Below are 454,226 nucleotides of genomic sequence, written 5' to 3'. Positions count from 1 at the left end.
GCGTGCCGGCCCGGCCGGCGCAGCACCAGCTCGGTGCCGTCGGCCCGGGTGAGCGCGAACAGCAGGTTCTGCGAACCGCCGGTGATCGGGGCGATCGCGGTGAACGGCCCGTCGCCCGGCAGGCCGGCCAGGTGCGGCCAGGCGTTCAGGCGGTCGAGGTCGACGATCTGCTCGGCGGGCCCGCGGTCGCTCATCGGGCGCCCGCCAGGCCCTTGAGCCGGCCGGCGAACTTCTCGCGGGCGGCCGCCACCCGGGTGGGGATGTGCTCGGAGCCGAACAGCCTGTCCTCGGCCGGTTCGGCGTCCTGCAGCAGCAGCCGGGCGACGACGTCCTTGTGCGCCTCGGTCGGGCCGTCGGCGATGCCGAGCACCGGGCCGCTCTGCCACATCCGCATCAGCGGCAGCTCGTTGGACACGCCGAGCGCCCCGTGCAGGTGAACGGCCCGGTAGACGACGTCGACCAGGGTCCTGGGGGTGGCCGCCTTGACCGCCGAGATGTGCAGGCGGGCCAGCCTGGCGTGCTCGGGGTCGCCGGTCTCGGCGGCCCGGTCGACCTGCCAGGCCGCGTGCAGCACCTGGAGGCGGAACTGCTCGATCTGGATCCAGGTGTCGGCCAGCGCCTGCCGGACGGCCTGCTGGTCGGCCAGCGGGCGGCCGCGGGTGCGGCGGCTCGCGATGCGTTCGAGCATCATCTCCATGGCGCGGCGGCACTGGCCGATCGAGCGCATCGCGTGGTGCAGCCGGCCGCCGCCGAGCCGGGTCTGGGCGATGGCGAAGCCGGTGCCCGGCTCGCCGAGCAGGTTCTCGGCCGGCACCCGGCAGTCGGTGAACCGCAGGTAGCCGTGCGCGCCGTCGCCGAGGGGCTCGCCGCCCAGGCCGGTGCCGCGCACCATCTCCATGCCGGGGGTGCCGCGCGGGATGACGAACATCGACGAGCCCTTGTGCACCGGCACGTCGGGGTCGGTGATGACCATGGCGATGACGAACGCGGCGTGGGGGTAGTTGGAGGCGAACCACTTCTCGCCGTTGATCACCCACTCGTCGCCGTCGCGGACCGCCCGGCAGGTGAAGCCGCCCGGGTCCGCGCCGCCCTGCGGCTCGGTCATCGCGAACGTGGAGACGATCCGGCCGTCCAGCAGCGGCTCGAGGAACCGGCGGCGCTGCTCCTCGTTGCCGTAGTGGGCCAGGATCTCGGCGTTGCCCGAGTCGGGGGCCTGGGTGCCGAACACCATCGGCGCCCACTGGGAACGGCCGAGGATCTCGTTCAGCAGCGCCAGCCTGACCTGGCCCATCCCCATGCCGCCCAGCGACGGCGGCAGGTGCGCCGCCCACAGGCCCTGCTTCCTGACCTGCTCCTGGAGGGGCCGGACGACCTCCCGGAAGACCTCGCCGTCCCGGTCATAGGGGTCGGCGGTGCCCGGGAACAGCACGTCGATCGGCTCGATCTCCTCCCGCACGAACCGGGCGACCCAGTCGAGCCTGGCCTGGAACTCGGGGTCGGTACTGAAATCCCACATGCAGGGGTCCTCTCTTCCGCTGGGCGCCCCGGCGCGGCCGCCACCGCACCCAGAATGCTGTTCGAAAGATATCAGAATGACGTTCTCGCATCCAGAAAGGACACTCTGCAAACGGGTGGAGAAGCGGATCAGCGCAGGTCGGAGGGCTGCGCCCCGGGCAGGCCGGCGAGCAGGAAGGCGGTGAGGTGCGCGAGGTCCTCCTCGCCGGGGGCCTGCTCCTTGAACAGGTGGTACTGCATGGCGGCGACCGCCGTGGCGGCGACGGCACGGGCGGTGCGCGCGGGATCGGCCGCCCCCAGCGCCGCGGCCGGGGGCGTGAACAGCTCGGCGAGCGAGTCCACCAGCGCCACCGACACGTGCCGGGTGCCCGGCGGCAGGCTCGAGGCGTTGCGCAGCACCGCGCGGGTCTTGGTGGCCAGTGCGGTGTCGGCGGCCTGCTTCATGATCGCCGCCACCCCGGCGCGGATCTGCTCTGTCGGGTCGCCGGCCGCGGCCATCCGGCGCCGGACGTACCCGACCACGGTCCGCGCGCCCTGGTCGACGATCGCCGCGACCAGCGCGTCCTTGCCGGTGAAGTAGCGGTAGAACGCGTCGTTGGACAGCCCGGCGGCGGCCACGATGTCGGCCACCCGCGGCCCGCGCCGCCCGTCGCCCTCGACCATCAGCGCCAGCCCGGCCTCCATGAGGGCGCGCACGTCGGACTGGGCGGCCTCCTCCAGGGCCGCGACCCGGCGGCGGACCGCCCGTTCCGCGAGGGTGGGGCGGTCGCCGTCGGGTCCGGAGCCGTTCTCGGGAGGCGTCTCGGGGGACATCGCGGGGTCCCTAGCGGGGGTGGCCCATGATCTTCAGGGCGGCGTCGGCTGCCTCCAGCACGGTGCCCGCCCGCGCCTTCGCCGCCTCGGCGAGCTCGGCGACCAGCCCGACGTCCTTGCGCAGCAGCGCGCCGGCCCGGGGTCCCAGCGGCTCCAGCGCGCCGCCCGCGGCGGCGACCCGGCCCAGCGCGAAGCTCCCCCCGCTGCCGTGGGAGAGCACCTCGGCGAGCCGGGCCGGGTCCACCTCCAGCGCCCGGCCGAGCGCCAGCGCACCGGCGGCGGTGGCCAGGTTCGCCGTGAACAGCAGGTTGTTGAGCAGCTTGGCGAGCTGCCCGGAGCCGAGCGGGCCGAGGTGGACGACGGGGTCGGCGTAGGCGGCGAACACCGGGCGGCAGCGTTCGACGGTCCGGGCGTCGCCGCCCGCCATCACCAGGAGCCGGCCCGCCTCGGCGGCCGGACCGCCGCCGCTCACCGGCGCGTCGACCAGCGAGACGCCGCGGGCCCCGGCGAGGTCGGCGAGCCTGCGGCAGGTGTCGGGGTGGACGGTGCTGTGCACGGCGATCACGCCGCCCTCGCCGAGCCCGGCCAGCACCCCGCGCTCGCCGGTGACGACCTCCTCGACGTCGGCGTCGTTCACCACGCAGATGCACACCAGGTCGCTGGCGGCGGCCAGGTCGGCGGGCGAGCCGGCGACCTCGGCGGTGCCGCCGAACGGCTCGAGCGAGGCGGGGCGGCGGGCCCACAGCGTGGTCGGGTGGCCCGCCTCGATGATCCGGCGCGCCATCGGGGCGCCCTGGCTGCCCAGGCCGATGAACCCGACGCGCATCAGTGCGCCTCCCCCGCCGGGCGGACGTTCGCGGGGGCGGCACCGGGCCGTGCCGTGCCGAATCTGCTCATCGCTTCTCCTTTCGGGGCCTGCGGCGGTCGCATCGACGCCGCGGACGCGTGCGGCCCGCCGTCACGTCCGGGAGCGCACGGCGTGGGCCGGGGCGGGGATCTCGACGGGCTCCGTGCGGGGGCGGAGCGGTGGGCATGGCGGTCCGGACCGTCGGCGGGAGACCCGGGGTCCGGGTGCCCGCCGGCGGGCTGATCGCCCCTGTCCCCCTGGGCGTGCGAACAGAGAGCGGTTCGGCTCCGGTGCCGTCCGGAACGGACCGGAAGGGCCGGCCTGGTGCCGGCGGCCGGCTCAGGGCGAAGACAACCAGCCGCCGAGCCGCACCGTCAAGCAGCCCGATCCCGCCCCGCTGCCCTGCCCCGCACGGCAGGACGGGCGACGGTCGTCCTTCTCCGGTCCGCCGCGCCCGACCCGGCCACCCGCCGCCCCGACCCGTTCCCACCGCTGTGAGCTGCGCGTTCATCGAACGGAAGACCGGCGCACCGCGTGTTGAACACCAGTTCGCTTACATGAATCTTCGTTCACTTTTTTGATTGATTGCCTAAATGACTGAGCGTGCGTAGCATCCACTGTGACCTGCATCTCTCGAGGAGGTGATGCACGTCGGCGGTGACGCCTCGTCACCCCGGCGCCCCAGAACCCCTCCGCGTCCCTGCCGGGCGGTGCCGACCGGCGAGGGCGCGCCATGGGCGAAGCAGGCCCCGCTCGATCCCTGGGCGCAGTCGAGCCACAGGTCGTCGCCGCGACGACGCGCGACCGTCCGCCGTCCCCGGTGACCGTTCCGGCCGCCGGAGCGGTGGTCGCGCGGAGCGTGCGGCGACGGCCACTGACTGAGGAGGAACGTGATGCGCCTCGGATTCATCGGAGCCGGGCGGATGGGCCGCCCGATGGTGCGCCGGCTCGTCCGGGCGGGCCACGAGGTGCGGGTGCTGGGCCGTTCGGCCGAGGCCCGGGACGCGCTCGCGGCGGAGGGGGCGCAGGTCGTCGCCGACCCGGCCGGCGTCACCGACGACGGCACCGACGCCGTGGTGGTGTGCGTCTTCACCGACGAGCAGGTCCGCCGGGTGTGCCTGGACGGGGGGCTGCTGACCGGGATGCCGCGCGGCTCGGCCGTCGTCGTGCACACCACCGGCAGCCCGGGCACCGCCGAGGCGGTCGCCGCGCGGGCCGAGCCGCTCGGGATCGGCGTGGTCGACGCCCCGGTCAGCGGCGGCCCGCACGACATCGCGGCCGGGCGGCTGACCGTCTTCGCGGGCGGCCCGCGGGAGGCGGTGGAACGGGTCCGGCCGGCGCTGGAGAGCTACGCCGACCCGGTGCTGCACGTCGGCCCGACCGGGGCCGGGCAGCGGGTGAAGCTGATCAACAACGCGCTGTTCGCGGCGCAGGTCGGGCTGCTGGCGGAGGCGGCCGGGCTGGGCGCGCGGATGGGGGTGGACGAGGGGGTCCTGCTGGGCGCCCTCACCCACGGAAGCGCCGCGAGCCGGGCGCTGACCGGTGTCGCGGCCAGGGGCACGGTGGCGGCGTTCGCCCAGGCCGTGGGCGACTTCGTCACCAAGGACGTCGACGTCGTGCGCAAGGTCGCCGCCGAGCTGGGCGGAGGGCTCGGCGCGCTGGAGCACGCGCTCAACGCTCTGGCCGGTGCGGTACCGCCCGCCCGGTGAACCGGGCCGGCGGGCGGATCACTCGAGAAGGGACATCACCGATGGGACGTGTAGAGGGCAAGGTCGCGTTCATCACCGGCGCGGCGCGCGGTCAGGGCCGCAGCCACGCGGTGCGGCTGGCCGAGGAGGGCGCCGACATCATCGCCGTCGACATCTGCCGGGACTTCGAGACGGTCGGCTACCCGATGGCCACGCCCGACGACCTCAAGGAGACCGTCCGGCTGGTCGAGGCGCAGGGCCGGCGGATCGTGGCGGCGCAGGCCGACGTGCGCGACGCCGGCCAGCTGCGGCGGGCGCTGGAGCAGGGCGTGAACGAGCTGGGCCGGCTGGACGTCGTGGTGGCGCAGGCCGGGATCGCCCCGCTCCAGGGCGAGCCGCCGATCCAGGCCTGGTGCGACGTCATCGACGTCAACCTGATCGGGTCGATCAACGCCGTGCAGGCCGCGCTGCCGTACCTGTCCGAGGGCGCCTCGATCATCGTGACCGCCTCCGCCGCGGCGCTGATGGACCACGGCATCGTGCAGACCCCGGGCACGAACCCCGGCGGCAGCGGCTACGCGTTCAGCAAGCGGGTGCTGGCGGACTACGCGCACGAGCTGGCCCGCAACCTCGCCCCCCGCGGCATCCGGATGAACGTGGTGCACCCGACCAACTGCAACACCCCGATGCTGCAGAGCGAGCCGATGTACCGGTCGTTCCGCCCGGACCTGGAGAACCCGACCCGCGAGGACGCCGAGCCGGCGTTCCGCGTGCAGCAGGCGATGCCGGTCCCCTACATCGAGCCGGTGGAGGTCAGCAACGCGGTCCTGTTCCTGGCGTCGGAGGAGGCCCGTTTCGTGACCGGAATGCAGATGCGGGTGGACGCCGGCGGCTACCTGAAGTGGCACGACTTCCACAAGTGACGTGACGGCCCCGCGCCGCCCGCACCGACGAGGGCGCGGGCGGCGCGGCCGGATCACCGCGTGCAGGATTCCCTTTTCGAGACAGGAGGACAGGCCGGTGAAGGTGCGAGTCGATTCCGAACGCTGCCAGGGCCACACGCTGTGCGCGATGAACGCTCCGGAGGTCTTCCGGCTGCGCGACATCGACGGCCATTCCGAGGTCGTGAACGAGGAGGTCCCCGCCGACCAGGAGGAACAGGCCGTCGAGGCCGTCAACTCCTGCCCGGAGCGGGCGATCTCCATCATCTCCTGAAGGCAACGGCGCCCGATTCTTTCCGCCATCCCCCGACGAGGAAGGGCACCGCCCATGAACACGGACGACGACGACCGCAAGCGGCACAGATACCATTTCGACCGGCACACGCCGGAGTACCGCCACCAGTTCGAGAAGATCACCGAGGAGATGCAGGCCAAGTGCCCCATCGCCTGGTCGGACACCTACGGCGGGCACTGGGTCGCCGCCGGGCACCGCGAGGTCTTCGAACTCGCCGCCCGGTCGGTGGAGTACCTGTCCAACGACAATGACATCAACAACGAGCGGCGCGGCTACAAGGGGATCTCCATTCCCACGCCCGAGCGGATGTCGCTCGTCCGGGGCGGCTTCCTGGAGATGGACCCGCCCGAGCAGCGGCACTGGCGCCAGGCGCTCAACCCGTACCTGTCGCCGGCCGCGGTCAACCGGTGGATCCCGGTGATCGACGAGGTGACCCGGGCCTGTCTCGACGAGAGGATCGAGGAAGGGCGGATCGACTTCGTCGACGATCTGGCCAACATCGTTCCCGCCGTGCTGACCCTGGCGATGATGGGCATCCCGGTCGAGCACTGGACCGTCTACAACGAGCCGGTGCACGCCGCCGTCTACACGCGGCCGAACACCCCCGAGGCGGAGCGGGTCGCCGAGCTGCACCAGGAGATGGGGCGGCACCTGTACGGCCAGATGACGGAGATCCGGGACAACCCCCGGCCCGGGCTGGTGAACGCCGCGCTCACCGTGGAGATCGACGGCCAGGTCCCGGACGACCTGGAGGTCCTGGGCGTGCTGTCGCTGATCATCGGCGGCGGTTTCGACACCACCACGGCGCTGACCGCGCACGCGCTGGAATGGCTCTCGGAGAACCCCGCCGAGCGCGAGCGGCTGAGCCGGGAGCGGGACACGCTGCTGAACTCGGCGACCGAGGAGTTCCTGCGCTACTACACCCCCGCGCCGGGCGACGGGCGCACGATCTCGGCCGACTGCGAGGTCCTCGGCACCCGGTTCAGGGAGGGCGAGCGGCTGTGGGTGTCGTGGGCGATGGCCAACCGGGATCCCTCGGTGTTCCCCGAGCCCAACAAGATCGACCTGGCCCGCAGGGGCAACCGGCACGCCAGCTTCGGCCTGGGCATCCACCGCTGCATCGGCTCCAACGTCGCCCGCACGGTCTTCAAGCGGATGCTCGTCCAGGTGCTCGACCGGATGCCGGACTACGTGTGCGATCCCGAGGGCACGGTGCACTACGACACGATCGGCGTCATCAACGGGATGCGCCATCTCCCGGCGACGTTCACCCCGGGTCCCAGGCTGGGGCCGGGTCTGGAGGAGACCCTGGAGAAGATCCAGCGGATCTGTGACGAGCAGCGGCTCGCCGAGCCGGTCACGGTCCGCAAGGCCGGCGCGCAACTCCCCGGCTGACCCCGGTCCGGACGAAGGGGCCGCCCGCCCCGTGGGCGGCCCTTTCGGCGTCGTCCTTCGGTGTCGTCTCACACCGTCGCCGCCGACGGCTCGGCCGCGGCGGGCTCCGGCTCCGCCGCGGCCCGGCGGCCCGGGATGGCCAGGGTGATCGCGGCGGCCAGCAGCGCCACGCCGCAGCCGATCAGCATCCCGGTCCGGAACCCGGCCTCCGACGGCAGGGTGCGCTCGCCGAGCCGTACGGTCATCCGGGCCAGCACCACCCCGACCACCGCGGCCGACACGGTGGTGCCGACGGCGCGCATCAGGGTGTTGAAGCCGTTGGCCGAGGCGGTCTCCGAGTGCGGCACCGCGTTCATGATCAGGGCGGGCATCGTCCCGTACGCCAGCGCGACGCCCAGGCTGCAGACGCAGGTGACGAGCAGCAGGCCCCACGCCGACCCCAGCAGGAGCATCGAGGACCCGTATCCGAGCGCGATGACCAGGGTGCCGGCCAGCAGGGTGACCTTGGGGCCGCGGGCGGCCGACAGCCGGGCGCCCAGCGGGGAGACCGCCATCATCACCAGGCCCGCCGGGGCCATCCACAGGCCGGCGGCCAGCATCGACTGCCCCAGCCCGTAACCGGTGGCCGCGGGGAGCTGCAGCAGTTGCGGCGCGATCAGCGCCTGCGCGTACATCGCGAACCCGACCACGACGGAGGCCGCGTTGGTCAGCAGGACCTGGCGCCGCGCGGCGACGCGCAGGTCCACCAGCGGGTCGGCGGTGCGCAGCTCCCACCGGCCCCACGCCGCCAGGACGACCGCCGCCGCGGCGAACAGCCCGAGGGTGGTGCCGCTCGCCCAGCCCCAGTCGCCGCCCTTGGACACGCCCAGCAGCAGGCACACCAGCCCCGCCCCCAGGCCGAGCGCGCCGACGAGGTCGAAGCGCCGTTCCCGCGCGGCGCGGGCGGGCGTGGGCGGCACCAGCAGCCGGACCAGCAGGGCCACCACGGCGCCCAGCGCCGCCGCACCCCAGAACAGCGCCCGCCAGCTCGCGTGCTCGGCGACGGCCGCGGAGACCGGCAGGCCGAGCGCCCCGCCGATGCCCAGCGAGGAGCTGATCAGCGCGATCGCCGAGCCCAGCCGCTGCGGCGGCACCAGCTCGCGCAGCGCGCTGATGCCGAGCGGGATGATGCCCATGCCGACGCCCTGCAGCCCCCGGCCGACGATCATCGGGGCGGCGGAGGCGGCCAGCGCGCAGACCACCGAGCCGGTGATCAGCGGCACCGTGCAGGCCAGCAGCATGCGGCGCTTGCCGTACAGGTCGCCGAGCCGCCCCAGCACCGGGGTGGCGACCGCCCCGGCCAGCAGCGTGGCGGTGACCGCCCAGGAGGCGGTGGAGGCGGTGGTGTGCAGCAGCCGCGGCAGCTCGCCGATCAGCGGCACCACCAGGGTCTGCATGAGCGAGGCGACGATGCCGGCCGCCGCCAGCGCGGCGACGATCCGGCCGGTGCGGTCGCCGGTCTGCAGGTCCGCCACGGGCGTTCTCCTCGTCTCGGGGCATGTGCATCATACATAAGGAGTGCATGATGCATAAGATCGGGATGGTGCACATCCGGTGTGGTAGACCTGCCGGTGAGGGCGCGGCGGCACGGGAGGAGGCGGGCATGGACGAGGTCACGCATCTGGTCGAGTTCGAGACGATGCTCATCGGGCGGCACCGCGACATGGCCCTGCTCCGCGCCGGCGGCGGCGACCGGCATCTGGACCGCAGCGCCTACCTGCTGCTCAGCCGCATCCAGATGACCGGGCCGATGTCCATCGGGCAGCTCAGCGAGGCGTTCGGGCTGGACGTCTCCACCCTCAACCGGCAGACCTCCGCCATGCTGCGCCGCGGGCTGGTCGAGCGCATCCCCGACCCCGAGGGCGGCATGGCCCGCAAGTTCGTCATCACCGAGGAGGGCAGGCGCCGCCTCGAGGAGGAGCGCGCCCGCAACATCCGGGGCCTGGAGAAGACGCTGGCGGACTGGTCGCCGGAGGACGTCGCCGCCTTCGCCGCCTACCTGCGGCGCTTCAACATGAGCATCGAGCGTCTCACCGGCCGCCCCTGGCCCCGGCCCTGAACCGTCACACCGTCCTGCGGACGATCATCGGGCGGACCGGTACGGCGGTGCGGTGGCGGAGGCAGCCGGCCCAGACCCCGGCGCCGTAGGCCATGTCGTCGGCCAGGACGCCGAGCGTGAACCGCACGGGATCCAGGGCGGGGCGGCGTTCGGACCATGTGGCCAGCGGCGGGCCGAGCAGCAGCGACGCCGTGGCGACGCGGCGGGGCCAGCGGTTGCGGCCTCCGGCCGCCAGCAGCGCGAGCAGCGCCGGGCCGGCGAACTGGGTGGCGTAGCGGCCGGTGCCGAGCCATGTCCGGTACGTCGCCTCGGCCATCGCGCGCGGCACTCCCCGCGTCGGGATCCCGGCCTTGCGGAGCCTGCGGTACATCGTCAGGTTCGCCATGCCGAACGCCGCGGCGGCGGCGAGGGGACGGCGGGCCAGCAGCGCGGCGACGGTCAGCGCGGGCCAGGGATGCAGGGCCAGCGGCGACACCGAGGTCGGGTGGCGCACCGCCAGCGGGGCGGCCGAGGTGCCGTAGCGGAACCGCCGGGACAGCAGGCCGCCCCAGGTCGGCGGCTCGTGGTGGCCGATCCGCACGGCGGGGTCGTACCGGATCCGCCAGCCGTTCTCGTGCAGCCGCCAGACCAGGTCGACGTCCTCCCCCACCGGCATCGCCGGGTCGAACGCCTCACCGCCGCGCGCCACGTCCAGCAGGGCGGAACGACGCGCCATCAGCGCTGCGGTCGGCACGTACGACACCCGCGCGCCCGGGGCCACCCGCGCCGGGCGGTCGCCCAGGTCCAGGCCGCCGTTGGCGCGCGCGTAGCGGCCCGGCCCGGTGTCGGGCGCGAGCGCGACGATGCGGGGCGCGACCGCCGCGACCAGCGGGTCGGCGAAGTGCCCGGCCAGCCGGTCGACCCAGCCGGGTTCCGGGAGGCAGTCGCTGTCGATGAAGGCGACCAGCTCACCGGCGGTGTGCTCCAGCCCGGTGTTGCGGGCGGCGGCGGGACCGCCGTTCACCGGCCGCCGCACGAGCTTGGCCCCGTGGCGGCGGGCGACCTCGGCGATGGCGGCCCCGTCGGCCGACCCGTCGTCGACCACCAGGACGGGGTGCCGGTCGCCGAGCGCGGACAGGCAGCGGTCCAGCAGGGCCGGGCGGTCCAGGACGGGGATCACCACGGTCACGTCGGCCGCGTCGATGCCGGGAGGGCACGGATGCGCCAGGCCCGCGTCGGTGAGGCGGCGGGCCAGGGCGCCCGTGACCGGCGAGGAGACGGGGCCGTCGGCCAGTTCCCGCCAGGCGGCCAGGCCCGCGTCGCTCAGCCGCATGACACGGGCCGGGGAGCCGCCGAACCACAGTCCCTCGGCGAGCCGTCTGGTGGCGGCGTCCAGGGTGATGCGGAATCCGTTCGGGAGGGGCGGGATCACGGGGTCGGTCCTCCATCCGCCGGCACGGCGGCGTCGTCTCCGGGATCGATGGGGTCATCGTTCCGTCGCCGCCCGGCCCGACCGGTCCGCCACCAGGGCGGCCGGCCCCGCCGCGGCGTGCCGGAGCAGCTTACGGCCCTCCTCGGCATCGGCGTCCAGCCGGGTCGCCGGGCACCCCGCCGGCGGTGACCGCCCGCAGGCCGTCCGAGGGCGCCCGGTGCCGGAAGAGCCGCCCGCCACGCTAATGGCACCCCGTGCAGAAAGAAAGGGGCCCCGCTCACCCGGCGGGGTCTACCGCAACGTGTCGGCGGAGCGGCCGGTCCAGTCCAGGCAGACGATGACGGCGTCGTCGGCGAGTTCGTTGTCGCGGGTGTAGGCGAGCAGCTCGCGGATCAGGGTGCGGACGACCTCGGGCGGGTTCTGCAGCCGGGTCCGGCGCAGGGCGCTGAGCAGGTCGAGGGCCCCGTAGCTGCGGCCGTCCGCGGACAGGGAGTCGTGGACCCCGTCGCTGACGACGACCAGCCGGTCGCCGGCCCGCAGCGGGATCTCCTGCTCGACGTACTCGGTGTCGCCGAACATCCCCAGCGGCATCTGCTGCTCCAGCGCGATGGGCGTGACGGCGCCGTCGCGGAGCCGGAACATCCGGGGGGACCCGGCGTCGACGGCCCGCAGCACGCCCGCCTCCAGGTCGAAGCGCAGCAGCAGGGTGCCGACATAGCGGTCGCCGGCGTGCTGGGCGTAGACGGCCTGGTTGGCCATGGCCGCCTGCTCGGTCAGGTCGGCGCCGGAACGCCGGGCGTTGCGCAGGGCGCCTATGGACAGGTGGGTGAGCAGGGCGGCGTCGATGCCCTGCCCCATGCCGTTGGTGACGGTGACGGTGAGGTGGTCGGACGCGGCCGCCCAGTCGAAGTTGTCGCCCCACACGGCGTACGCGGGTTCGAGCTGACCGGCCAGGGAGTACTCGTCGGTGACGCAGGCGCGGCCCGGCAGCAGATCCCACTGGATCTCGGCGGCGAGGGTGAGGCGGGCGCGGCGCCGGATCCGGCGGAAGGCGTCGGTCCTGGTGTCGGCGACCGCCAGGGCGCGGGACACCACGGCCGCGGCGGCGACCAGCTCGTCGACCTCGTCGGCGTCCGGCATCCGGGCCAGGGTGACGGTCAGCACGCCCATGCGGTCCCCGTGGACCGTGAGGGGCAGGTGCAGGCGGCCGCCGGACTCGGTCGCGAACCGTTCGCCGAACGGCTCGGGCACCGGCCGCTGGGAGGCGAACGCGCGGCCCGCCGGGCAGTCCTCGATGCGCACCGGATCGTGCTTGGGGGTGACCGGGATCAGCAGGGCGACCTGGTAGTCGGCCAGCCAGATCTCGGTGTTGCGGGCGCTGAAGGCGGCGGTGACGGCGGTGCGCGCCGCGTCGGCGACCGCGTGGGGCTGCGCCTGCCACAGCGCGAGTTCCAGGGCGGAGAGGCGTTCGCTGATCATGTGGGCTCGTCTCTGGTCGGATCGCCCAGGCGAGCCGAGGCGAACGGAAAGGGGGTGGAGGTGGCCGGATCATCTCGCGGCGGGCGGGAATGTGTAACAGTGGGATCATGTCCGCACCCCGCCACGACGGTCCGCCCGCCGACGACCTGGAGCGGCTGGCGGCCGCGGTGGACGAGGCGGCGGGGGTCCTGGCGACGGTGTGGTCGGCCGGTCATCTGACCGCCCCCGTTCCGGCGACCCAGTTGCGGGCCCTGTTCGTGGTGGAACGGCACGGTTCCCTCAGCGTCAGCGCGCTGGCCGAGGAGATGGGCGCGCTGCTGTCGTCGGCCAGCCGGCTGTGCGGGCGGCTGGAGGCGACCGGTCTGCTGGAGCGGGTGCCGGGAGCCGACCGGCGGGTGATCACCGTGCGGCTCAGCGCCCAGGGCAGGGCACTGCTGGAGGAACTGCGGCAGGCCCGCCGGCATTCCCTCGCCCGGATCCTGGCGGGCATGGATCCGGCCGACCGGACGGCCCTGCTGAACGGGCTGCGGGGGTTCCGCGCGGCGACGGTGCGGGACGACGGGGACTCGGCGGGCTTCCCGATGCCGGCCTGACGTCCGCCCCGCACGGCCCGGCACGGCCTCCCGGCGCGCCGCGCCGCGGCGTCCGTCGTCAGCAAGCGCCCGCCTCCATCGCGACCAGCCGCAGCGTCCCCATCAGCTCGGCGACGGCCGCCCGGGCGTCGGCGTGATCGCGCACCAGTGCGGCCAGCGGCTCGCACAGCTCGGCGACCTCGAGGCCGACCTGCGAGGCGGTGGCGCCCACCGTGGCCCGGGCCGCCGCGATCTCCGCCAGGTACGGCCTGGCCCGCGTGAATCCGGCGGCCCGCGGATCGGCGCAGCAGCCCGTCTCGGCGACCTCGGCCAGCGCGTCCACCAGCCGGTGCGCCGCCTCGACCGCGGCCTCGCGACGGTCCCGGTAGACCGCCTGGAACAGCGCCGTCTCCGCCCAGCGGTGCGCGATCCGCCCGCTCCTGGCCCGCAGCGTCTCGGCCACCACGGCATCGCCGCGCGGCACGGCGTCCGTTCCCGATGAGCCGTCCGGGCAGGTCATCGCGGGATCCCGATCCGCGTCGCGCACCACTCGCCCTCCGTCGCCTTCCTGTTCGGCGGAACGCCGGTGTACCGGGGCGTTCCGTGGGGATGTGACGACCACCTGTGACCGCCCCCCATCGAACGGCGAGGACAGCCGGTGGACGAATCCAGCCAGGAGAAGATCCAGGCCGCCGACAACCAGTCGCTCGAACGTTCCGGACGCGCGTTCATCGCCGTGTGGTGCCGTGCCCAGGAGCAGGTCGCCGGGCACGTCCCGCCCTCGCAGCTGCGCGCGCTGGAGATCGTCGCCGCGCATCCCGGCATCAGCATGCGGGAACTGGCCGACGACCTGCAGGCGATGCCGTCCTCGGCCAGCCGGCTGTGCGACCGGCTGGAGGCCGCGGGACTGCTGGCGCGCGTGCCGGTCCGCACCGACCGCCGCCAGGTCTCGCTGCGCCTCACGCCCGCCGGCGACCGGCTGATCCGGGACCTGAACCGGCAGCGGCGCCGCGACCTGGACGCGGTCCTGGAACGGATGACCCCGCAGGAGCGCGAACGCCTCGGCCAGGGCCTGGCCGCGTTCGCCGAACGCGCCAGGCCGCCGGATCCCTGCTGAGACCGGACCGCCGACCCACCCCACCGGACACACAGCGTCACGAGCGACGCCTAATAGTTGCCACGCGACAATCATAGGCCAGCCGCCCCCCGGGCCACATCTCCCTGGCGGAAACGCACCCCCTCGACCGCGCCGGAACGCCCACCGGCCCCGCGCCGCCATGGCGGTGCGGGGCCGGTGGGGAAGCGGTGTCGTCAGCGGAACAGGCGATGGGCGTTCTGGAGGGTGTGCCGGGCGACCTGCCGGCCGAGGACGACGCCCGCGGTGTCGGCGGTCCTGGTGTGGATGCCCGACCAGACTCGCGCGTCGACGTTCTCCCGGGTCAGGGTGCGCCAGTCGGTGTAGGTGCGGGTGACCCCCGGCGCGGTGGGGCTGGTGAGGGTGAACGGCGCGGTGCGGGCGCCCACCAGCGAGGTCAGGATCTGCTCGGCGGCACCCGAATAGGTGGCGTGGCCGCTCGGGTAGTCCGGGTGGGCGGGGGTGGTGTGCAGCGGCGTCCAGTCCGGGTCGGGCTCGGTGGCCGGGTCGCCGTCGATGTCGGCGGAACGGATCGCGGTGACGGGCCGCCACCGCAGGTGGGCGTACTTGCTGTCGGAGGTCGCGATCTGGGTGTCCACCAGCGCGACGTGGAACAGCGCCACCAGCCTCGCCCGTTCGGCGACCGGCCGGTCCAGCCGCGCCAGGGCGACCCGCAGCGGCCCGGTGTAGAGGGTCAGCGAGGAGCCGTACCAGAACGCCGCGGTCTCGGTCTGCAGGGCGGTCCGCACCGTGCTGTCGGCCGAGCCGTACGCGCGCACCTCGGCCAGGTCCGCCCTGTACCGGGGAGAGCCGAGGGCGGGCGGCGGGGCGAGCCGGTACTGGTCGGCGCGCTCCAGCAGGAACGGCCGCGCCCTGCGGTTGCCCGCCTGCAGGCCCGGGCTGTGGGCGGGCGGGGTGGGCTGCCAGATTCCGGGGCCGGGTTCGGGCGTCGGGAAGGCGACGTTGACCGAGGCGGGATCGAGCCCGTCGCCCTCCCGCGCGGCGAGGACGGTACGGGCCTGCGCGGCGCCCGCGGCCAGGCCCCGCTCCTCCGCCGGCCCGTCGGGGATCCGCTCCAGCGTGCGCCGCAGCCGGGCGTCGAGATCCTCGGCACGGGCGGGGATCAGGGTCACCAGGGTGGTGTGCACCGCACCGGCCAGCGCCGCGTCCCGGTAGTCGCGGACGTCGACGCCCGAGGGCGTCGCGCGCAGGGCGCGGGCGGCGGCCAGCCAGCCGATCGCCCAGGTGCGGCTGTTGGTGGACTGGGTCGGCGCCCCTGCGGCGGCGATGGTCTCCGCGGTGGCGTCGTACCACTCCAGCGCCACATCGGTCCGCGCTTCCGCCGTCGCCGGCGGCACCGCCGTCGTCAGCGCCGCCACGGCGACGGCGGAGACCACGGCGGCGGGACCGCGCCGGACGCGCCGCGACCGGAGAACGGGCAGGGCATGAGATCTCGACTGCACGCTTGCGCTCCTATCGAGGAAGGGGAAAGGAGAAGGGGCCTGCCGGGCCGAAGGGAGAGGCGTCCGGGACCACCCGCACGCGTGGGCGGGCATGGGCGAGCCTGCGGCGGATGCGCTCGTCAGAGACAGCGGGCGCTGCACACGCGCAGCAGATCGATGTGGCGGCGGGCCACGAGCTCACTTCCCCGGATCACGCCGCAATGCTGGCACGGATGAAACCTACTGTCTAGATCGATTTAGTAGAGATGTGTCACCGCTCCGGTCCGGTGGACCGTCGCAAGGCGCTGAGCTGCGGAATCGGCGGATCCGGCCCGGCCCGCGCCCGGGGGGAACGTTTGGTCGTCGCCGGATCGGGGTTTCAGTAGGGTGTCCCGCCCTTTGCTTCGAGCGGGTCGGAAAGGCACGGGGGAGCGTGGATGAGCACGTCGGTGCGACCGTCGTCCGGGGGCGCGGTGCGGCGATGGCTGCTGCAGGGACTGCATCGGCCGGGGCACAGGCACGGGCCGCACCATCGCGGCGGCGCCGAGCACGAGCAGGTGACGCACCGGCAGCACCGCTGGTGGCAGGTGATGTGCCTGACGGGCGTGGACTACTTCTCCACCCTGGGCTACCAGCCGGGCATCGCGGCGCTGGTCGCCGGCGCGCTCAGCCCGGTCGCGACGCTGCTGCTGGTGGCGCTGACGCTGTTCGGCGCGCTGCCGGTCTACCGGTCGGTGGCCCGGCAGAGCCCGCACGGGCTGGGGTCGCTGTCGATGCTGGAGCGCCTGCTGCCCGGCTGGCGCGGCAAGCTGCTGGTGCTGTTCCTGCTCGGCTTCGTCGCGACGGCGTTCATCGTGACGATCACCCTGTCGGCCGCCGACGCCACCGCGCACGTCCTGCACAACCCGTTCGTCCCCGAAGGGCTCGCCGGGTGGCAGGTGCCGGTGACGCTGCTGCTGATCGCGGCGCTGGGAGCGATCTTCCTGGTCGGGTTCAGCGAGGCGATCTCGATCGCGGTGGTGCTGGTGGCGGTCTACCTGGCGCTGAACGCCGTCGTCGTCGGCACGGCCCTCGTCCACGTCGCCGGTGAGCCGCAGGCGGTGACCGACTGGCGGAACGTGCTGAGCGCCGACCACTCCGGCCCGCTGGCGATGGTGGCGGTCTCGCTGCTGGTGATGCCCAAGCTGGCGCTGGGGCTGTCCGGCTTCGAGACCGGCGTGGCGGTGATGCCGCTGATCAAGGGCGATGTCGCGGAGCGCATCCGGGGGGCGCGGCGGCTGCTGACCACGGCGGCGCTGATCATGAGCGTCTTCCTGATCACCTCCAGCTTCGCCACCACGGTGCTGATCCCGGCGGAGGAGTTCGAGGAGGGCGGCGAGGCCAACGGGCGGGCGCTGGCGTATCTGGCCCACGAGCACCTCGGCGACTGGTTCGGCACCGCCTACGACCTGTCGACCGTCGCCATCCTGTGGTTCGCCGGGGCCTCGGCGATGGCCGGGCTGATCAACATCGTTCCGCGCTACCTGCCCCGCTACGGGATGGCGCCGGACTGGACGCGGGCCACCCGGCCGCTGGTGCTGATCTTCACCGCGGTCTCGTTCACGATCACCCTGGCGTTCGGCGCCGAGGTCGAGGCCCAGGGCGGCGCCTACGCCACCGGGGTGCTGGCGTTGATCCTGTCCGCCGCGGTCGCCGCCACGCTGGCCGCCGCGGTCCGCCGGCAGCGCCGGGCCGCCCTCGCGTTCGGCCTGGTCTCGGCGGTGCTGGGGTACGCGATGGTGGCCAACATCGTCGAACGGCCCGACGGCCTGGTGATCGCGATCCTGTTCAGCACGGCGATCGTGGTGACCTCGCTGATCTCCCGCGCCACCCGGTCCACCGAACTGCGCGTCACCTCCGTCACCCTGTCCGACGAGGCCCGCCGGATCCTCGGCGAGGTGGGCGACATCCGGTTCATCGCCAACGAGCCCGACAGCCGCGACCAGGGCGAGTACATCGACAAGGCCCGCGAGGCCTGGGAACTGCACCGCCTGCGCAGCACCGAGACGCCGATCTTCCTGGAGATCACCATCTCCGACGCCTCGCAGTTCGAGAGCGAACTGCGCGTCACCGCCGAGGAACGGCACGGCTACCGCATCCTGAAGGCCGAGAGCCCCAGCGTCTCCAACGCGATCGCCGCGATCCTGCTGCACGTGCGGGACGAGACCGGAAGGCTGCCGCACGTCTACTTCCACTGGGCCGAGGGCAACCCGATCGGCGCCCTGCTGCGCTACCTGGTCCTCGGCGGCGGCGACATCCCCCCGCTCACCCGCGAGATCCTCCGCCAGGCCGAACCCGACGTCAAACGCCGCCCCGTCGTCCACGTGGGCTGACGCCGCCGCGGGGCGAGAGCCGTTCATCGGTCGGTTCGGGCTCGGTGACCGGCGCCCCACCGTGTCCGGCCGTGCACGAGGGGCTGTCCGAGCCAAGCCGATCATGTTAGGTTCCGCCCAGGAACTTACGTCGTAAGTAGGTGGTCGGCGGCCCGTGCGGCGGGAGCCGCCTGCGCGAAGGAGCTGTCATGCCCGTCGTGTCCGTCCTGTTCGCACCCGGTTGACCGGCCCCGCACCCCGCATCCCCTCGTCGTCGCCGGAACGGCCCCTCCGTTCCCACCCCCAGGAGCGCCCCCATGCCCCCCAGAGTGCTGCCCGTGGCCATGGCCACCGCCCTGACGCTCGCCCTCTCCGTCCCCGCCGCGCAGGCCGCCCCGGTCCACTCCCCCGCCGCTGCGGCCGTGGACGCCAATTGGCCGTACTCGGTGCTTCCCGGCTTCGACCCGCTGCGGGCGTCCTCCCGGCCGATGACGCTGGTCAGCGCGCCCCGGAAGCTGAACGTCAGTTACACGGTGAACGGCCGGACCCGCACCCTGCAGGACTACCTGAACCGCACCGCCCAGGGGTTCGTCGTCCTGGACGGCGACAAGATCGTCAACGAGTGGTACGCGTGGGGCTTCACCCGCCACTCGCTGTTCCAGTCCTGGTCGATGGCCAAGTCCTTCACCGCCGACGCGATCGGGATCGCCCTGGACGAGGGGAGAATCCGTTCGCTGGACGACACGGTCGGCAGGTACGTCCCCGAGCTGGGGAACTCCGCCTACGGGAACGTCTCGCTGCGGAACCTGCTGCGGATGTCGTCGGGCATCGCGTGGAACGAGGTCCCCGACAACGTCCCGCTGCACCTGTCGGCGAGCCTGGGCGCCCAGAGCACCCTGCAGATGGCGGCCGCCGCCCGGCGCGGCTGGGAGCCGGGCACCCGGTTCAGCTACAACAGCCTCAACAGCGCCGTGCTGGCCCTCGTCCTGCAACGGGCCACCGGCATGCCCTTCCACCGGTACGTCCAGAAGAAGATCTGGGGTCCCGCCGGCATGGCCGCCGACGCCTACGTCGGCAACGACTCCAACGGCAACGGCATGGGCTACTGCTGCTTCTACGCCACCGTCCGCGACTACGCCCGCTTCGGCAGGCTGATGCTCGACCGCGGCGCCGTCGCGGGCCGCCAGGTCGTCCCCCGGGCCTGGGTCGCCAAGGTCACCACGCCGACGGGCGTCAGCCCCACCTACGGCCTGCACTGGTGGATCGACCCTGGCGAGGGCTTCTACGCCGCCGGAGCCTTCGACCAGAAGATCTACGTCTCCACCCGCCACAGGGTCGTCATCGTCCGCACCACCGGCCTGAACGTCAACGAGGCCGAGACCCTGCCCGCCATGCGCGCCATCGCCGCCGAGGTCGCCCGCACCCGCTGACCGAAGCCTGGAGCACACCCCGCCGGGCAGGACCCCGCAACCGCGAGCATGGCGGGCCGTCCCAGCCCGCCGTGCTCGCGGCCGAACGCGCGATGCACGGTGAGATGCTCACCGGGTGAGCTTCCACCCCTATGCCCAAGCCGTGCGTGACCGCGCCCTCCCCTACGGCAGGCGCTACACCTCCCTGCGGTGCGCGGTGGGCTGCTACCGTCCGCTCGGATTCAACGCCACCTGGTCTTATCTGAGCACCGCGGGCGCCCTCCGTAGCGACGAGAAGGCATTGCTGCGGGCCTGGACATGTTGGAACTGAGCCGGAACGCATGGCTCGCCGAACTGCGCGTCTTCGCAGAACGGCGCCGCAGGGAGAAACTGGAGCACCGGCGAAAGCCCACGGCGGCGGAGGTCCGGTACATGTACGCCTCTCGTTCCGATCATGGTGGGAGACTGCGGGCATGAGGGACGAGCCGTTGTCGATGATCGGTGCGCGCCGGGGGCACTTCCGTCTGGAGTCCGGGCATCACGGGGATCTGTGGCTCGAGGTCGATGCGCTGTTCCGCCGGCCGGCCCGGCTGCGACCGGCGATCGGCTCGTTGGCGCGACGGCTCGCCGCGCATGACGTGGAGGTGGTCTGCGGTCCCCTCAGCGGCGGCGCGTTCGTCGCGCAGATGGTCGCCCTCGAACTCGACGCCGAATTCTGTTACACCGAGCGCATCGCGGTTCCGCAGGCCGGCGCCCTCTACTCCGCCCGGTACCGCCTGCCACCGGAGTTCGCGGTGAACGGCCGCCGTGTGGCCGTGGTCGACGACGTGATCAACGCCGGTTCCGCCGTGCGGGCCACGTTGTCCGCGCTCCACGACGCTCAAGCCGTTCCCATGGCCATCGGGGCCCTGCTCATGCTGGGCCGGAACGCCGCCACCCTCGCAAAGGATCACGGGCTCGCCCTGGAGGCGGTCGCCGACCTCGACAACACCCTGTGGCCCCCGCAGAACTACCCGCTGTGCGCCACCGGCACCCCTCTGGAGGACCTCATCGCCTGAGGCATGTCCGGTTCGTCGTGGGCGGTGGGGCTGGGGCGTTCTGGGGGAGCGGGTGGATATGCTGCACGCGGTCCGTGCCGTTCCGGTCCGTGGGAGGGGTCACCGGTGAGCGACGCCGCCGAACTGCGGGACGACACGATGCGCGTCGCCGAACTCCCGGAGGACCAGCGCGAGCACATCCGCTCGATGTTCCAGGCGTCGCCGCTGAGCGCGCTGCTGGATCTGCGGCTGGTCGAGATGAGTCCCCGGCACGCGGTGGTCTCCATGCCGAACGGCGCCCAGGCGTTCAACAGCTCGGGGCGGCTGCACGGCGGGGCCATCGCCACGCTGATCGACCAGGCCGCCGGCACGGCCGCCGCCAACGCCGGCGGGCTGGACACGACCACCCACTCCCTGGTGACCGTGGACCTGCACGTCCGGTACTTGGCACGTGCCAAGGGCGACCGGGTGTACGCGCGTGCCGAGGTCCTCAAGGTCGGCGGCCGTCTCATCACCGTCGAGTGCAAGGTCACCGACGACGCGGGCGGGCTGGTGGCCACCTCGGACTTCGGCATGATGATCGTTCCCCGCCACGGCCAGGCCGGCGGCGGGTCCTAGCGTTCCCGGCCGGGAAAGCGGGGACCGTCCGCCGGAGGGCTCTGGCGGACGGTCCCCGGGCCCGGCACGGCGACGTCAGGTCTCGGTGATGGCGCGTTCGGGGCACTGGCGGACGGCGGTGCGGACCGCCTCCTCGAACTCGGCGGGGACCTCGGGGGTCAGCACCACCGCGTAGCCGTCGTCGCTCAGGTCGAAGACCTCCGGGCACAGCGCGCAGCAGACGCCGTGGCCCCGGCAGCGGTCCTCGTCGACGGTGACCTTCATCGGACCTCGTCCTCCGCGTCCCCCGCGGCCTCCGCGGGCGTGAACTGCAGGTTCAGGTGGGTCAGTCCCCGCAGGATGTAGGTCGGGAGGTAGCTGAAGCGGCGGGCGTCGGCGGGGCCGTGCACGCGCTCGTCCAGCCTGATGTCGGCGGTGCGGTCCAGCAGCCGGGTGAAGGCCACCCGCGCCTCGGCCCGGGCCAGGGGCGCGCCGGGGCAGGTGTGGATGCCGCGCCCGAACGCGATGTGGTGGCGGGCGTTCCTGCGGTCGATGTCGAACGTCGCCGGGTCCTCGAAATGGCGCGGGTCGCGGTTGGCGGCCCCGTTCAGCACCATCACCGTGGTGCCCGCGGGGATGTCGACCCCGCCCACCGTGGTCGGCACGCGCGACAGCCGGAAGTCGCCCTTGATCGGGCTCTCGGTCCGCAGCGTCTCCTCGATGAAGTTGGGCAGGCGGTCGCGCTCGGCGCGCACCAGCGCCTGCAGGTCGGGGCGCTCGGCGAGGATCTTGAGCCCGGAGGACAGCAGCCGGACGGTGGTCTCCTGACCGGCCGCGAAGAGGTTGGCGGCCACCCGCACGACGTCGATGACCTCGGGGGTCGAGCCGTCGGGGAACGTCGCGGCGGCCAGGCCGGTGAGCACGTCGTCACGGGGCTCGCGGCGGCGGTCCTCGATGTAGCCGGTGAACCTCCCGTACAGGAACTCCAGCGGGGAGTGCGCCAGCGAGTCCTCGCCGGTGCTCCCGACGCCGGCCTGCGACCGCGGCCGGTGGTGGAGCACCTCGACGAACTCCGCGCGGTCCTCCTCCGGCACGCCGAGCAGGTCGGCGATGACCAGCAGGGTGAACGGCCCGGCGAAGCCGCCGATGAACTCGCCCTCGCCGCCGGCCAGGAAGTCGTCCAGCAGCCGGTCGGCGACCTGCCACATCGACGCCTCGTTCTCCTTCAGGCGCCGGGGCGTGATCAGCTTCATCAGCAGCGCGCGGTGCCGGGTGTGCTCGGGCGGGTCGAGCGTCGGGAGCTGGTCGCTCATCGGGAGTTCGTCGCGGTGCCGCTCGATCAGCTCGGTCACGTCGTCGCCCTCGAGCGGGACCGGGAAGCCGGGGAACGGGCCGGTCACAGAGACGCACGAGGAGAACGTCTCGGTGTCGTTGAACACCTGGACCGCCTCGTCGTACCCCGTCACCATCATCACGCCGTGGTGGCGTTCGCGCCGTACGGGGCACCGCCCGCGCAGCGCCTCGAAGTACGGGTACGGATCCGTGACGAGCTCGTCACCGCGGAAGAAGTCGAGCCCTTCGAAGTCGTCCACCGTCTGCACCGCTCCCTTCGACACCGCAACGCGAGTGTCCGCCGGCCGTGAATGATCCGATCGTGTCGTCGTGGTGCGGGTCGGTGCGGCGGCCCGGGCCGCCCTTCCTCCGTCCGCCCGGACACGGCCGGGGGCGCCCCGCGCCGGGCCGCCGCCGTGTCCGGAACCGCATCCAGCGTCCTCTCGGTGTCTGGAAACTACCTTCTCTGCGGACGGCAATCAAGTATTCCCAGCCGGAACGGCAGGCTCATGACCGACACCGGAGCGCATCCGGACCACCCGTACCGGCATCCCGTCCCTCGCAACCCAGGGGACGACGACCTTACGAGATGATGGTTGTCACTAGATGAAAATATCATTATCGTCCAGAGTGATCGCCATTGTCGAAGGCGTTCCCGGCACGTACGGCCGGGGCGGCTCGGGCGTGACCACCGCCGGACGACGCTGCGAAGGTGGCCCTCCGTGAACCTGGACCTCACCGACGATCAGGAAGCCCTGCGCGGCGCCCTGCGCGAGTTCTTCGACAAGGAGTCGCCTCCTGAGGTCGTCCGGGCCGCGGAGCCCCTGGGGTTCGACGCCGCCCTGTGGCGCAAGGTGGTCGGGCTGGGCCTCCCGGCGATCGCCGTCCCCGAGGAGCGCGGCGGAGGCGGCTCCGGGTTCGTGGAGCTCGCCATCGCCGCCGAGCTCGTGGGGCGGTCGCTGGCGCCCGTGCCGCTGATCGAGGCCGCGGTCGCCACCGCCCTGCTCGCGTCGCTGCCCGGCGAGGCGGCGTCGGCCGCCGTCGCCGGTGAGCTGCTGGCCACGACGGCGTTGCACCCGGCCGCCGGGGACGTCGCCCGGCTGGTCCCGGCCGGCGCGGTGGCGGACCTGGTCGTCGTGCTGCGCGGCGAGGAGCTCCTCGCCGTCCGCACGACCGGCGGTCCGGCCGAGGCCGTTCCCAACCTCGGCGCGATGCCGATCGCGGACTGCCGCCTGGACTCGGGCGAGGTGACCGTGCTGGCCAGGGGCGCGCAGGCCGTCGCCGCCCACCGCCGCGCGGTGCGGCACTGGGAGCTGCTGACCGGCGCGGCGCTCGTCGGGATCGCGTCCAGGGCGCTGGAACTCGGCATCGACTACGTCCTGGAACGCCGGGCCTTCGGCGTTCCCATCGCCGGTTTCCAGACGGTCCAGCACCGGCTGGCCGACAACGCGACCGCCCTCGAGGGCGCCCGGCTGCTCGCCTACAAGGCCGCGTGGGCGCACGACGCCGGGCTGCCGTCCGCCGGAACGCTGGCCACGATGTCGCTGCTGTTCGCGTCGGAGACCGCCGTCAAGACGGCGTCCGACAGCCTGCACTTCCACGGCGGCTACGGCTACACCCTCGAGTACGACGTCCAGCTCTACTTCCGGCGCGCCAAGGCGTGGCCGCTGGTGGCCGGTGACCGGCGGGCCGCCTACGCGGAGCTGCCGCACCGCCTGTTCGACGTGACGGAGGGATGACGATGGACTTCTGGGAGTCCGACGACCTGGCCGAGCACCGCGAGGCGGCGCGCGCCTGGGTGAAGGCCAACGTACGGCCGGAGTGGGTCGGCGAGCAGCACCGCAGCGGCTGCCACCAGACGATGGAGCTGCACGCGCTGCTGGCGCGCGACGGGCTGCTGGCCGCCGGCTGGGCGCCGGAGTACGGCGGCGGCGACGTCGACCCCGACTTCGCCCGCGCCGTCTTCGACGAGTGCGCCCGGATGGGGCTGCACTTCGACGGGTGGGCGACGACGACCATGGTGCTCCACACCATCGATCACATCGGCACGCAGGAGCAGAAGCGCCGCTACATCCCCGCCGCGCTGCGCGGCGAGCTGCTGGTCGCCCTCGGGTACAGCGAGCCGGACTCCGGCTCGGACGTGGCGGCGGCCAAGACGACCGCCGTACGGGACGGGGCCGAGTGGGTGATCAACGGCCAGAAGATGTTCACCAGCACGGCGCAGGTGTGCAGCCACGTCTTCGTCCTGGCCCGCACCGATCCGGACGCTCCCAAGCACAGGGGGCTGTCGCTGTTCCTCGTGCCGACGGACGCCCCCGGGTTCGAGCTCCAGCCGATCCGCACGCTCGGCGGCCAGGTCACCAACGCGACCTTCTACACCGACGTGCGCGTCCCCCACGACGCCCTGATCGGCGAGGTCGACCAGGGCTGGAACGTCATGCGGGTGGCCCTGGTGTACGAGCGGGGCGTCTCCAGCCCCACCTCGGTCGAGCGGACGGTGGCCGACGACCTCGCCGCCTGGGCGCGCGGGGCGCGCCGTCCCGACGGCACCGCCGTTCTGGACGACCCGCTGGTCGCCGAGCGGATCGGCAGGATCGCCGTCGAGGAGGAGGTCTCCCGGCTGCTGAGCCACTGGATGAACTGGCACGCCGCCAAGGGCGGGGTGCCGGGCCCCGAGGGGTCGATGCGCAAGCTCTTCTGGAGCGAGGCCGGCAACCGGCACTACGCCGAAGCCCTCGACATCCTGGGGGCCGAAGGCGTGCTGGCCCCGGAGGCCCCGGGCGCCCCCGCCGGCGGCGCGTTCGAACACGGCTTCCGCAACGCCGTCGTCACCACCATCTACGGCGGGGCCAGCGAGATCCTCCGCGACATCATCGCCGAACGCCGCCTCGGCCTCCCCCGCAGCCGCCCCGCCCTCTGATCCCCCCGGCTCAGGGCCGCTGCACCCCGGGTCAACCCGGTAGGTCTCCGCGACCCCGGTCGTCCTCGTTCATCCCGGAACGCGGACGACCGGGGGTCGCGTCGCCCGCCTCGGGCGGTTGTGGCGGCCGGGGCGTCGCCGTGTTACGGTGGACGGCAGTTGCGGTTCCCATGGATTTCTCGATGTGCGCCTGCCGGCTCAGCCCAGGCGCATTTTTGTTTCCTGGATCTTCCTGATGGGGTCATCGCGGCGCCCCGGCCCGCAAGGTGCGGGACGGGAATCGATCCAAAGGAGACGGATATGGCCACCGGCACCGTGAAGTGGTTCAACGCCGAAAAGGGCTTCGGTTTCATCGCGCAGGACGGCGGAGGCGACGACGTCTTCGCGCACCACACCAACATCGCCACCCAGGGCTACCGGGAGCTCCGGGAGGGCCAGCAGGTGTCGTTCGACGTCACCCAGGGCCCGAAGGGCCTGCAGGCGGAGAACATCGTCCCCGCCTGACGCCCGGCGCGCGGGGCGCCGCGGGACCGGGCCGTCCGGTCCGTTCCCACGGCGCCCCGCCACCCTCGTTCCGTCATTTCCCCGCCGGTACGCGTGACATCGCGTTCGGCGTCCAAGGCCCGCGTCGGCCGTATCGACGCGACCGGCGGCGCATCCGCCGCCCGTCATCTCCCTGGTCCGTTCTTGAGAATTCTTCGCCCGGTCATGCGGCCGGCCGGTTGTGTGCAGCGAAGTGCTCCTCGACGTACCTCCCGAGGAAGGCATTTCCATGTCCCGCACCATCCGTCCGCGCCATGACCGTTCGTCCCGGTCCGACACCCAGACCGGCCGTGCTCATCGGCCGCCCGGTGACGGACGGCCGGCCCACGGCGCGCCCTCCCCGTCATCCCCCGTCTCGGCGTTCCGCGACCTGGACCTGCCGCAGGCCCTGCTGACGGCACTGCGGAACCAGGGCGTCACGACCCCGTTCCCCATCCAGGCGGCGACCCTGCCGGACACGCTGCGCGGACGGGACGTCCTCGGCCGCGGACGCACCGGCTCCGGCAAGACCCTCGCGTTCGGGCTGGCGCTGCTCGCCCGCACCGCGGGCCGGCGCGCCCGGCCGCGGCAGCCCCTGGCGCTGGTGCTCGTTCCCACCCGGGAACTGGCGCAGCAGGTCACCGACGCGCTCACCCCCTACGCGGACGCGGTGCGGCTGCGGCTGACCACGGTGGTCGGCGGGCTGTCCCTGTCCCGTCAGGCGAACGCGCTGCGGCACGGCGCGGAGGTCGTGATCGCCACGCCCGGCCGGCTCGCCGACCTGATCGACCGCGGCGACTGCGACCTGAGCCGGGTGGACGTCACCGTCCTGGACGAGGCCGACCAGATGGCCGACATGGGCTTCCTCCCCCAGGTCACCGGGCTGCTCGACCAGGTCCCGGCGGAGGGTCAGCGGATGCTGTTCTCCGCCACCCTGGACCGCGGCGTCGACCGGCTGGTCCGCAGGTTCCTGAACGACCCGCTCACCCACTCGGTCGATCCGCCCGCCGGGGCGGTGACCACCATGGAGCACCATCTGCTGCACGTCGCCGAGTCCGACAAGCAGGACGCGGCCGCGCACATCGCCGCCCGGGACGGCCGGGTCATCATGTTCGTCGGCATGAAGCACGCCGCCGACCGGCTCGCCCGCAGGCTGCGCTCCAGCGGCGTGCGCGCCGCCGCGCTGCACGGCGGCAGGACCCAGTCCCAGCGCAACCGCACGCTGGAGGCGTTCCACGCGGGCGACGTCACCGTGCTGGTCGCCACGAACGTCGCCGCCCGCGGCATCCATGTGGACGACCTCGACCTGGTCGTCAACGTGGACCCGCCCGCCGACCACAAGGACTATCTCCACCGGGGCGGCCGCACCGCCCGGGCCGGACGTTCCGGCACCGTCGTCACCCTCGTGCTGCCCGGCCAGCGCCGCGAGATGGAACGGCTGATGTCCGCCGCCGGCATCACCCCGCACAGCACCCGCGTGCGGCCCGGCGACGGCGAGCTCGTCCGCATCACCGGGGCCCGTACGCCCAGTGGGGTGCCCGTCCCCACCGCCTCTTCCGACGCCCGCACCGCGTCCCGCCGCGACGGCTCGCGCACATCCTCGCGACGCGGATCGGCCGCGCGCTCCCGGGTGGCGCTCCCCCGCTAGGAGACGCGTGCCCGGAGCAGGCAGAACTCGTTGCCCTCGGGATCGGCGAGGACGTGCCAGGACTCCTCGCCGCTCTGGCCGATGTCGACGAGCCGCGCTCCCGCGGCAAGGAGGCGTTCGAGTTCGGCCTCCTGATCCCGGTCGGTGCTGTTGAGGTCGAAGTGCAGGCGCAGCTTGCCGTTCTTGGGCTCGTCGGTCCGGCTGAGCACAAGAGTGGGCTGAAGGCCGCCGAACCCCTCCCGGGGACCGATCTCGATGTCGTCGCCCTCTCGCCCCAGCACGACGAAGCCCAGCACCTCGCACCAGAAACCGGCGAGTTTCTCCGGATCATGGCAGTCCAGCACCAGCTCAGTGATACGGCTGGCCATCGACGTCCCCTCCCCCGCCGCGCACGCGCGCCTCGTCCTGGTCCCTCATACGGCTCTCGTCACCGTACATGGAGCCGGGGGACGTACGCCGTCGCCCGGAACCCTCCGGGCCGCCGGGGCGGCGGTGTCACCGGAGTGGCCGGTCGAGGTCGAGGCGGATCTCGCAGCATGTCCAGGTCGGGGCGGCACCTGGGTCTACTACCGGGTGGTCCCCGAAGCCCTCACCCGCCTGTCCGGCCTGTTCGCCCTCCCCGCGCCCATTCCTGCCTGACCCGAACGCCGGGCACCGTCCCGTCCGGCGATCGTCCCCGGACCGGACGACGCGTCATAACGGACGGCTCAGGACGTGGCGGGCAGCAGGACCGGCTCCGCATCGGATGACCGGGAACGCACCGCCCGAGCGCTCGCGGAGTCGCGGGACCGCCTGCGGTTCTGCTGCCGATCTCCGTACCGGACGCAAGGTCAGGGGCGTTCTGCGGGCGCGGTGGCGATGCCGAGGATCTGCGGGGCGGTCGGGAAGGGTATGCCGGTGTCGGCCGGCTCCAGCCGCCGCAGGCGGGCCAGGGTGAATCCGGCCTGCTCGATGGCCGCGGCGGTGTCGCGGGCGGTGTGGCAGCCGCCGCCCAGCAGCGGCCACACGGTGGCGTCCAGGAGGCGCTGGACCCGGCGGCGGCCGGGGGTGTCGGCGGCGACGTGCTCGAAGAACCGCAGTTGCCCGTCCGGGCGCAGCACGCGCCGCATCTCCGCCAGCGCGGCGGCGGGGTCGGCGACGCTGCACAGCACCAGCGAGACGACGGCGGCGTCACAGGAGCCGTCCTCGGCGGGGAGCCGCTCGGCGACCCCGTCGACGACCTCGACGGGCACGGGCGCCCGCCCCGCGGCCTCCTCGGCGACGCGCCGCAGGTACGGCTCGGGCTCGACGGCCAGCACGCCGGTGACCCCGGGCGGATAGTGGGCGAAGTTGGCTCCGGCGCCCGCCCCGACCTCGATCACCCGCCCGGCCAGTCCGGCCAGCAGAGCACGCCGGTGCTCACCGACACGGCGTTCCAGCATCGGGCCGGTACGGACGTAGAAGCGGGCGAACAGCGGATGCCGGTGCTGAGTCATCGGCAGCCCCTTCCCTGAGGCGGACCCCCTCTGCGGAGGCTACGCCAAGCCGAGCGCATCCTCGCAGGTCGATCCCGCGTCGACCGGTTCGCAGGAGCGGGAGCGCGTGTCTCCGGAGAATTTTTCCGGGCAGGTGTCGTATGGCGGCCGGCGCCGTTCGTCTTGGGGGTGCAGGCGGCTGAACGGACCGAGTGGTCCGGCCGTCTGGACGTCCCCTACGACCGACGCGTGAGGAGCGGGCGATGAACCCGACGATGAACACGATCGACCTGGTGGTCGCCGACATGGACGCCGCGATCGCCTTCTACCGGCGGCTGGGCCTGGAGTTCAAGGTGGATCCCGCCTACCCCGGCCACGCCGGGTGCGACCTGCCCAACGGCCTGCACCTGATGCTGGACACCGAGCCGTTCCGCGCCTCGACCATGCCCGGCTGGACGGCGCCGTCCGGGAGCCCGCGGTCGTTCCTGTGCTTCGAGTTCCCGAGCCCGGCCGAGGTCGACGCCAAGTACGCCGAGCTGACCGGGGCCGGCCACCGGGGGCCGCGCGAGCCGTGGGACGCGTTCTGGGGGATGCGGTACGCGACCGTGCTGGACCCCGACGGCAACGGGATCGACCTGTACGCCGCCCTGCCCGCCACCTGATCCACGACCCCGCAGCCCAGGAGAGGTGTTCACGTGAAGTACGTGCTGATGTTCGTCGAGACCGAGCGGTTCGCCGGGGAACTGGCGGCCATGAGCGAGCAGGAACGGCAGGCGGCGTTCGAGAAGGTGAACCGGTGGTTCGCCGACAACGCGGCGAAGATCACCCACCACACCCGCCTGCAGCCGGCGCACACCGCCACCACCCTGCGTCTGGACGGCGGCGAGCCGGTCGTCAGCGACGGGCCGTTCGTCGAGGGCAAGGAGGTCGTGTCCGGGTACGCCGAGATCGAGGTCGCCGACCTGGACGAGGCGATGGCGCTGGCCCGGTCCTGGCCCGCCTGCCCCGTCGTCGAGATCCGCCCCGCCACCTGACCGTCCCGATGAACGACACGCCGACGCACGAGGTGCAGGGCGAGCTGGCCCGCGTGGTGCGCGAGCACGCGGGCCGGCTCACCGCCTGCCTGGTCCGCGTCCTCGGCGACTTCGCCGCCGCCGAGGACGTCGTGCAGGACGCCGTCGAGACCGCGCTGCGCCGCTGGCCGGACGAGGGCGTCCCCGACCATCCCGACGCCTGGCTGCTGACCGTCGCGCGGCGGCGCGGCCTGGACGTGCTGCGCCGCCGGGCCGGCCACCGCGACAAGCTCGCCCGGCTGGACTGGCCGGTGCGTTCCGAGCCCGACGACCGGCTGAAGCTGATCTTCACCTGCTGCCATCCGGCCCTTCCCCGCCAGGCGCAGATCGCCCTGACGCTGCGGACGGTGTGCGGGCTGACCACCGCGCAGATCGCCGCCGCCTTCCTCGTCCCCGAGGCCACGGTCGCGCAGCGGATCACCCGCGCCAAACGCAAGATCACCGACGCCCGGATCCCGTACCGCGTCCCCTCCGACGCCGAGCTGCCCGAACGGCTCGACCAGGTGCTGTCCGTGGTGTACCTGCTGTTCAACGAGGGCTACCTGACCAGCGGCGGCGACCGGCCGCAGGCTCGCGACCTGGCCGACGACGCCGAATGGCTGGCCGCCCAGCTCGCCTGGCTGATGCCCCGCCAGCCCGAGGTTCTGGGCCTGCTCGCCCTCATCCGCCTCCACCAGGCCCGCGCCGCCGCCCGCTTCACTCCGGACGGCGACCTGGTGCCGCTCCGCGACCAGGACCGCGGCCGGTGGAACCACCGGGCCATCACCGACGCCACCCGCCTGATCGAACGCGCCGCAGCCCTCCGCCGCCCCGGTCCCTACCAGTTGCAGGCCGCCATCGTCGCCTGCCATGCCGAGGCCCCCACCTGGGAGGACACCGACTGGCCGCAGATCCTCGTGCTGTACGACATGCTGCTGACCCTGGCCCCGTCCCCGGTCCACCGGCTGCACCGGGCCGTCGCCCTGAGCCACATCCCGCCGCCCCACGGCGGTCCCCGCGCCGCGTTGGACGCCCTGGACTCCCTCGACGCCGCCGACCGTCGGGTCCTGGAGCGCTACCCGCTCTACCACGCCGCCCGCGCCGAACTCCTCCGCGCCGTCGGCCGTCCGGACCAGGCCCATGCCGCCGACCGGCGCGCACTGGACCTCACCGCCAACCCCGCCCAGCAGGCCATCCTCCGCCGACGCCTCACCTGGACCTGAGGGGCCGCCGCCTACCTCACCCACCTGGCCGGCGACCGCATCGAGGTCCGCTCCGCCGGATCCGCCCCCGCCGGCCAGATCAACCCCGCCGTCGTGGCGGCCGCGGAGGGCTCCCGGGCGGGGACTTCCCGGGCCTCGCCGAAGCCTCGGGTCAGCGGACGAGAGGGTCGCGGGGCAGGCCGAGGATGCGTTCGGCGATCTGGTTGCGGCTGATCTCGGAGGTGCCGCCGGCGATGGTGAGCGCGCGGACGCCCAGCAGCGAGGTGGCGGCGATGCCGCCGAAGCCCTCGGCGAAGGCGGTCTCCTCACCGGCGAACTCCGCGAGCAGGGCGGCCGTGCGCTGGCCGTGCTCGGCGAGGGCGAGCTTGGTGACGTTGCCCTCCGGGCCGGGGTCGCCGCCCTGGACCGCGCGGACCGCGCGGCGCAGGTTCAGCGTCCGCAGCGCCATGTCCCGGGCGGCGTGCCGGCCGACGCGGACCTCGGCGGCCGGGACCCGGTCGCCGTACTGCGCGTAGAGCTGGAAGAGCCGGGAGAGCTCCGTCCCGCCGAGCCCGCCGCCCAGGCTCACCCGCTCGTTGCCCAGCGTCGCGCGGGCGACCGTCCACCCCTGGCCGGGCTCCCCCACCACGTCGGCGTCGGGGACGAACACGTCGGTGAAGAACACCTCGTTGAAGTCGGAGCCTCCGGTGATCTGCCGCAACGGCCGCACCTGGACGCCCGGGGCGCCCATGTCGACGACCATCATGGTGATCCCGGCGTGCTTGCCGGCCGAGGGATCGGTGCGCACCGTGGCCAGGCCGTAGCGGGCCTCGTGGGCTCCGCTGGTCCAGACCTTCTGCCCGTTGACCCGCCAGCCGCCCTCGACCCGTTCCCCTCGGGTGCGCACCGCCGCCGCGTCCGAGCCCGCCTCCGGTTCGCTGAACAGCTGGCACCAGACGTGCTCTCCGTACAGCGCGGGGCGGACCCACCGGGCGACCTGATCCTCGGTGCCGTGCTGGATCAGGGTCAGGATCACCCATCCGGTGATGCCGAGGTTGGGCACGGTGACCCCGGCCGCCCTGAACTCCTGCTCGATCACCACCTGGAGGCCCGGGGAGGCGTCGATGCCCCACGGACGGGGCCAGTGCGGCTGCAGGTGGCCGCTGTCGGCCAGCCTGCGCCGCTGCTCGTCGGCGGGCAGCGCGGCGAGCTCCCGCGCCAGCGCGCGGATCCCGGCACGGGCCTCCTCGGCCTCCGGCGGCAGGTCCAGGGTCGCGGTACGGGCGACGCCGGCCGCGCCGAGCCGGGTGACGTCGGCGGCGGCCGCGTCCGGTGAGACGATCGCGTTCAGGGTCACGGCCCGGCGCAGCAGCAGATGGGCGTCGTGCTCCCAGGTGAAGCCGATCCCGCCGTGCACCTGGATGTTCAGCCCGGCGTTGTCGACGAACGCCGGGACCGCGACGGCCGCGGCGACCGCCGCGGCCAGCTCGAACTCCTCCTGCGCCCCGTCGGCGGCGCGGGCGGCGTCCCACACCGCCGCCGTGGCCGTCTCGGCCGCCACCAGCATGTTCGCCAGGTGGTGTTTGACCGCCTGGAACGTCCCGATCGTGCGGCCGAACTGGCGGCGCACCTTGGCGTACGCGGTCGCGGCATCGACGCATTCCAGCGCCCCGCCGGTCGCCTCGGCCGCCACCAGCACCCGGGCCACCGCCTCGGCGTGCCGGCGGGCCCCGGTCAGCACCTCGTCGGGGCCGATCCGCACGCCGTCGAACCGGAAGCGGGCCGGCCGGCGCGACCAGTCCACCGGCGTCGGGACCTCGGCGGTCACCCCGTCCGCGTCCGCCGGGACCACCACCAGGTCGTCCCCCACGGCGAGGACGACGTGCCCGGCCAGTGCGCCGCCCAGGACGGCTCCGGACCGGCCGGTGAGCGTTCCTCCGCCCGTGTCGTCCCCGTTGAACTCCAGCTCGGCGTTCCCCGGGCTCAGGCCGAGGGCGCCCACCGCCGTTCCCGCGGCCAGTCGCGGCAGCAGCCGCGCGCGGAGCCCGTCCCCGCCCCGGGCGGCGATCACCGCGGAGGCCATGACGGTCGGCAGCATCGGCCCCGGGGCGACCGAACGTCCGAGCTCCTCGGCCACGACCACCAGCTCCGGCAGCCCGAAGCCCCCGCCGCCGAACTCCTCGGGCAGATGCACCCCGAGCAGCCCCAGCTCCGCGAACGCGTTCCAGAAGCCCGGCGGCGTCTCCCGGTCGGACTCCAGCAGCGCCCGGCCGGCCTCGCGCGCCTTGTGCGAGGTCAGGAGGGAACGCACCGTGTCGGCCAGTTCCCGGTGCTCCGCGCTGACGGCGATTCCCATGGCCCTCTTCTCCTCGGCTGTCGTGCGGGCTGCCTGAAACCGGCGTCCGGACCCCGCCGGTCAGCGGGGGACGAGGCCGCCGTCCGCGATGAGAACCTGTCCGGTGACGAAACCCGCCGCGTCGGAGGCCAGGAAGAGCGCCGGGCCGACCATCTCGTCCGGGTCGGCCGTCCGCCTCTGCAGGCTCGCCGACGCCATGTGCTCCTGCACCTCGGGCGGGTTCCTGCGGAGCATGTCGGTGTCCACCGTGCCCGGCGCCAGGGCGTTGACACGGATGCCGCGCGGCGCGAACTCGGCCGCCATCGAGCGGGTGTAGGCCATCATGGCGGCCTTGCCCGCCGCGTACATGGACACCCCGGGCGAGAACAGGAACGCCGCCGCGGAGATGACGTTGATCACCGAGGCGCAGGGGCTCTCGGTGAGGTGGTCCAGCGCCCGCTGCACCAGGAAGACCGGGCCGCGGACGTTGACGTCCTGGGACTTGGCGAACGCCTCCGGGGTGAGCGACCCCAGCGGCAGGGCCAGGGCGTTCGCCGCGTTGTTGACGACGACGTCGATCCGGCCGAAGGCGTCGGCGGTGCGCGCCACCAGGTGGTCCAGCGCGTCGAGGTCGCCGAGGTGCGCGGGGACGCCCAGGGCGGCTCCGCCCATCGCCTTCAGGTGCGCCTCGGTCTCGGCGCAGGCGTCGGCCTTGCGGCTCGCCACGACCACGCTCGCCCCGGCGGCGACGAACCCCTCGGCCACCGCACGCCCGATGCCCCGGGTGCCGCCGGTGATGATCGCCACCCGGCCGGTCAGGTCGAACAGCGACCGCAGCCGTTCAGCGTCCATCCGTTGCTCCCGCCCCGCGCCTCGACCGTACGCGTCTGCAGAGACCCTGTCCCAAATGAGACGGAGTGTCAATATATACAATCGACGGTCATGGCGAGTGACTCCCTGCGGGAGCGGAAGAAGCGGCGCGCGTACCTGGCGGCCGCGCAGGCCGCCGTGCGGCTCGTCGCCGAGCGCGGCATGCAGGCGGTCCGGGTGGAGGACATCTGCGAACGCGCCGACATCAGCCGGTCGACGTTCTTCCGCTACTTCGACTCCAAGGAGAGCTGCTTCATCATCGGCCTGCACCACGGCCGGCTCGACGCCGTGCTGGCCGCCCTGCGGGCGCGCCCGGCGGCGGAGGACCCGTTCACCGCGCTGTGCAACGCCTTCCTCGACGTCACCGCCGACTGGCGCCGCCACCGCGAGATCACACGGCTCGAGGCCCGCATCCGGGCCGAGGTCCCGGCCGTGCAGGCACGCTCCAGCGCCGAGTACATCTCCTGGGAGAACGCCCTGGCCGCGGCCCTCGAGGAACGCTGCGCCGCCCTCGGGGAGAGTGCTCGTTCCCTCGACCCGCGGCTCGTGGCGGGGATCGTGCTGTGCGCGGTACGGCTCGCCACCGAACGGTGGCTGGAGGAGGGGGCCGACCGGTCACCGGCGGAGAAATACCAGGAGGCCTTCGCCGCGATCCGCACCGTCGTCCAGCACGGATCACACAACCCCTCCGCCTCGGCCTGAGCAGGCCGTCCTGTCCGCGTCGGCCGTGGGAACGGCCTCCATCGGCGGAAGCCGGTGACATGGCGCTCCGGGATCGTCCTCAGAGGGGAACGGAGAGCAGGCGGACCGCCGACAGGGCCGCGAAGGCCAGCAGGCACAGGCCGCAACCGGCTTCGAGGAGCCGGACCGCCGGGGGCGGCAGCGCCCTGCGCAGCAGGGCGATCAAGGATGCGCAGATCAGGCACCAGGCCAGGGAGGAGACCATGAATCCGGCGAAGAACACGCCCAGCCCGGACAGGCCGAGGTGCCCGTCCAGGAGGGCGCCGACACCGCCCGCGGCGCCCGACCAGTAGACGACGTTCCAGGGGTTGCCCAGCGACATGCCCGCCCCGGCGGTGACGGCCGCCTGCTGGGACCGGTGGCCGGCGGAACGGTCCGTCCGGGATCCGGAGGTCACGGGCTCACGGTCGCGGACGAGGGCGTCGCGGAGCCCTGACACCCCCAACCAGGCCAGCAGGAGGCAGCCTCCCGCCGCCAGGGGAAGGCGCAGGGCCGGCAGTGTGAACAGCGTCCCGACACCGGCCAGCCCCAGCAGCGCCCATACCGCGTCACCGGCGAGGGAACCGACCTGGACTGCGAAGGCGGGGCGGAACCCGCCGTGCACGCCGCGCCGCAGCGATTCGGCGAACACCGCGCCCGGGACGGCGTTGAACACCAGCCCGGCCCCCAGCGCGAGCACGAAGATCTCGACCATGGCGGACACTGTGCCGACCGCGGCCGTGGCGGATCTTGTCAGATGTTGACGTCCCCGGAGGACGTTCCACCGATGCTCAGGCGGCGGAAGCGTCCCGGGGTGATGGCGTAGGCGGCGGTGAAGTGCCGGTGGAATGCGCCTGGTCGGCGAACCCGAGGTCGTGGGCGACGGCTGCGACGGCCTCGCCCCGGCGCAGGCGGCGCCGCCCCTCGGCGAGGCGGGCCTGCAGATGCCAGGCGTACGGCGGGCTGCCCATGGCCCGGGTGAACGACCGGACCAGGTGCTCGCGCGACATGCCGATCTCGTCGGCCAGCTCGGCCAGGCGCGGAGCGCTGGACAGGTCCGCGCGCAACCGGTCCAGCACGCGGACGATCCGGGCGTCCCCCGGCGCGGGCCCGGCCACGGGCCGCGGCCGGGCGCCCAGGTCCAGCAGCTCCAGCAGGACGAGCGTCAGGCGTTCTTCGGCCAGTTCCGCCTCCGGTGACGGCGCCCAGAGGATCCTGGCCGCGTCCAGGAGACGGGCGCGCAGGTGCGGGGCGCGCAGCGCCGGGCGCTCGAAGTCCACCCGCGCGCCGCCGGTCAGCGACTCCACCAGCGAGGGAGGGACGTACCAGCTCACGCACGCGAACTTCGTCCGGTCCGGTGTCCGGGTGGTGCACGACTGCACCTGGCCGGGGTTGTAGACCGTCACCTCCTCGGTGCCGACCTCGAAGGAGGAGCCGTCCAGCCGCACCCGTTCGAGGCCGCGGAGGTTGACGCTGATCACGTATTCGTCGTGACTGTGCCGGGCGAACCCGCCGGAGGCGGGCCGCACCACCGCCACCTGCCCGCCGCCCACCTGCCTGACCTGCACACCGAGAGGCTAGACCAGCGGGGGTGCCTACGATGCCGGAGTGTGGGTGTGGACTGGGTGCCTGCGCGGGTGCGGGACGGGGTCGATGAGGGCGTTCTCGAGGGGCTGATCCGGGAGCAGGCACGGCTGTACGTGGTGACGGGGCACGCCGAGCGTCTGGTCGGTGAAGACCGCTACGACCCGGACGACGTCACGGCACGGCAGCGGCTGAGGGCCGTGATGGACCGGTTGGAGGAGTTGCTGGACATCACGTGGGACCGGCCGTGGCGGGTGTCGGTGATCGGCCGGAACCCGCGGTTTCCGCCGCAGTGGCGGGACGCGGCCTGGAGCACGCTGACGCCCGCCGCGGCCCGGGAGGCGATGACGCGGTGGCGGCGCTGGTACGACGACTGCCTGGCGGGCCGGCATGGGCACTACCGGCGGCGGCTGCGCACCTGGAACCTCGCCCATGAGGTCGCCGACATCCAGCGGGAACTGGTGGACGCGGCGGCGGCGACCTTGGACGTGGACACTCCGCGTACCCGGCGGCCGGAGTTCAGGCGGGCCCGGCATGAGGTGTTCGCGCTGGCCGACCCGCCGCAGGCACCGCCGCCCGGCCAGGTACCGGCGGCCGACGATGACCGGCCGCATCCCGGGCAGGAGGAGTCGTGGGAGGCGGTCGTACGCCATGCCGGCCGGCTCGGTGAGGTCCTTCGCCAGTTCAACCGGACCGCCCCCAAAGGGTGCCGGCTGGCGCGGCGCCCCGAGGCCGGGGACGACGAGAGCGGCACGGCGGACCCGTGGCTGGAGGAGTTCTTCAACCGGCACGGCCCGCTGGTCGAGGACGGCCACGGGCTCTACCTGTGGTGAACGCCGGTTCCCGCACCCCGTTCACCGGATCCCCCAGCGGTCCGTCGCTCAGGTGCGGGTCCATGCGATCTTCAGGTTCCTTCCCTGTGCGCGGCCCGCCTCGGCGGCCGGTCTGCGGGTGGCGGGGTCCAGCGGGTTCGCGCCCATCGCCGCTCGCGACGCCTCGTCCGGCACGACGACCGCGACCTCGGCGCCGGCGGCGCGCAGTTCCTCGACGGCCCGGTCCAGCGGCTTGTCGCCGGGGATCAGCTCGAGGCCGCCCAGCGGCGCGATCACCAGGACCCGCGACGCCCCGGCGGCGTAGTCGGCGTTCTCCCCGGAACGGACACCGCCGTCGATGTACCGGCGCCCGCCGATCGTCACGGGCGGCCACACGCCCGGCACGGCGCAGCTCGCCGCGACGGCGTCGACCAGGCCCACCCCGGAGGCGTCGTCGAACACCCGCGGCTCCCCGCTCTCGGCGTCCACCGCGACGATCTTCAACGTGCGGGCGGGCCACTCGTGCGACGGCAGCCGCGCCTCGATCACCGCCCGCCGCTCCGCCTCCGGCACGGTCGCGGCGTCGAGCGCGAACCTGCCCACCGCCCGCCGCATCTGCGCGACGGTCCCGGCGTCCCGCAGCGCGGCGCCGATCTCCGCCACGAAGCGCTCCATGTCCACGTCCGCCGTGATCTCGGCGACCTGCAACTCCGGCTCGACCTGCCGGGCGTACAGCTCCTCCAGGCTCAGCCCGCCGCCCAGTTGCGCCCCCACGGTCGAGCCCGCCGACGTCCCCACGATCACGTCCGCGCCCGTGACGTCCTGTCCCGCATCGGCCAGCCCCGCCAGCAACCCGGTCATCCACGCGATCCCGGCGACCCCGCCGCCGCCCAGCACCAGCGCCTCGGCCACGCGCCCCGCCCTCTCCTCCGCCACCGCCTTCCCCGCGAACTCTAGGCCGATTCCCGATCCGGCCCCACCCCGGTGCCGGAATCCTGCGGAGCCGGCGACGGCGGGTAGCTGATATGCACGACCTTGATGAGCGAACCGGGAACATAAGCGCTCTCGGCCGCGGAACGCGTTCTCTCGCAATAGCCCACACCGCTCCAGGCGATCGGCTTCTGGAGCACGATGTCGCGGCGGGCGGGGTCCTCGTTGACGGATGCGTACAGAAGGTAGCCCTCCACCAGTCTTCCGTCATTGAGCTCGACCGCCAGGTACGGCTCGCGGCCGTCCGGGGAACGGGCGGTGAGCGCCTTGACGAAAACGACTCCTTCGCGCACCGACCCGACCGCATGGCGGGATCGCCGCCCCAGCAGCACCCCCGTTCCAATGCAGGCGGCGACGCTGAGCAGAAGCGTCACCGACGCCGAAAGGACGGTCGCCCAGGCGGAACCGCGAAGCGTGGAGGCGCCCTTGAGCAGGGTCTCGAGCCCGATGAGTCCGGGAACCCATTTGGCCGCCACGAGGACCGTCAGTGCGGCCGCCAACGTGGCGAGGCCGCCCACGGCCCCCATCTCCACGATCTCCGTCGTCTGGCTGCGAGCGTCGCGCAGCGCGTACCGGCGGTAGGCCTGGAGGTAGGCGAAGCCCGGCGCGAGCGCCGCTATGAGAATGGCGATCCCGATGAGATTGCTAGGCACCGCCCGTGCCGCCCTCCGGAGGGGGCGGAGGCGGGGTCACGGGAGGCGGCAGCGGCAGGTCGTCCTGTTCGATGCGGTCCTTTTCGACATAAGTGCGTTCGCCCAGGCCCGGATCCCTGCTCTCGGCGAAACCGAACGGGTCGGCGTCGTCGGACCGGAGATCGGGATCGTCCTTGTGCTCCATGTCGCTCTCCATGCTCGGTGGATTCCGAAGAGGTACCGGCGCCTCAGCCGATGGGTGCGCGCGGCTCATCGCGGTCCTCGCCGCCGCCGGCGCGGGGCCCGATGAAGGCGCTGATCGCGACGAGGCCCGACCACAGCAGGGGCACGGCGCCGGGGCGGTCGGCCAGCCAGTTTCGCTGCGCGTCCCGCAGGGCCTCCGCAGGTTCCCATCCCTCACTCAATCGGTGGTACAGGCGGGAAAGGATCGACGCCGTGGGATGGCTGAATTCCGGCGTCTCCTCCGACGCCCCGTCCGGCAGCGGAAATATCCCTCCGATGACGGTGTGCGCGCCCCGGCACAATGCGACCGTGGGAATGCCCAGCGGATCGGTGCCCCGGCGCTGGTCCAGTTCCGCGGACATGCACGCGTTGATCATCAGCAGCGGCGGGACCCGGAGGGTGAGCATCCGGGCGGCGGACAGTTCGGTGCGCCGGTCGAGGAACAGCGAATGCGCGAGTCCCGGCCGGTTCGTGCCGTGCACGGAGAGCGCCAGAAAGGCGATGGGCTCGTCGGGGTCGGGGGCGTCCAGAGCGGCGATGAGCTCCGCCGGCGTCGAAAGGGCCCGGAATCGGTCGTGGAACGCATCGTCCAACGCCTGCTGCTCGATGGCCAGGCCGGAGGGATCGACGTCACAGAAGTAGGCTGCGCAGCGCGTTCCGGAGAAGGATCGCTCGACGCTCCGGGCGGGCGTCTCCTCGATGAGGAACAGGCTCGGCAGGAGGGTGAGGACGGCGCGGTCGATCAGATAGGGCTCTGGATCGTCCTCCGGAGCAACGACCATGGCCGCCCAGGGCAGCCGCCACAGGGCTGGATCCGGGACTACGAGCAGCCGGGGCACCTCACCGCGCGTGTCGGAATCGGCGAGCAGTTCGAGCAGCCCGGGTGGGAGGAGAAGGGCCGCCAGACGGGCCCAGGGGCGTCTCGCGGGAGTGATGAGATGAAGGTACCGATAGGTCTCCTTCCAGTCGGAGACCTGCGCGCGGTACTTGGGGGGAAGGCCGCGGTCCTCGCCTTGGGGGTCCTGCACCTTCACGTTGCCGACGAGGTTCCGCAGCATGACCCGCTGCATCTTCGTCGCCGTGTGCAGGAAGGGGTGTTGGACGCCCTCGGGTGAGGTCCACAGACCCGCCACGGTCACCTCATCGGTGTCGTCGTCCAACAGCCGCACCTGCAGCACATGGGTGCCGGTGGCCGCGGTGCGCAGAGCCGCCGGCGGGGCGGCGGCGGAACTCTCCATGACGGTACGGAACCGCTGGGAGACCAGTGCTTCGAGACGCTCGTACGCCCGTGTGTCGCGCTTCTGCCTGGCGGCCAGGTCCGGACGCTCACCGCCGGACCCCACACCGTCGTCCGTGGTGCCCTCGTAGTCGGCGATCTCACCGAGCAGCCGGACGACCTCGCCGTCGACGTCGCCACCGTGGCCGATCTCGGCCAGCCCGGCCAGGAGCATCTGCCGCAGCGAGGTCCGCTCGGCGAACTCGATCAGGCGGGCGAAGGACGCCGCGCCATGCGGATCTCCCTCCTCGAACAGTTCCATCGCGAGTTGGAAGGCCCTGCGTTCGGGCTCGCCGAATCCGCGGACAAGGTAGTCCTGGGCGTCACGCCAGCCCCAGCCCCGGCGCAGATCGGCCAACCCGTCCATCATCGACAGGTACTCGTCCATGGCGGCCCTGGTCCGGCCCGCGGCCTGGAGGACGAGCGCCCTGCGCATGGCGTGCAGCACTTCGGCGTGCGGTTGACGCGAGTCGCGGGTCAGCGCGGTGCCCGCCTCGTCGGCGAGGGCCAGCGCCTCGTCGGTGCGGCCCTCGTCCGCGGCCAGCAGGGCGAGCAGGTCACAGGCCTGGGCGTGGTAGTCGTGGGCGCCCCATTGGGCGGCCAGGCGCCTGGCCTCCTGCGCATGCTCCCGTGCGGCGGCCGGGTCATCGGTTTGGATCGCGATGATCGCCAGGTTGTACTCGATCTGCACCTTGGTCTGCCGGTACATGCGCCACCCGGCGACCTCGGTCGCGAGCTTCAGATGGGACCGAGCCTCCTCGTAGCGCTCGCGGACCACCAGCAGCCTGCCGAGCGCGGCGATCGTCTCCGCGGCGGCGGACCGGTCGGGTCTCTTCCGGGACCGGTGGTAGGCGACCGCATCCGTCAGATACCTCTCCGCGGCGTCCAGGTCGCCCTGCGCCCCGGCCCACTCGGCCCGCTGGAGGGCGAGTGCGTGGACCGCGCCCGGGAAGATCGCGTACCTCGGATCGTCGCCGATCCGTTCGGCGAGTTCCTGTGCGGCCCCCACCTCGCCGCTGCGCGCCGCCGCAAGGGCCTGGCGCAGCAGGTGGATCGAGGTCGTCGCCATCGCCGGAGTGTCCCGGAGCCGCATGCGCCCGCCGAGGACCCTGCGCAGCCGGTACCCCAGCCACGCCATTCCCGACAGCGCCGCCAGCCCGACGACGGCCGCGACGACGGGGCCGAACTGCGCCCAGATCAGCCAGCCGGTCGCGATCGCCGCCCCACCGCTCAGCCCCCGGCGGAAGTACTTCAGATAGAACCCGGCCGGGCCCGGCGGCGCCGGGCCCGGCCGGGGCGGGCACAGCCGGTCGTTCACGCTCGTGCTCACGGTGGCGAGGACGGCCGCGGCGAGCGCGACGTCCACCGGACGAAGCACTCCGCCGACGGCCAGCCAGATGACGGCCATGCCCGCGGCGGTCTCCGCGCCCATCGCCATGAGGATCGGCGTTCGAGCGGGCACCGACTCCTCGGGCCGCACGTACGCGCGAGGCCCGTCGCCGGACGTCTCCGCCCGGTCCTCCCGGTCGTTCGACAGCAACCGGTGCTCCGTCACGTCGTGGACCGCCAGCAGTCTTCCGGCGAGGCTCTGCGGCGAGCACGCCAGCCCGAGCAGCAGGTGGACGATCTCGACCTTGCGGCCTCGCCGGCGGGCCTCCCGGCGTGCCACGGCCAAGGCCGTCTCGGCCTCCACGGAGAACCGCCCGCCGTCGGCCGGGGCCTCCTCCTCGTCTCCCGTCCGGTCGCGAAGCCGGCGCTCGATCGCCTCGAGCGCCACCCCCTGCGCCGCGAGGAGGGCTCCGTCCCGGACGGTGATCGCCAGAAGCAGATGTCTGGTCTCCACCCGGCGACCGCCGAGTTCCCGTGTCAACTCTTCGGCGGTTCCGATAACGGATGCCGCATGTTCGGAGAAACCCTCGAGCACCCGCCAAGGGTGGCACGGGCCGGCGAACACCTCACTTGATCACAATTTTCGTTACCCGTTCGAGACCTTTTGCGCGTCGAATTAATGATCATCCGCAGGTGTGCGGATATGGGCGACCCGAAGAACTCTTGCTGCTATGTTGTCGTACGGTCGTTTCGGCCGCCCACCAAAGAAGGCGCGTCCGAAATCAAGGAAGGAACGTCCGAAATTCAGGCACCGTCGGCGACGTTCACATGAACGATCTTCACGGCGCCGTTTCCGCACGGCCGAGGCCGCCAGAACTCCGCAGACCGCCGAAAAGCGCATGTTCTCCCCCCGCAAGGGCAGACGCGTGACGCGAACGATCGATGGTGACGATGCAGAATCCCCCCAGCCCGAGCGAGGCCGTGGAAAGCGCGCTGCGCGAAGGAGGGTCGACCGCCGAACTGTTCCTCGCGCTCGTCGCCGCCGACGTCCGCGGCGACTGGAGCCGGATCGAACTGCTGACCAGGGCGTCCGGGCGGGTCGCCAGGTCCACGGCCGCCGACGCCGAGCCCGGTGGGACCCGGTGGAACGGCCACCGCCTCACCGGCACCGCCGCCCGCGCCGTGCGGGTCGCACAGGGCATCGCACGGGACTACGACCTGGACCCTCTGCCTCCGGGGGCGCTGGTCCTCGGTCTCATCGCCTCCCCCGAAACCGCCGTCTCGGCGGCGCTCCGTCTCGGCCGCGAACGCGAGCGCGACGCCTTCGCGGCACTCGTGCAGGAAGAACTTCTCGGCACCGAACTGGAGGGACTCGATCTCACGGCCCGCTGGAAGGACACGGAGGGCGCCGTTCCCCCGGCGGACCGGACGCGCCCGGCTCCCCCCGTCCCGGACCGCGCACCCGCACGGCCGAAGGAGCCACCCCGTCTCTCGACCCGTCCACCGACACGGCCGAAGGCCCCTCCTCGTCCACCGGCCCGTTCTCGACGAACGGCCTCACGCCGGATCCTGCTCTTCGGCACGGTGTTGCTGGTGATCGCCGGAGTGGTCGGGATGTCGACCGCGCCCGAACCGGATCGTCCGGGCCCGCCGGCGCACCGGATCCTCCTGGCCGACGATGCGGTCGGCGCCGGTTTCACCGCGCTGCCTGGCCAGACGCGTGCTTCGTCGCCGGCACCGGGACCCGGCACGGGACGCCTGCGTTGCGAGAACGCCGCACGACGATGGGTGCGTGGACAGACCCGCGTTCTGATCGAGATCCGGCGCTGCGAGTCCTTCGTCCGGGCCGCCAACCTCCATCACCTCGCCGAACGCGGGCTCCTTGCCGGCGCCGCATCGAGGACGCCCACCACCGCGATCCCCCACGGCCTGCTCACCAGAGGGGTCGAGCCGACCGAGACCAGAGCCCCGTACGCGGCCGTCATGTTCCGCAGGGGTCAGTACATCACCCACGTACGGATGGCCGCCCCCGGGCGGGCTCTGCCCTCCGGGGGCGAACGGCTTCTCGTCGAACTCGCACAACGCCAGTGGCGCGCAACGCCCGGCACACCGGGCGACCCCGTACGCCCGGTGTCCGGGCGCGACCTCTCCGCACGCGTGTCCCTCTACATGTTCCTCCTCACCCTGGGACTCGTCCTGGTCGCTAACATCTCGGCCGCGGCCCGCAACCGGCGCCTGGCGGCCGTCAGCAGGTGGCCTCTCGACACGCCCGGCCTGACCTGGCATGACGTCAGCGAGCCCGCCTGGAGGATGGGTTACGAGGCCCAGGCGAGGTTCTGGTTCTTCTGCGGATTGTGGGGAGCGCTGCTGGTCCTGCCGCTGCCGCCCATCGTCAAGATCATCGGCTTCGGGCTCTGCGCGAACCAGTTCACGCTCAGCGGTCATTTCCAGCCCGGCCGCCACAGGCTCTGGGGACGGCACTCGGCGCCGCAGATCAGGCTGCGCATACGTGCGGGCGGAGCCGGCATCCGGGCGCTGGCGGCCGCCGCCCGGGGAGTCCAGCTGGCCGCCCTGGTACCGCTCGCCATGATCGTCATCCTCGTTCTGCTGGGCCCCTACGGATACCTCCAACCGCTCGGGCGGTTCGATCCCGTGGTGGTCGCCGATTCGACCCTGTCCCGTCCCGTCCGGCTCCTGCCCGTGCCGCTCGTCGTCCTCGGGCTGGCGCTCATCACCGCGACCTCGTGGAAGCTCGCCGCGCTGCTCTACCGGACGGCCCTACGGCACAACGGCCTGGACGCCGACCGCCTGCGCCGCCTCGACCCCCGCCCGCCCGTCCTGTACCTACGCAACGGCGCCGACGACGCGCTGACGATCCGCACCAGTCCGCCGACCCGCTGGTCGGTCTTCGACAAGTTCCGTGCGAATCAGTTCGAGCCGTTCGAGGAGGTGATCGTCCGTTTCCTGTCCGCCTACGGACCCGTCATCGCGCTCGAGCACCCGAACTCGCCTCCGGCACCGCCCGGCTCGATCCGGGCGGCCGTGCCGGACGAACAGTGGGAACCCATGCTCCTGCGCCATGTCCGGGAGAGCGGGCTCATCGTCATCGGAGCCGCGCCCGAGACCTTCGGGGCCGGGCTCGGCTGGGAGATGACGGCGATCACCGAGATGAACGCCCTGGACCGAACCATCCTGGTGCTGGCGCCGCGCCCGGCCGACGAGATCACGCGTTACTGGCGGCGCTTCCGTGAAATGTCCCCCTTCGCCATCCCCCATGAGATCGATCCCCACGCCGACCGGACGCTGGCGGTCCACGGCGCCCCGTCCGGCCGGTGGACGGCCGTTCACGGCGACAAGCGCACGGATTGGGCCTACGGCCTGGCCGTATCGCACCTCGCCGAGCAGATGATCGGACCTGGACAGGACCGGTCCGACCCCCGCTGACGCGCCCCGACTGCTTGCGAGGGGCGGTCGGGGGGAGCCAACGGCCGGGGGGTGGAGCATGGGCGAACGGGGTGCGGGGAGCAGGCTGACCGTTCTGCTGGCGTTCCTGGCCAATCTGGGCATCGCCGTCGCGAAGATCGTCGCGGCGGCGGTCACCGGATCGGCGTCCATGGCGGCCGAGGCCGCGCACTCGGTCGCCGACACCTTCAACGAGGTGCTGCTGATGGTGGGGCTGCGGCGCAGCGGGCGGCCCGCCGACCGGCGGCACCCGTTCGGGTACGGCAAGGAGCGCTACATCTGGACGCTGCTGGTCGCGGTGATGATCTTCGGGATGGGCGCGCTGTTCGCGTTCTACCAGGGCGTGCAGACCCTGCTGGGGCACGGGGCCGAGGAGGAGGCCGACCCGCTGGCGGCCTACGCGGTGCTGGCGGTGGCGTTCGCGCTGGAGGCCGTGTCGTGGTCGCAGGCGGTGCGGCAGGTCCGCGCCGCCGCCCGCGAGGACGGGCTGTCGTGGAGACGCTACGTGCGCGCCACCGACGAGCCCACCTCCGTCAGCGTGCTGCTGGAGGACTCCGCCGCGCTGGTCGGCGTGCTGCTGGCCGCCTCCGGCATCGCGCTGCACCACCTCACCGGCTCGCCCGTCTGGGACGGGGTGGGCTCCGTCCTGATCGGCGTGGTGCTGACCGCGGTCGCCCTGTCGCTGGGCCGCCTCAACCTCAACCTGCTCATCGGGCAGCAGGCCGACCCGCGGCTGATCGGGTTCGTCCGCGCGCACCTGGCCGCCGCCCCCGAGGTGGAATGGGTGGTCGACCTGCTCACCATGACGGTCGGCGCCGGACGGGTGCTGGTCTGCGCCCGGCTGGACTTCCACGACGACCTGGCCTCGGCCGACATCGAACGCGCCTGTGTACGCCTGGCCGAGGAACTCCGCCGGGGCCGCGCCGAGATCGACGAGGTCTTCCTCGAGCCCGTCCCGCGCGACGATCCCGACCTGCGCCGCCAGGTCATCGCCCGCTACGGCCTCTCCCTCGACTCCCCCGGCCCGGACGCCCCCGCCTGACCGCGGGGCGGGTCACCGCCGTAGGTTCGGGTTCTCAGGCCCGGTGCGTGCGTCGAGGAGTGTCATGAACGAGATCCCGGAGGCCCGTCGCGCGGATGTGCGCAAGGGCGGCGTTCTGCGGACCGTCGCCCTTCTGCTGTGTCCCGGCTGGGATCTGGTGTCGGACCGCTTCCAGGCCGTCGAGCTGCTGCGCGGGGCGGGTGTCCCGGACAGTGCGTACGACGTCCAGGACGCCAAGCCGTCCCTTTCCGAGGCCGCCGTCGAGAGCCTGCCCCGGCTCCTCCGCCGCGACGGCCGCTGGTCGGTGGGCGCCACGGAACGGGGCCGTTTCTCCGGCCGCGCCTACGAGACCGAGGCCGAGGCCGCCCGGGCGTTCATCCAGACCGTCATCGCCCTCGAAGCCGTCTCCATGGGCGGCGTGGGCGTCGGCGGGAAGAAGATCGAGCCCCATATCCGGCCCCGCTACCAGGAGGCCGCCCGTCGCGCCCTCGCCGAAGCCTCCGCCCTGCTGTCCGGCGCCCCCTGAGCCCGTCGTTCCGGCGGGAGGTCGTCCGGCCCGTTCGGGGGCTCCCGTTCGCTCAGGTCAGGTTCAGGTGCAGACGCACGGTGGTGCCGTCGGGCCGGGCGTCGATCTCCACCAGGTCGCACAACTGGCGCACCGCCCACAGGCCGTGCCCGCGTTCCTGCCGGGGGTCCGGCGGCAGATAGCCCAGGTACCAGGAGGGGGCGGCGGCCCGTCCGGAGTCGGTGACGTCGCACACGATGCGCCGTCCGCTGCGCCACACGGCCACCTGCCCGCCGCCACCGCCGTGCTGGACGGCGTTGGTGGCGACCTCGTTGGCGGCGAACACCAGCCGCTGCACCCCGGCCGGGGCCATGCCGCGCGCGGCGGCGGCCTCCGCCACGAAGACCCGCACCTTCGACAGGTCGGACCCGAAGCTCATCCGGGCCTCCTCGCCGTCGGCGGGGGCCGGTGTCAGACGGCGCTCCCATGCCCTGTTCGGGGCGGCGTAGTGGTCGCTGGCGTGCGCGGCCGGGCCCGCCACCAGCTCCGGATGGGTGCGCCGGGCGTCGGCCACCACCTGCTCGGGCAGCGTGCGGGTGTCGTACGGGCACACGATCCACGCCGGGCAGTCGGCGAAGGCGATGTTGATCACCGACTCGTAGCGGGTCCACTCCGCGGTCTCCAGCGCGTCCCGGCCGTGCCACACCGGCTCGCCGATCACCCGCACCCGCCGGTGCCGGCCGGTGGCGGTGCGCCGGTCGACATAGCGGTGGTAGGCGCCCAGCGTGCGGCCCGGCGCCTGGTACCACTCCTGGGCCCGGACGAACTCCACCCGTCCGGCCGCGTCTCCCAGCGCCTGGCGCAGCAGGTCGATGTTGGCGTCGGTGGTCACCGCCAGCACCGCGTCCTCCCGGTCGAGGCCGTCCAGGCAGAACGGCACCGTCGCGGCCAGGAACTCCTCGTCGCTGCCGTAGACCAGCCCCTGGTGGACCAGGCCCGGCTCCGTCTCGGGACGCGCGGCGCGCGCTTCGGTGACGCCGGTCATGCGGTCACCTCCCGCGGAGTGACGATCAGGGAGGGCTCCTCGTCCCAGCCGACCAGACCGACCACCTGGCACAGCAGCGGCGCCAGGTTCGCCACGTGCACCCGCCGCCCCTCGGGCAGCCGCTCGGCGACGTGGGCCAGCACCCGCACCCCCGCCAGGTCGATGAACTCCAGCTCGCTCATGTCCACCCACACGTCCCCCGGCCAGTCCAGTGCACTCTCCATCGCGGCGGCCAGGGCGTCGACGGTGCGGTAGTCCACCGTGCCCGTCACGCGCAGCGTCCACCGCCCGGAGCGGAAGGACGGCACCAGCCGCAGCAGGCCGTCGCTGTACAGGGGCTCCAGTTCCACCGCCCGGGGGTGGCGGCGGTCGAGGTCGTCCAGTTGGGCGGCGTCGAAGCGGCGGGCGTCGTACTGGCAGACGGCCGAGGCCGGGCTGTCGGCGAACACCTGGTTCACCTTGGTCTCGTACTCGCCCAGCCGCTCGCCGCCGGGCACCCCGCGCAACGCCCAGCCCATCTCACCGCTGACGCGGAGCCCCGTGTAGCCGGCCGCCAGGGAGTCCCTGGTCTCCCTCACCAGGGTGGCGACCATGGCGTCGGGATCGAACGACCCCGTCGCCAGGTAACCGTCCTCGGCCGTGGTCACCAGCAGTTGCCCGCCGGCCAGCGCCGGGTCCGTGCGCACCCCGGCCGCCCTCAGCCAGCCCAGCACCTCCGGCACCGCGCTCTGGTCGGCGAAGTACAGCACCCGCTCCCCGCGCTCCAGGCCGTCGCGCACGTACCCGGTGACCACCCGGCGTCGTTCCGCGTCGTCGGCGAACGTCAGGCACAGATGGTCGCCGTGATCCACGTCCTGGATGCGGCGCTCCCGGTTGTCGCGCGTGATCACCCCGGCCTCACAGTCTCCCCGTACGTCACCGCCCGTCGCGGCGGAAGTCCCCCCGCACACTGTATGTCCTTTTCGTGGCCTCCTCGGGTCTCCCGGGAGGCCAGCGGCGAAGTACCCGGGTTCTCAGGTGGGGGCGCCGGCCCGGGAGGACCTGCGGTCGGCGGCGACGACGGCGTCGAGCAGGCCGGGGAAGACCTCGCCGACCTCGTCGCGCCGCAGGGCGTTCATCCGCGAGGTGCCGACGTAGTACTGCCGGATGAGACCCGCCTCGCGCAGGACCCGGAAGTGGTGCGTGGCCGTGGAGTTGCTCACCGGAAGGTCGAACGCCCCGCAGCGGAGGTCCTCGGGGGCGTCCCACAACTGCGTGACGATGCTCCGCCGCACCGGGTCGGCGAGGGCCTCCAGGACCCGCTGGAGCGTGATCGTCCGCACGTCGGGGTGCTGCGGGATGCGGTCGGAGTCCATGACCCCATCGTACGACAACCATCAAAGTTTGACAGTCATCGTACTTTCGTGTTCGAGTGGGCTCCTCACTCCCCGGAAGGAAGGACGACGCGATGTCCAGGACGGTGCTGTTCCACGAGCTCGGCGGGCCCGAGGTGATGCGGCTGGAGGACGTGGAGACCGGTGAGCCGGGTCCCGGCGAGGTGCGGGTCCGCGTGGACGCCATCGGCCTGAACAGGGCCGAGGTGCTGTTCCGCACCGGCCGCTACATCGAGCCGGTGAAGCGGTTCCCCGCCAGGCTGGGCACCGAGGCGGCGGGCGCGATCGAGGCGGTCGGCGAGGGCGTCACCGGGTTCCGTCCCGGGCAGCCGGTCAGCGTCGTGCCCGCGTTCTCGCAGAACGACTACGGGGTCTACGCCGAGCGGGCGATCGTGCCCGCCGCGGCGGTGCTGCACCGTCCCGAGGGGCTCGGCGCGGTCGAGGGCGCGGCGGTGTGGATGCCGTACCTGACCGCCTACGGCGCGCTGGTGCAGGTCGGCGGGATGCGCCCCGGGGACACGGTCGTGCTGAACGCGGCCTCCAGCAGCGTGGGGCTGGCCGCCATCCAGGTCGCCGGCCGGCTCGGCGCCACGCCGATCGCGCTCACCCGTACCGCCGCCAAGAAGGAGGCGCTGCTGAAGGAGGGCGCGGCGGAGGTCGTCGTCACCGAGTCGGAGGACGTGGTGGAACGGGTGCTGGCGGCGACCGGCGGCCGGGGCGCGGAGTTCGTCTTCGACGCCGTCGCCGGCCCCGGGGTGACGGACCTGGCCAAGGTGGTCGCCGACGACGGCACGCTCCTGGTGTACGGCGCGCTGAGCGGCGAGCCGACCCCCTATCCGGGGATCGACCTCGGCATGCCCCCGCTGAACATGCGCACCTACACCGTGGTCCGGGAGACGACCCCCCGGCCCGAGCGGCTGCGCCGGGCGGCCGCCTTCGTGACCTCAGGGCTGCGCTCGGGCGCCTTCCGCCCCGTGGTGGACCGCACCTTCGACCTGGACGAGATCGTCGCGGCCCACCGCCACCTGGAGTCCAACACCCAGATCGGCAAGATCGTCGTCACCGTCGCGCACTGACGGGGGCGCGGTCAGGGCTTGCGGGCCACGGCTCCGTAGGCGTCGATCGCCTCGGCGTCGGGGTCGTCCGGGCGCCACCGCGTGATCGGGACCAGGCCCGGCTCCACCATCTCCAGACCCTCGAAGCAACGGGCGAGCGCGTCGGGGCTGCGCAGGATGTAGGGGACGCCGCCGCTCTGCACCAGCTTGTCGGCGCCCTCGACCACGGCCGGGCTGGTGTCGGTGCCGTCCCACAGCACCAGGTGGCTGCCGGGCGCGGTGGCGTCCATCACCCGTCCCACGATGGAGCGCACCACCTCCAGGTCGGGTTCGTAGCCGAGGACCCCCATGAACATCACCGCGACCGGCCGGTCGAAGTCCAGCACCTTCTCCGCCCCGGCGAGGATCCTCTCCGGATCGTGGTAGTCGGCGTGCACGTACGTGGTCAGCCCCTCGGAGGTGGTGTTGGCCAGCAGCGCACGGGCGTGCACCAGCACCAGCGGGTCGTTGTCCACGTAGACGATCCGGGACTCGGGCGCGACCTGCTGGGCGACCTCGTGGGTGTTCTGCATCGTGGGCAGGCCGGTCCCGACGTCGAGGAACTGCCGGACGCCCGCCTCGGCGGCCAGGAAGCGCACGGCGCGGATGAGGAACCGCCGGGACTGCCGCGCCATGACGACGATCTCCGGGTACACCGCGGCCACGGCGTCCCCGGCGGCGCGGTCGGCCTCGTAATTGTCCTTGCCGCCCATCCAGTAGTTCCATATCCGCGCCGCGTGCGGCATGTCGAACTGAAGCTGCTCGGCGAGCTCGGAGTTCGGGTCGGCCATGTCCAGGCTCCATGGACGGGGGGGCGAGGCTGGGAGCGATCATACTCCCGGTCCGCTCAGGCCGTGGGCTTCTTCTCCCCGATGCCGGCATGGGCCCAGAAAGCACCCGTCATGGGCGGTGACGGGACTCTTGCTGCTTTTGGCACCGAGTGCCATCATGGCCCGGACCGATCACCGGCCCGGCCTCCGCGCAGGCGCCCGCCCCCTACCGGGGCCGTCCGCCCCGCGTCGTCGGGTCCGACCGCCGTGGAGGCAGCCCATGGGACGTTTGACCGGCAAGGTCGCTTTCATCACCGGCGCGGCGCGGGGACAGGGGCGGGCCGAGGCCGTCAGGCTCGCCGCCGAGGGCGCGGACATCATCGCGATCGACCTCGTCGACAACCCCAGCCCGTACGTCAAGTACCCCCCGGCCGCGCAGGCCGACCTGGACGAGACCGCCGAGCTGGTGCGGGAGCAGGGGCGGCGGGTGCTGGCCCGCAAGGCCGACGTGCGCGACCTGGGCGAGCTGGAGGCGGTGGTCCGCGAGGGCGTCTCGGAGTTCGGGCGGCTGGACATCGTGGTGGCCAACGCGGGGATCGTCAACTACGGCCGCACCTGGGAGCTGACCGAGGAGCAGTGGCAGGACGTCATCGACGTCAACCTCACCGGGGTGTGGAAGACGGTCAGGGCCACCGTGCCGATCCTCGTCGAGCAGGGCCAGGGCGGGTCGGTCATCCTCATCAGCTCGGTGGCGGGCCTGAAGGGACTGCCGTTCCTCGCCCACTACGCCGCCTCCAAGCACGGCGTGGTCGGCCTGGCCAAGACGCTGGCCAACGAGCTGGGCGAGCACGACATCCGGGTCAACACGATCCACCCGCACGGCGTCCGGACCGGCATGACCGACGGCTCGATGGGCGACCTGCTGGCCGGGTCCCCCATGCTCGGCCCCATCTACATGCCGGCGCTGCCCTACCAGATGGTCGAGCCCGAGGACATCGCCAACATGGTCGCCTTCCTGGCCTCCGACGAGGGCAAGTACATCACCGGCTCCCAGATGCGCGTCGACCTCGGCGCCCTCAACCGATAACCCCACGCCCGACGCACGTTCCCGTCCACCTGTTCCGGCAGATGGACGGGAACGCCTCCGAAGGAGCAGCCGGGAGGGCGTTCAGGAGCGGTACGGCAGGGGCGGTACGGCGGAGTCGAGGAGGCGGCCACGGGCGTCGACGCGCCCGCCGCCGATCCGGAGGGCGACGGACGACGCCATGGCCCGCACGATCTCGCGGCCCTGCTCGGCCGAGGCCCCGGCCGGGTCGCCGAGGACGCCCGACGGCGAGACGGCGCGGACGCCGTGGGCGACCAGGTCGGGCATGATCGCGGCGAGCGGGCGGGGCTCGCCGGTGACCCCGTCGAACGGCCGTACCAGGTCGGGGGCCAGGTGCAGCATGACGGAGGTCTCGGTGCGGCCGGCGTGCGCGTCGCCCCCCGGGGCCTCGCAGCCGACCCAGGCGACCTCGTGGCCCTCGGCGCGCAACCGGCGCACGGCGGCGTCGAGCGTGGGGACGTTGCCGCCGTGCCCGTTGACGAGGACGACCCGCCCGGCCCACAGCGCCAGCGACCGCACGGCCTCCACGATCACCGCGTGCAGCGCCTCGTGGCCGATCGAGATCGTTCCGGGAAAGCCCGCGTGCTCGCCGCTGGCGCCGTACGCGATCGCCGGCGCGACGAGCACCTGCCCGGCCGTTCGCGGGCGCAGCACGTCGGCCGCGCGTTCGGCGACGGCCTGGGCGATCACGGTGTCGGTGGACAGCGGCAGGTGCGGCCCGTGCTGCTCGGTCGAGCCGATCGGCACCAGGACCAGCGGGCCCGCCTGAACGTCCGGCCAAGCGCATCCCGCCAGAGGTCCCGCCGGGTCGTGCTCCCGGCTGCCGGGCACGTCAGTCCGCCGGGGCGTCGGCGACCGCCCCGCCGCCCAGGGTCAGGCGGAAGCCGGGCGGGATGAACAGGTCGTCGGGGGACAGTTCGTGGACGCTGGAGTGGCCCAGCCCCAGGACGGCGGAGTCCAGGCCGCTGCGCAGGATGTCCAGCACGTTCTCCACCCCGGCCTGCCCGTTGGCGGCCAGCCCCCACAGGTAGGCGCGGCCGATGAGCACCGCCCGCGCGCCGAGGGCGAGGGCCTTGGCCACGTCCCCGCCGCGCCGTACGCCGCCGTCGAGCAGGACCTCGACCCGGTCGCCTACCGCCTCGGCGATGGCCGGCAGCAGGCGGATGGTGGCGGGCGTGGTGTCCAGGTTGTTGCCGCCGTGGTTGGAGACCGACAGCGCGGTGACCCCGATGTCGGCGGCCCTCCTGGCGTCGTCCACCCGGGTGACGCCCTTGAGCATGAACGGCCCGCCCCACTCCTCGCGCAGCCACTTCACGTCGTCCCAGGTGGGCGGCGGGGTCTGCATCCACTCGCCGTACGCGCCGAAGAAGGTGGGGGCCTGGCCGCCCGGCGGCTGCAGGTTGGGGACGGTCAGGTCGGGGATGCGCCCGGTCCTGGCGAACCGCCACAGCCAGCCGGGGCGGGGCAGCACTCCGGGCACCATCCTCACCATGGTCCTGAAGTCGATCCTGTCGGGGATGGCCGGGCTGCCCCAGTCCCGGCCATGGGAGAACGACCAGTCCAGCGTCGCGATGAGCCCCTTGGCCCCGGCCTTGCGGGCGCGCTCCATGCGCTGCAGCATCGCGTCCCGGTCACCGCTCCAGTACATCTGGAAGAAGGTGTTCGGGTTGGCCGCGACGACCTCCTCGACGGGCTTGCTGGCGAACGAGCTGAGGCCCATGATGACGCCCCGGCCGGCCGCCGCGCGCGCCACCGCCACCTCGCCGTCGGGGTGCACGGCCTGGACCCCGGTCGGGGAGATCAGGACGGGCATCGAGGTCTCCACGCCCATCACCGTGGTCGACAGGTCCCGCTCGGCCCGGTGGCCGACGACGCGGGGCGCGAACCCGAGGTCGCCGAAGGCGTCCATGTTGTCCTTGATGGTCCGGCCGCGTTCGGAGCCGGCGAGCAGGGCGCCGTAGACCATGTACGGCAGCCGCTTTCTGGCCCTGCGCTGGGCCTCGGCCACGGTCTCGAACCAGGGGTTCCGGAGGGGCATGGGGTGTCTCCTAGCCGGGGGCGGCGGACGGGGCCGCAGCCCGCCCGCCGCCCGGAGGTGGGGTCGTCAGGGGATCCGCAGGCCCGCCAGCGGGCTCTCGGCGCACTCGCTCACCGGCGGCCGGTCCAGGTCGGGGCGGCGGCGGGTGAGCTTCACCGGGACCGGTCCCCTGCGGGAGTGGTCGACCGACGGCTTCGGGATGCCCGACCGGTCCTCGGGCCGCCGGGCCAGCAACTTCTCGCCGTGGCCCTGGACGCATTCGGGGTCGGGGCCGTCCAGTGGCAGGCCGGTGAAGAACTTGGCGGCCATGCAGCCGCCCTTGCAGGTGTCGTAGAAGGAGCAGGAGCTGCACGCCCCGCCGTTCTGCGGGCGGCGCAGGTCGCCGAACAGCTCCGACTCCCGCCAGACCTTCGTGAAGCCGCCGGGGTCGCGGACGTTCCCGGCCAGGAACTCCTCGTGGATGGCGAACGGGCAGGCGTACACGTCGCCGACCGGGTCGATCAGGCACACCACCCGCCCGGCGCCGCACAGGTTCAACCCCGGCAGCGGCTGCCCGTAGGCCGACAGGTGGAAGAAGGAGTCCCCGGTCAGCACGTTCTCGCCGTTCGCGACCAGCCAGTCGTACAGCTCGCGCTGCTGGGCGGGGGTGGGGTGCAGTTCGTCCCACACGTCGGCGCCCCGGCCGGAGGGGCGCAGCCGGGTCAGCCGGAGCTGGGCGCCGTAGGCGTCGGCGATCTCCTTGAACGCGTCGATCTGCGGGATGTTGTGCCGGGTGCACACCACGGACAGCTTGAAGTTCTCCATCCCGGCGTCGGCGAGGTTGCGCATGGCCCGCATCGCCACCTCGTACGAGCCGGGGCCGCGCAGCGCGTCGTTGACCTCGGCGGTCGCGCCGTCCAGGGAGATCTGCACGTCGACGTAGTCGTTGGCGGCCAGCCGCCGCGCCGCCTCGGGGGTGATGCGGACGCCGTTGGTGGAGAACTTCACCCCCACGTGGTGGGCGGTGGCGTAGTCCAGCAGCTCCCAGAAGTCGGAGCGGACGGTCGGCTCCCCGCCGCCGATGTTGACGTAGAAGACCTGCATGGCCTCCAGCTCGTCGATGACGGCCTTGCACTCGTCGGTGCTCAGCTCGCGCGGGTCGCGCCGTCCCGAGCTGGACAGGCAGTGCGCGCAGGCCAGGTTGCAGGCGTAGGTGAGCTCCCAGGTCAGGCAGATCGGCGCGTCGAGGCCGTGCTCGAACAGGTCGACCAGCCGCGGTGTGGTGGTCATGGGGTCCTCTCCACGAGCATGGACGACCGGGCGAGCGCGTCCAGCGCCGCGCCGTAGGCGGCCAGGTCGGATGCGGGGACGCCGGCCGCCGTGCAGGCGGCCCGGGCCGTGGGCGCGTCGGCCAGGCCCCGCACGACGGCCAGCAGGCGGCGGTCCTTGAGGAACGACAGCTTGCGGGTGCCGAAGTGGTAGAGCAGCGCGCCGAAGGGTTCGGGCCGCACCGAGACCTGCGGGTGCAGGTCCCAGGCGCGGTCCAGGTCGATGCCGGGCATGGAGGGTCTAGTAGACGCCGCACATGCCGTCGATCGAGACCTCCTCGATCAGCGACTCGACGACGGCGAGCTCCTCGGCCCGGTCGTCGGCCTGCTCGTGGACCCGGTTCTCGGGGGCGGTGGTGTCCATGGCGCTCTCCTTCGCTGACGTGCGGTGACGGTCCGTGCCGTGAGACGCCGATCACGTCACCGGGTAGCAGGGATACTAAGTGCATCGAGTGCCAAAAGAAAGGCTCCGCAAGGGATGACTTCGCCGGATTCCGGCCTCCCCGACGTCCTCGTGGTCGGGGCGGGCGGCAGCGGCGCCGTTCTGGCGGCCCGGCTCAGCGAGGACGCCGGCTGCCAGGTCCTGGTGGTGGAGGCCGGACCTGTGCCGCGCGCCCTGTCGGCGTTCCCCCCGGACCTGCTGGACGCGCGCCTCGTGCCCGGCGCCCGGCCGGGGAACGCCGCCGTCCGGATGTTCCCGGCCCACCTCATGCCCGGCCTGCCCTACATGGCGGCCCGCGGGCGCGTCCTCGGCGGCTCCACCACCGTGAACGGCGGATACTTCGTACGGGCGCGGCGCGCGGACTTCGACCGCTGGGCCGCCCAGGCGGGCGACGCCCTCTGGTCCTACGAACGGGCGCTGCCCTTCCTGCGCGCCCTGGAGACCGACCTCGACCACGGGGCCACCCCGCTGCACGGCGATCGCGGCCCGATCCCGGTCCGCCGCGTCGGCCTGGGACATCCCGCCGCCGCGGCGTTCCAGGCCGCCGCCCGCGAGCTGGGCCATCCGTTCGACCCCGACAAGAACGCCCAGGACCCTCCGGGCTTCGGCCCGGTGCCGTCGAACGCGGTGGACGGCCGGCGGGTCAACACCGGGATCGCCTACCTGCTCGGCGGCGCGCTCGCCCGTCCCAACCTCACCGTGCTGGGCGATCACGTGGTGCGTTCGGTGGTCGTACGCCGGGGCCGCGCGACCGGAGTCGTGGTCGAGCACGACGGGCGGCGGACCCTGCTCGAGGCCGGTGAGATCGTGCTGTGCGCGGGTGCGCTGGCCTCACCGCATCTGCTGCACCTGTCGGGCATCGGCCCGGCGGCGGACCTGGCACGCGCCGGCATCCCCGTCGCCTGCGACCTTCCCGCCGTCGGCGCCGCGCTCAGCGACCATCCCCAGGTGGTCCTGGAGTGGACGCCCCGGCGGCCCCTGGACGGGCCGGCCGGCTCCTGGCTCGGCGGAGTCCTGCACCTGTCCTCATCGGACGGCGACGAGGCCGGAGACCTGGAAATCCTCCAGTCCCTGGTGCCGGTGACCGGGCTGGTCGGCGGGAGGACGACGGTCCCCGGCGCGCCCCTGGCCTTCCTCGCGTCGGTCCAGACCCCTCGGCGGACCGGCGGAGTGCGCACCGTGTCGGCCGATCCCGACGTTCCGCCCCGCGTCGACTACGGCTACCTGCAGACCGAGGCCGACCGGCGCAGGATGCGCGAGGCGGTACGGGCGACCGCCGCCGTGGTGGCCACCGGGGCCTTCGGTGAGGTGTCCCGGGGACTGGTGGAGCCCTCCCCCGCGACGCTGGACGACGACCACCTGCTCGACCGGTGGACACACGCCCACCTCGGCACGTCCCAGCACACCTGCGGCACCGTGCCGATGGGCTCCGCCGTCGACGCCCACGGCAGGGTGCACGGCCTGACCGGGCTCCGCGTCGCCGACACCTCCATCCTCCCCACCGCACCGCTGCGCGGCCCCGCCGCCACGGCGGTCCTCGTCGGCGAGCTCATCGCCCACGCCGTCCGCCGGGAGTCCGGCTGACCCTCACGCGCCGGCGTCGTCCAGCACCGCCGTCAGGCCGGCCCCCACCTGCCGGATCGCCTCGTCCAGCAGCTCGGACAGGTCGGTCTCCGGCTCGCTGGACAGCCAGTGCTCGTACGCGGCGACCGCGGCCGCGAGGACGACGCTGCCGGCGAGCCGGGGGACCATCGCCGACGGCGGCAGCCCAGTGCGCCCCGCCACGAACTCCGTGACCACCGCCCGCCACGACGCGTACCGCAGGGTCGCGTCGGCCTGCAGGGTCGGCACCCCCAGGATGAGCTCCATGCGCTGCCGGTGCCAGGGCACGTCCCGGGGGTTGAACCGGTTGAACTCCACCACGGCCCGGCGGATCGCGTCCATCATCGGGACGCCCGGGTCGGTCTCGTCCAGCAGCTTGCGCAGCCTCCGCAGCTGGTCCTCGAAGTCGCCCCACACCAGGTCGTTCTTGGAGGAGAAGTAGCGGAAGAACGTCCGCCGCCCGATCCCCGCCGCCGCGGCGATGTCGTCCACCGTGGTCGCGTCGAACCCCTGCCGGGCGAACAGCTCGAACGCCAGCCGTTCCAGCGCCGCCCGCGAGGTCACGCGCGGCCTGCCCATGACCCGCTGGGCCCCGGCCTTCCCACCATCCGACGTCACGGACACCAGGTTCCCACGACCCCGCCGGCCCCGGAACGCGGTCAGGGAGCGGTGGCGTCACCGATGAGCCGCGCGACCTGGTCGGGGGCCTCCCCCATCGGGGAGTGGCCGCAGCCGGGCAGGGCGACATGACGGACCCCGGGAAGCAGCCGCGCCGCCCGCCGGGCCTGGTGCGGCGGTGTCAGCAGGTCGCGTGCGCCCCACGCGATGGTGACGGGCACGGCCGGCTCGAAGGGACGCAGCCGATAGGGGCGGACGGCGCGCTGGGCGGCGTCGAAGGTACGGGCGTGGGCCAGGGAGCGCAGGGCGGCGTCGGCGACCGGCGGGGGCACCCGCCACGGGCGGGCGACGAGCTGCCAGAACGCCAGGGTACGGCCGACCGGGTTGCCGGACACCAGATCGGTGCGGTCCCCCAGTGCCCGCGCCAACTGGCGCGCCACCCGCAGCGAGCCCAGCGCGTAGGCGGCCTCCAGGGACGTCCACAGGCCGATGGGGGACAACGCGACGGCACCGCCCACCGCGCCGGTTCTGGCCAGTTCGAGCGCGACGGCTCCGCCCAGGGAGTTCCCCACCACGGGCGGGCGATCGAGACCGGCGCCGGGGAGCCATCCGGCGACCGCGGCGGCCAGCGCCTGGATCGTGGGCATCGTGCCGTCCGGAAGCGCCGGGCTGTCGCCGAAGCCCGGCAGGTCCACGGCCACGACCTCGCGCTCGCGGGCCAGACGGTCCAGGACGGGGCTCCACACCTCGCGCTCCAGTTGCCGGAGCACGACCAGCAACGGCCCGCCGCCGCGACGCGTGTGCGCAAGCTGCATGCCCCGATCGAAACAGACGGCCCGGAACCTCGGTGCAAAAGCCTTCCATTGTCCGGTTCAGGACCGGGCCTTTCAGGTCTCCGTCTTGATTTCGAACCGAGGGGCTTCCTTTACATTGTAGATTCGTTGTGGAGATCCGGCCCGCGCACCGCGTTCCCCGTCTCGACCGCACCCACGGGCTCCGGAGCCGGATTTCTGGAATGCTGGGCGGATGTGCGCCGCTTCGTCCCTTCCGGAGCCCATCACGGCCGATCCGCCTGGGGGCGTCTCCCATCCCCTGCTCACCCAGTCCTGGCTGGATCTGGCCTTCATCCACTGGGCCGTGGACCCCGAGGACGTGAAGCCGTTGCTGCCGGCGGGAGCCGTTCCCGACACCCTCGACGGGGTCACCTACGTGGGGCTCGTCGCGTTCCGGATGCACCGGGTGGGATGGTTCCGCCTCCCCGGCCTGCCCTACCTGGGCACCTTCCCCGAGACCAACGTCCGGCTCTACTCGGTCGACGAGCACGGGCGACGCGGCGTGGTCTTCCGCTCGCTGGACGCCTCCCGGCTCGTCCCCGTGCTCATCGCGCGCGCGGGTTTCCGGCTCCCCTACCTGTGGTCCCGCATGACGATCCGCACGGACGGCGACGTCGTCAGCTACACCAGTTCACGGCGATGGCCCGGCCCCCGCGGCGCCCACAGCCGGATCGCCGTCCGGACGGGCGAACGGATCGAGCGGCCCACCGAGCTGGAGCACTTCCTGACCGCCCGCTGGGGCATGCACAGCACCTTCTTCGGCCGCCTGAGGTACCTGCCCAACGTCCATCCGCGCTGGCCCCTGCACCGCGCAACGCTGCTGCACTGCGACCAGACCCTCACCGCCGCAGCGGGCCTGACCGGAGAACTCGGCGATCCGGTGAGCGTGCTGTACTCCCCCGGCGTCCCGGTCCGCTTCAGCCGCCCCGCCCGCCCGGCCGACATCTCCACACCCTGAACGCAGTGACCGCCCCACGCAAACGCCGCCCCGGCCGGGGCGGTGATCTGGGCGACGTCCAAGTCCTTCCCCGCCGGTACTCCACCATCTGATCCGAACGCCGCGCCCTGGACCGGCCCTGGTCACCGGGTGGCCGCACGCAGGGTTTCCGGAAGCGTGCCTAGAACCAGCCGGGCATGTAAGGGGCGCCGTTCGGCCAGAACCCGCTGGCCAGCGCATTCGCCCTGGCCTCCCCGTGCGGATGCCCCGCCTCGGCCGCCTTCCGGAAGCACTCCTCGGCCCGTGCCATGTCCTCCTTGTGCTCGCTGCGGACACCGAGGTTGAACAGCGAGTTCGCATCCCCGGCCGCCGCCCCCCTCTCCCACCACTCATCGGCCTCGTCGCGGCGCTTGAGGGAGTAGAGCAGGTCGCCGAGGCTGCACATGGCGCGCGCGTCGCCCTTCTCGGCCCCGCGCCGCAGCCACGGCTCGGCCTCGTCCGGCCGGTTCAGCTCTCCCAGCGCGACGCCGAGGTTGTTCATCGAGCCCACGTGACCGGCCTCGGCCGCGATCTGGAACTGCTCCACCGCCCGCTCGAGGTCCCGGCGTTCGACGAACAGCAGCCCCAGGTTGTACCGGGCGCCCAGGTCACCCGCCTCGGCCGCCGCCCGGTACCAGGTCTCGGCCTCCTCGACGCGGCCCTGGTCGTGCTTCAGGATGCCGAGGTTGCGCATCGCGACGTCGTCACCGGCCTCGGCGGCCGCCCGCCACCATCGTTCGGCCTCGGCCTCGTCCCGCTCCACCGCCAGGAGACCGAGATTGACCATGGCACCGGCGTGCCCCTTCCCGGCGACGGCCCGGTAACGCCGCTCGGCCTCCTGCGTCCGCCCCTGCTCGGCCAGCGACTTCGCCAACCGGAACTCGGCCTCGAGAGTGTCCTCGTCCACGTCGGTCCCTTCTTCGTGTTCCGCCGTGCTCAGACCATGAGCGGACGGCATCGGTTCCGCCGGGCGCCTGGAGCCGGCGAGGGAGAGCAGGGAGTGGGCGAGCCCCACTGCCGGTGCACGTACAGGGCTTCCGGGCGGGGCTCGGTTCATGGTGTCGGGCGTTGTGCCCATTCGGGGGTCCAGGTGCCGGGGTGGGCGGGGTGCGCGGAGCCGAGGTGGCCGCGGAGGGCGGCGAGCGCGGGGTGGGGTTGTCGCCGCGCCAGATCAGCGAGTGCGGGTAGACCTGTGTCGGGCCGTGGACGGGGATGCGCCGCAACTCGTGGCCGGCGGGCCAGAGCAGGCGGGTCCGTTCGCCGGCGAAGGTCGCCAGCGCCGGGGAGTCGGCGATCGTGTCGAGGAGCGGCTCGGTGCCGAAGTCGGGGCCGGTCACCTCGATGGTGAGCCCGAACGCGGCGGCGAGGTCGTCGTAGTAGGCGGCCCACTCGGTGCCGGCGACGATGCCGGGCATCCAGATCCGGTGCCCGGCGAGTTGCGCGGGGGTGACCGCGCGGGCGGTGGCGAACTCGTGTGCCGGGCCGGTGAGGAGCTGGAGGGGCTCGTCGAAGACCCGGGCCGCCTCGATGCCGTCGGGGAGGCGCCGCGGCGGCACGGTGACGGCGCGGAAGGTCGCGTCGATCGTGCCGGAGCGGACGGCGACGAAGGTGCGCACGGCATCGAGGTTCACGACCACCGGATCCTAGGAGCACAACGAACGGTTGTGGCTCATGGCCGGATCGGTTGTTTGATCACCTCTCCCGCCGCCCGTTTGGATGCCTGTGGTCAACGCGGGGTTGTCCGGGTGCGGCGGCGGAGGATGCGTGCTGGGCATGGGGGCCGGGCGGTCATTGGGGCGGCGGTTCGGGTGGCTGTGGGCGGCGTACGCGGTCAGCGCGTTCGGTACGCGGCTGGCGTTCGACGCGTTCCCCCTGATCGCGATCCTCGTGCTGCACGCCGGACCGGCGCAGGTGTCGATGCTGGCGGCCGTGGGGCCCGCGGTGGGGGCGGCGCTGGCGGCGCCGCTCGGCCCGTGGGTGGAGTTCCACCGCAAGCGGCCGGTGATGATCGCGATGGACCTGGTCCGGTTCGCGGCCCTGATGAGCGTCCCCGCCGCGTTCGCGCTCGGCCGGCTCGGTCTGGTCCAGCTCGTGGTCGTGGCGGTCGTCGTCGCCGCGGCGGACATCGCCTTCAACGCCGCGGCGGGCGCATGTCTGAAGGCGCTCGTCCCGCCGCGGGACCTGGTGGTCGCGAACGGGCGGCTGGAGTCCACGACCTGGACCGCCACCATGCTCGGACCGCCGCTCGGCGGTGCCGCGATCGGGGTGTTCGGCCCGGTGGCGACCGTGGTGGCCGACGCGGTCAGCTACCTGCTCTCCGCGCTGGGGATCCGGGCGATCGGCGGCGGGGAGCCGCGCCCGGCGCGCACCGGCGCACCACGGCCGCGCCCCGGCGACCTGCTCGAAGGGTGGCGGCACATCCTGACCCATCCGGCGCTGCGCCCGCTGTTCTTCAACACGACCCTGGTCAGCGGCCTGATCATGGCGGCCTCGCCGCCGCTGGCCGTCCTCATGCTCGGCCCCCTCGGGTTCGCCCCCTGGCAGTACGGCCTGGCGTTCGCGCTGCCCTGCGCCGGCGGCCTGATCGGCGCGCGGCTGGCCGGCCGGCTCGTCGCCCGGTTCGGGCGGCACAGGGTCCTGCTCACCGCCGGGACGCTGCGCGCCTGCTGGCCCGTCGCGCTGGCCTTCGTCCACCCCGGCACCACCGGGCTCGTGCTCGTCATCGTCGTCGAGTTCGGGCTGATCACCTGCATGGGAGTGTTCAACCCGGTGTTCGCCGCCCACCGGCTCGACCGGACCCCGGCGGACCGGGTCGCCCGCACCCTGTCCGCGTGGTCGGTCACCGGCAGGCTCACCATCGCGGCCATGACCGCCCTGTGGGGGCTGCTGGCCGCCGTCACCGGCCCCCGCACCGCGATCGCGATCGCCGGTCTGCTCATCATGGCGACCCCGCTCCTGCTCCCCCGGCACGACCACGGAGCACAGGAGACCTGACCTCCCGAACGCCGGGGATCAGATCCCGCGGACGACGCGGGGGACGTGACGCTCACGCCCGCCCCACGGCGCATCGGCGTCGCGGTCAGTCGGTGCCGGACTCCATCGCGGCGTGGTCGAGCAGCTGGTCGTTCTCACCGGGGGCCTCGCCGCGGGAGGCGATCGCCTCGGCCCCGCCCTCGGGCATCTCGCCGATCAGCCCGGTCGTGGCCGTCTGCGCGGCGCCGATCAGCGCCGGGTGCGGGGTGCCGACGATGCCGAGGTCGGCGTACTGCTCGAGCTTGGCGCGGGAGTCGGCGATGTCGAGGTTGCGCATGGTCAGCTGGCCGATGCGGTCGACCGGCCCGAACGCCGAGTCCTCGGTCCGCTCCATGGACAGCTTGTCCGGGTGGTAGCTGAACGCCGGGCCGGAGGTGTCCAGGACGGAGTAGTCCTCGCCGCGCCGCAGCCGCAGGGTCACCTCGCCGGTGACCGCCGTGGCGACCCAGCGCTGCAGCGACTCGCGCAGCATCAGCGCCTGCGGGTCCAGCCAGCGGCCCTCGTACAGCAGCCGGCCCAGCCGCCGGCCCTGGTCGTGGTAGATGGCCAGGGTGTCCTCGTTGTGGATGGCGTTGACCAGCCGCTCGTAGGCCACGTGCAGCAGCGCCATCCCCGGGGCCTCGTAGATTCCCCGGCTCTTGGCCTCGATGATGCGGTTCTCGATCTGGTCGGACATGCCCAGGCCGTGCCGGCCGCCGATGGCGTTGACCTCCAGCACCAGGTCGACGGCGGAGGCGAACTCCTTGCCGTTGACGGTCACCGGCCGGCCCTGCTCGAACCCGATCGTGACGTCCTCGGCGGGGATCTCCACGGCGGGGTCCCAGAACCGCACGCCCATGATCGGCTCGACGATCTCGATGCCCGCGTCCAGGTGCTCCAGCGCCTTGGCCTCGTGGGTCGCGCCCCAGATGTTGGCGTCGGTGGAGTAGGCCTTCTCCGTGCTGTCCCGGTACGGCAGGCCGCGCTCCAGCAGCCACTGCGACATCTCCGTGCGGCCGCCCAGCTCGGCGACGAAGTCGGCGTCCAGCCACGGCTTGTAGATCCGCAGGGAGGGGTTGGCCAGCAGGCCGTAGCGGTAGAACCGCTCGATGTCGTTGCCCTTGAAGGTGGAGCCGTCCCCCCAGATCTGCACGCCGTCCTCGAGCATCGCGCGCACCAGCAGGGTGCCCACGACGGCCCGCCCGAGCGGGGTGGTGTTGAAGTAGGCGCGGCCGCCGGAGCGGATGTGGAACGCCCCGCAGGCCAGGGCCGCCAGCCCCTCCTCCACCAGGGCCTCCCGGCAGTCGACCAGCCGGGCGATCTCGGCCCCGTACGCCGTGGCGCGGCCGGGCACGGAGGCGATGTCGGGCTCGTCGTACTGGCCGACGTCGGCGGTGTAGGCGCACGGCACCGCGCCCTTCTCCCGCATCCACGCGACCGCTACCGACGTGTCGAGGCCGCCGGAGAAGGCGATCCCGACACGTTCGCCGACAGGCAGGGAGGTGAGCACCTTGGACATGAGCAGAAGTATGCACGTTGATGCATGACTATGCAACCCGATCGCGGCCACGGGCGCCGCCCCGTTCGGAAAACCCGCTTTTCCACGGCGCTCCGGCCGTTGTATGCATGTCCGGTGCTGATCGTTCGCGCCATCGAGGCGCTCATCACCGCCTACGACAAGACCTCCCGGATGTCCCAGGGCACCGCGTGGGACGACCCGGCGCTCGCGGACGCGCTGCGGGCCCCCGACCAGGACCGGCTGCGGCGCGGGCTGGCACTGCTGGCGGAGTCCAGGACGAATCCCGAACTGCGCGCCCTGCGCGTGCGCAAGATCTCACGGTCCGTCATGGACCGGCTCGACGAGCTCACCGTCGCCGCCGACGACGAGAATCCGGACGTCCTGCTGCTGCTCGGCACCACCCGCATCCAGTACGCCTGGGAGATCCGGGGCGGCGCCTACGCCCGATACGTCGGCGAGGAGCGCTTCAGGCGCTTCTGGGCCGAGCTGCGGCAGGCCGAAGCGCCCCTGCGCCGTGCCGCGGAGCTGCTGCCCGACGACCCGGTCCCGTGGGACGAGCTGCAGTGGTTCGGCATCGGCATGCAGGTGGGGCGGCGGGAGCTGGACCGTATCTGGAACGAGCTGCTGTCGCGCTGGCCGTCGCTGTACGCCGGCCACTTCTCCCGCGTGCAGGCCATCTCCGACAAGTGGTACGGCTCCGACGAGGAGGCGGCCGAGTTCGCCGAGGCGCTGGTCGCCCAGGCCAAGCCCGGCGACCCGGTGGTGGCGAACGCGGCCGCGGCCCATTTCGAGATCGCCGTACGGAAAATGGACAAGGCGAACATCCCGGAAGCGGCCCTGCGCAACCACTTCGTCCAGCAGCCGGTCTACGCCCTCCTCGCCCAGGCCGCCGACCTGTGGCTCCAGGACCCGATCCCCCACCCGATGACCCTGGACGCCCACCACCTGTTCGGTGCCGCCTTCTACATCGCCGGCGACCTGGACCGTGCCCGCCGCCACCTGGGCCACCTCGACAGGAGGATGCCGGACCGCCTGCCCTGGGGCGCCGTCTCCCTCACCCCGGGCCGCTACTACTCCAGAGCCCGCAAGGCCCTACGCCTGTAGCCGCCGGCATCGTCTCCTGATCGCGTTCCCCGACCGATGCCCGCGCCCGGTGGCGAACACCGCATGCGGAGGTGAAGCACCGCCGGGGGCCGGGTCCGTGCCTTTCCGGCACGGACCCGGCCCCCGGAAGATCGCACTCCGGCTGTACCGGGCCGGTCAGGCCGCGATCATGCCGTGCGGGTCGATGACGAACTTCTGGGCGACGCCGCGGTCGAACTCCGCGTAGCCGCGAGGGGCGTCCGGGAGTCCGATCACGGTGGCGTTGACGGCCTTGGCGATCTGGGCGCGGTCGTTCAGGATCGCGTTCATCAGGTTGCGGTGGTAGCGCATCACCGGGCACTGGCCCATGGTGAGCGAGTGCGACTTGGACCAGCCCAGGCCGATCCGCAGGGACAGCGAACCCACCTTGGCCGCCTCGTCGACCGCGCCCGGGTCGCCGGTGACGTACAGGCCCGGGATGCCGAGCCGGCCGGCGGCCCGGGTGATCTCCATGCTCGAGTTGAGCACGGTGGCCGGCGCCTCGCCGGTGCGTCCCCGGGCCTCGAACCCGACGGCGTCGACCGCGGCGTCGACCTCCGGCACGCCGAGGATCTGCTCGATCTGCTCGGGCAGCGTCGCGTCCTGGGACAGGTCGACGGCCTCGCAGCCGAAGCTGCGGGCCTGCTCCAGGCGTTCCTTGTTGAGGTCGCCGACGATCACCACCGCGGCGCCGAGGAACTGCGCCGAGTAGGCGGCGGCCAGTCCGACGGGACCGGCTCCCGCCACGTACACCGTGGATCCGGACGTGACGCCCGCGCAGACCGCGCCGTGGTAGCCGGTCGGGAAGATGTCCGCGAGCATCGCCAGGTCGAGGATCTTCTCCATCGCCTGGTCCTTGTCGGGGAACTTCAGCAGATTCCAGTCCGCGTACGGGACCAGCACGTAGTCGGCCTGGCCGCCGACCCAGCCGCCCATGTCGACATAGCCGTAGGCCGAGCCGGGCCGGTCCGGGTTGACGTTGAGGCAGACCTCGGTGTGCCCCTCCTTGCACATGCGGCATCTGCCGCAGGAGATGTTGAACGGCACCGAGCACAGGTCGCCCTGCTTGATGAACTCCACGTCGCGGCCGACCTCGACGACCTCGCCGGTGATCTCGTGGCCGAGCACGAGACCCGCCGGCGCGGTCGTGCGGCCGCGCACCATGTGCTGGTCGGAGCCGCAGATGTTGGTCGCCACCACCTTGAGGATCACGCCGTGATCCAGCTTGCGGCCCACGTTGGCGGGGTGCACCCCGGGGCCGTCCTTGAGAACGAATTCCGGGTAGTCGATGTCCTGCACCTCGACCACACCCGGGCGCATGTAGGTCACTCCCCTGTTACCGGGCACGTTGCCGCCTCCTCCTGTCGAACGAGGGGACCGTGAGCCGAGACGGCGTGCCCGGTTGATGCCGGATGAAAGCCGTTCATCCGGTTTCAGGGAGTGGTTTTTGCCGAAGAATGACCCTCAGCGGTACACGTGGAAGGACTCGTAACTCTGCGAGGAGCCCTCGCCCACGACCACCTCGTAGCCGCCCACGGCCCACATCCGGTTCGTCCCCGGGATCGGGGCCAGCCCCGCGATGCGGGGGGCGAAGGCGCCGCGCGGCAGCTCGGCGGTCACCGTCCGCCAGCGCCTGCCGTCATGGCCCCAGAAGGTCGCCGGTCCCTCGAAGCCCTCGGGGTCCCCGGTGACCCATACCGTGCCGTCCCGGGCGACGCTGACGGCCTCCGGCCACTGGTTCTGGTCGGGCAGGCCGAGGTCCCGCCAGCGGCGCCCGTCCCAGTGCAGTACGGCGGGCCGGTGGTCCTCCCAGCCCTGCGGGATCTGGCCCACGAGCCACACGTTGTTGCGCCGGTCCACGTACAGGTCCCTGACCACCAGGCCGTTGTCGGGAGTGGCGACGGGCACGAACGTCCTGCCGTTCCAGCGGGCGGCGTACGGCTGGACCGGCTCGCCGGGGGCATGGCGGTAACCGGCCACCCAGACCTCCCTGGCCGACCGCGCGTCGATGGAGGTGACGGTCACGCCCTGGGGGAACGACGTCGAACGCCAGCCGCCGCGGACCCGGCGCGCCGCCCACCGCTCGCTCGCCAGCCAGGTTGCCCCGGGTGCGACGGCGAGCTTGGCGAAGCCGTGGGTCACCATGTCGTCGGGCATGGCCACCTCGCGCCAGCGCCGCCCGTCGAAGTGCGCCATGCTCTGCCTGGTCTGGCTCCACCCGTACACCCACACGTTGCGGGGCGAGGACGTGGCCACCGAATGCCAGTACGAGACCTTGGGGAGCCCTGCGGCGGGCACGCGGTTCCACTGCCGTCCCTGCCAGTGCAGCAGCACGCCCCGCGCCCGGCCCGTGCCGTCGACCTGGTGACCCGCCGCCCAGGCGTCCCACGGCCGGGACGAGGCGATCGCGCTGAAGTAGGAGCCGGGAAGCCGCCCCGCCGAGTGGAGCGCCCAGCCGTGCCGGTCCGTGGCCGCCGGTGCGGCCGTCGCGGGCGTGGCCGTCGCCGTCAGCCCGGCGGCCAGCACGACGGCCGCAAGGCCCCGTGGAAACGCGGTCCTCATGTTCTTGCCCCTTTCGGCAGGGCCGGCCGCGCGTGGTCGCCACGACGTTCCCTGCGGTTCGCCAACCGCATGTGGGACGGGTCACACCCGGACGCGGTTGACCTCGTCTCAGCGCATCGCGGGACTTGGCCGGATCCGACCGAACGCCCTCACGCCGCCGAGCGGACCGCTTTGGCAGGTCTCTGCTCCGGGACCTCCACGGATGCCGGAGCGATCCTGCGGCGGTTGCCGACGGTCGCGACCGCCAGGAGGCCGATGGGGACGGGCGCCCAGTGGGTGACGGCGCGGAAGACGAGGACGCCCGACAGGGCGCCGGCGGTCTCCACTCCGGTGGCGGCGAGAAGCGCCACGAGCGCCGCTTCGGTGGAGCCGAGACCGCCCGGCCCCGGTACGACGCCCCCGGCGGCGGCGCCGATCATGTAGACCACGATCAGGGTGCCGAACTGGTCCCAGGAGACGGCGCCGGGGACCGCCAGCATGCTGAGCGCGAACGCCACCCCCATGACCAGGGTGGTGGCGGCGGATGCGGCCAGCATGACCGCCAGATCGCGGGGACGCCGCAGCAGCCGCGCTCCGGCGGTGACGGGGCCGGACAGCTTCTCGCGCAGCAGCCAGACCGCCGCTCCGGCCGGGATCGCGGCGACGGCGGCGACGATGAGCAGCGGGCGGGCCATGTCGCGCAGGTGCTCCCCCAGGTGCGCCAGCAGAAGGCCGTCACCGGCGGTCATCGCGACCGGGAGCATCACCGCGAACAGGATCAGGTCGGCGAACGCGCCGCCGACCTGGAGAACGCCGGCCACGGTCAGCGCGTGGGACGCCGGGACCCCTCGGGCGGACAGGTAGCGCGCGTTGACCGCCACGGTGCCGACGCCGCCCCCGGTGATCCTGTTCGCCGTCGCGGCGGTGAACTGGGCCATGGTCGCGTGCAGCAGGGGCAGACGCCGCCCGGCGGCACCGCCCAGGGCCACGGCGGAGAACCAGAAATGCACGCCCACCAGCACCGCCAGCACGGGCACCACGGCCCAGTGCACGTCGGCCAGGGCCCCCGCCGCCCCGGACACCGTGGCGGCCGCCTCACCGTTGGACAGCACCAGGCCCGTACCCGCCGCGAGCAGGCCCCCGACCACCGCCCACACGACGGCCCGGCTCCGCCCCGCCCATGGCCGGGCACTCCCGCGGCCAACGGCGGGCGTCCGGCCGGGGCCCCTCCGAACGGACGGATGACCGGCTGAGACGACGCCCTGAACCATCGCTTCCCCCACAGTGGCCGACCGGCGGATCCCGCGACCCCGCCTGTGTCAAGCCAACCCGTCCCGGCCGCCAAGATCAGTGGTGCGACCTCGCCACTCGATGGTGGGGCCAGCACCACCCGCCGGGACGGGCTGCCCTCAAGGCAGGCCCCGCCGGGCGCGAAAGGCAGGCTTTACCCGTCGTCGCCTGGTCGCCGTACGGACGCTGTGCGAGACTTGCGAATGGGTCTTGACAAGCTCTGTCATATCTCGTCCACAGGCCCGCGTCGCCGCCGCGGCGGCATGTCCCCTCCGCGTCTGCTCTGCACGGGCACGGTGTGCCGTTCCCCCGGCAGTGGTGCGGGCCGAGGGGGAATCATGACCCGGACAGCAGCGATACCGCAGTGGCACGTCGCCGGAGACTGGTTCGACGCCTGCAAGTGCGACATCCCCTGTCCGTGCACGTTCGCGCAGGCTCCCACGTACGGCGACTGTGACGGCGTCCTGGCATGGCACATCCGCGAGGGGCGTTTCGGGGACGTGGTCCTGGACGGCCTGAACGTCCTGATGATCGGGTCGTTCGTGGGGAACGTGTGGGAGGGCGCGCACTCCGAGCCCTACGCCGCCGTGTTCATGGACGAACGGGCCGACGAGGCGCAGCGCGAGGCCCTGCAGATGATCTTCGGCGGGCAGGCCGGCGGATGGCCCGGCCAGTTCGTGGCCATGTTCCATCCGGAGATGCGGGGGCTGGAGTTCGCGCCGGTCCGGATCTCGGTCGACGACGACCTGGCCGCCTGGGGCGCCGAGGTCCCCGGCCGGGTCGAGGCGAGGGCCGAGGCCCTGTCCGGGCCGGTCACACCGGAGGGCGCCCGGGTGCAGAGCACCAACCTCCCCGGTTGCGAGACCGGGCCGGGCCAGGTCGCCACCTGGGGCCGCGCGCTGTCCTACCGCGTCGACGCCTTCGGGTTCGACATCGCGCGGGAAGGGCGGTCCAGCAAGCACATCACGTTCGACTGGAGCGGACCCGGATGAGAACGGCGGCCGGCCCCGCCCGCCTGCGGAGACCGCCGGCGCACGAACTCGTCTTCGTCGCCGTGCTCCTGGCCCTGTCGGCGGCCGCCTGGCTGATGGCGCACCGGCTGGCCGCACCGGACATGCGGGTGGGAATCCTCACCGGCGCCGCCCAGGGGCATCGCTCCGCCCACGACATGGCGCCGATGCCGATGGAGCACGCCATGGGCGCCGGCGTGTTCCTCGGCGTCTGGCTGGTGATGACGGCGGCGATGATGCTGCCCGCGGTGACCCCGGTGATCGTCCGGCTGGACCGGCTGGTGCGCCGGCGCGGCGACCCGGGCGTGGTGGTGTACGCGCTGGTGACCGGTTACCTCGCCGTCTGGGCCGCCGCGGGGGTGGCGGCGTACGGGGTCTTCCTCGGTTTCCAGGAGGCCGTGACGGCGGGCGACCCGATGACCGCCGCCCGGGTGGGCGCCGCGGTCCCGCTGGTGGCGGGCGTCTATCAGCTCACCCCGCTCAAACGCGTCTGCCTGCGGCGATGCCGGTCACCGCTGGCCGTCCTCGTGCGGCACGGGGAGCGGATCGTGGGCAGCCGCACCGGTGCGCTGCGGGTCGGCGTCCATCACGGCGCCTTCTGCCTGGGATGCTGCTGGGCGCTGATGGTCCTCCTGCTCGCCGCCGGGATGATGAGCCTGGTCTGGATGGGCGCCATCGCCGCGGTGGTGCTCGCCGAGAAGGCCCTTCCGCACGGCGAGACGCTGAGCCGCCTGTTCGGCGCCGGGCTGATCGCCCTGGGCGTCCTCCTCATCGCCGTCCCCGGCCTGGCCCCCGCCCTGGCCTGAGGGAACGCCGGTCGAGGACACGGGCCTCAGCCCGACCGGGACAGTCCGGCCAGCCTGGCCAGCCTACGGTGGGAGTCGAGCATCTCCGCGCGGTCGAACGTGCTGGTGTGGACCAGGATCTCGTCGGCGCCGCTGCGGTCGATCAGCTTCTCCAAGGCCCCGGCGACCTCGTCCTCGGTGCCGTGGATGTGGCCCTGCATCGCCTCCTCGAACAGGGCGCGTTCCTTGGCGGTCATCTCCATCGACAGCACCTCCTCGGCCGGCGACAGCGGCGGGAAGTCGCCCCTTGTACGGGAGTACGCCGTCGCCCACGCCTCCGGCACCAGCAGCCGCCGCGCCGCCTGCGTGGTCTCCGCCACCGCCACCGTTCCCGACACCACCACGTAGGGCCGCGCCCTCCACAGCGACGGCCGGAACCGCGCACGGTACCGGTCGATGGCCGCCGGCATCCGGTCCTCACCGAACGCGGCCGCGATCACCAGGGGCAGCCCGAAGTCCGCCGCGATGTCCGCCCCCGCCCCGGTGGCCAGGAGGAACGGTGACACCGCCAGCCCCTCCCCCGGCCACGCGTGGACCCCCGGATGCGCCCGCTGGTCGCCCCGGAAGTACCCCAGCAGTTCGGCCAGCCGCTCGCCGAACCGGTCGGCGTCCTCCTTGCCGTGCCCCAAGGCCCGCCGGACCCCCGAGGTGAAGCCCACCGAACGCCCCAGCCCCATGTCGATCCGCCCCGGGAACAGCGCCTCCAGGACCCCGAACTGCTCGGCGACCACCAACGGCGGATGGTTGGGCAGCATCACCCCGCCCGTCCCGACCCGGATCCGGGACGTCGCCGCCGCGACGGCCGCCGCCAGCACCGTCGGCGCGGACCCCGCCACCCCGGGCACGCTGTGGTGCTCCGCCACCCAGAACCGGTGGAACCCCAGTTCCTCGGCCTGCCGCGCGAACACCACCGTGTCCCGCACGGCCTCCTCCGCCCGCCGCCCCCGCCGGATCCGGGAACGGTCCAGCACAGAGAACCTGACATCCCGCAGCAGCCCGCTCATACCGGGTGCAACACCGGCGGCGCCCACAGATTCCGCACGACCCGGCCGCCGCCCCACACTCCCGAAGACCTCCGGCGCGGAGCTTTCCACCACACCGGAGGTCTTCCTCGTTCGCCAGCCGCCCCTGGCGCCGACGACGCTCGTGGCCAGCACGGCCGGCCGCTCCGGTCCGCGACGGTTTCCGCCTGCGACGGGCGGCCGCCGAAAAGGCGAACGCACCGTTCCATGCCGCCGTTTTGCGCATCGCCCGAGAAATGATCCTGAGGCGGTCCGGCCGACGCAAGGAAAGCCCTGAACACCCTTTGCGGCCACCTCGCGCGACCCTTGGCGCTCACCGGAGTCCTGCCGGACCAGGGCCATTCCGAGCAATCGCGTCGCGGGTCGGCGGACTCCGCCTCCGCCAGGGGAATCCGGCGAAATCCAGGTCTTGTCGGCGAACAATGAAAAGCTTACGTTACTCGCGAGAAACTTACTGCCGAGGAGCCGCCATGAGCCCTCTGATCCGGTGGACCATGCCGATCGCCGCCGATGAGCCGGTCAGGGGCGAGCGAGATCCTCGGCGGAACCGGCGGGCGGGGACGCGGGCGGTCGGGATGGTGGCCGTGGCCGCGGTCGCCGTGTCGCTGACGGCCGGTGGAGCCGGGCGGGCGGCGGCGAGCGCACCGGTGGACACGAGGGTGCCGCGGGCGCACTGCGGGCCGGGGTCGGCTCCGGAAACGGGCCTGCAGGGCCAGGTCCCGTTGCAGGATCGCCGGAACGGCCGCAGCCGGCGGGGCTACTGGTGCAACCTGGAGCTGGTCAGCCGCTACCAGGGGCAGGGACAGGGCACGGTCGGCGCGTCGTACGGCGAATGCCAGTACCTGGGCACGATCCTGCCGAGCGCGGTGACCGCCAGGAACAAGGGCGTCAACGTCATCGACATGTCCGACCCCGAGCGGCCGAAGCTGACCGACTCGCTGGTCAGCCCGGCCACGCTCGGCGGCACCTGGGAGACGCTCAAGGTCCACGAGGGCCGCGGGCTGCTGGCGGCGGTCTCGGTCGGCCTGGTGAGCGGCGGGTTCTTCGTCTCCGTGTACGACGTCAGGACCGACTGCCGCCGTCCCCGGCTGCTCAACGGGATCAACGGCACCAGGCTGACGATGCCGGGCCTGTTCCCCGGCCACGAGGCGGGCTGGTCGCCGGACGGGCGCACCTACTGGACGACCGGGACGGTGGGCGGCACCATCGCCGCGCTCGACATGACCGACCCGCGCAAACCCCGGGTGATCTACAACGGCATCACCGGCATCGCCAACCACGGCGTCGGGGTGAGCCGTGACGGCGACCGGATCCATGTCGCCGATCTTCCGGCCGGCTTCATCACCTTCGACGCCACCGACGTCCAGCGCCGCAAGCCGCACCCGCGGCTGCGCCGCATCTCGGAGACCACCTGGTCCGACGGGCTGGTCACCCAGCACCTCGTCCCGTTCACCGACCGGGGCCGCCCCTACCTGCTGGCCGTCGACGAGCTGGGCTCGGGCGGGGTACGGATCCTGAACCTCTCCGACGAGCGGCGGCCGGTGACCGTACGGCAGCTCAAGCTGGAGATCAACCGGCCCGAGCACGTGGCGCTGCGCGGGGCCGACACCGCCAGGAACGGCATCTTCGGCTACGACTCCCACTACTGCACCCTGGACCGGCTCACCGACCCCACCGCCCTGGCCTGCGGCTGGACCCAGTCGGGGATCCGGGTGTTCGACGTCCGCGACCTGCACCGGCCCCGGGAGATCGCCTACTTCAACCCGCCCGCCCAGGTCGGCGAGCGCTCTCGGCTGGTCAACTCGGCGCACGCCTTCGTCCCGTTCGGCACGTCGTTCACCGACATACTGGAGAACCACCCCGACAAGCCGCCGCCGTACTTCGGCGAGACGGACATGACCGCCGACTGGTGCATGTCGCCGCCGCGCTTCGACGGCGACAGGCTGTGGGTCTCCTGCGACGACAACGGCGCCCTGCTGCTGCGCTTCACCAACGGCGCCTACCCCTGCGATGAGCCGGGCCCGCGGCCTCGGCCGGATCCTGCCGGCCCTGGCGTTCATGGTGATCGGGGCGGGCGCGGTGATGCTGCTGCCCGGCGGGCCCGCGCCCACCGCGGTACGGGTCCCCGCGGGGGACGCGGTGGACATCGGCTTCAGCCAGGACATGGTCGCCCACCACCAGCAGGCCGTCACCATGGCCCAGACGGTGCGCGGCCGGGTGAGCCCGCCCGTGGCCCGGCTCGCCACCGCGATCGAACTCGACCAGATCAAGGAGATCGGCCACATGCAGGGCTGGCTCGCCCTCTGGAACGCCCCCCAGACGCCCTCCGGTCCCCCGATGACCTGGATGAACGCCGACCATCCCGGCCACCGCCGGACCACCGGCGCCACCATGCCGGGAACGGCCTCCCAGCAGGAGATCGACCGCCTGGGCCGGGTCACCGGCAAGGACGCGGACGTGCTGTTCCTGCGGCTCATGATCCGCCACCACCAGGGCGGCCTGATCATGACCACCGCCGCCGCCCGGAACGCCGCGCACCCCCAGGTGCGCGCCCTCGCCACCCACATGACCGCCGAGCAGCACAAGGAGATCGCCGCCATGACCGGCCTGCTCGCCGCCCTCGGCCACCGGCCCCCGCCCTCACCCGTCCAGGAGTGAGCCGAGGACACCGGCGTCTCCCGCGGCGTGGTGTCCGCCCCCGGCGAGCGGAAGTGGGCGGCTCCGTACGTCAATGGCGCCGAACGCTTCTCCCCGTGCGCCGATTTATGCGAGTGCTTGAAATGTTGACCGCAGCGGACACAGTGTCACCAACAGCGGGGTTGATCCTCTGTCAATACCGGACACTTGTTCGGCAAAGCCGGTTGCCCGGCCGACACCCGTGCGCAAACGTGGAAATATCCATACAGGGAGCGCCTCCGGTGGACCGCCTCCCCGGACGCCTCGGGCGGACAGGGGCGGCGCCCGAGCAGCCGTCCCGGGCAAAGCGCAAATTACATGAACGTGAACGATCGGCAACGACGGTGGAATGAGACTTCTCCACGCGCCGGATCGCACGGGGAAGAAAGTCCGTACTCGGTGGAGACGAACGCACAGAAGCGCTCGGGGCGGCCGAGGAATCTCGTCATCGGTCCACACGGCCGGCGCACCCTGGCCTTTCCCCCGAGCGCGTCGTTCCGCCGATCACCGCAGATGGACGACGGACTTCTCCTGATTCTGTGACCTGGGGAGTGCGGACAGAACGCCGTCCCGATGTGCGCCTCCGGCACGGATACCGAGCGAACACGCGCCCGGTGCCCGCCGGGACCGACGTCCGCTCCGCCGGACCCGCCGCGGGCGAACCGCACAACGCGCAACCGCCCGCAGAGCCGTTCCCGGAACGCGATCTCCTCGGCTGTTCGGAAAACCGGCGAGACGAGCAGAGGGAATTCCGCCGCCGGCAGGTCCAAGACGGACGGTCATCGTCGATGCGCACCGCTGTCATTGCAGTTCGGCAACGGCGGCAGCCGGCGGAGCCCGCCAGGCCACAGGACTCGGCCACCGGGCGCGGCGGACGCTCCGAGAACACAACCGGATCTTCCACCGCCGAACCGGCTGACGGCCATCGGTCGGATCGTCACCGGATCATCGGCGGCCAGGAACGGAGGGGCGACGATGGAGCCCTACGAGAAGGAATACGAATATCAGCGCGAGCAGACCGCGCGGCGGGTGGCCGAACGGGCCGCCTCCCGGCACGAGCGGGAGGCGGCGCTGGCGTCGCCCGGCGGTGTGGCCACCGCCGACACCCCGGAGCGCATCCGCAAGCGCATCGACCGGCTCAGCCGGTTCCAGGGGGACGGCGACCTGCTGGAACTCGACCCGCAGGATCCCGGCCCGCAACTGGAGAGGATCATCAACACGGTCGACTACGTGGGCGTTCGCTACCTCGACGCAGGGGTGGCCGCGGCACGCGCCGTGGGGCGGGTCAACATCCGCGACGACCGGGGGCGGCTGACCGGTTTCGGCACCGGGTCGCTGGTGTCCCCGGCGCTGCTGCTGACCAACCACCACGTGCTGCCCGACGCCGACACCGCCCGCAGCAGCGTGATCGAGTTCAACTACCAGGACGGGATCGACGGCAGGCCCCTGCAGGCCATCGTGCATCCGCTCGACCCGGACCGGTTCTACCTCGCCGACGACGAGCGCGACTTCGCGCTGGTCGCGGTCAGGGCACCGGCGGCCGACCTGGCGGCGTTCGGGTTCAACCGGCTGATCGAGACCGAGGGCAAGGTGATCGTCGGGGAGTTCGTCACGATCGTCCAGCACCCTCGCGGCGACAAGAAGCAGGTGGCGCTCCGCGAGAACCGGATCGTCGACGTTCCCGACGACTTCCTGCACTACGCGGCCGACACCGAACCGGGCTCGTCCGGCTCACCGGTGTTCAACGACCAGTGGGAGGTCGTCGCGCTCCACCATGCCAGCGTGCGCGCGTCCGGCGACGGCGACCTCGGCGCGTTCATCAACGAGGGGGTCCGCATCAGCCGGATCTGCGCGTTCGTGCGCCGGGCGGAACTGCCTGATCCGCAACGCGCGCTCGTCGACCAGATGTTCGCCCCCGAACGGATCGAGCAGGCCGCATCCGTCCGGCCTCCCGCCACGGACGCGGCCCCCGCGGTCGCGCAGCCGCCCGTCCAGCCGTCCGTCCAGAGGCCCGTCATCGCGGAAAGCTCGACGACCATGGCGGACGGCGGGGTCACCGTCCAGGTCCCGCTGGAGATCACCGTCCGGCTCGCCGGCACGGCGCCCGCACCGGAGGCGCCCGAGGCGATCTCCATCGACCCCGACTACACCACCCGTGAGGGCTACGACCCGGCGTTCCTGGCCCACCCGCTGCCGCTGCCCGTGCCGTCGCCCGAACTGGCCGCGGTCGTCTCCCCCGAGCTGCGCTATCACCACTTCAGCGTCGTCATGCACCGCCGGCGGAGGCTCGCGCTGTTCACCGCCTGCAACATCGACGGGAAGCTCTCCCGGCGGCCGCGGCGGGAGAGCGACCGCTGGATCCTGGACCCACGCCTGCCGGCCGCGGAACAGACGGGCGAGGCCGTCTACCGCGACAACGACCTGGACCGCGGGCACCTGGTGCGCCGTCTCGACCCCGCCTGGGGCACCAACAACGCCCAGGTCAAAGCGGCCAACGACGACACCTTCCACTTCACCAACGCCACCCCGCAGCACCACGCCTTCAACGCGGGCCAGACGCTGTGGGCCGGGCTGGAGGACTACATCCTGCACAACGTCGACAACCACGACCTGACCATCAGCGTGCTCACCGGGCCGGTCCTGGCCCCCGACGACGACGCCTACCGCGGCGTCCAGCTGCCACGCCAGTTCTGGAAGATCGTCGCGATGGTCACCGAGTCCGGCGCCCTGTCGGCGACCGGTTATCTGCTCAGCCAGGCGGCCCTGCTCGACGAACTGCCCACCAAGGAGGCCTTCTCCTACGGCGCCTACCGGACGTTCCAGGTGCCCGTCCGGCGCATCGCATCCCTCACCGGCCTGAACGTCGACCCCTACATCGAGGGCGATCCGCTCGAACGGCTGGAGACCGCACCGCTGCCCCGTGAACTCATCCGTCCCGAAGACCTGGTGCTCTGAAAAAAGGGGGCGCCGCCGTCTCGAGGTGAAAGCGCCAAGGGACGCCCTGGGAGGAGGTCAGGTCAATGGAGCGACTGCTGAGCGGGCCCTACCGCCTGCTCGACGGTCCCGGGGGGAAGATCCCCTGGTACATCGTTCCCTTCGACAAGGCCGGGCGCTGCACCGGCCCGCGCACCGCCGCGGAGGTGACGGCGAGGGTGCGGAGCAGGGAGTTCACCGATGTCGTGATCTTCTCGCACGGCTGGAACAACGACTGGGTGCAGGCGACCGACCGGTACGGCGACTTCATCCAGGGCTATCTCGGCCAGGTGATGGAACGCCCACCGGGAAAGGCCCCGAAGAGGGCTCTGCTGATAGGTCTGTTCTGGCCGAGCAAGCTCCTGGCGGAGAGCGTCCGGCCCGCCTTCGAGACGACGGCGCCGGCCGGGGAGGACGAGACGGTGGCGGCCGAGCGCGACGAGGTCGCCGAACTCGGCGACTGGCTCGCCGACGACGCGGCGACCCGCTTCTACGAGCTCGCGCAACAGGAGTATCTCCTGGACGACGAGGCGAGAGAAATGGCCGAGCTCTTCCTCCCGCTGCTGGCCGCCGACGACACGGAGGTCGGAGAGACGACCCCGACCCACCCGGACGACGTCCTCGCCGCCTGGGCGACGGACCCGGACGTCCGAGCCGACCCCATGGCCGGCCCCGGTGGACCGGAGCAGGCGACCCAACTGGAAGGCGCCGGGCTCCTGCGCCGGTTCGACCCCCGGGAGATCGTGCGCGCCGCCTCCGTGTGGTTGATGAAGGACCGGGCGGGCGTCGTGGGGACGCGCGGGCTCGCTCCCCTGCTGGAGGAACTCGCGGTCCCGGACGTGCGAGTCCACCTCGTCGGGCACTCGTTCGGAGCCAAGGTCGTGCTGTCCGGCCTGTGCGCGCCCGGAACGTCCTCGACGGTGCGTTCCGTCCTGCTTCTGCAGCCCGCGGTCTCTCACCTGTGCTTCGCTTCACCGGTGCCCGAGACGACCCGGCCAGGTGGATACGCGGCGGCGCCCGAGCGCGTCGAGCTGCCCATCCTGTCCACGTTCAGCCGGCGTGACGAGCCGCTCACCCAGTGGTTCCACCATGCCCTGCGGCGCGGGCAGGACGTGGGCGAAATGGAGACCCTCCGGGAAGAAGAAGGGCCGCCCAACCGCTATGCCGCGCTGGGCGGCTTCGGGCCTCGCCCCCTGGGCGACAGGATCCGGCTCACCGAGGTCAACGACCCGGGAGTCCCCTACCGGCTCGGCGCGGACGCACCGCAGGTCTACGGCATCGACGCCAGCCGGACCATCCACGGCCACGGAGCGATCAGCACCCCGTCCACATGGTGGATGCTGTCCCAGCTCATCCATGCGGACTGACCACCGCGCCGTTCCCGACCTCGATGGGGATGAGGGAATGTTCCACGTTCATCCCAGACCGCAGACCGCCCCGCTGAGCGTGGCGGCGGGCGGAGAGAGCCCGCTGAAACCGATCGATGAACTGGTCGGAACGGACGCCTCCACGGGACTGGACACCATGTTCATCCGGGTGGTCAAGACCGGCACCGGATGCGCCCCCTCCGGCGCCCCCGACCCCGGCATCAAGCTGAAAGCGGGCGACGGAGACCCCGTCGAGGTGCCCCGCTTCCCCGAAACCGCGTCGATCTTCAACGGACCGGGCGGGACCGGCACCGCGGTCGCCGACGCGACGATGCAGGCCGAACCCGGGGACGTGTACCTGGTCCGGGCCTTCGTCTACACCCGCGGCAGCCAATGGAAGATCCAACTGGTCAACCACGACCAGACGACAGCGCACGCATTCACCTGGGTCGTCGCCGACAACGACCCCGAAACCCGCCAGCCCTGGATCGACGCACCCACCGGCCTCACCTTCGACGTGGAGGCCGGACAGACCAGCACCCAACAAACCCAGATCGCCAACCTGGGCACCGGAACCCTCACCATCACAGACAAGGAGGGAACCCAGCCCGGACCGGGCTTCGCCCTCACCGCAGTCCCCGAGGAGATCGAACCCAACGCCTGCGGAGACCTGGAGGTGACCTTCACCGCCCCGCACACACCCGGCACCTCCAGCGCCGATCACTCGATCACCAGCAACGACACCACCGCACAGCCGACCGCCGGGCACAACCGGCAGATCACCCTCACCGCCACCACCACCCGCCGACTCGCCCGCGGCACGGTCATCGTCGCCGCCACCAAGGCGGGTGAACCGGACGAGACAGGGATCTCCCTCGGCGGAGTGTTCCGGGTGGATCTGGCCACCGGAGAACAGACGAAAGTCTCCTCCGGCGGATTCGTCCAGCGACCCTGCAGCGTGCTCCTCGACGCCGACGGGACGATCCTGGTCGGCGACGACGGGGAGAACAAGGTCATCAGGGTGGATCCGGTGACCGGCGAACAGAGCGTCGTGGTCATCGTCTCCGCGCAGCTGTTGGACCTGTCCGGCGAAGCCGGCGGCACGATCGTCGTCCTGTGCAGCGACGAGTTCGGGACCGGCGGGATCCTCCGGGTGGACCCGGGCACCGGAGCGCAGACCCCGCTCGCCTCGGGCGATCAGGTCTCGGGCGTGCAGAAGATCGCCGCCGAGGCCGGGGGCACGATCCTGCTGCTGAAACTCGGGGAGCCGCCCTTCGACCTGACCCGCGTCGACCCGGCCACCGGCGCCCAGACGATCTTGACATCGTTCGACGAGAGCACCACCCCGATGGGGATGGCCGTGGAACCGGGCGGCGGGATCCTGATCACCGACTCGGGTTCCGCCGAGGGCGGCAGGGTCCTCCGAGTGGACCCGGGCAGTGGAGAACAGACCACACTGTCCCACGGTGGCCTTCTCCACATGCCGGTGGCCGCCGCCGTCGAGGCCGACGGCACCGTCCTGGTCGCCGACATGGCCGTCGCCGGCGAAGAGGGCGGGGTGATCCGCATCGATCCCGTGAGCGGAACGCAGACGAAGGTGAGCACCGGCGGCCTGTTCAGAGGCGTGCTCGCCATCGCGGTCGTGCCGGAGAACGACGACTGACATGCCGAGGAGCCCGTCATGAGAGCAGGTCACGAGATCACCCGTGAGCGGCGGCGCGATCCGCTCCGCCGGTCCGCCGCGGTTTCCCGCACCCTGGCGGCCGGATCCGGCCCCTTGTTCCGGCTACAGCGGCAGACGGGCAACCTGGCGATCCAGACGACGACGCCGAACGCGGACGATCGCATGGCCGTCATGCCGGGCCGGCCACCGCCGCAGGCGCTGTCCGGCCCGCCTGCTCCCCTCGTGACCGGCGGTGCGCTCCAGTGCTGCTCGCCATCGGGCGGCGAGTGCTCGCGATGCCGCGCCGAACGGCTCGGCCACGACGCCCGTGCCTCCGGTGAACCGGTGGCGGACCTGTCGTCCGATGCCCGGACGGGAACACCGGACGGTTCGCTCGAGCAGGTGGCGGACCGGCTCGCCGACCGGATCTCCCAGCTGAGCCGGCCGGAACCGGAGGCCGGGAACGCCGCCCTCCGGCTGTTCGGCGCGCAGGCGAGCCGGCCCCTGCAGGCGCCCCTGCGGCAGCGGGCCGAGACGGTGTTCGGCACCGATCTGGGGAACGTCCGGATCCACAATGACGCCGCGGCGAGGAACGCCTCGAGCAGGCTCGCGGCGCGGGCGTTCACGGTGGGAGAGGACATCTACCTCGGTCCCGCCGGGCCGGGCACGGACGTCCGCGGTGGGCTGCGCCTGCTCGGTCACGAGCTCACCCACGTCGTCCAGCAGCGCCGGGGCCTGTCGCGGTCGGCCCTGAGGGGCGACGGTGACGCGTACGAGCGTGAGGCCGACGCGGGCGGGCGGGCCTTCGAGCACGGTCGCCGCTTCCGGGTCTCGACGGTGACCGGAGACCTCGGCGGGGTTCAGCGCCTCGGCGATCCCGCAACTCCCCGAGGAGAGGCCGAACGCGTCGGCACCGAGGACTCGCCCTACGGGCTGCCGTTCCTCGGTGAGGCCGACACCGTTCCCGATCTGCTGGCCCTGATGGCCGAGTTGGCGGCCGAGGAGGGGGTCGCGCGGTTGGCGCTCATCCCCGAGCACGAGGCCTTTCCCGCACCATCGGGCGGCGCGGTCGCCATGAAGGCGTCTGTGACGGATCCCCTGCTGTCCCAGGCGCAGCTCATGGGCAGGCCCCTGCAACGGGCGACCGTGGCGGGCTGCCATGTACCGGGCCTGACGCCGGGGATGATCGGGATCATGGCCCACTACCAGATCGAGGGCACCTGCACAGTGACGTCCCCGTACTGCGAAGGCGAGGTCGCCATTCCCGGAGACGGCCGCGCGGACCTGTTCCGCAGGCGCATCCCCGCGATGGACGAGATCGGGGAGATCAAGCCCGCGTCCTGGCTCGGCCGCGGGCTGCGCCCCCTGGCCGCCGCGCAACTGGCGGGCTACCTGGTCGCGTGGAGCGCCCACACGGGACTGCCGGCGGTGCCGATGTGGTCGTTCACCTTCCCCGGGGAACCGTTCGTCGGCGACCCGGCACAGCAGTTGCGGGTCTACTCCGACAGCGGCCTCTACTTCTACTACTGCACCAAGGGAAGGCGGCGCAGGGTCCGCCGGCCCGTCAGGCTGCCGTCCCCCGCGCCCGTTCCCGCTCCCGCGCCCCGGACGGCGCCGTCCGAGGAGGGGGTCACCGGTCGTGACGTGGCCAAGGGAGCGGCGGCCGCGGGTGTCGGCATCGGGGTCGGGTATCTGATCTACCGGGGCGTGCGCATGGTCCCGTCGCTGTTCCCTCCGCTCTGGCCGACGTTCGTCCCCAACCTCGTGACCCCTTAGATCATGGGCTCCTACTTCGCACTCGTCCTCATCGCCGGCCCGCCGGCGGACGCCGACGCGGCGGTCGCCGGCTGGCTCCACGACACCGGATGGCAGGAGGCCGACGGCGCACCGGCGCGTTGCACGACGTTCGAGGCCGGGCCGCAGGTCCTGGGAGTGGCCGGCGATCCCGCGCCGACGGCTGATCCGGCGCTGCTCCAGGAGGTAGCCGCCGGGCTGTCGGCCCGCACCGGCCACCTCGCCGTGGGAATCGACGTCGAGGACAGCGACATCCTGACCCTGCTGGTGGCCGAGGCCGGCACCGTCCGGCAGGTCGTGCGGTGCGGTCCCGCGGTGGCCGCTCCCCCTCCCGTCCCTCACCCGGTGTGGGGGCGTCTGCTCGGACCCGGCGGATCACTCGACGACCTCGCCACCGCGTGGACGCAACCGGCCGTCTATGCGGAGGAGGTCCTGGACCGCATCGCCGGCCTGTGCGGCTGGCACGCCGACCGGTTGCGGCCCGGCGGCGAGGCGCACCGCCCGGTCGTGGCCGAGCGCCGGGTGCGCCGGGCGGGAGACGAGGACCGGAGTGCCGCGGGGCCCGCACGGTTCGGGCATGTCGGTGGTGACGACGTCGTCGAGGCCCGTGCCGGAGTCCCCGTCCGGCCGCGGATCATCGCCCACAGCGTGGGCGGGGACGGCGCGGGGGTGACGGTGATCGCATGGGGTCCTGCGATCGAGGAGGGGCTGCTCCGCCCCCTCTCCGCCGAACTGCTCGTCGGCGTTCCACAGCAGCCGCTGGCACGGACAGGCGTGTCTCTCGTTCCCGGCCCACCGGCCACGGGGCACTTCGACGCCGCCGTCCCGGCCGGATACCCCGACCAGGCCACGGCGATCCGGGGCGTCCCTCCCGATGAGGGAATCCGGCGCTGGCTCGGCACGAGGATCGAGGCGGCGGTGATCCTCACGGCGGAACGGCCCGGCACCGGAGACCTGCACCTGGGGTTGCTCCCGGAAGGCGACCGCGACCGGGCGGTGGCCTGGACGGTCGGCGTGAACGTGCTTCCGTGACCGTCACGGGGCGGCGGACCCCGGGAGCCGGAAGAGGCGTGCCGGGGAGATGAGTTCGGCGACGATCATACGGCTTCGAAAGTTTCGAACTCCCGGTCCGGGCGGCGTGAATGCACAGCTAGGCCCACCACCTCGGAAGGCACGAAAAAGCGAGGGTTGACGGCGGATTGGCCGGATGCTTTAGTCGCATTCGATTTCGACAGGATTTCGAAACTTTTCGAAATCCTCGTCTTCCGGCCCCCCGAGGAGGACGTTGATGGGAAAGATCACCGCCACTGCCGCGGGCCTGCTGCTGTCCGGCGCCGTCGTGCTCGCCACCCCGGGATCGGCCCTGTCCGAGCCGGGCACCGCCGGCGACGGGCGCAGGCCGGCCGACCAGTCGCTGGGGTCCCTCGCCAAGCGGCTCGACCTGCGCTTCGCCACGGCCGTCGACATGGCGGCACTCGCCGACGACGCCGCGTACCGCCAGAAGGTGGCGTCGGAGTTCTCCGGCGTGACGGCGGAGAACGTCATGAAGTGGGAGGTCCTGGAGCCGCAGCGCGGCGTGTACGACTGGGAGCAGGCCGACCGGCTGGTCGCCTTCGCCCGGGAGAACCGCCAGACCGTGCGCGGCCACGTCCTGGTCTGGCACAACCAGCTCCCGGCCTGGCTGACCGAGGGGAACTTCTCCTCCCAGGAACTGCGCGCGCTGCTGCGCAGGCACATCCACGAAACGGTGCGGCACTTCCGGGGGAAGGTCTGGCACTGGGACGTGGTCAACGAGGCGTTCAACGAGGACGGGACGCTGCGGGACACGATCTGGCTGCGCAACCTGGGTCCCGGCTACATCGCCGACGCCTTCCGCTGGGCGCACGAGGCCGACCCGAGGGTCCGGCTCTACTACAACGACTACAACATCGAGAACGTCAACGCGAAGAGCGACGCGGTCTACGACCTGGTCAGGAGCCTGCGGGCGCAGGGCGTGCCGATCCACGGCGTGGGCGTGCAGGGCCACCACACCGTCGGCTCCGACCTGGCGTCGATGCAGCGGAACCTGCAGCGGTTCGACGACCTGGGCGTGGAGACCTCCGTCACCGAGGCCGACGTCCGCATGGTCATGCCCGCCGACGCGACCAAGCTGCAGGCGCAGGCCAACGTGTACAGCACGATGCTGGAGTCGTGCCTGGCCACGCCGCGCTGCACCTCGTTCACCGTCTGGGGCTTCACCGACAAGTACTCGTGGGTGCCCGGCTGGTTCGACGGTGAGGGCGCCGCGAACATCCTGGACGAGAACTTCCAGCCCAAGCCGGCGTACCACGCGCTGCGCACCGACCTCGCCCTGGCCGGCGGTCCCGTCGCCCACCGGCGTCCCTGACCGGGCCACCAGGGAGCCGGAACGATGCACGCTCGCGTCAGCACCAGGCGCCTGCTCAGGCGCCTGATCCCGCTGGCGGTCCTGGTCGCGGCGCTTCCGGGGAGCGCCGTGGCCGCGGCCGCCCACCAGGCGCCCGCCGCGCCGCCGTACGACCCCGCCTCCTACATCTCCACCCAGGACCGGCCCGGCCACTTCCCCCTGGTGGCCGACGGCGAGGCCGCGCCCCTCGTGGTCAGCTCCCGCGACCACCGCGGCGTGGTGCGCGCGGTGGGCGACCTGCAGACCGACCTCGAACGGGTCACCGGCGTCAAGCCCGACGTGTCGACCGACAAGGCGCCTGGCGGCGACGTGGTGATCGTGGGCACGATCGGCCGCAGCCCGCTCATCGACCGGCTGGTGGCCTCGGGCAGGCTGAACGTCGCCGGGATCGCCGGCAAGTGGGAGACCTCCCTCCAGCAGGTGGTTCACGACCCGATGCCGGGGGTGCGCCGCGCGTTCGTGATCGCCGGCAGCGACCAGCGCGGCACGATCTTCGGGATCTACGACGTCTCCAGGAACATCGGCGTGTCCCCCTGGTACTTCTGGAACGACGTCCCGCCGCGCCGCCATGAGGAACTGTTCGTGCGGCCCGGCCGGCACACCCAGGGCACGCCGGCGGTGAAGTACCGGGGCCTGTTCATCAACGACGAGAACCCGGCGCTCGGCACGTGGGCGCCGCGATACTTCGGGCCCGGGCTGGCGCCCGACTACCCCGGCGGCTTCAACAGCAAGTTCTACGCCCGGGTCTTCGAGACGCTCCTGCGGCTGAAGGCCAACTACCTGTGGCCGGCGGTGTGGGGCCGGGCGTTCGCCGAGGACGACCCGCGCAACCACGAGGTCGCCAAGGAGTACGGCATCGTGATGGGGACCTCGCACGAGGCCCCGATGATGCGCGGGATCGAGGAGTGGAACCGCCACGCCAAGCCCGCCAGGCGCGACCCGGCCACCGGCGAGATCACCGAGCCGGGAAGCGACCCGTACGGCGGCACCGGGGAGTGGAGCTTCCGCCGGAACGCCGAGGCCGTCAAGGCGTACTGGAGGGACGGCGTCCGCCGGATGACCGAGCAGGACTTCGAGGGCGTGGTGACGCTGGGCATGCGCGGCAACGGCGACACCAGCCTGCCGGACGGCGACGCCATCGACCTGATGCAGAACATCATCTCCACCCAGCGGACCATCCTCGGCGAGGTCACCGGAAAGGACGTGACGTCCATTCCGCAGGTGTGGACCCTCTACAAGGAGGTGCAGCGGTACTGGGACCGGGGAATGCGCGTCCCGGACGACGTCACGGTCGTCTTCACCGACGACAACTGGGGCAACATGCGCAAGCTGCCCGACCGGAGCCTGCCCGAGCGCAAGGGCGGCTACGGCCTGTACTACCACTTCGACTACGTCGGGCTCGGCCGCAACTACAAGTGGGTGGACACCAGCCAGCTCGCCAACACCTGGGAGCAGCTTCACCAGTCCTACCAGTACGGCATCTCCAACCTGTGGGTGGCCAACGTCGGCGACATGAAGAACGAGGAACTGCCCGCCCAGTTCTTCCTCGACTACGCCTGGAACCCCGACCGGTGGCCGCTGGAACGGCTGGGAGAGTGGACGCGGCAGTACGCGGCGCAGAACTTCCCCGCCGAGCACGCGGCCGAGATCGCCGAGGTGCTGGACGAGTACGGCGACCTCCAGGCGCTGCGCAAGCCGGAGCTGACCAACCGCCGCATCACCGTCGACCCCGCCAAGGACCTGACCACCGATCCCGCGGCGGTGGTCTACGACGACAAGGCCGGCCCCTTCCACCTCACCGAATACCGGGAGATGGACCTGGTCACCGAGCGGTGGAAACAGCTCGCGGCAAGGGCCGAACGGATACGCTCCCGGATGCCCGCGGCATACCAGGACGCCTATTACCAGCTCGTGTACTACATGGTGAAGGCGACCGCCAATCTGTACGAGCTGCGGAACGCGCAGTTCACCAATCTCCTGTACGCCGGGCAGGGGCGGGCGTCCGCCAACGACTACGCCGATCTCGCCGAGGCGCGATTCGCCGAGGACCAGGCGATGTCGGACCACTACAACACCAGGCTCGCGGGCGGGAAGTGGAACGGCTTCCAGACCCAGCCGAAGATCGGTTACGGGGACGTGGAGCGGTACGGGCCGGACGCGCCCTGGCAGCAGCCGCAGACGCCCGACCACGTGGCCCTGCCCGACGCGATCTTCCCGCAGGTCCGGCGGATCCGGGTGCCCGAGGGATCGGAGATGGGCGTGGCCGTCGACGGCTCCGACAAGTGGTGGCCCGCCGAGCGCTCCGAGCCCGTGCTCCCCGCGTTCAGCCCGTACCAGCGCAGGCCGGCGCAGTACATCGACGTGTTCAACCGCGGTTCGGACCCGTTCGGCTACCGGATCCGGCCGGGCGCGTCCTGGGTGCGGGTGACGCCCGCCGCGGGCCGCGTGGACAAGGAGGTGCGCGCGACCGTGCGCATCGACTGGTCGCGGGCGCCCAAGGGGACGACGCGCGTGCCGATCACGGTGTCCGGGGCCAACGGCCGCACCGTGACCGTGCAGGCGGTCGTCCACAACCCGGACGTGCCGCCGCAGCGGCTGACCGGGTTCGTCGAGGCGGGCGGGTACGTGTCCATGGACGCCGAGCACTTCACGCGCGCGACCGCCACCGGGGCCGCGCGCTGGAAGCGCATCCCCGGCATCGGCCGGACCCACGCCGGCATGACGCCGTTCCCGGTCACCGCCCCCAGCCAGGCGGCGGGCGCCGGGCCGCGGCTGGAGTACGAGGTCACGCTGTTCACCACCGGCCCGGTCAGGATCTGGGCGCACCTGTCGCCGCGCAACCCCGTGCTGTCCTCCGGCGGCCTGCGGTACGCGATCTCGGTCGACGACGCGCCGCCCCAGGTCGTCGACGTCATCAAGGCCACGGGCGCCGACGACACCGCCATGAACAGACAGTGGCAGCGCAACACGTCCGACAACGTCAACCGGACGGTCACCACGCACACGATCACCCGGCCCGGCAGGCACGTGGTGAAGCTCTGGATGATCGACCCCACGGTGGTGGTGCAGAAACTCGTCATCGACACCGGCGGCCTCAAGGAGAGCTATCTCGGCCCTCCGGAGAGCCTCCGAGCCCGCTAGGGCATCCCGGCCGAGGGGCTCCCGGGAGACCATCCGCCTGCACCGCCCCGGGAGTCCCTCCTCCATGTCAGGCGACTCGTCTGACCGGAGCAGATCACCCCGCAGGCGGCGCGGACGGCGGCGGCTCGCCGCCGGATGCGGTCAACCCCGGGTTCGGCCGCCCGGCCCGGACGATCGGCGGGTACGTCCGCTCCCTGCTCGGCCAGCCGGGCGGCGCGCCGGAGACGGTGGTCGAGCAGCGCGGACTGCGACCGGTCCGGTTCCCCGCGGGAATCGGGTCCGCCCCGGCACCGTCCGCGCGACCATCGGGTCCGCTGGTGGCGCGGAAGGTGCGCGGGTGGGATCAGGAGCCGCGGCGGGAGCCGATGAGGCGTTGCAGCGCGATGAATCCGAAGAGCAGGACTCCGATGGCGATGCGGGTCCACCAGGAGCTGAGGGTGCCCTCGAAGCTGAGGATGGTCTTGATGACCCCCAGGACGAGCACGCCCAGCAGGGTTCCGACCACGTAGCCCGAGCCGCCGGTGAGCACGGTGCCGCCGATGACGACCGCGGCGATGGCGTCCAGTTCCATCCCGATCGCGTGGGTCGGGTCGCCCGACAGGGTGTAGAGGGAGAACAGCACACCGCCGAGCGCGGAGCAGAACCCGCTGATCGCGTACACCTGGATCTTGGTGCGGCCCACAGGGAGGCCCATGAGCACCGCGGACTGCTCGTTGCCGCCCACCGCGTAGACGTTGCGGCCCGTCCGGGTCCACTGCAGCACGTAGACGGCGACCGCGAACACCGCGAGCGCGATCAGCGCGCCGTAGGAGATCCGCAGGCCGCCGGGCAGCGTCAGGGCGTTCAGCGCGATCGCGTCGAACGTGCCGTTCTCGATGGAGATCTGGTTCTCGCTGATCGTCAGGCACAGACCGCGGGCCAGGAACATCCCGGCCAGGGTGGCGATGAACGGCTGTACCTGGAAGGCGTGGATCATGTACCCCATCGCGCTTCCGAACAGGGCGCCGACCAGCAGCACCGCCGGGATCACCAGGAACGCCGGCAGGCCGAGTTCCATGGTGCCGACGGCGCACAGCATGCCCGACAGGGCGACGACGGAGCCCACCGACAGGTCGATGCCGCCGGTGAGGATCACGAACGTCATGCCGACGGCGACGACGATGAGGAACGCGTTGTCGATGAACAGGTCGAGAAAGACCTGGCCGGTGCCGAAGTTGGGATAACGGATCGCCCCGATCGCGAAGGCCAGCAGGAACAGGCCGAGCGTCACGAGGACCGGCACATGGCTGCGGCGCGGCGTGAGGGGGAACGCGCGGATGAGGCCGGCGGTGGTCATACCTTGACCTCCTGCTGGACGGCGGTGACGGGGGACGCGGACGCCGGGCGCCTGCGGCGCCCCAGCTTGGCCCGGAAGGCCGGGGACTGCAGCAGGCACACGAGCGTGACGACCGCGGCCTCGAAGACCAGCGTGGTGCGCGGCGGGATCCCGGCGGTGTAGATGGTGGTGTTGAGGGTCTGGATGATGAGGGCGCCGACCACGGTCCCGGCGAGGGAGAACCGGCCGCCGGTCAGGGCGGTGCCGCCGAGCACGACGGCGAGGATCGCGTCGAGCTCGATCCACAGCCCGGCCTGGTTCCCGTCGGCGGACAGGGTGTTGGAGCTGATCATCAGGCCCGCGACCCCGGCGCACAGCCCGCAGAACACGTACGCCAGGACGATCAGGCCCGAGGAGCGGATGCCCACCAGCCGGGAGGCCTCGGCGTTGCCGCCGACCGACTCCATGAGCAGGCCGAGCGCGGTGCGGCGGGTGAGCACCACCGTGACCGCGAGGGCGACGGCCACCAGGATGATCGAGAACGGCAGGCCGAGCCAGTAGCCGCCGCCGATCATCTTGTAGCCCTGGTCGTTGACGGTGATGATCTGGCCGCCGGTGATGAGCTGGGCGATGCCGCGGCCGGCCACCATGAGGATCAGCGTGGCGATGATCGGCTGGATGCCCAGCCGGGTGACCAGCAGCCCGTTCCACAGCCCGAGCAGCAGCGACGCCGCGACGGCCACGCCGACCGCCACGGCCAGGCCGTGGCCCTGGCTGATGAGGTGGCAGGCGAGCGCCCCGCTGATCGCGACGGTCGCACCGACGGACAGGTCCACGCCGCCGGTGGCGATCACCATGGTCATGCCCAGCGCGACCAGGATGAGCGGGGCTCCGAACAGCAGGATGTCGATGAGGCTGCCGTACAGGTGGCCCTGCTCGATGCGGATCGACAGGAACCCGCGGGTGAAGATCACGTTGGCCAGCAGCAGCAGTGCCAGCACCGTCACCGGCCAGAAGAGCTGGTGCCCGGTGAGGGCGGCGAGCCGGGGCGAGAGTGCGGTGCGGTTCACGAGTCGGCCGCTCCGTTCGCGATGGTCTGCAGGATGCGTTCGGGGGTGAGGGTCCCGTCGTTGCCGAGCTCGGCGACCAGCCGCCGGTCGCGCAGCACCTCGATCTTGTGGGAGATCCGCAGCACCTCCTCCAGCTCGGCGGAGATGAACAGCACGCCCATGCCGTCCCCGGCGAGGGAGACGACGAGCTTTTGGATCTCGGTCTTGGCGCCGATGTCGATGCCGCGGGTGGGCTCGTCGAGGATCAGCAGCTTCGGCCGGGTGATCAGCCAGCGGGCCAGCAGCACCTTCTGCTGGTTGCCGCCGCTGAGGTTGCGGACCGGCGTGTGCGGGTGCGGCGGATGGATGCGCAGCGCGCGGATGTACTCGGCCGCGAGTTCCTCGCGCCTGCGCCGGCTCAACGGCCGGGTCCAGCCCCGTGCGGCCTGCAGGGCGAGGATGATGTTCTCCTCGACCGTCAGGTCCATGATCAGCCCGTCGCCCTTGCGGTCCTCGGGGCAGAAGGCGATGCCCCGTTCGATCGCCGCCCGGGGCGACTTGAGGGTGACCACCTCGGTGCCCGCGTGGATCCGTCCGCTGTCGGCGCCGTCCGCCCCGAAGATCAGCCGGGCGAGCTCCGAACGGCCCGAGCCGAGCAGCCCCGCCAGCCCGACGACCTCCCCCTCGTGCAGGTCCAGGTCGACGGGCTCGATGGCGCCGGAGCGCCCCACCCCTTCGAGCGCGAACAGCCGCTCGCCCCTCTCCACCCGGGGCGCGGCCTCGTCGAGTTCCTCGAGCGCCTGGAGCTCCTGGCCGGTCATCTTGGCGACCAGCTCGAACCGGCTGAGCTCGGCGATGGGGTACTCCCCCACCAGCCGCCCGTTGCGCAGCACGGTGACCCGGTCGCAGATCTCGTAGATCTGGTCGAGGAAGTGCGAGACGAACAGGATCGCCACCCCGTCCTCGCGCAGCCGCCGCATGACGGCGAACAGCCGGGCGACCTCGCCGCGGTCGAGGCTGGAGGTGGGCTCGTCCAGGATGAGCACCTTGGCCTTCAGGTCCACCGCCCGGACGATGGCGACCAGCTGCTGCACCGCCAGGGAGTACGAGCCGAGCGGCGCGTTCACGTCCACGTCGAGGTCGAGCCGGGACAGCAGCTCGGCGGACCGGCGCCGGACCTGCGGCCAGTCGATGCGGCCGAACCTGCGCGGCTCGCGGCCGATGAAGATGTTCTCCGCCACCGACAGGTTGGGACAGAGGTTGACCTCCTGGTAGACGGTGCTGATGCCGGCCTGCCGGGCGTGCAGCGGGCCGCGGACGACGGTGCGGACACCGTCGATCAGCACCGTTCCGGCGTCGGCCGCGTAGACCCCGGTCAGCACCTTGATCAGGGTGGACTTGCCGGCGCCGTTCTCGCCCATCAGCGCGTGGACCTCGCCCGGGAACAGCCGGAAGGCGACGTCGTCGAGGGCCTGGACGCCGGGGAATCCCTTGGAGACGCCCCGCATCTCCAGGACGGGGACCGCCATGGCCGTCCTCCTAACTTCCTGTTTCCCGATCCCGCCGGGGCCGGTGGGCCGCCCCGGCCCCGGCGGGAGCCGGAATGGGTCAGTACTTGCGGGTGGGGAGGACTTCCCTGGCCTTGGCCTGGTCGAAGACCGTCTCGACGGTCACGATGCGCCGGTCGACCTTCTCACCGGCGTGCACCTTCTTGACGATGTCCATGAGCTGGTCACCGAGCAGCGGGTTGCACTCCACGATGAAGTTGATCCTGCCGTCGGCCAGGGCCTGCATCCCGTCCCGGACGGCGTCCACCGTGATGATCTTGATGTCCTGTCCCGGCTTGAGCCCGGCCTCCTCGATCGCCTGGATGGCGCCGAGCCCCATGTCGTCGTTGTGCGCGTACAGCACGTCGATGTCCTTGTGCGCCTTGAGCAGGGCCTGCATGACCTCCTTGCCCTTGGCGCGGGTGAAGTCGCCGGACTGCGAGGCGATCACCTTCATGTTCGGGTTGGCCTTGATGACCTCCTCGAACCCCTTCTTGCGGTCGATCGCCGGCGCGGCGCCGACGGTGCCCTCCAACTGGACGATGTTCACCGGCTCCCGGGTGTCCTTGTACTGGTCGACCAGCCACTGGCCGGCCTTCCTGCCCTCCTCGACGAAGTCCGAGCCGAGGAACGTCACGTACAGGGACGGGTCGGAGTCCACCGCGCGGTCGGTGAGCACGACCGGGATGCCGGCGGCCTTGGCCTCCTTGAGGACCGCGTCCCAGCCGGTCACCACCACCGGTGAGAAGGCGATGACGTCGACCCGCTGCTTGATGAACGAGCGGATCGCCGCGATCTGGTTCTCCTGCTTCTGCTGGGCGTCGGAGAACTTCAGGTCGATGCCGGCCGCCTTGGCCGCCTCCTGGATCGACTTGGTGTTCGCCGTCCGCCATCCGCTCTCGGCGCCGACCTGGGAGAAGCCCAGGGTGATCGTGCCGGAGCCGGACCCGGAGCCGGAGCCCGAGCCGCAGGCGGTGAGGGTGGTGAGCGCCAGCGACGCGCCTGCGACGGCCGCGAGGAGTTTCTTCAACATGGGGTGTGTTTCCTTCTTTCCGGGGGTGCCGGCGATGTCGGCGGGGTGGAGGAGGCGCCGGTCCGATGGCGGCGCGGGCGGTAAGGGCGGTGCGTCCGTACCGCCATCGGCCGGACGACGGGGTGGGGTGGCGGGTCAGAATCCCTGCGCCAGGCGGTGGTAGGCCTGGTTCCAGCGGATCTCCTTGGTGAACTGGCGCAGGTCGGTGTTCGCGTCGATGGTCAGCAGTTCGACCCCGGTCATCTCGGCGAGGTCGGCGAGCTCCTCGGCGCCGAGCGCCGCGGTGAGCACCGTGTGGTGGGGCGCTCCCGCGGTGATCCAGGCCTCGGCCGAGGTCGGCAGGTCGGGCAGCGGCCGCCAGACCGCGCGGGCGACCGGCAGCCTCGGCAGCGGCTCCAGCGGAGGCACGATCTCGATCTCGTTGGCGACCAGCCGGAACCGGTCGCCCATGTCGGCCATGCCGATCACGTGGGCGGGTCCGGGGGCGGCGTCGAAGACGAGCCGGACCGGGTCCTCACGGCCGCCGATGCTGAGCGGGTGGATCTCCAGGGACGGGCGGCCGGCGGCGATCGTCGGGCAGACCTCCAGCATGTGGGCGCCCAGGACGAGCTGCCGGCCGGCCTCCAGGTGGTAGGTGTAGTCCTCCATGAAGGAGGTGCCGCCCTCCATGCCTGCGGCGGCCGTCTTGAGGGTGCGCAGCAGGGTGGCGGTCTTCCAGTCGCCCTCGCCGCCGAACCCGTAGCCGTCGGCCATCAGCCGCTGGACGGCCAGGCCGGGGAGCTGCCGCAGCCCGCCCAGGTCCTCGAAGTTCGTGGTGAACGCGCCGAACCCGCCCTCGGTCAGGAACGTGCGCAGGCCGAGCTCGATGCGCGCCCCGTAGCGCAGGGACTCGTGCCGTTCGCCCCCGGACCGCAGCTCGGGAACGACGGTGTAGCGGTCCTCGTACTCCTTGACCAGCTCGTCGATCGCGGCGTCGTCGATCGCGTCGACGACCTCGACGAGGTCGTTGACCCCGTAGGTGTTCACCGAGACGCCGAACCGCAACTGCGCCTCGACCTTGTCGCCCTCGGTGACCGCGACGTCCCGCATGTTGTCGCCGAACCGGGCCAGCCTCAGGGTGCGCAGTTCGGCGGCGCCGGCGGCGGCGCGCATCCAGGACGCGACACGCCCGGTCACCGACGGGTCGCCGACGTGACCGGCCACGGTCTTGCGCGGCACCCCGAGCCTGGCCTGGATGAACCCGAACTCCCGGTCGCCGTGGGCGGCCTGGTTGAGGTTCATGAAGTCCATGTCGATCGAGTCCCAGGGCAGCTCGACGTTGGCCTGGGTGTGCAGGTGCAGCAGCGGCTTGCCCAGCGCGTCCAGGCCCGCGATCCACATCTTCGCCGGGGAGAAGGTGTGCATCCACGCGATCAGCCCGACGCAGGAGTCGTCGGCGTTGGCCTCCAGGCAGACCCGGCGGATCGCGGCGGCGTCCGTCAGGACCGGCAGCCACTTCACCGGCAACGGGAGACCGTCACCGAGCCGCGCGGCGATGGCCTGCGACTGGTCGGCCACCTGCCGGAGCGTCTCGGCTCCGTACAGGCTCTGGCTGCCGGTGAGGAACCACACCTCACGCGCGACGACGCTCATCGGGCATCTCCCAAGGGGGTGGGGGTCGGGCCGGTCATTGGCCGTAGACGTTCTGGTAGCGGTCGTACAACTGGTCGATGTCGGCCTCCCGCAGGGGCAGCGGCTCGCCGAGCTGCCGGGACAGGTGGACGGTGCGGGCGACGTCCTCGCACATGACCGCTGCCTTCACCGCGGACCGCGGCGTCTCCCCCACGGTGAAGACGCCATGGTTGCGCATCAGGACCGCCGGGCTGCGCCGACCTGCGAGGGTATCCACGATCCCCTTGCCGATGTCCGCACCGCCGATCAGCGCGAACGGCCCCACCGGGATCTCACCGCCGAACTCGTCGGCCATGGCGGTCAGCACGCAGGGGATCGGCTCGTTACGGGCCGCCCAGGCCGTGGCGTAAGGGGAGTGGGTGTGCACCACCCCCCCGACGTCGGAACGATGGCGGTACACGTAGGCGTGGGCGAACACGTCGCTCGACGGCTTGAGCGTCTGGCCCTCGACCGGACGGCCGTCCAGGTCGCACAGGACCATCGAGTCCGCAGTCAGGCGGTCGTAGGGAACGCCGCTCGGCTTGATCAGGAAGTGCCGGTCGTCGACCTTCGCGGAGACGTTGCCCGCCGTCCACACCACCAGCGCGGCCTCGACGAGCGTTCGATGGAGGTCCACCAGCTCTCGGCGGAGCTGGGCACTGTGCGGATCGTTCACTGCACCTCTCAATGTTATCGCTAACATTTCGGCCGCCGGAAAGGCGGACGCATTTCGGTCTGCGGGTCGGCTAACGACGGCCGCCGGTGCTGTCCCGGACGACGAGTTCGGGTTCGACGACCTGCCGATGGTGCGCGCCGTCGGCGCCGGACGCGCTGATGCGGTCGAGCATCAGCGTGAAGGCGCGCCGGCCGACCTCGCCGAAGTTCTGCCGGACGGTGGTGAGCGGGGGCGAGAAGTAGGGGGCTTCGGGAACGTCGTCGAAGCCGACGACGCTGACGTCCTCGGGGACCCGGCGGCCCGCCTCGCGCAGCGCGCGCAGCAGGCCGAGGGCCATGGCGTCGTTGGCGGCGAACACCGCGGTGACGGACGGGTCGCGGGCCAGCCGCTCGCCGAGCCGGTAGCCCGACTCGGCCGACCAGTCCCCCACCAGCACCTCCGGCACCTCGCGGCCCTGCGCGGCCAGGGTCTGGCGCCAGCCGGCCAGCCGGCCGCCCGAGTCGACCCAGTCGGCGGGACCCGACAGGTGCCAGACGGTCTCGTGGCCCAGGCTGAGCAGGTGCCGGACGGCCCGGACGGCGCCGGCGCACTGGTCGACCGAGGCGAGCGGGAAGGGCAGGTCCTCGGCCGCGCCGACCACCACGATCGGCAGGTCGGGCGGCAGGTCGCGCAGCCCCTCCGCGGCCGACTCGTGCGGCGCGACGATGATGATCCCGTCCACGCCCTGGCTGCGCAGCCGGTCCACGCCCTCGCCGATCGACCTGCGGTTGAGCTCGCTCAGGCTGACGATGCTGATCAGGTAGTCGTGCCGGCGGGCGGCCCGTTCGATCCCGTACAGGGTGGAGGCCGGACCGTAGAGCGTGGTGTCGAAACTGACCACGCCGAGCACGTTCGAACGGCCCGTCGCCAGGACGCGCGCGGCGAGGTTCGGCCGGTAGTCCAGCGTCTTCATGGCCGCCAGGACGCGGTCGCGGGTCGCCGGCCGCACCCGCTCCGGGTTGTTGAGGACCCGGGAGACCGTCATGGCGGAGACGCCCGCCAGCTCGGCGACGTCCTCCATCACCGGCGGGCGGCGCTCGCCGGGACGCCCGTCCTCGTCCATCCCGCCTCCCCTCGTCCCACGGCCCGCCGTGTGGCGGCCCTCACAAATGTTTGCGATAACCAACCTGGCTGTCAATACACCGCCTTGCCCGACTTTGCTTGCGACAGGCGTTGACGTCCGTATTTGGTAGCGCTAACAATCGGGGCTCGACCCGAGCCCAAGGAGGACACGTGGACCAGCAGGTAGTGATCGGGGTCGACTACGGAACGCTGTCGGGACGCGCCGTGGTGGTGTCGGCGGCGGACGGCGCCGAACTGGGCGGTGCCGTGGTCGAGTACCCGCACGGGGTCCTCGATCGGCGTCTGCCCTCCGGTGTCCGGCTCGGCCCCTCCTGGGCGCTCCAGGTCCCGCAGGACTGGCGCGAGGTGCTGCGGCGGGCCGTGCCCGCGGCACTGGCCGCGGCGGGGGTGCGGCCGGAGCAGGTCATCGGCATCGGCACCGACTTCACCGCGTGCACGGTCCTGCCCACGACGGCCGACGGCGCCCCGCTGTGCGAACTCGACGACCTGCGCGACCGGCCGCACGCCTACCCCAAGCTGTGGAAGCACCACGCCGCCCAGCCCCAGGCCGACCGGATCAACGCCCTGGCCGCCGAGCGCGGCGAGCCCTGGCTGCCGCGCTACGGCGGGAAGATCTCCAGCGAGTGGCAGTTCGCCAAGGCCCTGCAGGTCCTGGAGGAGGACCCGGAGGTCTTCGCCCGCGCGGACCGGTGGATCGAGGCGGCCGACTGGATCGTGTGGCAGTTGTGCGGACAGGAGACCCGCAACCTGTGCACCGCCGGGTACAAGGGCATCCACCAGGGCGGATACCCCTCCAAGGAGTACCTGGAGGCCCTGCACCCGGGCTTTTCGGGGCTGTTGGCCAAGCTGGATCATCCGCTCAGCGCCATGGGCGAGCGGGCCGGCGGCCTCAGCGCCGCCGGAGCCGCCCTCACCGGCCTGCCCGAGGGGATCGCCGTCGCGATCGGCAACGTCGACGCCCACGTCACGGCGGTCGCCGCCCGCGCGGTGGAACCCGGCCAGATGCTCGCGGTCATGGGCACCAGCACCTGCCACGTCATGAACTCGGCGGTCCTGGCCGAGATCCCCGGCATGTGCGGGGTCGTCGAGAACGGCATCGTGCCCGGGCTGTGGGGTTACGAGGCCGGCCAGTCCGGCGTCGGCGACATCTTCGCCTGGTTCCTGCGCTGCGGCCTCCCGCCGGAGTACGCCGCCGAGGCACGCGAACGCGGCATCAGCGGCCACGAGCTGCTCACCGAGAAGGCCGCCCGCCAGCAGGTCGGCGAGCACGGGCTCGTCGCCCTGGACTGGCACAACGGCAACCGGTCCGTCCTGGTCGACCACGACCTGTCGGGCGTCCTGGTCGGCTGCACCCTGCAGACCGCCCCCGAGGACATCTACCGCGCCCTGCTGGAGGCCACGGCGTTCGGCACCCGCACGATCATCGACGCCTTCCAGACCGCGGGCGTGGAGGTCACCGAGCTCATCGTCGCCGGCGGCCTGCTGCGCAGCCCGTTCCTCATGCAGCTCTACGCCGACGTCATCCGCAGGCCGCTCAGCGTCATCGACTCCGAGCAGGGACCCGCGCTCGGCGCCGCGATCCACGCCGCCGTCGCGGCCGGAGCCCACCCCGACGTCCGCACGGCCTCGGCGGCGATGGGCAAGGTCCGCAAGAACGCCTACGTCCCCGACCCCCGCCGAGCCGACGCCTACGACGCCCTCTACGCCATCTACACCGAACTCCACGACCACTTCGGCCGGGACACCGACCTCCTCCACAGACTGCGCCGGATCCGCGACACCGGAAGGTGATCTCGTCACCAGGTGTGACGCACAGGGGCGGATCAACGCTGTAGGAGGTGTCGGGCATCGGCCCCCGCGATGCCCGCAGCGCCATCGGGCCCACCGAGGCATGCGGTGGTGCTGGTCCCGCCCCGGTGACCCCCTTTCCGGGGCGGGACACGTCCGAGCACGTGGGGTGTCCGACCTGCCCTCCGGTGCCGGTGCGGCGCCGGAGGGCTGTGGGTTGGGCGGCGGGAGCGCGGGAGGCGGCGCGGCTGGTGCACCCGAACGCGGTGGGGGTCCATGACGTCGACTCCGGCCGTGGCCGGGCCGATGAACGCCACCCAGGTGTCGCCCACGCTGACCCCCCCGGTCCCCGGCACGCCCGACCGCGGCCGGACGCCCCCGCGACTCCCCCGCCGGGGCCGGCGGGTCCGCCGCCGGTGTGGACCTGGCTGGGGGAACGGCCGTCGCCGGGTTCCTGCTGGCCGCCGTGGGCGCACTGCCCCTGGCCCAGGTGCCCGCCACGGGCGATGCCCGGGTTCACGTCCTGCCCGGATTCGCCGTCGCCGGTCTCGGGCTCGGGCGGCGTTCGTCACCGCGGGCCGTCTTCCACAGGAGTCCGCCGCCGAGGCCCTGGAGGCGACCGACCCGGCGCACGTCCAGCGCTGGGTGCTGCGCGACCGCAAACCGCTCAAGCAGGCGCGGGCATGGCCACCGAGGACGGCTACTTCCTGGGCCGCCGCCCGGCCGGCGTGGACCTGTCCGACCACACCGCCGAACTTCCCTGGCCCGACGTCGAACGCGCCTTTCTCATCGCCGTCAACCGCATCCCCGGCGACTTGTGGACCGGCCCCGAACGGTACGCATGGCGCGTGGTCACCCCGACCTTTTCGGAGTTCGCCGCGAAGCTGGGCCTTCTGGCATCACCATGACCGGTCGGCATGGCGTCTCCGGAGGGCCATGCCGTGGGGGACTCGCGCGGGATCTGGGGACGGTGAGCGGGGCCGCGCCGGGTGGTTCAGCGGTCCTCGTTCCGGGGCGGTCGTGCGAGGGCGTCGTTGAGGACCGACCAGAACTGGGGAAGGAGCGGGTTGGGATCGTCCGCCCGCCAGACCAGGTGCAGGGACGTGACGGTTCCCGCGAGACGGCGGGGGATCACGCCGTCCCGGCGGAGCACCCGGTAGGAGTCGGCCATGACGGCCGCGCCGAAGCCGGCGGCGACCAGGGCCAGGAGCGTCTGGACGGTCCGGCCGTGGGCGCCGATGCGCGGCACCACCCCGGCCTGATGGCACAGGGCGATGATCTCGTCGTAGGCGCGCGGTGAGGCTTCGCGCGGCCACATCACCAGGGGGATGTCGCCGAGCGCGGACAGGGGTGCCGGACCGCGGGCGGCGGCGAGCGGATGGGCGGCCGGCAGGTAGAGGGTGAGCGGCTCCCGGGTGAGCGTGCGGCTGTCGAGCCGGGCGTCGTGGACGGGGAGCCGTTGCACCGCCACGTCGAAGTCGCCGTCCAGGACGCCCGAGGACATCTCGACGTCGTCGAACACCTCCACCAGCCGCAGATCGACGTCGGGCAGCCGGCTGCGGAAGCGGCCGAGGGCCCGGCCCAGCGGCCCGTTGATGCCCGAGCCGGCGAACGCGACCGTCAGCCGTCCGGCCCTGCCCCGGGCCGCCCGCCGCGCGTCGTCGAACGCCGCCTCGGCCTCGGTCAGCACCCGGCCGGCACGCTGCACCAGCGCCCGGCCGGCGGCCGTCGGGGTCAGCCCGCGCCCCGAGCGGACGAACAGTTCGAAGCCCAGCCGCCGCTCCAGGTCGCGCAACTGGCGGCTCAGCGTCGGCTGGCTGAGCCGCAGCCGGCGGGCGGCGCCGCTGATCGACCCCTCCTCGGCGATCGCGATGACATGGCCGAGCAGGCGGAGGCCATACCTCTCAGGCATGGCCGCCATGCTATTCAATGCCCCGAAGCTGGAGGCCGACGGTTTCCGGTCCAGCATGGAACGCACACATCGTTGGACCGCTGGAGCCGATATGAAGCACATCGCTGAAGCCGGCACGAGGCATTTCGGCGTTCTCGCGCACAGCTGGGAGGGCGGCTCCCTGTGCTTCCGCACGTTCTGCCAGGAGGGTTTCGCCGAACTGGGCGACCACCGGCATCCGGACGTCACGCTGGACTGCATCGCCTTCGGCGGCAGCATGGCGGCCTGGGACGCCGGCGACCACGACTCGATCCGCCGCACCCTGGCCACCAGCGTCGAGCGGCTGGCCCGCGCGGGCGCCGAGTTCTTCGCCTGCCCGGACAACACCGCGCACCTGGCCCTGGAGCGCCCGGGGCCCGATCTGGCGCTGCCGGGTCTGCACATCGCCGAGGTGGTCGCCGACCACGCGCAGCGGAACGGCCACCGGCGGGTGGGCGTCCTCGGCACCCGCTACACCATGGAGGGGCCGGTCTACCCCCGCTCACTGGCCGCCCGCGGGATCGCCGCCGAGATCCCCGGCGCCGACGACCGCCGCACCGTCAACGAGATCATCTTCTCCGAGCTGGTGGCGGGGGTGTTCACCGAGGAGTCCCGCAAGGAATACGTCCGCGTCATCGAACGGCTGGCGGCGCGCGGCTGCGACGCCGTGGCGCTGGTGTGCACCGAGATCCCGCTGCTGGTGCCCCCCGAGGTCTCCCCGCTGCCCACCCTCGACTCCACCCGCCTGCTGGCCCGCGCCGCCCTGGACGTCTCCCTCGGCCGCCGTCCCATGCCGACCTGGCGCGGCGGCCCGATCTGAGCACACCGCGACCCGCATGACATCGCACCCGGAACAGCGCCTCGCGGACCTCGGACTGGCGGTCCCGGACGTCGTGCCACCGGTCGCCGCCCGTGTTCCGGCGGTTCGCGGCGGCGCGTACGTCCACACGTCCGGGCCGCCGTGGATGTCAGCCGCAGTGCTCGAACGGGCTGGTGTAGGAGGCGGGGCCGATCGTGCCGCCCCACTTCACGCATTTGCCGGGTGCGGCGGCCTTGACGGGTCCCGTGTAGTACGTGAAGTCGCCCCTGTCGCTCCTGGTGGTCCCGCCCTGGACCTGCAGGGTGGCGGCCATGGCGGTCCGGGCTCCCTTGGGCTTGACGGCGATCACGCAGTTGGTGCCGTCCTTGTAGCCCAGGTAGACCTTGCCGTAGGTGACGCCGTTCTTCTTCAACGTCGCCTCGTCGATCTTCTTGTAGCCGCTGCCGCAGATCTCGGCGACCTTCGAGGGAGCTGCGGGCGCGGCGCAGGCCGTCAGCGTCTGCTGCGGGTAGCCGAACCTGCGGCCCCCGAAGTAGGCGGCGACGGGCGGGTAGGCGCCGTTGAGCCGTACCTCGTAGTGCAGGTGGGAGGACATGCCGCTGTTGCTCGGCCGGGTGGTGCGGCCGACCGCGCCGATCTTCTGGCCCGCGGCGACCTGCTGGCCGACGCCGACGGACCGGTACTTCAGGTGCGCGTACCAGGTGGTGTAGCCGCCGGAGTGCTGGATGACGACGTGGTTGCCGAAGCCGCTCTCGTTCACGTGCCTGGTCGACCTGATGACCTTGCCCGCGGCGGCGGCCACGACGGTGTCGCCGTTGTCGGCCTCGGGGGTGCCGCCGCGGTTGAAGTCGATCTCGTACCCGGTGTGGGCGCTGCTGGCGCTGGAGTTGCCCCGCCAGGTCTGCCCGCAGGGGAACGGGAGCCGGAACGCCGGCATCGCCGCCGCGGCGGCGACCGGGCGCACCGACACGGGATCGGCCGCGGTCGCGGTCGTGGTGGCGGCCGGCCGCGTCAGCGCGACCACCGCGACGACCGCGGTCAGGCCGCTCGCCGCGGTGAGCGCGTACCGGCGTCGGATCCTCCATCGGCTCATCTGCACAGTCCTTCACACTCGACCCTGTGACAGTTCTCGATCATGAAGGGCGGGCGGGATCCGCGCAATCGGCCTCACTCGGGCAGCGAGATATTCACCCTCCGGTGGGAACGGCCGAGAAGCATTATTCGGCATGCGTCCACAGGCAATTAACGCCCGCTTTCCCGTAAGGCATGCGCAGCCGCCGGGCTTGAGCGGTTCCGGCGCGGCGGCTCGCCGGTCGAGCAGGCGGGGACGTCTGAATCTTCAGTCCTGATGACGGGTGTGCAGCCGGTCGGCGGCGGCGGCGCGTACCTCGTCGTTCTCCAGCGGATCGTCGCGGCGGGCACGGACCCGTGCCAGCATCGCCGGGGCGGCGGCGGTGCAGGCCAGGCGGCGGACCCGGGGCTCACAGTCGTCCAGGGCCTCGTCGAGGTACCGGTCGGCGTCCTGCGGTGCGGCCCCGCGCAGGCCGGTGAGGATGTCGGCTCGGGCGTAGGAGTGCGTGGTGGCCGCCCACGCCTCCCGCAACACCGGGGCCGCCCGCGCCGCCCGCAGGCGCCCCAGGCCACGGGCGGGTGCCTCGGCCGCGCACCAGTCACCGGCCTGGACCGCGTCGGTCAGCGCCTGCAGCAGCACGTCGAGGTCACCGGCATCGCCGTGGTCGGCCAGCACGTCGATCCCATGGGCGGCCAGCAGCGCATCGTCCCCGGCCGCCCAGATCCGCGCCCGCGGCAGCGCCGCCGCCCCCAGTTCCCGCAACGCCCCCGCCAGCCGTGGAAGGCCACCCCAGGCGTTGCGGAGGGCGCGTTCCTCGGCCAGTTCCAGCACCACCAGATCGCCCCGGCGGCCCAGCTCCACCAACGCCGGCCAGAACGACCTGCGCACCAAGGCCACCAACTGTCCGCCGGTCATAGCCGTGACATCCGGCGGTTGCCGCCGGGCAGCCGAGGCCCGGTCGGCGTGACGGGCCCGCAGGGCGTCCCGGATCCTCGGCTGGGCCGAACTCCACGCCGCCCAGGGACCCCACCCCGGATCCACCGCATCACACAGCCCGGCATCGTCTGCCCGCGCGAGCACCACCTCCGCCAAGCCCTCGCACAGGGCCGGGCCGCCGGACTCCCACATCGCCTCCAGCGCCCACCGCCAGTACCGGCCCTCGGCCACGTACCGGCGCAACGGCCCCACCGCATCACCCCGACCCCGCCCGGCCATACCGACCAGCACATCGATGGCCAGACCGGCACGCCACTCGTCATCGCCGGCGGCGTCCACCCGGGCCAGCAGATGCCCGGCGATCGGCCCCACCGGCAACCCCAGCCCGACGACCAGCCGGGTCAGATACCACGCCCGCGCCTCCACCTGCCGATCCTCCCGAGGATCCCGGCGGATGCAGTCATAGACCAGCTCCCCCGCACCGGGCACCGACACCGCCCGCCGCGCCCCCACCCCACGACCACGCTGAAGCCGCCCATGCAACGTGCCCGCCGGCTCCAGCCCACCCATGGCCCCCAGCATCACAACCCACAGCCCCGACCACCACCGATTAAGGGGCGGTTCGCCGTCTCTGCGGGGGTTGGTACCGTGGAAGGCGACTTGCCGAGGGCATCGGCAGGTCCCGGACGAGCACGTCGTACCCGGCATGACAAGACGGCGTAGACATGTGACCGTCGTTGTAGCGGAGGTACGCCGTCGTGGCGTGGATCGTCCTCATCATCTCCGGTGTTCTGGAAACCGTGTGGGCCGCGGCGCTGGCCGCGTCAGGCGGCCTGTCCCGGCCGCGGCCCAGTGCGCTGTTCGCCGTGGCGCTGACCGGGAGCATGGTCGGCCTGGGCTATGCCCTGCGCACCATTCCCCTGGGCACGGGATACGCCGTGTGGGTGGGCATCGGGGCCGCCGGCACCGCCGCGTACGGCATGACGGCCCTGCACGAGCCGGTCACCGCCGCCCGCCTCGTCTGCCTGACGATGATCGTCGGCGGGGTCGTGGGGCTGAAAGCCCTCCACTAGGCCGTCTCCGACGGCTCCTGGACGACGCCGCGGAGCCGGATCACTGCGGGCGATGCCTCAGTGCCGCATCGTCTGCACCCCTTGAGACGTGGGCCTGCCGCCCGGCTCAGGGGTAGGGGCCTGGCGGGGCGGCAGGGGTCCGGTATGCGGTGAGGTCGGTTCAGCGGGTGTCGCCGGGGGGCTTGCCGGTGCGTTCGTCGTCGTCGAAGGTCCGGGTGTCGCGGAGCTCCACGTAGGGTTCGGCGTCGGCCGGGTGACCGGCGGCGATGGCGCGGCCGCGTTCGAGTTCGGCGTTGAGCTCGGCGCCGAGCAGGATGGCGATGTTGCTGATCCACAGCCAGACCAGGAAGACGATCAGCCCGGCGAGGCTGCCGTAGGTCTTGTTGTAGGAGCCGAAGTTGGCGACGTAGAAGGCGAATCCCGCCGAGGCGGCCAGCCACACCACCAGGGCCAGCACACCGCCCGGGGTGACCCACCGGAAACCCTGCCTGGCGTTGGGCGAGGCCCAGTACAGCAGCGCGAACAGGAAGTTGACCGCCAGCAGCAGGACCGGCCACTTGGCGATGCTCCACGCGGTGACCGCCGCCGAGCCCAGGCCGAGGACGTCTCCGGCCCGCTGGGCCAGCGGCCCGGAGATCACCACCGCGATCGCCGAGGCGGCCAGCAGCACCAGCGTGAGCAGGGTGACCGCGATGCGGATCGGGACGGTCTTCCAGATCGGACGGCCCTCGGGCACGTCGTAGACGGCGTTGCTGGCGCGCATGAACGCCGCCACGTAACCCGACGCCGACCAGATCGCCGCGGCCAGGCCGAGCAGCGCGACCAGGCCCGCCCCCTGCCGTCCGCGCTGCAGTTCGTTCAGGGCGTTGGTGAGGACCTGTTTGACCGCCCCGGGCGCCAGGTCCCCGACGTTGGTGATCAGTCCCTGGGACAGCGCCGTGCCGCCCAGCCCGACCAGGGACACGATCACCAGCATGGCCGGGAAGATCGACAGGACCGCGTAGTAGGTGAGGGCGGCGGCCCAGTCGGACAGGTTGTCGTCCTTGAACTCGCCGAAGGAGCGTTTGACCGCCTCCCACCACGAGGTGGGGGCCAACTGGGTCGGTGTCCGCGGGGCGGGACCGGTGCCCGACGCGCCGCCCCGCCCCCGCCCGGCGAGCCGGGCCTTGGTGTCGGCATTCATCGTCAGAAATCCCCGTGAGGTCGCTCGTGGGTTCAGGTCGCACAGGTCACCGGGCCGGTGGCCCGGCGCTCGGCCTCTTCGCGCGGTTGCTCACGCGTACCGGAGCCCGGCGTGTCCGAGGAGGTGGCGCTGCTTTGGCCGGTGGTCATCGCCGCGCCCTTTCCTTGACCTCCGCCACGTCCCGCCGAGCGCCGGCGATGGCCTGCTCGGGCGTCGGCGGCGCCGCCCGGGTCGTCTCCTTGCGGCCCATCACCGCCAGCACGCCGGCCACCGCCAGCAGCACCACCGCGACGATCAGCGCCGCCGCCCACACCGGCAGCGCCACCGCCAGACCGGCGATCACCGCCGTCACCAGCGCGCCCATCCCGTACGCCGCGACCAGCCCGGCCCCGCCGAACAGCCCGGCGCCGACCCCGGCGTGCCTGCCCTTGTCCTTGACCTCGGCCACCGCCAGCCGCAGTTCCGCGCGCACCAGTTCCGAGATCTGCTCGGCGGCCTGCTTGACCAGCTCACCGGTCCCCTGCTCGGGCCGTGCCCCGTCCGACGCCGTCGGCGTTCCGGCCGAGGTGGACGGCTGCGTTCTGCTCATCGCGTTCTCTCCCTGCCAGGAACAGGCCACGTGCTGCTTTGCCGTGGCTTGGATGCTTGCTTCCCGAACGTTGAACGCCCCTGTTCCCCAAGCCAGGGACCTAAACAGCCCACCGGCGCGCGACCGCCGCGAAAGCCCCTGGGCACCACCGCCCGCCGCGGCCCTCTGCGGCGGGGGCCGGCCGCACGCGCCTCCCCTACCCTTGATCGCTGTGGAGAGCGATCGGGTGCGGGTGTCGCATCGGCGGGTGTCGGATGTGACGGTCATCCGGATCGCCGGTGAGCTGGACGTGGACGCGGTCGACGAGGTCACCGCGGCCATCGACCGCGCCCGCCGGAGCGACGATGACCGGCTGGTGTTCGACCTGGGCGGGCTGGAGTTCCTGGACAACATGGGGCTGCGGGCGCTGATCGCCGCCTGGAAGCACGCCCGCGCCCACGGTGGTGCCGTGCACCTGGCGGCGCTCCGGCCGAACGTGCGGTGGGTGCTGGACGTCACCCAGCTGAACGCCTACCTGCCGATCCACGCCGACGTCGAGGACGCCGTCCGCGCCGCCACGGCGGCGTCCGCGGACGCCCCGGCCGAAGCCGAATGGGACGAGACATGACGACGGCGCCCGCGGGACCTGCGTCTCGCGGGCGCACACCGGCCGGGTTCGCGCCGGTCAGATCCCGTCGCGGGGGCGGGGCGGGCGGTCGAAGTGGACGCGGATGGTGGTGGCGCCGGGGCCGGTGTGGATGCGGACCAGGTCTGCGAGCTGGTTGACCAGCAGCAGGCCCCGTCCGCCGGGCACGTGGGGAGGGACGGGCCGGCGCCCCGCCAGCGGGTCGGTGATGTGACCGCCGTCGTCGACCTGGCAGACGAAGTGCTCGCCGGTGGTCCAGATGCGCAGGATGCCGCGGCCTCCGCCGTGGATCACGGTGTTGCAGGTCAGCTCGTTGACGGCCAGTTCCGCGTCCAGCGCCCGTTCCCGGGTGAGCCCGGCCTCGACGGCCTGCTCGATGACCGTCGTACGGGCCCGCATCAGCGTCGAGTCGTCGATGGCCAGTTCGACCACCGGCCCGGCCGGATCGGGGAGCGGCCGGTTCCCGGCCGCCACGCCCAGGCCGAGATCGTAACGGTCGCTGACCGTCGTGACGTCGCCGTCCACCAGGACCGGATGCGTGACGGCGGCGTCGGCGAGCACCCGGTCGTCGAGGGCGGCGGCGTCGTAGGGACACAGGATCGCCACCGGCCGTCCGGTGAACGCGGCGTTGATCAGCGCCTCGTGCTGGACGCAGGCCGGATATTCGACCCGGCTGCGGCCCGCCCAGATCGGCTCGCCGATGATGCGCACGGGGGCGTGGGGGTGCCGGTCGGCGAACGCCCGCAGCACGCCGGGGATGATCCGGCCGGGGTTGCGGCCCGCGGCCGTCATGTCCACCCAGGTCACCGCGTCCGGGTCCAGGGCGGGGTCGGCGGCCAGGGCGTCCCGCAGCAGCGTCAGGCTCTTCCGGGGGGCGGCGACCGCGGCCGGATGACCGGCGGTCAGCGCCTCGGCCAGGAACGGGACGGCCGTGGCGAGGTATTCCTCCGGGGAGCGGTAGAACAACGCCGGATGCCACAGGTCCTCGCGGCCGGGATGCCGTGCCGCCGTGCCGTCGGAGCCGGTCCGGGGGTCGTGGCCCTGGGAGTCGGGGACGGGAAGCGTGCTGGTCACGGGCGAACCTCGATTCCGGGCAGCTCGGGCCACAGCACCTGGAGGATGCGGCACAGCCCCGCCGGGGGCCGGTGCAGCACCAGCCGTCCGTCGGGCCACAGCCGGGTGGCCAGCGCCGCGATGACGGCCGCGCCTCCGGCGTCCACTGACGTGACGCCGGACAGATCCAGATGCATGTCACCCCCTGCCGGTGTCCGGGGCTGTGCCGCCGCCAACGCCGACTGCCATTCCTGCCGGTTGAGAACGTTGATCTCACCGCTGATCTGGAGGCCGGAACGTCCGGTCCACGGTTCGACCCGAAACCCGGTCATACCGTTTCCTTTCGCCCCTTGTTCCCGGCCACGCCCGAATCACACGATCCTAGCCGCATGACGCCGCGTCCCCGGTGCGGGCGAGGGGGTGTTCCGCCTGCGTCCGCCGCGGGTGAAGGTAGCGGCGGGCTCCGAGGGGAAGAGTCGGGGGCATGGAAACCGCAGGGTCGTACTGGATCGCCTCCACCGACGCGACGTCCCATCCCCCGATGACCGAGGACCTGGAGGCCGACGTGGCCGTGGTCGGTGGCGGGATCGCGGGTCTGTGCACGGCATGGGAGCTGGCGCGGGAGGGCCGGTCGGTGGTGGTGCTGGAGGCCGGCCGCATCGCCGCCGGCGTCACCGGTCACACCACGGCGAAACTGTCCGCGCAGCACACGCTGGTCTACGCCCGGTTGCGCAGGTCCCACGGCGCCGAGGCCGCCCGCCTGTACGCGCGTTCCCAGCAGGACGCCGTCGACCATGTCCGGCGCACCGCGGCCGGCCTGGGCATCGACTGCGAACTGGAGGACCGTCCCGCCTACACCTACTCCGACGACGTCGACCTGATCCGCGCCGAGGCGGACGCCGCCCGCGAGGCCGGACTGCCCGCCGCGCTGGTGACCGCGACGCCTCTGCCGTTCGCGGTCGCCGCCGCCGTACGGGTCGAGGACCAGGCCCAGTTCCACCCCCGCAAGTACCTTCTCGCGCTCGCCGAGCAGATGACCGGCCACGGTGTCCGGATCCATGAGCGCACCCGGGTCGTCGGCCTGGCCGAGGGCGACCCGTGCACGCTGACCACCGAGGACGGGCACAACGTCACCGCCCGGGACGTGGTCGTGGCCACGCACTACCCGGTGTTCGACCGGGCGTTGCTGTTCTCCCGGCTGCGGCCTCGCCGCGAACTCGTCGTCGCCGGTCCCATCCCCGCCGACCAGGATCCCGAGGGCATGTACATCACGCCCGACCAGGGCACCCGATCGGTCCGCACCGCCCCCTACGGCCCGGGGCGGCGGCTGCTCATCGTCACCGGCGAGACGTTCACCCCGGGGACCGACGAGGTGACCGGACGGTTCGAGCGCCTGGCCGGCTGGACCCGTGAGCACTTCGGCTGCGAGCCCGACCAGCGGTGGGCCGCCCAGGACAACGAAAGCACCAGCGGCCTCCCGCATGTGGGGCCGCTCCACCCGCTGGCCGCGCACGTCCATGTCGCCACCGGTTTCAACGGATGGGGCATGAGCAACGGCGTCATGGCCGGGAAACTGCTGGCCGCCAGGATCACCGGCCGGGACCTGCCGTGGGCCGGCCTGTACGACCAGCGCCTCCCGAACCCGCTGCGGGAGGCCGGTCCGGTGCTCAGGCTGCAGGCACACGTCGCCCGGCACTTCGTCGGGGATCGGCTGGCCTCGCCCCAGGCCGACTCCGTCGCCGACATCGCGCCGGGCAGCGGCGCCGTCGTCCGCGTCAAGGGTGAGCGATGCGCGGTCTACCGTGAGCCCGGCGGCTCGCTCCACGTGGTCTCCGCGACCTGCACCCACCTGGGCTGCCTGGTCCGCTTCAACGATGCCGAGCACACCTGGGACTGCCCCTGCCACGGCTCACGCTTCGCCCCCGACGGGACGGTCCTCCAAGGCCCGGCCAACCGTCCCCTTCCCCCTCGCACCGCATGATCGGACGGCGATCCCTCCGCCCGTGCGGCGCAGACCTCGCCGGACCTGCCGCGGGGGTCTGGGCCTGGTTCCGTCAGCCGAAGTCGCGCTCGGGGTGGGGATGCCCCCTTATCCATCGGCTTGAAGAGCGCTCATGGGCCACAGGGGTCAGATGGAGCCCGAGAAGGTGTCGCAGGCGTTCGGGTCGCCGGTCTGGTAGCCGGTGGCGAACCACCTGTGCCGCTGCGCCGACGTGCCGTGGGTGAACGAGTCGGGGTCGACCCTGCCCTGGGCGCGTTCCTGGATGCGGTCGTCGCCCACGGCCTCGGCGGCGTCGATCGCCTGCCGGATGTCGGCGTCGGTGAACGGCTTGCTGTAGAAGCCGGTGTCCACCGCGTGCTTGGCCCAGACGCCGGCGTAGCAGTCGGCCTGCAGTTCCAGCCGTACCGAGCCGCTGGTGGCGCCCTTGGGGTCGGCCTGGGCCTTTTCCGTGGCGCCGAGCAGGTTCTGCACGTGGTGCCCGTACTCGTGGGCGATGACGTACGCCTGTGCGAACGGGCCGCCCTCGGCGCCGAAGTCCCGCTGGAGTTGTCCGAAGAAGGTCAGGTCCAGATAGACCTTCTGGTCACCCGGGCAGTAGAACGGTCCCACGTCGGAGGTCGCATGACCGCACGCCGTCCGGGTGGCCTGGCTGAACAGCCGGGTCCGCGCGGGGACGTAGTCCCGGCCGTCTCGCTCGAAGACCTCGCTCCAGTACCGCTGGATGCTGTTGACCACGCCGACGACCCGGCAGTCCTCGGACTGGTCCGCGTCGTTGCCCGTACGGCACTGCGCGCTCAGGTTGCCGGCGGGCTGTGCCTGCCGCTCCGGCCCGCCGCCCCCTCCGCCGGTGATGTCCACGCCCAGCAACAGAGCCAGCACCAACCCGACGATGCCGACGGCACCGCCGCCGATGGCCAGCCCTCCGCCAGGGAAACCGCTTCCACGGGCGTCCTCGACCTGTGACGCGTCAAGCCGTGCGTCGTCCTCGAAATCCATCCGGCGCTCCTTACGACCCTGCCGAACGCCGTCTTCCCTCCGATTCGTCTCCTAATCGCCGACCCCGCGCCGCCGCCTTCTCCGGTACCGCTGCGAGCAGGGCATCGCCGAAGATGTCGTCGCCTTCCCGGCCGTACCGATGAGCGGTTTCCCAGTGGGCGCGGATGAGGCGGCCGGCGACGGGGAGGACGTGCGCAAAAAGCCCGCATGTCGTCGGATCGGACGAACATGACAATCGAGCGCGGGGGTATGCCGTGAACCTCATCGAAAGGAGGTGAGAAGCGATGAGGTTCCTGAGCGGTCTCGTCAACGGGCTGCTCGCTCCGATCGTGGGCCTGCTGTCGCTGCTGGTGCGCGGCCTGCTGGCCTTGGTCGTCTGGCTGCTCGCGACGGTCCTCATGCTCGTGTCGCTCGTGCTGTGCGTGACGATCCTGTTGCTGCCGCTGGGCATCCCCCTGTTGCTGTTCTCGCTGCGTCTCTACGGCTACGGCGTCCGCCTGGTCGTCGGCGGCTGACCCCGCCGCAGGCCGGACGAATCAGGCCCCAGGGTGACCCCGCCGCTCAGCGGGCGATGCTGATCCCGTGGCCCCGTGCACATGCCGTACTCCTGAGCACGGGCATGGTGGTGTGTCCACGCCATTGGGCAAAAGCCCGCGAGATGAGGATGTAGGGCGCGCCCATCGCGCGGCCCCGCGCGTGTTCATGGCGTCGATACCGGGCGCGGTGCCTCATGCGCCGACCGCTGCGGCATGCGGACTCGGGTGAGATCGGCGGGGTCGCCCCGAGCGAGCCGGAGCCGCCCGTTCCGGTGAGGCTGCAGAACGCCGCACCGGGCCCAGGCCGGCTCAGACCGCGTCCTGTTCCTGCTCGACCTGGCGGTTCCACTCCCGCTTGGTGGCCTGCCAGCCGTCCTCGTCCTGGCCGAGCCGCCAGTAGCCCGAGATGGACGCCCGCTCCCGGGGAATCCCCCGCTCGATGAGCAGCAGCCGTCGCATCTCCTTGACGAAGCCCGCCTCACCGTGCACGAACGCCTGGGGGCTTCCCTGCGGGAGGTCCGCTTCGGTGACGGCGCGCAGGAGGGCCTCGCCGACGCGGGAGTCCCCGCGGTGCACCCAGGTGACCGTCGCGTCGCCCGAGGGCTCCAGCTTCTGCTCCTCCTCCGGGCCGCCGACCTCGATGAAGGCCAGCGCCCGCGCGCCGGCCGGCAGCTTCTCCAGGGACGCCGCGATGGCGGGGAGCGCGCTCTCGTCGCCCGCCAGCAGATGCCAGTCGGCGTCCGGATCCGGCGCGTAGCCGCCCCCGGGGCCGGCGAAGCGGACCTCGTCTCCCGGCCGGACCCGGGAGACCCAGGGACCGGCCAGGCCCTCGTCACCGTGGTGGACGATGTCGACGGTCAGCTCGCGCCGCTCGGCGTCCCACCTGCGCACGGTGTAGGTGCGCATGCGGGGCCACTGCTCGTGGGGGAGGTCGGCCCGGATCCGCTGGAGGTCGAAGGGCTCCGGATACGTCACGCCCTCGGCGGGGAACAGCAGTTTGATGTAGTGGTCGGTGTACTCCCCGGCGGTGAAACCGGCCAGGCCCGGCCCGCCCAGCACGATGCGGAACATGTGCGGGGTGAGCCGTTCCACGCGCAGCACCTGCGCGTGGGTGACCCGGGGGTTCCTGCGTCCGGGACGTTCTGGACGTTCCGTCATCCGCGCCCTCCGCCCCTGCCGGCGCGTCCGGCTTCCGGACGGGGCCCGCGGTGGTGTTCGCGATGCCGATACACGATCGTTTCCTCTCGTTCGGGCGTCTCGAAGAGTCTCGACTGTTCTACGATAACTCAGCGATATATCTAAGTCATGTCGCCGGCCAGCGCGAGCCCCCCCTCGCCGCGGTCCCCGCCGCCCGACGCCGTCACGAACCGGCGGCCTCGGCGGGAACCTTCACGCCCAGCCTCTCCGAGGCTGCGACGAGTTCCTTCCGACCTTCGGCCCACCGGAACGCCACCGGAGCCCCGCTGGGCCGAGGTCATCGAGCTGCGCTCGCCGGGATAGATCTCCTCCACGCCGTCCACCTTCGGCAGCCCCTTGAGCGTCTCGACCGTGGTGCCGACGGAGGCCGCGAACTCCTCACCGGCCCCGAACGCCGCCGGCCGAGCGGGTCCATCCCAGGACGTAGGCCGTTGACGACGCCGACCGGCACGCTCGCCCCGATCGCGCCCCCTGTGCGGACACGAGCCGGGGTTCACAGATCGCTGACGTCCAGGATGTCGTCGAGGAACTCCGGTCGCCGGTCCTTCGGTATGCGCGCCTTGACCGTACGGCTCAGCCGGGTCCACCACTTGTGGGCTTCGTCGTGGATGCGGTAGGGCATCGGATGCCACAACCGCGGATCCTCGAAGTCGACCCCGGGACATCGCCTCGTAGAACGGTTCCGACCATTCACTGACCGGCACCTTCCTGAGGAATTCCGCGTACATGGCGTCACCCGTCAGTATCTTTTTCTCCTGGCGCAGGGAACGCCCATCCGCAGATCGAGGTTGAGTTCTTCGCGGAGATAGGGTGCGAAGAAGGACCGCCGCCGCTCCTTGAACAGATCAGGGAATTCTCTGTACAGGTAATTGATCGGGCAGACGAGCGAGCCCGCCCGGCAACCCGGCAGCCCCGGCACGCGGACCCGGGCATGCGGGGGGTTCGGGGCCCTGGGGTCGCCGCAGCGCGCCCCCGGCCTCCTCGGCCGCCTCTTCCGCAGCCCGTCAAGGTCGTGAATCGAGCCCGGCGGCGCGGTGACCACTCCCGAAGGCGGCTGGTCCTTCACCGATCCGTGTCTGCTGACCCATGAGGCCCGTTAGGTGACCGATTGGCTGCGCGAGGTGGCCGCGGGGACGGTGGCCGTGACCGGACCCGATGCCGAAGGCCGGCTGTCCCCGGACACATGGTTCGTCGAGCCGGTCCTGGCCTTCAGCCTCGCCGACCGAAGCGAGGACGGTGCACTGATCCGCGTCCATCTGTCCTTGGAGGCGGCACCCCCGTGGCGGCAGGGTGACGAGGGGGCGGACATCTACCAGTACGCCGTGGAGATACGAACGGACACGGCTGCGCTGCTTCACGCGGCCCGGCAGTGGGATCTCGCCCTGGCCTCCTTCCCGGCCCGCTGATCGGCGTTAGACCCGCCAGGGAAACGGTCCGTGCTCGTGCCGCAGCCGACGGGAGCGCGGTGGAACGGGCTCCGTGGTCCGCCGTATCGCGAAAATCGCCGCTTTGTCGGTGCCGGCTGCCATTCTGGGCCGGTGGATCAATACGAGCAGATCGAATCGGTCGTCCGGCTCGCGCGGGCCCTGCACGACGTCGACTGGGGCGACTGGACGCTCTCGGCGCTCCGCGACCTGGTCGACGCCCGGCCGGGCTGGTCGCTCGGCGAGCCGGGGCCCTTCGACGTCATGATCCGGCCCGGCACCGGCGAGCGCGACGTGATCGTCTCGACCGGCAAGCACGGCCCCGAGGCGACCCGGTACGGGTGGGCGAGCGTTCCCCTTCCGGCGGCGCTGCACGAGCCCGAGGCCTTCGCCGCGCTGGTGGAGGCGCTGCAGGAGGTCGGGGCGCCCGTCCCGCACCGGGGGACGGCCGCCGCGCCCGGTCTGCGCTGGCGCGACGACCGGCGCGTGATGATCCTCCAGCGGAACGCCAAGAGCGTCTGGCTGGCCGTCCACCCGGCGCCCGTCCCGTACGTCGGCGAGGTGGCGGCGGCGCTGCACGACATCGAGCACGGTCCGTGGACGCTCGAGGACCTGCGGGCGCTGGCCGACGCGCGGCCGGGCTGGGAGCTGGACGGCGACCTGCTGCGCGTCGGCGGCGGCGAGTTCCCCTGCGGGCGCGGCCGGGTCCGCCTGCTCGAGTACGCGGAAGGCGCCTCCCTCGAGCAGCGCAGGGCGGCCTTCGGCGACCTGTTCGACGCGGTGGTCGGCGGCATCGGCGACCCGACGCTCCACGGCGGCTCGGCCGACGGCCCCGGCGTCCGGTGGCGCAACGAACACCGGCTGCTGATGCTGCGCGGAGACCGCCGGGGCGTCTGGCTGGAGTCCCACCCGACCGAGGAGATCGAGAACGAGGAGTACCGCACCTTCGAGTGGGGCGGCGCGTGGAACGCGTCCGAGCCGTCCGACTTCGGCCACCTGCCCTACCTCTGGCAGCTCGACCGCGAAGGGCCCGGAGACAATCCCGTCTTCTGGCCCGGCGGACGGCTCGCGACGAGCATGAAGCACCTCCGGGAGGCGCTCGAGCTGCTGCTCACCGCGTTCGCCGAGCAACTGCCCGCGCAGATCGGCAACGAGTGGGCGACCTTCCAGATCCGCAGCCGCGCGGGTGCCGGACGCATCGTGGTGACCTTCGACCCCGGTCGCCTGAACGTGTACGCGTACGACCGTGCCGAGGACGATCCGGACGACAAGGCCGCGCTCATGCGGGACCGCGGCTGGCAGGAGCGCGAGAGAGGGTGCTGGCGCACGTCCTTCCCGCATCCCGACGAGGCGTCGGCCGCCGAGGCCGCGCGTCTGATGGTCGATGAGCTGGAGGACTGGGGCGCCGTCGACCCCGCCGAGGACCTGTTCTCCGCGGACGTCAGCTGCAACGACTACGGCTGGTTCCGCCTCACCGGCCTGGGCGTCGGCTGACGGTCGTGGTCTCCTTGGGGGTGCCGACCGGAAACGTCGCGGACCGGGACCCTGCCGGGGCGAGGAGGGCGCATGGGCGAGAGCGATCCGCACATCCATGTCGAGTCGAAGGTGATCCACGGCGACGCCGCCGTCCGCAACGTGCTGGCGGCCACGTTCGGCCTGGCCGGTGACCTGCCGAGCCTCGTCACCACCGGATGCGGGCTGCGGGTGCCGTACGCGATGACCTCTCCGCGTCCGGACGGCGTCACCTGCCTGGCCTGCCGTGAGCACGCGCGGCTCGAGCACCTCCGCCTCGCGGAGTGGGTCGAACGCCTGGGCCGCATGCCCGGATCGAACGTCGGCGCCGCCCAGGTGAAGCAGGCCGCGGACAGGCATCGCGACCTCGCGGAGAAGTTCTCCGACGCGCCGGGCTGAGCCGTACCCGGGACGACGGCGGAGCTCATGGCCGGGACGGCCGCCCGTTCACCATGCTCGGCTTCCGTCCGACGGCGAAGCTCCGCAATCCGCACGCCCCCGGCCGACGCGAACGTCCGGAAAACACGGAGACCGGGCGGCTCGACCGCAATATGATCAAGCCCCCTCGAGTCGATCTTCTCCTGCCTGGAATGCGAGGAGTGTTCGTGATGCAGCCGAATCCCTGGCAGGTCCAGGCGGGAATGACCAGCCACGCGGGCGAGGGGCCGGTCCGGCCCGCCTGGGTCGTCGGGGCGCTGACGGTGGCCATGCTCGGCGCCTGGATGGTGGTGGCGCTGCTCAGCGCGGTCGCGCTGGGGCTGCACGTCCGGCTCCTGGACGGCACCGGCGGCTCCCTGGACCAGGAGGAGCTGGCGAAGCTGCAGGACAGCGACTCGCTGATCCTGCTCATCACCGTCGTGCAGGTCGCGGTCATGCTGGTCACGGCGGTGCTGTTCTGCCTGTGGCTGATGCGCGCCCGCACCAACGCCGAGCACATCATGCACCTGCCGCAGCGCTTCGGCAGGCCCTGGGTGGTGTTCGGCTGGGTGATCCCGATCGTCAACCTGTGGATCCCCAAGCAGGTCGTCGACGACGTGTGGCAGGCCAGCACCGGGCAGGCCGACGGGCGCAGGTCCCGATGGGTGCTCGCCTGGTGGGCGTGCTGGCTGGTGTACGTGATCGGCGACCGCATCGTCGCCAACCTCGGAGCCGACGACCTGGCGGCCGAACGCGGCCAGACCATCGCCGCGATCATGCTGATCATGCCCGGCATGGCCGCCGCCGCCCTGGCCGCCACGGTCATCTGGAAGATCAACGCGCTGCAGCAGGCCCAAAGCGACCGGATCACAGCGCCCCTCGCCGGCGGCGCCCTCCCCGGATGACCTGCTCCTGACCACGCCCCTCCTGATGGACCGCGAGGACCGTCCGGGGTACGGGGCACGGGCGGGACAGGCGCTGCGGGCCTCAACGCCTGCCGGGAAGGCCGAGAGAAGACCCGCCTGGTGCCGACCTGCCCCACCGGCCAGTACCAGGCGCTGGCCGCGGGCAGGGCTCGGGTCTGGTCTTGGCCGCCGGAGGGTCTTGCCGAGTGATCCCGGTCTGGGAATATCATCACGATATGGCGATTGATTCCGAATGTGGAATGACCTCCCGGGACGGCCTGGCTCCGGCGGCGGCGCTGTTCCACTCGCTGGCCGATCCGGTGCGGCTGTCGATCGTGCAACGGCTGGCGTGCGGCGAGGCGCGGGTGGTGGACCTGACCCGGGAACTGGGGCTGGCGCAGTCGACGGTGTCCAAGCACCTGGGGTGTCTGCGGGGCTGCCGCCTGGTGGACTACCGGGCCGAGGGACGGCAGTCGTTCTACTTCATCGCCGCCCCTGAACTGCTGGATCTGCTGCGGTCGGCCGAGTCGCTGCTGGCGGCCACCGACCAGGCGGTGGCGTTGTGCCCGACCTACGGCACCGGCGCCGAGCCGGCCGGGGGCCGGGCCGGACTGCCCGTGGAGGGGGCGGCGTCGTGAGCGCCGTGCTGAGCGTGGGCCCCTCATCCGAGCGGCGGGCGGTGCTGGCACGGCGGGTGCGGTGGCTGGTGGCGGCCACCATCACCTACAACCTCATCGAGGCCGCGGTGGCGATCACGGCCGGGACCATCGCGTCGTCGGGGGCGCTGCTGGCGTTCGGGCTGGACTCGATGATCGAGGTGGCCTCGGCGGCAGCGGTCGCCTGGCAGTTCGCCGCCCGCGATCCGGCCGTGGTCGAACGCCGGGAGAAGACGGCGCTGCGGATCATCGCGGTGTCGTTCTTCGCGCTGGCCGCCTACGTCACCGCCGACTCCGTCCGCGCGCTGACCGGCGCGGGCGAGGTGGAGCACTCCACAGCCGGGCTGGTGCTGGCCGCGCTGTCCCTGGCGGTCATGCCCGGCCTGTCGTACGCGCAGCGCCGGGCCGGGCGGGAACTCGGATCGGCCAGCGCGGTCGCCGACTCCAGGCAGACGTTGTTGTGCACCTACCTGTCCGCGGTCCTGCTGGTCGGCCTGGCGGTCAACAGCCTGTTCGGATGGTCGTGGGCCGATCCGGTCGCCGCGCTGGTCATCGCCGCGGCCGCCGTCAAGGAAGGCCGTGCGGCATGGCGTGGGGACGCCTGCTGCGTTCTGCCCGCATCGGGGCCGGTCACGGACGAGGCCGCCGCACCGGACGGATGCGCCTGCGGGCCCGGCTGCGGCCGCCGTTCCTGACCCGCCGCCCTCAACCGACATCGAGGAGCCGTCATGGCGTTGACCGCGCTGCTCATCTATCTGATCTGGGCGTTGCTGGCGTTCGGGCTGCGCAGCTGGGTGCAGTGGCGCCGCACCGGCGATACCGGATTCCGTGGCGCGCACCTGCGACCGGGGAGCGTGCAGTGGTGGGCCCGGATCCTGTTCACCGGCGCGCTGGTGATCGGTGCCGCCGGCCCCGTCGCGGCCCTGGCCGGCCTGCCTTCCCTCGGTGCGCTGGACCGGCCCGCCGTCCAGACGACCGGAACGGTCGTGGCGCTGCTCGGGGTGGCCGCCACCCTGGCCGCCCAGATGTCCATGGGCGATTCATGGCGCATCGGCGTGGACGAGGCCGAACGCACGGCCCTGGTCACCACCGGCGCGTTCGCCCTGGCCCGCAATCCCATCTTCACCGCCATGATCATCACTGCGGCCGGGCTGGCGGCCATGGTCCCCAATCCCGTCACCCTCCTCGCCCTGGCCCTGACCGTCGTGGCGATCGAACTGCAGGTCCGCATCGTCGAAGAGCCCTACCTGCGACGCACCCATGGCGATGCCTACGAACGTTACGCCGCCGCCGTCGGCCGCTTCCTGCCCGGCATCGGACGCCACCGCCGACGGCACACGCCAACGGCATGACCGCCGGCGAGGGACCAGGAGAGCAGCGAAAGCAACCGCCCATCGATCAGATGCAATGCGGCTGGACGGCGGATCTCCGCAGACTCCTTTGGGACCCCGGCGCCGCCACCGTCGCCACGCGAGCAAATATGAAGGATCATTTCCGATTCATCCGGGCCACCTGGACAAAGACCGTTCGGCCGCGCCGGAGAGAACGGTGACAGTGCCGAGCCGGGCATGAGACCACCGTGGGTGAGAGGTGTCAGCGGACGCTCGGGTCACGAAGCATTTCAGTTGTGGGCCGTGGATTCGGTCACCTGGGGGTCGATGGTGAACAGCACGGAGTTGACGTAACGCCGGCCCGGTCGCAGCAGCCTGCCGACGAATCCGCGGTCCAGCTCGTGCAGCGTCTGCCGCTGGTGGGCGACCAGGTCGAACTCGGCCAGCGGGATCCAGCCGGACTCCAGCAGCACGTGCCCGGTGTAGCCCCACCCCCGCAGCAGGCCGAGCACCTCCGGCATCTGCCGGTGCCGCTCCTCCAGCTCGATCAGCAGGTTGGGCAGGTCGCGCCGGATGGTCTCCTGCGCGCCGCGCAGCGCGTTCAGCTCATGGCCCTCGATGTCCAGCTTGATGAAACGCACGTCCTTGAGCTGCAAGCTGTCGAGGGTGACCTGGGCGACGGTGACCGGACGGCCGACACCGCCGCCCACCGAGGAGATCCCCGCCAGCGCACCGGACTCCGGGATCCACAGATCGATCTGGCCGCACTCGTCGGAGGCCGCCGCATGCACCACCTCGGCCTGGGGGAACGCGCGGCGCAGCACCCCGGCCAGCTTCGGATCGGCCTCGACGGTCACCACCCGGTCCGCCCGGCCCACCAGGCGGCGCGCCCACGGACCGAACCATCCCCCCACGTCCACCGCGGTGCCCCCGGCGGGCACGAAGTCCTCCAGCCGGGCCAGCTCCGGCTCCAGCCGCGGATAGACCGCCCGCACGAACGAGCCGATCAGCCGTGCCGGCACCACCGCCGAAAGCCCACGCCCCAGCCGCCTGCGCCCGGCTCCCCCGGCGTCCCGTTCGCCATCCGGATCCTCCGACCCGGACTCCATGGTGGGGGTGTCGTCGCTCATCGGCCCGCTCCATCACATCAAGATGCGGCAAAGGTACCGGGCAATGATCAACAAACCCATGCCGAGCGCCCGAACGGGATCATTTCGTTGCAATCAAGACGACCTCGAACGCAGCCGGGCAGATCCGGGCGGCTCAGCGTCAGGTCCGTCACCCGCGGCCCGCCTACCCACTCAGGTGGGAATCGGCTCGGTGCCACGGTGATCAGAGTGATGATCGTGCGGGGTGGGGTCGTCGGCGCTAGATTGAACGCCGCGCGAGTGACGGTGGGGAGGCGTGTGCGATGACCGAGCAGGAGCCGGGTTCCGGGTGGCCTGTGATCGATACCGGTACGCCGCATTCGGCGCGGGTGTGGAACTACTGGCTGGGCGGCAAGGACAACTACGAGGTCGACCGGCAGGTGGGCGAGCAGGTCATGGCGGCCTACCCCGACATCGTGCACATCGCCCGCCAGTCCCGCGCCTTCCTGGTCCGCGCCGTGCGGTTCCTCACCCTGCAGGCCGGGATCGACCAGTTCCTGGACCTGGGCACCGGACTGCCGACGGCCGACAACACCCACGAGGTCGCCCAGCGGGCCATCCCGCACGCGCGCATCGTGTACGTCGACAACGACCCGATGGTGCTCGTGCACGCCCGTGCCCTGCTGACCTCCACCCCCGAGGGCCGGGCCGCCTACATCGACGCCGATGTGCGCGACGTCGACCGGATCCTGGATGCCGCCGCGGCCACCTTGGACTTCTCCCGGCCGATCGCGGTGATGATGCTGGGCATCCTCGGCAACATCGACGACTACGAAGAGGCCCGCACCATCGTGCGGCGCCTGATGGCGGCCGTGCCGTCAGGGTCGTACCTGGTCGTCAACGACGGCACCAAGGACGCCAAGGCCGAGGTCGCCCAGGCCGCCGCCGACATGCGCGCCCAGGCCGGCGACCCCTACCGGCTCAGCACCCCCGACCAGATCGCCGCCTACTTCGAGGGCCTGCAACTGGTCGAACCCGGCGTGGTGCGCACCGCCCAGTGGCGACCCGACCCCCACCAGCTCAACACCCAGGTGCTGGACGTCCACTGCGGAGTGGCCAGAAAGCCCTGACACCGGCCGCCGCTGCCGCCGGGAGGCGGAGTGTTCCAGCCGCATCGCCACTGCGGGTCACGAGCACGTTCCGGCGGAGGCTGCCTCCCGTGCATCCCTGAGGGGCGTTCCCGAAGGGATGGGGAAGCCGGTCATACGGTGTCGGAGATCGCCTGCTTTGCGGCCGAGGCCAGGTGGGCCTGGGTGCGGTAAGGGAGGCCGGGGGCGGTTCCGGTGGAAGATCCCGTGGTGAGCGGTCACGGCACGGACGCCTCGGGTGAGCCGGCCTTGGAAAGCACGAGGGCAAGGCCCGCCGGGCCTTCGAGGAATCCGATGGCACCGCCAGATCCCTCATCGTTCAGGATGTCTCTTCCAGCCGTTTCCCGGGACCATTCATCTTCGTCACGGTGATGCTCGTCGCGTCCGTCACGGTCGTCGACGCCGCGGGTCGCCCGCCGCGGCGCCGTCGGCCAATGCGCCGACGTACGGCGGGAACCGGCCAGGGAGGAGATCGGGCGGCGCCTCGAACGCCATGTCGCGCACGGGATCTTCCGCATCTCATATCGGCCATCCTTAAAAGCCATCTTGAACGGTCCGCTTGACATCCCCAGGGATCGCCGAGGTCATCGGAAGATGGTCCGGGAGGGTCGCGGCGCCGCCCTCCCGCGTTCCCCCATCACGTGGCGCACGCGAACAATTCCACATGGTGAAACCACCGTAAGAATCTGCTGACAAAAAGCCGCGTTTCCCGTAGTGGGGTCCGGTTCCAGATTTGCGGAACGGCGGCACAAGAAGGGCAGTGCCTTGCGACAGGTGACCGCGGAGGACCCCAGTGCCCAGACCATGCGCGTTGCAGGATGAACTGGACATCGACCGCACGACCCGAGCCATCGCCGAGGAGGCCGCCGCGGTGATGGCGTCGTCACTGCGCACGGCCGGCCCCGCCTATCCCTGGAACGAACTGCTGCCCGGCCTGGTGGCCCGGATCCTGGAACTGCTGCCGACCACCTGTGAGCCCACGGAGGCCGACCACCGCCGTCTCGTCGCGGCGGCCCGGCGGTGCGCCCGCGACTGGGTGCCGCTGAAGGAGGTGGAGCTGGGCTGCCAGATCCTGCTGGCCTGCGTCTTCGGCCACCTGTGGCGGACGGCGGGCCCCCGGTGCTGCGCGGAACTGCTGCGGCTGAGCGGCCGGACGGCGGCGGTCCTGTCGGCGGTGCTCGGCACGGTGCGCCGCGCCTATGTCGAGGAGCTGGGCCGGGTGAGCGCCCACCGCGCGGAAGGGCTGGTGATCAGCGCGCTGCTGGAGGGGGACGACGCGGCCGTCCTGAGCGGGGAGGCCGGCATCGCCTTCCCCGAGCCGGGCGTCGTGCTGTGCATCACGTGCGCCGGCGAGCCGCAGCGGCGGGAACCGGTGTTCGACGAGGTGCCCCACGAGATCCGCAAACGTCTCGGGGAGGGCGCCCTGTGCGCGCCCTCCCCCGACGGGATCCGTCTCATCGTCGTCCTGCCCGCATCGTCCACCGACGCCCCGGAGGCCGCACCGGACGCCCGCCTGTCGGCCGCCGAACTGGTCGAGTCCTGCGGTGCGGAGTACGGGCGCGACTTCGTGGCGGGGATGGCGTACGCCTCGGGCATCGGCGACGCCGCGCGCGCGGTCCGGGAGGCGCTGTGGGTGGCCGACCTGCTGGCCCGCGGCGCCCGCGGCGGACGCACCGGGCAGGTCGGGTTCCTGCTCGACCTCGTGCCGGAGGCCGTGGTCGCCGAACGGGACGACCTGCGCGAGCGGCTGATGACCCGGCTGGCGGCCGTGCGGGCCAGGCGGCAGCTGTGGACCACGCTGCGCGCGCTGTACGACTGTGATCTGGATCGCGGCCGCACCGCCCGCTGGCTCGGCATCCACCGCTCGACGCTGGACTACCGGCTCAACTCCGTCCACCGGCTCATCGGCATATCGCCGACGAGCGTGCGGGGCATCGTGCTGCTGTCCGCCGGGCTGGCCGCCGACTCCCTGGGCTCCTAGCGCGGCCGTCACGGGGCGTACCGGCGGCCGAGAAGGTGGCGGGCGACGACCAGCCGGGTCACCTGGGCGGTGCCGTCGCCGATCTCCAGGCCCATCACGTCCCGCATGCGCTGGGCCAGCGGCAGCTCCTCCGACCAGCCGAGCTGCCCGAAGGTGAGCAGTGCCTGGTGGCAGGCCTCGACGGCGGCCTTCGGCGCCCACGCCTTGGCCATGTTGGCGGGCACGGCGTGTTCGCGCCCCTGGTCCTTGAGCCACAGCGCCTCGTAGGCGAGCAGCCGCGCGGCGCGCAGATAGGCGGCGTGCTCGGCCAGCGGGAAGGCCACGCCCTGCAGGCGCCCGATCGGGCCGCCGAACGCCTCCCTGGTGCGGGCGTGGGCGAGCGCCTCCTCCAGGGAGGCGTTCGCGGCGCCCACGCACATCAGGCTGATCAGCGCCCGGGAGTAGTCGAAGCCGCGCATCACCTGGACGAAGCCGAGACCCTCGCCGCCGACGACGTCCTCGGGGCCGGCGGGCAGCCCGTCGAAGCGCAGTTCCGCCCGGCCCGCGGCGCGCCCGCCGGCGTCGCGGGTGCGGGTCCGGGTGAGGTGGCGGTCGTCCAGGGGCAGGTAGAAGGCGGTCACGCCGCGCGCCCCCGGCCCTCCGGTGCGGGCGAAGACCAGCCCGTGGGTGGCGTACGCGCCGAGCATGATCGAGGTCTTGACGCCGGTGAGCCGCCATCCGTCGCCGTCCGGTTCGGCGCGCAGCTCGATGGCGGCGGCGTCGCTGCCGTGCGCGGGCTCGGTCAGGCACAGCGCGACCAGCGCCTCACCGGAGGCGATCGGCGGCAGCCAGCGCCGCCGCTGCTCGTCGGTGGCGTTGCCGTTCAGCACGTCGGCGATCAGCGCGGCCTGCAGCACGCCGTAGCAGGCGTTGAAGTCGGCGCGGGCGAGTTCCTCCAGGGCGGCTCCGGTGGTGACGCAGTCGGCGCCGAGACCGCCGTGCCCGGTGGGCACCCGCAACCCCAGCAGTCCTTGCCCGGCCAGCTCGCCGACCAGGCCGGGGCGCATCTCGCCGGTCCGGTCGCCCTCCTGGTAGTAGGGGGCGATGCGCTCCTCGGCGAACGCGCGGATCCGGGCGGCGTAGCGCTCCTGCTCGGGGGTGAAGACGAACCGCATGTCACGCCTCCGTGATCTCGTCGCGGAGCAGGAACTTCTGGATCTTGCCCGACGGGGTCTTGGGCAGGGCGTCGCGGACGACCAGCCGTTCCGGCCAGTACTGCTTGGCCATGCCGAGGGACGCCAGGTGCCCGGTCAGGTCGGCCAGCTCCGGGGCCGGGCCGTCCGGCACGACGATCGCGCAGGCCCGTTCGCCGAGCCGGTCGTCGGGGTAGCCGACGACCGCCACCTCGCGGACGGCGGGATGCCGCAGCAGCGCGGCCTCCACCTCCACCACCGGGACCTTCTCGCCGCCGCGCACCACGATGTCCTTGATCCGGCCGGCGATGCGGATGCCGCCGAAGCCGTCGTCGCGGGCCAGGTCCCCGGAGTCGAACCAGCCACCGGGGGCCAGCGCCGCCGCGTACAGGTCGTCGCGTCCCAGGTAGCCCAGGCACTGGCTGGCGCCGCGCACCTGCAGACGCCCGGTGGCGCCGGGAGGCACCGGGCGGTCGTGGTCGTCGACGATGCGGACCTGCATCCACTCGACGGGGGTGCCGTCGCTGACGGCGGCCCGGTCCGGAGGGTCGCCGGGCCGGGTGATGGTGACGGTGCCGTTCTCGGTCATCCCCCACAGCGCGTGCACCCGCACGTCAAGCACCTCCCGGGCCCGTTCGACCACCGCGGGCGGGATGGGGCTGCCGCCGCAGGCGAAGATCCGCAGGGACGACAGGTCGCGGGGGGCCCGGCGCTGTTCCTCGATGGCGTCCACCAGGAAGGTGGTGGCGCCCATCGCGAAGGTGGCCCGCTGTTCCTCCACCAGCCGCAGCATCAGGGCCGGGTCCCAGGCGTCCAGGTAGACGGCGGTGGCGCCGAGCAGCAGCGGCATCAGCATGCAGTACGCGTAGCCCGCCTGGTGGGTCATCGGGGAGCCCATGGTGATGACGTCGTCGCCGGTCAGCTCCAGCGGCTCGGCCTCGGCCCGGGTCAGCGCGTACAGGGTGTTGTGCGAGTGCAGCACGCCCTTCGGCTCGCCGGTGGTGCCGGAGGTGAACATGACCTGGGCGGGGTCGTCGGGGTGCGCGCCGTGCCCGGCGAGGTCGTACTTCTCCTCCCACGGCGTGTCCAGGAAGTGGACGTCGAAGTCGACGGCCGGCACGGTGCCGTCGCCGCCGATCAGCACGAGGTGTTCCAGACCCGGCGCCTCGGCGCGCACCTCGTCCAGCATCCGCGCGTAGGAGAAGCCGTTCCACTCGGCCGGGGCGACGTGCACGCGGGCGCCGGTGCGGCGGGCCATGAAGGAGACCTCGCGGCGGCGCATGATCGGCAGCACCGGGTGGGCGACCGCGCCGACCCGGGCGCAGGCCAGGCACAGCACGGTGAACTGCCACCAGTTCGGCAGTTGCAGCGAGACGGTGTCGCCGCGCCGGACGCCCAGGGCGAGCAGCCCGCCCGCCGCGCGTTCGGCCAGCTCGGCGAGCCGGGCGTAGGTCAGCGTCTCCACCGGGTCGCCGGACGCGTGGTAGCCGACGACGGCCGGCTTGCCGGGGTGCCGGGCGACGGCCGCGCGCAGGTCGTCGATGATCGTCGTGTCCCGCCACCATCCACGTTCCCGGTAGGTCCGCGGCGTGTGGGCGGCGGCTGGTTCGGGGGCGTTGGCCACTGCGCACCTCCAGTCAAGATCGCCTCCGAGTATCCGGAGCGCACCCGGCCCGCCCCATGGCCCGGGACTGCGACATCTGACGGAAAACGCCACCGCGATTACGACAAAGTGGGCATTTCGCTCTACTCCCGTGATGATCACGAGGGTTCGTACGCTCGCGCTGCCGGCCCGGGGCCACCGACTTCCCCCGGACCGCGAGTGGAGGACGCCTCATGTTCACCAGTCAGGAGGAGCGGCTCGCCGTCGACGGCGGCGCTCCGGTGAGAACCGCGCCATGGCCCACCTACGACAAGGGCGACGTCTTCATCAGCCCCGAGGACGAGCAGGCCGCCATCGAGGCCCTGCGCGGCAAGCTGTACTTCCGCTACGACTACCGCCCCTACGAGCAGACCTTCACCGGCCGCCTGGAGTCGCGGCTCGCCGAGTACTTCGGGGTGCCGCACGTCCTGGCCTGCACCAGCGGGACCACCGCCATCGCGCTGAGCCTGCTGGCCCTGGAGCTGCCGCCCGGCTCCCCCGTCGCCTGCCCGGCGTTCACCTTCTCCGCCACGCCGAGCGCGATCGTGCTCGCCGGGCACCGCCCGACGCTCGTGGAGTGCGACGCCGACCTGCACCTGGACGTGGCCGACCTGCGCCGGGCGCTGGAGGAGGGCGCCCGCGCCGTCGTCGTGGTCCACATGCGCGGCTTCGCCAGCGACATGCCCGCCATCTGCGCGCTCGCCGCCGAGTACGGGGTGCCCGTGGTCGAGGACGCCGTGCCCGCGCTCGGGGCCCGGCTGAACGGCCGGCCGCTCGGCACGTTCGGCCACTTCGGCGCCTTCAGCACCCAGTCGGACAAGTCGCTGAACACCGGTGAGGGCGGCTTCCTGGTCACCTCCGACCCGGAGGCGTACGCCCGTGCCGTGGTCTACAGCGGCGCCTACGAGAACAGGATGGCGCGCCACTTCGGCGGGACCGCCCCGCCCGGCGTCGACGACCTGGCGTACCCGATCTTCGGGTTCCGGATGGACGAGATCCGCGCCGCGCTCGCCGGCTCCCTGCTGGAGCGGCTTCCCGACCGGCTGGCGCTGCACCACCGCAACCACGACTACGTGACCGAACGCCTGGCCGCCCTGGACGGCATCGCGCTGCGGCGGCCGGTGGCCCCCGGCGCCTACCTCGGCGAGGCGCTGGTGTTCCGGCTGGAGGGCGCCGACCCGCAGCGGTGCGCCCGCTTCGCCCGCGCGCTGACCGCCGAGGGCGTGGACGCGCGGGCGCTCGGCGACCCCGCCGACACCAACGTGCGCACCTTCTGGAACTGGCGCTTCCTGTTCGGCCGCGACGCCGAGGCCGCCCGCGCGGCGTTCCCCCGCACCGCCCGGTACGTGGGCGAGGCCATCGACGTCCCGCTGTCGGCCAACCTGACGCTCGAAGACTGCGACGACCTGGTCACCGCCGTCCGCAAGGTGCTGGCCGGCCTCCGCTGAGCCTGGACGAAAGGGTTCCCGCATGTCCTCATCCACCGCCGTGGCGCCGCCCGCCGAGTCCACCCCCACCGTGGCCGGCCGCTCCCCCGGCCAGGCGCTGGCCGCCGCCCTCGACACGGGCGGCGCCGAGATCGCCGTGGACCTGCCGGTCTCGCTCCCGACGACGTTCCCGTTCTTCGCCGCCCGCCCCCGCTACACCGTCCGGCACCTGCTGGGCGCCGTCGCCCCCGACGGCGATCCGGCGGACGGCGTCCCGTACGTCCACGAACCCGCCGCCGCGCACGCCCCGGCGGCCTCCGGCACCTCCTACGCCGCCAGCCCGGAGGCCGCGTTCGAGCCGAGCGTCGAACGGGCGCGGCTGACCTGGGTCTCGGCGACGGTGACCCTGCCCGACGGGCTCACCGGGCACCCCGGTCTGCTGGCCGCCCACATCGACCGGCGGGTGGTCGTCCGGCTGTGCACGGTGGAGAACCAGGTACTGCTGCACGGCAGCGACGACGGCGCCGTCCCCGGCCTGCTGGACGTGCCGGGGCGGCGCGCCGCCGAGGGGCTGGGCCCGCCGGAGGAGGCGCTCGCCCGGGGGGCGGCGCTGGTCGAGGAGACCGGCGGCTCCTGCGACGGCATCGTGGTGCATCCGGACGTGTACTGGCGGCTGGCCGCCGGCGGGACGCTGGCGCGGCTGAACGAGGTCGGCGTCCGCGTCTCCCGCACCCGGATGATCGCCCGGGACCGGGCGCTGCTGGGCGACTTCCGGGCGGTGGCCACGCTGCTGGACCCCGCCCGGTCGCGGCTGGTGCTGCGGCGCGGCGCAGGACCCGGCGGGCGGGACGTCGTCGAGGCCGCGCACCAGGTCGGCCTGGCCGTCCACCTGCCCCAGCACCTGGTGCTGATGGACCTGGGGACGTCCGCATGACCCGGGTCGTCTACATCACCGGCTGGTGCCGGACGGGCAGCACGCTGCTGGGCAACCTGCTGGGCGAGTACGACGGCGTCGCGCACGTCGGCGAACTCGCCTACCTGTGGGCCAACGGGGTGCTGCGCAGCGGGACGAACACCCTCTGCGGCTGCGGCCGGGACCTGCTGGAGTGCCCCGTGTGGACCAAGGTCCTGGCCCGGCTGCACCCGGGCCGGGACGACGCGGACCTGCGGCGCGTCGCCACCGGGTACGAGCAGCGGCACGCCAGGCATCTGCGGACCCGCCACACCCGGGCCCGGCTCGCCGAGGCGCGCGGCCGTTCCCGCAAGTCCCCGCAGGTCGCCCGCACCCTCTCCGCGCTCGGCGACCTTTATGCGGCGATCGGCGAGACGCTGTCGGCGGACGTCGTCGTGGACAGCTCGAAGTTCCCGGCGGAGGCCGCCGCGCTGCTGGGGATGCCCGAACTGGACGCCCGGGTGCTGCACCTGGTCCGGGACCCGCGCGCCACCGCGTACTCCTGGCGCCGGGCCAAGGAGTACATCCCCGCGATGGGGGTGGGGCGCAGCACGGCCTACTGGACCGGCTTCAACCTGGCCTCCGACTGGATCGGCGCCGCCTTCCCCGGCCGCTACCTGCGGATCCGGTACGAGGACTTCGCCGCCGACCCCGCCCACGTCCTCGCCACGATCGCCGCGTGGGCCGGGCTGGAGGGCGCGCCGCCGGTGAGCGACGAGGCCACGGCGACGCTCGGGGAGAACCACACGGTCACCGGCAACCCCGACCGGCTGCGCCGCGGCCCCGTCCGGATCCGGCCGGACCTGGCGTGGATGACCGGCCTGCCGAAGGGGGAGACCATGATCAGCACGGCGCTCGCCCTGCCCCTGCTGTCCCGCTACGGCTACCCCCTGACCGGCCGGAGGTGATGATGGATCTCGGGCTCACCGGCAGGGTCGCCATGGTGGCCGGGGCGAGCAGCGGACTCGGGCTGGCCGTGGCCGAGCGGCTGGCCCTGGAGGGCTGCGATGTCGCGATCTGCGGTCGTGACCCCGATCGGCTGGCCGACGCCGCGCGGCGGGTCGAGGCGGCCGGGAAGGGGCGGGTCCTGTCACGCGTGGTCGATGTGCGCTCGGACGCCGAGGTGGCGCAATGGGTGGCCGTCACCGTGCGCGAGATGGGGGCGCTGCACATCGTGGTGACGAACGGCGCCGGTCCCCCGCCCGGCCCCGTCGAGGCGTTCGGCCCCGCCGACTACCGCGACGCGCTCGACACCAGCCTGCTGCCGCACATCGCGCTGGTGCTGGCCGCGCTGCCGCACCTGCGCGCGGCGGGCTGGGGCCGGATCCTGATGGTCGCCTCGGAGACCGTCCGGCAGCCGATCCCCCGGTACGGGCTGTCCAACACCGCCCGGCCCGGCCTGCTGGGCTTCGCCAAGTCGCTGGTGGACTCGCTGGGCCCCGGCGACATCACCGTCAACGTGCTGGCCCCCGGCTACCACCGCACCCCGGCGCTGGAACGCCAGTTCGGCAACGAGGCCGACCGGCGGATCGCCGAGATCGCCAAGGGCATCCCGCTCGGCCGGGTGGGCGATCCGGCCGACTTCGCCGCAGTCGCGGCCTTCCTGGCCTCCAGGCCGGCCGGGTTCGTGACCGGCACCGTGCAACTGGTCGACGGCGGCGCGACCAAGGGCATCCCGTGACCGGCACCGTCCCCGGGCCCAGGGCCGAGACCGCCTCGCCCCCATGGCAGGGGGTCTTCGCCAGGCTGTGCGCCGTGCTGCTGCTGACCTTCACGGCCTTCGGCAGCGCGGTGCCGGTCCTGCCCCGGCTCATCACCGATGATCTGGACGGCTCCGGGCTGGCGGTCGGCGCGGCGTTCACCTGCTCGGCCCTGGCCGCCCTCCTCGCCCGCCCCTATGTCGGGCGGTTCGCGCAGCGCGCCGGGGCCCGGCCGGTCATCGCGGCGGGGACGGCGCTGGCCGTCGTGGTCGGTACCGCCTACGGCCCGGCCGCCCTGCTGGGCACCGGCGCCGGGACGGCGGCACTGCTGGCGGTCCGGATCCTGATGGGGCTTGCCGAGGCGGCGGTCTTCACCGCGGGCTCCCTGTGGGTGGTGACGCTGGCGCCCGCCGGGCGGCGCGGCCAGCTCGTCGGCTGGTACGGGCTGGCGATGTGGGGCGGCTGGACGCTCGGCCCCGTCATCGGCGAGGCGCTGCGCCGTGAGGCCGGGTACGGGGCGGTGTGGCTGCTGCACGTGCTGCTCCCCGCGGCGGCGACCGTGACGGCGCTGCGGCTGCCCCCGCACCGGCCGGGCTCCGGTGAGCCCTCCCGGCGGCTGGTGCCCCGCAGCGCGCTGCTGCCCGGCACCGCACTGGCGCTGGCCGCGGTCGGTTACTCGGCGCTGGCGGGCTTCGCCGTGCTGTATCTCGACGACCGGGGCCTGGGCGGCGGGTCGCTGCTGCTCGGGCTGTTCGGCACCGCCTACATCGCGGTCCGGCTGGCCTTCGGCCGGCTGCCGGACCGTGTCGGCGCCGCCCGCATCGCGGTCGTGTGCGGGCTGCTGGAGGCCACCGGGCTGGTGATGATCGCCCTGGCCCCCGGCCTCTGGGTCGCCGCCGCCGGAGCACTGGTCATGGGCGCCGGTTTCACGCTGCTGTACCCCTCGCTCGCCCTTCTGGTGATCGACCGATCCGCCCCCGCCGACCAGGGGGCCGCGCTGGGCGCCTACACGTCCTTCTGGGACCTGGGCCTGGGCGCCGCCGGCCTGCTCACCGGCGCCATCGCCGCCGGCCTCGGCCACCGCGAGGTCTTCGCCGCCGCCGCCCTCACAGCCGCGACGGCCGCCCTGGCCGGTGGAGCGGCCGGCAGACGCCGCCCCGCCACCTGACCGCGCCGCGCCCGCTCCGCCTGGTGAGCAGGCTCTCGACGGTACGGACTGGCTCCGCGTCATCACGGTGGCGGTGACCGCCTACCTGCTGGTCGGACGGGTTTCGCCGTTATCCAGCGGTATCTGTGGTCACGCCTTGGTGTCCAGGGGGAGCACGGCGACGGGGCAGTGCGCGTGGTGGACGACCCCGTGGCTGACCGATCCCAGCACGACGCCCTGCAGGGCGCTGTGTCCGCGGGCGCCCACGACGAGCAGGCTCGCCTGACGGGACGCCTCCTCCAGGGCCACCACCGGGTGCGACCGTACGATCTGGCGGACGATCCGCACATGCGGGTGGCGCTTGGTCCATGGGCTCAGGATGCGGTCGATCTGCTGGGCCTGGCCTTGTTCGATCCGGAGGGCCTCGTCCTGGCGGGAGGCCTCGAGGAGGAGCTGGGTCAGCGGGCAGGCGTGCACCACCCGGACGCGTGCCCGCCGCAGGGAGGCGGCCTGGAAGGCGTAGTCCAGGGCGGCGTCGTTGTCGCCGTACAGGTTCAGGCCGACGACCACGTCACCGGCCGCACCGGCGTCGCCCCGGACGATGACGACCGGGCAGGCGGCGTACCCGGCCACCTGCAGGGCGGTGGATCCGGCCAGCAGGCGGGCGAATCCGCCCGCTCCGCGATGGCCCACCACGACCGTGGCCGCGTCCCTGGCCCGTTCCCTGAGCACGAACGCCGCGTTTCCCTCCGTCTGCTCGGTGCCCACCGGCACGTGCGGGCAGCGGTCACGGACCAGCTTCTCGGCCCTCTCCAGCACCTGACGGGCCTCTGCGGCGACGGCGGGCATCCCGAGTGCGACGTCGTCGACGACATGGACGACGTGCAACGGCGCGCCGTGACGAGCCGCCTCGTCGGCCGCCCATTCCACTGCCATGGTCGCCTGCGCCGATCCGTCCGTTCCCACCACGATCCGCTTCGCGGGCATCCGGCCCCACCTCGGGTCCTGCTGTTTCGTTTCCACGGCTCCAGCGTGCGGGGCGCGGGGGGACGCGCGGCACCGTCGTACGTCACCACGGCGAGGGACCTTCGGCCCTTTGCCGGCCGCTCCCCCAAGGTCGTACGGCCGTTCGGCGGGGACCAACGTCCCTACGCGCAGGCCCCGCCGCAGGGCGAGTGTTGAAGCACCAGAAGACGTCGCCGCATCAAGGAGACGTCGTGTCGCGCCACGAAGAGTCGTTTCCGGCCATCCTGATCACCACGTCCAAGCGGGTCGCGCCCGAGGACGGCTCAGGACGCTGAGGCGATATGGACCACGGCCACGGTGCAGGGAGCGAGCTGGAGCATGGACAACGTGGTCGTGCCGAGCGCCTGCATGCGAAGGCCGCGTACACCGCGATCGCCCATCACGAGCAGGTCCGCGCCGCGCGCCGCCTCCAGCAGCGACCTGCGCGGCTCGTCCATCACCACGGACGCGTGCACCTTCACCTGCGGATACCGCGCCGTCCACGGGCCGACGGCCTGTTGCAGCCGGGCACCGCACGTGCGTTCCAGCTCGGCCTTGTCGGCGAACGCCGCGATGTCCCCGTAGGGGGCACCGCTGGGCGCCCAGCAGCCGTACACGGCGTGCACCCGCCAGTCCCGCAGAGCGGCCTCCTCGAAGGCGAACTCCAACACCGCGCCCGAACCCGCCGACCCGTCCACTCCCACCACCGCACGCCCGTCACCCGGCGCGCCGCTCCGGACCACCACCACCGGGCTGCGAGAGCGCGCCGGAAGCTGCAGCACCGAGGAGCCGACCGGCAGTTCCCGATGTTCGTGGGAACCGATCACGATCACCGCGCCGTCGGCCTCGCGCAGCAGCGCCGACGACGCGGGACCGTCCAGCAGCAGCTCGCGCACCCGCACTCCGGGCGTATGCTCCTCGGCGATCCGGGCGCCGTGGCGCAGCACGTGCTGTCCCATGCGTTTGACGATCGTCAGGCCGTCGTAGTCGACGAAGTCCGACGGGTAGGGCCATCGCCAGGCATGGCACACCGTCAACGGCACCCGCCGCACCCTCGCCTCCTGCGCGGCCCACCGGACGGCCAGCCCGCTTTCCGGTGTGCCGTCATAACCCACCACAACGTGGCGATAAGGCCCCATCGCCACCTCCTCGGCCCGAGGCCGTTCCTGTCTGGAACGGCCTCCTGGTGGCAGGTGGCCCCCTACCCCCAGGCACACCGCCGGAACGATCCGGTGCGAGAACCAGACGACCACACCCTGCACGCCGTCACCGACAACCCGGTCACCACCGCCTGCCTGGCCCGGATCGAACCCGCCGGGAAGGCGTGGACACTGCACTGGAGCACCGCCGGGCATCCGCCCCCGCTCACCGTCACGCCCGACGGCCGTGCCCGCTACCTGAACGCCGACCCCGGCGTCCCGCTCGGGGTCGACACCGCCCTGCCCCGCCCCGACCACGCCTGCCCGCTGTCCCCCGGCACCACCGTGATCCTGTTCACCGACGGGCTTGTCGAGCACCGCGACCATCCCCTCGACCACGGCATGAACGCCCTGGCCGCCACGGCCGCGGCCCACGCCGGCCTTCCCCTGGACGAGTTCTGCCGGGCCCTGGCCGACCGCCATCCCAGCGACGGCCATGACGACCTGGCGATCCTCGCCCTCCGCACGCCCGCCTGACAGCCGTCCGGTGACACGTTCGCGAACGGCACCCGCCTTCGGCCTCTGCTCTTCCGCCCGCCGACCTGCCGCCCGAACCATCAGACCGTCAGCGGCAGCCTGCGTACGGCCTCTGGACGCGCCGATGGCCCCGAGGCGCGCCTCGGGGCCGTCACCGTGAGCGGTCACTTGAGGATGGGGAGCCTGCGCACCAGGGGGAGGCGGCCCCACTGCCGGCCGAGGCCGAGGGTGTCGCCGGCGCCGACCAGGGCCAGGCCGGCCAGGACGAGTGCGTAGATCAGGTGGTCGTCCATGAAGGGGTTGTTGTCGGGAGGCAGGACCGCGGCCCACATCATGACCATCAGCGCGGCCCCGGCGGTCGCCGCCACGCGCATGCCGATGCCCAGCGCCAGCGCGGTGCCGATCCCGGCCAGGCCGAGCATGAACAGCCAGTCGGCCCACACCGCCCCGGCCAGGCCGTGGTAGAAGCCCTCGAACGGGCCGGCCGGGGTGTTCTTCAGGAACCCCTCGGTGGGGCTGCCGCCCTCGATCCACGCCTTGGCGGCGGGGGTCCCGTGCCCGAGCCCGAAGGTCTTGTCCAGGAACGCCCACACGAACACCCAGGCCAGCGCGAGCCGGGTGATCGCCCAGGTGTAGCGCGCGGCGGGAGTCTCGGTCACCGTCGCCGGAACGGGCAGGGGGAAGCGGGTGCCTGCGCGGTGGTCGTGGTGTGCTCTGCGCTCGGTGACGGCCATCGTGTTCACCTTCTTTGATCCGGGGGGTTCGTCTGCATCCACTGAACCCCGCCGTGCCCCGTCCCCCGTAGAGCCGAGTGGGCTGTCTCCCCGGGTCTTTGGTCCCACGAGCAAGGGACGACCGGACCGTTGCATCGGGCGGTGCGACGGCCCGGCCGGGTGGGCCGCCGTGCTCGTCCGATGTACGGGGGGCGTACCGCGGAGAAGGCTCAGGCGTCGCGGTGGAGCGGCACCCGCCACACCAGCGTGGTGCCGCCCTCCGGGCGGTCACGGGTGACGAAGCTGCCGCCGAGGCGTTCGGCGCGGTCGGCCATGTTGCGCAGGCCGCTGCGGCGGCCGCCTTCGGGGATGCCGACGCCGTCGTCGTCGACGCGCAGCACGAGATCGTCGCCGACGCTCACGGTGACGGCCGCCTCGCTGGCGTTCGCGTGCCGTGCGACGTTGGACAGGGCCTCGTGGACCACGGCGATGAGGTGCTCGGCCAGACCGTCCTCGACCGCCGTGTCGAGCAGGCCGTCGAGCCGGACCGAGGGCGCGAAGCCCAGGTTCTCGGCGGCCGCGTCCACGACCGTGTGGAGCCGGCTGCGCAGGCCCTCGTCCTCGGGCCCGGCCTGGAGCGCGAAGATGGTGGAACGGATCTGCCGGATGGTGTCGTCCAGATCGTCGATGGCCCGCCGCACCCGGATCGACACGTCCGGCCTCTCGATCAGCTTGCTCGCGCTCATCAGCGTCATCGCGGTGGCGAACAGCCGCTGGATGACGGTGTCGTGCAGGTCCTTGGCGATCCGGTCGCGGTCCTCCAGCAGCGCCAGGCGCTCGGCGTCACGGCGGCGTTCGGCCAGTTCCAGCGCCACCGTCACCGGTCCGGCGAACGCCTCCAGCAGCCGCAGGGTGTCGTTGCCGAACGCCGCGCCGCCGGGCGGGCCCGCCACCGTGATCACGCCCCGTGCGGTGTCGCCCCGGCCGAGCGGGACGATCAGCGCGGGCCCGACCGGCACACCGGGCAGCACGGCGGCCTCGCCGCTCGTCCGGTCCTCGGCGAGGATGCACGGCTCGCCGGAGCGGTACACCGCCGTGGCCGCCGACTCCGCCAGGCTCGTCCGCGCGCCGCGCAGCCGGCCGGCGTCCGGCCCGGCGGCGGCCTCGACGACGAACTCCCCGGCGGCCTCGTCCACCAGCGACACCGCCGCCAGGGACGCCGCGCAGATCTCCCGGGCCCGCTCGGCCACCAGCGCGATCACACCGGCCGGGTCACGGCCCGACAGCAGCGCCGTGGTGACCTCGCCGGAGGCCGCCAGCCACCGCTCGCGACGCCGCCCCTCCTCGTACAGCCGGGCGTTCTCGATCGCCACGCCGGCGGCGGTGGCCAGCGCGGTGACGACGATCTCGTCCTCTTCGTCGAAGTCGCCGCCGCCGGCCTTCTCGGTCAGGTAGAGGTTGCCGAACACCTCCTCGCGGACCCGGACCGGCACGCCCAGGAACCGCCGCATCGGCGGATGCCCCGCCGGGAAGCCGTGGGAGTCGGGGTGCTCGGTCAGGTCGTGCAGCCGCAGCGGCCGGGGGTCCTTGATCAGCAGGCCGAGGATGCCGTGGCCGTGCGGCCAGTGCCCGATCGCCTCGATCTCCTCCTGGGACACCCCGACCGTGACGAACCGGACGAGGCGTTCCCCCTCCTCGCCGATCACGCCGAGCGCGCCGTACCGGGCGTCGACCAGCGTGGTGGCGGCCTTGACGATCCGGTGCAGCACCGTCTCCAGATCCAGGTCGCCGCCGATGGAGACCACCGCCTCCAGCAGCGCGTGCACCCGGTCCCGGGTCGCCACCACCGTCTGCAGCCGGGCCTGCAGCTCCGTCAGCAGGTCGTCCAGCCGCAGCTGCGGCAGGATCAGCCTCGCCCGGTCCTCGTCCGGTCCATGATCAGCGGACACGGCAGCCAGTCTAGGTCGAAGCGGGACCTTGGTCCCAGGGCCGCCCGACGTTCGGCCTCCTCCCGGAGGGGTACCAGGGGATACCGTCGTCGCGTCAGCGCCGCCGACACGGGAGGACCACCGCCATGACCACGCCGCCCCCCGCCTCGGGCCGTCCGATCCGGGTGTTCCTGATGGACGACCACGAGGTCGTGCGCCGGGGCGTGGCCGCCCTGCTGTCGGCCGAGGACGACATCGAGATCGTCGGCGAGGCCGGTTCCGCCGACCAGGCGCTGGCCCGCATCCCCGCGGCCCGGCCGGACGTGGCGGTGCTGGACGTGCGGCTGCCGGACGGGGACGGGGTGAGCGTCTGCCGGGAGATCCGGTCCCGGATGCCCGAGGTGGCCTGCCTGATGCTGACCTCCTTCGAGGACGAGGACGCCCTGTTCGACGCCGTGATGGCGGGGGCTTCGGGGTACGTGCTCAAGCAGATCCACGGCTCGGACCTGGTCGGCGCCGTCCGCACCGTCGCCGCCGGAGGATCCCTCCTCGACCCGGTCAGCACCGCGAAGATGCTCCAGCGGGTACGCGAGCGCGCCACCCGCAAGGACCCTCTCGCGGCCCTGACCGACCAGGAACGCCAGATCCTGGAGCTGATCGGCGAGGGCCTGACCAACCGGCAGATCGGCGAGCGCATGTTCCTGGCCGAGAAGACGGTCAAGAACTACGTCTCCAACCTGTTCGCCAAGCTCGACATGCGCCGCCGCACCCAGGCCGCCGCCCTGGCCGCCCAGCTCAAGGCCGACCGGACCACAAGCCAGGAAAGCACCGGCGGCTGACCCCGCCGGCGCGTCCCCTGGCCCATCCCGTGGCAGGGGCGAGGTGCCCCAAAAGCGCCCGTGCGCCTAGAAGTCCTCGTCGGTCACCTCGTCGGCCGGGCGGCGGACGGTGGCGCGTTCGCTCTCGGCGACGCCCAGCCTCAGCAGCATCTGCGGGTGCTCCCCGCCGCACAGCCTGCTCCGGACGACCTCGCGCAGCTCCGGGATCTCCAGCGGCTGGGTGTGGAACGCCGCCGACACGTTGCCCTCGGCCTGGGCCCGCAGCAGGACACGCTGGAGCGCCTGCCCCGCCCGCAACCAGTCCTCGGGACCGTCGGCCCGCGTGGTCAGCAGAGCGACCGTGCCGACGGCCAGATCACCGGAGGCGGCCTTGGCCTCGGGCACCGAACCCCACCCCTGTCCCCGGGCGAAGCCCCGCGCCGCGAAATGCGGCTCGGTGCGCTCGTCCTGACGCGGATAGGAGCCGTCCTGAACGCCGTCGGAGCGGCGGCTGCCGGGCTCGGGCGCCCAGCGCGTCATCTCGGCGTCATAGCCCGGGTCCGACCGTTCCAGGTGCTCGGCCGCCTGGGTCAACGCCGCCAGCGCGCCCACGGCGTGGTCACCGGTGACCACGTGCAGCACGGCGCCCTCCCGGCGGGCCTCCTCCCGCAACAGCGACAGCAGGCCGGCGGGAAGGGGAACGGGCAGGAAAGGCCCGCGATGCGTGCTCCGCAGCCCCACCTGCTCCAGCAACCGGCCCACCTCCCCGGTCGTCCCGGTCGCCGGGCCGTCCAGGGTCAGCTCGGCCAGCAACTGCGGCCGGTCGGGGTCCGGCAGCAGCCGCACCCGCGGTGCGTACCCGCGCCCCCGCAACGCCAAGCCCAGCGTGAAGATCGCCGCGCCACAGCTGATCAGCATCTCCCGCCCGGCCGGATCGGCCACCTCCAGCCGCCGGTCCGCATCCCCGCGGACGCTGATCCGCCGGTCCCCCACACCGAACCGCCACGGCTGGGTGTTGTGCACCGACGGAGCCCACCGCGCCGTCTCGATCGCGGACCTGGCGTCCTCGGCGAACCGATCCGCATCCCGGCGGTGCTCCCGCACCCACGTCTCGGGCATCTCGACCCCCCATACACGTCGACACCCCCACCCCACCGTCTGCCCGCCGCCGTAGGCCAGAACCGAAAGTCCATCGGCGACGGGACCTTCGCCCTCAGCGGCACATGCCGAAGATCGGGCCGACGATGTAGGCCGGATGCCGGCCGATGCCGGGGACTTTGGTCCCTGGGGCGCGCCCGTCCGGACCGCGAGACTGGGGCCATGCCCTATGACACCGCGGGGCTGGAGATCCTCGGCACCGAGGAATGCCTGTCCCTGCTCGCCCAGGCCCCGATCGGCCGGATCGTGTTCACCGACCGGGCCCTGCCGGCGATCCAGCTCGTCAACTTCGTTCTGGACGACGGCGAGGTGATCATCCGTACCGGCGAGGGCTCCAAGCTCGCCGCGGCCGCCCGCAACGCGATCGTCGCGTTCGAGGCCGACGACTACGACCCCGTCACCCGCACCGGCTGGTCGGTCGTCCTGGTCGGCGCGTCCCGGGTCGTGACGAACGCCGCCGAGCTGGCCAGGCTGCGGACCCTGCCGCTGGAGCCCTGGGCGCCCGGCCCCCGCGACGACTTCATCCGCATCCGCGCCGGCCTGCTCTCCGGCCGCCGCATCCGGCGCGGCGACCCGGCCTCCTGAATCCGCACGCCGACGTCCGCCAGACGGTCGCCGCTCGGGGCAAGGGACCTTGGTCCCGAGAATTCCGGCCGGATCTCCCCTGGTGAGAGGGCTGACGGCCGGAGACGGAGGGGGCCGGTGACGGCGATGCTGGGACCGCTCGGCGGGGTTTGCCCGCTTCGGGCTCGGAAAGTGCCGGTCAACGGCACCCGGTTGAAGGGCGTGACGGAATCGTGACGACGGGTGAGTCGCGGCGTGGAACCGGCCGCCGCCCCGCGGTGATGCTGGCGATGGCGACCGCGGGGTTCGCGTTGAACTTCTGGGCGTGGGCGTTGCTGAGCCCGCTGGCGCCCCGGTTGAAGGATGCGCTGGGGCTGACGGCGTTCCAGCAGGCCCTGCTGGTGGCGGTGCCGGTGCTGGTGGGCTCGGTGGGCCGGATCCCGGTGGGCGCGCTGACCGACCGGTTCGGCGGGCGGGTGATGTTCCCGCTGGTGTCGGCGGCGACCATCGTGCCGGTGCTGTATCTGGGGGCGCTGGGGCACTCCTCGCTGGCGGCGCTGCTGGTCGGCGGCTTCTTCCTGGGCATCGGGGGGACGGCGTTCGCGATCGGCGTCCCGTTCGTCACCGCGTGGTTCCCGCCGGAGCGGCGGGGACTGGCGCTCGGGGTGTTCGGGGCCGGGATGGGCGGCACCGCGATCAGCGCGCTGACCACCGTGCCGCTGGTCGACTCGTTCGGGACGGCGACCCCGTTCGCGGTGACCGCCGTGCTGCTGGCGCTGTACGCGGTGCTGGCGTACGCGGTGCTGCGGGAGGCGCCGGGGCGGACCGCGCCCGCCGGGACGATGGCCGGCAGGCTGAAGGGGGCCGCGCGGCTGGGGATCACCTGGCAGGCCTCGGCGCTGTACGCGGTGGCGTTCGGCGGGTACGTGGCGTTCTCGGTGTACCTGCCGACCTATCTGCGGACCGGGTACGGGCTGGAGCAGGCCGACGCGGCCAACCGGATGGCGGGGTTCGTGGTCCTGGCGGTGCTGATGCGGCCGATGGGCGGCTGGCTGTCGGACCGGTTCGGCGGCGACCGGGTGCTGGCCCTGGTGCTGGGCATCGTCGCCGTGGGGGCGACCGTGGCCGCGTTCACCCCGCCGCTGATGCCGCTGGGCACGATCGCGTTCCTGACCATGGCGGCGGCGCTGGGCGCGGGCAGCGGCGCGGTGTTCGCGCTGGTCCCGCTGCTGGCCCCGGCGGACCGGGTGGGCTCGGTCACCGGGGTGGTGGGCGCGGCCGGCGGGCTGGGCGGGTTCGTGCCGCCGCTGGTGATGGGCGTGATCTACGGCTCCACCGGGTCGTACGGGCTGGGGCTGGCGCTGCTGGCGGTGGTCGCCGCCGCGTCCACGCTGTTCACCGTCACGGTCGTGCGGCGCGCGATGCGCGCCCACCGGGCCGCCGTCGTCTCCGTCACCGCCTGAATCGAGGGGTTGCCGAACATGAGTACTGCGAACGGGCACGGCCGGGCGGGGCTGGACGGCCCCGTGGTGGACGCGCTGGTGGGGACCCGCCGGTACTTCACCAAGGCGGAGGTCTCCCCGGACCGGCGGGCCATGTACAAGACCGGCGGGCGGCAGGCCGACGAGTTCTACCGGGACCGCTGGGCGCACGACAAGGTGGTGCGTTCCACCCACGGGGTGAACTGCACGGGCTCGTGCTCGTGGAAGGTGTACGTCAAGGACGGCATCATCACCTGGGAGGCGCAGCAGACCGACTACCCGTCGGTGGGGCCGGACCGGCCTGAGTACGAGCCGCGGGGCTGCCCCCGGGGTGCGGCGTTCTCCTGGTACACCTACTCCCCCACCCGCGTCCGCTACCCGTACGTGCGGGGCGTGCTGCTGGAGATGTACCGCGAGGCCAGGGCGCGGACCGGTGACCCGGTGACGGCGTGGGCGGACGTCGTCTCCGACCCGGAGCGGGCGCGGCGCTACAAGTCCGCGCGGGGCAGGGGCGGGCTGGTGCGGGCCACGTGGGACGAGGCGGTGGAGATGATCGCCGCCGCCCACGTGCACACCGTCAGGACCCACGGGCCGGACCGGATCGCGGGGTTCTCCCCCATCCCGGCGATGTCGATGGTCTCGCACGCCTCCGGGGCCCGGTTCGTGTCGCTGATCGGCGGGTCGATGCTGTCGTTCTACGACTGGTACGCCGACCTGCCGGTGGCGTCCCCGCAGATGTTCGGCGACCAGACCGACGTGCCGGAGTCCGGGGACTGGTGGGACGCCGGATACCTGATCATGTGGGGCTCCAACCTGCCGGTGACCCGGACGCCGGACGCGCACTGGATGGCCGAGGCCCGTTACCGGGGGCAGAAGGTGGTGGCGGTCTCCCCCGACTACGCCGACAACGTCAAGTTCGCCGACGAGTGGCTGGCCGCCCAGCCGGGCACGGACGGCGCGCTGGCGATGGCGATGGGCCACGTGATCTTGAAGGAGTTCTTCGTCGACCGGCAGGTGCCATACTTCGTCGACTACCTCAAGCGGTACACCGACCTGCCGTTCCTGGTCCGCCTGGAGCCCGGGGCGGACGGGGCGTACCGGCCGGGCAAGTTCCTGACCGCCGCAGATCTGCCGGGTGCGGTGGCGCAGGCGGAGAACGCGGCGTTCAAGACGGTGATCCTGGACGCGGTGACCGGCCGCCCGCTGGTGCCGAACGGGTCCTTGGGGTTCCGCTACGGCGAGCAGGGCGCCGGCCGGTGGAACCTGGACCTGGGTGGGGCCGACCCGATGCTCACCGTCGGCGGGGACGCCGGCGGGAACGAGGCGGTGGTCGTGGAGCTGCCCAGGTTCGACGCGCCGGACGGGTCCGCGGGGTCGCTGCGGCGCGGCGTGCCGGTGCGGCGGGTCGGCGAGCACCTGGTGACCACGGTGTACGACCTGATGCTCGCCCAGTACGGGGTGCACCGCCCGGGGCTGCCGGGGACGTGGCCGTCCGGATACGACGACGCGGACGAGCCGTACACCCCGGCCTGGCAGGAGCCGATCACCGGCGTGCCCGCGCAGGCCGCGGCGCGGATCGGCCGGGAGTTCGCCGCCAACGCCGAGGCCACGCGCGGCCGGTCGATGATCATCATGGGGGCGGGCACCAACCACTGGTTCCACTCCGACACGATCTACCGGGCGTTCCTGGCGCTGACCACGCTGACCGGCTGCCAGGGCGTCAACGGCGGCGGCTGGGCGCACTACGTGGGGCAGGAGAAGTGCCGCCCGGTCACCGGGTGGTCCCAGCTGGCGTTCGCGCTGGACTGGTCCCGGCCGCCCCGGCAGATGATCCAGACCGCCTACTGGTACCTGCACACCGACCAGTTCCGCTACGACCGCTTCGACGCCGGGACGCTGGCGGCGGCGACCGCCGGCGGGCGGCTGGCCGGCAGGAGCACCGCGGACGTGATCGCGCAGGCCGCCCGGCTGGGCTGGATGCCGTCCTATCCGACGTTCGACCGCAACCCCCTGGACCTGGCCGACGAGGCGGAGGCGTCCGGGAAGCCGGTCGGCGAGCACGTGGTGGACGAGCTGAAGGCCGGGCGGCTGCGGTTCGCCTGCGAGGATCCCGACGCGCCGGAGAACTTCCCCCGGATCCTGACCGTGTGGCGGGCGAACCTGCTGGGCTCGTCGGCCAAGGGCAACGAGTACTTCCTCAAGCACCTGCTGGGCACGGGTTCCTCCCTGCGCGCATCCGAGGCGCCGCCCGAGGCGCGGCCCGAGGACGTCGTCTGGCGCGAGCGGGCCCCCGAGGGCAAGCTCGACCTGCTGCTGTCCCTGGACTTCCGGATGACCAGCACGACCGTCTACTCCGACATCGTGCTGCCGGCGGCGACCTGGTACGAGAAGCACGACCTCAACACCACCGACATGCACCCGTTCGTGCACTCGTTCAACCCGGCGATCGCCCCGCCGTGGCAGACCCGCACCGACTGGGACGCCTTCCAGGCCGTCGCCCAGGCGTTCAGCCGCCTCGCCGAACGGCATCTGGGCGTCCGCAAGGACGTGGTGGCGGTGCCGCTGCTGCACGACACCCCCGACGAAATGGCCACCCCGCACGGACGGGTCGCCGACTGGAGGGCCGGCGAATGCGAACCCGTGCCCGGCGTGACCATGCCGAGGCTGGTGACGGTGGAACGCGACTATCCGGCGGTCGCGGCGAAGATGGCGGCGCTGGGCCCGCTCGCCGACTCCCTCGGCGCGACCACCAAGGGCGTGACGTTCCAGGTCGGCCGCGAGGTGGACTACCTGCGCCGCAAGAACGGCGTGATCCGCGGCGGGGCGGCCGACGGGCGGCCGTCGCTGGTGCGGGACGTGCACGCCTGCGAGGCGATCCTGGCGCTGTCGGGCACCACCAACGGGCACCTGGCCACCCAGGGCTTCCGCGCCCTGGAGGAGCGGACCGGCACGCCGCTGGCGGACCTGGCGGCCGAGCAGGAGGGCAAGCAGATCACCTTCGCCGACACCCAGGCCCGGCCCGTCCCCGTCATCACCTCCCCGGAATGGTCCGGCTCGGAGAGCGGCGGACGCCGCTACTCGCCGTTCACCATCAACGTCGAGCGGCTCAAGCCCTGGCACACGCTGACCGGGCGGCAGCACTTCTACCTCGACCACGACTGGATGGCCGAGCTCGGCGAGCAGTTGCCGGTGTTCCGGCCGCCGCTGAACATGCACGCCCTGTTCGGCGAGCCGCACATCGGCGAGGAGGGCGAGCTGGGCCTGACGGTGCGGTACCTGACCCCGCACAACAAGTGGTCGATCCACTCGGAGTACCAGGACAACCTGTTCATGCTGTCGCTGTCGCGGGGCGGCCCGACGATCTGGATCAGCGACGTGGACGCCGCCAAGATCGGCGTGGCCGACAACGACTGGATCGAGGCGGTCAACCGCAACGGGGTCGTGGTGGCCCGCGCGATCGTCTCGCACCGCATGCCCGAGGGCACCGTCTACATGCACCACGCCCAGGACCGGCTGATCGACATGCCGCGCGCGGAGACCTCCGGCCGTCGCGGCGGCATCCACAACTCGCTGACCCGGCTGCTGATCAAACCCAGCCATCTCATCGGCGGGTACGCCCAGCTGTCGTTCGCCTTCAACTACCTCGGGCCGACCGGCAACCAGCGCGACGAGGTCACCGTGATCCGCCGCCGCAGCCAGGAGGTGACCTACTGATGCGCGTCATGGCCCAGATGGCGATGGTGATGAACCTCGACAAGTGCATCGGCTGCCACACCTGCTCGGTCACCTGCAAGCAGGCGTGGACCAACCGCAGCGGCGTCGAGTACGTGTGGTTCAACAACGTCGAGACCCGGCCCGGCCAGGGCTACCCGCGCCGCTACGAGGACCAGGAGCGGTGGCGGGGCGGCTGGAGGCTCAACCGCCGGGGACGGCTCGCCCTCAAGGGCGGCGGACGGCTGCGCAAGCTGCTGACCATCTTCGCCAACCCCAAGCTGCCGTCCATCGACGACTACTACGAGCCCTGGACATACGACTACGACACCCTCACCGACGCGCCGCTGCAGGAGCACACCCCGGTCGCCCGCCCCAGGTCGCTGATCTCCGGCAGGGACATGAAGATCTCCTGGTCGGCCAACTGGGACGACAACCTGGGCGGCTCCCCGGGGCTGGCGGAGCGGGACGTGGTGCTCGGCCGGGTCTCCGAGAAGGTCAGGCTGGAGTTCGAGAAGACCTTCATGTTCTACCTGCCGCGCATCTGCGAGCACTGCCTCAACCCCAGCTGCGCGGCGTCCTGCCCGTCCGGGGCGATCTACAAGCGCACCGAGGACGGCATCGTGCTGGTCGACCAGGACCGCTGCCGGGGCTGGCGGATGTGCGTGACCGGCTGCCCGTACAAGAAGGTCTACTTCAACCACCGCACCGGCAAGGCCGAGAAGTGCACGTTCTGCTTCCCGCGCGTCGAGGTCGGCATCCCCACGGTGTGCTCGGAGACCTGCGTGGGGCGGCTGCGCTACATCGGCCTGGTGCTGTACGACGCCGACCGGGTGCTGGAGGCGGCGTCCACGCCCGATGAGAAGGGACTGTACGAGGCGCAGCGGCAGGTCTTCCTGGATCCGCACGATCCGGAGGTGGTCGCCGCGGCGGAGCGTTCGGGAATTCCGCGGGACTGGATCGAGGCCGCGCAGCGCTCGCCCGTGCACGCGCTGATCAACACCTACAAGGTGGCGCTTCCCCTGCATCCGGAGTACCGGACGATGCCGATGGTCTGGTACATCCCGCCGCTGTCGCCGGTGGTGGACGTGGTCCGCGACACCGGCGAGGACGCCGAGGACAGCGGCAACCTGTTCGCCGCCATCGAGTCGCTGCGGATCCCGATCGGCTACCTGGCGGAGCTGTTCACCGCCGGAGACCCGGCGCCGGTGGACGCGGTGCTGCGGCGGCTGGCGGCGATGCGCTCGTACATGCGGGACATCAACCTGGGCCGCGAGCCCGACGAGGGCATCCCCGCCAAGGTCGGCATGACCGGCGAGCGGATGTACGACATGTACCGGCTGCTGGCGCTGGCCAAGTACGAGGAGCGGTACGTCATCCCGCCCGCCCACGCCGAGCAGGCCCACCAGTTGGAGGAACTCGCCACCGAGTGCAGCCTCGACTACGAGGGCGGTCCCGGCATGGGCGGCTGGGGACCGTTCGGCGAGACCTCCGGCGGCGCCGCCCCCATCGCGGTGGAGAACTTCCACATGCTCCGGCAGCGGCAGACCGCCGACCACCCCGCCGGTCCCGCCGACAAGCGGAACCGCGTCAACCTGCTCAACTGGGACGGCAAGGGCAGACCCGCCGGGCTCTTCCCGCCCCGCCGCGACGAGCCGGGGCCGGGGCCGGGCGGCGTCAACCCGCCCGCCGACTCCGGCGCCGCGGAAACGGAGCCCAAGCCATGAGGGTCTCGATGAGGAGCAGGGGCGGGAAAGGCGCGCTGAGCGACGCGGAGCTGACCACGGCCTGGCAGGCGGCCTCGCTGCTGCTCGGCTATCCCGACGACGACCTGCTGGCCCGCCGTCCTCTCCTCCGCCGAGCCGTCGCCGGGCTGCCGCCGGCCGTGCGCGAGCCACTGGAACGGTTCCTGGACCATCTCGACGCCGCGTCGCCGCCGGAGCCGGCCGCCGACTACGTGGCCACCTTCGACCACCGCAAACGGTGCTGCCTCTACCTCACCTACTACGCCTACGGCGACACCCGCAAACGCGGCATGGCCCTGCTGCGGTTCAAGCACGCCTACCGTGCGGCCGGGCTCGTCCTCGACGACGGTGAACTGCCCGACCACCTGGCCGTCGTGCTGGAGTTCGCCGCCACCGGCGACCTCCACCAGGGGCGGCGGCTGCTGCTCGAGCACCGCGCCGGGCTGGAACTGCTGCGCCTGGCGCTCACCGAGGCGTCGTCTCCGTGGGCGTCCGTCCTGGACGCCGTCTCGGCCACCCTGCCCCCGTTGGACGGCGACACCCACCAGGCCATCGCCCGTCTGGCCGCCGAAGGCCCGCCCGAAGAGGAGGTCGGCCTCGCGCCCTTCGGCGGCCCGGTCTTCCTGCCCGACCCTTCCGTAGGAGCCCGTTCATGATCAGTGTCGTCGCCGCCCACGTCCAGCAGGCCGCCGAGACCACGGAAGGCGGCGGCCGGACGGGTGTCTGGGACGTGCTGCTGTGGGTCGTCCTGCCGTACGTCACCATCGCGGTCTTCGTGCTCGGCCACATGTGGCGGTACCGCTACGACAAGTTCGGCTGGACCACCCGCTCCTCCCAGCTGTACGAGAACCGCCTGCTGCGCATCGGCAGCCCCCTGTTCCACTTCGGCGTCCTGGTCGTCCTGCTCGGCCACGTCGGCGGGCTGCTCATCCCCGACACCTGGACCGAGGCCGCCGGGATCGGCGAGAACGCCTACCACGTGATCGCCGTGGTGCTGGGCACGATCGCGGGGTTCTGCACGCTGGCGGGCCTGGCGATCCTGATCTACCGGCGCCGCACCGTGGGGCCGGTGTTCTCCGCCACCACCCGCAACGACAAGCTCATGTACGCGGTCCTCACGCTGGTGATCGTGCTGGGCCTGGCCGCCACCGTCGCGGCCAACATCGTCGGCGGCGGCTACGACTACCGCCACACCGTCTCGCCCTGGTTCCGCTCGATCTTCTCCCTGCAGCCCGACCCCGCGCTCATGGCCGACGTCCCGATCCTGTTCCAGCTGCACGCCCTCAGCGCCCTGCTGCTGTTCGCCATCTGGCCGTTCACCCGCCTGGTGCACATGCTCACCGCCCCCATCGGCTACCTCACCCGTCCCTACGTCGTCTATCGCAGCCGCGACACGCAACTGGGCGCACGCACCCCCCGCCGCGGCTGGGAACGCACGCCCTAGGAGGAACCCCACGCCGGGGCCGGTGTCGAGCTGCAACGTGAAGGTCTCGCCGTGATCAGCGACCTGGCACGTGTGGAGACCGCGTGACGGCGGGCCGGGACGTTCGGCAGTTCGGGGCGGCCGCTGCGCCGGCCGGACCGCCGGGTGCCGAGCCGGTGCCGGTGGTCGGCCGCTTCACCGTGCGGACGTGTCCGTTGCCTCCGTGGGGAACTCCTCGATGCCGAGCACCCGCAGCAGTTCCAGCCGCTCGCGGGCCTCGGCGTCCGCCGGGGTGAGCACCAGTAGCTGCTGCCCCTGGTCGGGGGTGACCAGGGTCTCGCAGTCCATCAGCATGCGGCCCACCCGCCGGTGCAGGAAGGTCTTGCGGTCGGCGCGCCGGACCGCCACCTCGTGCTCGTCCCACAGCCGCCGGAAGCCGGCGCTCGCGGCCCGCAACCGGTCGACGAGTCCGGCGACCGTGGGGTCGCCGGACCGGCGGCCGGCGGCCGCGCGCAGGTCGGCCACGAACTGGCGGGCGTGGCGCTCCTGCTCCTCGGGCGGGTGGACGGCGCGGGCGGCGGGGTCGGTGAACCAGCGGTAGACGACGTAGCGCCGGTCGCCGGACCAGCGGGTGTGGTCGCCCATCAGCAGGACGGACGCCCGGTTCTGGGCGAGGACCTCGCCCAGGTCGGACAGCACCAGGGCCGGGGTGTCGCCGAGCAGGTCGAGCATGCGGATCAGGCCGGCGCGGGCCAGGCGGGCCACCTGGTCGGCGGGCGGGGGCCGGTGACCGGCCAGGTGGAACAGGTAGTCGCGCTCGTCGTCGGACAGGCGCAACGCCCGGGCCAGCGCGCCGAGCAGCTGGGTCGAGGGCTGACTGCTGCGGCCCTGCTCCAGGCGCACGACATAGTCCACCGACATGCCGGCGAGCATCGCCACCTCTTCCCGGCGCAGGCCGGTGGTGCGGCGGCGGGGACCGTCGGCGAGGCCCACCTCGGCCGGGCGGATCGCCTCGCGGCGGCGGCGCAGGAAGTCGGCGAGCTGGTCACGTTGCATGGCCCCATGGTCCCTCGCGGCGGGGAGCCGAACCAGGGAGCGGCTCTCCCACGATGAACGCTCCGCTCCCGCGCGTCCCGGTCCGGGCGCAGGGTCGGGGACGACATCGAGAACGAGGGAGAACCTGATGCAGACACGAACCCTGGGCCGCACCGGACCAGTCACCTCCGCGCTGGGCCTGGGCGCGATGGGCATGTCGGGCGTCTACGGCCCGGCCGACCGCGCGGAGAGCATCGCCACCGTGCACGCCGCGCTGGAGGCCGGCGTCACGCTGATCGACACCGGCGACTTCTACGGCATGGGCCACAACGAGCTGCTGCTCGCCGAGGCGCTGCGCGGCCGGGATCGGGACGGCTACACGCTGAGCGTCAAGTTCGGCATGCTGCGGGGGCCGGGCGGCGAGTTCGGCGGGCCGGACGGCCGTCCCGAGGCGGTGAAGAACTTCCTGGCCTACTCGCTGACCCGGCTGGGCACCGACCACATCGACATCTACCGTCCCGGCCGGCTGGACCCGGCGGTGCCGATCGAGGACACGGTGGGCGCGATCAAGGAGATGATCGACGCCGGGTACGTGCGATACCTCGGCCTCTCGGAGGTCGATGCGGCGACGATCCGCCGGGCGCACGCCGTGCACCCGGTCGCCGACCTGCAGATCGAGTACTCGCTGATCTCCCGCGCGGTGGAGGCGGAGGTGCTGCCCACGCTGCGGGAGCTGGGCATCGGCCTGACCGCGTACGGCGTCCTCGGCCGCGGCCTCATCTCCGGGCACTGGACCCCCGGCCGCACCGCCGACCCCGGCGACAGCCGCGCCTTCAACCCGCGGTTCTCCAACGGGAACGTGGAGCACAACCTCGCCCTGGTGGAGGCTCTGCGCTGGGTCGCCGAGGCGAAGGGGTGCACCGTCGCCCAGCTGGCCATCGCCTGGGTGGCCGCACAGGGCGAGGACATCGTGCCGCTGGTCGGCGCTCGCACCCGCGAGCGGCTGGCCGAGGCGCTGCCCGCGATGGAACTGAGCCTCACCACCGACGACCTCGCCGAGATCGAGAAGGCGGTGCCGCCGGGCTCGGCGCGCGGCGACCGATACCCGCCCGCGTTCATGTCCGGCCTCGGCGTGGGCAACTGAGCCCGCCTCCGGGAGCAGGTGTGAGCCTGTCGTTCCAGCGGGCCGGGCCGAGGGTCAGCTGGTGCGTTGACGTGCAGTGGCCGGTTCCGGGTGGTCCGCCCGGCGTGGTGCCGATCCGTTGAGCGCCTGGTCGACCAGGCGCTCAACGATCGATTCGTCGAAGGGCACCTTGAGTACGAGCAACCGGTGGTAGCAGGCGCCCCACAGCTGGTCCACGATGACGTCGAGGTCGGCGTCCGCGCGCAGCTGGCCCTGCCGCTGGGCGACGCGCAGACGCTCGCGCGCGAGCTCGCGGCGGGGCTGTGCGTAGTTCTCCGACCAGGCCCGAGCGAGATCAGGGTCCATCTGGGCCGCGCCGACGAGTTCGGACACTGGCTTCTCCGCCCCCTCGTCCTTCAGCCAGCCGACGAACGCGCGGAGCTGGGCGATCAGATCGGCGCGCAGGTCGCCGGTGTCGGGAAAGTCCAGCACCCGCCGGCTCCGGGTGAAGTACGCCTCGGCCGCGAGCGCGCCCGGCGACGGCCACCACTTGTAGAGGGTCGTCTTGCTCGCTCCCGCCTCCGTCGCCACCCGGTCGAACGTGACCGCCTGCAGGCCGTCCCGCAGCAGGATGCGCCCTGCCGCCGCGAGCACGGCGGCGCGCACCTCCGCGGCCGGTCGCCGGCCTCGGCCGGGCCGGCCGGGAACGTTCTCGGACATCTCCACCCCATTTGTGGACGGCTTGTTCATTTCCGCGTAGGCTCGCATATGAACAGATTGTCCATATCCTATCGGGGGGACGGCCATGAGCAGCAACAGCGCAGTGCGGGTGGCGCTCGTCACCGGCGGATCGGGCGGTATCGGCCGCGCCGTGGTCGAGCGCCTGGCCGCCGACGGCTTCGCCGTGGCCGTGCACTACGCCGGCAACGCGGCGCGAGCCGACGAGACCGTCCGCCAGATCACCGAGTCCGGTGGCCAGGCGATCGCCGTCGGCGGAGACGTCGCCGACGAGCAGGCGATGACCGCGGCCTTCGACGCCGCCGAGGCCGCCTTCGGCGGGATCGACGTCGTCGTCAACACCGCCGGGATCATGGTGCTGTCGCCCATCGCGACGCTGGCTCTGGCGGACCTGGACCGTATGTACCGCACCAACGTCCGCGGCACGTTCGTCGTCTGCCGGCTCGCGGCCAACCGGCTGCGTCCGGGCGGGGCGATCATCAACTTCTCCACGTCGGTGACACGCACGCAGTTCCCCTCCTACGGCGCCTACGTCGCGTCCAAGGCGGCCGTGGAGGGCATCACGCTGATCCTGGCGCGCGAGCTGCGCGGCAGGGACATCACGGTCAACACCGTCGCCCCCGGCCCCACCGCCACCCCGCTGTTCCTCGAGGGCAAGAGCCAGGAGCTGATCGACCAGATCGCCTCGATGAACCCGATGGGACGGCTCGGCGCCCCGGAGGACATCGCCCAGACCGTCGCGTTCCTCGCCGGACCGGCCCGCTGGGTCAACGGCCAGGTCCTGTTCGCCAACGGCGGCATGGCCTGACCGCGGCCGTTCACCCACGACGCGCACGAGCGGCCTTCCACGACGGTGACCACGCGCGCACGATCACACGCAGCAGTCATTGCGGCGTTGTCGGGACAGGCGGGTGGGCGTCAGCAGCAGGTGGAGCCGACCGCGGCCTTCGCCTCGCCCGGTGCTCGCTCGGCGTTCTCGGCGGGTGTGGCGCAGCAGGCGGAGTCGTCGACCTTGGCGAGAGTGTCGGCGTCGCCCTTGACCACGTACACCTCCCACGGTTCGTTGCCGGGGCCGTGCACCCAGACCTTGTCCTGGACGGCGTAGCAGCAGGAGGTGTCGTTCTCGGTGAAGGTGGCCAGGCCGGCGTCGGCCAGGCGCCGGGCGGCGTCGTGGACCTGGGCGGAGTCCTCCACTTCGACGCCCAGGTGGTCCAGGCGGGTGGGCTCGTCGTTCTCACCTTCGATGAGGACGAGCTTGAGCGGGGGCTCGGCGATGGCGAAGTTGGCGTAGCCGTCGCGGATCTTGGCCGGCTCGGTGCCGAACAGCTTGGAGTAGAAGGCGATCGAGCCTTCCAGGTCGGACACGCGCAGAGCGAGCTGGACGCGGGACATCGCGATCCTCCTTGGTGCGAACGGGTGACCCGGCGGGATCACCAGGGGCGGCCCGGCCCTGCGGCCAAGGCGCGGGTGCGGGCGTGGTCGATGCGGGCGGCCGCCCGGCAGGCGGCGGCACATCCCCTCTTGTTTAGATGAACGTCTAATCAGGTGATGAGCCGAGTTTGCCTCCACACATAGATGGATGTCAAATTAGAGGCATGTCTAAGTCGTTGGCGCTGGAGGACGTGACCACCGCGGGGTGCTGCGCTCCGCTGAGCGGTCCGCAGCTGTCGGAGCAAGAGGCGGCCGAGCTGGCGAAGGTGTTCAAGGCCCTGGCCGACCCGGTCCGGCTGCGGCTGCTGAACCTGATCGCCTCCCAGGAGGGCGGCGAGGCCTGCGTGTGCGACCTGACCGGCCCGTTCGACCTGACCGCGCCGACCATCTCCCACCACCTGAAGGTGCTGCGGCAGGCGGGGCTGATCACCGGTGAGCGACGCGGGACCTGGGTGTACTACCGGGTGATCCCCGAGGCGCTGACCCGGCTGTCGGGTCTGTTCGCCCTGTCGGCGTTCGTCGACGCCTGAGCCCGTTCACCTGCGGGTGCGTGCTGGGGCACGCCCGGCGCGGGCTCGCCGCCTGAGCAGGTGGTTCAGGACGTGGCGGGCGTCCGGGCCGACACCGCGCAGGGTGGCGGAGGCGAAGGAACGCTGCCATTCCAGCCCGACGAACCCCAGCCCCGGGTGGGTGAGACAGATGCCGCCGCGATGCCGGGGCTGCCCGGCGTCGTCCAGGGCGCCGTTCAGGTCGGCGAGGTAGTCCACGCCGGGCCGATAGCCGGTGGCCAGCAGGACCACGTCGACGCGCTCGCGCACTCCGTCGTCCCACACGACCTGGTCGCCGTCCAGGTGGGTGAACATCGGGCGGCGGTCGGGATTGCCGGTGGCGATGCGGGCCCGGTAGGCGCCGGTGTCGAACACCGGGGTGCCCTGGCCTCCGGTCAGCAGTGGCCGGGCCCATCCGGCGGTGTCCAGGCCGGTCCAGGCCAGCCACAGGTGCATGTCCCTGCCCAAGACCTTCTGCGGCATGAACCGCAGCGGGTACCGCGTGGCCAGCGTGACGCGGGCGTGGTCGGCCAGCTCGATGGCGATCTGCACCGCCGAGTTCCCACCGCCCACGATCACCACGCGCTTGCCGGCCAGCGGCTCGGGCCGCCGGTACTCCGCCGAGTGCAGCACCGTTCCGACGAAGGAGTCCAGCCCCGGCAGCGCCGGCCGGTGGGGGCGGCTGAACGCCCCGGTCGCCGCGACCACCAGCGGTGCGGCGAACACCTCACCGCCCACCGTGACGATCTCGAACCCGCCCATACTGGCCGCGATCACCTTCTCGACGCGGTGACCGGTGCGGATGTCGGCGTCCAGGCGGGCGGCGTAGTCGGCCAGGTAGGCGACGACCTCGTCACGGGTCGGGTAGCCGTCGGGGTCGCCGGGGAACGCCAGGCCGGGCAGGGCGCTGCGACGGGCCGGGGAGAACAGGGTCAGGCTGTCGTAGTAGTGCGGCCAGGAGCCGGCCACCCGATCGGCGGCCTCCAAGACCACGGAGTTCATGCCGAGGGTACGGGCGGTGTGGGCGGTGGCCAGTCCGGCCTGGCCGCCGCCGATGATGACCAGCGGCGCGGTAGTCGTGGGCATGACCACATCGTATTGTTAGTTTATAATATGTCAATATGACTATGGGTTGTGTAGGGTAGGCCGGACGGCGATCACGACAGGAGGGGCTGCGGCGATGACCGAACCGGCGACCGGACCGGCAGGCGTGCCGGTGGACGCGGCATGCGGCCCGGACGACGGGGCCGGATGCGGACCGGACGCCGTGCGGCTCGGCCCCGGGGCCCGCGAGTTCCTCAAGGCGCTGGCCGGCGAGCAGCGGCAGCAGATGCTGGAACTGTTCGCCGGCGGCGTCGAACTGACCGTGGGCACCGTGGCCGAACGCCTGGGCATCGCCCAGCCCACCGCCTCCCAGCAGCTCGCGCTGCTGCGCCGCGGCGGGCTGCTGACCTCCCGCAAGGACGGCAAGCAGGTCTACTACCGCGTCGACACCACCGCGATCGAGCGATCCCTGACCGAGTTGCAGACCTACCTGCGCACCTGCTGCCCGCCTGCGAGCGGTTAGCGGGAGCCGTACAGGTTCTCGACGGTACCGGCACCGTCCTGTTCCAGCCGCCACAGCGTGCGGCGGGCGCGGGCACGGTGGTGTTCGCTAGCCCTTCAGCTCGCCGATCAGGTCCTCGACGCGCCTGCGGATCTCGTCGCGGATGGGGCGGACGGCGTCCAGGCCCTGGCCGGCGGGGTCGTCGAGCTGCCAGTCGAGGTAGCGCTTGCCGGGGAAGTAGGGGCAGGCGTCGCCGCAGCCCATGGTGATGACCACGTCGGAGGACTGGACGGCCTCGGCGGTGAGGATCTTGGGGGTTTCGGCGGAGATGTCGATGCCTTCTTCGGCCATGGCCGCCACGACGGCGGGGTTGATCTGGTCGGCGGGGGCGGATCCGGCGGAGCGGACCTCGATGCGGTCGCCGGCCAGGTGGGTGAGGTAGGCGGCGGCCATCTGGGAGCGGCCGGCGTTGTGCACGCACACGAACAGCACACTGGGCTTGTCGGGCATCGGGCGGGGTCTCCTTCGTTGCGTTTCACCTGCGGACGGCCGGCAGGTCGCCGATGGGTTCGGGCGGTATCCGGTGGACGCGTTCACCGATGCGGGCGCGAACCGCATGACTGCGACCTGCGGCTCCACCGGCTGCTAACGTATCAGCCCATGGTGATGTCAGTTGAAAATGATGTGACGCGGCTGCTGGCCGACCCGCTGCGGGCGCGGATCGTGGAGCTGCTGTCGCGTGAGGCGCTGTGCACCTGCCACCTGGTGGCCGAGACCGGCGCGCGGCAGACCAACATCTCCAACCATCTGCGGGTGCTGCGCGAGGCGGGGTTGGTGGAGACCGAGCCGTGCGGGCGGTTCACCTACTACCGGCTGCGGCCCGAACCCTTGCAGCAGCTCGCCGACCGCTACGCCGCCCTGGCGGAGGCCGCCCGCACCGCCTACGACGACGACATCCGAAGGGCCTGCACATGACCCGGACCAGCCGACCCGCCGCGGGCGCGCCCGCACCAGATCCGGCCGGCGGGCCCGGCGGATCCGGCGGTGATCTGGGGCGTCATCTGGTCGGCAGGCTGTCGAGGCTGGACCGGTTCCTGCCGGTGTGGATCATGGCGGCGATGGCGGCGGGTCTGTTGCTGGGCCGGGTCGTTCCCGGTCTGGGCGCCGCGTTGTCGGCGGTGGAGATCGGCGGGATCTCGCTGCCGATCGCCCTGGGGCTGCTGGTGATGATGTATCCGGTGCTGGCCAAGGTCCGCTATGACCGCCTGGAGACCGTCACCGGCGACCGCCGCCTGATGGTCTCCTCCCTGGTGCTGAACTGGGTGATCGGCCCGGCGGTGATGTTCGCGCTGGCCTGGCTTCTCCTGCCCGATCTGCCCGAGTACCGCACCGGATTGATCATCGTCGGGCTGGCCCGCTGCATCGCCATGGTCATCATCTGGAACGATCTGGCCTGCGGCGACCGCGAGGCCGCCGCCGTCCTGGTCGCCCTCAACTCGATCTTCCAGGTCGTCGCGTTCGGGGCGCTGGGCTGGTTCTACCTGGACGTGCTGCCCGGCCGGCTGGGCCTGACCCAGGACCGCCTGGACATCTCCGTCGGCGAGATCGCGGTCAACGTGCTGGTGTTCCTCGGCGTCCCGCTGGCCGCCGGCTACCTGACCCGCCGCACCGGCGAGAAGGCCAAGGGACGCGACTGGTACGAGAACCGTTTCCTGCCGCGCATCGGCCCGCTCGCGCTGTACGGGCTGCTGTTCACCATCGTCATCCTGTTCGCCCTGCAAGGCGACACCATCACCGGCCGGCCCGCCGATGTCGCCCGCATCGCCGTCCCGCTACTGGCCTACTTCGCGCTCATGTGGGGCGGCTCGTACGCCCTCGGCCGCGCCATCGGCCTGACCTACGAGCGCACCGCCACCCTGGCCTTCACCGCCGCCGGCAACAACTTCGAACTGGCCATCGCGGTGGCCATCGCCACCTTCGGCGTCACCAGCGGCCAAGCCCTGGCCGGAGTCGTCGGCCCCCTCATCGAAGTGCCCGTCCTGGTCGCCCTGGTGTACGTGTCGCTATGGCTGCGCAGCCGCACCCCGACCCCGGCGACCGCTCCGCAGACCTGACCTCCCGCCCCGCGCCGCCGTTCCTCCGGGACCGGCGGCGCGGTGCTTTTCGGAGCCGAAGGCTTCCCTCCCCGCAACTTCATCGTTTATCGTCGATGAACGATGAATCGTGAGAAGGGGCCGCTGGACCGGCCCACCGCCGCCGAGTACGCCTCCTGGTTCAAGGCCCTGGCCGATCCCACCCGCGTCCAGATCGTCTCGCTGCTGGCCCGCCAGGGCCGCCCCATGAACGTCGGCGAAATCGTCGAGTTCGTCGACGTCGGCCAGTCCACCGTCTCCGCTCACCTCAAGGTGCTGGCCGAGGTCCGCTTCGTGCTCGCCGAGGCCCGCGGCACCGCCCGCTACTACCGGATCAACGACGCCTGCATCGACTGCTTCCCCACCGCCGCCGACATCGTCATGGGTCGTCCCGCACCCACCGCCCCCACATGTCAGCCGCCCGCCGACACCGCGAACGGAGCCCGCCGATGACCCACGACCACGATCCGGTGATCGAGCGCTACTCCGGGCTGGCCCGCCTCGCCCAGGCCGGCGGCACTCCCCTGGACGCCGAACCCGACCCCGCTCAGGCCTGCTTCGGCGCCGCCGCCTACACCACCGCCGACCAGCGGGACGCGATCCCCGAAGCCGCGCTGCGCGCCAGCCTCGGCTGCGGCAACCCGCTGGCCGTCGCCGACCTGCAACCCGGCGAGACCGTGCTGGACCTGGGCTCAGGCGGCGGCTTGGACGTGCTGTTGTCGGCCCGCCGCGTCGGCCCCACCGGCACCGTCTACGGCCTGGACGCCAGCCAGGACATGCTGGAGTTGGCCCGCGCCAACGCCGCCCAAGCCGGAACCGGCAACGCCCACTTCCTGCACGGGCACATCGAACACATCCCGCTGTCCGACGCCACGGTCGACGTCGTCATCTCCAACTGCGTCATCAACCTCTCGGCCGACAAACCCCGCGTGCTGACCGAGATCTTCCGGGTCCTGCGCCCAGGTGGCCGCCTGGGCATCAGCGACGTCATCGCCGAGGACGGCCTCGACCCCGACCAGCGAGCCGCCGCCGAACAACGCGTCGGCTGCGCCCGCGGCACCCTCACCACCGACCAGTACCGCCACCTGCTGATCCGGACCGGCTTCACCGACGTGACCATCACGATCATCAGCGACGCCGGCAGCGGCCTGCATTCAGCGATCGTGCAGGCCATTCGCCCCTGAACCAGTCCTCCGACCAGCGCCTTCTCACGAACGTGCCGCGCCGCCGTACCTGTCCAGCGCATCATCGCCATCGAAGCAGCGGCTCAGAACCGGCAGGCCATGACCTCCGTGGCAGTGCAGAGAAGGCGCGTCGCAGAATCACGACTGCGACACGCCCAGCGCCCGGCAGGCCACCGCATGCGAGGCCCTACTGCGCCCTCTGGTCCGCGATCAGGCCGGCTGCCGGGGCGGGCGGCGAGCGATCGGATGGCTCAGCGGCCGACGGTGTCTCCCGCCAGGCCGTCGTCGGTTGCGACCAGGGCCATGTGGCCGCCTTCCTCGAAGGGGGTGGGCAGGTCGAGCGTGCGCGGTTCCGCATCGGCCGAGGTGTCGATGAGGTGGATCTGGCCGTGACACCGCGGGTGACCGCGACCAGGGGGTGGCGGGTGACGCGGCGACGGCGCGGCGCTGCACGCCGTCCCAGGGCGTGCCTCCCCGGCGCGGGGCCCCGTCCATCGGCGGCAGGGGGACGCGTGCGAGGACGGCCGGATCTGGAGCCTTTGCCCTCTGGGTGATCCGACGCTGGTGACGAGAAGTCAGCCTCCTGGTCCGGATGCGCCGATCAATACACGGAGCGTCTCACAGCCCTTTCGCCGCGCACCGTCGATGCCGCCGGGGGTTCCGCGTTCCTGTTGGCCCGTTCTGTCACTGGCAGGTGCCGGACAGCAGATAGCGAACGATCTGTTCTCCGCTCTCCGACAGGGCCGTCTCACCGGTCCGGGCGAACCCGAGTCCCTCATAGAGGGCTTGCGCTCGGGTGTTGGTGAGGTGGGTGAACAGCTGGATCTGCTCGAAGCCCCGTCGGTGAGCTTCGGCGATGAGAGCGCTGAGCAGACGCTTGCCGATGCCCTGTCCCCAGTGTGCCGGCAGCACGGCGACCATGCTCACGTGGCAGAGCCCCGGGATCAACGGTCCGCGCCCGCCATTCTCACGGCCGTCCATGCCCGCGGCCACACCGATCAGGCCCGCGTGCGGACTGTCGGCGACCACGAAGAACGTGGCGGGATCTGCGAGTCTCCGTCTGGTCGTCGCCTGGTCCTGCTCGCCCGCGAGCGGGGTCGTGCCACGGGCGGAGTCGGCAACGCTCACGATCATCGCGGCGTCCTCGACGTCAGCCGGTGTCCCCGGCCGGATGCGGATTCCATGATCGTCTGCCATCGGGCCAGGCTAATGCTGCGCGAATGCCGCGGGCCATCCCCGGCTGGTGCGGGCAGGGACGGGGCCGAACCACAGACCTTCCGGTGCGGTAGTAGTTTTCGCGCGAACGAGTGCCCCTCGGCACGGAGCTGATTCCATCCTCACCCGGCCTGGTGGCAGAGGGTGAGAATGGCCTGGATGATGGCGATCAGGCGGCTGTGTGAGCAGCCGGCCTTACGGAGGATGTGCCACTTCTTGAGCGTGGCGGCGCCGGGCTCGCCCGGAGCGCGGACCTTGGCGTGGTACCGGTTGTACAGCTTCTTGCGGTTTCCCAGCTTGCGGCCCTTGTGGCGTTTGCAGGGCGTACTGATCGCGCCGCTCGCCCCCTGATGGGCCTTGTCGGCGTAGCCGGCGATCGCCCATGCGGTCAGACCGGCGACGATGCCGTGGTCGCGGGCTGCGGTCAGGTCGTGGGTCGAGCCCGGCAGCGCCACCGCGGCCCAGATCAGCTCACCATGCGGATCGGTCAGGAACTGGGGCGTTCACGCCGTGTCGCCGGTGCTTGGCCGAGTAGTACAACCGGTCGTTCGCCCCGGACAGACGGTCAATACCGGCAGGGCGCCGTCCAGGATGACGTAGGTGGTCCACGACGTGGCGTGGGACGTCGAGCATGGCGGCATGGGACGAGGTCACTGGCCGGCCGGTTCTTCCCAGGGGTTCGGCGGTCCAGTCGGTTAGCGCGCCACGCGGTAGCGGAGGTAGACGACGTGCGAGTCGAAGGTGCGGGTCTCCACCAGGTCCAGATCCACCCGCCGCTCGCGCTGGGGAAAAAACGAAACGCCCCCGCCGACCAGCACCGGGTAGACCCTGACCCGGTACTCGTCGATCAACCCCAGCGCGGCCGCCTCGGCGGCCAGCGTCGCGCCGCCGATCGCGATGTCGCCCTGTCCCGGCTCGGCCCGCCACCGCTGGATCTCCTCGGCCAGGGTGCCGGTGGCCAGGCGGGCCTTGCCCCGCACCGCCGGCAGCGTGGTGGAGAACACCACCTTCGGCAGCCGCGTCCACAGCCCGGCCCACTCCAGCCCCGCCTCATCCAGCGAGGGATCCTGCTCGGCGCTCTCCCAGTACAGCATCGTCTCATACAGCCGCCGCCCCAGCAGATGGACACCGACCTGGCGTATCTCCTCGATCCAGGAACGGAAGACCTCCTGGCCGGGCACCGTCCAGTCAAAGCCGCCGTCCGGCCCGGCGATGTAGCCGTCCAGGGAGACGTTCATCGAATAGGTCACGCTACGCATCACAAGCCCTCCCCGGTGACGAGTCCGACAGTACGACCACCGGACGCCACAGAACTCATCGCGGCCCACGGGACTTCCTGGGCCCAGTCACCTCACCAGATCATGGCGTTGAGAAAACCTCAGCAGGTCGACAAGGCCAGTCGTGCAAAGCATGCGGCGCCGAGTGGCCCGTCATGTGGACCCCAACGGGGCTGTTGCAGGGGCTCCGTCACCGGCACCTGGTGATGACTCTACGAATCATCAGACAGGGATTCCGCCTTCGGATCAGATCATCAGCAGGCAGCCGGGGGTGGCTGGCCGTGGTTCACATCGGCACTGCGGTGTCCGAGCCCTCTGGGGTGCGTCGGGTCAGGTGGGCGAGGCGTTGAGACCACGGATCGCCGCCGAGGTGCGCATCGCCGCGGCGGGCGGTGACCGGGTGCTCGGGCAGGGCGCTACTGCAGTTGGTCGCGGCGGCGGGTCAGGTAGGCGGTCTCGCCGGTGTTGCCGGCCAGCTCGATGGCCCGGTCGTAAGCCGCGCGTGACTGCCGGCTTTGGCCCAGCCGGCGCAGCAGGTCGGCGCGGGTGGCATGGTAGGCGTGATAGCCGGCCAACGTCTCGGCGAGGCGGTCGACGATGGCCAGTGCCACCTCCGGCCCGTCGAGCTCGGCCACGGCGATGGCCCGGTTGAGGGCGATGATCGGCGAGGGGTCGAGGCGGACGAGCTGGTCGTAGAGGGCGAGGACCTGCGACCAGTCGGTGTCGCGGACGTCGCGGGCGGAGGTGTGCACGGCGTTGATCGCGGCGAGGATCTGATAGCGGCCCGGAGCCGCCCCGGCGGCGGCAGCGGCCAGGCGCTCGCGCACCAGCCGATGACCTTCGGCGATCAGTTCCGCGTCCCAGGCGCCGCGGTCCTGCTCGGCCAGGGGGACCAGTTCGCCGCTTGCCGAGACCCGGGCGGGGCGGCGGGCCTCGATGAGCAGCATCAGCGCCAGCAGGCCGGCCACTTCTCCGTCCTGCGGCAGGAGCGCGCGGATCAGGCGGGTGAGCCGGATCGCCTCGGCGGTCAGGTCGTGTCGTACGGGATCGGTGCCGGGGCCGCTGGCCAGGTAGCCCTCGTTGAAGACGAGGAACAGGACGGCCAGGACGCCGGAGACGCGTGCCGGCAGATCGTCGGCGGACGGCATCCGATAGGGGATGCGGGCCGCCTTGATCTTGGCCTTCGCGCGGGTGATGCGCCGCTCCATGGCGGTCCCCTGCACCAGGAAGGCGCGGGCGATCTCGGGCACGGTCAGACCGCCGACCATGCGCAGCGTCAGCGCCACGCGCGATTCCACCGCCAGCGCCGGGTGACAGCAGGTGAAGATCAGCCGGAGCCGGTCGTCGTCGATGGCGCCGACAGGCTCGGGCGGGTCGTCGTACACCATCTGAGCCTCCCTGTGCTTGTCGTCGCGCTTGTTCTCACGCCGGATCCGGTCGATGGCCTTGCGGTTGGCGGTGGTGGTCAGCCACGCGCCCGGGTTGGGCGGTACGCCGTCGGCCGGCCACCGCTCCACGGCGGTCGCGAACGCCTCGGCGGCCGCCTCCTCGGCGATGTCGAGGTCACCGAAACGTCTGGTCAAGGCGGCCACTATCCGCGCCCACTCGTCGTGGTGGACCCGGGTGATCGCCTCGCAGACGTCGACGTCGCTCACAGGAACGGCCGCACCTCGACCTTCCGATCACAGATCTTCGACGCCTCGGCGGCGAGCTTGAGCGCCACGTCCAGATCGGGGGCCTCCCACACCCAGACGCCGGCGAGGTACTCCTTCGACTCCACGAAAGGCCCGTCGCTGAACACCGCCTGCTCGCCCCGGTTGTCGACGACCGTGGCCGCGTCGGTGTCCGCGAGTCCGCCCGCGAAGACCCAGTAGCCCTCGGCGATCAGTCGTTCGTTGAACGCGCTGATGGCAGGCTGCCTGTCCGTACTGCCGGGATTGCTCTTGTCATCGATCACGGAAACCAGGTACCGCATCTGAAGATCATCTCCTGTGGTGTCAAGACAGCGTGGTTCGGTGGTAGGGACTTCAGGCCGTTGCGTACCGAGGGCACCCGGCCGGCCGGTGGACCTGGATCGTCACGCCCTTGGAGTCGACGCGCGACTCGACCAGGTCGAGCGCGAGATCCGGACCGGTCTGCGGGAACAGTCTCGCGCCCTGGCCGAGGATCACCGGGATCACGATCAGAGTCATCTCGTCGACCAGGTCGTTCTCCAGCAGCCACCGGATCAGGGCGCCACTGCCGTGCACCTGCAGCTCATCCCCGGGCTTGGCCTTCAGCTCACTGATGGCCGCCGCGAGGTCACCGCGGAGAACGGTCGTGTCCTCCCAACGCGGCGCGGTGAGCGTGGTCGAGGCAACGTACTTGGGAGCCTCGTTCAAGGCCACGCCGATGGGATGTGCGCGCATCCGGTCGATTGATCCCCAGGAGCCGGCGAACAACTCGTAGGTGCGCCGGCCGAACAGGAACGCCTCTGCGCGCTGGTAGGTCTGCGTGATGAACGCCCGGGTCTCGTCGTCGCCCTTCCCCCGGGCCCATCCGCCGCGCTCGAATCCGTTCCTGCGATCGTCCGACGCGGCGCCGTTTCCCTGCATCACTCCATCGAGGGTGACCTGGGTCATGGTCGTCAGCTTCATGATCGCGGTTCCTTCGCCTCGGCGCCGCCCCTTGTGGGCGGCCTCACCCCTGCTACGAACACCACCGCCCCGATCCGACACCGCCTCCCCGGATTTCTTTGCAGAACTTTCCCGGACGCCGGTCGTCAGCGATTCGACAGCACGACAGCGCCGCGCGACCGCGCTCCACCACCTCAAGCGCGCCCAGTGCGGACAAGCTCGTGGACCAGGTCGGCCGCGAAGATCCTGACCAGTGGTGGCGGGCGTCGAACGGCTCGACGACGAGCGATGAGCCCCACCGGTCGCCCGAAAGAGCCGTGATCAGCGGCGAGGCACGGGTCTCCCGAGGCGAGGCCGCCGGAGGGACGCTTCAGCCGGCCCGGCCTTCCGGCGCCGGGGCATCGGGCAGCAGCTGCCGGGTGAGCGCGTCGGCGGCCCAGCGTTCCCATGCGTCCGGGCTCCAGCCGCGTTCGTGCACCAGCAGGTGGTAGGTCTCGGGGGCCAGCACGGCGAGCGCGATGTCGGCGGCGCGGGCGGCGTCGACGCCGGCGCGCAGGGCGGTCTTGCCGGCCAGGGCCTCGGCCAGGCGCAGTTGCACGGTGTGCCGCTGGGAGATGTTGGTGCGCCACAGCTCGGCGATCTCCGGATCGGTCGCGGCCGCCGAGCGGACGACCTCCAGCAGCGGGGTGACGCGCGCCAGGATCTGTCCGGCGGCGGCCACCTGCAGGCGGATCTGCTCGGCGGGCGCCGCGGCCAGCGCCTCGGCGACCCAGGGGCGGTCGAGGGTGGCGACGGGTTCGGTGTCACCGGCGATCTCGACGTCCAGCAGCTCCGACAGGATCGCCCGCTTGGTGGCGAAGGTGAAGTAGAGCGTCTGCACGGCCATCCCGGCCTGTTCGGCGATGGCCTTCATCGTGGTGGCCGTGTAGCCGTGCGCGATGAACAGGTCCCGCGCCGCCGCCAGCATGCGCGCCCGGTTGGCCGCCGCCCGAGCCGCCCGCACCCCGGTGTTCCTCGAAGCCGCCATGTGCCGTCCCTTCACTTGACTAGAGCAACACTCTAGTGGAACTCTCGCTAGAGCAATGCTCTAGCGAAAGGTGCGGCGATGACCGCGAAGACGCGTGCGCCCGTGGGCGGGACGGCGGCCCTGGTACTGATCACCGCCGTCGAGCTGGTGGTGTTCCTGGACACCACGGTGCTGAACGTGGCGCTGCCGCAGATCGGCCGTGAGCTGCGGCTGACCGAGGCCGGGCTGGGCTGGGTGACCAACGCCTACCTGCTGGCGTTCGGCGGGTTCATGCTGCTGGGCGGGCGGGCCGCCGACCTGCTCGGTCCCCGCCGGGTGTTCGCGGCGGGGCTGGCGGTGTTCACGGCCGCGTCGGCGCTGGCCGGGCTGGCCGGGGCGGCCTGGCTGCTGGTCGTCGCGCGGGCGCTGCAGGGCGTCGGTGCGGCCGTGGTCGTCCCGGCCCAGCTCGCGCTGCTGACCGCCACGTTCACCGAGCCCGCCGCGCGCCGCCGGGCGTTCGGGGTGTGCAGCGCGATGGGCGCGGCGGGCGCGGCGATCGGCACCGCCGCCGGCGGGCCGCTGACCGCCGGACTCGGCTGGCCGGCGATCTTCTGGATCAACGTTCCGGTGGGCGTCGTGGCGCTGGCGTTCCTCGGGCGGGTGCTGCCGGACGACCCGCCGCGTCCGGCGGGTGCGGCAAGACGGCTGGACGTGCCCGGTGCGCTCACCGGCACCGTCGCGCTGCTGCTCACCGGCTACGCGGTCGGCGCCATGGAGGAGCCGGACACCCGCGCCGCCGCCTGGCTCCTGCTGGCCGCCGGGCTGGCCCTGCTGGCGGGGTTCGTGGCGATCGAGGCCCGCAGCCCCCATCCACTGATGCCGCTGCGGCTGTTCCGCGTCCGCGAGGTCACCGGCTCGGCGGTGGTCAACGCGCTGGTCGGCGCCGCGCACGTGCCCGCGTTCGCCCTGCTGGCCCTCTACCTGCAGAACACCCAGGGCTACGGCCCGACCCGTTCCGGGCTGGCGGTGCTGCCGGTGGCGGCGGTCAACATCGCCGTCTCCCGCACCCTCATCCCGTACGCGCTCAAGCGGATCGGGGCACGGGGCGTGCTCGCCGCCGGGCTGGCGCTGCAGGCCCTGGCCATGGGCTGGTTCGCACGACTGCCCGAACACGGCTCCTACGTCATCGACGTGCTGCCCGCCGCCCTGCTCTTCGGCATCGGCCTGCCCGCCGCGTTCGTCGGCGTCACCGTCCCGGCCGTCACCGCGGTGGACAAGGCCGACACCGGCATCGCCGCCGGCATCGTCAACACCGCCCAGCGCGTCGGCTCCGGCATCGGCGTCACCGCGCTGCTCCTGCTCGCCGCGTCGGTGACCGGAGACCCGGAACGGCCTTCCAGGAGCGCCTACGTCGACGGCGTCCAGGCGGGCTTCGCCGCCGCCTCCGCACTGGCCGCCCTCGGCTGCCTCCTCACCCTCACCCTGCTGCGCAACCGCGCGGCGGCCGCCCCGGAACCGGCCGCCGCCGACGCGCCCGCGCAATCCACCGGCCGGCGCTGACCTCCAGGAGTCGGAATGTCCACATCCACTGTGCGCCGCGACGCGGTGCGCTCCTCGACCGTCCCAGCAGGCCGGCTGGCGTCGATCGCGCGGGCCCTGGCGGGCCGCCACCGCGTCGCCCTGCTCCTGACCGCCCTGTTCGCGATCCTCGCGGCGGTGACCGGCGGCGGCCTGGAGAAACACCTGTCGGCCGGCGGATACACCGCCGACTCCTTCGAGTCGGTCCGTGCCGACCGCATGCTGGCCGAGCGGTTCCGCGCCGGCTCGCCCAATCTCATCCTGGTCGTCCGCGCCGACGGCGACATCGCCGCCGGACCGGCGGCCGCCGCCGGGCGGGCGCTCGTCCGGCGGGCCGCCGGTTCGCCCGGAGTGGTCTACGTCCGGTCCTACTGGACCACCGGCGACGCCTCCCTGCGCGCCGCCGACGGCCGCACCGGGCTCGTGCTGATCAAGCTCGCCGGTGACGAGGACACCGTCAACCGCACCTCCCATGCCCTGGTGCCCCGCCTGGTGGAGGGGAACGGGCCGCTGCAGGTGCGGGCGACCGGCCCGGCCCCCGTGAACGAGGAGGTCGAACGCCAAAGCGCCGAGGACCTGACCCGGGCGGAACTGCTGGCCGCCCCGCTGACCCTCCTCATCCTGCTCATCGCGTTCGGCTCGCTGGTGGCCGCGGGGCTGCCGGTGCTGGTCGGGGTGGTCTCGGTGGCGGGCACCCTGGTGGTGCTGCGCCTGCTCACCGAGGTCGTCCCGGTGTCGATCTTCGCGCTGAACATCGCCACCGCCCTCGGCTTCGGCCTGGCGGTCGACTACAGCCTGTTCATCGTGACCCGCTACCGCGAGGAGCTCGGCCGTGGGCGCGAGGTCGTCGAGGCCGTCGTCGTGAGCCTGCGCACCGCGGGCCGGACGGTGGTGTTCTCGGCGCTGACCGTCATGCTCTCCTTCGCCGCCCTGCTGGTGTTCCCCATCTACTTCCTGCGTTCGCTGGCCTATGCCGGGATCGCCGTGGTGGGGATGTCCGCGGCGGCGTCCGTGCTGGTCATGCCGCCGCTGCTGGCGTTGATCGGGCGCCGCATCGACCGGTTCGACCCGCTGGCCCGGCTACGTCGCCGGCGGTCCGGCGGTGGCGGCGGGTGGCAGGGGCTGGCGCTGTGGGTGATGCGCCGTCCCGTCGCGGTGGGCGCCTCGGTCGCGGTGCTGCTGATCGTGCTGGCGCTGCCGTTCACCCAGGCCAGGTTCGGGCTCATGGACGACCGGGTGCTGCCGCGCGACAACCCCGCGCAGACGGCCGCCGACGTCGTCCGCCACGAGTTCACCGGCGCCGGGACCGCCCCGGTCGTGATCGCGCTGCCGGGGCTGGACCCCGCCCGGCGCGCCGCCGACCTGGCCGACTACGCCCGGCGCCTGTCCACCCTCCCGGGCACCGAACGCGTCGACAGCGCCGTCGGTTCCTTCGCCGACGGCCGGCAGGTGGCTCCGCCTTCGGGGGCCTTCCACGCGCAGGGGTCGACCTGGCTGTCGGTGCTCTCCGACACCGCGCCCAGCTCCCCTGCCGCCGAACGCCGTGTCCGGGCGGTGCGCGCGCTGGACGCCCCCGTACCGGCCCTGGTGGGAGGGGACGCGGCGACCCTGGTGGACACCAAGCGGATGCTGGCCGACCGGCTGCCGTGGGCCCTGGCGATCATCGTGGTCAGCATGCTGGTGCTGCTCTTCCTGTTCTCCGGCAGCGTGGTGGTCCCGGTCAAGCAGCTCGTCGCCAACCTGCTGAGCCTGACCGCCTCCTTCGGGGCCATGGTGTACGTCTTCCAGGACGGGCATCTCAAGTGGCTCGTCGGCGACTTCGTGCACACCGGGTGGCTGGAGCTCACCGTGCCGATCCTGATGTTCTGCGTCGCCTTCGGCCTGGCCATGGACTACAGCGTGTTCCTGCTGTCGCGGATCCGCGAGGAGTACCTGGCCACCGGGGACAACACCCGCGCCGTCGCGTTCGGCGTCGAACGCACCGGACGGCTGATCACCGCGGCCGCCCTGATCGTCGCCACCGTGCTGGGCGCCATGGCCACCTCGCAGCTGAGCATCCTCAAGCTCCTGGGGGCCGGGCTCGCGCTCGCCGTCCTGGTCGACGCCACACTGGTGCGCGGCCTGCTGGTCCCCGCCACCATGAGGCTGCTCGGCCACGCCAACTGGTGGGCTCCCGGGCCTCTGCGCCGCCTGCACGCCCGCATGGGCCTCAAGGAGGAATGACCGCGGCCTATGAATCAGCCCGGCAGGGCGAGCACGCTCAGCAGCGGGAGCACGGCGGCGATCAGGGGCGCGGTGGTGGTGCGGGCGTAGCCGAGCCGGATCGCGATGGCGCCGCCCAGGACCGCTCCGAGTCCTGCGGCGAGGGAGAACGCGCCGTGTCCCCCGGTGGGGCCGCCACCCTGCGATGGCGGCCCCACCGGGGATCGGGCGGCTCAGCGCAGGACGCGGCCGAGGAAGTCGCGGATGTGGGCGGCGATCTCGGGCCCGTGGGTCTCCAGCGCGAAGTGGCCCGCGTCCAGCAGGTGGATCTCGGCGTCCGGCAGGTCACGGGCGTAGGCGCGGGCGCCGTCGGCTCCGAAGATCTCGTCGTTGCGGCCCCAGGTGACCAGCGTCGGCGGCCGGTGCCTGCGGAAGTACTCCTGGAAGGCCGGGTAGGCGTCGAGGTTGAACTGGTAGTCCCAGAACAGCTGGAGCTGGATCTCCTTGTTGCCGGGGCGGTCGAGGTACGCCTGGTCGAGGGTCCAGGTGTCGGGGGACAGCCGGTCCAGCCGGTCGGCGGGCACTCCGTGCGTGTACTGCCACTTGGTCGCGTCGGGCTCCAGCAGGGCACGGACGGCGGCCTCGTTGGCGGCCCGGTCCTTGGCGTGCGCGAACAGGACGTCCCAGAAGGGGGTGAACCCTTCCATGTAGGCGTTGCCGCTCTGGCTGATGATCGCGGTCACCCGTTCCGGGTTGCGGCCGGCGATCCGCAGCCCGATGGGGGCGCCGTAGTCCTGGATGTAGAGGGCGAACCGGTCCAGGCCCAGCTCGTCGAGCAGGCCGAGCGTGATCTCGGTGAGCTTTTCGAAGCCGTAGTCGAACTCCGTCACCAGGGGCATCGCCGACTGGCCGAAGCCGATGTGGTCGGGGGCGATGAGGTGGTGGTCGTCGGCCAGGTCGCGCATCAGGGTGCGGAACATCGCCGAGCTGGTGGGGAAGCCGTGCAGCAGCACCAGGACGGGGTTCGCCGGGTCGCCCGCCTCGCGGTAGAAGACCGGGAGGCCCTGGATCTGGACGGTGCGGTGCCGGACGATCATCGTGTTGTTTCCTCTCTGAGTGTTCTGCCGGGGTCTGCGGTGGCCGGTGCGGGCCGTGCGGCCGGGCCGACCAGGGTGGCGGCGGTGAGGCTGAGCAGGACGCCGAGGGCGAAGAAGCCCCGGTAGCCGCCGGTGAGGGTGTGGACGGCGGCGGCCGCGGCCAGCGCGGCTCCCGCCGAGACCTGGTGGATCAGCCAGGCCGGGGCCAGCGCGCGGCCGAGCCGGGCGCCGCCGAGGTCGCGGGTCAGCAGGGCCATCGTCAGCGGGATCACGGGGAACGAGGCCGCCCCGAAGATCACCGCGACGGCGACGAGCACGCGGGGGTCGGTGGTGGTGGCCGCGAGCACCAGCGCGGCGGCCCGGGTCAGGTGCAGCGCGCGCAGGATCGGCTCGGGACCGAACCGGCCCAGCAGCCGGGCCACGGTCAGGGCGGTGATCCCGGCGGCGACCGCGCCGACGGAGACCAGCCGCCCCGCCTGCACGGCCGACCAGCCCAGTTCGGTGGCGTACTTGGGCAGCAGCAGGAGCAGCGTGTACAGCGTCGCGGAGTGCAGGGCGAAGGACGCCAGCACCCGGCGCCTGCCGCGGAGGCCGCCGGCGGGGCGGGCCGGCGCCGGGTCACCGCGGTCCTGGGGCAGGACCATGGCGAGAACGGCGGTCACCAGAAGCCCGGCGAGCCCGAGCGTCAGGTACGCGCCCCGTACGCCGACCGGCTGGAAGAGCGCGGTCGCCGCCCACGGGGCGAGCAGCTGGCCGAGGTTGACGCCCACCGAGGCGCGGGCCAGGGGGCCGCCGGCCCGGTCGCCGTGCGCACGGCCGATCAGCGTGGTGACGGCCAGGCTGGAGGAGGCCGCGAAGCCCAGCCCGCCGAGCAGCACGTACGCGGCGATGAACTGCCAGGTCTGCTGGACCGCCGCCAGCGCCACATAGCTGCCGGAGATCAGCGTCAGCCCGGCCAGCAGGACCCTCCGCGCCCCCAGCCGGTCGAGCAGCATGCCCACCACCGGCTGTGCGGGACCGGTCAGCGCGACGGCCAGCCCGGCGGCGATCGCCGGTGTCGCGGCGGCCAGCCCGTACGAGCCGGAGGCCGGCGCGAAGAAGACCCCGGCCGAGAAGTTCAGGCCGAAGGACACCGCCTGGGCCGCCAGCGCCGCCCCGGTCACCCGATCCATCGCACCCCAGCCCTTCTAACTATCTAATCGACTTACAGCGGTTAGATCATGAGCAGATCGAACCTAACTTGTCAAACTCGGAACAACGGTTAGGATGAGGGTCATGGTGCGCAGGCCGCTGACCGGCGAGCCCCTGCCCCTGGACCTGGTCAACACGCGCTGGCCGGCCGACGGGGTGATGCTCGACGAACTCGACGACCCGGCCGGCCTCGAAGGCTGGCTCCGCGAGCACGGCCTGGAGGGCGACGGGTCCGAGCGCTGCCTGGAGCCGCTGAAGACGGCCCGCGCGGCCATACGGCGATCGCTGGAGCAGGGCGACGACGACGGCGTCAACGCCGTCCTCGCCCACGGCCGGCTGCACCTGTCCCTGCGGAACGGGACACCGGCCGAGCACGTGGAACTGGACGACGAGGCATGGCGCCCCGCCTGGCTGGCGGCCAGGGCCTACCTCGACCTGCTGAGCACGGCGCCTCCCGGACGGCTGCGCCGCTGCGACGGCACCGGCTGCGTGCTGTGGTTCCTCGACACCTCACGCAACGGCAGGCGCCGCTGGTGTTCGATGACGGGCTGCGGCAACCGCGCCAAGGTCAAGGCCCACTACGACCGGATGACCAAGGCGGACCAGCCAGGCGGGTGACGGGCCCACCCCCGGATCCGAGGGCAGGCTGCCGTGTCACCAACCTCACCGGACAGAACAGCACGGCCGGACCGCCGGGGCGGCGTGGAGTCTCCAGTCGCCAGGGAAGCAGATAGTCTTTTACAAAACTATCTGCTAGCGTCGCAGTCGTTGTCCCGGCCTCTACCCGCAGGAGATGTCCATGTCCACGCGCGCCCTCATCGTCGACCCGTCCGCCCCTGACGGCATTGGCCTGGGGGAGGTCGCCGACCCCGTCGCCGGTCCCGGACAGGTGCTCATCGACGTGCTGCACGCCTCGCTCAACTATGCGGACCTCAACAACGCGCGCAACGGACGAGTTCCGGCCGGAGCGCCGCTGGGTCTCGACGCGGCCGGGGTCGTTGTGCAGGGGGCGGCGGAGGGTTCCGGCCCGGCGGCCGGAACCCGCGTCGTGCTCTTCGCGGACGGCGCGTTCGCGGAGCGGGTGGCCGTCGACGTGTCGGCGGTGGCCGAGGTCCCGGACGGTGTCGGGCTGGCCGAGGCGGCGGCACTGCCGACGGCGGGCCTGGCCGCGCTCCGCTCGCTGCGGACCGCCGCGGTCGCCCCCGGCAAGCGCGTGCTGGTGACCGGCGCCTCAGGCGGTGTGGGACGGTACGCCGTGCAACTCGCCGCCCGCGCCGGGGCCCACGTCATCGCCTCGGTCGGCTCCCCCGCGCGAGGCGAGGGCCTCGCCGACGCGGGCGCCGATGAAGTGGTCGTGGGCCTGGACGACGTCAAAGAGCCCGTCGACATCGTCGTGGAGACGGTCGGCGGGCCCCACCTGGTCACGGCCTGGGCGCTCCTTGCCCCCGGCGGCAGCCTCCAGTCCGTCGGATGGGCCTCGGGAGAGCCGGCCGTCTTCCCGCCCTACGCGACGGTCGGCCCGCCCAAGACGCTCGTGTCCTACGTCAACGAGTTCGCGGCCGCCGCCGACCTGGCCGAGCTGGTACGGCTCGTGGCCGACGGCGCCCTGGTGCCCGAGATCGGCTGGCGCGGCTCATGGGAGCGCTTCGCCGAGGCGGCCGACGCGCTGCGCGGCCGGCGCGTCACCGGAAAGGCGGTCTTCGACCTCGAATCCCACGCGTGAGCACGCGTCCTCGTGGTGGACCACCCGCATCTACCGGGAGCTTCACTCGTTCCAGGCCCCGGACCGGCAGACCGCGACCGCCCTGTGACCAGCGCGATCAGGATGAAAACAGCTCAGTGATTCGAAGGCCGGGTCCATGGGGTGGGCCGGCCACCCCATGGACCCGGTGCCCAGGGCTCAGACGACCGTCGTGGCCGCGCTGCGGTCGGTGACAAAGCCGAGGGTCATCCTGTCTGCGGTGACCTGGGCGGGCTCGGCCTTCCGCCGAGCCCGCCGCGCCGGCTCCGCACCGGAGCCGGACCCGTGTCACGCCGTTAGCGCTGCAGTGTCAGCAGACCCGGCCGGTAGGGCCAGAGGCCGTAGTCGCCGCCGGAGTTGGGGTCACGCCCCTGGTAGAGCAACTGCAGATTGCAGGGATCGACGGTGAAGGTCTGATCGGCGCTGGTGCGGATCAGTTCGCCGTGGCTGATGTCGTTGGTCCAGGTGGCGCCGCTGTTGGCCTTGCCGGCGAAGGGGTTGCTCTCGGTCGCGGCCTGCGGTGTCCACGAACCGTTCAGGCTGGTGGCCGTGAACGAGCGGAAGTAACGACCCTGCGAGCCGATCGCCTCGACGATCATGAGGTAGCGGTTCTGGCCCTGGAGCTTGTAGACCTGAACGGCTTCGAACAGGTTGTTCGTCGTATCGCTCATGATCACCGTCGAGGTCGTGCCGAAACTGCCCGGGAAGTTCCCGATCGGCATGCTGGCCCGGTAGATCTTGCCGTTGTCACCGGCGAAGAAAAGGTACATGTTCGTGCTGTCACCGATGAGCGTCTGGTCGATGGGCCCTGTCGCGGAGCCGGTGATGCTTCCGGAGAAGAGCACCTGCTCTGATGACCAGCCGTTCGGGTTGGTGGGATCGCTCGACGTCCGGTAGGAGAAGGCGGTGCTGCCCCACTGGTAGGCGAGCACCCAGATGTTCTTCGGCGCGAAATAGAAGAGCGTGGGCGCGACGGTGGAATTCGACATCGCGTTCTGACTGGCCGAGGCCATCTCCGACCAGTTGGTGAACAGGCCGAAGTTCATCGAACCCCATCTCGTCCCCGTGTCGTGCGTCGTCGCATAGACGAGATGCCTGCCGTTGTAGGGGGCGACGGTGAAGTCCTTGAGCGAGACCCACCCCGGCTTGGGCTGCGCCAGCGGGCCCGTTGATGTCCAGCGGTATGTCGACGGAAGATCGCACGGCGGAGTGGGGCCGCCACCGACCTCGACGAGCTGCCACTGCTGGTTGGCGCCGCCCCAGTCGTCGTACTGGACGATGTTCGCGTTGTCGGCGGTGGAACCGCCCTGCACCTCGAGGGCCTTGTTGCTGTGGCGCGAGATGAACCTCACGTAGCCACCCGGGCTGTCGGCCAGCCGCCACTGCTGGTTGGTGCCGTTCAGGTCGGCCCACTGGACGATCGGGCCGCCGTTGGCGGTGGAGAAGTTGTGGACGTCCAGCACCTTGCCGGAGTGGCGGGACTTGATGCGGTAGTAACCGCCGCCGGAGTCGACGAACTGCCACTGCTGCTGGTACTGGTCGTTCCTGGTCCACTGGGTGATGCGGGCGCCGTCGTTGGTCGCCAGGTTGTAGACGTCCAGGGCCTTGCCGCTGTTGCGGTTGACCAGGACGTACCACTTGTTCACATCCACTGTCGCGGCCTGGGCGGGCTGTGCGTTCGTCACGGTCAGGATCGCCGACAGCAGGAGCGATGCCAGCACCGCACCGATCCTCAACATGAGCTTCTTCCTTTCGTTCCACGCGAGTGTTAGCGCTAACATTTCTCTGCCGAACGGGACCTTCTCTCCATCGGGTGATCGGGGGGGTGGTGGTGGCCGGAGTAAATACGAGGCCGAGCGACATCGTCAAGGGTCCGGCCCGTCGAAAAACTTTCGGGCACAGGCCGGCTGCTGGATCGCGTATGCGACCCGCCGGACCGGACATGCGCGATGAAACATTCCGGGGACTGTTGACGGGATCTGTGCGGGCTCGCACACTGAGTCCGCGACGCCGTGGTGGTGTGCGCGTTCCCGGTGATGGAGCGCGGCGTCTGTCACACGGGCTGTGTCCCGTGCTTCCCCCCTCCTTCATTCATGCCTTCATTGGAGGAACAGACATGCATGCGAACGCCATGCCCAGGTCCGGGATCCGCAAGCGGGCCTTCGTCGCGGGCGCCCTCGGGGTGCTCACCGCGACCGTCGCTCTGGTGGCACCGGCTCCGCCCGCTGCCGCCGCGGCAGCCGAGAGCACGCTCGGCGCTGCGGCGAAACAGAGCGGCCGTTACTTCGGCACTGCCATCGCCTCGGGCAGGCTCAACGACCCGGCGTACACCACGATCGCGAACCGCGAGTTCAACTCGGTGACGGCCGAGAACGAGATGAAGATCGACGCCACCGAACCCCAGCGGGGCCAGTTCAACTTCACCGCCGGCGACCGCGTCTACAACTGGGCGGTCCAGAACGGCAAGCAGGTACGCGGCCACACCCTGGCCTGGCACTCCCAGCAACCCGGCTGGATGCAGAGCCTCAGCGGCAGCAACCTGCGCCAGGCGATGATCGACCACATCAACGGCGTGATGGCCCACTACCGGGGCAAGATCGTCCAGTGGGACGTGGTGAACGAGGCCTTCGCCGACGGCAGTTCGGGAGCCCGCCGCGACTCCAACCTGCAGCGCACCGGCAACGACTGGATCGAGGTCGCCTTCCGCACCGCGCGCGCCGCCGACCCGGCCGCCAAGCTCTGCTACAACGACTACAACATCGAGAACTGGACCTGGGCCAAGACCCAGGCCGTGTACGCCATGGTCCGCGACTTCAAGCAGCGCGGCGTGCCCATCGACTGCGTCGGCTTCCAAGCCCACTTCAACAGCGGCAGCCCTTACAACAGCAACTTCCGCACCACCCTGCAGAGCTTCGCCGCCCTCGGCGTCGATGTGGCCATCACCGAACTGGACATCCAGGGCGCCTCGCCCACGACCTACGCCAACGTGACCAACGACTGCCTGGCCGTCCCGCGCTGCCTCGGCATCACCGTCTGGGGTGTGCGCGACACCGACTCCTGGCGCGCGGAGCAGACGCCGCTGCTGTTCGACGGCAACGGCAACAAGAAGCCCGCCTACACCGCGGTCCTCAACGCCCTCAACGGCGGCTCGCCGCCCCCCGTCCCCGGTTCTGGAACGATCAAGGGCGTCGGTTCAGGCCGTTGCCTGGACGTGCCCGGCGCCAGCACCGCCGACGGAACCCAGCTCCAGCTCTGGGACTGCCACAACGGCACCAACCAGCAGTGGACCTACACCGACGCAGGCGAACTCAGGGTCTACGGCAACAAGTGCCTGGACGCCGCCGGCACCGGCAACGGCGCCAAAGTCCAGATCTACAGCTGCTGGGGCGGCGACAACCAGAAATGGCGCCTCAACTCCGACGGATCCATCGTCGGCGTCCAGTCCGGCCTCTGCCTGGACGCCGCCGGCACCGCCAACGGCACCCTGATCCAGCTCTACTCCTGCTGGAACGGCAGCAACCAACGCTGGACCCGCACCTGACCTGCACAGGCGAAAGGGTGAATCGATGAAGACCTACGGTGCGGCTTCCCCCGCCCCTTGGTGGTCCCGGTTCGCCGCCGCGGTGGCGGCGGCCCTCGCGATCGGCATGCTCGTCGCGGTGGACCCGGCGCCGGCCGAGGCGGCGACGGTGGACACCAATGCCTGGTACGTCCTGGTCAACCGCAACAGCGGCAAGGCGCTGGACGTCTCTGGCGCGTCCACCGGCGACGGCGCGCGGGTCAGCCAATGGACGCGCAACGACGGAGCCAACCAGCAGTGGCAGTTCGTGGACTCCGGCGGCGGCTTCTACCGGCTGAAGGCCCGGCATTCGGGCAAGGTGCTCGACGTGGCCGGCGCCTCGACGGCCGACGGTGCCGCGATCCAGCAGTGGGCCGACCACAACGGGGCCAACCAGCAGTTCCGCCTGGCCGACTCCGACGCAGGCCACGTCCGGCTGATCAACCGCAACAGCGGCAAGGCCGTGGAGGTCCAAGGCGCCTCCACCGCCGACGGCGGCAACGTCGTCCAGTACACCGACTGGGGCGGCGCCAACCAGCAGTGGCAGATGGTCAAGCTGTCGTCCGGTGGCGGTGGCGGATGCGGCAGCGCCCCGACGCTCACAAGCGGTACGCACACGATCCAGAGCGGCGGTAAGAGCCGCAGCTTCATCCTCAGGGTTCCCGCCAACTACGACAACAGCCACCCCTACCGGCTGATCTTCGCGTTCCACTGGCGGGGTGGAACCGCCGGCGACGTCGCCTCGGGTGGAACGAGCGGGAGCGCCTGGTCCTACTACGGCCAACAGGAACAGTCGAACAACAGCGCGATCCTCGTCGCCCCCCAGGGCCTCGGCAACGGCTGGGCCAATTCGGGCGGTGAGGACGTCACCTTCGTCGACGACATGATCCGGCGAATCGAGAGCGGCCTCTGCGTCAACCCGGCACAGCGCTTCGCCACGGGCTTCAGCTGGGGCGGCGGCATGAGCCACGCACTCGCATGCGCCCGGGCGAACGTCTTCAGGGCCGTCGCGGTCATCTCCGGCGCCCAGATCAGCGGGTGCAGCGGCGGCACCCAGCCCATCGCCTACTTCGGAATCCACGGCATCAGCGACTCCGTCCTCAACATCGCGCAAGGACGGTCCCTGCGCGACAAGTTCGTCGCCAACAACGGCTGCACTCCCCAGAACCCGCGCGAGCCCGCCCCAGGCAGCCTGACGCACATCACCACCGCCTACTCGGGCTGCCGCGCCGGGTACCCGGTCCAATGGGCCGCGTTCGACGGAGGCCACATCCCCGGTCCGGTCGACGGCTCCCCCAACGAGAGCGGCGTCGCCACCTGGACCAAGGGAGAGATCTGGAGGTTCTTCGCACAGTTCCAGTGACACGCCCGCACCACGGAGTGGAGCCAGGATCGTCCTGGCTCCACTCCGTCGTCCCTCTCCAAGAACGGCGACTGGCGCAGATACACCATCCCTGACCAGATGCCCGTGATGCTCCAAGAGCACATCGAGGAACACAAGATCGGCCCCGAGGACCTGCTGTTCCCCAGCGGATGTTCGCCTTGCTCGGGCAGGGGTAGGCCGAGCTTCGATCCAGCGCAGGTCGCAGGCCACAGCGCTTGCTTCGTCGGTGTCTCCGGCGTCGCGTGCCCAGGCTCTGGTCTCCGGTCATGGCCAGATCGTGGCGGAGTTCTTCGATGTCGGGCAGTCGCGGGCGGTGGCGTGGCTGCGAAGGCCCGAGTCGGAGCCCAAGAAGCACCTGAAGGCGACAAGCTGACCCGGCCACCAGCCCAGAAGCCCTCCTCTTCGGGCCAGACACCGGCTCAGCGAGACCGGTCATCCGGTTCACAGCATCTGACCAGCACCGAAACCATCTCGACGTCGTCCTGGGCCAAGTCCGCAGGTACGCCCAGCCGCCTGGTGAGCGTGACCCGGCGTGGTGCACGGCGATGGCACGACGGCTGCCGACCATGAATCCGCCCGCTCGTTCACCGAACGGGCGGGCAGCCCTCTCCCCTGCTTCGTGTGGTCGGCTACGGGCGGTCCAACGCATGCTCGATGAGCCGGCCGAGCAGTGCGCGTTCCTGCGGCAGGTCCCGCCAGCCTCGGCGAGTCGACTGCTTGCCGGGCACCGGCAAGTTCGGTGCGCGATATGTGCCGCTTCGCGGCCGTTCCTGCCTGCTTGTAGCCATCTGGTCGGGGTAGGGCGAGAACGCACGCGACCGCAGTGGGCAGGAGCCGTCGATGTGTCCGGGGCGTCAGGTGTTGGGTGCGGGGGCGCTGCTGTGCCTGTTCGCCGCCGTGATCGCCTGGTCTGCGGCAGTACCGGAACACGCCCGGGCGCAGGCTCCGACGGTCGTGGTGGCGCAGGTGGACGGGGCGATCACCCCGGTCGTGGAGGGGCATCTGGCCGACGGGGTGCGCCAAGCCGAGCATGCGGGGCATGCGGCGTTCCTCGTGGAGATGGACACCCCCGGTGGGCTGCTGCAGGCCACCCGGGGGATCGTGCAGGCGTTCCTGGGAGCGGGCGTGCCGGTGGTGGTGCACGTCGCGCCCGAGGGGGCCCGGGCGGCGTCGGCGGGCGCCTACATCACCATGGCCGCGCACGTGGCGGCGATGGCGCCCGGAACCCACATCGGGGCGGGAACGCCGGTCACGCAGGAGGGCCAGACGGCGAGTGACAAGGTGGTCAACGACTCGGCCGCCTTCGCCGTCACGATCGCCGAGCGCCGGGGACGGAACACCGAGTTCGCCGCGGACATGGTCCGCAAGGGCACCTCGGTGTCCGCGACGGCGGCGGAGCGGATGCAGGTGGTGGACCTGATCGCCGGATCCCGGCAGGACCTGCTGTCCCAGATCGACGGGCGGCAGGTGACGGTGTCCGGCGGCCGGCAGGTGACGTTGCGCACCGACGGCGCCCGGATCGTCGAGCACGAGCTGGGGCTGACCGGTGAGCTGCGGCAGTTGCTGGCCGATCCGGAACTGGCGTTCCTGTTCCTGTCGATCGACACTCTTGCGGTGATCTACGAGCTGGCCAATCCGGGGATGGGATTCGGCGGCATCGCCGGGGCGATCCTGCTGGTCCTGGGATTCATCGCGCTCAGCGTGCTGCCGGTCAACGTGGGCGGGCTGCTGCTGCTGGCGCTGGCCGCCGGGCTGTTCGCAGCCGAGGTCCTCACCCCCGGGGTGGGGGTGTTCGCCGCGGGCGGGACCGTGTCGCTGCTGCTGTCGGGGCTGTTCCTGTTCCGCGGTGACGTGGGGGTGGATCCCGCGGTGCTGTGGCCCACGGCGCTGGTGATCGGCGCGGCGACCATGGTGGCCGGCAGGCTCGCCTGGCGCGCCCGCAAGGCCCCCGCCACCACCGGCGAGGACGCCCTGCTGGGCCGTGAGGCCGTGGTGGCGCGGGTGCACGGCGACAGCGGCCAGGTCTTCCTGGAGGGGGCCTGGTGGACGGTCCACGGCCGTGACGCCCCCGTTGAGAAGGGCCGTTCCGTGCGTGTGGTGGGGCGGGACGGACTGGAGCTCATCGTCGAGAACGCCGACGCACCCGGAAGGAACGACGGATCATGAACACCGCGCTGCTCGGTGCGGGCATCGCCGTGGCCCTCATCGTGCTGATCCTGATGGCATCGGTCCGGATCGTCCCCGAGTACGAGCGGGGCGTCATCTTCCGTCTGGGCCGCCTCATCGGGGCCAAGGGGCCGGGGCTGTTCTTCATCATCCCGATCGTCGACCGCATGACCCGGGTGTCCCTGCGCACCGTGACCATGGACATCCCGCCGCAGGACGTCATCACCAAGGACAACGTCACGGTCCGGGTCAACGCGGTCACCTACTTCAACGTGGTCGACCCCAACCGCTCGGTGGTGGCCGTCGAGAACCATGTGCAGGCGACCTCGCAGATCGCCCAGACCACCCTGCGCAGCATCCTCGGCCAGGTGGACCTGGACGAGCTGCTGATCAACCGGGAGGAGATCAACCAGCGGCTCCAGCAGATCATCGACGAGGTCACCGATCCCTGGGGGTGAAGGTCTCCCTGGTGGAGGTCAAGCACGTCGAGCTGCCGGAGTCGATGCGCCGCGCGATGGCCCGGCAGGCCGAGGCCGAACGCGACCGGCGCGCCAAGGTCATCCACGCCAAGGGCGAGTTCGAGGCCGCCGCCACCCTCGGGGAGGCGGCCGAGATCCTGGAGGCCCATCCGGCGGCCATGCACCTGCGGGTGCTGTCCACCATGACCGAGATCTCCACGGAACGGAACTCCACCCTCATCTTCCCGCTGCCGATGGAGCTCCTGCGCGTGCTCGACTCGCTGCGCCCCGACGGCGGGCGGGTCACGCCCGCATGATCCGGCCAGGTGATCTCGATGAGGTCCGCGAACGACGAAACGACCGAGCCGCCACGCCGCGGGTCTCAGGCACGGTTTCCTGACGGGGACGCCGGTCACCGGGCCGTCAGCGGGGCTCCGCGCCGGATCGCCGGGTGAGCAGCACGAGCGTCCCCGTGCCGAGCAGCCCACCGATCAGTGAGCCGGCGAAGATGCCGATCTTGGCGAGGTCGGCCAGGGTCGGGTCGGTGTAGGCGAGGTCGGTGATGAACAGCGACACCGTGAAGCCGATCGCGGCCAGCGCGGCGACGCCCCAGACATGGCGGAACGTCATCCCCTCCGGCAATGTGCCCACCCCGGAGCGGGTGGCGATGTAGGTGACCAGGCCGATGCCGAGGGTCTTGCCCAGCACCAGACCTGCCGCGACGCCCCAGAAGAGCCGGGAGGCGGCGGCCTGGCCGAGCACGTCGCCGCGCAGGTCCACCCCCGCGTTGGCGAGGGCGAAGATCGGGATGATGACGAACGCGCTGAGCGGGTGCAGCCGCTGCTCCAGGTCGCGGAGCACCTCCCTGCCCCGGAACGGACGGGCCGGGGTCAGCAGGCCGAGCGCCACTCCCGCGATGGTGGCGTGCACGCCCGACTGATGGGTGAAGTACCAGATGCCGGCCCCGGCGAGCGCGTACGGCCACACCGCGGCCACCCCGGCCCGGCGCAGCAGCACCACGAGCAGCAGACCGGCGCAGGCCACGGCCAGTGACAGGCCGTTCAAGGGACCGGAGTAGAACGTCGCGATGACCGCGATGGCGATGACGTCGTCGACGATGGCGATGCTCAGCAGGAAGACGCGCACTCCCGCGGCCAGCCGTTTCCCCAGGAGCGCCACGACCCCCACGGCGAAGGCGATGTCGGTGGCCATCGGGATCCCCCACCCGGCGGAGGCCGGACCGCCGTCCACGATCGCCAGGAAGATCAGGGCGGGCAACACCACCCCACCGCCCGCGGCCAGCGCCGGCAACGCGGCGGCCCGCGGGTCCCGCAGCTCGCCGGTGACCAGCTCTCGCTTGATCTCCAGGGCGACCACGAAGAAGAAAACGGTCATCAGGCCGTCGTTGACCCAGTGGCGCAGATCGTCGGTGACCCGCACCGGTCCCGCTCCCAGGCCGAACTCCAGCGACCACAGCCGGTGATACACGTCGGAGAGCGGGCTGTTGGCCCAGCCCAGCGCGAGCACCGCCGCGGCCAGCAGCAGCACGCCGCCGACCGTCTCGGCCCGCACAAAGCCCAGGACCGGCTCGACGACGGTGTCGCGGACCCGCCCGCCGCGGGCACGGTCCCTGATCGCCTTCATGTTCCCCCGGCTGGTCATGACGCCCGGCAGCGCGGCCTGGGACATGGCATGGCCGACGTCCGCTGAGGAGTCGGCCGATCGGACTCTCGCGCCAGGATCCGCGCGGTGGGAGGAGAGACGGCCGCGTGGTTCATTCTGAGCGCCCGCCGGCCGACCGGTCAGGGCGGCGACCAGCCGATTCGGCCGGACTTCCCTGCCGGATCACGGCAGGCTCCGAGGCTTGTCCGTGCCCTGGAGTTCCCCGGACGGTTCCGGGTTGCCGATCCCCGCAACCGAACGGCCGGAATGTGACCGGCGGCGGCCCTTGCCCACGACATGATCCGTTCGCAGTCTCGTGGCACCCGCCGGACCGGCGAGCATCAGGCCAGGAGGTGACCGTGGTGCGGGCCGAACAGATCGCCGAGCGGCTGCCCGTGGTAGGGCTGCGTGAGGGGGTGCGGTCGGCCATCGACCTGATCGTCCGCCATGATGCGCCCGCCGTCGTCGTCACGGACGACGACGGGCGTCCACACGCGACGCTGTCCGCCTGCGACGTGCTCGGCTGTGCGCTCCCCTCCCCTGTTCTCCACAGCCGGTGTCTGACCCGGGTCTACGACGAGCCGTACGCCGACCGGGTCATCCGCGAATTGACGGAGCGGCGCGTGTGCGACCTGATCTCGTCGGCCGCCGGGAAGACGCCCACCGTGGACGGCCGCGCGACGGCCATCGAACTGGTGGAGGTGATGAGGCGGACGGGAAGTCCGTTCGTCATCGTCCGGCTGAGCGACCGGTCGGTCGGCATGGTGACCGCCCGGCGAATCCTCGCATGGGTCGCGGGAGCGGTCTGAGGACACCGGGCGACGGCCCTCAGCCGCGCCGCCGGGCCGGTTCCGCCTCGGGCCAGCCGAGCAGGTGCGCGCCGAGGACCGCGGTCTCCAGCGTGTAGCGCTGTACGGAGTCCTCCACGGAGTATCCGGTGAGCCGGCGGACCCGCTCCAGCCGGTAGGAGACGGTGCGCACCCCGATGTGCAGGCGGCGTGCGGTGGCGGCGGCCACCCGGTTGCAGCGGAAGTACGCCTCGAGCGTGTCCAGCAGGGGTCCGGCTCCACCGCGCGCCGTCCGCAGCGGCCCGAGAACGGTGTCGACCAGATCGCTGATCGCCGCCGTGTCCCGCATCAGCACCTGGAAGACCAGCAGGTCCGCGGCCCGGAACACCCTGCCGCCGAGCCCCAGGCGATCGGCGAGCCCGACGGCCGTGCGCGCCTCGTCGAAGGAGCGGACCACGCCTCCCGGGTCGGCGTGCGCCCGGCCCAGGCCGACCCGCCATGCGGCGTCCGCCCCGAGGACGGCCTCCACCTGCCGGACGAACTCCTCGATCACCTGCTCGCGGGCGGCCGGCGCCAGGCACACCAGCAGCCCCTCCCGGGTCGCCAGCAGCACCTCCTGCGCGGAGAACCGGCTGATCAGCACGGCCTCGATGCGGCGCATGACCGGATCCTCGGCCAGGAACGGCCGCCGTCCACGGGCCACCGCCACGACGTGCGCGCTGGCCAGGCGCAACCCGTACCGCGCCGCCCGCTCGGCGAGCCGTCCCAGGTCACCGCGTCCGTACAGCAGGTCGTCGATGAACTCCCGGCGCTGCGCCTCCTCCTGGCGGATGGACAGCCGCTGGGCCGCGTCATAGCCGTCGGCCAAGGCGACCGTCGCCGCGTCCGCCGCCCGGAACACCGCCTCCCCGATCGACCGCAGCTCCGCCATCCCCGCTGCCCGGCGCACCCCCGGCAGCAGCGGCCACGCCAGCCACGTCGCGCTCAGGTACAGATCGACGATCGCCCGCAGCGGCAGGCCCTGCTCGGCGGCCTTGGCACCCCACGCACGCCGGTCATCGGCCTCGGTACGGCTGATCCGCCGGCCGGTGAGACTCACGTCGGCCAGCAGCTCCACATAGCCGTCGAGGAAGACTTCCGGCGCCCCGTCGGCGTCCCGGCTCGCCCGCCGCGGCACGGCGGCCAGCTCGCCGAGCACCGCCCTCCCCGAACGACTCCTCCCCTGCCCGAGGTCGTTCCGCACCATATTCCTCACCCTGCGTTGCTTGCGGTCCTCCGGCAAGGGCCGTCCGGCAACCTCTCCGTCAAGGTCCGAAAGCTGCCGACGTCCGGCAAACGGCCCACATGGAACCTGCACGCTTCCGCAGACTTCCCTGCACCACGGCGCCACCGCTCATGGCAGGACCACGGTCGGGTAGGGCCCGCGACGTGAACTCACGCTCTGTCGCCCATGTGGTCACTTTCCTCGGCGCAGTCGCGATCTTCGCGATGGGGATCGGGCTGTTCGTCGCTTACGGCTGGGAGCAGCTGTCATTGTTCTTCTTCGCCCTGGGCCTGGTCTTCCTCGCGTTCGTCCTGCGCCGTTACGCCCGGATGAACCTGGTCTACCGCTCCCGTGCACCCTCTGAGGATCGCCCTACGGGACAGGACCGGAGCGAGTCGGTCTCCCACTCGTCGCTTCCTCAGACCTCCCACCGATGGCGGCGTTCCTGAAGGCGACGACACCGCGAAGGGACGGTCCACCGAAGACGTGGACTCGGAAGCCGAACCGGAGCGCGACGCGCCCGGTCTCCTCGACGTTCCCCCGACGTTCCGTCGGCCCGTCGGCGTCGGCCGGTGAGGCCGATGCGGTCGCGGGCCATACAAACGTATGGCATACAGGTGTATCGTGGACTGGACGTCTGTATTGGAGGTGTTCCTTGGGCGGACGCAGGGCGCCGGTGGAGGACCTGACCGCGCGGGCGCGGATCAGGGATGCGGCGTTGCTGCAGTTCGCCGAGCACGGCGTGAACGGGGCGACGATCCGCGGGATCGCCGAGGCCGCCGGGGTGTCGCCGGGCCTGGTGCAGCATCATTTCGGGACCAAGGAGGAGCTGCGGCGGGCATGTGACGCCTACGCCATCGAGACGATCCGCCGCACGAAGCAGCGGGCCCTGGAGGAGGGGATGGCGGATCCGGGATTCCTGTCGATGGCGGTGGACGTGGCCCTGCCGATCCAGCGTTACGTGGCGCGGGCGCTGGTGGACGGTTCACCGGCGGCGGCGGAGCTGTTCGATGACGCGGTGGCGTTCAGCGAGGAGCTGCTCGGCCGCGGCGCCCCGGGAATGTCCAGGCCCACCACCTCGGATCTGCACGCCTACGCGGCCGTGATGACGGCGATGAACTTCGGCCTGATCGTGCTGCACGAGCATCTGTCACGGGCGCTGGGCGCCGACACGCTGACCCGGGAGGGATACCGGCGGCTGGCGTCGGCGCTGCTGGAGATTCACGCCGACAACCTGCTGAGCCCGGAGCTCGTCGAGCAGGCCCGCGCCGCCCTTCGGCACATGCCCCCCGGGCCTTCCGACACGGAGCACGGCCGATGACGGCGGCGAGGACTCCCCTGCGGCGCGGGCGCCCCGCGGTCCGCCGGCGCGCGCCAGAACGGCTCGGCCGTATCCCGACGTCGGCCGCAGCGGCACGCAAGGCCGACTCCGATCCTCCCGTGACCGGCACGTTCCTGCCCCCGCTTCCCGGTTTCACCGTGCGGCCCTTCCTTCCGTCCGGCCGGCTCATGCGCTAGCCCGTCGGAGGGACGGCCGCGCGCCCACTCCCTCCGACCCCTGAGGTGCTGGTCATGACCGCTCAGACGAGCTTTCCCATCTCGGTGTCCGGCCTGACGAAGTCGTTCGGCCGGACCCGCGCCCTGGACGGGCTGGACCTGACCGTCCGTTCCGGCGAAGTGCACGGTTTCCTCGGCCCGAACGGTTCGGGCAAGTCCACCACCATCCGCATCCTGCTGGGCATGCTGCGCGCCGACGGCGGCACCGCCGAGCTCCTCGGCGGCGACCCCTGGCGTGATGCGACCGAGCTGCACAGGCGGGTGGCGTACGTGCCCGGCGACGTCACCCTGTGGCCCTCCCTGACCGGCGGCGAGGTCATCGACCTGCTCGGCCGGATGCGCGGCGGCATCGATCCGCGCCGCAAGGCCGACCTGCTGGAACGGTTCGAGCTGGACCCGCGCAAGAAGGGCCGCGCCTACTCCAAGGGCAACCGGCAGAAGGTCGGGCTGATCGCCGCGCTGGCCTCCGACGCCGAGTTGCTCATCCTGGACGAGCCGACCTCGGGCCTGGACCCGCTCATGGAGGAGGTCTTCCAGGACTGCATCCGCCAGGAACGCGGCAACGGCCGGACCGTGCTGCTGTCCAGCCACATCCTCAGCGAGGTCGAGGCCCTGTGCGACCGGGTCACCATCATCCGGGGCGGCCGCACCGTGGAGAGCGGGACGCTGGCCGAGCTGCGTCATCTCACCCGTACCTCCCTGGACGCGGAGCTCGAGACTCCCCCGGACGGGCTGGCCGAGCTGCCCGGCGTGCACGACCTGCAGGTCGACGGCACCCGTGTCCGCTGCGAGGTCGACACCACCCGGCTGAACGCGGTGCTGGCCCATCTCACCGCGCGCGGCGTCCGCAGCCTGACCAGCCGGCCCCCGACGCTGGACGAGCTGTTCCTGCGCCACTACACCGGCGAACTGCCGCAGGAGGCCACGCGATGAACGCGCTCACCGGAACGGGCGGCATGGTCCGGCTGATCCTGCGCCGCGACCGGCTGGTACTGCCGATCCTGGTGCTGTGGCTCGGGCTGCTCCCGGCCGGCTTCGTGTCGGCCACCGAGCAGCTCTACCCCACCGCCGCCGAACAGCTCCAGTACGCCCGCACCCCCGGCGCCACCCCCACGTTCCTGGCCCTCTACGGGCCCATGTACGACCCCGGGCTGGCCGGGATCGTGGTGCAGCGGGCCGGGTTCGTGCCCGTGGTCATGGCGGTGGTCACCGTCATCGTCATGATCCGCCACACCCGCGCGGAGGAGGAGGCCGGGCGGCGGGAGCTGCTGGGCGCCACGGTGCTCGGCCGGGGAGCGGCCGTCGCCGCCGCCCTGCTCGTCACCGCGGGCGCGAGCCTGGCGGCCGGGCTGCTGCTGGCCGCGGGAATGACCGCCCAGGGCCTGCCGGTCGCCGGCTCGATCGCGTTCGGCGGGCAGATCGCCGCCGCCGGATGCCTGTTCGCCGCGGTGGCGGCGGTGACCGCCCAGCTCGCCCAGAGCGCCGCCGCGGCGCGCGGGGCCGCCCTGGCGCTGCTCGGCGCCGCGTTCGTGGTGCGGATGGCCTCCGACGTGGGCGGCACCGGCAACGGCCTGTCCTGGCTGGGCTGGCTGTCGCCGCTGGGCTGGGTGCAGCGGGTACGACCCTACGCCGCAGAGCGGTGGTGGCTGTTCGCCCTGATCGCCGCCGGCACCGGTGCGCTGGCGTGGGCCGCGGCGCGGCTGGCGGCACGCCGTGACCTGGGGGCGGGGATCTGGCCGCAGCGGCCGGGGGCCGCCGACGCCCCGTCCTGGCTGGCCGGGCCGTTCGGCCTGGCCTGGCGCCTGCACAGCCGACCGCTGTACGGATGGCTGGCGGCGTTCGCCGCGCTGGGCGCCGTCTACGGCGGTGTGGCCGGCGGCATCGAGGACATGCTGCGGGACAGTCCCGGACTGCGGGACATCTTCACCCGGATGGGCGGCCAGGCGGGCCTCCTCGACGCCTACTTCTCCTCGTCGATGAACGTGCTCGGCCTCATCGCCTCCGCCTATGCCGTCTCGGCCGCCCTGCGGCTGCGCTCGGAGGAGGCGAGCCTGCACGCCGAGCCGCTGCTGGCCACCCCGGTCGGGCGGCTGCGGTGGGCGGCGAGCCACCTGACGTTCACGCTCGCGGGACCGGCCGCGGCGATGACCGTCGGCGGCCTGGTCGCTGGCCTGGTGCACGGGCTCGACACCGGGCGGGTCGGTGACGTCCTCCCCCGCGTGCTCGGCGCCGCGACGGCCCAGGTGCCGGCGGTGTGGGTGATCGCCGCGCTGTCGGTCGCCCTGTTCGGGCTGCTCCCCCACTGGACCGGCCTGTCCTGGGCGGCGGTGGCCGCCGCGGCGGGCATCACGCTGTTCGGCGCCGTGCTGGACCTCGGCCAGTGGCTCCTGGACCTGTCGCCGTTCACCCATATCCCCGTGCTCGGCGTCCGGGACGTCAGCCCCACGCCGTTCCTGGGACTGCTGGCCCTGACCACCATGCTCATGGTCATCGGCATGGCCGGGTTCAGGCGCCGGGACCTGGCACTGGGGTGACATGACAAGGCGGTGTTCCCTCCGCCGCAGCCGCCGCGTTCATCGGCCGCTCGCCGCAGCCGATGAACGCGGCTGCCCGGCCGCAGGAGCGCAATGGCCGACAGGGACGCGGTGAACACGGCTCAGGACCGCGCGTTCGGCGGCGGCCCGGTGATCAGTCGGCCCCCGATGTGGCGGCGCCGACCAGGCCCCCGACACGCCTTCGAGACTCGACGCCCGGCCGGCGAAGATTCCCCGTCAGCCGCCTTCACCGTGCTCTTCCCTCTTCGATGCGGCCGCCGCATCATCTCCGGGAGCTCGCCGAGCCCCGTCCGCCGCGAGCGGCTCCTTCCGAGGTCCGTGCCAGGCGGGGATCTCGCGGGCTTCGTCGAAGCCGCGGGCCACGACGATGTCGGTGGAGCTGTGCGCCAGGATCGACAGCACGATGGTCGCCGCCACCAGGTGGAAGATCTCGTCGGCCGCCGTGATGCCGGACTCCAGCACCAGCAGCCCGTAGACCACCGAGGCGAACCCCTTGGGGCCGAACCACATCACCGCCGCCTGCTCACGGCCGGTGAGCCCGGAGCGCAGGAACGACACCCAGATCGCCACGGGCCGCGCCACCACCAGCGCCAGCACGGCGAACGCCCAGCCCGCCAGGCCGACGTCGCCGAGGAAGGCCGGGGACAGCAACGCGCCGAACACCAGCAGTGCCGCCAGCTTGAGCAGTTCGGCGACCAGCTCGCCGAACTCCTCGAACGCCTGCCGGTGGCGTTCGCCGATGGTGGCCACGGTGACGCCGGCGGCGAACGCGGCCAGGAACAGGTTGCCGTGCGTGGCCTTGCCCAGCGCCAGCACCAGCAGCCCGATGGCGACCGCGTTCAGCGGCTCGTACTTGGCGGAGATCGCGAACAGCCGGGTGCGCTCCAGCATGATCGCCGCCCATGGCACCGCCACCCCGATGACCAGCCCGAGCGCCAGCTCGCTGCCCAGCTCGCCCAGGTGCAGGTCGTCGGAGCCCTGCGCGATCGCCAGGAACAGCACCACGAACGGCAGGACCAGCCCGTCGTTGACCCCGGACTCCACGTTCAGCAGATGCCGCAGCCTGGGCGGCACCCGCTCGTTGCCGACCAACGCGGCGGCGAACACCGGGTCGGTGGGCGTCAGCACCGCCGCGATCAGCAGCGACTCCACCCAGCCGAGCCCCACCACGAAGTGGGCCAGCACCGCGGTCACCGCCAGGGTGAGCGGCAACCCCCAGCCCAGCGCCCGGCCCGGCAGCCGCCAGGCGCTGCGCAGGTCCTGCCACCCGGCGTGCATGCCGTCGGTGAACAGCACCGCGAACAACGCCAGCTCCGCCAGCGTGGCCACGATGGAGTCGCCCGGCCGCAGGGACACCACTCCGGTGACGCCGTCGCCCAGCAGGAACCCGCCGACCAGGAACAGCGCGGCGGTGGACAGGATCGTGCGGTTGGCCAGGCTCGACAGCAGGACGGCCAGCAGCAGCAGAGCCGCGAACGCGGTGAGAAGCTCGGTCACGGGAGGCCGGCACTCCTTCGGGAACGGTCGGACAGGGACATGCCGACCAGACTTCCCGGCTCACCAGCGCACGACCCTAACCGGACATCCGCTCCGCCCGCCAGTCCCGATCATCCACATCACACCTGCTCATCCCCACCGGGCCAGGCGACGGAGGGTGGGCGGGGGCCGATATCGGCTCGGCCGACCGGGCAGACCAGTAAGCCCGAAAAAGAGGCTGATCCCGTGAGGACCGGACAGGATCCGGCGGTAGCGGGGCGTTTGGCAACGGTCGGCGATGGGGCGGTGTGGGGCCGGTTGGCGTTCCTGGGTTCTGGCCATGTCCGGCTGGGCGCCGTCCCCGTAAGCTCCGAGAAGTGAGCTCCTCCCCGCCCTACGCCGTATTCGCGGTCGGCCGTCTGGTGGTCGGGGTGGTGTGCCTGGGGTGCGCGATCTTCCTGGGCTACGTCGTCATCCCCGACTACGCGCCCGCGGTCCGCGCCCAGCGCGGATCCGGCCAGAAGGGGGTGTTCGTCGCCGAGCGGCTGGACTGCTCCCGGCGCTGCGTGTGGTACGGACGCTTCCACGCCGACTCCGGGCAGACCGTCCGGCGCAACGTGTGGCTCGAAGGCGCCGGCCGCGACGACCTGGCGGCCGGTCGTCCGACGCGGGCCCTGGACACCGGCGCCCGCCATTACGTCTACACCCCCGAAGGCGACCCGTACTGGCTCGGCCTGATCGGCGGCACTCTGCTCGGCCTGGCAGGCCTGCTGTGCGGCTGCCACCTGCTGCGGGCGGGCGCCAACACCCTGCGACGACGACCGTGACCGATGGCTGTTGCCGCTCAGGAATCCCGAACCCTCGGTAAGGGGTGGGCCGTCAGTGGGTGCGGCGGTGATGCGCCAGAGATCTCCCCGCCACGGCGGGCATGACGTCCGAGGCCGGCCGGTCAGGTCGCCCGGCGGGACGTGGCCTGCGTTCGGGGACGGTGCGTCCGCTCTGAGCGAGGTGGGTGGGCATCGGGGCGCAGTTGATGCGGCGTTCTCCCGGTCCCATGCGGGCTCAGCTCCCGGATGGCGTTCTTGGGCAGGTGCCCGGCTCCAATCGTCCCTCCGGAATCCGGCCCACGGCTCACGCCAGGAGCGGCAGTGCCAGCAGGTAGCCCCCGGTCAGGGCCAGCGCCTCGGTTCGGGTCAGCCGCCGGCCTCGCGCCAGCAGCGCCCAGGCCAGGCCGCTGATGCCCACCATCACCGCGATCAGCGCCGTCCCGCCCGGGTCCGGTACCTGCGGGGCGGCCAGTGCCACGACCGCGCCGCCCGCCAGGCTGTTGAGCAGGTTGCTGCCCAGCAGGTTGCCCACCAGCAGGTCGGCCTCGCCCCTGCGCTGGGCCTGCACGGTGGTCACCAGTTCCGGCAGTGAGGTGCCGATCGCCACCACCGTGAAGCCGACGGCCTGCTGAGGGACGCCCAGCCGCGTGGCCAGGTCGGCGCCGCCGGTCACCAGCAGCTGCGCCCCGGCCAGCGTGCCCGCCAGCCCCAGCACCGCACGGACCAGCTCCACCGGCAGCCGCCCGGCCCCCGACCCGTCCACCAGTTCCCGGGTCTCGGCGCCGAGCACGTCGCCGGCCTCCTGGCGCGAGAGCCGCAGCATCCACACCACGGCGGCCACCAGCAGAACCGCCAGCACCACCCCGGCCACCGCGTCCAGCCCGCGCAGCAACAGCACCGCGAACACCGTGACCGCGCCGACCGACAGCGGCGCCTCCCGCCGCAGCACGGACGAGGTGACCAGCACCGGAGCGATCAACCCGGCCATGCCCAGCACCAGGGTCAGGTTGATGACGTTGGAGCCGACCAGGTTCCCCACCGCCAGGCCCGCATGCCCCTCAGCGGCCGCCGACCCCGACACCAGCAGCTCCGGCGCGCTGGTGCCGAACCCGATCACCACCACCCCGACGGTCACCGCCGACACGCCCGTGCCCGCGGCGACCCGCGCCGCCCCCAGCACCAGATGATCGGCGGCCACCGCCAGCAGGCCCAGCCCGGCCAGCAGCAGAACGAGGGAGAACAGCATCCGGGAACACCTCCGGTCGGTGGCGCACACCGCCGACCAGACTTCCCGGCACACCACGCACAGCCCTGGCTGACGCGTTCTGCCCACGGTAACCCGGCAACGGTTCGAAGACCATGCCCGGCCACCTGCCCGAAGCCTCTGCCGGACGCTTCGGGCTCCTCCATGACCAGGGCCGGCGGGATTTCACAGAGGGGCTGTGCGCGGCCGGTCGGGCGATGGTGTGAGGTTGGGGTCGGTGTTGGCGCGTGTTCGAGGCGGGTGATGACGGCTGTGCGGCTTGTCGGTGTGCGGCAGGGACTGCTCGAGCGGTTCCGGCATCCGGCGCAGGTGATCGTCGGTGGTTTCGCGGTGGCGGTGCTGGCGGGCACCGGACTGTTGGCGCTGCCGGCGGCCTCGGAATCCGGCCAGTCGGCGGGAGTGCTGACGGCGTTGTTCACCGCGACGTCGGCGGTGTGCGTGACCGGTCTGGTGGTGGTGGACACCGGAACGCAGTGGTCGCTGTTCGGTGAGCTGGTGATCGTGGGGCTGATCCAGGCCGGCGGTCTGGGGATCATGACGCTGGCGACGTTGTTCGCGTTGCTGGTGTCGGGACGGCTGGGGCTGCGGGCCCGGCTGCTGGTGCAGGCGGAGACCAAGACCCTGCAGGGCGTGGGTGTGCGGCGGGTGATCCGCAACATCGTGATCTTCAGCCTGGGCTGTGAGGCGGTGCTGGCGGTGGCACTGGCGCTGCGGTTCGCCCTGGCGTACGGCGAGCCGGTGGGACGGGCCGCCTATCTGGGGGTGTTCCATGCGGTGTCGGCGTTCAACAACGCCGGGTTCGGGTTGTGGCCCGACAGCCTGGTCCGGTTCGCCGCCGATCCGTGGGTGTGCCTGCCGATCGCGCTCGCGGTCATCATCGGTGGGCTGGGGTTCCCGGTGATCTTCGAGCTGGTCCGTTCCTGGCGGCGGCCTCGGGCCTGGTCGGTGCTGACCCGCGTCACCGTGGGCACCACCGTGGTGCTGCTGGCGGCGGGCACGCTGGTGCTCACCGCCGCCGAGTGGGACAACCCAGGCACGCTCGGGCCGCTGTCCGGCCCGGCCAAGGTCCTGGCCGGGTTCTTCACCGCGGTGATGCCGCGCACCGCGGGGTTCAACAGCATCGACATCGTGGCGATGCGGTCGGAGAGCTGGCTGGCCACCGACATCCTGATGTTCATCGGCGGCGGCAGCGCCGGCACCGCGGGCGGCATCAAGGTCACCACGTTCGGGCTGCTGGCCTTCGTGATGTGGGCCGAACTGCGCGGGGAGGACCGCGTCAACATCGGGCACCGCCGCCTGCCCGGCCCGGTCCAGCGCCAGGCCCTGACCATCGCACTGCTGGGCGTCGGCCTCGTCGCGGTCAGCACCTTCGCACTGCTGGCGATGGTGCCGCACACCCTCGACAAGGTGCTGTTCGAGGTGATCTCGGCGTTCGCCACCGTCGGGCTGTCCACCGGCATCACCGCCGACCTGCCACCGGCCGCGCGGCTACTGCTCGTCGCGCTGATGTTCATCGGCCGCGTCGGCCCGGTCACCGTGTTCTCCGCCCTGGCGCTGCGCGAACGCACCCGCCGCTACGAGCTCCCCGAAGAACGCCCCATCGTCGGCTGACAGTGCGCCGCCCACATCGACCGGACGTGGGTGGTCAGTGGGTGGGCAGCAGTCGTTCCAGGAGAGCGACGACGGAGATCGCACCGATCAACGGCGGGTTCTTCACCTTGCCGCCCTTGGATTCCACCACGGCGGCCAAGGGGCTGCGCGCGGCCGCCATCAGCGCGGCGATTTCCATGGCGGTGGCGTCACCGTCGACCACCGGTAGCTGCGGTGGGTCGGCGGGCAGGAGGTCCTTGACAGTGCGGCCGGCCAGCGTGGTGCACAGTTGGTCGGCCTGTCGTTCGCCGTAGACGTGGGCGAGGGCGGGATCGTCTTGGACGTGGCGGGGGACGATGAACCGGAGGATCTGCGAGCCCGGCAGCACGGCGACCGGGTGCCGGTCGGCGTCGACCACGATCAGCCGGGCAGCCGCCGTTCGGTCAGCAGCCGCGTGGCCTGCAGGGCGTCGCTGTCGGCATCGACAACGGGATACTCGTGGGCCAGTTCATGAGCGCGCAACATCTGTGACGCTGCCCGCCCGCACCCGGACCGAACGGCGAGGAGCGTCAGGGTGCGTCGGTGGTGGCGCTGCTGGGCGCCGGGCTGCTGGTGGCGGCCACCAAGGTCACCACCGAGCAGGCGCTGGAGGAGGTGGAGTGGCCCACCCTGGTGTTCTTCATGGGCCTGTTCGTCATGGTCGGCGGGCTGGTGGAGACCGGAGTCATCGGCGAGATCTCCACCGCGGCCGCCGACGCGACCGAAGGGCGCCTGGGTTTTGCCGCCATGCTGCTGCTGTGGGCCTCAGCCGCCCTGTCGGCCATCGTCGACAACATCCCCTACGTGGCCACCATGAGCCCCATCGTCGCCGACCTCGCCAACCAGGCAGGAGCCGACGGGCAGGTGCTGTGGTGGGCGCTGGCCTTCGGCGCCGACCTGGGCGGCAACGCCACCGCCATCGGCGCCAGCGCCAACGTCGTGGTACTCGGCATCGCCGCCCGCAACGGACACCCGATCAGCTTTTGGACCTTCACGCGGTACGGCCTGATCGTCACCGTGCTCACGATCGCCCTCACCACTCCCTACCTCCGGCTGCGCTATCTGTAGAAAAAGCCCGCCGATGAGCGCTGCACGCCACGGCCGCTACCACCACAGGGCCGGAAGTGCTCACCACGGCGGTTCCCACCTGGCCGAGCTAGCGGCCAGGTGAGGAGATGCCGGGGCGGAAGGTCGGCGACCGTCCGCCACCAACCGGACAGCGCCCTCCCGGAAGTCCCAGTCGAACCTCCTGCATGTCTCCGCCATCGCCAACTCCCTTGAGGCGATGCCTCCACACTGCAAGGGCAAGCGCAGGGTGTTGGTTCAGCCGAGGTCGCGGTGGCCGAATCGCCAGGTTCCGGCGGTGATGAGGACGATGGTGGCGGCGGCCAGGACGGCGGCGTCGGCGAGTTGGAGGCCGTTCTTCAGCGGTTCGCCGCCGATGTAGTAGTGGAACGGGGTGAGGTGGCGCAGCCAGTCGGCGCCGATCTGGGGTGCGAAGCCGTGCAGGGCGTAGGTGAGCACGCCGGCTCCGGCGGTGATGCCGAAGACGGTGGCGCGGCCTGCCGCGGTGGCGGCGCCGAGGGCGGTGGCCAGCGCACCGAACAGTACGGCCAGTAGTGCCAGGTTGACCGCCTGGGCGGTGAAGCCCTCGATGGAGACGGCCTTCAGGTCGGCGCTGGTGCGCACGGCCAGGACCGCGGCCAGGACGGTGATGGCGATCAGCACCGCCCCGGTGGCGAGGGCGGCGAAGCGGTGCAGCAGCAGGCGGGTGCGGCCGATGGGGTGGGCCAGCAGCAGGTCCAGGTAGCCGGACTCCTCGTCGGCGGAGATCATGCGGGCGCCGGTGGCGGCGCCGTAGAAGGTGGCCAGCAGCGGGACCAGCAGTCCGAACACCGCGCCCTGCAGGTATCCGGCGGCCGAGGCCATGTCCTGGAAGCCGAACCCGCGCATCGCCTCGGGCACGTTGGCGGCGGCGTCGGCGGTGATCTGCGGGTAGAAGCTCGCGTACATCATCGCCAGCAGGCCGGTGGCCAGTGCCCAGACGCCGAAGACGCGCCGGTTGTCGAACAGGGTCTTGGTGAACATCGAGCGGCCGAAGGCACGGGCCGCGCCGGAGGCGCCGGGCAGGACGGCCGGGGAAGCGGTGGTCATGTCGATTCCTGTGCGTGTGAAGGCGTGCGAGGGTGGAGACGGGGAGCGTCTGGCGGTGGGTCAGGCGACCTGGCGGCCTGGGTTCTGGCCGGTGTAGTAGGCGTGGAAGAGCTCTTCCAGGTCCTGGGTGTCGGCGTGCAGGCCGGTGACGGTGTGCCGGGCGGCGGCCTTGACCAGGGCGTCGGGGCTGCCGTTGACGTTGCAGGTGAGGGTGGTGCCCTGCACTTCCAGGTCGGTGACGCCGGGCAGGCCGGTGAACTCCTCGGCGGGCACCGGCGCGGTGAAGTCGATCCGCACCTGCAGGAGCGAACGGGCGCGCAGCCCCGCCACGGTGTCGAGGGCGACCAGGCGGCCGTCGCGGATGATGGCCACCCGGTCGGCGACCGCCTCGACCTCGCTCATGATGTGGCTGGACATGAACACCGTCCGCCCGGCCGATTTGGCCTCGGCGACCATGTCCAGGAAGGTCTGCTGCACCAGCGGGTCCAGCCCGGAGGTGGGCTCGTCCAGGATCAGCAGTTCGGGATCATGCATGAACGCCTGGACGAGGCCGACCTTTTGCCGGTTGCCCTTGGACAGGCTCTTGATCCGTGCGCCCAGGTCCAGCTCGAGCCGGTCGGCCAGCTCGACGATCCGCGCCGTGGGAACGCCGCCGCGCAGGTTCCCCAGGAAGGCCAGGCACTCGCCCGCCTTCTGCCGACCGTCGACCACGAAGTCGCCGGCCAGGTAGCCGACCCTGCGGTGCAGGTCGACCGCGTCGGCGCGCGGGTCGCGCCCCAGCACCCGGATGGTGCCGGAGGTGGGGCGGATCAGGTCCAGCAACAGCCGGATGGTGGTGGACTTGCCGGCGCCGTTGGGGCCGAGGTAGCCGAACACCTCCCCGGCCTGCACCGTCAGGTCCAGGCCGGACAGACCCCGCCGCGCGACACGCCGGGAACCCTGCCGGGAGACGTAGGTCTTGGTGAGCTCCGTGAGCTCGATCGCCGTGGTCATGCCATAAAGACTATCAGAATGTTCAGAGATTTCTGAAGTCTCGGAGCGATTAGACTTGCCTCAGGACCGTGAGTGAGAGGATGACCTTGGCAGACACCACCGAAGCCGCCGAGCGGATGGCCCTGACCCTGGCGCAGGGCGGCATGCAGAAGGCGACCGCCCGGGTGCTGGCGGCCTTCCTGTTCGCCGACACCGACAGCGTGACCGCCCCGGAGCTGGCCGAGCGGCTCGGCATCAGCTCCGGCTCGGTGTCGGGGGCGATCAAGATGCTGTCCACCGTCGGGCTCATCGAACGGGTGCCCGCCCCCGGCAGCCGCCGCGAGCACTACCGGCTGCGCGACGGCGCCTGGGCCACGCTCATGTCGGCGCAGAACGGCATGGTCCAGGCCATGTTCCAGGCCGCCGACCAGGGCATCGCCGCCGCCGGCCCCGACTCCCCCGCCGCCCGCCGGCTGGAGGAGATGCGCGATTTCTACGGCTTCATGTTCCGCGAACTGCCCGCCCTGGTGGAGCGCTGGCGGGCCGAACGCGCCCAGCCGTCAGACCCGGCATAGCCCATCCACGCGGCCGACCGACCTCACCGACACCACCGCCCTCGTGAAGCGGTCCTGGCGGTCAGCGCAGCCTGATCTCCCCAGCAGCTCCCACACCTCGAGCACCCGGTAAGTGGGCGACCAGCTCGATGAACTGCCCATCGACTCTGGCCGACCCGATCCGTGTGGTCAGCCGGTGCTGGCCTCGCCGAGCTGGGCGACGGCGGCGGTGAACCGGTCGGTGACCTGGCCCCGCTCGGTCAGCTCATGGGTACGGCGCTGGGCCTCCTCGCTTTGCCGCAGGCCTTCTTGGGTGAGCTGGAAGGTGCGCAGCTGCGCCGCTTCGGCGACCTCGGAGGCCCGCAGTGCGGCTTGGACGTTGTCCTGTGCGGCGTGGGCGGTCTGCCGGGCCGAGCGGGCGTTGGCAGCGGTGTAGTAGATCGCCACCGCCGCCAAGATCCCGGTCGCCACCGCGGTGATCCGGCCCCGGGCCTTGTCCAGCACCTCCTGGCGCTCCTTGCCGGTGGGCGCGCCCTGCCCGTCCAGGTCCACCCCGTCGACGTGCTCGACCCACCAGGTCGTGGCCGGCCACAGCAACAACACCAGCAGCACCAGCGCCAGCACGGTCCCGACCGCACCGGCCGTCCACCACACCCACCGCCGACGCCACCACCCCACCACCGCCGGGCCCGAGGGTGCGGCGGGCGGCTCACCCGGATCATTCATGCCTCTCAGACGCAAGACGGGCGCGGGCGGATCACCGGTTCGTCGGAGTCAGGGCAGCGGTTCGGTGCGAATGGCCGCGTCCAGCGCCAGCAGGGTCGGGCCCGGTCGGTCAGCACCGGCCAGCCGCGGCGTCGGGCCGACAGCACCACGGCGGCGGCCGTCAGATCCTCTGAGGGCGGGGCGGGCCGCCGCCAGCAGAGTTGAGGCCCTGCGCCCCCGGATCGTCGGCATCATCGATGCGATCCTGGGCGCCCTTCCCGAGCACGCCGACGCCGACGGGGTGGTCGACCTTCGCTCCAAAGAACCCTTCGACGACCTCACCAGCGCACTCATCGCCGCGCACCACGACCACCCCGACGTTCTCACCCGCGACAAACTCCTCGACACCCTCTGGCTGCTGGTCACCGCCGGCCACGAGACCACCCTCGGCCTGCTCGCCAACGTCGCCGGGGCCGGTGATCACAAGGCGATGGCGTTCTTGGCCCGTTCGACCGACTCGTCGCTGGCGGGGCCGCCCGGATTCTCCAGGGCCAGGGCCTGGTTGGCCTCGGCGAAGGGGCGCATGCGGGCCTCGTAGCGGGCGAAGGCGGTCTTGTGGTCGGTGGCCTTGCCCAGTTCCTCGGCCAGCACGTGGGCGCCCACCAGGGCCAGGCTGGTGCCCTGACCGGACATCGGGGAGGGGCAGCAGGCGGCGTCGCCGATCAGTGAGATGCGGCCGGTCGACCAGTGGTCCATGCGGACCTGGGCCATGGCGTCGAAGTAGAAGTCCGGGGCCTCCCACATGCCCTTGAGCAGCCTGGGGGTCTCCCAGCGTAGGGCGGCGCAGTGTTCGGCGACGATGCGTTTCTGCTGCTCGACGTCGCGGTGGTCGTAGTCGATCGGGTCCGCGTCGAAACCGACGAAGACCTTGATCCGGGTGTTGTCGCGCGTGGTGAAGATGCCGTAACCGGCGTCGCCGTCCCTGAGCCAGGTCTGCCAGTCCTCCAGGCCCAGGAAGTTGTCCATCGTGTAGATGCCGATGTACTGGCCCAGCGGGTGGACGAAGCGCTCCTCGGGGCCGAAGGCCAGGCGGCGCACGGTGGAGTGCAGGCCGTCCGCGCCGATCACCAGGTCGAAGTCGCGGGGCTCGGAGCGCTCGAAGGTGACGTGGACGCCGTCGGCGTGCTCCCGCAGGGCGGTGATCGAGTCGCCGAAGATGTACTCCGCGAGGGTGTGCTCGAAGAGGATCCGGGTCAGGTCCTCCCTGAGCAGCTCCACGTCGTCGTTGTCGAAACGGCCGCCGCTGTAGGTGGACTCGGTGCTGCGGAAGATCTCGTCGCCGTCCCCGTCGAGCATCGACATCCCCCGGTAACCGGTCCTGGCCCGCCGGATCTCCTCCAACAGGCCCATCCGGGAGACGACCTCCAGCGCCGCGCCGCGGATGTCGATCGCGTGGCCGCCGGGGCGCAGGGCGGATGAACGTTCGACCACGGTGACGGTGAATCCGTGGCGGCGCAGCCAAAACGCCAGAGACAGGCCCGCCGTGCCCGCGCCGGAGATGAGTGCCCTCATGGTGAACCCCTTTCGTGTACGACAGAATGTACGCCGTACAAACAGTGGCTGGTAAGGGGTTTTGATAGATTCTGTACTAGTACAGAAGGAGGAGTGCATGGCAGCGCCGTACCAGCAGATCGTCGAGGACATCCGGCGGCGTATCGCCGAAGGGGAGCTGGCGCCGGGCGACCGGGTGCCGTCGACCAGGCAGATCGCCATGAAGTGGGGGGTGGCGCTGGCCACCGCGGCCAAGGCGCTGGCCGCGCTGAGCCACGAGGGTCTGGTCGAGGCCAGGCCGAGGTCCGGGACGGTGGTGGCCGACCGCGGGCACCGGCGGCGCCCGGCGGGGGAGCACGGGCTGACCCGCGAGCGCATCGTCGCGGCGGCGATGGAGATCGCCGACGCCGAGGGCCTGGGCGCGCTGTCCATGCGCAGCGTCGCGGCCCGGCTGGGCGTGTCGACCATGTCGACCTACCGCTATGTCGGCGGCAAGGACGACCTGGTCATGCTGATGGCCGACGCGGCGTACGGCGAGGCCGCCTGGCCCGAGACGCCGCCGGAGGGCTGGCGGGCCCGGTTCGAGCTGGTCGCGCGGCTGCTGTGGCAGGTCCACCGGCGGCATCCGTGGCTGGCCCACATCACCCCGCTCAACCGGCCGCTGGCCCTGCCCAACCTGATGGCGCACGGCGAACGGCTGCTGGCCGCCCTCGACGGCCTCGGGCTGGATCCGGTCACCATGCTCAACCTGCAGATCCTGGTCTACAGCCACGTCCAGGGGCTGGCGGCCAACCTGGAGCACGAGGCGCAGGCGCAGGCGGCCACCGGGGTGTCGGACCAGGAATGGGTCGACGCCCAGGTGGGCGCGATGGACCTGCGCCGCCTGCCCACCTTCGCCAAGGTGCTGGCGGGCCTGCCGAGCGAGGGATACGACCTGGATCTCGACGAGTTCTTCGAGTTCGGCCTGCAGCCGCTGCTGGACGGCGTTGAGGCGCTCATCGCCCGCGACCGGCGGGACGACGCGCCCGCCTAGTAGGGCTCGGTCGGGTGAGGTAGTTCCTGCGTGTTCGTCCCGATCTGGCGCGGGAGGTGGGAGGGATGACTCCGCAGGAGCTGGAGGGTGTGCGGACGCGGCTGGAGGAGTTCGCGGCCGAGGTGTTCGCCCCGTTCGCGCGGGTTGATCAACGGTGGTGGGCCCAGGCGTATGTGCGGGGCTGCTGGGGACCGGTGGCCGCAAGTCGATGGAGCCGGCGGCGTCGGCGAGGAGTTCACCGGTCTCGCAGCGTCCGCGTCGACTTGACGGAGGAGGAGTACGCGGCGGTGCGCGACGCCGCGGCTCGTGAGCGGTTCGCCGTGTCCGCCTACGCCGGCCAGGTCCTGGTCGCGGTGGCCCAGGGCGGTCACGCTCCCGAGTTCGTGCCTCTGCGGGAACTGATGCGCCACCTTCTGCAGGCCAGTGGTCAGGTTCGCCGGATCGGCATCAACCTCAATCAGGCCGTGGCCGCCCTGCATTCCCTCGGGAAGCCCACTGGTGCGCTCCGCTCCGGGGAGAACCACGCCGGAGCCGGCGGCCCGATGCAGTTCCTCGCCGCCACCTGGGCCGCCTACGGCGTCGACGCCAACGGTGACGGGCGAGCCCACCGGGCACAGCCCCCAGATCGGCAGCCTCCTGCCGATCCACCTCCCGGCCAACGGCGGACTGCTCGCAGCCGTGTCCCTCATGGCCGCCGGATGGGACGGCGCTGGCGCCGACTGCCCGGGCTTCCCGCGCAACGGCCGCTGGTCCGTACGCCACGAGGGATTCACCGTATGGCCCTGACCTGAGCCGCCGACGAACGGCACCTCCCCGTTCGCCCCCGCCGCGCAGCACCGGCGACAGCAGAAAGCGACGACATTGACCAGGCGAAACCCCGCCCACCGTGATCCGCCGGGAACTGACCGAACTGCACCAGATCCTCGTCCGGGCCGGACTGGTCGTCCGGACCGCCGGCAACGTGTCCGCCCGTGTGGGAGAGGACCACTTCCTGATCAAACCGAGCGGACTGCCCTACGACGAGCTGACTCCCGACTCGATGGTCCTGTGCGACCTGGAAGGCAAGGCCGTCGACGGCGAGGCGCTCAAACCGTCCAGCGACGTGTTCGCCCACGCCTACGTGTACCGGCACCGGCCCGACGTCGGTGGAGTGGTGCACACCCACTCCCCCTACGCGACCGTGTGGGCGGCCCGCGGCGAGCCGATCCCGTGCGTGCTGACGGCCATGGCGGACGAGTTCGGCGGAGGGATCCCGATCGGCCCGTTCGCGTTGATCGGCGGCGACGAGACCCTCGCCGGGCATCGCGGCCCCGCCGTGCTGATGCGCGACCACGGGGTCTTCACCATCGGCGGCACGGCCCGTGCGGCGGTGAAGGCCGCGGTGATGTGAGAGGACGTCGCCCGGACCGTGCACCTGTCGCGGAAACGTGGTAGCCGGGACGGGGTTCGAACCCGCACCTGCCGCCTTGAAAGGGCGGTGACCTTCCGGTTAGTCGACCCGGCCTGGGCCCTGGGAAAGGGCGAGCAGCGCGTACGAGAATCGAACTCGTGTTTCCACGGTGAGAACGTGGTGTCCTGGCCACTGGACGAACGCGCCTTGGATGGAAAAGCCGCCCGCTCCCTGGGGAGAAGGCGGCGCGCCGGTCAGGGCCGGGACGTCAGAGGGCTTCTCCGCCGGGGACGAGGGGGCGTTCATGGCGTTCGAGACGGTGTTCCGTCATGGCGCACGCTCCCTTCGTCGTGTGGAATCCGGTGCGGTTTCCGCTGTTGAGACAAGTGTGCGGCACCGGAATGTCCGGAGGCAACGGGTTTTTCCGCCGGGACGAGTACGCCCCCGGTGGCCGGAGCCGCCGGGGGCGTCGTGTCGCCGGGGAGGGCGCGGTCAGCCCGTGGTGACCTCGCGGTCCAGGGCGCTGCCCTTGACCCACCTGTCCCAGGACATCTCGTAGTAGCTCCAGCCGTTGTTCCACGGCAGGCTCCGCTTGGTGCCCGTCACGATGACGATGTCGCCCCGGTAGGAGAGGTTGTAGAACCACTCGGCGAACGGGGGCGGGGTGTTGACGCAGCCGTGGCTGGCGTTGTAGCGGCCGAACGCCCAGTAGCGGTCCGGGCTGGCGTGCACGTACTCGCCGGTGGACGAGATCCGCACGGCGTGCGGCAGCAGCAGGTCGTAGCCGCCGTTCTTCTTGTCCTTGGGGTCGACGCCCATCCACTCCGACGTCATCCGCTCGACCCGGTGCTTGCTCATGGTCAGGTGGATGCCGCTGGTGGTCAGGTAGGTGTCGACCCCGTTGACGACCCGGCCGCCCTTGCCGGCGCTGATCCCGGTCTTCTTGACGACCTTGCCGTTGACCTTGACGACCATCTTCTTGGTCTTGGCGTTGACCGTGGAGATGTGCGAGTCGCCGATCCTGAACGAGCGGGTGAAGTCGGCGGTGCCGTACACGCCCTTGCCGGCCCTGATCCCGGCCAGCTCGGCGGTCAGCTTCACGGTCTGGTTGGGCTGCCAGTACTGCTCGTTCTTGGTCCGGAAGATCACCTGCCGGTCGCTGATCCAGAACCAGGCGCCGGTGGCGGGCTTGGTGGACCTGACCTCCAGCGCCTGCTCGACCGTCTTCTTGTCGCGGTCGGGGATCTCCCGGTTGAAGGTCAGCGTGATCGGCATCCCCACGCCGACCTTCTCCCCCGGCATCGGGATCATGTCCACGACGGTCAGCGGGGCGGCGGCCTTGAGCGTGGTGAAGCTGCTGGTGGCCGTGGTGGTCTTGCCCTGCGGGTTGCGGGCCACCACCGAGACCTCGTAGGCCGTGCCGGGCTTGAGCGTGCGGGACCGCCAGGTGGTCTTGTCGGAGGACATCTCCCCCTCCACCGGCTTGCCCTTGACGGTGACGCTGACCTGCTCCAGCGTCCCGTTGCCGACCTTGACCACCACGCCCTTGTCCGGCGGGGCCTTGGTGGTGCCGGTCCCGGGCGTGATCGTCACCTGGGGGGCGCTCACGTCCTCCTCGCCGGCGACGGTGCTCCCCGTTCCCGTCCCGCCGTCTCCCCCTCCGGAACAGGCCGTCGTCGCGAACAGGACCATCGCCCCCGCGATCCCGGCAGCACCGGCTCCACGCAGTCGCACCGTGAACCTCCCAGACCCCACCAGATCCCCGGGACGACATTAGCGACAAAACACATCGATCATGTCCCCGTTCGGGTTTTTGCGGGCGGTCGAGATCGAAGTGTTGCCGTCCGGGATTCTCTTCTTATTCGCCGCAGGCCCCCGGGCGGTTCCCGGGGGCCTGCGGCGGTCGCGGAGCGTCAGCGCCTCAGTGCAGGGCGCTGCCCTCCTTCCACTCCTCGAACGACAGCTGCCAGTAGCCCCAGCCGTTGTTCCACTCGAGCTGGCGGTCGGTGCCGGTCAGCTTGACCACGTCGCCGCGCTGGTGGATGCCGTAGTACCAGCGGGCGTTCTCGGGGCTGAGGTTCAGGCAGCCGTGGCTGACGTTGGCCCGCCCCTGCGACCCGACCGACCAGGGCGCGGCGTGGAAGTACTCGCCGCTGTTGGAGATCCGGATCGCGTGGTTGACCATCTGCTCGTACCAGCCGTCGTCGCCCTTCTTGCGCCCGGGGGCGGTCATCTTGACCGGGTTGCCCTTCTCCATCAGCAGGTGGACGCCGCTGGTGGTGGTGTACTCGCGGGTGGTGCCGTTGCCGGCGCTGAACGGCATGGTGCGCAGCTTCTTGCCGTCCCGGTACACCGTGGCGTGGTGCTTGTTGATGTTGCCGGTCGTGATCTGCTCGGCGCCGATCTGCATGGTGTAGGAGCCGTCCTTGGTGCCCCACACGCCCTTGGCGCCCTGCACGCCCGCCAGCCGGGCGGTGAAGTACACCTTCTGGTACGGCTTCCAGTACTCCTTGGGCCGGTAGACGACCTGCGTGGAGTCGATCCACCGCCAGGCGCCCTCGACCGGCTTCTCGGCCTTGACCTCCAGCGCCCGTTCCACGACGGCCTTGTTGGTCACCGGCCGGTCGAAGTGCACGATGATCGGCATGCCCACGCCGACCTTCTCCCCCTTGATGTTGGGGGTGACGTCGGAGATGCCGAACGTGCGGGCCGGCTTGAGCGTGGTGAACGTGCTGTTGGAGGCGGTGGTCTTGCCGTCGCCGTTGCGGGCCCGGACGGTCACCGTGTACGAGGTGCCGGGCACCAGGGTCCGCGCCGACCTCCAGGAGGTGCGGTCCGCGCTGAGCCTGCCGTCGATGCGCACGTCCCCGCCGGTGACCGAGACGTTCTCCAGCGTGCCGCCGGCGACCTTGACCTCGATCGGCGCGTCCGGCCGCACGCTGCCGGTGCCGTTGCCGGGCGTGATCGTGACGGTGGCGTCCTCGGCCGAGGTCAGGTCGCCGACGCCGCCACCGCTGCAGCCGGCGACGAACACCGTCACCGCCCCCGCGCCACCGGCCACGATCAGCCAGAGCCTGCCCCTTGCGCTCACTCGTTCCCCCACTTCGATCTCCGCCCCTTTGACGAAGTATCTATACACCAGGGGAGACGTCCGTAACGCCGGATTGGTTCGCGCCCCGGACGCGGGAGCCGAACCTTTTCCGGCCCCGCCGCGTACCACCCTGAACGCCGGGCCGGGCCCGGCCCCGGATCAGGTCGCCGGCTCGGCGTTGACGTGCCGCAGGCACCGCCGGAAGCCCAGCACCGAGACCGTCGCCGCGGCGGCGCCGAGCGCGGCCACCAGGCCGGTGCGCACCCACAGGTAGGTCCCGATCGACTCGTGGAACAGCATCCACAGGCTGATCGTGGCGTTCACCAGGAACACCAGCGACCACAGCAGGGAGATCCGCAGGAAGAACCGGTGCACCCGCTCGTGCCGCAGGAACGCCTCGGGCATCGGGACCATGTCGGTGGCGATCTTCTGGGCGAGCGGTCGGCGCATCGGCACCGAGGCAAGGAAGGTCATGCTGACCAGCAGGGTGCCCAGGGTGGGCTGCAGGAAGTACACCACCGGGCTGCCGGTGACCGCGGCGAGCACGGCGCGGACCGTGACCCCCAGGGCGGCCAGCAGCAGCATGCCCGGCACCCCGTGGCCGCGGTACAGCCGCCAGCCGATCCCGCCGTAGACCCACGTCACCGCCGCCACCAGCGCCCCGTTCAGGCCGAGCAGGACGAACGCGGCGTAGAACACCGCGACCGGGGCGATCACGCCCTCCACGAACCGCGGGAGCGCGTGCCAGAGCATCGAGGTCAGCCGTGGCAGTTCGAAGGCGTGCGCGGGGGCGGCGGGGGGAGCCGGGGGATCGGAGAGATCGGCCACGGGCCGGTCGATCACGGGCATGGGTCGCGGGGCCTCCGGAGGGGGTGGGGCGATGACCCGCCCCACCGTACGTGATGATCGGCATCAATGCGGCATGAACCGTACGGTCCGCCGGTCGTGACAGGCTGGGCGGCATGACGGACGGAGGCAGGATCGAGGCGCGGGTGCGGGCGCTGCTGGCCAGGGCGGAGCATCCGGCCACGCCGCGACCCGAGGCGGAGGCGGCGCACGCCAAGGCCGCCGAGCTGATGCTGCGGCACGCCCTCGACGAGGCCGAGGTGCGGGCCGGCCATGGGGAACGGCCCGACCCGGTCGTCTACTGGGAGCGGGTCGCCTCCGGGGCCGGAGGGCACGCGCGGGCCCGGACGGCGGCGGCCGGGACGGTGATCCAGGCGTACGGCGGGCGGTACGCGGTGCGCGGGGACGGGACCCGCCGCCAGGACATGACGCTCCTGATCGTCACCACCCGGGCGGCCCGCGACGCGCTGGCGCTGCTGCTGCCCTCGCTGGAACTGCAGATGGAACGGGCCGGACGGCGCGAGACCGACGCCTACATGGCGGTGGTCGGCGAGGACGCCTTCGCCCGGCGCTCGGACCGCACCCGGTGGGCCAACGGCTACTTCCGGGCGTTCGTCGTGGGCTACGCCGACGCCGTGGCCCGGCGGATCACCGCGGCCCGCTCCGGGCTGCGGGCCGAGGCCGGCGAGGGCTCGTCGCGGGCGCTGGTACTGGCCGGGGAGCAGCGGCGGGTGGCGGAGGCCTTCGCCGCGCGGTTCCCGGTGCTGGGGCGTCCGCGCACGCAGCGGGTGCGCGCCGACGGGTACCGGGCCGGGCAGGCCGCCGGGCGGCACGCGGACCTGGGCGGGGGACGGCTCGGCGACGGGCCGCCGGCGATCGCGCCGTGACCGTTCAGGACCGGGCGGGCGGCGTCGCGTCCTGGGCGGCGGCGTAGATCGCGCGCAGGGTCACCGCCACCGAGGGCCGCCGCACGCTGGCGGCGCGCGCGACCGCGTACACCTCGCGGGCGATGTCGAGGCCGGGCAGTTCCCGCACCGCGACCGGCGCGCCCCCGCCGACCAGCGCCAGCGCGGGCATCGCGGCGATGCCGATGCCCCGGGCGACCAGGTTGAGCAGGGTGTGCAGGCCCTCGAACTCCCAGGCCACGGTGGGCCCGCCGGGCACGGTCTCCAGCAGCCGGTCCACCGCCTGGCGGGACGGCTCGCCGGGCGGGGCGGCCATCCACGGCTCGTCGCGCAGCTCGCGCAGGTCCAGCGGCTCGTCCGGGTCCGCCATCGGATGCCAGGGCGGCAGCACCAGCACCAGCGGGTCGCGGCACAGGTGGATCAGCTGCAGGGTGGACGGGACCTGTGCGGCCAGGGCGCCGGTCCAGTCGTCGACCAGCGCGATGTCCACCTCCCCCGACTGCACCTGGGCCAGGCCCGCGCCGGGGCCGGTCTGCCGCAGCACGAACGTCAGCTGGGAGTGGTCGGCGAGGCTGCGGGCGATCGCGGGGGCGAAGGCCACCGCGGCGGTGGGGAACGCGGTCACCACCACCCGGCCGGAGGGGATGCCGGACTCGGCCGACAGCTCGGCCTCGGCGGCCTCGACCATGTTGAGGATGTCCTCGGCGCGCAGCGCCAGCCGGCGGCCGGCGTCGGTCAGCTCCGCGCTGCGGGCGGTGCGGTCCAGGAGCGCGGTGCCGGCCTCCCGTTCCAGCGCGGCGAGCTGCTGGGAGACCGCCGACGGGGTGTAGCCGAGGGCGGCGGCGGTGGCCGCGATGCTGCCGCGACGCGCGAATTCGCAGAGCAAACGCAGTCGGCGCAGGTCGAGCATAAGGAAAGCTTATGGTCTCCCTCGAGAAGACTCGCTTGTGATGATGCTTCACAGGGGTAAACGATGGTCGCGAGATCCCGCGGGGTCTGGAACGGGGGCCCCCACCGACCCATGACACCGCACGTACAGCCATGCCCTGGGAGCAGTCATGCCTATGTCCGAACGCTGTGACGCACCGTCCTCCGAGCCCTCATCTCGCCGCACCGGGGTCTCGGCCACCCTCGCCGCGAACGAAGCCCTGGAGCGCAAGCGGCGGGAGGGGATCCCGGTGCTGCCGATGGCCTTCGGCGAGGCGGGCCTGCCGGTGCACCCGGCGCTGCGCCGCGAGCTGGCCGACGCCGCCGGACGCAACGGCTACGGCCCGGTGGCGGGCTCGCCGGAGCTGCGCGCGGCGGCGGCCGGGTACTGGACCCGCCGCGGGCTGCCCACGGATCCGGGGCTCGTGGTGGCCGGGCCCGGAAGCAAGGCGCTGCTGTTCGGCCTGTTGCTGGTGATCGGCGGTGAGGTGGCCGTGCCGCGGCCGAGCTGGGTGAGCTATGCCGCGCAGGCGGCGCTGACCGGGGCGGGCGCGCTGTTCGTGCCGACCCGGCCGGGCGAGGGCGGGGTGCCCGACCCCGAGCTGCTGGCCGGGGCGGTGCGCACCGCCCGCCAGGAGGGGCGGGAGGTCCGCTCGGTGGTGGTGACGCTGCCCGACAACCCCACCGGCCGGCTGGCCGAGGAGGCCACGGTGCGGCGGCTGTGCGAGGTCGCCCGCGAGCTGGACCTGCTGATCATCTCCGACGAGATCTACCGCGACCTGGTGCACGAGCCCGGCCGCGAGGTGCACAGTCCCGCGCTGTTCGCGCCCGAACGCACGGTGGTGACCACCGCGCTGAGCAAGCACCTGGCCGCCGGGGGCTGGCGGCTGGGGGTGGCCCGGCTGCCCGAGGGGACGTCCGGCCGGGCGCTGCGCGCCGACCTGCTCGGCACCGCCAGCGAGATCTGGTCGTGCGCGCCGGCGCCGATCCAGCGGGCCGCCGCCTACGCGTTCGGCGAGCCGCCGGAGCTGGTCGAGCACGTGGACCGCAGCCGCCGGCTGCACGCCGCCGTGGCCCGTGCGGTCGCCGCCCGGTTCGCCGCCGCCGGATGCCGGGTCGCCGAGCCGCAGGCGTCGTTCTACGTGTATCCGGACTTCGCGCCGGTCGCCGGCCGGCTGGCCGACCGGGGCGTGCGCACCGGTACGGGCCTTGCGGGGCTGCTGCTGGAACGGTACGGGGTGGGCACGCTGCCGGGCTGCGCCTTCGGTGAGCCGGCCTCGGCGCTGCGGCTGCGGGTGGCCACCTCGCTGCTGTACGGGGAGAGCGACGAGCAGCGGCTGGCGGCGCTGGACGCGGCGGACCCGGTGGAACTGCCGTGGATCGCCCGGTCGCTGGACCGCCTGGAGCAGGTGCTGGCGGAGGTGACGGCGCCGGAGCCGGCGCTGGCGGGCGCGGGCGTGCCGGCGGGGGTCTGACGGAGCCTGCACGGGGAAGGGCCGGCCGCCGCGGCCCGGCGCCGACGACGTCGTGCGCCCGGCCGCGGCGGCCGGCGTCTGTGCGGAAGGTCCAGGATTCGAACCCGGGCAGGTGTCACCCTGACGATCGCTTTCGAGACGACTGCCTTACCGCTCGGCCAACCTTCCTCGCCGGAGTTCCTCGCCGGAACGCCGCGGACGGAGCCCCCGCGCTCCGTCCGGCGCGTGCGCCGCCGGGGATTCGAACCCCGATCCACGGATTAAGAGTCCGCTGCATAACCGTCATGCTCGCGGCGCGCAGAGCCGTAGCGGGGAGTCGAACCCCGTTCTTCTGGTTGGAAGCCAGGTGCCTCACCCACAAGGCCTCTACGGCGTGGAGCCGCCGGGATTCGAACCCGGAATTCCTGCTTGCAAGGCAGGCGTGTTCCCGTTGACACCACGGTCCCGCAGGGGCGGCAGGAGTCGAACCCGCTTTTCGCCGGTTTTGGAGACCGGCCGCCTAACCGGTGGCTCACCCCTTCGCGTCGGTCGCGCTTCCGACGTTTCCAAGAATGCGCCGCGGCACGATACGGACGCAATGTATTTTTCGTCCGGCCCGTCCTCTAGGGTTGGCGCATGCCGTTGCTGAGCCGGGTCGCCGAGCGGGTGCTGGCGCTGCCGCCCGCGGTGACCCGTGACGTGGAGGTCCGGCGCGGGCTGACGGTCCCGATGCCGGACGGCGTGGAACTGGTGGCCGACCTGTACCGGCCGCGCCGGGTGCCGGGCGCGCCGACGGTCCTGATCCGCACCCCGTACGGGCGGGGCGGGCTGCTGGGCGCGGGGGTGTGCCGGCCGTTCGCCGAGCGCGGGTTCCAGGTGCTGGTGCAGGCGTGCCGGGGCACCGGCGGGTCGGGCGGGCGGTTCGACCCGTTCGGGCACGAGCGCGCCGACGGGCTGGCCACGCTGGACTGGGTCGAGAAGCAGCCGTGGTTCAACGGCGGGCTGCTGACGTTCGGGCCGAGCTACCTGGGTTACACGCAGTGGGCGATGGCGGCCGACGCCCGGGACCGGATCACCGCGATGGTCCCGGTGGTCACCGCCTCGCAGTTCCGCGACCAGACGTACCTGGGCGACTCCTACACGCTGCGCGGCACGCTGAACTGGGCGGCGTTGATGACGGCGCGGGAGGGCGGGCCGCTGCGGGCGCTGTGGCACGACCTGTACGGGCGGCGGCGGGCGCTGGCGGCGATGGAGCACCTGCCGCTGGCGGAGGCCGACGTGCGGGCGACCGGCCGTCCCGTGGAGTGGTTCCGGCGGTGGCTGGAGTCCGACGCGCCGGACCATCCCTACTGGGTGCCCGAACGCGACCACCGTGCCCGGGTGGGCGAGGTCACCGCGCCGGTGCATCTGGTCGGCGGCTGGCACGACCTGTTCCTGTACTCGCAGTTGGAGGACTACGCGGCGCTGCGGGACGCGGGCCGCGGGCCGTACCTGACGATCGGGCCGTGGACGCATTCGGACCGGGCCGGGCTGGGCGTGGCGATGAGCGAGGCGCTGACGTGGTTCCGCGCCCATGTGACCGGTGACCGCCGTGCGCTGCGGGAGCGTCCGGTGCGGCTGTACGTCCAGGGCGCGCAGGAGTGGCGCGACTATCCCGAGTGGCCTCCTCCGGGGACGGCGCAGGAGACCTGGTGGCTGCAGCCCGGCGGCGGGCTCGCGCCCCGCTCCCCCGCCGAGTCCGCGCCCAGCCGGTTCCGGTACGACCCGTCCGATCCGACGCCCGGCGTCGGCGGGCCGCTGCTGGACGGCAAGGCGGCGGGCCCCAAGGACAACGCCGCGCTGGAGGCACGGCCCGACGTGCTGGTGTTCACCGGCCCGGTGCTGGACGCGCCGCTGGAGGTGGTCGGGCCGGTGACCGCGCGGATCGCGCTGCGGTCCAGCCGGGAGCACACCGACGTGTTCGTGCGGGTCTGCGACGTGGATCCGGCCGGGCGTTCCCTCAACGTGTGCGACGGGCTGCAGCGGGTCACCCCGGAACGGTTCCCGGCCGACGGGGACGGTGTGCGGTCCGTCACGGTGCGGCTGTGGCCCACCGCGTACCGGTTCCGCGCCGGGCACCGGCTGCGGGTGCAGGTGTCGAGCGGCTCGTTCCCCCGGTTCGCCCGCAACCCCGGAACCGGCGAGCCGCTGGGCGCCGCGGTCCGGCTGCTGCCCGCGGACCAGGAGATCTTCCACGACCCGGCGCGCCGATCGGGGGTGACGTTCCCGGTGTCCCGGACGCTGTAGCCAGCGGGACCGCTATGCCGGAACTGTCCGATCCGGTGGTGTAAGGTCCAACGGCGCACGGCGCAAATGACAGTAAATGCACAATCCCCGTCCATGGCGGGTCATGCCTTGCGTCGCCGTGATAAACCGAAGCAGCGGCGTGACAGGGGGACGTGATGACGACACAGGAGGCGAGGGGGCCCGCGATGAGGCATGCGCAGGACGGGGCCGCCGCGGCGATGAACGCCGTCTCCCGGATCCTCGTGGCCCGGGGCAAGCACGAGCCGCACGAGCTGGACAACCCGGACGTGGCCTGGGGTCAGCGCACCCGCGAGGGGGTCTGGGCGCCCACCCGGGACGGCCAGCGCATCCACATCGGCATCGCGGTCTCCGGCGACCAGCCGGCCACGGTGCTGCGCCCCAGCCTGCGGGTGTTCGTCGGGGTCGAGGTGGACACCGACATCGTCGCGCAGACCACCGACTCGGGGGTCCGGCTGCTGACGGTGCTGCACGGGCCCGACGCGCCCACCGAGTTCCGCTTCCCGCTCAGCCTGGCCGAGGGCCTGGCGCTGGAGGCCATGCCGTCCGGCGGGTACGACGTGGTCCACCTGCGGTACGGGGCGACGGTGGGGCGGTTCTACAACCCGTGGGCGGCCGACTCGATGTTCCGCCCGGTCAAGGCCGACTACGCGCTGGAGGGGTCCACGGTCGTGATGCGGGTCCAGCACCACGGCTCCTACTACCCCGTGGTGGCCGACCCCCTGTACTCGCGGTGACCCGTTCCGGTCACCCGGGGTCACCCTGATGTCGCCCGATCGGGATCTCCACGGCCCGCCGGACGGGCTATCGTCACGGGCAACCCCGCCCCCGCCCGCCGCATAGGGTGGAGGCCGGGACGGTGGCGGCCCCGTGCCGAGACTGGAGACGACGTGATCTTCACTCATGACACCGAGCACGCGCTCGGCACCGTGGTGGACCTGGTCAACACGGCCGAGCCCGGCCGCGAGGAGCTGGCCGACGTGGCCGCGCTGCGGGAGTTCGTGGAACGCGGCCGGATCAGCGACGTCCCCACCCTGACCGAGGAGGACCTGGCCCAGGTCCGCCGGCTGCGGGCGGCGTTCCGGGCGGTGTTCGACGCCCCCGACGTCGACCGGGCGGTACGGCTGATCAACGACATCATCGGCGGGGTCCGCGCCACCCCGCACCTGACCGACCACGACGGCTACGACTGGCACGTGCACTTCTTCGCCCCGGGCGCGCCGGTGGCCGAGCATCTGGCGGCCGACGGGGGCATGGCGCTGGCGTACGTGGTGGCGGCGGGCGAACTGGACCGGCTGCGCACCTGCGAGGCGCCGGACTGCTCCCGGGTGCTGGTGGACCTGTCCCGCAACCGGTGCCGCCGCTACTGCGACAGCCGCACCTGCGGCAACCGGATGCACGTGGCCGCCTACCGCGCCCGGCAGCGCGAGGCCGCGCACAGCTAGCCCGCGCCGGCCGCGGCTAGGAGGCCGCCAGCCGCTCCACCGCCGCCAGCGCCCGGCGGGCCGCGGCGGCGTCGTGCACCCGGAACACCCGGGCCCCCAGCCAGGCCGACACGCCGAGCACCGCGGTGGTGCCGACCCCGCGGCGCCGTACGTCCTGCCCCAGCGTCTCCCCGATGAAGTCCTTGTTGGAGACCGCCACCAGCACCGGCCAGCCGGTCGCCGCCAGTTCGTCCAGCCGCCGGGTGATCTCCAGGGAGTGCCGGGTGTTCTTGCCGAAGTCGTGCGCCGGGTCGATCAGGATCCCCTCGGGCGGGACGCCCAGCGCGACGGCGCGTTCGGCCTCGGCGGTGACGTGCGCGATCACGTCGGCGACCACGTCGGCGTAGCCGACGCGGTGCGGGCGGGTCCGCGGTGCCAGGCCCCCGGCGTGCGCGCACACCAGCCCCACCCTGTGGGCGGCGGCGACCTCCGCCAGCCGCGGGTCGACCCCGCCCCAGGTGTCGTTGAGCAGGTCCGCGCCGGCCTCGGCCACCGCCTCGCCGACCTCGGCCCGCCAGGTGTCCACGCTGATCACGACGTCGGGGTGGCGCTCGCGGACGGCGGCCACCACGTCCACCACCCGGCGCAGTTCCTCGGCCACGTCGACCTCGTCGCCGGGACCGGCCTTGACCCCGCCGATGTCGACGATGTCGGCCCCCTCGGCCACCGCCCGGTCCACCGCCGCCAGCGCGGCCTCGAAACCGTAGGTGGCACCCCGGTCGTAGAACGAGTCCGGTGTGCGGTTGACCACGGCCATGACGGCGTACCGGCCCAGCGACCGCCCGTTGATCACCAGGCCGCGCCCGGGGTCCGGGCCGTTCAGCGCAGTCATGACCGCCCCCTCATGATGATCACCCTAGCCGGTCCGACAGGACCGAAACCCGTTCGGTCAATGTCGGTCCCGGACTCGTCAGCATCCCGGAGGGTCGCTAACCTCGTACTTCACCACTCATCGAGCATCATCGAGCAAGGTGCCCGATGACTGCCCAGATCGGCCAGGGAGGTTCCGCTGTCCAAGCGAGCGCTCATCACCGGCATCACCGGGCAGGACGGCTCCTACCTCGCCGAGCATCTGCTGCAGCAGGGGTACGAGGTGTGGGGCATGGTCCGCGGCCAGGCCAACCCGCACGTGGCCCGGTTGCGCAAGCACATCGGCGACGTCCAGCTCACCACCGGCGACCTGCTGGACCAGGGCAGCCTGATCTCCGCGGTGGAACGGGTGCAGCCCGACGAGGTCTACAACCTGGGCGCCATCTCCTACGTCCCGATGTCCTGGCAGCAGGCCGAGCTGACCGCCGAGGTGACCGGCATGGGCGTACTGCGGATGCTGGAGGCGATCCGGGTGGTGTCGGGCGTCGGCCAGTCCCGCACCCCCGGCCCCGGGCAGATCCGCTTCTACCAGGCGTCGTCCTCGGAGATGTTCGGGATGGTGCGGGAGACCCCGCAGAACGAGCGGACGCCGTTCCATCCCCGCAGCCCTTACGGGGTCGCCAAGACCTACGGGCACTACATCACGCAGAACTACCGCGAGTCGTACGGGATGTTCGCGGTCAGCGGGATCCTGTTCAACCACGAGTCGCCGCGCCGCGGCGCGGAGTTCGTGACCCGCAAGGTCTCGCTGGGCGTGGCCCGCATCAAGCTGGGCCTGGCCAGCGAGCTGCGGATGGGCAACCTGGAGGCGCGGCGCGACTGGGGCTTCGCCGGCGACTACGCCCGCGCCATGCGGATGATGCTGGCGCAGGACGCCCCCGAGGACTACGTCATCGGCACCGGCCGCACCCAGTCGGTGCGCGACCTGGTGGAACTGGCGTTCGCCACGGTCGGGCTGAACTGGCGGGACCACGTGGTGCAGGACCCGCGCTTCACCCGGCCCGCCGAGGTCGACCTGCTGTGCGCCGACCCCAAGAAGGCCCGCGAGCAGCTCGGCTGGGAGCCGGAGGTCGGCTTCGAGGAACTGGTGGCGATGATGGTCGAGTCCGACCTTCGGCTGCTGTCGTCCTCCAGCCGCCCCGAGGACGAGCCGCTCAGCCCCGACCACTGGTGACGCCGGGGCCGGTGCGAGCATGGGGACATGACCACATGTGAGCACGTCGGCCGGCTGCCGCAGCCGGAGCCGGCGCCCGGGACCCCGCAGGGCTGCCAGGAGTGCCTCGCCGAGGGCACCCGGTGGGTGCACCTGCGGCTGTGCCTGACCTGCGGGCACGTCGGATGCTGCGACTCCTCGCCGCGGCGGCACGCCTCCGGGCACTTCGCGGGCACCGGGCATCCGGTCATCCGGTCGTTCCAGCCCGGCGAGACCTGGCGCTGGTGCTTCGTGGACGAGCTGATCGTGTGATGCCGGACGTCCGGCTCTCCTCCCCGGCCGGGCGATGGATCCTGCTGGCCACCGTGCTCGGCTCCGGGGTGGCCATGCTCGACGCCACGGTGGTGGGCGTGGCGCTCCCGGCCATCGCCGACGACCTGGACGCCTCCATGGCCGGCCTGCAGTGGACGGTGAACGCCTACACGCTGACGCTGGCCGGGTTCATCCTGCTGGGCGGCTCGCTGGGCGACCGGTACGGACGCCGCCGGATCTTCGTGATCGGGGTGGTGTGGTTCGCCGCCGCGTCGCTGCTGTGCGGGGCGGCCCAGGACGTCTACACGCTGATCGCCGCCCGCGCCCTGCAGGGGGTCGGCGGTGCGCTGCTCACCCCCGGGTCGCTGGCCCTCATCCAGGCGTCGTTCATCCCGGACGACCGGGCCCGGGCGGTGGGCGCCTGGTCGGGGCTGGGCGGGGTGGCCGGGGCGGTCGGGCCGTTCCTGGGCGGCTGGCTGGTGGACGCCGCCGGGTGGCGCTGGGTGTTCCTGCTGAACGTCCCGCTCGCCGCGGCGGTGGTGCTGGTGGCGGTCCGGCACGTGCCCGAGAGCTCCGACCCGGGCGCGCGGGGCCGGTTCGACGTGCTGGGCGCGGCGCTGGCCGCGCTGGCGCTGGCCGGGGTCACCTACGCGCTGACCGAGGCGCCGCAGCCCGCCGTGCACCCGGCGGCGGTGTGGGCGTCCGGGGCGGCCGGGATCGCCGCCGCGATCGCGTTCTGGCTGGTCGAACGGGCCCGCACGAACGGCCGTGGGCCGCAGCCCATGCTGCCGCTGCGGATCTTCGCCTCCCGGCAGTTCTCGGCGATCAACCTGGTCACCTTCGTGGTGTACGGCGGGATGGGCGTGCTGTTCTTCCTGCTGGTGCTGGATCTGCAGGTGGTGGCGGGGTTCTCGCCGATCGCGGCGGGCACCGCGCTGCTGCCGGTGACCGTGCTGATGCTGCTGCTGTCGGCGCGGGCCGGGGAACTGGCCCGGCGGGTCGGGCCGCGACTGCCGATGACGGCGGGCCTGCTGGTGGCCGCGGCCGGCATGCTCATGATGGCCCGGATCGACGCGGGCACCTCGTACCTCACCGGGGTGCTGCCCGGGGTGACGGTGTTCGGGCTGGGACTGTCGGCGGTGGTGGCGCCGCTGACCGCGACGGTGCTGGCGGCGGCCGACCCGGCGCACGCGGGGGTGGCCAGCGGCGTCAACAACGCCGTCGCGCGGGCCGCCGGGCTGCTGGCGGTGGCGGCGGTGCCTCCGCTGACCGGGCTGACCGGGGACGCCTACGCCGATCCGGACGCGTTCTCCAGCGGCTTCACGGCGTCCCTGGTGGTCTGCGCGGGACTGCTGGCGCTGGGGGCGGCGCTGACGTTCTGGACGGTGAGCGACAAGGTGCTGCAGGCGGCCCCGGAGGAGGCGACGCCGCAGTGCCGGTCGCACTGCGGCGTCGGCGCTCCGCCTCTGGAGCCGGACCATCCCGTCCCCGACCGCTAGGCATCACTCCGGCCGCCCGGATCCGGGCACTGTGCACCGGTAGCGTGGCGGAATGAACGGCACCGTCGCCGAGTGGGACCCCGAGCGCACCGTGGACGCCGCCGAGGCCGCCGTCCTCGTCCACGAACGCTTCCCCGCCCTGGCCGGCGCCCCGGTGGAGCCGCTGGCGGCCGGGTGGGACAACACGGTGTTCCTGGTCGGCGGGGAGTGGGTGTTCCGCTTCCCGCGCCGGACGATCGCGGTGCCGGGAGTGGAACGGGAGATCGCGTACCTGCCTCGCCTGGCCCCGTCCCTGCCGCTGCCCGTTCCGGTGCCGGAGCTGACCGGGCGGCTGCCCGGCGATCCGGCCTGGCCGTTCTGGGGCGCGCGGCACCTGCCCGGCCGGGAACTGGTCGACGCCGGGCTCCCCGACGAGCGGCGGGTGGCGGCGGCCCGCGCGACGGGGGCGTTCCTGCGCGCGCTCCATGATCCCGGTCTGGCCGGCCGGGCCGGGGCGGGACTCCCCCACGACCCCATCGACCGAGGTCACCCCGGTGTGCGGGCGCCGATGGCACGCGAGCGGCTGGAGCGGCTGGCACGTCAGGGGCTGTGGGAGCCGGACACGGCGACCGCCGCCCTGCTCGCCGAGGGGGAACGGGTGGGGCCGTCCACGGCCGAGCCGGTCGTCTGCCACGGCGACCTGCATCCCCGCCATCTTCTGGTGGACGCCGACGGCCGTGCGGCCGGGGTGATCGACTGGGGCGACCTGTGCCTGGCCGACCCCGCGGTGGACCTGTCGCTGGCCTACAGCGCGTTCAGCGGCCCGGCGCGGTCGGCGCTGCTGGCGGCCTACGGCCCGGTGAACGCCGAACGGGAGCTGCGGGCGCGGGTGCTGGCGGTGTTCCTGTGCGCCTCGCTGGCGGAGTACGCGGCCTCTGTCGGCCACCGGGAGATGCTGCGGGAGACCCTGGCGGGACTGCGCCGGGCGGTCGGCGGCTGAACGGCGGCATCGCGGCGCATCCGGGCCGCCCGGGTCTTGACGATCCGTATCCACCCGGCGACATCTCCCTGCCGCGGCGGCTGGACCAGGGTGTCCATGGCGCGGCCTGTTCCGGCCACCGGGAATGCACCGCAGACCTTGACACGCCCGTGGCCGCTGACCTGTTGTGGTGGAAACCGCTCGACTGTCCGCTTCTCCGGACGCCCCGGGCCGTCCCGGCCGCCATCGGCGAGCCCTGCGGCGCGGCCGGCGGCGGCCGAGGCCCCGGCCGGATTCCGGCTATGTCCGGGACCGGATCGGTTCGTTGCCCTACGGTCAAGGCATGAATCTGCGGCAGCTGCGGTACGTCGTGGCGACCGCCGACCACGGGACCATGACGTCGGCGGCCCAGGCGCTCTACGTCGCCCAGCCCGCATTGTCGCGGGCGGTCCGCGAGCTGGAACGCGAACTCGGCGTGGAACTGTTCGCCCGTTCCGGGCGCGGCGTGGTGCTGACCGCGGTCGGCGAGCAGGTGGTCCGGCAGGCCCGGATCGCGCTGGAGGCCGTCGAGGCGATCGAGGCGCTGGCGGTCACCGGGGGCGACGGGCGCGCCGCCGAGCTGCGGGTGGCGACCACCCCGGCGCTGGAGGCGGAGCTGACCGGATGGCTGATCCCCCGTTTCGCCCGCGAACGGCTCGCGGCGCGGATCCGGGTGGTGCGCTGCCCCGGGCGCGAGGCGGTGGTGGCGGCGCTGCGGGCCGGCCGCGCCGACCTGGCCCTGACCGACCTGCCGGTGCCCGGCGACCTGGCCGCGCATCCGGTCGACCACCGCGAGGTGGTGCTGGTGTCCCCGCCGGGGCTCAAGCTGCGCGAGCCGCTGCCCCCGGCGGCGCTGGACGGGATGCGGCTGGTGCTGCCCGCCCGCGGCGGGCCGCGGCGGGCCGAGCTGGACGCGGTGCTGGCGCGGGCCGGGGCCAGCCCGGTGCCCGCGGTGGAGTCCGACGACCGGGAGACGTGGCTGGACCGGGTGCGCGACGGCACCGGCTGCCTGCTGTGGTACCGCAACCAGCTGGAGGACACCCACGGCCTGGTGGTGCGGTCGTTCACGCCGCCGCTGAGCCGGATGGTCGGGCTGGTGCACCCCTACCGGCGGCTGTCGCCGGCGGCCCGGGACTTCCTGACGTTCGCCAAGGACGCCGCCCGGGAACGCCGGGGCGGGGACGGGCGGGTCCGGGAACATACCTAGCCGGTGACGTGTTTCCTCCCGCCGTCATCGATGACCGGCTGCGGGAGGGCGGATGGACGCGACGCAGGGGCTGTGGCTGCTGACGGTGCCCGTGCTGGCGGTGGGAGTGGCCGCCGTGGCGCGCCGGACCGGGGTGTCGGCGCCGCTGGCCCTGGTGGTGGCCGGACTGCTGGCCGCCGCGATCCCCGGGACACCGGACTTCGAGCTGGATCCGGAGTTCGTGCTGTTCGCGTTCCTGCCGCCGCTGCTGTTCGCGGCGGCGTGGCAGAGCTCGCTGCCCAACCTGCGCGACAACGCCCGCCCGATCGCCTACCTGTCGGTGGGGCTGGTGCTGTGCACCACGCTGGTCACCGGATACGTCGTCTACCTGATCGTGCCGGGGCTGCCGCTGGCCGCCGCGTTCGTGCTGGGGGCGATCATCGCCCCGCCGGACGCGGTCGCGGCGGTGGGAGTGGCCAAGCGGCTCGGGCTGCCCCGCCGGGTCGTCACCGTGCTGGTCGGCGAGAGCCTGTTCAACGACGCCACCGCGCTGACCGCGTTCCGGATCGCGGTGGCCGCGGCCGCCGGAGAGGGCGTCTCGCTGGCCACCGGCGGCGAGCGTTTCCTGTTCGCGGCGGTGGGCGGCACGCTGGTCGGGCTGGCGGCCGGGCCGCCGCTGCACTGGCTGCGCACCCGGCTGCGCGATCCGCTGGCCGAGAACGCGGTGGCGGTGCTGGCCCCGTTCGCCGCCTACCTGGTGGCCGAGGCGGTGCACGCGTCCGGCGTGATCGCCGTGGTGGTCAGCGGCCTGTACCTGGGGCACCGGTTCACCGAGTCCCCGGCGGCGACCCGGGTGCTGGGCCTGTCGTTCTGGAAGGTGCTGACCTTCATCCTGGAGAGCGTGGTCTTCCTGCTGATCGGGCTGCAGCTGCCGGCGGTGGTGGAGGGGCTGTCGGCCTGGCATCCGCTGACCCTGGCCTGGTGGGCGCTGACGGTGTTCGCGGTGGTGGTGGCCGTCCGGTTCGCCTGGGTGTTCGCCACCGCGCTGGTCCCGGCGCTGGTGGCGCGGCGGCGGGCGCGCACCGGCGGTGCGGTGGACGACACCCGGCGGCTGAACCGGCGGGAGCTGACGGTGGTGTCGTGGGCGGGCATGCGCGGGGTGGTGTCGCTGGCGGCCGCGTTCGCCATCCCGGTGACCACGGCGCGGGGCGAGCCGTTCCCCGAACGGCACCTGATCCTGTTCCTGACGTTCACCACCGTGCTGGCCACCCTGCTGGTGCAGGGCGTCACGTTCCCGGCGCTGATCCGCCGGCTGGGGATCGGCGGCGAGGCCGAGCGGCACACCGACGCGGTGGCCGAGGCCGGGGCGCAGCACGCGGCGGCCCGCGCCGCGCTGGAACGCCTGGAGGCCCTGGTCGCCGAGGAGGAGGACCTGGACGAGCAGGTGCTGCGGCGGCTGCGGGAGCTGGCCGAGTACCGGCAGCTGCGGGCCTGGGAACGGCTCGGCGGCGGGACCGGCCCCGGCGGGACGGAGGTGCCCACCGCCGCCTACCAGCGGCTGCGGCGGGAGATGCTGGCGGCCGAGCGGGAGGTGTTCGTCCGGCTCCGCGACGAGCGGCGGATCGACGACGAGGTCCTCGACCGGGTCCTGCGGGAGCTGGACCTGGAGGAGGTGGCGCTGTCCCGCGACTGACCCGTCGACCAGGGGGACGGCTCCTCGGGCCCCGCGAACGCGGGTCGGCCGGCCCCCGCTCCGCCGCCGTCGTCCGGCCCGCCGGCCGGGGAACGCCCGGAGCGCGGGTCAGCCGAACCGCCGGTCGGCGGGCTTGTCGGGCAGCTCGGTGGAGTAGGTCTCCTTGACCACGTCGAGGTGGTGCCAGGACTCGCGCACCGTGACCCCGGGCAGCGTCCTGATGCCGTCCAGCACGGCGACCAGCTCGGCGCGGGAGGACGCCTCGGCCAGGCCGAGGATGTCGTACCGGCCGAACCCGGTGGCCAGGTAGCGCACCCCGGGCTGGGCGGCCACCGCCTCGGCGATCCGCCGGGCGCCGCCGCTGACCACCAGCCCGAAGCCGCCCAGCTCGGCGGCGCCGAGGGCCAGCGGATCGGCCAGCCCGGTCACCTGGATGACGCCCGAGCGCATCAGCCGGACCACCCGGGCCCGGGTCGCCGCCTGGGACAGCCCGATGACCTCCGCCAGCCGGGTGTAGGGGGCGCGGCCGTCGCGCTGCAGCTCCTGCAGCAGCCGCCAGTCGATGTCGTCGAGCGTGACGTCGCCGAGCTCGCGGACCACCGAGTGGGCGTCCCGCACGGTCGTCACCGACCGGAACACCTCCGCCGACCGCACGCCGGGGATGGCCCGCAGCTGGTCGATCTCCGCGGCCAGCGCCGCGTCGTCGCGGGTGCGCACCTGCGCCACCAGGTCGTGCGGCCCGGCGGTGAGCGCGGTGAAGCTCACGCACGGCCGTTCGGCGACGCTGCCGGCCACCTCCCGCGCCGACCCGTCCACGGTGATCGACACATGGCCGATCGCCTGGGTGCCCAGCACCGCGGCGTGCACGATGCCCACGACCCGCACGACCTTGGTCTCGAGCAGGTGCTGCACCCGGGCCCGCACCGCCGTCCTCGACAGCCCCACCCGGTCGGCCAGGGCCTGGAACGTGGCCCGGCCGTCCCGCTGGAGCTCGCGGACGAGCACGGTGTCGACCGCATCCAGCACGGGTCTCCTCCTCGACTGCAATGAATGGTTTTGTCACCGACCGCAAGATCATTCCATTTTCGGGCGGCGACCCGTCAAATATTGATCTTGATCGTGTTCGTCCCGTCCGGCGGCCGTCGATGCGTCGGGGGCGACGCGCGGCGGGCGACGAAAGACGCGACGCCGCACGGCGTGCGACCGCGGCGCGGCACCCGGCGGGCTCGGCCGCCGCGGGGGCCGTCCCTGGGCCGCACCGGGCTCCGGCGCCTGAGGTGCATGCGTCATCTCCCGGTGTTCAGGTGTCGCCTCGGCCGGCGGGACGGCGGAGCCGTGTGAGGCGCTTGTAAGAAACGTGCAATGTGGCGGCATTTTCGTCAAGAGGTAACCCCAAGTCCGGTGAAATCTCACGATCTCCCCTAGCCGCACGGCCTGCGGGACTTCACAGGGCGGTCAGGATCTCCCGTAACCACGCCACGGCCACAGCCGCTGGTCAGGGGGTTGTCACGGTGCTGTGAGGCCGCCCCGGCGGGCGGAGCGGCGGCCGGACGACCCGTCCGGGGCCCATACACTGAAACCGGTTCCGTCAGATTGGTGTGTGCTACTGCCGTGCGGTTGCTGAACGCTGAGCGCGTCGCTCACGACTTGACCTACAACGACGTCTTCCTGGTCCCCCGGCGCTCCGCGGTCGGGTCCCGGCTGGAGGTGGACCTGTCCACCGTCGACGGCAGCGGCACCACCATCCCGCTGGTGGTGGCCAACATGACCGCGGTGGCGGGCCGGCGGATGGCCGAGACCATCGCCCGGCGCGGCGGGATCGCGGTCATCCCCCAGGACATCCCGGTCGAGGTCGTGGCCGACGTCGTGGACTGGGTCAAGCGGCGGCACCTGGTGTTCGACACCCCGATCCGGCTGCACCCCGGCGACACCGCCGGGGAGGCCCTGGGGCTGCTGCACAAGCGGGCGCACGGCGCGGTGATCGTGGTCGAGGACGACCGGCCCGTCGGGGTGGTCACCGAGGCCGACTGCCAGGGCGTGGACCGGTTCTCGGTGCTGCGCGACATCATGTCCCGCGACCTGGTCACACTGCCCGACGGTGTGGACCCGCAGGAGGCGTTCGAGCGGCTGCACGAGCGCGGGCACCGGCTCGCCCCGGTGGTCGACCCCGCCGGGCGGCTGGTCGGCATCCTCACCCGCACCGGGGCGCTGCGCGCCACCCTCTACACGCCGGCCGTCGACGCCGCGGGACGGCTGCGCGTCGCCGCCGCGGTCGGGGTGAACGGCGACGTGGCGGGCAAGGCCAAGGCGCTGCTGGAGGCCGGGGTCGACCTGCTGGTGGTGGACACCGCGCACGGCCACCAGGAGAAGATGATCAACGCGCTGGCCGCGGTGCGCGGGCTGGACCCGGCGGTGCCGGTGGTGGCGGGCAACGTGGTGACCGCCGAGGGCGTGCGCGACCTGGTCGAGGCGGGCGCCGACATCGTCAAGGTCGGGGTCGGCCCGGGCGCGATGTGCACCACCCGGATGATGACCGGGGTGGGCCGGCCGCAGTTCTCGGCCGTGCTGGAGTGCGCCGCCGAGGCGCGCCGGCTGGGCCGGCACATCTGGGCCGACGGCGGGGTGCGGCACCCCCGCGACGTGGCGCTGGCGCTGGCCGCCGGAGCCGCCAACGTGATGGTCGGCTCCTGGTTCGCCGGGACCTACGAGTCCCCCGGCGACGTGCAGCGCTCGGCCGACGGGCGGCTGTACAAGGAGAGCTTCGGGATGGCCTCCGCCCGGGCGGTGCGGCTGCGGACCGCCGACGACTCCCCGTTCGAACGTGCCCGCAAGGCGTTGTTCGAGGAGGGCATCTCCACCTCCCGGATGTTCCTGGACCCGCGGCGGCCGGGCGTGGAGGACCTGGTCGACTCGATCGTGGCCGGGCTGCGCAGCGCCTGCACCTACGCCGGGGCGCGGACGCTGGAGGAGTTCCACGAGCGGGCGGTGATCGGGGTGCAGGCGCACTCCGGGTTCGCCGAGGGCATGCCGCTGTCCACCAGCTGGTGACGGTGCGCGACGAATGTCGCGCAATGATCAAGATTTCCCCGACCGGCCGGGAACGGCCGCGCGCATTTGCGTATTCTTGACCCACATGCGCCCAGTGCGGTGACAGTTCGCGTTCGGTCGGATACCACGCAACCCGTTCACCGGTCTTTGCGCGTCCAGTAGGTAGGCAATGGCTTATTTCACCGTGCGTGGGGGATCGGAGCACACATGGCCAGGAAGGCGTCCCGCGGCCGTCGCCGCTCACGGGAGGACGACGCCCCGGCGGACGGGGGTGCGCGCAGCCTCCCCCGTGCCCTGGCCCTGACGGCCGCATCCGGGCTGCTGTGGGGGGTCGCCCACCTGTGGGCGGGCCGCCGGGTGGCCGGAGCGCTGTTGATGGCCCTGTTCAGCGGGCTGGTCGCCGCGGTGGTGTTCACCGCCACCGCGTTCCGCGAGGACCTGGCCGCCCTGGCGGTCCAGCCGCAGTGGCTGACCCGGCTGACCGCCGGCCTGCTGGCGCTCGGCGCGGTGTGGGTCGCGGTGCTGGTCCGCTCGTACCAGATCGTCCGGCCCGGGGGGCTGACCGCGGCGACCCGCACGGCGGGCGCCACCTGCGTGGCGGCGCTGTGCGTGCTGGTGTCGCTGCCGCTGGTGTGGGCGGCGCACCTGAGCCAGGTCTCCAACAGCACCATCAACAACATCTTCACCGGCACCGAGGGCCGCGACATCGACACCGACGACCCGTGGAACGGCCGCCGCCGGGTGAACGTGCTGCTGCTCGGCGGCGACGCCGGCCCCAACCGGGTCGGGGTGCGCACCGACAGCATGACGGTGGCCAGCGTGGACACCAGGACCGGCGACACGGTGCTGCTGAGCCTGCCGCGCAACCTGGAGAACGCCCCGCTGCCCGAGGGCCCGGCCCGCGACCGGTTCCCCTACGGCTTCACCGGCGACGGCCCGCTCAGCCCCGGGCTGCTCAACGAGGTGTACGAGTACGCCGAGAACCACCCGGACGTCGTGCCCGGCATCCCCAAGGAACGGCGCGGCGCCGAACTGCTCAAGGGCACCATCTCCGGGATCCTCGGCATCCCGGTCGACTACTACATCCTGGTCGACATGCGGGGCTTCGCCGACATCATCGACGCGATGGGCGGCGTCCGGATGACCGTGCCGCAGGACATCGTCTACGGCCGCTACAACGAGGGCGTCGTCAAGGCCGGCACCCGCACCCTGTCCGGCACCGAGGCCCTGTGGTTCGGGCGGTCGCGCACGTTCAGCGACGACTACACCCGGATGGGGCGGCAGAAGTGCCTGCTGCTGGCGGTGGCCCGGCAGGCCGACCCGCAGCGGGTGCTGACCCGGTTCAGCGAGCTGGCCGACGCCACCGAACGGGCGGTGTCCACCGACATCCCCTCCGAGCTGCTGCCGGCGCTGGTGAAGCTGTCGTCCAAGATGCGCGGCGGGGCCGAGGTCAGCAGCCTGCAGTTCGTGCCCCCGCTGATCAACACCGGCAACCCGGACTACGCGCTGATCAAGTCGCTGACCGCCAAGGCCATCGCGGACAGCGAGGGCGGGACCGCCTCGCCGTCGCCGTCCCGCACCGCGGCCACGGCGACCCCGAAGCGGCCGAAGGCCACCCGCGGCCCCACGGCGACGCGGAGCCCGGCGGCCCCGTCGAGCAAGCCGGTGTCGCTGGACGAGACCTGCTAGTGCGGTGACCGCGGCGGCCGGGGCGACGGTCAGCCGGGCTCGATCCGCATCGCGTCCTCCTCGGCCGTGTAGCCGCCGAAGTCGCCGCCCACGTCCTCGGCGACGGCGTCCTTCTCGGTGTCGGGCCGGGCTCCCTGGTCCTCCTCCACGATCCGGCCGGCCGGCTCGGAGACGTCGGGCTCCTCCGTCCCCGGTTCGGGCGTCTCCCGCGACAGCTTGCGGTCCAGGGACTCGCCCGCGGACTGCTCCTCGGCGGTGGTGCCGTACTCCTCGACGGCCACCGGCTCGTCCCCCGGCAGCGGCATCTCCTCCGGGTCCTCGGCCCACTGCTGCTGCGGGGTGCCGTCCTGCAGGTCGGGGATCCCCTCGTCCTCGAACCGGGACCGCGGGTCGCGCTCGGTCATGGCAGATCCTCCTTCCGCTCGGTGCAGCCCCTACCCCCGCCACGGCGATCAATCGCGACCCGTCCCGTGGCCCCTGGCGGAACGGTGACGGACGCGTCACCCGGCCCGGACCGCAAACCCGCGCCGCCCCGGCGCCGTCAAAAGGGATGTAGGGCACCGAAAAGACCACAGGGGGCCGGCATGGCGCACACGCTCACCAAGGAAGACATCGACGTCGCCCATCTGGACGACCTGGCCCGGGCGCTGTCCCGCCACGGGCACCTCACGATGATCGTCACCGACGGCGTCCCGCGTCTCACCGTGCTGAACCGCGCCGAGCCCGACCGCTACGCCACCGTGATCTGCGAACGCGGCCCCGGCGGGGAGCCGTGGTTCTGGTGGTCGTGGGCCGACCGGATCGCGCCCGTCGCCGACCTGGACCACGCCGCCACCGTCATCGACCGCTCCCTGCGCTGACCCGTTCACCAGGAGGGGGTGCCCGGCCTCCGAAAGAGCGGGTCCGACGACCCGCGCTCTAAGAACTCCGCCGCGGTCGTCCGGCCCGGCGGCCGCCCCGCGCGTTCGTTTCGGTCCGCCGTCAGGGGGATCATGGGACTGGAACGATCCGACTCGGCGAAGGGCGGAGGCACGGTGCCGCTGGTTCAGGGCTGTGACGCCTTCCGGGTGGCGATGCCGCGCGGGCGGCGGCCGCAGAGCGTGCTGGTGCGGCTCACCGCCGAGGACGGCACCGTCGGCTGGGGCGAGGCGGCCCACCCCGACCCGGACGACACCACCTGGGCGGACATCTCCGAACGGCTGGCGCCGGCACTGCTGGGACTGCCGTGGGAACGGCCGGAGGACGTGTCGGCGACCACCGAGTTCGGCACCCGGCGGGCGGCCGCGGCGGTGGACATCGCCTGCTGGGACCTGTGGTGCCGGATCCGGGGCCTGCCGCTGGCGCACGCCCTCGGCGGCACCCGCACCTCGATCGTGACCGGCGCCCGCATCGACACCGGGTCGTTCGGCATCGAGACCCTGGTGGGACGGGTCAACCAGGTGGTCGGCGGCGGCCACACCCGGGTCACCCTCACCATCCGGCCCGGCTGGGACATCGAGCCGGTGCGCGCCGTCCGCGCCGCCTATCCCGCCCTGGCGATGGTGGTCGACGCCGGCGGCCGCTACACCGAGTCCCGCGAGCACCTGGAGGCGCTGCAGGCCCTGGACGCCTACGGGCCGGTGGCGATCGAACGGCCGTTCCCCACCGGCGACCTGGCCGCGCACGCCCGGCTCCAGCAGCGGGTGAGCACCGCGCTGTGCCCGGAGATCGGCGACCTGGACATGCTGGACGCGGCCATCCGGATGGCGGCCGGCAGGGCGCTGGACCTGGACATCGCCCGGTTCGGCGGGCTGACCGCCGCCCGCGGCGCCCACGACCGCGCCTACGCGGCGGGCTGGGACGTGTGGTGCGGGGGTTCGGGGGCGTTCGGGATCGGGCAGGCGGCGGCGGTCGCGATGGCCGGGCTGCCCGGCTGCACGCTGCCCAGCGACGTCACCGACCCGGCGGGCGGCCCGGCGTTCGTGTCGCCGCCGGTCCGTTCCTCCGGCGGCGTGGTGGGGGTGCCGCTCACCCAGCCGGGCCTGGGACACGAGGTCGACGAGGAGCGCATCGCCAGGCTGGCCACCGAGACGGTGCGGATCCCCGCATGAGCCGGCCCGTCCCCGGCACGGTGTGGGTGGTGGCCGGCCCGCCCGGCAGCGGCAAGACCACCGTCGCCGACGGCCTGCTGGCCCGGCTCCGCCCGGTGCCCGCGCTGCTGGACAAGGACACCATGTACGGGCCGTTCGTGGCCGCCACGCTCGCCGCCCACGGCCGTGACCCGGGCGAACGCGAGGGCCCCTGGTACGACGAGCACGTCAAGCGGTACGAGTACGCCGGGATGACCGCGACCGCCCGCCAGATCCGCGGGCACGGGTGCCCGGTGATGCTCAGCGGCCCGTTCACCGGCCAGATCCACGACCGCGCCCGCTGGGAGGCGTGGGTGGAGGAGCTGGGCGGCCCGCCGGTGCGGCTGGTGTGGATCCGCACCGACCCCGAGACCCTGCGCCACCGGCTGACCGCGCGGGGGCTGCCCCGCGACGGCGGCAAGCTGGCCGCCTTCGAGGCGTTCACGCGGCGGATGCGGCCCGGCGTGCCGCCGCCGGTCGAGCACCTGGAGGTCGACAACCGGCTGTCGGCGCCCGACCTGGCGGGGCAGCTGGACGCGCTGGTGCGCCGTCAGTGATCCCTTCTCGGCGGGCCCGTCGAGGCGGCCCGGGACGGGCGGGCGGCGGCCCGGCTCACCGTCCTGGGCACCGGGCCGGACACGGGCGATGCCGCACGAGGGTCAGTAGGACTTGGGCAGCCCCAGCGAGTGCTGGGCAATGTAGTTGAGGATCATCTCCCGGCTGACCGGCGCGATCCGCATCAGCCGGACCACCCCGGCCAGCATGCCCACCCCGTACTCGGTGGTCAGCCCGTTGCCGCCGTGGGTCTGGATGGCCTGGTCGACGCAGTGGATCGCGGCCTCGGCGGCGGCGTACTTGGCCATGTTGGCGGCCTCCCCCGCGCCCAGGTCGTCGCCGCTGTCGTACAGCCAGGCGGCCTTCTGCCCCATCAGCCGGGCCAGTTCCAGCTCGACCTTGGCGGCGGCCAGCGGGTGCGCCAGGCCCTGGTGGGCGCCGATCGGCACCTTGAAGACCTGCCGTTCCCTGGCGTAGGAGACGGCCTTGGCCAGCGCGAGCCGGCCGATCCCGGCGCCCATCGCGGCGGCCATGATCCGTTCCGGGTTGAGCCCGGCGAACAGCTGCAGCAGCCCGCCGTCCTCGTCGCCCACCAGCGCCTCGTACGGCAGGTGCACGTCGTCGAGGTGGCAGACGAACTGCTTCTCCGGGGAGACGATCTCCATCTCGATCGGCGTCCAGGTGAAGCCCGGCGCGTCGGTCGGCACGATGAACAGCGACGGCCGCAGGTTGCCCTGCTGGTCGGCGCTGCGGGCCACGAACAGCACCGCGTCGGCCTCGTCGACCCCGGAGATGAACGTCTTCTGCCCGCGCAGCACCCAGCCGTCGCCGTCGCGGCGGGCGTGGGTGGTGATGCGGTGCGCGTTGGACCCGGCGTCCGGCTCGGTGATCGCGAACGCCATCTTCACCGACCCGTCGGCGAACCGGGGCAGCCAGTGCTCCTTCTGCTCCCGGGTGCCGGAACGGGCGATGATCGTGGCGCAGATCGCCGGGGAGACCACCATGAGCAGCAGCGGGCATCCGGCGGCGGCCAGTTCCTCGCACACGGCCGCCAGGTCGCCGATGCCGCCGCCCCCGCCGCCGTACTCCTCGGGGACGTTGACGCCGAGGTAGCCGAGCGCTCCGGCCTCGTTCCACAGCTCGTGGGTCTTCTCCCCGGAACGGGCCTTGGCGATGTAGTAGTCCGGCCCGTACTTGGCGCCCAGCTCCGCCACGGCCTCCCGCAGGGCGCGGCGTTCCTCGGACTCGACGAAGCTCACTGGGGGTTCTCCTGTTCGATCACGGCGAGGACGGCGCCGGCCTGGACCTGGCGTCCCTCACTGACGTTGAGTTCGGTGACGATGCCGGGGGCGGGCGCGGTGATGCGGTGCTCCATCTTCATGGCCTCCAGCACCACCAGCGGCTGGCCCTCGGTCACGGTCGCGCCCTGCTCGACCTCGACGCGGACGACGGTGCCGGGCATCGGCGCGACCAGCGAGCCGGGGGCGATCCGGGCGCTGGGGTCGACGAAGCGCGGCACGGCCCGCAGGGTGACGGGGCCGAGGTCGGAGTCGACGTGGACGGCGTCACCGGCCCGGTGGACCGTGAAGTCGCGGCGGACGCCGGCGCTCTCCAGCGTCACCGTGCCGGGGGCGGCGTCGACGCAGACGACATCGGGACGGCCCTCGGCCCGCAGGCCGTCGCGGGTGAACCGGTAGGCAACGTCGATCTTCTGCCGGGGGGTCTCGTACGACTTGCGCTGCGGCTGGGACGGAACGTTGCGCCAGCCGGACGGCAGGTGCCGCAGAACGGGGGCGTTCTCCCGGTTGGCGGCGGCGTCGGCGAGCGCGGCGGCCAGGGCGGACAACCTGACGGCCTCGGCGTCGGCCAGCGGCTTCGTCAGGTCGGGATGCCGCTCCAGGTAGGCGGTGTCGGTCCGGCCCTCCAGGAAGTCGGGCTCGGTGAGGATCCGGGCCAGCAGTTCGCGGTTGGTGGTCAGGCCGTGGATGCGGGCCGTGCGCAGGGCCGCGGCGAGCCTGCGCGCGGCGGCTTTACGGGTGGGCGCCCAGGCGATCAGCTTGGCCAGCATCGGGTCGTAGTGGACGCCGACCTCGCCGCCGCTCTCCACACCGCTGTCGACCCGCAGCCCGTACGAGGCGGGGACGGCGAACCGTTCGTCCGTTCCCGGGATCTCGAACGTGTGCAGGGTGCCGCTGGACGGCCGCCAGTCCTGCGCGGGGTCCTCCGCGTACAGGCGGACCTCGATCGCGTGGCCGTGCGGGCGGGGCGGCTCGGGGTCGAGCCTGGCGCCCTCGGCCACCTCGATCTGGTGGCGGACCAGGTCGATGCCGTAGATGCACTCGGTGACCGGGTGCTCGACCTGCAACCGGGTGTTGACCTCCAGGAAGAAGAACCGCCCGTCAGGCCCGAGCAGGAACTCCACGGTCCCCGCCCCGACGTACCCGATCGCGCGTGCGGCGTCCGCGGCCGCTCGGCAGAGCCGTTCCCGCAGGTCCGGGTCGACCGCCGGGGAGGGGGCCTCCTCGAGGATCTTCTGGTGGCGGCGCTGGATGGAGCACTCCCGCTCCCCCAGCGTCCACACGGTGCCGTGACGGTCCGCGAGGATCTGCACCTCGATGTGCCGGGCGCCCGACTCCAGCAGCGGCTCGCAGAACACGGTCGGATCACCGAACGCCGACTGCGCCTCCCGCGCCGCCCCGGCGACCGCGTCCGGCAGTTCCGCGAGGGCGCGCACGACCCGCATGCCCCGGCCGCCGCCGCCCGCCGACGCCTTCACCAGGATCGGCAGGTCCGCCTCGGTCACCGCGTCCGGGTCCAGCTCGGGCAGCACGGGCACGCCCGCGTCGGCCATCAGCTTCTTGGCGGCGACCTTGGAGCCCATCGCCTCGATCGCCTCCGGCGGCGGTCCCACCCAGGTCAGCCCGGCCTCCTGCACGGCCCGCGCGAACGCCGCGTTCTCCGACAGGAACCCGTACCCGGGATGCACCGCGTCCGCCCCGGCCGCCACCGCCGCCCGGACGATCAGGTCCCCCCGCAGGTACGTGTCCGCCGGTGTCTCCCCCGGCAGCCGCACCGCCCGGTCCGCCTCCCGCACGTGCGGCGCCCCGGCGTCGGCGTCGGAGAACACCGCCACCGTCCCGACCCCCAGGTCCCGGCACGTCCGGAACACCCGCCGGGCGATCTCCCCCCGGTTGGCCACCAGCACCGTCTCGATCATGCCCATGCCTTTCTTCCGGGGAACGACCCCCAGACCCCCGCGAAGGGGGACCGACGATCCTCACTCCGCTGGCGCTCCGTTGCGGTCATCGGACCTGCCTCTCCGGGGGACGACCCCCAGACCCCCGAAAAGACGGACCGACGATCCTCACTCCGCTGGCGCTCCGTTGCGGTCATCGGACCTGCCCCTCCGGGGGACGACCCCCAGACCCCCGAAAAGACGGACCGACGATCCTCACTCCGCTGGCGCTCCGTTGCGGTCATCGGTCCGTCACATCCGGAAGACACCGAAGCCGTCGGCGCCGCGGACCGGGGCCGTGCAGATCGCCGACAGGCACAGCCCCAGCACGGTCCGGGTGTCCCGGGGGTCGATCACCCCGTCGTCGTAGAGCCGGCCGGACAGGAAGAACGGCAGCGACTCGGCCTCGATCTGGTTCTCCACCATCTCCCGCATGGCCCGGTCCTGGTCCTCGTCGTACGCCTGGCCCCGGGCCTGGGCGGCGGCCCGCGCCACGATCGACAGCACCCCGGCGAGCTGCTGCGGCCCCATCACCGCGGACTTGGCGCTCGGCCAGGTGAACAGGAACCGCGGGTCGTACGCCCGGCCGCACATGCCGTAGTTGCCCGCCCCGTACGAGGCTCCCATCACCACCGTCAGGTGCGGGACCTTGCTGTTGCTCACCGCGTTGATCATCTGGGCGCCGTGCTTGATGATGCCGCCCTGCTCGTATTCCCTGCCGACCATGTAGCCGGTGGTGTTGTGCAGGAACAGCAGCGGGATGTCGCGCTGGTTGGCCAGCTGGATGAACTGGGCGGCCTTGTGCGACTCGGCGCTGAACAGCACGCCCTGCGCGTTGGCCAGGATCCCGATCGGGTACCCGTGCAGCCGCGCCCACCCGGTGACCAGGCTCGGCCCGTACAGCGGCTTGAACTCGTCGAAGTCCGACCCGTCCACGATCCTGGCGATCACCTCGCGCGGGTCGAACGGGATCTTCAGGTCCTCCGGAACGATCCCGGCCAGCTCCTCCGGGTCGTGCAGCGGCTCGACCACCGGGCCGGGCGCGGGTCCGAGCTTGCGGTGGTTGAGCCGCGCCACGATCCGCCGGCCGAGCCGCAGCGCGTCCTGCTCGTCCTCGGCCATGTAGTCGGCCAGCCCCGACACCCGGGCGTGCATCTCCGCGCCGCCCAGTTCCTCGTCGTCGGACTCCTCCCCGGTGGCCATCTTCACCAGCGGCGGCCCGCCCAGGAACACCTTGGCGCGCTCCTTCACCATGACCACGTGGTCGCACATGCCGGGCACGTACGCGCCGCCCGCGGTGGAGTTGCCGAACACCAGCGCGATCGTCGGGATCCCGGCGGCCGACAGCCGGGTCAGGTCGCGGAACATCCGCCCGCCCGGGATGAAGATCTCCTTCTGGGAGGGCAGGTCCGCGCCGCCGGACTCCACCAGGTTGATCACCGGCAGCCGGTTCTCCAGCGCGATGTCGGCCGCCCGGAAGATCTTCTTGACCGTCCAGGGGTTGCTGGCCCCGCCGCGCACGGTCGGGTCGTTGGCGATGATCATGCATTCGACGCCCGCCACGACGCCGATGCCGGTCACCGCGCTCGCCCCGACCGGGAAGTCGGTCCCCCATGCCGCCAGCGGGCTGAGCTCCAGGAACGGCGAGTCGGGGTCCAGCAGCAGCTCGATCCGCTCGCGGGCGAGCAGCTTGCCGCGGTCGCGGTGCCGCCTGACGTACTTGTCGCCGCCGCCGGCCAGCGCCTTGGCGTGCTCGGCCTCCAGCTCGGCGACCTTGCCCAGCATGTAGTCGCGGCGCCGCCGGTACTCGGGGTCGTCCGGGTCGAGCGCACTGGTCAGGATGGTCACAGGATCGCCTCCGGGATGTCGGCCGTACGCGCCCGCAGCCACTCGCCCAGGGCCTTGCCCTGCGGGTCGAACCGGGTGGACGCGGAGACCCCTTCCTGCAGGATCCCCTCGACGACGAAGTTGACGGCCTTCAGGTTGGGCAGCAGATGGCGGGTGACGGTGAGGCCCCCGGTCTCGGGGAGCAGTTCCTTGAGCCGTTCGGCGGTCAGGTGGTGCGCGAGCCACCGCCACTGCTCGTCGGTCCTGGCCCACACGCCGATGTTGGCGTCCCCGCCCTTGTCGCCGCTGCGCGCGCCGAGTATCCGGCCGAGCGGTGCCCGCACCGTGGGTCCGGCGTCGTCGAGGGGTTCGGGCAGGCGGTCGTCCTCCTGAACGTCGGGAGCCCGGGTGGTCTGGCTGGGCGCGATCGGGACGCGCTCGCCGTTCGGGAGGACCGCGACGTGCTCCACCTCGGTGCTGTCGACGTACGCGGCCTTGTAGACCCCGTACGGTGACGCCTTGCCGGGCGGGGAGGTCATCGAGAACCCCGGGTAGCCGGCCAGCGCCAGCTCCACGGCCGCCCCGCTGAACGCCCGTCCGACCTTGCCCTCGTCGGGATCGAGAACGGCGCAGCGCAGGAGCACCGTGGCCGCCCCCTGCGTCGCGGGGTCCGGATCGGGCGTGCCGAGCAGCGTCCACTCCACCCTGTGCGGGCGCCCGCCCTCGAACGCCGCCTCCATCTGCTCCTTGACCAGCTCCGCCTTGGCCTCGATGTCGAGCCCGGTGAGCACGAACGTCGCCTCGTTGCGGAAGCCGCCCAGGTGGTTGAGGCAGACCTTGGTGGTGGCGGGCGGCGGCTCGCCCTTGACGCCGCTGATCCGCACCCGGTCCGGCCCCTCCTGCGCCAGCTCGATCGTGTCGAACCTGGTCGTGACGTCGGGACCGGCGTACCTGGGCCCGCCGATCTCGTACAGCAGCTGGGCCGTCACCGTCTCCGTGGTGACCGCTCCGCCGGTCCCGTCATGCTTGGTGATCACGCTCGACCCGTCCGGGTGGATCTCGGCGATCGGGAACCCGGCGTGCCGCAGACCGGGGACCTCGGTGAAGAACGCGTAGTTGCCGCCGGTGGCCTGCGCCCCGCACTCCAGCACGTGCCCCGCGACGGTGGCCCCCGCCAGCGCGTCCCAGTCGTCGCGCCGCCAGCCGAACCGCGCCGCCGCCGGGCCGACCACCAGCGAGGCGTCGGTGACCCGCCCGGTCACCACGATGTCGGCCCCGGCGCGCAGGCATTCGGCGATCCCCCAGGCCCCCAGGTAGGCGTTGGCGGTCAGCGGATCCCCGTACCGCGGGTCGGTGAACCCGAACTCCGCGGCGCGCGCCTTGAGGTCGTCGCCCTCCACATGGGCGATCTTCCGGTCCAGCCCCAGCCGTTCCGTCAGCTCCCGCAGCTTGGCCGCCAGCCCGCGCGGGTTGAGCCCGCCCGCGTTGGCGACGATGGTGACCCCTCGTTCCGCGGCCAGCCCGAGAGCGTCCTCCATCTGCCGCAGGAACGTCGTCGCATAGCCGCCGTCCGGATCCTTCAGCCGCCCGCGCCCCAGGATCAGCATCGTCAGCTCGGCGAGGTAGTCGCCGGTGAGAACGTCCAGCGGCCCGCCCTCGATCATCTCCCGGACCGCGGCGAACCGGTCCCCGTAGAAGCCCGAGGCGTTCCCGATCCGCAGCGGCGCACCCTGCGCGTGGGTCATGGCTGCACGATGCCAGGCATACTGGAAAAAATCAATCACGCATGATTGTTTTGCTCCGAGTCACCCGTACCGCCCACCGAGCGGAGGACGCCATGACGCCGCAGGCCCCTTCCCGCGAGCCCCGGCAGGACCGCAGCCGGGCCACCCGGCGGCGCCTCCTCGAGGCCGCCATCGACTGCCTCGCCTCCGAGGGCTGGTCGGGCACCACCGTCGCGGTCGTGGCCGAACGCGCCGGCGTCTCCCGAGGCGCCGCCCAGCATCACTTCCGCACCCGCGAGGACCTGGTCACCGCCGCCGTCGAGTACGGCGCCGAGGTCCGCATGCGCAGCATGCGCGCCCGCCTCGAGGCCTCCGCCGGCACTCCCCTCACCACCCTGGAGGTCGTCACCATGCTCGGCGACCTCTACACCAGCCCCCTGTTCCGCGCCGCCCTCCAGCTCTGGGTGGCCGCCAGCTCCGATCCCCAGCTCCGCGCCCAGGTGCTCCCCCTCGAGGCCCGCGTAGGCCGCGAGGCCCACCGCCTCACCGTCGAGGCCCTGAACGCCGACGAGTCCATCCCCGGCGTCCGCGAAACCATCCAGGCCACCCTCGACCTGGTCCGCGGCCTCGGCCTGGCCGCCCTCCTCACCGACGACTCCCCCCGCCGAACCCGCCTCCTCACCCAATGGGCCAAAACCCTCGACACCGTCCTGACCCCACCCCCTGACCCCCGCAACCCGTCCAACCTCCAGCCCCCGCCATAGAGTTCGTCCCACTTGGCGAGTCGGCGATAGCAGACCAGGGCGAAGGCAATGGCGATGAAAAGGAAGTCTTCGGCCTTGCGCTCGTAGCGACAGTGCAGGCGGCGGCAGCCGCCAACCCAGGCGATCCGCCCACGGCCACGCCGCCGACGGCGGACGGCCCAGCCGGTCGCCGGCCTCCTCGCGGAGACACCGAAGGTGCGGAAAAGGGGCCGGGGCGAGCTCGACGCCGAGGCGCACGCCGAGTCGCGCCGCCGGCCCAGAGGCCCGGCGGCGAAGGGGGCCGGGAGACGCGCACATGCGCGTGCCGGGAAAGGCGCCCGCACCGGCGGGGCCGTCCGCCCACGGCCGCACCACCGGTGGCGGGGCGGTCCGCCGGCTATCGGCCTCCTCGCGGAGACGCGAAGGCGCGGAAAGGGGGCCGGGACGGGCTCGACGCCGAGGCTCGCGCCGAGCCGCGCCCTCCGGCGCAGGGGCCCGCGGCGAAGGGGGGCGGGGGAACGCGCACATGCGCGCGCCGGGAGCGGCGCCAGCGGTGGCGCCGGCCGCACGCAGAACACGACAAGGGCCCGGGGACACGGGCCAGGACCGGAGGGCCGGGAACCACGAAGACACCACGGCCCGGGACAAGGACCGCAAGGGGCGGGGGAACACACCAAAGAAGAGGGGCGGAAGAAGCGCCCGGTCCCGGAAGAAGGCCCCCGGGGGAGCATCCGGAGAAGAGCCGGGGAGGGGCTCCGGGGAGCGGGGGCGGGGAATGTGGGAATGCGAAAAGGGCCCGGTTTCTCGAAGGGTGTCAAAACCCCTGAGAAACCGGGCCCTTTTCGGATGGTAATGTTCCGGCGGTGTCCTACTCTCCCACACGGTCTCCCGTGCAGTACCATCGGCGCTGGAGGGCTTAACTACCGGGTTCGGAATGAGACCGGGTGTTTCCCCTCCGCCATGACCACCGGAACGCCTCACCCCGGCCGTGCCAGGCACGGCGGGAAACCCGTGGCGTTCCAGCACCCCCCAGAGGGGGTGGTGGACGCGTTATTCAGTTACCAACAACCTACCAACAACCGCGGCCGACAAAGGGCCGGCGGGGTGCGGGGGTTGTTTTCTGTGAACCGCACAGGGACGCGAACATCCACGCTGCAACAGTGGTGTGTTAAGCCGCTCGGCCTATTAGTACCGGTCCACTCCACACCTTACGATGCTTCCATGCCCGGCCTATCAACCCAGTCGTCTCCTGGGGGCCTTACCCCCACACAGGGGGAGGGAGACCTCATCTCGAGGAAGGCTTCCCGCTTAGATGCTTTCAGCGGTTATCCTGACCGAACGTAGCCAACCAGCCATGCCCCTGGCGGGACAACTGGCACACCAGAGGTTCGTCCGTCCCGGTCCTCTCGTACTAGGGACAGACCCTCTCAAGTCTCCTACGCGCGCAGCGGATAGGGACCGAACTGTCTCGCGACGTTCTAAACCCAGCTCGCGTGCCGCTTTAATGGGCGAACAGCCCAACCCTTGGGACCTACTCCAGCCCCAGGATGCGACGAGCCGACATCGAGGTGCCAAACCATCCCGTCGATATGGACTCTTGGGGAAGATCAGCCTGTTATCCCCGGGGTACCTTTTAGCCGTTGAGCGACATCCCTTCCACACGGAGATGCCGGATCACTAGGCCCTGCTTTCGCACCTGCTCGACATGTCTGTCTCACAGTCAAGCTCCCTTGTGCCCTTGCACTCAACACCTGATGACCAACCAGGCTGAGGGAACCTTTGGGCGCCTCCGTTACCCTTTAGGAGGCAACCGCCCCAGTTAAACTACCCACCAGGCACTGTCCCCCACCCGGATTCACGGGCGCGGGTTAGACGCTCGAAACGACCAGAGTGGTATTTCACCAACGACTCCACCCCCACTAGCGTGGCGGCTTCACAGTCTCCCACCTATCCTACACAAGACGCTCCCAACGCCAATACCAAGCTGTAGTGAAGGTCCCGGGGTCTTTCCGTCCTGCTGCGCGAAACGAGCATCTTTACTCGTACTGCAATTTCGCCGGGCCTGTGGTTGAGACAGCGGGGAAGTCGTTACGCCATTCGTGCAGGTCGGAACTTACCCGACAAGGAATTTCGCTACCTTAGGATGGTTATAGTTACCACCGCCGTTTACCGGCGCTTAGATTCTCACCTTCACCCCCACGAGGAGGGTTGAGCGGTCCTCTTAACGTTCCGGCACCGGGCAGGCGTCAGTCCGTATACAGCGTCTTACGACTTCGCACGGACCTGTGTTTTTAGTAAACAGTCGCTTCCCCCTGGCCACTGCGACCACCCCCAGCTCCCACCGCAAGGGCGTTCACCAGGCGTGGCCCCCCTTCTCCCAAAGTTACGGGGGCAATTTGCCGAGTTCCTTAACCACAGTTCACCCGATCGCCTCGGTATTCTCTACCTGACCACCTGAGTCGGTTTGGGGTACGGGCCGCCGGCACACTCGCTAGAGGCTTTTCTCGGCAGCATGGGATCACTCACTTCACCTAAAACGGCTCGGCATCACATCTCACCCTCATGGACCGCGGATTTGCCTACGATCCGGGCTACCTGCTTACCCCAGGTCGACCATCGCCTGGGCTGAGCTACCCTCCTGCGTCACCCCATCGCTTACCTACTACCCCCTCGGGCCCCAGCCTCCCCGCAAGACACCCGGTCCGAAGACCGGGCGGCGGTTCGGGTGGTTAGCATCAGGAGGTTCGGTATGGGCGCGTACCAGCGGGTACGGGAATATCAACCCGTTGTCCATCGACTACGCCTCACGGCCTCGCCTTAGGTCCCGACTTACCCTGGGCGGATCAGCCTGCCCCAGGAACCCTTGGTCATCCGGCGCACACGTTTCTCACGTGTGAATCGCTACTCATGCCTGCATTCTCACTCCCACAGCCTCCACCACTCGATCACTCGGCGGCTTCACCGGCTGCAGGACGCTCCCCTACCCACCAACACCTCAAGTGTCAGTGCCACGGCTTCGGCGGTGTGCTTGAGCCCCGCTACATTGTCGGCGCGGAATCACTTGACCAGTGAGCTATTACGCACTCTTTCAAGGATGGCTGCTTCTAAGCCAACCTCCTGGTTGTCACGGCAACTCCACATCCTTTACCACTTAGCACACGCTTAGGGGCCTTAGCCGATGATCTGGGCTGTTTCCCTCTCGACTACGAAGCTTATCCCCCGCAGTCTCACTGCCGCGCTCTCACTTACCGGCATTCGGAGTTTGGCTGACTTCGGTAACCCGGTGAGGCCCCTAGGCCATCCAGTAGCTCTACCTCCGGCAAGAAACACACGACGCTGCACCTAAATGCATTTCGGGGAGAACCAGCTATCACGGAGTTTGATTGGCCTTTCACCCCTAACCACAGGTCATCCCCCAGGTTTTCAACCCTGGTGGGTTCGGGCCTCCACACCGTCTTACCGGCGCTTCACCCTGCCCATGGCTAGATCACCCCGCTTCGGGTCTACAGCATGCGACTCATACGCCCTCTTCAGACTCGCTTTCGCTACGGCTACCCCACACGGGTTAACCTCGCCACACACCATAACTCGCAGGCTCATTCTTCAAAAGGCACGCCATCACCAACCACAACCCCCGAAGAGGCCGCGGCCTGCGGCTCTGACGGCTTGTAGGCACACGGTTTCAGGTACTCTTTCACGACCCCTCACCGGGGCACTTTTCACCTTTCCCTCACGGTACTGGTCCGCTATCGGTCATCGGGAAGTATTCAGCCTTACCACGTGGTCGTGGCAGATTCACACGAGATTTCACGGGCCCCGTGCTACTCGGGAACACACCCAGAAGCCACCAGAGTTTCGCCTACCGGACTCTCACCGTCTACGGTCGGCCATCCCAAGCCGTTCGACTACCCCAGCGGTTTATCACTCCTTGCCGGCATGGCAGCACCGGCCGGATGGTCCCACAACCCCGCACACGCAACCCCTGCCAGGTATCACACGCGCACGGTTTAGGCTCCTCCGCTTTCGCTCACCACTACTCACGGAATCACATATTGTTTTCTCTTCCAGCGGGTACTGAGATGTTTCACTTCCCCGCGTTCCCACCACCGCCCTATACATTCAGGCGGCAGCGACACCCCATGACAGGTGCCAGGTTACCCCATTCGGAAATCCCCGGATCACAGCCTGGTTGCCGGCTCCCCGAGGCATATCGCAGGCTCCCACGTCCTTCATCGGCTCCCGATGCCAAGGCATCCACCGTATGCCCTTAACAACTTAACAAACCTACAGCGATCAAAGATGCTCGCGTCCACTATGCAGTTCACAAAAAACAACCGGACAACCACACCACACCCGAACACACACGCCCGGGAGGGGCCGTGGCCCCGCAGCCCAGAGAAAACAACCCCCACCCCCAAGAAGAGGGCGAGAAAGGTCCGTTTCCTCAGGACCCAACAGTGTGTCCAACCCACCCGAACCCCACACCAGGAGGTTCCACACCCCGACACCCGACCTCACAGAGGCCGAGCACCCGATCCCTCACCGAAGAGGAACCATCCACCAGCCACAGCTGGGGATGCGGGCAGTACTGACCAGGACGGCGGTCCCGGCAGGTTGAGTAGCCAGTGCTCCACGGTTCTATGAGCAACCACCCCGAGACACGGTCGGCCTCGACGGGCGGTTCCCTGGACCAGGCGCCTCTCACCACTGGTGAGCGGCGTCGGCCGGGTGCTCCTTAGAAAGGAGGTGATCCAGCCGCACCTTCCGGTACGGCTACCTTGTTACGACTTCGTCCCAATCGCCGGCCCCACCTTCGACCGCTCCCCCCCACGAAGGGTTGGGCCACGGGCTTCGGGTGTTGCCGACTTTCGTGACGTGACGGGCGGTGTGTACAAGGCCCGGGAACGTATTCACCGCAGCGTTGCTGATCTGCGATTACTAGCGACTCCGACTTCACGAAGTCGAGTTGCAGACTTCGATCCGAACTGAGACCGGCTTTTAGGGATTCGCTCCACCTCACGGTATCGCAGCCCTCTGTACCGGCCATTGTAGCATGTTTGCAGCCCAAGACATAAGGGGCATGATGACTTGACGTCATCCCCACCTTCCTCCGAGTTGACCCCGGCGGTCTCCCATGAGTCCCCACCATCACGTGCTGGCAACATGGAACGAGGGTTGCGCTCGTTGCGGGACTTAACCCAACATCTCACGACACGAGCTGACGACAGCCATGCACCACCTGTCACCCGCCCCCGAAGGGACCCCGTGTCTCCACGAGTTTTCGGGTGATGTCAAGCCTTGGTAAGGTTCTTCGCGTTGCGTCGAATTAAGCAACATGCTCCGCCGCTTGTGCGGGCCCCCGTCAATTCCTTTGAGTTTTAGCCTTGCGGCCGTACTCCCCAGGCGGGGCGCTTAATGCGTTAGCTACGGCGCGGAGCCCGTGGAAGAACCCCACACCTAGCGCCCAACGTTTACGGCGTGGACTACCAGGGTATCTAATCCTGTTCGCTCCCCACGCTTTCGCTCCTCAGCGTCAGAACAGGCCCAGAGAACCGCCTTCGCCACCGGTGTTCCTCCCGATATCTGCGCATTTCACCGCTACACCGGGAATTCCGTTCTCCCCTACCTGCCTCTAGCCTGCCCGTATCCACCGCAGACCCACGGTTGAGCCGTGGGCTTTCACGACGGACGCGACAGGCCGCCTACGAGCTCTTTACGCCCAATAATTCCGGACAACGCTTGCGCCCTACGTATTACCGCGGCTGCTGGCACGTAGTTAGCCGGCGCTTCTTCTGCACCTACCGTCCAGGTTCGTCGGTGCTGAAAGAGGTTTACAACCCGAAGGCCTTCATCCCCCACGCGGCGTCGCTGCGTCAGGCTTCCGCCCATTGCGCAATATTCCCCACTGCTGCCTCCCGTAGGAGTCTGGGCCGTGTCTCAGTCCCAGTGTGGCCGGTCGCCCTCTCAGGCCGGCTACCCGTCGTCGCCTTGGTAGGCCATCACCCCACCAACAAGCTGATAGGCCGCGAGCCCATCCCCGACCGAAAAAACTTTCCACCACCACCCATGCGAGCAGTGGTCATATCCGGTATTAGACCCGGTTTCCCAGGCTTATCCCAGAGTCGGGGGCAGGTTACTCACGTGTTACTCACCCGTTCGCCGCTCGAGTACCCCCGAAGGGGCCTTTCCGCTCGACTTGCATGTGTTAAGCACGCCGCCAGCGTTCGTCCTGAGCCAGGATCAAACTCTCCATCAAGGTCACACCCACCACCCCCAACAGGAGGCAGCGGAAACCCAGAATGGGAACAAATCCCAGCACGCACACCCCACATCAGGGGCGTGCTGCCTCAAAGAAATCCTCTTGACGAGGACAACAACCCCCACAGGGGCTGTCACAAGGCACTGGCTTTTAACACACTGTTGAGTTCTCAAGAAACGGACACCCACCCCAGAACACCCACCCCACCAGGCAGGCACCCCGCAGGGGCAACCCTTCTACTGTACCCGTTCGTCCCGGTTTGTCCAACTCGGTCCGATCGGGCCCACCATGATCACGAGGACGCGGAAGATCGCTTCCTCAGGATCCTGGTGGATTCCCCCGGGGCCGGCCGCCTGTCGGCGTCCCGCTCCCCCGTGGGGCATGTAGAACATTAGGTCGACCCCGCGACGACGTCAAATCGACGGGCAGGTGTACGAACGCCCAGCTCAGCGGGGATATTCCCGCGTCCCTCGCCCGGGTCGCCGCACCGCGTGATCAATCTGTGATCGGCGCGCGGGCTCCGCCAGGGCGTCGTCACCGCTGGTCACGGCGCAGGGGCGCCGTCATGTCCGCATGGGGTGCAACAGCCCTGCCACCCGGGCTGCCCCGCCTGCGCGGTGACCGCACCACCAGAGCTCGACGGCGCTCGACGCCCGAGGCGGTACGGCGCGGGCCGACTCTGGTCGTACCCGATCGTCCATGCGGATCCGCGGCCGTAGCTCGTCTGATCGGCAGCCCCTCGACCACCACCGAAGCAAGACGGGTTGGGCGAGCGCGCAGGCCGGGCGTTCCGCACGAGTGTCCTGCTCACTGCGGATCCCGGAGGCGCGTCCACCAGGCCGTCGTCAAAGTGATCACATCGCGCTCACGAGGCGCACGCCGACGTCCACACGTACCGATCGCTTCACCGTTCGATGCCGGACCCGCGGAACGGTCGGCTCGACCCAGCCGACCCACGTCACCCGGGCACTACGACGTCAGGCCCGGGGACGTGTCCGGCGGATCTTGTGCGCGCGTTCGGGAGACGGCGGCGAACAGAGGCCGCCCGGAAACCGCTGGGAGGCACCCGGCGGACAGGTCGCCCGGTGCGACGCACCCGCCGGCGCCGAGATCCACCGGATAGACGGTGCGGCCGGACGGGTGGAATCCACCGAGATCCTGAGGAAGCGATCTTCCGCGTCCTCGTGATCATGGTGGGGCCGGTTCGGGGAGTTCGGTATCGGGCCGGACGGGGCACGGCGAACGCCCGGGTGGTGGGTGCGGGCGTTCGCCGTGCCGGAGGTCAGGGGCGCTTCACCTCGACCACGCCGACGTTGCGCTTGCCTCGGCGGAGGACCAGGAAGCGGCCGTGCAGAAGATCGTCGGAGGCCGGGGCGGCGTCCTCGGAGACGACCTTGGCGTTGTTGAGGTAGGCGCCGCCCTGGGCAATGGCGCGGCGGGCCTCGGACTTGCTCTTGCACAGGCCGGAGGCGGCGAGGAGGTCGGCGACGGGCGGGAGGTCGCCGGGCGGGACCTCGGTGTGGGGGACCTCGGAGAGCGCCGCGGCCAGGGTGCGTTCGTCGAGCTCCTCCAGGGACCCCTGGCCGAACAGGGCGCGGGAGGCGGCGATCACCTTGGCGCACTCGTCGGCGCCGTGGACGAGGGTGGTGAGCTCCTCGGCCAGGGCGCGCTGGGCGACGCGGGCGGCGGGGCGTTCGGCGGACTCCTTGACCAGGTGCTCGATCTCCTCGCGGGAGCGGAAGCTGAACACCTTGAGGAACTTCTCCACGTCCCGGTCGTCGGCGTTGAACCAGAACTGGTAGAACGCGTACGGCGAGGTCAGCTCGGGGTCGAGCCAGTAGGTCTCGCCGCCGGCGGTCTTGCCGAACTTGGACCCGTCGGCCTTGGTGAGCAGCGGGGTGGTCAGGGCGTGCGCGGTGCCGCCCTCGACGCGGCGGATCAGGTCGACGCCGGCGGTGAGGTTGCCCCACTGGTCGCTGCCGCCGGTCTGCAGGCGGCAGCCGTACCGGCGGTACAGCTCCAGGAAGTCCATCGACTGCAGCAGCACGTAGCTGAACTCGGTGTAGCTCATGCCCGTGCTCTCCAGGCGGGTCTTCACGGTCTCCCGGGCGAGCATCCGGTTGACCGGGAAGTGCTTGCCGATGTCGCGCAGGAACTCGATCGCCGTCATCGGGCCGGTCCAGTCCAGGTTGCTCACGATGAGCGCGCCGGTCGGGCCCTCGTCGAAGTCGAGGAACCGGGCGACCTGCCCGCGGATCCGCTCCACCCAGCCGGCGACGACCTCCGGGGAGTTGAGGGTGCGCTCGGCGCTCTTGCCGCTGGGGTCGCCGATCAGCCCGGTGGCGCCGCCGACCAGCCCGATCGGCCGGTGCCCGGCGAGCTGGAAGCGACGCAGGGTGAGGATCTGCATGAGGTTGCCCAGGTGCAGGCTCGGCGCGGTCGGGTCGAACCCGCAATACAGCGTGACCGGCCCCGCGGCGAGCAGCGCCCGCAGTTCGTCCAGGTCGGTGGACTGCGCGATCAGGTCGCGCCACGCGAGATCGGCAAGGACGTCGGTCACGGTCTCCCTCGTCTTCCGCGATGCCAGGCTCGGAACGCCGGGCCTTCCGGTACGCCCACCAGGGTGCCCGATGGGCCGCAGCACACGGTAACGATATTCAGCCGCCGAGGATGACATGGCCCGGACCGGCCGCGACTCGCCGTCGGGATCGGCCCGGCGGTGAGCCGCCGCTCAGCGGCCTGCCCGGGGCGGGCACACGGACGGCTCGGCGAAGGCCCCGCCTCCGCCTGACGCCGCGTGCTGAGGCGGCCCGGTTTCAGGGGCGGTCCGACGGCCGAACGAGTCAGCGGGTCACGTCTGGGCGGGTGGCCTGCGGCGGCGGGGAACGTGGGGCCGGTACTGGGAGACCGTGGGGTCGCCGTCGATCCAGAAGCGCCAGGGGACGTCCTTGGCCGCGGTCACGCCGACGCGGGGACCGGTGCGGATGCCGGCCGGGTCCACCGCGTCCCCGCTGAGGATGCGCAGGGGGGATCCGGTGTCGCAGACGTCCAGGCCGTTGTGGGCCCGGTCGATGGCCAGGGCCTGGCACAGGCGGGCCGGGCCCCGGGCGAGGTCGCGGACGGTGGACCGCGGGCGGCGCGACCGCGCCAGGTCGAGGCCCGCGACGATCTCCCCGGCGCGCAGGAGCACGGCCGAGGCGGTGCCGTCCGGGCCGCAGACCAGGTTCACGCAGAAGTGCATGCCGTACGTGAAGTAGACGTACGCGTGCCCCGGCGGACCCCACATGACGGCGTTGCGGGCCGTGCGTCCCCGGTAGGAGTGGGAGGCGGGGTCCAGCGGCCCGGCGTACGCCTCGACCTCGGTGAGGCGCACGGCGACCTCGCCCTCGTCGGTGCGGTGGGCGAAGACCTGCCCGAGCAGTGCGGGGGCGACCTCCTCCACGGGACGGTCGAAGAAGTCCCGGTCGAGGAGGTCGCTCACGACAGCCGTCCCGGCACGGTTCAGCCCTCGGAGCCGGAGGCCCAGGCGGCGTGCCGGTCGACCAGGGCGCGCAGGTCCTCCAGCTGCTCGCGGACCCGGTCGGGGCCGGTGCCGCCGTAGGCCTTGCGGGAGGCCAGGGCGCCCTGCACGTTCAGCACCTCGCGGACGTCCGGGGTCAGGTGCGGGGAGACCTTGGCCAGCTCGTCGTCGGTCAGGTCGTCGAAGTCCTTGTCGTTCACCTGGCACCACACCACCAGGTGGCCGACGACCTCGTGGGCCTCGCGGAACGGGACGCCGCGCCGCACCAGCAGCTCGGCCAGGTCGGTGGCCAGCGCGAAGCCCTCGGGGGCCAGCGCCTCCAGCCGTTCGGTGTTGACCCGCATGGTGGCGATCAGGCCGGACATGGCGGGCAGCACCAGCAGCAGGGTCTCGACGGCGTCGAAGACGCCCTCCTTGTCCTCCTGCAGGTCCCGGTTGTAGGTCAGCGGCAGGCCCTTGAGGGTGGTCAGCAGACCGACCAGATGGCCGATGAGGCGGCCGGCCTTGCCGCGGGCCAGCTCGGCGACGTCGGGGTTCTTCTTCTGCGGCATGATGGACGACCCGGTGGCGTAGGTGTCGTCCATCTCGATCCAGCGGAACTCCTGCGAGGCCCACAGGACGATCTCCTCGCCCAGCCGCGACAGGTGGACGCCGATCATGGCCGCCACGAACAGGAACTCGGCGGCGAAGTCGCGGTCGGCGACGGCGTCCATCGAGTTGGGGGCGGCGGCGTCGAAGCCCAGCTCGTCGGCGACCGCCTGCGGGTCCAGCGGCAGCGAGGACCCGGCCAGCGCGCCCGAGCCCAGCGGGGAGATCGCGGCGCGCCTGTCCCAGTCGCGCAGCCGGTCGATGTCGCGGGCGATGGGGTGCACGTGCGCCAGCAGCTGGTGGGAGAACAGCACCGGCTGGGCGTGCTGCAGATGGGTCATGCCGGGGGCGGCCACGCCCATGTTGTGCTCGGCCTGGGCGATCAGCGCGGTCTCCAGCTCCACCAGCCGGGAGACGATCTGCCGGGCGTGGTCGCGCAGGTACAGCCGCAGGTCGGTGGCGATCTGGTCGTTGCGGCTGCGGCCGGCGCGCAGCTTGCCGCCCAGCGCGCCGAGCCGCTCCAGCAGGCCGCGCTCCAGGGCGGTGTGCACGTCCTCGTCGGCCACCGTGGGGCGGAACTCGCCGGACCGGCAGGCCGCCTCCAGGTCGTCCAGCGCGCCCAGCATGCGGGTCAGCTCGTCGTCGGTGAGCAGGCCCGCCCGGTGCAGCACGCGGGCGTGGGCGCGCGAGCCCATCAGGTCGTACGGGGCCAGGCGCCAGTCGAACTGCACGCTCACCGACAGCCGGGCGAGCGCGTCCGCCGGACCGCCCTCGAACCGGCCGCCCCACAACCTCGTCGGTGCCTTACTCACGTGTCTCCTTGCACTCGCTTCGCTCGCGCGGCTCGCGGGCCTTCGGACGCGCGGCCGTTCGGTCGTCGGCTTCAAGATCGCTCGTTCCTCGCGATCTTGAAGCCTCCTCCCTCACGACCACGCGGGCCCGCTCGCGGGTGGCCTTCAGTGGTCTTGGACATGCGAAGCCTACCGGGCGGGAACGTACGTCCTCGCCTGAGCAGGCCGCTCTGCGGAGCCCTGGGTCCGATGGAGGCGGACGGTGTGCGGCGCCGTCGTGAAACGCGGTCTCACGGACCGGTCGCACGCTGTCCCAGCGGACGTACGCCGTACCGCTCGCCGCATCGCTTTGATGGAGAGCGTGCCGTTCTGCCGGGCATGTACGGCCTTTCCCGAACGGGGCTCTGCGTGGGGGTGGGTCCCCCGTCGTCCGGGATCAAGCTTTCGTGGTGTCAGTCTCGGGTGCGGCGGTCGCGGGCGGCGGACATCTTGCTGGGGAGGCTGAACAGTTCGACGAAGCCCCTGGCCAGGCTCTGGTCGAAGGTGTCGCCGGTGTCGTAGGTGGCCAGGGAGTGGCTGTACAGGGAGCTGTCGCTGCGGCGGCCGGTGACGACGGCGCGGCCGCCGTGCAGGGTCATCCGGATGTCGCCGCTCACGTGCTTCTGGGATTCGGCGATGAAGGCGTCCAGGGCGTGCTTGAGCGGGGAGAACCACAGGCCGTCGTAGACGAGTTCGCCCCAGCGCTGGTCGACGCCGCGCTTGAAGCGTGCCAGGTCGCGTTCGACGGTGACGTTCTCCAGTTCCATGTGGGCGGTGATCAGCGCGATGGCGGCGGGGGCCTCGTAGACCTCGCGGCTCTTGATGCCGACCAGGCGGTCCTCGACCATGTCGATGCGGCCCACGCCCTGGGCGCCGGCGCGCCGGTTGAGTTCGTCGATGAGCTGGAACGGGGTCAGCTCGCGGCCGTCGAGGGCGACGGGGACGCCGGCCCGGAAGGTGATGACGACCTCGTCGGGGTCGCGCTGGACGGCCGGGTCGGCGGTGTAGTCGTAGACGTCCTCGACGGGCCCGTTCCAGATGTCCTCCAGGAAGCCGGTCTCGACGGCGCGGCCCCACAGGTTCTGGTCGATGGAGTACGGGGACTTGGACGACACGTCGATCGGCAGGCCCCTGGACTCGGCGTACTCGATGGCCTTGTCGCGGGTCCAGGCGAAGTCCCGGGCGGGGGCGATGACCTTCAGGTCGGGGTTGAGGGCGGACAGGCCGGCCTCGAAGCGGACCTGGTCGTTGCCCTTGCCGGTGCAGCCGTGCGCGACGGCGGTGCCGCCGAACCGTTCGGCGGCGGCGACCAGGTGCTTGACGATCAGCGGCCGCGACAGCGCGGACAGCAGCGGGTAGCGGTCCATGTAGAGGGCGTTGGCCTGCAGGGCGGGCACGCAGAAGTCGGCGGCGAACTCCTCGCGGGCGTCGACCACGACGGCCTCGGCGGCGCCGCACGCCAGCGCCCGCTTGCGGATGGCCTCCAGGTCCTCGCCGCCCTGGCCGACGTCCACCGCGACGGCGACGACCTCGCCTCCGGTCCGTTCGGCCAGGTACGGGATGGCCACGGAGGTGTCCAGGCCCCCGGAATAGGCGAGAACGACCCGCTCGCTCATGTCGTGATCTCCTGATTCGGCGTTGCGGAGGACGTGCAGGAAGTGGTGGGTGCGGGGGCGCCGGCCCCTAGCCTCGTCGTTCGGTCAGCCGCAGCAGCGCGTCGGCCAGCGCCTGCCCGCCGTCGGGGTCGCGGGCGATGACCAGGATCGAGTCGTCCCCTGCCACGGTACCCAGGACGGACGGCCACTGCGCGTGGTCGATGGCGGAGGCCAGGTACTGGGCGGCGCCCGCCGGGGTCCGCACGATCACCAGGTTGGCGGAGGCCTCGGCGGAGACCAGCAGTTCCTGGGCCAGCCGGGCGAGCCGGCCGTGGAAGGTCTCCGCCGATCCGGTGTGGGTGCGCGGGATGCGTTCCCCGCCCTCGCCGGGAACGGCGTAGATCAGGCTGCCGTCGTCGGCGCGGAGCTTGACCGCGCCGATCTCCACCAGGTCGCGGGACAGGGTGGCCTGGGTGACCTCCAGGCCGTCCTCGGCCAGCAGCCGGGCCAGCTCGGCCTGGGAGTGGACCGGGTGGCGGTTGAGGATCTCGATGACGCGGGCGTGCCGCGCCGCCTTGGTCATGGGGGTGCTCATGGGACACCATCCTGCTGCTCCAGCAGCCAGACCAGCAGGGCCTTCTGGGCGTGCAGCCGGTTCTCGGCCTCGTCCCAGACGACGCTGTGCGGGCCGTCGAGGACGGCGGCGGAGATCTCCTTGCCGCGGTAGGCGGGCAGGCAGTGCAGCACCGCCACGTCGGGGGCGGCCAGCGCGACCTTGTCCTCGTCGACCGCGTACGGGGCGAAGACCGCCAGGTCCTTGGCGTCCTGCCCCATGGACACCCAGGTGTCGGTGGCCAGCACGTCGGCGTTCTCGGCGGCGGCCTTGGCGTCGGTGGTGACGGCGACCGATCCGCCGGTGGCCTCGGCGATCCGGGCGGCGTCGGCGACGACCCGCGGGTCGGGCAGGTAGCCGTCGGGGGCGCCGATCCGGACGTGCATGCCGGCGGTGGCGCCGCCGAGCAGGTACGAGTGGGCCATGTTGTTGGCGCCGTCGCCCAGGTAGGTCAGGGTGACCCCGGCCAGCCCGCCCTTGACCTCGCGGACGGTCTGCAGGTCGGCGAGGATCTGGCAGGGGTGGAACTGGTCGGTGAGGGCGTTGACGACCGGCACCGACGAGGCGGCGGCCATCTCCTCGACCCGTTCCTGCCCGGAGGTCCGCCACACGATGGCGGCGACCTGGCGTTCGAGGACCTTGGCGGTGTCGGAGATGGTCTCGCCGCGGCCGAGCTGGCTGGTGCCGGCGTCCATGATCAGGGCGTGCCCGCCGAGCTCGGCGATGCCGACGGCGAACGAGATCCGGGTCCGGGTGGAGGGCTTGTCGAACAGCACCGCCACGGTCCGCGGCCCCTCCAGGGGGCGGCGGGCGAACCGGTCCCGCTTGACCTCGGCGGCCAGGTCGAGGATCCGGGCCTGTTCGGCGGGGGTGAGGTCGTCGTCCCGCAGGAAGTGGCGCACCATCGGTCAGCCCTCCTTGGGGGAGACGGCGTCGAGGATCGAGGGGAACGCGTTGACCAGCGCGGTGGCCTGGTCGGGGGTGACGATCAGCGGCGGGGCCAGCCGGATCACGTTCGGCTGGACGGCGTTGACCAGGAACCCGGCGTCGCGGGCGGCGGCCTCCACGTCGGCGGCGCGGGCCTCGGCGAGCACGACGCCCAGCCACAGGCCGCGTCCCCGCACGCCCTTCAGCAGCGGATGCTCGACGGCGGACAGGCCGTCTTTGAGCAGGGCGCCGACCCGGGCGGCGTTGTCGAGCAGCCCTTCCTTCTCGATGGTCGCCAGGACGGCCAGGGCGGCGGCGCAGGCGACCGGGTTGCCGCCGAACGTGCTGCCGTGGTCGCCCTTGGCGAACAGCTCCCCATAGGGGCCGAAGCCGATGCAGGCGCCGATCGGCAGCCCGCCGCCCAGGCCCTTGGCGAGGGTGAGGATGTCGGGCCGTATCCCGTCGTGCTGGTGGGCGAACCAGGTGCCGGTACGGCCGATCGCGGACTGGATCTCGTCCATGACGAACAATGCGCCGGTGTCGTCGCAGATCTGCCGGGCCGCTGCCAGGTAGCCGTCCGGCGGGGGAACGACGCCGCCCTCGCCCAGCGTGGGCTCCAGGAAGACCGCCGCGCACTCCTCGGTGACGGCCTGGCGCAGAGCGTCGGCGTCTCCGTACGGGACGAACCGCACGTCGAGGGCGAACGGTCCGAACGGCTCGCGGATCGACTGCTTGCCGGTCAGCGACAGCGCGCCCATCGACCGGCCGTGGAAGCCGTTCTCGGCGGCGACGAAGTAGCTCCGCCCGTTCGCCTTGCCGTACTTGATGGCGAGTTTGAGGGCGCACTCGTTGGCCTCGGTGCCGCTGTTGGTCAGGAACACCCGGCCCTCGCCGCCGAGCAACCGGCGCAGCTCCTCGGCCAGCAGCACCTCCTGCTCGTTGACGAACAGGTTGGAGGTGTGGGCGATCGAGTGGATCTGGTTGGAGACGGCCTCGGCGAGGGCCTCGTGGGCGTGGCCGAGGGAGCTGACCGCGATGCCGGCGATGAAGTCCAGGTACTCCTTGCCGTCGGCGTCGTGGGCCACGCATCCCTGACCGGCGACCAGCGCCACCGGCGGCACCCCGTAGTTGGGCATGAACGCCGCCGCGTACCGGGCGAGCAGGTCTTCGGAGCTCATGCGGCCCCTCCCCGGCCCGGCACCACCATGGTGCCGATGCCCTCGTCGGTGAACACTTCCAGCAGCAGCGAGTGCGGCACCCGCCCGTCGAGCACGTGCGCCTGCGGTACTCCCCCGCGTACGGCCTGCAGGCACGCCTCCATCTTGGGGACCATGCCCGCCGACAGCTCCGGCAGCAGCTCGGCCAGCTCGTCGGTGGTCAGCTCGTCGATGACCTCCTCGCTGTTCGGCCAGTCGGCGTACAGGCCCTCCACGTCGGTGAGGACGATCAGCTTGGCGGCGTCGAGGGCGACCGCCAGCGCGGCGGCGGCGGTGTCGGCGTTGACGTTGTAGATCTCGCCGTCGTCGCCGCGGGCCACGGACGAGACCACCGGGATGCGGCCGTCGTCCAGCAGGCTGCGCACCGCGCCGACCTGCACCTCGACGATCTCGCCGACCTGGCCGATGTCGACCGGCTCGCCGTCCACGACGGCGTGCTTGCGCTCGGCGGTGAACAGGTTGGCGTCCTCGCCGCTCATCCCCACCGCGAACGGGCCGTGCCGGTTGATCAGGCCGACCACGTCCCGGTTGACCTGGCCGACCAGCACCATCCGGACGACCTCCATGGCCTCGGGGGTGGTGACCCGCAGCCCGGCGGTGAAGTGCGACTCGATGCCGTGGACCTCCAGCGCGGCGTTGATCTGGGGGCCGCCGCCGTGCACGATCACCGGCCTGATCCCGGCGTACCGCAGGAACACGATGTCCTCGGCGAAGGAGTGCCGCAGCGACTCCTCGGTCATCGCGTGCCCGCCGTACTTGATGACGACGGTCCTGCCGTGGAAGCGCTCCAGCCAGGGCAGCGCCTCGATCAGCGCGGCGGCCTTGGCGAGCACGTGACCGCGGGGGGCGCTCATGTCGAGTACGCCGAGTTCTCGTGGACGTACTCGGCCGTGAGGTCGGTCGTCCAGACGGTCGCGGACTCCGGACCCGCCGACAGGTCCACCGTGATCGTCACGTCGCGGGGGCGCAGGTCGACCTTGTCGCGGTCGTCGCCGACCGCGCCGTTGCGGCACACCCACACGCCGTTGATGGCCACGTTCACCTGGTCGGGCTCGAACACCGCGTCGGTGGCGCCGACCGCGCCCAGCACCCGGCCCCAGTTGGGGTCCTCGCCGTGGATGGCGCACTTGAGCAGGTTGTTGCGGGCGATGGCGCGGCCGACCGTCACCGCGTCGGAGACGCTGGCCGCGCCGACGACCTCGATGGTGATGGCCTTGGTGGCGCCCTCGGCGTCGACCAGCAGCTGCCGGGTCAGGTCGGCGCAGACCTCGGTGAGCAGCGCGGTGAACTCGGCCTCGTCCGGGGTGACCCCGGCGGCCCCGGAGGCCAGCAGCAGCACGGTGTCGTTGGTGGAGATGCAGCCGTCGGTGTCGAGCCGGTCGAAGGTGACCGCGACGGCCGACCGCAGCGCCCGGTCCAGGGTCTCGGCGTCCAGGTCGGCGTCGGTGGTCAGCACGCACAGCATGGTGGCCAGCGAGGGGGCCAGCATCCCGGCGCCCTTGGCCATGCCGCCGATGGTGTAGCCGGCCTCCTGCGCGCGCCGGAAGGAGATCTTGGCGACGGTGTCGGTGGTGCGGATGGCGTCGGCGGCGGCCAGCCCGCCGTCGCGGGACAGCTCGGCGGCGGCGGTGCCGATCGCCGGGAGCAGCCTGTCCATCGGCAGCCGTTCGCCGATCAGTCCGGTGGAGCAGACGGCGATCTCGGCGGCCGAGTCGTCCAGCACCTCGGCGGCCTGCTCGGCGGTGGCGTGGGTGTCCTGGAAGCCGGGCGCTCCGGTGCAGGCGTTGGCGCCGCCGGAGTTCAGCACGACCGCGCGCACCCGGCCGCCGCGCAGCACCTGCTGCGACCACAGCACGGGGGCGGCCTTCACCCGGTTGCGGGTGAAGACCCCGGCCGCGGCGCGGGACGGGCCGTCGTTGACGACCAGGGCCAGGTCGCGATCCCCGCCGTTCTTGAGCCCGGCGGCGACGCCGGCGGCGCGGAATCCCAGGGGGGCGGTTACGCTCACGGGGACACTCCGATCGTGGTGAGTCCGAGCTCTTCGGGCAGGCCGAGGGCGATGTTGGCGCTCTGCACGGCGCCTCCCGCGGTGCCCTTGGTGAGGTTGTCGATGGCGGCGACGGCGACCAGGCGGCCGGCGCGTTCGTCGAGGGCCACCTGGACGAACGCGGTGTTGGCGCCGAGCGTCATCGCGGTGGCCGGCCACTGCCCCTCCGGCAGCAGCGACACGAACGTCTCGCCGTCGTAGGCGTCGCCGTAGGCCCGCCGGACCGCGGCGTGGTCGACGCCGGGCCTGACCTTGGCGGTGCAGGTGGCGAGGATGCCGCGGCTCATCGGGGCCAGGGTCGGGGTGAACGACACGGTGACCGGCTCCCCGGCCACGGCGCTGAGGTTCTGCGTCATCTCGGGGGTGTGCCGGTGCACGCCGCCGACCCCGTACGGCGACATGGACCCCATCACCTCGCTGCCGAGCAGGTGCGGCTTGAGGCTCCTGCCCGCCCCGGAGGTCCCGGAGGCCGCGACCACCACCACGTCCGGCTCGACCAGCCCGGCCCCGAACGCCGGGAACATCGCCAGCGTGACGGCCGTCGGGTAGCAGCCGGGGACCGCGATCCGCCGGGTGCCGCGCAGCGCCTCCCGCTGCCCGGGCAGCTCCGGCAGTCCGTACGGCCAGGTGCCGGCGTGCGGGGTGCCGTAGAACTCCGCCCAGTCGCCGGCGTCGCGCAGCCGGAAGTCCGCGCCGCAGTCGACGACCAGCACGTCGTCCCCGAGTCGTTCGGCCAGCGGTCCCGACTGCCCGTGCGGCAGCGCCAGGAAGACCACGTCGTGCCCGGCCAGCGTCTCGGGGGTGGTCTCCGCCAGGACCCGTGCGGCCAGCGGCCGCAGGTGCGGCTGCAGCGTCCCCAGCTCCGCCCCGGCGTTGGAGCCCGCCGTCAGCGTGCCGATCTCGAACTCGGGGTGACCGGCCAGGATGCGCAGCAACTCGCCGCCCGCATACCCGCTGGCCCCGGCCACCGCCGCCGTGATGCCCATCCCGGCAGACCCCTCCCGTGAAGACTCTCTAGCAAGAGTATTCATTGGCCTGGATGATTATTCAAGCCCGGGTGAGCGATCTCTCAGCCTGCGGCCGGTCGGCCGTCCTCACCTCCGTATATCCATCCAACCCAGCGCCGCACCTCCACCACGATCGCCGGTCCCTCCGGCCGCCGCCCCCGGTACTGCGGATACCGCTCCACCAGCAGATCCACCGACCGCCCCAGTTCCCCCGGCTCCTCCACGACCCGCGCCTCCCCGTCCGCCCGCACCCACCACAGCCGCCCCCAGTCCTCCTCGTAGTGGTCCGCCAGCACGCTCACCCGCGGATTCCCCCGGATGTTCCGCACCCGCTTGAGCTCCCGCGACCGCTTCGGCTTGTGGTCCACCGCCATGTGGATCCGGTCCCCCTCCACCGCGAACGTCGCCACCACCAGATGCGGCCGCCCCTCCCCGTCCACGGTGGCCACCCGCACCACCCGCACCGACCCCAGCAACCGCCGGGCTTCCTGTACCGGGATTCCGGGCATGTCGACCTCCCTTCCCAGGAGTCCCCCGCCCACCAGCGTCCACGAGGGCCGGCCGCGGAAGCCAGGGCCGTCCGCTTGCTCCGGACATGACGGTTTCCCCCAAAGCCCTCGGGCGATCCGTCGGCCGGGACGACAATGGCGGCATGACGGGACGAGCGTTGGGGTGGACGGGCGGAATCGTCGCGGTCGCGGCATCAGCGGGATTGGCGGTCCATTTCGCCGTCGTGGGACTCGACAAGGCCGACAAGCTCGCCAGTGCGATCGGCGTCTTCGTCGGCCTCGCGGGCCTGGTGCTGGGAGGATTCGGGCTGGTGATGTCGCATCGGCAGGCACGAACCGGCGCCGCCGACGGCCAGTCGGTGACCGGCACCCGGGTCGGCGGCGGGATCGCCCAGGTGAGGAACGTCCGGGGCAACGTCCGCCTCCGCCCGGCGCCGTCCGCGCCCGCAGCCGGCGATCCGGCGGCGGCCGCCCCGGACCCCACGGCGCCGCGACCGGCGTCCGGCGGCCAGTCGGTCACCGATGCGCACGTCGGCGGATCCGTCCATCAGATCGACGACGTGGGCGGCGACCTCGACATAGGCCGATGAGCGGGACGCAGGCCGGTCCGCCCGGCCGCGATCCGTTCCGCACGAGCGCGGGCCAGTCGGTGGCGGGCGGCACGGTCCAGGGCGATTCCGTACGGGTACGACACCGCCCGCCGGGTCGACCCCGGCAAGGCCCTGGAGGGATGAGCCCTTCCGCCACGCGGCCCGCGTAACGGGCGGGCGCCGTGAACAGGTGGAGCCCGGGGTTTTTCCCATCCCCGGGCCCCTGGTGTGCCGCCCGATCAGTGCGCCGGAATCGTCGGGATGTGTGTCAGCCTCAATCTGCCACCCGCTCTACCACTGAGCTACCACGCCGCGAGAGGCGCGGACCGGATTCGAACCGGCGCTGACGGTGGTCCCGCACATCCGTTTTCCCGGCGCGGGGCGGCGCGGGTGAATCTGGAGCGAGAGCCTGAGTCTGAACGGCGGGAGTCTCTACCGATTGGACTACCCCGGCGCGGAGTGCCGGGGGCAGGAGTCGAACCTGCACTGTCATTCGCCGTGGATCAGTCTGTGCTTCAGTTTCAGTCTGCGCTCCCTGCGCTCCCTCCGCGCACGGGCGGAGGGGGTCTCATATTAACCTCCCGGTCACTGGAAGAGGTAGTCGAAAACGGCCTGGCCGACGTTCTGGTCGGTCACTTCGGCGCCGTTGGCCTCCTCGCGCGCGAACTGGACGGCCGCCTGCAGTTTCTCGACGCGGTCGAGCAGTTCGTTGACGCGCTGGGCGGGCAGGGCTCCGGAGAACTTCACGGTGGTCCAGTAACCGACCGGCACGTCCTCGTAGTAGACCTCGACCTGGGCCGGGTGCTTGTCGGTCGCCTCGGCCTTGACGTGGTTGCGCGGGACCTTCTTGGTCTTGACGGTGCGCACCGGCTCGGTGCGCCACACGTCGGTGGACGGGTCGTAGGTCCACGCCTCGGCGGCGTCCAGGACCGGCAGCCGCTTGACGAACGCGTGCAGGTCCTTGAGCTGCTTTTCCAGGAAGAGCAGATAGGTGACCGGCACGTCGCGCAGCACGGTGCGGCCGTCGACCGTCACGTCGGCCTTGGCGGTGCAGTTGGCCCAGTCCTTGGTCGCGGTGACGTCGAAGAGCCTGGTCAGCGTGCCGGCGAGCTGGCGGAGCACGTCCTCGGCCTTGACCTGGACCCGGGTGGACTCCGGCGGGAGCTGCTCGCCCTCCTCGTCCTTGGGCTGGTAGGTCCGCGAAATTCCGGCCAGCGGCGCCGGCTGCTGCAGCCGCTGCTGCGCCTGTGCCAGCTCCTGTACGGCTTTGCCCTTGACGCCTTTTTCGACGGCGATGATCTGGTTGAGCCTGGCCATGGCGGATCCCCCTGTTCCTGCTGATCGGCGACAAACCTAGCAGGACCCGATCCGCCATTTCATGACATTTTCCGGAACGCCGGCTCATTGCGGCGCCCCTTCCGTCAGCCCGGCGGAGCGGTCGATGCGCAGCCACCGGGTGACGCCGATCTCCGCCAGGAACGGCAGGTCGTGACTGGCGACGACGAACGCCCCCTGGTAGGCGTCGAGGGCCTCGGCGAGCTGCCGGACGCTGGCCATGTCCAGGTTGTTGGTGGGCTCGTCCAGCAGCAGCAGTTGCGGCGCCGGATCGGCCAGCAGCAGGGCGGCCAGGGCGGCGCGGAACCGTTCGCCGCCGGACAGGCCACCGGCGATCTGGTCGGCGCGGGAGCCGCGGAACAGGAAGCGCGCCAGCCCGGCGCGGATCTCGTTCTCGGTGGCGTTCGGGGCGAAGGACCGCACGTTGTCGACGATGCTGCGGGCCTCGTCGAGCACGTCGAGCCGCTGCGGCAGGTAGCGCACCCCTTCGACGCCGACCTTCACCCGGACTCCGGGCAGGTCCCGCTCCCCCACCAGGGCGCGCAGGAGCGTGGTCTTGCCGGAGCCGTTCGGGCCGGTGAGGGCGATGCGTTCGGGGCCCTTCACGATCAGCTCCCGCAGCGGCGGCGGCCCCTCCTGATCGGGCTCGGCGGGCGGGGTCAGCCCGGTGACGGTGAGGACCGTGCGGCCCGCGGGCACCCGGGTGCGGGGCAGCTCGATGCGGATCTCGTCGTCGTCGCGAACCGCCTCCTCGGCCTCGGCGAGCCGTTCCCTGGCCTCCCTCAGGCGTTCCTCGTGCAGGATGCGGTGCTTGCCCGCCGACTCCTGGGCGGCCCGTTTGCGGGCCCCGAGCACGATCTTGGGTTCGCTCCCGCTCGCCGCGGCCCTCCTGCCCTGGCGGGCCCGGCGGGCCAGCTTGAGGTGGGCCTCCATCAGGTCGCGCCGCTGCCGGCGGACCTCGGACTCGGCGGTGCGGACGGTCCGCTCGGCGGCCTCCTGCTCGGCGGCCAGCGTCTCCTCGTAGAAGGACAGGTTGCCGCCGTAGGTGCGCAGCCGCCCGTCGTACAGGTCGGCGATCTCGTCGACCCGCTCCAGCAGGGCGCGGTCGTGGCTGACCACCACGAGGACGCCGGACCAGGCGTCGACGGCCTCGTACAGCCGCCGCCTGGCGTCCAGGTCGAGGTTGTTGGTCGGCTCGTCCAGCAGCAGCACGTCGGGGCGGCGCAGCAGCAGGGCCGCCAGCCCGACCATCATGGCCTCCCCGCCGGACAGGGTCGCCACGGTGCGGTCCAGGTCGACGTGGTCCAGGCCGAGACGGTCGAGTTCGGCGCGCGAGCGCTCCTCGACGTCCCAGTCGTCGCCGACGGCGGCGAAGTTGGCCTCGGTGGCCTCGCCGCGTTCGATGGCGTGCAGGGCGGCACGGGTCTCGGCGATGCCGAGCAGGTCGGCGACGGTGCGGGCGGTGCCGAGCGGAAGGGTCTGCGGCAGGTACCCCACGGTGCCGGAGACGGTGACGGCGCCCTCCTGGGGGCGCAGCTCCCCGGCGATCAGGCGCAGCAGGGTCGACTTGCCCGAGCCGTTGCGGCCGATCAGCCCGGTGCGGCAGGCGCCGAACGCACCGTCCAGGCCGGTCAGGACAGGGGTGCCGTCGGGCCAGTGGAACGAGACGCCGGAAAGGACGACGGCGTAGGACATACGGCGGTTCTCCTCGGTGCCGGAACGTTCACGGAACACACGGAGACACCGCGCGAAGAAGGCGGCGGGTCGACTCGCCCACAGCAGGGATCACCGAGGTCGCACGCAAGAGCGGCGGCATGGAACGCCGCGGCCGTTCTCCTGCGCGGTGTCTGCGACCTCAGTGCCTCAACGAAACCCCCGGGGGCCGGCGACAGGACCCGTTCACAGTAGGAAAAACCATGGCGCCCCGCAACCGGACATCCGGTCACGGGGCGCCACGGAGTGCGGGATCAGGCGCCGCGCAGCACCGCGCCGGTGCGTTCGGCCGCCCGGGCGACCGCCGCGTCACGGGCCGCGCCGACCTCCTCGGCGGTCAGCGTGCGGTCGGGCGCGCGGAACCGCAGCGCGAACGCCAGCGACTTGCGGCCCTCCCCCACCTGCTCGCCGGTGTAGACGTCGAACAGCCGGATCGACTCCAGCAGCTCGCCCGCGCCCTCGCGGAGCGCGGCCTCGACCTCGGCGGCGGGCCGGGCGGAGTCCACCACCAGCGCCACGTCCTGGGTGGCGATCGGGTAGGTGGACACGTGCGGCGCCCGCACGGTGCCCATCGGGGCCAGCCGCGACAGCTCCAGCTCCATCGCGGCGGTCCGCGGCGGCAGCCCGTACGCCTGCACGACCCGCGGATGCAGCTCCCCGGCGTGCCCGACGAGGGTGTCGCCGACGTACAGGGCGGCGCACCGGCCGGGGTGCCAGGGGGCGTGCCGGTCGGCCTTGACGGTCAGCTCGGCGCCGGTCTCGCGGGCCACGGTACGGGCCGCCTCGATGGCGTCGGCCCAGCTCGCCGGGCGGCCCGCGCCCCACCATCCGGCGGGCTCGCGGTCGCCGGCCAGCACCACGGCGACCCGCAGCGGCTGGTCGGGCAGCGCCGCGTCCAGCGAGGCGATCTCCTCGGCGGTGGGCCCGCGGTCCACGGCCAGCCGCGGCGCGCGCCCGGCGCCGTCCGGGCCGGGCCGGAACACCAGGCCCATCTCGTACAGGCCCACGTCCCCGTGGCCGCGGCCGACGTTGCGGGCCAGCGCCTTGAGCAGCCCCGGCAGCATGGTGGTGCGCAGCAGCGGCTCGTCCTCCGACATCGGGTTGGCCAGCCGCAGCGCCCGGCGCCGGGCGTCGCCGGCCTCCAGCTGCAGGTCGTCCAGGTCCTTGCCGCCGATGAACGGGTAGCTGAGCACCTCCACGTACCCGGCGGCGGCCAGCGCCCGGCCCACCCGGCGGCGCTGCCGCTGGGCGGGGGTCAGGCCCTGCCCGGCGACCGGGCGGGGCGGCCGGGCCGGGATGTTCTCGTACCCCTCGAGCCGGATGACCTCCTCGGCCAGGTCGTTCGGGTCGACCAGGTCGGGCCGCCAGGACGGGGGCGTGACGGTCAGCTCGTCGTCCCCGGTGACGGTGCAGCCGACCTCGGTGAGCCGCCGCACCACCGCGTCCCGGCCGTAGGTCACCCCGGCCACCCTGTCCGGGTGGTCGGCGGGGATGGTGATGGTCACCGGCTCGACCGGGGCCTCGGCGTGGGTGACGCCCGGCACGATCTCGGCGCCGCCCAGCTCGGCGAGCATCCGCGCCGCCCGGTACGAGGCGTACAACGGCAGCTCGCGGTCCACGTTCCGTTCGAACCGGTACGAGGCCTCGCTGTGCAGCCGGTGCCGGCGGACGGTGCGGGCGATGCCGACCGGGTCGAAGTGGGCGGCCTCGATGACGATGTCGGTGGACTTCTCGTCGATCTCGGTGTGCAGCCCGCCCATCGTCCCGGCCATGGAGATCGGCCCGGACTCGTCGGTGATGAGGATGTCCTCCGGGTCCAGGCTGCGCACGACGTGGTCGAGGGTCTCCAGCTTCTCCCCCGGCCGCGCCCGCCGCACCACGATCTCGCCGGTCAGCTTGCCCCGGTCGAACGCGTGCAGCGGCTGGCCCAGCTCCAGCATCAGGTAGTTGGTGACGTCGACGGCCAGCGACACCGGCCGCATCCCCGCCCGGTACAGCCGCACCCGCATCCACATGGGGGTCTGCGCGGACGGGTCGAAGCCGCGGACCTCGCGCAGCACGAACCGGTCGCAGGCGCTCGGGTCGCCGATGCTCGCCGGGTACGAGCGCTCGGTGTCGGCGGGCAGCGGCACGTCGGCGGGGTCGGTGAACGGCACGCCGTAGGCCAGCGCCGCCTCCCGTGCCACCCCGCGGATGGACAGGGCGTACCCGCGGTCGGGGGTGACGGCGATGTCCAGGACGTCGTCGCGGATGCCCAGCAGCTCGATCGCGTCCGCGCCGACCTCGGGGTCTCCCGGCAGCACCAGGATGCCGCTGTGGTCCTCGCCGATGCCCAGCTCGGCGACCGAGCAGATCATGCCCTCCGACATCCTGCCGTAGGTCTTGCGGGCGCCGATCTTGAAGCCGCCGGGCAGCTCGGCGCCGGGCAGCGCGACGACGACCTTGTCGCCCTCGGCGAAGTTGCGGGCGCCGCAGATGATGTTCTGCGGCTCGGGGTTGCCGACGTCCACCTGGCAGTAGCGGATCGGCTTCTTGAACCCGGTCAGCTCCTCGATGGCCAGCACCCGCCCGACCACCAGCGGGCCGGTGACGTCGTGCCCGGCGAGCTCGACCGTCTCGACCTCCAGCCCCGCGGCAATCAGCTTGGCGGCCAGCGCGCGGCCGGTGACGTCGGCGGGCAGCTCGACGTGCTCGCGCAGCCAGGACAGCGGGACCCGCATCAGATCTCCATCCCGAACGGAAGGGTGAAGCGCACGTCACCCTCGACCATGTCGTGCATGTCCTCGACGCCGTGGCGGAACATCAGCGACCGCTCCACGCCCAGCCCGAACGCCCACCCGCTGTAGCGCTCGGGGTCGATGCCGCAGGCCACCAGCACCCGCGGGTTGACCATGCCGCAGCCGCCCAGCTCGATCCAGCCCTCGGAGGAGCAGGTGCGGCACTGCGGCGCGCCCGGCTCGACGGAGGCGCCCCGGCACACGAAGCACTGCATGTCCACCTCGCCGGACGGCTCGGTGAACGGGAAGTACGACGGCCGCAGCCGCACCGTCAGGCCCTCGCCGAACATGCCCTCCACGAACGCCGCGATCGCGCCGCGCAGGTCGGCCATCGTCAGGCCCTCGTCCACCGCCAGGCCCTCGAGCTGGTGGAACACCGGGCTGTGGGTGGCGTCCAGCTCGTCGGTGCGGTACGTGCGGCCGGGCGCGACCACGTACACCGGCAGCGGCCGCGACAGCAGCGAGCGGATCTGCACCGGGGAGGTGTGGGTGCGCAGGACCAGCCCGGTGTCCTCGGACTCCACGAAGAAGGTGTCCTGCATGGTGCGGGCCGGGTGGTCGGGCCTGATGTTGAGGGCGTCGAAGTTGTACCACTCGGCCTCGACCTCGGGGCCCTCGGCGACCTCGAAGCCCATCGCGACGAAGACGTCGGCCATCCGCTCCTGCAGGGTGGTCAGCGGGTGCCGGGCGCCGCGCGGGGCGCGGTCCCACGGCAGGGTGACGTCGACGGTCTCCTCGATGAGGACGCGCTGGTCGCGCTCGGCCTCCAGCTCGGCCTGGCGGCGCTTGAGCGCCTGGCCGACGGCGCCGCGGGCGGCGCCGATGCGCTTGCCGGCCTCGGCGCGGGCGTGCGGCGGCAGCGCGCCGATCTCCCGGTTGGCCAGCGCCAGCGGGGAACGGTCGCCGGCGTGCGCCAGCCGGACCCGCTTGAGCTCCTCGAGGTCGGCCGCCGCCGCGATGGCGGCCAGCGCCTCGTCGCGCGCCCGGTCCACTTCCTCCGGTCGCAGCGCACTGACCTCGACAGGGTCGTACGACTTGTTGGGTGCAGACATGGTGGTGAGAACTCCAGCCAGGGCGTGATCGCCCGCGAGTCTAGTGGGACCTGTGCACACAGGTGCTGACGGCGGCGAAGCCCGCGCGGCGGGCCCCGTCAGGCGTAGTCGGGGGCGCCGGCGGGCAAGGTAAATCGGAACTCGGCGCCGCCGCCGGGGGCGCGCTGCACCGCGATCGTGCCGCCGTGCGCCTCCACCAGGCCCTTGACGATGAACAGGCCGAGCCCGGTGCCGCCGCGCCGGTTGCCGCCGGGGCCGCGCCAGAACTGGCGGAACACGCGCTGGGCCGCCTCGGGGGGGATGCCTTCGCCTTCGTCGCGTACCGACACGGCGGCCCCCTCCTTGTGCGCGTCCGGCTCCACCACGACTGTCACGGTACCAGCACCGTGCCGGACCGCGTTCTCCAGCAGGTTGCCGAGGATCTGGTCGATCTTGTCCGGATCCAGCCACATCTCCGGCAGCTCGCCGCGCACCTCCAGCCGGAACCGGTCCTCGGGGTCGCCGGCGGCCACCCGCCCGGCGATCACCTTGCGGGCCTCCTCGGCCAGGTCGACCACCTGGCGGTGCATCTCCAGCCGGCCGGCCTCGATCCGCGACACGTCCAGCAGCTCGGTGATCAGCCGGGTGACCCGGTCGGCGTCGGCGTTGACGGTCTCCAGCATCACCCGCTTCTGGTCGTCGTTGAAGCGGTGCCACTTGGCCAGCAGCGTGGCGGTGAAGCCCTTGACGCTGGTGAGCGGGGAGCGCAGCTCGTGGGCGACGGTGGAGACCAGGTCGGCCCGGTCGCGTTCGCGGCGGGCGCGCCAGGCGGCGTCGCGGAAGCTGACGGTGAAACGTTCCACGGCCCCCCGGGGGCCGCGCCGGTAGGCGGCGGTGACCAGCAGCTCGGTGCCGTCGTTCAGGTAGAGGGACCGTTCGGGGTGGCGGGTGCGGGTGGCCAGCCCCCCGTACGGGTCCAGGCACTTCCACCAGTCGCGGCCCTCGGCGTCGTGCAGCGGCAGCACGTCGCGGAAGTCGCGGCCCAGCGCCTCCTCGGCGGGGATGCCGGTGAGCCGGGAGGCGGCCCGGTTGAACAGCACCACCCGGGCGTCGGCGCCGGCCACCAGCAGGCCGTCGGGCAGGTCGTCGGCCAGGTCCCGGGCGGGCCCGGCGGCCGGGTCGCCCGCCGGGTCGCGGCGCGGGGCGGGCACGGCGGGCCGCGGCACGTGCGTGGAGTTCTCGTCACCCACCAGGGCCTCCAGAGCACCCGTGAAACGCGGCCTGTCGGAAGAGACTCTATAGCCCAACCGCGGCGCCGCGGGACCGGAGAAATCCCTTACCGGCAGGGGATCGCGGCCCGCGGCCGGGCATCGGACACGGTCAGCCGGTGAACGAGGTGCGGCGCGGGCCGGCGGCCTCGGCCACGGTGGCGTACAGCCCGAACAGCCGGTCCAGGCCGGTCACCTGGAACAGCCGGCGCTGCGCCGGGCGCACCCGGGCCAGGGCCAGCTCGCCGCCGCGGGCGCGCAGGTCGTTGTGCACCCCCACCAGGGCGCCCAGCCCGGTGGCGTCGCAGAACGCGACGTCGGCGAAGTCCACCACCAGCCGGGCGGGGCCGGCGGCGGGCAGGTCCCGGCCTATCTCGATCAGCCGGGTGCGCAGCAGCTGCGCGGTGTGCAGGTCGATCTCGCCGGCGACGTGGACCACCGGCGTCCCGCCGGGCGGGCCCGTCACCGTGACGGTCAGATCGGGCGGCTCCTCGCCGGCCTCCTGCGGCCGGCCGGCGGGCCGCCCGCAGCGCGGAACGGCCACCGAGGAGCGCGGCCCCTGTCTATGCGTTCTGGTATGCGGCACCTGTGGCGCCTTCCTGTCGTCGATCGTCTCGCGGGTCGCGGCGGCCGCGCCGCCGCTCCTGCGGCCACCGTAGGCGGCCGGAGCGAGCGGCGGGATCCCTCGCCGGAGGGGTGTCCGCTCCTCCTGTGGGACGAGCCGGCGACCCGATGGGTTGCGGGATGGTTCCGGAGCGATGTGGGATTCTCACATCCATCCTGACAGCCGGACCGGTCACGAAGATCGTCTTCGTGCGACCGGAACCGGTCAGGCCCCGGGACAACCCTCGGGGCGCTGCGGACGTTGCCGCCTCCGGGCGTTCAGGCGGTGGCCGCCGCTCCGGACGCGCCGTCCGCCCCGGCGCGCTGGGCGCGGGCGGAGGCGTAGAGGCAGACCGCGGCGGCCGTGGCCAGGTTGAGGCTCTCGGCCCGTCCGTAGATGGGGACCCGCACCACCTCGTCGACGTGCCGCAGGATCTCCTCCGGCAGGCCCCAGGCCTCGTTGCCGAAGACCCAGGCGGTGGGACGGGCCAGCAGCCCGTCGTCGATGGCCGAGTCCAGGGTGCGGTCACCGGCGCCGTCGGCGGCGAGCACGGTCAGCCCGCCCTCCCGCAGCGCCGGGATCAGCGCGTCGAACCGCGGGCCGGTCACCACCGGGAGGTGGAACAGGCTGCCCGCCGAGGCGCGCACGCACTTGCCGTTGTAGGGGTCGACCGAGGCGTCGGTGAAGACCACGGCCTGGGAGCCGGCCGCGTCGGCGGTCCGCAGCACCGTGCCGGCGTTCCCGGGATCGCGGACGTGGGCCAGCACGGTGAGCAGGGTGGGCCGGGCGGCCAGCGCGTCGGCCAGGCCGACGTCGACGAAGCCGCAGACCGCCAGCAGCCCCTGCGGGGTGACGGTCTGCGCCAGCTCGGCCATCACCTCGCCGCTGACCCGCAGCACCGGCACCCCGGCCCGTTCGGCGGCCAGCACCAGATCGGCGTGCCGGGACTCCGCCTCGGCCGTGGTGAACAGCTCCGTCAGCACGCCCGGCTGCGCCAGCGCCTCCCGCACCGCCTGCGGCCCCTCGGCCAGGAAGCGGCGCTCGCGGTGCCGGAACGTGCGCTTGGCGAGCCGCCGGGCCGCCTTCACCCGGGGCGACCGGATGGAGGTCAGCTCGCGGCCCGCCATGCTCACCGTGCTTCCCGTCTCCGTCGTCCGGACGACCTTCTGCCCGCCGATGCTCAGGCGGCCTTGGTGTCCTGCGCCGGCAGCGACTCCTTGGCCAGCTCGACCAGCGTCTTGAACACCTCGGGCTCGTTGACCGCGAGCTCGGCCAGCATGCGGCGGTCGACCTCCAGCTCGGCGGCCTTCAGGCCCTGGATGAACCGGTTGTAGGTCATGCCGTTGGCGCGGGCGGCGGCGTTGATCCGCTGGATCCACAGCCGGCGGAACTGGCCCTTGCGGTCCTTGCGGTCCCGGTAGGCGTAGGTCATCGAGTGGAGCATCTGCTCCTTGGCCTTGCGGTACAGCCGCGACCGCTGGCCCCGGTAGCCGCTGGCCCGCTCGAGGACGACCCGGCGCTTCTTGGCGGCGTTGACAGCCCGCTTCACACGTGCCACGTGTCAATCTCCTTTGCGCAAGGCCGGGCCCGCTGCGCCCGGCCGATGGTGGGGAAGGTCGGTGCGATGGCTACTTGCGAAGCAGCTTCTTGATCATCTTGGTGTCGGCGTCCGCGACCACGACGCGGCCGTCCAGCCGGCGGGTCCGCTTGGACGGCTTGTGCTCGAGCAGGTGGTTGCGGTTGGCGCGGCGGCGCGTCACCTTGCCGGAGCCGGTCAGCTTGAAGCGCTTCTTGGCACCGCTGTGGGTCTTGGTCTTCGGCATGGTCGCCGTCGTCTCCCTCGATCGTCGTCGTCCCGCGCGGACGCGGGGGCGTGCGCGACCGGGGCGCCCGCCATGGTCCACATGACGGCGCACCCGCTCGGCGCACCGAATGTACGTGCTGAAACCGCCCGGCCGGCTCCCCGGCCCGGGCACCGGCGCCCGGGCATGGCCGCCCGGACGCGCGGGCCACCGCGCGACGGACCGGTCGCCCCGGTGCCGTCGGGTGTCGCCCGCGAGGGATCCCCGGCCGTGCGGCCGGGGTCCTCAGTCCTCCCTGCGCGCGCGCTCGCGGCCGGCGGCGCGCTCGGCCCTGGCTTCCGCCCTGGCCTCGGCCTTCTTCTTGTGCGGGCCGATCACCATGATCATGTTACGGCCGTCCTGCTTGGGCCGCGACTCCACGAAGCCCAGGTCGGCGACGTCGTCGGCGAGCCGCTGCAGCAGCCGGAAGCCCAGCTCGGGGCGGGACTGCTCGCGCCCGCGGAACATGATGGTGACCTTGACCTTGTCGCCCGCCTTGAGGAACCGCACCACGTGACCCTTCTTGGTCTCGTAGTCGTGCGGGTCGATCTTCGGCCGGAGCTTGATCTCCTTGATGACCGTGTGCGCCTGGTTACGCCGCGCCTCGCGGGCCTTCATCGCGGACTCGTACTTGAACTTGCCGTAGTCCATCAACTTGGCCACGGGCGGCCGCGCAGTCGGCGCCACCTCCACCAAGTCCAGATCGGACTCCCGGGCGAGTTCCAGGGCCTTGACGATGGGGACGATGCCCACCTGTTCGCCGTTCGGGCCGACGAGCCGGACCTCGGGCACGCGAATGCGGTCGTTGATACGCGGTTCGGCGCTGATGGGACCTCCTTGGGGCGTTCCTTGGCCGTTGCCTCACTGACCGGTCGCGCCCGAGGGCCTCATGCGAAAAGCCCCGCACGACTCACATGCGGGGCCACCATCGGTGCGCCCGACGGCTCATGCCGCCGGAACGCCTCGCCGGAACGGGACACCGCGGTGCCCGTCGTCCGCCGGACCGATGACCCTCCGGCCTGATCGGCCGGACAGGTGGGAGTGGCCTCCGCTTGAGCACCCGGGGTCGCCCCCAGGTCGGTCAGCGAGTAACACTATCAGGTCTTGTGCGTCCACTGTACCTCATCCCCGGCCGGCGGCCAGGGGCCGGACGGCGGCGGATCAGCGCGGGGCGGCGCGCCGTTCGCGGGCGGCCAGCTCCGCCTCCCCCGCGGCCCGCATCGCCTCGACCGGGACGTCCCGGCGGCCGGTCATCAGCTCCACCTGGCGTACGGCCTGGTGCAGCAGCATCGGGAAACCGCCGACCACGATGCCGCCGGCGCGTTCGACCGCCTGTGCCGTCGCGGTCGGCCAGGGGGCGTACACCACGTCGAACAGCGCGCCGCAGGACCCGGCGACCCGGTCCGCGTACGGGTCGGCAGCCCGGCCGGGCAGCGTGGAGATCACCAGGTCGGCCGGCAGGACCCGCTCGAGCCCGCCGAGCTCCGTCACCTCGATCGTCAGGCCCAGCCGCCGGCCGACCTCGCAGGTCTCCCCCGCGCGGGTCCTGTCACGGACGCACAGGGTCACCGAGCGCACGCCCAGCTCGCGCAGCGCGGCCAGCGAGGACGCCGCCGTCGCGCCGGCGCCGAGAACCGCCACCGTGCGGGGCGCCGTCACGCCCGCCTCGGTCAGCGCGGTCACGATGCCGTACACGTCGGTGTTGTCGCCGTACCGGCGGCCGTCCCGCAGCAGCACCGTGTTGGCCCCGCCGACCGTCGCCGCCGGCTCGGAGACCTCGTCGACCAGCTTGAGGGCGGTCCGCTTGAGCGGCATGGTCAGCGACAGGCCCGCCCAGTCCCCGCCGAGCCCGTCCAGGAACGGCGCCAGGCCCGCCTCGTCGCACTCGACCGCCTCATACGTCCAGCCGGACAGGCCCATCGCCGCGTACGCCGCGCGGTGCAGCACGGGCGACAGCGAGTGCGCGATCGGGGATCCGAGAACCGCCGCCCGGGGCACTCAGCCGCCTCCGTTCTGCTTGTTGCGGTTGTACTCGGCGACCAGCCTGTTGTGCTCGGCCAGGGTGCGGGCGAACTTGGTGATGCCGTTCTCCGGGTCGGTGGTGACGAAGAACAGCCAGCCCTCGTCGGTCGGCTCCAGCACCGCCTGGATGGCGGCCGCGCCCGGGTTGGCGATCGGGCCGGGCGGCAGGCCGCGCGCGCGGTAGGTGTTGTACGGGCTGGTGGAGGCGCGCTCCTGGGCGCTCGCCTCGATGCCGAAGGTGCCGTTGGCGTACTTGGTCGTGCTGTCCATCTGGAGCAGCATCGACTTCTCCAGCCGGTTGTGGATCACCTCGGCGACCTTGCGCATGTCGCTGGGCTTGCCGCTCTCGGCCTGCACGATGCTGGCCATCGTCATGACCTCGTGCGGCTTGAGCCCGGCCGCGCGCGCCTTGGCCTCCAGGTCCAGGTCGGCGGCCTCCTGCTTGTACCGATCCACCATGGCCTTGAGCGCGGACTCGGCGGTGCCGTTGGGGTCCAGGTCGTAGCGGCCCGGCCACAGGTAGCCCTCGACCTTGCCCTTGGCGTACGACGGCAGCTCCAGCGCCTCGGGGTTCTTGAGGACCTTGTCGAACTCCTTGCGCGGGATGCCGGTCCTCTTCGACAGCTGCTCGGCGATCTGGGCGGCCCGCAGCCCCTCGGGGATGGTGATCTGGCTGCCGGCGCGGGACTTGGGGTCCAGCAGCAGGGCCAGCGCGGCGGCGGCCGACATCTTCTTGCGCATGGCGTAGAAGCCCGGCTGGATGCCGGCCGACTTGGGCTCCTTGGCGGCGACCTTGACGTAGGCCTTGGCGCTCTTGACCACGTCGGCGGCCTCCAGCCGCTCCCCGATGGTCTGGCCGGTGTCGCCGTTCTTGATCTGGACGGTCACGCTGCCGGTGCCCTGCCCGGTGTAGTCGGGGGTAGACAGCCGCTTTTCCAGCGCGACCAGGCCGAGCAGCCCCCCGCCGCCGAACACGGCGACCAGGAACGCCAGCGAGAACAGCACCGCGGCCCGGCTGTTGAGCCTTCGGCGGCGCTGCTTCTTGCGTGCCGTGGCCTGGGTGCGGCGGTCCCGCCGCTGGTCGGGATGACCGCCCCAGGCGGGTTCTTCGAAAAGGTCCAGATCGTTCATCGGCTTCCCCGGACGCTCTCGCCCGGCGGCAGCCCCGTCGCACGCTCGGCGTCGAGGGCGGCCTGCAGCAGCACCGCCGCGGCGGCCTGGTCGACCACCTGGCGGCGCTCCCTGCCGCGCACCCCCGACCGCCGCAGGCCGGCCTCGGCCGTGACGGTGGTCAGCCGCTCGTCGTACAACCGGATCCCGTCCTCGGGCAGCAGCCCCGCCAGCCGGCGGGCCAGCGCCTCGGCGAACCGCCGGGCCTCCTGGGCGGCCGGGCCGCTGCGGCCCGACAGCGAGGTGGGCAGCCCGACGACGACCTCGGCGGCCTCGTGCTCGGCCACCAGCTCGGCGATCCGGTCCAGATCGCCCTTGCCGCGCCGGACGGTCTCCAGCGGGGTGGCCAGGATGCCTGCGGGGTCGCTGCGCGCGACGCCGATGCGGACGCTGCCCACATCGATGCCGAGCCGGGTGCCCGGCCTCACGCCGACATCACCGCCCGATACGGGGCGGGCGGGACCGGCGGGACGGGCACCGGACGGGAACGACGGGATCCGCACACATACCGAACAATACGGGCGCAGCCCCGAACGTGGTTCGAAATCACGCGGAACCGACTGCCCGTTCCACCGCCGCCAGGGCGTCGCCGATGGCCTGCGGGTTCGCACCGCCGCCCTGCGCGAGGTCGTCCTTGCCGCCCCCGCCGCCGCCGAGCGTCCTGGCCGCCACGCCCACCAGCGCACCGGCCTTGAGCCCGCGCTCGCGGGCGCCCTCGGTGAGCGCGACCACGACCACCGGCCGGTCCTTCGGCACCCCGGCGATCATGACCACGGCGGGCCGGGCGGCCAGCCTGCCGCGCACGTCGGTGGCCAGCTTGCGCAGGTCGTCGGCGCCGGTGCCGTCCGGGGCGCGGTGCGCCACGAACGCCACGCCGTGCACGTCCCGGGCCCCGTCGGCCAGCGAGCCGGCGACCGCCAGCACCTGCTGCGAGCGCAGCCGCTCCAGCTCCTTCTCGGCCTCGCGGAGCCGGGTCACCACGCCCGAGATCCGCTCCGGCAGTTCCTCCTTGCGGGCCTTGAGCTGCTCGGACAGCTGGGCGACCAGCACGCTCTCGCGGGCCAGGAAGCGGAAGGCGTCGATGCCGACCAGCGCCTCGACCCGGCGCACCCCGGCGCCGATGCTGGACTCGCCGAGCACCTTGATCAGGCCGAGCTGCCCGGAGCGGGCCACATGGGTGCCGCCGCACAGCTCACGGGAGTACTCGCCGACCTCCACGACCCGGACCTCGTCGCCGTACTTCTCGCCGAACAGCGCCAGCGCGCCCATCGCCCGGGCCTGGTCGATCGAGGTGTGGAACGCCCGCACGTCCAGGTCGTTGATCAGCACCTCGTTGACCTCGTCCTCGACGTCGCGCAGCACGCTCGGCGGGACCGGGCCGGTGCTGGTGAAGTCGAACCGGAACCGGCCGGGCGAGTTCTCCGAGCCGGCCTGCGCGGCCGACTCTCCCAGCGCCCGGCGGAACCCGGCGTGCACCATGTGGGTGGCGGTGTGCGAACGGGAGATCGCGCGGCGCCGCTCGGTGTCGATCTCGGCGAACGCCGAGTCGCCGGCCTGCGCCTCGCCGTCGCGGACCGTGCCGCGGTGCACGATCAGCCCCGGCAGCGGGGACTGCACGTCGCGGACCTCGATCCGGGCGCCGTTGCCGAGCCGGATCACGCCCTGGTCGGCGAGCTGGCCGCCGCCCTCGGCGTAGAACGGGGTGCGGTCCAGCACCACCTCCACGTCGGTGCCCGCCCCGGCCGCCGGGACGGACGCGCCGTTGACCATCAGGCCGACCAGCCGGGCCTCGCCGCTGACGTCGTGGTAGCCGGTGAAGTCCACCCGGCCGCCGGCCAGGTCGAGCAACTGGCCGAGCACCGACACGTCCAGGTTGCCGGTCTTCTTGGCGGCGGCGTCGGCCTTGGCCCGCTGCCGCTGCTCCTCCAGCAGCCGGCGGAAGCCCTCCTCGTCGACCTGCAGGCCCTGCTCGGCCGCCATCTCCAGGGTCAGGTCGATGGGGAAGCCGTAGGTGTCGTGCAGGGTGAACGCCTGCGCCCCGGCCAGCGTCGTGCGGCCCGACCGCCGGGTCTCCTCCACCGCCTGGTCGAAGATCGCCGTGCCGGTGCGCAGCGTCTGCAGGAAGCGCTCCTCCTCGGCGTCGATCACCGCGTGGATGTTGGCGGCGGTGCGGGTCAGCTCGGTGTACTGCTCGCCCATCGCGCCGATCGCCACCGCGGTCAGCTCGTGCATCAGCCCGCCGTCCTGGCCGCCGAGCAGCCGCAGGTTGCGGATGGCGCGGCGGAGGATGCGGCGCAGCACGTAGCCGCGGCCCTCGTTGGCGGGGATGATCCCGTCGGCGACCATCATGGTGCCGGCCCGCACGTGGTCGGCGATCACCCGCAGCGACACGTCGGCGCGGTGCTCGCGGCCGTACGTGGAGCCGGTCAGCTCGGCCGCCCGGTCCAGGATCTTCCACAGGGTGTCGGTCTCGTAGATGTTGTCGACGCCCTGCAGGATCGCGGCCATCCGCTCCAGGCCCATGCCGGTGTCGATGTTCTTGGCGGGCAGCGGGCCGGCGATGTCGAAGTCGGTCTTGCTGCGGACCTTCGACAGCTGCTCCTGCATGAAGACGAGGTTCCACACCTCCAGGTAGCGGTCCTCGTCGGCGACCGGGCCGCCCTCACGGCCGTACTCGGGGCCCCGGTCGTAGTAGATCTCCGAGCAGGGGCCGCCGGGGCCGGGCACGCCCATGTGCCAGTAGTTGTCGGCCAGCCCGCGGCGCTGGATCCGCTCCTCGGGGACGCCGACCTTGCGGTGCCAGATGTCGGCGGCCTCGTCGTCGTCGAGGTAGACGGTCACCCACAGCCGGTCCTCGGGGAACCCGAAGCCGCCGTCGGCCTCGGAGCGGGTCAGCAGCTCCCAGGCGAACGGGATGGCGCCTTCCTTGAAGTAGTCCCCGATCGAGAAGTTGCCCAGCATCTGGAAGAACGTGGCGTGCCGGGTGGTCTTGCCGACCTCGTCGATGTCCGGGGTGCGCACGCACTTCTGCGCGCTGGCCATCCGCGGCGCGGGCGGGGTGCGCTGCCCCAGGAAGTACGGCTTGAACGGCACCATCCCGGCGGGGACCAGCAGCAGCGTGGGGTCCTCGGCCACCAGGCTGGCCGAGGGCACGACCGTGTGCCCCCGCTCCTCGAAGAACGTGAGGAAACGGCGTGCGACCTCTGCCGACTCCATGTCAGTGGCCATCCTTGTCTTCGTCGATAACGGTGTAGCGGGCCTTGAGGATCCGGCGCGGCGGGGCGCCCTCGGCGGCGGGCGGGTCGCGGTCCAGCGCGATCGCCTCGCGCAGCTCGGCCTCCCGTTCCCGGGTCAGCTCGGCGACGTCCCGCGCGAACAGCCGCAGCCGCTCGCCGGTCGTCAGCGCCTGCCGGGCGGCGCGCCCGGCCAGGCTCTGCGGGGTCAGCTGGCGGGCCATCCGCGTCGCCTTGCGGGTCGCCCACACGCCGGTGCCGGCGCCGACCAGCAGCCAGAACGTCCGTCTCATCGGCGTCCCCTCCCGTTCGCGCGGCGGGCCGGCAGCTCCGGACGCTCGGGGGCGCGCTCGGCGGCGCGGCCGGCCAGCGCCCTGCGCACCCCGTAGGAGAACGCCGCCGCCTTGACCACCGGGCCGCCGAACACCGACGACACCACGGTGCTGACCGCCGAGACGTTCTGGGTGACGCCGGCGACCTGCCGGGTGATCACGTCGGTCCGGCCGAGCTGCTCGTTGGCCCGGCGGACCGTCTCGGTCATGTCGTCCAGCAGCGGGACGGCCTGGTCGGCGAGTTCGGAGACCAGCTTGGTGGCCTCCCCGATCAGCTTGGCGAGCCGCAGCAGCGCGTAGGCCAGGAACGAGACCAGGATCGCCCAGAACATGGCCACGATCAGGCCTGCCAGCTCTCCACCAGTAAGCATCCGGGTTTCCGTTCGCGTCGCCGTCCGTCGTCAGGCCAGGTGCGGTGCGCACGACCATACCGTGTGCGCACCGGCCACCCGTACCGGGTTTCGCTGGCCGTGCGGCGTGTCACGGACCCCGTCGGCGGCGCGGGTCCGTGTACTCCTACCGGCAGGTTAGCCGGTCCGCGGCCGCGTGGTGGCGTTCACTCCTCCCGCCGGCCGCGCAGCACGGCGCGGATCCGTTCCAGCACGTCGGACCAGCGCGCCTCGGCGCCGTGCCGGGTGGGCCGGTAGTAGCGCCGGCCGGCGACCGGGTCGGGGGCGTACTGCTGCCGCACCACCCCGCCCGGATGGTCGTGGGGGTACTTGTAGCCCTCCCCATGGCCGATCTTGGCGGCCCCTTTGTAGTGGGAGTCGCGCAGATGCGGGGGAACGGGCCCGACCAGGCCCTTCTTGACGTCGGCGACGGCCTCGCCGATGGCGGTGACGACGGCGTTGGACTTGGGCGCCAGGGACAGGTGGATGACCGCCTGGGCGAGGTTGATCCGGGCCTCGGGCAGCCCCACGAACTCCACGGCCTGCGCGGCGGCGGTGGCGGTCTGCAGCGCGGTCGGGTCGGCCATCCCGACGTCCTCGCTGGCGTGCACGATCAGCCGCCGGGCGATGAACCGGGGGTCCTCCCCCGCCTCCAGCATCCTCGCCAGGTAGTGCAGCGCGGCGTCCACGTCGCTGCCCCGGATGCTCTTGATGAACGCGCTGACGACGTCGTAGTGCTGGTCGCCCTCCCGGTCGTAGCGGACCGCGGCCCGGTCGACCGCCTTCTCCAGCACGTCGACGTCGATGACGCCCGTCCCGTCGGCGACCAGCGCGGCGGCCTCCAGGTAGGTGAGCGCGCGGCGGGCGTCCCCGCCGGCCAGCCGGATCAGGTGGTCCTCGGCCTCCGGCGCCAGCTCCACCCGGCCGCCCAGGCCCCGTTCGTCGGTCAGCGCCCGGTCGATCACCTGCCGCAGGTGGTCGTCGCCCAGCGGTTCCAGGGTCAGCAGCAGCGACCGTGACAGCAGCGGGCTGATCACCGAGAAGAACGGGTTCTCGGTGGTGGCGCCGATGAACGACACCCAGCGGTTCTCCACCGCCGGCAGCAGCGCGTCCTGCTGGGCCTTGTTGAACCGGTGCACCTCGTCGACGAACAGCACGGTCTGCCGGCCGGTCATCCCCAGCTCGCGGCGGGCCAGGTCGATCTCGGCGCGGACCCGCTTGACCCCGTCGCTGACCGCCGAGATCTCCACGAACCGCCGCCTGGTGACCCCCGCCACCACGTACGCCAGGGTCGTCTTGCCGGTCCCGGGCGGCCCCCACAGCACCAGCGACATCGGCGCGTCCCGGTCCACCAGTTGCCGGATGGGCGTGCCGGGCCCCAGCAGATGCTCCTGCCCGACCACCTCGTCGAGCCCGCTGGGCCGCATCCGCACCGCCAGCGGCTGCTGCGCGGCCACCGCCCGCCCGGCCGTGCCGCCCGGCCCCGGCTCGGCGGCTCCCACGGGCCGCACGGGCCGTGCGGGCCGTGCGGGCTCGGGAGCGGGCTCGTCGAAGAGGCCGTCGGGCTGCACGGGATCACCCCTGGACATGTGTTCGACATTAGTGGCTTGCACGGACACGGCTCCCGCCCCGTCGATGTGGAGCCGTCGAGACGCCGTGCGGGCACATGGTGAACGGCGATATTCGCCGTCTTGGGGGGATCGTTCGGGGTCGTACTGTGCTATCCAAGGGTCCGGGAACATCCCCTTGTTCCCGGACGTTGGGCGGCCAGGAGTGACGGCGTGAAGGCGACAGGCATGCGAGGGCGCGTCCCGCACGGGGTCGCGGGCATGCTCGTCGTGTTGTTCGCGCTGGCGGGCGTGGCGTTCAGCTACGGGCTCGGCGGGCACGCGCCGCCGCTGCAGGCGTGCGTGATCCACATGCTGGCGCCGGGTCAGGCGCCGCCGACCGGGCCGGGGATCCTGGCCCAGGACCAGGCGCAGCCCGCTCCGATGACGCCCCCGGCGCATCCGGAGGCGTGCCTGTCGCTGGCGATCCTGCTGACGCTGATGGTGCTGGTGCTGGCGGCGGGGCCGCGGCGGCGCGGCGCCCGGCCGCCGAGGTTCGGGTGGGTGGTGCGCCGGCCGGCGGGGGCGACGCCGAGGGCTCGTTCGCTCGCCGTTCTGCAGGTCCTGCGGCTGTGACGGCGGGCCGTCGCGCGGCACGGTGCCGCGCGGGCAGCAACGTCCGTCGATCAAGAGCCGTACCCGAAGGAAACCCCCATGTCCAAGAGCGCCAGGAACCGCAACAACCGCCAGAAGAACCCGCTGACCCACTCCGGCCCCCCGTGGGGCGCGATCGCCTTCTTCTCCGTGATCGGGGTGATCGTCGTCGCCGCGATCGGCTTCGCCGCCTGGCAGGCGTTCAAGCCGGCCACGCCCATCGCCGGGCTGGTCGAACGGGACGGGCTCGCGCAGGACCACGTGGAGACCAGGGTCCAGTACGACACCGTCCCGCCGATGGGCGGCAAGCACAACCCGGTGTGGCAGAACTGCGACGGGCGGGTCTACGACCAGCCGGTGCAGAACGAGCACGCCGTGCACTCGCTGGAGCACGGGGCGGTCTGGTTCACCTACAAGCCGGGCCTGCCCGCCGACGACCTGAACAAGCTGAAGGAGAAGGTCTCCGGCACCGACTACACCATGCTCAGCCCGGTGCAGAACCAGGACGCGCCGATCATCCTGACCGCCTGGGGCAAGCAGGTGAAGGTGAACGACGCCGACGACGAGCGGATCGACGCCTTCCTCAAGGCGTTCCTCAAGGGCCCGCAGACGCCCGAGCCGGGCGCCGCCTGCTCCGGCGGTAAGGCCACGCCGTGACCCAGGCCGCCGAGCAGGCCGCCGAGGGCCGCACCCGGGGACGCGCGGTCAGCCTGGTCCTGGCGGGACTGGTGGCGCTGGTCGCGGTGCTGTGGGTCGGGATGTCGGCGCTGCGTCCCGGCGGCCCCTCCCCCGACGGCCCGGAGGCCGGGTTCGCCCAGGACATGAGCGTCCACCACGCCCAGGCGGTGCGGATGTCGTTCCTGGTGTACGACGCCACCGAGGACGAGAGGGTCCGCACGCTGGCGTACGACATCATCAACACCCAGTCGCAGCAGATCGGGATGATGACCGCCTGGCTGGACGCCTGGGACGCGCCGAAGGTGAACCCGGGCAGGTCCATGCAGTGGATGCGGGGCCACGGCGGCCACGGAACCGGCACCGGCGGGGCCAAGTCGATGCCCGGCATGGCCACCGACGAGCAGCTCGCCCGGCTGGAGAAGGCCGAGGGCCGCGACGCCGAGGTGCTGTACCTCAGGCTGATGATCGCCCACCACAGGGGCGGGGTGTCGATGGCCCGGGCGGTCCTCCCGCTCACCGACGACGACCAGGTGGAACGGCTGGCGACCACCATGGTCAACGGGCAGCGGTCGGAGATCGAGCTGATGACCGCCATGCTGCGGGAGCGGGGCGCCACGACGTGACACGGCCCGGCGCCGCGACGGCGCCGGGCCGGTCCGTGTTCCGGAGGCCGCGTCAGGGCCGCGCGGGCTCCTCGGGCCGGGCGTCGATCCCGGCCTCCTTGCGCTGCTGCTCGGTGATCCCGGTGGGCGCGCCGGTCAGCGGGTCGTACCCGGAGGCGGCCTTGGGGAAGGCGATCACGTCGCGGATCGAGTCCCCGCCGGCCAGCAGCATCACGGTGCGGTCCCAGCCGAACGCGATGCCGCCGTGCGGGGGCGGGCCGTACTTGAACGCCTCCAGCAGGAACCCGAACTTGGTCTCGGCGTCCTCCTTGCTCAGCCCGAGCACGTCGAACACCCGCTGCTGCATCTCGGCGCGGTGGATACGGATCGAGCCGCCGCCGATCTCCATCCCGTTGCACACGATGTCGTAGGCGTCGGCCAGCGCCACCTCGGGGTTCTCGTGGAAGGTGGCGGCGTACTCGGGCTTGGGCGCGGTGAACGGGTGGTGCACCGAGGTCCAGCCGTTCTGCTCGCCGCCGTCGTCGGTGGCGGGCTCGAACACCGGCGGGTCCACGATCCACACGAACGCCCAGGCGTCCTCGTCGATCAGGCCGCAGCGGCGGCCGATCTCCAGCCGCGCCGCGCCCAGCAGCTCGCGGGAGGCGTGCCGCTGCCCGGCGGCGAAGAACACCGCGTCGCCCGGCCTGGCCCCGGCCGCCTCGGCCAGCCCGGCCCGCTCGGCGTCGGAGATGTTCTTGGCGACCGGCCCGGTCAGCGTGCCGTCCTCCTGGACCAGCACGTACGCCAGGCCGCGGGCGCCGCGGGCCTTGGCCCAGTCCTGCCAGGCGTCCAGCTCCTTGCGGGTCTGCCCGGCGCCGCCCGGCATCACCACCGCGCCCACGTACGGGGCCTGGAACACCCGGAACGGGGTGGCGGAGAAGAACGCGGTCATGTCGACCAGCTCGTTGCCGAACCGCAGGTCGGGCTTGTCCGAGCCGTACTTGGCCATGGCCTCGGCGTAGCTCATCCGCGGGATCGGCCGGGGGACCTCGTAGCCGGCGATCTCCTTCCACAGCCGGGCCACCAGCTCCTCGCCGACCGCGATGACGTCGTCGGCCTCGACGAACGACATCTCGATGTCGATCTGGGTGAACTCCGGCTGCCGGTCGGCGCGGAAGTCCTCGTCCCGGTAGCAGCGGGCGATCTGGTAGTAGCGCTCCAGGCCCGACACCATGAGCAGCTGCTTGAACAGCTGCGGCGACTGCGGCAGCGCGTACCAGTGCCCGGGCTGCAGCCGCACCGGCACCAGGAAGTCGCGGGCGCCCTCCGGGGTGGAGCGGGTCAGCGTCGGGGTCTCCACGTTGACGAAGCCCTGCTCGCGCATCACGTCGTGCACCAGGTAGGCGGCCTGGGAGCGGATGCGCATGGCGCGGGCCACGTTCTCGCGGCGGATGTCGAGGTAGCGGTACTTCAGCCGCACCTCCTCGTTGACGTTGACGTCGCCCTCGATCGGGAACGGCAGCGGCGCGGACTCCGACAGCACCTCGATGTCGGTGGCGGCGACCTCGATCTCGCCGGTGGGCAGGTCGGGGTTCTCGTTGCCCTCGGGGCGGACCCGGACCTCGCCGGTGATCTTGACGCAGTACTCCGACCGCAGGTCGTGCGCCATGCCTATTACGCCGCCCGAGCCCACCTCCTCCTCACGGAACACCACCTGGGACACGCCGGTGGCGTCGCGCAGGTCGATGAACGTGACCCCGCCGTGGTCGCGGCGGCGCGCCACCCAGCCGGCCAGCGTCACCTGCTGCCCGGCGTGCTCGCGGCGCAGGGTCCCGGCGCCGTGCGTGCGGATCATCGTGCGAGCCTCTCCTTCAACGTTGCCGTGATGTCAGCGAGCGGGACGGCGACCTGGTCGCCGGACGCCAGGTCCTTCAGCTGGGCGGACCCGGCGGCGATATCTCGCTCGCCGCAGATCACGGCGTAGGCCGCCCCGGACCGGTCGGCGCTCTTCATCGCGTTCTTGAGGCTCTTGCCCGCGCGGGCCATGTCGGCGGCGATCCCGGCCCGGCGCAGCTCGGCGACCAGCGTGAACATCCTGCGTTCGGCGGGCTCGCCGAGCGGCACCGCGTACACCTCGCACAGCGGCGGCACGGCGGGCGTCACGCCCTCGGCCTCCAGCGCCAGCATCGTGCGGTCCAGGCCGAGACCGAAGCCGATGCCGGGCAGCGAGGGACCGCCGATGGTCTCGGCCAGCCCGTCGTACCGCCCGCCGCCGCCGATGCCGGACTGGGCGCCCAGCAGCGGGTGGTCGAACTCGTAGGTGGTGCGGGTGTAGTAGTCCAGGCCGCGGACCAGGCGCGGCTCGTCGGTCCACTCGACGCCCAGCTCGGCGAGCAGCTCGCGGACCTTGTCGTGGTGGGCCTTGCAGGCCGCGCACAGGTGGTCGGCCATCAGCGGGGCGTCGGCGACCTGGGCCTTGACCTCGGGGCGCTTGTCGTCCAGCACCCGCAGCGGGTTGATCTCCACGCGCTGCCGGGTCGCCTCGTCCAGGTCCAGGCCGCGCAGGAACTCCTGCAGCCGGGTCCGGTAGGCGGGCCGGCACTCACGGCAGCCCAGCGAGTTCAGCAGCAGCCGCACCTGGGTCAGGCCCAGGTCCCGGTACCACTGCCAGGCGATGGCGATGGTCTCGGCGTCGATGCCGGGTTCCTCGCTGCCGATCGCCTCCAGGTCGAGCTGGTAGAACTGCCGGTAGCGGCCCTGCTGGGGGCGTTCGGCGCGGAACGCCGGGCCGGTGGTCCACACCTTGACCGGCAGGCCCTGCTTGTGCAGGCCGTGCTCCAGCACGGCGCGCAGCACCCCGGCGGTGAACTCCGGGCGCAGCGTGATGGACCGGCCGCCGCGGTCGGAGAAGGTGTACATCTCCTTGCTGACCACGTCGGTGGACTCGCCCACCCCGCGCTTGAACAGCTGGGTGTCCTCGAAGACCGCCAGCTCCACATAGCCGTATCCGGCCAGCCGCGCCTGCTCGGCGAAGGCGTCGCGGATCGCCCGCAGCACCTCGGCGCGCGGCGGAAGATATTCGCTGACCCCCTTGGGGGCCTGGAAGCTTCCACTCATGATGTGTGATCAAAGTCCTCTGCTGGGCCCCTGCTCGGGCGCCAGGTCCGCCAGGAACGGGTTGGTGGCCCGCTCCCGGCCGATGGTGGTCTGCTGGCCGTGGCCGGGCAGCACGATCGTCTCGTCCGCCAGCGGCAGGCACACCCGCGCCAGGCTCTTGAGGATCTCCTCGTACGATCCGCCCGGCAGGTCGGTGCGCCCGATCGAGCCGGCGAACAGCAGGTCCCCGGTGAACAGCACCTCGGGGAGATCGCCGCTCTCCGGCGTCCGGAACGTCACCGACCCGGGGGTGTGCCCCGGCGCGTGGTCCACGGTGAACCGCAGCCCGGCCAGTTCCAGCACCATCCCGTCGGTCAGTTCCCGCACGTCGTCGGGCTCGCTGAGCTGCAGCCCGCCGAACAGCTGCCGGCCGGCGCCCAGGGACAGGCCCTTGGCCGGGTCGGTCAGCAGGTCGCGGTCGGCGGGATGGATGTAGGCCGGCACGTCACGGGCGCCGCACACCGGGGCCACCGACCAGATGTGGTCGAGATGGCCGTGCGTGGCGATCACCGCGACCGGCTTGAGCCGGTGCTCGCGGACGATCTCCTCGATCCCGTCCTCGGCGTCCTGCCCGGGGTCGATGATCACGCATTCCTCCCCGGCGGCGGGCGCCACGAGATAGCAGTTCGCGGCGAAGGAGCCGGCGGGGAACCCTGCGACGAGCACGGTCGTCCTCTCTTGCAGACTCGGGCGCCGCTGGATGCGCGGCGCTTCGAGCGTACCGGCGGGGCCAGGGCCATCGCGAACGAGATCGGCCGCCGTGTCGGGGCCGGCGGCGGACGCGGCCCGTCCGGGGCGGGCATCCCGTACCCTCCCTTGGCCGGTACCATGCGCACCACTGAACTTGGCTGGGCACCGCGAGGAGGGCACGCGTGGCGGGGAAGGACCGCAAGAAGGAACTGGCCCGGCAGCGCTACCTGCGCCAGCAGGCGCGCCGGGAGGCCGAGGCCAGGAAGGCGCGCCGGATCCGGGTGGTGGGCTCCGCGGTGGCGGTCGCCCTGCTGGCCGGCGGCGGCTTCGGCATCGTCGCGCTGGTCGGCGGGGACGAGGGCGCCAAGGCCGACCCGGCGGCGAGCACCCCGCCGCCCGAGGACGGCAAGCCCAAGCAGGAGATCGCCCTGCAGAAGGTGAGCGTCTCCGGCGAGGAGGGCGGCTCGGCCAAGTGCAAGTACCCGGACTCCGACAACGACCAGGGCGCCCCCAAGGGCCTGGACAAGCCGCCGGCCACGGCCGTCTACGACGGCAAGGTCACCGCCACCCTCAAGACCAGCCTCGGCGACGTGAAGATCGAGATGGACGCCGACAAGGCGCCGTGCACCGTCAACTCGTTCGCGCACCTGGCCGAGGAGAAGTTCTTCGAGAACGTCAAGTGCCACCGGCTCACCACCGCGGCGTCGCTGAAGGTGCTGCAGTGCGGCGACCCGACCGGCTCCGGGGCGGGCGGGCCGGGATACCGTTTCGCCAACGAGAACACCAAGGGCGCGAAGTACACCCGCGGGGTCGTCGCCATGGCGCACAGCATGGAGCCCGACAGCAACGGCAGCCAGTTCTTCATCGTCCACGGCGACTCGGAGCTGCCGGCCGACTATACGATCTTCGGGAAGATCACGTCGGGGATGGACGTCATCGACAAGGTGGCCCAAGCCGGGGTGGCAGCGCAATAGCGCCCATACGGCTATGGTTTGGAGGGTCCGGCCATGAGGTAAGAATGGCCGGACCATGATGGGAGGCAATGGTGTCCAGCGCCACCGATCCCTACGGTCGTGTTGACGACGACGGCACGGTCTACGTGAAGACCGCCGAGGGCGAGCGGGTCGTCGGGTCCTGGCAGGCCGGCGCTCCGGAGGAGGCCCTTGCCTACTTCAAGCGCAAGTACGACGCGCTGGTCACCGAGATCGAGCTGCTCGAGCAGCGGGTCCGCACCACCGACCTGGCGCCCGCCCAGGCCGAGCAGAGCATCGCGCGGCTGCGCGAGTCGGTGGTGGACGCGCACGCCGTCGGCGATCTGGACGCCCTGCTGCGGCGGCTGGACGCGCTGAGCGAGCTGGTCGGCAAGCGCCGCGAGGAGGTCCGCGCGCAGCGCGAGCACGCCCGCGCCGAGGCCCGCCTGGTCAAGGAGCGGATCGTCGCCGAGGCCGAGCGGATCGCCGCCGAGGAGACCCACTGGAAGAACGGCGGCGAACGGCTCCGCCAGCTGGTCGAGGAGTGGAAGGCCGCCGACCGGATCGACCGGCCCACCGAGACCGCGCTGTGGAAGCGGCTGTCGTCGGCCCGCAACGCGTTCACCAAGCGCCGCAAGGCCTACTTCGCCACCCTGGAGGACCAGCGCGAGCAGGCCCGCGCCGAGAAGGAGCGGCTGGTCGCCGAGGCCGAGGCGATGGTGGACTCCACCGACTGGAGCGAGACCGCCGCCGCCTACCGCGACCTGATGCGCCGGTGGAAGGCCGCCGGCCGGGCCGGACGGGACGTCGAGGAGGAGCTGTGGGCCCGGTTCAAGGGCGCGCAGGACACCTTCTTCGCCGCCCGCGCCGCCGCCTACGCCGAACGCGACCAGGAACTGCGCGGCAACGCCGAGGTCAAGGAGCAGATCCTGGCCGAGGCCGAACGGATCCTGCCGGTCCGCGACGTCCGCCAGGCCCGCCAGGCGCTGCGGCACATCCAGGAACGCTGGGAGGCCGCCGGTCCCGTCCCCCGCGACTCGCGCGACCGCCTCGAGGGCCGGCTCCGCAAGATCGAGGACGCCGTCCGCGCGGCCGAGGAGGCCGAGTGGCGGCGCACCAACCCCGAGGCCCGCGCCCGCGCCGAGGCCACCGTCAACCAGCTCCGCTCCTCCATCGAGCAGCTGGAGGCGCGCCTGGCCAAGGCCCGCGACGCCGGCCGGGACAAGGACGTCAAGGACCTCGAGGAGGCCCTCACCGCCCGCCGCGCCTGGCTGGAGGAGGCCGAGCGCACCCTCGCCGAATTCACTCGTTCTTGACTGCGCTCGCGCGGCTCGCGGGCCTTTGACGCGCGGCCGTTCGTCGTCGCGGTTCAAGATCGCTCATTCCTCGCGATCTTGAACCGCTCCTCCTCTCGACCACGCGGGCCCGCTCGCGGTGGCCTTCAGGACCCACATGTACAGGGCCTTTATGAGGTCGGGTGCGGGGTTCCCGGCCCGGGCATGTTCACCGGGCGTGGTCGTTCGGGATGAACGGATGTCCGCCGTTCGGTGGGCGAGGCTCGGCGTGCGGGACTCCGCCGTTCGGCGGATGGGCTCAGTGGGCCGGTGCGGGGGTTCTTGCGGGTGAGGCTCCTTGCGCTTCGGGCTCGGAGGCCGGGCCTTTGGCCAGGGCGGTGAGGGACAGGATCGTGGCGGCCAGGACCAGGGTGTTGCGGGCGGCCAGGGTCCAGGTCTCCAGGGTTTCGGCGGCCATCAGGCCGGGCCAGTTGATCGGGTAGAGGAACTGGCTGAGGGCGGTGGCGGCCAGGATCAGCAGCACGGCGGGACGCTGGCGGGTGCGGCGGTGGGCCAGGCAGACGGCGCCCAGGCCGAGCAGCCACAGGAAGTACTGGGGGGACAGGACGCGGCTGGTGGCGACGGCGGCCAGCACGGCGGCGAAGGCGACGTCGCAGCCCCAGGCGGTGTTCCAGGAGCGGCCGGAGCCGCGCCAGGCCAGCAGGGCGACCGCCAGGAGGGCGACGACCGTCAGATACGGGAGGACGTCGGCGACCCGGGCGACGTGGGGGCCGACGAGTTCCATGGAGCCGTACTGGTAGACGATGGTGCCGCCCCACCGGTCGTCCATCCGGCCCAGCATGAACGGGGTGGCGGCCAGGGCCTCGCATTCCAGGCCGCGGCCGACCTGGGCGTCCAGGAACGACCAGGGGGCCCTGCCGCGGGCCAGGGCGAAGACCAGCAGGACCGTTCCGCAGGTGACCGCGAAGGCCGCGACGGAGTGCAGGCTGCGGCGGGTGCGCGCAAGGGCGGCCAGCAGGAGGACGGGCCAGGCCTTGAGCAGGGCGCCGAGGGCGGCCAGGACGCCGAAGAGGCGGGCGCGGTGCAGGAAGAGCAGCGCCGCGACGGCGGCGACGGTGACGATCAGGTCGTACCGGACGTAGCTCATCGGGCCGAGCGCGACGATGCCGAAGGTCCAGAACCAGGCGCCGCCCAGCGACCCGTCCCGGCGGGAGCGGGTCAGCAGCCACATGATCACCAGGTCGGCGGCCAGGGCGACCAGCGCGAACGTGGTGGTGTAGTCGCCGCCGAGCCGGTGCGGCAGCAGCATCACCGGGGCGGCCAGCGGCGGGTACTGCCAGCGGACGTCGCCCTCGGGGAACGCCCCGGACGCCAGGATCCGGGCCCACTCGGCGTAGATCGCCGGGTCGCCGAGGATCTCCTCGCGCCGCGGATACGGGAACCGGTCGACGATGATCAGCAGGCCGATCAGCCGGGTGGCCAGCCAGCAGCCCCAGACCGCGGCCAGTCTCACCGGGCGGCGCCGCTGGTCACGCGGTACACGTCGTAGACGCCGTCGACCGAGCGGACCGCCTTGAGCACGTGCCCCAGATGCTTGGGGTCGCCCATCTCGAAGGTGAACCGGCTGACCGCGACCCGGTCGCGGGTGGTGGTCACCGACGCCGACAGGATGTTGACGTGCTGGTCCGACAGCACCCGGGTGACGTCCGACAGCAGGCGGGGCCGGTCCAGCGCCTCGACCTGGATGGCCACCAGGAACACCGAGTCCTCGCTGGGCGACCACTTCACGTCGATCAGCCGGTCGGGCTGGGCGCGCAGGTCGGCGACGTTCCCGCAGTCCTCGCGGTGCACCGACACGCCGTGGCCGCGGGTCACGAAGCCCACGATGTCGTCGCCGGGCACCGGGGTGCAGCAGCGCGACAGCCGGACCCACACGTCCGGGTCGCCGGCCACCACCACGCCGGGGTCGCCCGCGGGACGGGTGCGGCCCTTGCGGCGGGTCGGCAGCGCGACCTCGGCCATGTCCTCCTCGGCGCTCTCCACCCCGCCGAGGGCCTCCACCAGCTTCTGCACCACGTTCTGGGCCGACATCTGGCCCTCGCCGACCGCCGCGTACAGCGCGGACACGTCGGAGAAGCGCATGTCACGGGCCAGCGCCAGCAGCGCCTCGCCGGACATCATCCGCTGCAGCGGCATGTTCTGCTTGCGCATCGCGCGGGCGATGGACTCCTTGCCCGCCTCGATCGCGGTGTCGCGCCGTTCCTTGGTGAACCAGTGCTTGATCTTGTTGCGGGCGCGGGCGGACTTGACGAAGTTCAGCCAGTCCCGGCTGGGCCCGGCGTCCGGCGACTTGGAGGTGAACACCTCCACCAGGTCGCCGTTGTCCAGGGCGGACTCCAGCGGCACCAGCCGGCCGTTGACGCGGGCGCCGATACATCGGTGCCCGACCTCGGTGTGGATGGCGTAGGCGAAGTCGACCGGGGTGGCGCCCTGCGGCAGGGCGATCACGTCGCCCTTGGGGGTGAAGACGAAGACCTCCGACACCGACAGGTCGAACCGCAGCGACTCCAGGAACTCGGCCGGGTCGGCGGTCTCCTTCTGCCAGTCCAGCAGCTGCCGCAGCCACTGCATGTCGGCGGCCCTGCGCCCGCCGACCGTCTCCTCCTTGTACTTCCAGTGCGCGGCGACCCCGTACTCGGCCCGGCGGTGCATGCCCCAGGTGCGGATCTGCAGCTCCACCGGCTTGCCCTCCGGGCCGATCACGGTGGTGTGCAGCGACTGGTACATGTTGAACTTGGGCATCGCGATGTAGTCCTTGAACCGGCCGGGGACCGGGTTCCATCGCGCGTGGATCGAGCCGAGGGCGGCGTAGCAGTCGCGCACCGAGTCCACCAGCACCCGGATGCCCACCAGGTCGTAGATGTCGTCGAAGCCCACGTCGCGGGCGATCATCTTCTGGTAGATCGAGTAGTAGTGCTTGGGGCGTCCGGTGACGGTGGCCTTGATCTTGGCCTCGCGCAGGTCGCCGGAGACCTGCTCGATGACCTGCTGCAGGTAGACGTCGCGGCGCGGGGCGCGTTCGGACACCAGCCGGGCGATCTCGTCGAACCGCTTGGGATAGAGGGTGGCGAACGCCAGGTCCTCCAGCTCCCACTTGAGCGTGTTCATCCCCAGCCGGTGCGCCAGCGGGGCGAAGACCTCCAGCGTCTCGCGGGCCTTCTTCTCCTGCTTGTGCCGCGGCATGTAGCGCAGGGTGCGCATGTTGTGCAGCCGGTCGGCGAGCTTGATCACCAGCACCCGGATGTCGCGGGCCATCGCCACGACCATCTTGCGCACGGTCTCGGCCTCGGCGGCGTCGCCGTACTTGACCTTGTCGAGCTTGGTGACCCCGTCGACCAGCGCGGCGATCTCGTCGCCGAAGTCGTCGCGCAGCTCCTCGAGGGTGTACTCGGTGTCCTCGACGGTGTCGTGCAGCAGCGCCGCGCACAGCGTCTCGGTGTTCATCCCGAGCTCGGCGAGGATGGTGGTGACCGCCAGCGGGTGGGTGATGTACGGGTCGCCGCTCTTGCGCTTCTGGTCGCGGTGGTAGTACGCGGCGACGTCGTAGGCGCGTTCGATGAGCCGGATGTCCGCCTTGGGATGGGTGTTGCGGACGGTCTTGATCAGTGGTTCCAGTACCGGGTTCATGGTGGTACCACGCTGGGCGCCCAGCCTCGCGAGCCTGCGGCGGACGCGGGCGGCCGACGGTGGGACGGTGGCCGCGGACGGCTGCCCCGCGGACGGGGCGGCGGGCGGCGCGGACGATGCCGGCGCCCGTGCGGGCGCCGTGGATGCGGCGGGCGCGGCCGGACGGCGCCCCTGGTCGGGCGTCGCGGTGCGCGCCGCGGGCCCCCGGTCCTGTGGGGCCTCCGCTACCGCGTCGGTCGAGACCACCTCACCTGGCACCCAGCCTCCTCTCAACGCCGGTCATGCGTCGCTCGATGTCCGTCCGGGGCCCGTGTGGGGCGCCCGGTGGAACCTCCGGCGTCGTTGCCGGCGCTATCACTCTGGGGGAGGACCCCCAGACCCCCGACACGCGGGACGGATGGTCCTCGGCTCCGCCGGTGCTCCCCGCGGTCATCCGCCCCGCAGGCGGGATCACCGCCTGCCCTGGTCCGGCCAGTCTAGCCGCCGGGTTTTCGGTACTACACCGTAACCAGGGCGTGAACGTCCAGATTCCCCAGCTTGTCCCGCCCGTTCAGGAACGACAGCTCCATCAGCACCGACAGTCCGACGACCTCGCCGCCACCGCGCCGCACCAGTTCGGCGGCCGCGCGGGCGGTGCCTCCGGTGGCGAGCACGTCGTCGACGATCAGCACGCGCTCACCGGGCCGCAACGCGTCGGTGTGCATCTCGATCGTCTCGGTGCCGTACTCCAGATCATAGGTCTGCGCGTGCGCCGCCGCGGGCAGCTTTCCCTTTTTCCGCACCGGAACGAACCCGGCGCCGAAGTGGTAGGCCACCGGGGCGGCCAGGATGAAGCCGCGCGCCTCGATCCCGACGATCTTGTCGACGGTGCCGCGGCCGTGGTACGAGACGATCGCGTCGACCACCCCGGCGAACGCCACGTGGTCGGCCAGCAGCGGGGTGATGTCCTTGAACATCACACCGGGCTTGGGATAGTCCGGGACGTCCCGGATGCGCTCGGTGATCAGCCTGGTGAGATCGATCATCGCTACCTTCTCGTCCGCCGGCGCTGCTGCCGGGTGCCGCGCCTGGGCTGGCGCCGCGGCCCGGCCTGCACGACCTTGACCTTACGGGGCTCGTCCTCGGCGGCCTCGGCCGCCCCGTCCCCGGGCGTCTCCTCCGCCGGGGCGCCGCCCGCCGGCACGGCGGTCCGCACCTGCCGCTTGGCGCTGGTCTGCCGCGCCCTGACCCGTTCGCGCAGTTCCCGGTAGCGGGGCTCGCGCTCCTTGAGCTGGACCAGCAGCGGGGTCGCCACGCACAGCGAGGAGTACGTGCCGACCAGGATGCCGACGAACAGCGACAGCGACAGGTCCTTCAGCGCCCCCGCGCCCAGCAGGAACGTCCCCACGAACAGGATCGAGGCCACCGGCAGGATCGCCACCAGCGAGGTGTTCAGCGACCGCACCAGGGTGTTGTTGAGCGCCTCGTTGGCGGCCTGGCTGTAGGTCCTGAGCCTGCCGGGCGTGCCCAGGTCGCGGGTGACCTCCTTGATCATGTCGAAGACCACGACCGCGTCGTACAGCGAGTAGCCCAGGATGGTCAGGAAGCCCAGCAGGGTCGCCGGGGTGACCTCGAACCCCGACCAGGCGTAGATGCCGGCGGTGATCACCAGGTCGTGCACCAGCGCCACCATCGCGGCCAGCGCCATCCGCCACTCGAAGGCCACCGACAGGTAGCCGACGATCAGCAGCATGAACACCGCCAGCGCCAGCCAGGCCTTCTCGGTGATCTCGTCGCCCCAGGTGGAGCCGATGATCTGGGCGCTGACCTGCTCGGCGGGCAGGCCGAACTCCGCGCCCACCGCCCGCTGCACCTCGGCGACCTCGGCCGACGGCAGCGACTCGGTGGTGACCCGCCAGCCGCTGCTGGTGGACTGCACGATCACCTGGTGCGGCCCGGCCTCGGCGACGGTGGAGCGGACCTGCTCGATGGAGGCGTTCGGGGCCTTGAAGGTGAACACCGACCCGCCGGTGAACTCCACCCCGAACGACAGGCCCCGGACGACCAGCCCCGCGATGGAGACCGCCAGCAGGATCGCCGACAGCGAGTACCACAGCCGGGGACGGCCGACGATGTCCGCGCTGACCTCGCCCTTGTAGATGCGCGACAGCACGGCGCGGATGGCGACCATCAGGCCTCCTTGACCAGGGACGGGGCGGGCCGGGCGCGGCGCAGCCGGGCCGGGTCCAGCCCGGACCAGCGGTGGCCCTTGGCGAAGAACTCCCGGCGGGCCAGCAGCGCCACCATCGGCTTGGTGAAGCAGAACACCACCACCACGTCGATCAGCGTGGTCAGCCCGATGGCGAACGCGAAGCCCTTGACCCCGCCGATGGCCAGCGCGTACAGCACGGCGGCGCCGATGAACATCACCGCGTCGGCGACCAGGATGGTGCGCCGGGCGCGCCGCCAGGCGGTCTCCACCGAGGGCCGCAGCGGGCGGCCCTCGCGCAGTTCGTCGCGCAGGCGCTCGAAGTAGACGATGAACGAGTCGGCGGCGATGCCGATCGACACGATCAGGCCGATCACATGGGCCAGCGACAGCCGGAACCCGAGGGTGTCCTCATGCCCGAGCAGCACCACCGACAGGTAGGTGATGCCGGCGGCGACCGCCAGGCTGGCCACCGAGACCAGGCCCAGGCCCCGGTAGTACAGCAGCGAGTAGGCCACCACCAGCACCAGGCCGATCGCGCCGGCCAGCATGCCCTTCTCCAACTGGTCGGAGCCGAGCGTGGAGGAGACCGTCTCGATCGAGGAGCGCTCGAACTTCAGCGGCAGCGCCCCGTAGTCCAGCACGTTGGCCAGGTCGGTGGCGTACTGCTGGGTGAAGCTGTCGGGCGGGCCGTTGATGGTGGCCTGGCCGCCGGCGATGGGGCCCTCGGTGATCTGGGGCGCGGAGACCACCTGGCCGTCCAGCACGATGGCGATCTGCCGGCGGGGCGACATCCCGTTGGCCTGGTACTCGCCGTAGGCGTCGGCGGTCAGCTCGGCGAACTGCCGCGCGCCCTGGCTCTCGAACTCCAGCGACACCGACCAGCCGGTCTGCCCGTCCTGCACGTTCGGCGGAACGGCGGTGGCGTCGGCGATCTGCCGGCCCTCCACCCGCACCGGGCCGAGGATGTACTTGACCTCGCCCTCCCGGTCACAGGCGGCGACCCACTTCCTGCGCGGGTCGTCGGCGCCCGGCGCCTTCCTGCCCGCGCCGGAGCAGTCCAGCTTCTCGAACTGGGCGATGACGGCCTTGTCGTCGATGCCGCTGTAGTCCCGGGTCAGGTCGTTCAGGTCGAGCGGGGCGGAGGCCGAGGGCGAGGGGCTGCCGGACGGGGAGGGCGAGCCGGACGCGGTCGGCGTGGGCGAGGAGGCGCCCTGCGACGGGCTCGGCGACGAGGTCGCCGACGGGCCCGGCGAGCCGGTCGAGCCGGCCGACGGGCTGGGCCGGGCGGTCTGCGGGGCGATGCCCGCCGACGCGTACACCTGCCGGAACTGCAGCTGGGCGGTGGTGCCGATCAGGTCCACCACCCGCCGCTGGTCGCCGGTGCCGGGGACCTGGACCACGATGTGGTCGTCGCCCTGCGGGGCGACCTCGGCCTCGGAGACGCCCAGGCCGTTCACCCGGTCCCGGATGATGTTCACCGCCTGCTGGAGCTGGGCCTCGGGCGGGCTCTGCCCGTTCTCGGTGACCGCGGTGAGCGTCACCGTGGTGCCGCCCGCCAGGTCGAGCGCCAGCTTGGGGGTGGTCTGTCCCTGCAGGAACATCACCCCGGTGAGCGCGGCCAGGACGGCGAACAACAGCAGGATCGTCCGGCCGGGCCGGGAGGGAGTGCTCGGCGGTGCCAATGGGGGTCTCTTCCGGGTTGTGCGGGACGGGTCAGGCCGAGGGCTTGTCCGCCTTCTGCTCGTCCTCGGCGGCGTCGGCGTCGGCGTCCTTGTCCAGGTCGACGGCGTCGCCGCCCTTGACGTCGTCGTCGGAGACGATGTTCATGATGGCGGCCTTGACGAACCGGACCCTGACGCCGGGCGCGATCTCCAGGACCACCCCGTCGTCGTCGACCTCGGTGACCTCGGCGTACATCCCGCTGGTGGTCATCACCCTGACGCCGGGCCGCAGCGAGCTCTGCATCTGCATCTGCTCACGGCGGCGCTTGTTCTGCGGCCGGATGAGCAGCAGGTAGAACACGACCGGGATGGCCAGCAGCAGGATCAGGTTGAACACGCCGCTGCCGCCGGACTGCTGTGCGAGGAACATGCTGTCGCCCATCGAAGGGCATCCTTCCAATGTGGGTTGCCCCAGCATTCCGCCGGAATGACGTTCGCGCGCGGGACCGCCGGCTGGGGACGGCGACCAAGTCCCGGAGTTTAGAGATTACGCGAACCACCGGCAACGACGGGACGACCGGGACGGCCGGGAAGTTCCCGAACGGTTATTCGGGATCGTCCCCCTGGTCGTCCTCCAGCGCGAACAGCGTGTCGGCCATCGGCGCGGACGGCGGCGGGGTCAGGCCCATGTGCCGCCAGGCGGCGGGCGTGGCGATCCGGCCGCGGGGGGTGCGCGCCAGCAGTCCCTGCCGGACCAGGAACGGCTCGGCCACCACCTCGACCGTCTCCGGCTCCTCCCCCACCGACACCGCCAGCGTGGACAGGCCCACCGGTCCCCCGCCGAACTTGCGCAGCAGCGACCTCAGCACGGCGCGGTCGAGCCGGTCCAGGCCGCGCTCGTCCACCTCGTACAGGGTCAGCGCGGCCCGCGCCAGGTCGCGGGTGATCACCCCGTCGGCGCGGACCTCGGCGTAGTCGCGGACCCGGCGCAGCAGCCGGTTGGCGATCCGGGGGGTGCCGCGGGACCGGCCGGCGATCTCGGCGGCGCCCTCGTCCTCGATCCGCACGTCCAGCAGCCGGGCCGAACGGCGGATGATCACCTCCAGCTCGGCCGGCTCGTAGAAGTCCATGTGCGCCACGAAGCCGAACCGGTCGCGCAGCGGCCCGGGCAGCATGCCCGCCCGGGTGGTCGCGCCGACCAGGGTGAACGGGGCGATGTCCAGCGGGATGGCGGTGGCGCCGGGGCCCTTGCCGACCACCACGTCGACCCGGAAGTCCTCCATCGCCATGTAGAGCATCTCCTCGGCGGGGCGGGCCATCCGGTGGATCTCGTCCAGGAACAGCACCTCCCCCTCCGAGAGGGTGGACAGCACCGCGGCCAGGTCCCCGGCCCGTTCGATCGCCGGGCCGCTGGAGACCCGCAGCGGCTTGCCCAGCTCGGCGGCGATGATCATGGCGAGGGTGGTCTTGCCCAGGCCGGGGCCGCCGGACAGCAGCACGTGGTCCGGCGGGCGGCCGCGGCGCAGCGCGCTGTGCAGCACCAGCGACAGCTGCTCGCGGACCCGGTGCTGGCCGATGAACTCGTCCAGCCGCTTGGGCCGCAGCGCCGCCTCGATGACCCGTTCCTCGCCGTCCGCGCCGGCCTCGGCGGACACCAGGCGGTCGTGGTCGGTCATGGCTTGGCGAGCTTCTTGAGGGCGGACTTGAGCAGGTCGGCGACCGGCGGGACCTGCTCGCCGTCCAGGTCGGCGGCGACCGCCTCGACGGCGGCCTCGGCGTCCTTGGCGGACCAGCCGAGGTTGATCAGGCCGGTGGCGACCTGGCCGCGCCACGGGTCGGCGGCGAGCCGGCCGCGCGGGGCGGTCTCGCCGTCCCCGGCGACCGGGGCGCCGAGCCGGTCCTTGAGCTCCAGCACGATGCGCTGGGCGCCCTTCTTGCCGATGCCGGGGACCTTGGTGAGGGCGCCCACGTCCTCGGTGGCCACCGCGCGGCGCAGCGCGTTCGGGCTGTGCACGGCGAGCATGGCCAGGGCCAGCCGGGGGCCGACGCCGCTGGCGGTCTGCAGCAGCTCGAACGTGGCGCGCTCGTCGTCGTCGGCGAACCCGAACAGGGTCAGCGAGTCCTCCCGCACCACCAGCGAGGTGGGGACCTCGGCCTCCTCGCCGACCTGCAGCCCGGCCAGCGTCGCGGGCGTGCACTGCAGCGCCAGCCCGACCCCGCCGACGTCCACGACGGCGCCGTCGGGGCCCGCGGCGGCCACCCGCCCTCGGACAAAGGCGATCACGACCTGCTCCCTGTCTGTCGTACGGCGCGGCGGGCCGCCTCCAGCCGGGCCTGCGCGCCGCCGCGCCACACGTGGCAGATCGCCAGTGCCAGCGCGTCGGCGGCGTCGGCCGGCTTCGGCGCGGTCTCCAGCCGCAGCAGCCTGGACACCATCGTGGTGACCTGGGCCTTGTCGGCGCGGCCGTTGCCGGTGACGGCGGCCTTGGCCTCGCTGGGGGTGTGCAGCGCCACCGGCAGCCCGCGGCGGGCGGCGGCCACGATGGCGATCGCGCCGGCCTGCGCGGTGCCCATCACGGTCCGCACGTTGTGCTGGGCGAACACCCGCTCCACCGCGACGGCGTCGGGGGCGTACTCCTCCAGCAGCGCCTCCAGGCCGGTCTCGATGCCCAGCAGCCGGGCGGCGATGTCCTCGTCGGGGCTGGTGCGCAGCACCGTGACGTGCACCAGGCGCAGCGGGGCGCCGGGAGCGCCGTCGACGATCCCGACCCCGCACCGGGTGAGCCCCGGGTCGACGCCCAGCACGCGCATCCGCCACCCCTTCGATCATGTGTTCGGGTGCCCACGTTACCGGGGGACGCGCGAACCCACCCGTATCCCCCCGTGCGTGTCGGGGGCCTGGGGGTCGCCCCCCAGAGCGACAGGTCAGCCGATGGCCGCCAGCACCTCGTCGGAGACGTCGAAGTTGGCGAAGACCTCCTGGACGTCGTCGCTGTCCTCGAGCGCCTCGATGAGGCGGAAGACCTTCTTGGCGGTCTCCTCGTCCAGCGGCACCGACACGCTGGGCAGCCAGTTGGCGTCGGCGGACTCGTAGTCGATGCCCGCCTCCTGCAGCGCGGTGCGCACCGCGACCAGGTCCCCGGCCTCGCAGATGACCTCGAAGTTCTCGCCGAGGTCGTTGACCTCCTCGGCGCCGGCGTCCAGCACCGCCAGCATCAGGTCGTCCTCGGTGACGCCGTTCTTCGGCACGATGACGACGCCCTTGCGGTTGAACAGGTACGACACCGAGCCCGGCTCGGCCATCGAGCCGCCGTTGCGGGTGACCGCGGTGCGCACCTCGGAGGCGGCCCGGTTGCGGTTGTCGGTCAGGCACTCGATCAGCAGGGCCACGCCGCCGGGGGCGTACCCCTCGTACATGATCGTCTGCCAGTCCGCGCCGCCGGCCTCCTCACCGGCGCCCCGCCGGCGGGCCCGCTCGATGTTGTCGTTGGGGACGGAGTTCTTCTTGGCCTTGTAGATCGCGTCGTACAGGGTCGGGTTGGCGTCCGGGTCGCCGCCACCGGTCCGCGCCGCCACCTCGATGTTCTTGATGAGCTTGGCGAACAGCTTGCCGCGCTTGGCGTCCAGCACGGCCTTCTTGTGCTTCGTCGTCGCCCATTTGGAATGGCCGGACATCGCTCTACTCCTCCTCCATCGCCCGGCGCACCAGATCGGCGAAGTACCGGTGCACGCGGAAGTCCCCGGTGAGCTCGGGATGGAACGCGGTCGCCATCAGGCGGCCCTGACGGACGGCGACGATCCTACCGGTCCCCTCGCCCCCCTCGACGCGGCCGAGGATCTCCACCCCGTCGCCGACCGCCTCGACCCAGGGCGCCCGGATGAACACGGCGCGGAACGGCCCGTCCGGCGGCCCGGCCATCCCCGGCAGGTGCACGTCGGCCTCGAACGAGTCGACCTGCCGGCCGAAGGCGTTGCGCCGCACCGTCATGTCGATCCCGCCGACGGTCTCCTGGCCCTCGACGCCGTCCCGGATCCGGTCCGCCAGCATGATCATCCCGGCGCAGGACCCGTAGGCGGGCATCCCCGCCTCCACCCGCTTGCGCAGCGGCTCCATCAGCTCGAACGCGCGGGCCAGCTTCCACATCGTGGTGGACTCCCCGCCGGGGATCACCAGCCCGTCCACCCGCTCCAGCTCGGCCGCCCGGCGCACGGACACGACCCGCGCCCCGCACGCCTCCAGCGCCCGGGCGTGCTCGCGCACGTCCCCCTGCAGAGCCAGCACACCGATGGTCGGCACGACCTCGCCCACGCGAAAACCTTCCAGAACAGACGCAAATCCCCTTCAGAGCCTAAACGCTCCACCGCCCCGTCCGTTCCCGGGGCGGCGCGCCCCGGGCGTTCCTCATCCCAGCTTGAAGCGGCGCAGCGGGAGTTCGAGGGGGAGGAAGCCGTCCTCGCCGCGGTCGGCGATGCCGCGGCCGAACATGTGGGCCGCGGCCAGGTCCAGGCCGAAGGACTCCTGGTCGAACGGGAGGGGGACGTCGGGGGCGCCGGCGTCGACGGCCTTCCAGTAGGGCTGCTCGACGGGCAGGCGCTCGCCCTGGTCGACCACCACGCCGTCCTCGGCGGTGACGAACACGTCGCGGACCAGCTCGCCGCCCTCGTACCGGCGGAACCAGCAGCCGGAGACCACGGCGTGCAGGACCAGCACCCCGGCGGTGCCGCCGGGCAGGGCGCGGCCGACGGTGTCGGCGATGCGACGGGCGTCCTCGTCCATCCCGAACAGCCGCCGGTCGCACACCAGCAGCGCGCGCTCGTAGGCCCCGACGAACACCTCGTCCTCGTACGGCCACAGCGCGAAGTCCAGCACCGTCTCGCCGGTCTCCACCAGGCCCGCGGCCGGGTGCAGGCCCCGGGCGACCCCGGCGGCGGCGGCCGCGTCCAGGCTCATCCCCGGCCGGAAGACCTCCGCGGGGTCCCCCTCGATGGCACAGGCGAGCGCAACCGACCAGGCCATAGTCTCCCCTCCTGCAGCCCGCCCCGCCCCGCGGCGTTCCCCCGCCGGGGCGGCCGCCGCCAGCGTAACCCGCATCGGGGCGGGCGGCGAGCGGTGATCGGCGAACGGTCACCGGCCGGTGCCGGCCGCGCGTCACCAGCCGCGGTTGGCCAGCCGCTCCCGGTCGGCGAGGGTGTCGACGTTGATGCCCACCATGGCCTCGCCGAGCCCGCGGGAGACCTTGGCGATCACGTCGGGGTCGTCGTAGAAGGTGGTGGCCTTGACGATGGCCTCGGCGCGGCGGGCCGGGTCGCCGGACTTGAAGATGCCCGAGCCGACGAACACGCCCTCGGCGCCGAGCTGCATCATCATGGCCGCGTCGGCCGGGGTGGCGATGCCGCCCGCGGTGAACAGCACCACCGGCAGCTTCCCGGTCTGCGCGACCTCCCTGACCAGCTCGTAGGGGGCCTGCAGCTCCTTGGCGGCCACGTACAGCTCGTCCTCCGGCAGCGCGGTCAGCCGCTTGATCTCGGCGCGGATCTGCCGCATGTGGGTGACGGCGTTGGACACGTCGCCGGTGCCGGCCTCGCCCTTGGAGCGGATCATCGCCGCGCCCTCGGTGATCCGGCGCAGCGCCTCGCCGAGGTTGGTGGCGCCGCACACGAACGGCACGGTGAACGCCCACTTGTCGATGTGGTTGCTGTAGTCGGCCGGGGTGAGCACCTCGGACTCGTCGATGTAGTCGACGCCGAGCGACTGCAGCACCTGGGCCTCGACGAAGTGCCCGATCCGGGCCTTGGCCATCACCGGGATGGACACCGCGTTGATGATGCCCTCGATCATGTCGGGATCGCTCATCCGGGAGACGCCGCCCTCGGCGCGGATGTCGGCGGGCACCCGCTCCAGGGCCATGACCGCGACCGCGCCGGCGTCCTCGGCGATCTTGGCCTGCTCGGGCGTGACCACGTCCATGATCACACCGCCCTTGAGCATCTCCGCCATGCCGCGCTTGACCCTGGCGGTCCCGGTCTCGGGGGCGGGCTGGCCGGGCTGGGCGGTCTGGTCGGCGGGGACGGAACTGGCAGTGGACACCGGGTTACCTCACGAAACGGACGACTGTGGCACGTCCATGGTATGGCCTGCCCGACATGCGCCACGACCCGCCGGAGTGTCGCTTGTGTCTCCCCCGGCGTTACACGGTGTCGGCCGTCAGGGGATCTTGGGGGCGCCGTCGTTGACGAGCACGATCCAGACCTGCCCGGTGGCGAACGTCATCGGCCGCCCGTCCGCCGTGGTGTAGGTCGTCCCGCGGTCGGCGCTGGGCCGGGACCAGCGCACGTCGTAGGACTTCCCGTCGCGCAGCACGACCGCGCGGCCGCTGCCGACGGTGTGGACGACCGGGGTGTAGGCGCCGTTGACGTCCTTGTAGCGGGAGCGGGTGGTCTTGGCGTACTGGACGACGACCGTCTGGGGGCCGACCACGCCGCCCTCGGCGGCGGTGTTGGTTCGGCCGTCGTGGGTGGTCAGCCAGCGCTTCTCCTTGGCCGACCAGGTGAAGCCCATGCTCGCCGAGGGCCACCGGGCGGTGAAGGACCTGGTGGGCCTGCCGCCCTCGGGCGCGGGGCCGAACCGGAAGCCGATGTCGCGGGGCCGGTCGGCCCTGGGCGCCCGCTTCAGCAGGTCCCGCGGATCGGCGTACAGGTTGTAGGGGATCTGCCGGGCGCCGGAGCGGTAGTAGGCCGAGCCGCCGGTCTCCTGGGAGACCTCGTAGATCGGGGCGCGCCGGATCTCCTTCTTGAACTTGGAGTTCACCCCCGAGAAGGCGAAGGCGGGGCGGCCGTACTGGCGCAGGATCTCCAGGTCGGAGACGCGGGCGCTGCGGACCGGCCCGAGCGTCCGCGGCAGCGTGGAGGAGTAGATCGCCATCAGCCGGGTCTCGCCGCCCTCGACCTGCTCGACGTAGACGATGTCGGCGGCGCGGACGCCCGACTGCGGCAGCGCCGACCGGGTGTTCTCGATCTTGACGGCCAGGACCGGATTGTCCAGTCCCTTGGCGCCGCCGTTGAACGGGTGGTACGCCGGGGCCGCCGCGGTCGTGGCCTGCGGCGCCGGGACGGTGGGCGGCGGGGCGGCCGCGTTCGGCGGCGATCCGTCGTCCGAGCAGGCGGTCAGGCCCGCCCCCAGCGCGCCGATGCCCAGCACGGCGACCGCCCGGCGTGTCGCGAAACGCACATCCAACCCTTTCCCCGGCCTTTGCGTCGAACGTGGCCGAGGGTAACCGACCGGGCGAAATGCTCGGGGCCCGGACGATCCTCGCTTCGCTGCGATCGTCCCGGGAGCGACGGGTCAGAAGTCGGGCGGAACGTCGTCGATCTCGAAGAAGTCGGGCACCGGGGCCTTGCCGGCCAGCGGGATCACCCGCACCAGCAGCTTGCGCCGCGCGATCCGGGTGGCGGACACCGCGTCGTTGTAGAACCGGCGGGCGAAGGTCACCTTGCGGCAGGCCGCCTCCAGCTCGTCCAGCAGCGCCGTCCCGTCGCCCCGCGAGTCCAGCGTGGCGCGGAAGTCCGGCTGGCCGACCACGGCGCGCAGGGCGCGCGACAGGTCGCTCTCGGCGAACTCGCGGCCGTCGGCGTCGGCGGTGCGGGCCTCGTGCGCGGCGGTGGCCAGCACCAGGCTGGTCGCCGGGTCCAGCAGCCGGGAGGCGGCCAGCTCCAGGGCGACGGCGGCGCGCCGCACCAGCGCGGCGTCCAGCGCGGCCCGCGCGGTCTCCACCCGGACGTGCAGCCGGTCCAGCCGGGTCGCCCGCCACGACACGTACAGCCCGGCCAGGAACAGCACGGCCAGCCAGAACAGCAGGTCCAGCAGCCAGCTCGGCGGCATCAGGCGGTGACTCCGGCCTCGACGACCCGCGCGCCGTCCATCGCGACGGTCTCGTAGACGCGCACCACGTCCCGCGCGACGGTGGACCAGTCGTAGGCGCGCACCGCCGCCCGCGCCTCCGCCGACAGCTGCTTGCGGCGGGCCGGGTCGTCCAGCAGCTCGTCGGCGGCCTCGGCCAGCGCCTCGTGGTCGCCGACCGGGAACAGCGCCCCGGCCCGGCCGTCCTGCAGCACCTTGCGGAACGCGTCGATGTCGCTGGCCAGGATGGGCGCGCCCGCCGACATCGCCTCGGCCAGCACGATCCCGAACGACTCGCCGCCCAGGTTGGGGGCCACGAACACGTCCACCGAGTGGTAGGCGCGGATCTTGTCCTCGTCGCTGACCAGCCCCAGCAGCACCACCCGGTCGCGCAGCTCCGGGGAGACCCGGGCCAGCACGTCGTCGGCGTCGCCCGGCCCGGCCACCAGCAGCCGCAGTCCCGGCCGCCGCCGGCCGAGGATCTCGAACGCCTTCAGCAGCACCTGCAGGCCCTTGCGGGGCTCGTCCATCCGGCCGAGGAACCCCAGCGTGCCGCCGCCGGGCCGGGGCTCGGCGCCGTCGCCGCGGCCGGGCCAGCCGGGCAGCGGGTCGGCCATCGCGTACCGCTCGGTGGCGACCCCGTTGGGGATCAGCACCGCGTCGCCGCCCAGATGCTCGACCAGGGTCTTGCGGGCCGCCTCCGACACCGCGATCCGGCCGGTGATCTTCTCCAGGGCGCTCTGCAGGATCGGCGCGGTCACCGACACCACCCGGGACCGCTCGTAGGAGGCGTGGAACGTCCCGACGATCGGCCCGTCGGCCGCCCAGCAGGCCAGGATGCCCAGCGAGGGGGCGGCGGGCTCGTGGACGTGCAGCACGTCGAAGTCGCCGTCGCGGATCCAGCGCCGCACCCGGCTCGCGGACAGGAACCCGAACGCCAGCCGCGCCACCGACCCGTTGTAGGGCACCGGCACCGCGCGTCCCGCGCCGACCACGTAGTGCGGCAGGGGGGCGTCGTCGTCGGCGGGGGTCAGCACCGACACCTGGTGCCCGGCCGCGATCAGCGCCTCGGCCAGGTCGCGGATGTGCTGCTGGACGCCGCCGGGGACGTCCCAGGTGTACGGGCAGACGATCCCGATCTTCACGACAGGTCCTCCACCCAGACTCTCTGCAGCATGTGCCAGTCCTCGGGATGCTCGGCGATGCCCCGCTGGAAGGCCAGCGCGAGCTCCTGGGTCATCGCGCGGATCTTGTCCTTGCGGCCGCCGGCGTCCGGGACGGCGATCTGGTCGTGCACGCGGGCCGCCCACCTGCGGCCCTCGTACCACAGGGTCACGGGGTACAGCGCGGCGCCGGTCTGCACCGCCAGCGCGGCGGGGCCGGCGGGCATCCGGGCGGGCCGGCCGAAGAACTCCACCTCCAGGCCGCCGGCGGTGAGGTCCCGGTCGGCGACCAGGGCGACCAGCCGGCCGGCGCGCAGCCGCCGCGCCAGCGTGCCGAACACCATCGCGCCGCTGCCGTCGCCCAGCGGCAGCACCTCGAAGCCCAGGCTCTCCCGGAACGCCACGAACCGGTCGAACAGCGACTCGGGGCGGAGCCGTTCGGCGACGGTGGTGAACTTGTAGCCGTGCAGCGCCACCCACGCGCCGGCCTGCTCGTAGTTGCCCATGTGCGGCAGGGCGATCACCGCGCCGCGGCCGGAGTCCAGGGTGGCGAAGAGCTTGTCGTGGCCGCTGACGACCATGTCGGCCAGGATGCGCTCGGGGCCGATCTCCGGCAGCCGGAAGACCTCCAGCCAGTACCGCATGTAGGAGCGCATCGCCCGCCTGGACAGCCGGCGGACCTCCTCGTCGACGGCGTCCTTGCCCAGCACCCGGCACAGGTTCTTCTCCAGTTGCCGCACTCCCCTGCCGCGCTGCTGCCAGGTGCGGTCGGCCAGGGCGGTGAACAGCGTCCGCGCGGCCCGTTCGGGCATCTTGCGCACCACCGTCCAGCCCAGCGCGTAGGCGGCGTCGGCGGCCTGCTCCCGGATCCGGCCGGTGTCGGGAAGGGTCATGGGCGCGGCTCCGGGACGCGCGGCCGCGGGGCGTCGTCGGCCAGCGCCTGCCGGCGCACCGCCAGGAACCGCTGGCCCACGGTGAACGTGCTCAGCGCGGCCAGCAGCCACAGCGCCCCGGCCAGCACGTACGGGACGCCGAGCCCGTCGAGCCCGGCCGCCACCAGCACGATGATCAGGCGTTCGGAGCGTTCGGCGATCCCCACGTCGCAGGTGTAGCCCAGGCCCTCGGCGCGGGCCTTGGCGTACGACACGACCACCCCGGCGACCAGGCAGTACAGCGCGACGTAGGCGAGCGGGCGGCGGTCGGCGTCCAGCAGCCCGGCCATCAGCCCGGCGAAGATGGCCGCGTCGGCGACCCGGTCGGAGGTGGAGTCCAGGAACGCGCCCCACTTGGAGATCTTCCCGGTGACCCGGGCGACCGCGCCGTCCAGCATGTCGAACAGCACGAACGCGGTGATCACCACGGTCCCCCAGAAGAACTCGCCGAGGGGGTACAGGCCCAGCGCGCTGGCCACCACGCCCACGGTGCCGATCACGGTGATCATGTTGGGCGACACTCCGGTACGCGCCACGGCCTGTCCGATCGGGGTCAGGACACGTCCCAGCGCGGGCCGCAGTTTGTTGAGCATCGCCATCCGTTCTCGTGCCGGGGTACGGGTGCTCCGGGCGGGAATGCCACGGGGCGCCCATCGTAGTGGTTGATCTCGCGGCGGGCGGACCTCGGGCGGCGCCGCACCGCCGTGCCGGACAGGTCTCGCCTGGCCGTACCTTGCCGCATCTTGTCGTACATCTGGGTTGTTTCCGGTGACGACCCCTTGTGTTCAGCCTCAGGTCGGGAAATTGTGGTGCAACGGGTGTGACGCCGGTCACCCCACGGCGCCGCACTCGGCACGTGAGCGGCCCGATCCGCCGTACGGGCGCGGACCGGGCCCGAGACCGCGCGGGCCCCCGGCGGGCCCGCCCGTCGAGGGAGGCAGCCATGGCGGAGAAGACTCACCCGGGAGCCGCGGGCAGGGCGCCGGAGGCCGTCCGGCCCGACAGGATCCGCAACGTCGTGCTGGTCGGCCATTCCGGAGCGGGCAAGACGACGCTCGTCGAGGCGCTGCTCGCTGCGACCGGTACGATCCAGCGGCCCGGTCGCGTCGAGGACGGCTCGACGGTCAGCGACTACGACGAGGTCGAGGTGCGCCAGCACCGTTCGGTCAACCTGTCGGTGGCGCCGCTGGAGTACGGCGGCGTCAAGGTCAACCTGCTGGACACCCCCGGCTACGCGGACTTCGTCGGGGACCTGCGGGCCGGGCTGCGGGCCGCGGACGCCGCGCTGTTCGTGGTGTCGGCGGTGGACGGCGTGGACGGGCTGACCCGGATGCTGTGGGAGGAGTGCGCCCAGGTCGGCATGCCCCGGGCGGTGGTGATCACCAAGATCGACCAGCAGCGGGGCGACTTCGACGAGGTGCTGGCCGCCTGCCAGGAGGCGTTCGGGGAGGGCGTGCTGCCGTGCTGGTTCCCGGTCGGGGACAAGCTGTTCGGCCTGCTCACGCAGACCTGCTTCGACTACGCCTCCGGCAGGCGGGTGGAGTGCGAGCCCGACCCGCAGTACCTGGACCGGATCGCCGAGCAGCGCGGCGCGCTGATCGAGGGGATCATCCAGGAGAGCGAGGACGAGGGCCTGATGGACCGGTACCTGGCCGGCGAGGAGATCGACGTCAAGTCGCTGATCGCCGACCTGGAGAAGGCGGTGGCGCGGGGCGGGTTCTACCCGGTGCTGTGCACCGCGGTGCCGCACGGCGACCGGCCCGGCCCGGTGATCGGCATGCTGGAGCTGCTGGAGGTGATCACCCAGGCGTTCCCGTCCCCGCTGGAGCACGGGCTGCCCCCGGTCACCACGGTCGACGGCCGGCCGGTCGAGGGCCTGCGGTGCGACCCGGACGGGCCGCTGCTGGCCGAGGTGGTCAAGACCGTCTCCGACCCGTACGTGGGGCGGATCTCGCTGGTCCGGGTGTTCTCCGGGACGCTGCGGCCGGACACCGTGGTGCACGTGTCCGGGCACGGGCTGGCCGACCGCGGCCACGAGGACCACGACGTGGACGAACGGATCGGCGCGCTGTCCTCGCCGCTGGGCAAGCACCAGCGCACCGTCGACGCCTGCGTCGCCGGGGACGTCTGCGCGGTCGCCAAGCTGACCCGGGCCGAGACCGGCGACACCATCTCCGACAAGGACCGGCCGCTGCTGATGACGCCCTGGCAGATGCCCGACCCGCTGCTGCCGGTCGCCATCGAGGCCAGGTCCAAGGCCGACGAGGACAAGCTCAGCCAGGCGCTGGCCCGGCTGGTGGCCGAGGACCCGACGCTGCGGCTGGAGAACAACTCCGAGACCCGCCAGCTGGTGCTGTGGTGCATGGGCGAGGCGCACGCCGACGTGCTGCTGGACCGGCTCAAGACGCGGTACGGGGTCGAGGTGCAGACCGTCGAGCTGCGGGTGCCGCTGCGGGAGACCTTCGGCGGACGCGCCCAGGGCCTGGGCCGGCACGTCAAGCAGAGCGGCGGGCACGGCCAGTACGCGATCTGCCATGTGGAGGTGGAGCCGCTGGGGTCCGGCGAGGGCTTCGAGTTCTCCGACAAGATCGTCGGCGGGGTGGTGCCGCGCCAGTTCATCCCGTCGGTGGAGAAGGGCGTCAAGACGCAGATGGCGCGGGGCGTCGCGGCCGGTTACCCGGTGGTGGACATCCGGGTGAAGCTGTACGACGGCAAGGCCCACTCGGTGGACTCCTCCGACATGGCGTTCCAGACGGCCGGGGCGCTGGCCCTCAAGGACGCCGCCAGCAAGGTGCCGATGCTGCTGCTGGAGCCGGTGGACGAGATCGGGGTGCTGGTGCCCGACGAGTACGTGGGCGCGGTGATGTCGGACCTGTCGTCGCGGCGCGGCCGGGTGCTGGGCAGCGAGTCGGTGCCCGGCGGCCGGACGATGATCAGGGCGGAGGTGCCGCAGCTGGAGATCACCCGGTACGCCATCGACCTGCGCTCGATGACGCAGGGCACCGGCACGTTCAACCGCAGGTTCCTGCGGTACGAGCCGGTGCCGTCGCATCTGGCCGACAAGATGGCGGCCGCCAGGCAGCAGGCCTGAGGATCCGCGGCCGGCGCCGGGCCGCGGGCGTCAGTCCTGCGGCCAGGCGCCGGCCAGCAGCCGGCGGGTGTCGCGCAGCAGCTGGGGCAGCACCTTGGTGCGGCCGATCACCGGCATGAAGTTGGTGTCGCCGCCCCACCTGGGCACCACGTGCTGGTGCAGGTGGGCGGCGATGCCGGCGCCGGCGACCGCGCCCAGGTTGAGGCCGACGTTGAAGCCCTGCGCCCCGCTGGCCTTGCGCAGCGCGGTCAGCGCCCGCTTGGTGTAGACGGCCAGCTCGGCGGTCTCGGCGTCGTCCAGCTCGGTGTAGTCGGCGATGTGCCGGTAGGGGACGACCATGAGGTGCCCGGAGTTGTACGGGTAGAGGTTGAGCACCACGAACACCAGGTCGCCCCGGGCGACGACCAGTCCCTCGTCGTCGTCCATCTTCGGGATCTTGCAGAAGGGACAGCCGTCCCCCGGCCCGGAGCCGCTGGGCTTGCCCTCGCCCTTGATGTAGGCCATCCGGTGGGGCGTCCACAGCCGCTGGAACGAGTCGGGCACACCCGCCCCGCCGCGTTCCTCCTCCAGGTCCCACGGCGGCTGGTCCCCGCCTCCGGCCGCATCGAGACGCACCTGCGGCAGGTCGGGCTCCTTCGGCTCTACGCTCAAGACGGCGCTCTCCTTTACTCGCCTGTCAAAGCAGCATAGAGAGCGCCACCCGCCCGGTCGAAGCCGGGCCGCGCCGTGCGGCGAATGTCAGCACGATGAACAACGGCGTTTCATCCCTGTCACGGCGGCCGTTTCCGACACGATGGACATCCACGACGGAGCCGGCGGGAAAGCGACGATCGAGAGCGGTGAGGGCGGGCCGATGACCGACCTGGACGACAGCCGTTCCGCCGATGGCGGGGCGCGCAACGAGGAGGCGGGACGTCCGGGGACCGGGCCGATGCCGTTCTTCCCGGCCCCGCCCGGGCGGCACGCCACACCGCCGTCGGGGATGCCGCTGTCGGGCGGGCCCCAGCCGCTGAGCGCCCCCACGATGGCCCCGCCGATGGCGCCGCCGCCCCCTCCTCCCCCGCCGCCGGGCCGGGCCGCCGCCGGACCGGCCGAGACGGGTCCGGGCGGGGCGCAGCCGGGGACCGCCGCGGTGGTCAAGGGACGGATCACGATCGAGGACGAGGTGGTCGAGAAGGTCGCCGCGCTGGCCGCCCTGGAGGTGCCCGGCGTCGCCGCGCTCAGCGAACGCGCCGAGCCCGTCCGGGTTCAGGTCCAGGACAACGAGGTCGCGGTGGACCTGGCCGTCGTGGTCGAGTACGGCTGCGTGGTCATGGACGTGGCCCGGCAGGTCAAGACCAACGTGGCGCGGGTGGCCAGCCGGATGCTGGGGATGCGGGTCACCGCCGTGAACGTGGTCGTCGACGACGTGTTCCTGCCGGAGGACTCCGGCGTCCGGGCCGCGCGAGGTTAGGCCCGGGGTTAGGCCGCGGAGCCGGGCCGCGGGATCAGGCCAGGGGCAGGTCGCAGGTCTGCGGGACGGTGGCCCCCATCGAGCGGACCTGGATGCGCTCCACCTGGTCGGCCAGCACCTGGCGGAACGTGAAGGTGTACGGCTTGCCGCCCCTGAGCTGGGCGGTCTGCTCGCGGCTGGTCAGGCCCCGCAGATGGACCTCGACCTGGACGAACGAGGCGCCCTGCATCTGCACGGTGACCTGCAGGTCGGTCATGGCGTACCGCACGGCGCCCATGCCGCGGGGGCAGTACCGGGGGGTCTGGCCGCCGGCCTGGGCGAGCGGGTCGCCGGAGCCGCCGGCCTCCGGCCGGTCGAGCGGGCCGGTGCCGGTCGCGCCGGTGCCGCCCTGCCCGCCGGCCGTCCGGGCCGGATCGTCGGTGGCCACGGCCGGTCCGGTGCCCTGCGGGGCGGCCGGGTGCGCCCCGCCGGAGGTCCGCCCGCCCGCCGTTCCGGCGTCGCCGGTCCGGTCGAACAGCGGCAGGGCCAGCACCACCAGCGCGGCCAGCACCAGCAGCAGGGAGCCGCCGTACCCGAGGTACCGCAGCAGGCCGGCGCGCCGCATCGCAGTCTTCATCGGCTCTGCCCCTGGTCGTGGTCGTCGGACGGTCGAGAGTAGCAACCCGCCGTACGGACCGCCCCGCGACCGGCGTCGCGGCCCGGGGCGGTCCGTCGGGTCCGGGGGTCGCCCCCAGATGAGCGGGTCAGATCTGCACGCGCTGCTCGACGGCCTTGACGATCTCCTCGATCGCCTCGCCGATCGGCACCCCGTTGTTCTGCTCGCCGTTGCGGTAGCGGAACGACACCGCGTCCTTGGACACGTCGTCGTCCCCGGCCAGCAGCATGTACGGGATCTTGGCCTTCTGGGCGTTGCGGATCTTCTTCTGCATCCGGTCGGCGGAGGCGTCCACCTCGGCCCGGATCCCCCGGGCGCGCAGCGCGGCCACCACCTTCTCCAGGTGCGGCACGTGCGCCTCGCCGATCGGGATGCCGACCACCTGCACCGGCGCCAGCCACGGCGGCAGCGCACCGGCGTAGTGCTCCAGCAGCACCCCGAAGAACCGCTCGATCGACCCGAACAGCGCCCGGTGGATCATCACCGGCTGCCGCCGGCTGCCGTCGGCGGCCTGGTACTCCAGCTCGAACCGCTTGGGCTGGTTGAAGTCGACCTGGATGGTCGACAGCTGCCAGGTGCGGCCGATCGCGTCCCTGGCCTGGACGGAGATCTTGGGCCCGTAGAACGCGGCGCCGCCCGGGTCGTCCACCAGTTCCAGCCCGGAGGAGGCGGCGGCCTCCTGCAGCGCGGCGGTCGCCTCGGCCCAGTCCTCATCGGTGCCGATGAACTTGTCGGAGTCGTCGCGGGTGGACAGCTCCAGGTAGAACTCGCTGAGCCCGTAGTCGCGCAGCAGGTCGAGCACGAAGGTCAGCAGGCTCTTGAGCTCGTCGACCATCTGCTCGCGGGTGCAGTAGATGTGCGCGTCGTCCTGGGTCATCCCGCGCACCCGGGTCAGGCCGTGCACCACGCCGGACTTCTCGAACCGGTACACCGACCCGAACTCGAACAGCCGCAGCGGCAGCTCGCGGTAGGACCGCCCGCGCGCCCGGTAGACCAGGTTGTGCATCGGGCAGTTCATCGGCTTGAGGTAGTAGTCGCCCCCGTCCACCTCCATGGGCGGGAACATGTCGTCCTTGTACCAGCCCAGGTGCCCGGAGACCTCGTACAGGGTGCCCTTGGTGATGTGCGGGGTGTAGACGAACTCGTAGCCCGCCTCCTCGTGCCGCTTGCGCGAGTACTCCTCCATCACCTTGCGGACGACGCCGCCCTTGGGGTGGAAGACGGCCAGGCCGCTGCCGATCTCGTTCGGGAACGAGAACAGGTCCAGCTCGGCGCCGAGCTTGCGGTGGTCGCGCTTCTCGGCCTCCTCGAGCATCTTCAGGTACTCGTCCTGCTTGTCGCGGGACTCCCAGGCGGTGCCGTAGATCCGCTGCAGCTGCGGGTTCTTCTCGCTGCCGCGCCAGTACGCGCCGCCGGAGCGCATCAGCTTGAACGCCGGGATGTGGCGGGTGGTCGGCAGGTGCGGCCCCCGGCACAGGTCCTTCCAGCACAGCTCGCCGGTCTTGGCGTCCAGGTTGTCGTAGATGGTCAGCTGCCCGGCGCCGACCTCCACGTTCGACCCGTCGACCTGCTCGATTCCACCGCCCGAACCTGCCTCCGCGCCGCCCTTGAGGCCGATCAGCTCCAGCTTGTACGGCTCGTCGGCCAGCTCGGCGCGGGCCTCCTCGTCGGAGACCGCCCGGCGGGAGAACCGCTGCCCCTGCTTGACGATCTCGCGCATGCGCTTCTCGATGCGCTTGAGGTCCTCGGGGGTGAACGGCTCGGGCACGTCGAAGTCGTAGTAGAAGCCGTTCTCCACCGGCGGGCCGATGCCCAGCTTGGCCTCGGGGAACAGCTCCTGCACGGCCTGCGCCATGACGTGCGCGGTGGAGTGCCGCAGGATGGCGCGGCCGTCCGCGGAGCCGATCTCGACGGGCTCGACCACGTCGCCGTCCTGCACCTGGTAGGCCAGGTCGCGCAGCTCGCCGCCGACCCGGGCGGCGATGACGGTCCTGCCGTCCGCGCCCAGCGCCTCGCCCGCGGTGGTGCCCGCCGCCACCACCTGCTCGCGTCCGTCGAGGGTGATGCGCAGCTCAGACACGGTGGACACGGGTTCTCCTCGGTCGGATGGGTCAGGGTTGTCGGCGCCCGATGGTATCGAGCCGCCGACCTCACCGGGTGCAGCCGGCTTCATGATCGGTTTCCTTTCCGCTGTCGGGAGCGGGCTCCGGGAAACGCCAAGGCCCCGGGATCGCTCCCGGGGCCTGGTCGAACGCTCGTGGTCAGCGCGTGAGCGGGTACCGCCGGGAGGTGCCCGGCGTGGTCGTCGCCTCGAACGCGCGTGCCATGGCAGCCATGATAGCCGCCGGACCCCGCTAGGCGCGCCGGGCCTGCGGAGCGCCGTACAGCTCGTCCATGTCCTCCAGCTCGCGGCCCTTGGTCTCGCGGACGGCCATGCGGACGAAGACGAACGCCACGGCCGCCGACAGCGTGTAGAAGCCGTAGGCGAACCCCAGGCCGAGGTCGGCCATGGCCGGGAAGGTCATGGTGATCAGCCAGTTGGCGACCCACTGCGCGGCGGCGGCCACGGCCAGCGCGGCGGCCCGGATGAAGTTGTTGAACATCTCCCCCAGCAGCACCCACACCACCGGGCCCCAGGTGGCGCCGAAGGAGAACACGTACAGGTTGGCGGCGACCAGCGCGACCGGCCCGGCGACCGGCCCCAGATCCGGCTCGCCGTTCACGACGGGCGCGGTGGCGAACGCGACGGCCATGACCGCCAGCGTGACCGTCATCCCGGCGGCCCCGGCCAGCAGCAGCCGGCGGCGGCCGATCCGGTCGATCAGCGCGATGGCGACCAGGGTGGTGACGATGTTGGTGATCGAGGTGATCACCGAGGTGAGCATGGCGTCGTCCTCGCTGAAGCCGACCGCCTGCCACAGCGAGGAGGAGTAGTAGAAGATCACGTTGATGCCGACGAACTGCTGGAAGACCGACAGCAGGATGCCCACCCACACGATCGGCAGCAGCCCCAGCCGGGGTCCGCGCAGGTCGTGCAGCTGGACCGGGCGGTCCTCGCGCAGCGTGCGGGCGATGTCGCGGATCTTGGCGTCCAGGTCGACGCCGGGCGACATCACCCGCCGCAGCACCTGCCGGGCCCGCGCCTCGTGGTGCCGTTTGACCAGGAACCGCGGCGACTCGGGGATGCTCAGCGCGATCGCCCCGTAGATCACCGCGGGCAGCGCCGCGCTGGCGAACATCCACCGCCAGGCCGTGCCGCCGAGCGGGAACTCCCCGGCCGCGCCGCCCTCGGAGACCCGGGCGATCACGTAGTCGGCCAGCAGCGCGGCGAAGATGCCGGTGACGATGGCCAGCTGCTGCAGCGAGCCGAGCCGGCCGCGCAGGTGCGCGGGCGCGATCTCGGCGATGTAGGCGGGCGCGATCACCGAGGCCGCGCCGATCGCCAGCCCCGCCATCAGCCGCCAGAACGTCAGGTCGTACGGGGTGACGGCCAGCGCCGAGCCGATCGAGCTGACCACGAACAGCAGCGCGGCCACCAGCATCGTGCGGACGCGGCCGATCCGGTCGGCCAGCGGCCCGGCCAGCCACGCGCCGGCCGCGCAGCCCAGCAGCGCCGAGGCCACCACCAGCCCGGTGACGAACGCGCCGAGGCCGAACTGCTCGCGCAGCGCGTCCACGGTCCCGTTGATCACCGAGGTGTCGTAGCCGAACAGGAACCCGCCCACCGCCGCCGCTGCGGCGATCATGGTCGCCACGGCGGTGTTGTGCTCGTGGTGTCCGGGGGGCGTCGTGCTGTCTTCGGCGGTCATGGCCGGGGCTTGCCCGATCCCGGAGGCATTATTCGAGGTCACGCGGGGTGGCTCGGAGGGGTGATACCGGGGAGTGGGCCGTGATCTCCCTCTGCGGGGGCAGGCCGGCGGGCCGGGACCGGTCCTAGGCTCGTGGCCGATGAGCGAGCAGCCCGCCGGCCACCGCCAGGACAAGGCCGGCTTCACCGACGCGATGTTCCGCCGGGCGGTGGTGGACGCGGCCGTGCGCGCGCCCAAGGAGCCGCCGCGCCGGCTGATGCCCGGCCGCCGCTGGGTGCGCCTGCTCGAGCATCTCCTGCTGCTGGCCATGACGGTGGGCTTCACCGGCGGGTCGATCGCCATCCCGGTGAACCTGTTCGACCCGACGCCGCACCCGACGGTGGCGCTGCTGCTGGCGGTGCCGCAGGCGGTGCCGCTGCTGCTGGCGTCGCGGTGGCCGCTGGCGGCCTGGCGGATCAGCGCGCTGGGCATGCTGGCCGGGGCGCTGGTGCTGCGCGGGGCGTACTTCTGGCCGTGGCCGGTGACGTCCTGGCTGGCGTTCGTGGTGATCTGCTTCTTCACCGCGCTCGGGTACGAGCGGTCGGTCGCGGTGGGGGTCGGCGTGCTGACCATCGGCGGCCTGATCGTCCCGGCGGTGGTGGTGTCGGGGATGCCGGACTGGTTCGGGCTGATCCTGGCCGGGATCGTGCTGCTGGCGCTGAGCTTCGGGGACGCGGTCGGCGGGCGGTACACCGCCGAGCTGAGCCTGGCCGAGCAGGAGGCGCTGCGCCGCCGGGACCTGGCCCGGCAGGCCCGGCTGGAGGAGCGCGCCCGGATCGCCCGGGAACTGCACGACGTGGTGGCCCACCACATGTCGGTGATCGCGATGCAGGCCGAGGCCGCGCCGTACAAGATCCCGGACCTGCCGGACGCGGCCAAGGACACCTTCGCGCTGGTGCGGGACGCGGCCCGGGACGCGCTGACCGAGACCCGCCGGGTGGTGGGGCTGCTGCGGGCCGAGGACGAGGGCCCCGAACGGCGCCCCCAGCCCGGCCTGGAACGGCTGGAGGACCTGGTCGCCGGGGCGCGGCAGGCGGGGCTGACGGTCGACGTGGTGATCGTGGGGGTGCCGCGTCCGGTGGCGGCGGGGGTGGACCTGTCGGCGTACCGGATCGTCCAGGAGTCGCTCAGCAACGCCGCCCGCTACGCCCCGGGCTCCCACGTGCGGGTCGAGGTCAGGTACGGACCGGCCGCGCTGGCGGTGACGGTGACCGACGACGGGCCGCGCACCGCCCCGGCCGAGCCGGGCGGCGGGCACGGGCTGGTCGGGATGCGGGAGCGGGCGACGATGCTGGGCGGCGCCCTGTCGGCGGGCCCCGCCGAGCCCGCCGGCTGGACGGTGACCGCCGAACTGCCCTACGGCGGCGCCTGACCCGTCCGTGCCGGGCCTAGGGTGGTGATCGTGACCATTCGCGTGCTGATCGCCGACGATCAGGAGATGATCCGCGACGGGCTGGCCGCCCTGCTGTCCTCCGCCCCCGACATCGAGGTGGTCGGGCAGGCGGGCAACGGGCTGGAGGCCGTGGCGCTGGCCGGCGAGCTGGCCCCGGACGTGGTGGTGATGGACATCCGGATGCCGGAGATGGACGGGCTGGCCGCCACCGCGAAGATCGTCGGGACGCCGCTCGACGCCGGCGGCGGGCCGCCCACCGGGCCGCGGGTGCTGGTGCTGACCACGTTCGACCTGGACGAGTACGTCTACGAGGCGCTCGGCGCGGGGGCCAGCGGGTTCCTGCTCAAGGACGCCTCGGCGGCCGACCTGATCAACGGGGTGCGGGTGGTGGCGGCCGGGGACGCGCTGCTGGCCCCGTCGATCACCCGGCGGCTGATCGGGGACTTCGCCCGGCGCCGCCGGCACCAGCGGCCCAGCCCGGCGGCGACCGCCACGCTGACCCCGCGCGAGCTGGACGTGCTGCGGCTGATCGCGCGCGGCCTGTCGAACGCGGAGATCGCCGCGGAGCTGGTGCTGGCCGAGCAGACCGTCAAGACCCACGTCGGGCACGTGCTGACGAAGCTGGGCCTGCGGGACCGCACCCAGGCCGTGGTGTACGCCTACGAGAACGGCCTGGCGGGCTGACCGGGGACCTCGGGGGCGGGCTGGGCCTGGATCGCGGTGATCGCCACCGCGTTCACGATGTCCTGCACCGTGGCGCGCGGCGGCAGCGCGTTCACCGGCCGCCGCAGGCCCTGCAGCACCGGGCCGATCACGCTGGCCCCGGCGGCGCGCCGGCGCTGCACCAGGGCGTCGCCGATGTCCAGGTCGGGAACGGCGTAGACGGTGGCCTCGGCGGCGACGTCGTCGTGCGCGACCGGCCCCTCCACCACCAGGTCCGGGGCGTGCGCGCGGACGATCTCGACGGCCCGCGCCCGTTCCCCGCCGTCGCCGGCCCCGCCGGGCCGGGCCAGGATCGCGATCCGGGGGTCGATGCCGAACCGGCGGGCGGTGCCGGCGGCCGACAGCGCGATCGCGGCCAGCCGCTGGGCGTCCGGTGAGGGCACCACCAGGCAGTCCCCGTACACCAGCACCCGGTCGGGCAGGCAGACCAGGTGGACGCTGGAGACGATCCCGGCGTCCGGGGCGGTCTTGACGATCTCCAGGGCGGGCCGGACGGTGTGCGCGGTGGTGTGCACCGCGCCGGACACCATGCCGTCGGCGAGCCCGAGGTGCACCATCAGCGCCCCGAAGTACTGCACGTCGGTGACCAGGTCGCGGGCCAGCCGGTAGGTGACGCCGCGGTGCTTGCGCAGCCGGGCGTACTCGACCGCGAACCGTTCCCGCAGCTCCCGGTCGAACGGGCTGACCACCCGGGCGGCCGACACGTCCAGGCCCAGCTCGGCGGCCTCGGTGCGGATCGCCTCCTCGTCGCCGAGCAGGGTCAGGTCGGCCACGCCGCGGCGCAGCAGGATGTCGGCGGCGTGCAGCACCCGCGGCTCGTCGCCCTCGGGCAGCACGATCCGCCGCCGGTCGGCGCGGGCACGTTCCAGCAGCTCGTACTCGAACATCAGCGGGGTGACCGCGGCACGGCGGCGCACCCCGAGCCGGGCGGCCAGCGCGGGCCCGTCGACGTGGTCGGCGAACAGGCCCAGCGCGGTCTCGATCTTGCCGTGCGCGTCGGGGGTGAAGCGGCGGCCGGTGGCGGCCGACAGCCTGGTGGCGGTCTCGAAGGTGTCGCCCTCGGTGATGATCACCGGCAGCCGCACCGACATGCCGTCCAGCAGCCGGGCGACGGCCTCCGGCAGCTCCATCCCGCCGGTCATGATGATCCCCGACAGCGCCGGGAAGGTGGGGGCGGCGTGCGCGGTCAGCAGGCCGGGCAGCAGCCCGGCGGCCCGGTCGGAGGGGATCAGCACGGCCACGCCGTCGGTGAGCCGGTTGAGGATGTTGGGCAGCGTCATCGCGCCCACCATCAGCCCGGACGCCTCCCGGCCGAGCTGGTGGTCCTCCCCCAGCATCAGGTAGCCGTCGCAGGCGTCCATCAGCGCGCTGATGGTCGGCTTGTCCAGCCGGGCCGCCTCCGGCAGCGCGTACACCGGCAGGTCGTCGGACCGGGCGCAGGCCGCGCGGACCTCCTCCAGCCGCTTGGGCGGAACGCGGGTGACGACGACGGCCAGCGGGTCGGCGCCCTCGCCGCGGGTCTCCTTGACGGTCAGGTCCACCGCCGCGGCGGTCTGCTGCGGGGTGCGTTCCAGCCCGTTGACCACGCAGATCACCGGAACGTCCAGCAGCGCGCTGACGGCGGCGTCGAATCCGGCGGGGGCGGGCGCGCCGACGTCGCTGTGGTCGGTGCCGACCACCACGACCGCCTCGCACCGCGCGGCCAGCCTGCGGTAGCGGTCCTCGATCTCGCGGACCGCGGCCTCGCGGTCGGCGTGCAGGTCGTCGTAGGTGACCCCGACGCAGTCGGCGTAGGCGCACGACAGCTTGAACCGGCCGCGCAGCGTCTCCACCAGGTCGTCGCGGGCGCCCCGGCGGACCACCGGGCGGAACACCCCGACCGACCCGACCTGCCGGGACAGCAGCTCGGTCAGGCCCAGGGCGATCGTCGCCTTGAGACTGGCGGCGTCACCGGCCGCGACGTAGACCCCACACGTCATAGGGTGATCGTCCCAGAATCGGAGGGAAGCCCGTATCCCCGGTTTCGGTCAACGGGGCCCGCGCACCCGGCGGCAAAAGCGCCGGGTGCGCGCAGACGCAGCCAGATTACGTGCTCTGTGACGTGCTCAGCGGGACGGGTCGAGGACGAGTTTGCCCACGGTACGGCGGGCGCGCAGCTCCTCGTGCGCCGTGCGGGCCTCGCTCAGCCCGTACTCGCCGCCCTTGACCACCCGCAGCCGTCCCTCGGCGGCCAGGGCGAACAGCTCGTCCAGGGCGGTGCGCATGACGTCGCCGGGCAGCCGGAACACGTGCGCCAGCCACATCCCGGCGATCGTGGTGGAGTGCGCCATCAGGCTGGCGGGCTGGACCGGCGTCGGGGGCCTGCGGGAGGCCATCCCGTAGAACGCCAGCCGCCCGAACGGGGCCAGCGCGTGCAGGCTCTGGTCGGTGACGGCGCCGCCGGTCATCTCCAGCACCACGTCGACCCGGCGGCCCTCGTTGGCCTCGATGAGGGCGGCCTTCATGTCCTCCACGCCGGCGTCCACCGCCACGTCGGCGCCCAGCTCCAGGGCCAGGTCGCGCTTCTCCTTGGAGGAGGCGGTGGCGATGACGCGGCCCGCGCCCCAGGCCTTGGCGAGCTGGACGGCGAGGCTGCCGACTCCACCGGCGGCGGCGTGCACCACGACGGACTCGCCCGGGGCCATGTGGGTGCTGCGGCGCAGCAGCACCCAGGCGGAGGCGCCCTGCACCACCATGGCCAGCGCGGTGACGTCGTCGATCTCCTCGGGCACGTCCCAGGTCATGGCCTTGGGGGCGGTCGCGTACTCGGCGTACCCGCCGGACCCGACCAGCGCCACCACGCGGCGGCCGTCGGGGGTGCGTCCGACGACCTCGCCGCCGGGCACCATCGGCAGGGTGGAGCGGCTCAGGTAGCTGTTCTCGGCCTGGTGGGTGTCGGCGTAGTTGACGCCCGCCCGGGAGACCTCGATCAGCACCTCGTCGGGGCCGGGTTCGGGACGGGGCAGCTCGGCGGGCCGCAGCACCTCGGGGCCGCCGAACTCGGTTATCTGGATCGCGCGCATCGCGACGTTGCTCCTTTCGATCAGCGGGGGCCGGGCGCGCCGCGGAAGCGGAACGGCTCGGACGGACGGCCCTTGACCACGAACCATGCCTCGCCCGCGCCGTCCGAACCCAGGATCGCCATGAACGCCTCCACCACGTCGGCGACCTCCAGGATGGGGAAGCCGGCCTTCTCCAGGTCCTCCCGGGTGCCGGCGATGATGTCGGTGTCGGCGAACGAGGGGCACAGGGCGTTGACGCGGATGTTCTCCGGCAGGTGGTTGGGGCCCAGCGCGCGCACCAGCCCGACCACGGCGGCCTTGTTGGCGCCGTAGATCGGGTCGAACGGGGTGGCGACCAGACCGGCCATGCTGGCGGTGGCGATGATGTCCCCGCCGCCGCGGGCGCGCAGCGCCGGCAGGGCGGCGTCCACGCCGTAGACCACGCCGTCGAGGTTGATCGCCATGGCGCGCCGGTAGGCCGCGATGTCGAAGTCGCCGCCGATCCCGGTCCGCTGGGCGACCCCGGCGTTCAGGAACGCGATGTCCAGCCCGCCGAACCGCTCCACCGCGGCGGCGACGGCGGCCTTGCTGTCCTCCGGCTCGCGCACGTCGCAGCGCACGAACGCGCCGTCCAGCTCCTTGGCCAGCGCGGTGCCGCGCTCGGTGTCGATGTCGGCCAGCAGGACGTGCGCGCCCTCCCCGGCCAGTCGGCGGGCGACGGCCGCCCCGATGCCGTTGGCGCCCCCGGTGATCCAGGCGACCTTCCCGGCGTGGCTCCGCCCCGGCCGGCTCGTCGCGTCCATGTGCACCTCCAGTGCCCCGATGCTCGTAAGTGACTGACGCGTCAGTTACTGTAACGCCATGGACTTCGGTTTGAGCCCCCGGGCCCAGGAATACCTGGGTCGCCTGCAGGAATTCATGGACGAGCACGTCTACCCGGCCGAGCCGGTGTACGAGGCCCAGCGGGCCGAGCTGATCGCCGCCGGGCGGGAGGGCACCGTCCCGCCGGTGGTGGAGGAGCTGAAGGTCGAGGCCCGCAAGCGCGGCCTGTGGAACCTCTTCCTGCCCGACGCCGACGACCCCGCGCACGGCCTGACCGTCACCGACTACGCCTCGCTGGCCGAGCTCACCGGCCGCTCCCCGCACCTGGCGCCGGAGGCCACCAACTGCGCCGCGCCGGACACCGGCAACATGGAGGTGCTGCACATGTTCGGCACCCCCGAGCAGAAGGAACGCTGGCTCAAGCCGCTGATGGACGGCGAGATCCGCTCGGCGTTCGCGATGACCGAGCCGGCCGTGGCCTCCTCCGACGCCCGCAACATCGGCACCCGGATCGAGCGGGACGGCGACCACTACGTCATCAACGGCCGCAAATGGTGGATCACCGGGACCGCCGACCCGCGCTGCAAGATAATGATCGTCATGGGCAAGACCGACCCCGACGGCGATCCGTACCGCCAGCAGTCCATGGTGCTGGTGCCGATGGACACCCCCGGGGTCGAGGTGGTCCGGCCGCTGCCCGTGTTCGGCTACTGGGACCAGCACGGGCACTGCGAGATCACGTTCACCGACGTGCGCGTCCCGGTGGAGAACCTGGTCGGCGAGGAGGGCGGCGGCTTCGCCATCGCCCAGGCCCGCCTCGGCCCCGGCCGCATCCACCACTGCATGCGCGCCCTCGGCGGCGCGGAGCGGGCGCTGGAGCTGATGTGCGAGCGCGCCGTCTCCCGGGTGGCGTTCGGCAAGCCGCTGGCCCAGCAGGGCGTGGTGCAGCAGCAGATCGCCGAGTCCCGGATGGCGATCGAGCAGGCCCGGCTGCTCACCCTCAAGACCGCCTGGATGATCGACAAGTACGGGGTCAGGGCCGCCCGCAGCGAGATCGCCGCGATCAAGGTGGTCGTGCCGCGGGTCGCGCTGGAGGTCGTGGACCGCGCCATCCAGGTGCACGGGGCGGCCGGCGTCAGCGGCGACACCCCGCTCGCCCGGATGTACGCCTCGCTGCGCACCCTGCGCATCGCCGACGGTCCCGACGAGGTGCACGTGCGCTCGGTGGCCCGCGCCGAGCTGGGTAAGTATCTCGGCAAATGACGAACACCACGGGGGACGCCGGGATCCGGCAGCGGATGACCCACGCCCGTCGCCGCGAGCAACTGCTCGCGGCGGCGCTCGGCGAGTTCGGGCGGCGCGGTTTCCACCTCACCCAGATGGAGCACGTCGCCTCGGCGGCGGGAGTGTCCAAGGCGCTGCTGTACCAGCACTTCACCTCCAAGGAGCAGTTGTTCGCGGAGGTGGCGGGCGCCATCGTCACCGAGCTGACCGAACGGATGCGGCAGGCGGTCACCGCGGTCGCGCCCAAGGGGTCCCCCGTGGAGGGCATCCGCGCCATGGTGCGGACGCTGTTCGACTACGCCACCGCCGAGCCGGCCGGATGGGCGCTGGTGGTGCGGCACCTGGACAAGCCGGAGGTCGGCGACGACCTGCGCGAGCTGCGCGACCGGCTCGGCGAGGCGTTCGCCGACCTGCTGCTGCGCCGCCGCCGCGCCAACCCGGCGCTGACCCCCGCCCAGCTCGCCGCCAACGAGCGCCGCGCCCGGCTGCTGGTCCCGCTGATGTACGGCTCGATGCTGTCGATGGTGTCGTGGTGGCTGGAGCACCCCGACACCCCGCGCCGCAAGGCCGAGGAGATGGCCGTCGAGTTCATCTGGCTCGGCCTGGACCGCCTGCGCTCGGGCGAACGGGTCCGTTTCGAGGACTGATCATCGTAGGGGGACGACCCCTACAGCCTCCGCCGGTCCGTCCCCGCTCACTGCGGGCGGGCCGGCCCGGCGCGGATATCCGGGGGTTCCGCCCTCTGGACCCCCGGCCGGATCATCTGACCAGCGTCCGCAGCGCCGCCCGGTCGAGTTTGTGTGAGCGGCCGGTGCGGGGGAAGCCGGGGAGCACCACGATCCGGTCCGGCAGGGCTCCGGCGTCGATGACCTCCGGCAGCGCCTGCTTGATCCGGTCCGGCAGCGTCTCGGCGGGCACGCTGCCGTCCGGCAGCACCGCGACCACGACCTCCTCGTCGAGGGTCTCCGGGTCGGGCAGGCCGACCATGGCGGCCTCGGCGACGCCGGGGAGCGCGGCGATGGCGGGCTCGTACAGGCCCGGGTAGATGTTGACCGAGCCGCGGATCAGCATGTCCTTCTTGCGGCCCAGCATCACCAGCCGGCCCCGGTCGTCCAGGCGGGCCAGGTCACCGGTGTGCAGCCACTCCAGCGGCGGCTCCCCCAGGTAGCCCAGGCAGGTGTTGGGGCCGCGCAGCAGCAGCTCGCCGTCGTCGGCGATCCGGGCGCTCACCCCGGGCAGCGGCGCGCCGAGCAGGTCGCCGTCGGCGCCGGAGTCCCAGTGCGCGAACTTCTCCCCGGCGTCGGCGACCGACACCGGCAGCATCTCGGTCATCGCGTACACCGACAGGATCTCGGTGCCCTCCCCCGCCGCGGCCAGCGCCCGCCGCAGCACGCCCGGCGGGACGGGCGCCGAGCCCAGCAGCAGGTGCCGCAGCGATCCGGGCAGCCGGTCGGTCGCCTCCAGCATCCGCGCCAGGTGCACCGGGACGCAGAACGCGTGGGTCACGCCGCGCCGCGCCACCTCCGGCAGGAACCCGTCGACCGGGTCGCGGCCGGACGGGATGGACCAGCGCGCCCCGGCGATGAGGGCGGGCAGCCCCAGCATGAACCCCGCGTCGTGGACCACGTCGCCGGGGCCCAGCGGGAACCGTTCGCGGCACAGTTCCAGGCCCGCCGCCAGCGAGGCCGCCGAGTGCACGACGCCGCGCGGCCGGGAGGTGGTGCCGGAGGTGAAGACCACCACGGCCGGGGCCCGCGGGTCGCGCCGGTGGGCGGGTTCGGGCGCGGGACCGCGCATCAGGTCGGCGAGGTCCAGCGCCCCGGCCGGGACGCCGGGCAGCCGCGGGCCGACGTGCACGTGCCGCATCCGCGGGTCGGTCACCCCCGGCAGGTACAGGCCCGCGCGGCGCGCGACCCCGCGCAGGGCGCGGATCCGGTTGAGGGAGTACAGCGCGGACTCGGCGATCACCCAGCGGGGGCGGGCGGCGCGCAGCCGGGCGGCGAACATCTCCGGGCCCGCCCCGGGGTCGACGATCACCAGGGTGCCCCCGGCGGCGACCACCGACAGCGCGATGATCACGGTCTCCGCCGAGTGCCGCACCCCGACCAGCACGCCGTCTCCGGGACGCAGGCCCGCCCGGCGCAGCCCGTGCGTCACGGCCAGCACCCGGTGCCGCAGCTCCCCGTAGGTCATCTCGCGGTCGCGCGGGCCGTGCACCAGCGCCACCGCGCCGGGGTCGCGTTCGGCCCGCGCCAGGACCCGGCCGACCAGGTCGGCGTCGTCGACCGTGCGGGGCGGCCGGGGGGTGTAGGCGGGGGGCTTCGGTCGTGTGGCGGGCAGGCGCACGTCGACGACCTCGGGCCGGTGGTTGCCGTGGCGGGCGTACCAGGCCAGGGTGCCGCGCAGCCCGTAGGCGCGGGCGCGGCGCATCGACCAGTACACCCACACGTCACGGCGGCGGCCGTAGGCGCGGGTCACCTTGCGGACGCGGTTGACCAGCACCCGGTCGTCGTGGACCTCCTCGATCGGCGCGCGGGGGAAGCCGCCGGACCGCTCGTACAGGTCGGCGGTGATCCCCAGCGTGCAGGCGGGGCTCATCACGTACGGGCCGAGGTAGTCGGGGCCGCGGTTGCCGGGACGCCACCGCCCGAACAGCGCCGCCGCCTCCTGCAGCAGCGGCAGCAGCCGCCGTTCCCGCCAGGTGAGGGGGAACTCGTCGGTGCGGGGCCGCAGCCCCCCGGCGACCATCTCCAGCCCGTCGTCGAACGCCCGGGCGATCGCGGCGGTCCAGTGCGGCGGCGGCAGGCAGTCGGCGTCGGTGCGGGCCAGATGGGTGGCGCCGCAGGCGATGGCGTGCCGCATCCCGGTGTCGGCGGCCGAGCCGGTGCCCTTCTGCGACTCGTGCAGCAGTTCCAGCCGCAGCCCGGGATGCTCCGCGGCGAACGCCCGCACGACGGCGGCGGTGCCGTCGGTGCTGGCGTTGTCCACGACCACCACCCCGTCGGGCCGTCGGTCCTGACGGGCGATGGCCTCCAGCGTCGCGGTGATGCCCGCCGCCTCGTTGTAGGCGGGCACGACGACCCACAGCTTCATCGGCTACAGCTCCAGGAACACCACGCCGAGGCTGACCCCCCCGGCCAGCCCGAGCAGCGCCGCCTTGTCCCCCGGCCCGCAGCGGCCGGCCTCGATCGCGGCCGACAGCTGCAGCGGCAGCGTCGCCGACGCCAGGTTGCCGTGCTCGGGCAGCGTGACCACCAGCCGGTCGGCGGGGATGCCGGTCTGCTCGCGCAGCATCTCCAGGTACGGCACGGCGACCTGGTGGACGCACACGACGGCGAAGTCGTCCCAGCTCAGCCCGGTGTCGGCGAGCGCCTTGTCGAACAGCCCGGTGCCCATCGCCAGGAACGCGTCGCGCAGCCGCCGCCCGTCGGCGTGGAAGTAGGTCTTGTCGATGTCGCGGGGGTGCATGGTGCCGCCCCCGGGAAGGGTGCCGACGTCCCAGACGGTGGAGTCGGCGTCGAAGGCCCGGTGGAAGATCCCGCCGCGCGGCACCGGCTCCAGCAGCGCGGCGGCGCCGCCGTCCGAGAGGGTGTAGCCGGGGAACGCCTCGACGAACTGCCGCAGGTCGCGGACGTTCCAGCGGATCGCCCGGGACGGCACCTCGCCGGTGCACACCAGCACCCGGGCGTACTGCCCGGCCTGGATCAGCGCCTCGCCGATCTGCACGGCGTTGAGGAAGCTGTTGCAGGCGTTGGCGATGTCGAACACCGGGCAGGTCGTGCCGAGCTTGCTGGACACGATGTGCGCGGTGGCGGGCTCGACCAGGTCGCGGCTGGCCGACCCGAAGATCAGCAGGTCCACGTCGCCGGGCGTCAGGCCCCGCTCGGCCAGCAGCCGCCGGGCGGCCCGCGCCGCCAGGTCGGAGGCCTGCTCGTCGTCGCCGGCCACGTGCCGGGCGCCGATCCCGGTCATCCGGGCGACGATGCCGGGCAGCGGCCGGTAGCCGGCGCTGTCGCGGGCGATCCGCTCCTCGATCTCGGCGCTGGTCACCGTGCGCTCGGGCAGCACGGCGGTCACCCCCGTCACGCCGACCCGGACCGCGCGCTCGATCATCGCGTCCCCTCTCGGCACGGTCCCTGGTGTGCCAGGCAGGATGGCCGCCGCGCACGGCCACCGAAAGACCATGATCTTTTTTGCTGTGCGTAAATACCAGATCACACCGGTCGCCGGGTCGGCAAACCGATCCCGGTGGCCCGGCCGGGAGTGTTTACCGGATCGCGGTCGACGATCACCGGATGAACCGGAAGGAAAATCTTTGGAATTTTACCGGCTCCGCGCAAGAAGGCGATAGTTCGTCGCGGGCGACCGGCCGGACATCCCTGCCCGGCTGCCATCGTTCATATCGCCGACACCAGGCACTCACCTGCTCCACGGCGCCGCGTGCCCGATGACGGGCCGCCCGGCCGGCCGCCCGCGGCCGGAGCGGATCGGGCGGGTCCCGCCGGCCCCCGGCGCGCCGGGCCCGCGGGAGTGTCCGGTCGGCGGAGAGGCGGGTGCGTCGTCATGACGGGTCAAGTCGGTCAGCCGGTACGGCCACGCCATGACGTACGCCCTGAGCCGCACGGGGAGGTCATGATGCCGGCAGGCAGGATAGGACCCGTAGGCGCCGTCCGCGGGATCCTGACGTTCGACGGCGGCGCCGAGGACGTCGCGCAGGCGCGCAGGTTCGTCGGCCACACCCTGCGCCACCATCCCGAACGGGAGACCGCGGTCCTGCTCACCAGCGAGGTCGTCACCAACGGCGTCGTGCACGGCACGGGCCCGATCACCGTGGTGGTGCTGGAGTCCGACGCCGGGGTGCGCATCGAGGTCACCGACGCCGGATCCGGGTCGCTGCCGACGCTGCGCGAGTCCGGCACCGACGCCGAGGGCGGCCGGGGCCTGTTCCTGGTGGACCGGCTGGCCAGCCGGTGGGACCACGTGCGCACCGGCGCCGGGCTGACCGCCTGGTTCGAACTCGACGCCCCCGGCTCCTGAACGCCCCGCCGGCACGGCCGTCCGGGCCCGGCGACGGCCGGGCGTACGCGAAGTGGCCGCAATCCGACGAAGGCGATAACGATTTCGACTCAGGCGGTTCCGGGCCCTGGCGTTCACGGCGACCATAGCCGTGTGGCTGCCAACGGGACTGCCAGCGGGAGCGGCACGACCTCCTTCGCCGACCGGGTGATGGAACGGTTGATCGCCTGGCCCGGGGTCTGGGGCGCCCCGGCGGTGTGCGGCGTCGGCGCGGGTTTCCTGCACATCAGCGACGACCGGCAGTTCCTGCACCTGCACGCGCCCAACGAGGCGCAGCTGCTGCTGACCCGGCCGGTGATCGCCCGGCTGCGCAAGCCGCTGGTGGAGACCGGGCGGGTGACGGTGCAGCCCGGCGGGGAGTGGGTCGCGGTGGGCCTGCACACCGACACCGACGTGGCGCTGGTCGTCGCGCTGTCCAGCGTCGCGATCAAGGCCGTGAACAACATCATTGGAACGCGCCAACCACGCTGCGGCGCCGCCGACCGGCTGCATCTGGACGCCGGCGGGGCGCGCACCGTGCTGCGCCGGTGGACCGCCCTGCTGGGCGCGGGCGACCCGCGACGGTCCTGACCGGCGGCCCTCCCCGCCCGCGCGGCGGGGCACGTCCCGGTCACGGATGCACGCCGAACGGCCCGCGGGCCCCGCCACGGCCTCCGACCGCACTAACATCTGCCACGCCAGGACCTATGGCACGCTCTGCACCGAAACGGCCCGACATGGATGATCTCGAGCACCGGCCCGCCGGGCCGGCCACCCTGCGACCCCCCGGTCTGCGGCATCTGTTCAGCGACGGGGGCGCGGGGCGTGCCCTGTCGGTGGAGCTGCCGCCCGGGACCGTGGTGTGGCCCGACCCCGGCTATCCGCAGCGCCACCCGGTGCGCCGCCCGGCGTTCTGGGTGAGCGACGACCCGGTCCCGGCGGAGCTGTGGAGCGCGCTGCGCGCCGAGCACCCGCGGTCGGGACTGTGGCCGGTGCTGCTGGACGAGTCCACCCAGCCGTGGTCGGCGGGCCAGGTGGCGCCCGAGCCGGTGACGGAGATCGACAACTACGACCCGGCGGCGTTCATGGCCGAGGTGTGGGCCGACTGGTGCGCCCAGCAGCCCGACGAGGACTACTCCGAGCTGGAGCCGTTCGGCCGGCACTGCCCCGGCCTGGCGCCCCCGGGGACGCTCGTGCACGATCCCGACGAGCTCGCCGACCAGTACGCCCGCACGCTCGCCCGCCGGGGCCTGTCGCTGGGCCTGGCGGCCGTGGAGCGCGGCGCGGACGCGCTGACCGCGATGGGCTGGCAGGGGGCGCTCAACCACAACGAGTGGACCGCCCCGCTGGCGGCGGTGGTGCGCGGCTGGGAGGACCGGTTCGGGGTCCGGGTGGTGGGGCTGGGCTTCAACACCCTGGACCTGAGCGTGGCCGCGCCGCCGCTGACGGCGCGGCACGCCCTGCAGGTGGCCGCCGAGCACTGGGCGTTCTGCCCGGACACGATGTTCCAGGGCCCGGGGACGCTGGCCGGGTACGCCGAGGAGATCCGCGGCAAGACCGCATGGTCGTTCTGGTGGGACTGACCGGCCCTCAGGGCACCAGCTCGCCGTCGGAGGCGGGCTCGTGGTCCTCGGCGAGCACCAGGTCCAGCAGCCCGGGGAAGCGGGCGTCCAGGTCGTCGCGGCGCAGCGTCAGATACAGCTTGCGCCCCTCGGGCCGCTGGCGGATCACGCCGCTCTCGCGCAGCACCCGCCAGTGGGTGGTGAGGGTGGACTTGGGGGCGGGGACGTCGATCGCCCCGCAGGACGTCTCCTGACCCGAGGCCAGGGCCCGCACGATGCCGAACCGGATGGGGTGGCCCAGGGCGTACATCACGTCCACGAGCCTGATCTGCTCGCGTGCGGGATGGTGCAACACGGCCATGAGGCCACCCTACGGCACGTTCACCGCGTGTCAGGCGTCCCGGTACGGCCTGGTGACGGCGAGCGCGCCGGCCAGATACGCCTGCCGGCAGGCCGACCGGGCGACCTTGGCGCTGCTGGTCCGCGGCAGGCCGCCGGGCTCCAGCAGCACGAAGTCCCGCAGCGCCACGTCGTGCCGGAGCTTGACGGCCGCGCGCACGGCGGCGGCCACCTCGTCCAGGTCGAGCCGGGCGACGGGCACCCGCCGGTTGCGCTCGGCGATGATCACCAGCCCCTCGGTGTCGTCGCCGGTGACCGCGAACGCCGCCGCGTAGTCGCGGCGGATCGCCTTGTGCGCGGTGCAGGCGGTGTACTCCAGGTCCTGCGGGTAGTGGTTGCGGCCGTCGACGATGATGAGGTCCTTGATCCGGCCGGTCACGTAGATCTCGCCGTCGTGCCACAGGCCCAGGTCCCCGGTGCGCAGCCACGGCCCTTCCGGCAGGCCCTCGACCGGTTCGGCGAGGGCGGCCTGGAAGACCTCCGCCGTGGTCTCCGGCCTCCCCCAGTAGCCGCCCGCCACGTTGGGCCCGTGCACCCAGATCTCCCCCACGTGCCCGTCCGGCCTGGCCACCCGGGTCTCCGGGTCGACCACGATGACGTGCTGCCCCCACGGCGCGCCGCAGCCGACGAGCAGGGAGGCGTTCTCGTCGTCCGGTGCGCAGGGGCGCGCCACCCCCTGCTCGAGCCCCTCCCGGTCGAACGCCGTGACGGTCGGCCGCCGGTCACGCCGTGAGGCGGTGACGTAGACCGTGGCCTCGGCCAGCCCGTAGGCGGGGACCTGCGCCTCGGGCCTCACCCCGCAGCCGGAGAACGCCGCCAGGAAGTCCTGCATGGTGCTGGGCCGGATGGGCTCGGCGCCGTTCATGAACACCGAGACGCCGCCGAGGTCGAGCTTTGCCTTCTCCTCCTCGGTGACGGTGGCGGTGAGGTACTCGTAGGCGAAGTTGGGGCCGCCGGTGAACACGTCCCGGTAGCGGCTGAGCATCTCCAGCCAGCGGACCGGGCGCATGATGAACGCCACCGGGTCCATGAACGTGCCGGGGTTGCCGTACACCAGCGGCAGCCCGCACACCGACACCAGCCCCATGTCGTGGAACAGCGGCAGCCACATGACCCCGGTGGAGGTGCGCGGCGTCCCGTTGAACGCCCCCCACAACTGGACGGCGTTGGCGGCGAAGTTGCCGTGGGTGATGATCACGCCGGCGGGGGTGCGGGTGGAGCCGGAGGTGTACTGCAGGTAGGCGACGTCGTCCGGGGAGATGGGCTCGGGGTCCCAGCCGGCGTCCTCGTCGATCCGGTCGACCACCACGATCCGCTTGGGCCGCGGCACCGGGTTCTGGTCCAGGAACGCCTCGACCTGGGGCAGCACCGCCGCGGTGGTCAGGACGCACTCCGGGTCGGCGTCGGTGTAGACGGCCAGCAGGCGTTCGGCGTGGCCGGGCAGGTCCGGGGAGAACAGCGGCACGCCGACGACCCGGGCGTACATGGCGCCGAAGAACGCGATCACGTACTCCATGCACTGCGGCATCAGGATCGCCGCCCGCCGGCCGGGCTCGCACTCGCCGCGGATCGCCGCGGCGACCGCCCGGGCCCTGCGGTCCAGCTCTCCCCAGGTCAGGTCGATCGGGACGCCGTCGATGTCGGTGCCGTAGTCCACGAAGGTGTAGGCGCGCTCATCGGGGTACTCCTGCGCCCACCGCCCGAGCCGGGTGATCAGGGGCGTGCGGTCGATGTCGGGAAGGGGCCGTACGGTCATGCGGGTCTCCAGGGGGGGTGCGGTGCGGGTCAGGCGACCACAGTGGGGGTCGCCTGACCCCGCTTCTTCGGGGTCTGGGGGTCGGCCCCAGAGGAACGGATCCGGGGCTCTCAGGGGGCGATGCGGCGGGCGGCCAGGCGCTCCTCGTCCGGCCAGCGGACGTCCCAGACCCAGCCGAGCCTCTCGAACAGCCAGATCACCCGGGCGCTGATGTCGATCTGGCCCTTGAGCACCCCGTGCCGCGCGCAGGTGGGGTCGGCGTGGTGCAGGTTGTGCCAGGACTCGCCGAACGAGGGGATGGCCAGCCAGGCCACGTTCCGGGACCGGTCGCGGGTCCGGAAGTGCTCCTTGCCGAAGACGTGGCAGATGGAGTTGATGGAGAAGGTGACGTGGTCGCCGATGAAGACCCGCATGAACCCGCCCCAGAACAGCGCGGTGACCGCGCCGTGCCAGGACTGGGTGAGCAGCGCCCCCATCCCCATCGGCACCAGGAACGTCGACAGCACGATGAGCGCGTAGACGGGGTTCAGCGACAGGAACCGGATGTCGGGGTCGGCCAGCAGGTCGGGGGCGTAACGGCGGCGCGAGGTGCGGTCCTTGCCGAACAGCCAGCCCATGTGGGCGTGCCACAGCCCCTTGGTGAGACCGATCAGGCCCGGCCCGTACTCCCACGGCGAGTGCGGGTCGCCCTCGGCGTCGGCGTACTTGTGGTGCCGCCGGTGGTCGGCGACCCAGCGGATCACCGAGCCGTGCATGGCCTGGCCGCCGAGGATCGCCAGGACGATGCGCAGCCAGCGCTTGGCCTTGAACGAGCCGTGCGTGAAGTGCCGGTGGTACCCGACGGTGACGCCGATGGCGTTCAGCGGGTACAGCACCGCGAAGATCAGCACGTCGGTCCAGCCCATCCCCCATCCCCAGGCGAACGGCACCGCCGCGGCGGCGGCCAGCAGCGGAACGCCCACGAAGATCACCACCGCGATCCGCTCGGCGAGCGGCACCGGGTGCGGGGACAGGTCGCGGTGCGGGGCCCAGCCCGTCTGGGTTCGGGTCACGGTCGCCATGTGCAGCCTTCCTGGAGCGGCGGGTGCGGAGTCAGGCGACGACCGTACGGTCACGGCAGGCGAGGCTCTTCCGTTCTCGTCGCGGATTCTCGCGGCGGACTTGTGACCGGTTTGACAAGATCCGGCCGGGACGGGACGAATGGTTGCCCGGCCGCGGCGACCGGTGGCATCCTCGCCTCGTTTGCACGTCGTCCGCCGGACGCCCGACGACCCCGCCGCAGGAGGCACCATCAGGCGCACCCGACGAGCCACCGGGCCCCGGCGCTGGCCGCCCGCCGTGATCGCCGCGGCGGTGGCGGGGACCCTGGTCGCCGACATCGGGCTGGTGGCGTTCGGCGACCTCGGCGACAGGGACGCCCCGGACTCCGGGGACGGCGACCGGCTGGTGTCCATCTCCCAGGACGCGGTCCGCCCGGCCGTCCCCGTGGTGTCCCCGCTGGGCCGACGCCGCACCCCGCATCTGCTGCTGGCCCACTCCGGCACGCTCCCGCCGGAGGCGGTCGAACAGGTCCGCCGGATCAAGGGCGTCACCGCCGTCGAGGTGGTCGACGCCGCCCAGGTGCAGGTCGCCGGGCGGCGGGTGGGCCTGCTGGGGGTGGAGCCGTCGACGTTCCGCGCGTTCGCCCCGCAGGCGTCGGCGGCCTCGGACCAGTTGTGGCAGGCGGTCGCCGCCGGGGACCTGGTGGTGTCGTTCGAGCTGGCCCGCGCCGCCGGGCTCACGCTGGGCGGCATGGTCCCGGCGGGCCGCGGCTCGGCGCCCGGCCAGGCGCGGCTGGGGGCGTACGCGTCGCTGGGGATCAAGAACGTGGACGCCGTGGTGTCCCGGGCGCGGGCCCGGCAGCTCGGCCTGCCCGCCGGGAACGCGCTGATCGTGAGCGTGTCGGCCAAGTCCGACCCGGCCAGGCTCGGCGGGCGGCTGCGCAGGGAGCTGCCGCGCGGCACCAGGTCCTCGGTGCTCGCCTCGACCGCCAGGCCCCGGGAACGGGAGGCCCCCCAGGTGACCGGGCGGCCGGACGGGCTGCGCGGCGACGTCACCACCATCACCGGCAACCAGATGACGCCTCGGATGCGGAACGTGGTGCTGGAGCTGAACAACCGGTTCGGGCCGTTCCCCGTCGTCGGCTGCTTCCGCACCGGCGCCGACGCCCAGGACCACGCGCTGGGCCGGGCGTGCGACTTCATGGAGAGCACGGGCGGGCGGATGCCGAGCGCGAGCGCGCTGCGGCACGGCGACCAGGTCGCGGCGTACGCCGTCGCCAACGCCGGCCGGCTGGGTATCCACTACGTGATCTGGAAGCAGCACATCTGGAACATCCGGGGCGGCGGCTGGCGGCGCATGGGCGACCGCGGCAGCATCACCCAGAACCACTACGACCACGTGCACATCTCGGTGCGGTAGTCCCGGTCAGGGCGTGCCGAACAGCGTCCGCGGCGGCACCGGGACGCGCACGTCGCCGCCGCGCAGCGGCGCGGCCCCCGCGCTGAAGCCGGCCAGGGCGTCGGAGTCCATGCAGCGGGCGCGGACCGCTCCCCCGGCCGCCCGGCGGGTCAGCTCCGCGTCGGGCAGTTCGGCGTCGGAGGCGGCCAGGATCAGGTTGCCGAACCGGCGGCCCCGCAGCACCCCCGGCTCGGCCAGCAGCAGCGTGTGGCCGAAGACGCCGCGCAGCGTGGCCACCATCCGCCGGGCGAACTCCAGCCCCCGCCCGTCGGCGATGTTGGCCAGGTAGACGCCGCCGGGCCGCAGCACCCGCCGCACGTCCCGGGCGAACTCCTCGGTCACCAGGTCCCCCGGCACGGTCGCGTCGGCGAACGCGTCCAGCACCACCAGGTCGTCGCAGGCGTCGGGCAGCGCCGCCACCCCGCTGCGCCCGTCGGTCACCCGCACCCGCAGGCCCCGTACGGAACGCAGCGGCAGCCGCGCCCGCACCAGGTCCAGCAGGGCCGCGTCGGGCTCCAGCACGATCTGCCGGGAGCCGGGCCGCGTCGCCGCCACATAGCGGGGCAGGGTGCAGGCCCCGCCGCCGACGTGGACGGCGTCGATCGGCTCGCCGGGCGGGCGCACGCAGTCCACCACGTCGCCCATCAGCCGCATGTACTCGAAGCTCAGGTGGGTGGGGTCGGCCAGGTCCACGTAGGACTGCGGGACGCCCTCGATGGTCAGCAGCCAGCCGTCCGCGCGGTCGGGGTCGCGGCGCAGTTCGGCCCGGCCGTCGGCGCTGCGCTCGGCCGCGGACGCCGCCGCCCTGCGGGCGTCCCGTCGCCGCTCCATGCCCCTCCCTGCCCGTCCGGTTCGCGGGGATTCCCTCGCGAACACACCTTTACGCCTACCATGCCGGAGAAGGCCGTGACCGGCTCCGGCGGATGACTTGCCCACCCGCTTTACCTCAAGTACATTCCCCCGAGACCGGTTCGTGACCAACCCCCCACCAGGAGGGTCGAGCCGAACCGCCGAATGTTCCGCGACGCAGCCGGCGTCGCCGGAACGCCGGGGACCCGACGCGCAACGGGGTGAATCCGTCCGCGGGCGGTAGGGCGCCTCCACGCCCGAACCCGACAGCTAACCCGGTAGGCGGTCCATGGAGAGATATGGATCCGATAGGCAAGAAGCTGCTCGACATCGCCGAGCAGGAGCTCGGTTATACCGAGAAGGCCGGCGGCTACACCAAGTACGGGGAATGGTGGGCCGAGAACGTCGACTCCGACCACGATCCGTACTTCAAGACGGCGCCGTGGTGTGACATGTTCCTGGCCTGGGCGGCCGACAAGGCGGGGGTGACGGAGCAGGCGGGACAGTTCGCCTCCACCGTCGACCACGCCAAGTGGTTCGCCGCCAACGGCGCCTGGGGCAGCGAGCCCGAACCCGGTGCGATCGTGTTCTTCGACTGGAAGGGCTCGAACGACATCGACGCCATCGACCACGTGGGCATCGTCAAGAAGGTCGACGGCGACGAGATCCACACCATCGAGGCCAACGTCGACGGCGTCCACCTGCGGGAGAAGGTCCGCGACGAGAGCGTCATCGCCGGTTACGGCTATCCGTCGAAGGTGAAGCCGGCCTCGCAGGCCGCCAAGTACGTCCCCAAGCACGCCGCCCCGCCGCCCTCCCCCGAGCAGCTGACCGGCGCCCCCGGACGGCAGGGGCAGGCCGCCGCCACCCGCGAGACGTCCGGCGACGGCGAGCCGCTGCTGTCCGGGCCGCAGGACGCGGTGCTGAGCGGGCTGGTGGCCGTGGCGGTCGTCGGGTCGGTGGCGCTGTCGGTCGGCAGGGCCGCCGCCGCCAAGGTGCCCGCCGCCCCGCCGGTCCGGGTCCGCAAGCGCGGCAAGCACCACCGCCGCCCGGTCTCGCTGCCGGCCGACATCACCCCGGCGCAGCTGGACCAGGCCGAGGCCGTCACCACGCAGATGCCCGCGATCAGCGCCGCGGTGGCCGCCGAGGCCGAGGACCGCGAGTTCTGGGGCCGGATCGAGCACCTCAAGGAGGACCAGGAGCTGGCGTTCTGGGACTCGCTGCACGCCGAGCTGGCCGAGGCCCCGCGGCGCCGCGCGATCCCCGCCGGCCACGAGGTCCCCTCCTCGCTGAACACCTGATCGCCCCGGCGTGCGGTCGCATGGCGCCCCGCGCGACCGCACGCCGCCCGGATCGCGGCGCTCCGGCGGGCCCGCGTCCGGGCCGTTCCGCCGTCAGCGCAGGCCGTAGCGGCCGCGACCGGAGTGCGTGCGCACCGCCGCCATCCGCGCCGCCGGCCCGGTCCGTGCGCGGGCCCGCATCAGGCCGCCGCGTTTGGCGTGCGCCCGGGTCCGGGCCAGATGAGCCGCCCGCTGCCAGGCACTGCGATGACGCATCCGGCGCCGCCGCCACAGCCAGGCCGCGACCGCCGCGGTGGCCAGGGCGGCCAGCCCCGCGCCCGCCTTGCCCGCCGTCGGGCCGGGCCGGGCGCCCATCCGGTCGGCCCGGCCGGCGAACCGGTTCCTGACCTCGCCGAGCTTGCGCTGCGCCCGGGCCTTCACGTCGGCCTTGGCGGCCAGCGCCTGCACGGTCTCGCCGATCTCCGCACGGGTGCGCTCGATGTCGGCGGCCGCCTTCGACTCACTGGTGGTCATCGCGTGCTGTCTCCTTACGTGCAGTACGGCTCGCCGAAGGAGTTCCCTGCCGCGACACGGCGGACGAGCCCCGCGACACGCGCTTTGCCGCCGCACACCGCGATTTTGGCGACGCGGATGCGAACCCGTGCCCGCACCGCGTGCGGCGCGTCAGGTCACCGGGCTCAGGTGCGGGCGGCGGCGCAGCCGGTGGCCTCGACGACCTCGGCGATCTCCCCGATCCGCACGGTCAGATCCAGGGCCGCGCAGCAGGCGTCGGCATTCATCGGATCACCACCTTCCGCAGCAGCGCGTTCACCGCATGTGCGAACACCTCCCAGCCGGTCGCGGTACGGCGCAGCACCGCGCCGCCCGCATCGATGATCCGGTAGTACCTGCAGGCCGGCCCCGTCTCGCCCTCGCGCCGCTGTGCGGTGACCATCTCGGTGCACTGCAGGCGAAGCGCCACCGGACACAGGGGCCGCTGCGGATCGGCCCGAGCCCGACGTCCCCAGGGACTGCGCCAGCTCTTGACGTGCTCTCCGGCTTGAAGGCCGGGGATTCAGTCCGTGCCGCGTGTGCGGCACCCCTGGTGGCTTCCTGTTTCGCCGGGTCCTGCCCTCCGCTAGGCGGCGGGTCTTACGGCCCCTCCGCAGGCGTTTAGCCTGTCCGCCCGCCCGGCGGCCAGGATGTTCTTGGCGGCATTGACATCCCGGTCATGCCGGGTGCCGCAGACCGGGCACGTCCATGCGCGGACGTGCAACGGCTTGGGACCGTCCTTGACCTTGCAGGTCGAGCACGTCTGCGAGGTCGGCTCGAACCGGCCGACCCGGCCGACGTGCCGCCCGTGCCGGGCCGCCTTGTAGGCCAGCATCGCCGTGAACTGCGCCCAGCCGGCGTCGTGCACCGATTTGGCCAGCCGGGTCCGCGCCAGCCCTGACACGCACAGGTCCTCCACGTAGACCGCTTGGTTGTCGCGGATCAGCCGAGTGGAGAGCTGGTGCGCGAAGTCTCGGCGCGCGTCGGCCACCCGGGCGTGCGCCCGAGCGACCTTGGCGGCGGCTTTCGTGCGGTTGTTGGACCCTTTCGCCGTGCGGGCCAGGGCGCGCTGGGCCTTGCGCAGCCGCCGCTCGGCCCGGCGCAGCCACCGCGGATTGGCGATCTTCCGGCCGTCCGACAGCACCGCGAAATGGGTGAGGCCCAGGTCGATGCCGACCTCGGCCACCGCCTCCGGCAACGGCTCATCGCCGACCTCGACCACGAACGAGGCGAAGTACCGCCCGGCCGCGTCCATGACCACCGTCACACTGGACGGCTCCGACGGCAGGGACCGCGACCAGCGCACCGGCACATCCCCGATCTTCGGCAGCCGCAACCGCCCACCCGCCGTGACCGTGAACCGGGCGTTGCGGGTGAACCGGATCGACTGCCGGGCGTCCTTACGAGACTTAAAGCGGGGCTCGGCGATCTTCGGCCCCGTGCGCCTGCCGGTGAGCGAGGCGAAGAAGTTACGGTAGGCGGCGTTCAGGTCGGCCAGCGCCTGCTGCAGCACCACCGCAGACACCTCACCCAGCCAGACGCGCTGCGGGGTCTTCTTCGCCTCCGTGATGACCCGCCGGGACAACTCACCGTCCGAGACGTACGGCAACCCCCGCTCATGGGCCTCCCGCCGTACGCACAGCCCGTCGTTGTACACCACCCGCGCACACCCGAAAGCCCTGGCCAACGCCGCACGCTGACCAGCGGTCGGGTAAAGACGGAAGTTGTACCGCAACTGCACACCGCGACCATAACGCCACCCTCCGACAGAACACCCAAGAACTCACCGGCGCCCGCAGGGCATTCCCTCGCATCAGCCTTCACCCGACCTCAAGGCCGGAGCCGGTCGGCATTCCGGTGGCAGCAGGACTCGCGGCGGACCAGGACGGCCAGGACGCACAGGTCCAGCACTCCGCGCAGCCATTGGCCGCGTCGTTCATGATCCACGCGCGACAAGCCAGCACGGCTACCTAGATAGCGCCGCAAACTAGTCGGAATCCGTCCGGGGTCAGTGCCGGTGCGGGCCGGTGTCGGTGCGGCGGCGCCGGCGGACCAGGGTGCGGGTCGGGGTGCGGGGGATGCGGATGGCCGAGCGGCGGACGATCGGGCGGCGGCGCCCGGCCGGGCGGTGCACCACGGGCCCCTGCCCGGCGGCGCGCAGCTCGTCGATCAGGCGGTCGAGGTGGACCAGCAGCTCGCCGTGCAGCGGCCAGTGGCCGGGGTCCTCGCGCAGCAGTCCGCCCAGTTCGTCGCGGCGGCGCCGGGCCTCCGACAGGCAGCCCTCCAGGTCGGCGGTGCGGCGGACGGCGTCGTCGGCGGTGGCCGCGGTGGCGGCGCGGGTGTAGAGGATCGTGCCGCACGACAGCTCGCGCAGGGTGGCGGCCAGCCGGTCGCGCACGTCGGCCTCCCACATCTGCGCGCCGAGGCCGGTGCGGTCGGCGTGCACCAGCGAGGTGCGGTCGGCCATGGAACGGGCCAGCCCGCGGATGCTCACGGCCGCGTGCTCCAGGTGCTCCAGCGCGATCCGCAGCACCGGGCCGGGCCGGTCGGCCGGGCCGACCCGGCTGCGCGGGTTGAGCCGGGCGCTGTCCTCGGCCTCGGCCAGCGCCCGGTCGACCTCGCGGATCTCCCGCGCCAGGCCGCGCGAGCGCTCCAGCCAGCGGTCGGTGGTCCTGCGGTCGGGCTCGGCGTCCAGCCCGTCGGCCATGTGCTCCAGCAGCGCCCCCATCGACCGGCCGAGCTCGGCGACGGCCTCGGCGGCGGGCCGGACCCGGACCGGGGAGGCCAGCAGCCCGGCCGCCATCCCCACGCCGGCGCCGACCAGCGTCTCGATGATCCGGTCCAGCGCGGCGGTGTCGCTGCCGAGCTGCAGGATCAGCATCGCGCTGATCGGCACCTCCAGCATGTGGTCGCCCAGCCGCAGCAGATGCCCCAGCGCCAGCGCGGCGGCGATGGTCACCCCCAGGCTCCACCAGGTGAAGCCGATCAGGTCCACCAGCACGACCGCGACGATCACCCCGGCGGTGACGCTGACGATCCGCTGGACGCCGCTGCGCAGCGTCTGGAACAGCGAGACCTGCACCACCAGCAGCGCGGTCAGCGGGGCCAGCACCGGCGCGGACACCTCCAGCAGCCACAGCGCCAGCAGATACGCCGCCACCGCCGTCATCACCAGCCTGGCGATGGCGACGGCGGCGGGCTGCGCCTTGCGGACGGCGATCCGCAGCAGCCGCGGCGAGGCGGCGGTGCGGACGCGGTGGCGTACGGCGGAACGCACGGGCACGATGCGGGAACCTCATGGGGACGGGGTGTGGTCGGACAGGCCGGAATCAACGACCTTGTATGTCCAATTCACCACCGTTCGCCCGGTATTCCCGATCGCGCGGCGGGTGTCAGCGCTTGACGCGCACCTCCCGCAGGCTCTCCACCGGGTGCTCGCCCTCGCTCTGCAGGCGGTACTCCTGGCCGAACATCTCGCGGTGCTCGTCGATGACGCGCTCGCTCGGCGGCTTCTCGTCGCCGTGGATGGCGTTCTGCATCCGCTCGAACCGCTCGTGCGCCTCGCGGACGTACCCGGCGCCCAGCGTGGTCAGGTCCAGCTGGGTGGCCAGCAGCTGGCGGATGTACTCCTTGTTGGGCTCGAAGGTGACCGGCGGCGGCAGCTCCCGGGCCAGGATCGACTCCGGCTCGCGCCCGTCGTGCTTGCGCATCATGTCGCAGGCCAGCCGCAGGTGCTCCAGCTCCATGTTGAGGTGCAGCTCCCAGATGGCCTTCACCTTCGGGTCGCTCTCGGTCTCCATGAACGAGTGGTACATGTAGCACTCGTTGTACTCGTGGTTGACCAGGCGCTCGTACCAGGTCTCGCCGGGGTCGACGAGGGACTCGTAGTGGGTGACGTGCTCCTCCTCGATGAGGCCGATCTCCTGGTAGAGCTGGCGCGCGATCGGCTCCATGTACTGCGGGCCGACGTTCATGTAGAAGTTCATGGTCTGCTGCTCGGCCGCCATGACGGTCAGCGCGTGCAGCTTGGAGATGGGCTCGGCCTGCGTGCGGTCGTAGGGGGTGCGCACGTTGTCCATCGGGTGCCGGTGGTGCATCATCGTCGGCCGGCCCGGGATCACCTCGGTGAGGTTGTCGACGATCTTCTCCGCCTTGCGGTGCTCGATCATCTCGTACAGGTTGGCGTACCGGTACAGGTGGTCGAAGTCCTCCAGGACGCCGAACTCGTAGGCCTGCTTGAGGTAGGGATCGGGCTCCATCCGGGCCACCCACCCGGTCAGGTCGACGGCCACCTGCTCGTAGGCGATGGTCGTCTCCAGCACCGAGGCCTGGCCGGGCAGCAGCCAGTTCACGGTCTTCTGCTGCTGCTGCTCGATGTAGCGGACCTCGGCGAGCTGCTGCTTGACCTCCATTTCCGGACAGACCCGGGAGAAATGGTGACTGAAGAAGATCGCCTCGGTCTCGATGCCGTTCATCGTGATGATGCGGCATTTGGTGTAGGGGTCGGCGCGATCGGGGTCGACGGGCTCGACGTTGAGCTCGCGCCAGTTGCGCAGTTGCCGGTCCAGCGGGATGCCTCGGTGTTCCAGCGGGTTGAACGTCATCGTTTCGCTACACCTCACCTGTGTCGTCGGGTCGCTCGCCCGCCGTACCCGGAGATCGGCAGCGCTCACCCATTCGCCCCGCAAATTTGATTTGGACGCGGACGCGCGGTACCGCGGGCATGACCCCGGTCTGCACCGGGTAGGGGGCCGCGCGCACCCGATGCCCGATCTGAGGAGTGAGGCAATGGCCCAGGCGCCGACGCTGACCAAGAACGACGTGATCGACCTGCTGGTGGCGCAGCACGCGCAGATCCGGGACCTGTTCGCCGAGACCCTGGAGTCCACCGGCGACCGGCGCAAGGACGCGTTCCGGCGGCTGGTGCGGCTGCTGGCCGTGCACGAGACCGCCGAGGAGGAGATCGTCCATCCGGTGGCCCGCCGCAGCCTGCCCGGCGGCGAGGGCATCGTCGACGACCGGCTCAGGGAGGAGCGCGAGGCCAAGGAGCTGCTGGCGGAGCTGGACGGGATGGACGTCCACGACCCGCAGTTCCTGCCCAAGCTGGACAAGCTGCGGATCGCCGTGCTGACCCACGCCCGCTCGGAGGAGCGGTACGAATTCTACCGGCTGGTCGCCGAGTTCAGCGACACCCAGCGCGCCGCGATGGCCCGCGCGGTCAAGGCCGCCGAGGCGACCGCTCCCACCCACCCGCACCCGGGCACCGAGAGCGCGACGGCCAACGTGCTCGTCGGCCCGCTGGCCTCGATGGTGGACCGCATCCGCGACATCATCCGCAAGGACTGAGGCCCGGCCCGCCGGCTTCTTTCAGCGGGGGAACTGCGGTTCGGCGGGCGGGACGCCCTTGAGGGTGTGGAAGCCCCGCACCCCGGCCACCAGCAGCGTCCCGTCCCACAGCCGGGCCGCCTCCTCCCCCGTGGGAACGCGGGAGATCACCGGCCCGAAGAAGGCGGTCCGGCCGCCGCCGGGGGTGGTCGCGGCGATGATCGGCGTTCCGACGTGGTCGCCGACCAGCCCGACGCCCTCGGCGTGCGAGGCCCGTACGAGGTCGTCGTAGTCGGTGCCCTGCCCGGCCTCGAACAGCTCGGTGGGCAGCCCGGCGGCGGCCAGGGCGCCGGTCAGCTCGCCCATCCAGTCGCCGTTCTCCCGCGCCTGTGACCACAGGGCCCGGTAGAACCGGCCGAGGGCCTCGTGCCCGTGGTGGCGGGCGACGGCCGCGCAGATGCGGACCGGCACCCACAGCCATCCCTCGGGGTCGCCCTCCGGGTCGTCGTCGCGGCCCTCGTTCAGCACCGACAGGCTCATCACGTGCCAGCGGATCTCCACCGGGCGAACCTCGGCCACTTCCAGCAGCCAGCACGTGGTGAGCCAGGTATAGGGACAGGAGGGGTCGAACCACAGATCCGCGATCGTCTTGTCCGCCACGGCCCCACAGTAGGGCGAGGCGGGCCGCACGGCATCCCCGGCGCGAACCGGGCGGCGAATCGGACGGCAAGCCGGAGCAGGTTTCGGACTCGCCGAGCACGGTCACTATCCGTCACACGGAGTGATCGCTTCCGTACGCTTTGCATCGGGGGTTTCTCAGGCGATGAAGACGATCAACAGCGCGCGGCCCTGGACGGTGGCCGCGGGCTCGACGGCGGCGGTCACCGCCGCCCTGGTCACGGCCGGCCTGGTGATCAAGGAGATCGCCGGGCCGGAACTGCACGTGGCCGCCGTCCGGGACGGGGCGGTGCTCAGCCGCGAGGAGGCGCGCGTCCAGACGGTCGCGGTCACCACGAACGAGCCGGGCAAGGTGCGGGTCCGGCTCGACGGGCGGCCGCTGGAGTTACGCGCCCACGGCGGCAGGCTCGTCGCCGACCTCGGCCCGCTGCCGGAGGGCGAGCACGAGCTGACCGTCACCGCGCCCGGCGGGCTCCCCCTGACCGGCGGCAACATCACCCGCAAGTTCCGGGTGGACGCCACTCCGCCGTCCATCACCGTCGACGCGCTGCGGCCCGCCACGCGCGACGGGCAGCCGGCGCGCCTGCAGGCCCGTTCGCTGCGCGAGCCGTTCACCCTGACCGGCCGGGTCCGCGGCGCGACCCGGCTGCTCAGCGAGGGACGCCCGGTCGAGCTCGGCGAGGAGGGCCGGTTCACGCTGCGGTACCGGACACCGCCGGACGCGGTGCGGCTGACCGCCTACGACTCCGCCGGGAACCGCCTCGACCAGCGCATTCCCGTCGTCGTCCCGCATCCGGAGATGCGCGCGGTGCACGTGACCGCCCTGGCGTGGGCGTCCGAGCCGCTGCGCAACCGGGTGCTGACGATGATCCGCGAGGGCCGGATCAACGCCGTCCAGCTCGACATCAAGGACGAGGACGGCATCGTCGGCTACGCCTCGCAGGTCCCGCTGGCCCGCGAGGTCGGCGCGGCCCGTCCCATCTACGACGCCCGCAAGGCCATCGACCAGTTGCACGCCATGAACGTGCGGGTGGTCGGCCGGATCGTGGCGTTCCGCGACCCGCAGCTGGGCCGGGCGTCCTGGAAGGCGGGCAAGCGCGACCGCCTGGTGCAGACTCCCGGCGGCGGCGCGTACGGGGCGCACTACGGCGCCCAGTCGTTCACCAACCTGGCCGACCCCGAGGTCCGCAGGTACAACATCGACCTGGCGGTGGAGGCGGCCAGGCTCGGCTTCGACGACATCCTGTACGACTACGTCCGCCGTCCCGACGGGCCGCTGAAGTCGATGCGCTTCCCCGGCATCAAGGGGTCGGTGGAGGACAACGTGGCGTCGTTCGTCGCCGAGACCCGCCGGCTGGTCCGGCCGCACGGGGCGTTCCTGGGGGCCTCGGTGTACGGCATCGCCGCGACCCGGCCGCTGGAGATCGGCCAGGACATCACCAAGATCGGCAAGCACGTCGACTACGTGGCGCCCATGCTGTACCCGTCGCACTGGGCGTCCGGCGAGTTCGGGATCGGCAACCCCAACGCCCAGCCGTACAAGACGGTCTACGCCTCGATGCTGACCTTCCACAAGGTGCTGCGCGGCACGTCGGCGCAGGTCATCCCGTGGCTGCAGGACTTCTCGCTGGGGCACTCGTACGGGAACGCCGAGGTCAGGGCGCAGATCGACGCCGCCGCCAAGACCGGCAGCCCGTCGTTCCTGCTGTGGGACCCGTCCTGCCGCTACCACCCGGGGGCCCTGGAGCCCCGGGAGAACTGGAAGAGCGCATGAACGCGACGATGACGCGGCTCGCGGCGATCGTGTCGGCGGGGGCGCTGGCGGTGTCGGCCTGCGGAGGCGCGCCCGAGCCGGTGGGCGACGCCGCCGGGAAGGCCGCGGGGAAGGCCGCGCCCGCGCGGCCCCCGGTGGATCCGGCGTCGGTGCGCGCCAACGAGCTCGGCCGGGTGCCGGTGCTGATGTACCACCAGATCGTGCCCAAGCCCACCACCGTGTACGACCGCACCCCGGCCGACTTCCGGGCCGAGCTGGAACGGCTGGCGCGGGAGGGCTACGTGCCGATCACCGCCGCCGAGTTCGTCACCGGGCGGATCGACATCCCGGCGGGCAGGCACCCGGTGGTGCTGACCTTCGACGACTCGACGATCAGCCAGTTCGCCCTGGGGCCGGACGGCAACCCGCTGCCGGACACCGCGGTCGGGATCCTGCTGGACGTCGCCCGGCGGCATCCGGGGTTCCGGCCGGTGGCGACCATGTTCGTCAACTCGGCCCCGTTCAACGACCCGGACGGGCGGCGGACGCTGACCTGGCTGCACCGGCACGGGTTCGAGATCGGCAACCACACCGCCACGCACGCCAACCTGGGCTCCTCCAGCGCCGCCAAGGTGCGGCAGGAGATCGCGGCCAACCAGAAGGCGATCACCGCCGCCGTGCCGGGGACGACGGTGCGGACGCTGGCGCTGCCGTTCGGGATCAAGCCGAACCCGCCGTCGCTGGCGGTGCGCGGCGAGCACGGCGGGGTCCGGTACGCGCACCTGGGGGTGTTCCTGGTGGGGTCGAACCCGTCGCCGTCGGTGTTCGACGCGTCGTTCGACCCGCAGAACATCCCGCGGATCCGCTCGCAGGGGCCGAAGGGCCAGGACGCGAACTTCGCCTCCACCCGGTGGCTGAACGACCTGGCCTCCCCTGAGGGCGACCGCTACACCTCGGACGGGGACCCGGCGAAGATCTCCTACCCGCGGGGCACGACCGCCCAGGTCGCCCCGGCCTGGCGGAAGCTCGCCCGGCCCTACTGAGCCTTTTCGGCGCCGCCCGCCTGTCCTGGTGGCCTGCCGAAAAGGTTCACCGATCCCATCCGGCGCCGGCCGGTCCGTTCCAGGCGGACCGGCCGGCGTCGTGCTTCTCCTCGAACACGACGTCGCCGAGGGCCGCCCGGACGTTCGCGGTGATCCGTTCCACGTCGCCGCGTTCGCCCTCCGGGAGCGGGGCACCGGCCTCCTCGCGCGCCGCCGCCGCGGTGCCGAGCAGCCGGGCGGCCCTCCCGGGCCGGCCGGCCAGGGCGTGCGCGCCCGCCAGGCCCTCCAGGGCGAGGGCGACCGCGCGGGGATCGCCCGTGTTGCGGGCGGCCTCCAGGCCCTCGGTGTGCAGGGCCAGCGCCGCCTCGGCGTCGCCGCGGAGTTCGGCGACGAAGCCCAGCTCGGCCAGGATCAGCGCCGCCCCGGGGTCGCCGTCGATGCCGCGGCACCAGTCCAGCCAGGCGTTCAGGTGCCGTTCGGCGTCCCGGAGCCGGCCCTGCCGCCTGGCGGCCATGCCCAGCCCCACCTCGGCGAACTGCTCGGCCCTGGGGAGGGCGTGCCCGGCGGCCAGCCGGCGGGCCTCCTCCTGCAACCGGACCGCCTCGGCGTGGTCGCCGGTGAGCATGGCGATCCGGCCGAGCTTGGCGAGCCGGGTGGACGCGTCGACCCGCAGGCCGAACCGCTCGGCGATGCGCAGCCCGTCGCGGTGCAGCCGTTCGGCACGGCGGTAGTCGCCGGTCATCTCGGCGAGGATGCCGAGGACGTCGGTGGCCTGGAGCCTGCCCCAGCGGTCGCCGAGCGCATCGAACAGCGCCAGGCTTTCGCGTCCGTCGCGTTCGGCGGCGGTCAGCTCGCCCCGGAGGTAGCGGTGGCGGGCCTTGACGGTGAGGGCGGCGGCGATCCCCCACCGGTCGCCGGTCTCCCGGAAGCCCTCCAAGGCCCGGTCCACGCGTTCCTCGTTGGCGGCCGGGTCGCCGGATCCCAGATGGGCGAACGCCAGGAACCAGTGCGCCCACGCCCGGCGGCCGGGGTCGCCGAGATCGTCGTGCAGGCGCAGGATCTCGTCGGTGCGGGGGCCGCGGAAGGTGCCGTCGCCTCGGTGCAGGGCCAGGCCCGCCTGCCAGGTCATCGCCTCGGCGCGGGCCGCCGGGTCGCCGCCGTCGAGGGCGAGGGCCGTGCCCAGCAGCCGGACCCCCTCCCCCAGCCGCCCGCGCAGGAACCAGTACCAGGCCATCGCGCACGCCAGCCGGAGCGCCGCGTCGGCGTCGGCGGCGTGGTCGAGGGCGGTACGGACGTTGGCGGACTCCGCGTCGAGGCGTTCCAGCCATTCGCCCTGCCGGGGGCCGCGCAGCCCGGAGGCCGCGCGTTCGGCAAGGTCGGCGTAGTAGTGCAGGTGACGGCGGCGGACGCGGTCCTCCTCGGCGGCCTCGCGCAGCCGTTCGACGCAGTAGGCCGCCACCGACTCCAGCAGCCGGTAGCGGCCGCCGGTCCGGGACGCCAACGAACGGTCCACCAGCCGTGCCAGCACGTCGGCCACGTCCTCGCGGGCCACGCCGTCACCGGAGCAGACCGCCTCGGCGGCCTGGAGCGTGCACCCGTCGGCGTGCACGGCCAGCCTGCGCAGCACCGCGCGTTCCGGCCCGGTCAGCGGCTCCCAGCTCCAGTCGATCATGGCGCGCAGGGTCCGCTGCCGGGCGGGGCCGCCGCGCCGGCCGCCGTCCAGCAGCCGGAACCGGTCGTCCAGCCGGGCCGCCAGTTCGTGCACCTCCAGGCCGCGCACCCGGGTCGCGGCCAGTTCCAGGGCCAGCGGCAGGCCGTCCAGTCCCCGGCAGATCGCGGCGACGGCGGCGGCGTTCCCGGCGTCGAGGGCGAACCCGGGCGCCGCGGCGGCGGCCCGCGCGACGAACAGCCGGACGGCGCTGAACGCGGTGATCGCCGAAGGGTCGGCGGCGTCCCAGGGGCCGGGGGCCCGCAGGGGCGGCACCGGCGAGACGCGTTCTCCCGCCAGGCCCAGGGGTTCGCGGCTGGTGGCCAGGATGCGGACGCCGGGGGCGGCGCGGAGGAGGGCGTCGGCGAGTTCGGCGGCGGCGGTCACGACGTGCTCGCAGTTGTCCAGCACCAGCAGGGACCGCCGGGTGCGGAGCGCGGCCGCCAGCCGGTCGGCCAGGTCGGGGCCCTCGTCGTCGCGGACCCCCAGGACGGCGGCCACGGCCTCGACGGGCCGGGTCGTGGTGGCGAGCTCGACCAGCCACACGCCGTCCGGGTACTCGTGCCGCAGCCGGGAGGCGACCTCGATGGCCAGACGCGTCTTGCCCACCCCGCCGGGGCCGGTCAGGGTCACCATGCGGTGCTCGGCCAGCAGCGCGCGGGTCCCGGCGAGTTCGTCGTCGCGTCCGATCAGCTCGGTCACTTCGGCGGGCAGGTTGGTGCGCGCGGGCCGGGCCGGCGGGTCGAGCGCCGGGTCCTGCCTGAGGATCGCCTGGTGGAGCGCGACGAGCCGCGGACCGGGGTCGACGCCGAGTTCCTCGGCGAGCCGTTCCCGGAAGCGCGCGTACTCGGTCAGCGCGTCGCTCTGCCGTCCCGCCTGGTAGAGGGCGCGCAGGTGGGCGGCGCGGAGCCGTTCCCGGAACGGGTGGTGGACCAGGAGTTCCTCCAGCTCCCCGACCAGTGCGGCGTGCCGTCCCAGCTCCAGCCGGGCCTCGGCGCGGTCCTCCAGCGCGGCGAGCCGCTGCTCCTCCAGCCGGACGGCCGCGGCCCGGGCGAACTCCTCGTCGGCGAAGTCGGCGAACGCCGGGCCGCGCCACAGCCCCAGCGCCTCGTCCAGCAGCGCGGCGCGGTCCGCCGGGTGGGCGGCGCGCCGGGCCCGTTCGGTCAGGTCGGCGAACCGGCGGGCGTCGACCGTGTCGCCGGTGATCTGCAGCGCGTACCCCTGCGGGCGGGTGACCACGAGGTCCCGGCCGCCGGGCTCGGCGTCCTCCAGCGCCCGCCGCAGCTGGGACACCCTGGCCTGCAGCGCCCCGGCGGGATTGGCGGGCGGCCGGTCGCCCCACAGGTCGTCGATCAGGCGGGCGGCGGGCGCGGTCCGGCCGTCGTGGACGATCAGGTCGGCGAGCAGGGCGCGCACCTTGGCCTCGGGGATGGGCGCCCGCCCTCCGTCCCGCGTCCAGACCTCCAGCGGCCCGAGCACCCCGAAGCGCATGCCGCCACGCTAGCCCGTCCGGCGGACCTGAAGCGTTCCCGAAGTGATCCTGAAGCGGCTCCGGCCACCGTGGTCCGGTAACCGGATCACGGAGGCGAGAACTGATGGACAAGGACAACGCCACGCCGGTGTCGGTGCTCGGACTGGGCCTGATGGGGGCGGCGCTGGCCCGCGCGTTCCTGAACGCCGGTCACCCGACGACCGTGTGGAACCGTTCGGCGGGCAAGGCCGACGCCCTGGCGGCCGAGGGCGCGGTGCGCGCGGCCACGGTCGCCGAGGCGATCGACGCGAGCGACCTGATCATCGTGTGCGTGCTGGACTATCCGGTCGTACGGGCGCTGCTGGAGCCGGTGGCCGGCGGGCTGGACGGCAAGACGGTCGTGAACCTCACCAGCGGCACGCCCGACCAGGCGCGGCGGATGTCGACCTGGGCGATCGAGCAGGGCGCCGACTACCTGGACGGCGGCATCATGGCGATCCCGCAGATGATCGCGCAGCCGGAGGCGCTGATCCTCTACAGCGGGTCGCGGCGGGCCTACACCGACCACGAGTCCGTTCTGGGGGTGCTGGCCACCGGCAGGTACGTGGGCACGGACGCCGGGCGGGCGGCGCTGTTCGACCTGGCGATGCTGACGGCCATGTACGGGCAGATCGCCGGATACCTGCAGGGGGTGGCGCTGGTGGACGCGGAGGGCGTCACCGCGGCCGAGATCACCCCGCTGATCGTGTCCTGGCTGAACGCCATGGCCGCGACCCTGCCGCACGACGCCGAGCAGATCGACAGGCGCGAGTACACCACCGACGTGTCCAGCCTGGACCTCAACAAGGCGGGCCTGGCCACCCTGGTCCAGGCGTACGAGGACCAGGGGCTGCCGACGGACGTGCTGAAGCCGATCCAGTCGCTCATCGAACGCCGGGTGGCCGCGGGCCACGGCACCGACAGCCTGGCGGGCCTGATCGAGCTGCTGCGCAAATGAGCGGAGGTCCCGCCGTCGCCCGGTCGCGACGGCGGGACCTTCGTCAGGGATCTCAGCCGTTCGCCGACCGCTTGCGGAGCATGGCCGCTCCACCGGCCAGGGCGGCGACCACCAGCGCCGCCAGGCCGATCCACCACCAGGAGGAGCCGCCGCCCTCGCCGGTCTGCGAACCCGCCGGGTCGGCGGTGGTCGTCGGCGCGGTGCCCTGCGGCGGCGCGGCCTGGGTGGCCGGGGCCGAGGGGGTCGCCCGGCCCTCGACGGTGAACTCGAAGCTGCCGGTGACCGGGTGGCCGTCCTCGGCGACCACCCGCCAGCCGACCGTGTAGTCGCCGGGCGGCAGCGCCCCGGCCAGCGGCTGGGTCACCACGGCGCCCTCGGTGGTCGCCTTGCCGCCCTGGTGCTCGGCGCCGCCCGGGCCGGTCACCACGACCTGCGGCGCGATCGTCTGGTTCACCTCGTCGGTGAAGGTCAGCACGATCTCCGTGGGCGGCGCCACGGTCTGGCCGTCGGCGGGCGAGGACTCCTTGAGGGCGGTGTGCGCCTGGGCGGCCGGGGCCAGGGCCAGGCCGATCAGCAGGGCGGCCAGGAAGGTGGGCAGGAGTCTGCGGGCACGCGTCATCGCGTCCTCTTCTCTCGTTCGGTTCGTTCCGGGGGTCGTCAGATCGTCACGGGCACCGAACGAGAGGGCGGACCCCGCAGGCCCACCGAGTGCCGGATCTGCGTTCCCCGCGGCCGGACCGGCGCCTGGGCGAGGGGCGGCGTCCGGCGGATCGGCGTCGGGACCGGCTCCAGCAGGACGGGGATCCCCGCCAGGGCGAACGCGCCGAGCTGCCGGGCCAGTGACCAGGCCAGCCGTTCGCCCCTGCGCAGCCACCACGCCGCCACGACGGCCGCGGCGAGATGCGCCGACGTCATCCCGGGACCGGTGGCGGCTTCCGCGGCCTGCCCGCCGTGCGCGGCGGGGTGGAACTCCTGCTCCGCCTGCGCGGCCGAGAACAGCGCGTGCAGCCCGAACTGCCCGCCCAGCAGCCCGCCGAGGATCGTGGACAGCGAACGTTCATGGCCTGACAGCACCCAGGCCACCGCCAGCGCCCCCGCCCAGCCGGCCGCCGCGGCGACGGCCGGGACGCCGATCCCGGACGCCGTACCGTGCCCGGTCAGCGTCAGGGCCACGCACACGGCCGCGAAGACCGAGGCGCGCAGCAGGCGGACGGGAGGACGTACGGGCATGACCGTCCCATCATGCCACCCGGGACCGCACCTCCCCTTGTCGAACACGAGTTCGACCCCGTGTCCTAGACTCGGCGTCGTGACAGCGTTCCAGGCGTCCCTGCTCACCCGCGACGACGAGCCCCACCCCGGCCCGCTGGGCGACACGGTCCACCGCACGCCCCTCGCCCACCGCGCCTGGATCGACCTGCGCCCCGGCTGGTTCACCGGCGCCGACGGCCTCTTCGAGCACCTGCTGGAGACCGTCCCCTGGCGCGCCGAACGCCGCCACATGTACGACCGCGTCGTGGACGTCCCCCGCCTCCTGGCCTTCTACGGCGAGAACGACCCCCTCCCCCACCCCGCCCTGAACGAGGCCCTCCGCACCCTCAACGCCCACTACGCGAACGAGCCCGGCTGGCCCTTCCGCACCGCCGGCCTCTGCCTCTACCGCGACGGCCGCGACAGCGTCGCCTGGCACGGCGACACCCTCGGCCGAGGCGCCACCGAGGACACCATGGTCGCCATCCTCTCCCTGGGCACCCCCCGCATCCTGGCCCTGCGCCCCCGAGACGACCACCGCCGCCCCATCCGCCGCACCCTCGGCCACGGCGACCTCCTCGTCATGGGCGGCACCTGCCAGCGCACCTGGGAGCACGCCGTCCCCAAGACCACCCGCCCCACCGGCCCCCGCATCAGCGTCCAGTTCCGCCCCCGAGGCGTCCGCTGACCCCCTGACGATGCGCGAACCCCTCCCGGGATGCGCTACTCTTTCTTCCGACGGCACGCCCCGAGCGACCGTCCCGGGCGATTAGCTCAGTGGGAGAGCGCTTCGTTCACACCGAAGAGGTCACTGGTTCGAACCCAGTATCGCCCACCCAGGGTTTTGCAATGCAGAAGGCCGGTCCCGATCATCGGGAACCGGCCTTTAACGTTGCCCAGGCCGAGTGACTGACCAGCTGCCTGACTGAGCGTCCCGCGCAGCCTCGGGGAAGATGCGGTCCATCGCCGTGGCACCTTCCTCGATCACCGGCCGGATCTGATGGCGGTAGGCCTTCTCCGGCACCACGGTGCCCTTATGGCCCACCAGGCGAGAGATGCGCTCGAGCGGAAGACCACGATCCGACAGCAGCGACACGAAGCTATGCCGCATCTCACGCGGGGTCCACTCTGCGGCGACCAGACCGGCCCGGGCGATCACGCGACAGAACTTGCGACGAACGTTGCCCGCGCTGAGCTGTCCCCCGGTACGGGTGGCGAAGACCAGACCGTCATCCGGCCGAGCCGCGCGCACCTCGCGAGTGTGGTCCCACAGACCCGCCAGAGCGCTCCCGCAGCGCTGCGGGAGCTTGAGGGTCCGCCTGGACGTGGCGGTCTTGGCGTCCCCACCGGCCCGGTACTGACGGTCACCGTGCACGGGTGGCGCGGGCTGCTCGCGGCGGTGAACCGCGGGGGTCGCGGTCTGTAAGCGTCAGGGGACGCGGGCGACCCCGCCGTAGGCCGCCAGGGTCGTTTTGGTGTCGGGGTCGGGAACGGGCCAGTCCTTGACATGTACCAGCCCGGGGTCGACCAGTTCGAGATCGCCGAAGAACCCGGCTATGACCTCCCGTGGCCGAAAGTACAGGGGGTTGGGCGCGTTGGCGAAAACCTGGTCGATGCGGGCCAGCAGCTCCGGAGGGGTGCCGGAGCTGCTTCCGGAGGAGATCGCCAGGTAACTGCCCGATGGCAGCCGCTCGACGTAGCGGGCGACGATGCCGGCCGGGTCGTGCTCGTCGGGGATGAAATGGAGGACCGCCGCGGCGAGGAGGCCGACGGGCTTGCTCATGTCGATCAGTTGACGCGTCTCCGGGGCTTCGAGGACGTCGGAGACGTTGCGGATGTCCTCCTGGACGTAGGCGGTCCGGCCTTCGGTGGAGCCGAGCAGTGCTCGTGCGTGCGGGAGGACTCTGGGGTCGAAGTCGACGTACACCACGCGGGCGTCTGGGTTGGCGGCCTGGGCGACTTCGTGGACGTTCTCGGCGGTGGGCAGGCCGGAGCCGAGGTCGATGAACTGTTCGATGCCCGCGCTGACGAGGTGGCGGACGACTCGTATGAGGAAGTTGCGGTTGGCGCGGGCATCGGAGCGTATCTCGGGGACGTGGTCCAGGATGGCGTGGGCGGCGCGGCGGTCGCCTGAGTAGTTGTCTGTGCCTCCGAGCAGGTAGTCGTAGACACCGGCTGGGGTGGGCTGGGTGACGTCGATGTCAGGCTTGTCCGATGGCATGCGGTACTCCATACACCTTCTCCTGGGGATGTTGGGGAGGGTTGGCCGGATAAGGCCCCGCCGGAACCGCCGCAAGCCGCGATCGTCGAAAGGATCTGGACGTCGGCCCCGAGAATGAGCGGTGTCGATTCGGTGCGGGAGCTCATCGCGCTGATCAGGGGCAACCCGGGCGAGTGCAGCTTCACCGGCGGCTGGGCGAGGGGGACATCGCATGCGCCGAGGCCGAGCTGGCGGCGACGTTCCCGCCGTCCTACCGGCTCTTTCTTGGCGAGTTGGGCGGCTGCGAGGCCGGTGGGGTGGAGCTGTTGGGCATCTACCGCACGCCGGCACAGGGGCGCCCGGTTGCTCGGCACGGTGGCGGAGACCCTGGACGCCCGCGAGGACAAGCGTTTTCCGCCGCCCCTGCTCGTCTTCGAGTACGACGGTATGGGCGGCATCATCTCGCTGGACAGCTCGGAGCAGAACGGGGACGGCGAGTACCCGGTCGTTGCGTGGGATCCGGGCGCCGAAGCCCGCGGCGGCCCGGAACGGCTGGCCGAGGACTTCGGCACCTACGCGTTGCGCCGCTGCCGGGTCGGCCTCAGATGAGAGGCAGGGGCCGGTCCGGGCGCGGGAGTTCGAGGCGGTGAAGAAGGTCTCGAGTTGTTCCCCGCCCCGCGGCTTGTAGGGGACCGCGCCGCCGTCGTCGTAATTCTGCCGGGCCTTGAGGAATTCCGGGGACAGGACGTCCTGCCAGGCGAGGCCTCAGGCCCACCACGGCGGTCGCCGCACCGGTTCCGCAGCCACGGGAGCCGTACGGAGAGATCGCCAGGGTTGTGCGGCAATGTCACAGGGACTTCGTAGGGTCGATGGTCATGGCTGGACAGGGAGCGGAGCCATGAGCGATCCGATGATGGGCGGCCATGGGACGGAACCGGGTTTCGTCGACCCGGGGGACGTCGGGCGGTGGCGGGCGGCTCGGCGTGCGGTGCTCAACCATGTTCTGGGGGTGATGGCCGAGTCGGCGTGGGCGAATGGGCTGGTGCTGCGGGGGAGCATGGCCATGCTGGCGTGGGTGGGCGAGGCGGCGCGGGAACCTGCGGATCTGGACTGGGTGCTTCCGGCGCCGCCGGTCGTTCCGGTGGACGCCTTGCATCCGTATCCCTATGTGGACAGCCTCGAGGTGGTGCAGCAGTGGCCGGAGGCCGCCGACGGGGCTGCGGCATACGAGATATGGCGGGATGAGGAATTCGATACCGGCGGGCTGCATCCGGTGCTTCCGCCGGAGGGGTTGCACTACGTCTTCGATCCTGTTGGTGATGAGCCCGGGCCTGAGCCGTATCGGGAACTGATCCAGTTGCTCATGCGGCGGCCGGAAGCTGCGCCCGGGGTGTTCGTGGATCCGGCCGCCGCCGACTGGGACGGGCTGGGGGGTTATTACCGGATGTACGACACTCCGGGGGTTCGGCTCATGATTCCCTGGCATGCCGAAGGGCTGCCGCCGGGGCGGGTGCAGTTGGATTTCGCCCGGGACGAATGGCTTCCCGAGGCCCCGGTGCCGGCGGCGGTGCCACGGGGCGACGGTGGTGAGCCGTCGGTGGTGCCGGCCGCCGGGCCGGCACTCTCGCTGGCCTGGAAACTGCTGTGGCTGCACACGGACTGGCGCACCGAGGGAAGGTGCCAGGGCAAGGACCTGTACGACGCGGTCCTGCTGGCCGAGGCGGATCGTACGGCGCTGTCGCGCCCGCTGCTGGACAAGGTCTTCCGGCGCGCTCTGGGACCCGGGTCGGCGGACTTCGACCCGTCTTCGATTCACCGTTGGAAAGTCGACTGGCGAGCCTTCCAGGTGGCCTGCCCCCGGGTGCGGGGAACGGCCGACGAATGGCTCGGCCGGTTGCACACGGCGCTGGCTCCCGTGTTCTCCCGATGAATCTCCGACCGCACGGCCTCAGGTGACTCCACGTTCACCGGGAGCACGAAGCCGATGGCCCTTCACCCGTTCTTCGCGGCGATTCCGCCCAGGGGCTGTACCTGCGGCTGCGGGCCGATGAGCTCGGTCTCGGGGCGCCACTGGGAGGCGGGGACCAGTCCGGGCGGCAGGAGTTCCAGGCCGGTGAAGAAGCTCTCGAGTTGTTCCCTGCCCCGCAGCTTGTAGGGGACCGCGCCGCCGTCGTCGTAGTTCTGCTGGGCCTTGAGGAACTCGGGGGAAAGGACGTCGTATCCGTCGCAGATGGCCAGGTGGCTTCCCGGTGCGAGACCCTCCATGAGGGTGGCCACGATGGAGCGGGCCTCGTCGTCGTCGGTGATGTGCCCCAGCACTCCCATGAAGGTCAGCCCGACCGGCCGGTCGAGGTCCAGGGTGCGGGCCGCGGCCGTCAGGATGGCGTCGGGCCGGCGCATGTCGGCGTCGATGTAGTCGGTGGCGCCTTCCGGCGTGCTGGTGAGCAGGGCGTGCGCGTGCGCGAGCACCAGCGGGTCGTTGTCGACGTAGACGATCCGGGCGTCGGGCGCGACGCGCTGGGCGACCTCGTGGGTGTTGTCGACCGTGGGCAGGCCCGTGCCCACGTCGAGGAACTGGCGGATCCCGGCCTCCTCGGCGAGAAAGCGGACCGACCGCTTCAGAAATCCGCGGGTGAGCCGGGCGATGTCGAGGATTCCGGGGAAGGTCTGCACGTACAGGTCGCCGGCGACCCGGTCGACGGGGAAGTTGTCCTTACCGCCGAGCCAGTAGTTCCAGATCCGGGCGGAGTGCGGAACCGAGGTGTCGATTTCGGTCAGTTCGTTTTCGGCTTTCTGCCACGCGTAGTCGTCGGTCATGCGATCTCCAGGAAGGCCGGGGTCGGAAGCCCATCCTCTGCCCTGTTCCAGGGACGGGCAACCCCTCATGGAGAAACATCCGGCCGTTCACATCTCGTCGATCAGCCGCCTGATGATGTCCTGCGACTCTTTGGGCCGGTAGGCTGCAATTGCCAGGCTGTTGAACTGCTTGATGTACAGCTCGCGCGCCTCCGGGTCGCCCGGGTACAGCGCGCTGTCGGCCTGTTCCAGATAGACGACGTCCGGCAGTCCCTCGTGGCTGAACCGCAGCACGGTGATCGGCCCGCTCACCGATCGGCAGGCCGGGGCGCCGGCCGGAACGATCTGGACCGGCATGCGGACCGAGGCGTCGAGCAGATGCCGCAGTTGCCGCTTCATGGCGGCCCGATCGACCAGGGGGTTCCACAGCGCCATCTCGTTGATGATCGCCCATACGCGGCGGCCCCCGTGCGGCATGAGCCGCTGCCGCAGCATCCGCAGCTCGACCCGCCGCCTGATCTCCGCCTCGGGCGCCAGGCCGTGCCGCAGGCGCACCACCGCCTCGGCGTACTCCTCGGTCTGCAGGAGCCCGGGAACGTACAGCTCCTCGTAGCATCGGATGTCGCCGGCGAGAGGCTCGAGGTTCAGGAACCACCCGAACCAGGCCGGAACGACGTCCGCGTAGGCGCCCCACCAGGTCATGCGCGGTTCGACCAGCGAGGCGGGGAGCGACGCCGGCTCCGTGTCCGTGGTGTGCCTGCCCAGTCGGCGGAGCTTGGCCTCGGCCGCTTCGTAGACCGCCTGCCACTCCTCGAGGGTGCCGAGCCTGGCCGGGTCCACCTTGTTCTCCACCGCGGCGGCGACCAGGAACGCCCAGAGGTTGGCCACCCACTCCCAGGACGGGAGCTTCTGACGGCGCCCGCCGCGCACATGGTCGTGCAAGGTGGACTTCGAGATGGTCTGGAGCGGCGACCCGTGAGCGCCGATCTCCCCGTGAAGCCGCCCGGAAAGCCGCTCGGCCGTTGCGAAGTTCACCTTCGCCTTGCTGATTGCGGACTCGAGGAACTCGCGGAACTCGGCGAGGATCGCGGTGCGCCGTTCGTCCATTGAGCGTCTCGGCCCTCCACGGGGTTGATTGGATAAGGGTAGCTTCTCAGGCCGACGAACGTGAACCGTTCCATCGGGAACGGAGCACAATTCGACCCCGCCGGACAAGGATGTTCCTCCGGGCGATCACAGGTCGCCGAGCCGCATCGACGGGCTGCACCGCGTCCGGCCGGCACCGGCGGAAGCCCATTCGCCCCGACCGGCGGAGGTGCACATACTCGACGGCATTGTTAAGCGAGACTCACCCTCGGTCGAAGATCATTCTTCCGGCATCTTCCGGATGTCCGGAAAATGCCGCCGTGCCGGTATGGAAGGCTCCACGATCTCCCTCGGAAGCGAGCGTCCGACCAGAGAGGGCTCCCGGTGCTGTCCACGCTGCCGGTGTTCGACTCGGACGAGGCGTACTGGCGGGAGATGGCACGGCTGCTGTTCAGCACCTGGGCCGCGCGCACCGGGCGGACGCTGCCGCACGTGCCGGTGTCGCAGCTCAGCCCCCAGCAGCTCGAGGACTTCTGGGCGGACGACCGGCTGGACGACGACCCTCCGTGACCGGCTCGGAAGGCGCCGCGGAGGTGGCCGAGGGGCCTGCCACAGGGTGGACGAGCAGCCTGCGCGAGCCGGGAACCGGGCGGGGAGAGACCGCGTCGATTGGATGTTCGAAGCTCCCCTCCCGGAAAGGCGGCCCATGAGCTACGCGATCATGCCCTACGCCGTACGGATGGACGACCTGCGGTCGATGATCGGTTCCCGTGACCGGCGGCTGCTGGACGGGCTGCTGACGCACTACGCCGACGAGCTGGCCGACATCGACGGGCTGCGGGACAACGTCGGCCTGGGCGGGGACGAGGTCACCTCGGCGCAGACCGCCCTGCGGCAGATGATCATGGGTGAGGAGTACGACCAGCGGATCGGCTTCGTCTACGGGTACTGCTTCAAGCTGCTGTGCCGGGTCCTCAAGGGCACCTCGACGCTCGGCAACGACGGCTGGTGGAGCATGCGGTTCGGCTGGTTCGGGATGGTGCACGAGGAGCTGAAGAACGCGGGCGTCGACTTCGACCCCACGTCCCTGATCTTCAGCGGAACGCCCTTCGGGCTGCCGTCCACCGACTTCCCCTGCATCGGGCACACGACGCCGGACGAGATGCGCGGCCTCCTGGAGTCCCTCGGCCCGCTCGGCCCGGACTCCGTCGGCGACCCGGACGCCTGGACGGCGATCCGGCAGATCCGCGAATGGCTGGAGATCTGCCTCGAAACCGAACGGGACCTGGTCTGCTTCTACCACTGACCGGCCGGAACGCCGGCCGCCCCGCCGGGAGGCGGGGTGGCCCGCTCGTCACCGGTAGCGGTTCTTTTCGTAGGTGTCGATGATGCGGGCCAGGTCGGCGAACTTCTCGGTGTAGGTGACGGGGTGGACGCCGGGAGGCGTGGGCGGGCGGTGGGGGTCGATGTACTGGGTGCCCAGGTTGGAGAAGACGACGATGATGTAGTGGCGGCCGCCCCTGCCGGGAAGGGCCCTGACGATTCCGGCGTCGGCGCCGGAGTTGCCGACCCAGCCGGTCTTGTGGGCGAACGTCACTTCGGCGGCCGCATCACAGGGCCGGACGTCGTGGCCGAACCACAGGCCGTTCACGGTGACGGTGCCGTCCGCGCCGATCCACCGGGACAGGGTGCGCTGCGGGATGCCCTGGGCGGGGTAGGCGGCGCCGCAGCGGTTGGTGTTGGACAGCATGTCGTTGAAGCCCTGCTGGGCGAGCGTGTCCGCGAAGAAGCGGCGCGAGGCGGGGCTCAGGACGTTCCGGGTGACCGGTGTGCCGTCCGGGGCGGTCCACAGGGTGCCGGGACCGCCGCCCACCAGGAGCAGCAGCTTGGCGGTGTCCAGCGAGCTCATGGTGATCTCGTTGGACCAGCGGCCGCCGTTGGACGGGCGGGTGCCCCTGAGCCGCAGGGTCTGCAGGCCGAGGTCGGAGAACGCGCGGTTGAGCGGGTCAATGCCGCCGTGGTCGTGCAGCAGTTTGATCAGGGCGCAGGACGCGGCGTTCGAGGACCAGGTCAGGGACTCGTCGAGGTACCGGCGGACGGGCTTGGCGGTGGCCTCGCCGCACAGCGGGCTCGGCTCGGCCGGACGGTACTCGTAGGTGTCGTCCAGCCCGACGACGCCCTGGTCGACCAGGCGGAGGACGCCGAACGCGACCATCAGCTTCAGCACCGAGGCCGGGTAGGCGAGCATGTGGTCGATCGGGGCGTTCTCGCGGCCGGGGATCACGTCGATGGTGCCCTGGCCCCGGTTGGCGTACCAGCCGGCGTCGTCCCACTGCCGCCAGCGGACGGACTCGGTGGAGTAGTCGCGGTCGACGGGGACGATGACGCCGTCCTTGTAGAGCGGGCTCATCAGCACGGTGCCGGACGAGCGCGGGCGGCCCCGGGAGTCCAGTTCGATGACGGTGGCGTCCACCTGGGGCTGCTGCACGATCGGCCGGGGGTCGGCGACCGTGGCGGGCCGCTGCAGGCCGCGCGCCTCCTTGTCGACCGTGCCCGCGAACGTCCGGGCCGTGGCGGAGCCGGGCGGCGCGGTGTCCAGGACCTCCTGGAACCGGACCTCGTTCATCGCCTCCCGCAACCGCTCGGCCAGCCGGTTCCGGCCGGTCTCCTCGGCCCCGGCCGGTGGGACGAAGGTTCCGAGCAGGCCGCCGACGGCCAGCAGGCCGACCGCGCCATGAAGCCGTTTGCGCACGTGACGCCCCTTCCCCGTAGTTCCCGGACACGTGCCGCACGCCACGGCCCGGCTCGTTCCGGCCACGATCTCGTCCCCTGGCGGGGACCGGCGCAGATCTCCCGTGGCCGTCATGAAGAGAACGAGCGGCCACCGCGGGAAGATCACCTGGTGGCCGCTACCGGACACGACGTTCCCGGTCCGTACCGGTCGCGCTCCCCGGGCGGCGCTGCACGGCGCGGGGACGGGGTAGAACATGCCGACATGAAGGCGATCACGTTGGAGCAGTACGGGGGGCCCGACGAGCTGCGGGTGACCGAGCGTCCGGAGCCGAAGGTCGCGCCCGGGGAGGTGCTGATCCGGGTGCGGGCGGCCGGGGTCAATCCGGTGGACTGGAAGCTGGCGGCCGGGCGGCTGGACGCGATGATGGAGGTCCGGTGGCCGCTGATCCCGGGGTGGGACGTCGCCGGGGTGGTCGAGGCGGTCGGGCTCGACGTTCCCGAGTTCGCCGTGGGCGACGAGGTCATGGGGTACGCCCGCAAGGACATGGTCCAGCTCGGGACGTACGCGGAGTACGTGGCCGCGAGCGTGCGGATGCTGGCCCGCAAGCCCGCCGCGATGAGCTGGGAGGAGGCGGCCGGGCTGCCGCTGGCCGGGCTGACCGCGTTGCAGGCGCTGGACCGGGTCCGGGCCGGTGAGGGCGACACGGTGCTGGTGCACGCGGCGGCGGGCGGTGTGGGCTCGCTGGCGGTGCAGATCGCGGTCGCGCGGGGCGCGCGGGTGATCGGGACGGCCGGTGAGCACAACCACGAGTTCCTGCGGGGGCTGGGCGCGGAGCCGGTGGCCTACGGGGACGGGCTGGTCGAACGGGTCAGGGAGGCGGCGCCCGGCGGGGTCGATGCGGTGCTGGACTTCGTGGGCGGGACCGCCGACGTCTCGCGGGAGGTCGTGTCCCAGGTCGAGCGGGTGGCGTCCATCGTCGATCCGGGGACGGCCGAGTGGGGCGGACATTACGTGTGGGTGCGGCCCGACTCGGCCGGGCTGACCGAGCTGGCGAACCTCGCGGACGCGGGCCGGCTGAAGGTGCACGTCGAACGGGTGCTGCCCCTCGAGGAGGCGGCGGAGGCCTGGCGGCTCAACCAGACCGGCCGTACCCGGGGCAAGATCGTCCTGTCCGTCGGCTGACGCCGTTCCGCGACGCCCCCGGGCAGGGCCCGGGGGCGATCTCGTGCGAGGGCGAGGGAGGATCCGCATCTCCGGGACGCGTCCGCCTGGCTTCTGTGGCGGCCGGTACGGCTGACATCGGTACGGGAATGGGGTGTGCAGATGACACGGCAGCGTGCGTTCAGGCCCGAGGAGCTGGACGGGGAACGGCTGGAACTCTACCGGGCCGTCGCCGCAGGTCCTCGCGCCAAGGGGCCGTTCCGGCTGGTGTCGGAGGAAGGGGTCCTGCTCGGGCCGTTCAACGAGTTCCTGCTGTCGCCGCGGGTGGGGGACGCGTTGCAGCGGCTGGGGGCGGCCGTCCGGTACGAGAGCGGCCTGAGCGACCGGGTGCGGGAGATGGCGATCCTGGTGGTCGCGGCGGCCTGGGACAGCGCGTTCGAGCGGCATGCGCACGAGGCCGTGGGGCGGACGGTCGGGCTGACCGACAGGGAGATGGCGGCGATCGCCGAGGGGGCGCCGCTGAAGCTGGAGGACCCGTACGAGGCCGCCGCGCTCCGGTTGACGCGGGCGATGGTGGCGGGGGACGTGGACGACGGGACCTGGGCGTCGTGCGTGCCGCCGCTGGAGCGGGAGGCGGTGTTCGAGCTGACGACGCTGGTGGGCTACTACGCGACGCTGGCGCTGCAGATGCGGGTGTTCCGGGTCTGAGCTCCGGGCCGCCGGGGAGCGAGTCTCCCCGGCGGCCGCTGTATGTGCTGCCTCGTCATGGCCTCGGTGGGCGGAAGGCCGAGGTGCCCGGGCCCGCGGGGGTGAAGGGCGGGCTGGGGGTGTGGTGGCGTTTCAGTTCCGGTTCGCCGTAGCGGACGCAGGTGCGGTGCCATTCGAGGATGCCGGACATCCAGTCCTTGAGGTCCTCGGCGTGGCGGGACAGCAGGCGGCGGGCGGGGGCGTCCAGGTCGTGCTCCTCGAACAGGCGGGGCAGGTCGTGGGCGATGATGCGTTCGAACTGGTGGACGCGTTCGGTCATCAGGTCGGCGACGATGTCGCGGGCCTTGATGCGGTCGATGTCCAGGAAGTTCTCCACCACCAGGACGAGGTTGTGCACCTCGCCCTCGAACTGGACCTCCTTCTGGTAGGAGAACAGGTCGTTGGTGAAGCAGGCGTAGTCCTGGGCGGCGGTCTCCAGTTCGCGGATGACGCGGGTGCGGTGGACGTGCTCGGGGATCACGTCCGGGTGCTCCAGCCGGGCCAGGCTCATCGTCATGTCGGAGCCGAACGTGCGGCGGCGCATCTCGATGTAGTCGACGGGGTCGGGGATGCGGTTCTGCGCCTGGTTGGCCAGCTCCCACAGCCAGCTCGAGGTCATGTCCGTCACCGCCGTGCGGAAGCGCCGCCGGGCGGACATGGTCATCGGCTCCGCCGTCCGCCGCCACAGGTCGGCCAGGCCCCGCTCCAGCGGGTTGACCGGCGTCGGCACCGGCCCCAGGTCCAGTGGCATGAACGACGGCAGCCGCTCGTTGCACAGCCACGCCCCCGCCAGGTCCCGGCGCGTGCCGAACACCACCGGGAAGTAGTCGTCCCCGTACGTTCCCCAGGTCAGCCAGTCGGCCGACAGGTTCAGCCGTTCGGGGGCCGCCTCGGGGTGGATCATGGCGGCGCAGTGGGCGAGGTCGAAGCCGACGAACCGCTCCTCGTCCCACACCGCCTCGTCGAGCATCCCCATCGTGCGCGCCCAGTCCAGGATGTGGCAGCGGGCCGCGTCCAGATGCGGGCTGGTCCGCACCGGATAGGGCATGTGCAGGTCCGGCAGGGGCAGGTGCCCCACGGGTGCGAACGGCCGGTGCTCGTGCCGCCGGGCGCGGCGGCGCAGGCCCGGGAACGGTGTGGCCGGCGCCGGGCGGGCCGCCGACGTGCCCAGCCCGGTCGGTCCCGGCGGGACGGCCGTGGCGGCGCCCTCGTTCATGTAGCGGCTGGAGCGGGCGTGCCACTCGTGCCCGCCGGACTGCCAGTCCTGCAGGCCCTTGACGTACGCGGCGACCGCGTACAGCTCCTGCGGGGAGGCGGCGTGCTCGGCCAGCAGGGCGGGGACCTCGGCGGTCGCGGTGTGCTCGAACTGCTCCAGGCGGGAGGTCAGCAGGTCGTTGACCAGGTTCGCGGCCTCCTGCGTGGAGCAGCCGAAGAACCGTTCGAACACCAGGACCGCGTTGGAGTTCTCCCCTTCCTGCTGCACCTCCCGCTGGTAGGAGAACAGGTCGTTGCGCAGGTGCACCGCGTCGGAGAACGCGTCGCACAGCACCCGCAGGGGCCGGGTGCCGGCGAACCGGTCGGGGACCTCGGCGCCCACGGCGTACTCGACCAGGTTGGCCGACCAGGGCGCTCCCCCGACGCGGCGGCGCATCTGCACGTACTCGATCGGGTTGGCGATCCGGCCGCGGTCGATGTTGTCCAGCTCCCACATCGACTCGGCCATCAGGTCGTGGGTGCTGGTGACGAACCGCCGCCGCCACTGCGGCGACATCGACGGGACGGTGCGTTCCCACAGGTCGGCCAGGCCCGCCTCGGCGGCGTTGGCCGGCTCGGGCCGGGCCCGGTCGTCGTCGGCCATGAACAGCTCGAGCCGGTCCAGGTGGGCCTTGGCGCCGGCCAGGTCGCGGGAGTACTTGAACCGTTCGAGGAAGTCGTCGTCGAAGAAGAACACCCACACGTACCAGTCGGTGATCAGCTCCAGGGTGGGGCCGTCGCAGTCGGGATGGGTGTAGGCGCACATCAGCGCGTAGTCCATCTCGGCCAGCGCCGCCTCGTCCCAGACGACGCCGCCGCCCGGCCGGGGGGCGTCCAGCATCCCCATCCGCCTGGCCCACGCGGTGCTGTGCTCGCGGGCGCGTTCCACGTGCGGGTTGAGCCTGGCCGGATGGGACAGGTAGAACTCGGGCAGGGCGAAGGGTGGCCGCATCGGTCGTTCCTCCGGGCGGTCTCGGTCAGCGGTCTCGTCGGGCGGCCAGGCGGGCCAGCGCCGCCAGCTCCCCGGCGGCGGGGTCGTGGAGTCCGGCCGAGCCCAGCAGCCGCAGCCCGTCCGCGAGCAGGGTCTCGGCGTGGTCGGTGCACCAGGCGGGGGCGCCCGACCGTTCCAGCAGCTCCACGGCGTGCCGCACCTCCGGCTCGGTCAGCGGGGCGGGCCGCCGGTACAGGTCGACCAGCTCCCGCCCCGCCGTCGTCTCCGAGCGCAGCGCCACCACCACCGGCAGGGACTTCTTGCGGTTGCGCAGGTCGGCGTGCACGGGCTTGCCGGTGACCGCCGGGTCGCCCCAGATCCCCAGCAGGTCGTCGGCGATCTGGAAGGCCAGCCCCAGCCGGGCCCCGAATCCGCGCAGCGCCTCGGCCCGGTCGCGGTCCGCCCCGGCGAACGCCGCGCCGAGGGCGCACGAGCAGGCCAGCAGGGCGGCGGTCTTGCCCTCGGCCATGCCGAGGCACTCGCGGACGGTGACGTCGTGGCGTTCCTCCATCACCAGGTCGGCCAGCTGCCCGGCCACCAGTTGCTGCACGGTCCCGGCCAGCATCCGCTGGGTGCCGGTCAGGTCGGGGTTGCCGGGCACCGCCAGCACGTCGCCGGCCAGGGCCAGCAGCGCGTCGCCGGCCAGGATGGCGGGGCTGACGCCGAACACCCGCCAGGCGGTGGGCCGGTGCCGGCGGGTGTCGTCGCCGTCCATCACGTCGTCGTGCAGCAGGGAGAAGTTGTGCACCAGCTCCACGGCGACCGCGGCGGGCAGCGCGGCCTCGGCGGCGCCGCCCGCGGCCTGCGCCGACAGCAGCGCCAGCGCGGGCCGCAGCGCCTTGCCGGGGTCGGCGCCGGCGGGCCGGCCGTGCTCGTCCCACCAGCCGAAGTGCCATCCGGCGATCCGCCGGACCGGGGCCGGGAGGGTGTCCACCGCGGCCCGCAGGCCGGGGTCGACCAGCTCGCGGGCCCAGGACAGCAGCTCCTCGGCGGAGCGGCCGTCGGCGCCTTGCGTCATCGCCATCCCAGATTCCTCTCCGGACGCGGATCAGGCGTGCTCAGGACGCGAAGACCACCACGTCCTCCAGGACGCCCAGCGCGTCGGGCACCAGCACCGCCGCCGAGAAGTACGCGCTGACCAGGTACTTGATGACGGCCTGGTCGTCGATGCCCATGAACCGCACCGACAGGCCCGGCTCGATCTCGTCGGGGATCCCGACCTGGTGCAGGCCGACGACGCCCTGGTCGTCCTCGCCGACCCGCATGGCGATGATCGAGCTGGTGCCCTCCGGGGTGATCGGGATCTTGTTGCAGGGCAGGATCGGCACGCCGCGCCAGGCCGGCATCGGCTTGCCGCCCACCTCCACCGAGTCCGGGTACAGGCCGCGGGCGTTGCACTCGCGGCCGAACGCGGCGATGGCGCGCGGGTGCGCGAAGATCAGGTGGGTGCTGCGCCGCCGGGACAGCAGCTCGTCCAGGTCGTCGGGGGTGGGCGGGCCGCTGCGGGTGTAGATCCGCTGCCGCAGGTCGGCGTTGTGCAGCAGGCCGAACTCCGGGTTGTTGATCATCTCGTGCTCCTGCCGCTCGCGCAGCGCGTGCACGGTGAGGCGGAGCTGCTGCTCGACCTGGTTCATCGGCTCGTTGTAGAGGTCGGCGACGCGGGTGTGGACCCGCAGCACGGTCTGCGCGACGCTCAGCTCGTACTCGCGCGGGGTCAGCTCGTAGTCGACGAAGGTGCCCTCGATGACGGGCTCGCCGGTGTGCCCGGAGGCCAGCGCGATCTCGGCCTCGCCGTACTTGTTGGTGGGGACCTCGGCGGCGGGCCGCACCCCGGCGAGGTGCTCGCGCAGCGTCTCGGAGTCGTCCACCAGCGCGCGGAACTCCGCGACGGGCAGCGACAGCACCGTGCAGCGGGTCTCGGTCCGGGCGGTGAAGTCCCAGGCGCCGGGCTCGTCCAGGAGCGCGTCGGCGCCGAGGTGGTCGCCGTCGGCCAGCCGGCCCAGCACGATCTCCTCGTCGTACTTGCCGCGGCCGACCTTGCTGACCCGGCCGTGCGCGATCAGCAGCAGCCGGTCCACCGGGGCGCCGGCCTCGACGATCACCTCGCCGGGCCCGTGCTCGTGCTGCTCGAACCGGTCGGCCAGCGCCTCCAGCACGGCGGCGTCGCCGTACCCCTTGAGGGCGTGGATCTCGCCCAGCTCGGCGGGGATGACCCGGACCTGGGAGCCCACGTTGGTGAACGTGACCCGCCCGTCCCCGAGGGTGTACGTCAGCCGCCGGTTGACCCGGTAGGTCCCGGCGGAGACCTGCACCCACGGCAGCAGCCGCAGCAGCCACCGGGAGGTGATGCTCTGCATCTGCGGGACGGACTTGGTGGTCGACGCGAGGTTGCGCGCCGCCGCGGTGCTGAGGCTGCTGTTCCTGCCGCCCTCGACCCTGATGTCGGGAGACTCCGTCACGATCTTCACCCGCCTGTCGACTCGCCTGTCGGAACCGTCGGCGCGAGCGTAGGAAGCCGGGGCGAGCCGGGACGACGGGGCGTTCCGCGGCACGGAACGGCTTGTCGCGCTATGTCATTCGATCGCTGCGGTGAGTTTCCGCCGGGCGGCCGGTGCAAGCGTGGTCGTTTGAATACCTTCTGTAGCAGGAGGGGCCAATCGGACCGACCATCGACCGAGGGAGAGACCTTGACTGCTGCCCTGCGAACGGCCCGGCGCGCCGACGCGGCGGGCCCGATCGGACGGGCGATGACAGTGCTGGGCTGTCTCGGCGCCCGGCCGTCGCCGCTCAGCCTGGCGGAGATCGCCCGGCGGACCGGGCTGCCCAAGACCACCGTGCACCGGCTGCTGGCGGCGTTGCAGGCGCAGGGCGCGGTGCGCCGCACCCCGGCCGGTTACGTGCTCGGCGAGGCCGTCAGGCGGTGGTCGGACGGCGCGGAGACGGCCCACCGGGACGCGCTGCGCCACCTGCTCACCCCGCATGTCACCGAGCTGTACGAGGCGACCCGGCTGCCGGCGAGCCTGGCCGTCCTGGACGGGGACAGCGTGGTGCACCTGGTGTCGCTGTACCCGCGGAGCATGGCGGACCAGGCCCCGCACCGGGCCGCGCGGGTTCCGGCCGCGCGGACGGCGCTGGGCCGTCTGCTGCTGGCCTACCGGCCGGGTCCGGGCGAGCCGGAGCCGGAGCTGCTGCGGATCCGCCGGGACGGGATCGCGTTCCTCGGCGGGGGCCCGTCCGGCGGTCCCGCCGAGGTCGCGGTGCCGGTGGCGGCCCGGCCGGATCGGGGGATGGTGGCGCTGGGGCTGGCCGGGAGGCCCGGGAGGCTGATCGATCCCGGCGCGGAGGGGCTGTTGCGGCGTACCGCGCTGGAGGCCCGGCTGACGCTGCGGCGGCACCGCGCCGCGCTGCCCTGACCCGCCCTTTCGGGGCCTGGAGGCAGGTCGGGCGACCGCGGATCGCCTGACCGCCTTCCGGTCCGAGAGGCCCCTCGGACGAAGCAGGTGTCAGCGGGCGCTGTCCGGCAGGTAGCCGGCGAAGCGTTCGTCGACCTCCTCGGGGGTGAGGCCGAAGTCCTCCAGGGCGTAGCGGTGGGCGGGGCGCCCCTCGCCCTGGCGGCTCTCCTCGTGGAGCCGGGTCATCGCGGTGCGGGCGGCGTCGGTGAACGGCAGGCCGAAGTGGGCGTAGACGGCCTCGACGGTCCCGACGGGGTCGCGGACGAAGTCGTCGTAGTGCACGTCGAAGAAGCGGGCCGGGTCGTGCCTGGCGTGTTCGGCCCGGAACGCCGCAAGGCCCCGGCTCCACAGGGCGAGCTGGTCGCGGCCGATGACCTCGCCGGTGAACGTCTCCGACCAGCCCGCGGTGGCGTGGGCGGCGAGGCTGCACATGGACGCCATCGCGCTGCGCGGGGACCGGTGGGTCTGGATGATCAGCGCGTCGGGGTAGACGGCCAGGAGGGCGTCGAGGGCGAACAGGTGGCTGGGGTTCTTGAGCACCCAGCGGCGGCCGGGGTCGTTCAGGCCGATCAGCTGGAGGTTGCGGCGGTGCCGCCGGTACGCGGGGACCCAGTCCTGGCCGGCCAGCCAGGCGGAGTAGGCCGGCACGTGGGCCAGGCACTCGAAGGAGATCGAGCGCATCGACTGGCGCAGCAGTTGCCAGCATTCCTCGACCATGTCGGCGGACATGTAGTGCACGCCCATGAACTCGGGGTGCGCGACGTGGTGTCTTTCGTAGCCGGCCTGGACGGCCTGGAACACCGGGTCGTCCGCCCAGGTGTCGCGGGGCGGGCGCGGCTGCGGCACCTCGGCCAGCCACACCTCCAGGCCCTGGTGGGCGGGGTCGGCGACCAGCAGCCGATGCAGGGCGGTGGTGCCGGTGCGGGGCAGGCCGGTGACGAAGATCGGGCGTTCGACGGGAACGGCGGCGTGCTCGGGATGCCGCTTCCAGGCCGCCTCGGACATCAGCCGGGCGGCCAGCGCGCCCCGCAGCATGGCGCGGGCGGCCTTGGCGCCCGCGGGGGTGAGCCCGGCCTCCCGGGCGTAGGAGTCCAGCAGCACCGCCAGCCCGTCGAGATGTTCGTCGCCGCCGAAGTCGGTCAGGCCGGTGATCTTGCTGGCGGAGGCGTGCAGGTCCTCGACGGTGCCGACGCCGGTGCGCCCTGGGCTCATCGCCTGGCCTCTCTTCCGGGGGTCTGGGGGCGTCCCCAGGCCGACAGGGTCAGTGGTGGTACTCGCCGCCGTTGACGTCCAGGCACTGCCCGGTGATCGCGCGGGCCATCGGGGACAGCAGGAACACCACGGCGTCGGCGATCTCGTCGGGCTCGGGCAGCCTGCGCAGGTCGAGGGCGGCGGCGGTCTCGTCGTAGATCTGCCGGGCGGGAACGCCGCGTTCGCGGGCCAGGTGGCCGAAGTACCACTTGAGGTTGTCGGCCCAGATGTAGCCGGGGGCGACGGTGTTGACCCGGACGCCGCGCGGGCCGAGTTCGGTGGCCAGGCTCTGCGCCATCGCCAGCAGCGCGGACTTGGCCATCTTGTACGCCCCGAACGTGCGGCGGGAGTGCCGCAGCACCGCCGAGTTGATCATCACGACGGAGCCGCCGTGCTCGACCAGCGCGGGGGTCAGCAGCCGGGTCAGCCGCAGCGCGCCGAGCACGTTCGTCTCGAACCCGGCGCGGACGGCGTCGAGGTCGACGGTGCCCAGGTCGGTCAGCGGGGGGACGGCGAACGCGTTGTTGACCAGGCCGTCCACCCGCCCGCAGGTCTCCACCGCGATGCGGGCCAGTTCCCGGCAGGCGTCGTCGTCGGTGATGTCGGCCGGGACGGTCACCGCACGGCGGCCGAGGCCGGCGACCTCCTCGGCGACCGCGTCGAGCCGTTCGCGGGTGCGGGCGGCCAGCACCACGTCCGCCCCGGCCCGCGCGCACTGCAGGGCCAGGCCGCGGCCCAGGCCGGGGCCGACGCCGGAGATCACGATGACCCGGTCGCGCAGCAGCATCAGCCCAGCATCCTCTGGGCGACGGCGGTCTGGCGGGCGGCGATGCGCTCCCGCCACTGGTCCGGGGTGACGCGCTGCCGGTCGTGGTGGGGCAGCCGCCGCGGCAGTTCGTCGAACGGCATGATCTCGACCGTCGGGCCGTCGCCGGCGTTGAGCTCGCGGGACAGGCGCTGCCAGCGGATCTGCAGGATGCCGCGGCGGTGGCCGGTGCGTTCGATCCAGTTGGCCAGCCCGGGGTCGCGCTCGCTGACCACCAGGCGGATCATCCCGTCGGGGTCGACGCGGGCCTGGTCGCGGGTGAGGCTGGTCTGGTGGTTGATGTAGTCCAGCGAGACGTACCACATGCTGCCGAGCTGGAAGCCCTGGTAGGGGGCGTCCGAGGCGGGCACCGTGATCACCATGACCTGGTCGTCGTCGAGGTCGTAGTGGCCGACCGAGGAGTACTGGGTGGCCAGGCCGCCGGGGGTGCGCCGCGGCTCGGTCATGGTGTTGACCGGCAGCGACAGGTAGTGCCACTCGGGGAACGCCAGGAACGTGCGCAGCCGGGTCAGCAGGATCCGCCCGGCCACGTCGTACCGCTTGGCGATCTTGTCCGGGGCGACGGGCGGCGGGGCGGAGCCGAGGGTGTCGGCGCGGTGGATGCGGATCTCGCCGCGCCGCTCGCTCTGCCAGTCGCTGTAGACCTCGCGGGCGATCAGCATCGCCGAGCCCTCGCCGAGGGCGAAGTGGTTGGGGCCGGCGTCCGGTCTCGGCGGGCCGAACCGCAGTTCGTAGGAGCCGTCCGGGGCGATCTCGATGTCGCGGTCGTCGAACGCCGCCAGGCTGTCGGGCGACCGGGCCGGTGAATAGTCGCCGTTGAGCACCTGGAAACTGAGGTCCGCGGTGGTGCCGCGGCGTCCGGTGACGACGTATTCGGCGTCGTCGCGGATGTAGGCGTGGAAATACAGCGTGTCGGGATTGTCCAGCCCGAGTTTGGCGTACGGCCCGGTCGAGGCGACGAAGAACGGGAAATCCCGTTCGTAGGCCCAGGCCAGGTGCAGCGACGCCTTGATGCTGCCGGCCAGGTAGTCCAGCCCCTCGGCCAGATCCCGCTCGGTCCGCGCGTGCGGCGCGGACCGGATGATCTGCTCTGCCTCGGCGAGCGCCGCGGCGAACGACTGTGTGACCACCGGCCGAGAGTAGAACGTGTTCTAGGCGGTGGTCAACGGGTGTTCCACGGGTCGGCGGTCAGCCGCAGGCTCGGCAGGTCGTCGAACGACACGGTGTACTCGTAGGTCCGCCGGTGCCCGGTGGAGCCGACCCGCCAGCGCCCGTCCGGGCACCGCCGGTAGGTGTCGCGGTAGTAGGCGGCGCCCCGGATGAGCAGCCGGTGCTCCTTGACGATGACGGTGTCCTCCAGGCACCAGCTCCCCCGGGCGTCGTCGCCGTCGACCTCGATCTCCGGGTGGCTCACCAGGTGGGAGGTGATGGTCTGCGGCCCCAGGTGCTCGCGCATGTACGCGACGATCGCGTCCCGTCCGGCCAGCCGCAGCGGCTCGCCGAGCACCGGGGTGTCGTACTCGGCCACGGCGTCCTCGGTGAACGCGTCGGCGAACTCGTCCCACAGCTTGAGGTCCAGGCAGCGCAGGTACCGGTACTTGGCCTGCCGGATCTCCTCGATCGTCACCAGATCCATGCGCCCCAGCGTGCTCCACCACGGAACGCTTGGCAAGAACGCGTTCTACCCAGCGGTCGCGCGGAGGCGGTCCAGCCGGGCCATCCGCCGTTCCCTGCTCGGGCTCACCAGCCGCACCAACCATCTCGTGTCGGGGTTCTCCCGCTCGTACTCCAGCAAGGCGTCCAGCATGGCCCACCCGAAGAAGTACGCCACCATGTGGTCCACGCGATAGCAGAGGGAGCGCAGGAAGAAGATGACCCCGAAATAATATCCGCCGAAATACAACACCAGATAGCAGGGCAGCCAAAGGAGGATCGGCATTTCGATTCCGAGTGCGATGTCGGCCGCGATCAGCGACACCGCGAGGACGATCCCGTAGACGCTGGTGCGCCGCCGGACGGCGGGAACCAGCGCGCAGGCCGCGACCGCACAGGCGAGCAAGGCCTCCTGATCCGGCCGCTCCAGCTCGGCGAACCTCTGCCCGACGACCAGTTCCATCCTCCGGCGCCGCCGCCGGGGCTCAAGGCCCGTCGGATTCCTCGGAGCGACCCGGCCCTCGCACACCTGCGGCTCCGGGATCCCCAGCCGTGCGGAATACTCCCCCATCAGGTCACGGACCTCGTCGATCTCCACGGCCGGAATGATGGCAGAAGCCGGCCTCCGCTCACCGGAACGGACATAACGGTCTGATTCCGGAGACCGGCGAGGCGGCCGGAGCCGGGGCGCGCCGATCGCGGCGGGCCGCCGGGCGAGATGGTTCAAGTTTTGATCACTTTGCCCCCGTGCGGCGCTAGGGTGGCGGCATGGCCGAGGACGAGGCGGACGGCCCCGGGCTGGACTTCTGGTCGTTCATCGAGCTGGCGGGGCGGCGGCTGCGCGAGCACGGGTTCGGCGACGGGCTGGCCACCCAGGTGCTGCTGACCCTCAACCGGGCCTCCGACATCGTCACCTACGACCTGGAGGCCGCCGTGCACCGGCCGCGGGGGCGGTCGTGGTCGGCGTTCCGGCTGCTGTTCGTCACCTGGCTGGCCGGGCCGCTGGAGGCCAAGCGGGCGGCCGAGCTGACCGGGATGAGCCGGGCGGCGGTGTCCGCGCTGAGCAAGCCGCTGGTCGCCGAGGGGCTGCTGGAGCGGGCCCACGACGAGCGGGACCGGCGGGCGGTGCTGCTGTCGCTGACCGAGCGCGGCCGGCGGGAGATGGCCGCCACGTTCGAGGCGCAGCGCCGCCGCGAGCGGGAGTGGACGGGCGTGCTCACCGAGACCGAGCAGCGGATCCTGGTGATGCTGCTGAACAAGCTGATCACCGACCGGCACCAGTTCGACGTGCGCGGACGCCGCTAGCCGGGGTCTTCTTGACCTGCCCCCGCGGGCTGCCGGATAGTTGGTCAACGATTTGACTACTTTCGCGCCGGAGGCCCACAAGGCCCTGGAGGCTCGGAGGCGAGACCATGCCCTACTACCGGCGGGTCGGTGCCGTTCCACCCAAACGGCACACCCGGCATCACGCGCCCGGCGGCGGCCTGTACTACGAGGAACTGATGGGCGAGGAGGGCTTCTCCAGCGACTCCGCCCTGCTGTACCACCGGCACATCCCGTCGGCCATCGTGGACGCCGCGCCCTGGGCGATCCCCGACTGCAAGACCGAGCCCAACCATCCGCTCAAACCCCGGCACCTGCGGACCCACGACCTGTTCCCCGGCGAGGAGTGGCGGGGGCACGACCCGGTGACCGGCCGGCGGATGCTGCTGGGCAACGGCGACGTCCGGATCTTCTACGTCGCCGCCGGGCTGGCCTCTCCGCTGTACCGCAACGCGATCGGCGACGAGTGCGTCTACATCGAGTCCGGCACCGGCGCCGTCGAGACCGTGTTCGGCGTCCTGCGCTTCCGGCAGGGCGACTACGTGCTGCTGCCGCGCGGCACCACCCACCGCTGGGTCCCCGCGGGCGACGGCCCGGTGCGGGCGTACTGCATCGAGGCGTCCTCGCACATCCAGCCCCCGCCGCGCTACCTGTCCAAGGCGGGGCAGTTCCTGGAGCACGCCCCGTACTGCGAACGCGACCTGCACGGCCCCGACGAGCCGCTGCTGGTCGACGGGGAGGACGTGGAGGTGCTGGTCAAGCACCGCGGCCCCGGCGGCGTCACCGGGACCCGGTACGTGTACGCCCGGCACCCGTTCGACGTGGTCGGCTGGGACGGGTGCCTGTACCCGTACACCTTCAACGTCGAGGACTTCGAGCCGATCACCGGCCGGGTGCACCAGCCGCCGCCGGTCCACCAGGTCTTCGCCGGCGGGGGCTTCGTGGTGTGCAACTTCGTGCCCCGCAAGGTCGACTACCACCCGCTGTCGGTCCCGGTGCCCTACTACCACTCGAACGTGGACTCCGACGAGGTCATGTTCTACTGCGGCGGCGACTACGAGGCCCGCAAGGGCTCGGGGATCGGGCAGGGCTCGGTGTCGCTGCATCCGGGCGGGCTCGCGCACGGCCCGCAGCCGGGGGCCTACGAGGCCAGCATCGGCAAGGACTTCTTCGACGAACTGGCGGTCATGGTCGACACGTTCCGGCCGCTGGAGCTGGGCGAGGGCGGCCGGGCCGCCGAGGACCCCGGCTACGCCTGGACCTGGGCGGGACGGGGGCCGCGGTGAACGAGTCCTGGTTCGCGGGGCTGCTGGACGACGCGGCCGTCTTCCCGCCCGGCTCGCTGCCGCTGCCGGAGGCGGTCCGCGCGCACGTCCGGCACCGCGCCGCCCCCTACGCCGGGCTGGTGGGGCCGCTGGTGCTGCCCGCCGCCGCGCTGGCGGAGCCGGCCGGGCTGCCGGCGCTGGACGTGGTGATCACCCTGCCGGAGGGGCCCGGTCATCTGCTGCCGGCGCTGGCCAGGGCGGCGGCGCTGCCGGTGCGGGTGCGGGCGGTGGAGGTGGCGGTGCCGGCCGGGATGACGCCGGGACGGCTGTTCACCGAGCTGGAACGGGCCTGCAAGGCGGCGGGCGACCTGCCGGTGTTCGTGGAGATCCCGCGGGACGCCCGCCGGCACGCGCTGATCGCCGCCTGCCAGGGGCCGCGGTTCCGGGCCAAGTTCCGCACCGGGGGGCTCACCGCGGAGATGCATCCCGGGGAGGCCGAGCTGGCCGAGACGATCTTCGCGGCGGTCCGGGCCGGGGTGCCGTTCAAGGCCACCGCCGGGCTGCACCACGCGGTGCGCAACACCGACCCGGACACCGGGTTCGAGCAGCACGGGTTCCTCAACCTGCTGGCGGCCGTGGACGCCGCCCTGGACGGCGCGGACGAGCGGGCGCTGGCCGCCGTCCTGGCCGAACGCGACGGGGCCGCGCTGGCCGACCGGATCACCGCCGCCGGACCGGAGCGGGCCCGCCGGGCGCGGTCCCGGTTCCTGTCCTTCGGGACGTGCAGCATCGCCGAGCCGGTGTCCGAGCTGGCCGACCTGGGCCTGGTGCCGGCCGCCTACGCCGGGGAAGGAGTCCTGCGGTGACGACGATCGACATTCCCGGCGACTCGCCGTTCGGCCTGGCCAACCTGCCGTACGGGGTGTTCTCCACCCCGGGGACGGCGCCGCGGGTCGGGGTGCGGGTGACGGACTGGGTGGTGGACCTGGCGCAGGCGCTCGGCGACGAGGTGTTCGCCGCGCCGTCGCTGAACCCGTTCATGGCGCAGGGCCCGCGGCGGTGGGCCGAGGTGCGGGAGCGGGTCACCGAGCTGGTGTCGGGCCGGATCCCCGACGGGGCGGTGCACCCGGTCGGCGGGGTGCGGATGCACCTGCCGTTCGAGGTCGGCGACTTCGTGGACTTCTACGCCTCCGAGCACCACGCCGCCAACCTGGGGCGGCTGTTCCGGCCGGGATCCTCCCCGCTGATGCCCAACTGGCGGCACCTGCCGGTCGGCTACCACGGCCGCGCCGGGACGGTGGTGGTGTCCGGCACCGACGTCCGCCGCCCGTGCGGCCAGCTCAAGCCGCCGGACGCCGACGCCCCGGTCTTCGGGCCGTCGCGGCGGCTGGACATCGAGGCCGAGCTGGGCTTCGTGGTCGGCGCCGGGTCGGCGCCGGGCTCCCCGGTCCGCTGCGACGACTTCGCCGCCCACGTGTTCGGGGCGGTGCTGGTCAACGACTGGTCGGCGCGCGACATCCAGTCCTGGGAGTACGTGCCGCTGGGGCCGTTCCTGGGCAAGAGCTTCGCGACCTCGGTGTCGGCGTGGGTGGTGCCGCTGGCGGCGCTGGAGGCCGCCCGGGTCAAGACCCCGCCGCAGGACCCCGAGCCGCTGCCCTACCTGCGGGAGAACGAGCCGTGGGGGCTGGACGTGGAGCTGTCGGTGCGGTGGAACGGCCAGGAGGTCAGCCGCCCGCCGTACCGGGAGATGTACTGGTCGCCGGCGCAGATGCTGGCGCACATGACGGTCAACGGCGCCCACGTGCGCACCGGCGACCTGTACGCCTCCGGCACGATCTCCGGTCCCGAGCGCGACCAGCGCGGCGCGTTCATCGAGCTGACCTGGAACGGCCGGGAGCCGCTGGAGGTGAACGGGACGCCGCGCGGCTTCCTGGAGGACGGCGACGAGGTGGTGATCACCGCCACCGCGCCCGCCCCGGGCGGCGGGCGGATCGGTTTCGGCGAGGTCCGCGGCCGGGTGCTGCCCGCCCTCGCCGGCGAACGCGACTGAACGCGGCCGAACGCGGCCGATCGCCGCGAAGCCCCCGTCCCGGAGCGGGCGGGGGCCTTCGCGGGGCGGCTAGCGGCCGGTGCGGCGGGTTCCGCCGACCGGGCGCGGCCCCATCGGCCGGATGTCGAAGTAGCCGTAGAAGCCGCTGGCCTGCAGCAGCTTGCGGATCTGCGGGCGCGGGCCGACCAGCGCGAGGGACTTGCCGTGCAGCCGGGCGTTGCGGCGGACGGCGATCAGGACGCGCAGCCCGGCGGAGTCCATGAAGCCGACCCGGGACAGGTCCACCACCAGGCCGTGCTCGGCCAGGGTGAGGCCGCGGGTGAGGTCGATGCGCAGCCGGTGCGCGGTCATCGCGTCCACGGTGCCGACCACCTTGGCGATGGTCTGGCCGTGTTCTGCGTTCAGGATCGTGCGCAGGTCCATCACGGACCTCCAATGTGTGGCCGGGATCCGGCCGGTCGATGTCCTTGCCGTGCGATCTTGCGATGCGGCCGGTGAGGATCCGAGCGCCACGGGCGGGTCCGCCCGCCCGGCGCGGGTCGCCGCCCGGCGGAGCGGCACGTGTTGTCGAACGGCTCCGGACGCGGAGCGGCGGCACGGGGCCAATCCCCGTGAACCGGCAGAACGGTACGAACCGACTGTACCTCACCCGTCCCGGGACGAACGATCATCGGATGACAAAACAACGCATGCCGCGGCCCGGGACGGTTGTGATCTTCCGGCTCCCGGCGGTGCCCGCGATGGGCGCGCGCACAGTACGCGCCCGGCGTTGTTGACCCGGTGCCGCGCGCGCCGGACGCTGTGCCCGACAACGAGGAGGTCGGGCAGATGGTACGCAGGCTCGTGGCGCTGCTGGCGGTGCTGGTGCTGGCGGGGGCGCTCGCTCCGCCGGGTCAGGCGGCCGGACGCGCGCAGCACAGACCGGTGATCTTCGTGCACGGGTTCAGCGGCTCCGGCGGCCAGTTCGACAGCCAGGCGCGCCGGCTGACGTCCAACGGCTACCGGGGCGACCTGATCGAGGCGCACGAGTACGACTCGCTGTTCCAGGCGGGCACCCGTGAGCAGGTGTACGCGGGCCTGGACGCCCGGATCGACCGGCTGCTGGCCAGGTCGGGCGCGGACAGGGTGGACCTGCTGGCCCACTCGCTGGGAACCGGCCTGATGCAGGAGTACCTGCGCAGCTCGCCGGAACGCGCGGCCAAGGTCGCGCACTACGTCAACCTCGACGGGGCGCCCTCCGCCGACCAGCCCGGCGGGGTGCCGACCCTGGCGGTCTGGGGCGAGGGCCCGTCCACCCGCCGGATCGGCGGCGCCCGCAACGTCTACTTCCCCGGCCAGGCGCACACCGAGGTGGTCACCTCGAAGGAGACGTTCGCCGAGTTCTTCGCGTTCTTCACCGGGCGGGCGCCGCGCACCACCGAGATCGTCGAGGAGCACGGGACGATCGCGCTGTCGGGCCGGGCGGTGCTGTTCCCCAGCAACGTCGGGGCCGAGGGCGCGCGGCTGGAGGTCTACGAGGTGGACCCGCGGACCGGTGAGCGCCGCACCCGGCGGCCACTGGCGGTCCGGACCATCGGGGCGGACGGCTCGTGGGGTCCGATCGGGGCCCGGCCCCGTGCCCACTACGAGTTCGCCCTGGTGTGGAGCCAGACCTCCGTGCACCACCTGTACTTCCAGCCGTTCCGCCGCTCCGACCGGCTGGTGCGGCTGCTGACCAGCCGTCCCGGCGAGGGCCTGGCGGCGCAGATGCAGACCGGGGACCGGCACGCCAACCTGGTGATCAACCGGCAGCGCGAGTGGTGGGGCGACCAGGGCGCGGCGGGCGACTCGCTGCGGATCAACGGCCAGGAGGTGCTGAACGCCGCCAACGCCCCGCGCGCCAAGCGCACCATCGGGATCTTCGCGTTCGACGCGGGCGCCGACCAGGTCACCGACCTGACCGCGCCGCTCCAGCCGTTCTTCGGCCAGCCCTTCCTGACCGGGATGGACGTGCACGTCCCGGCCGAGCGGCCGGTGACCGTGACGGCCCGGCCGCGCGGCGGGAACGGCGAGGTCGACGTGCTGACGGTGCCGGGCCTGCCGTCCAGCGGGCACCGGATGAGCCTGCAGTTCGACGACCATCTGGGCTGACCGGCCCCGGCACGGCGAAGGCCCCGGCACGGCGCGCCGGGGCCTTCGGGTGCGCCCGTGGTCAGGGCGTCGTGTCCCAGGGGGTGTAGTCCACGATGTTCCAGGGCAGCGTGAACTGGTAGACCACCAGGTAGGCGATGACCGCGGCGCCGCCCAGCAGGCCGCCGATCACCGCCAGGATCGTGTTGCGCCTTTTGGTGCGCGGGTCGAGCGCCTTCTCCTTGGCCTTCTCCGCGGCGGCCTTGGCGCGGTGCAGCGCCCGCTGCGCCCAGGCGAACTCGGTGGCCAGGATCGCCAGGCCGACGATGATCCCGAGAATGCCGGGGCCGGGGGCGATCATCATCACCAGCCCGCCGGCCAGCACGGTCACCCCGACCGTGAACACCCCGATCCGCCAGGTGGTGTTGAGCAGCCGGTTGCGCCGGATGAAGGCGCGGAACCGCTGGAACCGGCCGGTGATCGCCTCCGCGGCGTCCTTGACCGCCTCGCCCGCGTCCTCCGCCATGTCCCCGACGGCCTCGGCCGTCTCGTGCACCAGCTCGGCCCGACCCGAGCGCCCGTCGTCACTGCTCGCCACGCTGGAACCCCATGTGCTCTCCCTCGGCCCACGGCCAAGGCCGTTTCCGCCCGATATCGACCTGACGTTTCAGAGTACTCATCAGTGCCCGCCGCCAGGCGGCGGACGCCCGGCCGTCCACATGCTCGGGCCGGCCGCACCCGATACGACGTGCGAGCGCGGCGTCCGGTTCGCGGTGTTCGTCCGGCGGTGGCCGCATCGGGCCACCGCGACCGGCAACCCGCGGCCCGCCCGGCGCGTTCCCCGGGCGGGCACCGCGCCCACGTCCTCGGCCCCGGAATGATTCGCCCAGGTCAGGGCACTGTTCCAGGAGCACAGGATGGATCATGACGGATGGCAGCAGTGGAATGTTCCCGCAAGTTCACGCAGTTACGCCCGATGGAACCCGGGGACATGGGTGGCAAGGGAGCCGTTCAGCTCCGGTAGGGGGCCCCGTGTGAGCGCGGGACCGACGTTCTAAGGAATGGGCCATGAACCGCAGCACGATCATCTCGGCCGAGCTCGCCCTCCGGCTCGTCGTCCCCGACCGCACGACCGTTCCCCTGCTGGCCGAGATGGAGTACGCGGCCGGCGATCCGTACGCCGTCCGGATGCTGTTCTACGTCGGCAACGACGATCCGGTGGAGTGGATCTTCGCCCGGGAGCTGCTCACCGTCGGCATCGTCCGCCGGGTCGGCGACGGCGACGTGCAGGTCTGGCCGGGCGAGCCGGACGACGACCGGATCGTGCACATCGCGCTGTCCTCGCCGTTCGGGGACGCGCTGTTCGAGGTGCCGCTGCCGCCGATGGCCGACTTCCTGCACCGCACGTACCGGATGGTCCCCGCGGGCCGGGAGCCGGAGTTCATCGACATGGAGTCCGAGCTGGAGAACCTGCTGTGGCCCTCGTGAGGTCCGGCTACTGCTCCAGCAACGCGATCTGCCGCATCTTGTTCGTCGCGTCCAGCGCCGCGACCTTGTACGACTCCGCCAGCGTCGGGTAGTTGAACACGGCGTCCACCAGGTAGTCCACCGTGCCCCCGCAGCCCATCACGGTCTGCCCGATGTGCACCAGCTCGGTCGCCCCGGTGCCGAAGACGTGCACCCCCAGCAGCGACCGGTCCTCCGGGGACACCAGCAGCTTGAGCACCCCGTGGGAGTCCCCGATGATCTGGCCGCGGGCCAGCTCCCGGTACCGCGCCACCCCCACCTCGAACGGCACCCTGGCGGCGGTCAGCTCGTCCTCGGTCCGCCCCACGAAGCTGATCTCCGGAACGGTGTAGATCCCGATCGGCTGCAGGTCGTGGATCCGGCTGACCGGCTCCCCGCACGCGTCGTGCGCCGCCAGCCGCCCCTGCTCCATCGAGGTCGCCGCCAGCGACGGGAACCCGATCACGTCGCCGACCGCGTAGATGTGCGGCACCTCGGTGCGGAACCGCTCGTCCACCGCGATCCGGCCGCGGGCGTCGGCGGTCAGCCCGGCGGCCTCCAGGCACAGCCCGTCGGTCATGCCGTGCCGCCCGGCCGAGTACATCACCGTGTCGGCGGGGATCTTCTTGCCGCTCTCCAGCACGGTCAGCGCGCCGCGCGGGCGCCGCTCCACCGCCTGCACCGTCTCCCCGAACCGGAAGGTGACCGCCAGGTCCCGCAGGTGGTACTTGAGCGCCTCGACGATCTCCAGGTCGCAGAACTCCAGCATCCGCTCGCGCCGCTCCACCACGGTGACCTTGGTGCCCAGCGCGGCGAACATGGAGGCGTACTCGATCCCGATCACCCCGGCGCCGACCACCACCATCGTGTTCGGCACCCGTTCCAGCCGCAGGACGCCGTCGGAGTCGATCACGGTCTGGTCGTCGAACTCCACGCTGGCCGGCCGCGCCGGGCGGGTGCCGGTGGCGATGACGATCCGGTCGGCGGTGACCTTGCGCTCGTGCCCGGCCTCGTCCACCACCCCCACGGTGTGCGGGTCCAGGAACCGGCCGGTGCCGGTCAGCACGGTGACCCGGTTGCGGGCGAGCTGGCTGCGCACCACGTCCACCTCGCGGCCCACCACGTGCCGGGTGCGCATGGTCAGGTCGGCGACGGTGATCTCGTCCTTGACCCGGTAGCTCTGCCCGTACAGCTCGCGCTGGCTCAGCCCGGTCAGGTAGAGGACGGCCTCCCGCAGCGTCTTGGACGGGATGGTCCCGGTGTTGATGCAGACGCCGCCGATCATGTTCCACCGGTCGACGACCGCGACGCGGCGGCCGAGCTTGGCCGCGGCGATCGCCGCGCGCTGCCCGCCGGGGCCGGATCCGAGCACGAGGATGTCGAAGTCGTACACGCCCCCAGTCTGCCGATCATCCGGCGATCGCCCGAGGGATTCCACGCGATCGTGCCCTATCGGAAAGGTTCACCCGGAACGGGTCAGACCCGCGGTCAGCTCGTCCAGGCCGGCCCGGATCCGCTGGAGCGTCATCCCCCGGGCCCGCCGCTGGTGGACGAACAGGTTCGCGGCGAACGGCGCCAGCAACGCGTCGGCCAGGTAGGCCGCGTCCGCCTCCGGCCGCAGCCGCCCGATCAGCATCGCCAGATGGCGGTGGTAGAGGTCGTAGGAGGCCTCGAAGCGGGCGGCGGGCGAGTCCGCCTCGGCCATCAGCAGCAGGTCGGCCTGCTGGTCGGTGCGTTCGGCCAGGGCGTGCAGGAACGCGCGCAGGCGCTCGGCCGGGCCGGCGCCGGGGCCGAGCGGCGGCGGGCCGTGCAGGAAGGCCGCCTGGAAGTCGCGTTCCCGCTGGTCGATCAGGGCGTACAGCAGCCCGGCGCGGTCGGTGAACCGGCGGTAGACGGTGCCGACGCCGACCCCGGCGGCCTGGGCGACCTCGTCCATCGACAGCGCCGCCGCGCCGCGTTCGGCCAGCAGCCGGGCGGCGGCGGCCAGGATCCGGCGGCGGTTGCGGGCGGCGTCGGCGCGCTCGTGCGTGTGGGCGGTCGCGTTCAAGCAGTCCGACAGCTTCTCCCGGCTGTGGCCGTCGGTGGTGGGCGTCGTCACCGCGGTGGCCAGCGTGGTGCTGCTGGCCGTCGCGCTGCGGCACCTGCCGGTCGGCACCGCCTACGCCGTGTGGACCGGCCTGGGCGCGGTGGGCGTCGCGGTCGTCGGCATGCTCCGGTTCGGGGAGAGCGCCTCGCCGTCCCGGCTGCTGTTCCTGGCGCTGATCCTGACCGGCGTGATCGGCCTGCGGTTCGTCGAGGACGCCTGACCGGTCAGGGGTCGGTGATCTCGACGGACCGGGCGGCGAAGACCTCCATCGCCTTGGCGGTCACCGGGCCCGGGGCGGCCGGCAGTTCCACCCCGTCGATCGCCCTGATCGGCTGGACGTCCCGGGTCGTGGAGGTCAGGAACGCCTCCTGCACGCCGGTGAAGTCGTCCAGCGGCAGGTCCTCCTCCTCGCCGCCGCACCACTCCAGCACCAGCGCCCTGGTCACCCCGGCCAGGCAGCCCGCCGACAGCGGCGGGGTGGTCAGCCGCCCCTCCCTGACCACGAACACGTTGGAGCCGGTGCCCTCGCACAGGTTCCCGGCCAGGTTGCCGAAGATCGCCTCGCCGCCGCCGCGCTTCCTGGCGTACGCCAGGGCCAGCACGTTCTCGGCGTAGGAGGTGGTCTTCAGGCCCGCCAGCGCGCCGTGCTCGTTGCGCCGCCACGGCACCACGCACACGTCGGAGGTCGGCGGGAACGGCTTCTGCTCCGCCACGATGATCGTCGTGGTGGGGCCGCCGTGGCCGCGGTCGGAGCCCAGCGGGCCGGGGCCGCTGGTGTAGGTGATGCGGATCCGGGCCAGCGGCCAGTCCGGCGACGCCGCCAGCGTCTCCCGCACGCCCTCCCGCAGCGCGTCGCCGTCCGGCTCGGGCAGCCCCAGTCCCGCCGCCGACCGGGCCAGCCGCTCCAGGTGGCGGGTCAGCGCGAACGGCTCCCCCCGTACCGCCTTGACGGTCTCGAACACCCCGTCGCCCACCAGCATCCCGTGGTCGAGGACCGACACGCGGGCGTCCTCAGGGTCGCGCAGCACCCCGTTCACCCAGATCTTCACCTGCAGCCACCTCCAACAGCCGAGCCGCCTTCAGCTCGGTCTCACGCCATTCCCGGGCCGGCTCCGACCCCCACGTTATGCCCGCCCCCGTTCCGAACCTCAGCAGGCCCTCCCGCGCCCAGAACGTGCGGATCCCCACCGCCAGGGCGCCGCGCCGGGCGTCGGCGTCCACCCAGCCCACGGCCCCACAGTACGGACCCCGCGGCACGGGCTCGATTCTGGCCAGCAACTCCAGCGCGCTCGACTTCGGCGCGCCGGTGACCGAGCCCGGCGGGAACGTCGCCGCGATCAGCTCCGGCCAGCCCGCGCCGGGCCGCAGCCGCGCCCGCACCGTCGACACCAGGTGGACCAGCCCCGGATGCGGCTCCACCGCGCACAGCGCCGGCACCGTGACCGAGCCGACCTCGGCGACCCGGCCCAGATCGTTGCGGACCAGATCCACGATCATCACGTTCTCGGCGCGGTCCTTGGGCAGCAGGTCCGCCTCGGTGCGGCCGGTGCCCTTGATCGGCCGCGACTCGACGACGTCCCCGTCCCACGACAGGTACAGCTCCGGCGAGGCCGAGGCGATCTGCAGGCCGGGCAGCCGCAGCGTCATCGCGTACGGGGCGGGATTGCCGCGGGCCAGCCGCGCCCCCAGGCCGGTCAGGTCCGCGCCCGGCGGCAGCGGCGCCGACAGCACCCGGCACAGGTTGGCCTGGTAGACGATCCCGTCGGCGATCGCCTCCTGGATCTCCCGGACCCCCGCCACGTAGGCCGCCTCGTCCAGCGACGAGGTCCACTCCCCCGGCCCCCGCCACGGTCCGCGCGGATGCGGCGCCGGCCGTACGTCGGTGAAACGAGCGCAGGTGACCTCGCCCTCATAGGTCACCACCACCGCCCACCAGCCGCTCGACTCCAGCGCCGCCAGGTCGGCGGTCACCTCGGCGAGCCCGGTGGCCAGCATCCCCCCGACATGGGCGAACGCGTCCGTCATGGGTGCAAGTGTCCCGCCTGCCGCGCACCGCCGCGGACCCCGCCCGGCCGCCCGGCGGAAAACCGGTTTGGGGAAGCGGCCCGGATTCGCTAATCTTTCCTGCGTCACCGAACGGAGGACCTCCCGCAAGGAGATCTTCCCGGAAGCGACACGCGGACGTGGCTCAGTTGGTAGAGCATCACCTTGCCAAGGTGAGGGTCGCGGGTTCGAATCCCGTCGTCCGCTCTGGGGAGGCCGCGAGGCCTCACTCGGTGGAGTGGCCGAGCGGCCCAAGGCAACGGCCTGCAAAGCCGTACAACCACGGGTTCAAATCCCGTCTCCACCTCGGGCGGTTAGCTCAGTGGGAGAGCGCTTCCCTGACACGGAAGAGGTCACTGGTTCAATCCCAGTATCGCCCACGCGTTCCGCGGGTCGGTGTGGTCGGTGCCCCTCCGGGGCACCTTCCCTCGCCGGCCCGCGTTTGTGTTGGCCCGGGGGGCGACCCCCCGGACCCCCCGTGTGGGGGCTCCGCCCCCACACCCCCGGGCTTCGGGGCCTGCAGGCTTTGATCGTTTTGTGGGCCTGCAGGCTTTGATCGTTTTGTGGGGCTGCAGGCTGATCGTTTCGTGGGTCCTGCAGGCTTGGGCGTTCCGTGGGCTCTGCAGGCTGATCGTTTCGTGGGGTCTGCGAGCTTGATCGTTCGGGAATGCTGGGTGCCGGTGTTCTCTGATCTTGGGGGCTGGTTCTTCCTCTCGCCGGGCGGGTGCTCTCCGGCTTTGTGAAGTAGATCATTCGCCGGGGTCCGGTGGGTCGATCTTCGTCCTCGGCTGGTCGTTCGCGGGTCTGCGGGACCGGTCGTCTCCTGCTCCGTAAGGGCTCGTCCGTTGGCCGGGGGTGGGGCGGAGGGAGGGTGGGGGCGGGGAATGTGAGGGGTTTCACGGTTTTCAAGGGTTCGGGTGGCTCGGGTCCCAGAGTTGGCGGTGAGGGGTGGTCGTGGGGGTGCGGGCGTGCTGGGATCGCGGGCGGTAGGTTCCGCCTCCGTCGGAGGGTCCGATGATCAGTGCGTCTGTGCGGCGGGTTCGCCGGGTGGTCGTGGCCGCCGGTGCGGCCGTGGTCTGTGTGGTTTCGCTGGCGGGGCCGGCCTCGGCGGCCTATCCGGAGCCGGGGCTGGTGCGGGGGGACGTCGGGGTTCATGATCCGACGATGATCCGGGCCTCGGACGGGCGGTACTACACGTACTCGACGCACGGGGGGCTGGAGGCCCGGGTGTCGGGCAACCGGATCGACTTCGCCCGGGCGGGGGCGGCGTTCCCGTCGGGGGTGTCGTGGGCCACCGCGTACAGCGGGGATCCGCGGGAGCTGTGGGCGCCGGACGTGTCGCAGCAGGGCGGGCGGTACTACATGTACTACTCGGCCTCGTCGTTCGGGTCGAACTACTCGGCGATCGGGCTGGCGGTCAGCGACACGGGGCTGCCGGGGAGCTGGCGGGACCGGGGGCGGGTGATCACGTCCTCGTCGTCCAACGACTACAACGCGATCGATCCGCAGCTCACGGTGGACGCCGACGGGCGGTGGTGGCTGGCGTTCGGGTCGTGGTGGACGGGGATCAAGCTGATCCGGATCGATCCGGCCACGGGGAACCGGCACACGGACCGGACGATCCACTCGATCGCCCGGCGGACTCGGACGGACCTGGGGATCGAGGCGCCGCACATCGTGTACCGGAACGGGTGGTACTACCTGTTCACCTCGTGGGACCTGTGCTGCCGGGGGACCTCCTCGACCTACCGGATCATGGTGGGGCGGTCGCGGAGCATCACGGGGCCGTACCTCGACCGGTCCGGGCGTTCGCTGGCCGGCGGGGGCGGCACGGAGATCCTGGGGACGCACGGGAGCCGGGTGATCGGGCCGGGCGGGCAGAGCATCATGCGGGACGGCGATCAGGACCTGCTGGTGTACCACTACTACGACCGGCTGGACGGCGGGCGGCACAAGCTGGGGATCAACTACCTGTCGTACGACTCGGCGGGCTGGCCCTACGTGTGGTGACCCCTGAAGGCGATGTCGTGGGCGGCGGCGTCGGGGTCCGTGAAGCGCAGCAGGCGTTCGCCCTCGGCCGCCACCTCGCCGCGCCGCCGAGCGGCCAGCGGGCGGGTCAGGTCGATGTGCAGGGTGGCCTTGGGGCCTTGCCGTTCGATCCGCCAGAAGCCGCATAGGAAGCCGTCGGCGGTCAGCGGGGCCTCGACGACGACGCGCCGGCGTTCCTCGTCGGTCATGAGGCGGGAGCGGTCGGCGTAGCCGATCACGACGTTGTCCAGGGCCGGGAGGAACCTGGGCGGGGCCGGGGTGTCGGGGTCCGGGAGCGGGGTGCCGGGGAGGTCGAGGAGTTCGGCGCCCGTCTCGCCGCGGTGGACGCGGAGGGTGGGGCGGATGCGGTCGACCACCTCGTTCAGGCGGGTCAGGCCGGACCATGCCTGGATGTCGCGGACGGTCGCGGGGCCGAAGGCGGCCAGGTGGCGGCGGATCAGGGTTTCCGGGGAGCCCTGCCCGTCCGGACGGCGGCCCAGCCAGGTCTCGGCGAGGGCGAAGGGGGTCGGGCCCTGGTGGCCCCAGGTGCCGCTGGGCGGCGGGTGGACGACGGGCAGGAGCCCCTGGGCCGCCCAGGCCAGTTGCATGCCGTCATGGTCGGGCCAGCGTTCGGCGAGGGCGGCCGCCAGTTGCGGGCGGGTGAGAGATCCGGCCTGTGCGAGCAGGGCGTGGACCATCGCCGTGAGGCGGGCCGGGTCCACTCCCTCCGTGGCCTTGCGGAAGGCCGTCCTCCACCTGCGCTCCAGCATGGGCGCCAGGGTCGGGCGCAGCCACAGGTAGTCCTGGGCCGACACCAGGTGCTGGGTGCCTCGGTGCAGCGTCGCGCGTACGACCGTCCGGTCGTGGAGCAGCCGGGTCAGGGCGTCCTTGTCGAACGCCCTGATGCGGGCCCACAGGCCCAGGTAGGGCAGGGGCGGGTCCTGGGCCTGGAGGCCGGTCAGGTGCTCGACGACCGTGCGGGGCGGCTGGTCGACCCGGCGCAGCAGCCACTGCCGTTCCAGGGTGGCGCGGTTGAGCGCGCGGGTGGTGAGGACGGCCATCTGCGGTCAGCGGTAGGCGCGGAACGCGGCGCGCAGGTCGTCGATGAGCAGGTCGGGCTCCTCCAGGGCGCCGAAGTGGCCGCCGCGGTCGAACTCGGTCCAGCGGACGATGACGTTGTTGCGCTCGGCGAGGCGGCGGACGGGCAGCGCGATGTCGTGCGGGAAGATCGCGACCGCGGTGGGGACGGTGGAGGGCGGCTCGGGCTCGCCCCAGGTCTCCACGCCCTCCTTGTAGTAGCGGGCCGAGGAGCCCGCCGTGCCGGTGAGCCAGTAGAGCGTCACGTTGGTCAGCATCGCGTCGCGGTCGACGGCGTCCTCGGGGACGTCCTTGGAGTCGGTCCACGCCTTGAAGCCGTCGACGATCCAGGCGAGCTGGGCGATGGGCGAGTCGGTGAGGGCGTAGGCCATGAGCTGGGGCCTGGTGCCCTGGATGGCCGCGTACCCGCCGAGCTCGTACTCGTAACGGTAGTGCTTCTCGACGCTGCGCCGCTCGGTCTCGTCGCCGAAGTCGGCGTTCTCCGGGGTGGCGGTGGCGTCGAAGAGCTGGGTCAGGTGAACGGCCGCCAGGTGCTCGGGGTCGATGATGCCGAGCCGGCGGGTGACCAGGGCCCCGAAGTCGCCGCCGTGCGCCGCGTAACGGGTGTATCCGAGGCGGCGCATCAGCTCGGCCCACGCCCGGGCGACGCGTTCGACGGTCCAGCCGGTCTCGCGGGTGGGGCCGGACAGGGTGAAGCCCGGTGGCGTCGGGATCACCAGGTGGAACGCGTCGGCGGGGTCGCCGCCGTGGGCGCGCGGGTCGGTCAGCGGGCCGACCAGCTCGAGGAACTCGACCAGGGAGCCGGGCCAGCCGTGGGTCAGCAGCAGCGGCAGCGCGCCGGGTTCGGGCGAGCGGACGTGCACGAAGTGGACGGCGTGGCCGTCGAGCTCGGTGGTGTACTGCGGCAACCCGTTGAGGCGGCGCTCGTGCGCCCGCCAGTCGTAGTCACGGCGCCAGTAGTCGGCCAGTTCCCGCAGGTAGCCGACCGGGACGCCGTAGTCCCAGCCGGCGCCCTCCGGCTGGTCGGGCCAGCGGGTCGCGTCCAGGCGGCGGGCCAGGTCGTCCAGGTCGGCCTGCGGAACGTCGATGCGGAACGGAGTGATCGCGTCGTTCATGTCCCCGACCGTAGGAAGAGTGGCGGACGGATCCTGTCCTCCACTTCCGCCAGACTCCCGGACATGAAGGAGACCTCGGCGCGCCTGCTGAAACTGCTCGGGCTGCTGCAGGCCCGCCGCGAGTGGCCGGGCGCGGAGCTGGCCGAGCGGCTGGGCGTCAGCACCCGCACCGTCCGCCGGGACATCGACCGGCTGCGCGCCCTGGACTATCCGATCGAGGTGGGGATGGGCCCGGCGGGCGGCTACCGGCTGGGCTCCGGGACGGCGCTGCCGCCGCTGCTGCTGGACGACGAGGAGGCGGTCGCGGTGGCGGTGGGGCTGCGGACCGCGGCGGGCAGCGGGGTCGGCGGCGTCGGGGAGACGGCGCTGCGGGCGCTGGTGAAGCTGCGGCAGGTGCTGCCGCACCGGCTGTGGCTGCGGATCGAGTCGCTCCAGGTGGCGAACGTGCAGGTGCCGGGACGGCCGTCGGTGGACGCCGGGGAGCTGACCGCGGTGGCGGCGGCGTGCCGCGATCGGCTGCGGCTGCGGTTCGACTACCGCGACCGTCACGGGCGCGAACGCCTCCGCGTCGCCGAGCCGCACCACCTGGTGACCTGGGGCGGGCGGTGGTACCTGCTGGCCTGGGACCTGGACCGGGAGGACTGGCGGACGTTCCGGGTCGACCGGATCAGGACGCGGACCCCGGCGGGGCCGGGGTTCACGTCGCGCGAGGTGCCGGGCGGGGACGCCGCCGCGTTCGTGGCGCGCGGCGTGGCGGAGTCCTGGCCGTACCGGGCGACGGTACGGCTGCACGCCCCGGCCGACTCGGAGGCGGCGCGGAGCGTGGTCACCTACGGGCGGATCGAGCCGGTGGACGAACGGTCCTGCCTGGTGCGGTTCGGGGCCGACAGCCTGCACGCGCTGGCGTTCCTGCTGGGGGCGTTCGAGGTGGACTTCGACGTGGTGGACCCGCCCGAACTGGCCGATCAGCTGCTGGTCATGGCCGACCGCTTCCGCCGCGCCGCCGGGGCCGGGGCCGGGCGGCGGGGCGCGGTCCGCCAGGCGGCCGCCGCCGACAGGAGCGCGACGGCGAACAAGGCCACCAGGGCCACCGGGCCGCCCCAGGGTCCGGCGTCGAACAGCCGTCCCACGGCGTAGCCGCCGGCGAGGGTGACCAGGCCGGCCGTGAAGTAGAGGACCCCGAAGTAGGCGCCGAACAGCCGGTCCGGGGCGCGGAGCACCAGGAGCTGGAACAGCGACGCCTGGTTGAAGCCGTTGGCCAGGCCCGCCAGCACGGCCGAGACGACGAGCACGGCGGTGCCGGGCGTTCCGTCCGGGGCCACCGCCAGCACCAGGTAGCCGGTGCCCGCGCACACCATGCCGGCGACGAGCACGCGCGGGTCCTCGCCGCGGCGTTCCCGGGCGCACCAGGGCTGGACGGCGCTGGCGACGGCCGCCAGGACCGACAGGTAGAGGGTGGTGCCGCCGGCGCCGGCGCCGGTGAGCGGGACGAACGTCATCACCTGCGTGACCATCAGCGAGAAGGGCGCGATCGTCACCGAGAACCGCAGGAACGGCCGGTCCGCCAGGACGGCGGACACGCTGCGGGCCATCCGGCCGCCGAGGCCCGCCAGGCCCGCCAGGCCCGCCGGGCTGGTCGCGCGTTCGCCCGGCGGGTCGCGCAGCAGCAGGAACAGCATCGCCGCCAGCGCCCACGCCCCCGCCGCGACGCCCGACAGGAGGCCGAACCCTCCGCCCAGGAGCAGCAGCCCCGCGGGCGGTCCGGCGACGGCGGCGACCTGGCCGACGATCGTGTAGGCGGCGAACCCGCGCGCCCGCAGTTCCGGGGCGACGCCGGCGAGGAGGGTCTGGGCGGCGGCGTGGAACAGCGAGCCGCCCACGCCGAGCAGGACGGCGGCGGCGACCAGACCGGCCGTCCCCTCGGCCAGGCCGAGCAGGGCGAAGCCCACGGCGCGCAGCGCGCACGCCAGCACCCCGCCGCGCGCCGCGCCGAGCGGGCCGATGACCGCGCCGACCGGCAGGTACAGGACGTACTGCAGGGCCGGGCGCAGCCCGAGGACCAGCGAGATCGTCCCGGCCAGCAGCCCGAGGTCGTCGCGCAGGTGCACCGCGACGTGCGCCATCACCGCCCAGAAGCCCAGGGAGATGGCCAGTTGCACGCCCACCACGACCGCGATGACCCTGCGGTCGGGGCCGCCGCTCATCCGCGTCCCCCGCTCGCCTGCGGCGCGCCCTGGGGCACCGGCTCGCTCACGCCCGGCTCTCTCCTCGCTGATCGGGAACGGGCCCCGATCAGACCAGACGACCCGCCGTCGTGTCCAAGAGCGCCGACGACATCCATCCGATACCGGAATCGATATCGCCGCAGGTCAGTGGTGTCTCCTGCGGGCGGCCAGCACCTCCCCGGGGGGTGGTCGCCTGTGCCGGTCTCCACGGCGGACGGCACATCCGGCGGGTCCCGCGCCATGATCTGACGGCACCCTCGGCAGGACTCGAACCTGCACCCGCCGGCTTCGAAGGCCGGTGTCCTGTCCGGTTGGACCACGAGGGCATCGCGTGCGCGGGCAGGGGCCGGAGGCCGCCGCCCGCGCGGCGGTGTGCGTTGACCGGACCGGATTCGAACCTGCGACCTGCTGCTTGTGGGGCAGCCGCTCTCCCGATTGAGCCACCGGTCATCGCGGAACGCCGCCCACCCGGCCGGGCCCGGGCGGGTGAACGCCGCATGTCGTACCCTCGGCCGGATTCGAACCGGCGGCCTCCCACTTCGGAGACGGGCGCTCTGTCCGCTGAGCCACGAGGGTCCGGGCGCGGCCGGATGCGCACCGGCGGCGCCGGGTGATGTGCTCCGGTGGCAGGATTCGAACCTGCGCCGTACGGGTTAACAGCCCGCTGCCCTACCGGCTGGGCGACACCGGATCGCCGGAAGATTGGTCGCGCAGGCCGGATTCGAACCGGCGATCTCGGGTTTATGAGACCCGCGGGGACGACCGAACTCCCCCACTGCGCTCGGAGCTGCTGGAGCAGGATTCGAACCTGCACCGTCCTGATTCAGAGTCAGGTGTCCTACCGGTTAGACCATCCAGCATCGGCACGGGATGCGGCATCCGGGTCCGCCTCCCTTCATTCGAAAGACCACCGCGCGATCCGCCGGGCATCGCGGGAATGCTCGGCGGCACAGGCGTGATTTCGTTGTCACCATCGGCCCGATCGCCTGTCGTGGGCGCGCCGCCCCACAGGCTCTGCCGGTTCCGCGCGCCGGCAGCGGCCCGGAAACGTCGTTCCCGGGTCCGGATGTGTCGTCCGCTATGGAGTTCTCAACGCGGGATGCACCCGTTCAAGCCCGCCACCCGCAGGTGGGGACATCGCATGATGGACGGCGGGATTCCAATCCGCGCCCACCGGTCGCCCTATATGCGAAAGGCCGCCCCGGGCGTTTCCCGGAGCGGCCTCTGGACGGCTGGAACACCCTATCCAGAGGCGTCACCCGGGGCGACTTCGGCGCACTGCATCACGCGCCGGCACATGTGCTGCGCGTTGGCGGCGAATCGCCTGTTCACGTCGTCACCCCTTCGGATATCTCAATGACTTGACCACCAAGGTACGTTCCCCGGCACAGGGGGTCAACGGTTTTTCCGCGCGGCCGTCGAAGAAAGCCCCCGGTTATTCGATAGCCGTGCATCGGCGCGGCGGCTAGCGTGGCCCTCATGGATGGGAACTCGCCCGCGTGGGTGCGCGGGGTCTCCCGGGTGGCCGTGCTGACCGGCGCCGGGATCTCCACCGACTCCGGCATCCCGGACTACCGCGGCCCGTCGGGGGTGTGGACCCGGGACCCCGAGCTGGCCGAGATCTTCACCCGCAAGCGCTTCGTCGCCGATCCCGGGGTCAGGCGGCGGTACTGGCGGCACATCGGCGGCCTGTACCGGGCCGACGTGCAGCCGAACGCCGCGCATCGGGCGCTGGCGGAGCTGGAGGCGTCGGGCACGGCGGTGCGGATCCTCACCCAGAACGTCGACGGCCTGCACCAAAGGGCGGGGTCGTCGCCGCGCAAGGTGCTGGAGCTGCACGGCACCCTGGCGACGGCGCGCTGCCTGCGGTGCGGCGCCACCGAGCCGACGCCGCAGGTGCTGGAACGGGTGGCGGCCGGCGCCGACGACCCGCCCTGCCTGAAGTGCGGCGGCACCCTGCAGCCCGCGGTGGTGATGTTCGGCCAGTTCCTCGACTCGCAGGTGCTGTCGCTGGCGCAGAACATCGCCCGGCACAGCCAGTTGTTCCTGGCGGTCGGCACGTCGCTGACGGTGGAGCCCGCCGCCGGGCTGTGCGCCGCCGCCGTGGAGTGCGGGGCGACGCTGGTGATCGTCAACCGCGACCCCACCCCGTACGACGAGCTGGCCACCGAGATCGTCCGCGAGCCCATCGGCACCGCGCTCCCCCGGATCTGCGCCGCCCTGCGATCGGCCGCGGCATAGCGTCCGTACGCCACCGCCGGTACGCCGGGATGACCGGCTGGCCGCCACCGGGAACGGCCCGACCCGGCGGACTTCCGGCGCCGTGGGCGACGGCGCCCGGTGAGGACGAGGGCGAGGATGTCCGCGCAGAACGGGAAGGCTGTCCCTCACCCCGGCCCGACCAGGGCCGCCGCCGGTGAAGGAGGGCGAGCATGGACGTCGTGCCGTTCCGGACTCCAGGGCTCGGGGACACCAGCTACCTGCTCGTGCACGAGGGCATCGGGGTGCTGGTGGATCCGCAGCGCGACATCGACCGGTTCCTGGGCGCGGCGGCCGAACGGGACGTGACGCTGCGGTTCGTCGCCGACACCCACCTGCACAACGACTACGTCTCCGGAGCCTGGCAGGCGGCCCGCCGCACGGGCGCGGAGCTGGTGATGCCGGCCGGGGCCGCGCCCGCGTACCCGCACATCCCGGCGTTCCACATGGAGGACATCAGGGGCGAGGCGGGGCTGGTGCTGCGGCCGGTCCACACGCCCGGCCACACCCCGGAGCACACGAGCTACCTGGTGCTGATCGACGGGGAGCCGGTGGCGGTGTTCTCCGGCGGGAGCCTGCTGGTGGGCGCGGCCGGGCGCACGGACCTGCTGGGCGAGGAGCGGGCCGGCAGCCTGGCCCGGCTGCAGCACCGCTCGCTGCACCGGCTGGCGGACCTGCCGCGCGACGTGCTGGTGCTGCCCACCCACGGCGGCGGGTCGTTCTGCACGGTGTCCGAGCCGGGACCGGCGACCTCCACGATCGGCGCGGAGGCGGACGGCAACCCGCTGCTGGCGGTGCGGGCGCCGGAGGAGTTCGCCCGGCGGCTGCTGGCGCATCCCCAGCCGATCCCGGCGTTCTACCGGCGCATGGGCCCGGTGAACGTGCGGGGCGGGCCGCCGATGCCGTCGCTGGACGTGCCGGTGCTGGCCGCCTCCCGCCTGCCCGCGCACGTGCAGGTGGTGGACATGCGGCCGCGGAGGGCGATGGCGGCCGGGTTCCTGCCGGGGTCGGTGGGGATCGAGCTGGACGACGACTTCGGCTCCTGGGCGGGCTGGCTGCTGTCGTACAGGACGCCACTGGTGCTGGTCGCCGAGCGGGGGCAGGACGTGGCCGAGGCCGTCACCCAGCTGGCGCGGGTCGGGCTGGACGCGGTGGCCGGGGTGGTGACGGACCTGACCGGGATGGAGACCGTCTCGTTCCGGGTGGCCGGCCTGGACGCGGCGGCACGGGTGGCGCGGCGGCCCGGCGTTCAGGTGCTGGACGTGCGGATGCCGTCGGAGTACGAGGAGGGGGTCGTGCCGGGGTCGTTCCGGCGGTTCCTGCCCGACCTGTTCGTCAAGGGACCGCCGAAGGGGCTGGATCCCACGCGCCCGGTCCTGGTGGCGTGCGCGTCGGGCCGCCGTTCCGCCATCGCCGCGTCCCGGCTGCGCGCGTGGGGTCATGCGCCGGTGGTGCTGTCGGGGGCGGGGGTGCCCGAGCTGGCCGAACGGCTCGTAGAGGCTCCGGCCGAGGTCAGGGGTGGCTCCCGGCCGTGACCTCGCCGATGGCGACCTCGGGCCTGGCCTCCAGGATGCTGCCCCTAACCTCCTCCCGAGCGGCATCCACGACTTCTTCGAGTCCTACCGCTGACCAAGGTCGGCCATCAAAGTGTCGGCGACCAGTTCTTCGGCGACGGCGGCCCGGTGGGTGCGCAGGGCGGCGGCCAGGTCCGGATCCCAGGGCGCTTCGGTGATCCTGCCGGGGTCGGGCAGGGCCGCCGTCCCGTCGAGGGCTGTCAGGTAGTCGGCGGTGGACATGCGCCAGGGTTCGGCGTCCACCTTGGACATCAGGTAAGCGGCGATCCGCAGCCCCTCACCGTCGAAGTCGCCGTGGTAACGCAGCCGCGCGCCCGCGTCCCGCAGGGTCCGCAGCAGGCGGATGACGGCGCTGTTGGGCCAGCCGGACGAGCACACCATGGGCGGGCAGGCGGTCCCGAGGTCCCGGAGCGCCACGGCGAGGACGGCGGGGTTCTCGGTGATCCAGACCGTGGCATCGCCCAGACCGGGGGCGGGCGGCTCCTGCAGTTGCCGCAGGGTGATGACGGCCGCCTGTCCGGCGTCGGCCCAGGTCCGCAGTGTCTCGGCGAGCGGCCCGGACGTCCGCGGGCGGAACCCGGCGACCAGCACGGTGGTCGACAGGGCGTCGCAGGCGATCCCGGCGCGTTCCCACAGGTCCCGGCGTTCGGCTGCGTCCTTGGGCGGCGGCACGTCGTACAGGGCGGCCAGCGCGCGCAGCACCAGTCCGGCCAGGCGCCTGGTGCCGTCGAGAGCATGGGTGTCGCCGACGATGTCACCGGCGAAGACCGACAGCGGTGTCGCCTCGGCGGGCAGCGCGGCGATGACGGCAAGGGCCTGTTCCAGCAGCGCGCGGGTGGCGGGGACGGATCCGCCCACCAGCCCGGCCCGTTCGGTGTCGGCGGCCCAGCCCAGCAGGGCCGGTTCGGCGGCGACGACGGGGTGACCGCGCAGCCAGGCCCACAGCGTGTCCCGGTCGCGCCGGTCGGCGACCGGGTCGGTGAACGGGCCGACGATCGTCTCGGTGACCGTCCGCGCGTCCGGTGCTCCCATCTCCGCCAGCCGGGTCTCCAGCCGCGCCACCTGCAAGGTGCAGGTGGCGGTCGGATAGCGGTCCATGCCCAGCAACTCGGCCAGTGCGGTCCGCTCCGCCTCGTCCATGTCCTTGACGGTCACACTCCGGACGGACGTGGTCCGCCGATACCGCCTGTGCAGGGCCTTCCACAGTGGCCGCAGCCCCGGTTCCCGCAGCCGGTCCGGAACCGTCATGAGTCCGCCGGCACGGTGCGGTGGCCGTCCCAGACAAACCGGGCGGTGGTGACGGCGTCGTCCCCGTCTCCGGTGACGAGCTGATGGATGGCGATGCCGTCCAGCTCCCGATAGTCGCACCATTCGTGGTCGCTGGTGAGCACCAGATCCAGGCCCAGGTCGACCAGCAGGTCGAACACCTGCCCCCGGTTGGCTGTGTCGACCCCGACGAACACTTCGTCCAGCAGGATGAACCGGGGGCATTCCGGGTCGGTCTGGTAGTGCGCGGCCACGGCGGCGAACAGCGGCAGGTGCAGGGCGATGGCCTTCTCCCCGCCGGACAGCGCGCCGTGCAGCCTGCGGGTGAGGTCCTGCCAGCCTTTGCCGTCGGCGCGGTCCAGCCGGACGGTGAACGTGTGCCACGCGGTGTAGTCCAGGACCTGCATGAGCTGTTCCTCCCAGCTGGCGGCGGCATCGGACGCCCGGGCGTCCTCCACCCTGTCGCGGAAGAACCGGTACAGCGCATCCCGTTCGCTCTCGGTCAGGTCGGCGGGGTTGCGCAGCAACAGCTCGCGGGCGGCCCGCACGCCGGCGCTCTGTTTCGGGTCCACCTGCCAGACCAGGCGGACGGCGACCTTGGAGGCGGTGCGGACCCGTTCCAGCCGCCGGTTCATGTCGTCGACCAGCTCACCGGCCCGGCGGATCCGGTCGGCCAGGTGCCGCCTGGTGTCTCCGGCGAGGGTCTGGTCGAACAGGCGGCGTTCGGAGTCGGTGATGTCACCGCGACGTTGGTCCCGCTCCCGCCGGAGGGCGGCGCTGAGCTCGGCGGCACCGACCCGCACCCCGTTCATGGTCGCGGTCAGCACGACCACGTCCTCGTCCTGGACCAGTTCCAGGTCGGCCCGGCCGCTCAGTGCCTGCCGGACGTCGTGGAACGTGTCCGAGAGCCTGGCCTGGGCGTCGCGGAGGTTCTTGGGCTCGTGCGGGGTCTTCTCCAGCGCGGCGGCCACGGCGCGGGCGGTGTCCAGAGTCGCGCGCACGCCGTCACCGGGCGCGGACTCCGGCGGCAACCCGGCGTCTGCGGGCAGATGCCCCGAGACCAGATGCCGGAACCGCGCCGCGGCCGCGTCGCGGGCGGCGACGGCGTCGTCACGTCGGCGTTCGACCTCGTCGGCCTTGGCCTGCAGGCCGCTGATCCGGCCGGTCAGCTCGAGTTCCCGGCGGTGCAGATCCTCCATGCGGCGCCGGCAGGCGGACAGTTCGGACTGTGCTCGGGACACGCGCTCGGCGATGTGGCGGTGTTCCGCTCCGAGGGTGGCGTCGATGGTGGCGAGCCGTTCGGCGAGTTCGGCGGCGTGTTGTGCCGCGTCGGCGGCCTCCTGCCGGGTGTCGGCGGCCCTGGCGGCGTAGTCACGGGCGGTCTGCTCGGCGGCTGCGGCGCGCTGCTCGGCGGCGTCGGCGCGGTCACGGTGGTCGATCCAGGACATGCCGATGTCGCGGGCGTTGCGAACGGCGGAACGGACGGCGTCCAGGGCGGTCTCGTCAGTGGGGAGTCCGTGCCCGGCGCCGAGGTCGGTGAGCGCGCGCAGCGCGGCGGTCACGGCCCTTTCCCGGCCGCGCAGCCGGTCCACGGCGTCCTGGAGGGCGTCGCGGGCTTGCGCGGCGGCGTTCTCGGCACTGTCGAGTTCGCGGGCGGCCTCCGCGAGAGGGCGACGCGGTGGCCGGGCACGCAGTTCGTCCTGCAGCGCCCGGCGGTCGGCCGCCAGCGCGTCGGCCGCGGTGTCGCAGGCGGCCAACTCGCCGGTCAGGGCGTCGATCTCGGCGGTCAGCTCCTCGATGCGGCGGCGCCGCGCCCTCTCACGTGCGGTCGCACCGATGAACGCCGGCTCCGTCTTGGTCCAGCGGCCCGTCATCGAGGCCAGCCGCCAGGTCCCGTCCGCGCCCACGGCGGCGGGGTGGTCGGCATCCAGGGCGGTCGGACCGTAGGCGATCCCGGCGAGAACATCACGGACGACGTCGGCGGGCACACCGGAGCCCGGCTCGGGCATCAGGACGTCGGCCAGGTTGCCTCCGGTGGCGGGGCGGGCGAGCAGGGTGACGGCGAACGCGTCGCGCTCGCCGGGCAGCAGCCCGCCGTCCGGGAGCACCCACACGTCCAGCAGCCCGGCGGCATGCAGGGCGGCCTCGATCGCCGCCTGCCCAGCCGGGTCGAGGCTGTCGCGAAACGCCACCAGCCGCCATAGCGGGGCGCCGGGGCGTGTGCCACGGCCCTCTCCCCTGCCGGGCGACGGGTCGGGTTCCAGGACGGCCTGCCGGGTGAGCCGGTCACGTTCGGCCTCACGTTCGGCCAGTCGTGACGCCGCGTCCTCCCGCCGGGCCTTCAGCTCGTGCTCGGTGGTGCCGATGCGTTCCCGGGCCTGGCCGTGGGCGTCGGAGATCATCTGTTCGCACTCGTCGGGGTTCTCGACGGCCTCGGCGAGGGCCACGGCGTCGATCGGGCCGAGCAGCCGGCACCCGCGCGCCCATTCCGCCAGTGCGTCGGCCAGTGCCCGGACCTGTTCGGCATGGGCCGCGCGGGCCTCGGTGAGCCGTCCGGTCGCGGTGTCCAGGCGGGCCTGGCAGGCGTCGCGCCGGGCCTCGGCCTCCTCGCGGAGTTCCACCTCCTGCCGGTGCCGTCCGATGGCTCGGCTCAGCTCGTCGATCTGCCCCTCGCGGGCCTGCACGGCTGCGCGCAGCAGGGTGCGGGCCCGTTCCGGGGCTGCGGCGCACTCGTCGTGCACGGACCGCAGTCCGGCCCGGTCCGCGGCGCGGGCGGCCTCCTGTTCGGCTTGGGCGGCGAGCGTGCGACGGGTGGCGGCATCCTCGCGCGCCCGGTCGGCGTCCTCCCGGGTGCGCTGTGCGTCGGTGTCGTCGCGTTCGGCCGCGCGACGCCGGGTCTCGGCCTCCTGCCGTGCCCTGTCCACGTCCTGCCGGAGTCTGGCCAGGTCGGCGCCTGCCCGGTACGCCTCCGTGTCGCGAAGCGCCTCGATCCGCGCCTCCAGGACGCCCGCCTGCTCGTTGTGTTCGACGATCTGTTCCTTGACCTGCCGCAGCTCCTGGGCGGCCGCTTCCTGCGCCTCGCGGGCCTGCCGGGCGGTGGTGGTCACGCCGTTCATCGTCGTGGTGGCGGAGACGAGGTCGGCTGCGGCGGCGCGGAGGACGCGCTGGGCGTAGGTGCGCTGGCGGACGGCGAGCCGTTCGGCCTGCTCGACGTGCCCGTCCAGGGCCTGCAGTTCCTCGCGCTGGCGGTCGAGGCGTTCGAAGCCCTCGGCGATCTCGCGGATGTCGTCCTCGTCGAGCGGGGGCAGGGCGCTGGACAGCAGGGTCGACAGCAGGCCGGGGTCCAGGCGTTCGGACAGTTTGGGGGTGCGGAGCTGGCGGAGCGAGGCGAGCAGGGAGTCGTAGCGCTGCTCGCTGAGGCCCCGGTAGAGGATCTGCCGGACGGTGGTGCGGTAGGAGTCGGCCGTCTCGTGGGCTTTCCCCGCCTGTCCGATCGCCTTGGCCAGGCGGTCGCGGGTGAGGGGTTGACCCGCCTCTCCGGTCAGTTCCAGGTCGTGTCCGACACGCTGGGTGGTGGTGAAGTAGGTGGTGCCGACGTTCTTGGTGTTGGAGGTGGCCTGCAACCGGACACCGCAGGTCAGCCAGCGGTCCTCACCGGCGTGGTGGAACTCCAGCCACAGGTAGCCGACGCGGGTGGTGCCGATGTGGCCGTCGCCCATCAGATTCCAGTGCATGGTGCGTTCGGAACCGCCGAACGTGGACAGCCGGCTGGGCTTGAGGTTGGCGTCCAGCAGATACGGCAGGAGGAGTTCCAGCACCTTGGACTTGCCGCTGCCGTTGGGGCCGCGCAGCAGCAGCCGTCCCCGGTGGAACTGGAAGACCTCGTCGTAGTAGCGCCAGACGTTGAGGATTCCGGCGCGCGTCGGCCGCCAGCGGGCGGCGCCGGTGTCCTGTGCCGAACGCGGGACGAGCGGGGTGACGGTCATGCTTCCTCCCGCTGAACGGTGTAGCGGTGGGCGGCGGGCAGGGCGTGCACGGTGTCGCCGGCACGGCGGGCCAACCCGAACCGGCACAGCACCGCCACGGCGTCGTCGGCCAGCCGGCGCGGCCCGCCCTCGGACTGGTACGCCTTCGCCCACCGGGGGAACCGGGCGAGCAGATCGGCCGTATGGCGTTCCAGGTGCTCTGTGTCGAGGGGGGCCCGGGTGAGCTGGTCGAGCAGCAGCAGCGCGGTGACCTTGGCGTGGCTGCCGTCATCGGGGAACTTCGTGTCGGTGGCCAGCCCGTCGGGGTCGGCGAGCAGGTAGCCCTCGGCGCGTTCCTCCAGCTCGAACCCTGCCTGCTCGGCTGCCTGGCGGAGGATCTTCCGGCCGGTGAGCGAGGCGGCGTAGGCCGCCTGCGCCGGGGTCAGCTCGTCGCGGTAGACCACCGGGTCGTCCAGCAGCCGGCGGATCAGGGAATGCCGGGCCCACAGCAGCCGCTGCGTGTCGGAGCCCTCGACGTCGGCGCCGTCCATCCCATAGCGCGGTTCCACCACGAGGTCCCGCAGGTCGGGCCAGTCGGTGGGGGCGAGCCTGGACGGGGCGACGGGGGTGGCCAGCAGGCGCATCAGCCGGGTGGTGTCGATCCGGTAGAGGACCTTGGCCTCGGCGCTGCCCAGGTAGGCGTCGGTGGCACCGTCCACGGCGGTCATCGCGCCGTAGTGCTCCAGCAGCCGCAGCGCGTCCACGAACGCGGCGCGCTCCTCCCCGCGCACGGGGTCGAACGCGGGGATCGCGTCGTCGACGGCGGTGGCCTGCACGACCCGCTGGGCCAGCATGCCGATGGTGGTGACCGGTGCCGACAGCGCCTCGGCCGCCACCATGCACAGCAGCGTGTACCGGCGCCGGTCGAACGGGGCGCGGGTGCTGCGGCGGCGGCGCGCCGGCCGGGTCGGGTCGGCGTCGCCGCGGACCTTGACCAGCCGCGCGTATCCCAGCCGGGGTTCGACCAGCAGCCGCCATCCGCAGTTGTAGTCGAACCATTTGACGAGCATGTCGCGCCGTCGCCGGATCAGGTCGAACCCGTCCGGGTCGTCGTGCAGGGAGATCAGCGGCCTGCCGAGCAGCAGCCTGATGCCCCGGGCGATCTCGTCCTTCTCCTCCCGGACGAGCTGGTTGGCCCACGTGCTCACGCCTCGGCCTCCCTGGAGGCGGGGACGGCGATGATGCGGATGTCCACCAGGTAGTCGGGGCCTTGGAAGCGGCCATGCGGGGTGCGCAGTTCGGCGATGCGGTCGTCGGGCGGCGGTCCCAGGCTCACTTCGATCCGTCCGTCCGTGGTGACGGCCCGGCGCGTCCCGTCGCCGCTCGGTGGTGCGGCCAGCGCTCTGCCCAGGAGGCTCAGCAGTCGCCGGAACGTGTCGTGGTCCAGTTCCTCGAACGCCGACAGCTGCAGCGGCCCGCCGGTCGCCAACCGCTGTGAGGCGGCTTCCAGTTCGGCGCGTTCCCTGCGGGCGCGTTCGCGTCGTTCGGCCTTGAGCGCCGCCACGTCGCGCACCTTGGCGGTGCGGCCGACGCGCTCGGTCCGGCCGCTGGTCCGCAGCAGCGCCGACACCTCCACCGGCGGGCTCTCGGCCCAGGTCGCCGTGGACGGGATCGGCTCGGGATCGACGTGCGCGAGGTGGGCGTGCCGTGCCGGATACAGTCCGAACGCCACACCCCACAGCCGGTGGGCGTCCTCCTCGCTCGGCGCGTTCGCGAACCAGCCCGCCAAGGTCCGGAAGTCGGCCGCGGCGCTGGAGGCTCGCCGCCGTGACTCCACGATCCGGTCGAGGACCTGGAGCAGCGACACGATCGCCCGCCGCGCCACATCGTGCAGTTGCCGGACCCGGGGCTGGGCCCCGTCCTGCGGAAGGAACCACAGCCGCAGCCCCTCCCACTTGGCCCGCCGTGCCGCCAGCCAGCTCGCCGCGGGGTCGGCCCCTGGCACCGGCGGCAGGTCCGCCCCGTCCAGCGCCCGGTCGTGCACCACGGTCACCCCGTGCTCCTCGACCGCCGCCAGTGCGTGCGCGATGGCGGCGGCCCGGGCGTCCAGGTCGGTGACGAACTCCTGCAGGTAGGCCACCGTCGCGCTCTTGACCTCGTGGAACGTCGCCAGGTCGGCGCCTTCGGCCCGCAGCAGCCGGTGCAGTTCCCCGTTGAACTGCTTGGTGTTGTTGCGCAGCGCGTCCAGATGCCCTTCCAGTTCGTGCAGCGTGGTGAAGATCCGCCGGTTGCCGGTGGGCGCGTCCTGCTCCAGCAGTCCGGCCAGTTCCGCCAGCCGGTCGGCGATCGCGTCGAGCACTGCGGTCTGCAACGCGCCCGACGACGCCAGCACCGCCAGCGCGTGCTGCACGCCCGCGAACGCCGCCTCGCCCCGCCGGGTCAGCGAGTACTGCAGGTTCTTGCGTTCGTACTCCTCGGCGGTCGCATAGCTGCCGGCGTGGTTCTGCACGGCGTCGAGCAGGCCCCAGGTCACCAGTTGTTCCAGTGCCCGGTTCAGCTCCCCGTCTCCCAGCGGGGCGTGGTACCCGACCGTCCGCAGCCGCTCCCGCACCTGGTCGAACGTCAGCGCCGTCTCCAGCCGCTCGTTCGCCTCCCCGAAGGCGTGCAGCGTCGCGCTGTGCAGGTCGGCGTTCTCCGTGGTGGAGAACCGGAACATGTCCCGCGGAATCCGCGGCGGCCCCGCCATCGTCCCTCCCGGGTGTATCTCAGCCGATCCGGTCCATGCCCTTGAGAAATTCGATGAAGGACTTCAGCGCCTGGGTCTGCTCGTCCCGGATGCCTTCGGGCCGGAAGTGGGTGGCCTCGTTGCGGATCACGCGGACCCGGTCGAGTTTGTCGACGAAGGCCGACCGGGCGATGCCCGCCCAGCCGCAGCGGCTGAACAGGTCGGGATCTTCGAAGATCTTCTTGTAGTCCCCGAACATCAGGTCGTGCACCCCGTTGGTCTTGTTCGGGTAGCGCGCCTTGGCCCGGATCTCCTCCAGCGTGCAGATCCGGTCGACCAGGTGGCGCATCCGCTGCTCGATCTCGTTGATCAGCACGAAGGGGTGGGCGACGTCGACGAACTGGTCGGCCAGGTCCGCCCGGGTGATGATCCCGACCAGCGCGTCCGCATCGTCCTTGACCAGTGCGAACCCCGACGGCTCCATGCGTCGCGTCACGGCGAGCAGGTCCTCGTCGAGACGGGCGGTCGTCGGGCGGGGGTCGTGGGCGGCGCGCACCTTCTGCTCTCCGCGCCCCATGGCGAACCGGACGGACTTCCAGGTGACGGCGCCGTGCAGCCGCCCGTCCTGGACGACGGCGAGCTGGGAGTAGTCGTCGCAGAGCATCAGCGTCTCGGCGTGGTCGAGGGTGTCGTCGAGACCGACGCACTGCACACCGGCGCGGGCGCTGCGCAGGTCCCCCACCGACAGCGACACCCGGACCGGTGCCTCTTCGTCCTCGACCGCCGGCCCGTCCTGCGGCGGGGCCTGCTCGGTGACGGCCGCGACGATCCGCACGCGCAGGCCCGCGTCGGCGAGGTCGGGGACGGTGGTCAGGCCGTACTCGGCGAGGTCGCGCTCGATTTCGTCGATGATCGTGTAGTTGCGCGGCGGGGTGTGTCCCCAATGACCCAGCAGTTCCCGGACGGTGATCTCCACCTGCTCGGCGGGAACGCGCTTGGCGACGTCCTCCAGGAACGCGCGTGCCGAGTCCTTCACACCAGTCCCTCCGCCTCGTTGCGAACGGCGCGCTGGCCCATGGCGCGTTCGATCAGCCGCACCAGTTCCTCCTTGCGGGCCTCGAAGAAGGCGTCGAAGTCGGACGCCCGCACCGCCTGCGGATCGATGAAGTGCGTGACGACGACGTCGTCGAGCCAGTTGGGCCGGATGCCGGTCTCCCGCTCCAGCGCCTTGAGGCCGACCGCCGGCGAGCGGGTGCCGATCGCCTTGGCGGCTCGGTAGGACAACAGGGTCTTGTTGACGACGCTGTCGCAACGCGAGGAGTCGATGCCGTTCTTCTTGCACCACTGAGTCGGGAAGACGCGGTAGATGTCGACCTTGTAGTCGGCGATCTGCTCGGAGGTGAGCGGCTTGTCGTTGTAGTACCAGTCGGTGCAGCCCTGCTGGAGCAGCAGGGCGAACACGCCCTTGTAGGCGGCGCTGACCCGGCTGGTCATGCTGAGCAGCCGCCGGACGACGAAGCGCGCCTCCTGCACCGAGTCGGGTTCCTCGCCACCACGGAGCCAGGCGGTGACCTGCTCGACGTCGCGGGGGAAGCGGCTGTCGGCGGTGCCGCCGTACTGTTCGCCGAACACGCCGCACCAGTACCAGCGGGCGAGCTTGGCACGGGCCTCGGGGGTGTCGGTCTCGGCGCCCAGGATGGTGCGGATGGCCGCCAGCGGCGGGAGCTGCGTCCGGTACGGCAGGCCCTCGGGGTAGTAGACGCACTGGTCCGCCAGGAACCCACCGGCCCACTGCAACGCGTCGGCGATCTCGGGCGCCCACTTGAGGTACTCGTCGAGCTTGAGTTCCAGCATGTCCCGTCGCTTGCAACTGACCGCCGCACCGTCCTTGTGGTACGTGGCGGCCAGGCACACGGCCTGCAGGAAGTCGGTGCTCTCCAGGCTGCTGAGCACGGGGTAGGCGGCCGACAGCCGGGCCTTGGTGTCCGCCCAGTCCTTGGGCAGGTGGAAGTCCTCGCCATGCGCGGTGCTGTAGCTGGAGTCACCGGCGAACGACGCGGTGAGCAGCTCGAACACGTTGAGCGCGACACCACCCGTGTTGACCTTCTCGAACACCGTGCACACGGCCACCTTGGGGGTGCGCTTCTCCAGCCTGATCATGGGAACGGCGTAGCCGATCACGTTCTCCAGCACCGCTTTGCGGAACGCTTTCCACGCTTCCCGCCGCTCAGGGCCTCCGGAGTTGTTGTATATCCACTGCCAGTCTTCTGTCTCGTCACTGTCGAACACCAGGTGAAGCGGAAAGAAGCCCTGCTCGCACTCCAGTTCGCGGGTGGTCAGGTCCAGCCCCGGCCGCTTGCCCCGAGCAGGAATGATCTTGCTTTCCGGAACCGACCGGATGGCGCTCTCCCGGTCAGCCTTGGGGTCGATGGCCTTGGCGATCTCGATGTAGTACCACTGCCGCAGCTTGTCGCCTCGCTGATCCTCGGTGTCCACCGGCCGACCGGACCGCAGCGCCTGGTACAGCGAGGTCATCCGCTGCTGGCCGTCCAGCAGCAACTGCCCCGGTTTACGGCCGTCCAGAACCTCCACCCCCGCCACGGGCCGTGCCTTGAACTCTCCCCCCGGACCTCCGGTCTCCAGCGTCATGATCACGCCCATGGGATAGTTCATGGTCACCGTGGCGAGGATCGACACGATGCGCTCGTCGTCCCATTTCCATTCCCGCTGGAAGTCGGGAAGCTGGATGTGACCTGTGGCGACATCGTCGAGGACTTCCCTGAGCGGCCAGCTGTCAAGTGCCACGCTGTTCCTCCCCATACCAGCGGTCAGAGCACCGGTCGAAACGCTACCCGCCGCACACGTCCCGTGTACTACATTTTCACGGGAACCGTCTGACACATACGGGCCGCAAACGGGGGCCGTCCGCCGTAAGCTGTCCTCTGCCACTGAGCAGCAGGAGCAGAGGGGGAGCCGGGTTGACCAACCGGTGGTGGGGGCCTCGGTCGGATTTCCCGTGGGAGGAGGAGGCGCTCGCCCACATCCGGGAGCGGATGCCGCAGGTCGAGCCGTACCGGGCCTGGCAGTCGTTCGACTTCACCGCCAAGTCCGGCCACGTCCACCAGGTGGACCTGCTGATCGCCACCCGCGCCGGCCTGTTCCTGGTGGAGATCAAGAGCCATCCGGGCCGGGCCACCAACAGCGGCTCCACCTGGATCTTCCACGGCGAGGACCGCACCCGCACCCTGGAGAACCCGCTCTACCTGACCAATCTCAAGTGCAAGCAGCTCCGTGAGCAGTTGGAGTGGGCGCGCGACGAGCTGGGGCTGCCGCGCACCGTGCGCATCCCCTACATCCGCCCGGCGATCTTCCTGTCGGCGCCGGATCTGGTGTGCGCGTTCGACGACGTGCAGAAGACCAACGTCTACGGCCGGGACGGGCTGGAGGACCGCACCGGCCTGCCGGGCATCTGGACGGGGCTGCTGGGCCGCCCGCCGCGCAACGTCCGCGACATGGTCGAGCCTGCGACGTCCAGGCAGCTCCACCGCCTGCTGACCAAGATCGGCATCTCGGGCCTGCGCAAGCACCGCAGGATCGGCCCCTTCGAGCTGGAGCCCCGGGCGTTCGACGCGGGTCCCACCTGGGAGGACTATCTCGCCACCAACCCCGCCCTGCCCGGCGACCGGCCCCGCCGGATCCGGATCTACCTGTCGGAGCTGCGCGCCACCAGGGAGGAACGGGAGTCCGTCCGCCGCGCCGCCCGCCGGGAGTACCTGGCGTTGCAGGGCATCGCGCACGAGGGCATCGCGGCGGCCGAGCAGTTCAGTGACGAGCACGAGGCGGGCCCGGCGGTCATCTTCCGGCACGGCGCCGACTGGCGGCGGCTGGACCACTTCATCGCCGAGCACTCGGGCGACCTGCCGATCGAGACGCGGGTGGAGATGGTACGGCAGCTCGCCGAGGCGCTGGACCACGCGCACCGGCGGCACCTGTACCACCGGGCGCTGGCCGCCCGCAGCGTCTACGTGGAGATGGACGGCCGGTACCCGAGGCTGCGGATCTGCGACTGGCAGGTGTCGGCTCGCCCGTCGTCGGGCTCGTCGGGACGGCCCGGGTCGACCACGTTCACGTCGCTGGGCGCGCACGTGGAGGGGTCGGCCGGCCCCTACCTGGCGCCGGAGTTCGGCAACCCGGACGCCGAGGGGGTGCAGCTCGACGTGTTCGGGCTGGGCGCCCTCACCCACCTCGTCCTGACGGGCAGGCCCCCGGCACAGACCCGTTCGGAGCTGCACACGTGGCTGGCCGAGCACCAGTCACTGGTGCCCTCGGCGGTGTGCGACGACATCAGCCCCTCCATGGACCAGCTCGTCCAGAACGCCACCCAGGTCCAGCCGGTGGACCGGTACGAGTCGGTGCGCGCGTTCCTGGACTTCTTCGAGCTGGTGGAGCAGGAGGTCGCCGCCCCCGCCGGGACGGAGACCCCCGATCTGCTGGACGCCCCCCGCGGCACGGTGGTGGACGGCTGGGAGGTCACCCGCATCCTCGGCAAGGGCTCCACCGCCCGCGCGCTGCTGGTGAGCAAGGACGGTCAGGAACGGGTCTGGAAGGTCGCCCTCAACGAGTCCGGCCGTGAACGCCTGGAGCACGAGGCCGCGCAGCTCCGCCGGGTCGAGTCGCACCTGATCGTCAAGCTGCTCGAGGAGGTGCCGGTCAAGATCGGCCCCCGCTGGGCGCTGGTGCTGGAACGGGCCGGGCAGCAGACCCTGGCGCAGTACCTGCGCGCCCAGGGCCGGCTGACGATCGACGAGCTGGCGGCGCTGGGCCAGAACCTGTTCCAGGCGGTCGGCTTCTTGGAGGAGCAGGGGGTCTGGCATCGCGACATCAAGCCCGACAACCTGGCGATCCGGGAGCTGCCCAGGAAGGGCCGCCGGCTGGTGCTGTTCGACTTCTCCCTGGCGGGGACGACCGACCGGGCGATCGAGGTGGGCACTCCCCCGTACCTGGATCCGTTCCTGGGCACCGACCGCCGCCCGGTGTACGACGCGGCGGCCGAACGGTACGCGGTGGCGGTCACGCTGCACGAGATGGCGAGCGCCGAGCTGCCGTCGTGGGGCGACGGGGTGGCGGCGCCGCGGCTGCTGGATCCCAGCGAGCAGGTGCCGCAGCTCGCCGAGGACAGCTTCGACCCGCTGCTGCGGGACCGGCTGGTGGCGTTCTTCCGCAGGGCGCTGCACCGGGACGCGGCGCAGCGGCACGGCTCGCTCAGGGAGATGGAGCTGGCCTGGCTGGACGTGTTCCGGGACCTGGACCGGGAGCTGCCGGCGACCACGCCGCGGACCGTCCGCCGGCAGCCCGCCGACCCCGACCGGGCCCGCGAGCAGGCCGCCGAGACCGTGACCGCCGACACGCCGCTGGTCCTGGCGGGGTTGACGGCGCGCGCGCTGTCGACGGCGTTGCAGCAGCTCGAGGTCTCCACGGTCGGGGAACTGGTGAAGATCCCGTCCGCGCGGATCCAGCGGCTGCGCGGCGTGGGCCTCGGTCCCCGCAACGAGCTGGTCAAGCGGGCGCGGGAGTGGCGGCAGCAGCTCGCCGTCGCCGAGCGCGCCGCCCCGGCCGCCCAGGCCGAACGTTCGGCGGCGCCGGACACCGATCCCGCGCTGCTGAGCCTGGACGAGGTCGCGGCGCAGCTCGTTCCCAAGGACGTCGGCCGCAACCGCACCGAGGTGCGGATCATCCGTGCGGTGCTGGCGCTGCCGGGCGCGGACGGCACCGCCGACGCCGGGGCCTGGGCGTCGCAGGCGGCGGTCGCCAAGGCGCTGGGGAACGTGACGCAGCCGCAGGTGGCCAGGGCGCTGGCGAGCGCCCGGGTCCGCTGGACCAAGAACGTGCCGGCCGTCACCGCGTTGCGCGCCACCGTGCTGGAGATCCTGCAGGCGCACGGCCGGGTGATGGAGGCCGGGCGGCTGGCCGCCGCGCTGCTGGCCGCCCGCGGTTCGCTGCTGGAGGACCGGGCGGCGCGGCGGGCGCTGGCGGCCGGGTGCCTGCGGGCGGCGGTGGAGACCGAGGAGCACCTGGACAATCCGCGGTTGGCGCGCCGCCGGGCCGGCGGCCGGGTGCTGATCGCGGCGGTGGCCGAGGGCGACCCGACCGCGCCGGTCGAGGAGGAGTTGCTGGACTACGCCGAGGCGCTGGGCGCCAGGGCCGACGAGCTGGTGGACCTGCCGGACGCGGCGCCGCTGCCGAGCCCCGCCGCGGTGCGGGCGGCGCTGGCCGGGGTGCCGCGCCCGGAGGGGATGCCGCCGCTGTCGGACCTGGACCTGGTGTCGCTGGCGGCCGACGCGTCCCGGAACGCGGCGATGACGGCGCGGCTGGAGCTGTACCCGCGTGATCTGGACCCCCGCAAGGCGCTGCGGCTGGCGCAGGCGGCGAGTTATCTCGGGCCGCCGGGCATCACGCCGCAGATGTTGCGGGAACGGGTGCTGGCCCGGTTCCCCGACCTGGACCTGACCGACGACTCGGTGGAGCTGCTGGGCCTGCTGCGTCAGGAGCTGGGCGCCACGGTGCATTCGGTGGACGGCCGGCTGGTGCTGCCGACCAGGGGCGGGTTCACCACGTTCGGCAGCCGGCAGCTTCCCGGCCCGGCCACCCGGATGGCCGCCGCGACCCCGGACGAGGAGACCCGGCGGCGGCTGGCGGGGGCGGCCGGGCAGGGCGGGTTCCTGGCGGTGAAGGTGTGGCTGGACGAGGCCGCCGCCGCCCCGGCCGTGCTGGCGGACCTGCCGGGCGTCACCGGCCTGAACGTCACCGAGGCGTTCGTCACCACGCTGCGGGGCATCGTGGAGGAGCGCGGCAGGCCGCGCTGGGAGACGGTGCTGGCCGCCGACCGGCCGGACGCCTCCCCCGCCGCCCGCACCGGCTTCGCCCGTCTGGTCGAGGCGGTGTGGGAACGGCTGGAGGCCCGCGTCCGCGCCGCCGAGGGCACGGTGCTGCTGCACGACGCCGCCCCGCTGACCCGCTACCAGGGCGGGATGGACCTGCTGACCCGCCTCAAGGTCGCCGCCCGCGACCCCGCCGAACGTCCGCACGGGCTGTGGCTGCTGTGCCCGATGGCCGATCCGCGGCAGGAGGCGGCGCTGGACCGCCTGCCCGTCGGCGCGATGGGCGAGAATGAGCAGCTCACCGTCCCCAGTGGTTTCTTCGCACGTCCCGATCTCAGGAGGGCTTTGTGATCGACCCGGCCGCCCTGCTCGCCGACCTGAGGCCCCAGGTCCGGGCACTGGAGAACGATCTCCGCGAACGGGCCGCCGAGGTGGCGGACTACGACGCCGCGCTGCGCGCCGAGTGGAAGGAGGCGCAGCGGCGTTCGCGGACGGCGGCCGTCTACGAGTCGTGGCTGGAGGAGCGGGTCACCCAGGCGGCGGTCGCGTGGGTGCTGGGCACGGTGTTCCTGCGGTTCTGCGAGGACAACGAGCTGATCGACGACCCGTACCTGGCGGGTCCGGGGGAACGGCTGGAGCAGGCCAAGGACCGGCAGCGGGTGTTCTTCGAGCAGCCGGAGAACGCCACCAAGACCGACCGGGAGTGGATCGCCGAGGGGTTCGCGGCGATGGGCGAGGCGTCGCCGGTCGCCCGCCGCCTGTTCGACGAGGCGCACAACCCGATGTGGCGGATCACCCCGTCGCTGGAGGCGGCCAAGGCGCTCATCGACTTCTGGCGGCGCACCCGCACCACCGATGAGGGTGTGGCGTTGGTCCACGACTTCACCGACCCGGAGTGGGACACCCGGTTCCTCGGCGACCTGTACCAGGACCTGTCCGACCACGCCCGCAAGACGTACGCGCTGCTCCAGACGCCGGAGTTCGTGGAGGAGTTCATCCTCGACCTGACGCTCAAGGAGGCGATCGACGAGTTCGGTCTGGACCCGGAACCGCCGGAGGCGTGCCCGCCGGAGCTGGAGCTGCCCCGGGGCCTGCGGCTGATCGACCCGACCTGCGGCTCGGGCCACTTCCTGCTGGGGGCGTTCCATCGGCTGCTGGCCGAGTGGGAACGCAGGGCGCCGGGCGCCGACCGGTGGGTGCTGATCAACCGCTGCCTGTACAGCGTGCACGGCGTCGACAAGAACCCGTTCGCGGTGGCGATCGCCCGTTTCCGGATGCTGATCGCCTGCATGCGCGCGGGTGGTGTCCGCCGTCTGGCGGACTCCCCCGACTTCCTGATCAACATCGCGGTCGGCGACTCGCTGCTGCACGGCCGCGATGCCTACGGCATGATCCAACGGACACTCGATGGAGAAGACGGGCCGTTCTTTTACGCCACAGAAGACGTACTTGAATACGCCAAGTCCGTCGACATCCTCGGAGTCGGCAGCTACCACGTCGTTGTGGGCAACCCACCCTACATTACTGTCAAAGACAACGACGAAAAACTGAATTACCGCAAGGCTTATAAGAGCTGCTCTGGCCAGTACGCTCTGTCTGTACCGTTCGCTGAGCGATTCTTTCAACTCGCAATCCGAGGCGGCCAGGACAGGCAGGGATCAGGCTACGTCGGCCAGATCACTGCCAACTCCTTCATGAAGCGAGAGTTCGGCAAGAAGCTCATCGAAGAGTTCTTCCACACCATTGAGCTGACACACGTCATAGATGCGTCTGGCGCATTCATTCCAGGCCATGGAACACCAACTGTCATCCTCATCGGACGCCGCGTGTGGCCTCGCGACCGCCCTGTACTCGCCGTCCTCAGTATCCGCGGCGAGCCCGCACCACCCAGCGATCCAGCGAACGGCGAAGTCTGGCGATCAATCGTCAACCAGATAAGGGAGCCGGATCCCAACAATCCGTGGGTGACCGTCGCATATCTTCCTCGCGAACGTTTCACACATCATCCGTGGAGCCTAGGTGGCGGCGGACTGGGGGAACTACGTAAATTTCTAGAGGACGGCACCAGTCGCACTATAGCTTCCACAGTAGACAGCATTGGCTTCAACCTAGTCACCCGGGAAGACGACGCCTTCATGCGTGGCGCTGGTGCACTTCGACGAATAGGCGCCCAACCACAGCATTGCCGCCTGCTCACAGAAGGACAAATGGTGCGCGACTGGGGCTTTAACGGCGGCACACTGTCACTATTCCCCTACAACCCGACCACACTGAAGGCCGAGATATCAACAAAAGAAGAGAGGGCACTCTGGCCTCTACGAACCCCCCTTAAGAACCGAAAAGCGCTTTCAGGTACCCAGGAAGAACAAGGACTCCAGTGGTACGAATACTCAAGCTTCTCACCCTCTAGGACTTCCTCCAAGTTCCTCATTGCATTCTCCTTCGTAGCCACTCATCCCCATTTCTCCTTGCGGACAGATGGGCGGGCGTTCATACGAACTGCTCCAGTGATCAAGCTACCAACGAACACCGACGAGAGCACTCACCTCGGCATACTTGGAGCCCTCAATAGCTCTGCCGCATGCTTTTGGCTCAAGATGGTCAGCCACGACAAGGGGGCACAAGGAGTAAATGAAGGCTTCAAGTCACAGGAGTGGGAACGGTTCTACGAGTTCACAAGCACTAAGTTGCTAGACTTTCCCCTACCCCAACAACTTCCAGCAAGTTACGCGAGGCAACTCAACAATCTGGCACAGCAGGCAGCCGCGTTTGAGCCGTCACAGACATGCAAACGAGCGGTTCCCACTGCGGCAACAATCGAAGGCGATCAACAACAATATGCAGAATTGCGAGAGCGAATGATTGCCCTGCAGGAGGAGTTGGACTGGGAGGTCTACCGGCTGTACGGGCTGCTGACCGACGAGGAGGCCGCCGAGTTGGTGGCTGATCCGGAAGCGGTGCCGGAGGTCCGGTTGGGGGAACGGGCCTTCGAGATCGTGTTGGCGCGGAAGGTGGCTGCGGGGGAGACGGAGACGCAGTGGTTCGCGCGGCACGGGTCCACACCGATCACCGAGGTGCCCTCACACTGGCCGGAGGAGTACCGGCGGGTCGTTGAGAAGCGGATCGAGGTCATCGAGCGGCGGCCCAAGACGATCGGGCTGATCGAGCGGCCGGAGTACAAGCGGCGGTGGGCTTCGGAGCCTTGGGACAAGAAGGTCGAGAAGGCTCTCCGGGAATGGCTGCTGGATCGGTGTGAGGACGAGGGGCTGTGGTTCCAGCTTGATGACTCGGGGGTCCGGCAGCCTCGGGTGATGACGGTGGCTCGGCTGGCGGACCGGCTGCGGGACGATGAGGACTTCCAGTCGGTGCTGCGGTTGTACGCGGGGGACGACGCCGAGCCGGTGAAGGTGCTCGCCGAGATCATCGATGGGGAGCATGTGCCGTTCCTTGCCGCGCTTCGCTACAAGGACAGCGGGCTGCGGAAGCGGGAGCAGTGGGAGAAGACCTGGGAGTTGCAGCGTCAGGAGGACGCGACCGGGGAGCGGTTGGACATTCCGGTGCCTCCCAAGTACGTGAGCGGTGACTTCATCAAGGGGTCGTACTGGTCCAATCGGGGGAAGCTGGACGTTCCCAAGGAGCGGTTCATCTCGTATCCGGGTGGGAGTCCGGACGGTGACGGGTCGTTGCTGCTCGGGTGGGCCGGGTGGGACCACCGGCAGCAGGCTCATGCGCTCGCAGTGCTGATCGAGGAGCGGACTTCTCGGGACGGGTGGGACAAGGAGCGGCTTGTTCCGCTGATCGCGGGGCTCGCCGAGGTGATGCCCTGGGTGCGGCAGTGGCATGGGGAGGTCGATCCGGCGTTCGGGATGAGCCCGGCCGACGCCTACGACAGCGTTCTCGAAGAGCACATGCGGCGGCATGGGCTCTCCTTCGAAGACCTGAAGGGGTGGCGGCCTCCCAAGAAGAGGGGCGGCCGGAAGAAGTAGGCGTCGGGCCGGGGTCATCGGCCGGATATCGCGAGCAGGCGCCGGCGGAGCCGGGTGCTGTCCGGCGCCTTGATCACCAGATCGCCCTTGACGGCCATCCAGAGGGGGCGCCTGGGGTCGGCGATGATGCCGAAGGTGGGGAATTCGGCTCGCAGGCGGGCCAGGTGGAGGGCCGCGTCGCCGGGGTGTGGTGGGGCGGGAGGCCGGTATCTGCCGGTGTGCGGATCCCGGTCGATCACGGGCGGCTCCCGAGGTGGCCTTTGAGCCAGACCAGGGCGTCGGTGAGGTTGTCGGCCTCGGACACCGGGTCGCCGGACAGGGTGAAGAACCAGAGCCGGCCGTCGTCCTCCTCGTGGGGGCGGCAGGTGAGGACGTCCGAGGCGAGCGGGCCTTTCGGGTCCGGGTTGCGGACCGCCAGGCAGCAGGACATGGGCTCGACCTCGTAACCGTGGGCCTTGAGGTGCACCGCCAGGGCCTCGATGCGGGCTGCGGGGGTGGTCATGCGAGGTTCCGGGCGGTCTCGGCGAGGGCGACGCGCTCGGCCAGGCGGATCTGGGCGTCGCAGAGGATCCACAGTTCACCGAGGTCCGTGGCGGTGATCTCGGCCAGGCAGCCGTTCGCGCGCTGGTATTCGGTCAGGTCGCCCTTGCGGCGGGCGACCCAGCCGTTCTCGTGCCGGTCGGCGTGCCAGCCGGGAGCGAAGGTGATCGTCGTGCTCATCGAGAAGGGCTCCTGATCCATTCGGGGTGGGCCGCACGGCCAGGGGCGGTTCTGGGGGTCGACCCGGCCGTGCGGAGCCTGCGGGGAAATCGGCCGATTTCTTTGACCGATCGCCTGACCAGATAACCGCATGGGGGTTACTCTCAGCCAGAGATGGAAGCGGAGAGCGACACAACGCAGCGTGCGGCATTGCAACCGCCGCACGCTCGTTTACAACCCCGGAAGGCGGATCAATGGCGCGACGCCCCCGAGAGCTGACCCCCTACGCCTCGATCGTCGACTTCTTCGGCGGCGAACTTCGCACAATGCGCACCGATGCCGGGCTCAGCCAGCCCCAGCTCGCCGCCGCCCTCGGCTGCACGGCCACCTGGATCGGCAAGATCGAGACCGCCGAGTGCCCGCCCTCCGAGGCCACCGCGCGGGACCTCGACACCTACTTCAAGACCAACGGCTACTTCTGGCGGCTATGGAATCTCATCAAGGAGACCGGAAAGGCTCTGGCCCTGCCGCACTGGTTCCCGCAGCTCGTCGATCTGGAGCGCGAAGCAACGTCTCGGCAGTCTTTCGAGGCGCAGGTCATCCCAGGTCTTCTACAGACCGAGTCCTACGTACGGGCGCAAATGGCCTTGTGGCACACACCGGAGGTGGTGGAGGCCCGAGTCACGGCGCGCATGGAACGCCAAGCGATCCACCGCCGCTCCAAGCCGCCCCGCATGTGGTTCGTCGTAGACGAGTCGGCGCTACGACGGCCCGTGGGCGGCAAGGCCGTGATGCGTGATCAACTCGAACATCTCATCACTGTGATGACCGAGTGGGCGCATGTGGAGGTCAGAATCCTTCCGTTCGTGGCTGTCAACTACGCATCGATCGACGGGTCGTTCACTCTGCTGAACTTCGAGGACAGACCTGATGTCGGTTACCACGAGGGCCCCGAAGTCAGCCAGGTCATCGAGGATCCAGCGATCGTCGCAGAGTACGCGATGCGGTTTAATCACCTCATGGGTGAGGCTCTGTCGCGGGCCGAGTCCCTCAACATGGTCAAGCGTGCTCTGGAGGACTACTCGTGAACAGCCCTGACACTTGCTCCCTGCAGTGGCGGAAGAGCAGCCGGAGCACCTCCCAGGGCGGCCAGTGTGTAGAGGTCACTGAGCTGTGGCGCAAGAGCAGCCACAGCACCGCTCAGGGTGGCGACTGCGTCGAGGTCGCCGACCTCTCCCCCGCCATCGCCATCCGCGACTCCAAGGATCCCGACGGTCCCCGGCTGACCATCGGCCGGGCGGCGTTCGGCGCGTTCCTCCAAGCCGTGCGCAACGGCGGCCACGACCGCTGACCTGGCCCGCCCGCAGGCTTCACAATGACCGACCCGGTCACCGCCGGCTCGGCGCGGCCCGTCCCGGATGAGCGCGAGACGGCACCGGCCTCGTCCTGCCCACGAAGTGCCGCCTGACCTGGGATTCCGATGGTCACGCGGCAGGCTCGCCCACCGGTTCGGCGATCCGCGACCGCGGGTAGGGCCGACACATCTCCTCAGGGGAGGTGTCATGAACGAGGACGAGATCGTGAGTGCGGCCCACATGATGCGCCTGCTCCTGCCGGAGCTCGTGGGAGACGACGCCCAGGAGGTCGGCCGTGAACTCGACGACCTGCTCGCCCGTGCGCACTCCGGCGAGCCGGTCAAGGAGCCGCTGTTACGGCTGGTGTTCCGCTATGAAGGCACCCGCACCTGGATGGAGGATGTCCTCAATTCGCCCCGGGGAACAGCGAGGCCCCGGAAGATCGAGGTGCTGCCCGGCGACCGCGACACCGGCTCCGGCACGCTGTACGTCTGCCCGAAGTGCGGTGAAGAGTGGGAACGGGACGACGTGCTGGAGCCGGTCCCCCGCTGCGCCAAGGATGGCGTGGACTTCATCCCGAAGCGCTGACGTCCATGCTCGGCAAGCTGTGGGAGCAGACCGGGGAGCGGATGGCCGGTGCCGTGCTGCTCAGGCTGCTGACACCGGCGGGGCTGTTCTGGGGCGCGGGCCTGGGCGCCTGGGCCTGGCACGCCGCGCACCGGCCCGGCGGGCTCCGGAGGGTCGGGGCCGATCTCGCCGCGCTGCCCACCGTCCTGCAGATCACGCTCGTCGTCGCGATCCTGGCGGCGGTCCTGTTGACGGCGGCCGTCACCGAACGGCTCACGCTGCCGCTGCTGCGCCTGCTGGAGGGCTACTGGCCCTGGGGCTTGGGCGACTACCTGCGGAGCCGGCTTCACCGCCGCAGGGTCAGGTGCCGATGCGAGGTCAAGAAACTCCGGGAGGCGGGGAAACACGCGAAAGGGTTATCGCCTCGCGACAAACTCAAGCTCGCGCGGCTCCTGGCAACCACGCGCAACATCCCCCCGGAGCTCGCCGACACGATGCCGACCCGGTTCGGCAACCGGCTGCGGGTCGCCGAGCTGCGCCCCCGCGCGAAGCTCGGGCTGGACCCGGTCGCCTGCTGGCCGCATCTGTGGCTGCTGCTGGACCCGCCCGTGAAGGCGGAGCTGTCCCAGGCGCGGGCGGAGATGGACATGGCGGCCCACGCCGTCTGGTGGAGCCTGGCCATCGTCGTCTGGACCCCGCTGGCCTGGTGGGCGCTGCCGCTCGGCCCCGCGGCGGCGGTGGCCGTCTACTACGCGTGGCTGCTGCCCGCCGCGCAGAACTACGGTGACCTGCTCCAGGCGGCCTTCGATCTGTTCCGGTGGCGGCTGTACCGGGCGGCGCGCTGGCCCCAGCCGTTCGGCACCGCCGACGAGCCCGCACTGGGCAGACAGCTCACCACGTACCTGGCGGGCAGGACCACCCTGCCCGGCCTGCTCTTCCAGCCCGACCCGAACCAGCCGCCGCCCTCCTGACACCGGAGACGTTCTACGCATTTCGGGACATGTCCTGGCATTTCCCTGACGCGGCGCGGGAGATGATCGTGATGTAGAACGACCACGCGATGCATCACGGGCGAGGAGGCCGATGAGATGGCCGCGTTCCCGAGCCGATTACCGCACGGGTCCGGCACCGAGATGGTCCTGGAGCCCGACCTCCTCCTGATCTCCCTCGCTCCCGAGCGCGCGCCGGCCGCCGCCGATCTCGGACGGTTGCTGGGGGGCGCCGGCCTGGTGCCGGAGGAGACACGGCCACAGGCCGCTCCCGGCCCGCGGGAGGAGATCAACCAGGCCGGGCGGCGGGTGTGGGCCCGCACCCCGGACGGGCGTCCCGTGGGCGACGCCCAGGTCACCGCGCTGGCCGAGGCCCCGGCCGTCGAATGGGTCGGACCGGTCTACCGGATCGGGGACGTGCCGGGGCAGGGAGGGCTGGTGGCGCCGCTGCCGTACGTGCTGATCATCCGTCCCCGCGACGACCTGGCGGCCAGGCGCCTGAGGGAGACGCTGCCGCGGCGGAACCTGCGGTTCTCCTCGGAGCTGTCGGAGCACCTGCCCGGGTTCCAGTACTGGACGGTGTCCGATCCCGCCAGGTGGAACGCGTTCGACCTGCGGGACACCGTCCAGTCGGAGTACGGGGAACTCGTCGAGGACGTGCGGTTCGAGATCATGCCCATGGTCACCCCGCTGACGTTCGCGCCGGACGACCCGCTGTTCGACAGGCAGTGGAACATGGCCCGGATCGAGGCGGGCGGCCGGGGATGGACCGGATGGGACGTCACCACCGGGACGAGGCAGATCGTGGTGTGCGTCCTGGACACCGGCGTGGACCAGACCCATCCCGACCTCACGCTGGCCGGACCCGGCGTCGAACTGGCGGGGATGACCGCGCCGGGCGCCCCCCGGAACGGCCCCAGCATCGGTCACGGCACGGCCTGCGCCGGGATCTGCGCAGCCTCGATCGGCAACGGGGCCGGGGTGGCGGGGGTCGCCGGCGGCTGCCGGATCCTGCCCGTCGCGTTCGTCGGCTGGACGGACGTCGAAGTGGCCCGCGGCATCGGCTGGGCGGTCGACAACGGCGCCCGCGTCATCAGCATGAGCTTCGGGCAGTACGCCCCCGGTGACGGGATGAGCCCGACCGGATGGGACTTCACCGTGATCGATCCGGCGATCGAGCGTGCCGTCGGCAGGGGCGTGGTGCTGTGCGCCGCCACCGGCAACGAGAACCATGGCGTGATCAACCGCTACCCGGCACGGCACCCGCGGGTGATCGCATGCGGCGCCAGTGACATGGTGGACGAACGCAAGTCACCGAACAGCCCCGACCAGGAGCCCTGGGGCTCCAACTTCGGGCCCGGCGTGTCGGTCGTCGCCCCCGGCGTCCGGGTGCCCACCACCGACATCCAGGGTGGCGGCGGCTACCAGGACGGCGACTACGTCGACCGCTTCAACGGGACGTCGGCGGCGACCCCGCACGTCGCCGGTCTCGCCGCCCTGCTGCTCAGCACGGCCCCCGGTCTCACGCCCGCCCAGGTCCGGGAGGTGATCGAACGCAGCGCCGACAAGGTGGGGGCGCACCCTTACGCCACGGAGCGCGGGTTCCCCCACGGCACCCGCAACCAGGAGATGGGCCACGGCCGTATCAACGTGCTGGAAGCCCTCCGGCTGCTGCTGTATCCGGCCGCGGTCTCGATCACCGATCTCCTCCACTGAGGACCCGTACGACGACGAGGGAGGAACCATGTCCGATAGGCGCCTGCCGGCGGACCAGATCGAACGGCTCCGCGCCGACCCGGTGTTCGCCGACTTCCTTTCCCCGTTCCCCCGCCTGCTCGAACCGGGAGAGAGCGAGTTGGGCAGGTCGTTCGAGCGGATCGGTGAACTCGCCGGCGGCTCCGACACCGGAGCCCGGATCCGTTTCGCCGTCCATGACGGCTCTGGGCGGGACGTCGGCTCGTGGACGCTGACACAGGAGCCCGACGGCTGCACCGTCGGCGCCGTGGCCGCCTCCCCTCCCGACGCGGAGATCCTGATCACCGAGGAAGCCTGGCGCAGCCTCGCGGAGGGCGCCCTGTCCCCGCTCGAGGCGTTCGGCCGGGGCGGCGTGCGGCTGCGCGGAGACGTCGAGGCCGTTCGCAGGCTGGTGCGTTCTCTGCGGCGGACGTGAAGGAGGTCGGCGACATGGCGATGGTCACAGGCAAGGTGGACTGCCTCAGCGTGCAGCAGGGCGCGGGCTTCACACGTATCGCGATCGCTCCGGGGCGGTCCGAAACCCTCTTCCTGTGGTTCGGCGATCCGGAGATCTCTTCGTTGGAGTGGGTCATGCACAGCATGTGGCTTGCCATGCTCCGCGAGGCGATCAACGGCGACCTGAACGTGCGGATCACCTTTCCCGACGAGGGCGGCGCGGCCACTTCCGTCCAGATCGACAAGCCCTGACCGGCGAACCACCCGCACACCCTGAGCTCGCCAGCGGGTTCCCGGCCACCGTCACTCATGTGTTCGATGGCGCCACCCGGAAGAGGTCGTGAAAGTCCCACATCATCCCCACATGCGACGATCAGCAGGATCTGGGCCGGTTGCGCGACGCAACAGAACCACACGGATACGGGTTTGTGACGCATCTCCGGCCGTCCGCGATACAGACCTGCCACCCACCATGGAAGCAGCAGGTCACCGCAAGGGCACCGAACCGCCTGCGGACCGACTGGAACGGGCCAGGAACGCGACCGGAACGCGGGCGGATGTCCCGCCTCGACCAAAAGCCTTCCTTTGCCTCCTGATTGCGTTCACAATACGCATATCATCTGCACGGAGCCGCCCGACTCCCGGACACGGACGCTGGGCGGGTTGCAGGCTAGGAGGCCGCGCGCTGGTGGGCGTACCGCAGTGGGTCAGGCACTGGTCTGGTAGCAGATTGAAGCTCTACGGGCTCCTTCTGGCGTCCCTGGTGCTCGCCGTGGGCGGGGTGTCGCTGGCGGTCCTGGACGGCGACCTCAGCCGCGGCGAGGCGTTCTCGGCCATCGGACTCAACCTCGTCGCCTCGGTCATCTTCGCGCTGTTCTACACCACCATCAGCGGCAACATCCAAGAACGCATGCTGATGGAGCAGATCGAGGGCACGATCGGCAGCGTCTCACAGGAGTTGCTGGGCAAGCTCGCCGGCTACGAGGCCCACTACATGCCCGCGGCCACCTACGACGCCGGGACGCAGTTCTCCGAGGAGTACAACGACGCCGTCTCCCAGAGCCTGGCGACGACCACGTCGTACATGTTCCGGGGCACCAGCGCCAAGTACGTCCCACCACGGCTGCACCTGGCGCCACGAGGGCGGCTCCGCCGCGTCTCCATCCTCATGCTCGACCCGCGCGCCAAGGCGGCGATCGAGGCTCGGGCCGCCATCAAGCGGGACCAGACCAACAGCACCAAAACGGTCACCGAGCTGGCCAGGGAGGTCACCGACGAGATCCTGATGTCGGTGGTGGCACTGTTCGACTGCCGCCACTTCTGCGAGTCCGAGATCGCTTTCACCCGTGATGTCGCCGCCACCCGGATCGAGCTGTTCGACGACGCCGTCTACATCTCCTGGTACCAGGGACCGGATTCGGCCAAAAAACCGATACCCGAGTCACTGAAGTTCGCGAGGGGTACCTTTCCCTATGAGGTCCACGCCCAAGAGGCGCACCTGCGCTTCCGGCAGACCGACGACCCTCCGCTGAAGATCAGCAGCCACACCTCGGAGGCGGATCTTTTGCAACATTTGACCAAACTCGCCGGGCGAACGGTCACACGGGACGACGTGACGAACTGGAGGCAGGAGCATGCGCGGCTTGTTCACGAATTCACCAACTTCCTCGCGAATCGATCGAACCGATGACCCCGCCACCGCGATCGCGCCGTTGCGGGACAAGGTGTTCGGCGTGCTGGTGAGCGCGGCCACCTTCCACCAGGGCCGCATCCTGCTGCTGCGACGCGGCCTGCACGAGAAGTTCATGCCCGGCGCCTGGTCGATTCCGGCCGGCAAGATCCAGCCTGGAGAGAAAAGCCTGGAGGACGCGGCGCTACGCGAACTCGAGGAAGAGGCTGGCATCAGCGGCAAAGTGCTGGCGAACATCGGCATGACCTGGTTCGAGAGCGTGTACTACCGCCAACCCTTGCGCCATATCCAGCACAACTTCGTGATCGAGGCGGCAGGTTCCGACGTGGAGCTGCGGGACGGGTCCAACATGGACCATCTGTGGCTGCCCCTCGATCAGGCCGACCATCCTCCGGTGGAGATCGACGACTTCACCACAGGGCTGATGACCAAGGCGATCGCCTACTACCGCACCCACCACTGACACCGCCGGTCCCCTCACCGTTCTCCACGCACCGGAGTCGTACTGGAGCTCAGCAATGAATCTGTTCGCGGGAGCCTGCCCACGTCGTGGTTTCCCTGTTCTGGACCGGTTGCCCTGGAGGGGAGACGGGGACCAGTCCGCGCTGCGCGATGCCCGACACCTGCTGGCGGCGCCCGCGCTGCCCGAGGCGCTGGGGGCCTGGCTGGCCGAGCAACCGCAGGAGAACCTGGAGCAGATCGCCGACAGGTCCCTGGAGCGCACCACTCACTACAAGTGGTTCCTGGGCTCCGGGTCCGGTGGTTACACGGTCTGGCTGCACGAGTACAAACCGCCGGAGGTCTTCGCGCGGGCGGTCGACTTCGCGGCCTCGGTGCACAACCACCGGTACGGCTTCTGCTCGCGGGTGCTGTCCGGCGCACTGCATGTCTCGGAGTTCATGACCGGCGAGCCGCACGAGCCGATCCGCCCCATGACCAGCCGCACCATCGGGCAGGGTCAGACGATGCTCCTCAGCCACGAGGACGTGCACCGGGTCGACCGCGTCGAGCCGCGGACCTGCACCCTGCTGATCCAGGCACCGCCCACCCGCAGTTTCAGCACCTGCTACGACATGACCAGCGGACTCGGCCGCCGGGTCTACGACCTGCAAAGCCGGTTGCCGCACACCATCGAACTGCTGTCCGCCGTATGCCGGGACGGCCTGTCAGTGGGCTGAACACGCGGCGGCATCCGTTCAGCGTCGGCGACGCACCCCACCCGGCCGTACTCGGCGATCCGGGGGGCGCACTCTGTGCGATCAGGCCGACGGTCCTCGCCGCCGCTCAGGTGCCGGTTGGAATCAGCCGATCCCACTGCTGTCCCACTGCTATAACCTGCTGTCAACCTGCTGCCGCGCTGGGGCACGGCGCGACACGAGGGGAACGGCGAAGACGGGACGAGATGGCTGTTCGACTGCTGCGCGACCTGATCGACATTCCCGAGCGCGTGCACGCGGGCGATTTCGTCCTCACCCTGTCCAAGGGGGTCGGCGAGGACTCCACCATCCGCGACTACGTGGTGACCGACCAACTCGCCGACTGCTTCGACCAGGCGCTGGGGATCATCCAGTCCGCGGTGGAGGGCGGGCAGTCCCGGGCCGCCTATCTGGACGGGTCGTTCGGCTCCGGCAAGAGCCACTTCATGGCGGTGCTGCACGCGGTGCTGCGGCAGGAGCCCGCCGCCTGGGAGAAGGAGAAGCTGGCCGAGGTGGTCCGGGAGCACCGGAGCTGGCTGAAGGACCGCCGGTTCCTGCTCGTCCCGTACCACATGATCGAGGCGTCGTCGCTGGAGTCGGCGGTGCTCGGCGGCTACGTCAACCACGTCCGCAAGATCGCACCGGACGCGCCGCTGCCCGCCGTCTACCGGGACGAGCAACTGCTGGCCGACGCCCGTGACCTGCGCGCGCGGCTCGGCGACGAGGCGTTCGTCGCCACCCTGCCCGCCGCCACCGGCGAGGACGCCGAGTGGGAGGAGTCCGGCTGGGGTCCCGCCACCCTGGACGCGGCGCTGGCCGCTCCCCCCGGCGACCCCGAGCGACGCAGGCTGGTCACCGACCTGCTGGCCGGCCCCTTCCACCGGTACGCGCAGGCGGTCAGCGGCACCGAGGCGTTCATCGAACTGGACCGGGGCCTGTCGGAGATCAGCCGGCACGCCAAGGAGGTGCTCGGCTACGACGCCATCGTGCTGATGCTGGACGAGCTGGTGCTGTGGCTGTCCAGCTACATCGGCGACACCCGCCGCGTGCAGACCGAGGCGCAGAAGGTCTCCAAACTGGTCGAGTCCGCCGAGCACGAGCGACCCGCGCCGATCGTGAGCTTCGTGCCCCGCCAGCGCGACCTGCGCGACCTGGTGCGGCGCGACACCGCCGGAGCCGTCACCGCCAGCCTGTTCGACACGCTGAAGTACTGGGACGGGCGCTTCGACGTGATCCGGCTGGAAGACCGCAACCTGCCCGCCGTGGTCAAGGCCCGGCTGCTGCGCGCCAAGAACGCCGAGGCTGAGGCCGCGCTGGACGAGGCGTTCACACGGACCTCCAACGCCCGATCCGAGGTGTGGGAGGTGTTGCTGGACGCGCAGGGCGGCGGCTCCGACGTAACCGCGTTCCGCGCCACCTACCCGTTCAGCCCGGCGTTCCTGCACGCCATGGTGGACATCTCGGCGGCGCTGCAGCGGCAGCGGACCGCGCTGAAGCTCATGCAGCAACTGCTGGTGGACTACCGCGACGTGCTGGAGGTCGGGCAACTGATGCCGCTCGGCGCCATCTACGACGTGCTGGCCATCGGCGCCGACCGGCCGTTCACTGACCGGCTGCGGGCGGAGTTCCAGCAGGCCAAGGAGTTCTACACCGGGCGGCTGCGGCCCTTCCTGCTGGCCCGGCACAAGCTGACCGACGAACAGGCCGCCGCGCTGCCGCCCCGGCACGCGTTCCGCGCCGACGACCTGGTGGTCAAGACGCTGCTGCTGGCCGCGCTGGTGCCGAACGTGCCCGCGTTGCGCAACCTCACCGCCGGCCGGCTGGCCGCGCTCAACCACGGCTCCATCGTCACCATGCTGCCGGGCCAGGACCGGGCGGTGGTGGCTCGGACGCTGCGGGACCTGGCGGTGGAGTTCGGCGAGTTCCAGGTGTCCGGCGACGACGACCCGGCGGTCGAGGTGTCGCTGATCCGGGTGGACACCGGCGAGATCCTCAAGAAGGTCCTGCACGTCGACGACGACGCCGCCAAGCGGCGGCTCATCCGGTCGCTGCTGTGGCGGGAGTTCGACGCCCACGACCGCGGCGAGTTCGTCACCACCCGGCCGATCGTGTGGCGGGGCACCGACCGGGTCGTCGAGCTGGTCTTCGGCAACATCCGGGACCCCGACAACCTGGCCGACGAGGAGTTCAAGCCGCTGGCGCCGGGGGCGCTGCGGGTGGTCATCGACTACCCGTTCGACAAGGAGGCGGGGCCGGCCGAGGACCACAACCGGCTGCGGCGGCTCCAGGAGCGCCTGGACCGGCCGCTGACCCTGGCGTGGGTGCCGTCGTTCCTGTCCCCCGACCGGATCGCCGAGCTGGGCGACCTAGTCAAGATCAACTACGTGCTGGAGCGGCGGGATCGGCTGGAGGAGCTGACCGCGACCCTCACTGCCGAGGATCGCGAGCACGCCCGCGCCCAGCTCCGCAGCCGGCAGGACGCGCTGACCAAGAAGCTGATGGCGGCGCTGCACCGGGCCTACGGACTGGCCAGCGCCGACGACGCCGACCTGGGAGCGCGCAGCGACGAGCCGATCGTCGTGCTGGACTCCCGGCTGGAGCTGCGCCCACCCGCCGGTCTCGGCTTCGGCGAGGCGCTGCAGCGGCTGTGCTCGCAGCTCCTCGACCACACCTATCCCAGGCACCCCGACTTCGACCCCTCGGCCCGGCGGCAGGTGATCCGCCGGTCGGAGCTGGCCACCGTGCTGCGCACCGTCGAGCAGGCGGCCCAGGACCGGGTGGGGCGGCTGGAGGTCCCCAAGGCCGACATCCCGGTGTTGAAGCGGATCGCGAACCCGGCCGGCATCGCCACCGTCACCGAGGTGTTCGTGCTGCGGGACGAATGGAAGATGCTCATCGCACGGCACGCCGGGCAGAGCGGCAAGCCGACCGAGGAGATCTCGGTGGCCGACGCCCGCCGCTGGGTGCTGGAGGAGCAGCCGGGCCTGCCGCCGCTGGTGGTCGACCTGCTGGTGGCCTGCTTCGCGATCCAGGACAACCGGTCCTGGTACCGGGCCGGACAGCCGATCGCCCCGCCCGAGCTGGACCGGATCGAACCGGACATGACGTTGCGGCGGCAGGAGCTGCCCGCCGAGGAGGAGTTCGGCCGGGCCATGGAACGGGCTCGGGTGATCTTCGGAGCGGCCCGACAGCCGGTGAACACGGCGCGGGCCGTGCAGTCCATCGCGGTGGCGGTCCGCAGGCGGGCCGGCGACCTGCTGCCCGACGCCACGGCCCTGGTGCGGGAGCTGGAACGGCATCGCGACACCCTCGGGCTGGACGATCGGGCACCCCGACTGGCGACCGCGCGCACCATCGCCGACCTGCTCGACCGGATGAGCGCGCAGACCGACCCGACCCGGCTGGTCAAGGACCTGGCCGCCGCCCCGCTGGCCGACGACCCGGCGATCTACCGCGCGGCACTGGACGCCACCGGTGAACTGGTCGGCGTGCTGGCCCGGCTGAAGTGGCCGATCCTCGACCAGCTCCCCGTGCTGGCGGGGCAGGCCGGAGACCGGCGGGAACGGGCGGCGGCGTTGTGGGACGCGCTGCGCGACGCCGCCCGGCACAACGAGCACAGCGTTCCCCTGCGCAAACGGATCGAGGAGATCGAGCAGGAGGCGATCGACCTCATCATCGTCCCGCCCCCTCCCCCACCGCCCCCGCCTGAGACGAAGGTCAGGCGGGTGAGCGGCCAGGACGTCGGCCCGGTCCTCGACGAACTGCGCGCGGACGCCGACGCCCACCCTGCCGCGACGTTCGAGATCACGTGGCGGATCGTGAAGCGATGACCGAGCAGGCCGTCCGGGCAGCCCTCCCCGAAGCCGGCAGGAGCGTGGTGGAAGGAGAGCTGCGCCACGCGCTGCACCGCGCCGCCCGCCGCCGCGAACGGTACGGCCAGGCCACCGGAGCCGAACGGGTACTGCTGCTGCGCGCCGCGCCGCAGTGGCGTGACGACGAGGAGCTGACCGTCCGGACCGACGACGGCGAGATCACCGCACACGTGCGAGGTTGCCCGACCGTGCTGTCGGTGCTCGCCGCGCTCAGCGAGCACCGCCATCGCGCCCCCTCGGCCTACCTCGTGGTGCTAACCCCCTGCGAGCCGGCGGAACTGGGCGACTCGGTGCTGGCGCAGGCCCTCGACCACACCGTGGTGACGATCAACCGCTGGGACCTGGTCGCCGACGCGTTCAGCGTGCGGCGGCTGGACCCGCGGCTGACCCGCCGCGAATACCGCTGGCTCGCCGAGGCGCTGCTGGACGCCCAGCCCGCCGGAGGATGGAAGCGCGTCAACGGGCCGCTGCTCTCGCTCGACTCGGTGATGCAGCGGCTGGCGGCGGTGCGGTTCGGCAAGGACGAGACAGAGCACCTGGACGCCGCCGCGATCCTGGAGTGGACCTGCGACGACTCGCGGATGGCCCGGTTCCTGGCACTGGGCGAGCCGGAACGCACCGGACTGGCGCGCTGGCTGGAGTCCTCGATCGGGCCGGTCGCCACGGTGGTGTTCGGCCTGATGACCGCGGGCAGGGCGGGTGACGCGGTGCCGTTCGGGCTGGCCGCGGCCGAACTCTACGCGCCCGCGGGTGACGACGACCGGAACATCCAGGTCGCACGTGTCCGCGCCGAGGAACGCTACTTCGCCGGTCGAGCCCCCGGGCAGGCGACACTGCGGGCGTTCGCCGAGGCCGCCGAATCCCTGGTGCTGCGCTGGAACGACAACGGCCACGCCGAGCGGGCCCGGGGCCTGTGCGACCGGGCCGAGCGGATCCTGGTCGAGCTGGGCGCCGACGAGCTGGCCGCCCGCAGCAGGGTTCTGGACACCGGGCTCGACGCTCTGCTCTCCGATCTGGCGCGCGTGATCGCCGCCGCGCTGCCGGCGCCGCGCGCCACTGACGTCGCCGCCGCGGACACGGCGCTGGAGGCGGTCGGCGAGCACCGCCGGGTCGGCCATCGTTCCGGCGAGGTGGCGGCCGCCGAAGCAGCGGTACGGCTGCTGCGCTGGCTGGCGACCGAGGAGCAGGCGCCCGCCACGGTGGCCGACTGCGCCCGGCGGCACGTGCGCTCGTGGAGCTGGGTGGACCGGGCCACCGTCGTCGTCTTCAACGCCGACACCGGCCGGGTGCCGCAGGCGGCGTCGGCATACGCGGCCCTGTTCACCGAGGTCCGCGCCCGGCGGGCAGAGCTGGACCGGGCGTTCGCGCGGCAGCTGAAGGCGTGGAGCGCCGCCGCCGCGGCCCCGGACCGGCTGCTGCTCATCGAAGACGTGCTGGACCGCATCGCCCGCCCCGTCGCCGAACGCGCCGCCCCCCTGATCATCGTGCTGGACGGGATGAGCGCCGCCAACGCCTGCGCGCTCGCCGAAGAGATCACCGCCTCGCGCGCATGGACCGAGACGGGGCGCGATCCCGACGGGCGTGAACCCGTCCTGACAGTGACGCCGTCCACGACCGTCTACTGCCGCGCCAGTCTGCTGTGCGGGCGGACGGCCACCGGTGGGCAGAGCGAGGAGCGTGCCGGGTTCGCCGCGTTCTGGCGGGGACGGCGCAGCAAGCTGTTCCACAAGGCGGGGCTGGGCGCCGGGCCCGGGGCCGTGCTCAACGAGGACCTCCGTGAGGCGCTGCACACCCCGGGCACCGTGGTGGGGGTGGTGCTCAACACCATCGACGACGCACTCGGCGACGACCACAGGGTGAACACGCCGACCTGGCGCATCGACCAGATCGACTACCTGCCCCAGTTGCTCGCCGAAGCTGAGAGCACCGGCCGCCCGGTCGTGCTGACCTCCGATCACGGGCACGTGCTGGAGTACGGGAGCGACATCCATCCCGCGACGGCGAACGCCGCCCGGTATCGCAGCGCCGAGCCCGGTGAGGGGGAGCTGATGTTGGAGGGCCCGCGCGTCCTGACGGCCGGCGGGCGCATCACCGTTCCCTGGGACGAGCGGATCCGTTACCTGCCCCGGCGGGCCGGCTACCACGGGGGCGCCTCGCCCGCCGAGATGGTCGTTCCAGTGCTGATACTGCTCCCCCAGCAGGTGACCCCGCCCAAGGGGTGGTTCACCTTCGAGAATCCCTCGCTGCACGAGCCGGCCTGGTGGAATCCGCAACCGGATCTCCCGGACATCGCCCCGGCGCCGACCGCTCCCGAGGTCGCCGCGCCCGACGACGGATTGTTCAGCATGGACGACCTCGGCACGTTGGGCGTGCGGGTGGTCCGTTCCGAGGTGCTGGCCGCGCAACGTCGCTTCCTCCGCAAGGCACCTCCGGACGAGGAGGTGGCCGCGCTGATCGACGGCCTGGCGGAGGCCGGCGGGAAGCTGCCGACGGCCGCCGCCGCAGCGCTGATCGGACAGCCGCCGTTCCGGATGGCCGGTTACCTGTCGGCGGTGGGCCGACTGCTCAATGTCGACGGCTACCAGGTCATCGACGAAAGCGACGGCGGCCGTACGGTGACGTTGGACGTGCGGCTGCTGAGGCTGCAGTTCCTGGGGGACGGATGAGTGTCACCGAGGTCAGCGCCGCCCGCCGCCGCGAGGTGATCGATGCGCTACGGCGGGGAACCGTGCCGCAGGCCGGCCTGGATCTGTTCGCGGTCGGGCTGGAACGCTTCGAAGGCGCGCTGGACGAGGAACTGAACGCCGTCGCCGCGGGCGGCGCGGTGTTCAAGGCGGTGCGCGGCGAATACGGGTCGGGCAAGACGTTCTTCGCCCGATGGCTGGCCGAACGCGCCAAACGCCGCGGTTTCGCGGTCACCGAGATCCAGATCTCCGAGACCGAGACACCGCTGCACCGGTTGGAGACCGTCTACCGGCGGCTGGCCGAACGGCTCGCCACCTCTTCTCACCGGCCCAGTGCGCTGCGTGAAGTCATCGACGGATGGTTCTACACGCTGGAGGAGGACGTGCTGGCCTCCGGCGTCGCCGCGACCGACACCGCCGCGCTGGAACAGGGCGTGGACGAGTTGCTGGAGCAGCGACTCGCCTCAGTGGCCCGCAGCACCCCGACGTTCGCTGCGGCGCTGCGCGGCTACCGCCGGGCGCGGTTGGCCGGACAGGCCGACATCGCCGAAGGACTGGTCGCCTGGATCGGCGGACAGCCCAACGTCGCAGCCCGTGCCCGTCACGCCGCCGGGATCAAGGGCGGCCTCGACCACTTCGGCGCGCTCGGCTTCCTGCAGGGACTGCTGGCGGTACTGCGCGACTCCGGGCATCCGGGGCTGCTGGTGGTGCTGGACGAGACCGAGACGTTGCAGCGGGTACGCGGCGACGTCCGGGAGAAAGGGCTGAACGCGCTGCGCCAGCTCATCGACGAAGTCGACACGGGCCGGTTCCCCGGGCTCTACCTGATGATCACGGGAACGCCGGCCTTCTTCGACGGGACGCAGGGGGTGCAGCGGCTCGCCCCGCTCGCCCAGCGGCTCGCCACCGACTTCGGTGATCCCCGCTTCGACAATCCGCGGGCGGTGCAGATCCGGCTGACCGGCTTCGACCTGGACAAGCTGGTCCGGTTGGGCATCGTGATCCGCGACCTGTACGCCGCCGGGGCCTCCCCCCGGATCGTCCCGGTGGTGAACGATGTCTACATACGAGAACTCGCGGAGGCGGTGACCGGGGGCCTCGGCGGACAGGTCGGGATCGCCCCCCGTATCTTCCTGCGCAAGCTGGTGGAGCAGGTACTCGACCGGGTCGACCAGTTCGAGGACTTCGACCCCCGCCGCCACTACGCCCTGACCCTGTCGGCCGCGGAGCTGACGGAGGTCGAACGCAACGCCTGGACGCCACAGGCCGCCGACCCCGACGACATCGACCTGGATCTGCCGTGACCGCTTCTGACTGGAAGAATGGTGCCGTGAGCAGTGATCTCGCCGATGTGCTCGGCACCCAGGAAACCTGCAACCTTGAGTTCAAGCGGGAAATCAAGGATCTCGGTGTCATACGCAAGGCGATCTGCGCGCTCGCGAACGACCTCAACGGCAAGGGCGGCGGTGACCTGATCATCGGCGTCGACTCCGCAGGCAACCCCGTGGACGATGTCGACACCTCCGATGCGGCGCTGTTGCGTCTGACCAACCTACGTGATGAGGGCAAGATCCTCGACAGACCGTCCATCACGGTGGAAGCAGCAACATATCGAGGAAAGTCGGTTATCCGCGTCCATGTCGAAGCCTCGCATACGCCGCCGGTGCGTCTGGACGGAATCGCCTGGGTGCGTCCCGGCCCTTCGACACAGCGCGCCACCGCCGATGACGAACGGATCCTGATCGAACGAAGGCGTTCTTTCACACAACCCTTCGACAGTCATCCGGTGCTGGGCAGCGGACTCCAGGATCTCGACCTTGAACTCTTCCGGTCGACCTACCTGCCCTCCGCAGTGTCACCGGTGGTCGTAGAGGAGAACGGACGCCCGCTGGAACAGCAGCTGGCCTCCCTGCGGCTCACCGACCCCAGCGGAATCCCCACCGTACTCGGCCTGCTGGCCGTCGGATTCGACCCCACGAGCTTCATCGCCGGCGCCTACCTGCAGTTCGCAAGATTCCAGGGCATCGACATGGAGGCGCCGGTCATCGACGAAGTGGAGTTGCGCTACAACGTCATCGATATGGGGAAGCCGCTCGAGGCGCTCATCAAGTCGAACCTACGGACACGGCTGGTCGAAGTGGACGGGCTCCGGGAGGAACCGCACTCGGACTATCCCATGGCCGCACTGCGCGAGGCATGCATGAATGCGCTCATGCATCGGAACTATGAGTCCTCGAACGCCCCGACCCGTGTGCTGTGGTTCGACGACCGCATCGAGATCAGCAACCCGGGCGGTCCATATGGGCAGGTGCGGACGGATAACTTCGACCGGGTGAACGACTACCGAAACCCCTCCTTGGCCGCTGCCATGAAGAGCCTCGGTTACGTGAACCGTTTCGGACGGGGGATACGCCGGATCCGTGAAAGCATGGCCGACAACGGTAACCCGCCGCCGGAATTCATCATCGATGATGCCTCCTGGGCGGTCGTCCTACGGAGCTCGATATGATATCCGTCGCCTTCTTCAACAACAAGGGAGGCGTAGGGAAGACCACTCTGGCGTACCACATCGCACATATGCTGCGGCGGCTGGGGCACCGAGTGCTGGCCGTCGACCTGGATCCACAGGCAAACCTCACGGCAGCGTTCCTCGACGAAGGAGAACTTGAACATCTCTGGCGCGTGGAAGAGGATCTGCTGGGGAGCAGGCAACTGTCGCTCGTGCTGCGCAGCGACGACAGCCGGACGATCTCGGACGCGGTGCGCCCCATTCTGCGCGGCACCGGAGACATCACCTACATCGACCCAACCGAAACGGCCGACAGCATATGGCTGTTGCCCGGAGAACTCGAACTCAGCACCTTTGAGGACAAACTGTCCGAGGCATGGCCCAGATGCTTCACCGGCGACGAGGCCGCGATCCGCACGACGACGGCGTTCTATCGACTGATCGACCACTCCGCCACCAAGGTCGGGGCGGACATCGTCCTGATCGACGTGGGTCCTAATCTCGGGGCGATCAACCGTTCCGCCCTCCTGACGGCGGACGCGGTGGTCACGCCACTGGCAGCCGACCTGTTCTCACTGCTCGGTCTGCACAACCTCGGCCCCACATTGCGAGAATGGCGCCGCATCTGGCAGACCCTGGTACTGCCACACGTACCGCCGACCCTTAAGGCACCGCCCGGCAGAATGACACCGCTCGGGTATGTCATCATGCAGCCTAGCGTCCGCCTCGACCGGCCGGTGCACGCCTACAAACGATGGCTGTCCCGCATTCCGCAGGTCTATAAAAATGCCGTGCTGGATGATCCGCCCGACCAAAAGTCCTACGAGATAGCGACCATACGCAGCTTTCGCAGCCTGATGCCCCTGGCACATGATGCACGAAAGCCGATGTTCGATCTCCGCCCTGCCGACGGCGCCATAGGAAGCACCCAGCGATACGTACAGACCTGCTTCCAGGAGTTCCGGACCCTGACCGAGAACCTGATCGCCAGAACCAACGAACTCATCCAGCCATGACCGCACGCGGTGGTCTGCATCCGTCGCTGGTACACCACATCGTCAACTCACTGGGGTGGTCGGAACTGCGGCCATCGCAGTCCGCCGCAATGGAGCCCCTGTTGCAGGGATCGGATGCGCTGCTGCTGGCTCCCACCGCTGGTGGCAAGACGGAGGCCGCCGTGTTCCCGCTGCTTTCGCGGATGACGGCGGAGGGTTGGACGGCGCCCTCGGTGATCTATGTGGCGCCACTCAAGGCTCTGCTCAACAACCTGTTGCCACGGCTGGAAACCTACACTGGGTGGCTGGGGCGGCGAGCCGGGCTGTGGCACGGCGACATCACCTCGAGACGGCGTGCCCGGCTGCTGCACGAGCCACCGGACCTGCTACTCACGACACCGGAGTCCCTGGAGTCAATGCTGGTCAGCACCAAGGTCGACCATGTGCGCTGGTTCGGTGGGCTTCACGCGGTGGTGGTCGACGAGGTGCACGCGTTCGCCGGTGACGACCGGGGCTGGCATCTGCTGGCCGTGCTGGAACGGCTGGCGCGCATCGCCGGGAGGCCCGTCCAGCGCGTCGGCCTGTCCGCGACGGTGGGCAATCCGGACGAACTGCTGCGCTGGCTCCAGGGGACGGGTAGACGGCCGGGACGTGTGGTGGCCCCGGACACCGGATCCGGGCGGCAGGAAGCGCAGGTCGGGCTTGATCATGTGGGGTCGGTGGCCAACGCCGCCAAGGTGATCGCGGCGTTGCACCAGGGGGAGAAACGGCTCGTGTTCTGCGATTCGCGGCGGCTGGTGGAGGAACTGGGGGCGGCGCTGCGGGCACGGGGAGTGACCACGTTCCTGTCCCACGCGTCCCTGTCGGCCGACGAACGGCGCCGTGCCGAACAGGCCTTCGCCGAGACACGCGACTGTGTCATCGTCTCCACGAGCACTCTGGAGCTGGGCATCGACGTCGGTGACTTGGATCGGGTGATACAGATCAACGCACCCTCATCGGTGGCAGCGTTCCTGCAACGGCTCGGCCGCACCGGACGGCGGCCGGGCGGCACGCGCAACTGCCTGTTCCTCGGGCTGAACGAGGCCGGTACGCTCGCCGCCACCGGGCTGGCGCTACTGTGGTCACGTGGCTGGGTGGAGCCGGTGCAGCCGCCGCCCGACCCCCGGCACATCGTCGCCCAGCAGATCCTCGCACTGTGCCTGCAGGAGCACCAGGTTGGTGCCCGGCTGTGGGCGGAGTGGTGGCGTGGGCTCGGGCCTTTCGGCACGTCTGCCGAGTCGATCGTGCGGCACCTCGTGGAGCAGGGATACCTGGACTCCGACGGCGGAATGCTCTTCATCGGCCCGGAGGCCGAACGCCGGTACGGTCACCGCCACTTCATGGAACTGACCACCTCATTCACCGCCATGCCGGAGTTCACCGTACTGTGCGGGCGCGAGGAGATCGGCCGGACCGATCCTGCCCTGCTCAGTGAGCGCGTCGACGGCCCCCGGCTGCTGTTGCTGGCGGGCCGTTCCTGGCGGGTCACCTGGACGGACTGGAAACGCCGCAGATGCCACGTCGAACCGGCCGATGGTGGCGGAAAAGCCCGCTGGACCAGTCCTGTCACTGGAGGTGCGTCGTTCACCCTCGCCCAGGCCGTCCGATCGGTGCTGCTCGGCGAGGACCCTCCCGTCCGCCTGACCCAGCGTGCCGAGGCCCTGCTGACCACCCTCCGGGAACAGGCCGTCGACATTGTCCATCCGGGCGGCTCGGTGATCACCCGCGTCGGCAACGACGTCCGCTGGTGGACGTGGGCTGGCCACCGCGCCAACGCGACCCTGGCGGCAACGCTGGACGACGTCGCCGATGCGGGACAACGCGTGGAGGACTTTTCCATCCGGCTCCGCAGTGACCTCACTCCGCGAATGTGGAAGGCGGCGTTGACCAGCGCCCTGGAGCGGCTTCGTCTGCCCGCGCCATCCGAAGAGGCGTTGCGCGGCCTGAAATATAGTGACGCCCTGCCGCGTCATCTCGCCGAAGCCACGCTTTCGGCGCGACTGGCCGATCTACCCGGCGCCACTCGGATCCTGAAGAATCCCACACACATCTCTCCAGCCCTGTAACGCGTCCTAAGCGGAGCCTAGAAAGCCGCGTCGTAGGCAAGGACCACCAGGGCGGCCACATCGTTAACGGCGGGTTCCAACGGTGTCGTCCTCCGTGGAGCCCGCGACCGCATGAACACCTCGAACGCCTCGTCACGGCGACCTCCAGAACAAGGGCCCCGCCGGAGAAGACCCGTACAGGTGGGCAGATCCGTCTGCTCCGGTGATGAGGCTTGGAGGTCTTCGATCTCGCGTTCGGCAGCGTACGGAAGGGTGTCGCCGCCGGTTTCAAGGCCGGCGGCGTTCATACCGACAGTACGGGAAATGGGAGGCAATGGGCGGGCGGTGGTTGGGATCATGCCTGGGTGGCGGTTTTCGTGTGCGCGGGGTGCGAGGCCGTGCTGACGGCGCCGGTCTCGCGGGTGGAGTTGCCCGACGCCGCCCGGCAGAAGTACGGGCATGATCTGCTGCCCGTGCTGATGGAGCCCGGGACGTACGCGGTGGATCCGCATCCGGTCGGGCCGCCGTGGCTCCGTTGGGAGGAGATCGGGGAAGAGGGGGCGCTGGCACGCGGGTGGTATGCGGAGTGCTACTCCGTGCCGGACGGGCCCCGGGGGGCGGTCGTGATCGCACCGGGCGACGTTCGCGGCACGGTGCTGGTCCCGGAATGGGATGACGGCTTCTGCTGCGGGCTGGTGGGCATGAACGGGCCGAACACGGCGTGTGAGCGGTGCGGCCGGGCGGTGGCCACGTGGGTCGACGACTGCGGGCACTGGCAAGCGGTCTGGTTGGAGCCGCAGGCCGTGCGGCGGGTCGATGCCGGTCCAGAGCGGCCGGTCGCGAGCTGGGAGGAACTGCTCGAGGAGCCGCCCGGGATCCCGCCGATCGAGGCGTCCGGCAGGTGGAATCCCCGGTGGGAGGTGTCGGCGGCGGTGTCGCTGGCGCATCTGCTGGCGGCGTCCGGTGGGGCGCGGATGACGCTTCCGGAGAATCGGCTGCTCGCCGTGACGTTCGGGCGGGCCCTGGAGATGCTGCTCCCGCCGGGGCCGCCGACGAAGACCCTCGCATTGGCCGGGCCTGGGCCGCCCGACGCCCACGCGGACATCGTCATGGTTCCCCGGCATCCGCAGACCGGTGAGGTCTGGACCTGTGATGCGGAGGCGGTCGTGCCGCTGGCCGCCGAGGTGTGGTTCCCGCTGGCCTTCCGGCGGGAACGGCGCCCGGTCCCCGGGGCGGGCGCGCTGGGCGTCGACTTCGAGGAGGAGCCGCCGCTTCTGCCGCACGGGCCGTTCCGGCCGCATGGACCGGCGTTCCTCGGGGCTCTGGCGCGGCTGCCCGCGGTCCGCGAGCCGTGGCTGCGGGCGATCTACGACCGCTACTACCCGAGGAATCCCTTCAGCCCGCCGTTCTAGGCGTACGCATCCCCGGCGAGTCGTTGCAGGATGCCGGTGAGGCCCTCCCATGCCCGGTCGGTGTCGGGCTCGACCCGTAGTGGGACTTGGCCGTCAGGTCGGTCACGGTGACGAACCAGCGGCGGCCGAGCGTGTCGGTGGCCGTCCAGTGGTGGTCGCCGAAACCGGCCGGGGTGTGGGCCAGGGACACGGTCTCGGCGTCCCAGGCCGTCAGGGCCTGCCGTACCGCTCGGTCGTCGCAGTCCTCCGGGCGTTCCCTCATGCCGGTGACGGTGGCCGGCGGCCGTCAGGGCAGCGTGAGGATTTCCGGGCCGTCGTCGGTGATGGCGACGGTGTGCTCGACGTGGGCGCCGCGGCTGCCGTCGGCGGAGCAGATGGACCAGCCGTCGGAGGCGATCTCGTACTCGTCGCGGCCGCCGGCCATCAGGCTGGGCTCGATGGCGATGACCAGGCCGGGGCGCAGGCGCAGGCCGCGGCCGGGACGGCCCTCGTTGGGGACGAACGGGTCCTCGTGCATGGCGCGGCCGATGCCGTGGCCGGCGAAGTCGTTCTGGACCCCGTAGCCGGCGCCGCGGCCCACCGGGGACATGGCGTGGCCGATGTCGCCGATGGTGGCGCCGGGGACGGCGGCGGCGATGCCGGCGGCGAGCATCCGTTCGGTGGTCTCGATCAGCGCCAGGTCCTGCGGGCGGGCGGTGCCGACGGTGAAGCTGACCGCGGCGTCGGCGTGCCAGCCGTCGACGTGCGCGCCGCAGTCGACGCTGAGCAGGTCGCCGTCGCGCAGCCGGTAGCCGGTGGGCAGGCCGTGCATGAGGACGCCGTTCACCGAGGTGCAGATGACGCCGGGGAACGGGGTGGCGCCGAACGAGGGGTGGTAGCCGAGGAACGACGAGCCCGCGCCCGCCTCGGCGATGATCGTGCGGGCCAGCTCGTCCAGTTCGCGCAGCGACACCCCGGGCGCGGCGGCCTCACGGACCCGGGCGTGCACGGCGGCGACCACGCGGCCCGCCGCCCGCATGGCGTCGATCTCCCCGGGCGTCTTCAGCTCGATCACGGGCGTCCCTTCGAGGTTCGCAAGATAGTAATACCAGTATTACTATACAGAACCCGTGAGCGCCGTCCGCCGTGCACGGCGGGGCGCGCCCGTCGCCCCGCCGTGCCGGTCCCGGCGGTCACCGGGAGGCGAGGATCTCGTCGAGCTTCTCGAAGCCCTCGTTCACGCCCTGCTGCATGCCGGAGGCGGCCATCCCGTCGCGGTCCTCCACGGACTGGAACACCGAGGTGCCCACGTACCGGGTGCGGCCGCCCTCCAGCTCCTGGAACTCGGCGGTCTCCAGGGTGACGTGACCGGGCAGGCCCTCCCACTCGAAGGTCTGCACGATCCGGCGCGGCGCGGTGACCTCGTGGAAGCTGCCGTGGAACGCGTCGGTGCCCTCCGGGCCGGACGTCTCGTACCGGTAGGAGCCGCCGGTCTTGGGATCCCAGCGGTCGATGGACAGCGTGTAGCCGCGCGGCCCCATCCAGCGGGCCACGGCCTCCGCGTCGGTGAAGGCCTCGAACACCGCGTCCGGCGGCGCGTCGAAGACCCGCTTGATGACGATGTCCTGCCTGCCGGGCTCGATGACGAACTCAGTCTCGGCCATGATCTGCTCCTTCGCTGCGTCTGCGCTGTATCTGCCGGATTTCCCGGTCGAGCCGGTCGAAGCGGTCGGCCCAGACCGCCTGGTAGCGCTCGATCCACTGCGAGGCCTGCGCCAGCGGCGCGGTCTCCAGCCGGCAGGGCCGCCACTGCGCGTGCCGCCCCCGGCTGATCAGCCCGGCCCGTTCCAGCACCTTCAGGTGCTTGGAGACGGCCTGGACGCTGATGGAGAACGGCTCGGCCAGTTCGTTGACGGTCGCCTCCCCCTCCGCCAGCCGGGCCAGGATCGCCCGCCGGGTCGGGTCGGCCAGCGCCGCGAACGTGACGCTCAGCGGATCGTCCGCCATCCGTATTCAACCTTTCAGTTGTTCAACCGATAGGTTGATTATCGGTCCGCGCACGGCGTCCCGTCAAGGGGGTTCAGCGACCCGACGCCGGCCCGGACGCCCGCGGGACGGGGCCGGGTTCGCGCCGGGTCCGCCGATCGGCGGACCCGGCGTGCCCGTTCCCGTCCATCACAGGTGGTGGCGGAGGAGGAGGTCGGCGGGGAAGGGGTCCAGATAGGTCTGCTGGGACAGGTAGCCGAACTCCTCGCCTTCGGCGTGGTGGCGCAGGAGGGCGATCGGGACGCTGAGCGGCGCCTGCCCGAGGCGGTACGACTCGATCGCGACGAGGATGTCGTGGCGGCGGGCGGGATCGAGCCGGTCGCCGACGAATCCCAGGACGTGCTGGAGGGCGTTGGCGTGGCGGCCACGGCCGCCGCGCACGGCGAGCGCGGCGGTGAACGCGCGGCGGTAGTCGGCCTCCAGCTCGGCGGGCTCCCGGGAGCCGGCCCGGGCGACGATCCGGCCGGTCTCGCGGTAGGCGTCCGGGGCGTGCGCCAGGAGCTGCATCTTGTGCCTGCCGTGGAACTCCACCAGGTCGCGGGGACGCCAGCCGCCGGCGAAGAACTCACGGAGCCTGGCCTGGGCGAACACGCGCTCGACGAAGTGCTCGCGCAGCATCGGGTCGTTGAGTCGGCCGTCCTCCTCGGCGGGCAGGTCCGGCAGCGCGTCGCGGACCAGGGCGGCGAACAGGCCGCGGCCACGGCGGTCCACCGGCTGCCCGTCGGTGCGCTCCCCCGGGCGTCCCGACGCGTACCGGGGCAGGCCCAGCAGCCCGCAACTGGGGGAACGCGACTTGAGCACGTACCCGTCGAGCCCTTCCAGCAGGGGAATCCGCCCGTCGGCGAGGCCGGTCATGGCGGCGGTGTGGTCGGCCGTCCCGTCCTTGGTGACGAGCCTGCCGTCGGTGAGCAGGCGCAGCGTGGGCCGGGGGGCGCCCAGGCCGATCTCCATCTCCGGGCAGACCGGCACCCAGTCGACATGGCGGGAGAGCCGGTCGGTGAGGAACCGGTCGCGGCTGTGGCCGCCGTTGCAGCGGACCGGGGCGCCCAGCAGGCAACTGGACACCGCGAGCCGCGGACGCGGGTGTCCCCGCCGGACGACGGGCGCACGGGCGTTCACAGCGGTTCTCGCGTTCCGGGCAGCCCGCGGACGAGCCGCCGTCCCGGGGTCATGCGCACCACTCCAAGTCGCAGATCGCTCAACCCGTTCCTTGCCGGTCGATGGCGACAGGCACCCACAGGGAGGGCAAAACTCACAAAAAGCGACGCAACCGGTCGCGGCGGCCGGCTCAACGTGCTGCTCTTCCACACCGGCCCGTTCCGCACGGTCGCCTCCTGGGACCGGGCCGGGGACGGGCCAGGGCCCGGGCGGCGGCGCACCCCACGCCGCATGCGGCCCGGGCCCTCCCGGGTCGGCGGCCGTAACCCTGGGACCTCACCGGCCGCCTCGCTCCCCGGGCCGGACGGTGCTCCGTGGGACACCGTCGGGGCTCCCGGCGGCGGACGCCTCGCCTGTCGGACCGGGGATGTCCATGACAGCGCACCGCGCTCCGGACGTGCAGGGGTCCCGGGCAAGTCTGTGACGGGCGACCGCGACCGCACGGGGCGGCTGGTGGGCCTCACACGGCGGTCACGCCGGACCGGCCCCGTCACCGGCCCCGTCACCGGCCATGTCACCGGCCATGTCGAACACCGCCTGCAGGGTGTGGCGGCGGCGGGCGGCCAGGTCGGCGACGAACGCGGGCGCGTCGTCGAACGGCAGCACGTCGGTGACCAGGTGCCCGCGGATCGCGTCGCCGTGGTGGCGGAGCAGGTCGATGGTCTCGGCCGACAGCCGTTCGCGGCTCCACACGTGGTCCAGGCCGCGCGGCACCCGGCCGATCTGGGAGCAGCGGATCGACAGCGCGTTGTGGTGGAACTCCTCCCCCAGCCGCAGGCCGTCCGCGCCGTCCTGGTAGAACGCCAGGTCCACCACGGTGCCGCGGGGCCGGAGCATCCGCAGCGCCAGGTGCAGGCTTTCGGGGCGGCCCCGGCACTGGAACACCACGTCGGCGCCCCGGTCCTGGTGGGCGTGCCGCCAGCGGGTCTTGACCTTCAGCGCCGGGTCGGCGGCGTCCATGTCCAGGACGTCCAGGCCCAGGCGGGCCGCGCGGTCCAGCCGTTCGGGGGTGCGGTCCACGACGACGACCTCGGCCGCGCCGTGACGGCGGGCGAACAGGGCGGTCAGCAGCCCCACCACGCCCGCGCCGGTGACCACCACGCGGCGGCCGCGTACCCCGTCGCCGAGGGTGCGCACGTCGGTGCCGCACAGGTCGGCGGCGGCGTGCAGCAGGCCGTTCGCGCAGATCGGGCCCATGTGGGCGACGTAGATCCCGAGCATGGGGTCCAGGTCGTCCGGCAGCGGGACGAACCGGTCGTCGGCCCAGTGGGCGGTGTAGGCGGTGCGGTGCCCGTACGCCATGGCGAGGATCTGGCCGGGGGCGACGGCGCCGGTCCGGGTGTCGGTGACGCGGGCGACCTCCATGTAGCCCATCCGGGTCACCGGGTATCCCGCCGCGGCCCGGTCGGGGCGGAACAACCCCAGCACCGGGTCCCAGCTCGAGGACAGGTACGGGTTCGTTCCCTTGACGTAGGACAGTTCGGTGCCGGCCGACAGCCCGCTGTAGAGGGTCTCGACGCGGAAGCCGCCGTCCGGGACCGGGCGGTCCTCCTCGTCGGCGATCACGACCTTGCCGACGTCGATCACGTGCAGGGTGCGGACCTCAGCCATGCTCGTCTCCGGGCTCGTCCGGCACGGCGACGGGCTCCCCGGTGGTGGCGGCGCGGGCGATGGCGCAGGCCAGCCGGTGGGTGCGCAGCGCCTCCTCGTACGGCACCCGCACGTCGTCGCCGCGCCCGAGGACCGCGTCCACGAACGCCCGGTCCACCCGGCGTTTGGCGTCCCCCGGGTCGGTGACCTCGACGCGGCCGTCGCCGGTGTCGGCGACCAGGCGGTCCTCGGCGACCTCGACGGCGATGCCCTCGGCGTACACCTCCAGCCCGGCGCGGTGCTTCCAGCCCAGCAGGCAGGTCGCGCCCAGGATCCCGCTGGCCCCGCCGCGGAACCGCAGCAGCGCCCCGGTGGCCGCGCCGATCGCGCCCTCCTCCCGCTCGGGCGGGTAGCCGGACTCGTGCGCGCTGACCTCGGCGACCTCGCCGACCAGTGCCCGGGCCAGGTCCAGCACGTGCACCGCCTGCTCGATGACCTGGCCGCCGGAGCCGTCCCGGCGGGTCCACCACGGCACCGGCGGGATCTTGTCCAGCCAGACCCCCAGCGCCAGCCGGATCGGGCGGTCGGCCAGCAGCCGCCGGGCCTCGTCGAGGACGTCCAGGTAGCGCCAGTGGTGGCCGACGGCGGTGACCACGCCGGCGCGGCGGGCGGCGTCGGCGACGGTGCGGGCGGTCCGCTCGTCCAGCGCCAGCGGCTTCTCCACGAACATCGCCAGCCCGGCGTCCAGCACGTCCAGCTCGATGGGGCCGTGCGCGAACGGCGGGACGCACACGTACACCGCGTCGAGCCCGCCGTCCTGGAGCATCGCCTTGTGGTCGCCGTACACGGCGGCGCCGCAGCGGCCGGCCAGCCGGGCGGCGCGGGCGGTGTCGGTGTCGGCGACCGCCGCGATCCGCACGTCCGGGAACCCGCCCAGGACCTGGGCATGCCTGGCGGCGACGTTTCCGGCCCCGACGATTCCGATTCGGCATTTCACAGGCCCAGGTATGCCGCCCGCGCGCGAAGCGAAACCCGGGGCGGCCAGTTTGAACCGATTCGCCCAGGGCAGGCAGCCGGTCACCGCACCGTCCAGCGGAGGGTTGGTGATCCATGAGACCACCGTCACCGACGCCCGACACCACCGGACCCGTCGACGTCGGAACCTGGCTGCGGACCCGGACCAGCGGGTCGGCGGACTGGCCGGCGGAGGCGGTGCTGGACGCCAAGGGCGAGCACCGGGTGAGCGTGGTCCTCCCGGCCCGCAACGAGGAGGCCACGGTCGGCGAGATCGCCGGGCTGATCCGGCGGGACCTGCAGGAGCGGCTGCCGCTGGTGGACGAGCTGCTGGTGATCGACTCGCGGTCCACCGACGCGACCGCCCGGGTGGCCGCCGCCGCGGGCGCGCGGGTGGTGCACCAGGACACGGTGCTGCCCGAGCTGGGCCCGATGGCCGGCAAGGGCGAGGCGCTGTGGAAGGCGTTGGCCGTGACCACCGGGGATCTGGTGGTCTTCGTCGACGCCGACCTGCGCAACTTCGGCACCCACTTCATCACCGGGCTGCTCGGGCCGCTGCTGGCCGACCCCGCGGTCGCCTACGTCAAGGGCTGTTACGAGCGGCCGCTGGCCGAGGAGGGGCAGGTCCGGCCGCACGGCGGCGGCCGGGTCACCGAGCTGGTCGCCCGTCCGCTGATCAACCTGCACTGGCCCGCGCTGGCCGGGTTCATCCAGCCGCTGGCGGGCGAGTACGCCGGGCGCCGGGACGCGCTGGAGCGGGTGCCGTTCGTCACCGGCTACGGGGTGGAGCTGGGGCTGCTGATCGACCTGCTGCACCTGGTCGGCCTGGACGGGATGGCGCAGGTGGACCTGGGGGTGCGGGTGCACTCCAACCAGCCGGTGGACGCGCTGGGCCGGATGGCCTGCCAGATCATGCTGACCGCCTGGTCTCGGCTGGAGCGCGAGGGCCGCGCGGTGGCCGCCGAGCCGCCCGGCGAGCGGCTGCTGCAGTTCGTCCACCTGGGCGACCGGCGGGAGATCCGGATCAGCGACGTGGGGGTGCGGGAACGGCCGCCGCTGGTGACCGTGCCCGGATACCGGCGGCCGTCAGCGGGGTGGAGGGCGCGATGAACGTCACGGTGCTGATGAACGCCGGCCCCTGGCTGCCGGTCCCGCCGCCCGGTTACGGGGGCATCGAGAACGTCGTCGCGACCCTGGTCCCGGAGCTGCGGGCGCGCGGGGTGCGGGTGGTGCTGGCGTCGGTGGGCGCGAGCACCCTGGCCGCCGACGAGCACCTGCACGTGTTCGAGGAGGGCCGGTTCGACCAGTTACAGCGCCCGTACAACCAGGTCATGGGGATCGCGCACGCCCACATGCAGCGGGTCGTCGCCGAGTTGCGCCGCCGCGACGACATCGACCTGGTCCACGACCATGTGGAGGCGGTCGGGCTGAGCGTGCTGTCGGCGATGGGTCCGTCCGCTCCCCCGGTGCTGCACACCCTGCACTGGGATCTGCGCAAGCATCCGGAGCTGTACGGGGCGTTCGACGGCGGTGACCGGGTGCGGGTGAACGGCGTGTCCCGCTCCCAGTTGCTCCGGGCGCCCGCCGGCCTGCGGGCCCACAGCCTGGGGTGGGCGTACCTGGCGACCCCGCTGGCCGACCGGTGCGCGACGGTGCGCGAGCGGGCCGGCAGGCGGCAGCGCAACGGCCCGGTGGTGATGCTGGGGCGGATCTGCGCGCTCAAGGGCCAGCATGTGGGGGTGCGGCTGTGCCGCGAGCTGGGCCTGCCGCTGGTGCTGGCCGGTCCGGTGGGCGGGCTGGCGGGGCCGCGCGAGCTGGCCGGGGCGCTGGCCGACCCGGACCACCGCGCCCACTCCAACCCCGACGTCCGGTACTACCGCGAGCAGGTCGAGCCGTTCGTCGACGGGGACCTGGTCCGGTGGGTCGGCTCGGCGGAGGGCGCCGACCGTGACCGGCTGCTGCTGGAGGCCCCGGCGGCGCTGTTCCCGGTGCAGTGGGAGGAGCCGGGCGGCACCGCGGTGATCGAGGCGCTGGCGTGCGGCACGCCCGTGGTGGGGCTGCGCCGCGGCTGCCTGCCCGAGCTGGTCGAGCACGGCTGCACCGGGCTGCTGGCGGACGGCGAACGGGAACTGCGGGACTACCTCAAGCGGGTGCAGGACATCGATCCGCAGGAGTGCCGCCGCAGTTGCATTCGCCGATTCTCCCCCGCCGTGATGGCCGAGCGATATCTGGAGTTCTACCGGGAACTGCTCACCCATGCGAGACGCGGGTGACGGACGCACGGCCCTGGTGCTGCTGGCCATGGCCGCCATGACGGCGGGATGCGCCGCCCAGGACACCGGGCCGGTGGCGGACGCCGCCACCGCCCTGTTCACCGCGGTGCAGCGGGGCGACGGCCGGGCGGCGTGCGCGGCGCTGTCGCCCAAGGCCGCCGCGGGCCTGGAGACCGGCGCATCGAGCTGCCCGGAGCAGATCCTGGAGCTGGGCCTGCGCGGCGGGCCGATCCGCCAGGTCCGGATCTGGGGCGACCGGGCGCAGCTTCGGGCCGGTGCGGACACGGTGTTCCTGGTGGAGCTGTCCGGGCTGGGCTGGAAGGTCGCCGCCGCCGGATGCGAGCCGCGGCCCGGCCGCCCGTACGACTGCGACGTGGAGGCGTGAGATGCGGACGATCTTCTTCCTCATCATCGCGGTGGTGGTGCTCGGCAACGCCTACTTCATCGCGGTCGGGCTGCTGCACCGCTGAACGGAGACGCCATGGGATTCGTCCGCCGCAACTCGCTGACGCTGTGCTTCCTGCTGCTGATGGCCGGGGCGCTGGCCGGGCAGGCGCTGGCGGGACTGGCCGACTACAACGAACGGCAGACCGCCGAGGGCGCGAGCGCGGCCTCGCTGGGCGAGTACGTCACCTCCGCGGCCTACGCCGTGGACGTGGCGGAGAACTGGCAGTCGGAGTACCTGCAGTTCTTCCTGTTCATCTTCCTGACGGTGTGGCTGGTGCAGCACGGGTCGCCGGAGTCCAAGGAGCCGCACAAGGCGGGCACCGAGTCCGACGAGGACCAGCAGGTCGGCCGGTACGCCGGTGAGGGCTCCCCGGAGTGGGCGCGGGCCGGGGGGCTGCGCGGCATGCTGTTCTCGCGGTCGCTGGGCCTGGTGATGGGCGCGTTCTTCCTGCTGTCGTGGGGGGCGCAGTCGGTGGCGGGGTGGGCGGCCTACAACTCCGACCGGTTCGCCCGGTACGAGGACGCCGTCTCGTGGGGCGGCTACCTGGCGGCGCCGGACTTCTGGAGCCGCACGTTCCAGAACTGGCAGTCGGAGTTCCTGGCGGTGGCGTCGATGGTCGCGCTGTCGATCTACCTGCGGCAGCGCGGATCGCCCGAGTCCAAACCGGTCGGCGCCCCGCACGGCGCGACCGGCGTCGAGGGCTAGGCGGCCCGGTCCGAGACGGGCCACACGTACGGCAGGTCGTCGGGGACGCCGGAGAACAGCGGCCCGTAGTGCCCGGGGTCCTTGCGCAGCAGGGACGACCGGTGGCTGCGGTGGAAGGCGGGATCGCCCAGCCAGGGCGGCAGGTCACCGGCCTTCTCCAGCTCCTCCTGGGTGCGGACGTGGCGCATGCCGGTGCCCTGGTCGAGGTCGGTGAGGAGGGTGGCGGCGCAGGTGTCGGCACGCCCGGCCGCGCACCACTCGCGGCAGATCTCCAGCCCGTAGCGGACCAGGGCCTCCTCGTAGCCGGTCCACATCCGCACGGCCGGGTGACGCCGCCAGCCGTAACCGGGAACGGTCAGCCCGCGCAGCACCTGGACGGTCTCGACCCGCTGCTTGCCCAGGCGCCGGGCGTCCAGCACCCGCGCGGTGGCGGCGAAGTCGGGATAGGGCAGGAACGTCTGCATCACGGGCTCCCTCCCCGCCATGCCTTCGCCGCCAGCAGTGTCACCAGCTCGTACACCGTGTGGCTGGCGGCGACGGAGGTGAGCTGCGCGTGGTCGTAGGCGGGCGCGACCTCCACCACGTCGGCCCCGACCACCTGGGTGGCCGACAGCCGCCGCAGCACGCCCAGCAGCTCGCGGGAGGTCAGGCCGCCCGCCTCCGGGGTGCCGGTGCCGGGCGCGTGGGCCGGGTCGAGGACGTCGATGTCGACCGACACGTACACCGGCCGGTCGCCGACCCGCCGCACCAGTTCCCCGGCGATGTCGTCGACCGTGCGGACCTGGAAGTCGTCGCTGGTGACGATGCCGAACCCCATGCGCGCGTCGTCGTCCAGGTCGATCCGCCCGTACAGGGGACCGCGGGTGCCGACGTGCGCGCACGCCCCCTCCGCCAGCAGCCCCTCCTCGTGCGCCCGGCGGAACGGGGTGCCGTGGGTGTAGGCGGCGCCGAAGTAGGTGTCCCAGGTGTCCAGATGCGCGTCGAAGTGGATCAGCGCGATCGGCTCGCCGAACCGCTGCCGCGCCTCCCGCAGCAGCGGCAGCGCGATCGTGTGGTCTCCCCCGATCGTCACCACCCGGTCGCAGCGGGCGGCGACCTCCGCGACGGTCTCCTGGACGGTGCGGACGGCCTCGCCGATGTCGAACGGGTTGCAGGCGATGTCCCCGGCGTCCACGACCTGCGCGACCTGGAACGGGGACACGTCCTGCGCCGGGTTGTAGGGCCGCAGCAGCCGGGACGCCTCCCGCACCGCCGCCGGGCCGAACCGCGCCCCCGGCCGGTAGGACACGCCGGTGTCGAACGGGACGCCGACGATGCCGACGTCGGCGCGGCGGACCTGGTCGAGCCGGGGCAGCCGGGCGAACGTGGGCGGCCCGGCGAACCGGGGCACCCGCGAGGAGTCCACCGGCCCGAGCGGCTCCGGCCCGTCGTGCGGCTCGGCGGGCAGCGCGGGGGGATGCAGGGTCATGCGGCCACGCTAGCCGGGCAGGTCAGGTGGTCGGTTCACCGCCTTCCGCATCCCCGCGGCGCCGGCGGATGCGCCGCCTCGCCTACCGGATGACGAGCGCGTACAGGCGGGTGGTCTGGGCGGGGCCGGCGTTGTCGTCGGACACCAGGTAGAGCACGCGGCCGGGGCCCAGCGCCATGCCCTCGACGTTGTCCAGCAGCGGGTTGGGCTGCGGCTGCTTGGCGGTGGCGCCCGAGGGCGGGCAGTCGGCCAGATCGACCAGCGGTTCCTTGGGCAGCGCCGCCTGCGGCACGTCGCGCAGCGACTCCACCTCGCTCACGTCCCGGGCGCCGCGGATGCCGACCCGGTGGACCCGCACCGTGTTGCCGACGCCCGCGGTGAAGCCGCGTTCCAGGGCCAGCAGGCCGCCGTCCGCGACCACCAGTTCCACCAGGCCCAGCCCCGGATCGGTGCGGTACGCGTACTGCGCGACGGGCCGGTAGGCGCCGCCCGGCCGGCCCTCGTAGCGGACGATGCGGACCATGCCGTCGCCGTCCCCGGCCAGCGGCCCCTCCATCCCCGCGTACACCGTCCGGCCGTCACGGGAGGCCGCCAGCGCCTCGAACGTCTGGTTCCGGGCCGCCCGCCCGTCCGGAGCCATCCGCAGCCGCGCCGGCACCGGCAGCTCCGCCACCTGCCGGCCGTCGTCCAGCCGGAACCGCCGGATCGACGGCTCCACCTCCGAACTCGCCAGCACCGAACGCCCGCCGCGCTCGATGACCAGGCCCTCGCCGTCGAAGTCGGCGCCGGTGTAGGGCGTCCCGTCCGGCCGCCTCAGCGTCGTCACGCCCGTGGCCGACACCGCCGGGCCGCCGTGGCCCGGCCGCACCGACAGGTGCACCAGCCGCGCCGGCGTGGTGCCGATGTTGTCCACCAGCGCCAGCGCCCGCCCGGAGCGCACGAGACCCAGCGCCGACAGCCCCGCCACGGCCGTCCCCTCCACCTGCGTCTTGTCCAGCGCGTCGGAGAACCCCAGCAGCGCCGCGGACGGCGAGCACACCCCCGGGCCGGCGTGGGGGGCGCTCCCCGCCGACACGGGAACCGCACCCCCCACCGCCAGCGACACGGCCACCACCGCGGGAACCACGAACGAACGGGACCTCACACCGGCCTCCTCGACGAGCGGACGCATCACGTCGGGAGATCAAACCGCACCCGGCCCACCGGGCGCTCAACATCGGGTGAACAGTCAGCCGCCGTTGCGGGTCCTGCGCAGCAGGGGCTCCAGGAACCACAGCCACAACGCCAGCGCCGCCACGAGCACCGCCGTGACGACCGGCAGCACCCCGTCGAACAGGTAGTCCAGCACCAGCAGCGTCGCCGCCGTCATCGACACCGCCAGCGCCAGCGTCCCGATCACCCCGTACAGGTTGGAACGGTGGACCAGCGTCTCCTTCATGCCCTTGCGGAACAGCACCCGGTGCTGGGCGGCCGGGGCTATGTAGAACATGGACGCGACCGCGGCGCCCACCAGCGACACGTAGAACAACCTGCGCTCGTCCTCGGCGAGCCTGGAGAACCCTGGGGCGAAGGGGACGGTCAGCAGGAACGCGAACAGCACCTGCACCCCGGTGACGGCGACCCGGAAGCCCTGCAGCAGCTCCACGAAGTTGCGGTCGGCGCGCTCGGCCGGGGTCTCCGGGGGCGAGGCCGTCCGCAGCGGCGGATTCTCAGTGGTCATGGGCGTGTTTTACCGCCCCCAGACCCGGGCAAACCCGATCATCCCGCCGCCCCGGACCGGCCGAGGTGCGCATCCGCCTCCGGATTCCGCTACAGTTACCAGTGCAGCGCCGAGCACGGCTCGGAAGCGGCAAGCGGACGTGGCTCAGTTGGTAGAGCATCACCTTGCCAAGGTGAGGGTCGCGGGTTCGAATCCCGTCGTCCGCTCTGAGGGGCCCCGCAGCGCGGCCTCACTTCGGTGGAGTGGCCGAGAGGCGAGGCAACGGCCTGCAAAGCCGTGTACACGGGTTCAAATCCCGTCTCCACCTCTACGCAACACCCGGGCGATTAGCTCAGTGGGAGAGCGCTTCCCTGACACGGAAGAGGTCACTGGTTCAATCCCAGTATCGCCCACGCGTTCCGCGGGTCGGTGTGGTCGGTGCCCCTCCGGGGCACCTTCCCTCGCCGGCCCGCGTTTGTGTTGGCCCGGGGGGCGACCCCCCGGACCCCCCGTGTGGGGGCTCCGCCCCCACTCCCCCGCTTCGGGTCCTGCAGGCTTTGATCGTTTTGTGGGGCTGCAGGCTGATCGTTTTGTGGGGCTGCAGGGTTCTGGGGCGTCGTCTTCCTGGGCTCGCTGCTCGTGGCCTGGCTCACTGTTCTGTGTCTGTTTGCGGGACCAGGTGGAGGGGGCGGCGGGGTGGGGTGGCGGCCTCGGCTCTTTGTTTGAGGGTGAGGAGCAGGCGGCGTTCTCTGAGGAGGTCGGTGGGCTCCTTGAGGATGGTGAGGAGCCTGGCGGGCCTTCCGGGGTGGCGGGTGCGGGTTCGGGCGATCAGGCGGGTGGCCTCTCCGGTGGGGTGGAGGGTGAACGACCTGAGGCGGTTCTCCGTTCGGTAGACGAGGGAGCGGGCCGGAGTTCGGCGAGCGGGTCTCATGCCCGGGTGCGGACCGGTCAGCAGGGGCCAGACGGCCTCGGGCGGGGCGGCTATGGTGACGGCCCGGGTGGTCTGGTGGTCGGGGTCGGGGAGCAGATCGTCGCCGGGGAGGATGGCTTCGGCCTCCTCGGGGTAAGAGCCCCAGGTCAGGCAGCGTTTTCTGAGGATCAGGGGGTAGGCGGCGGCGGTTAAGGCCGCGGCCGTGATCCAGGACGCCAGAGCTTTGGTCAGCAGGTTCATGGAGTGGTCCTTCCCTGCTGAGGAGATCTGTGGGGGGTTGCCATGTCCGGGACTGTTCCGGTGCCGCCGGGGATGCGGTTCACCACGTCCAAGCGGGTGACGCCGCAGGACGTGGATCGGGCCGAAGAGATGGTCGGGCGGGTGCTGGCCGATCTCCCGGAGCGGGCGCTGTCGGTGCATGTGACGTTGAACCGGCTGGCCGATCCGGCGGCGCCGAGCCCGGCGCTGGTGTGGGTGCAGGTGGAACTGGCCGGGCGTTGCGCGAACGCGCATGCGGCCGCGCCGGCGATGGAGCGGGCGATCGCGCTGGCCGGTGAACGGCTGCGGGATCGGCTGGAGCCGGTCCGCCGTGGCCGGGAGTGCCGGGGACACCGGGTGTCCTCCTGACGGCCGGGCCGCGAGGCCGGCGCATGAGCGCGTGCGGCGCCTTGCCGGACACGGTGCCGCACGCGTCGGTCGCTAGGCGAAGCGGGAGCTGGGGACGGGACCCGGGGAATCGACGCTGCGGCGGGGTCCCTGGGTCGGCCAGAGAGGGGCGACCTTCGAGACGAAGGCCGTGAGGGCCTCGTCGGGGTCGGGCGGGGTCTCGCCGTCGCCGGGGTCGGGGGTGGGGTCGGCGGCGAGGATGTCGGCGGCCAGGGCTTCGGGGGCTCGGTCGTCCGGGGGGAGCTTTTCGACCTCGCCGTCTTCGGTGTAGCGCATGCGTTCGCCCCAGGGGGCCACGGCGACCTGGTGGAGGAACGTGCTGATGTCGGCGCTGACGCCCGACGGATTGGTCCAGCAGGTGGCGTGCTCGAAGAGGATCTGGCCGGAGACCCGTTCGTAGAGCGCCGACAGCAGGTCGTCGGAGGCGTTGCCGAGGTCGTAGGCGACGACGACGGTGTCGGTGCGGGCCGGGTGGAACGGCTCTGCCGGGAGGCCCAGCAGCCGGGCGGCGGCCAGGCCCAGGGCGCGGTCGCCCCGGTCGGGGAGGAGTGAGACCGTCCGGGGGGTGCGGCCCGCGGACCGGAGGGCGGCGCGCAGGCGCAGCAGGGCGTGGTGGCACTGGCCGAACGAGTCGGTGGTGTAGGCGTAGCGGCCGGTCATGCCCGCGGCGAAACCGAAGGGCGACAGCGTCGTCAGCACGCCGCCGGTCATGGCGAAGTGCCAGCCGCGCAGGTCCCGGGCGTTCATGGGACCGGCCGAACGGGCCGCCTGGGCGCGCTCGACCATCCGGATGAGGCGGTCCCGGGCGGGGAGCCAGCGTTCGTCGGAGGGGGCGGGGAGGGTGGACGCCTCCCGGGCGGCCCGGTCGATGTCGCCTGCCAGGAGGGCGTTGTAGGCCAGGAGGTAGCGGTCCGGCCAGGGGGTGAGCAGCGCCTCGTGCTCGGCGAGGAGGGCGACGGCCTCGGCGTGGCGGTAGTCGCTCTCCAGGGCGGTCGCCAGTTCGCGGACGATGACCATCTCGCCGGGGACCAGGGTCAGCGCCTCCCGGAGCGCCACGGCGGCCAGGGCGAAGGCGCCGTGCTCGACGCAGGCGTAGCCGTAGTCGTACAGGGCCTGGGGGCTGCGGGGGTCGGCGGCCACGGCGGACGCGGCCTGGACCAGGTCGGTGAAGCCCATCAGCTCGGCCGCCCGGCCGACCAGCGGAGCGGTGTCCCGGACGGGCAGGCGCCCGGCGGTGAAGCGCAGGTGCCGCATGAGCCCGGCGACGTCACCGGCCCGTGCCAGCTCGTGCGCCTTGGCGAGATCGCTGTCCATGCGGGCGTACGCTACCGGCCCGGTATGCGGCGATCACCTGGTTTTCGGCCGTCCGGCGGCCCCTGTCCCCGAGCGTTCTCGAGCACGGCCCGTCGCCCGCACAGGCGGCGGGCCGTTCCATTGTGCCGGGACAAAAACCTTTAAACCCTTAAATTCAGCCGCAAAGGGATTTATTGACAGCGGGCTCCACCACAGAGTCCAATCTCTGCAATCCCGACAGAAAGGGCACACCCCCTCGCCGGGCGGGGCTGAACCGGGCCTCCGCACGGCAGTCCACCCCCTCACGCCCGGCGGCACACACCCTCGCGCACCCGCGTCCCACAAGGACGCCATCGCCGCATGCCCCGGGCCGGCGCAAAGGAGCACCTGTGAAACGCAGAACCGCGTGGGGAGCCGTGGCGATGGCCGGCGGCCTCATCGTGGGGACGACCGCCCCCGCCCTCGGGGCGGACACCGGCGCACCGGCGGTCACCGCCGAACGCCCCGACCCGCGGCAGCTCGCCATGACCGCCGCCGACCGCGCCGTGGCCGACAGGCCGGCGACCTTCCACCGGTCGCCCAGGGACCGTTTCGTCCGGCGCGGCGTCCACTCCGGTGCGGGCGGCCTGCAGCACGTCGCCTACGAGCGGACGTACGAGGGCCTGCCGGTCCGCGGCGGCGACTTCGTCGTGACCACCACCGGGGACGGCACGGTCGTCGGCTCCTCGGTCAACCAGTCCCGGCCGCTGTCGGTCTCCGTCACGCCGGCGATCTCGGCCGACGCCGCCGCCCGGACCGCGCAGGCGCTGCTCCCCAAGGTCGACCGGACCGAGACGCCGCAGCTCACCGTGCTGGCCGAGGGCGCGGGACGGCTGGCCTACGAGGTCGTCGTCACCGGCGCCAAGGGCGAGCGCCCCAGCAGGCTGCACGTCTTCGTGGACGCCCGGACCGGCAAGGTGATCGAGTCCTGGGACGAGGTGCGCGACGCCGACGACCAGAGCTACTACCACGGCGGGCAGCGCACCCCGGTCGAGGTGACCACCACCCTGTCCAGCGGCCGGTACAGCATGCGCGACCCGAACCGTCCCGGCGTGTCCTGCGCCAACCAGAGCGGCACGGTCTACACCAACACCGACGACTCCTGGGGCAACGGCGGCGGCACGGACATGCACACCGCCTGCGTGGACGTCATGTACGCGGCGGCCAAGGAATGGGACATGCTCAGGTCGTGGCTGGGCCGCAACGGCCTGAACGGCAGCGGCGGCGGCTGGCCGATGCGCGTGGGCCTCAACCAGGCCAACGCCTACTGGACCGGCAGCTACGCCAACTTCGGCCGCAACAGCGCGCGCACCCGGCAGGCGACCCCGACCGACGTCGTCGCCCACGAGCTGGGCCACGGCATCTTCCAGTACACCCCCGGCGGCTCGGGCGGCAGCAACGAGAAGGGCGGCCTGAACGAGTCCACCGGCGACATCTTCGGCGCGCTGACCGAGTGGTACATCAACGAGCCCCGGGTGACGGAGCAGATCAGCGGCACCACCGCCGTGGTCAACCACGACCCGCCGGACTACCTGGTCGGCGAGGAGGTCGACCTGGTCGGCCAGGGCCCGATCCGCAACATGTACCGGCCGTCGACGCTGGGCGACCCCGACTGCTACAGCTCCTCGGTCCCCCGCATGGAGGTGCACCAGGCGGCCGGCGTGCAGAACCACTGGTTCTACCTGCTGGCCGAGGGGTCCAACCCCAACGATCCCGCCAACGGGCGGCCCAACAGCCCGACCTGCAACGGGTCCACGGTGACCGGTGTCGGCATCCAGAAGGCCGGGCTGATCTTCATGGAGACGCTCAACCTCAAGACCAGCACCTGGACGCACTCGCTGGCCCGCCGCGCCTCCCTGCAGGCCGTGCTGAACCTGGTCCGGGTCGGCAGGGCCACCTGCACCGACTTCACCCGCACCCGCGACGCCTGGAACGCGGTGAGCGTGCCGGCCGCCAGCGGCGAGCCCACCACCTGCACCGCCGTCTCGCCGAGCGCCGACGGCACCACTCGCCCCTGACCCGCCGCTTCCCGGAGGGCGTACGCCCGGTCGCGGGCCGGTGACCTTCTCCCCCGTCACCGGCCGCGCGACCGGGCCCGTCCCAGGGCGTCCTCCGGGCCCTGGCGCCGGGGCGGCGTGCAGCGCCCCCAGGGAGCACGCCGCCCCGGCCACCACCCCTTTCTTGGAGGAAGTCGGATGAGGACTCCCCTTTTCGCGGTGGCCGCGGTGGCGGCGCTCGCCCTTTCGGCCGTGACGGGTGCACCGGGCGCGTCCGCCGCCCCGGCGCCGTCGGTCGCCGCCGCGCCGGACATTCCGCTGGCCAACGTCAAGGCCCACCTGAACCAGTTCCAGTCCATCGCCAACGCCAACGGCGGCAACCGCGCCCACGGCACCACCGGTTACCGGGCGTCGGTCGACTACGTCGCGGGCAGGCTGCAGGCGGCCGGCTACCAGGTCACCGTGCAGTCCTTCACCTACAACAGCAGGACCGGCTACAACGTGATCGCCGACTGGCCCGGCGGGGACCCCGCCCAGGTCCTCATGGTCGGCGCCCACCTGGACAGCGTCGCCGCGGGCCCCGGCATCAACGACAACGCCACCGGCTCGGCGGCGATCCTGGAGACCGCGCTGGCCGTGGCGCGGCAGGGCTTCAGTCCCGCCAAGCACCTGCGGTTCGCCTGGTGGGGCGCCGAGGAGCTGGGGCTGCGCGGCTCGCAGCACTACGTCAACAGCCTGCCGGCCGCCGAGCGGTCCCGGATCAAGGGCTATCTGAACTTCGACATGGTCGGCTCGCCGAACCCCGGCTACTTCGTCTACGACGGCGACAACTCCGACGGGGTCGGCGCGGGGCCCGGTCCGGCCGGGTCGGCCGAGATCGAGCGGGTGATCCAGGGCTACTTCACCTCGATCGGCGTGCCGACCCGCGGCACCGACTTCGACGGCCGGTCCGACTACGGGCCGTTCATCCGGGTGGGCATCCCGGCGGGCGGCACGTTCACCGGCGCCGAGGGCATCAAGACCAGCGCCCAGGCGCAGTTGTGGGGCGGGACGGCCGGGCAGCCGTTCGACCGCTGCTACCACCGCTCGTGCGACACCACCTCCAACGTCAACGACACCGCGCTGGACCGCAACGCCGACGCGATCGCCTCGTCGGTGTGGACGCTGGCCGGTTCGGGAACGCAGCAGCCGCCGGACGGCGAGACGGTGTTCGCCGACGACTTCGAGACCGACAAGGGCTGGACGGTCGACCCCGGCGGCTCCGACACCGCCACCTCCGGTCAGTGGCAGCGCGGCGCGGCCCAGCCCACCTCCTCCAGCGGCGTGAACCTGCAACTCGCGCCCGCCGGCGGCGGCAACGGCCTGGTCACCGGCGCCGCCGCCGGGACCAGCGCCGGCGCCTACGACGTGGACGGCGGCACCACCAGCATCCAGTCCCCCGCCATCACGCTGCCGTCCTCCGGCACCCTCACACTGCGGTTCGCCTGGTACCTGGCCCACCTCAACAACGCCACCAGCGCGGATTATCTGCGCGTTCGCGTTGCGGGGAGCGGCACCACCACCGCGCTCAACCAGGCCGGCGCCGCCACCGACCTGGCCGGTGCCTGGCAGACCGCCACCGTGGACATCTCCGGCCATGCCGGGCAGACCGTCCGCATCGTCATCGACACCGCCGACGCCTCCACCGCGAGCCTCGTCGAGGCCGGCATCGACGACATCACCATCACCCGTTCCTGAGTGACCGCGACCGCCGGGCCTTTTCCTCCACGGCCCGGCGGTCGCCCCTTTTCCGGGGAGTTCATCCGCCGCCGAACCGCCGGCGGTAGGCGGTGGGGTTCAGGCCGGTGTGGCGGTGCATCTTGGCGCGCAGGTTGGCGGCCGTGCCGAGGCCGCTGGCCCGGGCCACGAGGTCCAGGCGGCGTTCGCCGCGTTCGATCAGCCGGCAGGCCAGGGCGACCCGTTCGGCGGTCAGCCAGGCCAGCGGGGTGGTGCCGAGGCGGTCGCGGAAGCGGCGGTGCAGGGTCGCGGGGCTCATCGCGGCGCGGGCGGCCAGGTCGGCGACGGTCAGGGGGCGGTCCAGGCGTTCCCTCGCCCAGTCCAGGAGCGGGGTCAGGGAGTCGTCGGGAACGGACGGGACGGGACGTTCGATGAACTGGCGCTGGCCGCCGTCGCGGTGCGCGGCGAACACCAGGCGGCGGCTGACGGCGTTGGCGATCTCCGCGCCGTGGTCGCGGCGCACCAGGTGCAGGCACAGGTCGAGGGCGGCGGCGCTGCCCGCCGAGGTCAGCACGTTCCCGTCGTCGACGAACAGCACGTCCGGCTCCAGCCGCACCCTCGGGTAGCGGGCGGTGAACGCGTCGGCCCAGCGCCAGTGGGTGGTGGCGCGGCGCCCGTCCAGCACCCCGGCCTCGGCGAGGGCGAACGTTCCGGTGCACAGGCTGACCAGGCGGGGAGCTGACCATCGCGCTGCGCGACCCGGCCGAGCGGACGGTGACGCTGCCGCAGGGGTCGGTGTTCGTGGTGCCGCGCGGCACCGAGCACCGGCCGTCCGCGCCGGGCGGGGCGTCCATCCTGATGTTCGAGCCGTCCGGGACCCTCAGCGTCGGGGACCGGCACGAGGAGATCCCCGATCACGTGGACGCCACGACGGGCCACCCGCTGGAGTGACGCGCCGTTACCGTGGCGGTATGCGAGCGTGGAGCGTGACGGCCCCGGGGCCGATGGCCACAGGGCCGTTGCAGCCGGTGGAACGCGATCTCCCCGAACCCGGCGCGGGCGAGTTGCTGCTGCGGGTGCGGGCCTGCGGGGTGTGCCGGACCGACCTGCACGTCGCCGAGGGCGACCTTCCGACACGGCTGCCGGGTGTGACGCCGGGCCACGAGATCGTCGGCGAGGTGATCGCGGCCGGGGCCGGCTGCCTGCACTCCCCCGGTGACCGGGTGGGGGTGGCGTGGCTGCGGCACACCTGCGGGTCGTGCGCGTACTGCCGGCGCGGGGCGGAGAACCTGTGCCCGCGCTCGGCCTACACCGGCTGGGACGCGCACGGCGGATACGCCGAGTACGCGGTCGCGCCCGACGCCTACGTGTACGACCTGCCCGCCGGGCGCACCGACGTGGAGCTGGCGCCGCTGCTGTGCGCCGGGATCATCGGGTACCGGGCGCTGCGCCGCGCCGAGCTGCCGCCGGGCGGGCGGCTGGGCGTGTGGGGGTTCGGCGGGTCCGCCCACCTGGCCGCGCAGATCGCGCTGGCCGAGGGGGCGGAGGTGCACGTCTTCACGCGGTCGGCGGTGGCCCGGGAGCTGGCGCTGGAACTGGGGGCGGCGTGGGCGGGCGACTCGTTCGACGTCTCCCCCGCGCCGCTGGACTCGGCGATCCTGTTCGCGCCCGCCGGAGGGCTGGTGCCGGCCGCGCTGGAACGGCTGGACCGGGGCGGCACCCTCGCCATCGCCGGGATTCACCTGTCCGACGTTCCGGTGCTGAACTACCAGCGGCACCTGTTCCAGGAACGGCAGGTCCGGTCGGTGACCGCCAACACGCGCGCCGACGGGCAGGAGTTCCTGCGGCTGGCCGGGCGGCTGCCGATCAGGGTGGCCACCGTCCCGTACGACCTGTCCGACGCCGACCGGGCGCTGGCCGACCTGGCCGCCGACCGCGTCAACGGGGCCGCCGTCCTGATCCCCTGATCTTTAATGCCGGGCGGAATGTCCGGCCTGTTCGCTACGCTCGCGCACGGCAAGGCCGTAGCGCAGAGGTCGTCGCGCCCGCTTGGCAGGCGGGAGGACGCCGGTTCGAATCCGGCCGGTCTTGTCATGGCGGTGCCCCCTGCTCGCCGGCCTCCGGTCGGCCTCGCCGATGCCCGCCGTATCCGCCGGGGGGCGACCCCCGGACCCCGATGTGGGGGCTCCGCCCCCACGCCCTGTGCGGGGCCCGGGTCGGCGTGAACGAGGAGTGTTGGTGGTGAGCGGAGCGGTGGAGCCGGAGCCGTCGTCGCCGTCCGCTGCGGAGATCGACGTGTGCCTTCGGGTGCTGGAGCGGGCTCGGGAGGCGCATCCGGACGATCCTCGGTGGAGCGCCGTGCACGAGGCGGCCTCGCAGGTCCACCGGGCGGGCAAGAAGGCGCGCAAGGTGGTGCGGAAGGTCGAGGGGCGGCGGCGCGACCGGTCCCTGCTGGCCACGGCCACCCGGTTCCAGGTGGAGGACCCCTCGCCCGTTCCGGAGACGCCCGCCCTGCCGGCCGGACGGCGCGAAGGCGGCACGCTGCTGCGGGCGCGGCGCTGTTACGTGTGCAAGGCCCCGTACCGGGAGGTGCATCCGGAGTACCACCTGCTGTGCCCGCCGTGCGCGGAGGAGAACCTGGCCCACCGGTACGCGCGCTGCGACCTGACCGGGCGGCGGGCGCTGGTGACCGGCGGACGGATCAAGATCGGCTTCCAGGTGGCGCTCAAGCTGCTGCGGGACGGGGCCGAGGTGCTGGTCACCACCCGGTTCCCGCGGGACGCGGCGCGGCGGTTCGCGGCGGTGCCCGACCATCCGGACTGGCTGGACCGGCTGCACGTGCACGGGGTGGACTTCCTGGACGTGCCCGCGCTGGCGGCGCTGCCCGGCGAGGTGGAGCGCCGGTTCGGGCATCTGGACATCCTGATCAACAACGCGGCGCAGACGATCCGGCGTCCGGCGGCCTACCACCGGCAGGTGCTGGCGGCCGAGCGGGAGCCGCTGACCGGGACGGCGGCGCTGGTGGACGTGCGGGACGGCGGGCGGCCGGCGATCGCGGCCGGGGCCGCGGACCGGCGGCCGGTCCCGGTGGACGCGGCGGTGGAGGCGCTGTTCCCGGCGGGCGCGACCGACGAGACGGGGCAGCCGCTGGACCTGCGCGAGCGCAACAGCTGGATGCTGCGGCTGCACGAGGTGGACCCGGCCGAGTGGCTGGAGGTCCACGTGGTGAACGCGTTCGCGCCGTTCCTGCTGACCGCCCGGCTGCGCGGGGCGCTGGAGTCCTCCCCGTTCCCGGACCGGTACGTGGTGCAGGTGTCGGCGATGGAGGGCAGCTTCTCGCGCCCGACCAAGACCGACCGGCACCCGCACACCAACATGGCCAAGGCGTCGCTGAACATGCTGACCCGCACCGCCGCGGCCGACTACGCCCGTTCGGGCATCCACATGAACAGCGTGGACACCGGCTGGGTGACCGACGAGCGGGCGCATCCGGCCAAGCGGGAGCAGCGGGCGGCGGGGTTCCGGCCGCCGCTGGACGTGATCGACGGCGCCGCCCGGGTCTACCACCCGGTGGTGCGGGGCGTGCGCGGGGAGCGCATGTCCGGGTTGTTCCTCAAGGACTATCGACCGGTGGAGTGGTGATGCCCGAGCCGACGCCCGTACGCTGCCCGGCGATCGAGGTGCCGGACGTGCCGCGCGCCGATCCCGCCGACCTCGCCCCGCTGCTGGCCAGGCTGGCCGACGCCGGGCCGGTGGCGGCCGACGAGACGTTCCGGCTGGGCACGCTGCGCCCGGACGGCCGGGTGGACCTGTGCAAGCAGGGCATCGGCCCGGATGGGGTGGCCAGGCTGCTGCCGGTCGCCGCCGCCTCCCCGCACGCCCGGCATCTGCTGCTGGGCACCAACGGGATCGGCGACGAGGGGGCGCGGGCGCTGGCCGCCGGGCTGTCCCCCGGTCACCGGCTGCGGACGCTGTACCTGGGCTGCAACCGCATCGGGCCGGACGGCGTGACCGCCCTGACCGAACGGCTCGCCGGCGACGGCACCGTGCGGGCCCTGTGGCTCAAGCGGAACCCGATCGGCGACGCCGGGGTCCGGGCCGTGGCGGCGATGCTGCGGGCCAACACCACGCTGCGGACGCTCGACCTGGTCAACACGGGAGTGACCGCGGACGGCCTGCGGGCGTTGCTGGACGCGCTGCTGGACCGGCCGTACCCGGTGGAGCGGCTGTTCCTGGGCGGCAACGGCCTGGACGCGGGCAGTGCGCCGGTGCTGGCGGCGCTGATCCGCGACGCGGGCGTACGGGAGCTGTACCTGCCCGCCAACCACCTGCGCGACGCCGGTGTCGCCACGCTGACCGAGGCCGCCGACCCGTCCCGGCCGGTGCGGCTGGGCCTGGGCGGCAACGGCATCGGCCCGGACGGTGCGCGGGCGCTCGCCGAGGCCCTGGGCGGCATCGAGTCCCTGGACCTGGGCCGCCCGCCGTCCGAACGGGCCCTGGGAGCCCCGCCCAACGCGACCGGCGACGAGGGCGCGGCGGCGTTGGCCGAGGCCCTGCCGGACAGCCCGCTGCGCCGCCTGGAGCTGCGCCACACCGGCGTCACCGGCCGCGGCGCCAAGGCGCTGCTGGCCCGCGTTCCGCACGACACCCGCCTGGAGTACGTGGGCCTGGGTCCGGGTGTTCCCCGCAAGGTCAAGCGGGCGTTCCACCCGCGTCTGCGCCCGGCGTCCGGCGCCCACCCGGACGTGCGGGCGATCGGCAGCGTCTATCGCTGACCGCACCACCAGGGGCCGTAGCGCAGAGGTCGTCGCACCCGCACGCAATGCGAGGAGGACGCCGGTTCGAATCCGGTCGGCTCCACGGAGGAAGGCACGAAGGAGAACAGGTGAGGCCGGGGCTCGCGTCCGCGGAGGCGACGTGGCCGGCGGTCCGCCGCCATGCCGCGCCCGCGTGATGATCGAGCGGGAGGAGCCGTGGCGCAGAGGTCGTCGCGCCCGCTTGTCAGGCGGGAGGACGCCGGTTCGAATCCGGCCGGCTCCGCAGGACCGGAACGCGGTGAGGGGTGCGTGTGGGGAAGAAGGACCGCCCGGCGAGCTGGCACGGGGTGCGGCCGGCCCGCCGCCACGCGGTGTCCCGCCAGATGATCGAACGGGTCGCCGAGCGGCGGCGCGCCGGGGACTGGCGCGGCGCCTGCGCGGCGGCCGGGCTCGAGGTGACGTTCGACCTGGACGAGATCCGGCGCGAGCACGGCGCGGAGACGGCCGGGGCGGTGACCGACGACCTCATGCACCTGGCGCCCGACCTGGTCCGCTGGCATCTGCCGCGTGGGGAGCCGTTCCTGCTCCCCGGCCGGCAGGTGATCCTGGCGGAGCACGGGCCCCTGGAGCTGTCGGTGTCGACGACGTCCGGAGGCCCGGCCCCGGCGCGCATCCTCCTGCACTGCAGGCCGTCCCTGTCGGCACAGGTGCGGCTCCGCCGAGGCGACCTGGACCAGGACTGGACCGGGCTGCGGCAGTTGTGGGACCTCCGATGCCTGGACGGGCTGCGCGAGTGGTACGGCTGCTCGGACCGGGTGCCGTTCCTGCGGCCGGACGGCACGCCGCTGTCCCGGGAGGAGCTGCCCGCCGCCCCCGGGCCGGACGACCTGGCGGCGCTGACCGAGTGGACCGCGGCGCTGAGCGCCGACGGGCGGCTCGACGACGCCCTCACCGCCGTGGGCGTCGAGCCGGTCGAGGTCAGTGCCTGGGACTTCGTCCGCCACCGTCTCGCCCACGTGCTCTCGCTGGACCCGGTCCGGCTGGCGCGGACGGTCCGCGGCCTGCCCGGCGGAGCGATCATCGGCCGGGACACCCTCTGCGCCGCGAGGATCGAGGTCGACGGGGGACGCCTCCGTCTGAAGGCGCTGCCCGCACGCGGGCAGAAGCGGGACCTTCCGTGGCTCGCCGAGGCGGCCTGGCGGCGGCCACCGGATCTGGACCTGCTGTGGCGCGGCGACATCGTCCCCGAGGACCTGCACCCGCTGATCTACGGGGTGCTGTTCCCCGGCCGCGAGCCCGCCCGGCCGCCCGGCCCTCCGGAGGTCGGGCCTCCCCCACCGGTCCGGGTCCGCTGTCGTGACGGCGCATGGCACCAGGTGCGGTTCCGGGACGGCCGGCTGCGGATGCCGCACGACGAGGAGGAACTGCGGCGCGAGGAGGCTCTGCGCGCCTTCGGCGGGGAGGTCATCGGCTGCTTCACGGTCCCCGCCGCCTGGCGGGGCGCCCGTGGGCGGCTGCCGCGGGAGCTGCGCCGGCTGCGCAGCGAACTGATCATGATGTTCCGGAACGGCGACACCGACGGGGCGCTGTCGCTGCTGGACCACGTGGACCCCCGGACGCCGTGCGGCGACCACGGGACGCTGCTGCATCTGGTCCATCTGGTCGACCACGAACGGGTGCTGCCCCGCCTGCTGGACGCCGGGCTCGATCCGGCCGCCCTGGACGCCCTGCACCGCACGCCGCTGCTCGTGGCGCTCACCGAGGACGGCTCGCCGCGCCTGATCGAGGCGTTCCTGGACGCGGGGGCGCCGCTGCACAGCGCCTACGGCGGCGTCCACCGGGAGATCGTCGAGTCGCGGCTCAAGCGGGACCTGGGGCATCTCCGCGACCGCATCGAGCCCCTGCTCCCCTCCCCGGGCCGCACCGGGTGACCGCCGTGCACGGAGCCGTAGCGCAGAGGTCGTCGCGCCCGCTTGCTCAGCGGGAGGACGCCGGTTCGAATCCGGCCGGCTCCACGAGCCCGATCCCCACCTGGAGTGACGAATGACCGAGCACGACCCCTTGGACGCCGCCGACGAGCTGAACCGGCGGGCCGCGGCCTGGCGCACCGAGCCGGCCGCCGACACCCGGATCGAGGCGCTGGCGCTGGCGGTGTCGGCGAACCTGCCGGTGCTGCTGTGGGGCGAGCCCGGCATCGGCAAGTCGGCGGGCATGCGGCAGCTGGCCGACGGGCTGGGGGTGCCGCTGGAGACGGTGATCGCCAGCGTGCACGAGCCGTCCGACTTCGCCGGGCTGCCGGTGATCGGCGACGACCCGGCCGCCGAGGGGGTGCCGATGGCGCCGCCGGACTGGGCGGTGCGGCTGGCCCGCGCCGGGCGGGGGCTGGTGTTCTTCGACGAGCTGTCCTCGGCCCCGCCCGCCGTGCAGGCCGCGCTGCTGCGGGTGGTGCTGGAACGCCGGGTCGGCAGCCTGGCGCTGCCGGAGCCGGTGCGGGTGGTGGCCGCCGCCAACCCGCCGTCCAGCGCGGCCGACGGCTGGCATCTGAGCCCGCCGCTGGCCAACCGGTTCGTCCATCTGCACTGGACGCACGACCCCCGTACGGTGGCGCGGGGCATGGCGGGCACCTGGCCGCAGGTGACGATCCCGCTGGTGGACCCGGGCCGGGCGGCGGGCGCGGTGGCCAAGGCGCGCGGCGTGATCTCCGGCTTCCTCACCGCCCGGCCCGGCCTGGCGCACCAGTTGCCGTCCGACGCCGAGGCCCGCGGCGGGGCGTGGCCGTCGCCCCGCACCTGGGAGATGGCGCTGCGGCTGCTGGCGACCGGGTACGCGGCGAGGGCGAGCCGGGAGGCGCTGACCGCCGCGATCGTCGGGACGGTCGGCGACGGCGCCGGGATCGAGCTGATGTCGTACCTGGACAACCTGGACCTGCCCGACCCCGACCGGGTGCTGGCCGACCCGGGCGCGTTCGACCTGCCCGAGCGCGGGGACCGGCAACTGGCGTTCCTGACCTCGGTGGTGTCCGCGGTGCAGGGCGAGCTGACCCGGCGCCGCTGGGAGGCGGGCTGGACGGTGCTGGCCAAGGCGGTCGACGCGGGCATCCCGGACGTGGCGGCGCGGGCCGCGATGGACCTGGCGGCGCTGCGCGACACGTCCTGGCCGGTGCCCGAGGGCATCGACGCGTTCGTGGACCTGCTGCGGCTGTCCGGGGCGCTGGGCCGGTGACCGGGGAGCTGGACCGGGTCAAGCTGTTGGCGGCGCGGTACCGGGCGGCGACCGAACGGCCCTACCTGGCGGCGGCGCTGTACTCGCTGACGGTGGTGCCGACCGACCGGGTGCCGACGATGGGCGTGGACCGGCACTGGCGCTGCTACGTCTCGCCCGCGTTCGTGGCCCGCTGCGAGGTGGCGGAGCTGGCGGGCGTGTGGATCCACGAGGTCGCCCACCTGCTGCGCGACCACCACGGCCGGGCCGACCGGCTCCCGGCCGCCGCCCAGCGCGACCGGCACCGGATCAACGTCGCCCAGGACTGCGAGATCAACGACGACCTGCTGGGCGACCGGCTGGAGCTGCCCGCCGGGCGGGTGACGCCGGGGGACTTCGGGCTGCCGCCGGGGCGGCTGTTCGAGGAGTACCTGCCGGGGATCCCCCAAGGGCCGCCGCCGCACGACTGCGGTTCGGGCGCGCACGGCCGGCCCACGCCGTGGGAGGACCCCGGGGCGGCCCCGAAGGTGGGCGAGGTGGAGGCGCAGGCGCTGCGGCGGCAGACCGCCGAGGCGATGCGGGCGCACGA

General features: G+C 72.4%; 403 protein-coding genes, 24 tRNA genes, 3 rRNA genes, 5 pseudogenes and 2 riboswitches (2 of these 437 cut by a window edge). Of the genes and pseudogenes, 199 read left to right on the top strand and 236 right to left on the bottom strand.

What is annotated here, in order from left to right:
• The 4 genes from HNR21_RS21275 to HNR21_RS21260 form a co-directional block, all read right to left on the bottom strand.
• On the bottom strand, positions 1–194 hold the beginning of the coding sequence (locus HNR21_RS21275; protein WP_182706575.1) for a phosphotransferase family protein. Its footprint begins 865 nt before the window's first position; only the first 194 of its 1,059 coding nucleotides appear in the window; it begins with the start codon at positions 192–194; the stop codon falls past the left edge of the window.
• Positions 191–1,516 (bottom strand): acyl-CoA dehydrogenase family protein, encoded by a 1,326-nt coding sequence (locus tag HNR21_RS21270; RefSeq protein ID WP_182706574.1) that lies wholly within the window; start codon positions 1,514–1,516, stop codon positions 191–193. Before HNR21_RS21270 ends, HNR21_RS21275 begins: the two co-directional genes overlap by 4 nt.
• 128 nt (positions 1,517–1,644) lie before the next feature.
• Positions 1,645–2,328 (bottom strand): TetR family transcriptional regulator, encoded by a 684-nt coding sequence (locus HNR21_RS36065; RefSeq protein WP_182706573.1) that lies wholly within the window; start codon positions 2,326–2,328, stop codon positions 1,645–1,647.
• A 10-nt stretch (positions 2,329–2,338) separates the two neighbouring features.
• A complete protein-coding gene (locus HNR21_RS21260) occupies positions 2,339–3,154 on the bottom strand; it encodes an NAD(P)-dependent oxidoreductase (protein ID WP_182706572.1) in 816 nt (271 codons plus the stop codon).
• A gap of 914 nt (positions 3,155–4,068) precedes the next feature.
• Between HNR21_RS21260 and HNR21_RS21255 the strand changes: the two genes are divergently transcribed.
• The 4 genes from HNR21_RS21255 (at position 4,069) to HNR21_RS21240 (ending at position 7,494) form a co-directional block, all read left to right on the top strand.
• Positions 4,069–4,884, top strand: coding sequence for an NAD(P)-dependent oxidoreductase (locus HNR21_RS21255; RefSeq protein WP_182706571.1), 816 nt, complete (start codon positions 4,069–4,071; stop codon positions 4,882–4,884).
• Between the two features lie 41 nt (positions 4,885–4,925).
• Positions 4,926–5,786 carry a mycofactocin-coupled SDR family oxidoreductase gene (locus HNR21_RS21250; protein WP_182706570.1) on the top strand — a complete coding sequence of 287 codons (861 nt, stop codon included), beginning with the start codon at positions 4,926–4,928 and terminating at the stop codon, positions 5,784–5,786.
• A gap of 97 nt (positions 5,787–5,883) precedes the next feature.
• Entirely contained in the window at positions 5,884–6,078 is a 195-nt protein-coding gene (locus HNR21_RS35465; protein WP_182706569.1) for a ferredoxin, read from the top strand.
• A 54-nt stretch (positions 6,079–6,132) separates the two neighbouring features.
• Positions 6,133–7,494 carry a cytochrome P450 gene (locus tag HNR21_RS21240; RefSeq protein WP_182706568.1) on the top strand — a complete coding sequence of 454 codons (1,362 nt, stop codon included), beginning with the start codon at positions 6,133–6,135 and terminating at the stop codon, positions 7,492–7,494.
• Positions 7,495–7,562: 68 nt separating this feature from the next.
• On the opposite strand, the gene HNR21_RS21235 is transcribed toward HNR21_RS21240, so the two are convergent.
• Positions 7,563–9,008 (bottom strand): MFS transporter, encoded by a 1,446-nt coding sequence (locus HNR21_RS21235; protein ID WP_312881134.1) that lies wholly within the window; start codon positions 9,006–9,008, stop codon positions 7,563–7,565.
• 128 nt (positions 9,009–9,136) lie between these two features.
• Between HNR21_RS21235 and HNR21_RS21230 the strand changes: the two genes are divergently transcribed.
• On the top strand, positions 9,137–9,592 hold the full coding sequence (locus tag HNR21_RS21230; protein WP_182706567.1) for a MarR family winged helix-turn-helix transcriptional regulator: 456 nt from the start codon (positions 9,137–9,139) through the stop codon (positions 9,590–9,592).
• 4 nt (positions 9,593–9,596) lie between these two features.
• On the opposite strand, the gene mftF is transcribed toward HNR21_RS21230, so the two are convergent.
• Together mftF and HNR21_RS21220 are read right to left on the bottom strand one after the other, a co-directional pair.
• Entirely contained in the window at positions 9,597–11,003 is a 1,407-nt protein-coding gene (gene mftF / locus HNR21_RS21225) for a mycofactocin biosynthesis glycosyltransferase MftF (protein ID WP_182706566.1), read from the bottom strand.
• A 291-nt stretch (positions 11,004–11,294) separates the two neighbouring features.
• Entirely contained in the window at positions 11,295–12,482 is a 1,188-nt protein-coding gene (locus HNR21_RS21220; RefSeq protein WP_182706565.1) for a PP2C family protein-serine/threonine phosphatase, read from the bottom strand.
• Positions 12,483–12,589: 107 nt separating this feature from the next.
• Between HNR21_RS21220 and HNR21_RS21215 the strand changes: the two genes are divergently transcribed.
• Positions 12,590–13,075: a MarR family winged helix-turn-helix transcriptional regulator gene (locus HNR21_RS21215; protein ID WP_182706564.1), complete on the top strand. Its 486-nt coding sequence runs from the start codon at positions 12,590–12,592 to the stop codon at positions 13,073–13,075.
• Positions 13,076–13,133: 58 nt separating this feature from the next.
• Here HNR21_RS21215 and HNR21_RS21210 read toward each other — a convergent pair whose 3' ends face one another.
• A complete protein-coding gene (locus tag HNR21_RS21210; RefSeq protein ID WP_182706563.1) occupies positions 13,134–13,601 on the bottom strand; it encodes an RsbRD N-terminal domain-containing protein in 468 nt (155 codons plus the stop codon).
• A 111-nt stretch (positions 13,602–13,712) separates the two neighbouring features.
• Between HNR21_RS21210 and HNR21_RS35460 the strand changes: the two genes are divergently transcribed.
• Positions 13,713–14,171 carry a MarR family winged helix-turn-helix transcriptional regulator gene (locus HNR21_RS35460; protein WP_182706562.1) on the top strand — a complete coding sequence of 153 codons (459 nt, stop codon included), beginning with the start codon at positions 13,713–13,715 and terminating at the stop codon, positions 14,169–14,171.
• Between the two features lie 194 nt (positions 14,172–14,365).
• Here HNR21_RS35460 and HNR21_RS21200 read toward each other — a convergent pair whose 3' ends face one another.
• Positions 14,366–15,652, bottom strand: coding sequence for a vanadium-dependent haloperoxidase (locus tag HNR21_RS21200; RefSeq protein WP_220500236.1), 1,287 nt, complete (start codon positions 15,650–15,652; stop codon positions 14,366–14,368).
• 416 nt (positions 15,653–16,068) lie between these two features.
• Between HNR21_RS21200 and HNR21_RS21195 the strand changes: the two genes are divergently transcribed.
• The 5 genes from HNR21_RS21195 to HNR21_RS21175 all read left to right on the top strand — a co-directional run bounded on the left by HNR21_RS21195 (position 16,069) and on the right by HNR21_RS21175 (position 21,046).
• Positions 16,069–18,003 carry an APC family permease gene (locus HNR21_RS21195; protein WP_220500235.1) on the top strand — a complete coding sequence of 645 codons (1,935 nt, stop codon included), beginning with the start codon at positions 16,069–16,071 and terminating at the stop codon, positions 18,001–18,003.
• Positions 18,004–18,299: 296 nt separating this feature from the next.
• Positions 18,300–19,412 (top strand): serine hydrolase domain-containing protein, encoded by a 1,113-nt coding sequence (locus HNR21_RS21190; protein ID WP_182706561.1) that lies wholly within the window; start codon positions 18,300–18,302, stop codon positions 19,410–19,412.
• A gap of 142 nt (positions 19,413–19,554) precedes the next feature.
• Positions 19,555–19,722: a hypothetical protein gene (locus tag HNR21_RS21185; RefSeq protein ID WP_182706560.1), complete on the top strand. Its 168-nt coding sequence runs from the start codon at positions 19,555–19,557 to the stop codon at positions 19,720–19,722.
• Between the two features lie 142 nt (positions 19,723–19,864).
• The gene (locus tag HNR21_RS21180) at positions 19,865–20,449 is read left to right on the top strand and encodes an orotate phosphoribosyltransferase (RefSeq protein WP_182706559.1); all 585 of its coding nucleotides are present in this window, start codon (positions 19,865–19,867) and stop codon (positions 20,447–20,449) included.
• Positions 20,450–20,554: 105 nt separating this feature from the next.
• Positions 20,555–21,046 carry a PaaI family thioesterase gene (locus HNR21_RS21175; protein ID WP_182706558.1) on the top strand — a complete coding sequence of 164 codons (492 nt, stop codon included), beginning with the start codon at positions 20,555–20,557 and terminating at the stop codon, positions 21,044–21,046.
• A gap of 75 nt (positions 21,047–21,121) precedes the next feature.
• Here HNR21_RS21175 and HNR21_RS21170 read toward each other — a convergent pair whose 3' ends face one another.
• The gene (locus tag HNR21_RS21170) at positions 21,122–21,310 is read right to left on the bottom strand and encodes a ferredoxin (protein ID WP_182706557.1); all 189 of its coding nucleotides are present in this window, start codon (positions 21,308–21,310) and stop codon (positions 21,122–21,124) included.
• On the bottom strand, positions 21,307–22,617 hold the full coding sequence (locus tag HNR21_RS21165) for a cytochrome P450 (RefSeq protein ID WP_182706556.1): 1,311 nt from the start codon (positions 22,615–22,617) through the stop codon (positions 21,307–21,309). The genes HNR21_RS21170 and HNR21_RS21165 overlap by 4 nt, the downstream gene beginning before the upstream one ends.
• A gap of 462 nt (positions 22,618–23,079) precedes the next feature.
• Between HNR21_RS21165 and HNR21_RS21160 the strand changes: the two genes are divergently transcribed.
• The 4 genes from HNR21_RS21160 (at position 23,080) to HNR21_RS21145 (ending at position 27,447) form a co-directional block, all read left to right on the top strand.
• Complete coding sequence (locus HNR21_RS21160) at positions 23,080–24,096, top strand: acyl-CoA dehydrogenase family protein (protein WP_182706555.1); 1,017 nt, start codon at positions 23,080–23,082, stop codon at positions 24,094–24,096.
• A gap of 2 nt (positions 24,097–24,098) precedes the next feature.
• Positions 24,099–25,277 carry an acyl-CoA dehydrogenase family protein gene (locus HNR21_RS21155; RefSeq protein ID WP_182706554.1) on the top strand — a complete coding sequence of 393 codons (1,179 nt, stop codon included), beginning with the start codon at positions 24,099–24,101 and terminating at the stop codon, positions 25,275–25,277.
• A 300-nt stretch (positions 25,278–25,577) separates the two neighbouring features.
• The gene (locus HNR21_RS21150; RefSeq protein ID WP_119730245.1) at positions 25,578–25,781 is read left to right on the top strand and encodes a cold-shock protein; all 204 of its coding nucleotides are present in this window, start codon (positions 25,578–25,580) and stop codon (positions 25,779–25,781) included.
• Between the two features lie 268 nt (positions 25,782–26,049).
• A complete protein-coding gene (locus HNR21_RS21145; RefSeq protein ID WP_182706553.1) occupies positions 26,050–27,447 on the top strand; it encodes a DEAD/DEAH box helicase in 1,398 nt (465 codons plus the stop codon).
• On the opposite strand, the gene HNR21_RS21140 is transcribed toward HNR21_RS21145, so the two are convergent.
• Positions 27,444–27,815 carry a VOC family protein gene (locus tag HNR21_RS21140; RefSeq protein ID WP_182706552.1) on the bottom strand — a complete coding sequence of 124 codons (372 nt, stop codon included), beginning with the start codon at positions 27,813–27,815 and terminating at the stop codon, positions 27,444–27,446. The two genes, HNR21_RS21145 and HNR21_RS21140, sit on opposite strands and share 4 nt — an antisense overlap.
• Before the next feature lie 462 nt (positions 27,816–28,277).
• The gene (locus tag HNR21_RS21135; RefSeq protein WP_182706551.1) at positions 28,278–28,922 is read right to left on the bottom strand and encodes a class I SAM-dependent methyltransferase; all 645 of its coding nucleotides are present in this window, start codon (positions 28,920–28,922) and stop codon (positions 28,278–28,280) included.
• Between the two features lie 242 nt (positions 28,923–29,164).
• On the opposite strand from HNR21_RS21135, the gene HNR21_RS21130 reads away from it, so the two are divergent.
• The 4 genes and pseudogenes from HNR21_RS21130 (at position 29,165) to HNR21_RS21120 (ending at position 31,176) form a co-directional block, all read left to right on the top strand.
• A complete protein-coding gene (locus HNR21_RS21130) occupies positions 29,165–29,563 on the top strand; it encodes a VOC family protein (RefSeq protein WP_182706550.1) in 399 nt (132 codons plus the stop codon).
• 33 nt (positions 29,564–29,596) lie between these two features.
• A complete protein-coding gene (locus tag HNR21_RS21125) occupies positions 29,597–29,935 on the top strand; it encodes a YciI family protein (protein ID WP_182706549.1) in 339 nt (112 codons plus the stop codon).
• Positions 29,936–29,943: 8 nt separating this feature from the next.
• Positions 29,944–30,129, top strand: a pseudogene (locus tag HNR21_RS36760) (sigma factor); the annotation flags it as partial.
• A gap of 42 nt (positions 30,130–30,171) precedes the next feature.
• Positions 30,172–31,176: an RNA polymerase sigma factor gene (locus HNR21_RS21120; protein ID WP_446697340.1), complete on the top strand. Its 1,005-nt coding sequence runs from the start codon at positions 30,172–30,174 to the stop codon at positions 31,174–31,176.
• Positions 31,177–31,327: 151 nt separating this feature from the next.
• Here HNR21_RS21120 and HNR21_RS21115 read toward each other — a convergent pair whose 3' ends face one another.
• Positions 31,328–33,511, bottom strand: a complete 2,184-nt coding sequence (locus HNR21_RS21115) for an acyl-CoA dehydrogenase family protein (RefSeq protein WP_182706547.1) — start codon at positions 33,509–33,511, stop codon at positions 31,328–31,330.
• Between the two features lie 60 nt (positions 33,512–33,571).
• Positions 33,572–34,342 (bottom strand): SDR family NAD(P)-dependent oxidoreductase, encoded by a 771-nt coding sequence (locus tag HNR21_RS21110; protein WP_182706546.1) that lies wholly within the window; start codon positions 34,340–34,342, stop codon positions 33,572–33,574.
• A gap of 90 nt (positions 34,343–34,432) precedes the next feature.
• Between HNR21_RS21110 and HNR21_RS21105 the strand changes: the two genes are divergently transcribed.
• Positions 34,433–35,062, top strand: coding sequence for a TetR family transcriptional regulator (locus HNR21_RS21105; RefSeq protein WP_182706545.1), 630 nt, complete (start codon positions 34,433–34,435; stop codon positions 35,060–35,062).
• Positions 35,063–35,141: 79 nt separating this feature from the next.
• Here HNR21_RS21105 and HNR21_RS21100 read toward each other — a convergent pair whose 3' ends face one another.
• The gene (locus tag HNR21_RS21100; protein ID WP_182706544.1) at positions 35,142–35,795 is read right to left on the bottom strand and encodes a LysE family transporter; all 654 of its coding nucleotides are present in this window, start codon (positions 35,793–35,795) and stop codon (positions 35,142–35,144) included.
• Between the two features lie 76 nt (positions 35,796–35,871).
• Positions 35,872–36,648, bottom strand: a complete 777-nt coding sequence (locus HNR21_RS36420; RefSeq protein ID WP_182706543.1) for a helix-turn-helix domain-containing protein — start codon at positions 36,646–36,648, stop codon at positions 35,872–35,874.
• 48 nt (positions 36,649–36,696) lie between these two features.
• Here HNR21_RS36420 and HNR21_RS21090 point away from each other — a divergent pair, with 48 nt between their 5' ends.
• On the top strand, positions 36,697–37,497 hold the full coding sequence (locus tag HNR21_RS21090; RefSeq protein ID WP_182706542.1) for a hypothetical protein: 801 nt from the start codon (positions 36,697–36,699) through the stop codon (positions 37,495–37,497).
• Between the two features lie 48 nt (positions 37,498–37,545).
• On the opposite strand, the gene HNR21_RS21085 is transcribed toward HNR21_RS21090, so the two are convergent.
• From HNR21_RS21085 to HNR21_RS36415, 4 genes are read right to left on the bottom strand one after another with little or no spacing between them, the layout of a single operon-like run.
• Positions 37,546–38,388: a patatin-like phospholipase family protein gene (locus HNR21_RS21085; protein WP_182706541.1), complete on the bottom strand. Its 843-nt coding sequence runs from the start codon at positions 38,386–38,388 to the stop codon at positions 37,546–37,548.
• Between the two features lie 41 nt (positions 38,389–38,429).
• A complete protein-coding gene (locus HNR21_RS21080) occupies positions 38,430–39,119 on the bottom strand; it encodes a DUF6338 family protein (RefSeq protein WP_182706540.1) in 690 nt (229 codons plus the stop codon).
• Complete coding sequence (locus HNR21_RS21075) at positions 39,112–39,303, bottom strand: hypothetical protein (RefSeq protein ID WP_182706539.1); 192 nt, start codon at positions 39,301–39,303, stop codon at positions 39,112–39,114. Before HNR21_RS21075 ends, HNR21_RS21080 begins: the two co-directional genes overlap by 8 nt.
• A gap of 43 nt (positions 39,304–39,346) precedes the next feature.
• Entirely contained in the window at positions 39,347–42,541 is a 3,195-nt protein-coding gene (locus HNR21_RS36415; protein WP_512700795.1) for a CHAT domain-containing protein, read from the bottom strand.
• A gap of 356 nt (positions 42,542–42,897) precedes the next feature.
• On the opposite strand from HNR21_RS36415, the gene HNR21_RS21065 reads away from it, so the two are divergent.
• The 3 genes from HNR21_RS21065 to HNR21_RS21055 all read left to right on the top strand — a co-directional run bounded on the left by HNR21_RS21065 (position 42,898) and on the right by HNR21_RS21055 (position 46,976).
• Positions 42,898–45,390 carry a hypothetical protein gene (locus HNR21_RS21065; protein ID WP_182706537.1) on the top strand — a complete coding sequence of 831 codons (2,493 nt, stop codon included), beginning with the start codon at positions 42,898–42,900 and terminating at the stop codon, positions 45,388–45,390.
• Between the two features lie 58 nt (positions 45,391–45,448).
• Complete coding sequence (locus HNR21_RS21060; RefSeq protein WP_182706536.1) at positions 45,449–46,450, top strand: cation diffusion facilitator family transporter; 1,002 nt, start codon at positions 45,449–45,451, stop codon at positions 46,448–46,450.
• A 64-nt stretch (positions 46,451–46,514) separates the two neighbouring features.
• The gene (locus HNR21_RS21055; RefSeq protein ID WP_182706535.1) at positions 46,515–46,976 is read left to right on the top strand and encodes a hypothetical protein; all 462 of its coding nucleotides are present in this window, start codon (positions 46,515–46,517) and stop codon (positions 46,974–46,976) included.
• A 52-nt stretch (positions 46,977–47,028) separates the two neighbouring features.
• Here HNR21_RS21055 and HNR21_RS21050 read toward each other — a convergent pair whose 3' ends face one another.
• From HNR21_RS21050 to HNR21_RS21040, 3 genes are all read right to left on the bottom strand, one after another.
• Entirely contained in the window at positions 47,029–48,000 is a 972-nt protein-coding gene (locus HNR21_RS21050; protein WP_182706534.1) for an anti-sigma factor RsbA family regulatory protein, read from the bottom strand.
• The gene (locus HNR21_RS21045; RefSeq protein ID WP_182706533.1) at positions 47,997–48,890 is read right to left on the bottom strand and encodes an MEDS and STAS domain-containing protein; all 894 of its coding nucleotides are present in this window, start codon (positions 48,888–48,890) and stop codon (positions 47,997–47,999) included. Before HNR21_RS21045 ends, HNR21_RS21050 begins: the two co-directional genes overlap by 4 nt.
• A 123-nt stretch (positions 48,891–49,013) precedes the next feature.
• Positions 49,014–49,355 carry an ArsR/SmtB family transcription factor gene (locus tag HNR21_RS21040; protein WP_182706532.1) on the bottom strand — a complete coding sequence of 114 codons (342 nt, stop codon included), beginning with the start codon at positions 49,353–49,355 and terminating at the stop codon, positions 49,014–49,016.
• A gap of 92 nt (positions 49,356–49,447) precedes the next feature.
• On the opposite strand from HNR21_RS21040, the gene HNR21_RS21035 reads away from it, so the two are divergent.
• The gene (locus HNR21_RS21035; protein WP_182706531.1) at positions 49,448–50,449 is read left to right on the top strand and encodes a zinc-dependent alcohol dehydrogenase family protein; all 1,002 of its coding nucleotides are present in this window, start codon (positions 49,448–49,450) and stop codon (positions 50,447–50,449) included.
• Between the two features lie 11 nt (positions 50,450–50,460).
• Here HNR21_RS21035 and HNR21_RS21030 read toward each other — a convergent pair whose 3' ends face one another.
• Positions 50,461–51,258, bottom strand: coding sequence for an SAM-dependent methyltransferase (locus tag HNR21_RS21030; protein WP_182706530.1), 798 nt, complete (start codon positions 51,256–51,258; stop codon positions 50,461–50,463).
• A gap of 259 nt (positions 51,259–51,517) precedes the next feature.
• Between HNR21_RS21030 and HNR21_RS21025 the strand changes: the two genes are divergently transcribed.
• Complete coding sequence (locus HNR21_RS21025; protein WP_182706529.1) at positions 51,518–52,324, top strand: mycofactocin-coupled SDR family oxidoreductase; 807 nt, start codon at positions 51,518–51,520, stop codon at positions 52,322–52,324.
• A gap of 81 nt (positions 52,325–52,405) precedes the next feature.
• Here the strand turns inward: HNR21_RS21025 and mftE are convergent, their stop codons facing one another.
• The 5 genes from mftE to mftA all read right to left on the bottom strand — a co-directional run bounded on the left by mftE (position 52,406) and on the right by mftA (position 56,051).
• Positions 52,406–53,173 (bottom strand): mycofactocin biosynthesis peptidyl-dipeptidase MftE, encoded by a 768-nt coding sequence (mftE, locus tag HNR21_RS21020; protein WP_312881131.1) that lies wholly within the window; start codon positions 53,171–53,173, stop codon positions 52,406–52,408.
• 1 nt (position 53,174) lies between these two features.
• Entirely contained in the window at positions 53,175–54,380 is a 1,206-nt protein-coding gene (gene mftD, locus HNR21_RS21015; RefSeq protein WP_182706528.1) for a pre-mycofactocin synthase MftD, read from the bottom strand.
• Between the two features lie 66 nt (positions 54,381–54,446).
• Positions 54,447–55,649 (bottom strand): mycofactocin radical SAM maturase, encoded by a 1,203-nt coding sequence (gene mftC / locus HNR21_RS21010; protein ID WP_182706527.1) that lies wholly within the window; start codon positions 55,647–55,649, stop codon positions 54,447–54,449.
• On the bottom strand, positions 55,646–55,921 hold the full coding sequence (gene mftB, locus HNR21_RS21005; protein ID WP_119730227.1) for a mycofactocin biosynthesis chaperone MftB: 276 nt from the start codon (positions 55,919–55,921) through the stop codon (positions 55,646–55,648). The genes mftC and mftB overlap by 4 nt, the downstream gene beginning before the upstream one ends.
• A 7-nt stretch (positions 55,922–55,928) precedes the next feature.
• A complete protein-coding gene (gene mftA / locus HNR21_RS21000; protein WP_182706526.1) occupies positions 55,929–56,051 on the bottom strand; it encodes a mycofactocin precursor MftA in 123 nt (40 codons plus the stop codon).
• 114 nt (positions 56,052–56,165) lie between these two features.
• Between mftA and mftG the strand changes: the two genes are divergently transcribed.
• Complete coding sequence (mftG, locus tag HNR21_RS20995) at positions 56,166–57,713, top strand: mycofactocin dehydrogenase MftG (protein WP_182706525.1); 1,548 nt, start codon at positions 56,166–56,168, stop codon at positions 57,711–57,713.
• Between the two features lie 3 nt (positions 57,714–57,716).
• Here the strand turns inward: mftG and mftR are convergent, their stop codons facing one another.
• Together mftR and HNR21_RS20985 are read right to left on the bottom strand one after the other, a co-directional pair.
• A complete protein-coding gene (mftR, locus tag HNR21_RS20990; RefSeq protein ID WP_312881130.1) occupies positions 57,717–58,349 on the bottom strand; it encodes a mycofactocin system transcriptional regulator MftR in 633 nt (210 codons plus the stop codon).
• 41 nt (positions 58,350–58,390) lie between these two features.
• Positions 58,391–59,164 carry an alpha/beta fold hydrolase gene (locus HNR21_RS20985; RefSeq protein ID WP_182706524.1) on the bottom strand — a complete coding sequence of 258 codons (774 nt, stop codon included), beginning with the start codon at positions 59,162–59,164 and terminating at the stop codon, positions 58,391–58,393.
• Between the two features lie 211 nt (positions 59,165–59,375).
• On the opposite strand from HNR21_RS20985, the gene HNR21_RS20980 reads away from it, so the two are divergent.
• Positions 59,376–60,140: a YqjF family protein gene (locus HNR21_RS20980; RefSeq protein WP_182706523.1), complete on the top strand. Its 765-nt coding sequence runs from the start codon at positions 59,376–59,378 to the stop codon at positions 60,138–60,140.
• Between the two features lie 160 nt (positions 60,141–60,300).
• Here the strand turns inward: HNR21_RS20980 and HNR21_RS20975 are convergent, their stop codons facing one another.
• Both HNR21_RS20975 and HNR21_RS35435 read right to left on the bottom strand, forming a co-directional pair.
• Positions 60,301–61,065 (bottom strand): tetratricopeptide repeat protein, encoded by a 765-nt coding sequence (locus HNR21_RS20975; RefSeq protein WP_182706522.1) that lies wholly within the window; start codon positions 61,063–61,065, stop codon positions 60,301–60,303.
• A gap of 490 nt (positions 61,066–61,555) precedes the next feature.
• Positions 61,556–61,714, bottom strand: a pseudogene (locus tag HNR21_RS35435) (LysR family transcriptional regulator); the annotation flags it as partial.
• Between the two features lie 217 nt (positions 61,715–61,931).
• Here HNR21_RS35435 and HNR21_RS20965 point away from each other — a divergent pair.
• Complete coding sequence (locus tag HNR21_RS20965) at positions 61,932–63,152, top strand: MFS transporter (protein WP_182708751.1); 1,221 nt, start codon at positions 61,932–61,934, stop codon at positions 63,150–63,152.
• An 85-nt stretch (positions 63,153–63,237) separates the two neighbouring features.
• On the opposite strand, the gene argG is transcribed toward HNR21_RS20965, so the two are convergent.
• Positions 63,238–64,689 carry an argininosuccinate synthase gene (gene argG / locus HNR21_RS20960; RefSeq protein ID WP_119730222.1) on the bottom strand — a complete coding sequence of 484 codons (1,452 nt, stop codon included), beginning with the start codon at positions 64,687–64,689 and terminating at the stop codon, positions 63,238–63,240.
• A 114-nt stretch (positions 64,690–64,803) separates the two neighbouring features.
• Between argG and HNR21_RS20955 the strand changes: the two genes are divergently transcribed.
• Positions 64,804–65,793: a hypothetical protein gene (locus HNR21_RS20955; RefSeq protein WP_182706521.1), complete on the top strand. Its 990-nt coding sequence runs from the start codon at positions 64,804–64,806 to the stop codon at positions 65,791–65,793.
• 156 nt (positions 65,794–65,949) lie between these two features.
• Here the strand turns inward: HNR21_RS20955 and fdhA are convergent, their stop codons facing one another.
• From fdhA to HNR21_RS20940, 3 genes are all read right to left on the bottom strand, one after another.
• Entirely contained in the window at positions 65,950–67,158 is a 1,209-nt protein-coding gene (gene fdhA / locus HNR21_RS20950) for a formaldehyde dehydrogenase, glutathione-independent (protein ID WP_182706520.1), read from the bottom strand.
• A gap of 117 nt (positions 67,159–67,275) precedes the next feature.
• Complete coding sequence (locus HNR21_RS20945) at positions 67,276–68,373, bottom strand: hypothetical protein (RefSeq protein ID WP_182706519.1); 1,098 nt, start codon at positions 68,371–68,373, stop codon at positions 67,276–67,278.
• A 149-nt stretch (positions 68,374–68,522) separates the two neighbouring features.
• Positions 68,523–69,509 carry a lysylphosphatidylglycerol synthase transmembrane domain-containing protein gene (locus tag HNR21_RS20940; RefSeq protein ID WP_182706518.1) on the bottom strand — a complete coding sequence of 329 codons (987 nt, stop codon included), beginning with the start codon at positions 69,507–69,509 and terminating at the stop codon, positions 68,523–68,525.
• A gap of 471 nt (positions 69,510–69,980) precedes the next feature.
• On the opposite strand from HNR21_RS20940, the gene HNR21_RS20935 reads away from it, so the two are divergent.
• Together HNR21_RS20935 and HNR21_RS20930 are read left to right on the top strand one after the other, a co-directional pair.
• Entirely contained in the window at positions 69,981–70,634 is a 654-nt protein-coding gene (locus HNR21_RS20935) for a DUF1326 domain-containing protein (protein WP_119730217.1), read from the top strand.
• Positions 70,631–71,458 carry a DUF2182 domain-containing protein gene (locus HNR21_RS20930; protein ID WP_182706517.1) on the top strand — a complete coding sequence of 276 codons (828 nt, stop codon included), beginning with the start codon at positions 70,631–70,633 and terminating at the stop codon, positions 71,456–71,458. The genes HNR21_RS20935 and HNR21_RS20930 overlap by 4 nt, the downstream gene beginning before the upstream one ends.
• A 26-nt stretch (positions 71,459–71,484) precedes the next feature.
• Here the strand turns inward: HNR21_RS20930 and HNR21_RS20925 are convergent, their stop codons facing one another.
• The 3 genes from HNR21_RS20925 to HNR21_RS20915 all read right to left on the bottom strand — a co-directional run bounded on the left by HNR21_RS20925 (position 71,485) and on the right by HNR21_RS20915 (position 74,509).
• Complete coding sequence (locus HNR21_RS20925) at positions 71,485–72,501, bottom strand: MsnO8 family LLM class oxidoreductase (protein ID WP_182706516.1); 1,017 nt, start codon at positions 72,499–72,501, stop codon at positions 71,485–71,487.
• Positions 72,502–73,306: 805 nt separating this feature from the next.
• Positions 73,307–73,630 (bottom strand): hypothetical protein, encoded by a 324-nt coding sequence (locus HNR21_RS20920; RefSeq protein ID WP_182706515.1) that lies wholly within the window; start codon positions 73,628–73,630, stop codon positions 73,307–73,309.
• A gap of 642 nt (positions 73,631–74,272) precedes the next feature.
• Positions 74,273–74,509 carry a hypothetical protein gene (locus HNR21_RS20915; RefSeq protein WP_182706514.1) on the bottom strand — a complete coding sequence of 79 codons (237 nt, stop codon included), beginning with the start codon at positions 74,507–74,509 and terminating at the stop codon, positions 74,273–74,275.
• 20 nt (positions 74,510–74,529) lie between these two features.
• On the opposite strand from HNR21_RS20915, the gene HNR21_RS20910 reads away from it, so the two are divergent.
• From HNR21_RS20910 to HNR21_RS20875, 8 genes are all read left to right on the top strand, one after another.
• Positions 74,530–75,177: a DUF305 domain-containing protein gene (locus HNR21_RS20910; RefSeq protein WP_182706513.1), complete on the top strand. Its 648-nt coding sequence runs from the start codon at positions 74,530–74,532 to the stop codon at positions 75,175–75,177.
• 993 nt (positions 75,178–76,170) lie between these two features.
• The gene (locus HNR21_RS20905) at positions 76,171–78,150 is read left to right on the top strand and encodes a DNA/RNA non-specific endonuclease (RefSeq protein WP_182706512.1); all 1,980 of its coding nucleotides are present in this window, start codon (positions 76,171–76,173) and stop codon (positions 78,148–78,150) included.
• 65 nt (positions 78,151–78,215) lie between these two features.
• Complete coding sequence (locus HNR21_RS20900; RefSeq protein ID WP_182706511.1) at positions 78,216–79,535, top strand: hypothetical protein; 1,320 nt, start codon at positions 78,216–78,218, stop codon at positions 79,533–79,535.
• A gap of 37 nt (positions 79,536–79,572) precedes the next feature.
• Positions 79,573–81,198, top strand: coding sequence for a hypothetical protein (locus HNR21_RS20895; protein ID WP_182706510.1), 1,626 nt, complete (start codon positions 79,573–79,575; stop codon positions 81,196–81,198).
• An 18-nt stretch (positions 81,199–81,216) separates the two neighbouring features.
• Entirely contained in the window at positions 81,217–82,974 is a 1,758-nt protein-coding gene (locus tag HNR21_RS20890; protein ID WP_182706509.1) for an eCIS core domain-containing protein, read from the top strand.
• A 3-nt stretch (positions 82,975–82,977) separates the two neighbouring features.
• Positions 82,978–84,024 (top strand): hypothetical protein, encoded by a 1,047-nt coding sequence (locus tag HNR21_RS20885; protein ID WP_182706508.1) that lies wholly within the window; start codon positions 82,978–82,980, stop codon positions 84,022–84,024.
• A gap of 256 nt (positions 84,025–84,280) precedes the next feature.
• On the top strand, positions 84,281–85,378 hold the full coding sequence (locus HNR21_RS20880; protein ID WP_182706507.1) for an endo-1,4-beta-xylanase: 1,098 nt from the start codon (positions 84,281–84,283) through the stop codon (positions 85,376–85,378).
• A gap of 24 nt (positions 85,379–85,402) precedes the next feature.
• A complete protein-coding gene (locus tag HNR21_RS20875; protein ID WP_182706506.1) occupies positions 85,403–88,558 on the top strand; it encodes a glycosyl hydrolase 115 family protein in 3,156 nt (1,051 codons plus the stop codon).
• Between the two features lie 343 nt (positions 88,559–88,901).
• Here the strand turns inward: HNR21_RS20875 and yjfF are convergent, their stop codons facing one another.
• From yjfF to HNR21_RS20840, 7 genes are all read right to left on the bottom strand, one after another.
• Complete coding sequence (yjfF, locus tag HNR21_RS20870; RefSeq protein ID WP_182706505.1) at positions 88,902–89,894, bottom strand: galactofuranose ABC transporter, permease protein YjfF; 993 nt, start codon at positions 89,892–89,894, stop codon at positions 88,902–88,904.
• Entirely contained in the window at positions 89,891–90,943 is a 1,053-nt protein-coding gene (locus HNR21_RS20865) for an ABC transporter permease (RefSeq protein ID WP_182706504.1), read from the bottom strand. Before HNR21_RS20865 ends, yjfF begins: the two co-directional genes overlap by 4 nt.
• Positions 90,940–92,451 (bottom strand): sugar ABC transporter ATP-binding protein, encoded by a 1,512-nt coding sequence (locus tag HNR21_RS20860; RefSeq protein WP_246442281.1) that lies wholly within the window; start codon positions 92,449–92,451, stop codon positions 90,940–90,942. Before HNR21_RS20860 ends, HNR21_RS20865 begins: the two co-directional genes overlap by 4 nt.
• 79 nt (positions 92,452–92,530) lie before the next feature.
• The gene (locus tag HNR21_RS20855; protein WP_119730185.1) at positions 92,531–93,502 is read right to left on the bottom strand and encodes an ABC transporter substrate-binding protein; all 972 of its coding nucleotides are present in this window, start codon (positions 93,500–93,502) and stop codon (positions 92,531–92,533) included.
• A gap of 135 nt (positions 93,503–93,637) precedes the next feature.
• Positions 93,638–95,134 carry an L-arabinose isomerase gene (araA, locus tag HNR21_RS20850; RefSeq protein WP_182706503.1) on the bottom strand — a complete coding sequence of 499 codons (1,497 nt, stop codon included), beginning with the start codon at positions 95,132–95,134 and terminating at the stop codon, positions 93,638–93,640.
• Positions 95,135–95,168: 34 nt separating this feature from the next.
• Positions 95,169–95,828 carry an L-ribulose-5-phosphate 4-epimerase gene (locus HNR21_RS20845; protein ID WP_312881129.1) on the bottom strand — a complete coding sequence of 220 codons (660 nt, stop codon included), beginning with the start codon at positions 95,826–95,828 and terminating at the stop codon, positions 95,169–95,171.
• A gap of 70 nt (positions 95,829–95,898) precedes the next feature.
• Entirely contained in the window at positions 95,899–96,930 is a 1,032-nt protein-coding gene (locus HNR21_RS20840) for a LacI family DNA-binding transcriptional regulator (RefSeq protein ID WP_182706501.1), read from the bottom strand.
• A 170-nt stretch (positions 96,931–97,100) separates the two neighbouring features.
• Here HNR21_RS20840 and araB point away from each other — a divergent pair, with 170 nt between their 5' ends.
• Together araB and HNR21_RS20830 are read left to right on the top strand one after the other, a co-directional pair.
• Positions 97,101–98,741, top strand: a complete 1,641-nt coding sequence (araB, locus tag HNR21_RS20835; RefSeq protein ID WP_182706500.1) for a ribulokinase — start codon at positions 97,101–97,103, stop codon at positions 98,739–98,741.
• A 680-nt stretch (positions 98,742–99,421) separates the two neighbouring features.
• Entirely contained in the window at positions 99,422–99,646 is a 225-nt protein-coding gene (locus HNR21_RS20830; RefSeq protein WP_182706499.1) for a hypothetical protein, read from the top strand.
• A gap of 86 nt (positions 99,647–99,732) precedes the next feature.
• Here HNR21_RS20830 and HNR21_RS20825 read toward each other — a convergent pair whose 3' ends face one another.
• The gene (locus tag HNR21_RS20825; RefSeq protein ID WP_182706498.1) at positions 99,733–100,650 is read right to left on the bottom strand and encodes a LysR family transcriptional regulator; all 918 of its coding nucleotides are present in this window, start codon (positions 100,648–100,650) and stop codon (positions 99,733–99,735) included.
• 91 nt (positions 100,651–100,741) lie between these two features.
• On the opposite strand from HNR21_RS20825, the gene HNR21_RS20820 reads away from it, so the two are divergent.
• Positions 100,742–101,488: an aspartate/glutamate racemase family protein gene (locus HNR21_RS20820; RefSeq protein ID WP_182706497.1), complete on the top strand. Its 747-nt coding sequence runs from the start codon at positions 100,742–100,744 to the stop codon at positions 101,486–101,488.
• 148 nt (positions 101,489–101,636) lie between these two features.
• On the opposite strand, the gene HNR21_RS20815 is transcribed toward HNR21_RS20820, so the two are convergent.
• Both HNR21_RS20815 and HNR21_RS20810 read right to left on the bottom strand, forming a co-directional pair.
• A complete protein-coding gene (locus HNR21_RS20815) occupies positions 101,637–102,581 on the bottom strand; it encodes a M23 family metallopeptidase (protein ID WP_182706496.1) in 945 nt (314 codons plus the stop codon).
• A 246-nt stretch (positions 102,582–102,827) separates the two neighbouring features.
• Positions 102,828–104,066, bottom strand: a complete 1,239-nt coding sequence (locus HNR21_RS20810; protein ID WP_182706495.1) for a hypothetical protein — start codon at positions 104,064–104,066, stop codon at positions 102,828–102,830.
• Between the two features lie 87 nt (positions 104,067–104,153).
• Positions 104,154–104,220: riboswitch (guanidine-III (ykkC-III) riboswitch) on the top strand.
• Between the two features lie 34 nt (positions 104,221–104,254).
• Here HNR21_RS20810 and HNR21_RS20805 point away from each other — a divergent pair.
• Positions 104,255–104,569: a DMT family transporter gene (locus tag HNR21_RS20805; RefSeq protein ID WP_182706494.1), complete on the top strand. Its 315-nt coding sequence runs from the start codon at positions 104,255–104,257 to the stop codon at positions 104,567–104,569.
• A gap of 160 nt (positions 104,570–104,729) precedes the next feature.
• Here the strand turns inward: HNR21_RS20805 and HNR21_RS20800 are convergent, their stop codons facing one another.
• Both HNR21_RS20800 and HNR21_RS20795 read right to left on the bottom strand, forming a co-directional pair.
• The gene (locus HNR21_RS20800) at positions 104,730–105,752 is read right to left on the bottom strand and encodes a YihY/virulence factor BrkB family protein (RefSeq protein ID WP_182706493.1); all 1,023 of its coding nucleotides are present in this window, start codon (positions 105,750–105,752) and stop codon (positions 104,730–104,732) included.
• A gap of 145 nt (positions 105,753–105,897) precedes the next feature.
• Positions 105,898–106,341: a phage holin family protein gene (locus tag HNR21_RS20795; RefSeq protein ID WP_182706492.1), complete on the bottom strand. Its 444-nt coding sequence runs from the start codon at positions 106,339–106,341 to the stop codon at positions 105,898–105,900.
• 211 nt (positions 106,342–106,552) lie between these two features.
• Between HNR21_RS20795 and HNR21_RS20790 the strand changes: the two genes are divergently transcribed.
• Positions 106,553–106,948 (top strand): STAS domain-containing protein, encoded by a 396-nt coding sequence (locus HNR21_RS20790; protein WP_182706491.1) that lies wholly within the window; start codon positions 106,553–106,555, stop codon positions 106,946–106,948.
• Between the two features lie 57 nt (positions 106,949–107,005).
• Here HNR21_RS20790 and HNR21_RS20785 read toward each other — a convergent pair whose 3' ends face one another.
• Positions 107,006–108,040: an anti-sigma factor RsbA family regulatory protein gene (locus HNR21_RS20785; RefSeq protein ID WP_312881128.1), complete on the bottom strand. Its 1,035-nt coding sequence runs from the start codon at positions 108,038–108,040 to the stop codon at positions 107,006–107,008.
• A complete protein-coding gene (locus HNR21_RS20780) occupies positions 108,037–108,351 on the bottom strand; it encodes an STAS domain-containing protein (protein ID WP_119730167.1) in 315 nt (104 codons plus the stop codon). Before HNR21_RS20780 ends, HNR21_RS20785 begins: the two co-directional genes overlap by 4 nt.
• Positions 108,352–108,503: 152 nt before the next feature.
• Here HNR21_RS20780 and HNR21_RS20775 point away from each other — a divergent pair, with 152 nt between their 5' ends.
• Positions 108,504–110,000: an FAD-dependent oxidoreductase gene (locus tag HNR21_RS20775; RefSeq protein WP_182706490.1), complete on the top strand. Its 1,497-nt coding sequence runs from the start codon at positions 108,504–108,506 to the stop codon at positions 109,998–110,000.
• 147 nt (positions 110,001–110,147) lie between these two features.
• On the opposite strand, the gene ypfJ is transcribed toward HNR21_RS20775, so the two are convergent.
• On the bottom strand, positions 110,148–111,017 hold the full coding sequence (gene ypfJ, locus HNR21_RS20770) for a KPN_02809 family neutral zinc metallopeptidase (RefSeq protein WP_182706489.1): 870 nt from the start codon (positions 111,015–111,017) through the stop codon (positions 110,148–110,150).
• Positions 111,018–111,301: 284 nt separating this feature from the next.
• Between ypfJ and HNR21_RS20765 the strand changes: the two genes are divergently transcribed.
• Positions 111,302–111,532, top strand: a complete 231-nt coding sequence (locus HNR21_RS20765) for a hypothetical protein (RefSeq protein WP_182706488.1) — start codon at positions 111,302–111,304, stop codon at positions 111,530–111,532.
• 330 nt (positions 111,533–111,862) lie between these two features.
• Here the strand turns inward: HNR21_RS20765 and HNR21_RS20760 are convergent, their stop codons facing one another.
• Complete coding sequence (locus HNR21_RS20760) at positions 111,863–112,711, bottom strand: siderophore-interacting protein (RefSeq protein ID WP_182706487.1); 849 nt, start codon at positions 112,709–112,711, stop codon at positions 111,863–111,865.
• A gap of 532 nt (positions 112,712–113,243) precedes the next feature.
• Positions 113,244–113,384: a hypothetical protein gene (locus HNR21_RS20755; protein ID WP_182706486.1), complete on the bottom strand. Its 141-nt coding sequence runs from the start codon at positions 113,382–113,384 to the stop codon at positions 113,244–113,246.
• Between the two features lie 466 nt (positions 113,385–113,850).
• Between HNR21_RS20755 and HNR21_RS20750 the strand changes: the two genes are divergently transcribed.
• The 7 genes from HNR21_RS20750 (at position 113,851) to HNR21_RS20720 (ending at position 119,016) form a co-directional block, all read left to right on the top strand.
• The gene (locus HNR21_RS20750; RefSeq protein WP_220500233.1) at positions 113,851–114,156 is read left to right on the top strand and encodes a WapI family immunity protein; all 306 of its coding nucleotides are present in this window, start codon (positions 113,851–113,853) and stop codon (positions 114,154–114,156) included.
• Positions 114,157–114,288: 132 nt separating this feature from the next.
• Entirely contained in the window at positions 114,289–115,668 is a 1,380-nt protein-coding gene (locus tag HNR21_RS20745) for a hypothetical protein (protein ID WP_182706485.1), read from the top strand.
• A 72-nt stretch (positions 115,669–115,740) separates the two neighbouring features.
• Positions 115,741–116,085 carry a hypothetical protein gene (locus HNR21_RS20740; protein ID WP_182706484.1) on the top strand — a complete coding sequence of 115 codons (345 nt, stop codon included), beginning with the start codon at positions 115,741–115,743 and terminating at the stop codon, positions 116,083–116,085.
• Positions 116,086–116,294: 209 nt separating this feature from the next.
• Entirely contained in the window at positions 116,295–117,008 is a 714-nt protein-coding gene (locus tag HNR21_RS20735) for a DUF4328 domain-containing protein (RefSeq protein ID WP_246444845.1), read from the top strand.
• A 236-nt stretch (positions 117,009–117,244) separates the two neighbouring features.
• Positions 117,245–117,646 (top strand): ArsR/SmtB family transcription factor, encoded by a 402-nt coding sequence (locus HNR21_RS20730; RefSeq protein ID WP_246442277.1) that lies wholly within the window; start codon positions 117,245–117,247, stop codon positions 117,644–117,646.
• Positions 117,643–118,359 (top strand): cation efflux transmembrane domain-containing protein, encoded by a 717-nt coding sequence (locus HNR21_RS20725; RefSeq protein WP_182706482.1) that lies wholly within the window; start codon positions 117,643–117,645, stop codon positions 118,357–118,359. Before HNR21_RS20730 ends, HNR21_RS20725 begins: the two co-directional genes overlap by 4 nt.
• A 33-nt stretch (positions 118,360–118,392) precedes the next feature.
• Entirely contained in the window at positions 118,393–119,016 is a 624-nt protein-coding gene (locus tag HNR21_RS20720; protein WP_182706481.1) for a methyltransferase family protein, read from the top strand.
• Positions 119,017–119,285: 269 nt separating this feature from the next.
• Here the strand turns inward: HNR21_RS20720 and HNR21_RS20715 are convergent, their stop codons facing one another.
• A complete protein-coding gene (locus HNR21_RS20715; RefSeq protein WP_182706480.1) occupies positions 119,286–120,125 on the bottom strand; it encodes an FkbM family methyltransferase in 840 nt (279 codons plus the stop codon).
• A 314-nt stretch (positions 120,126–120,439) separates the two neighbouring features.
• Here HNR21_RS20715 and HNR21_RS20710 point away from each other — a divergent pair, with 314 nt between their 5' ends.
• Positions 120,440–121,213 carry an SAM-dependent methyltransferase gene (locus tag HNR21_RS20710; RefSeq protein WP_376766597.1) on the top strand — a complete coding sequence of 258 codons (774 nt, stop codon included), beginning with the start codon at positions 120,440–120,442 and terminating at the stop codon, positions 121,211–121,213.
• Between the two features lie 829 nt (positions 121,214–122,042).
• Positions 122,043–123,212, top strand: a complete 1,170-nt coding sequence (locus tag HNR21_RS20705) for a PucR family transcriptional regulator (RefSeq protein ID WP_182706478.1) — start codon at positions 122,043–122,045, stop codon at positions 123,210–123,212.
• Positions 123,213–123,220: 8 nt separating this feature from the next.
• On the opposite strand, the gene HNR21_RS20700 is transcribed toward HNR21_RS20705, so the two are convergent.
• Together HNR21_RS20700 and HNR21_RS20695 are read right to left on the bottom strand one after the other, a co-directional pair.
• The gene (locus tag HNR21_RS20700) at positions 123,221–124,366 is read right to left on the bottom strand and encodes an acyl-CoA dehydrogenase family protein (protein ID WP_182706477.1); all 1,146 of its coding nucleotides are present in this window, start codon (positions 124,364–124,366) and stop codon (positions 123,221–123,223) included.
• Position 124,367: 1 nt separating this feature from the next.
• Positions 124,368–126,008: an AMP-binding protein gene (locus HNR21_RS20695; RefSeq protein WP_312881127.1), complete on the bottom strand. Its 1,641-nt coding sequence runs from the start codon at positions 126,006–126,008 to the stop codon at positions 124,368–124,370.
• 212 nt (positions 126,009–126,220) lie between these two features.
• On the opposite strand from HNR21_RS20695, the gene HNR21_RS20690 reads away from it, so the two are divergent.
• Genes HNR21_RS20690 through HNR21_RS20670 form a run of 5 tightly spaced genes read left to right on the top strand, consistent with a single transcriptional unit; the run spans position 126,221 to position 131,273 of the window.
• Positions 126,221–127,474 carry a DegT/DnrJ/EryC1/StrS family aminotransferase gene (locus tag HNR21_RS20690; RefSeq protein ID WP_182706476.1) on the top strand — a complete coding sequence of 418 codons (1,254 nt, stop codon included), beginning with the start codon at positions 126,221–126,223 and terminating at the stop codon, positions 127,472–127,474.
• A 22-nt stretch (positions 127,475–127,496) separates the two neighbouring features.
• On the top strand, positions 127,497–128,387 hold the full coding sequence (locus HNR21_RS20685; RefSeq protein ID WP_220500232.1) for a family 3 encapsulin nanocompartment shell protein: 891 nt from the start codon (positions 127,497–127,499) through the stop codon (positions 128,385–128,387).
• Positions 128,384–129,313, top strand: a complete 930-nt coding sequence (locus tag HNR21_RS20680) for a sulfotransferase (protein WP_182706475.1) — start codon at positions 128,384–128,386, stop codon at positions 129,311–129,313. The genes HNR21_RS20685 and HNR21_RS20680 overlap by 4 nt, the downstream gene beginning before the upstream one ends.
• Before the next feature lie 2 nt (positions 129,314–129,315).
• Positions 129,316–130,086: an SDR family NAD(P)-dependent oxidoreductase gene (locus HNR21_RS20675; RefSeq protein WP_182706474.1), complete on the top strand. Its 771-nt coding sequence runs from the start codon at positions 129,316–129,318 to the stop codon at positions 130,084–130,086.
• Complete coding sequence (locus HNR21_RS20670; protein ID WP_182706473.1) at positions 130,083–131,273, top strand: MFS transporter; 1,191 nt, start codon at positions 130,083–130,085, stop codon at positions 131,271–131,273. The genes HNR21_RS20675 and HNR21_RS20670 overlap by 4 nt, the downstream gene beginning before the upstream one ends.
• Positions 131,274–131,402: 129 nt before the next feature.
• Here HNR21_RS20670 and HNR21_RS20665 read toward each other — a convergent pair whose 3' ends face one another.
• Both HNR21_RS20665 and HNR21_RS20660 read right to left on the bottom strand, forming a co-directional pair.
• Positions 131,403–132,239, bottom strand: a complete 837-nt coding sequence (locus HNR21_RS20665; RefSeq protein WP_182706472.1) for a universal stress protein — start codon at positions 132,237–132,239, stop codon at positions 131,403–131,405.
• A gap of 302 nt (positions 132,240–132,541) precedes the next feature.
• Positions 132,542–133,396: a universal stress protein gene (locus HNR21_RS20660; RefSeq protein WP_182706471.1), complete on the bottom strand. Its 855-nt coding sequence runs from the start codon at positions 133,394–133,396 to the stop codon at positions 132,542–132,544.
• Positions 133,397–133,489: 93 nt separating this feature from the next.
• On the opposite strand from HNR21_RS20660, the gene HNR21_RS20655 reads away from it, so the two are divergent.
• The gene (locus tag HNR21_RS20655) at positions 133,490–133,933 is read left to right on the top strand and encodes a PP2C family protein-serine/threonine phosphatase (protein WP_312881126.1); all 444 of its coding nucleotides are present in this window, start codon (positions 133,490–133,492) and stop codon (positions 133,931–133,933) included.
• Between the two features lie 164 nt (positions 133,934–134,097).
• Here the strand turns inward: HNR21_RS20655 and HNR21_RS20650 are convergent, their stop codons facing one another.
• Together HNR21_RS20650 and HNR21_RS20645 are read right to left on the bottom strand one after the other, a co-directional pair.
• Positions 134,098–134,667, bottom strand: a complete 570-nt coding sequence (locus HNR21_RS20650) for a DoxX family protein (RefSeq protein WP_182706469.1) — start codon at positions 134,665–134,667, stop codon at positions 134,098–134,100.
• A gap of 209 nt (positions 134,668–134,876) precedes the next feature.
• The gene (locus HNR21_RS20645; RefSeq protein WP_182706468.1) at positions 134,877–136,595 is read right to left on the bottom strand and encodes a sensor histidine kinase; all 1,719 of its coding nucleotides are present in this window, start codon (positions 136,593–136,595) and stop codon (positions 134,877–134,879) included.
• Positions 136,596–136,720: 125 nt separating this feature from the next.
• On the opposite strand from HNR21_RS20645, the gene HNR21_RS20640 reads away from it, so the two are divergent.
• A complete protein-coding gene (locus HNR21_RS20640) occupies positions 136,721–137,413 on the top strand; it encodes a response regulator transcription factor (RefSeq protein ID WP_182706467.1) in 693 nt (230 codons plus the stop codon).
• 66 nt (positions 137,414–137,479) lie between these two features.
• On the opposite strand, the gene HNR21_RS20635 is transcribed toward HNR21_RS20640, so the two are convergent.
• A complete protein-coding gene (locus tag HNR21_RS20635; RefSeq protein ID WP_182706466.1) occupies positions 137,480–138,511 on the bottom strand; it encodes an Acg family FMN-binding oxidoreductase in 1,032 nt (343 codons plus the stop codon).
• 201 nt (positions 138,512–138,712) lie between these two features.
• Here HNR21_RS20635 and HNR21_RS20630 point away from each other — a divergent pair, with 201 nt between their 5' ends.
• The 6 genes from HNR21_RS20630 (at position 138,713) to narI (ending at position 147,495) form a co-directional block, all read left to right on the top strand.
• Positions 138,713–139,135: a pyridoxamine 5'-phosphate oxidase family protein gene (locus HNR21_RS20630; protein ID WP_182706465.1), complete on the top strand. Its 423-nt coding sequence runs from the start codon at positions 138,713–138,715 to the stop codon at positions 139,133–139,135.
• A 260-nt stretch (positions 139,136–139,395) separates the two neighbouring features.
• A complete protein-coding gene (locus HNR21_RS20625; RefSeq protein ID WP_182708745.1) occupies positions 139,396–140,577 on the top strand; it encodes an MFS transporter in 1,182 nt (393 codons plus the stop codon).
• Positions 140,578–140,595: 18 nt separating this feature from the next.
• Positions 140,596–144,309, top strand: a complete 3,714-nt coding sequence (locus HNR21_RS20620; protein ID WP_182706464.1) for a nitrate reductase subunit alpha — start codon at positions 140,596–140,598, stop codon at positions 144,307–144,309.
• Positions 144,309–146,033: a nitrate reductase subunit beta gene (gene narH, locus HNR21_RS20615; protein ID WP_182706463.1), complete on the top strand. Its 1,725-nt coding sequence runs from the start codon at positions 144,309–144,311 to the stop codon at positions 146,031–146,033. Before HNR21_RS20620 ends, narH begins: the two co-directional genes overlap by 1 nt.
• Positions 146,030–146,707, top strand: coding sequence for a nitrate reductase molybdenum cofactor assembly chaperone (gene narJ, locus HNR21_RS20610; protein WP_182706462.1), 678 nt, complete (start codon positions 146,030–146,032; stop codon positions 146,705–146,707). The genes narH and narJ overlap by 4 nt, the downstream gene beginning before the upstream one ends.
• Positions 146,704–147,495: a respiratory nitrate reductase subunit gamma gene (narI, locus tag HNR21_RS20605; RefSeq protein ID WP_182706461.1), complete on the top strand. Its 792-nt coding sequence runs from the start codon at positions 146,704–146,706 to the stop codon at positions 147,493–147,495. The genes narJ and narI overlap by 4 nt, the downstream gene beginning before the upstream one ends.
• A 174-nt stretch (positions 147,496–147,669) precedes the next feature.
• Here narI and HNR21_RS20600 read toward each other — a convergent pair whose 3' ends face one another.
• Positions 147,670–148,530 (bottom strand): helix-turn-helix transcriptional regulator, encoded by an 861-nt coding sequence (locus tag HNR21_RS20600; protein WP_182706460.1) that lies wholly within the window; start codon positions 148,528–148,530, stop codon positions 147,670–147,672.
• A 127-nt stretch (positions 148,531–148,657) separates the two neighbouring features.
• Between HNR21_RS20600 and HNR21_RS20595 the strand changes: the two genes are divergently transcribed.
• A complete protein-coding gene (locus tag HNR21_RS20595; RefSeq protein WP_182706459.1) occupies positions 148,658–149,653 on the top strand; it encodes an aldo/keto reductase in 996 nt (331 codons plus the stop codon).
• A gap of 54 nt (positions 149,654–149,707) precedes the next feature.
• Here the strand turns inward: HNR21_RS20595 and HNR21_RS20590 are convergent, their stop codons facing one another.
• Entirely contained in the window at positions 149,708–150,400 is a 693-nt protein-coding gene (locus HNR21_RS20590; protein ID WP_220500231.1) for a TetR/AcrR family transcriptional regulator, read from the bottom strand.
• A 37-nt stretch (positions 150,401–150,437) separates the two neighbouring features.
• Here HNR21_RS20590 and HNR21_RS20585 point away from each other — a divergent pair, with 37 nt between their 5' ends.
• On the top strand, positions 150,438–151,178 hold the full coding sequence (locus tag HNR21_RS20585) for an SDR family oxidoreductase (RefSeq protein ID WP_182706458.1): 741 nt from the start codon (positions 150,438–150,440) through the stop codon (positions 151,176–151,178).
• 110 nt (positions 151,179–151,288) lie between these two features.
• On the opposite strand, the gene HNR21_RS20580 is transcribed toward HNR21_RS20585, so the two are convergent.
• Positions 151,289–151,762, bottom strand: coding sequence for an ArsI/CadI family heavy metal resistance metalloenzyme (locus tag HNR21_RS20580; protein ID WP_182706457.1), 474 nt, complete (start codon positions 151,760–151,762; stop codon positions 151,289–151,291).
• Positions 151,763–151,965: 203 nt separating this feature from the next.
• Between HNR21_RS20580 and HNR21_RS20575 the strand changes: the two genes are divergently transcribed.
• On the top strand, positions 151,966–152,331 hold the full coding sequence (locus HNR21_RS20575; protein ID WP_182706456.1) for an ArsR/SmtB family transcription factor: 366 nt from the start codon (positions 151,966–151,968) through the stop codon (positions 152,329–152,331).
• Between the two features lie 6 nt (positions 152,332–152,337).
• Here HNR21_RS20575 and HNR21_RS20570 read toward each other — a convergent pair whose 3' ends face one another.
• Entirely contained in the window at positions 152,338–153,435 is a 1,098-nt protein-coding gene (locus HNR21_RS20570; protein WP_182706455.1) for a flavin-containing monooxygenase, read from the bottom strand.
• A 94-nt stretch (positions 153,436–153,529) separates the two neighbouring features.
• Here HNR21_RS20570 and HNR21_RS20565 point away from each other — a divergent pair, with 94 nt between their 5' ends.
• On the top strand, positions 153,530–153,916 hold the full coding sequence (locus HNR21_RS20565) for an ArsR/SmtB family transcription factor (RefSeq protein WP_182706454.1): 387 nt from the start codon (positions 153,530–153,532) through the stop codon (positions 153,914–153,916).
• 87 nt (positions 153,917–154,003) lie between these two features.
• On the opposite strand, the gene HNR21_RS20560 is transcribed toward HNR21_RS20565, so the two are convergent.
• A complete protein-coding gene (locus HNR21_RS20560) occupies positions 154,004–154,405 on the bottom strand; it encodes an arsenate reductase ArsC (RefSeq protein ID WP_182706453.1) in 402 nt (133 codons plus the stop codon).
• 150 nt (positions 154,406–154,555) lie between these two features.
• Here HNR21_RS20560 and HNR21_RS20555 point away from each other — a divergent pair, with 150 nt between their 5' ends.
• From HNR21_RS20555 to HNR21_RS20540, 4 genes are all read left to right on the top strand, one after another.
• Positions 154,556–154,870 carry an ArsR/SmtB family transcription factor gene (locus HNR21_RS20555; RefSeq protein ID WP_182706452.1) on the top strand — a complete coding sequence of 105 codons (315 nt, stop codon included), beginning with the start codon at positions 154,556–154,558 and terminating at the stop codon, positions 154,868–154,870.
• Complete coding sequence (gene arsB, locus HNR21_RS20550; RefSeq protein WP_182706451.1) at positions 154,867–156,009, top strand: ACR3 family arsenite efflux transporter; 1,143 nt, start codon at positions 154,867–154,869, stop codon at positions 156,007–156,009. Before HNR21_RS20555 ends, arsB begins: the two co-directional genes overlap by 4 nt.
• A gap of 102 nt (positions 156,010–156,111) precedes the next feature.
• On the top strand, positions 156,112–156,480 hold the full coding sequence (locus HNR21_RS20545) for an ArsR/SmtB family transcription factor (RefSeq protein ID WP_182706450.1): 369 nt from the start codon (positions 156,112–156,114) through the stop codon (positions 156,478–156,480).
• Positions 156,477–157,211, top strand: a complete 735-nt coding sequence (locus HNR21_RS20540; protein WP_182706449.1) for a methyltransferase domain-containing protein — start codon at positions 156,477–156,479, stop codon at positions 157,209–157,211. Before HNR21_RS20545 ends, HNR21_RS20540 begins: the two co-directional genes overlap by 4 nt.
• A 684-nt stretch (positions 157,212–157,895) precedes the next feature.
• On the opposite strand, the gene HNR21_RS20535 is transcribed toward HNR21_RS20540, so the two are convergent.
• From HNR21_RS20535 to HNR21_RS20505, 7 genes are all read right to left on the bottom strand, one after another.
• Positions 157,896–158,408, bottom strand: coding sequence for a GNAT family N-acetyltransferase (locus tag HNR21_RS20535; protein ID WP_182706448.1), 513 nt, complete (start codon positions 158,406–158,408; stop codon positions 157,896–157,898).
• Positions 158,409–158,548: 140 nt separating this feature from the next.
• Positions 158,549–158,917: a transposase family protein gene (locus tag HNR21_RS20530; RefSeq protein ID WP_182708743.1), complete on the bottom strand. Its 369-nt coding sequence runs from the start codon at positions 158,915–158,917 to the stop codon at positions 158,549–158,551.
• Between the two features lie 204 nt (positions 158,918–159,121).
• Positions 159,122–159,685, bottom strand: a complete 564-nt coding sequence (locus HNR21_RS20525; protein ID WP_182706447.1) for a dihydrofolate reductase family protein — start codon at positions 159,683–159,685, stop codon at positions 159,122–159,124.
• A gap of 434 nt (positions 159,686–160,119) precedes the next feature.
• Positions 160,120–161,358 carry an RNA polymerase sigma factor gene (locus tag HNR21_RS20520; RefSeq protein WP_182706446.1) on the bottom strand — a complete coding sequence of 413 codons (1,239 nt, stop codon included), beginning with the start codon at positions 161,356–161,358 and terminating at the stop codon, positions 160,120–160,122.
• The gene (locus HNR21_RS20515; RefSeq protein ID WP_182706445.1) at positions 161,355–161,678 is read right to left on the bottom strand and encodes a YciI family protein; all 324 of its coding nucleotides are present in this window, start codon (positions 161,676–161,678) and stop codon (positions 161,355–161,357) included. The genes HNR21_RS20520 and HNR21_RS20515 overlap by 4 nt, the downstream gene beginning before the upstream one ends.
• 52 nt (positions 161,679–161,730) lie before the next feature.
• Complete coding sequence (locus tag HNR21_RS20510; protein WP_182706444.1) at positions 161,731–162,339, bottom strand: dihydrofolate reductase family protein; 609 nt, start codon at positions 162,337–162,339, stop codon at positions 161,731–161,733.
• Positions 162,340–162,688: 349 nt separating this feature from the next.
• Positions 162,689–163,345: a TetR/AcrR family transcriptional regulator gene (locus HNR21_RS20505; RefSeq protein ID WP_220500230.1), complete on the bottom strand. Its 657-nt coding sequence runs from the start codon at positions 163,343–163,345 to the stop codon at positions 162,689–162,691.
• Positions 163,346–163,423: 78 nt separating this feature from the next.
• On the opposite strand from HNR21_RS20505, the gene HNR21_RS20500 reads away from it, so the two are divergent.
• Together HNR21_RS20500 and HNR21_RS20495 are read left to right on the top strand one after the other, a co-directional pair.
• Positions 163,424–164,884, top strand: coding sequence for an MFS transporter (locus HNR21_RS20500; protein ID WP_182706443.1), 1,461 nt, complete (start codon positions 163,424–163,426; stop codon positions 164,882–164,884).
• A 15-nt stretch (positions 164,885–164,899) separates the two neighbouring features.
• Positions 164,900–167,125 (top strand): MMPL family transporter, encoded by a 2,226-nt coding sequence (locus tag HNR21_RS20495; protein WP_182706442.1) that lies wholly within the window; start codon positions 164,900–164,902, stop codon positions 167,123–167,125.
• A 14-nt stretch (positions 167,126–167,139) separates the two neighbouring features.
• On the opposite strand, the gene HNR21_RS20490 is transcribed toward HNR21_RS20495, so the two are convergent.
• From HNR21_RS20490 to HNR21_RS20480, 3 genes are read right to left on the bottom strand one after another with little or no spacing between them, the layout of a single operon-like run.
• Positions 167,140–167,322 (bottom strand): hypothetical protein, encoded by a 183-nt coding sequence (locus HNR21_RS20490; RefSeq protein WP_182706441.1) that lies wholly within the window; start codon positions 167,320–167,322, stop codon positions 167,140–167,142.
• 15 nt (positions 167,323–167,337) lie between these two features.
• Positions 167,338–168,201, bottom strand: coding sequence for an alpha/beta fold hydrolase (locus tag HNR21_RS20485; protein WP_182706440.1), 864 nt, complete (start codon positions 168,199–168,201; stop codon positions 167,338–167,340).
• Positions 168,198–169,373 carry an MFS transporter gene (locus tag HNR21_RS20480; protein ID WP_182706439.1) on the bottom strand — a complete coding sequence of 392 codons (1,176 nt, stop codon included), beginning with the start codon at positions 169,371–169,373 and terminating at the stop codon, positions 168,198–168,200. The genes HNR21_RS20485 and HNR21_RS20480 overlap by 4 nt, the downstream gene beginning before the upstream one ends.
• Positions 169,374–169,476: 103 nt before the next feature.
• Between HNR21_RS20480 and HNR21_RS20475 the strand changes: the two genes are divergently transcribed.
• Both HNR21_RS20475 and HNR21_RS20470 read left to right on the top strand, forming a co-directional pair.
• Complete coding sequence (locus tag HNR21_RS20475; protein WP_246442274.1) at positions 169,477–170,010, top strand: CGNR zinc finger domain-containing protein; 534 nt, start codon at positions 169,477–169,479, stop codon at positions 170,008–170,010.
• Between the two features lie 181 nt (positions 170,011–170,191).
• Complete coding sequence (locus HNR21_RS20470; RefSeq protein WP_182706437.1) at positions 170,192–171,115, top strand: zinc-binding dehydrogenase; 924 nt, start codon at positions 170,192–170,194, stop codon at positions 171,113–171,115.
• Positions 171,116–171,429: 314 nt separating this feature from the next.
• On the opposite strand, the gene HNR21_RS20465 is transcribed toward HNR21_RS20470, so the two are convergent.
• On the bottom strand, positions 171,430–172,872 hold the full coding sequence (locus HNR21_RS20465) for a non-reducing end alpha-L-arabinofuranosidase family hydrolase (protein ID WP_182706436.1): 1,443 nt from the start codon (positions 172,870–172,872) through the stop codon (positions 171,430–171,432).
• Between the two features lie 377 nt (positions 172,873–173,249).
• Between HNR21_RS20465 and HNR21_RS20460 the strand changes: the two genes are divergently transcribed.
• The 5 genes from HNR21_RS20460 to HNR21_RS34750 all read left to right on the top strand — a co-directional run bounded on the left by HNR21_RS20460 (position 173,250) and on the right by HNR21_RS34750 (position 179,017).
• Positions 173,250–174,674 (top strand): endo-1,4-beta-xylanase, encoded by a 1,425-nt coding sequence (locus HNR21_RS20460; RefSeq protein ID WP_182706435.1) that lies wholly within the window; start codon positions 173,250–173,252, stop codon positions 174,672–174,674.
• Positions 174,675–174,699: 25 nt separating this feature from the next.
• The gene (locus HNR21_RS35430) at positions 174,700–176,055 is read left to right on the top strand and encodes an RICIN domain-containing protein (RefSeq protein WP_182706434.1); all 1,356 of its coding nucleotides are present in this window, start codon (positions 174,700–174,702) and stop codon (positions 176,053–176,055) included.
• Positions 176,056–176,916: 861 nt separating this feature from the next.
• Entirely contained in the window at positions 176,917–178,242 is a 1,326-nt protein-coding gene (locus HNR21_RS20450) for an NfeD family protein (protein WP_182706433.1), read from the top strand.
• The gene (locus HNR21_RS34755) at positions 178,239–178,700 is read left to right on the top strand and encodes an SPFH domain-containing protein (protein ID WP_220500229.1); all 462 of its coding nucleotides are present in this window, start codon (positions 178,239–178,241) and stop codon (positions 178,698–178,700) included. The genes HNR21_RS20450 and HNR21_RS34755 overlap by 4 nt, the downstream gene beginning before the upstream one ends.
• Positions 178,697–179,017 (top strand): SPFH domain-containing protein, encoded by a 321-nt coding sequence (locus tag HNR21_RS34750; RefSeq protein ID WP_220500228.1) that lies wholly within the window; start codon positions 178,697–178,699, stop codon positions 179,015–179,017. The genes HNR21_RS34755 and HNR21_RS34750 overlap by 4 nt, the downstream gene beginning before the upstream one ends.
• Before the next feature lie 106 nt (positions 179,018–179,123).
• On the opposite strand, the gene nhaA is transcribed toward HNR21_RS34750, so the two are convergent.
• On the bottom strand, positions 179,124–180,389 hold the full coding sequence (nhaA, locus tag HNR21_RS20440) for a Na+/H+ antiporter NhaA (protein ID WP_220500227.1): 1,266 nt from the start codon (positions 180,387–180,389) through the stop codon (positions 179,124–179,126).
• Positions 180,390–180,721: 332 nt separating this feature from the next.
• On the opposite strand from nhaA, the gene HNR21_RS20435 reads away from it, so the two are divergent.
• Positions 180,722–181,171, top strand: a complete 450-nt coding sequence (locus HNR21_RS20435; RefSeq protein WP_182706432.1) for a CBS domain-containing protein — start codon at positions 180,722–180,724, stop codon at positions 181,169–181,171.
• 19 nt (positions 181,172–181,190) lie between these two features.
• Here HNR21_RS20435 and HNR21_RS20430 read toward each other — a convergent pair whose 3' ends face one another.
• Entirely contained in the window at positions 181,191–182,396 is a 1,206-nt protein-coding gene (locus HNR21_RS20430; protein WP_182706431.1) for a PucR family transcriptional regulator, read from the bottom strand.
• Positions 182,397–182,578: 182 nt separating this feature from the next.
• Between HNR21_RS20430 and HNR21_RS20425 the strand changes: the two genes are divergently transcribed.
• From HNR21_RS20425 to HNR21_RS20410, 4 genes are all read left to right on the top strand, one after another.
• Positions 182,579–182,863: a hypothetical protein gene (locus HNR21_RS20425; RefSeq protein WP_182706430.1), complete on the top strand. Its 285-nt coding sequence runs from the start codon at positions 182,579–182,581 to the stop codon at positions 182,861–182,863.
• A gap of 206 nt (positions 182,864–183,069) precedes the next feature.
• The gene (locus HNR21_RS36055) at positions 183,070–183,735 is read left to right on the top strand and encodes a TetR/AcrR family transcriptional regulator (RefSeq protein WP_281402054.1); all 666 of its coding nucleotides are present in this window, start codon (positions 183,070–183,072) and stop codon (positions 183,733–183,735) included.
• Between the two features lie 251 nt (positions 183,736–183,986).
• Positions 183,987–184,904, top strand: a complete 918-nt coding sequence (locus HNR21_RS20415) for an ABC transporter ATP-binding protein (protein ID WP_182706428.1) — start codon at positions 183,987–183,989, stop codon at positions 184,902–184,904.
• A complete protein-coding gene (locus tag HNR21_RS20410; RefSeq protein WP_182706427.1) occupies positions 184,901–186,505 on the top strand; it encodes an ABC transporter permease in 1,605 nt (534 codons plus the stop codon). Before HNR21_RS20415 ends, HNR21_RS20410 begins: the two co-directional genes overlap by 4 nt.
• A 237-nt stretch (positions 186,506–186,742) precedes the next feature.
• On the opposite strand, the gene HNR21_RS20405 is transcribed toward HNR21_RS20410, so the two are convergent.
• The gene (locus tag HNR21_RS20405; RefSeq protein ID WP_182706426.1) at positions 186,743–188,023 is read right to left on the bottom strand and encodes a cation:proton antiporter; all 1,281 of its coding nucleotides are present in this window, start codon (positions 188,021–188,023) and stop codon (positions 186,743–186,745) included.
• Between the two features lie 356 nt (positions 188,024–188,379).
• Between HNR21_RS20405 and HNR21_RS20400 the strand changes: the two genes are divergently transcribed.
• Complete coding sequence (locus HNR21_RS20400; RefSeq protein ID WP_182706425.1) at positions 188,380–188,829, top strand: hypothetical protein; 450 nt, start codon at positions 188,380–188,382, stop codon at positions 188,827–188,829.
• A 304-nt stretch (positions 188,830–189,133) separates the two neighbouring features.
• On the opposite strand, the gene HNR21_RS20395 is transcribed toward HNR21_RS20400, so the two are convergent.
• Positions 189,134–190,075, bottom strand: a complete 942-nt coding sequence (locus HNR21_RS20395; RefSeq protein WP_182706424.1) for a calcium/sodium antiporter — start codon at positions 190,073–190,075, stop codon at positions 189,134–189,136.
• 261 nt (positions 190,076–190,336) lie between these two features.
• Here HNR21_RS20395 and HNR21_RS20390 point away from each other — a divergent pair, with 261 nt between their 5' ends.
• Positions 190,337–191,704: a TrkH family potassium uptake protein gene (locus HNR21_RS20390; protein WP_182706423.1), complete on the top strand. Its 1,368-nt coding sequence runs from the start codon at positions 190,337–190,339 to the stop codon at positions 191,702–191,704.
• A gap of 34 nt (positions 191,705–191,738) precedes the next feature.
• On the opposite strand, the gene HNR21_RS20385 is transcribed toward HNR21_RS20390, so the two are convergent.
• Positions 191,739–192,101: a CBS domain-containing protein gene (locus tag HNR21_RS20385; protein ID WP_220500226.1), complete on the bottom strand. Its 363-nt coding sequence runs from the start codon at positions 192,099–192,101 to the stop codon at positions 191,739–191,741.
• Positions 192,102–192,265: 164 nt separating this feature from the next.
• Here HNR21_RS20385 and HNR21_RS20380 point away from each other — a divergent pair, with 164 nt between their 5' ends.
• Positions 192,266–192,790, top strand: a complete 525-nt coding sequence (locus HNR21_RS20380; protein WP_182706422.1) for an SLC13 family permease — start codon at positions 192,266–192,268, stop codon at positions 192,788–192,790.
• A gap of 255 nt (positions 192,791–193,045) precedes the next feature.
• On the opposite strand, the gene HNR21_RS20375 is transcribed toward HNR21_RS20380, so the two are convergent.
• Complete coding sequence (locus HNR21_RS20375) at positions 193,046–193,876, bottom strand: ABC transporter permease subunit (protein WP_182706421.1); 831 nt, start codon at positions 193,874–193,876, stop codon at positions 193,046–193,048.
• A 60-nt stretch (positions 193,877–193,936) separates the two neighbouring features.
• A complete protein-coding gene (locus HNR21_RS20370; RefSeq protein ID WP_182706420.1) occupies positions 193,937–194,869 on the bottom strand; it encodes an ABC transporter ATP-binding protein in 933 nt (310 codons plus the stop codon).
• Between the two features lie 80 nt (positions 194,870–194,949).
• On the opposite strand from HNR21_RS20370, the gene HNR21_RS20365 reads away from it, so the two are divergent.
• Complete coding sequence (locus HNR21_RS20365; RefSeq protein ID WP_182706419.1) at positions 194,950–195,423, top strand: GbsR/MarR family transcriptional regulator; 474 nt, start codon at positions 194,950–194,952, stop codon at positions 195,421–195,423.
• Between the two features lie 168 nt (positions 195,424–195,591).
• Here the strand turns inward: HNR21_RS20365 and HNR21_RS20360 are convergent, their stop codons facing one another.
• From HNR21_RS20360 to HNR21_RS20350, 3 genes are all read right to left on the bottom strand, one after another.
• Positions 195,592–196,128 (bottom strand): hypothetical protein, encoded by a 537-nt coding sequence (locus tag HNR21_RS20360; RefSeq protein WP_182706418.1) that lies wholly within the window; start codon positions 196,126–196,128, stop codon positions 195,592–195,594.
• A 160-nt stretch (positions 196,129–196,288) separates the two neighbouring features.
• Positions 196,289–196,591: a hypothetical protein gene (locus HNR21_RS20355; RefSeq protein ID WP_182706417.1), complete on the bottom strand. Its 303-nt coding sequence runs from the start codon at positions 196,589–196,591 to the stop codon at positions 196,289–196,291.
• On the bottom strand, positions 196,588–197,679 hold the full coding sequence (locus HNR21_RS20350) for an FAD-dependent monooxygenase (RefSeq protein WP_182706416.1): 1,092 nt from the start codon (positions 197,677–197,679) through the stop codon (positions 196,588–196,590). Before HNR21_RS20350 ends, HNR21_RS20355 begins: the two co-directional genes overlap by 4 nt.
• 97 nt (positions 197,680–197,776) lie before the next feature.
• Here HNR21_RS20350 and HNR21_RS20345 point away from each other — a divergent pair, with 97 nt between their 5' ends.
• Complete coding sequence (locus HNR21_RS20345; RefSeq protein ID WP_182706415.1) at positions 197,777–198,691, top strand: GntR family transcriptional regulator; 915 nt, start codon at positions 197,777–197,779, stop codon at positions 198,689–198,691.
• An 886-nt stretch (positions 198,692–199,577) separates the two neighbouring features.
• Positions 199,578–200,078 (top strand): annotated as a pseudogene (locus HNR21_RS20340) (class II aldolase/adducin family protein); the annotation flags it as partial.
• Between the two features lie 41 nt (positions 200,079–200,119).
• Here the strand turns inward: HNR21_RS20340 and HNR21_RS20335 are convergent.
• The 5 genes from HNR21_RS20335 to HNR21_RS20315 all read right to left on the bottom strand — a co-directional run bounded on the left by HNR21_RS20335 (position 200,120) and on the right by HNR21_RS20315 (position 204,000).
• A tRNA-Glu gene (locus HNR21_RS20335) sits at positions 200,120–200,195 on the bottom strand.
• 21 nt (positions 200,196–200,216) lie between these two features.
• Positions 200,217–200,288 (bottom strand) — tRNA-Glu (locus tag HNR21_RS20330).
• 285 nt (positions 200,289–200,573) lie between these two features.
• Positions 200,574–201,689, bottom strand: coding sequence for a L,D-transpeptidase (locus tag HNR21_RS20325; protein ID WP_312881124.1), 1,116 nt, complete (start codon positions 201,687–201,689; stop codon positions 200,574–200,576).
• 313 nt (positions 201,690–202,002) lie between these two features.
• Positions 202,003–203,172 carry a L,D-transpeptidase gene (locus tag HNR21_RS20320; protein ID WP_182706413.1) on the bottom strand — a complete coding sequence of 390 codons (1,170 nt, stop codon included), beginning with the start codon at positions 203,170–203,172 and terminating at the stop codon, positions 202,003–202,005.
• Positions 203,173–203,331: 159 nt separating this feature from the next.
• Positions 203,332–204,000: a VC0807 family protein gene (locus HNR21_RS20315; RefSeq protein WP_312881123.1), complete on the bottom strand. Its 669-nt coding sequence runs from the start codon at positions 203,998–204,000 to the stop codon at positions 203,332–203,334.
• A 134-nt stretch (positions 204,001–204,134) separates the two neighbouring features.
• Between HNR21_RS20315 and HNR21_RS20310 the strand changes: the two genes are divergently transcribed.
• Positions 204,135–204,905, top strand: a complete 771-nt coding sequence (locus HNR21_RS20310; RefSeq protein ID WP_119730040.1) for a DUF2786 domain-containing protein — start codon at positions 204,135–204,137, stop codon at positions 204,903–204,905.
• 4 nt (positions 204,906–204,909) lie between these two features.
• Here the strand turns inward: HNR21_RS20310 and HNR21_RS20305 are convergent, their stop codons facing one another.
• Positions 204,910–205,833 carry a LysR family transcriptional regulator gene (locus HNR21_RS20305; RefSeq protein ID WP_182706412.1) on the bottom strand — a complete coding sequence of 308 codons (924 nt, stop codon included), beginning with the start codon at positions 205,831–205,833 and terminating at the stop codon, positions 204,910–204,912.
• A 154-nt stretch (positions 205,834–205,987) separates the two neighbouring features.
• Here HNR21_RS20305 and HNR21_RS20300 point away from each other — a divergent pair, with 154 nt between their 5' ends.
• Positions 205,988–207,325: a pyridoxal phosphate-dependent aminotransferase gene (locus HNR21_RS20300; RefSeq protein ID WP_376766630.1), complete on the top strand. Its 1,338-nt coding sequence runs from the start codon at positions 205,988–205,990 to the stop codon at positions 207,323–207,325.
• A gap of 83 nt (positions 207,326–207,408) precedes the next feature.
• Here HNR21_RS20300 and HNR21_RS20295 read toward each other — a convergent pair.
• The 5 genes from HNR21_RS20295 to HNR21_RS20275 all read right to left on the bottom strand — a co-directional run bounded on the left by HNR21_RS20295 (position 207,409) and on the right by HNR21_RS20275 (position 207,844).
• Positions 207,409–207,493 (bottom strand) — tRNA-Ser (locus HNR21_RS20295).
• Between the two features lie 58 nt (positions 207,494–207,551).
• Positions 207,552–207,622 (bottom strand) — tRNA-Lys (locus tag HNR21_RS20290).
• A gap of 4 nt (positions 207,623–207,626) precedes the next feature.
• A tRNA-Gly gene (locus HNR21_RS20285) sits at positions 207,627–207,698 on the bottom strand.
• Between the two features lies 1 nt (position 207,699).
• A tRNA-Ala gene (locus tag HNR21_RS20280) sits at positions 207,700–207,771 on the bottom strand.
• Between the two features lies 1 nt (position 207,772).
• A tRNA-Trp gene (locus tag HNR21_RS20275) sits at positions 207,773–207,844 on the bottom strand.
• A gap of 96 nt (positions 207,845–207,940) precedes the next feature.
• On the opposite strand from HNR21_RS20275, the gene HNR21_RS20270 reads away from it, so the two are divergent.
• The 3 genes from HNR21_RS20270 to HNR21_RS20260 all read left to right on the top strand — a co-directional run bounded on the left by HNR21_RS20270 (position 207,941) and on the right by HNR21_RS20260 (position 211,053).
• Positions 207,941–209,590: a CocE/NonD family hydrolase gene (locus HNR21_RS20270; RefSeq protein WP_182706411.1), complete on the top strand. Its 1,650-nt coding sequence runs from the start codon at positions 207,941–207,943 to the stop codon at positions 209,588–209,590.
• 185 nt (positions 209,591–209,775) lie between these two features.
• Positions 209,776–210,345 (top strand): hypothetical protein, encoded by a 570-nt coding sequence (locus tag HNR21_RS20265; protein ID WP_119730036.1) that lies wholly within the window; start codon positions 209,776–209,778, stop codon positions 210,343–210,345.
• Positions 210,346–210,498: 153 nt separating this feature from the next.
• Positions 210,499–211,053 (top strand): CGNR zinc finger domain-containing protein, encoded by a 555-nt coding sequence (locus HNR21_RS20260; RefSeq protein ID WP_119730035.1) that lies wholly within the window; start codon positions 210,499–210,501, stop codon positions 211,051–211,053.
• Between the two features lie 16 nt (positions 211,054–211,069).
• Here HNR21_RS20260 and folP read toward each other — a convergent pair whose 3' ends face one another.
• Positions 211,070–211,924, bottom strand: coding sequence for a dihydropteroate synthase (gene folP / locus HNR21_RS20255; protein WP_182706410.1), 855 nt, complete (start codon positions 211,922–211,924; stop codon positions 211,070–211,072).
• A 177-nt stretch (positions 211,925–212,101) separates the two neighbouring features.
• Here folP and HNR21_RS20250 point away from each other — a divergent pair, with 177 nt between their 5' ends.
• The 6 genes from HNR21_RS20250 (at position 212,102) to HNR21_RS20225 (ending at position 218,802) form a co-directional block, all read left to right on the top strand.
• Positions 212,102–213,136, top strand: a complete 1,035-nt coding sequence (locus HNR21_RS20250) for a GDP-mannose 4,6-dehydratase (RefSeq protein WP_119730033.1) — start codon at positions 212,102–212,104, stop codon at positions 213,134–213,136.
• A gap of 27 nt (positions 213,137–213,163) precedes the next feature.
• Positions 213,164–213,427 carry a ubiquitin carboxyl-terminal hydrolase 14 gene (locus tag HNR21_RS20245; RefSeq protein ID WP_119730032.1) on the top strand — a complete coding sequence of 88 codons (264 nt, stop codon included), beginning with the start codon at positions 213,164–213,166 and terminating at the stop codon, positions 213,425–213,427.
• Entirely contained in the window at positions 213,427–214,926 is a 1,500-nt protein-coding gene (locus tag HNR21_RS20240) for an MFS transporter (protein WP_182706409.1), read from the top strand. The genes HNR21_RS20245 and HNR21_RS20240 overlap by 1 nt, the downstream gene beginning before the upstream one ends.
• Positions 214,927–214,978: 52 nt before the next feature.
• On the top strand, positions 214,979–215,905 hold the full coding sequence (locus HNR21_RS20235) for a phosphotransferase (RefSeq protein ID WP_182706408.1): 927 nt from the start codon (positions 214,979–214,981) through the stop codon (positions 215,903–215,905).
• A 322-nt stretch (positions 215,906–216,227) separates the two neighbouring features.
• Entirely contained in the window at positions 216,228–217,130 is a 903-nt protein-coding gene (locus HNR21_RS20230; RefSeq protein WP_182706407.1) for a LysR family transcriptional regulator, read from the top strand.
• A gap of 52 nt (positions 217,131–217,182) precedes the next feature.
• Positions 217,183–218,802 carry a Na+/H+ antiporter gene (locus HNR21_RS20225; protein ID WP_182706406.1) on the top strand — a complete coding sequence of 540 codons (1,620 nt, stop codon included), beginning with the start codon at positions 217,183–217,185 and terminating at the stop codon, positions 218,800–218,802.
• A 108-nt stretch (positions 218,803–218,910) separates the two neighbouring features.
• Here HNR21_RS20225 and HNR21_RS20220 read toward each other — a convergent pair whose 3' ends face one another.
• Positions 218,911–219,828: an Lrp/AsnC family transcriptional regulator gene (locus HNR21_RS20220; protein ID WP_119730027.1), complete on the bottom strand. Its 918-nt coding sequence runs from the start codon at positions 219,826–219,828 to the stop codon at positions 218,911–218,913.
• 585 nt (positions 219,829–220,413) lie between these two features.
• Here HNR21_RS20220 and HNR21_RS20215 point away from each other — a divergent pair.
• Together HNR21_RS20215 and HNR21_RS20210 are read left to right on the top strand one after the other, a co-directional pair.
• Positions 220,414–221,850 (top strand): GuaB1 family IMP dehydrogenase-related protein, encoded by a 1,437-nt coding sequence (locus HNR21_RS20215; protein WP_182706405.1) that lies wholly within the window; start codon positions 220,414–220,416, stop codon positions 221,848–221,850.
• A 207-nt stretch (positions 221,851–222,057) separates the two neighbouring features.
• Positions 222,058–223,539 (top strand): LCP family protein, encoded by a 1,482-nt coding sequence (locus tag HNR21_RS20210; protein WP_182706404.1) that lies wholly within the window; start codon positions 222,058–222,060, stop codon positions 223,537–223,539.
• A gap of 29 nt (positions 223,540–223,568) precedes the next feature.
• Here HNR21_RS20210 and HNR21_RS20205 read toward each other — a convergent pair whose 3' ends face one another.
• Positions 223,569–223,943, bottom strand: coding sequence for a DUF5709 domain-containing protein (locus HNR21_RS20205; protein WP_119730024.1), 375 nt, complete (start codon positions 223,941–223,943; stop codon positions 223,569–223,571).
• Between the two features lie 180 nt (positions 223,944–224,123).
• Here HNR21_RS20205 and HNR21_RS20200 point away from each other — a divergent pair, with 180 nt between their 5' ends.
• From HNR21_RS20200 to HNR21_RS20190, 3 genes are all read left to right on the top strand, one after another.
• A complete protein-coding gene (locus HNR21_RS20200) occupies positions 224,124–224,399 on the top strand; it encodes a hypothetical protein (RefSeq protein WP_119730023.1) in 276 nt (91 codons plus the stop codon).
• 174 nt (positions 224,400–224,573) lie between these two features.
• Positions 224,574–225,629 (top strand): enolase C-terminal domain-like protein, encoded by a 1,056-nt coding sequence (locus tag HNR21_RS20195; RefSeq protein ID WP_182706403.1) that lies wholly within the window; start codon positions 224,574–224,576, stop codon positions 225,627–225,629.
• Positions 225,626–226,204: a P-loop nucleotide/nucleoside kinase family protein gene (locus HNR21_RS20190; RefSeq protein WP_119730022.1), complete on the top strand. Its 579-nt coding sequence runs from the start codon at positions 225,626–225,628 to the stop codon at positions 226,202–226,204. The genes HNR21_RS20195 and HNR21_RS20190 overlap by 4 nt, the downstream gene beginning before the upstream one ends.
• Positions 226,205–226,306: 102 nt before the next feature.
• Here the strand turns inward: HNR21_RS20190 and HNR21_RS20185 are convergent, their stop codons facing one another.
• The 4 genes from HNR21_RS20185 to HNR21_RS20170 all read right to left on the bottom strand — a co-directional run bounded on the left by HNR21_RS20185 (position 226,307) and on the right by HNR21_RS20170 (position 233,009).
• Positions 226,307–227,461 carry an acyl-CoA dehydrogenase family protein gene (locus HNR21_RS20185; protein WP_182706402.1) on the bottom strand — a complete coding sequence of 385 codons (1,155 nt, stop codon included), beginning with the start codon at positions 227,459–227,461 and terminating at the stop codon, positions 226,307–226,309.
• Positions 227,458–229,419, bottom strand: a complete 1,962-nt coding sequence (locus HNR21_RS20180; RefSeq protein ID WP_182708739.1) for an ATP-binding protein — start codon at positions 229,417–229,419, stop codon at positions 227,458–227,460. Before HNR21_RS20180 ends, HNR21_RS20185 begins: the two co-directional genes overlap by 4 nt.
• Positions 229,420–229,689: 270 nt before the next feature.
• Positions 229,690–231,285 (bottom strand): acyl-CoA carboxylase subunit beta, encoded by a 1,596-nt coding sequence (locus tag HNR21_RS20175; RefSeq protein ID WP_182706401.1) that lies wholly within the window; start codon positions 231,283–231,285, stop codon positions 229,690–229,692.
• Complete coding sequence (locus HNR21_RS20170; RefSeq protein ID WP_182706400.1) at positions 231,282–233,009, bottom strand: acyclic terpene utilization AtuA family protein; 1,728 nt, start codon at positions 233,007–233,009, stop codon at positions 231,282–231,284. The genes HNR21_RS20175 and HNR21_RS20170 overlap by 4 nt, the downstream gene beginning before the upstream one ends.
• A gap of 92 nt (positions 233,010–233,101) precedes the next feature.
• On the opposite strand from HNR21_RS20170, the gene HNR21_RS20165 reads away from it, so the two are divergent.
• Complete coding sequence (locus tag HNR21_RS20165) at positions 233,102–233,752, top strand: TetR/AcrR family transcriptional regulator (protein WP_182706399.1); 651 nt, start codon at positions 233,102–233,104, stop codon at positions 233,750–233,752.
• Positions 233,753–233,769: 17 nt separating this feature from the next.
• On the opposite strand, the pseudogene HNR21_RS35415 reads toward HNR21_RS20165, so the two are convergent.
• From HNR21_RS35415 to HNR21_RS20095, 15 genes and pseudogenes are all read right to left on the bottom strand, one after another.
• Positions 233,770–233,871: pseudogene (locus HNR21_RS35415) on the bottom strand (IS5/IS1182 family transposase); the annotation flags it as partial.
• A gap of 715 nt (positions 233,872–234,586) precedes the next feature.
• Positions 234,587–234,703, bottom strand: a 5S ribosomal RNA gene (gene rrf, locus HNR21_RS20160).
• A gap of 192 nt (positions 234,704–234,895) precedes the next feature.
• Positions 234,896–238,012: ribosomal RNA gene (locus HNR21_RS20155) — 23S ribosomal RNA — on the bottom strand.
• Positions 238,013–238,470: 458 nt separating this feature from the next.
• Positions 238,471–239,987 (bottom strand): 16S ribosomal RNA (locus HNR21_RS20150).
• Together the 16S, 23S and 5S rRNA genes form the textbook arrangement of a ribosomal RNA operon.
• 1,285 nt (positions 239,988–241,272) lie before the next feature.
• Complete coding sequence (gene tyrS / locus HNR21_RS20145) at positions 241,273–242,550, bottom strand: tyrosine--tRNA ligase (RefSeq protein WP_182706398.1); 1,278 nt, start codon at positions 242,548–242,550, stop codon at positions 241,273–241,275.
• A gap of 291 nt (positions 242,551–242,841) precedes the next feature.
• Positions 242,842–243,471: a DNA-3-methyladenine glycosylase gene (locus HNR21_RS20140; RefSeq protein WP_182706397.1), complete on the bottom strand. Its 630-nt coding sequence runs from the start codon at positions 243,469–243,471 to the stop codon at positions 242,842–242,844.
• 20 nt (positions 243,472–243,491) lie between these two features.
• On the bottom strand, positions 243,492–244,910 hold the full coding sequence (gene argH, locus HNR21_RS20135; RefSeq protein WP_182706396.1) for an argininosuccinate lyase: 1,419 nt from the start codon (positions 244,908–244,910) through the stop codon (positions 243,492–243,494).
• Between the two features lie 431 nt (positions 244,911–245,341).
• Positions 245,342–246,544, bottom strand: a complete 1,203-nt coding sequence (locus HNR21_RS20130; protein WP_182706395.1) for an argininosuccinate synthase — start codon at positions 246,542–246,544, stop codon at positions 245,342–245,344.
• A gap of 67 nt (positions 246,545–246,611) precedes the next feature.
• A complete protein-coding gene (locus tag HNR21_RS20125; protein WP_119730760.1) occupies positions 246,612–247,118 on the bottom strand; it encodes an arginine repressor in 507 nt (168 codons plus the stop codon).
• Positions 247,115–248,041, bottom strand: coding sequence for an ornithine carbamoyltransferase (gene argF, locus HNR21_RS20120; protein WP_119730761.1), 927 nt, complete (start codon positions 248,039–248,041; stop codon positions 247,115–247,117). Before argF ends, HNR21_RS20125 begins: the two co-directional genes overlap by 4 nt.
• Positions 248,042–248,044: 3 nt before the next feature.
• Positions 248,045–249,241: an acetylornithine transaminase gene (locus tag HNR21_RS20115; RefSeq protein WP_119730762.1), complete on the bottom strand. Its 1,197-nt coding sequence runs from the start codon at positions 249,239–249,241 to the stop codon at positions 248,045–248,047.
• Entirely contained in the window at positions 249,238–250,134 is an 897-nt protein-coding gene (argB, locus tag HNR21_RS20110; protein WP_119730763.1) for an acetylglutamate kinase, read from the bottom strand. The genes HNR21_RS20115 and argB overlap by 4 nt, the downstream gene beginning before the upstream one ends.
• A complete protein-coding gene (argJ, locus tag HNR21_RS20105) occupies positions 250,131–251,288 on the bottom strand; it encodes a bifunctional glutamate N-acetyltransferase/amino-acid acetyltransferase ArgJ (RefSeq protein WP_119730764.1) in 1,158 nt (385 codons plus the stop codon). Before argJ ends, argB begins: the two co-directional genes overlap by 4 nt.
• The gene (gene argC / locus HNR21_RS20100; RefSeq protein ID WP_119730765.1) at positions 251,285–252,313 is read right to left on the bottom strand and encodes an N-acetyl-gamma-glutamyl-phosphate reductase; all 1,029 of its coding nucleotides are present in this window, start codon (positions 252,311–252,313) and stop codon (positions 251,285–251,287) included. The genes argJ and argC overlap by 4 nt, the downstream gene beginning before the upstream one ends.
• An 83-nt stretch (positions 252,314–252,396) precedes the next feature.
• Positions 252,397–252,843, bottom strand: a complete 447-nt coding sequence (locus tag HNR21_RS20095) for a TIGR03668 family PPOX class F420-dependent oxidoreductase (protein WP_182706394.1) — start codon at positions 252,841–252,843, stop codon at positions 252,397–252,399.
• Between the two features lie 86 nt (positions 252,844–252,929).
• Between HNR21_RS20095 and HNR21_RS20090 the strand changes: the two genes are divergently transcribed.
• Positions 252,930–253,433 carry a hypothetical protein gene (locus tag HNR21_RS20090; protein ID WP_220500222.1) on the top strand — a complete coding sequence of 168 codons (504 nt, stop codon included), beginning with the start codon at positions 252,930–252,932 and terminating at the stop codon, positions 253,431–253,433.
• Positions 253,434–254,018: 585 nt separating this feature from the next.
• On the opposite strand, the gene HNR21_RS20085 is transcribed toward HNR21_RS20090, so the two are convergent.
• The 17 genes from HNR21_RS20085 to HNR21_RS20005 form a co-directional block, all read right to left on the bottom strand.
• Positions 254,019–254,750: a DUF7873 family protein gene (locus tag HNR21_RS20085; RefSeq protein ID WP_119730766.1), complete on the bottom strand. Its 732-nt coding sequence runs from the start codon at positions 254,748–254,750 to the stop codon at positions 254,019–254,021.
• An 84-nt stretch (positions 254,751–254,834) separates the two neighbouring features.
• Positions 254,835–256,463, bottom strand: coding sequence for an ABC-F family ATP-binding cassette domain-containing protein (locus HNR21_RS20080; protein WP_182706393.1), 1,629 nt, complete (start codon positions 256,461–256,463; stop codon positions 254,835–254,837).
• 272 nt (positions 256,464–256,735) lie between these two features.
• Entirely contained in the window at positions 256,736–259,201 is a 2,466-nt protein-coding gene (pheT, locus tag HNR21_RS20075; RefSeq protein WP_182706392.1) for a phenylalanine--tRNA ligase subunit beta, read from the bottom strand.
• Positions 259,201–260,310: a phenylalanine--tRNA ligase subunit alpha gene (pheS, locus tag HNR21_RS20070; protein WP_182706391.1), complete on the bottom strand. Its 1,110-nt coding sequence runs from the start codon at positions 260,308–260,310 to the stop codon at positions 259,201–259,203. The genes pheT and pheS overlap by 1 nt, the downstream gene beginning before the upstream one ends.
• A 98-nt stretch (positions 260,311–260,408) precedes the next feature.
• Entirely contained in the window at positions 260,409–261,500 is a 1,092-nt protein-coding gene (locus HNR21_RS20065) for a sensor histidine kinase (RefSeq protein WP_312881577.1), read from the bottom strand.
• Positions 261,501–261,669: 169 nt separating this feature from the next.
• Positions 261,670–262,101, bottom strand: a complete 432-nt coding sequence (locus HNR21_RS20060; protein ID WP_233358741.1) for an STAS domain-containing protein — start codon at positions 262,099–262,101, stop codon at positions 261,670–261,672.
• Between the two features lie 338 nt (positions 262,102–262,439).
• Positions 262,440–263,288: a TrmH family RNA methyltransferase gene (locus tag HNR21_RS20055; protein ID WP_182708737.1), complete on the bottom strand. Its 849-nt coding sequence runs from the start codon at positions 263,286–263,288 to the stop codon at positions 262,440–262,442.
• Positions 263,289–263,341: 53 nt separating this feature from the next.
• Positions 263,342–263,719 (bottom strand): 50S ribosomal protein L20, encoded by a 378-nt coding sequence (rplT, locus tag HNR21_RS20050; protein WP_119730771.1) that lies wholly within the window; start codon positions 263,717–263,719, stop codon positions 263,342–263,344.
• A 70-nt stretch (positions 263,720–263,789) separates the two neighbouring features.
• Complete coding sequence (rpmI, locus tag HNR21_RS20045) at positions 263,790–263,984, bottom strand: 50S ribosomal protein L35 (protein ID WP_119730772.1); 195 nt, start codon at positions 263,982–263,984, stop codon at positions 263,790–263,792.
• A gap of 264 nt (positions 263,985–264,248) precedes the next feature.
• Entirely contained in the window at positions 264,249–264,812 is a 564-nt protein-coding gene (gene infC / locus HNR21_RS20040; protein ID WP_312881576.1) for a translation initiation factor IF-3, read from the bottom strand.
• A gap of 351 nt (positions 264,813–265,163) precedes the next feature.
• Entirely contained in the window at positions 265,164–266,000 is an 837-nt protein-coding gene (locus HNR21_RS20035; RefSeq protein WP_182706389.1) for a shikimate dehydrogenase, read from the bottom strand.
• Entirely contained in the window at positions 266,001–267,155 is a 1,155-nt protein-coding gene (gene mltG / locus HNR21_RS20030; protein WP_119730777.1) for an endolytic transglycosylase MltG, read from the bottom strand.
• Positions 267,152–267,622 carry a Holliday junction resolvase RuvX gene (gene ruvX, locus HNR21_RS20025; protein ID WP_182706388.1) on the bottom strand — a complete coding sequence of 157 codons (471 nt, stop codon included), beginning with the start codon at positions 267,620–267,622 and terminating at the stop codon, positions 267,152–267,154. Before ruvX ends, mltG begins: the two co-directional genes overlap by 4 nt.
• A gap of 118 nt (positions 267,623–267,740) precedes the next feature.
• Positions 267,741–270,410, bottom strand: a complete 2,670-nt coding sequence (gene alaS / locus HNR21_RS20020; RefSeq protein ID WP_182706387.1) for an alanine--tRNA ligase — start codon at positions 270,408–270,410, stop codon at positions 267,741–267,743.
• 1 nt (position 270,411) lies between these two features.
• Positions 270,412–270,720, bottom strand: a complete 309-nt coding sequence (locus HNR21_RS20015; RefSeq protein WP_182706386.1) for a DUF6167 family protein — start codon at positions 270,718–270,720, stop codon at positions 270,412–270,414.
• Positions 270,717–271,130 (bottom strand): DUF948 domain-containing protein, encoded by a 414-nt coding sequence (locus HNR21_RS20010; protein WP_119730781.1) that lies wholly within the window; start codon positions 271,128–271,130, stop codon positions 270,717–270,719. The genes HNR21_RS20015 and HNR21_RS20010 overlap by 4 nt, the downstream gene beginning before the upstream one ends.
• A gap of 185 nt (positions 271,131–271,315) precedes the next feature.
• Complete coding sequence (locus tag HNR21_RS20005; RefSeq protein ID WP_246444790.1) at positions 271,316–272,575, bottom strand: replication-associated recombination protein A; 1,260 nt, start codon at positions 272,573–272,575, stop codon at positions 271,316–271,318.
• 369 nt (positions 272,576–272,944) lie between these two features.
• On the opposite strand from HNR21_RS20005, the gene HNR21_RS20000 reads away from it, so the two are divergent.
• The 3 genes from HNR21_RS20000 (at position 272,945) to HNR21_RS19990 (ending at position 274,650) form a co-directional block, all read left to right on the top strand.
• Positions 272,945–273,331 (top strand): hypothetical protein, encoded by a 387-nt coding sequence (locus HNR21_RS20000; RefSeq protein ID WP_119730783.1) that lies wholly within the window; start codon positions 272,945–272,947, stop codon positions 273,329–273,331.
• 78 nt (positions 273,332–273,409) lie between these two features.
• Positions 273,410–274,006 (top strand): thioredoxin-like domain-containing protein, encoded by a 597-nt coding sequence (locus HNR21_RS19995; protein WP_182706384.1) that lies wholly within the window; start codon positions 273,410–273,412, stop codon positions 274,004–274,006.
• Complete coding sequence (locus tag HNR21_RS19990) at positions 274,003–274,650, top strand: DUF305 domain-containing protein (RefSeq protein WP_312881122.1); 648 nt, start codon at positions 274,003–274,005, stop codon at positions 274,648–274,650. The genes HNR21_RS19995 and HNR21_RS19990 overlap by 4 nt, the downstream gene beginning before the upstream one ends.
• Before the next feature lie 52 nt (positions 274,651–274,702).
• Here HNR21_RS19990 and aspS read toward each other — a convergent pair whose 3' ends face one another.
• From aspS to HNR21_RS19975, 3 genes are read right to left on the bottom strand one after another with little or no spacing between them, the layout of a single operon-like run.
• Complete coding sequence (gene aspS / locus HNR21_RS19985; protein WP_182706383.1) at positions 274,703–276,484, bottom strand: aspartate--tRNA ligase; 1,782 nt, start codon at positions 276,482–276,484, stop codon at positions 274,703–274,705.
• Positions 276,481–277,746: a histidine--tRNA ligase gene (gene hisS, locus HNR21_RS19980; protein ID WP_182706382.1), complete on the bottom strand. Its 1,266-nt coding sequence runs from the start codon at positions 277,744–277,746 to the stop codon at positions 276,481–276,483. Before hisS ends, aspS begins: the two co-directional genes overlap by 4 nt.
• Before the next feature lie 9 nt (positions 277,747–277,755).
• Positions 277,756–278,451 carry an MBL fold metallo-hydrolase gene (locus HNR21_RS19975; protein ID WP_119730786.1) on the bottom strand — a complete coding sequence of 232 codons (696 nt, stop codon included), beginning with the start codon at positions 278,449–278,451 and terminating at the stop codon, positions 277,756–277,758.
• 206 nt (positions 278,452–278,657) lie between these two features.
• On the opposite strand from HNR21_RS19975, the gene HNR21_RS19970 reads away from it, so the two are divergent.
• Together HNR21_RS19970 and HNR21_RS19965 are read left to right on the top strand one after the other, a co-directional pair.
• Positions 278,658–279,449, top strand: coding sequence for a peptidylprolyl isomerase (locus HNR21_RS19970; RefSeq protein ID WP_182706381.1), 792 nt, complete (start codon positions 278,658–278,660; stop codon positions 279,447–279,449).
• A 68-nt stretch (positions 279,450–279,517) separates the two neighbouring features.
• Positions 279,518–280,762 carry a DUF349 domain-containing protein gene (locus HNR21_RS19965; RefSeq protein ID WP_182706380.1) on the top strand — a complete coding sequence of 415 codons (1,245 nt, stop codon included), beginning with the start codon at positions 279,518–279,520 and terminating at the stop codon, positions 280,760–280,762.
• A gap of 277 nt (positions 280,763–281,039) precedes the next feature.
• On the opposite strand, the gene HNR21_RS19960 is transcribed toward HNR21_RS19965, so the two are convergent.
• The 18 genes from HNR21_RS19960 to pgsA all read right to left on the bottom strand — a co-directional run bounded on the left by HNR21_RS19960 (position 281,040) and on the right by pgsA (position 298,865).
• Positions 281,040–282,254 carry a glycosyltransferase 87 family protein gene (locus HNR21_RS19960; RefSeq protein ID WP_182706379.1) on the bottom strand — a complete coding sequence of 405 codons (1,215 nt, stop codon included), beginning with the start codon at positions 282,252–282,254 and terminating at the stop codon, positions 281,040–281,042.
• Complete coding sequence (locus HNR21_RS19955; RefSeq protein WP_246442271.1) at positions 282,251–284,428, bottom strand: RelA/SpoT family protein; 2,178 nt, start codon at positions 284,426–284,428, stop codon at positions 282,251–282,253. Before HNR21_RS19955 ends, HNR21_RS19960 begins: the two co-directional genes overlap by 4 nt.
• Positions 284,429–284,925: 497 nt before the next feature.
• A complete protein-coding gene (locus tag HNR21_RS19950; protein ID WP_182706377.1) occupies positions 284,926–285,453 on the bottom strand; it encodes an adenine phosphoribosyltransferase in 528 nt (175 codons plus the stop codon).
• A gap of 2 nt (positions 285,454–285,455) precedes the next feature.
• Complete coding sequence (secF, locus tag HNR21_RS19945) at positions 285,456–286,598, bottom strand: protein translocase subunit SecF (RefSeq protein WP_182706376.1); 1,143 nt, start codon at positions 286,596–286,598, stop codon at positions 285,456–285,458.
• Positions 286,598–288,301, bottom strand: coding sequence for a protein translocase subunit SecD (gene secD, locus HNR21_RS19940; protein ID WP_312881120.1), 1,704 nt, complete (start codon positions 288,299–288,301; stop codon positions 286,598–286,600). Before secD ends, secF begins: the two co-directional genes overlap by 1 nt.
• Before the next feature lie 31 nt (positions 288,302–288,332).
• Positions 288,333–288,722 carry a preprotein translocase subunit YajC gene (yajC, locus tag HNR21_RS19935; protein ID WP_182706375.1) on the bottom strand — a complete coding sequence of 130 codons (390 nt, stop codon included), beginning with the start codon at positions 288,720–288,722 and terminating at the stop codon, positions 288,333–288,335.
• Between the two features lie 163 nt (positions 288,723–288,885).
• Entirely contained in the window at positions 288,886–289,956 is a 1,071-nt protein-coding gene (ruvB, locus tag HNR21_RS19930) for a Holliday junction branch migration DNA helicase RuvB (protein ID WP_182706374.1), read from the bottom strand.
• On the bottom strand, positions 289,953–290,564 hold the full coding sequence (ruvA, locus tag HNR21_RS19925) for a Holliday junction branch migration protein RuvA (RefSeq protein ID WP_182706373.1): 612 nt from the start codon (positions 290,562–290,564) through the stop codon (positions 289,953–289,955). Before ruvA ends, ruvB begins: the two co-directional genes overlap by 4 nt.
• A complete protein-coding gene (gene ruvC, locus HNR21_RS19920) occupies positions 290,561–291,091 on the bottom strand; it encodes a crossover junction endodeoxyribonuclease RuvC (protein WP_182706372.1) in 531 nt (176 codons plus the stop codon). Before ruvC ends, ruvA begins: the two co-directional genes overlap by 4 nt.
• Positions 291,092–291,205: 114 nt before the next feature.
• A complete protein-coding gene (locus HNR21_RS19915; protein ID WP_119730796.1) occupies positions 291,206–291,955 on the bottom strand; it encodes a YebC/PmpR family DNA-binding transcriptional regulator in 750 nt (249 codons plus the stop codon).
• 4 nt (positions 291,956–291,959) lie between these two features.
• A complete protein-coding gene (gene pdxT / locus HNR21_RS19910; RefSeq protein ID WP_119730797.1) occupies positions 291,960–292,589 on the bottom strand; it encodes a pyridoxal 5'-phosphate synthase glutaminase subunit PdxT in 630 nt (209 codons plus the stop codon).
• A 93-nt stretch (positions 292,590–292,682) separates the two neighbouring features.
• Positions 292,683–293,297 (bottom strand): DUF6928 family protein, encoded by a 615-nt coding sequence (locus HNR21_RS19905; RefSeq protein WP_119730798.1) that lies wholly within the window; start codon positions 293,295–293,297, stop codon positions 292,683–292,685.
• Between the two features lie 132 nt (positions 293,298–293,429).
• On the bottom strand, positions 293,430–294,368 hold the full coding sequence (gene pdxS, locus HNR21_RS19900) for a pyridoxal 5'-phosphate synthase lyase subunit PdxS (RefSeq protein ID WP_182706371.1): 939 nt from the start codon (positions 294,366–294,368) through the stop codon (positions 293,430–293,432).
• Between the two features lie 117 nt (positions 294,369–294,485).
• Positions 294,486–295,508, bottom strand: coding sequence for a DUF3048 domain-containing protein (locus tag HNR21_RS19895; protein ID WP_312881119.1), 1,023 nt, complete (start codon positions 295,506–295,508; stop codon positions 294,486–294,488).
• 114 nt (positions 295,509–295,622) lie between these two features.
• Entirely contained in the window at positions 295,623–296,159 is a 537-nt protein-coding gene (locus tag HNR21_RS19890) for a LemA family protein (RefSeq protein ID WP_119730801.1), read from the bottom strand.
• A complete protein-coding gene (locus tag HNR21_RS19885; RefSeq protein ID WP_119730802.1) occupies positions 296,159–297,322 on the bottom strand; it encodes a glycosyltransferase family 4 protein in 1,164 nt (387 codons plus the stop codon). The genes HNR21_RS19890 and HNR21_RS19885 overlap by 1 nt, the downstream gene beginning before the upstream one ends.
• Positions 297,319–298,233 (bottom strand): phosphatidylinositol mannoside acyltransferase, encoded by a 915-nt coding sequence (locus tag HNR21_RS19880; protein ID WP_182706370.1) that lies wholly within the window; start codon positions 298,231–298,233, stop codon positions 297,319–297,321. Before HNR21_RS19880 ends, HNR21_RS19885 begins: the two co-directional genes overlap by 4 nt.
• Positions 298,230–298,865, bottom strand: a complete 636-nt coding sequence (gene pgsA, locus HNR21_RS19875; RefSeq protein WP_182706369.1) for a phosphatidylinositol phosphate synthase — start codon at positions 298,863–298,865, stop codon at positions 298,230–298,232. Before pgsA ends, HNR21_RS19880 begins: the two co-directional genes overlap by 4 nt.
• Positions 298,866–299,215: 350 nt before the next feature.
• Between pgsA and HNR21_RS19870 the strand changes: the two genes are divergently transcribed.
• The gene (locus tag HNR21_RS19870) at positions 299,216–301,363 is read left to right on the top strand and encodes an elongation factor G-like protein EF-G2 (RefSeq protein ID WP_182706368.1); all 2,148 of its coding nucleotides are present in this window, start codon (positions 299,216–299,218) and stop codon (positions 301,361–301,363) included.
• Positions 301,364–301,393: 30 nt separating this feature from the next.
• On the opposite strand, the gene HNR21_RS19865 is transcribed toward HNR21_RS19870, so the two are convergent.
• On the bottom strand, positions 301,394–301,978 hold the full coding sequence (locus HNR21_RS19865) for an HIT family protein (RefSeq protein WP_376766629.1): 585 nt from the start codon (positions 301,976–301,978) through the stop codon (positions 301,394–301,396).
• Positions 301,979–302,216: 238 nt separating this feature from the next.
• Between HNR21_RS19865 and HNR21_RS19860 the strand changes: the two genes are divergently transcribed.
• On the top strand, positions 302,217–302,816 hold the full coding sequence (locus tag HNR21_RS19860) for an Asp23/Gls24 family envelope stress response protein (RefSeq protein ID WP_220500220.1): 600 nt from the start codon (positions 302,217–302,219) through the stop codon (positions 302,814–302,816).
• Between the two features lie 34 nt (positions 302,817–302,850).
• On the opposite strand, the gene HNR21_RS19855 is transcribed toward HNR21_RS19860, so the two are convergent.
• From HNR21_RS19855 to HNR21_RS19845, 3 genes are all read right to left on the bottom strand, one after another.
• Positions 302,851–303,432, bottom strand: coding sequence for a hypothetical protein (locus HNR21_RS19855; RefSeq protein ID WP_182706367.1), 582 nt, complete (start codon positions 303,430–303,432; stop codon positions 302,851–302,853).
• A 127-nt stretch (positions 303,433–303,559) separates the two neighbouring features.
• Positions 303,560–305,560 (bottom strand): threonine--tRNA ligase, encoded by a 2,001-nt coding sequence (thrS, locus tag HNR21_RS19850; RefSeq protein WP_182706366.1) that lies wholly within the window; start codon positions 305,558–305,560, stop codon positions 303,560–303,562.
• Positions 305,561–305,825: 265 nt separating this feature from the next.
• The gene (locus HNR21_RS19845; protein WP_312881118.1) at positions 305,826–307,322 is read right to left on the bottom strand and encodes a sugar porter family MFS transporter; all 1,497 of its coding nucleotides are present in this window, start codon (positions 307,320–307,322) and stop codon (positions 305,826–305,828) included.
• A 97-nt stretch (positions 307,323–307,419) separates the two neighbouring features.
• Between HNR21_RS19845 and HNR21_RS19840 the strand changes: the two genes are divergently transcribed.
• Together HNR21_RS19840 and HNR21_RS19835 are read left to right on the top strand one after the other, a co-directional pair.
• Positions 307,420–308,691 (top strand): sensor histidine kinase, encoded by a 1,272-nt coding sequence (locus HNR21_RS19840; RefSeq protein WP_233358747.1) that lies wholly within the window; start codon positions 307,420–307,422, stop codon positions 308,689–308,691.
• A 30-nt stretch (positions 308,692–308,721) separates the two neighbouring features.
• A complete protein-coding gene (locus HNR21_RS19835) occupies positions 308,722–309,396 on the top strand; it encodes a response regulator (RefSeq protein WP_119732127.1) in 675 nt (224 codons plus the stop codon).
• Here HNR21_RS19835 and pta read toward each other — a convergent pair.
• From pta to HNR21_RS19820, 3 genes are all read right to left on the bottom strand, one after another.
• Positions 309,372–311,414 (bottom strand): phosphate acetyltransferase, encoded by a 2,043-nt coding sequence (pta, locus tag HNR21_RS19830; RefSeq protein ID WP_119730808.1) that lies wholly within the window; start codon positions 311,412–311,414, stop codon positions 309,372–309,374. The two genes, HNR21_RS19835 and pta, sit on opposite strands and share 25 nt — an antisense overlap.
• A gap of 126 nt (positions 311,415–311,540) precedes the next feature.
• On the bottom strand, positions 311,541–312,497 hold the full coding sequence (locus HNR21_RS19825) for a quinone oxidoreductase family protein (RefSeq protein WP_182706364.1): 957 nt from the start codon (positions 312,495–312,497) through the stop codon (positions 311,541–311,543).
• 20 nt (positions 312,498–312,517) lie between these two features.
• Positions 312,518–313,279 carry an SDR family oxidoreductase gene (locus HNR21_RS19820; RefSeq protein ID WP_182706363.1) on the bottom strand — a complete coding sequence of 254 codons (762 nt, stop codon included), beginning with the start codon at positions 313,277–313,279 and terminating at the stop codon, positions 312,518–312,520.
• A 58-nt stretch (positions 313,280–313,337) separates the two neighbouring features.
• Here HNR21_RS19820 and HNR21_RS19815 point away from each other — a divergent pair, with 58 nt between their 5' ends.
• Positions 313,338–314,561: an acyl-CoA dehydrogenase family protein gene (locus HNR21_RS19815; RefSeq protein ID WP_182706362.1), complete on the top strand. Its 1,224-nt coding sequence runs from the start codon at positions 313,338–313,340 to the stop codon at positions 314,559–314,561.
• Entirely contained in the window at positions 314,558–315,229 is a 672-nt protein-coding gene (locus HNR21_RS19810; protein WP_182706361.1) for a TetR/AcrR family transcriptional regulator, read from the top strand. Before HNR21_RS19815 ends, HNR21_RS19810 begins: the two co-directional genes overlap by 4 nt.
• 112 nt (positions 315,230–315,341) lie before the next feature.
• Here HNR21_RS19810 and HNR21_RS19805 read toward each other — a convergent pair whose 3' ends face one another.
• A complete protein-coding gene (locus tag HNR21_RS19805) occupies positions 315,342–317,675 on the bottom strand; it encodes an AMP-binding protein (protein ID WP_246442267.1) in 2,334 nt (777 codons plus the stop codon).
• A gap of 3 nt (positions 317,676–317,678) precedes the next feature.
• A complete protein-coding gene (locus HNR21_RS19800) occupies positions 317,679–318,695 on the bottom strand; it encodes a 3-oxoacyl-ACP synthase III family protein (protein WP_119730813.1) in 1,017 nt (338 codons plus the stop codon).
• A gap of 522 nt (positions 318,696–319,217) precedes the next feature.
• On the opposite strand from HNR21_RS19800, the gene HNR21_RS19795 reads away from it, so the two are divergent.
• From HNR21_RS19795 to HNR21_RS19785, 3 genes are all read left to right on the top strand, one after another.
• Entirely contained in the window at positions 319,218–319,619 is a 402-nt protein-coding gene (locus HNR21_RS19795) for an ATP-binding protein (protein ID WP_157996054.1), read from the top strand.
• A gap of 132 nt (positions 319,620–319,751) precedes the next feature.
• Entirely contained in the window at positions 319,752–320,228 is a 477-nt protein-coding gene (locus HNR21_RS19790; RefSeq protein ID WP_157996055.1) for a luciferase domain-containing protein, read from the top strand.
• A gap of 146 nt (positions 320,229–320,374) precedes the next feature.
• The gene (locus HNR21_RS19785) at positions 320,375–321,220 is read left to right on the top strand and encodes a DUF4253 domain-containing protein (RefSeq protein ID WP_119730816.1); all 846 of its coding nucleotides are present in this window, start codon (positions 320,375–320,377) and stop codon (positions 321,218–321,220) included.
• A 7-nt stretch (positions 321,221–321,227) separates the two neighbouring features.
• Here HNR21_RS19785 and HNR21_RS19780 read toward each other — a convergent pair whose 3' ends face one another.
• From HNR21_RS19780 to HNR21_RS19770, 3 genes are all read right to left on the bottom strand, one after another.
• Positions 321,228–321,560 (bottom strand): ArsR/SmtB family transcription factor, encoded by a 333-nt coding sequence (locus tag HNR21_RS19780; protein WP_119730817.1) that lies wholly within the window; start codon positions 321,558–321,560, stop codon positions 321,228–321,230.
• A 30-nt stretch (positions 321,561–321,590) separates the two neighbouring features.
• The gene (locus tag HNR21_RS19775) at positions 321,591–323,354 is read right to left on the bottom strand and encodes a fatty acyl-AMP ligase (RefSeq protein WP_119730818.1); all 1,764 of its coding nucleotides are present in this window, start codon (positions 323,352–323,354) and stop codon (positions 321,591–321,593) included.
• Between the two features lie 110 nt (positions 323,355–323,464).
• Positions 323,465–324,415 carry an acyl-CoA desaturase gene (locus HNR21_RS19770; protein ID WP_119730819.1) on the bottom strand — a complete coding sequence of 317 codons (951 nt, stop codon included), beginning with the start codon at positions 324,413–324,415 and terminating at the stop codon, positions 323,465–323,467.
• Between the two features lie 181 nt (positions 324,416–324,596).
• On the opposite strand from HNR21_RS19770, the gene HNR21_RS19765 reads away from it, so the two are divergent.
• Complete coding sequence (locus HNR21_RS19765; RefSeq protein WP_246442264.1) at positions 324,597–325,814, top strand: VldE C-terminal domain-containing protein; 1,218 nt, start codon at positions 324,597–324,599, stop codon at positions 325,812–325,814.
• A 6-nt stretch (positions 325,815–325,820) separates the two neighbouring features.
• On the opposite strand, the gene HNR21_RS19760 is transcribed toward HNR21_RS19765, so the two are convergent.
• A complete protein-coding gene (locus tag HNR21_RS19760) occupies positions 325,821–326,684 on the bottom strand; it encodes a spermidine synthase (RefSeq protein WP_182706360.1) in 864 nt (287 codons plus the stop codon).
• 196 nt (positions 326,685–326,880) lie between these two features.
• Positions 326,881–327,002, top strand: a riboswitch (cyclic di-AMP (ydaO/yuaA leader).
• Between HNR21_RS19760 and HNR21_RS19755 the strand changes: the two genes are divergently transcribed.
• Complete coding sequence (locus HNR21_RS19755) at positions 327,002–328,003, top strand: CHAP domain-containing protein (RefSeq protein WP_182706359.1); 1,002 nt, start codon at positions 327,002–327,004, stop codon at positions 328,001–328,003. (Overlaps the previous riboswitch by 1 nt.)
• Positions 328,004–328,096: 93 nt before the next feature.
• Here the strand turns inward: HNR21_RS19755 and HNR21_RS19750 are convergent, their stop codons facing one another.
• The 5 genes from HNR21_RS19750 to HNR21_RS19725 all read right to left on the bottom strand — a co-directional run bounded on the left by HNR21_RS19750 (position 328,097) and on the right by HNR21_RS19725 (position 333,138).
• Positions 328,097–328,516 (bottom strand): DUF3618 domain-containing protein, encoded by a 420-nt coding sequence (locus HNR21_RS19750; protein WP_119730822.1) that lies wholly within the window; start codon positions 328,514–328,516, stop codon positions 328,097–328,099.
• A 262-nt stretch (positions 328,517–328,778) separates the two neighbouring features.
• Complete coding sequence (locus tag HNR21_RS19745; RefSeq protein ID WP_182706358.1) at positions 328,779–328,964, bottom strand: hypothetical protein; 186 nt, start codon at positions 328,962–328,964, stop codon at positions 328,779–328,781.
• A gap of 156 nt (positions 328,965–329,120) precedes the next feature.
• Positions 329,121–330,275, bottom strand: coding sequence for an RNA-guided endonuclease InsQ/TnpB family protein (locus tag HNR21_RS19740; protein ID WP_182706357.1), 1,155 nt, complete (start codon positions 330,273–330,275; stop codon positions 329,121–329,123).
• A gap of 267 nt (positions 330,276–330,542) precedes the next feature.
• Positions 330,543–331,817: an FUSC family protein gene (locus HNR21_RS19730; protein WP_182706356.1), complete on the bottom strand. Its 1,275-nt coding sequence runs from the start codon at positions 331,815–331,817 to the stop codon at positions 330,543–330,545.
• Positions 331,818–331,926: 109 nt separating this feature from the next.
• Entirely contained in the window at positions 331,927–333,138 is a 1,212-nt protein-coding gene (locus tag HNR21_RS19725; protein WP_182706355.1) for a hypothetical protein, read from the bottom strand.
• Between the two features lie 184 nt (positions 333,139–333,322).
• Here HNR21_RS19725 and HNR21_RS19720 point away from each other — a divergent pair, with 184 nt between their 5' ends.
• Complete coding sequence (locus HNR21_RS19720) at positions 333,323–333,880, top strand: hemerythrin domain-containing protein (RefSeq protein ID WP_182706354.1); 558 nt, start codon at positions 333,323–333,325, stop codon at positions 333,878–333,880.
• Between the two features lie 21 nt (positions 333,881–333,901).
• Here the strand turns inward: HNR21_RS19720 and HNR21_RS19715 are convergent, their stop codons facing one another.
• Positions 333,902–334,519: a mycothiol-dependent nitroreductase Rv2466c family protein gene (locus HNR21_RS19715; RefSeq protein WP_182706353.1), complete on the bottom strand. Its 618-nt coding sequence runs from the start codon at positions 334,517–334,519 to the stop codon at positions 333,902–333,904.
• A gap of 163 nt (positions 334,520–334,682) precedes the next feature.
• On the opposite strand from HNR21_RS19715, the gene HNR21_RS19710 reads away from it, so the two are divergent.
• Both HNR21_RS19710 and HNR21_RS19705 read left to right on the top strand, forming a co-directional pair.
• Positions 334,683–336,311: a putative glycoside hydrolase gene (locus HNR21_RS19710; RefSeq protein ID WP_119730830.1), complete on the top strand. Its 1,629-nt coding sequence runs from the start codon at positions 334,683–334,685 to the stop codon at positions 336,309–336,311.
• Positions 336,308–337,333, top strand: a complete 1,026-nt coding sequence (locus HNR21_RS19705; protein WP_182706352.1) for a polysaccharide deacetylase family protein — start codon at positions 336,308–336,310, stop codon at positions 337,331–337,333. The genes HNR21_RS19710 and HNR21_RS19705 overlap by 4 nt, the downstream gene beginning before the upstream one ends.
• A 46-nt stretch (positions 337,334–337,379) precedes the next feature.
• Here HNR21_RS19705 and HNR21_RS19700 read toward each other — a convergent pair whose 3' ends face one another.
• The gene (locus HNR21_RS19700) at positions 337,380–340,532 is read right to left on the bottom strand and encodes an AfsR/SARP family transcriptional regulator (protein WP_182706351.1); all 3,153 of its coding nucleotides are present in this window, start codon (positions 340,530–340,532) and stop codon (positions 337,380–337,382) included.
• Positions 340,533–340,636: 104 nt separating this feature from the next.
• Between HNR21_RS19700 and HNR21_RS19695 the strand changes: the two genes are divergently transcribed.
• Positions 340,637–341,509, top strand: coding sequence for an NAD(P)-dependent oxidoreductase (locus tag HNR21_RS19695; protein ID WP_182706350.1), 873 nt, complete (start codon positions 340,637–340,639; stop codon positions 341,507–341,509).
• A gap of 52 nt (positions 341,510–341,561) precedes the next feature.
• On the opposite strand, the gene HNR21_RS19690 is transcribed toward HNR21_RS19695, so the two are convergent.
• Together HNR21_RS19690 and HNR21_RS19685 are read right to left on the bottom strand one after the other, a co-directional pair.
• Positions 341,562–342,128, bottom strand: coding sequence for a copper resistance CopC family protein (locus tag HNR21_RS19690; RefSeq protein WP_182706349.1), 567 nt, complete (start codon positions 342,126–342,128; stop codon positions 341,562–341,564).
• A 38-nt stretch (positions 342,129–342,166) separates the two neighbouring features.
• Positions 342,167–342,739 carry a hypothetical protein gene (locus tag HNR21_RS19685; protein WP_182706348.1) on the bottom strand — a complete coding sequence of 191 codons (573 nt, stop codon included), beginning with the start codon at positions 342,737–342,739 and terminating at the stop codon, positions 342,167–342,169.
• Positions 342,740–342,818: 79 nt separating this feature from the next.
• On the opposite strand from HNR21_RS19685, the gene HNR21_RS19680 reads away from it, so the two are divergent.
• Positions 342,819–343,448 carry an alpha-ketoglutarate-dependent dioxygenase AlkB family protein gene (locus HNR21_RS19680; protein WP_312881115.1) on the top strand — a complete coding sequence of 210 codons (630 nt, stop codon included), beginning with the start codon at positions 342,819–342,821 and terminating at the stop codon, positions 343,446–343,448.
• Positions 343,449–343,523: 75 nt separating this feature from the next.
• A tRNA-Val gene (locus tag HNR21_RS19675) sits at positions 343,524–343,595 on the top strand.
• Positions 343,596–343,646: 51 nt separating this feature from the next.
• Here the strand turns inward: HNR21_RS19675 and HNR21_RS19670 are convergent.
• On the bottom strand, positions 343,647–344,012 hold the full coding sequence (locus tag HNR21_RS19670) for a tyrosine-type recombinase/integrase (protein WP_376766596.1): 366 nt from the start codon (positions 344,010–344,012) through the stop codon (positions 343,647–343,649).
• A gap of 177 nt (positions 344,013–344,189) precedes the next feature.
• A complete protein-coding gene (locus HNR21_RS19665) occupies positions 344,190–344,981 on the bottom strand; it encodes an SAM-dependent methyltransferase (RefSeq protein ID WP_182706345.1) in 792 nt (263 codons plus the stop codon).
• A gap of 342 nt (positions 344,982–345,323) precedes the next feature.
• Between HNR21_RS19665 and HNR21_RS19660 the strand changes: the two genes are divergently transcribed.
• On the top strand, positions 345,324–345,569 hold the full coding sequence (locus HNR21_RS19660) for an SMI1/KNR4 family protein (protein ID WP_182706344.1): 246 nt from the start codon (positions 345,324–345,326) through the stop codon (positions 345,567–345,569).
• A 289-nt stretch (positions 345,570–345,858) separates the two neighbouring features.
• A complete protein-coding gene (locus tag HNR21_RS19655; protein WP_220500218.1) occupies positions 345,859–346,890 on the top strand; it encodes a nucleotidyl transferase AbiEii/AbiGii toxin family protein in 1,032 nt (343 codons plus the stop codon).
• 62 nt (positions 346,891–346,952) lie between these two features.
• On the opposite strand, the gene HNR21_RS19650 is transcribed toward HNR21_RS19655, so the two are convergent.
• Together HNR21_RS19650 and HNR21_RS19645 are read right to left on the bottom strand one after the other, a co-directional pair.
• Positions 346,953–347,777, bottom strand: coding sequence for an SAM-dependent methyltransferase (locus HNR21_RS19650; protein ID WP_182706343.1), 825 nt, complete (start codon positions 347,775–347,777; stop codon positions 346,953–346,955).
• An 87-nt stretch (positions 347,778–347,864) separates the two neighbouring features.
• Positions 347,865–348,863, bottom strand: a complete 999-nt coding sequence (locus tag HNR21_RS19645) for a DUF5753 domain-containing protein (RefSeq protein ID WP_182706342.1) — start codon at positions 348,861–348,863, stop codon at positions 347,865–347,867.
• A 363-nt stretch (positions 348,864–349,226) separates the two neighbouring features.
• Here HNR21_RS19645 and HNR21_RS19640 point away from each other — a divergent pair, with 363 nt between their 5' ends.
• Together HNR21_RS19640 and HNR21_RS19635 are read left to right on the top strand one after the other, a co-directional pair.
• Positions 349,227–349,412, top strand: a complete 186-nt coding sequence (locus HNR21_RS19640; RefSeq protein ID WP_182706341.1) for a hypothetical protein — start codon at positions 349,227–349,229, stop codon at positions 349,410–349,412.
• Between the two features lie 136 nt (positions 349,413–349,548).
• On the top strand, positions 349,549–350,148 hold the full coding sequence (locus tag HNR21_RS19635; protein ID WP_182706340.1) for a DUF7691 family protein: 600 nt from the start codon (positions 349,549–349,551) through the stop codon (positions 350,146–350,148).
• Positions 350,149–350,196: 48 nt separating this feature from the next.
• Here HNR21_RS19635 and HNR21_RS36410 read toward each other — a convergent pair whose 3' ends face one another.
• Positions 350,197–351,594, bottom strand: coding sequence for a serine hydrolase (locus HNR21_RS36410; RefSeq protein ID WP_220500217.1), 1,398 nt, complete (start codon positions 351,592–351,594; stop codon positions 350,197–350,199).
• Positions 351,595–351,837: 243 nt separating this feature from the next.
• Here HNR21_RS36410 and HNR21_RS19625 point away from each other — a divergent pair, with 243 nt between their 5' ends.
• Both HNR21_RS19625 and HNR21_RS19620 read left to right on the top strand, forming a co-directional pair.
• Positions 351,838–352,758: an NADP-dependent oxidoreductase gene (locus tag HNR21_RS19625; RefSeq protein WP_182706339.1), complete on the top strand. Its 921-nt coding sequence runs from the start codon at positions 351,838–351,840 to the stop codon at positions 352,756–352,758.
• Positions 352,759–352,899: 141 nt separating this feature from the next.
• Positions 352,900–353,445 carry a carboxymuconolactone decarboxylase family protein gene (locus HNR21_RS19620; protein ID WP_182706338.1) on the top strand — a complete coding sequence of 182 codons (546 nt, stop codon included), beginning with the start codon at positions 352,900–352,902 and terminating at the stop codon, positions 353,443–353,445.
• Positions 353,446–353,500: 55 nt separating this feature from the next.
• Here the strand turns inward: HNR21_RS19620 and HNR21_RS19615 are convergent, their stop codons facing one another.
• The 3 genes from HNR21_RS19615 to HNR21_RS19605 are packed head-to-tail and all read right to left on the bottom strand — an operon-like array spanning position 353,501 to position 358,188.
• A complete protein-coding gene (locus HNR21_RS19615; RefSeq protein WP_182706337.1) occupies positions 353,501–355,690 on the bottom strand; it encodes a terpene synthase family protein in 2,190 nt (729 codons plus the stop codon).
• A 25-nt stretch (positions 355,691–355,715) separates the two neighbouring features.
• Complete coding sequence (locus tag HNR21_RS19610; protein ID WP_182706336.1) at positions 355,716–356,753, bottom strand: family 2 encapsulin nanocompartment cargo protein polyprenyl transferase; 1,038 nt, start codon at positions 356,751–356,753, stop codon at positions 355,716–355,718.
• A gap of 34 nt (positions 356,754–356,787) precedes the next feature.
• Positions 356,788–358,188, bottom strand: a complete 1,401-nt coding sequence (locus HNR21_RS19605) for a family 2B encapsulin nanocompartment shell protein (RefSeq protein ID WP_312881111.1) — start codon at positions 358,186–358,188, stop codon at positions 356,788–356,790.
• A 228-nt stretch (positions 358,189–358,416) separates the two neighbouring features.
• Between HNR21_RS19605 and HNR21_RS19600 the strand changes: the two genes are divergently transcribed.
• Entirely contained in the window at positions 358,417–359,142 is a 726-nt protein-coding gene (locus HNR21_RS19600) for an IclR family transcriptional regulator (protein ID WP_182706335.1), read from the top strand.
• 90 nt (positions 359,143–359,232) lie between these two features.
• Here HNR21_RS19600 and HNR21_RS19595 read toward each other — a convergent pair whose 3' ends face one another.
• Genes HNR21_RS19595 through HNR21_RS19575 form a run of 5 tightly spaced genes read right to left on the bottom strand, consistent with a single transcriptional unit; the run spans position 359,233 to position 363,509 of the window.
• On the bottom strand, positions 359,233–360,393 hold the full coding sequence (locus tag HNR21_RS19595; protein WP_182706334.1) for a sulfotransferase family protein: 1,161 nt from the start codon (positions 360,391–360,393) through the stop codon (positions 359,233–359,235).
• 49 nt (positions 360,394–360,442) lie between these two features.
• Entirely contained in the window at positions 360,443–361,219 is a 777-nt protein-coding gene (locus HNR21_RS19590) for an SDR family oxidoreductase (RefSeq protein WP_182706333.1), read from the bottom strand.
• Positions 361,219–362,388, bottom strand: a complete 1,170-nt coding sequence (locus tag HNR21_RS19585) for a hypothetical protein (protein WP_182706332.1) — start codon at positions 362,386–362,388, stop codon at positions 361,219–361,221. The genes HNR21_RS19590 and HNR21_RS19585 overlap by 1 nt, the downstream gene beginning before the upstream one ends.
• 32 nt (positions 362,389–362,420) lie before the next feature.
• Positions 362,421–362,894: a nuclear transport factor 2 family protein gene (locus HNR21_RS19580; RefSeq protein WP_182706331.1), complete on the bottom strand. Its 474-nt coding sequence runs from the start codon at positions 362,892–362,894 to the stop codon at positions 362,421–362,423.
• Positions 362,895–362,939: 45 nt separating this feature from the next.
• Positions 362,940–363,509, bottom strand: a complete 570-nt coding sequence (locus HNR21_RS19575; RefSeq protein ID WP_182706330.1) for a hypothetical protein — start codon at positions 363,507–363,509, stop codon at positions 362,940–362,942.
• A 170-nt stretch (positions 363,510–363,679) separates the two neighbouring features.
• Here HNR21_RS19575 and HNR21_RS19570 point away from each other — a divergent pair, with 170 nt between their 5' ends.
• The 4 genes from HNR21_RS19570 (at position 363,680) to fahA (ending at position 367,549) form a co-directional block, all read left to right on the top strand.
• Positions 363,680–364,216 (top strand): MarR family winged helix-turn-helix transcriptional regulator, encoded by a 537-nt coding sequence (locus HNR21_RS19570; RefSeq protein ID WP_182706329.1) that lies wholly within the window; start codon positions 363,680–363,682, stop codon positions 364,214–364,216.
• Positions 364,217–364,323: 107 nt separating this feature from the next.
• A complete protein-coding gene (locus tag HNR21_RS19565) occupies positions 364,324–365,520 on the top strand; it encodes a homogentisate 1,2-dioxygenase (RefSeq protein ID WP_119730855.1) in 1,197 nt (398 codons plus the stop codon).
• Entirely contained in the window at positions 365,517–366,365 is an 849-nt protein-coding gene (locus HNR21_RS19560) for a hypothetical protein (protein ID WP_233358753.1), read from the top strand. Before HNR21_RS19565 ends, HNR21_RS19560 begins: the two co-directional genes overlap by 4 nt.
• Positions 366,362–367,549 (top strand): fumarylacetoacetase, encoded by a 1,188-nt coding sequence (gene fahA / locus HNR21_RS19555; protein ID WP_182706328.1) that lies wholly within the window; start codon positions 366,362–366,364, stop codon positions 367,547–367,549. Before HNR21_RS19560 ends, fahA begins: the two co-directional genes overlap by 4 nt.
• A gap of 69 nt (positions 367,550–367,618) precedes the next feature.
• Here the strand turns inward: fahA and HNR21_RS19550 are convergent, their stop codons facing one another.
• A complete protein-coding gene (locus HNR21_RS19550) occupies positions 367,619–367,972 on the bottom strand; it encodes an STAS domain-containing protein (RefSeq protein ID WP_119730857.1) in 354 nt (117 codons plus the stop codon).
• Positions 367,973–368,377: 405 nt separating this feature from the next.
• On the opposite strand from HNR21_RS19550, the gene HNR21_RS19545 reads away from it, so the two are divergent.
• The gene (locus HNR21_RS19545; RefSeq protein WP_182706327.1) at positions 368,378–369,679 is read left to right on the top strand and encodes an alpha/beta fold hydrolase; all 1,302 of its coding nucleotides are present in this window, start codon (positions 368,378–368,380) and stop codon (positions 369,677–369,679) included.
• Between the two features lie 61 nt (positions 369,680–369,740).
• Here HNR21_RS19545 and HNR21_RS19540 read toward each other — a convergent pair whose 3' ends face one another.
• The gene (locus HNR21_RS19540) at positions 369,741–370,256 is read right to left on the bottom strand and encodes a PGPGW domain-containing protein (protein WP_233358754.1); all 516 of its coding nucleotides are present in this window, start codon (positions 370,254–370,256) and stop codon (positions 369,741–369,743) included.
• Positions 370,257–370,726: 470 nt separating this feature from the next.
• On the opposite strand from HNR21_RS19540, the gene HNR21_RS19535 reads away from it, so the two are divergent.
• Positions 370,727–371,146, top strand: a complete 420-nt coding sequence (locus HNR21_RS19535) for an SsgA family sporulation/cell division regulator (RefSeq protein WP_119730858.1) — start codon at positions 370,727–370,729, stop codon at positions 371,144–371,146.
• A 7-nt stretch (positions 371,147–371,153) separates the two neighbouring features.
• On the opposite strand, the gene sthA is transcribed toward HNR21_RS19535, so the two are convergent.
• Together sthA and HNR21_RS19525 are read right to left on the bottom strand one after the other, a co-directional pair.
• A complete protein-coding gene (sthA, locus tag HNR21_RS19530; protein WP_182706326.1) occupies positions 371,154–372,557 on the bottom strand; it encodes a Si-specific NAD(P)(+) transhydrogenase in 1,404 nt (467 codons plus the stop codon).
• Positions 372,558–372,626: 69 nt separating this feature from the next.
• Entirely contained in the window at positions 372,627–373,211 is a 585-nt protein-coding gene (locus HNR21_RS19525) for a TetR/AcrR family transcriptional regulator (protein WP_182706325.1), read from the bottom strand.
• Here HNR21_RS19525 and HNR21_RS19520 point away from each other — a divergent pair.
• Positions 373,192–373,470 carry a DMT family transporter gene (locus HNR21_RS19520; RefSeq protein WP_312881108.1) on the top strand — a complete coding sequence of 93 codons (279 nt, stop codon included), beginning with the start codon at positions 373,192–373,194 and terminating at the stop codon, positions 373,468–373,470. The two genes, HNR21_RS19525 and HNR21_RS19520, sit on opposite strands and share 20 nt — an antisense overlap.
• A gap of 4 nt (positions 373,471–373,474) precedes the next feature.
• Here the strand turns inward: HNR21_RS19520 and HNR21_RS19515 are convergent, their stop codons facing one another.
• Entirely contained in the window at positions 373,475–374,299 is an 825-nt protein-coding gene (locus tag HNR21_RS19515) for an aminotransferase class IV (RefSeq protein WP_376766595.1), read from the bottom strand.
• On the bottom strand, positions 374,262–375,275 hold the full coding sequence (locus tag HNR21_RS19510) for a chorismate-binding protein (RefSeq protein WP_182706324.1): 1,014 nt from the start codon (positions 375,273–375,275) through the stop codon (positions 374,262–374,264). Before HNR21_RS19510 ends, HNR21_RS19515 begins: the two co-directional genes overlap by 38 nt.
• A gap of 152 nt (positions 375,276–375,427) precedes the next feature.
• On the opposite strand from HNR21_RS19510, the gene HNR21_RS19505 reads away from it, so the two are divergent.
• The 4 genes from HNR21_RS19505 (at position 375,428) to HNR21_RS19490 (ending at position 377,303) form a co-directional block, all read left to right on the top strand.
• Positions 375,428–375,500 (top strand) — tRNA-Gly (locus tag HNR21_RS19505).
• 25 nt (positions 375,501–375,525) lie between these two features.
• Positions 375,526–375,600: transfer RNA gene (locus HNR21_RS19500), tRNA-Cys, on the top strand.
• A 1-nt stretch (position 375,601) separates the two neighbouring features.
• A tRNA-Val gene (locus tag HNR21_RS19495) sits at positions 375,602–375,673 on the top strand.
• Between the two features lie 634 nt (positions 375,674–376,307).
• On the top strand, positions 376,308–377,303 hold the full coding sequence (locus HNR21_RS19490; protein ID WP_182706323.1) for an arabinan endo-1,5-alpha-L-arabinosidase: 996 nt from the start codon (positions 376,308–376,310) through the stop codon (positions 377,301–377,303).
• On the opposite strand, the gene HNR21_RS19485 is transcribed toward HNR21_RS19490, so the two are convergent.
• Together HNR21_RS19485 and HNR21_RS19480 are read right to left on the bottom strand one after the other, a co-directional pair.
• Positions 377,291–378,382: a winged helix DNA-binding domain-containing protein gene (locus tag HNR21_RS19485; RefSeq protein WP_182706322.1), complete on the bottom strand. Its 1,092-nt coding sequence runs from the start codon at positions 378,380–378,382 to the stop codon at positions 377,291–377,293. The genes HNR21_RS19490 and HNR21_RS19485 overlap by 13 nt on opposite strands.
• Before the next feature lie 6 nt (positions 378,383–378,388).
• Complete coding sequence (locus HNR21_RS19480) at positions 378,389–379,534, bottom strand: epoxide hydrolase family protein (protein ID WP_182706321.1); 1,146 nt, start codon at positions 379,532–379,534, stop codon at positions 378,389–378,391.
• A gap of 63 nt (positions 379,535–379,597) precedes the next feature.
• On the opposite strand from HNR21_RS19480, the gene HNR21_RS19475 reads away from it, so the two are divergent.
• On the top strand, positions 379,598–380,671 hold the full coding sequence (locus HNR21_RS19475) for a helix-turn-helix transcriptional regulator (protein ID WP_182706320.1): 1,074 nt from the start codon (positions 379,598–379,600) through the stop codon (positions 380,669–380,671).
• 278 nt (positions 380,672–380,949) lie between these two features.
• On the opposite strand, the pseudogene HNR21_RS36650 reads toward HNR21_RS19475, so the two are convergent.
• The 7 genes and pseudogenes from HNR21_RS36650 to HNR21_RS19445 all read right to left on the bottom strand — a co-directional run.
• Positions 380,950–381,738, bottom strand: a pseudogene (locus HNR21_RS36650) (MFS transporter); the annotation flags it as partial.
• Positions 381,739–382,011: 273 nt separating this feature from the next.
• Positions 382,012–382,085: transfer RNA gene (locus HNR21_RS19470), tRNA-Arg, on the bottom strand.
• A gap of 51 nt (positions 382,086–382,136) precedes the next feature.
• Positions 382,137–382,209, bottom strand: a tRNA-Val gene (locus HNR21_RS19465).
• Between the two features lie 53 nt (positions 382,210–382,262).
• A tRNA-Arg gene (locus HNR21_RS19460) sits at positions 382,263–382,335 on the bottom strand.
• Between the two features lie 42 nt (positions 382,336–382,377).
• Positions 382,378–382,450 (bottom strand) — tRNA-Asn (locus tag HNR21_RS19455).
• A 12-nt stretch (positions 382,451–382,462) separates the two neighbouring features.
• Positions 382,463–382,541 (bottom strand) — tRNA-Met (locus HNR21_RS19450).
• 5 nt (positions 382,542–382,546) lie between these two features.
• A tRNA-Gln gene (locus HNR21_RS19445) sits at positions 382,547–382,619 on the bottom strand.
• Positions 382,620–383,238: 619 nt separating this feature from the next.
• Between HNR21_RS19445 and HNR21_RS19440 the strand changes: the two genes are divergently transcribed.
• Together HNR21_RS19440 and HNR21_RS19435 are read left to right on the top strand one after the other, a co-directional pair.
• Positions 383,239–384,000, top strand: coding sequence for an SIR2 family NAD-dependent protein deacylase (locus tag HNR21_RS19440; RefSeq protein ID WP_182706319.1), 762 nt, complete (start codon positions 383,239–383,241; stop codon positions 383,998–384,000).
• A gap of 191 nt (positions 384,001–384,191) precedes the next feature.
• Positions 384,192–385,553 (top strand): rhodanese-like domain-containing protein, encoded by a 1,362-nt coding sequence (locus HNR21_RS19435; protein ID WP_182706318.1) that lies wholly within the window; start codon positions 384,192–384,194, stop codon positions 385,551–385,553.
• 84 nt (positions 385,554–385,637) lie between these two features.
• On the opposite strand, the gene HNR21_RS19430 is transcribed toward HNR21_RS19435, so the two are convergent.
• From HNR21_RS19430 to HNR21_RS19405, 6 genes are read right to left on the bottom strand one after another with little or no spacing between them, the layout of a single operon-like run.
• Positions 385,638–386,840: a TIGR02679 family protein gene (locus HNR21_RS19430; protein WP_182706317.1), complete on the bottom strand. Its 1,203-nt coding sequence runs from the start codon at positions 386,838–386,840 to the stop codon at positions 385,638–385,640.
• Positions 386,837–390,844 (bottom strand): TIGR02680 family protein, encoded by a 4,008-nt coding sequence (locus HNR21_RS19425; RefSeq protein WP_182706316.1) that lies wholly within the window; start codon positions 390,842–390,844, stop codon positions 386,837–386,839. Before HNR21_RS19425 ends, HNR21_RS19430 begins: the two co-directional genes overlap by 4 nt.
• Positions 390,841–392,031 (bottom strand): TIGR02678 family protein, encoded by a 1,191-nt coding sequence (locus HNR21_RS19420; protein ID WP_182706315.1) that lies wholly within the window; start codon positions 392,029–392,031, stop codon positions 390,841–390,843. The genes HNR21_RS19425 and HNR21_RS19420 overlap by 4 nt, the downstream gene beginning before the upstream one ends.
• Positions 392,028–393,569, bottom strand: coding sequence for a TIGR02677 family protein (locus HNR21_RS19415; RefSeq protein ID WP_220500215.1), 1,542 nt, complete (start codon positions 393,567–393,569; stop codon positions 392,028–392,030). Before HNR21_RS19415 ends, HNR21_RS19420 begins: the two co-directional genes overlap by 4 nt.
• A gap of 19 nt (positions 393,570–393,588) precedes the next feature.
• Positions 393,589–394,584, bottom strand: coding sequence for a CBS domain-containing protein (locus HNR21_RS36400; protein ID WP_182706314.1), 996 nt, complete (start codon positions 394,582–394,584; stop codon positions 393,589–393,591).
• Positions 394,581–396,353, bottom strand: a complete 1,773-nt coding sequence (locus tag HNR21_RS19405; RefSeq protein ID WP_182706313.1) for a DUF262 domain-containing protein — start codon at positions 396,351–396,353, stop codon at positions 394,581–394,583. Before HNR21_RS19405 ends, HNR21_RS36400 begins: the two co-directional genes overlap by 4 nt.
• Before the next feature lie 173 nt (positions 396,354–396,526).
• Between HNR21_RS19405 and pglW the strand changes: the two genes are divergently transcribed.
• Together pglW and pglX are read left to right on the top strand one after the other, a co-directional pair.
• The gene (pglW, locus tag HNR21_RS19400; protein WP_182706312.1) at positions 396,527–400,777 is read left to right on the top strand and encodes a BREX system serine/threonine kinase PglW; all 4,251 of its coding nucleotides are present in this window, start codon (positions 396,527–396,529) and stop codon (positions 400,775–400,777) included.
• Entirely contained in the window at positions 400,774–404,412 is a 3,639-nt protein-coding gene (gene pglX, locus HNR21_RS19395; protein ID WP_182706311.1) for a BREX-2 system adenine-specific DNA-methyltransferase PglX, read from the top strand. Before pglW ends, pglX begins: the two co-directional genes overlap by 4 nt.
• A 14-nt stretch (positions 404,413–404,426) precedes the next feature.
• Here the strand turns inward: pglX and HNR21_RS19390 are convergent, their stop codons facing one another.
• The 3 genes from HNR21_RS19390 to HNR21_RS19380 are packed head-to-tail and all read right to left on the bottom strand — an operon-like array spanning position 404,427 to position 405,132.
• Entirely contained in the window at positions 404,427–404,651 is a 225-nt protein-coding gene (locus tag HNR21_RS19390) for a hypothetical protein (RefSeq protein ID WP_182706310.1), read from the bottom strand.
• Positions 404,648–404,914 carry a hypothetical protein gene (locus HNR21_RS19385; protein ID WP_182706309.1) on the bottom strand — a complete coding sequence of 89 codons (267 nt, stop codon included), beginning with the start codon at positions 404,912–404,914 and terminating at the stop codon, positions 404,648–404,650. Before HNR21_RS19385 ends, HNR21_RS19390 begins: the two co-directional genes overlap by 4 nt.
• Positions 404,911–405,132 (bottom strand): hypothetical protein, encoded by a 222-nt coding sequence (locus HNR21_RS19380; RefSeq protein WP_182706308.1) that lies wholly within the window; start codon positions 405,130–405,132, stop codon positions 404,911–404,913. The genes HNR21_RS19385 and HNR21_RS19380 overlap by 4 nt, the downstream gene beginning before the upstream one ends.
• Positions 405,133–405,365: 233 nt before the next feature.
• On the opposite strand from HNR21_RS19380, the gene HNR21_RS19375 reads away from it, so the two are divergent.
• From HNR21_RS19375 to HNR21_RS19295, 17 genes are all read left to right on the top strand, one after another.
• Positions 405,366–406,199 (top strand): helix-turn-helix domain-containing protein, encoded by an 834-nt coding sequence (locus HNR21_RS19375; RefSeq protein ID WP_182706307.1) that lies wholly within the window; start codon positions 405,366–405,368, stop codon positions 406,197–406,199.
• Positions 406,196–406,462, top strand: coding sequence for a DUF397 domain-containing protein (locus HNR21_RS19370; protein ID WP_182706306.1), 267 nt, complete (start codon positions 406,196–406,198; stop codon positions 406,460–406,462). Before HNR21_RS19375 ends, HNR21_RS19370 begins: the two co-directional genes overlap by 4 nt.
• A 211-nt stretch (positions 406,463–406,673) precedes the next feature.
• Positions 406,674–407,054, top strand: coding sequence for a hypothetical protein (locus HNR21_RS19365; RefSeq protein ID WP_182706305.1), 381 nt, complete (start codon positions 406,674–406,676; stop codon positions 407,052–407,054).
• A 5-nt stretch (positions 407,055–407,059) separates the two neighbouring features.
• Positions 407,060–408,004 (top strand): hypothetical protein, encoded by a 945-nt coding sequence (locus HNR21_RS19360; protein ID WP_182706304.1) that lies wholly within the window; start codon positions 407,060–407,062, stop codon positions 408,002–408,004.
• Positions 408,005–408,121: 117 nt separating this feature from the next.
• Entirely contained in the window at positions 408,122–409,738 is a 1,617-nt protein-coding gene (locus HNR21_RS19355) for a S8 family serine peptidase (RefSeq protein WP_182706303.1), read from the top strand.
• A 28-nt stretch (positions 409,739–409,766) separates the two neighbouring features.
• Positions 409,767–410,192, top strand: coding sequence for an SCP2 sterol-binding domain-containing protein (locus HNR21_RS19350; RefSeq protein WP_182706302.1), 426 nt, complete (start codon positions 409,767–409,769; stop codon positions 410,190–410,192).
• Between the two features lie 14 nt (positions 410,193–410,206).
• Entirely contained in the window at positions 410,207–410,464 is a 258-nt protein-coding gene (locus tag HNR21_RS19345) for a hypothetical protein (protein WP_182706301.1), read from the top strand.
• 478 nt (positions 410,465–410,942) lie between these two features.
• Positions 410,943–411,902 (top strand): hypothetical protein, encoded by a 960-nt coding sequence (locus HNR21_RS19340; protein WP_182706300.1) that lies wholly within the window; start codon positions 410,943–410,945, stop codon positions 411,900–411,902.
• Positions 411,847–412,365 (top strand): NUDIX hydrolase, encoded by a 519-nt coding sequence (locus tag HNR21_RS19335; protein ID WP_182706299.1) that lies wholly within the window; start codon positions 411,847–411,849, stop codon positions 412,363–412,365. The genes HNR21_RS19340 and HNR21_RS19335 overlap by 56 nt, the downstream gene beginning before the upstream one ends.
• Positions 412,366–412,474: 109 nt before the next feature.
• A complete protein-coding gene (locus tag HNR21_RS19330) occupies positions 412,475–413,080 on the top strand; it encodes a hypothetical protein (protein WP_182706298.1) in 606 nt (201 codons plus the stop codon).
• Between the two features lie 224 nt (positions 413,081–413,304).
• A complete protein-coding gene (locus HNR21_RS19325; RefSeq protein ID WP_182706297.1) occupies positions 413,305–416,928 on the top strand; it encodes a DUF6079 family protein in 3,624 nt (1,207 codons plus the stop codon).
• On the top strand, positions 416,925–419,636 hold the full coding sequence (gene pglZ / locus HNR21_RS19320) for a BREX-2 system phosphatase PglZ (protein ID WP_182706296.1): 2,712 nt from the start codon (positions 416,925–416,927) through the stop codon (positions 419,634–419,636). The genes HNR21_RS19325 and pglZ overlap by 4 nt, the downstream gene beginning before the upstream one ends.
• Positions 419,633–420,958: a BREX system ATP-binding protein BrxD gene (brxD, locus tag HNR21_RS19315; protein ID WP_182706295.1), complete on the top strand. Its 1,326-nt coding sequence runs from the start codon at positions 419,633–419,635 to the stop codon at positions 420,956–420,958. Before pglZ ends, brxD begins: the two co-directional genes overlap by 4 nt.
• Positions 420,959–420,984: 26 nt before the next feature.
• Complete coding sequence (locus HNR21_RS19310; protein ID WP_182706294.1) at positions 420,985–422,163, top strand: RNA/DNA-binding domain-containing protein; 1,179 nt, start codon at positions 420,985–420,987, stop codon at positions 422,161–422,163.
• Complete coding sequence (locus HNR21_RS19305; RefSeq protein WP_182706293.1) at positions 422,160–423,179, top strand: ParA family protein; 1,020 nt, start codon at positions 422,160–422,162, stop codon at positions 423,177–423,179. Before HNR21_RS19310 ends, HNR21_RS19305 begins: the two co-directional genes overlap by 4 nt.
• Complete coding sequence (locus HNR21_RS19300) at positions 423,176–425,266, top strand: DEAD/DEAH box helicase (RefSeq protein WP_182706292.1); 2,091 nt, start codon at positions 423,176–423,178, stop codon at positions 425,264–425,266. The genes HNR21_RS19305 and HNR21_RS19300 overlap by 4 nt, the downstream gene beginning before the upstream one ends.
• Before the next feature lie 344 nt (positions 425,267–425,610).
• Positions 425,611–426,657: a hypothetical protein gene (locus HNR21_RS19295; RefSeq protein ID WP_182706291.1), complete on the top strand. Its 1,047-nt coding sequence runs from the start codon at positions 425,611–425,613 to the stop codon at positions 426,655–426,657.
• Here HNR21_RS19295 and HNR21_RS19290 read toward each other — a convergent pair.
• The 7 genes from HNR21_RS19290 to HNR21_RS19260 form a co-directional block, all read right to left on the bottom strand.
• On the bottom strand, positions 426,641–426,919 hold the full coding sequence (locus tag HNR21_RS19290) for a hypothetical protein (protein WP_182706290.1): 279 nt from the start codon (positions 426,917–426,919) through the stop codon (positions 426,641–426,643). The genes HNR21_RS19295 and HNR21_RS19290 overlap by 17 nt on opposite strands.
• A 24-nt stretch (positions 426,920–426,943) precedes the next feature.
• Positions 426,944–427,711, bottom strand: a complete 768-nt coding sequence (gene map / locus HNR21_RS19285) for a type I methionyl aminopeptidase (RefSeq protein ID WP_182706289.1) — start codon at positions 427,709–427,711, stop codon at positions 426,944–426,946.
• Between the two features lie 118 nt (positions 427,712–427,829).
• Positions 427,830–428,300: an SRPBCC family protein gene (locus HNR21_RS19280; RefSeq protein WP_182706288.1), complete on the bottom strand. Its 471-nt coding sequence runs from the start codon at positions 428,298–428,300 to the stop codon at positions 427,830–427,832.
• Entirely contained in the window at positions 428,287–428,643 is a 357-nt protein-coding gene (locus HNR21_RS19275; RefSeq protein ID WP_182706287.1) for an ArsR/SmtB family transcription factor, read from the bottom strand. The genes HNR21_RS19280 and HNR21_RS19275 overlap by 14 nt, the downstream gene beginning before the upstream one ends.
• A 168-nt stretch (positions 428,644–428,811) precedes the next feature.
• A complete protein-coding gene (locus HNR21_RS19270; RefSeq protein ID WP_312881106.1) occupies positions 428,812–429,801 on the bottom strand; it encodes a YbgA family protein in 990 nt (329 codons plus the stop codon).
• Positions 429,802–430,311: 510 nt separating this feature from the next.
• Positions 430,312–431,451 carry a zinc-dependent alcohol dehydrogenase gene (locus tag HNR21_RS19265; RefSeq protein WP_182706286.1) on the bottom strand — a complete coding sequence of 380 codons (1,140 nt, stop codon included), beginning with the start codon at positions 431,449–431,451 and terminating at the stop codon, positions 430,312–430,314.
• Positions 431,444–432,427, bottom strand: a complete 984-nt coding sequence (locus HNR21_RS19260; RefSeq protein WP_220500214.1) for a Gfo/Idh/MocA family protein — start codon at positions 432,425–432,427, stop codon at positions 431,444–431,446. The genes HNR21_RS19265 and HNR21_RS19260 overlap by 8 nt, the downstream gene beginning before the upstream one ends.
• A 113-nt stretch (positions 432,428–432,540) precedes the next feature.
• Between HNR21_RS19260 and HNR21_RS19255 the strand changes: the two genes are divergently transcribed.
• From HNR21_RS19255 to HNR21_RS19240, 4 genes are all read left to right on the top strand, one after another.
• Positions 432,541–433,554 carry a glucosyl-3-phosphoglycerate synthase gene (locus tag HNR21_RS19255; RefSeq protein ID WP_182706285.1) on the top strand — a complete coding sequence of 338 codons (1,014 nt, stop codon included), beginning with the start codon at positions 432,541–432,543 and terminating at the stop codon, positions 433,552–433,554.
• Entirely contained in the window at positions 433,551–434,717 is a 1,167-nt protein-coding gene (locus tag HNR21_RS19250) for a glycosyltransferase (protein WP_182706284.1), read from the top strand. The genes HNR21_RS19255 and HNR21_RS19250 overlap by 4 nt, the downstream gene beginning before the upstream one ends.
• The gene (locus HNR21_RS19245) at positions 434,701–435,102 is read left to right on the top strand and encodes a hypothetical protein (protein WP_182706283.1); all 402 of its coding nucleotides are present in this window, start codon (positions 434,701–434,703) and stop codon (positions 435,100–435,102) included. The genes HNR21_RS19250 and HNR21_RS19245 overlap by 17 nt, the downstream gene beginning before the upstream one ends.
• A 96-nt stretch (positions 435,103–435,198) precedes the next feature.
• A complete protein-coding gene (locus tag HNR21_RS19240; RefSeq protein ID WP_182706282.1) occupies positions 435,199–435,870 on the top strand; it encodes a DUF6766 family protein in 672 nt (223 codons plus the stop codon).
• Here HNR21_RS19240 and HNR21_RS19235 read toward each other — a convergent pair.
• The 4 genes from HNR21_RS19235 to HNR21_RS19220 form a co-directional block, all read right to left on the bottom strand.
• On the bottom strand, positions 435,867–436,334 hold the full coding sequence (locus tag HNR21_RS19235) for an MSMEG_6728 family protein (RefSeq protein ID WP_182706281.1): 468 nt from the start codon (positions 436,332–436,334) through the stop codon (positions 435,867–435,869). The two genes, HNR21_RS19240 and HNR21_RS19235, sit on opposite strands and share 4 nt — an antisense overlap.
• A complete protein-coding gene (gene speB, locus HNR21_RS19230; RefSeq protein ID WP_182706280.1) occupies positions 436,334–437,338 on the bottom strand; it encodes an agmatinase in 1,005 nt (334 codons plus the stop codon). Before speB ends, HNR21_RS19235 begins: the two co-directional genes overlap by 1 nt.
• Positions 437,339–437,420: 82 nt before the next feature.
• The gene (locus HNR21_RS19225) at positions 437,421–438,482 is read right to left on the bottom strand and encodes an esterase-like activity of phytase family protein (RefSeq protein ID WP_220500213.1); all 1,062 of its coding nucleotides are present in this window, start codon (positions 438,480–438,482) and stop codon (positions 437,421–437,423) included.
• Between the two features lie 84 nt (positions 438,483–438,566).
• Entirely contained in the window at positions 438,567–439,058 is a 492-nt protein-coding gene (locus HNR21_RS19220) for a DUF6328 family protein (protein ID WP_182706279.1), read from the bottom strand.
• Positions 439,059–439,191: 133 nt separating this feature from the next.
• Here HNR21_RS19220 and HNR21_RS19215 point away from each other — a divergent pair.
• The 3 genes from HNR21_RS19215 (at position 439,192) to HNR21_RS19205 (ending at position 439,450) form a co-directional block, all read left to right on the top strand.
• A tRNA-Gly gene (locus tag HNR21_RS19215) sits at positions 439,192–439,264 on the top strand.
• 30 nt (positions 439,265–439,294) lie between these two features.
• Positions 439,295–439,365: transfer RNA gene (locus tag HNR21_RS19210), tRNA-Cys, on the top strand.
• Positions 439,366–439,378: 13 nt separating this feature from the next.
• Positions 439,379–439,450: transfer RNA gene (locus HNR21_RS19205), tRNA-Val, on the top strand.
• Positions 439,451–439,686: 236 nt separating this feature from the next.
• On the opposite strand, the gene HNR21_RS19200 is transcribed toward HNR21_RS19205, so the two are convergent.
• On the bottom strand, positions 439,687–440,208 hold the full coding sequence (locus tag HNR21_RS19200; protein ID WP_119730881.1) for a hypothetical protein: 522 nt from the start codon (positions 440,206–440,208) through the stop codon (positions 439,687–439,689).
• A gap of 42 nt (positions 440,209–440,250) precedes the next feature.
• On the opposite strand from HNR21_RS19200, the gene HNR21_RS19195 reads away from it, so the two are divergent.
• Positions 440,251–440,595, top strand: a complete 345-nt coding sequence (locus HNR21_RS19195; RefSeq protein ID WP_182706278.1) for a hypothetical protein — start codon at positions 440,251–440,253, stop codon at positions 440,593–440,595.
• Between the two features lie 72 nt (positions 440,596–440,667).
• On the opposite strand, the gene HNR21_RS19190 is transcribed toward HNR21_RS19195, so the two are convergent.
• On the bottom strand, positions 440,668–441,948 hold the full coding sequence (locus HNR21_RS19190; RefSeq protein WP_182706277.1) for a tetratricopeptide repeat protein: 1,281 nt from the start codon (positions 441,946–441,948) through the stop codon (positions 440,668–440,670).
• A 368-nt stretch (positions 441,949–442,316) separates the two neighbouring features.
• Between HNR21_RS19190 and HNR21_RS19185 the strand changes: the two genes are divergently transcribed.
• Together HNR21_RS19185 and HNR21_RS19180 are read left to right on the top strand one after the other, a co-directional pair.
• Positions 442,317–443,984 (top strand): M4 family metallopeptidase, encoded by a 1,668-nt coding sequence (locus tag HNR21_RS19185; protein ID WP_182706276.1) that lies wholly within the window; start codon positions 442,317–442,319, stop codon positions 443,982–443,984.
• Between the two features lie 177 nt (positions 443,985–444,161).
• Positions 444,162–445,700, top strand: coding sequence for a M20/M25/M40 family metallo-hydrolase (locus HNR21_RS19180; RefSeq protein WP_182706275.1), 1,539 nt, complete (start codon positions 444,162–444,164; stop codon positions 445,698–445,700).
• Positions 445,701–445,761: 61 nt separating this feature from the next.
• Here HNR21_RS19180 and HNR21_RS19175 read toward each other — a convergent pair whose 3' ends face one another.
• A complete protein-coding gene (locus HNR21_RS19175; RefSeq protein WP_233358759.1) occupies positions 445,762–446,364 on the bottom strand; it encodes a helix-turn-helix domain-containing protein in 603 nt (200 codons plus the stop codon).
• An 89-nt stretch (positions 446,365–446,453) separates the two neighbouring features.
• Between HNR21_RS19175 and HNR21_RS19170 the strand changes: the two genes are divergently transcribed.
• The 11 genes from HNR21_RS19170 to HNR21_RS19120 form a co-directional block, all read left to right on the top strand.
• Positions 446,454–446,630, top strand: a complete 177-nt coding sequence (locus HNR21_RS19170; protein ID WP_233358760.1) for a cupin domain-containing protein — start codon at positions 446,454–446,456, stop codon at positions 446,628–446,630.
• A gap of 20 nt (positions 446,631–446,650) precedes the next feature.
• Positions 446,651–447,646, top strand: a complete 996-nt coding sequence (locus HNR21_RS19165; protein WP_119730886.1) for a zinc-binding alcohol dehydrogenase family protein — start codon at positions 446,651–446,653, stop codon at positions 447,644–447,646.
• Between the two features lie 51 nt (positions 447,647–447,697).
• Positions 447,698–447,770: transfer RNA gene (locus tag HNR21_RS19160), tRNA-Ala, on the top strand.
• Positions 447,771–447,920: 150 nt separating this feature from the next.
• On the top strand, positions 447,921–449,321 hold the full coding sequence (locus HNR21_RS19155) for an SDR family NAD(P)-dependent oxidoreductase (protein WP_312881105.1): 1,401 nt from the start codon (positions 447,921–447,923) through the stop codon (positions 449,319–449,321).
• Positions 449,321–450,454 (top strand): leucine-rich repeat domain-containing protein, encoded by a 1,134-nt coding sequence (locus HNR21_RS19150; protein ID WP_119732142.1) that lies wholly within the window; start codon positions 449,321–449,323, stop codon positions 450,452–450,454. Before HNR21_RS19155 ends, HNR21_RS19150 begins: the two co-directional genes overlap by 1 nt.
• An 11-nt stretch (positions 450,455–450,465) precedes the next feature.
• Positions 450,466–450,539: transfer RNA gene (locus HNR21_RS19145), tRNA-Cys, on the top strand.
• A 107-nt stretch (positions 450,540–450,646) separates the two neighbouring features.
• A tRNA-Asp gene (locus tag HNR21_RS19140) sits at positions 450,647–450,719 on the top strand.
• Positions 450,720–450,747: 28 nt separating this feature from the next.
• Entirely contained in the window at positions 450,748–452,367 is a 1,620-nt protein-coding gene (locus HNR21_RS19135; protein WP_182706273.1) for an ankyrin repeat domain-containing protein, read from the top strand.
• An 11-nt stretch (positions 452,368–452,378) separates the two neighbouring features.
• Positions 452,379–452,451, top strand: a tRNA-Ser gene (locus tag HNR21_RS19130).
• Positions 452,452–452,479: 28 nt separating this feature from the next.
• Positions 452,480–453,658 (top strand): AAA family ATPase, encoded by a 1,179-nt coding sequence (locus HNR21_RS19125; RefSeq protein ID WP_182706272.1) that lies wholly within the window; start codon positions 452,480–452,482, stop codon positions 453,656–453,658.
• Positions 453,655–454,226, top strand: the start of a protein-coding gene (locus tag HNR21_RS19120; protein ID WP_182706271.1) for a vWA domain-containing protein. It continues 616 nt past the right edge of the window; 572 of the gene's 1,188 nt are visible here — the first part of the coding sequence; its start codon is at positions 453,655–453,657; the stop codon falls past the right edge of the window. The genes HNR21_RS19125 and HNR21_RS19120 overlap by 4 nt, the downstream gene beginning before the upstream one ends.

The organism is Thermomonospora cellulosilytica (genome assembly GCF_014138835.1).
Classification (GTDB): Bacteria; Actinomycetota; Actinomycetes; order Streptosporangiales; family Streptosporangiaceae; genus Thermomonospora; species Thermomonospora amylolytica.
Note: the sequence above shows the minus strand (reverse complement) of the source record. Positions and strands in the feature narration are given on the sequence as shown.

What these genes read in the sequence shown, in the direction of transcription:
- ruvC (WP_182706372.1), bottom strand. Translation starts at nt 291,091, where the DNA reads ATGCGCGTGCTGGGCGTCGACCCGGGGCTCACCCGGTGCGGGGTCGGG.
- HNR21_RS20205 (WP_119730024.1), bottom strand. Translation starts at nt 223,943, where the DNA reads ATGACCGAGCGCGACCCGCGGTCCCGGTTCGAGGACGAGGGGATCCCC.
- HNR21_RS20935 (WP_119730217.1), top strand. Translation starts at nt 69,981, where the DNA reads ATGACCCGGACAGCAGCGATACCGCAGTGGCACGTCGCCGGAGACTGG.
- HNR21_RS20810 (WP_182706495.1), bottom strand. Translation starts at nt 104,066, where the DNA reads ATGGGTGGGCTGGAGCCGGCGGGCACGTTGCATGGGCGGCTTCAGCGT.
- HNR21_RS19690 (WP_182706349.1), bottom strand. Translation starts at nt 342,128, where the DNA reads ATGACGCGTGCCCGCAGACTCCTGCCCACCTTCCTGGCCGCCCTGCTG.
- HNR21_RS20465 (WP_182706436.1), bottom strand. Translation starts at nt 172,872, where the DNA reads ATGTTGAGGATCGGTGCGGTGCTGGCATCGCTCCTGCTGTCGGCGATC.
- HNR21_RS19220 (WP_182706279.1), bottom strand. Translation starts at nt 439,058, where the DNA reads ATGACCACTGAGAATCCGCCGCTGCGGACGGCCTCGCCCCCGGAGACC.
- HNR21_RS20365 (WP_182706419.1), top strand. Translation starts at nt 194,950, where the DNA reads ATGACCTTGGCAGACACCACCGAAGCCGCCGAGCGGATGGCCCTGACC.
- HNR21_RS21250 (WP_182706570.1), top strand. Translation starts at nt 4,926, where the DNA reads ATGGGACGTGTAGAGGGCAAGGTCGCGTTCATCACCGGCGCGGCGCGC.
- HNR21_RS20595 (WP_182706459.1), top strand. Translation starts at nt 148,658, where the DNA reads ATGCAGACACGAACCCTGGGCCGCACCGGACCAGTCACCTCCGCGCTG.
- HNR21_RS20630 (WP_182706465.1), top strand. Translation starts at nt 138,713, where the DNA reads ATGCCCTATGACACCGCGGGGCTGGAGATCCTCGGCACCGAGGAATGC.
- argB (WP_119730763.1), bottom strand. Translation starts at nt 250,134, where the DNA reads ATGAGCGCCCCCCGCGGTCACGTGCTCGCCAAGGCCGCCGCGCTGATC.
- HNR21_RS19705 (WP_182706352.1), top strand. Translation starts at nt 336,308, where the DNA reads ATGAACGCGACGATGACGCGGCTCGCGGCGATCGTGTCGGCGGGGGCG.
- HNR21_RS20730 (WP_246442277.1), top strand. Translation starts at nt 117,245, where the DNA reads ATGGCGATTGATTCCGAATGTGGAATGACCTCCCGGGACGGCCTGGCT.
- HNR21_RS20925 (WP_182706516.1), bottom strand. Translation starts at nt 72,501, where the DNA reads ATGAGCGGGCTGCTGCGGGATGTCAGGTTCTCTGTGCTGGACCGTTCC.
- HNR21_RS20685 (WP_220500232.1), top strand. Translation starts at nt 127,497, where the DNA reads ATGTCCTCATCCACCGCCGTGGCGCCGCCCGCCGAGTCCACCCCCACC.
- pgsA (WP_182706369.1), bottom strand. Translation starts at nt 298,865, where the DNA reads ATGCTCAACAAACTGCGGCCCGCGCTGGGACGTGTCCTGACCCCGATC.
- HNR21_RS21195 (WP_220500235.1), top strand. Translation starts at nt 16,069, where the DNA reads ATGAGCACGTCGGTGCGACCGTCGTCCGGGGGCGCGGTGCGGCGATGG.
- HNR21_RS20660 (WP_182706471.1), bottom strand. Translation starts at nt 133,396, where the DNA reads ATGGGGCCTTATCGCCACGTTGTGGTGGGTTATGACGGCACACCGGAA.
- speB (WP_182706280.1), bottom strand. Translation starts at nt 437,338, where the DNA reads ATGACCCTGCATCCCCCCGCGCTGCCCGCCGAGCCGCACGACGGGCCG.
- HNR21_RS19240 (WP_182706282.1), top strand. Translation starts at nt 435,199, where the DNA reads ATGGGATTCGTCCGCCGCAACTCGCTGACGCTGTGCTTCCTGCTGCTG.
- HNR21_RS19615 (WP_182706337.1), bottom strand. Translation starts at nt 355,690, where the DNA reads ATGCGGCCACCCTTCGCCCTGCCCGAGTTCTACCTGTCCCATCCGGCC.
- HNR21_RS20395 (WP_182706424.1), bottom strand. Translation starts at nt 190,075, where the DNA reads ATGCTGTTCTCCCTCGTTCTGCTGCTGGCCGGGCTGGGCCTGCTGGCG.
- HNR21_RS20680 (WP_182706475.1), top strand. Translation starts at nt 128,384, where the DNA reads ATGACCCGGGTCGTCTACATCACCGGCTGGTGCCGGACGGGCAGCACG.
- HNR21_RS19480 (WP_182706321.1), bottom strand. Translation starts at nt 379,534, where the DNA reads ATGAACGACGCGATCACTCCGTTCCGCATCGACGTTCCGCAGGCCGAC.
- HNR21_RS20965 (WP_182708751.1), top strand. Translation starts at nt 61,932, where the DNA reads ATGGGGGCCGGGCGGTCATTGGGGCGGCGGTTCGGGTGGCTGTGGGCG.
- HNR21_RS20360 (WP_182706418.1), bottom strand. Translation starts at nt 196,128, where the DNA reads ATGAATGATCCGGGTGAGCCGCCCGCCGCACCCTCGGGCCCGGCGGTG.
- HNR21_RS20565 (WP_182706454.1), top strand. Translation starts at nt 153,530, where the DNA reads ATGACCGAACCGGCGACCGGACCGGCAGGCGTGCCGGTGGACGCGGCA.
- HNR21_RS19430 (WP_182706317.1), bottom strand. Translation starts at nt 386,840, where the DNA reads ATGACGGTTCCGGACCGGCTGCGGGAACCGGGGCTGCGGCCACTGTGG.
- HNR21_RS21110 (WP_182706546.1), bottom strand. Translation starts at nt 34,342, where the DNA reads ATGGACGCTGAACGGCTGCGGTCGCTGTTCGACCTGACCGGCCGGGTG.
- HNR21_RS19685 (WP_182706348.1), bottom strand. Translation starts at nt 342,739, where the DNA reads ATGCCCGTACGTCCTCCCGTCCGCCTGCTGCGCGCCTCGGTCTTCGCG.
- HNR21_RS21150 (WP_119730245.1), top strand. Translation starts at nt 25,578, where the DNA reads ATGGCCACCGGCACCGTGAAGTGGTTCAACGCCGAAAAGGGCTTCGGT.
- HNR21_RS19475 (WP_182706320.1), top strand. Translation starts at nt 379,598, where the DNA reads ATGAAGGAGACCTCGGCGCGCCTGCTGAAACTGCTCGGGCTGCTGCAG.
- HNR21_RS20005 (WP_246444790.1), bottom strand. Translation starts at nt 272,575, where the DNA reads ATGCGGCCCAGCGGGCTCGACGAGGTGGTCGGGCAGGAGCATCTGCTG.
- folP (WP_182706410.1), bottom strand. Translation starts at nt 211,924, where the DNA reads ATGACTGCGCTGAACGGCCCGGACCCCGGGCGCGGCCTGGTGATCAAC.
- HNR21_RS20890 (WP_182706509.1), top strand. Translation starts at nt 81,217, where the DNA reads ATGAGAGCAGGTCACGAGATCACCCGTGAGCGGCGGCGCGATCCGCTC.
- aspS (WP_182706383.1), bottom strand. Translation starts at nt 276,484, where the DNA reads ATGATCCGCACGCACGGCGCCGGGACCCTGCGCCGCGAGCACGCCGGG.
- HNR21_RS20545 (WP_182706450.1), top strand. Translation starts at nt 156,112, where the DNA reads ATGAATCGTGAGAAGGGGCCGCTGGACCGGCCCACCGCCGCCGAGTAC.
- HNR21_RS20515 (WP_182706445.1), bottom strand. Translation starts at nt 161,678, where the DNA reads ATGCGGTACCTGGTTTCCGTGATCGATGACAAGAGCAATCCCGGCAGT.
- argC (WP_119730765.1), bottom strand. Translation starts at nt 252,313, where the DNA reads ATGGGCATCACGGCGGCGGTGGCCGGGGCCAGCGGGTATGCGGGCGGC.
- HNR21_RS19780 (WP_119730817.1), bottom strand. Translation starts at nt 321,560, where the DNA reads ATGGCCGTGTTGCACCATCCCGCACGCGAGCAGATCAGGCTCGTGGAC.
- HNR21_RS19355 (WP_182706303.1), top strand. Translation starts at nt 408,122, where the DNA reads ATGGCCGCGTTCCCGAGCCGATTACCGCACGGGTCCGGCACCGAGATG.
- HNR21_RS20910 (WP_182706513.1), top strand. Translation starts at nt 74,530, where the DNA reads ATGAGCCGGGCCCGCGGCCTCGGCCGGATCCTGCCGGCCCTGGCGTTC.
- HNR21_RS21140 (WP_182706552.1), bottom strand. Translation starts at nt 27,815, where the DNA reads ATGGCCAGCCGTATCACTGAGCTGGTGCTGGACTGCCATGATCCGGAG.
- HNR21_RS20055 (WP_182708737.1), bottom strand. Translation starts at nt 263,288, where the DNA reads ATGGCGGGCCGCGAGCTGACCTCCATCCGGTCGCCCCGGGTGAAGGCG.
- pheS (WP_182706391.1), bottom strand. Translation starts at nt 260,310, where the DNA reads ATGTCTGCACCCAACAAGTCGTACGACCCTGTCGAGGTCAGTGCGCTG.
- HNR21_RS20625 (WP_182708745.1), top strand. Translation starts at nt 139,396, where the DNA reads ATGCTGGCGATGGCGACCGCGGGGTTCGCGTTGAACTTCTGGGCGTGG.
- HNR21_RS19380 (WP_182706308.1), bottom strand. Translation starts at nt 405,132, where the DNA reads ATGAGCACGACGATCACCTTCGCTCCCGGCTGGCACGCCGACCGGCAC.
- HNR21_RS20480 (WP_182706439.1), bottom strand. Translation starts at nt 169,373, where the DNA reads ATGGATCGGGTGACCGGGGCGGCGCTGGCGGCCCAGGCGGTGTCCTTC.
- HNR21_RS20000 (WP_119730783.1), top strand. Translation starts at nt 272,945, where the DNA reads ATGCGAGGGCGCGTCCCGCACGGGGTCGCGGGCATGCTCGTCGTGTTG.
- HNR21_RS20620 (WP_182706464.1), top strand. Translation starts at nt 140,596, where the DNA reads ATGAGTACTGCGAACGGGCACGGCCGGGCGGGGCTGGACGGCCCCGTG.
- HNR21_RS20585 (WP_182706458.1), top strand. Translation starts at nt 150,438, where the DNA reads ATGAGCAGCAACAGCGCAGTGCGGGTGGCGCTCGTCACCGGCGGATCG.
- HNR21_RS21030 (WP_182706530.1), bottom strand. Translation starts at nt 51,258, where the DNA reads ATGGCCGACCCGAACTCCGAGCTCGCCGAGCAGCTTCAGTTCGACATG.
- HNR21_RS20505 (WP_220500230.1), bottom strand. Translation starts at nt 163,345, where the DNA reads ATGGCGGCTTCGAGGAACACCGGGGTGCGGGCGGCTCGGGCGGCGGCC.
- arsB (WP_182706451.1), top strand. Translation starts at nt 154,867, where the DNA reads ATGACCCGGACCAGCCGACCCGCCGCGGGCGCGCCCGCACCAGATCCG.
- HNR21_RS19275 (WP_182706287.1), bottom strand. Translation starts at nt 428,643, where the DNA reads ATGGCGGACGATCCGCTGAGCGTCACGTTCGCGGCGCTGGCCGACCCG.
- HNR21_RS20245 (WP_119730032.1), top strand. Translation starts at nt 213,164, where the DNA reads ATGACCACATGTGAGCACGTCGGCCGGCTGCCGCAGCCGGAGCCGGCG.
- secF (WP_182706376.1), bottom strand. Translation starts at nt 286,598, where the DNA reads ATGGTCGCCATCCGCGCCGTGCTGTCGCGCATCTACAAGGGCGAGGTC.
- HNR21_RS20905 (WP_182706512.1), top strand. Translation starts at nt 76,171, where the DNA reads ATGGAGCCCTACGAGAAGGAATACGAATATCAGCGCGAGCAGACCGCG.
- HNR21_RS20860 (WP_246442281.1), bottom strand. Translation starts at nt 92,451, where the DNA reads ATGGCGGTCCCCGTCCTGGAGATGCGGGGCGTCTCCAAGGGATTCCCC.
- HNR21_RS20800 (WP_182706493.1), bottom strand. Translation starts at nt 105,752, where the DNA reads ATGAATGCCGACACCAAGGCCCGGCTCGCCGGGCGGGGGCGGGGCGGC.
- HNR21_RS19415 (WP_220500215.1), bottom strand. Translation starts at nt 393,569, where the DNA reads ATGGCGGGGCCGCCGCGGATTCCGCGGGACATGTTCCGGTTCTCCACC.
- HNR21_RS20430 (WP_182706431.1), bottom strand. Translation starts at nt 182,396, where the DNA reads ATGGTGCGGAACGACCTCGGGCAGGGGAGGAGTCGTTCGGGGAGGGCG.
- HNR21_RS20375 (WP_182706421.1), bottom strand. Translation starts at nt 193,876, where the DNA reads ATGACCACCGCTTCCCCGGCCGTCCTGCCCGGCGCCTCCGGCGCGGCC.
- HNR21_RS19655 (WP_220500218.1), top strand. Translation starts at nt 345,859, where the DNA reads ATGAGCGATCCGATGATGGGCGGCCATGGGACGGAACCGGGTTTCGTC.
- argG (WP_119730222.1), bottom strand. Translation starts at nt 64,689, where the DNA reads ATGTCCAAGGTGCTCACCTCCCTGCCTGTCGGCGAACGTGTCGGGATC.
- HNR21_RS20875 (WP_182706506.1), top strand. Translation starts at nt 85,403, where the DNA reads ATGCACGCTCGCGTCAGCACCAGGCGCCTGCTCAGGCGCCTGATCCCG.
- HNR21_RS20165 (WP_182706399.1), top strand. Translation starts at nt 233,102, where the DNA reads ATGACGCCGCAGGCCCCTTCCCGCGAGCCCCGGCAGGACCGCAGCCGG.
- HNR21_RS19825 (WP_182706364.1), bottom strand. Translation starts at nt 312,497, where the DNA reads ATGCGCGCGATCCAGATAACCGAGTTCGGCGGCCCCGAGGTGCTGCGG.
- HNR21_RS20310 (WP_119730040.1), top strand. Translation starts at nt 204,135, where the DNA reads ATGACGGACGGAGGCAGGATCGAGGCGCGGGTGCGGGCGCTGCTGGCC.
- HNR21_RS19490 (WP_182706323.1), top strand. Translation starts at nt 376,308, where the DNA reads ATGATCAGTGCGTCTGTGCGGCGGGTTCGCCGGGTGGTCGTGGCCGCC.
- HNR21_RS21035 (WP_182706531.1), top strand. Translation starts at nt 49,448, where the DNA reads ATGTCCAGGACGGTGCTGTTCCACGAGCTCGGCGGGCCCGAGGTGATG.
- nhaA (WP_220500227.1), bottom strand. Translation starts at nt 180,389, where the DNA reads ATGTCCCAGGCCGCGCTGCCGGGCGTCATGACCAGCCGGGGGAACATG.
- HNR21_RS19150 (WP_119732142.1), top strand. Translation starts at nt 449,321, where the DNA reads ATGCCCGAGCCGACGCCCGTACGCTGCCCGGCGATCGAGGTGCCGGAC.
- HNR21_RS20885 (WP_182706508.1), top strand. Translation starts at nt 82,978, where the DNA reads ATGGGCTCCTACTTCGCACTCGTCCTCATCGCCGGCCCGCCGGCGGAC.
- HNR21_RS19795 (WP_157996054.1), top strand. Translation starts at nt 319,218, where the DNA reads ATGCCGGCAGGCAGGATAGGACCCGTAGGCGCCGTCCGCGGGATCCTG.
- HNR21_RS19360 (WP_182706304.1), top strand. Translation starts at nt 407,060, where the DNA reads ATGCTCGGCAAGCTGTGGGAGCAGACCGGGGAGCGGATGGCCGGTGCC.
- HNR21_RS21180 (WP_182706559.1), top strand. Translation starts at nt 19,865, where the DNA reads ATGAGGGACGAGCCGTTGTCGATGATCGGTGCGCGCCGGGGGCACTTC.
- mftB (WP_119730227.1), bottom strand. Translation starts at nt 55,921, where the DNA reads ATGCCCGGCATCGACCTGGACCGCGCCTGGGACCTGCACCCGCAGGTC.
- HNR21_RS20525 (WP_182706447.1), bottom strand. Translation starts at nt 159,685, where the DNA reads ATGCGTAGCGTGACCTATTCGATGAACGTCTCCCTGGACGGCTACATC.
- HNR21_RS19265 (WP_182706286.1), bottom strand. Translation starts at nt 431,451, where the DNA reads ATGGCTGAGGTCCGCACCCTGCACGTGATCGACGTCGGCAAGGTCGTG.
- HNR21_RS20350 (WP_182706416.1), bottom strand. Translation starts at nt 197,679, where the DNA reads ATGAGGGCACTCATCTCCGGCGCGGGCACGGCGGGCCTGTCTCTGGCG.
- HNR21_RS20180 (WP_182708739.1), bottom strand. Translation starts at nt 229,419, where the DNA reads ATGATCGAGACGGTGCTGGTGGCCAACCGGGGGGAGATCGCCCGGCGG.
- brxD (WP_182706295.1), top strand. Translation starts at nt 419,633, where the DNA reads ATGAGTGTCACCGAGGTCAGCGCCGCCCGCCGCCGCGAGGTGATCGAT.
- HNR21_RS19125 (WP_182706272.1), top strand. Translation starts at nt 452,480, where the DNA reads ATGACCGAGCACGACCCCTTGGACGCCGCCGACGAGCTGAACCGGCGG.
- HNR21_RS19665 (WP_182706345.1), bottom strand. Translation starts at nt 344,981, where the DNA reads ATGCCATCGGACAAGCCTGACATCGACGTCACCCAGCCCACCCCAGCC.
- HNR21_RS19855 (WP_182706367.1), bottom strand. Translation starts at nt 303,432, where the DNA reads ATGAAGACTGCGATGCGGCGCGCCGGCCTGCTGCGGTACCTCGGGTAC.
- HNR21_RS19805 (WP_246442267.1), bottom strand. Translation starts at nt 317,675, where the DNA reads ATGAAGCTGTGGGTCGTCGTGCCCGCCTACAACGAGGCGGCGGGCATC.
- HNR21_RS21040 (WP_182706532.1), bottom strand. Translation starts at nt 49,355, where the DNA reads ATGGACTCCGACCGCATCCCGCAGCACCCCGACGTGCGGACGATCACG.
- HNR21_RS19375 (WP_182706307.1), top strand. Translation starts at nt 405,366, where the DNA reads ATGGCGCGACGCCCCCGAGAGCTGACCCCCTACGCCTCGATCGTCGAC.
- HNR21_RS20095 (WP_182706394.1), bottom strand. Translation starts at nt 252,843, where the DNA reads ATGCCCGGAATCCCGGTACAGGAAGCCCGGCGGTTGCTGGGGTCGGTG.
- HNR21_RS20090 (WP_220500222.1), top strand. Translation starts at nt 252,930, where the DNA reads ATGACGGTTTCCCCCAAAGCCCTCGGGCGATCCGTCGGCCGGGACGAC.
- HNR21_RS19815 (WP_182706362.1), top strand. Translation starts at nt 313,338, where the DNA reads ATGGACTTCGGTTTGAGCCCCCGGGCCCAGGAATACCTGGGTCGCCTG.
- HNR21_RS19760 (WP_182706360.1), bottom strand. Translation starts at nt 326,684, where the DNA reads ATGGAGCGGCGACGGGACGCCCGCAGGGCGGCGGCGTCCGCGGCCGAG.
- HNR21_RS21215 (WP_182706564.1), top strand. Translation starts at nt 12,590, where the DNA reads ATGTCCGCACCCCGCCACGACGGTCCGCCCGCCGACGACCTGGAGCGG.
- HNR21_RS20985 (WP_182706524.1), bottom strand. Translation starts at nt 59,164, where the DNA reads ATGCAGCTTGCGCACACGCGTCGCGGCGGCGGGCCGTTGCTGGTCGTG.
- HNR21_RS19620 (WP_182706338.1), top strand. Translation starts at nt 352,900, where the DNA reads ATGACACGGCAGCGTGCGTTCAGGCCCGAGGAGCTGGACGGGGAACGG.
- HNR21_RS19950 (WP_182706377.1), bottom strand. Translation starts at nt 285,453, where the DNA reads ATGATCGATCTCACCAGGCTGATCACCGAGCGCATCCGGGACGTCCCG.
- HNR21_RS20415 (WP_182706428.1), top strand. Translation starts at nt 183,987, where the DNA reads ATGACCGCTCAGACGAGCTTTCCCATCTCGGTGTCCGGCCTGACGAAG.
- HNR21_RS20700 (WP_182706477.1), bottom strand. Translation starts at nt 124,366, where the DNA reads ATGCGGTTCGTCTTCACCCCCGAGCAGGAGCGCTACGCCGCCCGGATC.
- HNR21_RS20390 (WP_182706423.1), top strand. Translation starts at nt 190,337, where the DNA reads ATGACGGCTGTGCGGCTTGTCGGTGTGCGGCAGGGACTGCTCGAGCGG.
- HNR21_RS19625 (WP_182706339.1), top strand. Translation starts at nt 351,838, where the DNA reads ATGAAGGCGATCACGTTGGAGCAGTACGGGGGGCCCGACGAGCTGCGG.
- HNR21_RS19245 (WP_182706283.1), top strand. Translation starts at nt 434,701, where the DNA reads ATGCGAGACGCGGGTGACGGACGCACGGCCCTGGTGCTGCTGGCCATG.
- HNR21_RS19995 (WP_182706384.1), top strand. Translation starts at nt 273,410, where the DNA reads ATGTCCAAGAGCGCCAGGAACCGCAACAACCGCCAGAAGAACCCGCTG.
- ypfJ (WP_182706489.1), bottom strand. Translation starts at nt 111,017, where the DNA reads ATGGATTTCGAGGACGACGCACGGCTTGACGCGTCACAGGTCGAGGAC.
- HNR21_RS21060 (WP_182706536.1), top strand. Translation starts at nt 45,449, where the DNA reads ATGGGCGAACGGGGTGCGGGGAGCAGGCTGACCGTTCTGCTGGCGTTC.
- HNR21_RS20675 (WP_182706474.1), top strand. Translation starts at nt 129,316, where the DNA reads ATGGATCTCGGGCTCACCGGCAGGGTCGCCATGGTGGCCGGGGCGAGC.
- HNR21_RS21230 (WP_182706567.1), top strand. Translation starts at nt 9,137, where the DNA reads ATGGACGAGGTCACGCATCTGGTCGAGTTCGAGACGATGCTCATCGGG.
- HNR21_RS19235 (WP_182706281.1), bottom strand. Translation starts at nt 436,334, where the DNA reads ATGCAGACGTTCCTGCCCTATCCCGACTTCGCCGCCACCGCGCGGGTG.
- mftD (WP_182706528.1), bottom strand. Translation starts at nt 54,380, where the DNA reads ATGCCCCTCCGGAACCCCTGGTTCGAGACCGTGGCCGAGGCCCAGCGC.
- HNR21_RS19305 (WP_182706293.1), top strand. Translation starts at nt 422,160, where the DNA reads ATGATATCCGTCGCCTTCTTCAACAACAAGGGAGGCGTAGGGAAGACC.
- HNR21_RS20210 (WP_182706404.1), top strand. Translation starts at nt 222,058, where the DNA reads ATGGCCAGGAAGGCGTCCCGCGGCCGTCGCCGCTCACGGGAGGACGAC.
- HNR21_RS19905 (WP_119730798.1), bottom strand. Translation starts at nt 293,297, where the DNA reads ATGGCCTGGTCGGTTGCGCTCGCCTGTGCCATCGAGGGGGACCCCGCG.
- HNR21_RS21105 (WP_182706545.1), top strand. Translation starts at nt 34,433, where the DNA reads ATGGCGAGTGACTCCCTGCGGGAGCGGAAGAAGCGGCGCGCGTACCTG.
- HNR21_RS20900 (WP_182706511.1), top strand. Translation starts at nt 78,216, where the DNA reads ATGGAGCGACTGCTGAGCGGGCCCTACCGCCTGCTCGACGGTCCCGGG.
- HNR21_RS21100 (WP_182706544.1), bottom strand. Translation starts at nt 35,795, where the DNA reads ATGGTCGAGATCTTCGTGCTCGCGCTGGGGGCCGGGCTGGTGTTCAAC.
- HNR21_RS20715 (WP_182706480.1), bottom strand. Translation starts at nt 120,125, where the DNA reads ATGAGCGACGACACCCCCACCATGGAGTCCGGGTCGGAGGATCCGGAT.
- HNR21_RS19435 (WP_182706318.1), top strand. Translation starts at nt 384,192, where the DNA reads ATGGACGTCGTGCCGTTCCGGACTCCAGGGCTCGGGGACACCAGCTAC.
- HNR21_RS19300 (WP_182706292.1), top strand. Translation starts at nt 423,176, where the DNA reads ATGACCGCACGCGGTGGTCTGCATCCGTCGCTGGTACACCACATCGTC.
- HNR21_RS20840 (WP_182706501.1), bottom strand. Translation starts at nt 96,930, where the DNA reads ATGGACGAGGACGGGCGTCCCGGCGAGCGCCGCCCGCCGGTGATGGAG.
- yajC (WP_182706375.1), bottom strand. Translation starts at nt 288,722, where the DNA reads ATGGGCGACAGCATGTTCCTCGCACAGCAGTCCGGCGGCAGCGGCGTG.
- HNR21_RS19820 (WP_182706363.1), bottom strand. Translation starts at nt 313,279, where the DNA reads ATGGACGCGACGAGCCGGCCGGGGCGGAGCCACGCCGGGAAGGTCGCC.
- HNR21_RS19580 (WP_182706331.1), bottom strand. Translation starts at nt 362,894, where the DNA reads ATGGATCTGGTGACGATCGAGGAGATCCGGCAGGCCAAGTACCGGTAC.
- HNR21_RS20485 (WP_182706440.1), bottom strand. Translation starts at nt 168,201, where the DNA reads ATGATCGTCCGGCACCGCACCGTCCAGATCCAGGGCCTCCCGGTCTTC.
- HNR21_RS19650 (WP_182706343.1), bottom strand. Translation starts at nt 347,777, where the DNA reads ATGACCGACGACTACGCGTGGCAGAAAGCCGAAAACGAACTGACCGAA.
- araA (WP_182706503.1), bottom strand. Translation starts at nt 95,134, where the DNA reads ATGAGCGTCGTCGCGCGTGAGGTGTGGTTCCTCACCGGCAGCCAGAGC.
- HNR21_RS20930 (WP_182706517.1), top strand. Translation starts at nt 70,631, where the DNA reads ATGAGAACGGCGGCCGGCCCCGCCCGCCTGCGGAGACCGCCGGCGCAC.
- HNR21_RS19335 (WP_182706299.1), top strand. Translation starts at nt 411,847, where the DNA reads ATGCGCGGCTTGTTCACGAATTCACCAACTTCCTCGCGAATCGATCGA.
- HNR21_RS20720 (WP_182706481.1), top strand. Translation starts at nt 118,393, where the DNA reads ATGGCGTTGACCGCGCTGCTCATCTATCTGATCTGGGCGTTGCTGGCG.
- HNR21_RS19350 (WP_182706302.1), top strand. Translation starts at nt 409,767, where the DNA reads ATGTCCGATAGGCGCCTGCCGGCGGACCAGATCGAACGGCTCCGCGCC.
- HNR21_RS19915 (WP_119730796.1), bottom strand. Translation starts at nt 291,955, where the DNA reads ATGTCCGGCCATTCCAAATGGGCGACGACGAAGCACAAGAAGGCCGTG.
- HNR21_RS20510 (WP_182706444.1), bottom strand. Translation starts at nt 162,339, where the DNA reads ATGAAGCTGACGACCATGACCCAGGTCACCCTCGATGGAGTGATGCAG.
- HNR21_RS19200 (WP_119730881.1), bottom strand. Translation starts at nt 440,208, where the DNA reads ATGAACCTGCTGACCAAAGCTCTGGCGTCCTGGATCACGGCCGCGGCC.
- HNR21_RS20305 (WP_182706412.1), bottom strand. Translation starts at nt 205,833, where the DNA reads ATGCTCGACCTGCGCCGACTGCGTTTGCTCTGCGAATTCGCGCGTCGC.
- HNR21_RS20345 (WP_182706415.1), top strand. Translation starts at nt 197,777, where the DNA reads ATGGCAGCGCCGTACCAGCAGATCGTCGAGGACATCCGGCGGCGTATC.
- HNR21_RS21130 (WP_182706550.1), top strand. Translation starts at nt 29,165, where the DNA reads ATGAACCCGACGATGAACACGATCGACCTGGTGGTCGCCGACATGGAC.
- HNR21_RS21115 (WP_182706547.1), bottom strand. Translation starts at nt 33,511, where the DNA reads ATGGGAATCGCCGTCAGCGCGGAGCACCGGGAACTGGCCGACACGGTG.
- HNR21_RS19385 (WP_182706309.1), bottom strand. Translation starts at nt 404,914, where the DNA reads ATGACCACCCCCGCAGCCCGCATCGAGGCCCTGGCGGTGCACCTCAAG.
- HNR21_RS19810 (WP_182706361.1), top strand. Translation starts at nt 314,558, where the DNA reads ATGACGAACACCACGGGGGACGCCGGGATCCGGCAGCGGATGACCCAC.
- HNR21_RS20635 (WP_182706466.1), bottom strand. Translation starts at nt 138,511, where the DNA reads ATGCCCGAGACGTGGGTGCGGGAGCACCGCCGGGATGCGGATCGGTTC.
- HNR21_RS20815 (WP_182706496.1), bottom strand. Translation starts at nt 102,581, where the DNA reads ATGAGCCGATGGAGGATCCGACGCCGGTACGCGCTCACCGCGGCGAGC.
- HNR21_RS19645 (WP_182706342.1), bottom strand. Translation starts at nt 348,863, where the DNA reads ATGGACGAACGGCGCACCGCGATCCTCGCCGAGTTCCGCGAGTTCCTC.
- HNR21_RS20300 (WP_376766630.1), top strand. Translation starts at nt 205,988, where the DNA reads ATGTCCGAACGCTGTGACGCACCGTCCTCCGAGCCCTCATCTCGCCGC.
- narJ (WP_182706462.1), top strand. Translation starts at nt 146,030, where the DNA reads ATGAGGGTCTCGATGAGGAGCAGGGGCGGGAAAGGCGCGCTGAGCGAC.
- HNR21_RS19755 (WP_182706359.1), top strand. Translation starts at nt 327,002, where the DNA reads ATGGATCCGATAGGCAAGAAGCTGCTCGACATCGCCGAGCAGGAGCTC.
- HNR21_RS20460 (WP_182706435.1), top strand. Translation starts at nt 173,250, where the DNA reads ATGCATGCGAACGCCATGCCCAGGTCCGGGATCCGCAAGCGGGCCTTC.
- ruvB (WP_182706374.1), bottom strand. Translation starts at nt 289,956, where the DNA reads ATGACCGACCACGACCGCCTGGTGTCCGCCGAGGCCGGCGCGGACGGC.
- alaS (WP_182706387.1), bottom strand. Translation starts at nt 270,410, where the DNA reads ATGGAGTCGGCAGAGGTCGCACGCCGTTTCCTCACGTTCTTCGAGGAG.
- HNR21_RS19890 (WP_119730801.1), bottom strand. Translation starts at nt 296,159, where the DNA reads ATGCCGCCGAGCTGGCTGCTGGACCTGCTGTTCTGGCTGGCCGTGCTG.
- HNR21_RS20665 (WP_182706472.1), bottom strand. Translation starts at nt 132,239, where the DNA reads ATGCCCGCGAAGCGGATCGTGGTGGGAACGGACGGATCGGCGCAGGCG.
- HNR21_RS19785 (WP_119730816.1), top strand. Translation starts at nt 320,375, where the DNA reads ATGGATGATCTCGAGCACCGGCCCGCCGGGCCGGCCACCCTGCGACCC.
- HNR21_RS20880 (WP_182706507.1), top strand. Translation starts at nt 84,281, where the DNA reads ATGGGAAAGATCACCGCCACTGCCGCGGGCCTGCTGCTGTCCGGCGCC.
- HNR21_RS19710 (WP_119730830.1), top strand. Translation starts at nt 334,683, where the DNA reads ATGAAGACGATCAACAGCGCGCGGCCCTGGACGGTGGCCGCGGGCTCG.
- pheT (WP_182706392.1), bottom strand. Translation starts at nt 259,201, where the DNA reads ATGCGGGTCCCGCTGTCCTGGCTGCGCGAGCACGTCGAGCTGCCCGCC.
- HNR21_RS21145 (WP_182706553.1), top strand. Translation starts at nt 26,050, where the DNA reads ATGTCCCGCACCATCCGTCCGCGCCATGACCGTTCGTCCCGGTCCGAC.
- HNR21_RS20735 (WP_246444845.1), top strand. Translation starts at nt 116,295, where the DNA reads ATGCAGCCGAATCCCTGGCAGGTCCAGGCGGGAATGACCAGCCACGCG.
- HNR21_RS19510 (WP_182706324.1), bottom strand. Translation starts at nt 375,275, where the DNA reads ATGACGGACGCGTTCGCCCATGTCGGGGGGATGCTGGCCACCGGGCTC.
- HNR21_RS20590 (WP_220500231.1), bottom strand. Translation starts at nt 150,400, where the DNA reads ATGCGAGCCTACGCGGAAATGAACAAGCCGTCCACAAATGGGGTGGAG.
- HNR21_RS20825 (WP_182706498.1), bottom strand. Translation starts at nt 100,650, where the DNA reads ATGCCTGAGAGGTATGGCCTCCGCCTGCTCGGCCATGTCATCGCGATC.
- HNR21_RS20370 (WP_182706420.1), bottom strand. Translation starts at nt 194,869, where the DNA reads ATGACCACGGCGATCGAGCTCACGGAGCTCACCAAGACCTACGTCTCC.
- HNR21_RS20570 (WP_182706455.1), bottom strand. Translation starts at nt 153,435, where the DNA reads ATGCCCACGACTACCGCGCCGCTGGTCATCATCGGCGGCGGCCAGGCC.
- HNR21_RS21050 (WP_182706534.1), bottom strand. Translation starts at nt 48,000, where the DNA reads ATGACCGGCGTCACCGAAGCGCGCGCCGCGCGTCCCGAGACGGAGCCG.
- HNR21_RS19725 (WP_182706355.1), bottom strand. Translation starts at nt 333,138, where the DNA reads ATGACGTTCAACCCGCTGGAACACCGAGGCATCCCGCTGGACCGGCAA.
- HNR21_RS20115 (WP_119730762.1), bottom strand. Translation starts at nt 249,241, where the DNA reads ATGAGCTCCGAAGACCTGCTCGCCCGGTACGCGGCGGCGTTCATGCCC.
- HNR21_RS19280 (WP_182706288.1), bottom strand. Translation starts at nt 428,300, where the DNA reads ATGGCCGAGACTGAGTTCGTCATCGAGCCCGGCAGGCAGGACATCGTC.
- HNR21_RS20170 (WP_182706400.1), bottom strand. Translation starts at nt 233,009, where the DNA reads ATGACCCACGCGCAGGGTGCGCCGCTGCGGATCGGGAACGCCTCGGGC.
- HNR21_RS19965 (WP_182706380.1), top strand. Translation starts at nt 279,518, where the DNA reads ATGGTGTCCAGCGCCACCGATCCCTACGGTCGTGTTGACGACGACGGC.
- pta (WP_119730808.1), bottom strand. Translation starts at nt 311,414, where the DNA reads ATGACGTGTGGGGTCTACGTCGCGGCCGGTGACGCCGCCAGTCTCAAG.
- HNR21_RS20895 (WP_182706510.1), top strand. Translation starts at nt 79,573, where the DNA reads ATGTTCCACGTTCATCCCAGACCGCAGACCGCCCCGCTGAGCGTGGCG.
- HNR21_RS20450 (WP_182706433.1), top strand. Translation starts at nt 176,917, where the DNA reads ATGTGTCCGGGGCGTCAGGTGTTGGGTGCGGGGGCGCTGCTGTGCCTG.
- HNR21_RS19545 (WP_182706327.1), top strand. Translation starts at nt 368,378, where the DNA reads ATGGTACGCAGGCTCGTGGCGCTGCTGGCGGTGCTGGTGCTGGCGGGG.
- HNR21_RS20600 (WP_182706460.1), bottom strand. Translation starts at nt 148,530, where the DNA reads ATGCAACGTGACCAGCTCGCCGACTTCCTGCGCCGCCGCCGCGAGGCG.
- HNR21_RS20200 (WP_119730023.1), top strand. Translation starts at nt 224,124, where the DNA reads ATGGCGCACACGCTCACCAAGGAAGACATCGACGTCGCCCATCTGGAC.
- hisS (WP_182706382.1), bottom strand. Translation starts at nt 277,746, where the DNA reads ATGAGTGGAAGCTTCCAGGCCCCCAAGGGGGTCAGCGAATATCTTCCG.
- HNR21_RS19165 (WP_119730886.1), top strand. Translation starts at nt 446,651, where the DNA reads ATGCGAGCGTGGAGCGTGACGGCCCCGGGGCCGATGGCCACAGGGCCG.
- HNR21_RS20820 (WP_182706497.1), top strand. Translation starts at nt 100,742, where the DNA reads ATGAAGCACATCGCTGAAGCCGGCACGAGGCATTTCGGCGTTCTCGCG.
- HNR21_RS19720 (WP_182706354.1), top strand. Translation starts at nt 333,323, where the DNA reads ATGGCCCAGGCGCCGACGCTGACCAAGAACGACGTGATCGACCTGCTG.
- HNR21_RS21220 (WP_182706565.1), bottom strand. Translation starts at nt 12,482, where the DNA reads ATGATCAGCGAACGCCTCTCCGCCCTGGAACTCGCGCTGTGGCAGGCG.
- HNR21_RS20760 (WP_182706487.1), bottom strand. Translation starts at nt 112,711, where the DNA reads ATGACGGAACGTCCAGAACGTCCCGGACGCAGGAACCCCCGGGTCACC.
- HNR21_RS21270 (WP_182706574.1), bottom strand. Translation starts at nt 1,516, where the DNA reads ATGTGGGATTTCAGTACCGACCCCGAGTTCCAGGCCAGGCTCGACTGG.
- mftC (WP_182706527.1), bottom strand. Translation starts at nt 55,649, where the DNA reads ATGACCACCACACCGCGGCTGGTCGACCTGTTCGAGCACGGCCTCGAC.
- HNR21_RS20535 (WP_182706448.1), bottom strand. Translation starts at nt 158,408, where the DNA reads ATGGCAGACGATCATGGAATCCGCATCCGGCCGGGGACACCGGCTGAC.
- HNR21_RS20270 (WP_182706411.1), top strand. Translation starts at nt 207,941, where the DNA reads ATGCCGTTGCTGAGCCGGGTCGCCGAGCGGGTGCTGGCGCTGCCGCCC.
- HNR21_RS20495 (WP_182706442.1), top strand. Translation starts at nt 164,900, where the DNA reads ATGTCCACATCCACTGTGCGCCGCGACGCGGTGCGCTCCTCGACCGTC.
- HNR21_RS19840 (WP_233358747.1), top strand. Translation starts at nt 307,420, where the DNA reads ATGAGCGAGCAGCCCGCCGGCCACCGCCAGGACAAGGCCGGCTTCACC.
- HNR21_RS20240 (WP_182706409.1), top strand. Translation starts at nt 213,427, where the DNA reads ATGCCGGACGTCCGGCTCTCCTCCCCGGCCGGGCGATGGATCCTGCTG.
- HNR21_RS20475 (WP_246442274.1), top strand. Translation starts at nt 169,477, where the DNA reads ATGGTGCGCAGGCCGCTGACCGGCGAGCCCCTGCCCCTGGACCTGGTC.
- HNR21_RS21255 (WP_182706571.1), top strand. Translation starts at nt 4,069, where the DNA reads ATGCGCCTCGGATTCATCGGAGCCGGGCGGATGGGCCGCCCGATGGTG.
- HNR21_RS21170 (WP_182706557.1), bottom strand. Translation starts at nt 21,310, where the DNA reads ATGAAGGTCACCGTCGACGAGGACCGCTGCCGGGGCCACGGCGTCTGC.
- HNR21_RS20085 (WP_119730766.1), bottom strand. Translation starts at nt 254,750, where the DNA reads ATGGCCAGGCTCAACCAGATCATCGCCGTCGAAAAAGGCGTCAAGGGC.
- HNR21_RS20235 (WP_182706408.1), top strand. Translation starts at nt 214,979, where the DNA reads ATGAACGGCACCGTCGCCGAGTGGGACCCCGAGCGCACCGTGGACGCC.
- HNR21_RS20795 (WP_182706492.1), bottom strand. Translation starts at nt 106,341, where the DNA reads ATGAGCAGAACGCAGCCGTCCACCTCGGCCGGAACGCCGACGGCGTCG.
- HNR21_RS19590 (WP_182706333.1), bottom strand. Translation starts at nt 361,219, where the DNA reads ATGCTGCTGCGCGACCGGGTCATCGTGATCTCCGGCGTCGGCCCCGGC.
- HNR21_RS19635 (WP_182706340.1), top strand. Translation starts at nt 349,549, where the DNA reads ATGAGCTACGCGATCATGCCCTACGCCGTACGGATGGACGACCTGCGG.
- HNR21_RS19870 (WP_182706368.1), top strand. Translation starts at nt 299,216, where the DNA reads ATGGCGGAGAAGACTCACCCGGGAGCCGCGGGCAGGGCGCCGGAGGCC.
- HNR21_RS20230 (WP_182706407.1), top strand. Translation starts at nt 216,228, where the DNA reads ATGAATCTGCGGCAGCTGCGGTACGTCGTGGCGACCGCCGACCACGGG.
- HNR21_RS20080 (WP_182706393.1), bottom strand. Translation starts at nt 256,463, where the DNA reads ATGTCCTACGCCGTCGTCCTTTCCGGCGTCTCGTTCCACTGGCCCGAC.
- HNR21_RS19180 (WP_182706275.1), top strand. Translation starts at nt 444,162, where the DNA reads ATGAGGACTCCCCTTTTCGCGGTGGCCGCGGTGGCGGCGCTCGCCCTT.
- HNR21_RS19565 (WP_119730855.1), top strand. Translation starts at nt 364,324, where the DNA reads ATGCCCTACTACCGGCGGGTCGGTGCCGTTCCACCCAAACGGCACACC.
- mftG (WP_182706525.1), top strand. Translation starts at nt 56,166, where the DNA reads ATGACTTCGCCGGATTCCGGCCTCCCCGACGTCCTCGTGGTCGGGGCG.
- HNR21_RS20190 (WP_119730022.1), top strand. Translation starts at nt 225,626, where the DNA reads ATGAGCCGGCCCGTCCCCGGCACGGTGTGGGTGGTGGCCGGCCCGCCC.
- HNR21_RS20980 (WP_182706523.1), top strand. Translation starts at nt 59,376, where the DNA reads ATGTGCGCCGCTTCGTCCCTTCCGGAGCCCATCACGGCCGATCCGCCT.
- HNR21_RS20855 (WP_119730185.1), bottom strand. Translation starts at nt 93,502, where the DNA reads ATGTTGAAGAAACTCCTCGCGGCCGTCGCAGGCGCGTCGCTGGCGCTC.
- HNR21_RS19365 (WP_182706305.1), top strand. Translation starts at nt 406,674, where the DNA reads ATGAACGAGGACGAGATCGTGAGTGCGGCCCACATGATGCGCCTGCTC.
- HNR21_RS21240 (WP_182706568.1), top strand. Translation starts at nt 6,133, where the DNA reads ATGAACACGGACGACGACGACCGCAAGCGGCACAGATACCATTTCGAC.
- HNR21_RS19695 (WP_182706350.1), top strand. Translation starts at nt 340,637, where the DNA reads ATGGACAAGGACAACGCCACGCCGGTGTCGGTGCTCGGACTGGGCCTG.
- HNR21_RS19595 (WP_182706334.1), bottom strand. Translation starts at nt 360,393, where the DNA reads ATGAGCCCAGGGCGCACCGGCGTCGGCACCGTCGAGGACCTGCACGCC.
- HNR21_RS19610 (WP_182706336.1), bottom strand. Translation starts at nt 356,753, where the DNA reads ATGGCGATGACGCAAGGCGCCGACGGCCGCTCCGCCGAGGAGCTGCTG.
- HNR21_RS21260 (WP_182706572.1), bottom strand. Translation starts at nt 3,154, where the DNA reads ATGCGCGTCGGGTTCATCGGCCTGGGCAGCCAGGGCGCCCCGATGGCG.
- HNR21_RS19955 (WP_246442271.1), bottom strand. Translation starts at nt 284,428, where the DNA reads ATGAACCCGGTACTGGAACCACTGATCAAGACCGTCCGCAACACCCAT.
- narH (WP_182706463.1), top strand. Translation starts at nt 144,309, where the DNA reads ATGCGCGTCATGGCCCAGATGGCGATGGTGATGAACCTCGACAAGTGC.
- argF (WP_119730761.1), bottom strand. Translation starts at nt 248,041, where the DNA reads ATGGTGCGCCACTTCCTGCGGGACGACGACCTCACCCCCGCCGAACAG.
- HNR21_RS19800 (WP_119730813.1), bottom strand. Translation starts at nt 318,695, where the DNA reads ATGATCGAGCGCGCGGTCCGGGTCGGCGTGACGGGGGTGACCGCCGTG.
- yjfF (WP_182706505.1), bottom strand. Translation starts at nt 89,894, where the DNA reads ATGACCACCGCCGGCCTCATCCGCGCGTTCCCCCTCACGCCGCGCCGC.
- HNR21_RS20775 (WP_182706490.1), top strand. Translation starts at nt 108,504, where the DNA reads ATGGAAACCGCAGGGTCGTACTGGATCGCCTCCACCGACGCGACGTCC.
- HNR21_RS19290 (WP_182706290.1), bottom strand. Translation starts at nt 426,919, where the DNA reads ATGAGGGAACGCCCGGAGGACTGCGACGACCGAGCGGTACGGCAGGCC.
- HNR21_RS19255 (WP_182706285.1), top strand. Translation starts at nt 432,541, where the DNA reads ATGAGACCACCGTCACCGACGCCCGACACCACCGGACCCGTCGACGTC.
- rpmI (WP_119730772.1), bottom strand. Translation starts at nt 263,984, where the DNA reads ATGCCGAAGACCAAGACCCACAGCGGTGCCAAGAAGCGCTTCAAGCTG.
- narI (WP_182706461.1), top strand. Translation starts at nt 146,704, where the DNA reads ATGATCAGTGTCGTCGCCGCCCACGTCCAGCAGGCCGCCGAGACCACG.
- HNR21_RS20125 (WP_119730760.1), bottom strand. Translation starts at nt 247,118, where the DNA reads ATGAGCACCCCCATGACCAAGGCGGCGCGGCACGCCCGCGTCATCGAG.
- HNR21_RS20130 (WP_182706395.1), bottom strand. Translation starts at nt 246,544, where the DNA reads ATGAGCGAGCGGGTCGTTCTCGCCTATTCCGGGGGCCTGGACACCTCC.
- HNR21_RS20650 (WP_182706469.1), bottom strand. Translation starts at nt 134,667, where the DNA reads ATGGCCGTCACCGAGCGCAGAGCACACCACGACCACCGCGCAGGCACC.
- HNR21_RS21190 (WP_182706561.1), top strand. Translation starts at nt 18,300, where the DNA reads ATGCCCCCCAGAGTGCTGCCCGTGGCCATGGCCACCGCCCTGACGCTC.
- HNR21_RS20740 (WP_182706484.1), top strand. Translation starts at nt 115,741, where the DNA reads ATGGGCGAGAGCGATCCGCACATCCATGTCGAGTCGAAGGTGATCCAC.
- HNR21_RS19880 (WP_182706370.1), bottom strand. Translation starts at nt 298,233, where the DNA reads ATGACCCTTCCCGACACCGGCCGGATCCGGGAGCAGGCCGCCGACGCC.
- HNR21_RS19550 (WP_119730857.1), bottom strand. Translation starts at nt 367,972, where the DNA reads ATGGACCTGCGCACGATCCTGAACGCAGAACACGGCCAGACCATCGCC.
- mftA (WP_182706526.1), bottom strand. Translation starts at nt 56,051, where the DNA reads ATGGACACCACCGCCCCCGAGAACCGGGTCCACGAGCAGGCCGACGAC.
- HNR21_RS19570 (WP_182706329.1), top strand. Translation starts at nt 363,680, where the DNA reads ATGGCCGAGGACGAGGCGGACGGCCCCGGGCTGGACTTCTGGTCGTTC.
- HNR21_RS20470 (WP_182706437.1), top strand. Translation starts at nt 170,192, where the DNA reads ATGTCCACGCGCGCCCTCATCGTCGACCCGTCCGCCCCTGACGGCATT.
- HNR21_RS20225 (WP_182706406.1), top strand. Translation starts at nt 217,183, where the DNA reads ATGGACGCGACGCAGGGGCTGTGGCTGCTGACGGTGCCCGTGCTGGCG.
- HNR21_RS36065 (WP_182706573.1), bottom strand. Translation starts at nt 2,328, where the DNA reads ATGTCCCCCGAGACGCCTCCCGAGAACGGCTCCGGACCCGACGGCGAC.
- HNR21_RS19485 (WP_182706322.1), bottom strand. Translation starts at nt 378,382, where the DNA reads ATGGCCGTCCTCACCACCCGCGCGCTCAACCGCGCCACCCTGGAACGG.
- HNR21_RS19325 (WP_182706297.1), top strand. Translation starts at nt 413,305, where the DNA reads ATGGCTGTTCGACTGCTGCGCGACCTGATCGACATTCCCGAGCGCGTG.
- HNR21_RS20265 (WP_119730036.1), top strand. Translation starts at nt 209,776, where the DNA reads ATGAGGCATGCGCAGGACGGGGCCGCCGCGGCGATGAACGCCGTCTCC.
- pglZ (WP_182706296.1), top strand. Translation starts at nt 416,925, where the DNA reads ATGACCGAGCAGGCCGTCCGGGCAGCCCTCCCCGAAGCCGGCAGGAGC.
- HNR21_RS34755 (WP_220500229.1), top strand. Translation starts at nt 178,239, where the DNA reads ATGAACACCGCGCTGCTCGGTGCGGGCATCGCCGTGGCCCTCATCGTG.
- HNR21_RS20580 (WP_182706457.1), bottom strand. Translation starts at nt 151,762, where the DNA reads ATGTCCCGCGTCCAGCTCGCTCTGCGCGTGTCCGACCTGGAAGGCTCG.
- HNR21_RS20410 (WP_182706427.1), top strand. Translation starts at nt 184,901, where the DNA reads ATGAACGCGCTCACCGGAACGGGCGGCATGGTCCGGCTGATCCTGCGC.
- HNR21_RS21055 (WP_182706535.1), top strand. Translation starts at nt 46,515, where the DNA reads ATGAACGAGATCCCGGAGGCCCGTCGCGCGGATGTGCGCAAGGGCGGC.
- HNR21_RS20575 (WP_182706456.1), top strand. Translation starts at nt 151,966, where the DNA reads ATGTCTAAGTCGTTGGCGCTGGAGGACGTGACCACCGCGGGGTGCTGC.
- HNR21_RS19195 (WP_182706278.1), top strand. Translation starts at nt 440,251, where the DNA reads ATGTCCGGGACTGTTCCGGTGCCGCCGGGGATGCGGTTCACCACGTCC.
- HNR21_RS19190 (WP_182706277.1), bottom strand. Translation starts at nt 441,948, where the DNA reads ATGGACAGCGATCTCGCCAAGGCGCACGAGCTGGCACGGGCCGGTGAC.
- HNR21_RS20555 (WP_182706452.1), top strand. Translation starts at nt 154,556, where the DNA reads ATGGTGATGTCAGTTGAAAATGATGTGACGCGGCTGCTGGCCGACCCG.
- HNR21_RS20540 (WP_182706449.1), top strand. Translation starts at nt 156,477, where the DNA reads ATGACCCACGACCACGATCCGGTGATCGAGCGCTACTCCGGGCTGGCC.
- HNR21_RS20015 (WP_182706386.1), bottom strand. Translation starts at nt 270,720, where the DNA reads ATGAGACGGACGTTCTGGCTGCTGGTCGGCGCCGGCACCGGCGTGTGG.
- HNR21_RS21025 (WP_182706529.1), top strand. Translation starts at nt 51,518, where the DNA reads ATGGGACGTTTGACCGGCAAGGTCGCTTTCATCACCGGCGCGGCGCGG.
- HNR21_RS20010 (WP_119730781.1), bottom strand. Translation starts at nt 271,130, where the DNA reads ATGCTTACTGGTGGAGAGCTGGCAGGCCTGATCGTGGCCATGTTCTGG.
- HNR21_RS19250 (WP_182706284.1), top strand. Translation starts at nt 433,551, where the DNA reads ATGAACGTCACGGTGCTGATGAACGCCGGCCCCTGGCTGCCGGTCCCG.
- HNR21_RS19775 (WP_119730818.1), bottom strand. Translation starts at nt 323,354, where the DNA reads ATGACCGTACGGCCCCTTCCCGACATCGACCGCACGCCCCTGATCACC.
- HNR21_RS19345 (WP_182706301.1), top strand. Translation starts at nt 410,207, where the DNA reads ATGGCGATGGTCACAGGCAAGGTGGACTGCCTCAGCGTGCAGCAGGGC.
- HNR21_RS21065 (WP_182706537.1), top strand. Translation starts at nt 42,898, where the DNA reads ATGCAGAATCCCCCCAGCCCGAGCGAGGCCGTGGAAAGCGCGCTGCGC.
- HNR21_RS19770 (WP_119730819.1), bottom strand. Translation starts at nt 324,415, where the DNA reads ATGGCGACCGTGACCCGAACCCAGACGGGCTGGGCCCCGCACCGCGAC.
- HNR21_RS19700 (WP_182706351.1), bottom strand. Translation starts at nt 340,532, where the DNA reads ATGCGCTTCGGGGTGCTCGGGCCGCTGGAGGTCTGGACGCGGGACGGA.
- HNR21_RS19535 (WP_119730858.1), top strand. Translation starts at nt 370,727, where the DNA reads ATGAACCGCAGCACGATCATCTCGGCCGAGCTCGCCCTCCGGCTCGTC.
- HNR21_RS20780 (WP_119730167.1), bottom strand. Translation starts at nt 108,351, where the DNA reads ATGACCGGGTTTCGGGTCGAACCGTGGACCGGACGTTCCGGCCTCCAG.
- HNR21_RS19425 (WP_182706316.1), bottom strand. Translation starts at nt 390,844, where the DNA reads ATGACCGTCACCCCGCTCGTCCCGCGTTCGGCACAGGACACCGGCGCC.
- HNR21_RS20830 (WP_182706499.1), top strand. Translation starts at nt 99,422, where the DNA reads ATGGCCACCGAGGACGGCTACTTCCTGGGCCGCCGCCCGGCCGGCGTG.
- HNR21_RS20945 (WP_182706519.1), bottom strand. Translation starts at nt 68,373, where the DNA reads ATGAGGACCGCGTTTCCACGGGGCCTTGCGGCCGTCGTGCTGGCCGCC.
- mltG (WP_119730777.1), bottom strand. Translation starts at nt 267,155, where the DNA reads ATGAACGATCTGGACCTTTTCGAAGAACCCGCCTGGGGCGGTCATCCC.
- HNR21_RS21155 (WP_182706554.1), top strand. Translation starts at nt 24,099, where the DNA reads ATGGACTTCTGGGAGTCCGACGACCTGGCCGAGCACCGCGAGGCGGCG.
- HNR21_RS19750 (WP_119730822.1), bottom strand. Translation starts at nt 328,516, where the DNA reads ATGACCACCAGTGAGTCGAAGGCGGCCGCCGACATCGAGCGCACCCGT.
- HNR21_RS20690 (WP_182706476.1), top strand. Translation starts at nt 126,221, where the DNA reads ATGTTCACCAGTCAGGAGGAGCGGCTCGCCGTCGACGGCGGCGCTCCG.
- HNR21_RS20500 (WP_182706443.1), top strand. Translation starts at nt 163,424, where the DNA reads ATGACCGCGAAGACGCGTGCGCCCGTGGGCGGGACGGCGGCCCTGGTA.
- HNR21_RS21135 (WP_182706551.1), bottom strand. Translation starts at nt 28,922, where the DNA reads ATGACTCAGCACCGGCATCCGCTGTTCGCCCGCTTCTACGTCCGTACC.
- HNR21_RS19860 (WP_220500220.1), top strand. Translation starts at nt 302,217, where the DNA reads ATGACCGACCTGGACGACAGCCGTTCCGCCGATGGCGGGGCGCGCAAC.
- HNR21_RS19440 (WP_182706319.1), top strand. Translation starts at nt 383,239, where the DNA reads ATGGATGGGAACTCGCCCGCGTGGGTGCGCGGGGTCTCCCGGGTGGCC.
- HNR21_RS20640 (WP_182706467.1), top strand. Translation starts at nt 136,721, where the DNA reads ATGACCACGCCGCCCCCCGCCTCGGGCCGTCCGATCCGGGTGTTCCTG.
- HNR21_RS20765 (WP_182706488.1), top strand. Translation starts at nt 111,302, where the DNA reads ATGAGGTTCCTGAGCGGTCTCGTCAACGGGCTGCTCGCTCCGATCGTG.
- HNR21_RS21075 (WP_182706539.1), bottom strand. Translation starts at nt 39,303, where the DNA reads ATGGAGCACAAGGACGATCCCGATCTCCGGTCCGACGACGCCGACCCG.
- HNR21_RS35430 (WP_182706434.1), top strand. Translation starts at nt 174,700, where the DNA reads ATGAAGACCTACGGTGCGGCTTCCCCCGCCCCTTGGTGGTCCCGGTTC.
- HNR21_RS20560 (WP_182706453.1), bottom strand. Translation starts at nt 154,405, where the DNA reads ATGCCCGACAAGCCCAGTGTGCTGTTCGTGTGCGTGCACAACGCCGGC.